380 protein-coding genes, 1 rRNA gene, 8 pseudogenes and 3 riboswitches are annotated in these 404422 nt (G+C 69.0%); of the genes and pseudogenes, 205 read left to right on the top strand and 184 right to left on the bottom strand.

Translation table 11 applies throughout. The features are described 5' to 3' along the window. Positions 1 to 229: 229 nt before the first annotated feature. Complete coding sequence (locus tag ACLJQ7_RS29095) at positions 230 to 1126, bottom strand: LysR substrate-binding domain-containing protein (protein ID WP_410651340.1); 897 nt, start codon at positions 1124 to 1126, stop codon at positions 230 to 232. Between the two features lie 107 nt (positions 1127 to 1233). On the opposite strand from ACLJQ7_RS29095, the gene ACLJQ7_RS29090 reads away from it, so the two are divergent. From ACLJQ7_RS29090 to ACLJQ7_RS29060, 7 genes are all read left to right on the top strand, one after another. After that, on the top strand, positions 1234 to 2739 hold the full coding sequence (locus tag ACLJQ7_RS29090) for an aldehyde dehydrogenase family protein (RefSeq protein WP_410651339.1): 1506 nt from the start codon (positions 1234 to 1236) through the stop codon (positions 2737 to 2739). Beyond that, the gene (locus ACLJQ7_RS29085; RefSeq protein ID WP_410651338.1) at positions 2736 to 4421 is read left to right on the top strand and encodes a hypothetical protein; all 1686 of its coding nucleotides are present in this window, start codon (positions 2736 to 2738) and stop codon (positions 4419 to 4421) included. The genes ACLJQ7_RS29090 and ACLJQ7_RS29085 overlap by 4 nt, the downstream gene beginning before the upstream one ends. Before the next feature lie 2 nt (positions 4422 to 4423). Continuing rightward, on the top strand, positions 4424 to 5413 hold the full coding sequence (locus tag ACLJQ7_RS29080) for a membrane dipeptidase (RefSeq protein WP_410651337.1): 990 nt from the start codon (positions 4424 to 4426) through the stop codon (positions 5411 to 5413). Beyond that, positions 5410 to 6075, top strand: coding sequence for a hypothetical protein (locus tag ACLJQ7_RS29075; RefSeq protein ID WP_410651336.1), 666 nt, complete (start codon positions 5410 to 5412; stop codon positions 6073 to 6075). Before ACLJQ7_RS29080 ends, ACLJQ7_RS29075 begins: the two co-directional genes overlap by 4 nt. Positions 6076 to 6084: 9 nt before the next feature. Next, positions 6085 to 6486, top strand: coding sequence for a RidA family protein (locus ACLJQ7_RS29070; RefSeq protein ID WP_410651335.1), 402 nt, complete (start codon positions 6085 to 6087; stop codon positions 6484 to 6486). Positions 6487 to 6611: 125 nt separating this feature from the next. Further along, positions 6612 to 7955, top strand: coding sequence for an MFS transporter (locus ACLJQ7_RS29065; RefSeq protein WP_410651334.1), 1344 nt, complete (start codon positions 6612 to 6614; stop codon positions 7953 to 7955). Between the two features lie 246 nt (positions 7956 to 8201). Further along, entirely contained in the window at positions 8202 to 12854 is a 4653-nt protein-coding gene (locus tag ACLJQ7_RS29060; protein WP_410651333.1) for an internalin, read from the top strand. A gap of 26 nt (positions 12855 to 12880) precedes the next feature. Here ACLJQ7_RS29060 and ACLJQ7_RS29055 read toward each other — a convergent pair whose 3' ends face one another. The 14 genes from ACLJQ7_RS29055 to ACLJQ7_RS28990 form a co-directional block, all read right to left on the bottom strand. Continuing rightward, complete coding sequence (locus tag ACLJQ7_RS29055; RefSeq protein ID WP_410651332.1) at positions 12881 to 13027, bottom strand: hypothetical protein; 147 nt, start codon at positions 13025 to 13027, stop codon at positions 12881 to 12883. 62 nt (positions 13028 to 13089) lie between these two features. Continuing rightward, the gene (locus tag ACLJQ7_RS29050; RefSeq protein ID WP_410651357.1) at positions 13090 to 14436 is read right to left on the bottom strand and encodes an MFS transporter; all 1347 of its coding nucleotides are present in this window, start codon (positions 14434 to 14436) and stop codon (positions 13090 to 13092) included. A 391-nt stretch (positions 14437 to 14827) separates the two neighbouring features. Next, positions 14828 to 15466: a LysE family translocator gene (locus tag ACLJQ7_RS29045; RefSeq protein WP_410651331.1), complete on the bottom strand. Its 639-nt coding sequence runs from the start codon at positions 15464 to 15466 to the stop codon at positions 14828 to 14830. 57 nt (positions 15467 to 15523) lie between these two features. Next, the gene (locus tag ACLJQ7_RS29040) at positions 15524 to 16939 is read right to left on the bottom strand and encodes a glycoside hydrolase family 3 protein (protein ID WP_410651330.1); all 1416 of its coding nucleotides are present in this window, start codon (positions 16937 to 16939) and stop codon (positions 15524 to 15526) included. Continuing rightward, a complete protein-coding gene (locus ACLJQ7_RS29035) occupies positions 16932 to 17747 on the bottom strand; it encodes an HAD family hydrolase (RefSeq protein WP_410651329.1) in 816 nt (271 codons plus the stop codon). Before ACLJQ7_RS29035 ends, ACLJQ7_RS29040 begins: the two co-directional genes overlap by 8 nt. Continuing rightward, positions 17744 to 19525: a glycosyltransferase gene (locus ACLJQ7_RS29030; RefSeq protein WP_410651328.1), complete on the bottom strand. Its 1782-nt coding sequence runs from the start codon at positions 19523 to 19525 to the stop codon at positions 17744 to 17746. Before ACLJQ7_RS29030 ends, ACLJQ7_RS29035 begins: the two co-directional genes overlap by 4 nt. Next, entirely contained in the window at positions 19522 to 20574 is a 1053-nt protein-coding gene (locus ACLJQ7_RS29025; protein ID WP_410651327.1) for a glycosyltransferase family 4 protein, read from the bottom strand. Before ACLJQ7_RS29025 ends, ACLJQ7_RS29030 begins: the two co-directional genes overlap by 4 nt. Beyond that, a complete protein-coding gene (locus ACLJQ7_RS29020; RefSeq protein ID WP_410651326.1) occupies positions 20571 to 21095 on the bottom strand; it encodes a dCTP deaminase domain-containing protein in 525 nt (174 codons plus the stop codon). The genes ACLJQ7_RS29025 and ACLJQ7_RS29020 overlap by 4 nt, the downstream gene beginning before the upstream one ends. Next, entirely contained in the window at positions 21092 to 21622 is a 531-nt protein-coding gene (dcd, locus tag ACLJQ7_RS29015; RefSeq protein WP_034311385.1) for a dCTP deaminase, read from the bottom strand. Before dcd ends, ACLJQ7_RS29020 begins: the two co-directional genes overlap by 4 nt. Further along, on the bottom strand, positions 21619 to 22581 hold the full coding sequence (locus ACLJQ7_RS29010; protein ID WP_410651325.1) for a diiron oxygenase: 963 nt from the start codon (positions 22579 to 22581) through the stop codon (positions 21619 to 21621). Before ACLJQ7_RS29010 ends, dcd begins: the two co-directional genes overlap by 4 nt. Before the next feature lie 2 nt (positions 22582 to 22583). Continuing rightward, entirely contained in the window at positions 22584 to 23624 is a 1041-nt protein-coding gene (locus tag ACLJQ7_RS29005) for a polysaccharide deacetylase family protein (protein ID WP_410651324.1), read from the bottom strand. Positions 23625 to 23649: 25 nt separating this feature from the next. Further along, the gene (locus tag ACLJQ7_RS29000) at positions 23650 to 24855 is read right to left on the bottom strand and encodes an MFS transporter (protein WP_410651323.1); all 1206 of its coding nucleotides are present in this window, start codon (positions 24853 to 24855) and stop codon (positions 23650 to 23652) included. A gap of 169 nt (positions 24856 to 25024) precedes the next feature. Further along, positions 25025 to 25468 (bottom strand): HIT family protein, encoded by a 444-nt coding sequence (locus ACLJQ7_RS28995; protein ID WP_410651322.1) that lies wholly within the window; start codon positions 25466 to 25468, stop codon positions 25025 to 25027. Between the two features lie 474 nt (positions 25469 to 25942). Further along, positions 25943 to 26599 (bottom strand): response regulator transcription factor, encoded by a 657-nt coding sequence (locus tag ACLJQ7_RS28990; protein WP_410651321.1) that lies wholly within the window; start codon positions 26597 to 26599, stop codon positions 25943 to 25945. Positions 26600 to 26691: 92 nt separating this feature from the next. Between ACLJQ7_RS28990 and ACLJQ7_RS28985 the strand changes: the two genes are divergently transcribed. Genes ACLJQ7_RS28985 through ACLJQ7_RS28960 form a run of 6 tightly spaced genes read left to right on the top strand, consistent with a single transcriptional unit; the run spans position 26692 to position 35076 of the window. Further along, complete coding sequence (locus ACLJQ7_RS28985) at positions 26692 to 27363, top strand: response regulator transcription factor (protein WP_410651320.1); 672 nt, start codon at positions 26692 to 26694, stop codon at positions 27361 to 27363. After that, entirely contained in the window at positions 27360 to 28652 is a 1293-nt protein-coding gene (locus ACLJQ7_RS28980) for a sensor histidine kinase (protein ID WP_410651319.1), read from the top strand. Before ACLJQ7_RS28985 ends, ACLJQ7_RS28980 begins: the two co-directional genes overlap by 4 nt. Before the next feature lie 29 nt (positions 28653 to 28681). After that, a complete protein-coding gene (locus tag ACLJQ7_RS28975; RefSeq protein ID WP_410651318.1) occupies positions 28682 to 30784 on the top strand; it encodes a fibronectin type III domain-containing protein in 2103 nt (700 codons plus the stop codon). A 22-nt stretch (positions 30785 to 30806) separates the two neighbouring features. Continuing rightward, complete coding sequence (locus ACLJQ7_RS28970; protein ID WP_410651317.1) at positions 30807 to 31760, top strand: AAA family ATPase; 954 nt, start codon at positions 30807 to 30809, stop codon at positions 31758 to 31760. A 20-nt stretch (positions 31761 to 31780) separates the two neighbouring features. After that, entirely contained in the window at positions 31781 to 32953 is a 1173-nt protein-coding gene (locus ACLJQ7_RS28965; RefSeq protein WP_410651316.1) for a DUF58 domain-containing protein, read from the top strand. Then, positions 32932 to 35076 (top strand): transglutaminaseTgpA domain-containing protein, encoded by a 2145-nt coding sequence (locus ACLJQ7_RS28960; RefSeq protein WP_410651315.1) that lies wholly within the window; start codon positions 32932 to 32934, stop codon positions 35074 to 35076. The genes ACLJQ7_RS28965 and ACLJQ7_RS28960 overlap by 22 nt, the downstream gene beginning before the upstream one ends. 389 nt (positions 35077 to 35465) lie before the next feature. Here ACLJQ7_RS28960 and ACLJQ7_RS28955 read toward each other — a convergent pair whose 3' ends face one another. Both ACLJQ7_RS28955 and ACLJQ7_RS28950 read right to left on the bottom strand, forming a co-directional pair. Further along, a complete protein-coding gene (locus ACLJQ7_RS28955) occupies positions 35466 to 36665 on the bottom strand; it encodes a serine/threonine protein kinase (protein WP_410651314.1) in 1200 nt (399 codons plus the stop codon). A 58-nt stretch (positions 36666 to 36723) separates the two neighbouring features. Next, positions 36724 to 37944, bottom strand: coding sequence for a protein kinase domain-containing protein (locus tag ACLJQ7_RS28950; RefSeq protein ID WP_410651313.1), 1221 nt, complete (start codon positions 37942 to 37944; stop codon positions 36724 to 36726). A 126-nt stretch (positions 37945 to 38070) separates the two neighbouring features. On the opposite strand from ACLJQ7_RS28950, the gene ACLJQ7_RS28945 reads away from it, so the two are divergent. Genes ACLJQ7_RS28945 through ACLJQ7_RS28935 form a run of 3 tightly spaced genes read left to right on the top strand, consistent with a single transcriptional unit; the run spans position 38071 to position 39988 of the window. Then, positions 38071 to 38784: a hypothetical protein gene (locus tag ACLJQ7_RS28945; protein ID WP_410651312.1), complete on the top strand. Its 714-nt coding sequence runs from the start codon at positions 38071 to 38073 to the stop codon at positions 38782 to 38784. Between the two features lie 5 nt (positions 38785 to 38789). Next, on the top strand, positions 38790 to 39182 hold the full coding sequence (locus ACLJQ7_RS28940; protein ID WP_410651311.1) for a hypothetical protein: 393 nt from the start codon (positions 38790 to 38792) through the stop codon (positions 39180 to 39182). A 35-nt stretch (positions 39183 to 39217) separates the two neighbouring features. After that, a complete protein-coding gene (locus ACLJQ7_RS28935) occupies positions 39218 to 39988 on the top strand; it encodes a hypothetical protein (protein ID WP_410651310.1) in 771 nt (256 codons plus the stop codon). A gap of 62 nt (positions 39989 to 40050) precedes the next feature. On the opposite strand, the gene ACLJQ7_RS28930 is transcribed toward ACLJQ7_RS28935, so the two are convergent. Continuing rightward, positions 40051 to 40818 carry an AfsR/SARP family transcriptional regulator gene (locus ACLJQ7_RS28930; RefSeq protein WP_410651309.1) on the bottom strand — a complete coding sequence of 256 codons (768 nt, stop codon included), beginning with the start codon at positions 40816 to 40818 and terminating at the stop codon, positions 40051 to 40053. Positions 40819 to 41135: 317 nt separating this feature from the next. On the opposite strand from ACLJQ7_RS28930, the gene ACLJQ7_RS28925 reads away from it, so the two are divergent. From ACLJQ7_RS28925 to ACLJQ7_RS28910, 4 genes are all read left to right on the top strand, one after another. After that, positions 41136 to 41720, top strand: a complete 585-nt coding sequence (locus tag ACLJQ7_RS28925) for a helix-turn-helix domain-containing protein (RefSeq protein WP_410651308.1) — start codon at positions 41136 to 41138, stop codon at positions 41718 to 41720. Positions 41721 to 41815: 95 nt separating this feature from the next. Then, positions 41816 to 42661, top strand: a complete 846-nt coding sequence (locus ACLJQ7_RS28920) for a class I SAM-dependent methyltransferase (protein WP_410651307.1) — start codon at positions 41816 to 41818, stop codon at positions 42659 to 42661. A gap of 94 nt (positions 42662 to 42755) precedes the next feature. Then, complete coding sequence (locus ACLJQ7_RS28915; protein ID WP_410651306.1) at positions 42756 to 43400, top strand: class I SAM-dependent methyltransferase; 645 nt, start codon at positions 42756 to 42758, stop codon at positions 43398 to 43400. A gap of 324 nt (positions 43401 to 43724) precedes the next feature. Then, a complete protein-coding gene (locus ACLJQ7_RS28910) occupies positions 43725 to 44762 on the top strand; it encodes an ion channel (protein WP_410651305.1) in 1038 nt (345 codons plus the stop codon). Between the two features lie 21 nt (positions 44763 to 44783). Here ACLJQ7_RS28910 and ACLJQ7_RS28905 read toward each other — a convergent pair whose 3' ends face one another. From ACLJQ7_RS28905 to ACLJQ7_RS28895, 3 genes are all read right to left on the bottom strand, one after another. Continuing rightward, complete coding sequence (locus ACLJQ7_RS28905) at positions 44784 to 44987, bottom strand: hypothetical protein (RefSeq protein ID WP_410651304.1); 204 nt, start codon at positions 44985 to 44987, stop codon at positions 44784 to 44786. Between the two features lie 97 nt (positions 44988 to 45084). Beyond that, positions 45085 to 46473, bottom strand: a complete 1389-nt coding sequence (locus tag ACLJQ7_RS28900) for a sensor histidine kinase (RefSeq protein ID WP_410651303.1) — start codon at positions 46471 to 46473, stop codon at positions 45085 to 45087. After that, positions 46470 to 47150 carry a response regulator gene (locus ACLJQ7_RS28895; protein WP_410651302.1) on the bottom strand — a complete coding sequence of 227 codons (681 nt, stop codon included), beginning with the start codon at positions 47148 to 47150 and terminating at the stop codon, positions 46470 to 46472. The genes ACLJQ7_RS28900 and ACLJQ7_RS28895 overlap by 4 nt, the downstream gene beginning before the upstream one ends. 228 nt (positions 47151 to 47378) lie before the next feature. Here ACLJQ7_RS28895 and ACLJQ7_RS28890 point away from each other — a divergent pair, with 228 nt between their 5' ends. Then, positions 47379 to 47636, top strand: coding sequence for a hypothetical protein (locus tag ACLJQ7_RS28890; protein WP_410651301.1), 258 nt, complete (start codon positions 47379 to 47381; stop codon positions 47634 to 47636). Positions 47637 to 47711: 75 nt separating this feature from the next. On the opposite strand, the gene ACLJQ7_RS28885 is transcribed toward ACLJQ7_RS28890, so the two are convergent. Together ACLJQ7_RS28885 and ACLJQ7_RS28880 are read right to left on the bottom strand one after the other, a co-directional pair. Then, on the bottom strand, positions 47712 to 48296 hold the full coding sequence (locus ACLJQ7_RS28885; RefSeq protein ID WP_410651300.1) for a winged helix-turn-helix transcriptional regulator: 585 nt from the start codon (positions 48294 to 48296) through the stop codon (positions 47712 to 47714). 231 nt (positions 48297 to 48527) lie between these two features. Beyond that, on the bottom strand, positions 48528 to 49499 hold the full coding sequence (locus ACLJQ7_RS28880; RefSeq protein WP_410651299.1) for an anti-sigma factor RsbA family regulatory protein: 972 nt from the start codon (positions 49497 to 49499) through the stop codon (positions 48528 to 48530). 180 nt (positions 49500 to 49679) lie between these two features. Between ACLJQ7_RS28880 and ACLJQ7_RS28875 the strand changes: the two genes are divergently transcribed. From ACLJQ7_RS28875 to ACLJQ7_RS28860, 4 genes are all read left to right on the top strand, one after another. Then, complete coding sequence (locus ACLJQ7_RS28875) at positions 49680 to 50069, top strand: VOC family protein (RefSeq protein WP_410651298.1); 390 nt, start codon at positions 49680 to 49682, stop codon at positions 50067 to 50069. 5 nt (positions 50070 to 50074) lie between these two features. Beyond that, a complete protein-coding gene (locus ACLJQ7_RS28870) occupies positions 50075 to 50638 on the top strand; it encodes a PadR family transcriptional regulator (RefSeq protein ID WP_410651297.1) in 564 nt (187 codons plus the stop codon). Positions 50639 to 50782: 144 nt separating this feature from the next. Next, on the top strand, positions 50783 to 52762 hold the full coding sequence (locus ACLJQ7_RS28865; protein WP_410651296.1) for an amino acid transporter: 1980 nt from the start codon (positions 50783 to 50785) through the stop codon (positions 52760 to 52762). 12 nt (positions 52763 to 52774) lie between these two features. Next, the gene (locus tag ACLJQ7_RS28860; RefSeq protein ID WP_410651295.1) at positions 52775 to 53197 is read left to right on the top strand and encodes a hypothetical protein; all 423 of its coding nucleotides are present in this window, start codon (positions 52775 to 52777) and stop codon (positions 53195 to 53197) included. Positions 53198 to 53332: 135 nt separating this feature from the next. Here ACLJQ7_RS28860 and ACLJQ7_RS28855 read toward each other — a convergent pair whose 3' ends face one another. From ACLJQ7_RS28855 to ACLJQ7_RS28840, 4 genes are read right to left on the bottom strand one after another with little or no spacing between them, the layout of a single operon-like run. Continuing rightward, positions 53333 to 54721, bottom strand: coding sequence for an ABC transporter ATP-binding protein (locus ACLJQ7_RS28855; RefSeq protein ID WP_410651294.1), 1389 nt, complete (start codon positions 54719 to 54721; stop codon positions 53333 to 53335). Then, complete coding sequence (locus ACLJQ7_RS28850) at positions 54718 to 55503, bottom strand: ABC transporter permease (protein WP_410651293.1); 786 nt, start codon at positions 55501 to 55503, stop codon at positions 54718 to 54720. Before ACLJQ7_RS28850 ends, ACLJQ7_RS28855 begins: the two co-directional genes overlap by 4 nt. Beyond that, positions 55497 to 56438: an ABC transporter permease gene (locus ACLJQ7_RS28845; RefSeq protein WP_410651292.1), complete on the bottom strand. Its 942-nt coding sequence runs from the start codon at positions 56436 to 56438 to the stop codon at positions 55497 to 55499. The genes ACLJQ7_RS28850 and ACLJQ7_RS28845 overlap by 7 nt, the downstream gene beginning before the upstream one ends. A 1-nt stretch (position 56439) precedes the next feature. Beyond that, complete coding sequence (locus ACLJQ7_RS28840) at positions 56440 to 57948, bottom strand: ABC transporter substrate-binding protein (RefSeq protein WP_410651291.1); 1509 nt, start codon at positions 57946 to 57948, stop codon at positions 56440 to 56442. Positions 57949 to 58031: 83 nt separating this feature from the next. Beyond that, positions 58032 to 58147: riboswitch (cobalamin riboswitch) on the bottom strand. Positions 58148 to 58204: 57 nt separating this feature from the next. Between ACLJQ7_RS28840 and ACLJQ7_RS28835 the strand changes: the two genes are divergently transcribed. Further along, positions 58205 to 58948 (top strand): class I SAM-dependent methyltransferase, encoded by a 744-nt coding sequence (locus ACLJQ7_RS28835; RefSeq protein WP_410651290.1) that lies wholly within the window; start codon positions 58205 to 58207, stop codon positions 58946 to 58948. Between the two features lie 19 nt (positions 58949 to 58967). On the opposite strand, the gene ACLJQ7_RS28830 is transcribed toward ACLJQ7_RS28835, so the two are convergent. Next, positions 58968 to 59603: a TMEM175 family protein gene (locus ACLJQ7_RS28830; protein ID WP_410651289.1), complete on the bottom strand. Its 636-nt coding sequence runs from the start codon at positions 59601 to 59603 to the stop codon at positions 58968 to 58970. A gap of 22 nt (positions 59604 to 59625) precedes the next feature. Next, a complete protein-coding gene (locus ACLJQ7_RS28825; protein ID WP_410651288.1) occupies positions 59626 to 60150 on the bottom strand; it encodes a DUF6790 family protein in 525 nt (174 codons plus the stop codon). A gap of 57 nt (positions 60151 to 60207) precedes the next feature. Between ACLJQ7_RS28825 and ACLJQ7_RS28820 the strand changes: the two genes are divergently transcribed. The 7 genes from ACLJQ7_RS28820 (at position 60208) to ACLJQ7_RS28790 (ending at position 65090) form a co-directional block, all read left to right on the top strand. Continuing rightward, on the top strand, positions 60208 to 60627 hold the full coding sequence (locus ACLJQ7_RS28820) for a MarR family winged helix-turn-helix transcriptional regulator (RefSeq protein ID WP_410651287.1): 420 nt from the start codon (positions 60208 to 60210) through the stop codon (positions 60625 to 60627). 415 nt (positions 60628 to 61042) lie between these two features. Next, positions 61043 to 62023 carry a GlxA family transcriptional regulator gene (locus ACLJQ7_RS28815; RefSeq protein ID WP_410651356.1) on the top strand — a complete coding sequence of 327 codons (981 nt, stop codon included), beginning with the start codon at positions 61043 to 61045 and terminating at the stop codon, positions 62021 to 62023. A 19-nt stretch (positions 62024 to 62042) separates the two neighbouring features. After that, positions 62043 to 62786 (top strand): DJ-1/PfpI family protein, encoded by a 744-nt coding sequence (locus ACLJQ7_RS28810; RefSeq protein ID WP_410651286.1) that lies wholly within the window; start codon positions 62043 to 62045, stop codon positions 62784 to 62786. Positions 62787 to 62941: 155 nt separating this feature from the next. Continuing rightward, positions 62942 to 63274, top strand: a complete 333-nt coding sequence (locus tag ACLJQ7_RS28805) for a PadR family transcriptional regulator (protein WP_410651285.1) — start codon at positions 62942 to 62944, stop codon at positions 63272 to 63274. After that, on the top strand, positions 63271 to 64083 hold the full coding sequence (locus tag ACLJQ7_RS28800; protein ID WP_410651284.1) for an ATP-binding cassette domain-containing protein: 813 nt from the start codon (positions 63271 to 63273) through the stop codon (positions 64081 to 64083). The genes ACLJQ7_RS28805 and ACLJQ7_RS28800 overlap by 4 nt, the downstream gene beginning before the upstream one ends. Continuing rightward, a complete protein-coding gene (locus ACLJQ7_RS28795; protein ID WP_410651283.1) occupies positions 64080 to 64763 on the top strand; it encodes a hypothetical protein in 684 nt (227 codons plus the stop codon). The genes ACLJQ7_RS28800 and ACLJQ7_RS28795 overlap by 4 nt, the downstream gene beginning before the upstream one ends. Positions 64764 to 64784: 21 nt before the next feature. Then, positions 64785 to 65090 (top strand): hypothetical protein, encoded by a 306-nt coding sequence (locus tag ACLJQ7_RS28790; protein ID WP_410651282.1) that lies wholly within the window; start codon positions 64785 to 64787, stop codon positions 65088 to 65090. A 95-nt stretch (positions 65091 to 65185) separates the two neighbouring features. On the opposite strand, the gene ACLJQ7_RS28785 is transcribed toward ACLJQ7_RS28790, so the two are convergent. Further along, the gene (locus ACLJQ7_RS28785; protein ID WP_410651281.1) at positions 65186 to 66079 is read right to left on the bottom strand and encodes a LysR substrate-binding domain-containing protein; all 894 of its coding nucleotides are present in this window, start codon (positions 66077 to 66079) and stop codon (positions 65186 to 65188) included. 454 nt (positions 66080 to 66533) lie between these two features. On the opposite strand from ACLJQ7_RS28785, the gene ACLJQ7_RS28780 reads away from it, so the two are divergent. The 8 genes and pseudogenes from ACLJQ7_RS28780 to ACLJQ7_RS28745 all read left to right on the top strand — a co-directional run. Continuing rightward, on the top strand, positions 66534 to 67925 hold the full coding sequence (locus tag ACLJQ7_RS28780) for a serine hydrolase domain-containing protein (RefSeq protein ID WP_410651280.1): 1392 nt from the start codon (positions 66534 to 66536) through the stop codon (positions 67923 to 67925). Further along, positions 67922 to 68824: a serine hydrolase gene (locus ACLJQ7_RS28775; protein ID WP_410651279.1), complete on the top strand. Its 903-nt coding sequence runs from the start codon at positions 67922 to 67924 to the stop codon at positions 68822 to 68824. Before ACLJQ7_RS28780 ends, ACLJQ7_RS28775 begins: the two co-directional genes overlap by 4 nt. 9 nt (positions 68825 to 68833) lie before the next feature. Next, complete coding sequence (locus ACLJQ7_RS28770) at positions 68834 to 70432, top strand: ABC transporter substrate-binding protein (RefSeq protein WP_410651278.1); 1599 nt, start codon at positions 68834 to 68836, stop codon at positions 70430 to 70432. Further along, the gene (locus ACLJQ7_RS28765; protein ID WP_410651276.1) at positions 70432 to 71412 is read left to right on the top strand and encodes an ABC transporter permease; all 981 of its coding nucleotides are present in this window, start codon (positions 70432 to 70434) and stop codon (positions 71410 to 71412) included. The genes ACLJQ7_RS28770 and ACLJQ7_RS28765 overlap by 1 nt, the downstream gene beginning before the upstream one ends. Position 71413: 1 nt before the next feature. Next, a complete protein-coding gene (locus tag ACLJQ7_RS28760; protein ID WP_410651275.1) occupies positions 71414 to 73315 on the top strand; it encodes a dipeptide/oligopeptide/nickel ABC transporter permease/ATP-binding protein in 1902 nt (633 codons plus the stop codon). After that, positions 73312 to 74295: an ABC transporter ATP-binding protein gene (locus ACLJQ7_RS28755; RefSeq protein WP_410651274.1), complete on the top strand. Its 984-nt coding sequence runs from the start codon at positions 73312 to 73314 to the stop codon at positions 74293 to 74295. Before ACLJQ7_RS28760 ends, ACLJQ7_RS28755 begins: the two co-directional genes overlap by 4 nt. Then, positions 74292 to 77618, top strand: a complete 3327-nt coding sequence (locus ACLJQ7_RS28750) for a serine hydrolase (RefSeq protein WP_410651273.1) — start codon at positions 74292 to 74294, stop codon at positions 77616 to 77618. The genes ACLJQ7_RS28755 and ACLJQ7_RS28750 overlap by 4 nt, the downstream gene beginning before the upstream one ends. A 121-nt stretch (positions 77619 to 77739) precedes the next feature. Next, positions 77740 to 77943, top strand: a pseudogene (locus tag ACLJQ7_RS28745) (DUF6223 family protein); the annotation flags it as partial. Positions 77944 to 78160: 217 nt separating this feature from the next. On the opposite strand, the gene ACLJQ7_RS28740 reads toward ACLJQ7_RS28745, so the two are convergent. Beyond that, a complete protein-coding gene (locus tag ACLJQ7_RS28740) occupies positions 78161 to 78385 on the bottom strand; it encodes a three-helix bundle dimerization domain-containing protein (protein WP_410651272.1) in 225 nt (74 codons plus the stop codon). Between the two features lie 84 nt (positions 78386 to 78469). On the opposite strand from ACLJQ7_RS28740, the gene ACLJQ7_RS28735 reads away from it, so the two are divergent. From ACLJQ7_RS28735 to chrA, 3 genes are read left to right on the top strand one after another with little or no spacing between them, the layout of a single operon-like run. Next, entirely contained in the window at positions 78470 to 79258 is a 789-nt protein-coding gene (locus ACLJQ7_RS28735; protein ID WP_410651271.1) for an ArsR family transcriptional regulator, read from the top strand. Then, the gene (locus ACLJQ7_RS28730) at positions 79255 to 79413 is read left to right on the top strand and encodes a hypothetical protein (protein WP_410651270.1); all 159 of its coding nucleotides are present in this window, start codon (positions 79255 to 79257) and stop codon (positions 79411 to 79413) included. The genes ACLJQ7_RS28735 and ACLJQ7_RS28730 overlap by 4 nt, the downstream gene beginning before the upstream one ends. After that, entirely contained in the window at positions 79392 to 80612 is a 1221-nt protein-coding gene (chrA, locus tag ACLJQ7_RS28725; RefSeq protein ID WP_410651269.1) for a chromate efflux transporter, read from the top strand. The genes ACLJQ7_RS28730 and chrA overlap by 22 nt, the downstream gene beginning before the upstream one ends. Here chrA and ACLJQ7_RS28720 read toward each other — a convergent pair. Both ACLJQ7_RS28720 and ACLJQ7_RS28715 read right to left on the bottom strand, forming a co-directional pair. Then, positions 80609 to 81226: a carbonic anhydrase gene (locus tag ACLJQ7_RS28720; protein WP_410651268.1), complete on the bottom strand. Its 618-nt coding sequence runs from the start codon at positions 81224 to 81226 to the stop codon at positions 80609 to 80611. The two genes, chrA and ACLJQ7_RS28720, sit on opposite strands and share 4 nt — an antisense overlap. 35 nt (positions 81227 to 81261) lie before the next feature. Further along, positions 81262 to 82377 carry an FAD-dependent monooxygenase gene (locus ACLJQ7_RS28715; RefSeq protein WP_410651267.1) on the bottom strand — a complete coding sequence of 372 codons (1116 nt, stop codon included), beginning with the start codon at positions 82375 to 82377 and terminating at the stop codon, positions 81262 to 81264. Positions 82378 to 82511: 134 nt separating this feature from the next. Between ACLJQ7_RS28715 and ACLJQ7_RS28710 the strand changes: the two genes are divergently transcribed. Then, positions 82512 to 83477 carry an AraC family transcriptional regulator gene (locus ACLJQ7_RS28710; RefSeq protein WP_410651266.1) on the top strand — a complete coding sequence of 322 codons (966 nt, stop codon included), beginning with the start codon at positions 82512 to 82514 and terminating at the stop codon, positions 83475 to 83477. Here the strand turns inward: ACLJQ7_RS28710 and ACLJQ7_RS28705 are convergent. Continuing rightward, the gene (locus tag ACLJQ7_RS28705; protein WP_410651265.1) at positions 83471 to 83920 is read right to left on the bottom strand and encodes a MarR family winged helix-turn-helix transcriptional regulator; all 450 of its coding nucleotides are present in this window, start codon (positions 83918 to 83920) and stop codon (positions 83471 to 83473) included. The genes ACLJQ7_RS28710 and ACLJQ7_RS28705 overlap by 7 nt on opposite strands. A gap of 78 nt (positions 83921 to 83998) precedes the next feature. On the opposite strand from ACLJQ7_RS28705, the gene ACLJQ7_RS28700 reads away from it, so the two are divergent. Further along, positions 83999 to 84469, top strand: a complete 471-nt coding sequence (locus ACLJQ7_RS28700) for a cupin domain-containing protein (protein ID WP_410651264.1) — start codon at positions 83999 to 84001, stop codon at positions 84467 to 84469. A 52-nt stretch (positions 84470 to 84521) separates the two neighbouring features. After that, positions 84522 to 86792 carry an ATP-binding protein gene (locus ACLJQ7_RS28695; protein WP_410651263.1) on the top strand — a complete coding sequence of 757 codons (2271 nt, stop codon included), beginning with the start codon at positions 84522 to 84524 and terminating at the stop codon, positions 86790 to 86792. Positions 86793 to 86828: 36 nt separating this feature from the next. Here the strand turns inward: ACLJQ7_RS28695 and ACLJQ7_RS28690 are convergent, their stop codons facing one another. Then, positions 86829 to 87689, bottom strand: coding sequence for a dienelactone hydrolase family protein (locus ACLJQ7_RS28690; protein WP_410651262.1), 861 nt, complete (start codon positions 87687 to 87689; stop codon positions 86829 to 86831). A gap of 679 nt (positions 87690 to 88368) precedes the next feature. Beyond that, the gene (locus tag ACLJQ7_RS28685; RefSeq protein WP_410651261.1) at positions 88369 to 89559 is read right to left on the bottom strand and encodes an oxygenase MpaB family protein; all 1191 of its coding nucleotides are present in this window, start codon (positions 89557 to 89559) and stop codon (positions 88369 to 88371) included. 330 nt (positions 89560 to 89889) lie between these two features. On the opposite strand from ACLJQ7_RS28685, the gene ACLJQ7_RS28680 reads away from it, so the two are divergent. After that, positions 89890 to 91053, top strand: coding sequence for a TetR/AcrR family transcriptional regulator (locus ACLJQ7_RS28680; RefSeq protein WP_410651260.1), 1164 nt, complete (start codon positions 89890 to 89892; stop codon positions 91051 to 91053). 11 nt (positions 91054 to 91064) lie between these two features. Here ACLJQ7_RS28680 and ACLJQ7_RS28675 read toward each other — a convergent pair whose 3' ends face one another. Continuing rightward, positions 91065 to 91223 (bottom strand): hypothetical protein, encoded by a 159-nt coding sequence (locus ACLJQ7_RS28675; protein WP_410651355.1) that lies wholly within the window; start codon positions 91221 to 91223, stop codon positions 91065 to 91067. Positions 91224 to 91695: 472 nt separating this feature from the next. Between ACLJQ7_RS28675 and ACLJQ7_RS28670 the strand changes: the two genes are divergently transcribed. The 3 genes from ACLJQ7_RS28670 (at position 91696) to ACLJQ7_RS28660 (ending at position 94168) form a co-directional block, all read left to right on the top strand. After that, a complete protein-coding gene (locus ACLJQ7_RS28670; protein WP_410651259.1) occupies positions 91696 to 93132 on the top strand; it encodes an MFS transporter in 1437 nt (478 codons plus the stop codon). A 134-nt stretch (positions 93133 to 93266) separates the two neighbouring features. After that, on the top strand, positions 93267 to 93737 hold the full coding sequence (locus tag ACLJQ7_RS28665) for a carboxymuconolactone decarboxylase family protein (protein WP_410651258.1): 471 nt from the start codon (positions 93267 to 93269) through the stop codon (positions 93735 to 93737). Further along, positions 93734 to 94168, top strand: a complete 435-nt coding sequence (locus tag ACLJQ7_RS28660) for an ester cyclase (protein ID WP_410651257.1) — start codon at positions 93734 to 93736, stop codon at positions 94166 to 94168. Before ACLJQ7_RS28665 ends, ACLJQ7_RS28660 begins: the two co-directional genes overlap by 4 nt. A gap of 3 nt (positions 94169 to 94171) precedes the next feature. On the opposite strand, the gene sigJ is transcribed toward ACLJQ7_RS28660, so the two are convergent. Both sigJ and ACLJQ7_RS28650 read right to left on the bottom strand, forming a co-directional pair. Continuing rightward, the gene (sigJ, locus tag ACLJQ7_RS28655; RefSeq protein ID WP_410651256.1) at positions 94172 to 95092 is read right to left on the bottom strand and encodes an RNA polymerase sigma factor SigJ; all 921 of its coding nucleotides are present in this window, start codon (positions 95090 to 95092) and stop codon (positions 94172 to 94174) included. 84 nt (positions 95093 to 95176) lie between these two features. Next, positions 95177 to 95995, bottom strand: coding sequence for a hypothetical protein (locus ACLJQ7_RS28650; RefSeq protein WP_410651255.1), 819 nt, complete (start codon positions 95993 to 95995; stop codon positions 95177 to 95179). A 132-nt stretch (positions 95996 to 96127) separates the two neighbouring features. Between ACLJQ7_RS28650 and ACLJQ7_RS28645 the strand changes: the two genes are divergently transcribed. Continuing rightward, a complete protein-coding gene (locus tag ACLJQ7_RS28645; protein ID WP_410651254.1) occupies positions 96128 to 96274 on the top strand; it encodes a LuxR C-terminal-related transcriptional regulator in 147 nt (48 codons plus the stop codon). Positions 96275 to 96440: 166 nt separating this feature from the next. On the opposite strand, the gene ACLJQ7_RS28640 is transcribed toward ACLJQ7_RS28645, so the two are convergent. Beyond that, positions 96441 to 97493: an aldo/keto reductase gene (locus tag ACLJQ7_RS28640; RefSeq protein WP_410651253.1), complete on the bottom strand. Its 1053-nt coding sequence runs from the start codon at positions 97491 to 97493 to the stop codon at positions 96441 to 96443. A 117-nt stretch (positions 97494 to 97610) separates the two neighbouring features. On the opposite strand from ACLJQ7_RS28640, the gene ACLJQ7_RS28635 reads away from it, so the two are divergent. Next, positions 97611 to 98441 carry a helix-turn-helix transcriptional regulator gene (locus ACLJQ7_RS28635; RefSeq protein ID WP_410651252.1) on the top strand — a complete coding sequence of 277 codons (831 nt, stop codon included), beginning with the start codon at positions 97611 to 97613 and terminating at the stop codon, positions 98439 to 98441. Here the strand turns inward: ACLJQ7_RS28635 and ACLJQ7_RS28630 are convergent. Further along, positions 98431 to 99768 (bottom strand): FAD-dependent oxidoreductase, encoded by a 1338-nt coding sequence (locus ACLJQ7_RS28630; protein WP_410651251.1) that lies wholly within the window; start codon positions 99766 to 99768, stop codon positions 98431 to 98433. The two genes, ACLJQ7_RS28635 and ACLJQ7_RS28630, sit on opposite strands and share 11 nt — an antisense overlap. 100 nt (positions 99769 to 99868) lie before the next feature. On the opposite strand from ACLJQ7_RS28630, the gene ACLJQ7_RS28625 reads away from it, so the two are divergent. Then, entirely contained in the window at positions 99869 to 100612 is a 744-nt protein-coding gene (locus ACLJQ7_RS28625) for a helix-turn-helix domain-containing GNAT family N-acetyltransferase (protein ID WP_410651250.1), read from the top strand. A gap of 58 nt (positions 100613 to 100670) precedes the next feature. Here ACLJQ7_RS28625 and ACLJQ7_RS28620 read toward each other — a convergent pair whose 3' ends face one another. Next, on the bottom strand, positions 100671 to 101795 hold the full coding sequence (locus ACLJQ7_RS28620; protein WP_410651249.1) for a S1 family peptidase: 1125 nt from the start codon (positions 101793 to 101795) through the stop codon (positions 100671 to 100673). A gap of 194 nt (positions 101796 to 101989) precedes the next feature. Between ACLJQ7_RS28620 and ACLJQ7_RS28615 the strand changes: the two genes are divergently transcribed. From ACLJQ7_RS28615 to ACLJQ7_RS28595, 5 genes are read left to right on the top strand one after another with little or no spacing between them, the layout of a single operon-like run. Continuing rightward, positions 101990 to 103639, top strand: a complete 1650-nt coding sequence (locus ACLJQ7_RS28615) for a fatty acyl-AMP ligase (protein ID WP_410651248.1) — start codon at positions 101990 to 101992, stop codon at positions 103637 to 103639. Then, the gene (locus tag ACLJQ7_RS28610; RefSeq protein WP_410651247.1) at positions 103632 to 103895 is read left to right on the top strand and encodes an acyl carrier protein; all 264 of its coding nucleotides are present in this window, start codon (positions 103632 to 103634) and stop codon (positions 103893 to 103895) included. The genes ACLJQ7_RS28615 and ACLJQ7_RS28610 overlap by 8 nt, the downstream gene beginning before the upstream one ends. A 5-nt stretch (positions 103896 to 103900) precedes the next feature. Beyond that, positions 103901 to 104212: a hypothetical protein gene (locus ACLJQ7_RS28605; protein WP_034311561.1), complete on the top strand. Its 312-nt coding sequence runs from the start codon at positions 103901 to 103903 to the stop codon at positions 104210 to 104212. Further along, positions 104212 to 107280 carry a WXG100 family type VII secretion target gene (locus ACLJQ7_RS28600; RefSeq protein WP_410651246.1) on the top strand — a complete coding sequence of 1023 codons (3069 nt, stop codon included), beginning with the start codon at positions 104212 to 104214 and terminating at the stop codon, positions 107278 to 107280. The genes ACLJQ7_RS28605 and ACLJQ7_RS28600 overlap by 1 nt, the downstream gene beginning before the upstream one ends. Before the next feature lie 20 nt (positions 107281 to 107300). After that, positions 107301 to 107699, top strand: coding sequence for a hypothetical protein (locus tag ACLJQ7_RS28595; protein WP_410651245.1), 399 nt, complete (start codon positions 107301 to 107303; stop codon positions 107697 to 107699). An 8-nt stretch (positions 107700 to 107707) separates the two neighbouring features. Here the strand turns inward: ACLJQ7_RS28595 and ACLJQ7_RS28590 are convergent, their stop codons facing one another. Next, positions 107708 to 109039, bottom strand: coding sequence for a GntP family permease (locus ACLJQ7_RS28590; protein ID WP_410651244.1), 1332 nt, complete (start codon positions 109037 to 109039; stop codon positions 107708 to 107710). Between the two features lie 143 nt (positions 109040 to 109182). On the opposite strand from ACLJQ7_RS28590, the gene ACLJQ7_RS28585 reads away from it, so the two are divergent. Beyond that, positions 109183 to 110061 (top strand): LysR family transcriptional regulator, encoded by an 879-nt coding sequence (locus ACLJQ7_RS28585; RefSeq protein WP_410651243.1) that lies wholly within the window; start codon positions 109183 to 109185, stop codon positions 110059 to 110061. 1 nt (position 110062) lies between these two features. Here the strand turns inward: ACLJQ7_RS28585 and ACLJQ7_RS28580 are convergent, their stop codons facing one another. Then, positions 110063 to 110821: an ABC transporter permease gene (locus tag ACLJQ7_RS28580; protein ID WP_410651242.1), complete on the bottom strand. Its 759-nt coding sequence runs from the start codon at positions 110819 to 110821 to the stop codon at positions 110063 to 110065. Beyond that, positions 110818 to 111729, bottom strand: a complete 912-nt coding sequence (locus ACLJQ7_RS28575) for an ABC transporter ATP-binding protein (protein ID WP_410651241.1) — start codon at positions 111727 to 111729, stop codon at positions 110818 to 110820. The genes ACLJQ7_RS28580 and ACLJQ7_RS28575 overlap by 4 nt, the downstream gene beginning before the upstream one ends. A gap of 178 nt (positions 111730 to 111907) precedes the next feature. On the opposite strand from ACLJQ7_RS28575, the gene ACLJQ7_RS28570 reads away from it, so the two are divergent. Together ACLJQ7_RS28570 and ACLJQ7_RS28565 are read left to right on the top strand one after the other, a co-directional pair. Continuing rightward, positions 111908 to 112963: a tartrate dehydrogenase gene (locus tag ACLJQ7_RS28570; protein WP_410651240.1), complete on the top strand. Its 1056-nt coding sequence runs from the start codon at positions 111908 to 111910 to the stop codon at positions 112961 to 112963. A 66-nt stretch (positions 112964 to 113029) separates the two neighbouring features. After that, positions 113030 to 113476 (top strand): SRPBCC family protein, encoded by a 447-nt coding sequence (locus tag ACLJQ7_RS28565; RefSeq protein WP_410651239.1) that lies wholly within the window; start codon positions 113030 to 113032, stop codon positions 113474 to 113476. Positions 113477 to 113573: 97 nt separating this feature from the next. On the opposite strand, the gene ACLJQ7_RS28560 is transcribed toward ACLJQ7_RS28565, so the two are convergent. Genes ACLJQ7_RS28560 through ACLJQ7_RS28550 form a run of 3 tightly spaced genes read right to left on the bottom strand, consistent with a single transcriptional unit; the run spans position 113574 to position 117068 of the window. Further along, entirely contained in the window at positions 113574 to 114632 is a 1059-nt protein-coding gene (locus ACLJQ7_RS28560; protein WP_410651238.1) for an NAD-dependent epimerase/dehydratase family protein, read from the bottom strand. Beyond that, the gene (locus ACLJQ7_RS28555) at positions 114629 to 116212 is read right to left on the bottom strand and encodes a phytoene desaturase family protein (protein ID WP_410651237.1); all 1584 of its coding nucleotides are present in this window, start codon (positions 116210 to 116212) and stop codon (positions 114629 to 114631) included. Before ACLJQ7_RS28555 ends, ACLJQ7_RS28560 begins: the two co-directional genes overlap by 4 nt. 28 nt (positions 116213 to 116240) lie before the next feature. Next, positions 116241 to 117068 carry an arylamine N-acetyltransferase family protein gene (locus ACLJQ7_RS28550; protein WP_410651236.1) on the bottom strand — a complete coding sequence of 276 codons (828 nt, stop codon included), beginning with the start codon at positions 117066 to 117068 and terminating at the stop codon, positions 116241 to 116243. 75 nt (positions 117069 to 117143) lie between these two features. Here ACLJQ7_RS28550 and ACLJQ7_RS28545 point away from each other — a divergent pair, with 75 nt between their 5' ends. After that, positions 117144 to 117731 (top strand): TetR/AcrR family transcriptional regulator, encoded by a 588-nt coding sequence (locus ACLJQ7_RS28545; protein ID WP_410651235.1) that lies wholly within the window; start codon positions 117144 to 117146, stop codon positions 117729 to 117731. Positions 117732 to 117741: 10 nt separating this feature from the next. On the opposite strand, the gene ACLJQ7_RS28540 is transcribed toward ACLJQ7_RS28545, so the two are convergent. Together ACLJQ7_RS28540 and ACLJQ7_RS28535 are read right to left on the bottom strand one after the other, a co-directional pair. Further along, positions 117742 to 118803 carry a hypothetical protein gene (locus ACLJQ7_RS28540; protein WP_410651234.1) on the bottom strand — a complete coding sequence of 354 codons (1062 nt, stop codon included), beginning with the start codon at positions 118801 to 118803 and terminating at the stop codon, positions 117742 to 117744. Positions 118804 to 118888: 85 nt separating this feature from the next. Then, positions 118889 to 119845 carry a zinc-binding dehydrogenase gene (locus ACLJQ7_RS28535; protein WP_410651233.1) on the bottom strand — a complete coding sequence of 319 codons (957 nt, stop codon included), beginning with the start codon at positions 119843 to 119845 and terminating at the stop codon, positions 118889 to 118891. A gap of 77 nt (positions 119846 to 119922) precedes the next feature. Here ACLJQ7_RS28535 and ACLJQ7_RS28530 point away from each other — a divergent pair, with 77 nt between their 5' ends. Further along, positions 119923 to 120558: a TetR/AcrR family transcriptional regulator gene (locus tag ACLJQ7_RS28530; RefSeq protein WP_410651232.1), complete on the top strand. Its 636-nt coding sequence runs from the start codon at positions 119923 to 119925 to the stop codon at positions 120556 to 120558. Between the two features lies 1 nt (position 120559). Here ACLJQ7_RS28530 and ACLJQ7_RS28525 read toward each other — a convergent pair whose 3' ends face one another. Continuing rightward, positions 120560 to 121201, bottom strand: coding sequence for a TetR/AcrR family transcriptional regulator (locus ACLJQ7_RS28525; RefSeq protein WP_410651231.1), 642 nt, complete (start codon positions 121199 to 121201; stop codon positions 120560 to 120562). Positions 121202 to 121263: 62 nt separating this feature from the next. On the opposite strand from ACLJQ7_RS28525, the gene ACLJQ7_RS28520 reads away from it, so the two are divergent. Then, positions 121264 to 121623, top strand: a complete 360-nt coding sequence (locus tag ACLJQ7_RS28520; protein ID WP_410651230.1) for a nitroreductase/quinone reductase family protein — start codon at positions 121264 to 121266, stop codon at positions 121621 to 121623. A 590-nt stretch (positions 121624 to 122213) separates the two neighbouring features. On the opposite strand, the gene ACLJQ7_RS28515 is transcribed toward ACLJQ7_RS28520, so the two are convergent. After that, on the bottom strand, positions 122214 to 123128 hold the full coding sequence (locus tag ACLJQ7_RS28515; RefSeq protein WP_410651229.1) for a LysR family transcriptional regulator: 915 nt from the start codon (positions 123126 to 123128) through the stop codon (positions 122214 to 122216). A 72-nt stretch (positions 123129 to 123200) separates the two neighbouring features. Here ACLJQ7_RS28515 and ACLJQ7_RS28510 point away from each other — a divergent pair, with 72 nt between their 5' ends. Next, entirely contained in the window at positions 123201 to 124169 is a 969-nt protein-coding gene (locus ACLJQ7_RS28510) for a DMT family transporter (protein ID WP_410651228.1), read from the top strand. Here the strand turns inward: ACLJQ7_RS28510 and ACLJQ7_RS28505 are convergent. Further along, complete coding sequence (locus tag ACLJQ7_RS28505; protein WP_410651227.1) at positions 124083 to 124556, bottom strand: universal stress protein; 474 nt, start codon at positions 124554 to 124556, stop codon at positions 124083 to 124085. The genes ACLJQ7_RS28510 and ACLJQ7_RS28505 overlap by 87 nt on opposite strands. Further along, entirely contained in the window at positions 124553 to 126118 is a 1566-nt protein-coding gene (locus ACLJQ7_RS28500) for an MDR family MFS transporter (protein ID WP_410651226.1), read from the bottom strand. Before ACLJQ7_RS28500 ends, ACLJQ7_RS28505 begins: the two co-directional genes overlap by 4 nt. Positions 126119 to 126199: 81 nt before the next feature. Here ACLJQ7_RS28500 and ACLJQ7_RS28495 point away from each other — a divergent pair, with 81 nt between their 5' ends. Then, positions 126200 to 126781 (top strand): TetR/AcrR family transcriptional regulator, encoded by a 582-nt coding sequence (locus tag ACLJQ7_RS28495; protein ID WP_410651225.1) that lies wholly within the window; start codon positions 126200 to 126202, stop codon positions 126779 to 126781. 120 nt (positions 126782 to 126901) lie between these two features. Here ACLJQ7_RS28495 and ACLJQ7_RS28490 read toward each other — a convergent pair whose 3' ends face one another. From ACLJQ7_RS28490 to ACLJQ7_RS28480, 3 genes are all read right to left on the bottom strand, one after another. Next, positions 126902 to 127567, bottom strand: a complete 666-nt coding sequence (locus tag ACLJQ7_RS28490; protein ID WP_410651224.1) for a helix-turn-helix transcriptional regulator — start codon at positions 127565 to 127567, stop codon at positions 126902 to 126904. A 151-nt stretch (positions 127568 to 127718) separates the two neighbouring features. Next, on the bottom strand, positions 127719 to 128366 hold the full coding sequence (locus ACLJQ7_RS28485) for a TetR/AcrR family transcriptional regulator (protein ID WP_410651223.1): 648 nt from the start codon (positions 128364 to 128366) through the stop codon (positions 127719 to 127721). Beyond that, positions 128363 to 130636 (bottom strand): ATP-binding protein, encoded by a 2274-nt coding sequence (locus tag ACLJQ7_RS28480; RefSeq protein ID WP_410651222.1) that lies wholly within the window; start codon positions 130634 to 130636, stop codon positions 128363 to 128365. Before ACLJQ7_RS28480 ends, ACLJQ7_RS28485 begins: the two co-directional genes overlap by 4 nt. A 93-nt stretch (positions 130637 to 130729) precedes the next feature. Between ACLJQ7_RS28480 and ACLJQ7_RS28475 the strand changes: the two genes are divergently transcribed. Beyond that, positions 130730 to 131365, top strand: a complete 636-nt coding sequence (locus ACLJQ7_RS28475; RefSeq protein WP_410651221.1) for a response regulator transcription factor — start codon at positions 130730 to 130732, stop codon at positions 131363 to 131365. Positions 131366 to 131371: 6 nt separating this feature from the next. Here ACLJQ7_RS28475 and ACLJQ7_RS28470 read toward each other — a convergent pair whose 3' ends face one another. After that, the gene (locus tag ACLJQ7_RS28470; RefSeq protein WP_410651354.1) at positions 131372 to 131941 is read right to left on the bottom strand and encodes a response regulator transcription factor; all 570 of its coding nucleotides are present in this window, start codon (positions 131939 to 131941) and stop codon (positions 131372 to 131374) included. 402 nt (positions 131942 to 132343) lie between these two features. On the opposite strand from ACLJQ7_RS28470, the gene ACLJQ7_RS28465 reads away from it, so the two are divergent. Genes ACLJQ7_RS28465 through ACLJQ7_RS28450 form a run of 4 tightly spaced genes read left to right on the top strand, consistent with a single transcriptional unit; the run spans position 132344 to position 135506 of the window. Beyond that, entirely contained in the window at positions 132344 to 132862 is a 519-nt protein-coding gene (locus ACLJQ7_RS28465) for an Arc family DNA-binding protein (RefSeq protein WP_410651220.1), read from the top strand. A gap of 51 nt (positions 132863 to 132913) precedes the next feature. Next, a complete protein-coding gene (locus ACLJQ7_RS28460) occupies positions 132914 to 133759 on the top strand; it encodes a DUF4097 family beta strand repeat-containing protein (RefSeq protein WP_410651219.1) in 846 nt (281 codons plus the stop codon). Positions 133760 to 133770: 11 nt separating this feature from the next. Further along, positions 133771 to 134721: an ATP-binding cassette domain-containing protein gene (locus ACLJQ7_RS28455; RefSeq protein WP_410651218.1), complete on the top strand. Its 951-nt coding sequence runs from the start codon at positions 133771 to 133773 to the stop codon at positions 134719 to 134721. Next, a complete protein-coding gene (locus tag ACLJQ7_RS28450) occupies positions 134718 to 135506 on the top strand; it encodes an ABC transporter permease (protein ID WP_410651217.1) in 789 nt (262 codons plus the stop codon). The genes ACLJQ7_RS28455 and ACLJQ7_RS28450 overlap by 4 nt, the downstream gene beginning before the upstream one ends. Positions 135507 to 135729: 223 nt before the next feature. Here the strand turns inward: ACLJQ7_RS28450 and ACLJQ7_RS28445 are convergent, their stop codons facing one another. From ACLJQ7_RS28445 to ACLJQ7_RS28435, 3 genes are read right to left on the bottom strand one after another with little or no spacing between them, the layout of a single operon-like run. Then, positions 135730 to 137169 carry an alpha/beta hydrolase gene (locus ACLJQ7_RS28445; RefSeq protein ID WP_410651216.1) on the bottom strand — a complete coding sequence of 480 codons (1440 nt, stop codon included), beginning with the start codon at positions 137167 to 137169 and terminating at the stop codon, positions 135730 to 135732. Positions 137170 to 137192: 23 nt separating this feature from the next. Then, positions 137193 to 137912, bottom strand: coding sequence for an ABC transporter permease (locus ACLJQ7_RS28440; protein ID WP_410651215.1), 720 nt, complete (start codon positions 137910 to 137912; stop codon positions 137193 to 137195). A 15-nt stretch (positions 137913 to 137927) separates the two neighbouring features. Continuing rightward, positions 137928 to 138809, bottom strand: a complete 882-nt coding sequence (locus ACLJQ7_RS28435; RefSeq protein ID WP_410651214.1) for an ABC transporter ATP-binding protein — start codon at positions 138807 to 138809, stop codon at positions 137928 to 137930. A 118-nt stretch (positions 138810 to 138927) separates the two neighbouring features. Here ACLJQ7_RS28435 and ACLJQ7_RS28430 point away from each other — a divergent pair, with 118 nt between their 5' ends. After that, a complete protein-coding gene (locus ACLJQ7_RS28430) occupies positions 138928 to 140031 on the top strand; it encodes a sensor histidine kinase (RefSeq protein WP_410651353.1) in 1104 nt (367 codons plus the stop codon). Then, positions 140028 to 140630: a response regulator gene (locus tag ACLJQ7_RS28425; RefSeq protein ID WP_410651213.1), complete on the top strand. Its 603-nt coding sequence runs from the start codon at positions 140028 to 140030 to the stop codon at positions 140628 to 140630. The genes ACLJQ7_RS28430 and ACLJQ7_RS28425 overlap by 4 nt, the downstream gene beginning before the upstream one ends. Here the strand turns inward: ACLJQ7_RS28425 and ACLJQ7_RS28420 are convergent. Further along, a complete protein-coding gene (locus ACLJQ7_RS28420; RefSeq protein ID WP_410651212.1) occupies positions 140627 to 141196 on the bottom strand; it encodes a helix-turn-helix domain-containing protein in 570 nt (189 codons plus the stop codon). The genes ACLJQ7_RS28425 and ACLJQ7_RS28420 overlap by 4 nt on opposite strands. A gap of 68 nt (positions 141197 to 141264) precedes the next feature. Between ACLJQ7_RS28420 and ACLJQ7_RS28415 the strand changes: the two genes are divergently transcribed. Genes ACLJQ7_RS28415 through ACLJQ7_RS28400 form a run of 4 tightly spaced genes read left to right on the top strand, consistent with a single transcriptional unit; the run spans position 141265 to position 143842 of the window. Continuing rightward, positions 141265 to 141858 carry a class I SAM-dependent methyltransferase gene (locus ACLJQ7_RS28415; protein ID WP_410651211.1) on the top strand — a complete coding sequence of 198 codons (594 nt, stop codon included), beginning with the start codon at positions 141265 to 141267 and terminating at the stop codon, positions 141856 to 141858. Continuing rightward, on the top strand, positions 141855 to 142319 hold the full coding sequence (locus ACLJQ7_RS28410; RefSeq protein ID WP_410651210.1) for a DinB family protein: 465 nt from the start codon (positions 141855 to 141857) through the stop codon (positions 142317 to 142319). Before ACLJQ7_RS28415 ends, ACLJQ7_RS28410 begins: the two co-directional genes overlap by 4 nt. Positions 142320 to 142332: 13 nt before the next feature. Further along, a complete protein-coding gene (locus ACLJQ7_RS28405; protein ID WP_410651209.1) occupies positions 142333 to 143304 on the top strand; it encodes an alpha/beta fold hydrolase in 972 nt (323 codons plus the stop codon). Between the two features lie 46 nt (positions 143305 to 143350). Beyond that, positions 143351 to 143842 (top strand): DinB family protein, encoded by a 492-nt coding sequence (locus ACLJQ7_RS28400; protein WP_410651208.1) that lies wholly within the window; start codon positions 143351 to 143353, stop codon positions 143840 to 143842. A gap of 48 nt (positions 143843 to 143890) precedes the next feature. Here the strand turns inward: ACLJQ7_RS28400 and ACLJQ7_RS28395 are convergent, their stop codons facing one another. The 3 genes and pseudogenes from ACLJQ7_RS28395 to ACLJQ7_RS28385 form a co-directional block, all read right to left on the bottom strand. Then, a complete protein-coding gene (locus ACLJQ7_RS28395) occupies positions 143891 to 145048 on the bottom strand; it encodes a S1 family peptidase (RefSeq protein WP_410651207.1) in 1158 nt (385 codons plus the stop codon). 186 nt (positions 145049 to 145234) lie between these two features. Further along, a pseudogene (locus ACLJQ7_RS28390) lies at positions 145235 to 145985 on the bottom strand (TioE family transcriptional regulator). A 184-nt stretch (positions 145986 to 146169) separates the two neighbouring features. Further along, positions 146170 to 146616 (bottom strand): DUF6194 family protein, encoded by a 447-nt coding sequence (locus ACLJQ7_RS28385; protein ID WP_410651206.1) that lies wholly within the window; start codon positions 146614 to 146616, stop codon positions 146170 to 146172. Between the two features lie 62 nt (positions 146617 to 146678). On the opposite strand from ACLJQ7_RS28385, the gene ACLJQ7_RS28380 reads away from it, so the two are divergent. Beyond that, complete coding sequence (locus ACLJQ7_RS28380) at positions 146679 to 147389, top strand: MerR family transcriptional regulator (RefSeq protein WP_410651205.1); 711 nt, start codon at positions 146679 to 146681, stop codon at positions 147387 to 147389. Between the two features lie 15 nt (positions 147390 to 147404). Here ACLJQ7_RS28380 and ACLJQ7_RS28375 read toward each other — a convergent pair whose 3' ends face one another. Then, a complete protein-coding gene (locus ACLJQ7_RS28375) occupies positions 147405 to 147866 on the bottom strand; it encodes a peroxiredoxin (RefSeq protein ID WP_410651204.1) in 462 nt (153 codons plus the stop codon). A 69-nt stretch (positions 147867 to 147935) separates the two neighbouring features. Between ACLJQ7_RS28375 and ACLJQ7_RS28370 the strand changes: the two genes are divergently transcribed. The 4 genes from ACLJQ7_RS28370 to ACLJQ7_RS28355 all read left to right on the top strand — a co-directional run bounded on the left by ACLJQ7_RS28370 (position 147936) and on the right by ACLJQ7_RS28355 (position 152025). After that, positions 147936 to 148739, top strand: coding sequence for a class I SAM-dependent methyltransferase (locus ACLJQ7_RS28370; RefSeq protein WP_410651203.1), 804 nt, complete (start codon positions 147936 to 147938; stop codon positions 148737 to 148739). Positions 148740 to 148800: 61 nt separating this feature from the next. Then, a complete protein-coding gene (locus tag ACLJQ7_RS28365) occupies positions 148801 to 150363 on the top strand; it encodes an adenylate/guanylate cyclase domain-containing protein (RefSeq protein WP_410651202.1) in 1563 nt (520 codons plus the stop codon). A gap of 213 nt (positions 150364 to 150576) precedes the next feature. Further along, positions 150577 to 151248, top strand: a complete 672-nt coding sequence (locus ACLJQ7_RS28360) for a papain-like cysteine protease family protein (RefSeq protein WP_410651201.1) — start codon at positions 150577 to 150579, stop codon at positions 151246 to 151248. Between the two features lie 9 nt (positions 151249 to 151257). Next, on the top strand, positions 151258 to 152025 hold the full coding sequence (locus ACLJQ7_RS28355; protein WP_410651200.1) for a hypothetical protein: 768 nt from the start codon (positions 151258 to 151260) through the stop codon (positions 152023 to 152025). Here ACLJQ7_RS28355 and ACLJQ7_RS28350 read toward each other — a convergent pair. Together ACLJQ7_RS28350 and ACLJQ7_RS28345 are read right to left on the bottom strand one after the other, a co-directional pair. Further along, on the bottom strand, positions 152012 to 152926 hold the full coding sequence (locus ACLJQ7_RS28350) for an XRE family transcriptional regulator (RefSeq protein ID WP_410651199.1): 915 nt from the start codon (positions 152924 to 152926) through the stop codon (positions 152012 to 152014). The genes ACLJQ7_RS28355 and ACLJQ7_RS28350 overlap by 14 nt on opposite strands. Positions 152927 to 153012: 86 nt before the next feature. Continuing rightward, positions 153013 to 154200 carry a cytochrome P450 gene (locus ACLJQ7_RS28345; protein ID WP_410651198.1) on the bottom strand — a complete coding sequence of 396 codons (1188 nt, stop codon included), beginning with the start codon at positions 154198 to 154200 and terminating at the stop codon, positions 153013 to 153015. Positions 154201 to 154230: 30 nt separating this feature from the next. Between ACLJQ7_RS28345 and ACLJQ7_RS28340 the strand changes: the two genes are divergently transcribed. From ACLJQ7_RS28340 to ACLJQ7_RS28305, 8 genes are all read left to right on the top strand, one after another. Continuing rightward, complete coding sequence (locus ACLJQ7_RS28340; protein ID WP_410651197.1) at positions 154231 to 155307, top strand: M20 family metallopeptidase; 1077 nt, start codon at positions 154231 to 154233, stop codon at positions 155305 to 155307. Positions 155308 to 155401: 94 nt separating this feature from the next. After that, positions 155402 to 155674 (top strand): hypothetical protein, encoded by a 273-nt coding sequence (locus tag ACLJQ7_RS28335; protein ID WP_034324749.1) that lies wholly within the window; start codon positions 155402 to 155404, stop codon positions 155672 to 155674. A 41-nt stretch (positions 155675 to 155715) separates the two neighbouring features. Next, on the top strand, positions 155716 to 157536 hold the full coding sequence (gene glmS / locus ACLJQ7_RS28330; protein WP_410651196.1) for a glutamine--fructose-6-phosphate transaminase (isomerizing): 1821 nt from the start codon (positions 155716 to 155718) through the stop codon (positions 157534 to 157536). A gap of 27 nt (positions 157537 to 157563) precedes the next feature. Next, complete coding sequence (locus tag ACLJQ7_RS28325) at positions 157564 to 157917, top strand: YciI family protein (RefSeq protein WP_410651195.1); 354 nt, start codon at positions 157564 to 157566, stop codon at positions 157915 to 157917. A 5-nt stretch (positions 157918 to 157922) separates the two neighbouring features. After that, positions 157923 to 159104 (top strand): RNA polymerase sigma factor, encoded by a 1182-nt coding sequence (locus tag ACLJQ7_RS28320; RefSeq protein WP_410651194.1) that lies wholly within the window; start codon positions 157923 to 157925, stop codon positions 159102 to 159104. 148 nt (positions 159105 to 159252) lie between these two features. Then, positions 159253 to 160014: a DeoR/GlpR family DNA-binding transcription regulator gene (locus ACLJQ7_RS28315; RefSeq protein WP_410651193.1), complete on the top strand. Its 762-nt coding sequence runs from the start codon at positions 159253 to 159255 to the stop codon at positions 160012 to 160014. Continuing rightward, a complete protein-coding gene (locus ACLJQ7_RS28310; protein ID WP_410651192.1) occupies positions 160011 to 160904 on the top strand; it encodes a carbohydrate ABC transporter permease in 894 nt (297 codons plus the stop codon). Before ACLJQ7_RS28315 ends, ACLJQ7_RS28310 begins: the two co-directional genes overlap by 4 nt. Before the next feature lie 2 nt (positions 160905 to 160906). Beyond that, positions 160907 to 161734: a carbohydrate ABC transporter permease gene (locus ACLJQ7_RS28305; protein WP_410651191.1), complete on the top strand. Its 828-nt coding sequence runs from the start codon at positions 160907 to 160909 to the stop codon at positions 161732 to 161734. Positions 161735 to 161978: 244 nt separating this feature from the next. On the opposite strand, the gene ACLJQ7_RS28300 is transcribed toward ACLJQ7_RS28305, so the two are convergent. From ACLJQ7_RS28300 to ACLJQ7_RS28280, 5 genes are all read right to left on the bottom strand, one after another. Beyond that, positions 161979 to 163232, bottom strand: a complete 1254-nt coding sequence (locus ACLJQ7_RS28300) for a DUF222 domain-containing protein (RefSeq protein WP_410651352.1) — start codon at positions 163230 to 163232, stop codon at positions 161979 to 161981. Positions 163233 to 164654: 1422 nt separating this feature from the next. Next, positions 164655 to 166004 carry a GH1 family beta-glucosidase gene (locus ACLJQ7_RS28295; protein ID WP_410651190.1) on the bottom strand — a complete coding sequence of 450 codons (1350 nt, stop codon included), beginning with the start codon at positions 166002 to 166004 and terminating at the stop codon, positions 164655 to 164657. Positions 166005 to 166015: 11 nt separating this feature from the next. Next, complete coding sequence (locus tag ACLJQ7_RS28290) at positions 166016 to 167275, bottom strand: ABC transporter substrate-binding protein (protein ID WP_410651189.1); 1260 nt, start codon at positions 167273 to 167275, stop codon at positions 166016 to 166018. Positions 167276 to 167295: 20 nt separating this feature from the next. After that, positions 167296 to 170940 carry a BTAD domain-containing putative transcriptional regulator gene (locus tag ACLJQ7_RS28285; protein ID WP_410651351.1) on the bottom strand — a complete coding sequence of 1215 codons (3645 nt, stop codon included), beginning with the start codon at positions 170938 to 170940 and terminating at the stop codon, positions 167296 to 167298. 60 nt (positions 170941 to 171000) lie between these two features. After that, positions 171001 to 173064 (bottom strand): BTAD domain-containing putative transcriptional regulator, encoded by a 2064-nt coding sequence (locus ACLJQ7_RS28280; protein ID WP_410651188.1) that lies wholly within the window; start codon positions 173062 to 173064, stop codon positions 171001 to 171003. Between the two features lie 277 nt (positions 173065 to 173341). On the opposite strand from ACLJQ7_RS28280, the gene ACLJQ7_RS28275 reads away from it, so the two are divergent. Both ACLJQ7_RS28275 and ACLJQ7_RS28270 read left to right on the top strand, forming a co-directional pair. Beyond that, positions 173342 to 173593 carry a hypothetical protein gene (locus ACLJQ7_RS28275; protein WP_219150793.1) on the top strand — a complete coding sequence of 84 codons (252 nt, stop codon included), beginning with the start codon at positions 173342 to 173344 and terminating at the stop codon, positions 173591 to 173593. A gap of 83 nt (positions 173594 to 173676) precedes the next feature. After that, positions 173677 to 174312 carry a response regulator transcription factor gene (locus ACLJQ7_RS28270; protein ID WP_410651187.1) on the top strand — a complete coding sequence of 212 codons (636 nt, stop codon included), beginning with the start codon at positions 173677 to 173679 and terminating at the stop codon, positions 174310 to 174312. A 248-nt stretch (positions 174313 to 174560) separates the two neighbouring features. Here the strand turns inward: ACLJQ7_RS28270 and ACLJQ7_RS28265 are convergent, their stop codons facing one another. The 7 genes from ACLJQ7_RS28265 to ACLJQ7_RS28235 form a co-directional block, all read right to left on the bottom strand. Further along, positions 174561 to 175508 carry a hypothetical protein gene (locus tag ACLJQ7_RS28265; protein WP_410651186.1) on the bottom strand — a complete coding sequence of 316 codons (948 nt, stop codon included), beginning with the start codon at positions 175506 to 175508 and terminating at the stop codon, positions 174561 to 174563. Between the two features lie 87 nt (positions 175509 to 175595). Then, complete coding sequence (locus ACLJQ7_RS28260) at positions 175596 to 176123, bottom strand: EF-hand domain-containing protein (protein ID WP_410651185.1); 528 nt, start codon at positions 176121 to 176123, stop codon at positions 175596 to 175598. Positions 176124 to 176167: 44 nt separating this feature from the next. Continuing rightward, positions 176168 to 176713, bottom strand: a complete 546-nt coding sequence (locus tag ACLJQ7_RS28255; protein ID WP_410651184.1) for an HPP family protein — start codon at positions 176711 to 176713, stop codon at positions 176168 to 176170. Next, on the bottom strand, positions 176710 to 177435 hold the full coding sequence (gene narI, locus ACLJQ7_RS28250; protein WP_410651183.1) for a respiratory nitrate reductase subunit gamma: 726 nt from the start codon (positions 177433 to 177435) through the stop codon (positions 176710 to 176712). Before narI ends, ACLJQ7_RS28255 begins: the two co-directional genes overlap by 4 nt. After that, on the bottom strand, positions 177432 to 178043 hold the full coding sequence (narJ, locus tag ACLJQ7_RS28245) for a nitrate reductase molybdenum cofactor assembly chaperone (protein ID WP_410651182.1): 612 nt from the start codon (positions 178041 to 178043) through the stop codon (positions 177432 to 177434). Before narJ ends, narI begins: the two co-directional genes overlap by 4 nt. Next, positions 178040 to 179605, bottom strand: a complete 1566-nt coding sequence (narH, locus tag ACLJQ7_RS28240) for a nitrate reductase subunit beta (protein ID WP_410651181.1) — start codon at positions 179603 to 179605, stop codon at positions 178040 to 178042. The genes narJ and narH overlap by 4 nt, the downstream gene beginning before the upstream one ends. Continuing rightward, positions 179605 to 183294, bottom strand: a complete 3690-nt coding sequence (locus tag ACLJQ7_RS28235; RefSeq protein ID WP_410651180.1) for a nitrate reductase subunit alpha — start codon at positions 183292 to 183294, stop codon at positions 179605 to 179607. Before ACLJQ7_RS28235 ends, narH begins: the two co-directional genes overlap by 1 nt. Before the next feature lie 327 nt (positions 183295 to 183621). Here ACLJQ7_RS28235 and ACLJQ7_RS28230 point away from each other — a divergent pair, with 327 nt between their 5' ends. From ACLJQ7_RS28230 to ACLJQ7_RS28215, 4 genes are all read left to right on the top strand, one after another. Continuing rightward, positions 183622 to 183828 (top strand): hypothetical protein, encoded by a 207-nt coding sequence (locus ACLJQ7_RS28230; RefSeq protein ID WP_410651179.1) that lies wholly within the window; start codon positions 183622 to 183624, stop codon positions 183826 to 183828. Positions 183829 to 183903: 75 nt separating this feature from the next. Next, positions 183904 to 184080 (top strand): CsbD family protein, encoded by a 177-nt coding sequence (locus tag ACLJQ7_RS28225; protein ID WP_034316186.1) that lies wholly within the window; start codon positions 183904 to 183906, stop codon positions 184078 to 184080. Positions 184081 to 184144: 64 nt separating this feature from the next. After that, positions 184145 to 184804 (top strand): pentapeptide repeat-containing protein, encoded by a 660-nt coding sequence (locus ACLJQ7_RS28220; RefSeq protein ID WP_410651178.1) that lies wholly within the window; start codon positions 184145 to 184147, stop codon positions 184802 to 184804. Continuing rightward, positions 184801 to 185376 (top strand): dienelactone hydrolase family protein, encoded by a 576-nt coding sequence (locus ACLJQ7_RS28215; protein WP_410651177.1) that lies wholly within the window; start codon positions 184801 to 184803, stop codon positions 185374 to 185376. Before ACLJQ7_RS28220 ends, ACLJQ7_RS28215 begins: the two co-directional genes overlap by 4 nt. Here ACLJQ7_RS28215 and ACLJQ7_RS28210 read toward each other — a convergent pair. Then, complete coding sequence (locus tag ACLJQ7_RS28210; RefSeq protein ID WP_410651176.1) at positions 185361 to 185696, bottom strand: cupin domain-containing protein; 336 nt, start codon at positions 185694 to 185696, stop codon at positions 185361 to 185363. The genes ACLJQ7_RS28215 and ACLJQ7_RS28210 overlap by 16 nt on opposite strands. 71 nt (positions 185697 to 185767) lie before the next feature. On the opposite strand from ACLJQ7_RS28210, the gene ACLJQ7_RS28205 reads away from it, so the two are divergent. Together ACLJQ7_RS28205 and ACLJQ7_RS28200 are read left to right on the top strand one after the other, a co-directional pair. After that, the gene (locus ACLJQ7_RS28205; protein WP_410651175.1) at positions 185768 to 186712 is read left to right on the top strand and encodes a GlxA family transcriptional regulator; all 945 of its coding nucleotides are present in this window, start codon (positions 185768 to 185770) and stop codon (positions 186710 to 186712) included. A gap of 45 nt (positions 186713 to 186757) precedes the next feature. Next, positions 186758 to 187090 carry a helix-turn-helix domain-containing protein gene (locus tag ACLJQ7_RS28200; protein WP_034316176.1) on the top strand — a complete coding sequence of 111 codons (333 nt, stop codon included), beginning with the start codon at positions 186758 to 186760 and terminating at the stop codon, positions 187088 to 187090. A gap of 132 nt (positions 187091 to 187222) precedes the next feature. Here the strand turns inward: ACLJQ7_RS28200 and ACLJQ7_RS28195 are convergent, their stop codons facing one another. The 3 genes from ACLJQ7_RS28195 to ACLJQ7_RS28185 are packed head-to-tail and all read right to left on the bottom strand — an operon-like array spanning position 187223 to position 189710. Continuing rightward, positions 187223 to 187813 (bottom strand): ClpP family protease, encoded by a 591-nt coding sequence (locus ACLJQ7_RS28195; protein ID WP_125795249.1) that lies wholly within the window; start codon positions 187811 to 187813, stop codon positions 187223 to 187225. After that, entirely contained in the window at positions 187810 to 188436 is a 627-nt protein-coding gene (locus tag ACLJQ7_RS28190) for a ClpP family protease (RefSeq protein WP_410651174.1), read from the bottom strand. The genes ACLJQ7_RS28195 and ACLJQ7_RS28190 overlap by 4 nt, the downstream gene beginning before the upstream one ends. A gap of 56 nt (positions 188437 to 188492) precedes the next feature. Next, complete coding sequence (locus ACLJQ7_RS28185) at positions 188493 to 189710, bottom strand: serine/threonine-protein kinase (RefSeq protein WP_410651173.1); 1218 nt, start codon at positions 189708 to 189710, stop codon at positions 188493 to 188495. Positions 189711 to 189827: 117 nt separating this feature from the next. Between ACLJQ7_RS28185 and ACLJQ7_RS28180 the strand changes: the two genes are divergently transcribed. Continuing rightward, on the top strand, positions 189828 to 191387 hold the full coding sequence (locus ACLJQ7_RS28180; protein ID WP_410651172.1) for a helix-turn-helix domain-containing protein: 1560 nt from the start codon (positions 189828 to 189830) through the stop codon (positions 191385 to 191387). Here the strand turns inward: ACLJQ7_RS28180 and ACLJQ7_RS28175 are convergent. The 3 genes from ACLJQ7_RS28175 to ACLJQ7_RS28165 are packed head-to-tail and all read right to left on the bottom strand — an operon-like array spanning position 191375 to position 193979. Next, positions 191375 to 192244 (bottom strand): polysaccharide deacetylase family protein, encoded by an 870-nt coding sequence (locus ACLJQ7_RS28175; protein ID WP_410651171.1) that lies wholly within the window; start codon positions 192242 to 192244, stop codon positions 191375 to 191377. The two genes, ACLJQ7_RS28180 and ACLJQ7_RS28175, sit on opposite strands and share 13 nt — an antisense overlap. Beyond that, positions 192241 to 193365 (bottom strand): tRNA-dihydrouridine synthase, encoded by a 1125-nt coding sequence (locus ACLJQ7_RS28170; protein ID WP_410651170.1) that lies wholly within the window; start codon positions 193363 to 193365, stop codon positions 192241 to 192243. The genes ACLJQ7_RS28175 and ACLJQ7_RS28170 overlap by 4 nt, the downstream gene beginning before the upstream one ends. Further along, the gene (locus tag ACLJQ7_RS28165; protein WP_410651169.1) at positions 193362 to 193979 is read right to left on the bottom strand and encodes a DUF1989 domain-containing protein; all 618 of its coding nucleotides are present in this window, start codon (positions 193977 to 193979) and stop codon (positions 193362 to 193364) included. The genes ACLJQ7_RS28170 and ACLJQ7_RS28165 overlap by 4 nt, the downstream gene beginning before the upstream one ends. Positions 193980 to 194623: 644 nt before the next feature. Between ACLJQ7_RS28165 and ACLJQ7_RS28160 the strand changes: the two genes are divergently transcribed. The 3 genes from ACLJQ7_RS28160 (at position 194624) to fahA (ending at position 197252) form a co-directional block, all read left to right on the top strand. Then, positions 194624 to 195157, top strand: coding sequence for a MarR family winged helix-turn-helix transcriptional regulator (locus tag ACLJQ7_RS28160; RefSeq protein WP_410651168.1), 534 nt, complete (start codon positions 194624 to 194626; stop codon positions 195155 to 195157). 80 nt (positions 195158 to 195237) lie between these two features. Then, positions 195238 to 196080 carry a hypothetical protein gene (locus tag ACLJQ7_RS28155; protein ID WP_410651167.1) on the top strand — a complete coding sequence of 281 codons (843 nt, stop codon included), beginning with the start codon at positions 195238 to 195240 and terminating at the stop codon, positions 196078 to 196080. Next, positions 196077 to 197252, top strand: a complete 1176-nt coding sequence (gene fahA / locus ACLJQ7_RS28150) for a fumarylacetoacetase (protein WP_410651166.1) — start codon at positions 196077 to 196079, stop codon at positions 197250 to 197252. Before ACLJQ7_RS28155 ends, fahA begins: the two co-directional genes overlap by 4 nt. A gap of 1 nt (position 197253) precedes the next feature. On the opposite strand, the gene ACLJQ7_RS28145 is transcribed toward fahA, so the two are convergent. The 6 genes from ACLJQ7_RS28145 to ACLJQ7_RS28120 all read right to left on the bottom strand — a co-directional run bounded on the left by ACLJQ7_RS28145 (position 197254) and on the right by ACLJQ7_RS28120 (position 202937). Beyond that, positions 197254 to 198561, bottom strand: coding sequence for an ABC transporter substrate-binding protein (locus ACLJQ7_RS28145; protein ID WP_410651165.1), 1308 nt, complete (start codon positions 198559 to 198561; stop codon positions 197254 to 197256). Then, complete coding sequence (locus tag ACLJQ7_RS28140) at positions 198558 to 199559, bottom strand: branched-chain amino acid ABC transporter permease (RefSeq protein ID WP_410651164.1); 1002 nt, start codon at positions 199557 to 199559, stop codon at positions 198558 to 198560. Before ACLJQ7_RS28140 ends, ACLJQ7_RS28145 begins: the two co-directional genes overlap by 4 nt. A 1-nt stretch (position 199560) precedes the next feature. Next, positions 199561 to 200439: a branched-chain amino acid ABC transporter permease gene (locus ACLJQ7_RS28135; RefSeq protein ID WP_410651163.1), complete on the bottom strand. Its 879-nt coding sequence runs from the start codon at positions 200437 to 200439 to the stop codon at positions 199561 to 199563. A gap of 119 nt (positions 200440 to 200558) precedes the next feature. Next, positions 200559 to 201263 (bottom strand): ABC transporter ATP-binding protein, encoded by a 705-nt coding sequence (locus ACLJQ7_RS28130; protein ID WP_410651162.1) that lies wholly within the window; start codon positions 201261 to 201263, stop codon positions 200559 to 200561. After that, positions 201250 to 202020, bottom strand: a complete 771-nt coding sequence (locus ACLJQ7_RS28125) for an ABC transporter ATP-binding protein (RefSeq protein WP_410651161.1) — start codon at positions 202018 to 202020, stop codon at positions 201250 to 201252. The genes ACLJQ7_RS28130 and ACLJQ7_RS28125 overlap by 14 nt, the downstream gene beginning before the upstream one ends. A gap of 59 nt (positions 202021 to 202079) precedes the next feature. After that, the gene (locus ACLJQ7_RS28120) at positions 202080 to 202937 is read right to left on the bottom strand and encodes an alpha/beta hydrolase family protein (RefSeq protein WP_410651160.1); all 858 of its coding nucleotides are present in this window, start codon (positions 202935 to 202937) and stop codon (positions 202080 to 202082) included. 140 nt (positions 202938 to 203077) lie between these two features. Between ACLJQ7_RS28120 and ACLJQ7_RS28115 the strand changes: the two genes are divergently transcribed. Both ACLJQ7_RS28115 and ACLJQ7_RS28110 read left to right on the top strand, forming a co-directional pair. Next, positions 203078 to 203674: a QsdR family transcriptional regulator gene (locus tag ACLJQ7_RS28115; RefSeq protein WP_410651159.1), complete on the top strand. Its 597-nt coding sequence runs from the start codon at positions 203078 to 203080 to the stop codon at positions 203672 to 203674. Between the two features lie 48 nt (positions 203675 to 203722). Next, entirely contained in the window at positions 203723 to 206089 is a 2367-nt protein-coding gene (locus tag ACLJQ7_RS28110; protein ID WP_410651158.1) for a helix-turn-helix transcriptional regulator, read from the top strand. Positions 206090 to 206143: 54 nt separating this feature from the next. Here ACLJQ7_RS28110 and ACLJQ7_RS28105 read toward each other — a convergent pair whose 3' ends face one another. Beyond that, positions 206144 to 207148, bottom strand: a complete 1005-nt coding sequence (locus tag ACLJQ7_RS28105) for a prenyltransferase/squalene oxidase repeat-containing protein (protein WP_410651157.1) — start codon at positions 207146 to 207148, stop codon at positions 206144 to 206146. A gap of 30 nt (positions 207149 to 207178) precedes the next feature. Continuing rightward, positions 207179 to 207306: riboswitch (cobalamin riboswitch) on the bottom strand. A 136-nt stretch (positions 207307 to 207442) separates the two neighbouring features. Further along, positions 207443 to 207511: riboswitch (cobalamin riboswitch) on the top strand. Between the two features lie 89 nt (positions 207512 to 207600). Here ACLJQ7_RS28105 and ACLJQ7_RS28100 point away from each other — a divergent pair. Genes ACLJQ7_RS28100 through ACLJQ7_RS28075 form a run of 6 tightly spaced genes read left to right on the top strand, consistent with a single transcriptional unit; the run spans position 207601 to position 215077 of the window. After that, the gene (locus ACLJQ7_RS28100; protein ID WP_410651156.1) at positions 207601 to 210045 is read left to right on the top strand and encodes a hypothetical protein; all 2445 of its coding nucleotides are present in this window, start codon (positions 207601 to 207603) and stop codon (positions 210043 to 210045) included. A gap of 5 nt (positions 210046 to 210050) precedes the next feature. After that, a complete protein-coding gene (locus tag ACLJQ7_RS28095) occupies positions 210051 to 210620 on the top strand; it encodes a flagellar hook-length control protein FliK (protein ID WP_410651350.1) in 570 nt (189 codons plus the stop codon). Positions 210621 to 210637: 17 nt separating this feature from the next. Continuing rightward, entirely contained in the window at positions 210638 to 211546 is a 909-nt protein-coding gene (locus ACLJQ7_RS28090; RefSeq protein ID WP_410651155.1) for an ABC transporter substrate-binding protein, read from the top strand. Further along, complete coding sequence (locus tag ACLJQ7_RS28085) at positions 211546 to 212658, top strand: energy-coupling factor transporter transmembrane component T (protein ID WP_410651154.1); 1113 nt, start codon at positions 211546 to 211548, stop codon at positions 212656 to 212658. Before ACLJQ7_RS28090 ends, ACLJQ7_RS28085 begins: the two co-directional genes overlap by 1 nt. Continuing rightward, positions 212655 to 214250: an ABC transporter ATP-binding protein gene (locus ACLJQ7_RS28080; protein WP_410651153.1), complete on the top strand. Its 1596-nt coding sequence runs from the start codon at positions 212655 to 212657 to the stop codon at positions 214248 to 214250. The genes ACLJQ7_RS28085 and ACLJQ7_RS28080 overlap by 4 nt, the downstream gene beginning before the upstream one ends. Further along, positions 214247 to 215077 carry an ECF transporter S component gene (locus tag ACLJQ7_RS28075; RefSeq protein WP_410651152.1) on the top strand — a complete coding sequence of 277 codons (831 nt, stop codon included), beginning with the start codon at positions 214247 to 214249 and terminating at the stop codon, positions 215075 to 215077. The genes ACLJQ7_RS28080 and ACLJQ7_RS28075 overlap by 4 nt, the downstream gene beginning before the upstream one ends. 4 nt (positions 215078 to 215081) lie before the next feature. Here the strand turns inward: ACLJQ7_RS28075 and ACLJQ7_RS28070 are convergent, their stop codons facing one another. Continuing rightward, complete coding sequence (locus ACLJQ7_RS28070; protein ID WP_410651151.1) at positions 215082 to 215438, bottom strand: hypothetical protein; 357 nt, start codon at positions 215436 to 215438, stop codon at positions 215082 to 215084. Between the two features lie 26 nt (positions 215439 to 215464). After that, a complete protein-coding gene (locus ACLJQ7_RS28065; RefSeq protein ID WP_410651150.1) occupies positions 215465 to 216070 on the bottom strand; it encodes an SRPBCC family protein in 606 nt (201 codons plus the stop codon). 113 nt (positions 216071 to 216183) lie between these two features. On the opposite strand from ACLJQ7_RS28065, the gene ACLJQ7_RS28060 reads away from it, so the two are divergent. The 6 genes from ACLJQ7_RS28060 to ACLJQ7_RS28035 all read left to right on the top strand — a co-directional run bounded on the left by ACLJQ7_RS28060 (position 216184) and on the right by ACLJQ7_RS28035 (position 218803). After that, on the top strand, positions 216184 to 216831 hold the full coding sequence (locus ACLJQ7_RS28060; RefSeq protein WP_410651149.1) for a TetR/AcrR family transcriptional regulator: 648 nt from the start codon (positions 216184 to 216186) through the stop codon (positions 216829 to 216831). Positions 216832 to 216909: 78 nt separating this feature from the next. After that, positions 216910 to 217488, top strand: a complete 579-nt coding sequence (locus tag ACLJQ7_RS28055; protein ID WP_410651349.1) for a hypothetical protein — start codon at positions 216910 to 216912, stop codon at positions 217486 to 217488. A 115-nt stretch (positions 217489 to 217603) separates the two neighbouring features. Then, positions 217604 to 217900 carry a hypothetical protein gene (locus ACLJQ7_RS28050; RefSeq protein ID WP_410651148.1) on the top strand — a complete coding sequence of 99 codons (297 nt, stop codon included), beginning with the start codon at positions 217604 to 217606 and terminating at the stop codon, positions 217898 to 217900. A 206-nt stretch (positions 217901 to 218106) separates the two neighbouring features. Continuing rightward, positions 218107 to 218235: a hypothetical protein gene (locus tag ACLJQ7_RS28045; protein WP_410651147.1), complete on the top strand. Its 129-nt coding sequence runs from the start codon at positions 218107 to 218109 to the stop codon at positions 218233 to 218235. Further along, on the top strand, positions 218199 to 218411 hold the full coding sequence (locus ACLJQ7_RS28040) for a hypothetical protein (protein ID WP_410651146.1): 213 nt from the start codon (positions 218199 to 218201) through the stop codon (positions 218409 to 218411). Before ACLJQ7_RS28045 ends, ACLJQ7_RS28040 begins: the two co-directional genes overlap by 37 nt. A 158-nt stretch (positions 218412 to 218569) precedes the next feature. After that, a complete protein-coding gene (locus ACLJQ7_RS28035; protein WP_410651145.1) occupies positions 218570 to 218803 on the top strand; it encodes a hypothetical protein in 234 nt (77 codons plus the stop codon). 5 nt (positions 218804 to 218808) lie between these two features. Here ACLJQ7_RS28035 and ACLJQ7_RS28030 read toward each other — a convergent pair whose 3' ends face one another. Beyond that, positions 218809 to 219033 (bottom strand): hypothetical protein, encoded by a 225-nt coding sequence (locus tag ACLJQ7_RS28030; RefSeq protein WP_410651144.1) that lies wholly within the window; start codon positions 219031 to 219033, stop codon positions 218809 to 218811. Positions 219034 to 219266: 233 nt separating this feature from the next. Between ACLJQ7_RS28030 and ACLJQ7_RS28025 the strand changes: the two genes are divergently transcribed. Then, complete coding sequence (locus ACLJQ7_RS28025) at positions 219267 to 220100, top strand: hypothetical protein (RefSeq protein ID WP_410651143.1); 834 nt, start codon at positions 219267 to 219269, stop codon at positions 220098 to 220100. Positions 220101 to 220115: 15 nt separating this feature from the next. Further along, positions 220116 to 220829: a hypothetical protein gene (locus ACLJQ7_RS28020; RefSeq protein ID WP_410651142.1), complete on the top strand. Its 714-nt coding sequence runs from the start codon at positions 220116 to 220118 to the stop codon at positions 220827 to 220829. Between the two features lie 108 nt (positions 220830 to 220937). Here ACLJQ7_RS28020 and ACLJQ7_RS28015 read toward each other — a convergent pair whose 3' ends face one another. After that, positions 220938 to 222593, bottom strand: coding sequence for a glutamate--tRNA ligase (locus tag ACLJQ7_RS28015; protein ID WP_410651141.1), 1656 nt, complete (start codon positions 222591 to 222593; stop codon positions 220938 to 220940). Positions 222594 to 222765: 172 nt separating this feature from the next. Here ACLJQ7_RS28015 and ACLJQ7_RS28010 point away from each other — a divergent pair, with 172 nt between their 5' ends. The 3 genes from ACLJQ7_RS28010 to ACLJQ7_RS28000 are packed head-to-tail and all read left to right on the top strand — an operon-like array spanning position 222766 to position 226278. Continuing rightward, positions 222766 to 223986, top strand: coding sequence for a hypothetical protein (locus tag ACLJQ7_RS28010; protein WP_410651140.1), 1221 nt, complete (start codon positions 222766 to 222768; stop codon positions 223984 to 223986). Then, the gene (locus ACLJQ7_RS28005) at positions 223983 to 225518 is read left to right on the top strand and encodes a substrate-binding domain-containing protein (protein WP_410651139.1); all 1536 of its coding nucleotides are present in this window, start codon (positions 223983 to 223985) and stop codon (positions 225516 to 225518) included. The genes ACLJQ7_RS28010 and ACLJQ7_RS28005 overlap by 4 nt, the downstream gene beginning before the upstream one ends. Next, positions 225505 to 226278, top strand: a complete 774-nt coding sequence (locus tag ACLJQ7_RS28000) for a hypothetical protein (protein ID WP_410651138.1) — start codon at positions 225505 to 225507, stop codon at positions 226276 to 226278. The genes ACLJQ7_RS28005 and ACLJQ7_RS28000 overlap by 14 nt, the downstream gene beginning before the upstream one ends. On the opposite strand, the gene ACLJQ7_RS27995 is transcribed toward ACLJQ7_RS28000, so the two are convergent. Further along, complete coding sequence (locus ACLJQ7_RS27995) at positions 226254 to 227174, bottom strand: MBL fold metallo-hydrolase (RefSeq protein WP_410651137.1); 921 nt, start codon at positions 227172 to 227174, stop codon at positions 226254 to 226256. The genes ACLJQ7_RS28000 and ACLJQ7_RS27995 overlap by 25 nt on opposite strands. 81 nt (positions 227175 to 227255) lie before the next feature. Here ACLJQ7_RS27995 and ACLJQ7_RS27990 point away from each other — a divergent pair, with 81 nt between their 5' ends. The 4 genes from ACLJQ7_RS27990 to ACLJQ7_RS27975 all read left to right on the top strand — a co-directional run bounded on the left by ACLJQ7_RS27990 (position 227256) and on the right by ACLJQ7_RS27975 (position 230148). Further along, positions 227256 to 228116, top strand: coding sequence for a LysR substrate-binding domain-containing protein (locus ACLJQ7_RS27990; protein WP_410651136.1), 861 nt, complete (start codon positions 227256 to 227258; stop codon positions 228114 to 228116). A gap of 254 nt (positions 228117 to 228370) precedes the next feature. Further along, entirely contained in the window at positions 228371 to 229264 is an 894-nt protein-coding gene (locus ACLJQ7_RS27985; protein ID WP_410651135.1) for an MBL fold metallo-hydrolase, read from the top strand. A 9-nt stretch (positions 229265 to 229273) separates the two neighbouring features. Beyond that, the gene (locus tag ACLJQ7_RS27980) at positions 229274 to 229702 is read left to right on the top strand and encodes a winged helix-turn-helix transcriptional regulator (protein WP_410651134.1); all 429 of its coding nucleotides are present in this window, start codon (positions 229274 to 229276) and stop codon (positions 229700 to 229702) included. Positions 229703 to 229731: 29 nt separating this feature from the next. Then, entirely contained in the window at positions 229732 to 230148 is a 417-nt protein-coding gene (locus tag ACLJQ7_RS27975; RefSeq protein WP_410651133.1) for a hypothetical protein, read from the top strand. A 174-nt stretch (positions 230149 to 230322) separates the two neighbouring features. On the opposite strand, the gene ACLJQ7_RS27970 is transcribed toward ACLJQ7_RS27975, so the two are convergent. Next, entirely contained in the window at positions 230323 to 230805 is a 483-nt protein-coding gene (locus tag ACLJQ7_RS27970) for an MSMEG_6728 family protein (RefSeq protein ID WP_410651132.1), read from the bottom strand. Positions 230806 to 230841: 36 nt separating this feature from the next. Continuing rightward, positions 230842 to 231747, bottom strand: a complete 906-nt coding sequence (locus tag ACLJQ7_RS27965) for a glutaminase (RefSeq protein ID WP_410651131.1) — start codon at positions 231745 to 231747, stop codon at positions 230842 to 230844. Positions 231748 to 231917: 170 nt separating this feature from the next. Here ACLJQ7_RS27965 and ACLJQ7_RS27960 point away from each other — a divergent pair, with 170 nt between their 5' ends. Beyond that, positions 231918 to 233306: an amino acid permease gene (locus tag ACLJQ7_RS27960; RefSeq protein WP_410651130.1), complete on the top strand. Its 1389-nt coding sequence runs from the start codon at positions 231918 to 231920 to the stop codon at positions 233304 to 233306. A gap of 348 nt (positions 233307 to 233654) precedes the next feature. Here ACLJQ7_RS27960 and ACLJQ7_RS27955 read toward each other — a convergent pair whose 3' ends face one another. Then, complete coding sequence (locus tag ACLJQ7_RS27955; protein ID WP_410651129.1) at positions 233655 to 235139, bottom strand: CoA-acylating methylmalonate-semialdehyde dehydrogenase; 1485 nt, start codon at positions 235137 to 235139, stop codon at positions 233655 to 233657. A 20-nt stretch (positions 235140 to 235159) separates the two neighbouring features. Further along, on the bottom strand, positions 235160 to 236029 hold the full coding sequence (locus ACLJQ7_RS27950) for an aldolase (RefSeq protein ID WP_410651128.1): 870 nt from the start codon (positions 236027 to 236029) through the stop codon (positions 235160 to 235162). Between the two features lie 109 nt (positions 236030 to 236138). On the opposite strand from ACLJQ7_RS27950, the gene ACLJQ7_RS27945 reads away from it, so the two are divergent. Next, a complete protein-coding gene (locus ACLJQ7_RS27945; protein ID WP_410651127.1) occupies positions 236139 to 236888 on the top strand; it encodes a GntR family transcriptional regulator in 750 nt (249 codons plus the stop codon). Here the strand turns inward: ACLJQ7_RS27945 and ACLJQ7_RS27940 are convergent. The 4 genes from ACLJQ7_RS27940 to ACLJQ7_RS27925 all read right to left on the bottom strand — a co-directional run bounded on the left by ACLJQ7_RS27940 (position 236868) and on the right by ACLJQ7_RS27925 (position 241042). Then, positions 236868 to 238313: an APC family permease gene (locus ACLJQ7_RS27940; protein WP_410651126.1), complete on the bottom strand. Its 1446-nt coding sequence runs from the start codon at positions 238311 to 238313 to the stop codon at positions 236868 to 236870. The two genes, ACLJQ7_RS27945 and ACLJQ7_RS27940, sit on opposite strands and share 21 nt — an antisense overlap. A 779-nt stretch (positions 238314 to 239092) precedes the next feature. After that, positions 239093 to 239542 (bottom strand): MoaF C-terminal domain-containing protein, encoded by a 450-nt coding sequence (locus ACLJQ7_RS27935; RefSeq protein WP_410651125.1) that lies wholly within the window; start codon positions 239540 to 239542, stop codon positions 239093 to 239095. Between the two features lie 100 nt (positions 239543 to 239642). Then, the gene (locus ACLJQ7_RS27930) at positions 239643 to 240116 is read right to left on the bottom strand and encodes a carboxymuconolactone decarboxylase family protein (protein WP_410651124.1); all 474 of its coding nucleotides are present in this window, start codon (positions 240114 to 240116) and stop codon (positions 239643 to 239645) included. A 77-nt stretch (positions 240117 to 240193) separates the two neighbouring features. Further along, complete coding sequence (locus ACLJQ7_RS27925; RefSeq protein ID WP_410651123.1) at positions 240194 to 241042, bottom strand: cobalamin-binding protein; 849 nt, start codon at positions 241040 to 241042, stop codon at positions 240194 to 240196. A gap of 141 nt (positions 241043 to 241183) precedes the next feature. On the opposite strand from ACLJQ7_RS27925, the gene ACLJQ7_RS27920 reads away from it, so the two are divergent. The 10 genes from ACLJQ7_RS27920 to ACLJQ7_RS27875 all read left to right on the top strand — a co-directional run bounded on the left by ACLJQ7_RS27920 (position 241184) and on the right by ACLJQ7_RS27875 (position 254884). After that, entirely contained in the window at positions 241184 to 242065 is an 882-nt protein-coding gene (locus tag ACLJQ7_RS27920) for an SIS domain-containing protein (RefSeq protein WP_410651122.1), read from the top strand. Between the two features lie 182 nt (positions 242066 to 242247). Continuing rightward, complete coding sequence (locus ACLJQ7_RS27915) at positions 242248 to 243150, top strand: 1-phosphofructokinase family hexose kinase (RefSeq protein ID WP_410651121.1); 903 nt, start codon at positions 242248 to 242250, stop codon at positions 243148 to 243150. Positions 243151 to 243160: 10 nt separating this feature from the next. After that, positions 243161 to 244042, top strand: coding sequence for a class II fructose-bisphosphate aldolase (locus ACLJQ7_RS27910; RefSeq protein ID WP_410651120.1), 882 nt, complete (start codon positions 243161 to 243163; stop codon positions 244040 to 244042). Between the two features lie 81 nt (positions 244043 to 244123). After that, entirely contained in the window at positions 244124 to 245524 is a 1401-nt protein-coding gene (locus tag ACLJQ7_RS27905) for an ABC transporter substrate-binding protein (protein WP_410651119.1), read from the top strand. Further along, complete coding sequence (locus ACLJQ7_RS27900; RefSeq protein ID WP_410651118.1) at positions 245524 to 246483, top strand: carbohydrate ABC transporter permease; 960 nt, start codon at positions 245524 to 245526, stop codon at positions 246481 to 246483. Before ACLJQ7_RS27905 ends, ACLJQ7_RS27900 begins: the two co-directional genes overlap by 1 nt. A 19-nt stretch (positions 246484 to 246502) precedes the next feature. Next, positions 246503 to 247432, top strand: coding sequence for a carbohydrate ABC transporter permease (locus ACLJQ7_RS27895; RefSeq protein ID WP_410651117.1), 930 nt, complete (start codon positions 246503 to 246505; stop codon positions 247430 to 247432). A gap of 6 nt (positions 247433 to 247438) precedes the next feature. After that, a complete protein-coding gene (locus ACLJQ7_RS27890) occupies positions 247439 to 248506 on the top strand; it encodes an ABC transporter ATP-binding protein (RefSeq protein ID WP_410651116.1) in 1068 nt (355 codons plus the stop codon). Further along, on the top strand, positions 248503 to 250359 hold the full coding sequence (locus tag ACLJQ7_RS27885; protein WP_410651115.1) for a DUF5107 domain-containing protein: 1857 nt from the start codon (positions 248503 to 248505) through the stop codon (positions 250357 to 250359). The genes ACLJQ7_RS27890 and ACLJQ7_RS27885 overlap by 4 nt, the downstream gene beginning before the upstream one ends. A gap of 126 nt (positions 250360 to 250485) precedes the next feature. After that, entirely contained in the window at positions 250486 to 251271 is a 786-nt protein-coding gene (locus ACLJQ7_RS27880) for a DeoR/GlpR family DNA-binding transcription regulator (protein ID WP_410651114.1), read from the top strand. A 478-nt stretch (positions 251272 to 251749) separates the two neighbouring features. Next, complete coding sequence (locus tag ACLJQ7_RS27875) at positions 251750 to 254884, top strand: TIM-barrel domain-containing protein (protein WP_410651113.1); 3135 nt, start codon at positions 251750 to 251752, stop codon at positions 254882 to 254884. 67 nt (positions 254885 to 254951) lie between these two features. Here ACLJQ7_RS27875 and ACLJQ7_RS27870 read toward each other — a convergent pair. Further along, positions 254952 to 255593 (bottom strand): annotated as a pseudogene (locus ACLJQ7_RS27870) (FMN-dependent NADH-azoreductase). Positions 255594 to 255677: 84 nt separating this feature from the next. On the opposite strand from ACLJQ7_RS27870, the gene ACLJQ7_RS27865 reads away from it, so the two are divergent. Beyond that, entirely contained in the window at positions 255678 to 256154 is a 477-nt protein-coding gene (locus ACLJQ7_RS27865; protein WP_410651112.1) for a MarR family winged helix-turn-helix transcriptional regulator, read from the top strand. 160 nt (positions 256155 to 256314) lie between these two features. Here the strand turns inward: ACLJQ7_RS27865 and ACLJQ7_RS27860 are convergent, their stop codons facing one another. Together ACLJQ7_RS27860 and ACLJQ7_RS27855 are read right to left on the bottom strand one after the other, a co-directional pair. Then, positions 256315 to 256617 carry a DUF6506 family protein gene (locus ACLJQ7_RS27860; protein WP_410651111.1) on the bottom strand — a complete coding sequence of 101 codons (303 nt, stop codon included), beginning with the start codon at positions 256615 to 256617 and terminating at the stop codon, positions 256315 to 256317. Positions 256618 to 256759: 142 nt separating this feature from the next. Then, on the bottom strand, positions 256760 to 257578 hold the full coding sequence (locus tag ACLJQ7_RS27855) for a LysR family transcriptional regulator (protein ID WP_410651110.1): 819 nt from the start codon (positions 257576 to 257578) through the stop codon (positions 256760 to 256762). Between the two features lie 38 nt (positions 257579 to 257616). Here ACLJQ7_RS27855 and ACLJQ7_RS27850 point away from each other — a divergent pair, with 38 nt between their 5' ends. Together ACLJQ7_RS27850 and ACLJQ7_RS27845 are read left to right on the top strand one after the other, a co-directional pair. Then, on the top strand, positions 257617 to 258198 hold the full coding sequence (locus tag ACLJQ7_RS27850) for an ATP-binding protein (protein WP_410651109.1): 582 nt from the start codon (positions 257617 to 257619) through the stop codon (positions 258196 to 258198). Further along, positions 258195 to 258728 carry a hypothetical protein gene (locus ACLJQ7_RS27845; protein ID WP_410651108.1) on the top strand — a complete coding sequence of 178 codons (534 nt, stop codon included), beginning with the start codon at positions 258195 to 258197 and terminating at the stop codon, positions 258726 to 258728. Before ACLJQ7_RS27850 ends, ACLJQ7_RS27845 begins: the two co-directional genes overlap by 4 nt. A 140-nt stretch (positions 258729 to 258868) precedes the next feature. On the opposite strand, the gene ACLJQ7_RS27840 is transcribed toward ACLJQ7_RS27845, so the two are convergent. From ACLJQ7_RS27840 to ACLJQ7_RS27820, 5 genes are all read right to left on the bottom strand, one after another. Beyond that, positions 258869 to 259582, bottom strand: a complete 714-nt coding sequence (locus ACLJQ7_RS27840; protein WP_410651107.1) for an ABC transporter ATP-binding protein — start codon at positions 259580 to 259582, stop codon at positions 258869 to 258871. Next, complete coding sequence (locus tag ACLJQ7_RS27835) at positions 259572 to 260345, bottom strand: ABC transporter ATP-binding protein (RefSeq protein WP_410651106.1); 774 nt, start codon at positions 260343 to 260345, stop codon at positions 259572 to 259574. The genes ACLJQ7_RS27840 and ACLJQ7_RS27835 overlap by 11 nt, the downstream gene beginning before the upstream one ends. Continuing rightward, positions 260342 to 261481: a branched-chain amino acid ABC transporter permease gene (locus ACLJQ7_RS27830; protein WP_410651105.1), complete on the bottom strand. Its 1140-nt coding sequence runs from the start codon at positions 261479 to 261481 to the stop codon at positions 260342 to 260344. Before ACLJQ7_RS27830 ends, ACLJQ7_RS27835 begins: the two co-directional genes overlap by 4 nt. Next, positions 261478 to 262449 (bottom strand): branched-chain amino acid ABC transporter permease, encoded by a 972-nt coding sequence (locus ACLJQ7_RS27825; protein ID WP_410651104.1) that lies wholly within the window; start codon positions 262447 to 262449, stop codon positions 261478 to 261480. Before ACLJQ7_RS27825 ends, ACLJQ7_RS27830 begins: the two co-directional genes overlap by 4 nt. A 114-nt stretch (positions 262450 to 262563) precedes the next feature. Beyond that, the gene (locus ACLJQ7_RS27820) at positions 262564 to 263718 is read right to left on the bottom strand and encodes a branched-chain amino acid ABC transporter substrate-binding protein (RefSeq protein ID WP_410651103.1); all 1155 of its coding nucleotides are present in this window, start codon (positions 263716 to 263718) and stop codon (positions 262564 to 262566) included. 437 nt (positions 263719 to 264155) lie between these two features. Between ACLJQ7_RS27820 and ACLJQ7_RS27815 the strand changes: the two genes are divergently transcribed. Next, positions 264156 to 264977, top strand: coding sequence for an alpha/beta hydrolase family protein (locus ACLJQ7_RS27815; protein WP_410651102.1), 822 nt, complete (start codon positions 264156 to 264158; stop codon positions 264975 to 264977). A 129-nt stretch (positions 264978 to 265106) separates the two neighbouring features. Here the strand turns inward: ACLJQ7_RS27815 and ACLJQ7_RS27810 are convergent, their stop codons facing one another. Further along, positions 265107 to 266066 (bottom strand): LysR family transcriptional regulator, encoded by a 960-nt coding sequence (locus ACLJQ7_RS27810; protein ID WP_410651101.1) that lies wholly within the window; start codon positions 266064 to 266066, stop codon positions 265107 to 265109. A gap of 129 nt (positions 266067 to 266195) precedes the next feature. Then, positions 266196 to 266624, bottom strand: a complete 429-nt coding sequence (locus tag ACLJQ7_RS27805) for a PaaI family thioesterase (RefSeq protein WP_125682237.1) — start codon at positions 266622 to 266624, stop codon at positions 266196 to 266198. A 184-nt stretch (positions 266625 to 266808) separates the two neighbouring features. Between ACLJQ7_RS27805 and polA the strand changes: the two genes are divergently transcribed. The 7 genes from polA (at position 266809) to ACLJQ7_RS27770 (ending at position 277679) form a co-directional block, all read left to right on the top strand. After that, positions 266809 to 269550 carry a DNA polymerase I gene (polA, locus tag ACLJQ7_RS27800; protein ID WP_410651100.1) on the top strand — a complete coding sequence of 914 codons (2742 nt, stop codon included), beginning with the start codon at positions 266809 to 266811 and terminating at the stop codon, positions 269548 to 269550. 141 nt (positions 269551 to 269691) lie between these two features. Beyond that, complete coding sequence (locus ACLJQ7_RS27795; protein WP_410651099.1) at positions 269692 to 271296, top strand: serine protease; 1605 nt, start codon at positions 269692 to 269694, stop codon at positions 271294 to 271296. Then, positions 271293 to 273536 carry a tetratricopeptide repeat protein gene (locus ACLJQ7_RS27790; RefSeq protein ID WP_410651098.1) on the top strand — a complete coding sequence of 748 codons (2244 nt, stop codon included), beginning with the start codon at positions 271293 to 271295 and terminating at the stop codon, positions 273534 to 273536. The genes ACLJQ7_RS27795 and ACLJQ7_RS27790 overlap by 4 nt, the downstream gene beginning before the upstream one ends. Positions 273537 to 273556: 20 nt before the next feature. Continuing rightward, on the top strand, positions 273557 to 274972 hold the full coding sequence (locus ACLJQ7_RS27785; protein WP_410651097.1) for a VWA domain-containing protein: 1416 nt from the start codon (positions 273557 to 273559) through the stop codon (positions 274970 to 274972). Then, the gene (locus ACLJQ7_RS27780; RefSeq protein ID WP_410651096.1) at positions 274969 to 276057 is read left to right on the top strand and encodes a hypothetical protein; all 1089 of its coding nucleotides are present in this window, start codon (positions 274969 to 274971) and stop codon (positions 276055 to 276057) included. Before ACLJQ7_RS27785 ends, ACLJQ7_RS27780 begins: the two co-directional genes overlap by 4 nt. Beyond that, a complete protein-coding gene (locus tag ACLJQ7_RS27775; protein ID WP_410651095.1) occupies positions 276054 to 277343 on the top strand; it encodes an ABC transporter substrate-binding protein in 1290 nt (429 codons plus the stop codon). The genes ACLJQ7_RS27780 and ACLJQ7_RS27775 overlap by 4 nt, the downstream gene beginning before the upstream one ends. 9 nt (positions 277344 to 277352) lie before the next feature. Beyond that, on the top strand, positions 277353 to 277679 hold the full coding sequence (locus ACLJQ7_RS27770; protein ID WP_410651094.1) for a CU044_2847 family protein: 327 nt from the start codon (positions 277353 to 277355) through the stop codon (positions 277677 to 277679). 70 nt (positions 277680 to 277749) lie between these two features. On the opposite strand, the gene ACLJQ7_RS27765 is transcribed toward ACLJQ7_RS27770, so the two are convergent. The 6 genes from ACLJQ7_RS27765 to ACLJQ7_RS27740 form a co-directional block, all read right to left on the bottom strand. Further along, complete coding sequence (locus ACLJQ7_RS27765) at positions 277750 to 278346, bottom strand: TetR/AcrR family transcriptional regulator (RefSeq protein ID WP_410651093.1); 597 nt, start codon at positions 278344 to 278346, stop codon at positions 277750 to 277752. Then, positions 278343 to 280238 (bottom strand): YhgE/Pip family protein, encoded by a 1896-nt coding sequence (locus ACLJQ7_RS27760; protein WP_410651092.1) that lies wholly within the window; start codon positions 280236 to 280238, stop codon positions 278343 to 278345. The genes ACLJQ7_RS27765 and ACLJQ7_RS27760 overlap by 4 nt, the downstream gene beginning before the upstream one ends. Beyond that, positions 280235 to 280924: an ABC transporter ATP-binding protein gene (locus ACLJQ7_RS27755; protein WP_410651091.1), complete on the bottom strand. Its 690-nt coding sequence runs from the start codon at positions 280922 to 280924 to the stop codon at positions 280235 to 280237. Before ACLJQ7_RS27755 ends, ACLJQ7_RS27760 begins: the two co-directional genes overlap by 4 nt. A 137-nt stretch (positions 280925 to 281061) precedes the next feature. Further along, the gene (locus ACLJQ7_RS27750; RefSeq protein WP_410651348.1) at positions 281062 to 281991 is read right to left on the bottom strand and encodes a GNAT family N-acetyltransferase; all 930 of its coding nucleotides are present in this window, start codon (positions 281989 to 281991) and stop codon (positions 281062 to 281064) included. Between the two features lie 20 nt (positions 281992 to 282011). Continuing rightward, positions 282012 to 282914 carry a GNAT family N-acetyltransferase gene (locus ACLJQ7_RS27745; protein WP_410651090.1) on the bottom strand — a complete coding sequence of 301 codons (903 nt, stop codon included), beginning with the start codon at positions 282912 to 282914 and terminating at the stop codon, positions 282012 to 282014. Beyond that, entirely contained in the window at positions 282911 to 283762 is an 852-nt protein-coding gene (locus ACLJQ7_RS27740) for a class I SAM-dependent methyltransferase (protein ID WP_410651089.1), read from the bottom strand. Before ACLJQ7_RS27740 ends, ACLJQ7_RS27745 begins: the two co-directional genes overlap by 4 nt. A 304-nt stretch (positions 283763 to 284066) precedes the next feature. Here ACLJQ7_RS27740 and rpsA point away from each other — a divergent pair, with 304 nt between their 5' ends. Further along, positions 284067 to 285566: a 30S ribosomal protein S1 gene (rpsA, locus tag ACLJQ7_RS27735; protein WP_410651088.1), complete on the top strand. Its 1500-nt coding sequence runs from the start codon at positions 284067 to 284069 to the stop codon at positions 285564 to 285566. A gap of 154 nt (positions 285567 to 285720) precedes the next feature. Here rpsA and ACLJQ7_RS27730 read toward each other — a convergent pair whose 3' ends face one another. Further along, positions 285721 to 285954 (bottom strand): hypothetical protein, encoded by a 234-nt coding sequence (locus ACLJQ7_RS27730; protein ID WP_410651087.1) that lies wholly within the window; start codon positions 285952 to 285954, stop codon positions 285721 to 285723. 197 nt (positions 285955 to 286151) lie between these two features. Here ACLJQ7_RS27730 and coaE point away from each other — a divergent pair, with 197 nt between their 5' ends. Beyond that, a complete protein-coding gene (gene coaE, locus ACLJQ7_RS27725) occupies positions 286152 to 287336 on the top strand; it encodes a dephospho-CoA kinase (protein ID WP_410651086.1) in 1185 nt (394 codons plus the stop codon). A 160-nt stretch (positions 287337 to 287496) separates the two neighbouring features. Here the strand turns inward: coaE and ACLJQ7_RS27720 are convergent, their stop codons facing one another. The 5 genes from ACLJQ7_RS27720 to ACLJQ7_RS27700 all read right to left on the bottom strand — a co-directional run bounded on the left by ACLJQ7_RS27720 (position 287497) and on the right by ACLJQ7_RS27700 (position 293172). Next, positions 287497 to 288123 (bottom strand): response regulator, encoded by a 627-nt coding sequence (locus ACLJQ7_RS27720; RefSeq protein ID WP_410651085.1) that lies wholly within the window; start codon positions 288121 to 288123, stop codon positions 287497 to 287499. After that, complete coding sequence (locus tag ACLJQ7_RS27715; protein ID WP_410651084.1) at positions 288120 to 289379, bottom strand: sensor histidine kinase; 1260 nt, start codon at positions 289377 to 289379, stop codon at positions 288120 to 288122. Before ACLJQ7_RS27715 ends, ACLJQ7_RS27720 begins: the two co-directional genes overlap by 4 nt. Next, entirely contained in the window at positions 289376 to 290896 is a 1521-nt protein-coding gene (locus ACLJQ7_RS27710) for an ArnT family glycosyltransferase (protein ID WP_410651083.1), read from the bottom strand. Before ACLJQ7_RS27710 ends, ACLJQ7_RS27715 begins: the two co-directional genes overlap by 4 nt. A gap of 89 nt (positions 290897 to 290985) precedes the next feature. Then, complete coding sequence (locus tag ACLJQ7_RS27705; protein ID WP_410651082.1) at positions 290986 to 292512, bottom strand: ArnT family glycosyltransferase; 1527 nt, start codon at positions 292510 to 292512, stop codon at positions 290986 to 290988. 144 nt (positions 292513 to 292656) lie between these two features. Then, complete coding sequence (locus ACLJQ7_RS27700) at positions 292657 to 293172, bottom strand: DUF402 domain-containing protein (RefSeq protein ID WP_410651081.1); 516 nt, start codon at positions 293170 to 293172, stop codon at positions 292657 to 292659. Between the two features lie 142 nt (positions 293173 to 293314). Between ACLJQ7_RS27700 and ACLJQ7_RS27695 the strand changes: the two genes are divergently transcribed. Both ACLJQ7_RS27695 and uvrB read left to right on the top strand, forming a co-directional pair. Then, positions 293315 to 294604: a DUF5685 family protein gene (locus tag ACLJQ7_RS27695; RefSeq protein ID WP_410651080.1), complete on the top strand. Its 1290-nt coding sequence runs from the start codon at positions 293315 to 293317 to the stop codon at positions 294602 to 294604. Between the two features lie 51 nt (positions 294605 to 294655). Continuing rightward, the gene (gene uvrB / locus ACLJQ7_RS27690; protein WP_410651079.1) at positions 294656 to 296812 is read left to right on the top strand and encodes an excinuclease ABC subunit UvrB; all 2157 of its coding nucleotides are present in this window, start codon (positions 294656 to 294658) and stop codon (positions 296810 to 296812) included. A 72-nt stretch (positions 296813 to 296884) separates the two neighbouring features. Here the strand turns inward: uvrB and ACLJQ7_RS27685 are convergent, their stop codons facing one another. The 5 genes and pseudogenes from ACLJQ7_RS27685 to ACLJQ7_RS27665 all read right to left on the bottom strand — a co-directional run bounded on the left by ACLJQ7_RS27685 (position 296885) and on the right by ACLJQ7_RS27665 (position 303767). Further along, complete coding sequence (locus ACLJQ7_RS27685; protein WP_410651078.1) at positions 296885 to 298294, bottom strand: S28 family serine protease; 1410 nt, start codon at positions 298292 to 298294, stop codon at positions 296885 to 296887. Between the two features lie 69 nt (positions 298295 to 298363). Continuing rightward, positions 298364 to 299136: pseudogene (locus ACLJQ7_RS27680) on the bottom strand (enoyl-CoA hydratase/isomerase family protein). A gap of 89 nt (positions 299137 to 299225) precedes the next feature. Next, positions 299226 to 299648: a hypothetical protein gene (locus ACLJQ7_RS27675; RefSeq protein WP_410651077.1), complete on the bottom strand. Its 423-nt coding sequence runs from the start codon at positions 299646 to 299648 to the stop codon at positions 299226 to 299228. A 257-nt stretch (positions 299649 to 299905) separates the two neighbouring features. Continuing rightward, positions 299906 to 300865: an ABC transporter permease gene (locus ACLJQ7_RS27670; protein ID WP_052121043.1), complete on the bottom strand. Its 960-nt coding sequence runs from the start codon at positions 300863 to 300865 to the stop codon at positions 299906 to 299908. Continuing rightward, positions 300858 to 303767, bottom strand: coding sequence for an alpha/beta fold hydrolase (locus tag ACLJQ7_RS27665; RefSeq protein ID WP_410651076.1), 2910 nt, complete (start codon positions 303765 to 303767; stop codon positions 300858 to 300860). Before ACLJQ7_RS27665 ends, ACLJQ7_RS27670 begins: the two co-directional genes overlap by 8 nt. Before the next feature lie 320 nt (positions 303768 to 304087). On the opposite strand from ACLJQ7_RS27665, the gene ACLJQ7_RS27660 reads away from it, so the two are divergent. Next, positions 304088 to 305062 (top strand): TerC family protein, encoded by a 975-nt coding sequence (locus tag ACLJQ7_RS27660; RefSeq protein WP_410651075.1) that lies wholly within the window; start codon positions 304088 to 304090, stop codon positions 305060 to 305062. Between the two features lie 30 nt (positions 305063 to 305092). Then, entirely contained in the window at positions 305093 to 307054 is a 1962-nt protein-coding gene (locus tag ACLJQ7_RS27655) for a S9 family peptidase (RefSeq protein WP_410651074.1), read from the top strand. 335 nt (positions 307055 to 307389) lie between these two features. Here the strand turns inward: ACLJQ7_RS27655 and ACLJQ7_RS27650 are convergent, their stop codons facing one another. The 3 genes from ACLJQ7_RS27650 to ACLJQ7_RS27640 form a co-directional block, all read right to left on the bottom strand. Further along, positions 307390 to 308046: an RES family NAD+ phosphorylase gene (locus ACLJQ7_RS27650; RefSeq protein WP_007028108.1), complete on the bottom strand. Its 657-nt coding sequence runs from the start codon at positions 308044 to 308046 to the stop codon at positions 307390 to 307392. 96 nt (positions 308047 to 308142) lie between these two features. Continuing rightward, entirely contained in the window at positions 308143 to 308724 is a 582-nt protein-coding gene (locus ACLJQ7_RS27645) for a DNA-binding protein (protein ID WP_410651073.1), read from the bottom strand. A 334-nt stretch (positions 308725 to 309058) separates the two neighbouring features. Then, on the bottom strand, positions 309059 to 310039 hold the full coding sequence (locus ACLJQ7_RS27640; protein ID WP_410651072.1) for a LacI family DNA-binding transcriptional regulator: 981 nt from the start codon (positions 310037 to 310039) through the stop codon (positions 309059 to 309061). 114 nt (positions 310040 to 310153) lie between these two features. Here ACLJQ7_RS27640 and ACLJQ7_RS27635 point away from each other — a divergent pair, with 114 nt between their 5' ends. Further along, on the top strand, positions 310154 to 311677 hold the full coding sequence (locus ACLJQ7_RS27635; RefSeq protein ID WP_410651071.1) for an FGGY-family carbohydrate kinase: 1524 nt from the start codon (positions 310154 to 310156) through the stop codon (positions 311675 to 311677). On the opposite strand, the gene ACLJQ7_RS27630 is transcribed toward ACLJQ7_RS27635, so the two are convergent. Then, positions 311608 to 312294 (bottom strand): helix-turn-helix domain-containing protein, encoded by a 687-nt coding sequence (locus tag ACLJQ7_RS27630; RefSeq protein WP_410651070.1) that lies wholly within the window; start codon positions 312292 to 312294, stop codon positions 311608 to 311610. The two genes, ACLJQ7_RS27635 and ACLJQ7_RS27630, sit on opposite strands and share 70 nt — an antisense overlap. Before the next feature lie 348 nt (positions 312295 to 312642). On the opposite strand from ACLJQ7_RS27630, the gene ACLJQ7_RS27625 reads away from it, so the two are divergent. Both ACLJQ7_RS27625 and ACLJQ7_RS27620 read left to right on the top strand, forming a co-directional pair. Next, positions 312643 to 313137: an MmpS family transport accessory protein gene (locus ACLJQ7_RS27625; protein ID WP_410651069.1), complete on the top strand. Its 495-nt coding sequence runs from the start codon at positions 312643 to 312645 to the stop codon at positions 313135 to 313137. 22 nt (positions 313138 to 313159) lie between these two features. Next, positions 313160 to 313927: an ABC transporter permease gene (locus ACLJQ7_RS27620; RefSeq protein ID WP_410651068.1), complete on the top strand. Its 768-nt coding sequence runs from the start codon at positions 313160 to 313162 to the stop codon at positions 313925 to 313927. Here the strand turns inward: ACLJQ7_RS27620 and ACLJQ7_RS27615 are convergent. The 10 genes and pseudogenes from ACLJQ7_RS27615 to ACLJQ7_RS27570 form a co-directional block, all read right to left on the bottom strand. After that, positions 313890 to 314576 (bottom strand): histidine phosphatase family protein, encoded by a 687-nt coding sequence (locus tag ACLJQ7_RS27615; protein WP_410651067.1) that lies wholly within the window; start codon positions 314574 to 314576, stop codon positions 313890 to 313892. The two genes, ACLJQ7_RS27620 and ACLJQ7_RS27615, sit on opposite strands and share 38 nt — an antisense overlap. Positions 314577 to 314594: 18 nt before the next feature. Beyond that, positions 314595 to 316463 (bottom strand): Na+/H+ antiporter, encoded by a 1869-nt coding sequence (locus ACLJQ7_RS27610; protein WP_410651347.1) that lies wholly within the window; start codon positions 316461 to 316463, stop codon positions 314595 to 314597. A gap of 40 nt (positions 316464 to 316503) precedes the next feature. Further along, positions 316504 to 316899 (bottom strand): VOC family protein, encoded by a 396-nt coding sequence (locus ACLJQ7_RS27605; protein WP_410651066.1) that lies wholly within the window; start codon positions 316897 to 316899, stop codon positions 316504 to 316506. Between the two features lie 5 nt (positions 316900 to 316904). After that, a complete protein-coding gene (locus ACLJQ7_RS27600; RefSeq protein WP_410651346.1) occupies positions 316905 to 317309 on the bottom strand; it encodes a helix-turn-helix transcriptional regulator in 405 nt (134 codons plus the stop codon). Between the two features lie 117 nt (positions 317310 to 317426). Further along, positions 317427 to 320519 (bottom strand): glycosyl hydrolase 2 galactose-binding domain-containing protein, encoded by a 3093-nt coding sequence (locus tag ACLJQ7_RS27595; protein WP_410651065.1) that lies wholly within the window; start codon positions 320517 to 320519, stop codon positions 317427 to 317429. Positions 320520 to 320643: 124 nt separating this feature from the next. Further along, positions 320644 to 321030 carry a YchJ family protein gene (locus ACLJQ7_RS27590; RefSeq protein WP_410651064.1) on the bottom strand — a complete coding sequence of 129 codons (387 nt, stop codon included), beginning with the start codon at positions 321028 to 321030 and terminating at the stop codon, positions 320644 to 320646. Positions 321031 to 321043: 13 nt separating this feature from the next. Further along, on the bottom strand, positions 321044 to 321421 hold the full coding sequence (locus ACLJQ7_RS27585) for a DUF1801 domain-containing protein (protein ID WP_410651063.1): 378 nt from the start codon (positions 321419 to 321421) through the stop codon (positions 321044 to 321046). Between the two features lie 334 nt (positions 321422 to 321755). Next, entirely contained in the window at positions 321756 to 322385 is a 630-nt protein-coding gene (locus ACLJQ7_RS27580; protein WP_410651062.1) for a hypothetical protein, read from the bottom strand. Positions 322386 to 322713: 328 nt separating this feature from the next. Beyond that, a pseudogene (locus ACLJQ7_RS27575) lies at positions 322714 to 322900 on the bottom strand (HNH endonuclease); the annotation flags it as partial. 162 nt (positions 322901 to 323062) lie between these two features. Further along, positions 323063 to 324313 (bottom strand): DUF222 domain-containing protein, encoded by a 1251-nt coding sequence (locus tag ACLJQ7_RS27570; RefSeq protein WP_410651061.1) that lies wholly within the window; start codon positions 324311 to 324313, stop codon positions 323063 to 323065. Between the two features lie 263 nt (positions 324314 to 324576). Here ACLJQ7_RS27570 and ACLJQ7_RS27565 point away from each other — a divergent pair, with 263 nt between their 5' ends. Together ACLJQ7_RS27565 and ACLJQ7_RS27560 are read left to right on the top strand one after the other, a co-directional pair. After that, entirely contained in the window at positions 324577 to 324873 is a 297-nt protein-coding gene (locus tag ACLJQ7_RS27565) for an antibiotic biosynthesis monooxygenase family protein (protein ID WP_410651060.1), read from the top strand. A gap of 82 nt (positions 324874 to 324955) precedes the next feature. Further along, entirely contained in the window at positions 324956 to 325753 is a 798-nt protein-coding gene (locus ACLJQ7_RS27560; RefSeq protein ID WP_410651059.1) for a DUF1684 domain-containing protein, read from the top strand. Here ACLJQ7_RS27560 and ACLJQ7_RS27555 read toward each other — a convergent pair. The 7 genes and pseudogenes from ACLJQ7_RS27555 to ACLJQ7_RS27525 all read right to left on the bottom strand — a co-directional run bounded on the left by ACLJQ7_RS27555 (position 325735) and on the right by ACLJQ7_RS27525 (position 333684). Then, positions 325735 to 326730, bottom strand: a complete 996-nt coding sequence (locus tag ACLJQ7_RS27555) for a BtrH N-terminal domain-containing protein (RefSeq protein ID WP_410651058.1) — start codon at positions 326728 to 326730, stop codon at positions 325735 to 325737. The two genes, ACLJQ7_RS27560 and ACLJQ7_RS27555, sit on opposite strands and share 19 nt — an antisense overlap. Further along, positions 326727 to 327530, bottom strand: coding sequence for a MerR family transcriptional regulator (locus tag ACLJQ7_RS27550; RefSeq protein WP_410651057.1), 804 nt, complete (start codon positions 327528 to 327530; stop codon positions 326727 to 326729). The genes ACLJQ7_RS27555 and ACLJQ7_RS27550 overlap by 4 nt, the downstream gene beginning before the upstream one ends. A gap of 46 nt (positions 327531 to 327576) precedes the next feature. Further along, positions 327577 to 330483, bottom strand: coding sequence for an alpha-L-fucosidase (locus ACLJQ7_RS27545; protein ID WP_410651056.1), 2907 nt, complete (start codon positions 330481 to 330483; stop codon positions 327577 to 327579). 157 nt (positions 330484 to 330640) lie between these two features. Then, complete coding sequence (locus ACLJQ7_RS27540) at positions 330641 to 331327, bottom strand: hypothetical protein (protein ID WP_378442225.1); 687 nt, start codon at positions 331325 to 331327, stop codon at positions 330641 to 330643. A 36-nt stretch (positions 331328 to 331363) separates the two neighbouring features. Further along, positions 331364 to 332083: a hypothetical protein gene (locus ACLJQ7_RS27535; protein WP_410651055.1), complete on the bottom strand. Its 720-nt coding sequence runs from the start codon at positions 332081 to 332083 to the stop codon at positions 331364 to 331366. Positions 332084 to 332273: 190 nt separating this feature from the next. Continuing rightward, positions 332274 to 332722, bottom strand: a pseudogene (locus ACLJQ7_RS27530) (hypothetical protein). 187 nt (positions 332723 to 332909) lie between these two features. Continuing rightward, a pseudogene (locus ACLJQ7_RS27525) lies at positions 332910 to 333684 on the bottom strand (DUF6734 family protein). 397 nt (positions 333685 to 334081) lie between these two features. Here ACLJQ7_RS27525 and ACLJQ7_RS27520 point away from each other — a divergent pair. The 5 genes from ACLJQ7_RS27520 to ACLJQ7_RS27500 all read left to right on the top strand — a co-directional run bounded on the left by ACLJQ7_RS27520 (position 334082) and on the right by ACLJQ7_RS27500 (position 338651). After that, positions 334082 to 335254, top strand: coding sequence for a hypothetical protein (locus ACLJQ7_RS27520; RefSeq protein WP_410651054.1), 1173 nt, complete (start codon positions 334082 to 334084; stop codon positions 335252 to 335254). 302 nt (positions 335255 to 335556) lie between these two features. After that, positions 335557 to 336162 carry a GNAT family N-acetyltransferase gene (locus ACLJQ7_RS27515; protein ID WP_410651053.1) on the top strand — a complete coding sequence of 202 codons (606 nt, stop codon included), beginning with the start codon at positions 335557 to 335559 and terminating at the stop codon, positions 336160 to 336162. 167 nt (positions 336163 to 336329) lie between these two features. Further along, a complete protein-coding gene (locus ACLJQ7_RS27510) occupies positions 336330 to 336899 on the top strand; it encodes a hypothetical protein (RefSeq protein WP_410651052.1) in 570 nt (189 codons plus the stop codon). A 35-nt stretch (positions 336900 to 336934) separates the two neighbouring features. Continuing rightward, positions 336935 to 337324, top strand: coding sequence for a hypothetical protein (locus ACLJQ7_RS27505; protein WP_410651051.1), 390 nt, complete (start codon positions 336935 to 336937; stop codon positions 337322 to 337324). 166 nt (positions 337325 to 337490) lie between these two features. Next, positions 337491 to 338651, top strand: coding sequence for a TnsA endonuclease N-terminal domain-containing protein (locus ACLJQ7_RS27500; protein ID WP_410651050.1), 1161 nt, complete (start codon positions 337491 to 337493; stop codon positions 338649 to 338651). 341 nt (positions 338652 to 338992) lie between these two features. On the opposite strand, the gene ACLJQ7_RS27495 is transcribed toward ACLJQ7_RS27500, so the two are convergent. Beyond that, on the bottom strand, positions 338993 to 339316 hold the full coding sequence (locus ACLJQ7_RS27495; RefSeq protein ID WP_410651049.1) for a beta family protein: 324 nt from the start codon (positions 339314 to 339316) through the stop codon (positions 338993 to 338995). Between the two features lie 45 nt (positions 339317 to 339361). Next, positions 339362 to 339553: pseudogene (locus ACLJQ7_RS27490) on the bottom strand (MBL fold metallo-hydrolase); the annotation flags it as partial. Positions 339554 to 339617: 64 nt separating this feature from the next. Here ACLJQ7_RS27490 and ACLJQ7_RS27485 point away from each other — a divergent pair. Together ACLJQ7_RS27485 and ACLJQ7_RS27480 are read left to right on the top strand one after the other, a co-directional pair. Then, on the top strand, positions 339618 to 339896 hold the full coding sequence (locus ACLJQ7_RS27485) for a type II toxin-antitoxin system Phd/YefM family antitoxin (protein ID WP_410651048.1): 279 nt from the start codon (positions 339618 to 339620) through the stop codon (positions 339894 to 339896). Between the two features lie 16 nt (positions 339897 to 339912). Further along, positions 339913 to 340293, top strand: coding sequence for a type II toxin-antitoxin system VapC family toxin (locus tag ACLJQ7_RS27480; RefSeq protein WP_410651345.1), 381 nt, complete (start codon positions 339913 to 339915; stop codon positions 340291 to 340293). Positions 340294 to 340513: 220 nt separating this feature from the next. Here ACLJQ7_RS27480 and ACLJQ7_RS27475 read toward each other — a convergent pair whose 3' ends face one another. Continuing rightward, a complete protein-coding gene (locus ACLJQ7_RS27475) occupies positions 340514 to 340939 on the bottom strand; it encodes a nitroreductase/quinone reductase family protein (protein ID WP_410651047.1) in 426 nt (141 codons plus the stop codon). Between the two features lie 47 nt (positions 340940 to 340986). Further along, positions 340987 to 341766, bottom strand: coding sequence for a glucose 1-dehydrogenase (locus ACLJQ7_RS27470; RefSeq protein ID WP_410651046.1), 780 nt, complete (start codon positions 341764 to 341766; stop codon positions 340987 to 340989). Between the two features lie 145 nt (positions 341767 to 341911). Here ACLJQ7_RS27470 and ACLJQ7_RS27465 point away from each other — a divergent pair, with 145 nt between their 5' ends. From ACLJQ7_RS27465 to ACLJQ7_RS27455, 3 genes are read left to right on the top strand one after another with little or no spacing between them, the layout of a single operon-like run. Continuing rightward, positions 341912 to 342556 (top strand): TetR/AcrR family transcriptional regulator, encoded by a 645-nt coding sequence (locus ACLJQ7_RS27465; RefSeq protein ID WP_410651045.1) that lies wholly within the window; start codon positions 341912 to 341914, stop codon positions 342554 to 342556. Positions 342557 to 342609: 53 nt separating this feature from the next. Further along, positions 342610 to 342759 (top strand): hypothetical protein, encoded by a 150-nt coding sequence (locus tag ACLJQ7_RS27460; protein ID WP_410651044.1) that lies wholly within the window; start codon positions 342610 to 342612, stop codon positions 342757 to 342759. 28 nt (positions 342760 to 342787) lie between these two features. Next, a complete protein-coding gene (locus tag ACLJQ7_RS27455) occupies positions 342788 to 342940 on the top strand; it encodes a hypothetical protein (RefSeq protein ID WP_410651043.1) in 153 nt (50 codons plus the stop codon). Between the two features lie 44 nt (positions 342941 to 342984). Here the strand turns inward: ACLJQ7_RS27455 and ACLJQ7_RS27450 are convergent, their stop codons facing one another. Then, positions 342985 to 343971, bottom strand: a complete 987-nt coding sequence (locus tag ACLJQ7_RS27450; RefSeq protein WP_410651042.1) for a hypothetical protein — start codon at positions 343969 to 343971, stop codon at positions 342985 to 342987. Between the two features lie 56 nt (positions 343972 to 344027). Then, positions 344028 to 344705, bottom strand: a complete 678-nt coding sequence (locus ACLJQ7_RS27445) for an MBL fold metallo-hydrolase (RefSeq protein WP_410651041.1) — start codon at positions 344703 to 344705, stop codon at positions 344028 to 344030. Positions 344706 to 344812: 107 nt separating this feature from the next. Here ACLJQ7_RS27445 and ACLJQ7_RS27440 point away from each other — a divergent pair, with 107 nt between their 5' ends. Next, positions 344813 to 346024 carry an acyltransferase family protein gene (locus ACLJQ7_RS27440; RefSeq protein WP_410651040.1) on the top strand — a complete coding sequence of 404 codons (1212 nt, stop codon included), beginning with the start codon at positions 344813 to 344815 and terminating at the stop codon, positions 346022 to 346024. A 77-nt stretch (positions 346025 to 346101) separates the two neighbouring features. Continuing rightward, a complete protein-coding gene (gene uvrA, locus ACLJQ7_RS27435; protein WP_410651039.1) occupies positions 346102 to 348957 on the top strand; it encodes an excinuclease ABC subunit UvrA in 2856 nt (951 codons plus the stop codon). Positions 348958 to 349029: 72 nt separating this feature from the next. Here the strand turns inward: uvrA and ACLJQ7_RS27430 are convergent, their stop codons facing one another. Next, positions 349030 to 349659, bottom strand: a complete 630-nt coding sequence (locus ACLJQ7_RS27430) for a fibronectin type III domain-containing protein (RefSeq protein ID WP_410651038.1) — start codon at positions 349657 to 349659, stop codon at positions 349030 to 349032. A 275-nt stretch (positions 349660 to 349934) separates the two neighbouring features. Here ACLJQ7_RS27430 and ACLJQ7_RS27425 point away from each other — a divergent pair, with 275 nt between their 5' ends. The 4 genes from ACLJQ7_RS27425 to ACLJQ7_RS27410 are packed head-to-tail and all read left to right on the top strand — an operon-like array spanning position 349935 to position 352377. Next, positions 349935 to 350486 carry a sigma-70 family RNA polymerase sigma factor gene (locus ACLJQ7_RS27425; RefSeq protein ID WP_410651344.1) on the top strand — a complete coding sequence of 184 codons (552 nt, stop codon included), beginning with the start codon at positions 349935 to 349937 and terminating at the stop codon, positions 350484 to 350486. Continuing rightward, positions 350483 to 351193, top strand: a complete 711-nt coding sequence (locus ACLJQ7_RS27420) for an anti-sigma factor family protein (protein ID WP_410651037.1) — start codon at positions 350483 to 350485, stop codon at positions 351191 to 351193. The genes ACLJQ7_RS27425 and ACLJQ7_RS27420 overlap by 4 nt, the downstream gene beginning before the upstream one ends. Further along, positions 351190 to 351663 (top strand): SRPBCC family protein, encoded by a 474-nt coding sequence (locus ACLJQ7_RS27415; RefSeq protein WP_410651036.1) that lies wholly within the window; start codon positions 351190 to 351192, stop codon positions 351661 to 351663. The genes ACLJQ7_RS27420 and ACLJQ7_RS27415 overlap by 4 nt, the downstream gene beginning before the upstream one ends. Positions 351664 to 351672: 9 nt before the next feature. Beyond that, complete coding sequence (locus ACLJQ7_RS27410; protein ID WP_410651035.1) at positions 351673 to 352377, top strand: carbon-nitrogen hydrolase family protein; 705 nt, start codon at positions 351673 to 351675, stop codon at positions 352375 to 352377. On the opposite strand, the gene ACLJQ7_RS27405 is transcribed toward ACLJQ7_RS27410, so the two are convergent. Then, the gene (locus ACLJQ7_RS27405) at positions 352356 to 353759 is read right to left on the bottom strand and encodes an MFS transporter (RefSeq protein ID WP_410651034.1); all 1404 of its coding nucleotides are present in this window, start codon (positions 353757 to 353759) and stop codon (positions 352356 to 352358) included. The two genes, ACLJQ7_RS27410 and ACLJQ7_RS27405, sit on opposite strands and share 22 nt — an antisense overlap. Positions 353760 to 353857: 98 nt before the next feature. Here ACLJQ7_RS27405 and ACLJQ7_RS27400 point away from each other — a divergent pair, with 98 nt between their 5' ends. Continuing rightward, positions 353858 to 354259, top strand: coding sequence for a winged helix-turn-helix transcriptional regulator (locus tag ACLJQ7_RS27400; RefSeq protein ID WP_240593172.1), 402 nt, complete (start codon positions 353858 to 353860; stop codon positions 354257 to 354259). On the opposite strand, the gene ACLJQ7_RS27395 is transcribed toward ACLJQ7_RS27400, so the two are convergent. Then, the gene (locus ACLJQ7_RS27395; RefSeq protein ID WP_410651033.1) at positions 354249 to 354830 is read right to left on the bottom strand and encodes a DUF6000 family protein; all 582 of its coding nucleotides are present in this window, start codon (positions 354828 to 354830) and stop codon (positions 354249 to 354251) included. The two genes, ACLJQ7_RS27400 and ACLJQ7_RS27395, sit on opposite strands and share 11 nt — an antisense overlap. Before the next feature lie 83 nt (positions 354831 to 354913). After that, positions 354914 to 356233 (bottom strand): cation:dicarboxylate symporter family transporter, encoded by a 1320-nt coding sequence (locus ACLJQ7_RS27390; RefSeq protein ID WP_410651343.1) that lies wholly within the window; start codon positions 356231 to 356233, stop codon positions 354914 to 354916. Between the two features lie 207 nt (positions 356234 to 356440). On the opposite strand from ACLJQ7_RS27390, the gene ACLJQ7_RS27385 reads away from it, so the two are divergent. The 3 genes from ACLJQ7_RS27385 to ACLJQ7_RS27375 all read left to right on the top strand — a co-directional run bounded on the left by ACLJQ7_RS27385 (position 356441) and on the right by ACLJQ7_RS27375 (position 359433). Continuing rightward, the gene (locus ACLJQ7_RS27385; RefSeq protein WP_410651032.1) at positions 356441 to 358045 is read left to right on the top strand and encodes an ATP-binding protein; all 1605 of its coding nucleotides are present in this window, start codon (positions 356441 to 356443) and stop codon (positions 358043 to 358045) included. Then, positions 358042 to 358710, top strand: a complete 669-nt coding sequence (locus tag ACLJQ7_RS27380) for a response regulator (RefSeq protein WP_410651031.1) — start codon at positions 358042 to 358044, stop codon at positions 358708 to 358710. The genes ACLJQ7_RS27385 and ACLJQ7_RS27380 overlap by 4 nt, the downstream gene beginning before the upstream one ends. A gap of 174 nt (positions 358711 to 358884) precedes the next feature. After that, complete coding sequence (locus ACLJQ7_RS27375) at positions 358885 to 359433, top strand: snapalysin family zinc-dependent metalloprotease (RefSeq protein WP_410651030.1); 549 nt, start codon at positions 358885 to 358887, stop codon at positions 359431 to 359433. A gap of 69 nt (positions 359434 to 359502) precedes the next feature. On the opposite strand, the gene ACLJQ7_RS27370 is transcribed toward ACLJQ7_RS27375, so the two are convergent. Next, on the bottom strand, positions 359503 to 360756 hold the full coding sequence (locus tag ACLJQ7_RS27370) for a choice-of-anchor Q domain-containing protein (RefSeq protein WP_410651029.1): 1254 nt from the start codon (positions 360754 to 360756) through the stop codon (positions 359503 to 359505). Positions 360757 to 360823: 67 nt separating this feature from the next. Here ACLJQ7_RS27370 and ACLJQ7_RS27365 point away from each other — a divergent pair, with 67 nt between their 5' ends. Then, complete coding sequence (locus ACLJQ7_RS27365; protein WP_410651028.1) at positions 360824 to 361900, top strand: DUF5005 domain-containing protein; 1077 nt, start codon at positions 360824 to 360826, stop codon at positions 361898 to 361900. Further along, complete coding sequence (locus tag ACLJQ7_RS27360; protein WP_410651027.1) at positions 361897 to 362439, top strand: hypothetical protein; 543 nt, start codon at positions 361897 to 361899, stop codon at positions 362437 to 362439. Before ACLJQ7_RS27365 ends, ACLJQ7_RS27360 begins: the two co-directional genes overlap by 4 nt. Here ACLJQ7_RS27360 and ACLJQ7_RS27355 read toward each other — a convergent pair whose 3' ends face one another. The 9 genes from ACLJQ7_RS27355 to ACLJQ7_RS27315 all read right to left on the bottom strand — a co-directional run bounded on the left by ACLJQ7_RS27355 (position 362440) and on the right by ACLJQ7_RS27315 (position 373185). Next, positions 362440 to 363024, bottom strand: coding sequence for a hypothetical protein (locus ACLJQ7_RS27355; protein WP_410651026.1), 585 nt, complete (start codon positions 363022 to 363024; stop codon positions 362440 to 362442). Between the two features lie 157 nt (positions 363025 to 363181). Beyond that, complete coding sequence (locus ACLJQ7_RS27350; RefSeq protein ID WP_410651025.1) at positions 363182 to 364594, bottom strand: beta-N-acetylhexosaminidase; 1413 nt, start codon at positions 364592 to 364594, stop codon at positions 363182 to 363184. Between the two features lies 1 nt (position 364595). Continuing rightward, positions 364596 to 365462, bottom strand: coding sequence for a carbohydrate ABC transporter permease (locus ACLJQ7_RS27345; protein ID WP_410651024.1), 867 nt, complete (start codon positions 365460 to 365462; stop codon positions 364596 to 364598). Further along, positions 365453 to 366412 (bottom strand): carbohydrate ABC transporter permease, encoded by a 960-nt coding sequence (locus ACLJQ7_RS27340; RefSeq protein ID WP_016335409.1) that lies wholly within the window; start codon positions 366410 to 366412, stop codon positions 365453 to 365455. The genes ACLJQ7_RS27345 and ACLJQ7_RS27340 overlap by 10 nt, the downstream gene beginning before the upstream one ends. Then, entirely contained in the window at positions 366413 to 367696 is a 1284-nt protein-coding gene (locus ACLJQ7_RS27335) for an extracellular solute-binding protein (RefSeq protein WP_410651023.1), read from the bottom strand. A 12-nt stretch (positions 367697 to 367708) separates the two neighbouring features. Beyond that, positions 367709 to 368839: a lactonase family protein gene (locus tag ACLJQ7_RS27330; protein ID WP_410651022.1), complete on the bottom strand. Its 1131-nt coding sequence runs from the start codon at positions 368837 to 368839 to the stop codon at positions 367709 to 367711. Between the two features lie 27 nt (positions 368840 to 368866). Beyond that, positions 368867 to 370255, bottom strand: coding sequence for a GntP family permease (locus ACLJQ7_RS27325; protein WP_410651021.1), 1389 nt, complete (start codon positions 370253 to 370255; stop codon positions 368867 to 368869). Beyond that, entirely contained in the window at positions 370252 to 371847 is a 1596-nt protein-coding gene (locus ACLJQ7_RS27320) for an N-acyl-D-amino-acid deacylase family protein (RefSeq protein WP_410651020.1), read from the bottom strand. Before ACLJQ7_RS27320 ends, ACLJQ7_RS27325 begins: the two co-directional genes overlap by 4 nt. A gap of 33 nt (positions 371848 to 371880) precedes the next feature. Then, the gene (locus tag ACLJQ7_RS27315; RefSeq protein WP_410651019.1) at positions 371881 to 373185 is read right to left on the bottom strand and encodes an amino acid deaminase; all 1305 of its coding nucleotides are present in this window, start codon (positions 373183 to 373185) and stop codon (positions 371881 to 371883) included. A gap of 150 nt (positions 373186 to 373335) precedes the next feature. On the opposite strand from ACLJQ7_RS27315, the gene ACLJQ7_RS27310 reads away from it, so the two are divergent. Genes ACLJQ7_RS27310 through ACLJQ7_RS27300 form a run of 3 tightly spaced genes read left to right on the top strand, consistent with a single transcriptional unit; the run spans position 373336 to position 375418 of the window. Next, positions 373336 to 374277, top strand: a complete 942-nt coding sequence (locus ACLJQ7_RS27310) for a sugar kinase (RefSeq protein WP_410651018.1) — start codon at positions 373336 to 373338, stop codon at positions 374275 to 374277. Continuing rightward, positions 374274 to 375038, top strand: coding sequence for an IclR family transcriptional regulator (locus ACLJQ7_RS27305; protein WP_410651017.1), 765 nt, complete (start codon positions 374274 to 374276; stop codon positions 375036 to 375038). Before ACLJQ7_RS27310 ends, ACLJQ7_RS27305 begins: the two co-directional genes overlap by 4 nt. Further along, positions 375035 to 375418, top strand: a complete 384-nt coding sequence (locus tag ACLJQ7_RS27300) for a RidA family protein (RefSeq protein WP_034321592.1) — start codon at positions 375035 to 375037, stop codon at positions 375416 to 375418. Before ACLJQ7_RS27305 ends, ACLJQ7_RS27300 begins: the two co-directional genes overlap by 4 nt. Before the next feature lie 251 nt (positions 375419 to 375669). On the opposite strand, the gene ACLJQ7_RS27295 is transcribed toward ACLJQ7_RS27300, so the two are convergent. The 3 genes from ACLJQ7_RS27295 to ACLJQ7_RS27285 form a co-directional block, all read right to left on the bottom strand. After that, positions 375670 to 376665 carry a 1-aminocyclopropane-1-carboxylate deaminase gene (locus ACLJQ7_RS27295; RefSeq protein ID WP_410651016.1) on the bottom strand — a complete coding sequence of 332 codons (996 nt, stop codon included), beginning with the start codon at positions 376663 to 376665 and terminating at the stop codon, positions 375670 to 375672. Further along, positions 376662 to 377309 (bottom strand): GntR family transcriptional regulator, encoded by a 648-nt coding sequence (locus tag ACLJQ7_RS27290; RefSeq protein WP_410651015.1) that lies wholly within the window; start codon positions 377307 to 377309, stop codon positions 376662 to 376664. Before ACLJQ7_RS27290 ends, ACLJQ7_RS27295 begins: the two co-directional genes overlap by 4 nt. A 122-nt stretch (positions 377310 to 377431) precedes the next feature. After that, positions 377432 to 377791, bottom strand: a complete 360-nt coding sequence (locus ACLJQ7_RS27285) for a DUF1844 domain-containing protein (protein ID WP_005163289.1) — start codon at positions 377789 to 377791, stop codon at positions 377432 to 377434. Between the two features lie 268 nt (positions 377792 to 378059). Between ACLJQ7_RS27285 and infC the strand changes: the two genes are divergently transcribed. The 7 genes from infC to ACLJQ7_RS27250 all read left to right on the top strand — a co-directional run bounded on the left by infC (position 378060) and on the right by ACLJQ7_RS27250 (position 387504). After that, positions 378060 to 378635 carry a translation initiation factor IF-3 gene (gene infC, locus ACLJQ7_RS27280; RefSeq protein WP_063273553.1) on the top strand — a complete coding sequence of 192 codons (576 nt, stop codon included), beginning with the start codon at positions 378060 to 378062 and terminating at the stop codon, positions 378633 to 378635. Positions 378636 to 378705: 70 nt separating this feature from the next. After that, complete coding sequence (rpmI, locus tag ACLJQ7_RS27275) at positions 378706 to 378900, top strand: 50S ribosomal protein L35 (RefSeq protein ID WP_007028043.1); 195 nt, start codon at positions 378706 to 378708, stop codon at positions 378898 to 378900. Between the two features lie 62 nt (positions 378901 to 378962). Beyond that, positions 378963 to 379340, top strand: coding sequence for a 50S ribosomal protein L20 (rplT, locus tag ACLJQ7_RS27270; protein ID WP_005163284.1), 378 nt, complete (start codon positions 378963 to 378965; stop codon positions 379338 to 379340). Beyond that, positions 379337 to 380170 carry a TrmH family RNA methyltransferase gene (locus ACLJQ7_RS27265; RefSeq protein WP_410651342.1) on the top strand — a complete coding sequence of 278 codons (834 nt, stop codon included), beginning with the start codon at positions 379337 to 379339 and terminating at the stop codon, positions 380168 to 380170. Before rplT ends, ACLJQ7_RS27265 begins: the two co-directional genes overlap by 4 nt. Positions 380171 to 380406: 236 nt before the next feature. Beyond that, the gene (pheS, locus tag ACLJQ7_RS27260) at positions 380407 to 381471 is read left to right on the top strand and encodes a phenylalanine--tRNA ligase subunit alpha (protein ID WP_410651014.1); all 1065 of its coding nucleotides are present in this window, start codon (positions 380407 to 380409) and stop codon (positions 381469 to 381471) included. Then, complete coding sequence (pheT, locus tag ACLJQ7_RS27255; protein WP_410651013.1) at positions 381472 to 384045, top strand: phenylalanine--tRNA ligase subunit beta; 2574 nt, start codon at positions 381472 to 381474, stop codon at positions 384043 to 384045. 87 nt (positions 384046 to 384132) lie between these two features. Beyond that, positions 384133 to 387504 carry a tetratricopeptide repeat protein gene (locus ACLJQ7_RS27250; RefSeq protein WP_410651012.1) on the top strand — a complete coding sequence of 1124 codons (3372 nt, stop codon included), beginning with the start codon at positions 384133 to 384135 and terminating at the stop codon, positions 387502 to 387504. Here the strand turns inward: ACLJQ7_RS27250 and ACLJQ7_RS27245 are convergent. Further along, on the bottom strand, positions 387485 to 388177 hold the full coding sequence (locus ACLJQ7_RS27245) for a DNA alkylation repair protein (protein WP_410651011.1): 693 nt from the start codon (positions 388175 to 388177) through the stop codon (positions 387485 to 387487). The genes ACLJQ7_RS27250 and ACLJQ7_RS27245 overlap by 20 nt on opposite strands. Positions 388178 to 388373: 196 nt before the next feature. Between ACLJQ7_RS27245 and ACLJQ7_RS27240 the strand changes: the two genes are divergently transcribed. After that, entirely contained in the window at positions 388374 to 389960 is a 1587-nt protein-coding gene (locus ACLJQ7_RS27240; RefSeq protein WP_410651010.1) for an alpha/beta hydrolase, read from the top strand. A 142-nt stretch (positions 389961 to 390102) separates the two neighbouring features. Here the strand turns inward: ACLJQ7_RS27240 and ACLJQ7_RS27235 are convergent, their stop codons facing one another. Next, complete coding sequence (locus tag ACLJQ7_RS27235) at positions 390103 to 390552, bottom strand: DUF6294 family protein (protein WP_410651009.1); 450 nt, start codon at positions 390550 to 390552, stop codon at positions 390103 to 390105. A 214-nt stretch (positions 390553 to 390766) separates the two neighbouring features. On the opposite strand from ACLJQ7_RS27235, the gene ACLJQ7_RS27230 reads away from it, so the two are divergent. Further along, a complete protein-coding gene (locus ACLJQ7_RS27230) occupies positions 390767 to 391261 on the top strand; it encodes a helix-turn-helix domain containing protein (protein WP_410651008.1) in 495 nt (164 codons plus the stop codon). 42 nt (positions 391262 to 391303) lie between these two features. Here the strand turns inward: ACLJQ7_RS27230 and ACLJQ7_RS27225 are convergent, their stop codons facing one another. Further along, positions 391304 to 392269, bottom strand: a complete 966-nt coding sequence (locus ACLJQ7_RS27225) for a helix-turn-helix transcriptional regulator (protein ID WP_410651007.1) — start codon at positions 392267 to 392269, stop codon at positions 391304 to 391306. Positions 392270 to 392460: 191 nt separating this feature from the next. Here ACLJQ7_RS27225 and argC point away from each other — a divergent pair, with 191 nt between their 5' ends. Genes argC through argH form a run of 8 tightly spaced genes read left to right on the top strand, consistent with a single transcriptional unit; the run spans position 392461 to position 400004 of the window. After that, positions 392461 to 393489: an N-acetyl-gamma-glutamyl-phosphate reductase gene (gene argC, locus ACLJQ7_RS27220; RefSeq protein WP_410651006.1), complete on the top strand. Its 1029-nt coding sequence runs from the start codon at positions 392461 to 392463 to the stop codon at positions 393487 to 393489. Continuing rightward, positions 393486 to 394646: a bifunctional glutamate N-acetyltransferase/amino-acid acetyltransferase ArgJ gene (gene argJ, locus ACLJQ7_RS27215; protein ID WP_410651005.1), complete on the top strand. Its 1161-nt coding sequence runs from the start codon at positions 393486 to 393488 to the stop codon at positions 394644 to 394646. The genes argC and argJ overlap by 4 nt, the downstream gene beginning before the upstream one ends. Beyond that, positions 394643 to 395563, top strand: a complete 921-nt coding sequence (argB, locus tag ACLJQ7_RS27210) for an acetylglutamate kinase (protein WP_410651004.1) — start codon at positions 394643 to 394645, stop codon at positions 395561 to 395563. Before argJ ends, argB begins: the two co-directional genes overlap by 4 nt. Then, the gene (locus ACLJQ7_RS27205) at positions 395560 to 396753 is read left to right on the top strand and encodes an acetylornithine transaminase (protein WP_410651003.1); all 1194 of its coding nucleotides are present in this window, start codon (positions 395560 to 395562) and stop codon (positions 396751 to 396753) included. Before argB ends, ACLJQ7_RS27205 begins: the two co-directional genes overlap by 4 nt. Positions 396754 to 396769: 16 nt before the next feature. Continuing rightward, positions 396770 to 397699, top strand: coding sequence for an ornithine carbamoyltransferase (gene argF, locus ACLJQ7_RS27200; protein WP_410651002.1), 930 nt, complete (start codon positions 396770 to 396772; stop codon positions 397697 to 397699). Beyond that, positions 397696 to 398217, top strand: coding sequence for an arginine repressor (locus ACLJQ7_RS27195; RefSeq protein WP_034321647.1), 522 nt, complete (start codon positions 397696 to 397698; stop codon positions 398215 to 398217). Before argF ends, ACLJQ7_RS27195 begins: the two co-directional genes overlap by 4 nt. After that, a complete protein-coding gene (locus ACLJQ7_RS27190) occupies positions 398207 to 398560 on the top strand; it encodes an argininosuccinate synthase (RefSeq protein WP_410651001.1) in 354 nt (117 codons plus the stop codon). The genes ACLJQ7_RS27195 and ACLJQ7_RS27190 overlap by 11 nt, the downstream gene beginning before the upstream one ends. 28 nt (positions 398561 to 398588) lie before the next feature. Next, a complete protein-coding gene (argH, locus tag ACLJQ7_RS27185; RefSeq protein ID WP_410651000.1) occupies positions 398589 to 400004 on the top strand; it encodes an argininosuccinate lyase in 1416 nt (471 codons plus the stop codon). 60 nt (positions 400005 to 400064) lie between these two features. On the opposite strand, the gene ACLJQ7_RS27180 is transcribed toward argH, so the two are convergent. The 3 genes from ACLJQ7_RS27180 to ACLJQ7_RS27170 are packed head-to-tail and all read right to left on the bottom strand — an operon-like array spanning position 400065 to position 401946. Then, positions 400065 to 400703, bottom strand: a complete 639-nt coding sequence (locus ACLJQ7_RS27180) for a TetR/AcrR family transcriptional regulator (protein ID WP_410650999.1) — start codon at positions 400701 to 400703, stop codon at positions 400065 to 400067. Further along, the gene (locus ACLJQ7_RS27175; protein WP_410650998.1) at positions 400703 to 401374 is read right to left on the bottom strand and encodes a DUF4166 domain-containing protein; all 672 of its coding nucleotides are present in this window, start codon (positions 401372 to 401374) and stop codon (positions 400703 to 400705) included. Before ACLJQ7_RS27175 ends, ACLJQ7_RS27180 begins: the two co-directional genes overlap by 1 nt. Further along, positions 401371 to 401946, bottom strand: coding sequence for an SRPBCC family protein (locus tag ACLJQ7_RS27170; protein ID WP_410650997.1), 576 nt, complete (start codon positions 401944 to 401946; stop codon positions 401371 to 401373). The genes ACLJQ7_RS27175 and ACLJQ7_RS27170 overlap by 4 nt, the downstream gene beginning before the upstream one ends. 119 nt (positions 401947 to 402065) lie before the next feature. Here ACLJQ7_RS27170 and ACLJQ7_RS27165 point away from each other — a divergent pair, with 119 nt between their 5' ends. The 3 genes from ACLJQ7_RS27165 to ACLJQ7_RS27155 all read left to right on the top strand — a co-directional run. Further along, entirely contained in the window at positions 402066 to 402701 is a 636-nt protein-coding gene (locus tag ACLJQ7_RS27165; protein WP_410651341.1) for a DNA-3-methyladenine glycosylase, read from the top strand. A gap of 32 nt (positions 402702 to 402733) precedes the next feature. Further along, complete coding sequence (gene tyrS / locus ACLJQ7_RS27160; protein WP_410650996.1) at positions 402734 to 404008, top strand: tyrosine--tRNA ligase; 1275 nt, start codon at positions 402734 to 402736, stop codon at positions 404006 to 404008. Positions 404009 to 404354: 346 nt separating this feature from the next. Further along, positions 404355 to 404422, top strand: a 16S ribosomal RNA gene (locus ACLJQ7_RS27155); the annotation flags it as partial.

The following is a 404422-nucleotide window of genomic DNA, read 5'->3' as shown; positions in this document are numbered from 1 at the left end:
TGATCGGCGACACGGTCACCCACCAGCTCACACTCGACCGCTCAGTACGCTACCAACGTCTCACCAACCAGAAACCGTTCACGAAGTCCTGAAACACATCTGTTCACGAAGTCCTGAAACAGGACAGGTCGTTCTAACCGTCATTACCACTCACGACCCCCGCGGAAACCGCATGTTCAGTCATCAATCGGACATCTCCTGCTCAAGTGTCCTCTGTGGATACTGAAGCTCAGCTCGCCACATTCACCGGCGCGGTGGCGGCGATCTCGAGAAATTTGGCGACCTGAGGGGCGGTTTCGCGGTCGGCGCGGCAGACGACCGAAACGACGGAGAGCGCCTCCGCGTCGCTGATCGGCACGTACCGCAAACCGGGAAGCTGAAGCGCGCTGAGCGATTCGGGCACGATGGTGATCCCGGTGTTCGCGGCGGCGAGGCCGAGCAGGGTGGGGAATTGTACGGCTTCTTGGGTCGCTTCCAGGCGAAAACCCGCTCGATGACACAGATAGGCGATGTGGTCGTAGAGCCGGGAAACCCGGCTGCGAGGGAATACCAGGAACCGCTCCCCGGCTAGTTCGGCCAGTCCGATCGAGCCGCGGTCCGCGAGCGGATGTGCTTCGTGTACCGCCACGATCAGGCGCTCGCGGAGCAGCGGGCGGACGGTCAGTCCGGGAGCCGGCTCGACCTCGCGGACGATCGCGACGTCGAGCCGTCCTTCGCCGACGCTCTCGAGCTGGTCGTCGGTCGTGGCTTCCCTGAGGTCGAGATGCAGGCCCGGCAAGGATTCGCGCAGCGCCAGCGCGATCGCGGGAACGATGCTCAGCGCCGCCGAACTGACGAAACCCACGCGCAGCGTCCCGGTCTCGCCGTGCGCGGCATGGGTGACGGCGGCGAGTGCGTGGTCGGCCTCGGCGAGGACTCGACGGCCCTCGACGAGCAGCACACGACCCGAATCGGTCAGTTCGACCCGCCGTGTGGTGCGCCGGAACAGTTCGGTGCGCAACTCGTGTTCGAACTTGCTGATCTGCTGGCTCAACGCGGGCTGGGCGATGTGGAGCCGTTCCGCCGCCCGGCGGAAGTTCATCTCCTCGGCCACGGCGACGAAATAACGCAGCTGGCGTAACTCCATCCGATTAATATCCCATGCCTATCAGTCAGGTGCCAATATGTATTTCTGTTCCTCCTCAGGTGTGCTTACCGTGACTGCACCGGCAAGCCGCGTGAGGAGCGACACCCGTGCCACAAACCCTGTCTGAACAGGTCGAATTCAGTAACGACCAGCCCATCGCCTTGCGGCACCTGATCGATGGCGAATGGTGCGCCGGTGACGGTGCGCAAGCAGCGAGCGACGATCCGGCACGTCCAGGCCGAACGGTCGCCTCCTATCGCGTCGCGACCGAAGAGCAGCTCGCTCGCGCGGTCCGTGCCGCCGTCACCGCGGCACCGGGATGGGATCGGACGGGACCGATCGGCCGCGGCCGGATCCTGCGCCGGGCCGCCGAGCTGCTGTCGCACCGGGTCGACGACCTGGCGGCGCTGATCACCAGGGAGCAGGGCAAGACCCTCCCGGAGGCACGCGCCGAGGCCGAGCTCAGCGTCGAAACGCTGCACTACCACGCCGCGCAGGCCAGGGCGGCCGACGGCGTGACCTACCCGTCCAGTCACCCGGACGAGCTGATCCGCACCGTGCGGCGGCCGCTCGGCGTGGTCGCGGCGATCACGCCGTGGAACTTCCCGGTCCAGATCCCGGCGTGGAAGCTGGCTCCCGCCCTGGTGCACGGGAACACGGTGGTGTGGAAGCCCGCCAGTGACACGCCGGCGGTGGCGGTCGCCTTCGCGGAGATCCTCGCGGAGGCCGGGCTTCCCGACGGGGTGCTGAACCTGGTGCTGGGGCCGGGAAGCCTGGGCGCGGCGCTCGTGGCGAAGCCGGAGGTCTCCGGGATCACCTTCACCGGGTCGGTCCCGGTCGGCCGGTCGATCCAGGCGGCCGCGGTTCCCCGTGGCGCCAAGGTGCAGCTCGAACTCGGCGGGCACAATGCCGCGATCGTGCTGCCCGACGCCGATCCCGTGGAAACCGCGGTGGCGCTCACCGCGGGCGCCATGTCCAGTGCGGGGCAGAAATGCACGGCGACCCGGCGGATCATCGCGGTCGGCGACGCGTACGAGCCGCTCGTGGCCGCGCTGACCGCCCGTGTCGAGGCTCTGGTCCTCGGCGACGGCGCGGCCGAGGGCGTGGACATCGGTCCGCTGGTGTCCGCGCGGGCCCGCGCGGAGGTCGAGTCGGCATTGGCCGAGGCGAAGCGCGAGGGGGCGGTGGTGCTGGCCCAGCCGTCGAGCGCGCCACCCGAGGAGGGGCATTTCGTGCCGCCGACCCTGCTGGCCGGGACGCCGGACCTGACCATCTGCCGCGAAGAGGTGTTCGGCCCGCTCACCGTGGTGCTTCGCGCCGCCGATCTGGACGCCGCGATCATGTTGGCCAACGGCACCACGTTCGGGCTGACGGCCTCGGTGTTCACTTGTGACGAACGGGCCGCGCGACGCTGTGTCACCGAGCTGGACGCGGGGCTGGTCAAGGTCAACGCGCCGACCACCGGCTCCGAACTGCACGCTCCGTTCGGCGGGCTGAAGGACTCTTCGTTCCCGGCGCCGCGGGAGCAGAACGGCGACACCAGCGCCGAGTTCTTCACCTGGTCCAAGACCGCTTACCTGCGGACGGGCACTCCTGCCCGGAGCGGGCGATGACCCGGCAGGACACACGACCCGCCGACGAGGTGCTGGCCCCCGCGGAGATGGGCGCGTGCCGGTACACCCGGCACAGCTTCGCGCGGTCCTTCCTCCGTGCCGCGGCGGCGCGGCGCTGGCAGGTGACCCGTGAGCGCTGGGAGATGGATTCCGCCGGGAGAGGCGAAGCCGTCTACCGGATTCGCGCCGAGGGCCGGGTATGGCATTTTGTCGCGTTCAGCACCACCATCCGGGAGGACCAGCGCACCGACCGGGTCGTCGCCGAGGCGTGGGACGTCACGGCCGCGCTCGTGGACGGTCCCGTCGACACGGAACGGCTGGCGGACCTTCGCGTTCAGGTGCCGCGCCAGGAACAAGGCAGGGCGGACGCCGGAACCCTGGTGTGGACGCGGGCGAATCGCAGTCAGCGGTTCTTCGATTACGTCGTCGGCAGGCTCGCGGCCGGGTCGCAGCCCGACCCTTCCGAGCTCGGCGACGCCGCCTACCTGTTGCGCAGCACCGCCTTCTACAGCAACGGGAAATTCGGACTCGCCGAATTCGAGCGGATCGACGCCGGCCACCCGCTCCGGATCTCGTATCGCTCGCAGATGCTCGCCGCTTGGTTGTTGAGAGAACTGAGTTACGATCTCGTCGAACATTGTGCGCGAGTGCGCAATCCCGCCGCCGCGGCACTTTCCGGTGACTGGCGCCGCTATTTCGGGCTGGGCAACGCCACTGGGCTCGGCATGGTGCCCTACGTGATCAACCACCCGCACGTCCTCGACGCCTGGTGTACCGCGCGCGAACTCCCGCTCGCCTACGCCTTGGCGCAGCCGACCTCACCGGAGAGCCCCCGGACGGACCGGGTCCTGGAGCTCTTGGCACGGGCGCGTGACTACTTCGCGGAGCGCGACACCTTGCCCACCGAGCCCTACCTGTCCGGAGCGGCGATGGCCGGGGGCCTGGCCGGAGTCATCGAGCCGGCGACCGAATACGCCCGCACCGGGACGGTCGCGGGGAAGGCGACCGGACACGCGTGGCGCGCGTTGTACCGAGCCGCCGGGGGACCGGAGATCCGCGGTGTGGTCGGCTCCGTGCTCGTCGAGACGTACGACGAACTCGACGACGAGGTGGAGGAATTGCTTCGGTGCGAGGAAGTTCTGGCGGTGCGCCCCGCGCAGAGCTGTGGCGCGCTCCGGGAACTCGTCGACCGGGCGTACGGCTGGGTCGGCCGGTTCGACTTCGCCGACCGGAAAGCGCAGGCGTACTTCTGGTTCTCCTCCGAGAACAACGAAGAACCACGCCGCGGCCGCCGGGGCATCGATCCGGGAGCCGAGGTCGAGCACCCGATAGACGTCGCTCGTGCCGTCGCCGCCCTGCGGGAGGATCTGGTCACCGCCGCTCCGGACCGGCTCGTCGCGGAATTCCTTCTCGCGCACCCGTGGCATCGGGGGGCGATCGCCCGGGTGCAGTCCCTCGCCTCCCTGCCCTACGCGGAGGTGCGGGCCAACCTGCTGGGCGAGGATTTCGTGCCCCTGCACGTACAGCGGTTCCAACTCGCCATGTACGGCATGGAGAACTACAGCCCCCAATCCACCGACTGGCTCCGGGTGACGCTGTTCTCCGGCGCACCGAGGGCCACCGACGTCGCGACCGGGATCGACGACGACTGGATCTTCAGCCGCAAGCCGGGAAAGGACTGAACGTGGGCACATCCACAACCGAGCCGCCCTTGGTGGTCGACGGCCTCCAGATCAACAACTGGGACCGCGGGGTCCTGGAGCGACTGCGTACCGGTGGCGTGCACGGCGTCAACGCCACCTGCGCCGTCTGGGAGGGAACGGCGGAGACCGTCCGCGCGATCGGTGATTGGTACTCGCTGGCGGCGGAGAATCCCGACCTGGTCGTACTCGCCGGCACCGTCGAGGAGGTCAGGCAGGCCAGGGCCGACGGCCGCGTCGCCGTACTGCTCGGCTTCCAGAACACGTCACCGTTCGAGGACGACTACCGGATGGTCGAGGTGTTCCACCGCCTCGGGGTGCGGGTCGCGCAACTGACCTACAACATCCAGAACCTGGTCGGTGGCGCCTGTTACGACCCGCGGGATTCCGGACTGACCCGGTTCGGCGGCTTCGTCGTCGAGGAAATGAACCGGGTCGGCATGCTCGTCGACCTGTCTCACGTCGGCAACCGCACCTCGCGGGACGCGATCGAGGCGTCGGCGGCGCCGGTGGCCATCACCCATGCCAACCCGACGTGGTTCTTCGACCACCCCCGCAACAAGCCCGCCGACGTGATCAAGGCACTGGCCGCACGCGGTGGCGTGATCGGCTGCTGCCTCTATCCGAACGTCCTCGGTGGCGAGCGGACGACACGGACGGAGTTCTGCCGGATGGTCGCCGCCCTCGTCGAGGAGATCGGCCCGGAGCACGTCGCCATCGGCAGCGACTGCACCTGCAACTGGTCGCCGGATTTCGTCGGCTGGCTGCGGAACGGACGCTGGCGCCCACCCGCGGCGAACGAGGTCCGTCCCGAGTGGCCGAAGTGGCCGTCGTGGTTTTCCGGCCCTGAGGACTTCCCGGCGGTCGTCGACGGCCTGATGGCGGCCGGGCTCGACGAAGCCACCATGACACTCGTGCTCGGCGAGAACTGGCTGCGTCTGTTCGGCGAGGTCTTCGCGGGCGTGAAGGCATGACGGCGGGCATCGTGCCCAGCGAGTTGCGCACCACGGTCCGGCTCGCGGCGCGAGAAGTACGCGAAGCCGCGTTCCGGGCGCTGCTGGCCGCCGGAGCCTCGGGCGGCGAAGGCGCGGCCGCCGCCGAGGCGGTGCTGTGGGCCGAAGCGGCCGACGGTTCAGGGGTCGCCTCGCTGCTGGAAGAACTCGCGCGCGTCCGGGTGAAGAACAGTCCGGTGCACCTCGAGCGGACGAGCGCGCTGGCGGTGCTTTCCGATGGCGGCGGCCGTGGGCCGATGTTGCTCGGACCGCTCGCGGCGGACCTCGCCGTAGCCATCGGACAGCCGGTGTTCTCGCCGGGCACCACCTCGATCGCGGTCATGGAGGCGGTCGCGCGCACCGCGGCGATGGTGTCCGGCTCCGCGCTGGCGGTGCTCGCCGACGGAAGCCGCTCGCTCGCGGTGCCCGACGGCCGTGTGTTCCGGGCGGCAGACCCCACACCGTTCCCGGCCCCGGACGGAATGCCCGGGGTGATCCTTTTCAAGTCCCCAGGGACTCCCGAGGACGGTGTCGAACTCGGCGGCCTCGCCGAGGCTGCGATGGCGAACGGCCTGCGGGTGGCCGCCGAGCCGTGGGCCGTCGTGTATGCCGCGTCCAGACGATTCCTGGTTCCCGAAAGCTGAAGGTCTTCGATGCCCGCTCTGTTCCCCCATCCCGACAAACCCGACGCTCCCTATGCCGGTGCCGCCGTCCACAATGGAACGGTCTGGGCCTGCGGTCAGGTACCGGTCCGGCCCGACGGAACCATTCCCGGCGGCATCGGCGACCAGGTGCACGTCGCGCTCGACAACCTCGAACGGACGCTGGCCGTCGCCGGTGCCGATCTCACGACGCTCCTCAAGCTGACGGTGTACCTGGCCGACCTCGACGAGTTCGACGCCTACAACAGTGCTTACCTGGAAAGGCTTTCCGGTCTTCCCCTGCCGCCGAGGACCACCGTCGAAGTGGCGCGGTTCCGTGGTGACAAACGGATCGAGATCGACGCGGTGGCGGCGATCCGATCCGATGTGGACACCGGGTCGCGATCGCATTGATACGCGGTCCATATCAACGAGTGTGAAAACGGTATTTCCGATCATTTCGGGTGCTGTTTAACGTGGCTGAGACCACCGTACGGGCGAATGGTCCGCACACTCCCACTCCGGAGGATGTACCCGAAATGAATGTCGATACCGGCCATGGCGCGACAACCGGCTCCTCGCTGGAAAACGCGCGCTTGAACTCCTTTCATGTGAAGCTCGCGGCCTTTTCCTCGGGCGGGCCTTTCCTTGACGGGTACATCCTCAGCATCATCGGCATCGCACTCGTGCAGATCGAGCCGAAATTCGGCATGAGTACACTGTGGACCGGTCTCATCGGGGCGTCGGCCCTGGTCGGTGTGTTCATCGGCGGCGCCGTCTTCGGCGCCGTGACCGACCGGATCGGCCGCAAACTGATGTACACGATCGACCTGATCGCGATCATCGTCTGCTCCGTACTGCAGTTCTTCGTCACCAACGAAGTCGAACTGTTCGTGCTGCGTCTGCTCATCGGCATCGCCGTGGGAGCCGATTACCCCATCGCCACCTCGCTGGTCGCCGAATTCGCCCCGAAGGCGTGGCGGGCACGGCTGGTCGGCGGGCTGAACGCGATGTGGTTCGTCGGCGCGACGGTCGCGGCGTTCGTCGGCTACGCCCTGTTGCAGCTGGACGACGGCTGGAAGTGGATGCTGTTGTCCTCGGCCGTGCCCGCCGTGCTGATCGTGATCGCCCGGACCAGTATCCCCGAGTCGCCGCGCTGGCTGATGAGCAAGGGACGCGGGGACGAAGCGCTCGCCATCCTGCGCTCGACCGTGGACGAGAACGCCACGCTGGACGACCTGCCGGACGAGGAGCGGCCCAGCACGCTGTCGGCGGTGATCCGGACCGGCTATCTCCGCCGGGTCGTGTTCATTTCGGTGTTCTGGACCGCCACCGTGGTCACCCTGTTCGCCATCTACTCCTTCGGCCCGCAGATACTCGCCCTCTTCTCCTTGGACAGTGGCGATCAGGCCAATCTCGGCTACGGCCTGATCAACGTGTTCTTTCTCGTCGGCAACATCGTCGCCTTGCTCCTCGTCGACAGGATGGGCAGGCGGCCCATTCTGATCGGCGGGTTCGTTCTCTCCGCAGCCGGTTTGCTCTACCTCGCGATCAAGCCGGACTCCGCGTTGTGGATGATCGCGCTCGCGTTCGCCTTTTACGCGATCTTCAACGGCGGCCCGTCCATCCTGGAATGGATTTACCCCAACGAGCTCTTCCCAACGGAGATCCGGGCGACCGCGGTGGGACTGTGCACCGGGATCAGCCGGATCGGCGCGGCGATCGGGACCTTCGCGACCCCGTGGTCACTGGCCGAACTCGGTCTTTCCACCACCATGTACATCGCCACGGCCATCGCCTTGGCCGGTGCCCTGGTCAGCTGGTTCATGGCCCCGGAGACCAAGAACCAATCCCTGCACGAGGCGTCGTCGTTGCCCGCATGACGGGCCCAGGGACCATGCGGGGGTACCCTCCGGCGGACCGGAGGGTATCCCCGGTGAGGGCGCGCCAAGGCCGTCGCATACGCCGCTTCGGCACCGCGCATGCTCAGCCAGGAGGTGCCCTTGATGGGTGATCTTTGCTGGTAGTCACCCCGCGGCCGGGCGTTTCGTGGTGCGCGTTTTTCGACGTCGTGTGAATGTGATCTTGTGATTCTCCGATCGCTCGCGTGGCGTTGGCCGGTTCACGGCGTGACCGTGGCGCTGGTCGCCGCGTTGGCCTTGGTTTCCGGCGTCCCGACGGCGTCCGCGGCGGATTGGGTGGTCCAGGGGGAGAAGGATCCGTCCGTTTTCGACTGCGATCACCTGTATCACAGCAATTACCGCAATGGTTTCGAGCAGGCGAACGGCGCGGGTGGGGACGCGACGATCGAGAACTCGCTGATCACCAAACGCACCGGTGGCGGTCCGCCGGATTACTGGTCCAGCAACATGGCGATGGGCAGGGATCCGGATACCGGCAAGGTGGCGGCGTTCTATTCGAACTACACCTCCGGTGCGCGCAAGCTCTACAAGCACGTCTCGGGCACGAACACGGTGACCGATCAGATCGCCGGTGGTGCGACGCGGGACCTGCCGCCGGGTACCAACTGGGGCGGGCTGACCGCGGACGCGAGCACCGGCATGATGTACGGGGCGCAGAACGGCGGCAGGCCGAAGCTCTTCCAGCTGAACCTGGCGACCGGGGCGAGCCAGGTGTGGGAGCGGGGCCGCAATCTGACCTCGGTGCCATTGGACGATCCGGTCTTCGCGGGCGGTTCGCTGGTGCCGGACCTGTTCGTGGACCGGGAGGGCGGCGCCTACTACGGCATCATCTATCGCGGTTCGACGTACATCTACCGGCTCGATCCGGCCACCGGCACGACGACGCAGGCGGTCAAAGTCGTCGGCCCTGGGTCGAGCAATGGTTTCGACAACTACGGCATGGCCTACCACAACGGCTCCATCTACCTCGGGCACTACAGCGGCGCGCTTTACCGGGTCGACCCGCGCACCGGGGTCTCAGCCCAGGTCGCCGGTGGGGTCGTGCAGAACAACCGGACCGGAACGGTGCAGCCAGAGGCGCCGGGAAGCTGGTTCATCACCGACCTCGCCAGTTGCGGGGTTTCGCCGAACCTGACCAGCGAACTGGTGGTCGAGAAGACCGCCGACAAGCGGATCGCCAAGCCGGGTGAGACGGTCACGTACACGATCACCGCGGAGAACAGGGGCATCGCGCCGCACACCGGAGCCAAGGTGACGGACGATCTCACCGGCGTCGTCGACGACGCGGAGTACAACAACGACGCCACCGCCAAGGACGGCGCGGCCGACACCCCGACCCAGCCCGCTTACGACAGCGCCACGAAAAAACTCGAATGGACCGGAGACATCGCACCCGGCCGGACGGTGACCATCGAGTACACGGTCACGGTGAACAAGCCGCCGGGCGGGGACAAGGAGCTGAAGAACACCATCACCGCACCGGACAGCAACTGCGCCGACCCCGCCACCGACACGTCCTGCGGAACCGCGACGCCGATCGCCCTGCTGACGATGAAGAAGACCAGCACCCCGGCCGATCCGGGACCGGGGGACACCGTGACCTACACGGTCCTGCTGCGCAACGACGGCACCGCGGACTGGGACGCTGCCACTCTGGTGGACGATCTGTCCGAAGTGGTCGATGACGCTCGCTACAACGACGACGGCGCGGCGAAGAAGGCGGACGGCAGCCCGGCCGGGAGCGCGGTCACCTACACCGAGGCGGACAGGAAACTCCGCTGGACCGGTGATGTCGCGAAACGGTCGACGGTCACCATCACCTACACGGTCACGGTCGGGGAACCGCCGTCCGGTGACAGGAAGCTGACCAACGTGGTGGTCGGCCCGGACGGAAGCAACTGCCCGCCGGACTCCGCCGACCCGGACTGTGGCACCGACGAGCCGATCAGTGGCCTCGTGATCCGCAAGACGGTGTCTCCGCGGGAGGTCGAGCCGGGAGGCACGATCACGTACACCGTCACCGCCGAGAATGTCGGCAGGGCGCCGTACCCTGGCGTGACGCTGACCGACGACCTGAGCGGTGTCGTCGACGACGCGCGCTACAACAACGACGCCGTCGCCAAGACGGATGGCGCGAACACCCCGACCCAGCCGTCCTACGCCGCACCGACGTTGCGCTGGACCGGCGACATCGCGGCCGGGAAGACGGTGACCGTCACCTACACCGTCACCGTCGGCACCCCGCCGGCCGGGGACAGGAAACTGAAGAACTCGGTGACCGGGCCGGACGGCTCGACCTGCGTGACCGGAACCGAACCGGAGTGCACGACGGAAACCCTGGTCGGTGCCTTGGACATCGAGAAGACCGTGGACAAACAGGACGCCAAACCGGGAGATCAGGTCACTTACACGGTGACCGTCGAGAACACCGGTGAAGCGAACTATCCGGGGGCGTCGTTCACCGACGACCTGACCGGCGTCCTCGATGACGCGACTTGGGACGATGTGGTCACGAAGACGGCCGGGACAACGGCTTTCGACGCCGGGACCAAGAAGTTCCGGTGGAACGGTGACGTGGCCAAGGGCGCCACGATCACCGTCACCTACCGGGTGACGGTGGGGAAACCCCCCGCCGGGGACAAGAAACTGAAGAACTCGGTCATCGGCCCGGACGGGTCGACATGTCCGCCGGGCAACACCGATCCGCGGTGTGGCGAGGAAACCGCCATCGGCCTGCTGGAATTGAAGAAGACCGTGAGTCCTGCGACGGCGAAGCCGGGCGAGAAGATCACGTACACGATCACCGCGACCAACCCCGGCACCGGTGTGTACCAGGGCGCCCGGTTCACCGATGACCTGACCGGTGTGCTCGACGACGCCACCTACAACAACGATCATCTCGCGCGAGGCGGCGGCACGGTCGGCTACACCGAGCCGACGCTGACCTGGTCACACGATCTGCCCGCGGGCGACACCGTGATCATCACCTACTCGGTGACCGTCAAGGCCGACGGGACGGGCGACGACGAACTGCGCAACGCGGTCACCGGGCCGGAAGGTTCGACCTGCCCGCCGGGCACTTCCCGGCCGGAGTGCAACCAGGTCACGCCCGTCGCGGTGCTGAACATCAGCAAGATCGCGTACCCGGAGAACCCCAAACCCGGCGAGACGATCACTTACACCATTCAACTGACCAATGTCGGCAAGGCGAAATACGTCGGCGCTTCGTTCACCGACAATCTGTCCGGTGTGCTCGACGACGCCGTCTACAACAACGACGCCCGGGCGACCGAGGGCACCATCTCCTACAGCGCGCCGGTGCTGAGCTGGAGTGGCGACGTCACGGTCGACACCGCGGTCGGAATCTCCTACACCGTCACGATCGGGAGCCCGCCGACGGGCGACAAGAAGCTGAAGAACACGGTCACCGGCACACCGGACACCAACTGCGAAACCGGATCGGCCGACCCGGACTGCGGGACCGAAACCGCGGTGCCCGCGCTGAAGATCGTCAAGACCGGTGGCCCGAACGACGTGGTGACCGGTGACGTGGCGAGGTACACGGTGACCGTGGAGAACATCGGAGAGGCGGCCTATGCCGGTGCTTCCTTCACCGACGACCTCACCGATGTGCTCGACGACGCGACCTGGAACGGCGATCAGAAAGCCGACGCGGGCACCCTCGCATTCACCAGCCCGAGGCTGCTCTGGACCGGTGACCTCGCCAGGGGCGCCAAGGTGACGATCACCTACTCGGTCACCGTCACCAACAAGGGAAACCAGCGGCTGCGCAACGTCGTCACCGGCGAAGGCTCCAACTGCGAGACGGATTCGAACGATCCTGACTGCCGTTCGGAACTCCCCACTCCCAAACTGGACATCACGAAGAAGGCGGCGCCCGCCGAAACCGGACCAGGTGGCAAGGTGACCTACACGATCACCTTGCGCAACACCGGAAACGCGGATCAGCGCGGTGCCTCGTTCACCGACGATCTGTTCGGTGTGCTCGACGACGCGGTCTACAACAACGACGCGTCGGCCACCAGCGGCGCGGTTTCCTATGGGGCGCCAAGGCTTACCTGGCGAGGCGACGTGGCCAAGGGGGCGGCCGTGACCCTCACCTATTCGGTGACCGTCGGTTCGCCGCCAGGCGGTGACAAGGTGCTCCGCAACACGGTCACCAGCCCGGACGACACCAACTGTCCACCGTCGACGCACGCCATGCGGCAGCTATTCCGGATCGAGACGGCGAAAGCCGACCCGGGCTGTGGGACCGAGACCCCGGTCAAGTCGATGAAGATCCGCAAAGAAGCCACTCCCGGGATGGTCGAGCCCGGGAAGACGGTGAACTACGCGGTCACCGTCACCAATACCGGTGGTGCGGATTACGACAAGGCGAACTTCACCGACGAACTGCGCGACGTGCTGAGCTCCGCCACCTACAACGGCGACCTGAAGGCGACCGCCGGAACGGCGAGTCTCACCGGGACCGTGCTCACCTGGAGCGGCAAGCTCGCGGTCGGCGCGAAGGTCACCGTCACCTACAGCGTCACGGTGAACCGCGACGTCAAGGACGAGCGGAAGCTGCGCAACGTGGTCACCACGACGACGACCGGCGGAAGCTGCGCCACGGGTGCCGAACCGGACTGCTCGACGACCACCACCGTCACCGTCACCACGCCGCCAGGGACGCCTCCGCCCGGCGAACCCGATGGCACGGAGCCGGGACCGAAACCGCCGAAGCCCGGGCCTCTGGCCGAGACCGGAAGTCCGCTGACCGACATGCTGCTCGGCGCGTTGTTCCTCCTGCTGGCCGGAACAGCGGTCCGCCTCGCGGGCAGACGACGTTCCGTTCGATGACGCTTCTGCCTCGGTCCATGATCGCGTCACTGCGGTGGCCGATACTTCCGGGTGAACCGGACGCCGGTGACAGGTGATTTCAGGTCGTCTGCGCCCAGTTCGGGGTTGACGGCCTGCCACCGGTTGCCGTCGTCCCAGTCCGCGCCGGTTTTGCCGAGCAGGAATCGGAACAACGGCGTGTAGTCCAGGCCACGGCGTTCCCGCCGTCCCGTGGATCCGCGCGTCAGGTCAGGATTCAGGTGGTCGTGGCGCCGGGGTCGGAATTCAGGTCGGTGCCCCGGGTTTCCGCGCTGAAGAGCAGGGCGACGAGGGTGACGGCGATCGTGCCCACGAGGTACAGGACGACCGCCGTGGGCCCCTGTTTTTCGGCCAGCCACACGGCGATGAGGGGCGCGGGCGCGCCGGCGATGATCGAGGAGCCTTGGAACACCAGGGAAGCACCGGCGAAACGGCGGCGGGTCGGGAAGAGTTCGGCGATCCACGCGGCTTCCGGTCCGGCAAGAAGCCCGTGCAATGCCGCGCCGACGCCGACGCCGAGATAGAGCAAAGGCAGATTGTCGGCTTGGACGACGGCGAAGAAGACCGGTGCCCACACCGCGAGGCCCGCCGCCGGGACCAGCATGGCGATACGCCGCCCGACGAGGTCCGACCAGTAGCCGCCGGCCAGCATCCCCGTGAACTGCAGCAGTGACCCGACGGCCACGGCGAGGAGGACGTCGGACTTGTCGTAGCCGAAGGTCTTCGTGGCGTAGGCGACGACGAAGACGGTGTAGACGTAGAAGGCCACGTTCTCGCCCAGCCGCACGCCGAGACCGCGGAGAAGGGGGCCGGGGTGGGCGAGTGTCTCGAGGATGCTCGACCGCTCCCGGACGGCGTCCGCGGAGACCGTGGCCCGCGCCTGCGCTTCCTGGAACACCGGCGATTCGTCGATGCGCCGCCGGATCCAGAAGCCGATGACCAGAAGCGGGATCGCGAACAGGAAACCGACGCGCCAACCCCACTGATCGAAGGCGTTTTCGGGGAGTACCAAGGCAACGCCGCCGACCACGGCCGTGGCCAGCACCGTGCCCAGCGGCGCCCCCGCCTGCGGCCACGCCGACCAGAAGCCTCGCCGCTTCGGGCTTCCGTACTCGCTGACCATCAGGACCGCCGCGCCGAACTCGCCGCCGAGGGCGAACCCCTGGATCAGCCGCAGCACGACCAGCGAGATCGTCGCCCCGATGCCGACCTGAGAGTAGGTGGGGAGCAGCCCGATCGCGGAGGTCGACAGCCCCAGTAGCAGGAAAGTGGTCACCAGCATGGGTTTGCGCCCGAGGCGATCGCCGAGATGCCCGAAGACGATGCCGCCGATCGGGCGCGCGACGAAGCCAAGTCCCTGTGTCGCCAGCGCGAGCAGCAACTGGGCGAACCCGTCGCCGCCGGGGAAGAACAACGGCCCGAGCACGGTGGCCGCCAGGATTCCGTAGAGCGCGAAGTCGTACCACTCCAGCACCGCGCCGGCGGTACTGCCCGCCAGGACCCGCCTGAACGCCGACCGGCTGACGCCTGATCGCGGATCGGCCGTTTCGTGCGAGGCGGGCATGTTCGTCACTTTCGCTCCTCGTCGACTCGGCCGGACGTGACGTCCGATATCCGGACACCTCGGGACGCTAATCGGACAGGTGGAAGATAGACCGCGGTGGCGGGATCGCGCAAACAAGACTCTTGTGGACGTCGGGGCGGGATCGCCGAGGACCCGGCGTGCGCGATCGGCCAGTGGACCTTTTGAGGTAGGGCGGGCGTGCCAGGCCCCGAGGGTCTCGCCGGCGACTGTCCATAAGGGACTGGAGTGCGGTCTGCGGCGCCCGGTTTGAGCACTTTGCGCATTCTGGGGTCGTGAGAGGTAAAGAGCGTTAGAACGACCAATACCACTCACGACCCCCACGTGAGGCGCCCAAATAGGCCACGTGGAAGGGGCTCGGACCGGCGTCGGGCTACTCCTTGCGGCCGCTGACGGCCAAGCCGACGCCGAGTCCGACCATGGTGAGACCGGCCGCTCCGCCGACCAGATCCATCCGCCGGGCCGAGCGGGCGAACCAGGATCGGACCGCTCCCGCCGCCACGCCCCAGACAGAGTCCATCGCCAGGGCGATCGCGGCGAACACCGCACCCAGGACCACCATTTGAAGGCCGGCGTGCCCGGCGGAAGGGTCGACGAACTGGGGCAGGATCGCCGCGAAGAAGACCACCGACTTGGGGTTGGTGACGCCGACGATGAACCCCTGCACCAGGGTGCGTCCGCCGCTGATCGGGACCGCTTGCGCCTCGAAGGCCTCCCGTAGTGCCCGGCGGTGCCGGATCGCCTGGACACCGAGGTAGATGAGGTAGGCGGCGCCGGCGAACTTGATCACGGTGTAGATCACGGCGGAGGTCTGGATGATGGCGCCGACTCCGATGGCGACGGCCGTGGCGGCGGTGAAACTGCCGGCCGCACCACCGAGCACGGTCATCAGCGCGGTCCGTCGGCCGTACGCCAAGGCGCGGCTGACCGCGAACAGCACGGCGGGGCCCGGGATGAGGATCAGGACGAACGACGCGAGCGCGAACGCGGTCAGACGATCAGGCGATGGCATGCGACCAGGCTAAACCGATCGCCGCCGGTGAAGACAGTGCCGACGCGATCGGCCGCCTCACGGCCATCGGGCGGTGAGCTTTTCCACCGCCGCCTCGATGTTGACCGCACCGGCTCCGTAAGTCCGGATACTGGCTTTGACCTGCGGAGTCACGTCGTCCGGCAGGCCGACGGCCACCACGATCGCGTCGGGCCGGGCGGCCAGGGCCTCGGCCAGCCGGGTCGCTTGCCAAGGGGTCCGGTACGCGTCCCTGACCACCAGCACCACCGGGCCGGTCGACGGCAAGACCACCGGGACGTCTTCGTCGGCGAGCAGCGTCGAGCGGGCCGCGCCGAGTTCGGTCAGCCGGTCGGCGAGGCTCCAGTGGGTTTCACCCATCGCGTTGCCGCCGGCGCGCAGTTCGACCACGAAGGCGGGAGCGGTCAACGCGACCGGTCCGTCGACGCGCAGAGCACGCCGCGCGGCTTCGAGCCCGAGATCACGGGGAGCGGCCAGAGCGCGCAAAGTGGCCACTCGCGCGGCCGCGGTCTCCAGTGTCTCCAACGAAAGTGTGCCGGCTCGGACGGCTTCGGAGACCGACGCACGGATGACCGCGGAGAGCTCCGCACCCTCGGTCGGGCCGAGCAGCAGCAGATCCGATCCCGCCCGAAGCGCGCGTACGGCCACCGCGCCGATGTCCTGGTTGCCTTGGCCTGCCTCGATGGCGATCGCGCTGGACAGCAGCACACCTTCGTAGCCCAGCTCTTCGCGGACGAGGTCGTGGAGCAGACGGCGGCTCAGCGTCGCCGGGTTGTCCGGATCCAGTGCGGGGTAGAGCACGTGGGCCGTCATCATCGCGTGGACGCCCGCCTTGATCGCCGACACGAAGGGCGCCAGCTCACGTTCGCGGAACGTCGCGGCCGGACAGTCCACAATGGGCAGTGCGTGGTGCGGGTCGGTCACCGTCGCGCCGTGGCCGGGAAAGTGCTTGGCGCAGACGGACACGCCACCGTCCTGCATGGACCCGATGAAAGCCGCTCCGTGCGCGGCGACCAGCTCCGGCCGGGCCCCGAAAGACCGGACGCCGATGATCGGGTTGTCGGGATCGCTGTTGACGTCGATCGACGGGGCCAGGTTCAGGTTGATCCCGCAGGCCTTCAGATCCGCCGCGATGGCCGCGGCGACCTCGGCGGTCAACGCCAGGTCGTCGATCTCGCCGAGCGCCAGGTTGCCCGGATACGCGCTGCCGGTTTCGTAGTCGAGGCGGGTGACGTCACCGCCCTCCTCGTCCAGCGCGATCAGTGCGTCGGGCGCCGTCCACCGCACCGCGCGGGTGTGCCGGACGATCGCTTGCCTGCCACCGTCGAGATTGGCCGGGAACAGGGTGACCCCGGCGAGCCCGTCGGCCAGCGCCGAGTGCACCCACGCCGGCGGTTCCGCCCCGGTGTACCCGGCCAGCAGGCAGGCGTTGACGAGGCGGTCCAACTCATTCACCGACAACGGAGTTCTCCTTCGCGTAGAGCTGTTCGAGTACGACGGCGACGCCGTCTTCGCTGTTGCTGCCGATCACGTGGTCCACCAGTGCGAGCACGTCGGGGTGCGCGTTGGCCACGCCATACGCCGTACCCGCCCAGGACAGCATCGGCAGGTCGTTGGGCATGTCACCGAACGCGATCACGTCCGAGGCCGCCACCCCGGCCCGCGCGGCCAGCCGGGCGAGCGCGGCCGCCTTGTTCACGCCGATCGCGATCGCTTCGACCAGGCGTGAGCCGTTGGAGTGGTACGCGGCGACGAGCCCGTCCAGAGCCGGCTTGGCCATTGCGAGAAGTTCGTCCGCGGAAAGCGAAGGGTGCCTGCCGAGCAGCTTCGGCGCGGGCAGGCTCAGCAGTGTCGCGTCGTCGGCGCGCTCGATCGTGGCGCCGCGATCCCATTCCCACGGCTCGTAGACCGGATCCGCGACCAGCCGGTCGGCGTGCTCCACGGCGATGCCGATGCCGGGGATCGCCGCACGCAGCTTGGCGACCGCTTCGGCCAGATCCGGTGTCGTGATGGCGTATTCCTCGACGACCGTCCTGGTGTGCATGTCGTACAGGTAGGCGCCGTTGGAGCAGATCGCGAGGCCACGGTCGCCGAATCTCCCGGCGATCTCGGCCACCAGCCGCGGCGGACGGCCGGTGGCGACCACGAATTCGGCGCCCGATTCTTCGACGAGGGCGAACGCCGACACCGTGCGGTCGGAGATCGTGCCGTCGGGGCGCACCACCGTGCCGTCGAGATCCGTCGCCACCAACAAGGGCGTCATGACATCGATCCTTCGTCCGAGAACAATCCGGTCCATGCGTCCCGGCCGGTCAGCCGCGGCAGCGCCGCGCGGTACTGCTCGCGGACGGCGGCCCCGTCGCGGATGAACCGGGTGAGCACCCGCGCGCCCTGGTACGCCAGGCGGACCAGGTGCGCCCGGTCGTACGTGCGGACGCGGACTCCTCGTTGCGACGCGTCGGTCACCACCGCCGTGCGCAGCGCGCCGACACGCCACCAGTCGGCCTCCGAAACCGGCACCGAGCCCAGCGCGAGCCGGTGCACGCCGAGCAACGGCCCGAGTGCCAGCCGGTCGAAGAAACTCGGTTCGCTGATCACGATGTCGTTCGAGGCGAGTCCCGGCACGGCCGTCGGTGGATGCGCGACGGTCTCCGGATGGCGGGCCCGGAGCTCGCGGATCCGGGCGAGCGCCGAAACGCCGCCGTCACGTAGAATGTCCGGCCCGTCGAGGAAGTCCGAAACCGCTTGGATCAAGGTCGCCGCGGCGCCGTACCGCATGCCCAGCAGCGAGGGGATCAGCTCGGCGAGCAGGGTTCCGGCGATCTTCAGCACCGGGAAATCGCCGTGCAGCGCCGAGATGATCGTGTAGTTGCGCAGAATGAAGTACCGGTTGAGCTCGTCGGCGTCCTTCCACGGGAAGTCGGTGTGCCACAGGCCCGCGCCCGGCAGCGTCACCGTCGGGAACCCGCGCTCCCGTGCCCGGTAGGAGTACTCGGCGTCGTCACCCTGGAAGAACAGGGGGAGCGGATAGCCGACCTCCTTGACCACTTCGCCCGGGATCAGGCACGCCCACCAGCCGTTGTAGCCCGCGTCGACGCGGAACTCCTGCCGGTACGGCCTGCCGGTGGCCGGATCCGTGGCCAGCAGATCGACCGCGTGCAGGCTGTGCCGGATCGGCCTGCCCGGCCGGATGCCGTCCAGGTCGGTGTACTCGGCCGCCGCGTGCAACCGCGTGGGGTGCAACAGGTTCAGCATCTGGCCGCCGAGGATCAGCGGTTCCGCCGTGGAGGCCGAAAACGCCGTCATCCGGACGAGCAGGTCGGGTTCCAGGACGATGTCGTCGTCCATGAACAGCACGTTCATGTTCTCGCCGTCGACCTCGTACAGGCCGCGCGTGAAGCCGCCCGCGCCACCCAGGTTCGGCTGCCGCAGGTACCGCAGCTTGCCCGGTGGCAGCACGTCCTCGGCCCGCACCGGGTCGGTGCCCTGGTCGACGACGTACACGGCGTGCACCGCGGCCTGCGCCAAGTCATCATCGGCGATCGCGGTCAGTGTGGCGAGGCAGTCGGCCGGGCGGTTCATCGTGCAGATGGTCACCGCCGTCGGCCGTGACCGCTCCGCCGCCGGAACGGTCCAGCACACGTCGCGGACGACGAGGCGTTGGCCCGGTTCGGTTTCCCAGTCCAGCCACAACGCGCCCCCGTCGACGAACCGGTCGAGCGGAGCGACCAGCGAGATCGGCTCGCCGTCCACCACCCGCGCCGCCACCACGCGTGACTCGCCTTCGAAGTCCGACGCCAGCAGGGAAACCGTGCCGGAACCGTCGGCCTCCAGTTCTACCTCGACAGCGCCGGCCGTCGTCCAGCGCTGCCAGTAGCTCGCCGGGAACCGCCCGAAGTACGTGTTGCCGGAGACCTTCGACGCCGGTTCCACCGTGAGTACGGTCCGCTCGCGTCGGGCGCTGCCCGAGACGACCTGAACGTAGAGATCCTTGCTGATCACCGGATCGGGCCCGGCGAACAGCCCGCGTTGCGCGATCACCGGCGCACCTCCGCGGTCAGCGCTGCCAGTCCGGCCGCGGTCCTGGACAGCGGGAACCGGGCCGCGTTGCGCAGTCCGGCCGCGCGGAGGTCCGTCAACGCGCTGTCGTCCTTGGCCAGCAGCCGGATGGTGTCCGCGAGCGTGGGCCGGGCGAACCGGATCGCCGAGTCACCCAGGACCTCGGTCAACCCCGGCACCGGCTGATACGCCACCGGCAACCCGCAGGCCTGCGCCTCGACCGCGACGAGCCCGAACGCCTCCAACGTCGTCGACGGCACCACGAGCAGGTCGTGCCGCGCGAAGGCCTGCCACAACGCGGGCCGGTCGAACCACCCGAGGTAGTCGACTTGAGCCGTGTCCACCGGCAGCGCGGCGAACTCGTGCTCGGGCGCCGCGACGCACAATGTCACGCCGGGCAGCCCCGTCAGGTCCGCGATCAGTTCGGCCGCCCCCTTCTCCGCGGTCAGCCGCCCGGCGTACAGCACCCGGAAACCGTCCCGCGGCCCGGGCCGCGGCGGCGGTGCGTGCAGCAGCCGATCGGGGATTCCCCATGGCACGTGGACGATCCGCTTCGGTTCGACCGGGGCGACCTCACACAGGAGGTCGGCCATCGCCGAGGTCGGCACGACGACCGCGCCGGCCGCCGCCGCGGCTTCGCACAGCACCTCACGCTGGGTGGGATGCTCCGCCGCGAAGAGCAGATCGGTACCGTGCACCAGCGCGATCCGCGGATGGTCGGGAAACGCGCGCAGCAACGCGGGTGTGGCGCCGAAGCTCAGATGCTGCCAGTGCACCGCGTCGAAGTCGGCCGGATCGAAACGGCGCCGGATCGCCGTCGCCAGATCGTCCACATAGGACCAGAACCCTGGCCCGTCGAGCTGCTTCCCCGGCACGTCGAGCAGTTCCGGCCCGCCGGGACCCGTACCGGAACCGAGCATGAAGACGTCGGCCTCGATCGGTGCTTCCGGCGCGAGGTAGAGGTCCTTGAGGAGCTCGACGCTCCCGCCGGGGCTGCCCGGCGGGAGGTCGATCCCGGTGAGCGTCTTCACGACAATTCCTCGTAAAGCCGGGAAATGTCGATACCGGCCGTACTCGTGTACTTCACGCCCACGTGCTGATAGCTCGCCAGCGCACCGTGCGCGACCAGAAAGATGATCTTGCCGAAGGTCATCAGCGGATAGACCCGGACCGGCCTGGCGACCCTGATCTCCAGGGTCCAGTTGATCGCGTGGCCGACGTGGCCGAGCGGCGCCGAGACATGGACCCAGATGCCGAGCCCGCCGATCGTGTGGTCACCGTTGATCATCTGCGCGTAGCGCTCGGAACGGGTCCGCTCGTGGGTGACACCGAGGTACAGCCGACCCGGTTCGAGCACCAGACCCTCGGGCGGGATGACGAGCTCGGTGAACGGCGTCGACCTCGCCGCGTCCAGTTCCGTGTCGAAGACGCGCATCTTCTCGCCGAGGCGCCAGTCGTACGCGTTGGGCGACAACCGGTCCGGCTCGAACGGGTCGATCACGATGTCCCCGCTCTCCAGCGCCTTCTCGATCGCCTTGCGGGTGAGGATCACGACGTGACCGCCACCCGGTCGCGCCAATAGCGGGATTCCTGTGGGCCGACCGCCGACTGGTACTTCCCCGCGTAGAGATCGATCTCGCCGGACGACACGAAGAACATGATCTGGCCGATCTTCATGCCGTGGTAGACGCGCAGCGGCTGCACGGGGGAGAGCATGAGCGTCCACTGGCCGTGGAAGCCGATGTCCCCGATCGGGGCGGTGATCTCGACGAACAGCCCGAGCCTGCCGACCGAGGACCGGCCGAACAGCAGCGGCACGTAGATGTCCGAGCCGATGCGTTCCTCGGTGTGCCCGAGGTAGAGCTGGTCGGGCTGGAGAACGTACCCGTCCTCGGGCAGCTGGATCGTCTCGGTCGGATTCGGATGGTAGGCGTCGACGACCTTGTCCCGATAGGACATCAGCGTGCCGCCGAGCTTGACGTTGTAGCTGTTCGGGTTGACCTGGTCCGGGCTGAACGGGGAGATCGCGATCCGGCCGTCGGTCACCGACTCGGTGATCTCGGGCCCGGTCAGGATCATTTGACGCCGCCCTTGGCCGTCACGAAGTGGTACTTCACCTTGTCTTCGATCCCGAGTTCCCGCAACAGCCGTCGCACGGTGGCGAAGTCGTTCATCATGACCTCGCCGTCCTCCTTGGCCCGGCAGTCGGCGATGATCTCGTCGACGTGCTCGATCCCGGCGAACCGGAGCACCTGCGGCCACAGCTCGTAGTCCTCGGCGCCGAACGCGGTGATCGCCTCGGGGAGGTACCGGACGAAGAACTCCTGCCGTTCCGGCTCCAGCTTCGGATAAATCTCCTTCATCAGCTCGGCCAGCACGGGACCGTGCGCCGCCTCGTCGCGGGCGTGCAGCCGGGCGATGAGCGCGTGCATCGGCTGGATGGACTTGTCGCCGGCCAGCAGGTCGAGGAAGGCGTTGATGCTGACCTCGCCGACGACCGTCCACATGAGATAGAGCAGATCGCGCTGCCACTGCTCGTCCATGCTCTCGGCGAGCGTGTAGAGCCTGCGGTTCGTCACCGGCTCCACAAAGGATTCTTCGAGGCTGATCTCGCGGGCCTCACGGGTGCGCTGCATCGCCATCATGTGCATGTAGGTGTGCCATACCTCGTCGATATGGGACTGCTGGACGACTTCCTTGACCTCGTAACGGTCGACGCCGGGGAAGACACCGTGCGCGAGCTTCTCGAAGGTCGGGTTCGCCACGTGTTCCTCGGCGGCGATGACGCGCTCGTTGTAGGCGATCCACGCCAGCGTGTTGACCAGCAGCCGCTGCTCGTCCGACGCTTCGAGGAACCGTGGGTGATCCGAGAACGGCATGAGGTGCAGCGGGTAGTCCAGCAGGCTGGGGTCGTATTCGCCGGGGTTGACCACTCCGGCCATGTCGGTGCGGATGGTCGCGCGCTTGGGCCAGGCCGCCGCCAGCCTGCGCAGCATGCTCGGTCCGACGTGGGTCTCCGCAAGCTCGATGGGATGCATGATCAGCTCTCTCCTGTCGCGAAGTTCGGGGTCACCAGGTCTTCGACGCGGACGAACTCGAGTCCGCGGGCCAGCAGTCCTTCGATCACCGACGGCAAGGCGGTGACGGTCTGGGAACGGTCGCCGCCACCGTCGTGCATCAGCACGATCGAGCCGGGAATCGTTTGCCGCAGCACGGTTCGCGTGATCACCTCCGGGCCGGGCATCGCCCAGTCCTCGGTGTCGACGTCCCACAGCGCGAGCCGCGCGCCGAGATCCGTCAGCGAGCGGAGCACCGCGGGGGTCCGTGATCCGTAGGGCGGGCGGAAGTACCCGGGCACGGTGCCGAAGGCCTCGGCGATCACGTCGCCGGTGCGGCTGAGCTGGTCGGCCAGCTCGGCCGCCGAGAGATCCGGAAGATAGGGATGGGACCACGTGTGGTTGCCGACACCGTGGCCCTGTTCCGCCATCCGTCGCAGATCTTCGCCGCGCGCGCCCGCGTTCAGCCCGACACAGAAGAAGGTGGCGCAGACCCCGTAAGACTCGAGGATATCGAGAATCCGCCCGGTGTAAGGAGGATGCGGGCCGTCGTCGAACGTGAGCGCGATCTGCCCGCGCGTCCGGTCGCCGTGCTCCAGTGAGCGCCCGGCCGCGGTCATCGCGGCCAGCGCTTCGTCACTGGAAGTCATCGCCGCATGGTGTTCGTCGAGACGCCCGGTGAGCGAACCCGACTCGATCTCCAAACGCACCAGGGAATCGGGATCTCGCCAAGCCGCACGCGCCAGCTCGGCGGCGGGCACCGAGCCGAAGCCCGGCCTCGGTGGCAGGACGGCCGGGTCGGCGCGGTACATGTCCAGGCCGGCGGCCATGAAACCGCCGTCGAGCATGCCGTTGGTACTGTCGACGACCGTGGTCACGGGGCCGCCGAGGCCCCTCAGATAGGACGCGATCTCCTTGCTCCGGTCCGCGGGGAACCGCACGGCGGGCCGGTCACCGTGCCCGTTCCCGTCGAGGACCGCGATCTCGAAACCCGAGGCGGTCCAGCCGATTCCGGCGTACAGCATCGATATACCCCCATGGTGCGTTCACTCATTCCAGTCCGGCTGTGGTGAGGTGCCTGGCGGTCGCCCGCCGGACGACGATCGGTCCGGCGACGGCGATCACCGCCGCGAGCAGGCCGGGCACCACCATGGCGGTACCCAGCGAGGTGGCGTCGGCGAGCGGGCCGATGACCGCGGGCCCGCCGAGCTGCCCGGCGTAGGCCATGGTGGTCACCCAGGAAAGGGCGCGTCCGACGTTCGCGCCACCCGCGCCGACGGCACTGAAGATCGCCGGTACGACGGTCGCCAGACCGGCCGCGACGACCACCCAGCCGACCAGGCCGAAAGCCAGCCGTCCCGCGGGAAGCAGTGGTGCGACGAGAACCAGCGCGTACCCCAGCACGGCGACCGATCCCGCGTACCGCATCCAGCTCGCCGGGTTCACTTTCGACCGGATCCGGTCGGCGGTGAGCCGGGAGACGGTCAGCGCGGCGGCGAACGCCGTGTACGCGAACGACGCCGTCGCCGGGTCCGCGCCGAGCATTCCTTGTGCGTGCAGGGAAGCCCAGCTGTAACCGGCGCCTTCGCTGACGAAACCGGCCAGCGCGACCAGGCCGAGCAGCAGAATGGTGCTCGTCGGCAACCCGCCGGCGGAGACGACCGGGTCACCGGCCACCTCCTGCCGTGCCTCGCCGGTCAGCAAATGCCTGCCGGGCAAGAGGAACAACACGGCCGCGACCAGGCCGGCGCCGACCATCAGCGCCGCGCCGCCCGTGTCGAGATGCAAGCCGACGGTGATCGTGAGGCCGCCCGCCACTCCGCCGAGGCTCCACACACCGTGGAACGCCGACATGATCGAGCGTCCGTAGCGGGTTTCCACTTCGACGGCGTGGCCGTTCATCGCGACGTCCAAAGAGCCGAGCGCGCCGCCGAGCACGAACGCGGCGGCCAGCAGTACCGGAAAGCTCGGGGCCAGCGCGGGACCCAGCAGCGCGAGCGCCGCCACAGGCGCGATCACCCGCAGTACGGCACGGCTCGACCAGGTGTCGGCCAGCCGCCCGGCCACCGGCATGCAGGCCATCGAGCCGAGCGCGGTGATCAGCAGCACCAGCCCGATCCGGCCCTCACCGAGATGGAGCCGGGCGTTGATCGACGGCAGGGACGCGCTCCAGACGGCGCAAATCAGCCCGCACAGCCCGAAAACGCCCAGCACGGCCATTCTGGCGCGGCGAACGGCGGTTTCGGGACGCGTCACAGCGGCTGACTTCCTTCTCTGCTGGCGGGCATGGCAAAGGAGGAGTCCTTCTTTGTCCACATAGGACAAAGCCGCGAACTGTCCCCCAGTTCGACCGGATCGCGACGGTGCGGCCGGTTATAGTAAAGAAACTTTCCTAATTAAGAATGCAGGTCCGATGGTCTCGCTGTCAAGGGAAAACTCGACGTTCGGGCGATATCGCGAGCAGGGTGCGCATGGCCGCCAGCTCGTCGTCACCTTTCACCGTCGCGACCCAGGGTCTGGTCAAATGATCACCCGTCGCTCTGGGCACCAGGTGGACGTGAAGGTGGAAGACGTCCTGCCAGCCGGCGGATCGGTTGGCCTGGAACAAGGTCAGCCCGTCCGGCCGCAGCACGTCGTGGATCCTGGCGGCCATCGAGTGGACGGTCCGCATGACGGCGGCCGCGTCCTCGGCGGAGATCCCCCAGATGTCCGCGGCGTGGGCGCGGGGCACCACCAGGGTGTGCCCCGGCAGTACGGCGGTGTGGTCGAGGAACGCGATCGTCTGCTCGTCCTCGAACAACACACGCCCGGCGCCTTCGCGGCCGGCCGCGATCTCGCAGAACACGCAAGGGGTGTCGGTTTCATTCATGTCGCCGACTGTAGAGTGAGCCCTCGGACGGGGTCAGTGTCCACAATGGATTGTCGGGGGATCGCCGGTCGGGTCAGGGGGTAATGCCCTGGTCACCGGGTGTGCCGTTCTTTTCGGTAACTTGTCACGCGGTGGCTTCATAGTGGGCTGTCCGATTCGCTCCAGGGAAGGACTCCGGGCGAGTTGCCCCAGGTCGACGGGATGGTCGTCGATCCCGCGAACGGCACCTCTGCGCGGTCCGCGAGGACGAGGCGACTGAAGAATGCGTACCAGGCGCCGACCCGGGCTACGGTGGCACGCGCCTCTCGGCCGACGTCGACCTCAAGCGCGTACTCGACGACCGACCGTGAATGAACCGGCGATGAACCGGCGTCCGTCATCATCGAGCCGGTTCGCCGCCGGTGACGGCGGTATCGGTCCCAGGTACAGGAGACGGGTGGCGGGTTGCTCAGCGATGACGTCCGGACGGCGAGGTCAGCCGATGCGGTAGCCGGCTCTGGGCACCGTGGTGATCAGCGGTGGTTTCAGCAGCTTCCGCCGGAGATTCGTCAGCAGGACGTCGAGCACGTTGGTCGTCGGATCGGCCACTTCGTCCCAGCCCGCCCTGATGAGCTCGTCACGGGAAACCGGACGGCCCGCGTTCTCCAGCAGGCAGCGCAGCACGGCGAATTCCGTGCGGGTCAGGCCCAGCAGGACCCCGCCGCGCCGGACCTCGTGCCGTCCGGTGTCCAGTTCGAGGTCCGCGGCCCGCAGGACCGATGGCTGCGGGACCCGGCCGCGGCGGCAGAGGCTGCGCACTCGCGCCACCATTTCCGCGATGGCGAAGGGCTTTTCGAGGTAGTCGTCGCCGCCGCGCCGCAAACCGGCGACGCGCTGGTCGGGGTCGCCCAGCGCGGTCAGGAACAGCACCGGGGTCGTCCAGCCGGTGCCGCGTTTCCGCTCGACGTAGTCCAGCGCGTCCCCGCTCGGGAGCATCCGGTCGAACACCACACAGTCGTAGGCGTTGACGAACAGCGCCTCGTCCGCGGGACGGAGATCGCCGACGGCGTCGACGGCGAACCCGGCGGAACGCAGGGACGAGTGCACGGACGATCGGAGTGCTTCGTCGTCTTCGATGACCAGGATCCGCATCCGGCCAAGGTAGCCGAGTCGCCGGACGGCCGTATTCGGGCGCTAATCTGCCACGATGACCCCATGACCTCCCTCTTTGGTGCGAGGATCTGATGCCGATGAACGCGCGGGTGCTGGTCGTCGAGGACGACGAGGACATCCGGATGGCCGTGTCCGCCGAGTTGCGCGCCGCCTCGTTCGCCGTGGACGCCGCCGGTTCGCTGGCGGCCGCGGCCGCGGCACTCGACGCGACCGGGGGAGCGCACGACTGCGCGGTCTTCGACCGGATGCTGCCCGACGGTGACGCCATCGGCTTCGTCGACGAGCGCAGGCGGCTGGGCTGGGCGGTGCCGGTGCTGTTCCTGACCGCGCTGGATTCGAGCAGCGCCCGGATCGAAGGATTCGAACACGGCGGGGACGATTACCTGGTCAAACCCTTCGTGATGGCGGAACTGCTGGCTCGCGTGATGAACCTGTGCCGCCGCCGGGACAGCAGGCCGCCGGTGCTGCGCCACGCCGACCTCGAAGTCGATTTCGCGCGCTGCGAGGTCCGCCGGGGCGGCGTGCTGCTCTCCCTGAGCAACCGCGAATTCGCGATCCTCGAGTACCTCGCGACCCGCCCCGGGATGGCGGTGTCCCGAGCGGATCTCGTCGAGCACTGCTGGGATCTCGAGAACGAACCCACGGCCAACGTCGTCGACGCCGTCGTCAAACGGCTGCGCCGCAAACTGGGCGAGCCCGATCCGGTGGAGACGGTGCGCGGAGTCGGGTTCCGGCTCTCGTGACCGACACCGAGACCTCGTCAGGGCGGCTGCGACGGCTCCGCGGTCTGCTGACGCTGCTGTTCACCGCGATGAACGCGCTCGGCCTGGTGGTGCTGGCGTGGTTGCTGATCGAGGCGGACGCCGATCAGGGCAGGCAGCGGCTCGACAGCGACGTCCGCCAGGTCTCCGCGACACTGGCCAGGCTGATCGCCGCGGACGGCGGCGCGATCGTCACCGCCTACATCGGCACGGACACGGTGAACGGGCAGTGCCCGCAGTTCGCCGTCCTGTCCGGCACCGCCCCGCGCTTCGAGCCTCATCGCAGCAAGCGCGAGTGCGTCCCCGTCGACGACGAGCTGCTGAACCGGCTCGCGACCGAGGCTACCGGCACGACCCTCTCGAAGACCGGCTACGAGCGGACGGCCGCCGGCCGGTCCGTCTACGTCGCCGCCGATCCGATCAAGGACACCGCGGAGCAGATCGTCGGCGCCGTCGTCGTGGTGGCCGACGCCGAAGTCGTCGGCGAGCAGCACGACGAGTGGACGTTGCTGGTGATCGGCGGCTGCGTGCTCCTGGTGCTCGGGCTCGGCGGCGCCGGGTACTTCATCGCGGGCCGCGCCATGCGCCCGGCGACCGCGGCGCTGGAACAGCAGAAGTCGTTGCTGGACGGCGTTTCCCAGCTCCTCGACGGCGTCGTGCACGACCTCAAGACGCCCGTGGCCGGCTTGAGGGCGCTGGCCGAGACGGCGTCGCGGAACCCGGCCGCGCAGGCCGAGATGTTGCCGCGGACCATCCGGCTCGCCTCGATGATGGGAGACATCATCGATCTCTGGCCGAGCCGTGCCCGGGTCACCGCCGGGGTCGAGAAACCGGCCATGGGGCCGTTGATGCTCGATCAACTGGTCGAGATGGTCGTCGAGGACATGCCCGCCGACGGGGCCCGGATCTCGGTCACCTCCGTGCCGACCCGCGTCGAGGGCGACGCGACGTTGCTGCGGCGCGCGGTCGCGAACCTGATCGGGAACGCGGTGAACCACGGCCGCGCGCCCGGCGAGGAGGCCGACATCCAGGTCACCGTGCTCGACGGCAGGGTGATCATCGCCGACCGAGGTCCCGGCGTCGATCCGGACGGGGCGGCGGAACTGTTCGAACGGTTCGTCAGCGGCGGCGGATCGACCGGGATCGGTCTCGCCGTCGTCAAATGGGTCGCCGACATCCACGGCGGCACGCTGCGCATCTACAACCGTGACGAGGGCGGGGCGATCTTCGAGCTCGCCCTGCCCATGGGGGGACCGGTGAGCACGCCATGACGCCGGACGAACGCGTTACGCTACCGGATGTGATCCGTGCAGGTAAGGGGACCGCCGGGGCGCGCTGGCGGGCAAGGGCTCCGATCGCGTTGATCGTCGCGGGCTGTGTCGCGGTGGTCGGCATCGCCGTGGGCGGTGCCGCGAAGCCGCTGCCCGGGCTGGACGTGGTGCCGACCGGACACTGGATCTACAACTCCCTGCTCGGCAAGGCTTTCCACATCGACGGGGCGGGCAAGCGGGCGGACGCCGAAGTGAGCGTCCCCGGCGCGGGCGCGGACAGCCAGGTCGTGCAGGGACCGACGCAGGGGTACGTCGTCAGCCCGGGGAAGAAGACCGTCGAATTCGGCAAATCGACGTTGTCGGTCGAAGGCAGCCATCCCGCGGCCGCTCCCGAACGTCCGGTGACCCTCGAAGTGCGAGGCGGGCCGTACGCCGTCTACCGCGAAGCCGGAACGGTGAGCCGCTTCGGCGACCATGCCGTCACCGTCAAGGCCGGGGGACCGCTGGGGACTCCGGTCGCGACCCCGGACGGGCGGCTGTGGCTCCACCGGCTCGACACCGGGCTGTTGTGCGAGCTGGCTCCCGGCTCGGAGCGGCTGTCCTGTCCTTTCGTGATTCCCCAGGGGCACAAGGGTTCTCTCACCGTCGTCGGCGACACCGCGATGTTCGTGGACACCACCGACGACACCGCGCGGACGGTCGCTGTCACCGGCCTCGGCGATCCGGTGAAGCTCGGCGTCGAGGTCCCGGAGACCGCGGTCGCGGCGTCGAACGACGTCGAGGGCCGGGTGGCGATCCTCGACCCGCAAGGCGCGCGACTGCATCTGGTGGACGCCGCGCCGCAAGCCAAGACCGCACCGGTGACCGTCGGCCTTCCCCCGGGTGATTACGCGGGCGTCGCCGCCTCGCGGACAGCCGTCGCGGTGGTCGACCGCACCAGCAAGACGGTGCGGACCTTCGACCGTGACGGCCGGGAGCGGGACAAGAAACCGATCCCCGGCGAGGGCGGCAAGCCCCCGGTGCGCGGCCAGGACTCCAAGGTCTACGTCGACGGGGTGGACGGTTCCCACGTGCTGGTGGTGGAGCACGACGGCGCGGTGAACGAGGTCCCGGTGACCGGCGCTCCCGATCCCGCTCAGGACCCGAAACCGGTGGCTCCGCCGCCGCCCCGGAACCCTCCGGACGCGCGGGGACCCGTCACTCAGCCCCAGCCACCGCCCGTGCCGGCCGGGAAGCCGGACCGGCCCGTCGCGCCGCAGACGACGAAGAAGCCACCCCCCGTCGCGGCGAGCCCGCCGGGTGCGCCGCGGTCGGTGACGGCCACGCCGGGCAACGCCTCCGCGACCGTGCGGTGGAACGCCGCGGCCGCGAACGGCGCCGCCGTGACCGGCTACCGGGTGACCTGGTCCGGCGGCGAGACCACGGTCGGCGGCGGCGCGCGGACGGCGTCGATCACCGGGCTGGCGAACGGTGCCTCGTACGTCTTCACGGTGGCCGCGATCAACCGCGCGGGAACGGGGCCCGGTGCCAGTTCCGCTCCGGTGACACCCGTGGTCCCGAAGCCGCCGAGTGCCCCCGGCAACGTCGCCGCGCAACCGGAGGGCAACGGCGGCGCGCTCATCACCTGGACGCCCGCGACGGCGAACGGCTCGCCGATCACCGGCTACCGGATCTACTGGTGCCCGGACAGCGAGGGCATCGACCAGCCGCATGACCCGCCGGACTGCGGCGAGGCGACCGTCCCGGCGTCGGCGCGGCAGCACGTGGCCGATTTCCTGTTGGTGGGCACCGAACTCCGGTTCTACGTCGAGGCGATGAGCGCCGCGGGCAACGGCCCGGCTGGGGACGATCCGACGATTCCCGAGGGACGGCCGGACATCGAGGTGACGCAGCGAAACGGGATGGTGCGGCTGGTCGCCAGGACGATCACCGAGAGCGCGAACTGGAATGCCACGCTCCCCGTCGTCGTCACCGGCCCCGGCTGGGAAAAGGAGTTCACGATCAAGCTCACCGGCCAGCACAACACCGGGACGGATCTAGTCCGCTATCCCGGCGCCAAGGGGGATCGGGTCACCGTGACGCTGTATACCAAGGTCTACGGCGAGATAGTGAAGACGATCACTTGGAAATGACGGGCACGAAACAGGGGGCACGATGAACCAGCCGGCCGCGACCGGGGTCTATAAGGCGGTCGCCGAGAACGTGCAGCGCGTGCTGCGCGGCAAACCGGACGTCGTCCGGCTCGCGATCGCGGCTTTGCTGTCCGAAGGCCACCTGCTGATCGAAGACGTTCCTGGCCTGGGGAAGACGACGCTGGCCCGCTGCCTGGCGCGCAGTATCGGCGGGAGCTGGAACCGGATCCAGTTCACGCCGGACCTGCTGCCCGGTGACGTGACCGGAGTGATGGTCTACCACCAGAACAACGAGAAATTCGAGTTCCATCCAGGCGGGATCTTCGCCAATATCGTCCTCGCGGACGAGATCAACCGCGGTACGCCCAAGACCCAGTCCGCGTTGCTCGAGGTGATGTCGGAGCGGCGGGCGACGGTCGATTCGGTGCCGCACGAGGTACCGCATCCGTTCCTGGTGGTGGCCACGCAGAACCCGATCGAGATGGAGGGCACCTATCGCCTGCCCGAAGCGCAGCTCGACCGGTTCATGATGCGGATCTCCGTCGGCTACCCCGATCACGACTCCGAGGTCCGGGTGCTCATGAGCGACTGCGCGCGGGTCAGCCCGGACGAACTTTCGCCGGTGGTGGACCTGGAGACCCTGCGCCGTGCCATCGACCAGGTGCGGGACGCCTACCTGGATCCCGCGATCTGTTCGTACGCGGTACGGCTGGCTGCGGCGACCCGGGACCACGCGGCGGTCCGCTACGGTGCGAGCCCGCGCGGCAGCATCGCCCTGGTCCGTGCGGCGCAAGGGATCGCGGCGACCGATGGCCGCAACTACGTGACCCCGGACGACATCAAGTCCATCGCGAAACCGGTGCTGGCCCATCGTCTGGTGCTCACCGCCGACGCCGAGCTCAACCAGCGGTCCGCGGCCGACGTCGTCGACGAGGCGCTGGCGGCGACGCCCGCGCCCGCCATCAACGCGGTCTGAGCCGAAGACGGCGGATGAGGATGCGACTCACAGGACGCGGCACCGGATTGCTGGTCGCCGCCGTGTTGCTGTACGGCGCGGGCGAACTGGCCGGATACCCCTTGCTGCGCGTGCTCGCGGGAGCCGCGGTCGGCGCGCTGCTCGCCGGGGTGGCGCTGGCGATCCGGCGCCCGCGGGTCGCGGTGCGGCGCGACGTTTTCCCGGACCGCGTCGAACGCGGACGTCCGGCGATGGCGCGGCTGCTGGTCGGGAACCCCGGAACGCGGCGGCAGGCCGGGTTCACGGCGCGGGAGCACGGGGAACACGGCGCCGAACTGGCCGTCACGGTCCGCCCGCTGCCACCTGGTGGTGAGGCGACGTATCACTACGAACTGCCGACGCGGCGGCGCGGACGGTTCACGGTCGGGCCGCTGATCCTGGAGCGTGCCGATCCGCTCGGCCTGGTCCGCCGCCCTCTGCCCGCCGGTGACACCGCGACGCTGTGGGTCTACCCGAAACTGCATCCCGTGCGCGCGCTCGCGACCGGTCATCCCCGCCACCACCATGACGGACCGACGACCGACGATTCGCTGCACGGTTCGGCGGACCTGCGGGACGTGCGCGAATACGTCGTCGGAGACGAGGTCCGTCACCTGCACTGGAAGGCCACGGCCAGGACCGGGCAGCTGATGGTCAGGGACTACGTCGATCCCGATCACCCGCGATTCACGCTGCTGCTCGACACGCGGGCGAAGGTGTTGTCGGAGAACGAATTCGAGGAGGCCGCCGAGCTGGCGGCGTCACTGGTGAACGCGGCGGCGACGGCCGGGCACCGCTGCCGCCTGCTCACCTCGACCGGCGAGGATCTGACGACCTTCGGCGGCGCGCAGGCGGCGAGGCGACTGCTGGACGTGCTGTGCGAGGTCGGCCAGGACCCCGCCGCTGACCGGCCGATGATCCCGGTTTCGTTGTCGCGCAAGGGAGTCCGGGGTGGCTGCCTGGTCGTCGTGACCGGCAGGGCCGGGCCGGATCTGCGCGGACTCGCGGTCGTCCGGCCGCATTTCTCGTCGGTGTACGTGCTCGGGGTGGGCACGCACGGCCTCGGGATGGACGGGCTCGGCGTGCACGGTGTCGAGGGCGTCCCCCGTGCCAGGCGGGTCAGTGCGGCGGACGCGGCCGAGGCGGTGAACCGATGGAACGAGCTGGTGTCGTGACCCCGCGGATCGCGGACGTCGCCGTGCTCGCCGCGGCGGCGATCGGAGGGCTGCTCTTCGCGCCGGTCTTCGGCCTGACCGCGTTGCTCCTGCCGATCGGCGCGGTGGTGCTGGTGATCTACGGCGTCACCGAACTCGGCAGGCGGTTCCCGAAAACCGTGCCGTGGCGGCCGGTGATCGCCGTCCTGGCGGGCCTGCTCGCGGTGATCGAGACGGCGCTGCCGGGAACGACGGCGGCGGGGATCCCGACGGGGGAGACGCTCGCGGTGCTCGCCGCCGGAGCCGTCGACGGCTGGCAGCTGACCCTGCGGACGACCTGGCCAGCCCGGCCGGAACCGGAACTGATCTCGTTCGTGCCGCTGGCCGTCCTGGTCGCCGCCGTACTGGGGATCGAACTGCTGCACCGGCTGCGGCGACCACTGATCGCCCTCGTGCCGGGGTTGCTCGTCCTGGCGCTGAGCCAGGCCTACGTCGCGGTGACCGGTGCCGCCGCGGTGGCCACGGGCGTCGGCTACGCGGTCATCGCCGGCCTGTTGCTCGTCAGCGGTGGTGGGACCGCGGTGCCCCGGTTGCTGAAGCTGGTCGCGCCTGCCGTGGTGCTCGGCGTCGTCGGCGCGCTCGCGCTGGCCGTGGCCGATCCGCTCGCGCGACCCGCGTACTCCTTGAAGGACGACGAATCCGTCCCGCTCGCCGAGGAGTCGGTCGCGAGCCCGCTGTCGGAGATCGCGTACCGGACCAAGAATCCGTCGCCACAGGTGTTCCGCTACACCGGAGACACCCCGGCGTCCCGGCGTTGGCCGTTGGCCGTCCTGGACGAGTTCGACGGCTCGAACTGGTTGCCCGGTGGGGGTTTCCGTCGCCTGGGCGCGGAAATCCCGCCAAGGACGGGAGAGGAAGTCCCGGCCGCCAGGCGTCAGGCCACGATCGAGATGACGGCTCCGTCCGGACCGTGGCTCCCCGGCCAGACGTCGCCCGCGTCGGTCACCGGGGTCGACGCGCTCGTCGACGAGACACGCGGAACCCTGGTCGCCGCACAGCTGTCGCCGAGCTTCCGCTACACCCTCGGCTGGTGGGAACCCCAGGTCGGTCCGGAAGACCTGATCGGCGCGGGAACGGATCCCGCGCTCCCGGGTGGTCTCGGCGGTCTCGGCACGGTTCCCCCGGAGATCGGCGAACTCGCCGACCGGGCGCTGCCGCCCGATCTGCGGCCGTCGTTCCAGACCGCTGTCGCGCTGGAGCGGTACCTCGCCGGAAACTACCGGCTCGCCACGGGCGACGACCTGCCGACCGGGCACGGCTGGCCGCAGCTGCGGCGGTTCCTGATCGACGGTGACAAACGGGGCACGAGCGAGCAGTTCGCCGCCGCGTACGTGGTGCTGGCCCGGCTGAAGGGAATCCCGGCGCGGCTCGTCGTCGGCTACCGCGCGCCGGAACGGGCCGAAGCCGACGGCTCGCACGTGGTCCGCAACGCCGACGTCATCGCGTGGCCGGAGGTCGCCGTGGCCAAGGTGGGCTGGGTTCCGCTCGACCCGTCCGGCACCGCCGCGCAAAGCGGATCCTCGGCCGCGACCGGGATCGCCGCCGCCGTCGCGGAGGTGCGGACTCAGCTCCCGCCGGTGCAGAAGATGGAGAACCCGCCGCTGCCGCCCGGGGAGTCCGAAGAGGACACCGCGTCGGGCACGGGGAACTGGCGGACACCGGCGATCATCGCCGGCGTCGGGCTCGTGGTCCTGCTGGTGCTTTGGGGCGCGGGCGTTCCCGGGGTGACCGCGTTCCGCGCCTGGCGGCGACGTCGCAAGGAAGGCCGGGCGGCGGTGATCGGTGCCTGGGCCGAGGCCAGGGACCGGCTGCGGGCACACGGTCTCCGGGTGACCGCCGGGATGACCGTGCGGGATCTGGCCGCCACCGCGGGAGTCTTCGGCGATCAGTCCACAGTGGAGGGTCTGCACTCGCTGGCGAGATCCGTCGACGCCGCGCTGTGGTCCGGAATGGCACCGGACGTCACCCACGAGGCGTGGGCCGCGGTGAAGACCGTCCGAAAAGGACTCAGGCGGCGGTCTTGGGCGGCGAGGTTGCGCGCGGCGATCAACGTCCGCGTCCTGTTCCCGCCGCGCGCCGCTTGAGGTGAGGCCCCTGCCCCGAACGTCCCGCGTGACTGGATGGACGTCACGCGTGACCAGATGGACGACACGCGTGATTGAACGGACGACACGCGTGATCAGACGGACGACACGCGTGACCAGACGGACGACGCGTGTGATCAGATGGACGACACGCGCGTGGCCGGGCTCCGCCGCGAGTTGTCCGCTCAATCACGCGTGTCGTCCGTCCAATCACGTGTGTCGTCCATTCGATCACGCGAAACCGCCGGCGGGAGAGACCACGTTGCGAAAGCCACTTTCGCAACGTTGAAGGTTGCGAAAGTGGCTTTCGCAACCTCCTGCGGACCTTCGCGCGGCGGAAGCCGGAGAACCTCAGGACCGAAAGCGACACGGCACTTCGTCTACCCGGCTCAGGGCTTGCAGACGGCGCCGCGAAGCGGCTGGAATTCGCTCTCGTAGGTGCCCTGCGGGCTGCTGCCCTGGATCTGGAAGCAGTACCGCAGGCCCGGCCGGACCTCGATCCGCCGCTGCTTGGTCCGCTGCGTCAGGATCACCTGAGGCTCCGCCCTGCCTTCCTCGGCGAGGATGATCGCGAAATCCAGTTCGGCGTTCGACGTCCACGACAGGTCGACGGAGGTTTCGTGGTCGACGGGCGGGGCCAGGTGGATCTCGACCCCGCTCGACGGGGGAGCGGTCGTGGCAGGCGGCACCGAGGGCGCCTCCCCGCCGCCGGACAGGAGCCACGGTACGGCGACGGCACCACAGATCACGGCCAGAATCGCGGCCGCGATGCCGTATTTGCGCTTCGATGCCGCGGTTTCCGGCGGCGGTCGCTCCGGGCGGGTCGGCTCAAGCACGAGGATCGGTTCCGCGGGCAGGTCGAGCGGGATGCCGGCTTGCGCCGCCGCGAGTTTCCGGTGCAGGTGCTTCAGCCGGGCTTCAGGGTCTTCCGGTCGGCTCTCCGGGTCCTTGGCGAGCAGGTCGCCGACGAGCGTCACGAGCTCGTCCGGGACCTCCGGCCGGGTGATGGGTGCGACGGGCTCGGTCAGCACGCGGTGGATCCGGGTGCCGGGTTGCTCGCCGACGACCGTCCTGTGTGGAGGGTAGCCGGTCAGCGCGAGGTACAGGACCGCGCCCAGGCCGTACCGGTCGGTTCGTTCGTCCATGGTCTGGTCGCGCACGGTCTCCGGGGCGGCGAACTCGAGGCCGTGCAGCGGGTCACGGGGGAACCGTCGCCTGAGCGCCAGTCCGAAGTCGGCGACGACGGGCTCGCCGGTGCGCCGGATCAGGACGTTCCCGGGCGACACCGAACCGTGCACCACGCCCGCCCGGTGCGCGGCGGACAGTGCCCGCGCGACCGTTTCGCCGATGATCAGCGCGTCCTGGATCGGCAGGGGTTCGGCCAAGGTGGCGAGGGACCGGTCGCAGCGCGGCATGCGCAGCGCTGTCCGGCCGTCGGCGAGCTTGCCGATCTCCTCCACCGGGAGAATCGACGCGATACCCGAGAGCGCGGCCCGTTCCCGGTCCAGTGCCGCCCGGGTCTCCCGGTCCAGCGAACCCGGGTACACCTTGAGCACCGTATCGCCGGGGCCGGGCACGATGGTGCTCATATGACGGCCGGATCCCCTCTCCACCGCGGACCCGTCCACGGTACAACAGAGCCCCGGCTCAGTTCCGGCAGATCGCGCCCCGGATGGGCCGCGGCGCGCTTTCCTGCACCCCGCCGCCGTCGGTGATCTGGATCAGGAAGCAGTACTTCCGGCCGGGATCGACGGGGACCTTCATCGTCCGCTGCTGCCGGACGATCATGGTCTTGGCCTCACCGGTGCCGTCCGCGACGACGACGGCCGAGTCGAATCCGTGCGGTGCCCGCCAGGTCAGCTCGACCATCGAGCCGTGGTCGATCGGTGCGTCCAGTTCCACCCGTGGTGCCGGTTTCGGGCTGGTGCTCGTCTTCGGCGGACTCGGTTGTGCCTGGGCCCGCGGCGGTGGTTCCGTCGAACCGGAGTAGAGGAACCAGGCAGCGGCCGCGAGCACGGTGGCCGCGCCGATGGTGAGCACCGGCCAGGCGGACTTCTTGCGGGGCACGGGTGCCGATACCGGTTCCGGTCCGATGGTCACGAGCGGGAACCCCTGGATCCCGCCCGACACCACGACGGGTGGTTCTTCGTCCATAATGGACTGTTCAGGCCCCAGCGCGGCGAGGATCTCCTCGACCACCGCCGCATCGGCCGGACGGGAACCGGGGTCTTCGGCGAGGAGGTTCTCGGTCAGCGCGAGAAGATCGATCGGCGCGTCCACCCGGTGCAGTTCCGGCCGGTCGGGCCCGGGCGGAAGGCCGGTCAGCGCGAAGTGAAGCACAGCACCGAGCCCGTAGAGGTCCGCACCTTTTCCCTGAGGCCCTTCCGGGGCGAGGAAGTCGCTCCCGTGGTCCGGATCGCGGACGAACACCGGACGCAGGGTGCGTTCGAAGTCGTTGATCACGGGTTCACCCGACGCGCGGAACAGGACGTTGGCGGGGGTGAGCCTGCCGTGGACGATCCCGGCTTCGTGCGCCGTCGCGAGCGTCGACGCGATCGCGGAACCGAGGACGAGCGTGTCCGCGACCGGCAGCGGGCCGGTGTTCTCGACCAGATCGAGCAGTGATCCGGTGCAGAGTTCGCTACGGAGCGCGCACCGGCCGTCGGGCAGGTCTTCGATGGCTTCGGGAACCAGAACCTGACCGTCCAGCGCGGAAAGCCGCTCCAGTTCCTGCTCCAGCCTGAGGCGGGTGCGCTCGTACAGCCTGCCTGGGAACACCTTGACCGCGACGTCGCCTTCGTCCGTCGGCACGGCGAAGACGGCGCCGGCCGATCCGCTTCCGAGCGCTTCCCCGTCCTCCGGTCGCATTACCGCAGAGTAGTCCCGAGAGGGCGATCACGGGAGTGCGGATGAACCGCCGATGTACCGGCACTGAACCCTCGCGCGCCACGCTGCTTCTCAGCAGCGACGCCACGGATCAGCGAGGTGGGACGGATGAAGCAGAAGAACAATCTCCGGCGGGCGGCCGTCTACGGCGTCGCCGGTCTCGCCACGGCGGCCATCGGCGCCACCACCGCGAACGCGATGGTGGACGACCGGCCCGACGAAAAACCGGTACAGGACACCGCGCAGGCGGCCAAACCGCAGCAGGTCCACGTCCAGGTCCCGGAGCCTGCCCCGGCCTCGACGAAGCAGGCGGTGCCCCAACCCAAGCCTGAGCCGCGAGCCGAGCCGGACGCGCCGCGGAAGGTGACTCCGCCGCCGGTGGTGGCCCCGGTCGTGCCGGCGCAGGCGCCCGTGGCCCCGGTCGTCAAGCAGGCCGCTCCGGTGCAGCGGGCGGTGAAGACCGCGCAGACGGTCAAGAAGGTGGCCCACCCGGTACCGGTCGTGAAGAGGGCGGTGGCCGTCAAACCGCGCGTGGTGAAGACGGTCGCGCCGAAACTGTCGAGTGTTCTCCCGGAGAAGAAGTTCGTCGTTCGCGCCGCGGTGGCCGAGACGGCTCCGCGCACGATCCGCGAGCAGCTGCAGGTCAAAGCCAAGGCCGTCGACACGGCGAACGAAGCGGTGGAGCGCGCGAGCAAGGTGCTGGACAAGGCCAAGGACGACCTGAAAAAGGCCAAAAACGACCTGAAGAAGCTCCGGGAGAGCGCCAAGAAACTGAAGGATCACGACAAGCCGGTCAAGATCATGACCGGCGACCGGGACTGAGCGCCATGACCACGACCCGCGCCGAACGACCGGCGCTGTCGCTGTGGGCGGCGTTCCGGAAGTTCTCCGTCCCGCGCACCCCGCAGCCCCGGTATCTGGTGATCCCGGAAGAGGCCTGGCTGGACCAGCGACCGTCCATTCCGGACACCGAAGAGGACGGGCAAGCCGAGTACGACTACTACCTGGAGCACGAAGACAAGCCGCTCAGCAAGAGCGCGGTCACCGGCTTCGGCGGTGGGACCGCGTCGCTGGTCTTCGGGGTGACCACCGGACTGGTCATCGCCACCCCTGTCGGCATCGCCGTCGGTGTGGCCGCCGGGATCTTCGGCGGCTTGATGGGCCGTTCGCTGGCCGAAGAGTTCTACGAACGCCGTCACGAAGACGAACCCCGGCTGTGAACGTCACAGCAGGCAACAGGAAATCGAGGTATCCCATGAACATCAAGCGTGTAGGCGTGCTCGGCGTCGCAGGCCTGACGACCGCCGCCGTCGGCGCGTGGACATTCGGCGCCTTCGACGGCACGGACGAAGCGACCGCGTCCGCCGCCCCCGCCGCCGCCCCCGCCCCCGCCGCGGCCACCGCACCGAAACCGGTCGCCGCCCCGCAGCAGCAGGCCGCCCCGGTCAACCCGCTCGTCCAGCAGGTCGCGCCGCCCGCCGCGGTCCCCGCGGCTCCGGCCGCGAAACCGGTTCCGGTCAAGAAGGTGGCCAAGATCAAGCCGGCCGCGGTGACGGTGAAGAAGGTGGAACGCCAGAAGACGCGGCACCCGGTGGTCAAGGCGGCCGTCACCAAGGACGGCCGCGTCCAGCTCCCGCCCCGGGTGATCGTGGTCGAGAAGCCCGCTCCCGTCGTGCCGGAGAGCTCGAAGAAGATCATCGAGTCCGTCGCCAAGGCCAACGGCTCGCTGGACACGGCCAAGAAGCTCATCGACAAGGCGGGGGACGAGGTCAAGAAGGCCAAGGGCGAGCTGGACAAGGCGAAGAGCGAGCTGAAGAAACTCAAGGCCGACAAGCACAAGCACAGCAAGGACAAGGGTAAGAACACCGAGAACCGGAAGCAGGCCAAGCCCGCGCCAGTGAAGGGGACGGGTACCGGGCACGTGTCGGTGGACAGCAAGGGCCTGAAGCCCGGCCAGACCCGGACGGCCACCACGTCCAGCCCGGACGGCTCTTCCTGGTCGAGCGCCACGGTCACGGTGAAGTAGCGCCGAACGCGAGAGCGGCGATTCGGGATCGGACCCGAATCGCCGCTCACGAGCAGATTGTGTCAAGCGGCCTGACGGCAGCCGGTGGCGTGGCCCAGCAACGCGGTCCGGTGCGCGTCGGTGAGGGCGGCTCCCGGTTCGACCCCGAGCTCCCGCACGATGATCGCGCGGGCGCGGCGGAAGGCGGCGAGCGCTTCGCTGCGCTGACCGGTTTCGTTCAGCACCATCACCAGTCTCGCCCAGGCGTGCTCGCGCAGTGGGTCTTCGTCGATCAGGCCGTGCAGGAGCGAGACCGCGTCGAGATGCCTGCCGAGCGCGTGGGCGGCCTCGGCCAGGTCTTCGCGGATCTGCGTGTGAAGACGTTCCAGCCGGGCGACTTCGGCGAGGGCGTCCGGGGTCCGCAGGCCCTCGAACGGCGTACCGCGCCACACGTCCAGCGCGGCGGTGAGCAGTTTGGCCGCCCGCTCGTGGTCGCCTTCGCGGAGAGCGTCACGGCCCTCGGCGAAGTCGCGGCCGACGTGGTCGATGTCGGTGTCCTCGCGGTCGACGACGATCCGATACGCGCCGGGCCTGCTCTCGATGCGTGCCCTGTCCGCCGCCGGTGCCAAAGCGCGGCGCAGCCCGCAGATGTAGGACTTCAGGTTGCCCGCGGCCGACGCCGGTGCGGCCTGGCCGGGCCAGGCCGCGTCGATCAGCCGGTCCACGCCGACCCACTTGCCGCGGTCGAGCAGCAGCGCGGTCAGCACGGTGGTCGGCTTGCCCGGCTTGATCGCGAGCGGCGAGTGCCCGGGTACGGTGACCTCGATCGGTCCGAGGAGCTGGAAGAGCATCGGATGTCCCCCCGTGGCGTGCTTGTGCTGTCTGCGGACAGCGTGCCCGACACGGTATTAGGATTTCATGACAGTCTCCGGGGACCACGGACGGCGACGTAGGCGAACAGGCCGCCCATCACGACGGCGCCCGCCCAGATGACCTGCTGCCATCCGTCCACAAAGGACTGTTGGGCGGCGTGGATCAGATCCTGCGCGCGCGAATTGGCGTTCTCCGCCGCCGCGACGGCGTTGGCGGCACCCTCGCAGGCGTTGTCCGCGGCTTCGTGGGGCGCGAAGCTAACCGACCCTTGCCTTCAGGGCATACACTCTTGCGCATGACGCAAGAAGATGGGGATCTGGACAGCCTCGTGCGCAGACGCATCCGGGCTCTGCGGGTGGCGCAGGGCTGGTCCTTGGAGGAACTGGCCGCCCGCGCCCACCTCAGTCAGTCGTCCCTGAGCCGCATCGAGAACGGGCAGCGCCGGCTCGCGCTGGACCAGCTGGTGACACTCGCCCGCGCTCTGGACACCACGCTGGACCAGCTCGTGGAGACCGCGACCGACGACGTGGTCACCAGCCCGTCGATCGACGGACCCCACGGCCGGATGCGCTGGAGCATCAAGGCCGACCCCGGCATGAGCGTGGTGCGGCACCGCATGACCGAGCCGCCGCCCGAGAACCCGGCTCGCATGCGTGCGCATCCGGGACGCGAATGGCTCGTCGTCCTGTCCGGTACCGCGGTTCTCATGCTCGGCCACCGCCGCATCCGCGTCGAGACCAACCAGGCCGCCGAGTTCCCCACGATGATGCCGCACGCGATCGGCGCCGAGGGCGGTCCGTGCGACGTCTTGGGCATCTACGACCGCGACGCGCGCCGCGGTCATCAGCGGGAGAACGACTCCGACGGTGACCCTGAATGACGATGTCTTGCGCCTCGGGCAGCGTTAGAGGCCTTCGCCTTGCGTAAACTGGGATAAGTCGTGCCGCAGGCGCATAGTCGCATTACCGTGAAGTCATGAACCGAGCCCAGCACGCAGGCCAGCACCCGAACGACGCCGATGGACTGGCGGAGAGCCTCGACCTGGATGCCGAGGTGCTCGCCGAGCACACGGCCGCCATCACCGCATGGCTGCCGCTGAAGACGACTCCGCGGGAGATCGTGGATCTGGGCTGCGGCACGGGCGCGGGCACCTTCGCCCTCATCGACCGCTTTCCCGACGCGCACGTCACTGCCGTCGACGCCTCCGTCGAATACCTGCAGCGTGTCCTCGCGAAGGCGTGCGCACGGGGCATCGAAGAGCGCGTGCGCACCGTGCAAGCGGACCTCGACGAAACCGTGTGGCCCGACCTCGGCTCACCGGATCTGGTGTGGGCTTCAGCTTCCCTGCACCACATGGCCCAGCCCGACCGCGCGCTGCGTGCCGTCCACGACGTGCTCGCCCCCGACGGCCTGTTCGCCGTCGTCGAACTCGCCGGTCAGCCGCGGTTCCTGCCCGAGACCGCTCCTGAAGGCGCGCCAGGGCTGGAGGAGCGCGTCCACGCCGCGGTCGACCGCCTCCACTTCGGGCACCTGCCCCACCGCGGCGCCGACTGGGGCCCGATGCTGACCGCCGCCGGATTCACGGTCGAGGGCGAACGCACCGTCACGGTGAACGTCGAAGGTTCCCGCAACGCCGCGATCGGCCGCTACGCGCACGGAATCCTGCAGCGCGTCCGCGGCGTCGTCGCCGAAACGCTCACCCCCGAGGACCTCGTGGCACTCGACCGGCTACTCGACTCCAGCCGGCCGGAGGGCATCCTGCACCGCCACGACCTGACCGTGCGCACCGAACGCACCGTCTGGGCCGCACGCCGAACCTGACGAGCGGCGGGACGCCTGATCGAACCAACGGCCGCCCGGCGGTTGCGCCGACGGAAGACCGGAAATCCCGGTGCTCGACCGTAGTGTTCGTGCGGTGACGGAGCTACCGCACGAGATCGTCGAGCACTATCGGTCGACCGACGAGGGCCAAGAGATCGTTCGCCGGCATCTGCCGGACGGCCCCCAGCGCGTGCTTGACATCGGCAAAGCCACCGGTGTGCTCGCCGCGGACGGCCACCAGGTGACGCTGTTCGACATCGTCCCGGAACATGTCGCCGCTGCCCGGCGACTGGCCGGCCGGACGCCGGGAATGACCGCTTCCCTGGCGGACGCCCGCAGCTTGCCGGTGCCGGACCGAAGCTTTGACGCCGCGCTCCGGCTGGGCCCGCTTTATCACCTCACCGATCGAGCCGACCGGCTTACGGCTTTGCGCGAAGCCCGCCGTGCGGTTCGGGACGGCGGCTGGATATTCGTCGCGGCGATCTCCCGCTTCGCCTCGTTGTTCGATGGCCTCGCCCGCGGTTTCCTTTTCGATCCGGAATTCCGGCGGATCGTGCGCACCGATCTGGCCTCCGGTCGGCATCGCAATGAAGGCGACCATTCCCAGTGGTTCACCACGAGCTACTTCCACCATCCCGACGAGCTGCGTCAGGAATGCCTCGACGCGGGACTGAGCGTGCTCGACGTGGTGGGTGTCGAGGGGCTCGCGGGCTGGCTGCCGCAGCTCGCCGGCCGATAGGATCGAGGCGGCCAGAGCCGTCGAAAGCGAACCCGCACCGCTCGGGCTGAGCAGCCATTTGCCGGCGATCAACCAGGCGCCGTCCTGATCTCCCGTAGCGGATCGCCCGGTGATCAGTCGTGTGCACGGCATGGACGGCGAGGTTGGTCACCACACAGCCCGCCGCCTGGCACAAGGCGATGCCGCTGGTGAAAGGCACACAAATGGACAGTCCTTTTCAGACACGCCCGTTGCGCCGGGGAGAACGGTGTGGTCTGGTAACCGAATCTGTGGTCAGGAGCGGGTTCGAGTGAGCGCGCGGTCGCGGCCGGTGAGGAGGCGGGGGTGTCGTTCGTTTTGGCGCGGCTGCTGACCCGCTGGGTGTTGCAGCAAGGCTGGATGCTTCCTGTCGTCGTGGTCGTCTTCGTCTTCGCGACCAGCTGGCCGCTGATGGTGCTGGCCGAACCCGCGGGAAGCGAGCTCGTCCAGGCGGGGAATTACTGGTGGTACTTCGTGGTCACGGCCGCGACGGTCGGATACGGCGACTTCTCGCCGGAGACCACCGCGGGGCATTTCGTCGGGGCCTATGTCATCATCGGCGGGATCGCGACGCTCACCACGGTGTTCACCAAGCTCGCTTCCAGGCTCGAACAGGCGAAGGGACGGCGGATGCAGGGGATGGAAGCCGTACGGGCGAGCGGGCACACGCTCCTGATCGGCTACACGCCGGGCCGCACCGAGCGCATCGTCGCACAACTTCTCGCCGACGGCGTGACGGGACTCGTCCTGTGCGCGAGCGACGAAGTGCAGGTTCACCCCATGCCGTCGCAGCCGGTGGACTTCGTCCGTGGTGAGCCGACCGCGGCCGACGTGCTCGCGCGGGCCGCGGTCGGGGCGGCGGGCACCGTCCTGGTCGACATGGGGGACGACAACGAGGCCTTGGCCGTCGCGGTGACCGTGGACCACGCGAACCGGTCGGCGCATGTCGTGGTGACGTTGCGGGACATGGAAAAGTCCGAGCTGGTCCGTTACGTGGACCCGCGGATCAAGTGCGTGCAGTGGCACACGCCGCGGATGGTCACGGAAGAACTGACCTCCCCGGGAATCGCCGAGGTCTACTCCGAGCTGATGACGGCGGGCGGGGCCGGGACGTACTCGGTCAGCCTGCCGAAGTCGCTGGGGCGGCTGAGCACCGAGAAATGCCGGCTGGCACTGGGCCGCGCCTTCGGTGCCACGGTGCTGGCCGCACGGACCGACGACGACCTGGTGGTCAATCCTTCGTGGGACGGCGATCTCCCGGCCGGATCAGTGCTCTACTACGTCGGCCCCCGGCGTCTCACCGACGCGGAGATCGAAACGGCTCTGCGCGGCCTCGGCGGCTGATGCAGCGGGCTGTGCCGCCGCTCATCGGTCGCCCAGCACCCGGAGCACGCGGAATCGCGCCAGGCGGTGCAGCATTTCGCCCATCGCGTCGGGCCGGATCTGACCGTCGAGGTCCGCGCGGGCCGACCGCACGATGTCGTCGACGGCCGATTCCGGCAGGGAGGCCGCGAATTCGCGGGAGAGCCACTCGCGAACCTCTTCGGTGATGTCGTCCGTTCGGGTCATGTCCGTCTCCCCTACGACGATTCCCTTCATTGTGTCGGTGATGCCGGGGGGTGAACCTGACGACTGCCTGACATTTGCGGCGGAGGAGTGCGGGCGGTCACGCTGTGGCCTCCGGGAGTTCGACGACGAAGCGGGCACCGCCGCCGGGCCGGTCCTCGACCCACACTGTGCCACCGTGGCGGTGGACGTGGTCGGCGACGATGGCCAGCCCGAGGCCGCTTCCGGTTTCGCGGTCGCGGCGTCCGGCGTGCAGACCGCGCGCGAAGCGTTCGAAGATGCGTTCGCGCAGCGCGGGCGGGACACCGCTGCCGGCGTCATCCACTTCGATCCTCGCCCGATGGCCGTTCCTGCGGACGGTCACGGCGACGGCGCCTTCGCCGTACCGGTCGGCGTTGTCGAGCAGGTTGGTGACGACCCGGTCGATACGACGGCGGTCGGCGGAGACGAGTGGGGTTTCGGGATCGGTTTCGACGTGCACTCCGGCGGCGTTCCTGCTGCCGATGACGTTGCGCACGAGGGCGTCGAGATCCACCAGTTCGACCGAGTCTCCGGTGTCGTCCTGATCGGCCCGGGATATCTCCAGCAGATCGACCACCATCCGCTGGAAGCGGTGCAGTTCCGAGCTGAGCAGCCCCAAGGCCTTGCGGGCCGTTTCGGGCATGGCGTCCTGCCTGCGGACCATCACCTCGGTGACGTTGATCATCGTGGTGAGCGGTGAGCGGAGCTCGTGACTGACGTCGGCGGCGAAGCGTTTGTCGCGGCGGACCCGTTGTTCCAGTTGCTCGGTCGTGGTGTTGAAGCTGGTGGCCAGCGGGGCGAGGTCGGGGTCGTTCTGGTGGGGGAGCCGTGTGGTCAGATCTCCTCGTGCGACGCGGGAAGCGGCTCCTCGGAGCGCGGCGAGCGGGCGAAGGGCTCGTTTGGTGGCCCAGGCGCCGAGAGCGACTCCGAACAGCGCGGCGACGACGGTGCCGGTGATCAGCAGGAAGCTGAGGTACCGGAAGGTGCGATCGAGTTCCAGCAAGGGATACAGCTCGACGTAGATGCGGCGGTCGCTGCCCACCGGGGTCGCGATCGCGAGCACGGGGATGCCGTCGGCGGTGAAACGTTGCCGTGCCGTGACGCCGTTACGCGCGCTCTCCAGGAGATTCGCGGGCAGTGCCGCCGGCTGGATCTGTCGTCCGCTGGTGAACCAGCCGTCCGGTCGTGACAGCAGGATCGACGAGTCGGGGCTGCTGGCGAGCCCGGTCAGCAGTTCGTCGAGATTGTCCGAGTGTTCCGCCAATGCCTTGTCGACCAGGCCGACGTTGACTTCGGATTGCCGGGCGGTGCTCTGCTCGCGCTGGTCGAGCATGTAGCCGGTGGTCAGGTTCCAGGTCGCGACACCGAGCACCGTCATCACCAGCGCGAGACCGAGGCCGAACGCGGCCGCGACCCGCCAGCGCAGGGAAAGCCGGCGCGACGCGGAGCGGGCCGCCGCGCGGGTCATGAGCCGGAGGCGATTCGGTAACCGCGTCCGCGCACGGTCAGCACCAGCGTCGGATTGTCGGGGTCCGGTTCGATCTTGCGGCGCAACCGTCTGATGTGGACATCGAGGAGTCTCGTGTCGCCGAAGTAGTCGTGGCCCCATACGCGTTGCAGCAATTGCTCACGGGTGACGACCTTTCCCTCGCCCGACGTGAGTTCGGTCAGCAGACGGAATTCGGTGCGGGTCAGGTGAACCGGTGCCCCGTCGCGAAGAACACTCTCCTCATCGGGCCGGATCTCGAGCCCGCCCACGGTGAACCGGAACGGGGGAGGCGGCGCGGCGCGGCGGAGCAGTGCCCGGATCCGTGCCGCGAGTTCCCCGGCGACCAGGGGTTTGGTGACGTAGTCGTCCGCGCCTGCTTCGAGGCCCGCGATGACGTCCTGGGTGTCGGTGCGGGCGGTGATCACGATGATCGGCAGCGCGCCTCGATCGCGCACGGACCGGCAGACCGTCAGGCCGTCGATGCCCGGCAGCATGAGGTCGAGCAGGACGACGTCGAACTGGACGCGTTCGAGGAGTTCGAGACCGTCCTCGCCGGTCTCCGCGCACTCGATTTCGAAACCTTCATCGGCGAGCGCCAGGCTCAGGGCTTCGCTGATCATCGCGTCGTCTTCGACGAGAAGTACACGAGTGGACACCGGCGGTACCTCCCTTCCGTGTTCGAACCGTCGCTCTCGATCGTAAGGCAGTCGTCAGTTGCACCGGGCCGTAGTCGTGTCAGGGTGAATCGAAGTCGCGGACCCCGAGGGCCCATCCCCGGGACTCTCCACAGTGGACGATCCTGCCGGACTGGCCGTTCTCCGCGATCCGGCGTGCCGAAGCGGCGGGACCGCGGGTAAGTGGTCCGGGAGGAGAGGAGAAGTGTCATGAGTCCGAGTGATGGCCGACGTCCCTTCTTCGGCAGGCTGGATCCCTTCTGCCTGCTCGCCGTCGTTCCCGCTGTGCTGGTCGGCCTGCTGATGGCGACTCAGGGATTGTGGCCGCTCGCGCTCGCGTGCGTGGTCTTCTCCGGGCTGGTCCTGCTGTTCGATTCCTGGGCGAACCGACCGGAACCTTCGACGCCCCAAGCGGTTCCAGCGCGCCCACGGCCTATGAGGACGGCATCGGTGCACCGACTTCGGTAGGTCTTCCGTTGCCGGAGAAGCGGCTCGTGCCGAGCCAGGCGATGGCCTCGCGCACCGATCCACGAGGCCCGGTGATCACGATGGCCTTCTCCCGCAGCGCTTCCAGCCAGTCCGTGTGACCGAGCCAGACCGCGCCAGCGCGCCCAGGGTGCAGTCGATCCGCATCGCCTGCGGCAGCCGCGGATCGTGGACGGTCGGTGCCGCGACGGTTCGGGAGAGCACGAGCCACCACCAGCGCGGCCCTGGTGACTCGGCGAACCGGAAATGGACCGCCACGGCGTTCGCGGGCAAGGCGGAGCGATCGATTCCGCGGGCGATGTCACGCAGGAGAAGGGCGGGATCGAGGTCACCGTGCCGGGGCGGCGGCAACCAGCGCGCGCCCCAGGCGCCGAGTGTTTCGACGACGGCCGACAGTTCGCGGCCCGCCTCGGTCAACTCCGCGCTCCGTGGCCGCTCCGGTGGCTGGAGGGTGACCAGACCGGCGGTCTCCAGCTTCCGGAGCCGTTTGGTCAGCAGCCCGCCGGACATGCTCGGCACTCCCCTCGCGACGTCCGTGAGCGTGGTGCTGCCGTGCAGCAGTTCGCGGATGATCAGCAGGGTCCACGGTTCGCCGACCACCTCGGCCGCCAGTGCGATCGGGCAGTGCTGTTCGTAGCGCATCAGAACACCTGGACGAGGCGCGCGATCCGGTGCGGCACGCTCGGGGGCACTACGCTCATCACTCTCCTCGCGTGCGGTCGTCTTCCGGTCATTCTTCCGGTTCCGCACGGGAGTGAACCTGACGACTGCCTGACGATTTCCCTGGTGCGCGCGGGCCGCGAAGTGATCCCGATCGACCCTCACCGACGCGCACATCTGGGACACCGGCTTCGTGCCGCCCGGCCTGGCCGGTCAGCGCTGCGCGGTGCTGAAGCAGGCGCGGACGGTGGTGCCCTGTGGCCCGGTGTGGAGGCGTACGAGGTCGGCCAGGTGGTTGATCAGCAGGAGCCCGCGGCCGCGTAGCTGTCCCGCGGAGGCGGGCCGCCGCCCGGCCAGCGGATCGGTCAGGTGGCCGGTGTCGCGGACTTCGCAGACCAGCAGGCCGGGCTCCGGCCAGACGCTGAGCCGTCCTTGCCCGCCGCCGTGGTCCACGCTGTTGGCGAGAAGTTCGGCGACCACGAGTTGGACGTCTCCCACTCGATCGTCGGAGAGGCCGGCCCGCTGTGCCTGACCGCGGGCCATCGCACGGGCTCCGGCCAGGGAGACGGCGTCTCCGGTGACGGCGTCGAGAGTGAGGTACGCGGCGGGTTCGGTCGGGGCCGGCTCCGGCAGTGAGGTGTTGTAGCCGGTGATGATGCGGTCGGGGTCGTAGCCGGCGCTGTCGCGCTCACCGGTCGAGTCGATCAGGAGTGGGTGGGTGGCTTCGGCGTCGGTCAGCGCGCGGACGTCGAGGCGGGTGACGTCGTAGGGGCAGAGGATGGTGACTTCCCGGCCGGTGAACGCCAGATTGATCAAGGCCTCGTGCTGGGCGCACGCCGGATATTCGAGCTCCGATCGCTCGGCCCAGATGGGTTCGCCGATGATGCGGACGCGTCGAGCGGGATGTGCGTCGGCGAACGCCCGGAGGACGCCGGGGATGATCCGGCCGGGATTGCGGCCTTCCTCGGTCATGTCCAGCAGCCGTACCCGCTCGGCGTCCTGGCCCAGCGCGGTCCGCAGCAGTTCCAGGTTGGGGCCCGGCACCGAGACCGCGACCGGTTCGCCGCCGTCCAGGCCCTGCCGGATGAAGGGAAGCGTGCCCGCCAGGTAGCCGTCCTGCCCGCGGTAGAACAGCGCGGGGTGGACGAAAGGGTCGGTGCCCGCGGCCGCGGCGGTCGGATTCACCGTGACCGGATGCCCTCGTTCGGCGGAATTATGTACTCCTCGGCTCTTGTTTCTCGTCGACAGTCTAATCGACCCGCGAGTCCGGGCGTTGGCCTCCAGGACAGGTAGCCAAATTTGGCTACCTGAGCTAACCTGCTTTCGTAGCTAAATTTGGCTAGTGGGGAGACGGTGATGTCGGCGATGTCGGTTACGCCCTATGTGATGGTGGACAGCGCCAGGGCCTACAGGCGGTTCCTGGAAGGCGCGTTCAAGGCCGAGGTGTCGAACGTGATTCCGCTGCCGGAGGATCCGGAACGGATGGTGCACGCCGAGGCACGGATCGGGACCGGGGTGGTGTTCTTCGCCGACTCCGGGGCCGGAGGGATGCGCTGCCTGGAGTCTCCGCAGGGTCCGGTGCACGTCCAGCTGTGGGCCACCGTGCCGGATCCCGAAGACGTCTTCGCGCGGGCGGTCGAGGCGGGCGCGAGGCCGGCCATGCCGATCACGGCACAGGACGACGGCAGCCGGATGGGCGGCTTCGTCGACCCGTTCGGGACGTTGTGGTGGCTCAGCACGAACAAACCCGGCTGATCCCCGTGTCCACGGTTCGCATGCTGGTCTTGGGCGCGGTCCGGCGGCGTGGCCGCGCCCATGGCTACCAGGTTCGTTCCGACCTGGAGTCGTGGGGCGCGCACGAGTGGGCGACGGCGACCTCGGGTTCGGTGTATCACGCGCTCAAGGCCATGACCGGACAGGATTTGCTCGTTCTCCACGAGACCGTCCCCAGTGAGGCCGGCGGGCCGCCGCGCATGGAATACGAGATCACCTCGAAGGGCGAGCAGAGCTACTTCACGTTGCTCCGCAAGGCACTCGCCAGTCGAGATCCGCGGCTGGACATGCTCGCCGCCGCGGTGGGCCTCATCGAGGACCTGTCCCGCGTCGAGGCGATCGGGCTGCTCAGGCAACGCGCCGAGGCGATGCGGCAGTGGCAGGCGGGCATCACCGCGCACCTGCCGCCGGACGCCGACCTCGACGGCTGGGGACCGGTAGGCGAGGTCGTGGGGCTGTGGCTGCACACCGCCGGGCATCGCGTCGAATGGACGGACCGGCTGATCGAGCGCCTGGAGGAAGGCGCCTTCCGGATGGCGGGTGAGGACTAGGACACGGCCTGGAGCCTTTCCGACACTTACGTTTTCTTTACGGCCGGGGCGGTGATTCCTGGCGCCGGATCGTTAGTGTCCGCGTCGGTGTGCGGCCAGGTTCGCCTCGCGGGAGGCGTACGTGCGATTCGGGGAGGACACGGGATGACCGAGGTGCCGGAACATGCTGTCCCGGAGCGGGTGGAGAGCCCGGTCCGGCAGGCGGCGCCGTCGGGCAGGGTCGGCCGGTGGCTGATGGAGCACCGGGTCCAGCCGGTGGGACCGGAGAGTCACGAAGAGCACACCACTCCGCAGTCGTGGTGGAAGGTCATGTGCCTCACCGGCGTGGACTACTTCTCCACGTTGTCGTATCTGCCCGGGATCGCCGCGCTGGCGGCGGGTGCGCTGTCGCCGCTGGCGACGTTGCTGATCGTCGCGCTGACGTTGCTGGGCATGCTGCCGATGTACCGGCGGGTGGCGACGGAGAGCCCGCACGGTCAGGGTTCGGTCGCGATGCTGGAGAACCTGTTGCCGTTCTGGCGCGGCAAGATCTTCGTTCTGGTGCTACTGGGTTTCGTCGCGACGTCGTGGATCATCACGATCACGCTGTCGTCGGCGGACGCCACGGTGCACGCGCTGGAGAATCCGATCGCCCCGTCGTTCCTGCACGGGCATGAGGTACTGATCACGGTCGTCCTGTTGCTGATCCTCGGCGGGGTGTTCCTGCTCGGGTTCAGCGAGGCGGTCGGTGTCGCGATCCCGCTGGTCGCGATCTTCCTGCTGCTCAACGCGGTGGTCGTGGTCGCCGGGATCGGCGAGGTGATCGCCGAACCTGTCGCGTTCGATCGCTGGCTGGACGCGCTCACCTCCGGAGGAGGCGGATTCGGCGGCGTCATCGGCCCGGCGATCCTGGCGTTTCCCTTGCTGGTTCTCGGTTTGTCGGGTTTCGAGACCGGTGTGAGCATGATGCCGCTGGTGGCGGCCAAGGGCGAGAACGCCGAGCAGCGGCTGGCGAACCGGATCCGCAACACGCGCAAACTGCTCACCGCCGCCGCGCTGATCATGTCGGTGTACCTGATCGCGACCAGTTTCGTCACCACGGTCCTGATCCCGGCCGAGAAGTTCAAGCCGGGCGGAGAGGCGAACGGCCGCGCGCTGGCGTATCTCGCGCACGAGTTGCTGGGCGATTGGGTCGGCACGGCGTATGACATCAGCAGCATCCTGATCCTGTGGTTCGCCGGGGCGTCGGCGATGGCCGGGTTGATCAACATCGTGCCGCGCTACCTGCCCGCGTACGGGATGGCGCCGGACTGGGCGCGGGCGGTCCGGCCGGTGGTGCTGGTCTACACCGCGATCTGCGTCCTGGTCACCGTCATCTTCAACGCCGACGTCAACGCCCAGGCCGGGGCGTACGCCACCGGGATCCTCGCGATGATGGTGTCGGCTTCGGTCGCGGTGGCCATCTCCGCGGCGAAGAAGCGGCAGCGGAAGGCGGCGATCGCGTTCGCCGTGCTGACCCTGATCCTGATCTACGCCTTGGTGGAGAACGTCATCGAGAAGCCCGACGGGCTCACCATTTCCGCGTTCTTCATCCTCGGGATCATCGTGGTGTCGCTGATCTCGCGGGTCACCCGCACCACGGAACTGCGGGTGGACCACATCGAATTCGACGAGCCCGCCCGCCGGTTCGTCACCGATTCGATCGCGCACGACGGCGAGCTCACCATCATCGCGAACCGGCGTCAGGCCGGCGACGCCGACGAATACCGGGCGAAGGAAGCCGAACAGCGCGGCCTGAACCCGGTACCGGGCGCCGCCGACGTCCTGTTCCTCGAAATCGACGTCATCGACCCCTCCGGCTTCAGCGACGTGCTGAAGGTCCGCGGGGTCGAGATCGAGGGATTCCGGGTGCTGCGCGCGGAAAGCCCCGCCGCCCCGAACGCGATCGCGGCCATCCTGCTCGCCCTGCGCGACACCACCGGTGTGCGGCCCCAATGCCATTTCGAGTGGAGCGAGGGCAATCCGCTCGGGCATCTGTTCCGCTACCTGATCCTCGGCCGCGGCGACACCGCCCCGGTCGTCCGCGAGATCATCCGAACCAGTGAACGCGATCCGGCACTCCGGCCGGGGATCCACGTCGGCTGACGAAGGACGACGATGAGCCTGCCCGCAGCCGACCGATTAGTGGACTCACTGCGCACCGCGTACCGGCGGCTGATGGAGAGCGGGGCGGTCTCGGTCAGCGTCGACCAAGGCGACGCCGAGACGGTCGTCCGGGTCGAATCCGCCGTTCCGGGCGCGCCGTGCCTGCTGCTGCGCATGGCGGGGAGCGTCGGGGAACTGTTCCTCGACGACCTGGACGCGTTCGAAGTGGATTCGTCGGAAGACGTCGAGGAGTTCGCGGCGTTGATGCGAGCACTGGTCGAGGGGGAGGTCGAGCTGGTCTTCAGGAAGACCTTGCTCGGCTGGCGCCCGGCGGCCGTCGAATGGCCTGGCGGTGAGTGGTCGCTCCCGGGGAATCCCGGCCTCGTGGGCTGGGCTTTCCGGTCACGCCGGGAGAAAGTGCCGGGATATCGCTGAGCAGGAGAACGCCTTTGTGTCCATATAGGACGCTTGGCGCGGCTTGAGGCGGACGTGACGTGTTGCGAAAGCCACTTTCGCAACGTTCAGTGTTGGGAAAGTGGCTTTCGCAACGTCGGTGGCGCGGTGGGTGAGTCACTTCGGTGACCGCTGCGTCGCTCTCATCGTGATCGTCAGCGGAGCCGATGCGTCGTCGTGGCTGATCATGAGCAGCGCGGTGCCATGCCGTTCCACCGCCGTGGCGAGGACATCCAGCAGCCGCGTGCGGTTGGCCGCGTCGAGCGCGGAGGTCACTTCGTCGCAGATCAGCACTTTGGGTTGGGCGAGGAGCGCGCGGGCCACGGCGCAGCGCTGGAGCTGGCCGCCGGAGAGCAGGCCGGGACGGCGGTCGGCCGCTTCGATACCGAGGGAGCGCAGGGTTTCCGTCGCTTCGAACAGGGCGTCCGCGCGGCTGAGGCCGCGAAGGAGACGGGCGGTGTCGGCCACCTGGTCGAGCACGTCACGGAACTCGTCGAAGGACGCGCGGCTGTCCTGGTGGACGTACTGGACCGCTCGCAGTTGCGCGCGAGTGCGACGACGGGCGAGGCGCGGAAGCCGGACGCCGTCGATTTCGATCGTGCCCGCGCTCGGCGGCGTCAAACCGGCGAGGGCGCGGGCGACCGTCGTCTTGCCCGCGCCCGAGGCACCGGCGAGTGTGGTCCGGCTGCCCGCCGCCAGCTCCAGGTCGAAGTCCTCGACGAGCGTCGTCCGTCCGGCGCGCACGGCGAGCCCGCGAACGACGAGCACCGGCGAGGACGGCGACGGGGGCGGCGGGCCATCGATGCGCACGGGTTCGGGGACCGCCGGGGACGGAACCAAGCGGTGATCGCGGAGTTCGGCGACGTCGCCGTCCACGGCACGGGCCAGCATGAGGTCGTGGGTCAGGATCAGCAACGCCGTCCCGGCCTGGGAAAGCTCCGTGAGCCGGGCGGCGAGCACGGCCCTGTTCGCCGCGTCGAGACCACTGGTCGGTTCGTCGAGGACCAGCACCCGCGGCCGGTTCACGAGTGTGGTGGCGAGGGCCATGCGCTGCTGCTGCCCGCCGGACAACTGGTGCGGGAACCGGCGCCACAAAGCCTGGTCGAGTCCCGATTCCGCCAGCGCGGTGCGGGCCGCCGCCAACCGTGCGGCACGGCCGCGGTGGCGGAGGGCGGCGAGTTCGGCCAGCACCGGCCCGCAGCGGCGGACCGGATCCAGTACCGCGGACGGTTGCTGCGGCAGGTGGCCGACGACGCCGGCCCGGGCCGGTCGCAGTTCGGAAGCGGTCCGGCCCAGCAGCGGAGACCCCGCCAGCTCCACCGAGCCGGACAGCGTGATCCCCGGCCGGGCCTGTCCGGTCGCGGCGAGCCCCAAGGTGGTCTTTCCCGTGCCGGAAGCGCCGAGCACGACGAGGACCCGGCCCGGTTCGAGGGACAGTGAGACGTCGTCGAGCAGAACGGTTTCCCCGGCGCGGGCGGACAGGCCGTTGATCTCCAGGACGGTCACGAGATCACCCGCCGGGCGGCGAGGAGACGGTCGGTGACGAGGTTCGTGCCGACGCACAACGCCATCAGCAGTGCGGCGGGAACGAGGACCACCGTGGGCGAGGTGTAGAGGGCTTCGCTGTTGCGTTCGATGACCACGGCCCAGTCCGGGGAGTCGGCGGGCAGGCCGAGGCCGAGGAAGTTCGCCGACGCCAGCAGGTAGATCACCACGCCGAGCCGGGTGCCGGCGTCGGTCGCGACGGGGCCGGCGAGGTGCCGGGCGACGTACCCGAGCTGGACGCGCCACCACGGTTGCCCTTGCAGGGTAAGGGCTTCCACCGCGGTGCGGCAGCCAGGCGCCAAAGCGGCGGCCCGCACCACGCGGGTGATCGCGGGCAGCTGGAGGACAGCGACGACGGGGATGAGCACGCCAGGCCCGCGATGTCCGGTCGCGGCGAGCACCATGAGCACCAGCAGCGACGGGAAGGCCAGTACCAGATCGAGGGACCGCATCACGGTTTCGTCGGCCAGCCGTCCGCGCCCGGCCGCGACGAGACCGAGCGGCACCCCGATCAGATAGGCGAGCCCGAGCGCGGCGGCCGTCATGCCGATCACGGGGAACCCGCCCGCGAGGATCACCGTGAGCGCGTCGCGGCCGAGGACGTCGGTGCCGAGTGGATGAGCGGCGTCCGGCGCCTGCCACGGCGCCCCGACGGATTCCACGGGGCCCGCGATCATCGGCCCGGCCATCGCGAGCACCAGCGGCACCGCGAGCAGGGACCACCCGAACGTCCGCTTCACCACGTGACCGGCTCCCGCTGTGGCGTGAGCCGATGCGCGACGAGATCCGCGACGAGGTTGCCGAGCACCACCACGCCGGCGAACATCAGCACGTATCCCTGCACCTGTGGGATGTCCCGGTTCTGCACGGCCTCGACGAAACCCGTGCCGAGTCCGGTGATCGCGAACAGGGATTCGACGATCACCGTGCCGGTCAGCAGCCCTTCGACGGCGCGGGCGAGTTGCTGCACGGCGGGTGCCGCGGCGGCGGGCAGGAGATGCCGCAGCACCACGGTGCGTTCGGGCAGGCCGAGCAGGCGCAGATGGCCGGCCACCTGGCCCCGGGTCTGCTCGGCGATCCCGATCCGGAGCTGCCGGGCGACGTCGGACAGCTGGCGGGCGACCAGCACGATCACCGGCAGCACGAGCACTTCGGGGTGCGTGGCCGGCTCGGTCCCGGCCGCGGTCGCCGGGAGCAATCCGGTGTAGACGGCGAATCCGGCGACCAGCAGCAGACCGAGGACGAATTCGGGGATCGCGTGCAGGAACAGCGTGACCGCGGTGAGCACCCGGTCGATCCGTGACCCTTCGCGCAGCCCGCAGGTCACCCCGATGCCCAGCGCGAGCGGTACGAGAACGAGCAGGGTCACCCCGGCGAGCACGGCGGTGGCGGCGAAGCGGCGGGTGATCTCCTCGGTCACCGGGGCGCCGGTCACGAGCGACCGGCCGAGATCCCCGGTGACCAGCCCGGAAAGCCAGTGCCCGAACCGGTCGAGGATCGGCTGGTCGAGGCCGAGCCGGTGGCGCACGGTCGCCACCTGCTCGTCGGTGGCCTGCTCACCGAGCACGACCGACGCCGCGTCGCCGGGGAGCAACGCGGTCACGGCGAACGTCGCGACCAGCACGAACATCGCCTGGAGAACGGCGAAACCCAGCCGCCGGGCGGCGTAACCCGGCACGTCAGGAGAGCCGGGCGCGGTCGAACCTCGCCCAGTCGAAGGTGTTCGGCGGCGCGGTCACCAAGCCGGACACCCGTTTCGACACGCCGATCGTCCAGGTGCTGAACCCCCAGGCGAGCAGACCCCCGGATTCGTGCACGATCCGCTGGGCATCACCGAACAGCGTCAGCCGGGCACCCTCGTCCGCGGTGGCCGCGGCCCGGTCCATGAGGGCGTCGAACTCCGGCGACGTGAAACCGTTGACGTTGTTGGAACCGCCGGTCCGGAAGCGCTGGTTGAGGAACGTCGGCACCGGCAGGGTCGCCGTGCGGGTCAGCGCGGCGACCCCCTTGGTCTTGATCTCGCTGAAATAGGTGCTCGACGCGCGCGTGTTCGGGGTGACCTTCAGCCCGATTTCCCCGAGCTGCCGGGAAATCAGGGTGGCCGCGGTGGCGAAACCCGGATCGACGTCGCTGGTTTCGACGGCGAAGGCCAGCCCCTCCGCACCCGCCTCCCGGACGAGCGAGCGGGCCGCCTCCACATCGCGGCCGCGCTGGGGGATGCCGGTGGCGTACCCGCGGAGTCCCTTGCCGAACAGGTCGTTGCCGATCTCGCCGCGTCCGGCCAGCGCGACGCGGTTCAGCGCCTCTCTGTCCACTCCGGACAGTACGGCGCGCACCAGTCTCGGATCGGCGAACGGCGGCCGCGTCACGCGCAGGATCATGCCCTGCATCGTCGTTCCCCTGGCTTCGAGCAGCGAGACGCGTCCGTCACCGGCCAAGCGAGCGGCGGTACCGGCCGCGAGGTCGTGGGCGTAGTCGACCTGCCCGGACAGCAAGGCGTTGACGCGGGTGGCTTCCTCGTTGACCGGGACGAATTCCAGCTCGTCGATGCCCGGCGCGCCGTCCCAATGGGACTCGTTCCCGCGGAAAACCGCCGGGCCGCCGGGGGTGAACGAGACGAAACGGAACGGGCCGGAGCCGATCGGTGCCGTGAAGTCAGTCGTGCCGGCCGGCACGATCTCCGCGCCGGGAGCGCCCCAGCCCGACGGGAACTCGAAGTCGGGAGCGGTCAGCGTCAGCTCGACCTCGGTGGGGGACACCGCTTTGCTGCGGCCGAAGTCCACCTTCGCGAAGTACTGCCGTGACGAGGACGCCAGTGCGGGATCGGCGATCCGTCGGAAGGTGTAGAGCACGTCGTCCGCCGTGACCGGACGGCCGTCGTGGAAGGCCGCCCGCCGCAGCCGTATCCGCCAGCGTGTGCCGGAACCGTCGCTCTCCCAGGATTCGGCCAGCCGCGGCCGCAACGAGGTGTCGGCGTTGTAGGCGACCAACGTGTCGAAGAGCGCCTTGGCCCGCGCCTGGTCGACGAAAAGGGAGACCTGGGCCGGGTCGAGGGTCTCCTTCGAACCGCCCGCGGCGAACGCGACCCTCAACCGGCCCGTGTCCGAAGACGCGGTCCCGCACGCGGCCAACGGCGTGAGAGCGGCCAGGGCGAGGAGCCGCCGACGGGTGAGCGGATGACGCGTCATAGGAACCTCCGGGACATCGAGCACTGTCCCGGGCGCGCGGCCGCACGTGAACGGGACCCCGCTCCGTACTCCACGACAGTTGGGGCTGGCGGTACCCGGCGGGCAGTCCGGCTCTCGGCGTGCGGCCGATCACGGTTGCGGGTCAGCGCCGGATTTTCACCGGCTTCCCCCGACGGGCACCTTCTTGCGTTGTGGCGCACACGGTAACCCATGACGGGGGTGTGCTACACAGGATCAAGATCACGAAGGAGAGCCGGTGGACGAAAAGCTCGCGGCGGACTGGGTGCGCCGGTGGGACATCCAGCAGGAACGCTACGTCGCCGACCGCGAAGAACGCTTCGCCGTCCTGATCGACGTCGTCGAGCACGTATGCCGTGACGTCGCCCAGCCGCTGGTGCTGGACCTCGGCTGCGGCCCGGGTTCGCTGGCCACGAGGCTCGCCGGCCGGCTGCCGCACGCGCGGGTCGTCGGCGTCGACAACGACCCGTTCCTGCTCGCCCTCGCCAAGGCCACCCGGCCGCGGGAGGCGGACATCGACTACCTCCAGGCCGACCTCGCCGAGAGCGGCTGGCTGAAGTGGGGGCCGGTCGACGCCGCCGTCTCGACGACCGCGTTGCACTGGCTGCGTCCCGAGCGGCTCGCCGAGGTCTACCGTGACCTCGCCGGAGCGCTGAGGGCGGGCGGAGCGCTCGTCAACGGCGACCACCTCTACGACGAGCAACCGGCCATCCGAGACCTCGCCGAGGTGGTCAAGAACCGGCGGGCGGCTCGTGCCGGGGTCGGCGCCAACGAGGAATGGAAGGCCTGGTGGGCCGCGGTCGCCGCCGATCCCGCACTGCGGGAGCGGTTCACGGCCGACGAGTTGCGCGGCATCTCCACCGGCTACGGCAACCGGCTGAGCCCGCAGGAACACACCAGGCTGCTCCGGAAGGCCGGTTTCACGGAGGTGGCCCCGGTGTGGCAGTCCGGCGACGACTACGTCCTGACGGCGCTGCGCTGAGCCGCCCCGGCCGGGCTGCTCAGGTGCCGGACGGCCCGCGGTCCTGGACGCGGCGGGCGACGGCGAGCGCGACAGGCGCCGCGAGCCAGCACAGGTAGGCGACGGCGCCGTTCGTCAGGAACGAGACGGGAACGGAGATCCCGAACACCGCGGCCAGGCAGACGCTGCGCGTCAGGCTTTGGGCGAACACCCGGGGCGGCCCGTCGGTCCCGTACAGGTGTTCGCGCCGGATCTCCCTGATGATCAGCGCGAACGACGCGGAGGCCAGCACCTGCACCACCGCGTACAGGCTGAACCGGAGCGGGAAGGCGCCCTCGGCGGTGATGACCCGCGTCGCGAACGGCATCAGGACCTGCATGAACAGCCAGACCAGGGTGAGGCTGATCAAGCGGCCGCTCAGCGAGCGGACGTAGGGGAAGATCTCGTGGTGCGCGCGCCAGTGGGCGGCGATCACCACGAAGCCGAGCGCGAAGGCGAAGTATTCCTTGCCGTGGTCCGAGATCGAGCTCAGCATGGCGCCGGTGGTGTCGCCGTGGGGGATCGGGAGATCCAGCGCCAGCAAGGTGAGCGCGATCGCGATCACCGCGTCGACGAAGATGCTGAGCCGCTCGGCGGCGGCCTTTCCGGCCGTGTGGTCGGTCTGTGTCGTAGTCATGATGAGGACAGCTCCCGCGGGCTCAGGCGGCGAGTTCCGCGGCGGGCCGAGGCGCGGGCGCGAGCCGCCGGGATCGCACGGCGAGGATGATCATGACCGCCGGGATCAGGATGTCGGTGATGAGGACTCCGCCGGTGTTGCCGGGGGAGTGGTCACCGCCCGCGAACCACTGGTAGACGTGGCCGATCGCGGCTCCCCAGAGGAACATCCCGCCGCCGATGCCGATGGTGATGCGTTCGCGTGCGGACGCCGAGGCTGCCCGGAAGCCCATCACGGCCAGCGCGAGGTTCGCGAAGGCGATCTCGAACATGAACGGCGTCCGGTCGAAGCCGATCGCCGTGGCCATGACGTCCGGGAAGGCGAGAAAGGCGATCGTCATCCACAAGCTGCCGCAGCCGAAGGCGCCGATGGCCCACCAGCGCTGCCAGATTTCGAGTCGCTCCTGGGGTGAGGTCACCTGGCGAGTGCGGAGGAAGGCTCCGACGGCGGGCACGACGATCCAGACCAGCGGGAAGGCGGATTGGGCGAGATAGGAGTAAGTGTTCATGGCTTCAGTCTTACCTTGTTAATATTAACTCGTCAACACTCTGGTATGGTGAGTTTCGTGGACGACGGACTAGCGGACTTGCTGCACCGGGTGGTCGGGTTGTTGGGCGAAGCGGCCCGGCGGCGCGCTGACGACTCCGATGGTTTGACCTACAGCCAGATACGGCTTCTTGGCACGCTCGAGGAGATCGAGCCGACGACGCAGCACCGGCTCGCTCAGGCGATGTCGGTCTCCGATCCGGCGATCAGCCGGGCATTGCGGCCGCTCGAAGCGGACGGGCTGGTGCGGATCACCGTCGACCCCGAACACGCGCGGCGCCGGCTGGTCCGGCTCACCGATCCCGGCCGGAAAGCCTTCCATGGCGCGGGAAAGCCGCTTTACGACGAGTTGCGCGAGGGGCTCGTCGCGGCAGGCTTTCCTTACGAGCGTTATCTCCAGGACACTCTTCGGCTGGCCGAAATCCTCGCGGCGGACTGAGCCCTACCGCGTTTTTCAGCGCCATCAGGGTCTCTCCGGTGGGCCGGACCCGAGCTCGCAGATGTTGTGAAAGCCACTTTCGCAACGTCGAAGGTTGTGAAAGTGGCTTTCGCAACGTCGGTGGTCTGGCTCGCTCCTCGTTGGAACGGGGTCTTCCTCGGTGACCGGGTCTTGTGTTCACTATGCGCTGGGCCGGACCCGGAGCTCGCAGACGTTGCGAAAGCCACTTTCGTAACGTCGAAGGTTGTGAAAGTGGCTTTCGCAACGTCGGTGGTCCGGCTCGCTCCTCGCTGGAACCGGCTTTCCCCTCGGCGACCGGGTCTAGTGTCCACTGTGGCCACTGCGCGGTGTCCGGCATGGGGAAAGCCCGCCCGGGACCGGAGAACCCGGGTAGATTCTCCGTGTGGGGACTGGAATGGACTCGGTACGCCGAGTGGTGATCGTCGCGTTCGACGACGCACAGATACTCGATGTCGCCTGTCCCAGCGGGGCGCTGGAGATCGCGAACTCGCACGGCGCAGCGCCGCCCTACGTCGTCGAACTGGCCACGGTGCACGGGCGGACGACGCGGAGTTCGTCGGGGATCCTGCTCGCCGGTGTCCGGCGGCTGGCCGAAGTGTCCGGGCGGATGGACACGATGCTCGTGGTCGGCGGCGCGGGAACGGAGGCGGCCGCCAAGGACGACCGGCTGCTGACCCAGGTGCGGCGGCTGGCCGAACGAAGCCGCCGGGTCGCCTCGGTGTGCACGGGCACCTTCGTGCTGGCTGCCGCCGGATTGCTCGACGACCGGCGGGTCACCACGCACTGGGGATACAGCGAGCTGCTCGCCGCGAGCTTTCCCGCCGTCACGGTGGATCCCGCCCCGCTCTACATTCGTGACGGGAACGTCTTCACCTCGGCCGGGGTGATCAGCGCGCTGGATCTCACCCTCGCGCTGATCGAGGACGACCACGGTCCGACGCTGGCCCGCGAGGTCGCCCGTGAACTGGTGACCTATCTGCACCGCCCGGCCGACCAGGCGCAGATCAGCACATTCCTGGCCGCCCCGCCGCCGAGCAACCGGGTCGTGCTGGATCTGCTGGGCTACATCGCCGCGCATCTCAGCGAAGACCTCAGCCCACCGGCGCTGGCGGCGCGTGCCGGGGTCACCACCAGGCACCTCACCCGCTTGTTCACCGCCCAGCTGGGCAGCACCCCGGCCAGGACCGTGCGGACGGTGCGGACCGAAGCGGCGGCCCACCTGGTGCGGTCCACCGCGTTACCGCTCTCCGCGGTCGCCCGGCAATGCGGGTTCGCCTCGGCGGAAACCCTGCGCACGGCGTTCCGCCGGCACTACGGGCTGTCCGGGGACAAGGTTCGCAGGATGCCGGACATGCCACGCCCGATCGTCCGCTGACCGCCCCAGAATCCGGGGCATGAACAGTGCGAAGACCACGCGCAGGACAGTACTGGCCGGTGCCGCGGCGGCCGCGGCGTTCGGCCTCGGCACCGGAACGGCCCAGGCGGAGACACAAGGCTTGAAGATCGGCATCCTGCTCTACGACGGCTTCAGCCTGCTGGATCCGACCGGTCCGGCCGAGGTGTTGTCCCGCCTTCCCGGCGCGACGGTGACGATGATCGCCGAGCACCGCGGCCCGGTGCGCACGGACACGCGGGATGTCGCCGTGGTGGCGGAACGTTCGGTGGCCGAGGTGAACCGCCTGGACGTGCTCCTGGTCCCGGGCGCGGGCAACCGCGGCACGGTCGCCGCCATGGAGAACCCGGTCCTGCTCGACTGGATCCGGCGTGTTCACCGGCACACGACCTGGACCACGTCGGTGTGCACGGGAAGCCTGATCCTCGGCGCGGCAGGGCTGCTCCGCGAACGGGCCACCACGTACTGGGCCTCGGCGGACTACCTGGAGAAGACCTTCGGCGTGCGCTACGTGGCCGACCGGTACGTCCAGGTCGGCAAGGTCGTCACCGCGGCGGGGGTGTCCGCCGGTATCGACCTCGCGCTTCACCTCGCGTCCTTACTAGCCGGTGAGCGGATCGCCCGCGGTATCCAGCTCGCCGTCGAATACGACCCGCGGCCGCCGTTCGATTCGGGCGACGCCGCGAAGGCGAGCCCGGAACTCAAGGCGCTCGCCCTGAAACTGCTCGCCGAGTCCCAGGAGTAATCCGCCACCTCCACCGGACCGCGTAACTCACGTGATCGTAGGCGTAACTCGGCCCGGCGCGTGAGTTACGGCTTCAATCACGCGAGATACGCCTGTGATCACAGTGTCGGGCTAGGTCTTAGCGCTATCTAGGTAGGACTGCTACATTGCTCCGCGTGGACCAGGACCGGCGAGGCCAGTGGCTGAAGGGCGTGCTGGCGCCGTGCGTGCTGGCGCTGGTCGCCGAGCGCGAGTCCTACGGCTACGAGCTGGCCCAGTCACTCGACGCCGCCGGCCTTGGCCCCATCCAGGGCGGCACGCTGTATCCGGTGCTGCTGCGGTTGCAGCGGTTCGGCCTGGTCACCGCGAGCTGGCGGGAAGGGACGGCCGGGCCCGCGCGCAAGTACTACCGGATCACCGCGGAAGGCCGGGAAACACTGCGGCACGCCACCTCCGACTGGCAGGAGTTCGCCGCCGGGGTGGCCTCGATCTTGCGGGAGGGAAGATGAGCCACGACGGTTGGCTTTCCGCGCTGACGCACGAACTGCGGCGCCGGGGCGTCGGCGGGGACGCGGCGCGGCAGGTGGTCGCGGAGGCGGCCGTGCATCTGCGGGAAAGCGGCGGAGACCCGGTGCGGGTGTTCGGGCCGCCCGCCGCGTACGCCTCGGCCGTGGCCGACAGCGTGGGACGTCCCCGGCGTCGTCCGGGCAAGGTGCTGCTGGAAGCCAGGGGGATCACTAAGAAATACGGTCGGCGGACGGTGCTTGACGGCGTCGACCTCTCGGTGCGTTCGGGTGAGATCGCCGCGGTGATCGGGGCGAACGGCTGTGGCAAGAGCACGTTCCTGAGCATCTGCGCCGGGATCACCGGCGCGGACAAGGGCGAGGTCCGCGTGCGCGGTGCGCTCGGCTACTGCCCGCAGGACGGTGGCACGGCGGATTTCCTCGACGCGGGTGAGCATTTCGTGCTGATCGGCGCCGGGCGCGGGATGGCTCGCGACGAGTCGGCACGGATCGGCGCGGCCCGTGCCGCGGCACTGGACTGGACGCCCGGCCGTGGCACGCAGGCCCGGCACCTTTCCGGTGGGACAAGGCAGAAGCTGAACCTCGTGCTCGCCGGGCTCGGTGATCCGGACGTGCTCCTGCTCGACGAGCCCTACCAGGGTTTCGACAGGGGCACCTACCTCGACTTCTGGCACCAGGTCTGGCAATGGCGCGAGGCGGGCAAGGCGATTGTGGTGGTGACCCACCTGCTGAACCAGCTGGACCGCGTCGACACCGTGCTCGAACTTTCCCCGGCCAGGAAGGCTGTCGCGTGAAGAAGATTTTGACGGTCGCCGAGATGGCGCTGCGCGAACTGCTGCGGCGTCGGTCGGTCCTGCTGATCCTCCTACTGCTGCCGCTGGTGTTCTACCTGAGCAGGCGCGGTGACCACCTCGGCCAGTCGATCCGGTTCGTCTGCCTCGGCCTCGGCTGGGCGCTGAGCACCGCGGCCCTGTTCGCGGGCAGCGCGAGCCGGGCCATGGAGCCCCGGCTGCGGCTTTCGGGCTACCGCTCCCGCGACCTGTACCTCGGTCGCTTGAGTGCACTGTGGACGGTCGGATTCCTTTTGTCCGCGCCGTACTTCGCGCTGATCCTCGTCGACCAGCACGACGTCCGGTACGGCTCGGTCGCCGTGGTCATGGTGCTGACGGTCGCCGTTTCGGCGCCGTTCGGGCTCTTGCTCAGTGCCGTGCTGCCCAGGGAACTCGAAGGCACGCTCGTGCTGCTGGCGGTCGTCGGTCTCCAGATGATGGCCGATCCGTCGAGCCTGATCGCGCGCTTGCTGCCGTTCTGGTCGAGCCGTGAGATCGGCACCTATGCCATCGACCACACGGACATCGGTTACCTGACCCGGGGTGTCGCGCACGGCGTGGCGGCGTTCGTGCTCCTGCTCGGCGCGGTCGCCCTCGCGTCGGGGTTCCGCCTGCGTCGCCGTTCTCACCTCACCTTCGTCTAGACGGCTGATAGGTTGCGGCCCATGTCAGAGTCCAACTCCACTGAGGACACTCCGGGCGCCGCTCCACCGCGCCGGACCGGCAAGCGCATCGCCGGCGGCATTTTCCTGATCCTCGCTTCGATCGCCTTGTTCTGCACAGGGGTCGACGCGATCGCCGATCCGGACACCGTGGTCGCCCGTTCCTCGAACTCGGCGCGCAGCCCGGACACCGACACGGAGGCGAAGATCGGCGGCTTTCTGCTTTGTTCCTTCGGGCTCACGGTGCTGGGCTTCGGTATCGGGACGATCGTTTCGAAGGGACCTCTCTTCGCGAAGAGAAAGGCCTGATCCTCAGCCGCCGGCCCCGACCTTGGACGGGTGCGTCGCCAGTGGTTTCCGGTACGGGATGGCGAACGGGATCGCCTCGACTCGCGTGATCTTCATCAGGTGCTTTCGGTGGTAGGGAAGACGTCCTCGAGCGCGTCGAGGACGGTCGTGACGAGCGGGGACCGGGTCTCGCGGTGCCACGCCAGTGCCAGCTCCACGGCCGCCGCTCCGGCGAGGTCGCGGAACACGACACCGGCCAGCGGCAGCGCCCTGGCCGAGGCGGGCACCACGCCGACCCCCAGTCCGCCGGCGACCAGCGCCAGCAGGACCGCGGTCCCGGAGGCCTCGTGCAGCTGATGGGGCGTCAGCCCGGCCTCCCGGAAACTGCGGGCGACGGCGTCGTACACGACGGAGTTGCGCCGGTCGTAGGTCACGAGCGGTTCGGACCGCAGATCCGCCATCGCGACGACAGGTTCGGCGGCCAGCCGGTGGTCGGCGGGGACGGCGAGGACCAGCGGTTCGCACTCGATCACCCGGAAGCCGATGTCGTCCCCGGTGACCGGCGGGCGGAGCACCCCGATTCCCAGCCTTCCCGTGCGCAGGCGCTCGCACTGCTCGGCGGTGAGGAGATCGGCGCGGATCTCCAGCTCCACGTCCGGCACCCGCTGGGCGAGCGCCCTGGCCAGCCGCGGCAGATGGGAGAACGCGGCGGTGCCGGTGAACCCGACCCGGAGCAGGCCCCGCTTGCCCTCGCCGATCCGGCGGACCCCGCGGACTCCCACGTCCAGCCCCGCCAGGACGCGCCGGGCTTCGGCCAGGAAGAACTCACCCGCCGGTGTCACGCGGACCTGCCGGGTCGTCCGGGCCAGCAGGACGACGCCGAGCTCCTCCTCCAGCTGCCGGATGGTGTGCGAGAGCGCGGGCTGGGCGACGTGCAGCCGCTCGGCCGCGCGGCCGAAGTGACAGGTCTCGGCGACGGTGACGAAGTAGCGCAGGTGACGAAGTTCCATGAGACGCCTCCCTCCGTTGCCTCTGCCGCCGATCCGTCCACGGTACGAAGCGGAATCATCGATGACAAAGACTTAGTTGCGGTCTATTGATAAACAGTATTTATCAATTTCGGCAACCCTGTCCGTGAAGGCCTCCTTGAGGGACCCAGGGTCCCTCAAGGAGGCCTTCACGGACTCCGATGATCGCCACAGGCGCCCCACCTGCTTCGGAGCCCCAGCGGCTGCGCGTGAAGGCCCCCTTCCCTCGGCTCAGCCGAGGAAACTCGACCTTCACCCCTTGCCGAGTACAGGAAGGGGGCCTTCAGGTACTTCAGCGAGGAGTGGGAAGCGATCGATTCGTAGGCCCGGATGAACTTTTCCGTCGCTCTCGTCGTTCCGCACGAATCGGTGACGCCGGTCACCGGCATAGCATCCGGAAACCGCGGCCGACGCTTTCCCTGACACGAGGTGGAACATGGCGAAACTTTCCGAGATCGACGCCTGGTTGGAAGAGAACCTTTCCGCTCTGCTGGCCGAACACGGGGTTCCCGGCGCGGCCGTCGCGGTCTTGGCCGGCGGCGAGGTGATCGATCACGCGGCGGGCGTGCTGAACAGGGACACCGGTGTCGAGTCCACAGTGGATTCGGTGTTCCAGATCGGCTCGATCACGAAGGTGTGGACGACGACGCTGGCGATGCAGCTCGTCGAGGAAGGCCTCCTCGACCTCGACAAGCCGGTCCGGAGCTACCTGCCGGAGTTCGTCCTCGCCGACGACGACGCGGCGTCGCGGATCACCGTCCGGCAGCTGACCTGCCACACGTCCGGTTTCGAAGGCGACATCTTCACCGACACCGGCGTCGGCGACGACTGCGTGGAGAAGCTGGTCGCGACGCTGTCGGACGTGCCCCAGTTGTTCCCGCCGGGGGAGATGTTCTCCTACAACAACGCCGCCTACTGCGTGCTCGGCCGCGTCATCGAGGTGCTGCGGGGCAAGTCCTACGACGACTGCCTGCGTGACCATCTCTTCGCCCCGCTGGGGCTGACGCACGCGGCCGCCGGGCCGTACGACGCGATCCGGTACCGCGCCGCGATCGGCCACCTCGCGCCGGCGCCGGACGACGAGCCGCGGCCCGCCGGGGTGTGGGCGCTGGCGCGGTCGAACGCCCCGGCCGGATCGACGCTCTCGATGCGTCCGCGCGATCTGCTGACCTTCGCGAGGATGCACCTGTCCGAGGGGCGCGCGGACGACGGCACCCAGGTGCTCCGGCCGGAGACGGTGCGATCGATGTGGGAGCGCCAGGTCGAGCTGCCCGACCTCGGCCTGATGGGCGGGGCGTGGGGCTTGGGCTGGATGCTCTTCGACTGGCCCGGCGGCCCGGTGATGGGCCACGACGGCGGCACCATCGGCCAATCGGCCTTCCTGCGGGTGGTCCCGGGCCGCAACGTCGCGGTCGCGCTGCTGACCAACGGAGGCCAGCCGCTCCACCTGTACGCGGACATCTTCCGGAAGGTGCTCGGCGACCTCGCCGGCGTCGAGGTCCCCGCCCTGCCGGAGCCGAACGCGGCGGCGGCCCCGGCCGACCCGTCCCGGTACGTCGGCGAGTACTCGTCGCGGGTGGCCGACACCGTGGTCAGCCAGGACGACGACGGCAAGCTGTGGATCGAGCGTGTGCCCAAGGGGGTGATGGCCGACACGGGCGGAGGAGCCGAGAAGACGGAGTTGCTGGCCTACAAGGACGACACCCTCGTCGCGAACTACAAGACGCACCCGGGCCTGCACTTGCCGCACGCGTTCGTCGGCGACGACGGCAACGGCCGGGCGCTGTACCTCCACACCGGGCGCGCCGACCGGCGGGTGAGCCGGTGAGCCGGATCGCCGGCGAGATCGAGGCGGTCTTCGCGGCCGCCGGGGCACGCGGATTCGTGCACGCGCGGGAGGTCGGCGTCTCCGACGGTCGCGAGGTCGCCGTGGGCGCGGACGATCCGGTCGTGCTCGCGTCGGTGTTCAAGATCCCGGTCGCCCTCGCCTACGCCAGGGAAGTGGTGGCCGGGCGGCTGGACGAGACCGAGCGGACCCTGGTCACCGCCCGGTACCGGATCGGGGGGATCGGCACCGCGGGCTGTGCGGACGACGTCGAGATGAGCTGGCGTGACCTGGCCCATTTCATGCTGACGATGAGCGACAACGCCGCGACCGACCTGGTCTACCACCGCGTCGGGCAGGAGGCCGTCGACCGCGTGCTCGCCGACCTCGGGCTCGCCAGGACGCGCTTGGTCGGCTGCTGCGAGGACCTCTTCGCCTCGGTGATCGCCGATCTCGGCGCGAAACCGGACGACGATCTGGAAGCCGTCTTCGCCGCCGCCACGCCCGAACAGCTGTGGAAGCTCTCGGTGCTCGATCCCGAACGCACGACGTCGTCGACGCCCCGGGAGATCACCGCGCTGCTGGACGCGATCTGGACCGACCGCGCGGGCGACCCGGCCGCCTGCGAACGCGTGCGGAAGATCATGGCGCGGCAGATCTGGCCGCACCGGATGTCGTCCGGATTTCCCGCCGGGGTCGCGATCGCCGCCAAGACGGGGACGCTGCCCGCCGTCCGCAACGAAGCGGGTGTCGTGTCCGATGTGGACGGTCGCCGGTACGCCGTCGCGGTGTTCACCCGCGCCGAATCCCTCGCCGACCGCCTGCCCGCGGTCGACGCCTCGATCGGCACGGCGGCGCGCCTCGCCGTGGATCACCTTCGCGCACTTTCCGTCGAATCGTAGGAGAACCGCATGAAGACAGCTCGGCTCACCGCCGCCATGGCGGGCGTGGTGGCCTTGACCGTGAGTGCGTGCGGGGGGACGTCGCAATCCGGGGAGGACCGGACCGCGAACCAGAAACCGGCCGACGGCAAGAACTTCACGTTGGGCCTGTCGACCGATCCGGGGACGCTCGACCCCGCCGTCACCGTGCTGTCGATCGCCAGGCAGATCGGGCGGTTCCTTTACGACGGCCTGATCAACCTCGACTCGGCGGGCAAACCGGTCGCGGGGCTGGCGGAGAAGTGGGAGGCCACGACGACCACGGCGAACTTCACCCTGCGCGACGGGGTGAAGTGTGCGGACGGTTCACCCCTGACCGCGCGGGACGTGGCCGCGAACATCAACCACGTCGGCGATCCGGCGACCAAGTCCCCGCTGACCGGTGTCAGTGTCAAGGCGGGCACGAAAGCGGTCGCCGACGACGCTGCCAGGACCGTCACGGTCACCAGCGGGGCGCCGGATTCGTTCCTGCTGCGCAACGTGGCGGGGGTGCCGATCGTCTGCGCCAAGGGACTGGCGGACCGGGCGTCCGTCGCGAAGGGACAGCACGGCACCGGCATGTTCACCATGACCGAGCTCGTGCCGAACGACCACTACACCCTCACCCGGCGCAAGGACTACACCTGGGGCCCCGGTGACTGGAAGAGCGAACAGCCGGGACTGCCCGAAAAAGTGGTCTTCCGCGTCGTGCCGAACATGACGACGACGGCGAATCTGCTGCTGTCCGGGGAACTCAGCGCGGCGCAGGTGACCGGACAGGACCAGCAGCGGCTGCGGTCGCAGAAGTTGTTCCACGCCGACATCGTCGTGCCGATGGGTGAGATCTTCTTCAACCAGGCGCCCGGCAGGCCCGGTCAGGACCAGGCGGTGCGCCGGGCGCTGACCCAGGCGCTCGATTTCGGCCAGATCGGCAAGGTGCTCACCACCGGCACCGGTCAGCCCGCCAAGGGACTCGTCACCGGAGAACCCTTGGCGTGCCCGGGCGATTCGGTCAACGGCAAGCTGCCCGCCTTCGACGTCGCCGCCGCGAAGGCCGGGCTCGACGCCGCGGGGTGGACGCCCGGCGCGGACGGAGTGCGGGCCAAGAACGGCAAACGGCTCGCGCTCACCGTCGTCTACGGCACCCAGGTCGGGCCGACGATGGTCTCGGCCGCGGAGCTGATCCTGCAGTCGTGGAAGAACATCGGGGTGGACGCCGTGATCAAGGCCGTCGACGGTCCCGGTACCAGCCAGGTGTTGTTCGGCACCGGTGAGTGGGAGGTGTCGCTGGCGCCGCTGGGCTTCGTCCTGCCCAGCCAGGCCGTCCCGTTCGTCTCCGGCGCGAAACCGCCGGAGGGCACGAATTTCGGGCATATCGAGAACCTCCGGTACACCGAGCTCACCGGCAAGGCGTCGGCGCAGGCGGGCGAATCCGGCTGCGGTGACTGGCTGGCCGCCGAATCCGCGCTGTTCGAACGGCTCGACGTGGTGCCGTTCGTGAACTCGACCATCCCGACCTTCGCGAACGGTGCGCGGTTCGAGATGAATCAGGGCCAGATCCTGCCGTCGTCGATCCGGATGTACTCCTGATGACGAGCGCCGTCGCGACGGCGGGCCGGGGAACCAGTCCTTGGCTGTCGTTCGGGATCCGCCGCCTCGGCCGGTTCGCGGTCTCGCTGTGGGTGCTGGTCACCACGGCGTTCCTGATGATCCAGCTGATCCCCGGCGACCCGGTCCGCGCGGCGCTCGGGCTGACCGCGCCCGCCGAGCTCGTGAACGCCCGGCGGGCCGCGCTCGGCCTCGACGACCCGCTCTGGAAGCAGTACGCCGACTACCTCGCCGGTCTCTTCTCTGGCGACTGGGGAACGTCGATGACCACCGGGGTGCCGGTCGCGGACGTCATCGGCGACCGGCTCCCCGCGACCCTGCAGCTGGCGTTGCCCGCCTTCGTGGCGGTCATCGCGGTCGCGATCCCGCTGGGCCTGCTGTTCGCCGTGCTGACCAGGGGCGGCCGTCGTCGTGGCGGGGAACTGGCGTTCACCTCGACGACGGTCCTGCTGGCCGCGATCCCGGAGTTCCTGGTCGCGGTGGCGCTGGTGGCGTTCTTCGCGGTCCGCCTCGGCTGGTTCCCGGTGGCGGGCAGCGAAGGACCGGGCGCGCTCGTGCTCCCGGTGATCGCGCTGGCGCTCGGTCCGGCGTCGGTCCTCTCCCGCATCGTCCGGGTGGAGACGCTTTCCGTGCTGGGCAACGACTTCATCCGCACCGCGCGGGCGAAACGCCTGCCCGCGCGGCTGGTCTACCTGCGGCACGCGCTGCCGAACGCGCTGACCGCGACCCTGACCATGGGCGGGCTGATGCTGACCGGGATGGTCGCCGGGACGGTGCTGGTGGAGAACGTGTTCGCCTGGCCGGGTCTCGGTTCCACCATCACGCAGTCGATCCTGCAGAAGGACTATCCGCAGGTCCAGGGAATCGTGCTCGTCTACGGCATCGGTGTCCTGCTGGTGAACCTGACGGTGGACGTGCTGCTGGCCGTCCTCGATCCGCGTTCGACGATCCGGGAGAACTGAGATGGCGAATCCGCGCGGGGCGAAATGGCTCGGGGCGCTGCGCACCCCGCTGGGCGCGTGTTCGGCCGCCCTGCTGGCACTGGTGATCGTGCTCGCGGTGCTGGCGCCGATCCTGTGGCAGGACCAGGCTTTCGAGATCGACACCAACGCGATCGCCCAAGGACCGTCGGCCGCGCACTGGCTGGGCACCGACGACCTCGGCCGCGACATCCTGTACCGCGTGCTGGTGGCGACCAGGTTGTCGATCGTGCTGGCGCTGCTCGCCACCGCGCTCGGGGTGGTGACCGGGCTCGTGCTCGGCACGCTGCCTTCGGTGCTGCCGCGTCCCCTCGCCAGGTTGGTGATCGCGGCGGTCAACATCGCGGTCGCCTTCCCCGGGCTGCTGCTGGTGTTGTTCTTCTCGGTCATCTTCGGCGTCGGAACGCGGGGCGCGGTGCTGGCGGTCGGTTTCGCGCTGGCGCCGGCGTTCGCGCGGCTGGCGCAGACGATGGCCGCTTCGGTGGCCGGACGGGATTTCGTCGCGGCGGCCAGGATCTCCGGCGTCGGCCGGATCCGGTTGCTGTTCCGGCACATCCTGCCCAATATCGGCGAACCGCTGGTGGTCAACGCGACCATCGGCGCCGGCGGGGCACTGCTCGCCTTCGCCGGTTTGTCCTTCCTTGGCATCGGCGTGCAGGCCCCGGAATACGACTGGGGGCGGATCCTCGGCGAAGGACTCAACGGCATCTACGTCAACCCGGCGGCGGCGCTGGCGCCCGGTGTCGCGGTCGTCCTCGCGGGGCTCGCCTTCAACCTGGTGGGGGAGACCGTCGCCGGGGTGATCGGTGTGCGCACCGGGTTGCGGAAACTCCAACCGCGGCCGGTCACTCCGGCCAGGGACGACGCCGGGGAGACCCCCGACGACGCCGTGCTGGTCGTGGAGAACCTTCAGGTCGCGTTCCCGAATCCGGCGGGCTGGACCGTTTTGGTGCGCGGGGTGGGTTTCACCGTCCGGGCCGGCGAGGCGATCGGTGTCGTCGGCGAGTCGGGCTCGGGCAAGAGCTTGACCGGGCTGGCGGTGTCGCGGCTGGTCGAAGCGCCGGCCGTGGTCACCGCGGACAAGCTCGAATTCGCCGGGAAACCGGTGCTGACGACCCCGGAACGGGAGTTGCGAGGCCTGCTCGGCACCTCGCTGGCGATGGTCTTCCAGGACCCGATGACCTCGTTCAACCCGACCAGGCGGATCGGCCGCCAACTGGCCGAAGTCGCCGAACAACATCAGGGACTCCCGCGTGCCAAGGCCTTCGAGCGCGCGGTGGACCGGTTGCGCGCGGTGCGGATCCCCGCCGCCGAACGGCGTGCGCGGCAGTATCCGCACGAGTTCTCCGGCGGGATGCGGCAGCGCGCGATGATCGGCATGGGCCTGATGGGCGACCCGAAGCTCATCATCGCCGACGAGCCGACCACGGCGCTGGACGTCACCGTGCAGCGGCAGCTGCTGCGCCTGCTGGCGCGGACCAGGGCCGAACGGGATACCGCCATCATCCTGATCAGCCACGACATCGCGGTCGTTTCGCAGACGTGCGAACGCATGCTGGTCATGTACGCGGGCCGGGTGGTGGAGGACCTGCCGACCGCCGGGACACCGCGGCATCCGTACACGCGGGCCTTGCTGGCCGCGACACTCGACCTCGAGACCGATCGCGACGCGCCGCTCGCGGTGATCCCCGGCCGCCCGCCGGAACCCGATCGGGTGCCCACCGGCTGTGCTTTCGCGGACCGGTGCCCGGCGGTGACCGATCGGTGCCGTCTCGAAGATCCGGCGCTGAAGCGTGTGGAGCCCGGGCATCGCGTCGCTTGCTGGTATCCGGCGCCGCTTTCCGCACCCGTCAAGGAAACCGTGACCGCAGGAGGTGCGGAGTGAGCGATCTCGTCTTCGACGCGGTGAGCGTGCGCTACGGCGGCAGGCGCGGGCTCACCGCCGTCGACGGAGTAGCGCTGACCGTCCCATCCGGACAGGTCGTGGGGCTGGTCGGCGAATCGGGATCGGGGAAGTCGACGCTGGCCCGCGCGGCTGTCGGGCTCTCGCCGATCAGCGCCGGGCGGGTCCTGCTGGGTGGCGTGGACGTCCGCGAGCTGCCCCGCCGCCCGCCGTTGCAGATGGTGTTCCAGGATCCGTATTCCTCTTTGGACCCTCGGATGAGCATCGGGGAATCGATCACCGAAGCGATCCCGCGTGGCGTCCTCCCCGGACGCGCGGCACGTCGCGACGAGGTCGCCCGGCTGCTGGAGCTGGTCAACCTCGACCCCGAACGCGCCGGACATCTGCCGGGGCGGCTTTCCGGCGGCCAGCGGCAACGGGTGGCGCTCGCCCGCGCGCTGGCCGGGCGGCCCGAGGTGCTGATCGCGGACGAGATCACCTCCGCGCTCGACGTCTCGGTGCAGGGCGCGGTGCTCAACCTCGTCCGGTCCGTGCAACGGCGGCTCGGCCTGTCGATGCTGTTCATCTCGCACAACCTCGCGGTGATCCGCTACCTCAGCGACATCGTCGCCGTGATGTACCTCGGCCGGATCGTCGAGGTCGGCCCGGCCGAGCAGGTGCTGACCGATCCGCGGCATCCGTACACGCGTGACCTGCTCGCCGCGGCGCCGTCGGCGACCACCTCGCTGCTCGGCACGGGCTCGGACGAGGCGACCGCCGATGCTGAACCCGCCGACCCGCACCATCCGCCCGGCGGATGCCGTTACCACCCGCGCTGCCCGGTCGGCCCGCTCGTGCGCGCCGACCGCGACCGCTGCCTCCACGTGGATCCCGCCGACGGCGCGGCACACCGGCGTCACTCGGCGGCCTGCCACTTCAGCGAAAACGAGCTCACGATCCCCAGAGGAGCAAACGCATCATGACCCGACGTCTCGGTCTCGACGACCTGTACGACATCGCCGTCCCCAGCCAGCCTTCGCTGTCCCCGGACGGTGACCGGATCGTCTATGTCCTGCGCACCGCCGACCGTGACGAGGACCGGACCGTGCACGCGCTCTGGGAGGTCGGCGCGACCACCGGCGAAGCCCGGCCACTCACCCGCGGAACCGCCGACCTGGCCCCGAAATGGGCGCCGGACGGCACGCGCGTCGCGTTTCTCCGTGCCCAGGACGGACCGCCGCAGGTGTGGTTCCTGCCGTCGTCGGGCGGGGAGGCCGAGCAGATCACCGAACTCCCGCTCGGGGCGGGTGCGCCGGTCTGGAGCCCGGACGGCGGCAAGATCGCCTTCTCGGCCGCGGTCGACCTGGCCGGCGGGGAAGCCGCGCCGAACGCGCCGGTGGTGGCCGACCGGCTGGACTTCAAGGCCGACGGCGCCGGGCTGATCAAGACCATCCGCAAGCATCTGCATGTCCTCGACGTCGCCACGCGCGAAGTCCGGCAGGTCACCTTCGGCGACTGGCACGCCAGTGATCCGGCCTGGTCGCCCGACGGTACGCACCTCGCCTTCTCGTCCGGTCAGGACGGCGACGCCGATCTGACCTTCCGCTCCGGTGCGTACGTGCTCGACGTGACCGCCAGAACCGCCGAGCCGCAACTGATCGGTTCCGGTGAGGGCATGGCGGGCACGGTCGGCTGGACCGCCGACGGAGGCGCGCTGCTGGTGGTCGGCCGGGCCGACACCGAGGTCGGTCATCTCGGGTTGTGGCGTGTTCCGCTCGACGGCGGGGATCCGGTCGAGCTGACCACGTCCCTGGACCGCAACGTGATGCCCGGCGGCCCCGGCTACCCGGGAGCCCTGCCCCAGGTGACGGAGGACGGAGCCGTGCTCTTCGGTGTCCGGGACCGCGGCTGCACCCATCTGTACGAAGTGGACGGTGAGGGCGCGCGTGCGGTACTGGCGGGCGCGGATCGCGTGGTGTCCGGAATGGACATCGCGGCCGGGCGGGTCGTGGTCGTCCTGGCGACGGGCGATTCGTACGGCGAGATCGCCGTCGTCGACCGGGTCACCGGCGCCGTCGACATGCGCACCGAGCACGGCGCCTCCGTGGCCGAGGTCGAGCTTTTCCGCCACGAGGAACGGGAATTCACCATCGGCGACGGCACCGTCGTCCACGGCTGGCTGCTGCGGGACCCGGCGCGGTCCGGCGCCGCGCCGCTGCTGCTCGACATCCACGGCGGCCCGCACAACGCCTGGAACGGCGCGGCCGACTCGATCCATCTCTATCACCAGGCACTCGTCGCGCGAGGCTGGGCGGTGCTGCTGATCAACCCGCGGGGCAGCGACGGTTACGGCGAGGACTTCTACACTGCCGCCGTCGGCGGCTGGGGCGTCGCCGACGCGGCCGACTTCCTGGAGCCCTTGGATCACCTTGTCGCCGAAGGGATCGCCGACGCGGATCGGCTGGCGGTGGCGGGTTACAGCTACGGCGGTTTCATGACCTGCTACCTGACCAGCCGCGACAACCGGTTCGCGGCCGCCGTCGCCGGTGGCGTGGTCAGCGACCTGACCAGTATGGGTGGCACGTCCGACGCCGGGCACTACCTGGCCGTCGGTGAACTCGGCGGTCCGGCGTGGGACAAAGCCATCGAGCGGTTCTCGCCGTTCGCGCAGGTCGAGCGGGTACGAACACCCACGCTCGTCATCCAGGGCGCGAACGACGACCGGTGCCCGGTCGGCCAGGCCGAGCAGTGGTTCGGCGCCCTGCGCGCGCGGGGCGTCCCGTCCCGGCTGGTGCTGTACCCGGACGCTTCGCACCTGTTCATCCTCGACGGGCCGCCGTCGCACCGGCTCGACTTCACCCGGCGTGTCCTCGGCTGGGTCGAGCAGTACACGGCGCCCGCCGACGGACCTTCACGGGTGCCGATCGAGGCCGCGCACTGGCGGCGACGGCTGGCCGAGCTGGCCCGCAAGCACCGCGTTCCCGGGGCGGCGCTCGGCATCACGCGGATCGGTGATGGCGTGGAAGACGCTGAGGTGCTCGCGTCCTACGGCGTGCTGAACACGAAGACCGGCGTCGAGGTCACCGACGACTCGGTGTTCCAGATCGGCTCGATCTCCAAGGTGTGGACCGCGACCGTGGTGATGCGGCTGGTCGACGAGGGCCTCCTCGAACTGGACGCGCCGATCGCGGACGTTCTGCCGGAATTGCGGCTGGCCGATCCCGGTGTGGCCGGGAAGGTCACCATGCGTCATCTGCTGACGCACACCAGCGGTATCGACGGCGACGTCTTCACCGATACCGGCCGCGGCGACGACTGTCTCGAACGCTACGTCGAAGTCCTCGACCAGGCCGCGCAGAACCATCCGCTCGGCGAGACTTTCTCCTACTGCAACTCGGGTTTCGTGGTCATGGGCCGGGTGATCGAGAAGCTCACCGGGCTGACCTGGGACGCGGCGATGCGGGAGAAACTGTTCGCCCCGCTCGGTCTCACCCACACCGTGACCCTGCCCGAGGAGGCATTGCTCTTCCGGGCGGCCGTCGGTCACGTGGCCAACGGAGACGAGGATCCGGCGCCCGCACCGATCTGGGGACTGCCTCGGAGCATGGGGCCCGCCGGCCTGATCACCGCCACCGCGAAGGACGTGCTCGGCTTCGCGCGGCTGCACCTCACCGGCGGGCTGACCCCGGCGGGGGAACGGATCCTGACGACGGACTCGGCCACCGCGATGGCCGAGAAACAGACCGATATCCCCGACAAGCACTCGCTCGGCGACTCCTGGGGGCTCGGCTGGATCCGCGACACCTGGGGCGGGCAGCGCGTGCTCGGCCACGACGGCAACACGATCGGCCAGTCGGCGTTCCTCCGGCTCCTGCCCGGTCAGGGGCTCGCCATCACCCTGCTCACCAACGGGGGCAACACCCGGGACCTCTACGTGGAGCTGTACCGGGAGATCGTCGCCGAACTCGCCGACGTCGCGATGCCCCGGCCGCTCGAACCGCCCGCGACTCCCGTCACCGTCGACGGATCGAGGCATGTGGGCGGCTACGAACGGGCGGGTGCGCGGATGGACGTGCTGGCGGCGGGGGAGGGGGCGGGACTACGGCTGCGGCAGACCGCCACCGGACCGCTCGCCGAACTCCTGGCGGAGAAGACGCAGGAGTTCGACCTGGTCCCGGTGACCGATTCGCTGTTCGTCTGCCGCGAGCCAGGGACGCGGACTTGGATGCCGGTCACCTTCTACACGCTGCCGACCGGGGAGCAGTACATGCACTACGGCGTACGCGCGACGCCGAAGACTTCCTAGCCGGCCGCGCCGGGAAGCGCGTGAAGGCCTCCTTCCCTCGGCTCAGCCGGGGGAAGGAGGCCTTCACGCGCTCGGACGGCCGCGTACATGAATCGAGGCGAAAGAGGGTAATCCCCAGAAGGCCGGCAACACCCGGCGCGGGGCCTTCGTGGCGCTCGCGGTGGGGCTCCTCGGCATGGCGGGCGGCGGTTACGTCGTTGCCGCCGCCGCGGGTGGCCCCGGCACCGGCTACGGAATCGTCGGCGGGTACATCGCCCTGGTGATCGGGTTGCTCGCCGCGATCCTCGGATGGCTGGCCCTGTCGCGCGCCCGCCGCGTGGCCTGACCGTCCACAAGGGACAGTTAGTCCGTGAAGGCCTCCTTGAGGGACTCTGGGTCCCTCAAGGAGGCCTTCACGGACTACGCGATCGCCACCGCGACCCCAGCAGTTTCAGCAGGTGCGCGTGAAGGCCCCCTTCCCTCGGCTCAGCCGAGGAAACTCGACCTTCACCCCTCGCCCAGTAGGTGAAGGGGTCCTTCAGGTACTCAGGTGAACGAAAGCGTCAGTGATGCGCCGGGTAGCGGGCGCGAAGTTCGTCCGCGGCCTTGCCTTCGGTCAGCTGGAGGAGATAGGCGTCCACCGGGGCGTGGGAACTGAGTTCGGTGAAATGCCGGTGGACGATCGCTTCGACCTCCTCGCGGCGGGCGGGGAAGCGCTCGGTCAGCGCGTCGACCAGTTTCTCGAGGTTTTCGTCGCTGGGTGGCAGGTGTGGCGGGTCTGCGGTCATGACTACTCCACGATCTCGGGAGACGGCACCGAACGACGATAACGGTCGCAGTGCGCCGAGGTCTAGATCCATCAACCTGTATTGATGTATCTTCGGCGCGTGGCGACCGTCGAGATGTCCGAGCCGCCGCCGTTCGTACGGCTGGCGAGTGATCCGCTGCGCTGGCGGCTGCTGCGCGAGCTGTCCCACGGCGACCGCCGGGTGCGCGAGCTGGTGGAACTGGTCGGGCAGCCGCAGAACCTGGTGTCCTACCACCTGCGCAAGCTGCGGGCCGCGGAGCTGGTCACGGCACGGAGAAGCAGTTTCGACGGGCGTGACACCTACTATCACCTGGACCTGGGGCAGTGCGCGGACGCGCTCGCCGAGGCGGGGAGTTCGCTGCATCCCGCGCTCGTGCCGAACCCGGCGGACGGGAGGAGCACCGGTTCCCGGCTCAAGGTGCTGTTCGTGTGCACCGGCAACAGTGGACGGTCGCCGATGGCCGAGGCGCTGCTGCGGCACCGGGCCGGTTCGATGGTCGAGGTGGCCAGCGCGGGCAGCCGTCCGAAACCGCTGCATCCGGACGCCGTGCGCGCCATGGCCGAACGCGGTATCGTCCTGACCCACGAACCGTCCCATGTGGACGGTCTCCGGCACCGGCGATTCCATTGGGTGATCAGCCTTTGCGACCGGGTCCGCGAGGTCTGCCCGGAATTCCCCGGCCATCCGCGCGTCGTCCATTGGAGTCTGCCGGACCCGGCGCGGGAGATCGACGACGCGGGCGAGACCTATCCGGCGTTCCGCCGCCTCGCCGCCGAACTGGACCGCCGGATCGGGTTCCTGACCGCCCGGCTCGGGGTGAAGAACCCGAACGATGAGGTGAAGAGGACATGACTTCGGACCTGGTGAGTGTGCGGTACCTGGGTTTCACCGTCCGCTCCGGTGCGGTGCCCGCGTCCGGGAATCTCCGGCTGCCGCTCAGTGGCCCGGCGAGTTCGGCGAGCGCCCGGTTCCGCGGTGTCGAGCTGTGCCAGCCCGCCGCCCGGTGACGCGGCACGACGAGCAGGAGCCCGTGATGCCGCTCAGCTCCACTCAGGACGCCGGCCTGGGAACCGTCCTGCGCGAATGGGGCCGGATCGGCTGCGTCGGTTTCGGTGGCCCGCCCACCCATATCGCCCTGCTCCGCAAGTTGTGCGTGCAGCGCCGGGGCTGGCTGTCGGATCAGGAGTTCGAGGACGCGATCGCCGCCTGCAACCTGCTGCCCGGCCCGGCGTCGACCCAGCTGGCGATCTTCACCGCGTGGCGGGTGCGCGGCCGCGTGGGGGCACTGGTCGGCGGCGCGGCGTTCATCGTCCCCGGCCTCATCGTGATCTTGGCGCTGGCCGCGCTGTTCCTCACCGGATCGCCGCCCGCGTGGGTCCGTGGCGCCGGTGCGGGAGCGGGTGCGGCGGTCGCCGCCGTCGCGGTGCACGCGGGCGTCGGCCTGATCCCGGCGGGATGGCGGCGCGCGGCCGCCACGGGGCGCGTGCGCTGGGCGCTGTATGTCGTCGCGGGTGTCGCGTCGGCCGCCTTGGTCGGTCCGTGGCTGGTGCTCGTCCTGCTGGGCTGCGGCCTGATCGAGCTGAGCGTGAACCGCGCACGCCGCGGCGAGTCCACCGCCGCCCTGTTCGCCGTCCCCGTCCAATCCTGGGCCGCCGCGGCCGCGGGCGCCGGTGTGTTCGCGTCGGTGGCGTGGGTGTCGCTCAAGGTGGGGATGCTGTCCTACGGCGGCGGTTTCGTGATCATCCCGCTCATGCAGGACGACGCGGTGAACACCTACGGCTGGATGACCGCGGGGGAGTTCCTCAACGCGGTCGCGCTCGGCCAGGTCACCCCGGGGCCGGTCGTGCAGACCGTCGCCGTCGTCGGCTACGCGGCGGCAGGGCTCGCCGGCGGCATCCTTGCCTCGCTGGTCGCCTTCACCCCGTCGTTCCTCTTCATTCTCTTCGGTGCCAAGCACTTCGACCGGCTACGCGGCAACCCGAACGTGCGGGCGTTCCTCGACGGCGCCGGCCCGGCCGCCGTCGGCGCCATCCTCGGCTCGGCGATCCCGCTCGCGCTCAGCCTGACCCAGGCATGGCAGTACGCCGTACTCGCCGGTGCCGGGGTCCTGCTGTTCGTGTTCAGGCGTGGAGTGGTGACCACGATCCTGGTCGCGGCCGGTGCCGGAACCGTTCTCGCACTCGCCGGAGCGCTCCTGCCGAGCTAGCTCAACCCGCGGGTGGTGACGACGCGCGCGTTGCCGTCGGCCAGGTGATACGACAGCCCGGCGACGGCGGTCTCGCCGGCCTCGATCTTGTCGGCGAGCAGCCGGGAGCGGTCGACGAGGAGGTCGACGGTGTGGCGGATGTGCTCGTCGATGATGTCGTCGTTGTCGGTGAGCCCGGCGGCCTGGGCGGCGAGGACACTCGGGGTGACCCGCTCGATGACGTCGCGGACGAAGCTGTTGGTGCCGAGTCCGTCGGTCAGCGCCGCGCGGGTCGCGGCGACGGCGCCACAGGAGTCGTGGCCGAGGACGACGACCAGGGGAGCCTTGAGGATGCTGACGGCGTACTCGATGCTGCCCAGCACCTCGGAACCGGCGACATGGCCCGCGGTGCGGACGACGAACAGGTCACCCAGCCCGCGGTCGAAGATGATCTCGGCGGCCAGTCGCGAGTCGGAACAGCCGAAGAGGACGGCGAACGGGCTCTGCTGGGGAGCCGTTTCGGTGCGGCGTACCGCGTCCTGGTTCGGGTGTTCCGGGGTTCCGGCGACGAAGCGCCGGTTACCGGAGAGCAGAAGGTCGAAGGCCTCGGAAGGGGTCGGCGGCGCGTCGCTCATGATCGGGACATTACCTGGTGCCACCACGACGGGCATCACGCCGGTCGCGCCATCCGCCGGTGACATGCCTCGATGAGCGGATACGCGTCCCGATGCCGCTGCGCCTGCTCGAGGGCGGCGATCGTGACCGAGGTCTCGACCAGGAGCTCGCAGCGTTCCCGGCGCCGATCCACAAAGGCCTCCAGCGCCTTCCGGATGTCCTGACGGCGATCCAGTTCTTCGGCCAGGATCACGCCGTCCTCGATGGCGAGCGCGGCCCCACTGGCCAGCTGCGGTGAGGGAGCGTGCGCGGCGTCGCCGATGAGGACGCTTGGCCCGTCGGACCACGGCGCGTCGACGAAGGCGGTCTGCACGGGACGGCGAACGATCGAACCGGACCGTGCCACGTGAGGCCGGATCTCGGCGACGCGGCCGGTGAACGGTGCCAGCAGTTCCGCCATCCGCGGGGCGAGGACGGCGTCCGGGAGCACGTCCGGTCGCACCCCGTTCTCGGTGAGGAAGACGTAGGCGCGGCTCGCCGAGATCGGCACGACGCCGGTCTGATGGCGGCTACCGGCGAAGGTGTGGATGCCGGTGGCCCAGCCCGGGCGGGGCACGAGCGCCCGCCACACCATCTGGCCGTGGTACCGGATCGGGGCGGAGCGGCCGAGGAGGTCGCGGACGGTGGACCGGATGCCGTCGGCGCCGACGAGCAGGTCGGCGGTTCGCGTCGTCGAGTCGGTCAGTTCGGCTTGTGCCCCTCCGTTTCCCGGGAGCAGGCGGGAAACACTGAGTCCATAGTGGATTCGGACGCCGAGCCGCAGAGCCTCCGCGCGCAGGATCCGATGCAGTTCCGGGCGCGCGATCCCCGCCATGGCCGGACGATCGCGGCCGATCAGGCGCGGGAGACCGATCGTGGTCTCCGCTCCCTCCAGGTCCACGTTGGTGATCACGCTCATGCCGTACCCGCGGGCGAGGCACCGGTCGGCCAGCCCCAGCGCGTCGAGTGCCCGAAGCGACGGGCCGGTCAGGCTGAGCCCCCAGCCGGTGGTGGCGGCCTCGCCGCCCGCCTCGATGACCTCGACCCGCCAGCCTCGCCGCGCCAGCGCGCTCGCCGCCGTCAAACCCGCGATCCCCGCGCCGGTGATCAATGCCGAACAGGTGCCGTCCATGACCCTCCAAGCCGTTGTATGCGCCCAAGTTAGGCCGGTCGCCCGGGCCGTCCTGTCCGGTTCCGGCGGCCGTTGTCCGGATCCGGCGAGCGATCGGTGACATGATCGACTCGTCGACAAGGAGGTGATCGGCGTTGTCGAGCCCGCTCCGCGACTTCGTCCTCACGAAGTCCGGAAATCCGGTGAACCTGCTCCACTCCGCGGCCCGGCTCTTCGGCGGGGCGGTCGCCACCAGCCCTCTCGGCCCCTTCGACGGCGGCGAGCACGAGGTACGCGGCGTCGTCGCGGAGGATTTCGCGGTCGGTTACTTCGCCTCCTCGCTCGCGGTGCGGGTCGGCCCGGTGCCCGGCGGGGACTCGTACTTCGTCAATCTGGGGCTGGCCGGGGAGATCTCCGCGAGCCGTGACGGCCGTCAAGCCGTCCTCTGCCGGACGAAGGCCGGGGTGGTCAACCCGGGCGACGTCCAGGAGCTACGCCCGAACGGGCCGGGGACGAAATTCCTGGCCCTGCGCATCGACGCCGGACTGGTCCAGCGTGAACTCGCGGCGCTCGCCGGGCGCCCGACCGGTTCCGCCGTGCGGTTCGACCTTCCCCTGGACCTGTCCGGGCCGCGGGGGAGGACGGTGAGACTGCTGATCGGCTCCTTGATCGCACAACTCGACTCGGCTGATCCGCTTTTCCAGCGGGAGGAACTGCGGCGGAATCAGGTGCGATGCGTCGTGACCGCGCTTCTGCTGGCCCAGCCGCATACCCACACCGCCGTGCTGCGAGGCGCTTCCCGGCCGCCGCAGCCCAGGGCGCTGCGCGCCGCCGTGGCGTACATCGAAGCGAATCTGCCGGAGCCGATGTCCCTCGGCCGGATCGCGCAGGCGGCCGGGTGCGGGGCGCGGACGATCGGCGACGCGTTCCGGGAGAAACTCGGGACGACACCGATGGGGTACGTCCGCGACCTCCGGCTGGATCGGATCCGCCACGACATCCTGACGACCGGCGACCTGATCGGCGACATAGCCCACCGCTGGGGCATGACCCATCTCGGCCGGTTCGCGGGCGAGTACCGCGCGCGGTTCGGTGAGCTACCTTCGGCGACGCGTCACTGATCGAGTCGCGCGGCGACGGCGCGCATGGCGCGGCCGACGGCCTGGAGGTCTTCCGGCGCGATCACGTCGACGAAGTGTTCGCGGACGGTGCGGAGGTTGTCCGGCGCCGCGCGGACCAGGGTCTCGTGTCCCTTGTCGGTGAGCCGGGCCCGCACGCCACGGCCGTCATCGGCGGTCGACTCCCGCCGGACCAGCCCGCGGGTCTCCAGCCCGCCGACGCGGTGCGACAGCCGGCTGCGCGAGTAGTACGCCGATTTCGCCAGGTCCGCCATGCGCATCGACCGGCCGGTGGCTTCGGACAGCCGCACCAGGAGTTCGTATTCGGCCAGGGAAAGGCCGTGCTCTTCGCGCAGCCGCCGGTCGAGCAGGTCGATGAAGCGCACGGAGCCTTCGATGAACGCCCGCCAGTCGCGCTGCTGTTCCGTGTCGAGCCAGTTGGTCACAGCACACACCGTAACAGTTGACGACTTCAACCACTTCGGCCTAGATTTGGTTGAATACTTCAACTAGATGGGAACGCGATGACGCACGAAGCCTGGGTGATGCAGGAGAAGGACGCGGAGGTCGTCGAGAAGCCCGCGTTGTGGTTGCTGGCCGACGGCGAGCACACGGACGGGTTTCTCGGCGCGAACCGGTTGTCGCTCCGAGCCGGGGAACCCGGCACGAAACCGCACTACCACAAGAAATCCGCGGAAGCCTTCTACGTGCTGGAAGGAGCGCTACGCATGCTGGTGGGCGCGGAAACGGTCACGGTCGAGCGCGGAGGATACGTGGTGATCCCGCCGGGCGTGCGGCACGCGTTCGCCGCGCCGCCGGAGCAGGGCGCGGACGTCCTCATCACGCTGGCGCCGGGCGTCGACCGGTTCGGCTATTTCCGCGTCCTGCCCGAGATCCTGCGCGGGAACGTCGCGCCGGAGGAGGTCGAGCGCCTGCACGAGCGGTACGACGTCCACTTCGTCGACGCGCCGGAGTGGGCCGAGCACAGCGCCTAGCGCCCGGCAGGCATGATTCGATGGAGCCCGACGGTTCGGCGGGTGATGAGACATGACGAGCGACAGCGAGGTCCGGAGGCGGTCCCTGACGAGTTACGTCGGCCGTGCGGAAGACGAGAACGAGGTCCGGCGGCTGCTCGGCATGGGGCGCCTGGTGACCTTGACCGGCGCCGGCGGGGTGGGCAAGACCCGGTTGGCCGCCCAGGTGGCCAGTTCGCTCACCCGGGACTTCCCCGGCGGCGTCGCGGTCGCCGGGCTGGGGGAGCTGCGGGACGAACGCCTCGTCCCACGTGCGGTCGCCGACAGCCTCGGCCTGCACGACACGGCGGGGCGTACCGACCTGGACGCCGTCGTCGGATATCTGCGCCCCCGGCGGTCGTTGCTGCTGCTCGACAACTGCGAGCATCTCCGCGACGGCAGCGTGGAACTGGTGACGGCGTTGCTGCGCGAATGCCGGGATCTCGTGGTCCTGGCCACCAGCCGCTGCTCCCTGGGGCTCGCCGGCGAGCAGGTCCTGACGATCCCGCCCTTGGCCGTGCCCGATGGCGAGATCGGGACGGCCGAAGTGGCGCTCACGTTCGGCGCGGTACGGCTGTTCGCGGAGCGTGCCGCCAACGTCCTGCCCGCGTTCGAGGTCACCGAAGGCAACGTCGCGGATGTCGTCCGCCTCTGCCGTGGCCTCGACGGACTGCCGCTGGCGATCGAACTGGCGGCGGCCCGGATCCGCGCCTTGTCACCCTCGCAGATCGCCGAGCGGGTCGAGAAGAATTCGGGGATGCTGGCCAGCGGTCTCCGGATGCCCGTCGAGCGGCATCGGACGTTGCGCGCCACCATCGAGTGGAGTCATTCCCTCTGCACCGAGGACGAGCGGATCGTCTGGGCACGCTGTTCGGTGTTCGCCGGGCAGTTCGACCTGTCCGGCGTCGAGGACGTCTGTATTGAGGACGGCGGGCTGGACTCCTTGGCCGTACTGGACGCGGTGGACGGTCTGGTCGACAAATCGGTGCTGGCCCGGATCGACGGCACGGACAAGGTCCACTACCGGATGCTCCGGCTCCTCCGCGAATACGGCGGACGACAGCTCGCCGGTTCCGGCGACGAGCTCGCCGTGGCGAGGAAGCACCGTGACCACTATGCCCGGCTCATCGCACAGGCCGCCGCCACCTGGTTCGGACCGGAGCAGGACGAGGCCTACGAGCGCCTGACGGCGGCCCACGCCGACATTCGCGAAGCGTTGTCGTGGTCGCTTCGCACCCCCGGTGAAAGCCCGGTGGCGCTGGAGATGGCCACCGGCACGATCGAATACTGGGTGGCCCGCGGCGCGGCCTGGGAACTGCGGGACTGGATCGATCGCGCGCTCGACGCGGCGCCGCCGGAGACCCGAGGACGGGCCAGGGGGCTGGCGATCGCGGCCTTGTGCGCCGCGCTGCACGCGGATTTGCCCCTTGCTCGGCGACGGCTGGCCGACGCCGAGGCGATCGAGGACGAAGACGCGGCTCCCTACGTCGCGCACGCGAGTGCCTTCGTGAGGATGTTGTCGATCGAGCCGAACACCATGGTCCGTGCCGCGGAGGCCGTGCGGATCTTCGGTGAGCGAGGCGACGTCCGGCGTCAGATGCACCCGATGTTCATCCAGGGGGTCGCGCTGGCCTACCGAGGTGATCTCCCGGGAGCACGGGCGCTGCTGGGCTCGATGCGGCGGCTGTGCGAGGACGCGGGGGAGTACCGGTATCGCTCCATGGCCCTGTTCGGGCTGGGGGTCGCCGAAGTCTGTTACGGCGGCGATCTCGATGACGGGGAACGGTGCATCCGTGCCGCGCTGGAGATCGACCTTCGCGCCTCGGACGTCCTGTCCGCGGCCTACCGGGTGGACGGCCTCGCGTGGGTGGCCGCGCGCCGCGAGGACTGGGTCCGTGCGGCGGAACTGTTCGGGACCGCCGCCACGCTTTGGGAGCGCTGCAGTGCCGAGCCCGACGTGGCCGTCACCCTGACCCATCGGACGTTCCACGCGGCCACGCGGGACGCCTTGGGGGAGGGACGGTTCGACGCCGCGTTCGCCGAGGGTCGGCGGCGGAACCCGCACGACGCCCTGAGCGGTCCGCCGTCGGAACCCGTCGGCGAACCGGCCGTGCTCGCGCCGCTGACGCCTCGTGAATCGGAGATCGCGCGGCTGGTCGCGGCCGGGCTGAGCAACCGGGAGATCGCGGCGAGACTGGTCATCGCCCGGCGCACGGTGGAGACGCATCTGCAGCACATCTCGCACAAGCTCGACTTCGTCAACCGGACCCAGCTGGCCGTCTGGGTCGAGCAGCGGCCGCTGTGACCTCCGGGGCACACAGCGGCCGCGAGACGCCCGGCGTCAGTCGATCGGGCAGGTTCCTTGGTACACGGCGATCTTCGGGTCGTTCGCCGGAAGCGGGCACAGGAACTGGTTGTACCTGGTGTCCTCGTCCACGAAGCGTTTCAGCCACGAAAGGCTGTACTTCGCGATGGTCACGTTCGGATTCGTGGGCGCCATGTGGCCGGCACCGGCCAGCAGCATGTACGCCTTGTCGAGCGAGGCGGGAAGGCTTTGGTAGAACGGCCGGGAATGGGAGCCGTCCGGGGCGATGAAGTCGTTCTGGGCACTGACGACGAAGGTGGGGACCTTCAGGTCGGAGAACGTCGTGTTCGGATTCCAGCCCGTCAGCGGGATGGCCGCCTTCAACGTGGGTGCCTTCTGCGACGCGATCAACGCTCCGCCGCCGCCCATCGAATGCCCCATGACGGCCAGCCTGCCCGGGTCGACGCGGCTCTTGGCCTGACTCGAATCGGTGACGTAACGCAGCGCCGCGAGCAGCTGGTCGGAGCGCCTGTCCGGGGTGTCCCAGGCGCTGTTGGTCGAGAACGTGATGACGACGAAACCCTGGGACGCCAGCCGCGGGCCGTACCAGGAGATCGCCGCCTCCGACTCCAGGAAGCCGGGCGCGATCGCGATCGCGCCGAACGTGCCCTGGCCGGTGGCGGTCGGGTAATGGATCGTCCCGCCTCCGAAACCTTGTCCGGCGGGGACTTTCTCGGTGGCGGTCTGGAACGTGCCACGGTCCGCTTCGATACTGGCCTTCGTCGGTGCCGGGCCGCGGGCATGAGGACTCTCCTCGGCGGCGGCCGGAACCGCCGCCACGAGAAGTGCGGTCACCGCACTGAGAACCGCGGCGCCCCACTGTGATCCACGCTTCATTGCGCATTTCCTCTCGGAAGAACCGCTCCGAGGCCGGAACGGATTCCCAGGTATAGCGGGACTCCGGGGAGATGCGCGTCGTGGAAACTACTGAGGGCCGGAAAATTGTCACGTCGAGGTGGATTCGGTGGTTGTGACCAGTGAGATCTGTCCTGGTCGTGGGGGTGTGGTGGTTCGTCCCGGGGGTGTTGCGAAAGCCACTTTCGCAACCCGCTCGTGGGGCTGTGCGCCTCAGGCTGTGGTCGTTCGTCCCGGGGGTGTTGTGAAAGCCACTTTCGCAACCTTCAACGTTGCGAGAGTGGCTTTCGCAACCCGGGTTCGTGGGGCTGTGGGTCTCGGGCTGTGGTGGTTCGGCCGGGGGGCAAAAGCCACTTTCGCAACCTGCTCGTGGGGCTGTGCGCCTCAGGCTGTGGTCGTTCGTCCCGGGGGGTGTTGTGAAAGCCACTTTCGCAACCTTCAACGTTGCGAGAGTGGCTTTCGCAACCTGGGTTCGTGGGGCTGTGGGTCTCGGGCTGTGGTGGTTCGGCCGGGGGGGGCAAAAGCCACTTTCGCAACCTGCTCGTGGGGCTGTGCGCCTCAGGCTGTGGTGGTTCGTCCCGGGGGGTGTTGTGAAAGCCACTTTCGCAACCTTCAACGTTGCGAAAGTGGCTTTCGCAACACGCCCCCACCGACACCGCGGTCAGGCCCCAGGCCGGTTCCCGCTCGGGATCGTGATGGGGGTGGTCGTCGGCGAGGTGCCCTTGTTGAGGAACAACATCGCCAGCGCGCGCACCAGTTGGTCGAACAGGTAGAAGCCGGCGGGCATGATGGGGATCAGTCCCTCGCGGAAGGCGATGTAGGCGGGCCACGCCGTGCGGATGAGGGCGGCGGACGCGTAGTCGCGGCGCAGTCCGAGCCAGTCGCCGATCGCGTCGCTCAGCACGTAACGCACGAATTCGTTGAGGAATCCGCGAGTGACGCCCAGATCGATCTGCGCGGTCAACCCGAGCAGGTCTTCGGCGAGCTCTTTCCCTTCGTGCGACGGGGAAAGGATCGGGGTGAGCACCTGCGCCGATTGCGCGTGCGCGGCAGTCCACGTCTTCGGGATGAACTCCTCCCGTACGCCGAGCAGGTGGATGGCGACCTGCCACATGTGGAGGAAGGCCTCTTCGTCGGCGGCCGACATCGGGACCTTCCACTCGCGCAGTTTCCGGTGCACGTAGGTGCCGAGGCTGTGGAAGGTGACCAGGATGTCGCCGTTGCTGATCGGGATCCGCTCGTCCGCGACGGCCTTCCAGTGCGCCGACTGCGGCAGCAGATGCCGCACCGCGGCGTGCACGAGCCGGGTCTTGTTGGCGGTGACCACGAACTGGCCGTCGGGCTCGAAAGCGTTCAGGTCGCTCAGGTCGTAGCCGAAGGTGAACGTCTTGGCCGCGCGGTCCTGCATGTCGGCCCCGCCCGCGGACCAGTAGACCGATTTGGCCTCACGCGGGATGACGGTGCTCATGATGCCGCTGCCGAGCCCGTACAGCATGAACAGGAAGGTGTCCTTGCGCCGGTTGAAATCGGCCGCGCGGCGCAACTTCGCGGGGTCGGCCCACGACGGCAGCTTGTGGACGCGCCGGAGGTAGCCCGCCAGATCGGCGGGGAGGCCGCCGGGCAGCGGATCGTTGTTGTCCACCCAGGATTTCATCGCCGTGTTGACCGCCGGAACCTGGCCCGCTTCGAGGATCCTCGCCATGATGCGGTCGATCTCGTCGTCCCAGACCCACCACGGGTCGGCCGCCGAACCGGTCTGTGTCGCACCCCAAGCCGGCGTCACGCTCGCCGCGCCGACCAGCCCCAAGGCGACACCGAGGGACAGAACGTTCCTCCTGCTGAGATCGCTCATTTACTTACCTGACTTCCTTGGTAGGTGTCCGATGAGTGATGTGCGCGTTTTCCGTCCAGGTCGCGGAGCGAACCCGCAGCGTGCGCCATCCAGAGGTGACGGAAGGACGAGGCGGGAGCCGAAGCGGTCGACATGGCCATCCTCAGATGTCGGAACGGGACTGGTCGCGAGGCCAGTATGCATGCCAAACCGCCGGTTGAGAAGTCATAAGTTAATCGGAAATCACATCGGGGAGCGGTCTCCGCCGGTCAGTTCCCGTGCCGGTGATCCGGTTCGTGGTTGACTTCCCCGCATGGCCTCGTTCCCGTCCGCAGCCGCTCGGAACCCGCGATGAGCGCCGACTCGACCGCCGCCGTCCGGCCCCGAAACCGCAAGCAGACGATCGTCGACGCGGCCGGGCGGATCTTCAGCGAGCACGGCTACCACGCGGCGTCGATGGAGGAGATCGCCGCCGACGTGGGCATCACCGCGGCGGCCCTGTACCGGCACTTCCCGAACAAGTACGCGTTGTTCGCCGCGTGCGCGAACGTCATGGCCGACCGCCTCGTCGCCACCCTCGACGAGGTCGCGCCCGGCGCGCCGCTGGTGGACGTGCTCGCCGCCGTCACGCGGGGCACGGTCACCCATCGCGCGTCGAGCGGTCTGTACCGGTGGGAATCCCGGTATCTCGACCGCGATGACCGGCACTCGCTCGCGCTGAAGTTCGGGCAGGTCGTGGACCGGATGACCGAAGCGGTGCGGCGGGAGTATCCGCTCCCCGGCGCGGGCCTGCGGGCCGTGGCCGCACTCGGCGTGATCGGGTCCATCACGATGCACCGCACGTCGATCGCCCAGCGCCGGGTCGAAGAGGTGCTGGTGGAGTCGGCGCTGCGGGTGGCCGCGACCGACCCGGCGACGGGTGGCGGGGGCGCGCACGCCGTCGAGCTGCCGTCCGGTCCGGTGTCGGGCACCAGGCGTTCGGAGATCATCGCGGCCGCCATCCCGTTGTTCGAACAGGACGGGTTCGCCAACGTCACGAACGGCCGGATCGCCGAAGCCGTGGGGCTGGTGCCGTCCGCGCTCTACCGGTATTTCCCCGGTAAGGCCGACATTCTCGCCGCCGCCTGTCTGCAGGCAGCGGGGATTCTGGCCCAGGCGGTGGAACAGAACCTTCACGGTGCCGACGACCCGGGCCGGGCGCTGCTCGCACTGGCGCGGACGTATGTGGCGTACAGCTTCGAGCACACCGCGCTGACGAGCGTCGCCAACGCCGAACTGGCGGGCCTTCCCACTGCTCTGCGGCGGCCTTTGGTCAGCGCGCAACGCGAGCACATCGCCGTCTGGGAACGGGAATTGCGGGCGGCGCGGCCGGAACTCGGCCAGCGTCAGGCGAGGGTGCTCGTGCACGCGGGTTTCGGGGTGGTGGTCGAAGCGGGCCGGAAGTTGCGGTGGGAGGACGTCCCCGCCAACCGTGACGCGGTGAGCGCGTTGCTGGTGGGCGCCTTGGGCGGTTGACGGACCGTTCCTCAGGGTTCGCGGTGGCCGAGACCGGCGGAGACCTGTCGCGCCGCGCGGCCGACGATGTGGTTCAGCCCGCGCATCCGGGCGGCGGGCATGTACGGCCGGGTCGCCGAAACGCTGATGGCGCCGGTGGCGTCCCGGATCGGCGCCGCGACACAACGGATCCCCGGTTCGTTGTCCCTCCAGGTCCGTCGCCACCCCGGACTCCGCGTACTCGCGCGTCCGCGCGAGGAACGCGTCGACGTCTTCCGGGCGCAACCGGCCGGGTTCCGCCGGTGTCTCGGCCAGGTACAGCTTTCGCCACTCCGGTGCGGAGTTCAGCAGCAGGGCCATGACGACACCGGTACGGGTCAACGGCATCCGGTGTCTACTTCGGACAGTTCTGCCTGACCTCGACGCTCTGGTTCTTCCTCACCTGGTTACTGACGTAGCTTCGCGCCCGGTTTCGCTTACATGATCGCGGGGATTCAGTCCTACGTCTTCCTGGTCGGCAAGGTGGCGCGTGTCGCGAAACGGCTGTGACCAGTACGACATAGATACCCCCTAGGGGTACTTGCGCCGAGTGTGGCCGCAGGCATAACTTCGTCTCCGTCAGGTACCCCCTAGGGGTATCAAGTTTTCGAAAGGACGGTAGTCATGGCGGAGACAACCCCGGACCCACGACGGTGGTGGGCGCTGGGACTCATCGCGCTGGCCCAGTTCATGGTCATCATGGACACCTCGATCATCGGCGTCGCACTACCCGCTATGCAGCAGGACCTCGGGTTCTCCCCGGGTGACCTGTCGTGGGTGTTCAACGCCTACGTCATCGCGCTGGCCGGGCTCCTGCTGCTCGGCGGACGCCTCTCGGACCTGTTCGGCGCGCGAAAGATGTTCACCGCCGGCTGGGTCGTCACGCTCGGCGGTTCCGTGGTCGCCGCGGTCGCGGGCACCGCGTGGGTCGAACTGCTCGGCCGGGTGCTGCAAGGCGCGGGAGCGGCGCTGATCGCGCCGTCCGCGCTGACCCTGCTGATGATGCTGTTCGGCGCGCGTCCCCGTGAGCTGACGAAGGCGCTCGCGCTCTACGGCGCGGCCGCACCCGCCGGTGGTACCGCCGGGGTGTTCCTCGGTGGCGTGATCACCGAATGGCTGTCGTGGCCGTGGATCTTCTGGCTCTACGTCCCGATTTCGCTCATCGCGGTGCTGGCGACCGGCAAGCTGATGCCGTCCGCGCCCGCACGGCGTGGCTCGGTCGACATCGCCGGTGCCATCGCGGCGACCGCGGGTCTCGGGCTGACCGTGTTCGGTGTCGTCCGGGCACCGGAAGCGGGCTGGGACTCGGCGGGCACCTGGGGCGCGCTGGTGGGTGGCGTCGCTCTGCTCGCGGTGTTCGTGCTGATCCAGCGCAGGCGTGAGGTTCCGTTGGTGCGCCTGGGGATCTTCCGGACGCCGAACCTCGGCGGTGCCAACCTGGCGCAGTTCCTGCTCGGTGCGGCGTGGATCCCGATGTGGTACTTCCTCAACCTGTACCTGCAGCAGGTCCTGGGATACGGGGCCTTCGCCAGCGGTGCCGCGCTGCTGCCGATGACGGTGCTGATCGTGGTGCTGATGGTCGCGGTCGCGCCCCGGCTGATCGGCCGGTTCGGGCCGAAGAAGATGATCATCGGCGGGCTGTGGGCGCTCGCCGCGGGACTGGTGTGGCTGTCGTTCGTCAGCCCGACGGGCAACTTCGTCGTCGACGTCCTGCCCGCTTCGCTGGTCGCGGCTCTCGGGCAGGCGCTCGCGTTCATCCCGTCGCTCGGCACCGCCATCTCCAGCGCGAAACCGGAGGAAGGCGGACTGGCGTCGGGGATCGTGAACACCTCGTACCAGATCGGCTCGGCGCTCGGTCTCGCCGCGATGACCGCGGTCGGCGTGTCGTTCGGCGCGGGGCGGATCGGAGACCCGGTCGCGCTGACCGGCGGGTACTCGGCCGCGTTCCTCGGTGCCGCGGGAATCGCGGTCGCCGGTGGCTTCCTGGCCATGGCCGCCCTGCGCGCCCCGAAGCCCGAGCCGAGTGAGATCGGCGGAGGTGAACCGGCGGTGCTGAAATGACCGGCTGTATTCCCGTGTGGAGGGCGAGACCGTTCCAGGTCCGCCCTCCACACGGCGTTTTCGGGCCGGGGCTCACATTTCGCGCGGCCGTGTCGTCGGTTGGGCAGAACACCCACCAAGGCAAGGAGATCGCGATGAACGCCAGGCTCGACTACTTCGGCAACCCGGTCGGCGGAAAGTTCCTGAAGGCCCTCGTCTCGGCGAACAGGACGCTGGCAAGCTCGTCTCTGTCGCTCACGATTCAAGAGCTGGTACGGATGCGTGCGAGCCAGATCAACGGATGCGCGGTGTGCCTGGACATCCACACCAAGGAGGCCGCCGCCGCGGGCGAAACGGACGTGCGGATCAACCTGGTCGCCGTTTGGCGGGAGGCGAACGTCTTCACCGAGGCCGAGCGTGCCGCGCTGGAGGTGACCGAGCAGGCCTGCCGGATGGCCGACGGCGGCGTCGTCACCGATGAGGCGTGGGCGAACGTCGCCAAGCATTTCGACGAGGACCAGCTCGCCGCCCTGGTCAGTGTGATCTCGCTGATCAACGCCTTCAACCGGATGAACGCCATCGTCCAGAACCCCGGCGGCGACTACCGGGTCGGGCAGTTCGCGTGACCGCCACCGAGACCGCGCGCAATCGGGCGGCGTTCGGCCGCTTTCACGAAGCGACCAACAGCGGCAGCTACGACGTCATCGAGAAGATGATCGACGAGGTCGTCGCGCCGGACGTCGTGTTCCACGCGCCGGTTCCGATGGAGACGACCGGGGCGCAGGCACTGAAACAGGTGTGGACGGTGCTGCTGCGCGCGTTCCCGGATCTGCGGGTCACGGCCGAGGACGTGCTCGCCGACGGCGACAAGATCGTCTGCCGGAACACCGTCACCGGCACCCACCAGGGCGAGTTCAGGGGGATGCCCGCCACCGGGAAGCGGGTTTCCTACGGCGAGATCTTCATCCTCCGCTTCGCCGGAGGGCGGGTCGCCGAGATCTGGGGTGTCGTCGACGTCCTCACCCAGCTGCGGCAACTCGGCGCCCTCGCGGCTTAGCGGTCAGGCGTCGGACCACGGCCGGAGTTTCTCCGGGTTCCGCATCCCCCAGATGCGCTGGATCCGGTCTTCGGCGACGTGGAACGCGAAGACGGCGACGGTCCGCCCGGCCTGCTGGAGCACGAGGCCGGGCCGGCCGTTGACCTCCCGCTCCACCAGGTCGAGTCCGGACGTCAGGTGCGCCACCGTAAGGAGATAGGACGCGACCTGCTCGCGCCCTTCGAACGGGTGCAGCGCGGCCCTGACGACTCCGCCGCCGTCGCCGGCCGCCTTGACGTCCGGATCGAGGAGACCGATGAGGGCTTCGATGTCCTTGGCTTCCCACGCCTTCTTGAACTCCTTGACGAGCTCCGCCTGCCGGGCGATCGGGGCGGGCACGAGCCGCGTCGCGCGGATGCGGCGGCGGGCGGAGGTGGCCAGCTGACGGCAGGCGGCCGGGGTGCGGCCGACGATCTCCGCGACCTCGGCGAAGGGGAAGCGGAAGACGTCGTGCAGGACGAAAGCGACCCGCTCGGCCGGTGTCAGCGACTCGAGCACGACCAGAAAGGCCATGTTGATCGACTCGTCGAGGGTGATCCGGTCGGCCGGATCGCCGGTGGGCGGACGCAGGGTCGTCCACTCGACGTGTCCCGGCAAAGGTTCGGGGAGCCACTCGCCGACGTAGCGTTCCCGGCGTGCGCGGGCCGAGCCGAGGAGGTCCAAGCAGATGCGGCCGGCGACGGTGGTCAGCCACGCGCCGGGGGAGTCGATCGCTTCCCGCTGTGCCGGGGACAAGGCGTACCAGCGGGTGTAGGTCTCCTGCACCACGTCCTCGGCCTCGGAGAGCGAGCCGACCAGGCGATACGCGAGCCCGATCAGCTGACGCCGCTCACTCACGATCGCCTTCAACGCCGGGTCGAGCGGGCCGTGCGTGCGTTCGTTCATGGGAATTCGCCCCCTGGTCTCGTGCGCTGTCCCGGGTACGACGAGACACCGCCGCCGAATGTGAGGTCACCCGGCGGCGGTGGGCTATGCCGTCGCCGAGCGGGGGAAATCCTTCCGCTTGATCTTGGCCCGGCGGCCGTCCGGATGATGGAAGACGATGCCCTCGGCCACGTGCCCGGGAGAGAACCGGCTGTCCAGCGTGGCGAGGAAATCCCGGAGTTCGTGGTAGCCGCGCGGTACTTCCGGGACGGCCGGTGCCTGGAAGTCGAACGGGACGCACCGGTGGTCTTCCAGTCCCAGAGGGTTGCCCTGGATACGAGGGCCGAGCGCCTCGCTCGGGTGCTCCCCGTCCGGCCACCCGGACACGTCGGTGTTGCCGGCCGCCGCGAGGATCCACTTGTCCTCGGCGGAGCCGCCGTCGGTGTCCACGTACCAGCCGTCCACGATGCCCTGCTGCTTCTGCGTCTTGCTGGGGTTGCGGCGCTTCTCGACTCGGACCAGCTGTCCCGCTCGCACGGTCAGCCGGACGTTGGTGCCGTCGAGTTTCTCGGTTCCCACGCCGGCACCGTCGAACACCCACGCGCACTCGGCGCGAGGCCTGTCGACGACGTGGAAGCGCTCATCGCGCTCGAAAAGCGTGGGGATCTTTTCCATTACGGTCTTCCCTTTCACGACGTGCCCGATGAGCTCCTCGGCGGTGATGGCGCCGACGGACAGACCGCCGGCGAGCGCCCGTATCAGCTCTGCCACGGAAACGTCGGCTTCGACGGCCACGTGCTTCAGCGCTTTCTTCTCCTCGGGGGAGATCCAGGCGACCAGCCGTGACCAACCCTCGGGAGGTGACCACCGGGCCGGCGCCGCAGGGTCCTTCCGCGGCCTGCCCCGTCCACGTGCCTGCTCCACGGGAGGGACCCTAGCCATCGTGGGGATCTTGTGTCAATTGGCATAATAGAAAATATTCCGCAGGTCAGGCGGCATATGCATCGGTTTCGACCCGCGCGACGCCTTGGCATGCGGTAACCGAGCGTGGTGGGTGTGGAATCAGGTCAGATCAGTTTGCGCCGCTTCGGGCCCCGTGAAACCGAGATCGTGCAGTTGGTGGCGGAAGGGTTGATCAACCGGCAGATCGCCGCGCGGTTGTTCATCTCCCAAGCCGCGGAACGGAGGATCGTCCGCAACTGAAGGCATCGCTCGGGGCGCCGCGTCCCGCTCGACTCCACCCGGTGGCCGTCCGCCCCGCCCCGCCGACGTTGCGAAAGCCACTTTCCCAACCTTCAACGTTGGGAAAGTGGCTTTCGCAACGACACCCGTCGGCGCAGAATGACACTCGTCGGCGCGGAACGACGAGTCAGCGGCGCGGTTCGATCGTCATGTCGCCGCGGGTCATGGCGAGGGTCGTGTCGCGGGCGAGCACCTCGTGCGGGAAACCGAGATCGATCGCGCTGGCCTCGTCGAGGCGGGCCAGTTGCGAGCCGGTGAACTCGACCTCCAGCGCGCCGAGATTGTCCTCCAGCTGGGCGGGCGTGCGGGCGCCGATGATCGGTGCCGTCACGCCTGGGTTCCGCAGGGTCCAGGCCAAGCCGATCTGGGCGGGGCTGCGGCCGAGTTCGGCGGCAACCTCCTTCACGACGTCCACGATGGCCAAATTGCGTTCGGTGAGCGTGCCCAGGGCGAGATTGAAGTTCTTGCGGGTGCCGTCTTCGGACGGGGTCAGGTCGTCGCGGTCGTACTTCCCGGTGAGCACGCCGCCCGCCAGCGGTGACCAGGGGACCACACCCAGCCCCATCTCGCGGGCCATGGGGATCAGGTCGCGTTCCCCGGTGCGCTCGATCAGGTTGTACTCGATCTGCAGCGCGACCAGCGGCGTCCAGCCGCGCAGATCGGCGATCGCCTGCATCCGCGAAACCTCCCAGGCCGGGGCGTTGGAGATCGCCACGTACAGGATCTTGCCCTGCCGGACCAGATCGTCCATCCCGCGCAGGATCTCCTCGACCGGCGTCGTGAAATCCCACAGGTGCAGGTAAAGCAGATCGAGGTAGTCCGTGTTGAGCTGCCGCAGGCTGGCTTCCACCGACGCGAACAGGCTCTTGCGGTGCCCGCCCCCGGAATTCGGGTCTCCCTGCCTGCGCAGGGTCGTGTACTTCGTCGCCAGCACAAGGCTTTCGCGGTTGTCGCGGGCGAATTCGCCCAGCAGCCGTTCGGAGCTGCCGTTCGTGTAGGTGCTGGCGGTGTCGATGAAGTTGCCGCCGCGTTCGACGTAGGCGTCGAACAGTCGACGGGCCTCGTCCGGCTCCGCGCCCCAGCCCCATTCGGTGCCGAAGGTCGCCGCGCCCAGTGCCAGCGGGGACACCCGCAGCCCGGACCGGCCCAGCAGCCGATAGGTGTCGAGGGTGAGCGACATCGTGTCCTCCTGTGTTCGTGCTCCGTTGTCGAAGTCGAGTCTGCGACCGCCGCGAGCAGGGGATAAGGGAGAGGACATCCTGGGAACACCGGTCCCACCCTCGCTGTTGGACCGGGCATGACGACCCGCACCGTTGACACGACGCAGGAGCTGGCCGCGTTCCTGCGGACCCGGCGTGAACGCCTGGACCCGGGCGAATTCAGCCTGCCGTCACGCCGTCGGTACCGGCGGACGCCGGGGCTGCGCCGCGAAGAGGTCGCCGAACTGGCCGGGGTCAGCATCGACTACATCGTGCGGCTGGAGCAGGCACGCGGGCTGCGCCCTTCGGCGGATGTGATCGAAGCGCTGGCGCGCGCGTTGCGCCTGGCCCCCGACGAACGTGCCTATCTCTTCGATCTGGCCCGGCAGCGGCCCCGCACCGCCGACAAGCTCGCCACCACGGCGGCGCCGCCGCTGGCCCGGCTGGTCGCCGATCTGTCGCCGCTGCCTGCCATGCTGATGAACCACCGCTACGACATCCTGGCCTGGAACGGCGAAATGGCGAGGCTGCTGGTGGATTTCGCCACGTTGCCACCGGCGCAGCGCAACGCGATGTGGCTGTGCCTCAAACATCCCGAGGTACGCGAGTTCTACGCGGACCGTGAACGTGTCATCCGTGAGGGGATCGCCCATCTGCGCGCCGCCTGGGCCGCGCATCCGGACGACGAGGCCTTGACCGAGCTCATCGCCGAATTCACCGCCGACCGGGAATTCGCGCGGCTGTGGGCCGAACGTGACGTCAAGGTCAACGGCCGCGGGCGCAAGGTGATGCGGCATCCCGAAGCCGGTGTGCTCGACCTCCATTACGAAGTGCTCACCCCGCTTCAGGATCAGGACCAGCGGCTGGTGATCTATCGCGCCATGGCCGAAGACAGCCGTTCGGCCATGGACCGGCTGTTCACCGCGTAGGGCCGACCGCGGAAACGCTGGACAGCTGGGCGGGTGGGGTCGCGCAGCAGCCATCCGATGCCGTGTCCCCGGGCTCGTCGAACAGGCCCGCGCCACCGCATACGCCGGTCTCGGCCATCCTGAGTTCGACGCGAGCGGCCGCGTCGTGGTCTCCGGCGAGCTCCGCGGCGATGCTGCGCACCTGTTCGTAACCGGTCATGGCCAGGAACGTCGGCGCCCGGCCGTAGCTCTTCATGCCCGCGAGGAAGAAGTTCTTCTCCGGGTGAGCGAGTTCCTTCGCGCCATGCGGGTACACGGTGCCGCAGGAATGCACGTTCGGATCGATCAGCGGCGCGAGCGCCACCGGCGCCTGCAGCGTCGGGTCCAGTTCGAGGCGGATTTCCGAGAGCAGGCCTAGATCGGGGCGGAATCCCGACAGTGTCACCACTTCGTCGACCCGGTCGACGCGCTGTCCGGCGGAGGAGATCAAGCTCAGCCGCCCGTCTTCGTCGCGTTCGACCGTCTCGGTGCGGAAGCCGGTCAGGACGGTGATCAGCCCGGACTCCACCGCCGCCCTGGCACGCAGACCGAGAGCGCCTCGTGCGGGGAGCTGGTCCGCGTCGCCGCCGCCGAAGGTGTTGCCGACCGAGCCGCGGCGCAGCACCCAGCTGATCCGTGTGTCCGCGGAATCCTCCGCCAGGCCGGCCAACGCGACCAGCGCGGTCAGCGCGGAGTGTCCGCTTCCCGCGACCACCACGTGCTTGCCCGCGTACCGTCCCCGCTCCACCGGATCTCCCAGATCGGGGACGCGGTAGCCGATCCGGTCTTCCGCCGCTCGTTCGCCGATGGCGGGAAGTCCTTCCCCGCCAAGAGGATTCGGTGTCGGCCAGGTTCCGGAGGCGTCGATCACCGCCCGCGCCGCGATCCGCTCCTCCGTGCCGCCGGCGGTACGGACGTGCACGGTGAAAGGCTCGTCGCCGCGGCCGCTGTCCACGATCCGGTCCCGGCCGCGGCGCGCCACGCCGACCACCTCGGCGCCGAACCGGACCCGGTCCCCGAGCGCGGAAGCCAGCGGGCGCAGGTAGGCCTCTGCCCAGTCCGAACCCGTCGGGTAGCTCCCGGCGGCGGGGCCGGACCAGCCGGTCGTCGCCAGTAGCCGTCCGGCCGCCGGAGCGACGAGCTCGGACCACGGTGAGAAAAGGCGGACGTGATTCCACTCCGCCACCGCCGCACCCGCGTGCGCGCCGCGTTCCAGCACCAACGGCTCGAGACCCCGTTCGGCGAGTTCGGCGGCCGCCGCCAAGCCGACCGGCCCCGCTCCGACGACCACCACAGGCAACTCGTTCATCCCCGCACCTTTCATCGATCTGGCTCGATTGAACCGACGTCCGGACTGTATCGACGGGTGTCGATTGACGCAACCATCGATTTTGGTCGATACTGGACGCATGACCACTGGCGTCCTGCCCGAAAGCGAAGCCGCGACCTACGCCGGTTGGTTCGCCTGCCTCGCCGAGCCGATGCGGGTGAAACTGCTGCACGCGGTCGCGACGTCCTCCGGCGGCCTGACCGTCGGCGCCTTGACCGAAATCCTCGGAACGAGTCAGTCCACGTGCTCGCACCATGTCCGGAAACTCGCCGAGGTCGGCTTCCTGCATCTGCGGAAAGAAGGCACCGCCACCGTCGTCACCATCAACCAGGCCTGCTGCAGCGGGCTCCCGCACGCGGCCGACGCCGTCATGGGCCTGCTCGCCCCGCGGCCCTGCTGCCCGGACAACGTGCCCGACGACGTCGTCGTCCGCCCCGCGGCCGGCGGCGAAAGGCTCGACGCGGACTGGCTGCCGGGGCACAGCTGGGTCGCCGAGGTCGACGGCGAAGTCGTCGGCTGGATCGCGGCGACTCCGGTCCCGGCCCGCGGTGGTCATCGCGGTGTCGCCGAGACCGCCGTCCACGTCGTCGAAAGTCACCGCGGTCGCGGAGTGGGCAAAGCGCTGATCCGCAAACAGGTCACGGAGGCCGATGCCGCCGGGATCCGGACCCTGCAGACCTCGGTCCTCACCGACGACCGTGCCGCGATCGCCTTGCACCGCAGTGCCGGTTATCGCACGGTCGGCATCCGTGAACGCATCGTCGAGCGTGACGGCGTCTGGTGCGACACCGTCTTCCTCGAACGCCGCAGCTCCGTCGACTAAAGCGCGTGAAGGCCCCCTTCCCTCGGCTCAGCCGAGGGAAGGGGGCCTTCACGCGCGATCAGGCGGTGACGAGGGACAAGCCGTAGTTCTGCAGGATCTCGTTCACCGGCTGGAACCAGGTTTCACCGCCGGAACCGCAGTTGCCCCAGCCGCCGGAGGTGACTCCCTGCGCCTGGTCGCCGGTGATGAAGGAACCGCCGGAGTCGCCGGGTTCCGCGCAGACGTTGGTGCGGGTCATCTGGTGCACCGCGCCCTGCGAGTAGTTGACCGTCTCGTTGTGTCCCAGCACGGTGCCGCAGTGCCAGTGCGTCGTCGAACCGGACCGGCACACCGAGGTGCCGACCGGCGCGACCCACGAGCCGCGGACGAGCGCGTCGCTGACGGTGCCCCAGCCGAGGACGACCGGCGCGGTCCACCAGCCGTTGCCGATCCGGATGAACGCGTAGTCGTTGCCGGGGAAGGAAGAACCGGCGAAATTGCCCATCGCCGAGCCGTCCCAGCCGACTACGGAGCTACCCGTGCCGCCGCAGTGGCCGGCGCTGACGAATCCGCCGTGGACGGAGAAACCGATGGAGCAGCGGGTGTTCCCGTTGATGTAGTACGGATCGCCGCCGACGGTGCCCGCCGCGAACGGTTCGGCCTTGGGCGCGGTCACCACCGTGACCGGACCGGTTTTCCTTGCCCTGGCCAGGAATTCGTCGACGTCGGAATCGTGCTCGCCCGGCCGGACCGCGACCACGACGCTGCCGCTGCGCGGGTCGGCGCGCCAGCCGCTGACGGCGGCGGGAGCGGGCCGGGTCTTGGCCGACAGGTCGATTTCGGTCTTGGCCGCGTCGAGCCGGGCGGCGCTGACCGCGGCCGCGGCGGGTTCGGCGCCTGCCTGCCGGACGGCCGCCGCGGCCGCGGGGTCGGTCACCCCGACGACGAGTTTGCCGCGAGCCGGGTCGAACCAGGCTCCGCCGAACGCCGCACCGGCGGCCTGCCGGGCGGCGGGCAGCACCCGCGACGCGGTCATCTCCTGGGTGAGCCGGGTCGAGGCCTGCGCGGCGGTGAGCCCCAGGTCCCGCTGCATCGCGGCGATCAAACCGGGCGAAGCCTGCGCGACGGGGGCGAGGGCGGCGGATGTGAGACTCGCGGTCAGGACGGCGGCGCCACCGACTGCCAGGGCGATTCTTCGACGCATGGTCTAGTCCTCCAAGGCCGGGGGAAAGAAACACACTGCCCGCCGAGTGTGCGGCCGTGGTCCGGGAAAGAGCGAGGAATGTCCGGTCTTCTGTCCGGAATTCACAAGAGCGAATGCCGGTGATCGTCTACTTAGGACGAACAGCGGGTGAACCCTCCGCGCGCTGGTGCGGTGGTTCCAGTACGTTGCCGGGTATGACCGCGTCGCCGGAGGATGTGCCGGAGCATGTGCTGCGCACCTCGATCGTGGAGCGGTTGTTCGCTCGTGAAGCCGACCCGCGCCCATTGTTCACGCACCAGGACCACAGTGCCGGAGTGGACAGCACCGTCACCTGGACGGAGTTCGTTTCGCGCGTGCGAACGGTCGCCGGCGCACTGCGCCTGGTCGCACACCCGGGTGATCGGGTCGCCGTGCTCACCGGCCAGGACCTGAACTACCCCTTGGCGTTCTTCGGGGCGCTCGCGGCCGGCCTGATCGCCGTGCCGTTGATGGCACCGGGCAGTCCTTCCCAGCGAGCCAGGCTCGCCGGTGTACTGGAGGACAGCGGCGCACGGGTGTGGCTGACTTCGTCGGCCTCCGCCGCGAAGGTACGCGACGCGGGCACACCGGACCACCTGATCGTGGTCGACGAACTCACCGGGCCGGGCGTGGATCCGCTGCCTGTCGCACCGGAAAGCCCCGCGTACCTGCAGTACACGTCCGGGTCGACCCGGGAGCCCGCCGGTGCCGTGATCCCGCACCGGGCGGTCGCCGCCGCCTGCTGGCAGGCGAGCCGGGCCTACGCCGTCGACGAGGACACGACGTGCGTCGGCTGGATCCCGTTCTTCCACGACATGGGCCTGATCCAGCTGCTGTGCCTGCCGGTCCACGCGGGGGCGCGTTCGGTGTTCATGTCGCCCGCCGAATTCGTGCACCGTCCGGTGAGATGGCTGCGTCAGCTCGCCGATCACCCGGCCGTGTTCACCGCCGCGCCGAACTTCGCCTTCGACCTGGCCGTCGAAGCAGCCGAAGAAGCGGGGGACGACCTGGACCTCTCCGACGTCCGGGTCGCGTTGAACGGCGCCGAGCCGGTGCGGCCCGGCACGGTCGCGCGCTTCCTGGAGACTTTCGGCCCGCGTGGATTCCGCGCGGAAGCCCACCGTCCGTCCTATGGGCTGGCCGAGGCCACCGTGTACGTCGCGAGCGCGGGACCGGAGGGACCGCGGGGCGCGGTGTTCGACCGTGAAGCCCTCGCTCAGGGCCGGGCGATCGAAGTACCGGAAGGTCAGGAACTCGTTTCGGTCGGCCGCTCACTCGGCCAGCGAGTCCGGATCGTCCGGGACGGGGTGGCACTCCCCGACGGTCTGACCGGGGAGATCTGGATCCACGGGCCGAACGTCGCGGCGGGGTACTGGGGCCGGGGCGACGCCGCCGCGTTCGGCGGCGAACTCGACGGCACCGTCGGCTGGCTGCGCACCGGTGACCTCGGCGTGGTCCACCGCGGAGACCTCTACATCACCGGCAGGCTCAAGGATCTCATCGTCATCGACGGCCGCAACTTCCATCCGCAGGACATCGAAGCCGTGGCGGGCGAGGCGCATCCGGCGATCCGTCGCGACCGCGTCGCCGCGTTCGGTGTCACGGACGAAAGGGGAGAAGGGGCGATGTTGGTAGCCGAATGGGCAAAGAACGCCGAAGCGGATGTCAAAGAAGTGACGAGAGTGGTATTGCGCGCGGTTTCACGCGAACATGATCTGACGTTGCGATCGGTACGTCTGGTTCCCTCCGGTGACCTTCCGCGCACTTCCAGTGGCAAGGTGGCGCGGACCGCGGCGAGGGCGCGTTATAGTCGGCCCCGTGGGTGATCACCGCGCGGAGGTCGTGAAGGTAGTCAGTGAGACTTTTCGGCTTGATCCCGCCGAAATCGAGTCCGACGCGCCGCTCGAAGAGCTGGGTATCGACTCCAAGGGACGGATAAAACTCCTGTCGGCGCTGGAGATCCACCACGACGTGAGGATTGATCTGGACGAGCTGGACCGGTTCACCGACATCGGGTCGGTGGCCGAAGTGCTCGCAGAGGCACTCAACGGTAAGGCCGACGGATCCGACGAAAGGCGCTGAAAAGAATGAGCGGGGGCTTCACCGCGGCGACCGATGCGCTTTCATCGGCATCGAAGAACATCGGAAAGCTGACGGAACAGTTGCTCGAAGACAACCCGGATCTGTCGAGCACACCGGTGAACGCGGCGGGCTTCGGCCAGGCGCACGGCGACCACGCGAAGAAGTACACCGACGGCGTGGCGGCGTTGTGGGCGTCGGTCCAGGGGTACAGCACCACGCTCGGCTCGTTCGGCACGAACCTCGGTACCGCCGGCACCGCCTACGGCACCAACGAGGACGAGCAGAAGAACAAGATCACCGAGACGGGGATGCGCTAGTGGCCACCGAAACCACCTGGACCGACGTCAAGGCCGTCCTCGACGACCCGGCCGTTCCCGCCGAGCAGAAGACCAAGCTCATCGGCTCGTGGATCCGGACGCATCCGGCGCCTCCGCCGTGGTCGGGGGACCAGGAGCCGGAAGAGATCAAGGAGAAGCGCAAGGAAGCCGAGAAGTACGCGGCTTCCTACAACGCCATGCCGTTCTTCGCCTCGGACGACGTCGGCAAGGTCTACGACGAGGCGAAGAAGGCCGGAGATCAGGCCAGCTTCACCCAGAACGAAGAGACGAAGGCCGTCGACGAAGGCGGCAAGAAGGTGGACGAAGCGAAGGAACCCACCGCGGACGGCGCCGGGACCAAGACGTCGGACGAGATCTTCGACGCCGCCGCGCCCGCGCTCAAGGTGTTCCAGACGTTCGGCTCGCTGTTGGCGAAGGTGCCGGAAGACTGCCGTGGAACCTCCCGCGCGCTCGATTTCGACAAGGACATCCAGAAGCCGTTCGACGAGCAGCGCGGGATCAGTTTCAAGAACTTCGTCGACGACGCCGCGCATTTCAAGACCGGTTCGAAGACCGTCCAGAAGGCCATCGACGACACCGGTTCCCAGCTGAACACCCTTTACGGGACCTGGACCGGGAAGGCCGCGGACGCCTCGTCGGAGAACTACAACGAGAAGATCCTCCCGAAGGCCAAAAAACTCTCCCAGACACTGAACGACGCGAGCGAAGCGACGCTGCACACCACCGCCACGGTGTTCAAGCTGTGCAAGGGCAAGGCCGACACCGTCGTCGACCTCTACAAGGAGATCGTCGGCAAAGCGGACTTCTCGATGGCGCAGAAGGTCATCGCCATCGCCGCCGGCGAGAAGACCGGCAAGGAGGACCTCGGCGCGATCGCGGGCTGGATGGACGTCAACTTCGGCTCCAACCTGGTCCAGCAGCTGAACAACGACGGTTGTTGCGACGACGACGAGTTCAAGAAGGCGGGCCAGGACCTCGCCAAGCAGTGGATCCAGAACCAGTTCATCCCCGAGATGTGGACCATCATCTACGAGGGATTCGCCAAGTCCTGCAAGGAAACCAAGGATTTCGTCAACCAGGCCTACGACGAGCTCGACAAGGTCATGGGCAAGGTCAAGAACGAGTTCGAGGGCGCCGGTGACAAGGGCGGCGCGGGTGGCGCCGGCGGCACGGGCGGTGGACCCGGTGGCCCTGGTGGCACGGGTGGCGGACCCGGCGGCGGTCAGGGCCCGGACTTCACCGGCGGTCAGGGTGGTCCGGGAGGCGGCCCCGGTGGCTCGGGAACCGGTGGTCCGGAAGGTGGCCCCGGCGGCTCGGGAACCGGTGGGCCCGGTAGCGGCCCCGGCGGTGGACCGGGTGGTTCGGGCAAGGGCCCCGACTTCACCGGCGGCACCGGCGGTGGGCCGGGCGGCGGCGGTCCCGAGGGTGGCACCGGCGGCGGTCCCGGCGCGGGTGGTTCCGGTCCGGGCGGAAGCGGTACCGGCCCGACGGGCGACGTCAAGCCCCCGCCGGTCCCGGACGTGAAGATCCCCGAAAGCGGCTCCGGATCGCCGGGTGGTTCCAGCGGTGGGCCCGGTGGCGGTCTCGGCGGTGGCCCGGAGGCGAACAAGGATCAGACGTCGCCTTCGAGTTCGTCGCCGCCGCCGTCGAACGGCGACGAGCAGAAGGCCGCGGCCGAAGAGGCGAAGAAGCAGGCCGCCGCGGCGGCGGAGAACGCGAAGAAGCAGGCGTCCGAGGCGCTGGGCAAGCTGGGCGACGGTCCGGCCGGGGCCGACCTCGGCGGCTCCGGCGGCTCCGGGCCGGGCGGTTCGGGCCCGGGTGGTTCGGGGCCGGGCGGCGGTCCCGGTGGCGGCGGCAACACCGACGCCGCGGCCGAAGCCAAGGCAGCGGCCGAGAAGGCCAGTGAAGAGGCGAAAAAGCAGGCTTCCGACGCGCTGAGCAAGCTGGGCGACGCCCCCGGTGGCATGGGCGACACCGATGCCAAGGACGGAGACTCGAAGGACGGCGAGAAGGCCGCCGACGAGGAGAAGAAGAAGGCGTCGGACGCTCTGGACAAGCTCGACGACGAGCTTTCCGGCGAAGACAAGCTGACCGGTGACAAACCCGGCGAGGACGGCGACAAGGCCGAGGACGGCGAACGCGAGACCCTCAAGGTCAAGCAGGGTGATACGACCTTCGAGATGACCGAGCCGGACAAAGACGGCGAGATGGAGATCAAGGTCGGGGACGGTTCCGGTCCCGCCAAGGACTTCAAGCTCGACTGGACCGCTGACGGTGACGAGTCCAAGCTGGGCTCCACGCCGGATTCGGACGGCGGCAAGGACGACGGCAAGGCGGACAAGGACGGCGTCCATCGGCCAGGGCCGGACGGCAAGATCCACATCCAGGACGGCGATCTGAAGATCACCGCCGAACGTCCCGACGGCCCGTCCGGGCCGACGGTCGTCACCGTCGACGACGGAACCGGCAAGCCGACCACGTACACCCTCGGCGAGGACAAGCCCTCCGCTGACAAGCCGGCACATCCGGCGACTCCCCTCACGGGGACGGCGCAGCCCGACTCCAAGCCGGCGTTCATCGGGCACCACGGTGGCGGCGGAACCGTCCCCGACGGGATCGGCGTCCCCGCCGGTGACACCAGCAGCAGTGGCAGTGGCAGTGGCGGTGGCAGTGGCGGTGGTGGTTTCGGAGGCGGTGGTGGTGCCTCGGCGCCGTCGGTGCCCTTCGAAACCGCGAGCCCCGTGACAGGCCAGTCGCTCAGCGAAGGCGTGCACACCGGTGGTGGTACACATCAGCCGCAGCCCGTGGCTTCGGGCGCCCCGTCCGCTCCGATGGGCGGCCCGTCGGGGCAGTCGTTCGGCGGCGGCGCGATGCCGCCGATGGGCATGGGTGCCGGTGGAGGTGGCGGCCAGGGCGGAGACCAGGAACGGACCAACCGCGCGTACCGGATCGAGGGCGAGGTGTTCGACCAGATCAATGAACCCACCGGCCGGATCACCGGATCGCTGCTGGACGATGAGGATCAGTCGGTCACCCGTAGGCGGTGAGCCGGGGCAGGGGAGAACAGATGAGTGCCGATGACACCGCCACCATGAAGGCGACCCTGGACGGCCTGGTCCGCGAGCAGTCGGAGCGCCGGGCGCTGCGGGACAAGCGCGCCGACGAGATCAAGGCGAGCTCGCAGGAGTTCATGACCAAGCAGGTCCAGACCGCCCAGCGGTATGTCGAGCACCGGCGGGAGCTGGGGCAGCGCAAGACGAAGTCCGGGTGGAGCACCGACCGGTCGCACGCGCAGCCGGGTGCGGCGTCGGCGTTCGGAGACGACCCCGTGGACATGGCGGCTCCGTTCGCTTCGGAGCCGCCCGCCCGCCCGGGACGGGACACGCCCCGGCGTGCTCCCCGCGCACGGCAGGCACCGGCGGACGACGAGGACGACGCCTTCCTCAACAACCGTTGGCGCGACTGAACTCGCCGTCAGACGACCAGGCCGAGTGCCAGCACGATCGGAAGTGAGATCACCGACGCCAAGGACATGGCGACGGTGTGGGTCTTGAACGTGCCGCGGGTGCTCAGCCCGAGCAAGGACTGGAACATCCAGAAGAAATTGCTGCTCACGTGAGGGAGGAACAGCGCGCCGGAGCAGGCGGCGAGGGCGACCAGTACGACCGGGACCCCGAGTGAGCCCGCGATCGGCGCGAGGATGCCCGCCGCGGTGATCGCGGAGATCGAGATGGACCCCATCGCGATGTGCAGGACGGCGGCGATCAGCCACACGAGCACCAAGGGCGGCAGGAAGCCGGTGCCGAACGAACTCGCCAGCACGTCGCGCAACCCCGACTTGCCGATGACCTCCGCGACCGAGCCGGAGAGGCCGGACAGTACGAGGATGGGTCCGGCCATCGCCAGCGCCTTGGCGACGGCCGCGTTCACCTCTTGTGCGGACAGGACGCGCCGGGCGAGCAGATGCGCGAGACCGGCGCCGATCGCCATCGCGATCACCGGCTCGCTCACCAGCGACACGGGGCCCAGCGGGAAGTGGAAGGCGTCGGCGAGCGCGCCGAGGGCGATCAGCGACAGTGTCACCAGCACCGGGGAGACGGACAGCGGCAGCCGCCGGACGGCCGCGGTGGTCGTCGCGGTCTCACCGACGGTTTCGGTCTCGAGCTCGTCGGTGGCGGGATTCCACCGGAGCGCCCGGCGCAGCAGCACGGTGAAGACCAGTGTCGTGAGCACGGCGGTCGGGAGGCCGACGGCCAGCCCGAACAGGAACATCTCGCCGAGAGGCACGCGGAGGAGTCCCGCGACGGCGAGAGCCGCCACGCCGGGGACGACGAACACCAGCCCCACCTCGATCCCCGCGGTCAGCGCGCCGCCCATGAGCGCGACACCCCGTGGCCCCAGCCTGCCGCCGAGCCGCCGGGCCAGTGGCGCGGTGAGCACCAGGACCACATCGGAATAGATCGACGTGAACACGGTCGACAGGGAGACCGCGAACACCATCGGCACCCGTTTCCGCCCGAAGACATCCAAGAGTCGTTCCAGGACGCGATGCACGGTGTTCGTGGCGGTGAGCAGTGAACCGATGACGACGCCGAAGGTGATGAGCAGGCCGATCTCGGCCATTACGTCACCGAACCCGGTCGCGAGCGCTTCGGTCGTGCCGCCCACACCGGGTCCCGTGGCCAGCCCCAGATAGGTCGCGCCGATCAGCAGGCCGAAGACCGGTGGCGTCTTGAGCCAGGTGATCATCACGACGATGCCCGCAATGGCGATGCCGGTGTGGGCAAGGAGCCAGGCATCGGACACGGTGCCCTCCTCTGGACTCGCGGAGGACGGCGCCGGTGCCGTCTCCTCATAGCGACCCAGTAAGCCTCTTGGGCGGGTGCGAGTCCAAGACCGGGTTGCTGGCAAACTGATAGGCCTCGGCTATCGACCACGAGGAGGCCGGAATGGACGCCCGCCAGTTGAGGTACTTCCTGGCCGTCGTCGACACCGGCAGCGTCCACCGGGCCGCTGAGCTGCTCTTCGTCGCCCAACCCTCGGTTTCCCAGGCCTTGCGCACGCTCGAGCGGGACCTCGGGAGCCTTCTGTTCCACCGGACCGGCCGTCGCCTGGTGCTGACCGCGGCGGGGCACGCGCTCGTGGCGCCGGCGCGGGATGTCCTGCGGGGGCTGGACCTCGCCAGAGCGACGGTGGAGGCCGTCGACGGTCTCCTCGGCGGCGAACTGGTCATCGCCTCGATGCCTTCGCAGTCCGTCAGCCCGCTCACGGAGCTGATCGCCGCCTTCTCCGCCGCCAATCCGCTGGTCCGGATCTCCGTCCGCGCGGCGAGCACCCCGGCCGACGTCGGGAAGATGCTCACTACCGGCGACGCCGAACTCGGCGTGGTGGCGGCGTCACCGGCGGCCGCGGCACTGCCCGGCCTGGAGGCACTGCACCTGGAGACCCAGCGTTTCGCCGTGCTGGCCCGCGACGAGGCGGCGCTTCCCGCCGCGGACCCGGTCCGCCCCGCCGATCTCGCCGGGGCCGCGCTGATCGTCGGCCAGCGGGGCACGGGGATGCGCCGCGTGGCCGACGCGGTGCTCCGTGAGGCCCCGGGCAGCCGGTTCGCGGTCGAGGTGGAACATCGGGAGGTCGTCCTGCCTCTCGTCCTCGCCGGAGTGGGTGTCGCGGTGGTCAGCGACTCCTGGCGCGCGCTGGCGAACGCGGCGGGTGCCGTCGCCCGGGAGCTGGACTGCCCCGAACCACTGGCGGTGTCGTTGGTGTCCAGGCCGGGTCGGCAGAGCCCCGCCGCGGCCGCCTTCCATCGCCTGGCGGAGGCCGACTGATTCAGGCGTCTCGCCTGCCGATGGCGGCCAGCCCGGCGCCGATCGACGCCGTCACCCACACGGCCATCGCGAACAGCGCGCCCACGGCGGACAACGTGGATTCCGTGCCGGCGAGCTGACTCGCGAGTTCCGAGGGCATGACCGCGGCGATCCTCTCGCTCCAGGGCGCGGGTATCAGCATCCGCGGTGCCATCGGCAGAGCGAAGAGCAGGACGGCCATGGTGACCAGCGTTCCGGCGGTGGACCTGATCATCGTGGCCAGGCCGAGAGCGATCAGCGCGATCACCATCATGAGCAGGCCCTCGGCCAGTACCACCGGGAGCCCGGTGTCCACAGTGGTCAGTGACCCGATCGGCCGGTCGCCGATCACCAGCCTGCTCACGAAGAACGTCGCCACGGCGACCGCTTCGCCCGCGAGCAGGCTGGTCGCGGCGACGACCGCGGCCTTGCCCAGCAGGAGTTGCCGCCGCACGGGCACCGCGACCAGGCTGGTACGGATCATCCCGGTGGAGTACTCGGACGTCGCGGTGAGGATGCCGAACGTCATCAGGCAGAGTTGCACGACGGTGAGGATGGACGTCCCGTCACCGAGGCCGCCGAAATGCGAGCGTTCGTCCGGGGTGGCCGAATCCCAGGCGCCCGCGGAGATCAAGGCCATCAGGCTGCCGACGAGGACGGCGGCACCCGAACAGGCGAGCAGGGTGCGAGTCGAGCGGATCGATCTCGCTTTGAGGGTCTCCGAGGCGATGACGTCGATCACGAGGTCGTCCTTCCGGCGCGGTATTCGGTGCTGTCGTCGGTGAGCTTGAGGTAGGCGTCTTCGAGGGAGTCGCTGCGCGGCGTGAGCTCGTGCACGGCGATGCGGTGCCGGACGGCGACATCGCCGATGGTCACGGCATCGATGCCTTGTGCGGTAAGGCTTCCGTCCGGTCGGCGAGTGACGGTCGCGCCCGCGGCCCGCAGCAGGCCCGCCAGTTCGGTGCCGTCCGGCGTGCGCACCAGCACGTCACGCTGGAACCGTTCGGCGAGTTCGGCGATCGAGGCCTCCGCGATCAGCCTGCCCCGCCCGATGAGCACGATGTGGTCCGCGGTGAGTTCCATTTCGCTCATGAGGTGGCTGGAAACGAGAACGGTCCTGCCTTCGGCCGCCAGCGAGCGCATGAGATCGCGGATCCACCGGATGCCTTCCGGGTCGAGGCCGTTGCCCGGTTCGTCGAACAGGAGGATGCCGGGATCACCGAGCAGGGCCGCGGCGATCCCGAGCCGCTGCTTCATGCCGAGCGAAAATCCGCCGATCCGTTTACGCGCCACGGCGGTGAGCCCGACCCGGTCCAGCACCGCGTGCACTCGTGCCCGGTGGATGCCGTTGCTGCGGGCCAGACAGTGCAGGTGGTCGAAGGCGCCGCGCCCGCCGTGGACGGCGCCCGTGTCGAGCAGTGCGCCGACGTGATGCAGAGGGCGATCGATGGTGGCGTATCGCCTGCCGTTGATCAACGCCTCGCCGGAGGTGGGAGTGTCCAGGCCGAGAAGGGCCCGCATGGTGGTGGACTTGCCCGCCCCGTTGGGGCCGAGGAAACCGGTGACGTACCCGGGTTCGACCCGGAAGGACAGGTCGTCCACGGCGATCGTCGGGCCATAGCGCTTGGTCAGTTCCTTGAGCTCGATCATGACGCCAATGCTGTCCCGCCACCGCGATCGGCGAATCGGACCGAGGGACCACCCGGTGGCTCGTCCCACAGTCGGAGCGGGCAGCGGAGTCCCACCGTGGGCTGATAGGCGCACCCTTTCAGCACGGCAAGAACTGGGTCTTGGACGTACCGGCCCGGTCCGAAGTCCACTGGATCCCATGACCGGTTACCGCATCGCGCTCATTCCCGGCGACGGCATCGGCGCCGAGGTGCTGCCGCCCGCGCAGGCCGTGCTCGCCGCCGTCGGCAGGCGGCACGGGATCGAATTCACCTACGACTCCTTCGACTGGTCGTGCGAGCGCTACCTCGCCGAGGGCGCGATGATGCCGTCCGACGGTCTCGACCGGATCCGGCATCACGACGCTGTGCTGCTGGGGGCGGTCGGCTGGCCCGGAGTGCCGGATCACGTGTCGCTGTGGGGGTTGCTGATCCCCATCCGGCGCGGCTTCCGGCAGTACGTCAACCTGCGGCCGGTCAAGGTGCTCGACGGGGTGCCCAGCCCGCTGCGGGGCGCTGGAGCCGGAGCTGTCGACCTCGTCGTGGTCCGGGAGAACGTGGAGGGTGAGTACTCCGAGATCGGCGGGCGACTCGGCCGAGGCACCGAAGACGAACTGGCCGTCCAGGAGGCGGTGTTCACCCGCAAGGGGGTCACCCGCGTCGTCGAATACGCCTATTCGCTGGCCGAGACCCGCCGGAACCACGTGACGTCGGCGACGAAGAGCAACGGGATCGTCCACACGATGCCGTTCTGGGACGAACTGGTGGAAGAGGTCGCGGGGCGGCACCCGGAGGTGCGCACCGGCAAGGAGCACATCGACGCGCTGGCCGCCAAGCTCGTCCTCACGCCGGAGCGGTTCGACGTGATCGTCGGCTCCAATCTCTTCGGCGACATCCTGAGCGACCTGGCGGCCGCGGTGGCCGGGAGCATCGGCGTCGCTCCGTCGGCGAATCTCAACCCGGAGCGGGAATTCCCATCGATGTTCGAACCTGTGCACGGCTCGGCTCCCGACATTGCCGGGCAGGGCAAGGCCAATCCGCTGGGCGCCTTGTGGTCCGCGGCCATGATGCTCGACCACCTGGGGCATCCCGAAGCGAGCGGGGAACTCCTGGCCGCCGCCTTCGGCGCGCTGGACGACGGCGTCAGCACCGTCGACCTCGGTGGAACGGCGGACACCGCCGGGTACACACGCGCGGTGCTGGACCGGATGAACTGATCGGTTTGCTCTTGCCGCCGCAGGGTACCCGGCACGAGTGAGGCGAGCCGGAGGGCGGATGGGTTCATGGTCGACGTGAAGATGACGGTAGAGGCTTCTCCGGAGCGCGTGTTCGAGGTGCTCGCCGACGGCTGGACCTACGCGGCCTGGGTCGTGGGGGCCTCCCACATCCGTGACGTCGACCAAGGCTGGCCCGCGCGGGGAACGCGGATCCACCACCGCGTCGGGTCCTGGCCGCTCCTGCTCGACGACATCACCAAGGTGCACGTCGCCGACCCGCCGAGGCTGCTCGAACTCGAGGCGCGGGCCTGGCCGTTCGGCACCGCGCGGATCCGGTTGGAACTGCGGGAAACCGCGGCGGCGACCACGGAGATCCTGATGTCCGAGCAGGCGACCCGCGGGCCCGGCCGTCTGCTGCCGGAGGCCGCGCAGGCGCTCTTCCTGGTGCCGCGGAACCGGGAATCCCTGCGGCGTCTCGCGGATCTCGCCAAGGGCCGGGAGACCGCCGCTTGAGGAATGGCTTCACCCTCGCACACCGTCCTGTGTCCGTGAAGGCCTCCTTGAGGGACCCAGAGTCCCTCAAGGAGGCCTTCACGGACTTGGAAGCGGGTCAACCGGCGGACTGATCCTGGTGGCTCGGCCGTCCGAGCCGGATCCGGTCGCGAGGCGGATCGAGGGGACGGCTGTCGCCCCGTCGCCCGGCGCGGATGGCGGCGAGGAGTTCCCTGATCGTGGCCACCGCGTCGTGCCGAGGTCGCCAGCCGAGCTCCTCCCGCGCGCGCCGGGTGTCCACGAGGGACGCCTGGTCGGCGAGCCGCAGCCAGGACGGATGCAGTGGTTGCAGGCCGAGCCGCCAGCTCGGCCAGGCCAGCCCGGTCAGCAACCTCAGCGGCACGGGAATCCGGAACCCGCCCGCCAGCCCGGCGAGTTCGCGACTGCCGAGGACGGGCTCACCCGCCAGGTTGAACGCGCCGGTCGCACGGCGGTCGAGGATCGCGCGGATCGCCTCTGCCACATCATCGGAGTGCACCACCTGCATCCGTAGTCCCGGCCACAACGGCACCGGCAGCCATTTGCCGCCGAGCGGTAACGGTGGCGCCAGCGGGCTGAGCAGCCAGCCGGAGAACTCGGCCGCGGCGTCCGGTTGCACGACCCCGCACGGACGGATCCGCGCCACCCCGATCCCGGGGTGATCACGGCAGAACTCGTCCAATCGGGACTCGAAGGCCGCTTTCCCCGCGCTGTAGGCGCTTTCGGCGAGCCCACCGCAGGGCCACTCCTCGTCCACCTCGTCCCAGCGGTCGGCCGGGGTGTAAGCGGCGACCGATGACGCGCACACGACATGTCCCACGCCGGCGTCGGCGGCCGCGCGAAGGACGTTCGCGCTGCCGGCCAGGTTGGTCCGGCGCATCGCCGGATCGTCCGCGCGCGGGTGGATCGCCCAGGCGAGATGCACCACGGCGTCGGCGCCGTCGAAGATCTCGGTCAGCCGCGGCCAGGCGTCGTTCGCGCCGATGTCCTGCTGGACCCAGCGAGCCGACGAATAGGGCGCGGCGGTCGTGTCGGGGCGGTGGCGTGCCACTCCGATCAGGTCGTGCTCTTCCCCGGCCAGTGCCCGGAGCAGGGCGGTCCCGATGTTCCCGCTCGCGCCGGTGACGACGATCCTCATCGGTACACGGCCCGGTGCGCGGCATGTATCGTCGCGCGGTAGACGGAACCGGCCAAGCCGTCCCGGGCGAGGGCAGCCCTGGCGGCGTTCGATCCGGGCGCGCCGTGCACCGCGCCGCCGGGATGCGCCGACGCGGACGCCAGGAAGAGCCGGTCGATCGGGGTGTCCGCCCGGCCGAGACCGGGGACGGGCCGGAAGAAGAGTTGTTGCTGGATGGCCGCGGTCCCGGCGTTGATCGAACCTTCCACCAGACTGTGGTTCCCTTCCTCCAGTTCGGCGGGCCCGGCGATCGCCCGGCCCGCGATCAGGCCGCGGAAACCGGGCGCGTGCTTCTCGATGACCTCTTCCATCCGGTCCGCGTGGCGGCGTAACCGGGAGGCGCTCCACGGCTCGCCTCTCGGCACATGCGTGTAGGCCCAGGCCGATTCGGTACCGGCGGGGGAGCGAGTCGGGTCGGCGGTGGTCATCTGCCCGAGCAGCAGGAACGGGTCGCCGGGCACTCGCCCGCAGGCGAGATCGTTGGCGATCCCGGCGAGGCCGTCGAGGTCCGCTCCGATGTGGACGGTCCCCGCCTCGCCGACTTCGGTGGCGGTCCACGGGATGGGCGAGGACAGCGCCCAGTCCACCTTGATCGTGGCGTCATCCCAGACGAACCGGTCCAGATCGGACACCAGCCGCGCGGGAAGGTGCGCGGCGCCGACCAGATCCCGGTAGAGCACCGGCGCCGGAACGTCGGCGAGCACCGCCCGGCGGGCACGCACCGTTCGTCCGTCCGCGTCCCGGACACCCACCGCCCGGCCGCCCGAGAGCGTCACTTCGGTGACCGGCGTGCCGCAGACGATCTCGCCGCCCTTGGCGGAGAGCCGGTTGACCAGCGCGTCGGTCAGGCAGCCCGCCCCGCCTTCCGGGACCGGGAATCCGACGTCCTGACCGAGCATGGTCAGGAGCCAGCCGAAGACGCCGCTCCCGGCCTGGTCCGGGCCGAGGTCGGTGTGCATGGCGTTACCCGCGAGCAGCAGCCGGGCGCCCGCGCCGTCGAACTTCTCCTTGCCGAGGCCGCGGGCGGTCAAGGTCAGCATCCGCGCCAGGCGGAGCGACTCCGCCGTGCCGAGTGTCTTGACCAGCCGCGCCCCCGACCGCACCGGCGGAAAGGGGCGCACGATCGCGTCGAGCAGCGGTTCGCGCAGACGCTGCCAGTTCGCGTATTCCTCCCGCAGCTTGTCCGCGTCCCGTTCGTCGAACTCCGCCACGGAACGGGCCGTGCGGTCGAGGTCGCGGGACTGCAGGACGTACCGGTCGTCGGGCAGCACATGCGCCAGCACCGCCGGGGCGTGCCGCCACCGCAGGCCGTGGTCCTCGAGACCCAGCCCGGCCAGCACCGGCGACGCCGCACCGAGCGGGTAGAAAGCGCTGTAGACGTCGTTGCGGAAACCCGGAGCGGTGAGCTCCTCGGTCTGAACCGCGCCACCGGGTTTGGCAGTGGCCTCGATGACCAGTGTCTCCCAGCCGGCGTCGGCCAGGAGATTGGCCGCGACCAGGCCGTTCGGCCCCGATCCGATCACCACGGCGTCGACTTCCATGGTCAGGACATACCCCGGACGGGCGGGTTCAACCCCTGTCGATCGACTTCGTCTGGATGGCCAGCCAGGCTTCGTGCTGCTCTTCGGTCTTGGCCCAGAGGGCCGCCAGTTCGCCGGCGCCGATGTCCTCCACCGGGATACGGAACTCGCGCAGCGTCTCGGCGAACTCGTCGAGAGAGGACAGGGTGTGGCGCTCGCCGTCTCCGCGTTTGAGCGTGCGCGCGCGAAGAGCCAGCTCGCGGCCGTCACGATGATGTTGCGCCACGAGCACCCTGGCGAACGGGGACTCCGGCGACCTGATCTCGTCCCGTTCGGCGAATTCGGTGACCTCGCGGGGCACGGTGCGGAAGTCGCAGGAGTCGACCGTGCCACCGGGGTGGTGATGCATCCGCCAGGTCTCGCCGTCGAGGCGCTCGATCCGGAACAGCAGTTCTCCTTGCCGATACGTGCCTTCCCGCACCGGAAGGGGCTCGAGGAACGCGTCACCGATCCCGGTGTCGGCGAGCCAGGTCGCTCCGCCGACGTCGACCAGCAGGGCGATGTGGTTGCCCCATTGGCCCTCGCCGCGGGTCGAGCGCAGGACGGCGGCTTCCACGACGGTCACTTCGAATCCGGCCGCCCTCAGCAAAAGGGCGAGCGCGCCGTTCATCTCGTAGCAGAGCCCGCCACGGCCACGGCGCGTGAACTTTTCAGCCAAGGCCTCCTGGTCGAGCAGGATCTTCCTGCCGAGCTGGAGGTCGAGGTTCTCGTAGGGGACTCGTAGCCGCCACGCCCGGTGCAGGCTCCGGAGCGTGGCCGGATCCGGCCGGACGGGCTCGCGGTACTCCAGCCGGTCGAGGAACGCGTCGAGGGTCATGCGGCTCTCCTTGGATAGATTGACTCTAAAAATAGAGTAACTCTAAGTTTGGTGTCGATCCAGTATGATGGCGCCATGATCGAGCCGGTGGGTTTGCGGGAACGGAAGAAATGGCGCACCCGGAAGGTGTTGATCGAGACGGCGTACCGGCTTTTCGAAGGGCAGGGCTACGACCGGACGACCACCGCCGAGATCGCCGCGGCCGCCGAGGTGTCCACCGCGACGTTCTTCAACCACTTCGCGACGAAGGAAGACCTGCTCCTCACCGGCGACGGTGAGCAGATCCTGCGCGTGGGGCTGGATGTACTCGCGGCGCGCGAGCCGGGCGAGACACCGGCCGGGCTCCTTCGCCGCGCGATGCTCGGGATGCTCGCCGAGGCCGGAGCAGGGCTCCGAGATCCGGCTGCCGAGCCCGAACGGATCCGGCTGGACCTGATCACGTCGGTCCCGGCGGTGCGCGCGACGATGCTGCAGCGTGCCTTCGACGCTCAGGAGCGGCTTTCGGCCGCGCTGTGCCAAGCGTGCGAGATCGACGAGGTAGACGCCGCGGCGCTGGTCGGAGCCGCCACCGGGGCCGTCTTCGCCGCGGCGCGAGCGGCCCTCCGCCTCGGAGCGCCGCTCGACGAGGCGATGCGGCGAGCGATCGACCTCGCGACGGCCTGATCGGGCGGCTTCACGAACGGCGCCAGGCGATCCCGCGGTAAGCGGAGCCGTCGGCGGCGAAGCCGTAGCCGATGATGACGGTGCCGCTCGCGTTGATGTGCTGGGCCACGGTCGCCGTGATACCGCGAGGCGACGGGAGCGGGACGGGGGTCGCGTCCGCGTCCCAGCGCACGGGCCGCACCGTTCCCTGGCTCACGGACTCGCCGACGACCGTCCCGGCTTCGTCGATGTCGAAACACGTACTGGCGGCGTCCGAAGGCAGGGGCCGGAGCACGGTGGGCCGTCCGTCGCCATCCCAGCGCGCGCCGACGCCGTGCCGGCCCGGGGTCAGGCCCCAGCCGATCGCGACCCCCCGTCCGGTGATCCGGACGACCTGCCCCGCGGCGAACTCCGGTCCACCGGTCAGCAGGACGGTGCCTCCATCAGCGTTCCACACGACCCCGTCGCCGAGGATGGCGCCGGAATCGGTGATCCCGCACGCCGTCGCACGGCGGGGCGGGGGCAGTGTGCTGATCTTTCCCGAGGACGTCCAGCGAACCGCGGTGCGGACGCCAGAGCCGTTCCTGGCCGACCCGACGACCTCGTCCAGCGCGTTCAGGTCCTGGCCCTGTGTCTCGCCGTCCCCGGGCAGGGCGGCGAGTTCGACGGTCTCGCCGCCCGGTTCCCACCGCAGCGTCCGCCAGCGGTAGTCCGGCCACATCGCGTTCCCCAGTATCGACCCGCGGGCGTTCACCCGGCACGCCGTGCCGGAGACCGCCCCGCCGGGGAGTTCGAGCGCGCGCACCCGGCCATCGGGCAGCCAGCACACGGGCCGGAGGTGGTCTCCGGCGTGGAGCGAACCCGTGATGACACCCGCGGCGTTGACACTGACCGCGCGACCACCGGAACAGCCGTCGAGGATCGGCAACGGCGTGGGACTCCCGTCGCGGTCCCAGGTCACCGGCCGCGACCCCGACTCGCCCACGATCACCCCGGCGTCGTTCACGCAGTAGGCGCCGGTGCCCTCGCCGCCGGAAAGCGGCCGCAGGCCGACCGCCGTGAAGCCGGGTCCCTCGGACATCGGATCGGGCACGAGTGGGCAGCCTAGTGCGACGGCGCACGCGATGGGGAAACTTACGCTGACCGGGTGACGCGGCGCTATTCCACAAAGGACCGTTTCACGGCGTCAGCACGATCCTGCCGAACACTTCGCCGTCGTCCATTTTCCGGTGCGCCAGAACGGCTTTCTCCAGCGGTAGCACCTCGTGCACCACCGGACGCAGTTCGCCGCGCGCCGTCGCGCCGAAGTGCTCCGCGCTCACCGCCCGCCGATCCGGCTCGGGGATCGAGTCCGCGCTGAAGGTCGCGAACGACAGGGACTTCCGGAAGGTCGCCATCAGCTTCGCGCCGAAGTCCGCCGGGGGCATGCCCGCGACCACGCCGACGACGACCATGCGGCCGTTCGGGTTCATCCGGTCGAAGAAGGACGGCAGGTCCACACCGGACACGATGTCGACGACGACGTCGTAACCCGCGGGTCCGTCGCCTTCACCGGACCGATCGAGGACGTGGGTCGCCCCCAGTTCGCGCAGGCGGTCGCCGCGTTCGGCCGAGGACGTCGTAACCGCTACGGCACTCGCGCCACCGCTCGCCGCGAGCTGCACCGCCATGATCCCGATGCTGCCCGCGGCGCCGCGCACCAGCACGGATTCGCCCGCCGTGAAGTGGGCGTGCGCGAGCGCGAAATGCGCCACCATGCCGGAGGTCCCGACGGCTACGGCGTCGGTGGCGGGCAGGTTCGCGGGAAGGGGAACGATCTTCTCCGCCGGGAGGGCCACTTGTTCGACGTAGCCGCCGCCCTCGCCGGTGAACGCCCAGACGCGCCGCCCGGCCCAGGCCGGATCGACGCCGCCGCCGACCGCGGTGACGGTTCCGGCCACCTCGTTGCCGGGGACGAATCCTTCCTGGAAGCCGAAACCGGCGAGGGCGCCTCTGCGGATCACGGTGTCGACGCCGCCGACACCGATCGCTTCCACGGTGATCAGCACTTCGCCGTCGGCGGGAACGGGGGCGGGGACGTCGATCACGGCGAGGCCCTCGGGGGCGCCGAACGTCCGGATCTCGACTGCGCGCATTTCGTCTCCTGGTCGTCGATCACTGGTCTGGCGGACGTTAACGGACGCCCCCGTCCGTTTTGGCTAAAGTGAGAGCGGTGACCGACCATTTGTCTCGGATCCCGCGCGCCGACGCCGTGGACAACCGCGAACGCATCCTCGAAGCGGCTCGCGTGCTGTTCGCCACCGAGGGCCTGAACGTGCCGTTGCGGGAAGTCGCGCGCCGCGCCGAGGTCGGCCCCGCCACGCTGTACCGCCACTTCCCGACCAAGGAGATCCTGGCGACGGAGGCGTTCGCCGAGCAGATGCGCACCTGTCACGCCGTCGTCGACGAGGGGCTCGCCGACCCCGATCCCTGGCGCGGCTTCTGTTCCGTGATCGAGAAGATCTGCGAACTGCATTCGCGTGACCGGGGCTTCACGGCGGCTTTCGTCTCGGCCTTTCCCAAGGCGGTGGACTTCACCGCGGATCGTGACTACGCGCTCAAGGCGATCGCCGAGCTGTCCGTCCGGGCCAAGGACACCGGGAAACTGCGGCCCGACTTCGTCCTCGACGACCTGATCCTCATGCTCATGGCCAACAACGGGATCCAGGCCGCTTCGGCGGCCGCGCAGGTGGCGGCGTCCCGCCGGTTCGCCGCGCTCGTGATCCAGGCCTTCCGGGCCGTGCCGGACCATTCGCCGCTGCCACCGGTGGCGCGGTTGGCGCTCGTGCTGCCGGGAGTGGGCCGCTGAGTCATTTCCTGCGGGCTTCGAGGCCCTCCAGGATGACGTCGAGGCCGTAGTCGAATTCCTTCGTGTGGTCGTAGCCCGGCCGCTGGGCGTGCTCGGTGATCACCTCGGCCAGATAAGGGAACTCGTCCCGCGGCAGGGTGTCGAGGATGACGTCCGCGACCCCCGGGACGTCTTCGCTCAGCGGGAGGTTCGACTCCTGCAGCACGAATCCGCCGATGTAGCTGTCGATGAGCGAGACGGCGTGCACCGCCATAGGGAGCGTGAATCCCGCCCGCCGAAGGACGCCGAGGACGGCGTCGTGGTGGCGTAGCGTCGCCGGCCCTGGATTCCGGCGGGAGTCCATGAGGCCCAGCGCCCAGCTGTGCCGCGACAGGACCTCGCGTGCGGACGAAGCACGCGCGCGGATCGCGTCACGCCAATCGGCGATTTCGGTACCGGGCAGCTCGATCGCCGCGAACACCGCGTCGACGACGCCGTCGAGGATCGCGTCCTTGTTGGGCACGTGGTGGTACAGCGACATGGCCTCCACACCCAGATGGTGCGCGACCCGGCGCATCGTCATCGCCTCGACGCCACCGCGATCGGCGACTTCGATCGCGGCTTGCAACACGCGGTCCCTGGTGAGCGATCGGCGAAGCGGCACATTGACAACCTTACAGGTGTAAGCCAACCTTACGCGTGTAAGGCCATCGAGAGGAGAGTCCGATGCCGATGCCGAGATGGCTGGGCCACGTCAACAAGCGGGTGTTCAACCCCCGTGCGATCGCCGGAGGGAAGTATCCGGTGCTGATCCATGTCGGCCGCAGCTCGGGAAAGACCCGCCACACGCCGCTCGACGCTCATCCCGTCGACGGCGGCTACCTGTTCATCCCGGTGTACGGCACGGAGGCGGACTGGGTGCGCAACATCATGACCGCCGGGGAAGCACGGCTCAGGATCGACGGGCTGGAAGTGGACCTGACTCGTCCGCGGCTCGTCGGCGCGGACGAGTTCCCCGACGGCGTGACCCGTCCGCCGAAACTGCTCCGGGTCACCGAATTCCTCCGGATGGACCTGAAACTCTGAGGAGACGCCGTGCTCCGTTCCGTTCGACCCCGGTGCCGAACTGCCGGAGGTGCGTCCGCTGGCATCGGTGATCGACCACGCCGCCGCTGTGACTGCTGGTGTTCTGGGGTTGAGAGTGGCGATCGGGTAGTCCGTGAAGGCCTCCTTCCCTACCTTCAGGGTCAGGGTCCCGGCAAAGTCGCATAACCGCTGGTCGGTTCGGGGTCGTGAGCTACTCGAGGCACCCGTCAAGCCTCTGAGTGTCCACAAGGGACCCTGTCGAGCGGTGAAATGTCTGATTGATGGCTTGATGTTCGGTTCTCGGTGGGGGTCGTGAGTGGTAATGGTCGTTCTAACGATCATTGCCACTCACGACCCCTTCACAAAGCGCCCGAATCAAGCACTGTTACCTGAAAAGAGTCCCCTGTGGACAGTCGAGAAGGCGTCAGGCCACTGTGGCGAGCCCCGGGACCAGAACCCGAATCGTCCCTCGCCGCCCACTTCACCAGCGGTTATGCGACCTGTCCGTGAAGGCGTCTTTCCCTACCTTCAGGGTAGGCAAGGAGGCCTTCACGGACCTGCGACCAAGGCCGCCACGATCACTGAGCACCTCACGAGCCCCAAGTTCTCGCGGCCTCCACCAGGGCCTTGACGCACTCCGCGACAGCGGGCCGCGTTTCCCCGTGCGGCTGCACCGCGTAGAGCTGCCGATGCAGGACCGGTTCGAGCGGGGCGCACACCACGGACGCCGGCGCGATCGTGGTGGCCATGCCCGGCACCAGCGTGACGGCGCCGAGCCCGGCGACGACGGCGAACTGCGTGCCGAATCCGCTGACCGTATGCCGCACGATCGGTTCGATCCCGCGTTCGCGCAAAGTCTGACGGATCCACGCGTTCGCCAGCGTCGGCCGGGCCCAGGCGACCCAGATCTCGTCCGCGAGGTCTTCGGCGCGCACCGAATCCGCGGCGGCCAGCGGGTGCCCGGCCGGGAGCACGATCATCGCCGAGTCGTCGCGCAGTTCGGTCCAGCGGGTCGCGGGGGGCCGGGTGAGCGGCAGGTTCTCCCAGCTCTCGACGACCACGACGTCGAAGACCCCGTCGGCCAGCGCGGGAAGGGCGACTTCGGGTTCGACCTCGTGCAGCCGCGCCTCGATACCGGGGTGGCGGACGGCGAGGCCGGTCAGCGCCGGCGCGATGAACGTGTGCACCCCGGAGGGGATGGCGCCGATCTCGACCACCCCGGTCGTCTCCCCGGTGAGGGAGTCCAGATCCGCGCGGGCGGCGCGGAGTTCGGCGAGGACCCGGTCCGAACGCTGCGCCAGCAGCAGTCCCGCCGGGGTGAGCCGGACGCCTCGCCCGTGCCGGACCAGGAGCCCGGTGCCCGCCTCCCGCTCCAGTTTGGTCAGCTGCTGGGAGATCGCTGACGGCGTCACGTGCAGCAGTTCGGCCGCCGCGGCGAGCGATCCCCGCCGCCACACCGCGTGCAGCATCCGCAGCCGTTCCACATTGGACAGATCGCCACTCATTAGCCGAGCTTAACCCTCGGGGTAAGAGGATCTCGCTGGTCCTGCCCGCCGCCGTGCGATCGAATCGAAGGCATGCGGCACACCAGGTTCTTCCTCGATCCGAGGGCGCAAGGAGTCCTCGGCGCCCTCGCGATCGCCCTGTCCGCCCCGCTCGTCGCGCTGTCCGGGGTCAGCTCGACGACGGCGACGTTCTTCCGTTGCCTGTTCGCGTTACCGATCCTGGTGATCTTGGCGTGGTGCAGGGAGCGGGGGCACCGCCCAACCCCGGCCGCGCGGCGACGCCACGTACTGGCGGGCGTCCTGCTCGGGGTCGACATGGTGCTGTGGAGCGAGGCGATCCTCGCCGTCGGCGCGGGCGTCGCCACGGCGCTGGTCAACGTCCAGGTCGTCCTCGTCCCGCTGGCCGGTCTGCTGTGGTTCGGCGAGCGGCCGTCGCGGTCCTTCTGGCTGTCCATCCCGGTGATGCTGGCGGGGACCGCGCTGGCCGGTGGGCTGGCGGACGGCGGTGCCGCGGGCAGCGACCCCTGGTACGGCACCGTCATGGCGGTGCTGGCGGGAGTCGCCTACGCCGGTTACCTGATTCTGTTGCGTCGCGCCGGAACCGACGGCGGCGGACGGACGACGATGCTCGCCACCGCGACCGCGGCGTCGGCGAGTGTGGGTGGCCTTTCGGGCTTGTTGGCCGGCAACCTCGACGTCACGCCACCGGCTTCGGCGTTGCTGTGGCTGCTCGTGCTGGCCGTGACCGGGCAGGTGCTCGGCTGGCTCCTGATCGGCAAGGCCCTGTCCGCCCTGTCCGCGAGCGGCGGGTCCGCCGTGCTGATGCTGCAACCCGCCGCCGCGATCCTGTTCGGTGCCGCCCTGCTCGGCCAGTGGCCGACCCCGCTGCAACTGGCGGGGTGTGCGCTCGTCGTCGCCGCGGTGGGTGCCGTCTCGTTCCTCGGCGGCCGGTCGTCAGGGAACCACCAGCACCGGCCAGTGCCCGGTCCTGATGAGCTTGGTCGCGACCGACCCCGCGAACCGGTGACCGGCCTGCTGTGAGGCGCCGACCACGACGGTGTCGACCTTGCCGCGGTCGGCGGTGTCACGGAGCACGGTGTACGGATCGCCGTAAGTCTTCAGAAAGTTGACCGGCACTTCCAGTTCTTCGGCTGCCTCGCGGATCTGCTCGCGGATCTCCGCGTGGAGCTGCACCGCGGTGTCGTGTTCCATCGTCGCCGCGACGGCGGGACCGAGCGCCGGACGGCAGACGAAGGCGACGATCAGCCTGCCGCCCTCGCGTCGTGCCATGCCGAAGGCGAAAGCGGCAGCCCGCATCGCCGTGTCGGAGCCGTCGACCCCGGCCAGGATGGCCCGCCCCGTGTGGTGCCGGGGCGGGCCGAAAAGCTCCACAGTGGACTCGAAGGCGCCGGCGGCGTTCTCGTTCATCGCGCGACCGGTGCTTCCGACGGCGTCTCCACGTCGAGCGTGGTGCGCAGGGTGAGCGGCTTGAGCAGCAGCGCCGCGATCACGCCAACGACACCCACCGCCGCGGAGATCAGGAAGATGTGCGCGGTCGCGTCGCCGTACACGGTGTGCACGATCGTCTGGACCTCCGGCGGCAGCGCCTTGAGGTTCAGCGCGCTGACGCTGCCCGTCGACGCCTGGCCCGCGGGCACGTGCAGCGCGGTGGATAGGTCGGCGGTGACCCGGTTCGCGAGCACCGCGCCCAGCACCGAGACCCCGATGGTGCCGCCGAGTGACCGGAAGAACGTGACCGAGGCGCTGGCCGCGCCGAGATCCCGCAACGGCACGGTGTTCTGCACGGCGAGCACGAGGTTCTGCATCGTCATACCGACACCGATGCCGACGATCGCCATCGCGGCACCGACCAGCCACAGCGGCGAGGCGTGGTCGACGGTGCCCAGCCCGAGGAAGCCGATCACCAGGGTGATCGTGCCCGCCACGATGTACGGCTTCATCCGTCCGGTGCGGCTGATCAGGCGTCCGGACACGGTCGAGGAGACGAGCACGCCGCCCATCAGCGGAATGGTCAGCAGACCGGCTTCGGTGGGGGAGTAGCCGCGGCCGACCTGGAAGTACTGGCCCAGGAACACCGCACCGCCGAACATCGCCATCCCGACCGCGAGGCTCGCGATGATCGCCAGCGCCGGGGTGCGCCGGGTGATGATGTGCAACGGGACGACCGGTTCACGGACCTTCCGTTCCACCAGCACGGCGAAGGCGAGGAGCACGACGCCGCCCGCCACCATCACGGCCGTCTGCCAGGACAGCCAGTCGAAGGTGTTGCCGACGAACGAGACCCAGATCAGCAGGACACTCACGCCCGCCGCGATCAGGCCCGCGCCGAGGTAGTCCACCTGGACGCCTTCCCGGCGCACGGTCTCCAGCTTCAGGGTCCGTTGCAGCACGATGAACGCCGCCACCGCGATCGGCACGCCGACGAAGAAGCACCAGCGCCAGCCCAGCCACGGCACGTCCACGATCAGCCCGCCGAGCAACGGCCCGCCGACGGTGGCGACCGCCATGACCGCGCCGAGGTAACCGTTGTAGCGGCCGCGTTCCCGCGGCGGGATGATCGCCGCGATCACGACCTGGACCAGCGCCTGCAGACCGCCGACGCCGATGCCCTGGAACGCGCGGGCGGCGATCAGCTGCCCGGTGTTCTGGCTGAACCCGCTGATCATCGACCCGATCACGAAGATCACGATCGCGATCTGCACCAGCGTCTTCTTGTTGAACAGGTCGGCGAGTTTGCCCCAGATCGGGGTGGTGGCCGTCGCCGCCAGCAGGGTGGCCGTGACCACCCAGGTGTACTGCGTCTGCGTGCCGTTCAGCGAGCCGATGATCAACGGCAGGGCGGTCGACACGACCGTCGAGCTGACCATCGCCACGAGCAGCGCGAGCAGCAGTCCGGACAGCGACTCCAGCACCTGGCGGTGTCCCATCGCCCCCGGTGGTGCCTCCGCCGTCGTTCCCTCGGTCTTCATGGCGTCCTTTCGAGCGGCAATTGTTGCTCACTGTGCAAACTTGCCCAGTGGGAACTTTATTCCCCTCGCTACGCTGTCCTGGTGGACACCCTCGACACGCTGCGCACCCGCAAGAAGGCGGCGACGCGGCACTCGCTGCACGAGGCCGCGCTCCGGCTGGCGATGGAGCACGGGCTGGACGGCGTGACCGTCGAGGACATCGCCGACGCGGTGGGCGTGTCCCGGCGGACGTTCTCGAACTACTTCGCGAACAAAGAGGACGCGATCCTGCACGCCGACCGCGAGCGCACCGGGCTGCTGGTGTCGCTGGTCGAGGGCAGGCCGCCGGGCGAGAAGCCCTGGCAGGCACTGCGGGCGGCGAGCCGGGAGCTGTACCGGGCGCACCCCGTCCCCGACCGCGAGTGGGTGGCGCAGTTACGGCTGCTGCGGCGGCATCCGTCGCTGCTCGCGCGGCAGGCGGGCGATCAGTTCGCCCTCGAACGCGACTTGATCGCGGTGCTGCTCGCCAGGGGGCACGGCCTCGATCAGGAGCTGGCCAGGCTCACCGCGGCGACCTTTCTGGCCACGTTGCGGACGGGAAACGTGCTGTGGCTGGAAGGTCCGGAAGAGCAGCCGCTTCCCGAATTGGTCGACCGGTTGCTCGGCCGCGTCCAGCTCCGGTGACCGAGGGCAGGCTCCGGTCCGTGAAGGCCTCCTTGAGGGACCCAGAGTCCCTCAAGGAGGCCTTCACGGACTTGGGTGATCGCAGGCGCCAGCCGCCTTGCCGCTCACGCTGGGCGGCGATCAGATCGAGCCGGTGCGCAACGCGAAGGCGACGGCGTGGGTGCGGTTGTGCAGCCCGTACCGGGACATCACCCGGTGGAGGACGTTCTTCACCGTGCTCTCCGAATAGGCGAGTTTGGCCGCGATCTCCTCCGTGCCATGGCCGTCGGCCAGCAGGCGGAGGACTTCCCGTTCCCGGTCGGACAGGCCGGACAGCGCGAGACCGTTGGGCACCAGCAGGTCTTCCTGGATCCGTTCGAGCTGCGAGAGCAGGCTGCCCTGCAGACGCGGTGGCAGCGCGCCCGCGCCCTGGCTGACCGCGAGGATCGTCCGCACCAGATGCTCGCCGTCGAGATCGCGCCGCGGCAGCAGCGCGGCCATCCCGCATTCGATCGCCGTCATCAGCACCTGGACCGGGAAATGGTCGGTGACGATCACGCATCTCGGTGGCGTCGCGAGTGACGACGCCGCGCGAACCTGGCGCAGGAAGGCGAAAACGCCGTCGCCGATCGAATCGCCGACCGTCACGATGACTTCGGCGGGCCCGAGGTCGGTGTCGGGTAGCACGTCCAGCCGGTCGTCGGCGCCGAGGATGCTCGTCGTGCCGAGTCCGGCCAGCAGATCCGGGGCGTGCACGGCGACTCTGACGCGATCGGTCCTCCTGCTGATCTTCTCCCCGTGAATCATGGCGAAGTCCCATCCGAAGCGCCAGCGTTAATAGCTATTGCGTTACTTAGAAGCTATAACCTTACAGCGTTGTATGTCAACCGCGGTCGGCCACGACGTCACAGGCAAGACGCCCGACAGGCGGGAAAGGTTCATCGCGAAGGTGATCGGGTCACCGGGTCGTGAGGTCGTCCAGTTCGTCCGCGATCAACAGGTCGGGGTCGAACTTCATGCCGGTGAAGTGGCCGGCGAGTTCGAGCGAAAGCACGCCGTGCAGCCGGGTCCAGAAGGCGAGCGCGCGGTGCAGCGTCGAGGACGGGGCCGGATCGTCGCCCGCCCAGTCACGGTGGCCGTCCAGATGCTTGTCGAACGGGGTTTCCGGTTTGTCCACGGCGATCGCGCGGCACGCTTCGAGCAGCACGGCCATGACCTCGCTCGTGATGGCGGTGGTGTCCTCCGGCGCGTGGTAGCCGGGGACCGGCGTGCCGTAGATGAGGAAGTAGCGCTGCGGGTCGCTCCGGGCCCAGTCCCGGATGGTGACGGCGAGCCCGGCCAGATCGGCGCCGCCGTCGAACGCCGCGCGGACGGTGTCGGCGAGACTCCGGTACGCGTCGCGGATGAGCGCGGTGATGAGATCGTCGCGGCTGGCGAAGTACCGGTACAGCGCGGGACCGCTCATCCCCACCTGTTTGGCGATCGCGTTGAGCGACAGCGCGGGCACCCCGGCGGCGGCGATCTGCTCCCATGCGTGCTGCTTGATCTCCGCGCGCACCTGGTCGCGATAGCGCTCCCGCGGGCTCTGCCCGTCCGCGTCCGTCATCGGCCCTCCCGCTCCGTCGCCCCGAAGCCTAGTCGGCGCTCCGCGGGCAGGAGCGCCAGTTCGGCCGAAGCCTGCTCACGCAACGCGCCGAACGACGGCCCGGCGGAGAGGTCCACGGCGAGGGTGAGGCACTCCCTGGCTTCCTCGAAGGCGCCGGCCTCTCGCCAGGCCCGCCCTTCGCGGAAGGCGCAGGCCGCCTCCAAGGCGTCGAAACCGCCTTCCCACGCGAGCCACCGGCTGGTGCGGTAGTGGCCCGCCGCCTTCCGCCATTCGGCGAGATCACCGAGCACGTCGCCGATGGCGCGCAGGGTCAGGGCCTTCAGCAGCCGATGGAAACCGGGGTACGTGTCGTCCGCCAGCCGCTCGGCGTCGGAGAGCACGGCCCGGTGCACGGCGAGCGCTTCGGAATGCCGTCCGGCGTTGAGCAGCGCGCGCCCGTAGACGTTCCGCGCCGTCGTTTGCCCGTCCCAGAACGGGAGTTCGCCCGCCAGCTCGTACCCGCGCTTCGCGAACTCGAACGCTTCGGCGTCCTTTCCGGTCAGCCGCAGCACCTGGCCGAGGTAGATGGACGCCCAGGTCTGCTCGACGCGGTCGCCGATCCCGACGGCGATGTCCAGTGCGCGGCGGTGCGCCGCCACAGCGCCCTCGTCGTCACCCAGGCAGACACTTGCCGCCCAGCCGACGAAGTTGAGCAGCTTCGCCTCGGCACCGGCGTCGCCGAGCGCGTTCGCCGCGGCCGCGCCGAGCGAGAAGATCTCCCACCACGGCCGCTGGGCGCTCCTCCCGTCGGAGTACCAGTGCAGCGCGACGGCGAGGTCCCGGACCTCTCGGTGCATGCCCTTTCGCGCCGCCACCCGGTGTGCGGCGACCCAGTTCCCGCCTTCGACGTCCAGCCAGCGGGCGCTCTCCTCCCGAGAGCCGAACCGGCCGGTCTCCGTGGCCTTGGGGTAGAACAGCCTGGCCGCCTCCGCCGCCTTGCCGAGCAGATGGGTGAGCACGGTGTCCCGCGCGGCCGGGTCCTCCTCCGCCTCGAACCGTTCCTCGGCGAACAGGCGGATCAGGTCGTGGAACTGGTGCCGTTCCGGTTCCGCCGTGGTCTGCAGGAGGCTGGCGTCGACGAGTTCGTCGAGCTGGTCGCGGACGTCGGCGGGCGACGCGCCGGAGACGACGACCGCGAGTTCGAGACCGAAGTCGGCGCCGGGCACGGTCGCCAGCAGCCGGAACAGATGCCGGGCCTCGGGCGAAATCGCGCGGTAGGACAGGTCGAAAGCCGAGCGCAGCCGCAGATCGCCCGCCGCGAGCGCGCGCAGCCGGGTGCTTTCGTCGCGCAGCCGATCGGCGAGCTGGGCCAGCGACCACTGTGGCCGGGTGGCGAGCCGGTTGCCCGCGATCCGGAGCGCGAGCGGCAGATACCCGCACAGCTCGGCGAGTTCGCGTGCCGCGCCGGGCTCCGCCCGCACGCGGTCGGCGCCGATGATCTTGGCGAGCAGGCCGGTCGCGCCGTCGTCCGAAAGCGCTTCGAGTGCGAGCCAGCGGGCGCCTTCGAGCCCGGCGAGCGTCCGGCGGCAGGTGATCAGGGTGAGCGAACCGGGCGCGGTGACCAGCAGCGGCCGGAGCTGCGCCTCATCGGCCGCGTTGTCCAGCAGCAGCAGGACCTTCCGGCCTTCGAGCAGCATCCGCAGCAATGACGACCGTTCGGCTTCGGAGGCGGGGACCTGCCCCGGCGCGACGTCCAGCGCGCGCAGCAGCCGGTCGAGCGCGGTCCCGGCGCTCAGCGGTCGTTCGTCCATCCCGCGCAGGTCCACCGCGTAGCCCCCGCCCGGGAACTCCGCGCGCCACAGATCCGCGGCCGTCACCGCGAGCGCGGTCTTCCCGACCCCGGCCTGCCCGACGATCGCGACCACGCCACCACCTTCGGCGACCTTCGCGGACAGCTGTTCCAGCTCGCTTTCGCGGCCGGACAGATCCGCGGTGGGCGCGGGCAGCGCGCAGGTCGCCGCGACCTGGGCGGCCAGCGCCGGATTCCGGCGACGTCCCTGTTTGGCGACGGTCAGGAAGAACTCCCGGTCACCGCCGGTCAGGCCGAGCGCGTCGGCCAGCACCTCCGCGGAGCGTCGCTGAGCGGCTCGCGCGCGACCGTGTTCCAGCTCGCGCAGGGCACGGACACTGATACCGGAGGCCTCGGCCAGCCGCCCCTGTGTCCACCCCGCGGCCCGCCGGTGTTCGAGCAGGAGCTCGCCGAACACCGACCGCTTCTCGTTCGCCTCCACCGCGGCCCATTCAACCGGCAGGCTTCCGATGGCGAAAAGCTGCCCCCTGCTTCCGCTTGTCCGGCGTTCTCGGGGGCCGGTTACCTGGAAGGCATGTCGACGATCATGACGACGCCCGTCCGTCCGGTCGTCCGGGCCGAGGAGATCCGGGTCGCCGTGCACGCCACCGATCCGCTCGTGCGGGCCGGGCTGCACAGCGCGCTCGGCGACGGGCCCGGCATCAGCCTGCGCGACGACCCGGCGCAGGCCGACGTCCTCGTCGCCGTCGCGGGGAACGACCCGCGGCGCATCCCGGCCGGGTCGGCCCGGCTGGTCCTGGTGGCCGATGAGCCCAACCAGGCCGAGTTGTGGGCCGCGGTGGAACGCGGGCTCGCCGTCGTCGTCGCGCGCTCCGAGGCGACGCCGGGGCGGCTGCTGCGCGCGGTCGCCGACGCCCATGCCGGCCGGGGCGATCTTCCCGCCGAGCAGCTCGGCAACCTGCTCCGCGGGATTTCGCGGCTGCACAAGGACGTCCTCGAGCCCCGAGAGCTCACGCTCAGCGGTCTGTCGCCCCGCGAAACCGAAGTGCTCCGGCTGCTCGCGGAAGGATTCGACACCGGCGAGATCGCCCGGCGGGTGGCCTACTCCGACCGGACCGTGAAGAACATCCTGCACGGCCTGCTCAGCCGGTTCAATCTGCGCAACCGCACCCATGTCGTGGCGTACGCGCTCCGTGAGGGGCTCATCTGAGCGGTTTCAGATGACCCCTTCCCGGATCGCGTAGGCCACCGCGTGCGACCGGTTCCGCAGCCGGAGCCGGTCGGTGACGGCGTAGATGACGTTCTTCACCGTTCGCTCCGAATAGGCGAGTTCGGTGGCGATCTCCTGCGTGTCGAATCCGTCGGCCATCAGGCGGAGGACATCGATTTCTCGCGAAGAGAGCGCCGCCCCGGCGGGCCCGTTCGGCGGGAGCATCTCCCGGTGCAGCCGCTCGGCGTGTTCGGTCAGCCTGCCGAGCAGATCCGGCGGCGGACCCATGGCACCCGACGCGGCGACCCGGACGCTGTCGGTGACGCGGGAGTCGGTCATCGCCGATCTCGGCAGGATGGCGACCACCCGGCACTCGACCGCCACCACGAGGCCACCCTCTTCGACCCGGTCGGTCACCAGCACGATCGGCCTGCCGAGTTCGGTGGTGACCTTGCGCAGCGCGGTGACCGCGTCGGGGGAAAGCCGGTCGAACGCGGCGACGACGACATCGGTTTCGTCCCGTGCCCGGCCCTCGACCACCCGCACGGACGGGCGTGCTTCGAGGAGGTCGACCATTCCGGCCTTCGTGATGGGGTCCAATGCGCAGACGCTCACCCGAACTGGTCGCATGTGCCCTCTTCTGTCCACTGTGGATCCTCGATTTGTCAAGAGCCGCAGGGACAAAAAGCGTTGCCCGCATGAGCGAGTGGTGCTCTTGTACGGTGGGAACCGGGTAGCGGCCCGCCTCGGGTGACCCCCACACTCTGATGGCGGGTCGCTTCCTTTCCGCGCGGCTCGTGGCGATTCTGGCCCGCCGTGGACGATCCCGGCAACGCGTTCGCCCGCGTCCTGCTTCTCCCGCCAGCCGAGACTGGCCGAAGGGGCAAAAGCGGCCCTGACCTGCGATGACGCCACTTCGGCACATTTTGGCGCCAACTTGGCCTTGCCATGGCGCCACAGTGGTGCCATGATGGCATCATGGATCTGACGCCCTTTGTGGACAACGTTCGCCGGGAACTCGCCGTCGCCGCCGAGGCGGGGGGAGCCGAGGCGAGCGCGCTCGCCGAACGCCTGACCGCGCCGCTCGCGTCGGCCATTCGTCTCGCGCTGCTGGACGCGCTGTCCGCGGCCTCGGACGAGATCACCCGTGACCTCGCACCGGGTTCGGTCGAGGTCCGGTTGCGTGCCGGGGAAGCCAGCTTCGCCGTCACGCTGCCCGCCGTCGACCAGGCCGAGCCGGTCGCGGCCGCCGCGCCGGAGCCTCCGGCGGCACCGCTGCCGGAGGACGAAGGAGCCACGGCCCGGATCAACTTCCGGCTTCCGGAACACCTCAAGACTCGCGTCGAGGAGGCGGCGGCCGCGCAAGGCCGTTCGGTCAACGCGTGGCTCGTGCGCGCCGCGTCCGCGGCGTTGAACCCGTCGGAGCTCACCGCGCCGCCCGCCCCGGTGAGCGGCGGTCGTCGCGGCGCGCAGCGCTACACCGGTTGGGTCAGCTAGACCCCGTTTACCAGCACAAACACCGATCACACCACCTTCGAGGGGACAACCATGCCTACTTTCGCCACCCCGGAACCCATTCTCGCCGACCTCGAGCCGGTCGTCGGCAACGTCCGCATCGTCGCCGGCGACCGCACCGACACGGTCGTCGAAGTGGGCCCGCTCGACGAGAACAACGACTCCGACGTCGACGCGGCGAAGCGGACCGTCGTCGAATTCTCCGGCGGCACCTTGACCGTCCGCGCACCGAAGATGCGCCTGCTCGACTTCTCCAACCGCACGAGGGCGATCGACGTGACCATCGAACTGCCCGCCGGGTCCCGGGTGCAGGGGAGCACCGGGCTCGGCGACCTGACCGTGACCGGGCGGATCGGCGGCTGCCGCTACCGGTCCGGGACCGGGCATATCCACCTCGATCGCACCGGCGAGCTGAAACTGCACTCCGCGTCCGGGAACATCGTCGTCGAACACGCCGACGGGAACGCCGACATCAGCACGAGCTCCGGCCGCGTGCACGTCGGCCGGATCGAGGGCACCGCGGTGGTCAAGAACTCCAACGGGACCACCACGATCGGCGATGCCGCCGATGCGATCCGCATCCGTTCCGCCAACGGCGACATCACCGTCGACAAGGCCGAAAGCGGTGTCGAAGCCAAGACCGCCAACGGTTCCGTCCGTGTCCTCGACTCCGCCAGGGGCACGCTCACCCTCGAAACGTCCTTGGGGGACATCGAGGTCGGCCTCCGCGAGGGCAGTGCGGCCTGGCTCGACGTGAACACCCGCTTCGGCCGCGTCATCAACGACATGACCGCCGCCACCGCGCCCGGTGCCGCTGCCGACAAGGTCGAAGTCCACGCCGCCACCTCCGTCGGCGACATCGTCGTCCACCGTTCCTGAAGGGGAATCCCATGAGCCACCCGGCCATTTCCGCGACCGGACTGCGCAAGTCCTACGGCGACAAGGTCGTCCTGGACGATATCGACCTGCACGTCCCGGCGGGTACCGTCTTCTCGCTGCTCGGCCCCAACGGCGCGGGCAAGACCACCACGGTCAACATCCTGTCCACTTTGGTCACTCCGGACGCCGGTACGGCGACCATCGCCGGAGCCGATCTGGGCACCGACCCGGACGGCGTCCGCGCGGCCATCGGCCTCACCGGCCAGTTCTCCGCCGTCGACAAACTCCTCACCGGTGAGGAGAACCTGTTCCTCATGGCGGATCTGCACCATTTGCCGCGTCGTACGGGGCGCAAGCGCGCCGCCGAACTCCTGGAACGGTTCGAACTGTCCGACGCGGCGAAGAAGACGCCGTCCACCTTTTCCGGTGGCATGCGCCGCAAACTCGACCTGGCGATGACGTTGATCGGTGACCCGAAGGTCATCTTCCTCGACGAACCGACCACCGGCCTCGACCCCCGCAGCCGCCGCACGATGTGGGAGATCATCCGTGACCTCGTCGACGGTGGCGTGACGATCTTCCTCACCACGCAGTATCTGGAGGAGGCCGATCAGCTCGCCGACCGCGTCGCCGTCCTCGACGGTGGCAGGATCGTCGCGCTGGGCACGCCCGACGAGCTGAAGCGACGCGTCCCCGGCGGGCATATGCAGCTGAAGTTCCCCGACGCGGTTTCCCTGCGTGACGCCACCCGCGTGCTTCGAGTGTCCACTTCGGACCAAGAAGCGCTGGCGCTCCGCGTGCGGACCGACGGCACCGTCACCGCCCTTCGCGCCGTGCTGGACCGCCTCGACGCCGAAGCCGTCGCCGTCGACAGCCTCACCGTGCACACGCCGGACCTCGACGACGTGTTCCTCAGCCTCACCGGTCACCGGACCGACGCCACCAAGGAGATGGCCCGATGAGCACCCTGTCCCTTTCGATGCGCGACTCGGCGACCATGCTGCGCCGCAACATCCGGCATATGCAACGGTATCCGTCGCTCACCATCATGCTGATCGGCCAGCCGATCGTGTTCCTGCTGCTGTTCGTCTACGTTTTCGGCGGCACGCTCGGGAACGGGCTCGGCGGCGGAGGCGGCAGAGCCGAATACGTCGGCTATGTCACGCCCGCCATCCTGCTCGTGACCGTGTGCAGCGCCGCGCTCGGCACCGCGATCTCCGTGGCGACGGACATGACCGAAGGCATCATCGCGCGGTTCCGCACGATGGCGATCAGCAAGGCGTCGGTGCTGACCGGGCACGTCGTCGGCGCGCTCATCCAGACGACGATCGCCCTCGCCGTGGTCTTCGGGGTCACGCTGCTCGTCGGCTTCTCGCCGACGGCGGGAGTCGGCGAATGGTTCGCGGTCGCCGGCCTGTTGCTGCTCCTGACCATCGCGCTCACCTGGCTTTCCGTGGCGCTGGGCCTGGCGGCCAAGAGCGTGGAGACGGCCAGCAACACGCCGATGATCTTCATGCTGCTGCCGTTCCTCGGCAGCGGGTTCGTGCCCACCGATTCGATGCCCGCGTGGCTGCGCTGGTTCGCCGACTACCAGCCGTTCACGCCGGTCATCGAAACCCTTCGAGGACTGCTGCTCGGCACCGAGATCGGCAGCAGCGGCTGGCTCGCGATCGGCTGGTGCGTCCTGCTCTCGGTCGTCGGGTATGTGTGGTCGAAGTCCTTGTTCGCCAAGGAACGTGACCGCTGAACTGGGGGTCGCCCCGGCCCGGGGCGCTTGGTCTTTCTCGCGTTTAGTCGACTGATTGCGAGGCTCAAGCCCGCGTGACTGGACCGATCACGCATGACTGTGTGGATTTCGGGTCGTCTAACGTCCCGAAATCCACACGGTCCCGCATGGCAGGCCCGGTCACGACCGAGGCGCGCCCACGACCGGACCTGCCGCAGACAGACGCGATCAGCGGATCAGCGGATCAGCAGGCGAAATCGTGCCGTGGCCGCGTCCCGCCGACCAGGAACTCCGTCGCGAGGTCGTTCGCGCACTTGTTGTCCTTGAACAGGTACGCCAGATGCCCGCCTTGGTCGACGGTCACCATCCTGGCGCGATCGCCGAAGGCTTCACGGAGCTTCCGTGCCCCTGCCAGCGGGGTGGCCGGGTCGCGGAGGTTCTGAACGATCAGGACGTTCGACGGGCCGCGGTCGGTGATCTTCACGGGCGGTTCGATCGGTTCGGACGGCCAGAACGCGCACGGAGTGATGTCCGCGGCGGCCGCGCCGAACAGCGGATGGCGGAACCGGTCGACGGCGACATTGCGCCGGTATGTGCCGACGTCCTCCGGCCAGTCGGAGTCGTTGCAGATCACGTGCAGCTGACTCGCGATGTAGTTGTCCGCCGGATAGCCCGCACCGGAAGACGTCGACGCGGACGAAGGGACCGGCTTGCCGGTGTCGAGCGCGCGCCAGGTCTCGGCGAGATGCGGCAGCTTCTTGTCGTAGTAGAGATCGGCGAACGTGACGTGGCGGAACACCTGTCCGTTGTAACCCTCCGGGCTGGGTGTCCGGTCCAGCCGCGCGGCGAGTTCGAAGTACTTCGCCGTCACCTGTGCCGGCGTCCGGCCCAGGCCGTATTCGGGCTTCGAAGCGGCGAATTTCGCGAAGTCCGGGAAGCGGTCTTCGACGCCTCGGCCGAACAGGCGCGAGAAGGCGGCGTCCCAGCCGCCCGGGCCGGTGGCGCTGTCGATCAGGAACCGGTCGCTGCGCTCAGGGAACAACGACGTGTACACCGAGCCGAGGTAGGTGCCGTACGAGATGCCGAAGTAGTTCACCTTCCGCTCGCCGAGCGCCTCGCGCACCCGGTCCATGTCGCGGGCGGTGTTGGCGGTGGTCATGTACGGCAGGAGCGGTGCGGTGGCCGAGGAACCGCATTTCGCGGCGACGGCGGCGACCCGCTGTGCCTCGCTCGTGACGTCGGCCGAGTTCCTGGCGTACCTCGGGATGTTGGTCGGATGCTCCGCGAGGGACAGCCCGCACGTCACCGGCGTGCTGTTGTGGACGCCGCGCGGGTCCATCCCGATGACGTCGTAGGCGTCCAGCACCTCCTGCGGGATGTTCAGCTTCTTGAGGGTGGCCGGATAGGCCAGCCCTTCGCCGCCGGGGCCGCCTGTATTCGTCAGCAGTACGCCGCGGCGCTTCTCCGGTTTGGTGCTCGCCAGGCGTGAGATCGCGATCTCGATCGTCCTGCCGCCGGGGTCGCGGTAGTCCAGCGGGACCTGGATCGTGCCGCACTCCAGTCCGAGGCCGGCCGCCTCTTCCGGACATGGTCCCCATTTCGGTGGCGGCGCCGCCGACGCGAGTGCCGGGGTCGCCGCCGTCACCAGGGTGATGGCGAGAACGGGAAGCAGTGCTTTGCGCATGAGTGTTCCTCCACTTCGGACGGTCATCGGCGCGGCTCCCAGCGGAAGAGCCGCGTGGCGAGGACGACGGCGACGACGACCCACGCCAGGGTCGGGGCGAGCAGGAGCAGTGAGTCGGTGACGGCCACGCCGCCGTTCCAGGCGTTGACGGCGAGTTCGGTGGCCGAGCCCCCGGGCAACAGCCGCTTGAGCAAGGTCAGCTCTTCGGTACCGGAGATGCCGACCCAGCTGGCGACGGCGATCACGCCGAGACTGACCGGCAAGGTGGTGACCTGGGCGTGCTCGGGGGAGTTGGTCAGGCCCGCGGTGGCCAGGCCGAGGCCGATCATCATGGCGACGCTGGCGAGCACCGCCACCACCAGCAGGGCGAGGTTGGCTGGCGTTCCGGTGATCGAGCCCAGCACGATCATGATCACCGCCACCTGGACGAGCGAGATGACGGTGACCGGCAGCACCAGCCCGGCCAGGATGGACGCGTCACCCGCCGCGGTGGAGCGCAAGCGCTTGAGGAAGAGGTTCTGCCGCCGTGAGGCCAGCGTGGTCACCGCGCTGGTGTAGAGACCGAACGCGCATACGGTGAACATCACGATCGCCGCGACGTAGCCGAGGCTGCCGATCTTCGCGAAGAGTTCGTGCTGGTAGACGAAGAACGCGGAGATCGCCAGCGGCATCACGAAGCTGGTGATCAGGACCGAGCGGTTCCGGAAGATCTGGATCAGTTCGCTGCGGGCTATCGAAAGCATGGGAGTCCTTTGTGGCTAGTCGTTGTCGATGGCGCGGAACACGTCGTCGAGCCGGGTCGGGCCCGCTTCGAGATCCCGCAGTTCGATGGCGTTGTCCCGCGCCCACCGCAGCAGGACGTGCAGGTCCTTCTGCAGGCGATGAGTCTCGATGACGAACTTCCCGTCGTGTTCGCTCCTGCCCTGCAGTGGCAGCGCCGGAGCCGACGGCGGCAGGGAGAACCGGATCACGGCCGGCAGCGTCCGCGTGAGTTCGGAGACCGTGCCCTCCTGGTGGAAGGTGCCCCGGTGCATCAGGCCGATACGGTCGGCGCGCTGCTGGGCCTCTTCCAGGTAATGCGTGGTGAGCACGATGGTCGAACCGTCTTCACGAAGCTTGTCGACCGCGTCCCACAGCGCGTCCCGGGACTGGATGTCCAGGCCGGTCGTCGGCTCGTCCAGGAACACCAGCCGCGGCGAGCCGTACACCGCGGTCGCGAAGTCGAGCCGCCGCTTCTCGCCACCGGAAAGCTGGGACACCTTCGTGCCGGCCTTGCGGGTCAGGTCCACGATGCCGAGGACCCGTTCGAGCCGGTCCGTGCGCCGGGTCAGGCTCCCGATCAGGCGGATCGACTCCTTCACCGTCAGATCCGGCGAGAAACCGCTCTCCTGCAACATGATCCCCATCTCGGGGCGGACGGTGGCGCGGTCCCGCGGGCTCTTCCCCAGCACCCGCACCGTGCCCGACGTCGGGTTCCGGTGCCCTTCCAGGGTTTCCAGGGTCGAGGTCTTCCCGGCGCCGTTCGTGCCGAGCAGGGCGTAGAACTCGCCCTGCCGGACCTGGAAGGACAGGTCCTTCACGGCGTGGAAGTCGCCGTACTTCAGGTTCAGCCGGTCAACGTCGATTGCTGTCGAAGTCATGGCACGATTCCAGCCGCTCGGCCGCGGGCCGACCAGTGCGCTCACGTCATGATCGGATATGACGTGGTGTCACTGTCGCCAGCGGCGGCGGAGGGCCGATACTGGACCCATGTCTGCTGTGGACACCGAGCCGGCGAAGGGCAAGCTGCGCCGGCTCAACCTCACCATGTTCTTCCCGCTGCTGGTGGTCGGCGGGATCATCGTGGTCGCCTCCGACGCGCGGACCTGGTGGCACGCCGTCGTCCTGAGCACGGGCGTGGTGGCGGCCATGGTCGCCTTCGTGCGGTGGGCGGCGGGCGAGGTCCTGCGGGTGGCGGTCCCGTGCCTGGTCGTCACGGCGGCCGTGTGGCCGTTCTCGGTGCTGGTGGTCGGCGGGAGTTCGGCGTTCTTCGGTGTCTTCCTCGTGGGTTCCCTGGTCGTCCCTCAATTGCCCCGGCACCGGATCGCGGCGGCCGTCGCGCTCGTCGCGTACATCGCGGCGGTGGGAGCGCTGAGGCCGCTGGTCTCCTCCGAGGACGTCTCCGGTGAGCTGGTCAGCTTCGTCTTCGTCCCGGCGGCGATCACGGCCGTCGTGCTCGGCCTGATGTTCCCCAACAAGCGGTTCTACGACGTCGTCAAGGAACTCGAGGAGTCGCGCGAGCGGGAGGCGGAATTGGCCGTGATCCGGGAACGCGTCCGGTTCGCGAGCGATCTGCACGACATCCAGGGCCATACGCTGCACGTGGTGAAGCTCAAGACCGCGCTCGCCAGGAAGCTGGTGGACATCGACGCCGAGCGGGCGAAACAGGAACTGGGGGAGATCCACGCGCTGGTGGCCGACACGATCACCCAGACGAAGGAACTCGCCTACGCCCAGCGCCGGCTCAACCTCTCCGCCGAACTGGAGAACGCGAGGAACCTTTTCGAAGCCGCGGGGATCCGCGTGCGGATCAACCGGGAGGCGGACGTCGATCCGGCGGCGGGCAGGCTGCTCGGCCAGGTCCTGCGCGAGACCACGACCAACATCCTGCGCCACGCGCAGGCGACCCGCGTGCGGATCACGCTGTCGGAATGGAGCATCAGTATCGTCAACGACGGTGCCCAGCGAGCGCCGCTGCCCGAACTGCGTGGGCTGGCCGCGCTCGGACAACGTGTCGTCGCGGACGGCGGTGAACTGACGGTGGAGCAGGAAGACGGGCAGTTCGTGACGGCCGCGTCGTTTCCCGCCCGGGAGGAACGATGACCACGGTCGTGCTGGCCGACGACGAAGCCCTGCTGCGCAAGGCGATGGCCGCGTTGCTCCCGCTCGAAGGCGAGATCACCGTCCTGGCCGAGGCGGAGAACGGCGAGGAAGCCGTCGAGGCCACCTTGCGGCACGCGCCCGACGTTCTCGTCATCGACCTCGAAATGCCCGGGGTGGACGGGCTGGGCGCGGTCGCGGAGATCCGCCGCACCCGGCCGAACCAGGTCATCCTTATGCTGACCCGGCACGCGAAACCCGGTGTGCTCCGCAAGGCTCTCAAACTCGGTGTCCAGGGCTTCGTGAGCAAGGCCGCCGAGCCGTCGCACATCACCTTCGTCATCGGCGCCCTGCACCAGGGCAAACGCTGGATCGACCCGGACGTCTCCGCGCTGGCCGTCGTCGACGACTGTCCCCTCACCGAGCGGGAGCTGGAGGTGCTGCGGGTGACCGGGGAGGGCTATTCCGTCGCCGAGATCGCCGCCCAGCTCCACCTCGCGCAAGGCACGGTGCGGAACTACCTTTCGAACGCGATGCAGAAGACCCAGACACAGACCCGGCACGAAGCCGCCAGGTACGCCCGCGAACACGATTGGCTCTAGCGCGCCCGGACGTGCGCGCGTTCGCCCTGCGGTCCGAAAAGGACGAGGGTTTCGACGGCCTGACCGTCGGCCGAGCCGAGCCAATGCGGTAACGCGGTGTCGAACTCGGCGGCCTCGCCGGGCGGCAGGACCATGTCACGGTCGCCGACCACCAGCCGCAACCGTCCATTGAGGACATACACCCATTCGTAGCCACCGTGGGTCTGCGGCGTGGGTTCCGCCGGTTCGGCCCGGCTGAGGATGAGCATCTTGAACGCCTGCACCCCGCCTGCCCGCCGGGTGAGCGGCAGGAACGTCATGCCGTGGCGGTGGATCGGCCGGAGGTGGATACGCGGATCGCCGGTCCGGGGAGCGCCGACGAGATCGTCGAGCGGCACGCCGTGCACGCGGGCCAGCGGCAGCAGCAACTCCAGCGTGGGCCGCCGTCCGCCGCTTTCCAGCCGCGACAAGGTGCTTTCCGAGATCCCGGTCGTCGTCGACAGCTCGGCCAGGGTCAGGCCCCGGTGTTTGCGCAGCGCCCGCAACCGGGGGCCGACCGCGTCGAGTACCTCGTCCGTCTCGTCCATGTCGCCGATCTTGCCAGGTCGGCAAGTTTTCGTGCCAATTCGGATACTCCGGGGCGAAGGTGGCGGTCATGAACGCGACGGAATTCTGGGACGGACTCTACGAACGACGCGTCACCGAAACGCCGAAGGTGAACGCGAGACTGGCCGAGATCGCCGGCCCGCTGGCGCCGGGCACCGCGCTCGACCTCGGCTGCGGTGGCGGGGGAGACGCGTTGTGGCTGGCCGCCCGAGGGTGGCGGGTGACCGCGGTCGACATCTCGGGAGCGGCCGTGCGCGCGCTCCGAGGACGCGGCGAACCGATCACGGCGCTCCGCGTCGATCTCGCCGAGGATTTCCCCGGCGGCACCTTCGATCTGGTGTCGGCGCAGTACTTCCACACCCCGTTCGACCTGGACAGGGCCCGGGTGCTGCGAACCGCCGCGGGCTCGGTGAATCCCGGCGGGCGGCTGGTCGTCGTCGACCACGGCTCCGCCGCGCCCTGGTCGTGGAGCCAGGACGCCGACCACCCCACTCCCGGCGAGGTGGCGGCCGGACTGGAGCTCGACCCGGCGGTCTGGTCGGTCGACCGCGCGGAGGCGGCCGAACGCCTGGCCACCGGTCCGGCCGGCCGGACCGCGACGGTGATCGACCACGTCCTGGTCCTCCGGCGGGCCGGGCGATGAGCCGCAAACGCGACGCCGGGCCACCTTCGACGGGCGCGGGGGAGAAGGACGTCCTCGCCGGGTTCCTCGACTATCTGCGCGCCGCCGTCATGGCCAAGGCCGAGGGAGTGCCGGATGACCGGGCCCGCGCTCCCGGGGTGCCGTCCGGCACGAATCTGCTGGGCCTGGTCAAACACCTGACCCACGTCGAACGCCACTGGCTGCTCGGCCACCGCGTCGCCGACTGGAAGGCGACCTTCCACCCGGGTCCGGACGACACGACGGCGTCGATTCTCGCCGCCTACCGGGAAACCGTCGCCGAGGCGAACGCCGAGATCGCTTCCTGGGACGACCTCGCCGCGACCGGCCCCCGCCGGGGATCACGGCGCTGGACGCTGACCCACCTGATCGAAGAAGCCGCACGGCACGCCGGGCACGCCGACATCCTGCGCGAACTGATCGATGGCGCCACCGGGCGCTGAAACGGAGATTCCCATGTTCCATCGAGCCGCCGCGTTCGTCGCGGCCCTCGTCCTGCTGACGGCCTGCGGTTCGCCCCCGCCCGCCGCCCCGCCCTACGAGAACGTCACCCGCGGCGACACGGCTTTCGCGAGTCAGTTCCGGCACGAGTTCGCCGACGTCGACGGCGTGAAGATGCACTACGTCACCGGCGGCAAGGGGGCACCGCTCGTTCTGCTGCACGGCTGGCCGCAAACCTGGTACGGCTGGCACCGGGTCATGCCCGCGCTGGCCGAGCATTTCACGGTGTACGCCCTCGACCTGCCGGGTCTCGGCGACAGCGCGGGCTCGCCGCCCAGCTACGACAAGGCGACCCTCGCCCGTTACGTGCACGGCCTCGTCGCCGGACGGCTCGGCCTGCGCGACGTCCGGATCGCCGGGCACGATCTCGGCGCCGCGGTCGCCTTCCAGTACGCGGCGCAATTCCCCGGCGACCTCACCAAACTCGCGTACCTCGATCTGCCGCTGCCGGGCCCGGCGCTCGACGCGACGGCGTACCGGAATCTGAGCTGGCACATAGCCTTCCACTCGCAGAAGACGGTTCCCGAAGCCGTCGTGGGTGACGACGTCCGCGAATACCTGTCCCTGTTCTACCCACAGGTCGCCTACTCAGGGACGGCTTTCGGCGGACCGGGGGCGGCGTCGCCGTTCGACGACGCCGAGATCGACGAGTACGCCCGCACCTACACGAGGCCGGAGGTCCTGCACGGCGGTTTCGAGCTCTACCGCACGCTCGGGCAGGACGCGACCGCGAACGCCGGCGCGATGCCCATCACGACTCCCACCCTCCTGATGACCGCCGAAGGACTGCTCGAACCACAGAAGGCCACGCTCGCACCCCGCGTCGCCGACCTGGCTCGCGCCGTCGAGGTGCCGAGGGCGGGACATTGGCTCGCCGAGGAGAACCCGGAGTTCGTGAGCGCCGAACTGGTCGGCTTCCTGAAGTAGGACAACATGGTTGCCGGGGATCGGCGGTCTTTGCGATGCTTCCCGCATGTCCACGCTGGAAGTCCTCAACCACCCGTTCCGCGAACAGTTCGAGGTCTTCCTCGACGAGCACCGTCGTGTTCTCGACGAGTCACTGGAAGGCCTGACCGAGGAACAGGCCCGCCGGTCGCTCGTCCCGTCCCGGACGACCCTGCTCGGGCTGGTGAAGCACGCGACCTTCGCGGAAAAGGTGTGGTTCGTCGAAGCCGTCACCTGCCGCCCGCGGACCGAGATCGGCCTCCCGGAGACGCCTGACGAATCGTTCATCCTCGCCGAGGAGGACACGATCGACTCCGTGCGGCAGGCGTACCGCGAAGCCTGCGAGGCGTCGCGCGAGGCGGCGGCCGCCCTCGATCTGGACGACCTGCTGCACGGGAACCGGCGCGGCCCGCTCCCGCTGCGCTGGGTGTACCTGCACATGCTGCGTGAACTCGCCCAGCACGGCGGCCACGCGGACATCCTGCGCGAGCAGATCCTCAGTTCCGAGAAACCACGCTGAAAAGACGATGACGGGGAGCACCCGCTCCCCGTCATCGCCGGTCTTCGGTCAGGAACGGGTCAGCGTGACCCCGTACTTGTTCGCCGCGTCCACGACGGGCTGGTAGTAGGAGTACGAACCGGTGGCGTTGGAGCCCTGGTTGTACCCGCAGTCGTGTCCGTCGGCGGGGCCGCCGGAGGTCATGCCCTGCGCGGTGTTGCCCGCGATGTAGGCGCCGCCGCTGTCACCGCCTTCGGTGCAGACGGTCGACTTGGCCAGCCCGGTGGTGGCGACGCTTTCGCCGCTGTAGCGGACGGTCTGGTTGTACGCGGTGATCTTGCCGCAGGTCCAGCCGGTGGTGTTGCCCGCCTTGCACAGCGTGGTCCCGACCGGCGCCTTCGAGCTGCTGGTGATCCGCACCGTGGTGCCCATACGGGTGTCCACGTAGCCGCGGCCGGTGTCCTCGGCGTCGATGTCCATCAGGCCCATGTCGGCCGACGGGAACTGGGTGGCCACGCCGCGGCCGATGTGGACGCCGCTGCGGTTCAGGATGTCCGGGTTGCCCTCGACGCAGTGCCCGGCGGTGAGCATCACGTTGTTGCCGTTGCCGGTGGTGCCGGGGAAGCCGAGCGAGCAGTTGGTGCCGGGGACGAGGTCCATGATCTGGCCGGGGATGACGTCGGCCTGCGTGGTGTTCCCGTTGGCGACACCGGTCTGGACCGACACGCCCGGCAGCGCCGTGAGACGGCGGACGAGGGCGCTGTCGGCGCCCGGCTGCACGGTGACGACGACCTGGTCGGCCGCGAGTTCCGGGCCCCAGGACTGCACCTGGCCGACGTCCTTGCCGATCACCGTGCCGACCTTGGCGGACAGGGCGTTCAGCGCGTTCTCGCCGCGGGTGCCGGTGCGCGGGGTCAGCCCGGCCGAGCGGAGCTCCTTGGCGGAGCCGGCGTCGGCGTTCACCACGAGAGCGCCGGCGTCGTCGAAGTACGCGCCGTCCGTGTGGAGGCCGCGGGTTCTGATGCTGTCCAGCGACGCGATCAGGTTCTTCTCGTGGTCCAGCTTCTGGGCGGCCTGAAGCGGGCTGACCTTGAGCTGGGCGGCGAGGGTCTCGAGCATCGTCTGGTCGTAAGCGGTGACCGGCGCGGCGGTCGCCGGGACGGCGAGCGCGCCGATTCCGGCGCAGACACTCAGCAGGGTGAGCATGACGGGTCCGCGAATTCGCATGCGAATTTCCTTCGATAAGGAGGGAACGACGAACCGCCGGAATATGTTCGGAAAGCGCAGGGGGACCGGGCGGTTCATCTCGACGTCACGCACAGTACGAGCGCCCGTACGGCAGGCCGTAGCGCCGAAAGTAGGATCCGTGATCGCGGACCTACTTTCGTATGCGGAAAACGTGAATGGCCGTATTCAATTGCGCGGAAGTGTCATTGGCGCAAAAGTGTCAGTGCGCGCCGCCATGGTCGAGATAGCTCTCCAGCGCGGCGGCACCTGAGAGCAGGGCGCGGCCCCTTGCCGAGAGACGCGAGTGCCAGTCGCTCAGCGTCGACTCCAGCGGGACGACCCCGCCCGCCGAACGGACCTGGTCGAGCACCGGCGCGATCCGCTCCAGGAGGTAGCCGCCGCGCCTGAGCTGATGCGTCAACTTCGCGTCGCGCACGTCGGCCTCGCTGTAGACGCGATAGCCGGTCTTCGGGTCGCGTTCGGGCCGCAGAAGTCCCGCTCGTTCCCATTCGCGCAGGGTGGCGGGCCGGACGCCGAGCTTCCGGGCCAGCGGGCCGACGAACATCTCGCCCCGCTCGTGGGCCACGGGTTCGAGCTCGCGGAGCGCGGCCGCGACGGCCTGCAGGGTGCGGCGGTCGTCGAGCAGCTGCGCGTGGCTTTCGTCGATGAGCCGGAGAGCCTCCTCGACCGCGTCCTGGTTGACCGCCCGCATGATCGACGCCGCCGTCGCGTGGCCGTGCCCTGGCACGAGGGCGAGGAACGCGCGCAGGGCCCGCGCGTGCCGCGGGGTGTAGGTGCGGTAGCCCTGCGGACCGCGTCCGGCGGCGGGGAGGATGCCGTCCGCCTCGTAATTGCGGACGGCTTGCGTGGACAGGCCGTGTTCGCGCGCCAGGTCGACCGGCCTGAGCCGCTCACGGGATTGAAGGTTTCGGCCCACCGTCCCACGATATTCGCCGCGCTAGGCCGTGTCCTGTAAGTCTGTTCGATGGGCTTCGTGATCCAGGTGGTTCCTGGCGGTGCGGGCGGGCCGGCCTCGTACCGGGTCGTACTCGGCCGCGTCCGCCCGTGCCGCCAGGGACCACTTGGGCGCGGAGACCGCGAACAGACTTGCAGGACACGGCCTAGCCGCGAGAGGAATCCGCCCGTCGTTCATAGCGGGCCCGGGCCAGCCGATGCGCCGTTTCCAGCAGTTCGCGGACGGCCGGTTCGGTCTTCGACGCCGGGTTGACCACCGCCAGCCAGCCCGCGGTGCCGTAGACGGGATGGGCGATCAGGGTGTCTGTGGCAGCGGGGTCCTGGCCGAGCCGCCGGGTGAACTCCTTCTTGCCGGCGTGGACGTTCACGCGGAACGTGTCCGGGCGATCCAGCCGCGAGCTCTCGTCGCCGGGGTAGTTCTTGGTCACGATCGTCGCGAAGGGCTGGACGTTCGCCGGGACCACGCCGTCGGGGGAGTAGTAGAAGAACGCGTCGCCCCAGCTGAGTTCCGGCCATTCGTCGCCAGGGCCGGGGGTGAGGGTCAGGACGCCGTCGAGGCCCGAGACGAGGCCGATGATCTCTTCGATGGTCATGTGCTCAAGCGTGGCATTAAAGTGCTTATGGAGGGTTCGAGCGGGTTTTCGACGGAGCGAAGGTGGCAAGTCTCAAATCGATGCGCACGGCGGAGGTCGCGCGCCGGGCGGGGTACTCCGTCCAGCAGGTGCGCAACCTCGAACGCGACGGCGTGCTCCCGGCGGCGTCGCGGACGGCCTCGGGCTACCGGACCTACGACGAGATCCACCTCCGGTCCGCACTGGCCTACCGCGCGCTCGCCGCCGGGGTCGGGCCGGTCGAGGCCAAGAAGATCGTCCGCGCCGTGCACCGGGATCCGCTCCCCGACGTGCTCGCGCTCCTCGACGCCGCCCACGCCGGCCTCGACGCCGAACGCGCGGATCTCCGAGAAGCCAGGGAAGCGGTCCGGGTGATCTCCCGCGAACCGATCGAAGACGTGCGCGGGTCGGACTCCATGAGTGTCTCCGAACTCGCGTCGGCGCTCGGCGTGCGCCCTTCGACACTGCGGCACTGGGATACGGAACGGCTCGTCGTCCCCGGCCGCGACCAGCGAGGGACGCGGCGGTACACGCCTTCCCAGGTGAGGGACGCGCGGATCGTGCAGCAGCTGCGGCTGGCCGGTTACCGCGTCGCGCCGCTTCGGGCCTTGATGCCGGAGCTGCGGCGATCCCGGCGGTTGGAGGACATCGCGTCCGCGCTCGCCGTCCGGGACGCCGGGATCATCGCCCGCTCACGAGCGCTTTTCGACGGCACCGCCGAGCTTTCCCGCGTGGTCGCCGAGGCCGGTCATTGACGCTTTCGGCCCAAGTCAGGCCGTGGACGTCCGTTCCCGCAGGGCCGCGAGCGCCTTGTCCGCGTGGACGTCGAACTTCAGCTCGCTCTTGATCACCGCGAGGATCCGGCGGTCGGTGTCGATCACGAAGGTGCGGCGTTTGGCATGCAGCGGACTGAACCGGCGCCACACGCCGAACTGCTTGGCGACACTTCCGTCCGTATCGGACAGCAGCGGGTAGTCGAAGCCGTGCAGCGCGGAGAACTGCCGCTGTTTGGTGATCCCGTCCGGGCTGATGCCGACGCGATGGGCACCGACGTCGCCGAATTCCGCGGCCAGGTCGCGGAAATGGCAGCTCTCGGCGGTGCAGCCACCGGTCATCGCGGCGGGATAGAAGAACAGCACGACCGGGCCGCTGGACAGGAAGTCCGACAGCGTGCGGTCCTGGCCGGTGTCGTCGGGCAGGGTGAAGTCCGGGGCGAGGTCTGCTTGGTCCATGTCCGGTGTTCGGAGCCGAGGGCGCGCCGGATCGGTCTCGGTGTGACGCGAAACGGATATCGTCGCGGCATGTCCTCTCGCAAAGTGGGAACCCGGCGGGCCTTCGACGCGGCCGCCGTCGATTTCGCCGCGCTCGGCCGGTATCTCTGGGGGCCGATCGGCGCCGCCACGGTGGCGGCCGCCGGAATCGGTGAAGGGGACCGCGTCCTCGACGCCTGCTGCGGCACCGGGGCATCGGCGATTCCCGCGGCGCGCGCTGTCGGTGCCGGCGGGGTGGTCGACGCGCTCGATCTCTCGGGGCCGATGATCGGCGAACTGCGCCGTCTTTCGGCCGATCTGCCGCAGTTGCGCGCGCACGAGGCCGACGCGACGGCATGGGAGACGGGCGGCTACGACGTCGTGCAGTCCGCGCTCGGCATCTTCTTCTTTCCCGACATGACGGACGGCACCGAGCGGCTGATCGGCCGGGCCCGCTCCGGCGGCCGGGCCGTGTTCACGATCTGGCGCCGCGGATCCATGGTGACGGCCGGTCGTCACCTCGGCCGGGCGGTGGCGGCGGTGACCGATTCCGCGCCGCCGCCGGCCCGTGAGCCGAGTTTGATCGACCGCGTCGACCAAGCCGATTCTTACGCCGGATGGCTTTCCGGGCGGCGTCTGTCCGATGTGGACGTCGTGGTGAACGAGCTCCGGCTGGCCATGACACCGGAGATCGCGTGGCTGGTCGTCATCGGCTCCGGATTCCGGGGACTGCTCGACGGCCTCGAACCCGGTGTCGTCGAGCAGGTGCGTGAGCGCTACCTCGATTCCTTGCGGGAGGACGGCGTGACCGAACTCGACGCCACCACGCTGATCGGCTCCGGCACCGCCCGCTGACGACCGGATCCACTTCGGTGTACAGTCGTTCACTCAAACCGGGGTGAACGGCGGGACACGGGTGCGACCAGACAACGACTCCTCTGTTCGGGGCCGCGGGCAGGGGCCGTTCGGCTCCTGGCTGCTCGGCCCGCTCGACCAGGATTCGGCCGTGTTGCGCCGCCGCGTCCAGGGGCTCCTCACCGGGACACTGATCGCGACCAACGTCATCGGCGCGCTGGTCGTGGTCGGGCTGGCGGCGCTGCTCATGCCCGCTCCGGGCATGTCCGGCGAACTCGTCCGCGTGACCGCGATCGCGGTCCCCGTCTACGTGGTCTCCGCCGTCGTCGTGGGCGCGCTGTGGGGCACCCGCGGCGCGCTGCGGACACTGCGCTGGGCCGCCGACGGCCGGGCGCCGAGCGACGAGGAGCGCGCGGCCAGCCTCCGCGTCCCCTTGCGGCTGACGCTGGTCCAGGCGGTGCTGTGGGGTATCGCGACCGTGGTGTTCGGCGTGCTGGCCGCCTTGGTGCAGCCGCGGGTCGTGCTCACCGAGCTGCTCGTGGTCGCGTTCGCGGGGGTGGTCGTCTGCGCGATCGCCTACCTCGCCGGGGAGTTCATCCTGCGCCCGTACGTGGCCCTCGCCCTCGCGGGCACCTCACCGGACCGGCCGCTCAGCGGCGGGGTCAACCTGCGGATGCTGCTGTTCTGGTGCCTCGGCACCGGGGTGCCGGTGGCCGGGCTGGTGGTCACGGCGGTGCTGGCGTGGGCACGCGGCGACGTGTCGACCACGAAGCTCGCCGCCTCGGTCATCGCGCTCGGTCTCGTCGTACTGGTCTTCGGCCTGCTGGTGACCGTGTTCACCGCCCGTGCCGTGGTGAACCCGATCCGGTCGGTGCAGCACGCGCTGGGCCGGGTCCGGGCCGGTGACTTCGCCGTGGAGATCCCGGTCTACGACGGCACCGAACTCGGTCTGCTGCAGGCGGGCTTCAACGGGATGGCCGCCGGTCTCGCCGAACGCGAACGTTTGCGCGACCTGTTCGGCAGGCACGTCGGCGAGGACGTCGCGAGCGAGGCGATGCGCACGTCGGCCGAACTCGGCGGCACGGTGCGGACGGTGTCGGTGTTGTTCGTTGATCTGATCGGGTCGACCGCGCTGGCCGCGAGCCGTCCGCCAGAGGAGGTCGTCGGCCTGCTCAACCGGTTCTTCGCGGTGGTGGTCGACGAGGTCGACCGCAATCACGGGCTGGTCAACAAGTTCGTCGGGGACGCCGCGCTGGCGATCTTCGGGGCACCGGTCCGGCTGGACGACCACGCGACCCTCGCGCTGTCCGCGGGCCGGGCGATCTCGCGCAGGCTGGCGGCGGAGGTACCCGAATGCCCGGCCGGGATCGGGGTGGCGACGGGTGAGGTCGTCGCCGGCAACGTCGGCGACCCGCGCCGGTTCGAGTACACGGTGATCGGCGACCCGGTCAACGAAGCCGCCCGGCTGACCGAACTGGCGAAGAACGTCGAAGCCCGGTTGCTCGCTTCGTGGACGGCGATCGAGTCGGCGGCCGAGGACGAGGCCGCGCAGTGGAAGGCGACCGAGGACGTCGTCTTGCGGGGCCGCGCCCGGCCCACCACACTCGCGACACCCAAGGCCTGACCCCGTGGCGGATTCACAGCCTTTGTGAAGGGGCCGTGAATCTTGCGCGGCGACCGTCGCTCCGCCGCCCGTGAATCCCCGCCTCCTGGCACGCGAGCGCGTCCTGGTCCTGTGAACGATCACAGCGGCTCCTTCGCCCCTGGTGAGGGCGTTGTTCCCGAAGCCGGGGCGGCGCACGGTGATCTCCCCATCCCCGTGTCAAAGGAGACATCTGTGAAGAGCCTTTCGAGGGCCACGCTGGCCACCGGAGCCGCCGTCTTCGCGCTGAGCATGCTGCCCGCCACCGCCCTCGCACAGCCCGGCGATGCCGGGGACCGGTCCAACGGCCTCGTCCAGACCCGGATCCACACCCAGGTGCGCGAGGTCGCGCCGGTGGCCGGGACCGCGATGACGGTCGCCGCGACGTCGGCGTCCAAGCAGCTCAACTACACCCAGCAGGTGCAGCAGTACAACCAATGGTGCTGGGCGGCGGACGGTTCGAGCATCGAGCGTTCACAGGGCGGCACCGCCACCCAGGCCCAGTTCTGCGCCGCGGGCAAGGGCACGTCGGCCGGGTACTGCCCGAACCAGCCCGCTCAGATCCCCGAAATCATCCGCGGGTTCCGCGGGACCGGCTTCGCCGCGCAGGACGCGGGCGGGCCGATCGGTTTCACGTCGGTCGTCAGCCAGGTCGACTCCGGGATCCTGAACCTGACGGGGATCTACTGGACGTCGGGCGGCGGTCACGCCCAGGTGATCTACGGCTACGACTCGACCAGCCAGTCGATCATGGTCGGTGACCCGTGGCCGTCTTCTCCGCGGTACAAGACCTGGAACTACAACCAGTACCGGAGCAACGCCCAGTTCCGCTGGAACGACACCATCGTCAACATCCGGAAGGGCTGAACCGCGGTCATGAACACGATCTGCCGGAAGTTCTCCGGTTGTCTCGCGGTGGCCGTCGCGACGTTGCTGCCCGCCATTTCGCCTGCCACGGCGAGCGAGGGAGTCGCCCCGCCCTCGGCCGACGATCTCGCGGCCGCCGTGCGCGTCGCCGGGCAGCCCGACGCGATCGGTCTCGCGAGATCGAACTTCCGGCAGGTCGACCAGCTCGAACCGCGACGGATCACCATGGGAGACAAGGGAATCCCGGTCTACACCCTCAATCCGGACTTTGTCAGGGGCATCGCCGGAGCACCGGCCGGCGCGTTGAGTTCCATCGCCGTGACGGCCACCGCCGACACCGGCCAGAAAGCCACGCTGCAGGCGATGCCCGACGGCCCGGGAAAGTGGGTCGCGGCGAGTGTGTTCTCCGGCAACGACGAAGAGACCCTGAGCGCGGGACTGAAGCCCGGTTCGGTCCTGCTCAACGAGCCCCAGATCAACGGCTGGTACGAACTGGAGTCCGGCGGTGTGGTGCTCCTGCGGGCGAGCCTGCCGCAGTCGCCGGTGGGGGAGTTCATCCCGCTTTCCGAGTACCAGCGGCAAGTGCAGGGCCGCTACGCCGACAAACTACCGGGATCGGACTACCAGCGCGACCGCGGGATCGGCTTCACCCAGCAGGCGGTGCCACCGCCCGGCGACTCCGGGTTTCCCGTCGCGATCGTGGCGGGCCTGGTCGCCGCCGGGGTCGGTGTCGTGCTCGTCGCGGTGTGGCGGAAGCGCCGCCTCACTCCCAGATGAGGTCGATCCCCGCGATCCCGACGCCGAGATCCTCGAAGTAGGCGCTGACCGTCGCGCCCGGCCCGGGATGCAGTGGCTCGCTGACCACGGGGGCGAGTTCTTCGCGCTCTCGCACGGTTTTCACGCAGCGCGCGGGTATCGCGCCGTCGTCGAAACGGATGCGGAGCAGATAAGCCGACATACGCGACCGCACCGTCCGGTGGAAGCAGGTCGAACGGACCGACGCGGCCAACCGCAATGTGAACGCGAAGGTGTGCGTTTCCCCTTCGGCCAGGCCGCGGTCGAAGAGGAGCTCGAAGACCATCCCCGGCGACGAGGCGCTTCGGCGTACTCGTCCTCTTCGGCAGCCATCGGTGGCGGACACCGTCGTGGCCGCCATGTCGGTGCCGGGCTCGTCCTGATGGGTCACCACGAAACCGTCCGCGCCCACCTCACGCGCCCGCACCACCATGGTCGAGGTGATCTCCGAGATCCGGCCCTCCTCGGTCATGGTCAGCACGTCGACGACCGTCACGACGTCGAGCTTCGCGTTTCCCACCGCGCCGGGGGTTTCGCTCAATTCGTCCAGCAGCGAGCAGGTCTCGGCCCAGCTCTGCCGCAACTCCGGCAACGAGGGCCTGCGGTCGTCGCCGGGAGATCGCCGCTGCGGGCCGATCAGGACGACGAGGCTGTCCGCGGGCAGGCCCAGCACCGCTTCGAGCGCGCGGACGACGTCGAGCGAGCGCGGTGTCGACGGATGCCGGAGCCCGCGCTGCCAGTAGCTCAAGGTCGATTCGGCCACGGATACGCCGCGCGAGGCCAGATGCGCGCGGATCCGGGACAGGGAAAGGCCGCGGTGCCCCACCGCCTCGGAAAGCGCGCGGGGGAACGAACCGGATCTGACCTCGCGTTCCTGGTACATGGGCAACCCCCACCGACGCCGGATTGGCGCAAAGCATGCGCAGTCCGGCGCCGGTCGGCAACCGCCTAAGGTCGAAAATCGGACTTTCAGGCGAATTCGAGCCGCAGGCTTTCGAGGCCGCGCAGGGTCACCTGCTTCACCCAGACCGAATCCGCCGTCCGATGGAAGGCGCGGCCGGCGCCGAGCAGCGCCTCGAACAGGGTGCGGCCCTCCAGGCGCGCCAGCGGGGCGCCGAGGCAGAAGTGGATGCCTTGCCCCAGCGCGAGATGCCTAGGGGAGGGACGGTCGACATCGAAGCGGTCCGGGTCCTCGTACGCGCGCGGATCGCGGTTGGCCGCTCCCAGCAGCACGACCGTCTGGGCGCCTTCGCCGACGGACCGGCCGCCGACGGTCGCGTCCCGCAGCGCGAGCCGCGTGGTCAGCTGGACGGGTGAGTCGTACCGGAGCATCTCCTCGACCGCGTTCGGGATCTTCGAGCGGTCTTCGGCCAGTTTCCGGTGCTGGTCCGGATGGTTCAGCAACGCGAGGACCCCGTTGCCGATCAGGTTGGTCGTCGTCTCATGGCCCGCGACCAGCAGGAGCATCGCGGTGATCACCAGCTCGCCTTCGCTGAGCCGGTCACCCTCGTCGGACACCGACACCAGATCGGAGAACAGGTCGCCGGTCGGGCGTTTCCGCCGTTCCCTCGCCAGCTCGCGGAAGTAGGCGACGAATTCACGCCGGGCGGCGACGGCCGCGGCGACGGTCTCCTTCGCGATCAGGAAGGACGGGTCGAGCGCGCGCCCCATGGCGTGCGACCAGCCTTCGAAGCGGTCCCGGTCGGCAAGCGGTACCCCGAGCAGCTCGCTGATGATCACGACGGGCAGCGGTCGCGCGATCTCGGTCATCAGGTCGAATTCGCCCATTTCGAGCGCTTTCGACACCAGTTCCTTCGCCAGTTCCTCGATCCTCGGGGCGAGTTGCTCGACCATCCGCGGCGTGAACGCCTTGGAGACCAGCCGCCGCAACCGGGTGTGATCGGGCGGATCGAGGGCGAGGAACGACCGGATCACCCGGCCCTGCTCGTCGACCGGCTCGTTCTCGTGCGGATCCGGCAGCACCTCCGGCTCAGCGTGGCCGAACGCGGGATTCTTCAGGAGCGCCGAGGCCTCTTCGAACCCGCTGACCACGAAGAACCCGTCGGCCGCCGCGAACACCGGGCCGCGGTCGATGACCTGGCGGTAGAACGGGTACGGATCGGTCCTGGTCTCCGGTGCGAGCAGGTTTTCGAGCATGATCCCGATCCTATGCGCGAAAGTAGGCGCATGACTGTCGATGCGATGATCGAAGACCTCCGGACCCTCGTCGAGATCGAGTCGCCTTCGGGGGACATCGAGGCTCTGACGGCGTCGGCCGAGGCGGTCGCCGCCCTCGTCGAGGCTCGGCTCGGTGGAACGGCGAACCTGGTGGAGAGCGCGGCGGGACCGCATGTCCGGTGGTCCGGTGGCGGTGAACCGCGCGTGCTGATTCTCGGGCACCACGACACCGTGTTCCCGGTCGGCACGCTGGCGCGCCGGCCGTTCGCGGTGACCGACGGGCGGGTGACCGGGCCCGGGGTGTTCGACATGCTCGGCGGGCTGGTTCAGGCGATCCACGGCCTGGCGGCGCTCGGTGACCCGACCGGGGTCGAGATCCTGGTGACGGCCGACGAGGAGACGGGCTCGCACGAATCCCGCGCGCTCATCGAGGAGCGCGCCCGCGCGTGCGGTGCGGTGCTCGTGTTCGAAGGGGCGGCCGACGGCGGCGGTCTCAAGATCGGCCGCAAGGGGTGCGGCACGTTCGAGGTCGTCGTCACCGGCCGGGCGTCGCATGCCGGCCTCGAACCCGCGGCCGGGGTCAACGCGCTGACCGAAGCCGCGCATCAGGTGCTGGCGATCGCCGCGCTCGACCGGCCCGAAGCCGGAACGAGTGTCACCCCGACGGTCGCCTCGGCGGGAACGGCGAGCAACGTCGTGCCCGCGTCCGCGTCCGTCATGGTCGACGTGCGGGTCGAGTCCACCGAGGAAAAGGAGCGCGTCGAAGCCGGGTTCGCCGCCCTCACCCCGCGCCTGAACGGGGCGGAACTCGTGGTGCGGGGCGGGATCCACCGGCCGCCGATGCCCGAGTCGGCCGCCGCGGACCTGTTCGCCGTCGCGCGACGGCTGCTGCCCGGAGTTGCCGGGGTGGCCGTCGGCGGCGGGAGCGACGGCAACCTCACGGCCGCGATCGGCGTCCCGACCCTCGACGGGCTCGGTGCCGTCGGCGGTGGCGCGCACGCCGATCACGAGTACCTGCTGGTCGACTCGATGGCGGAACGGGCGGAGCTGGCCGCCGGGCTTGTCAGGGCGATCCGAGGCCGCTGACCACCCGCAGTTAGTCGACTCAGTGCGAGAGGTTCGACTGGTCAGTTCTTGCCCGATTTCGGGCAAGAACTGGCGTTTCGATAGCCTGATGTGCATGATGGGCTCCGTGGAGGACGCGGACATCGTCGAGCAGGTGGCCTTGTCGACGGGTCTGTCGACGGCCATCGCCGCCCGTGTCGTCGAGGACGTCCTGGCGTTCTACCGGCAGCCGGTCGAGCAGTACGTCCGGGAGCGGCATGCCCGGTTGCAGGCCGAGGGCAGGAAGAACCCCGAGATCTTCCCCCGGATCGCCGGCGAGCTGAGCCGTCGTCTCGTCGCGCCTCCCGACCTGTCCGAGCGGCAACTGCGCCGCATCGTCTACGGCTGACGGACCACACCCGTCCGTTTTCTTTGTGAGGTTGATTCGTCATGTGCGGAATCGTCGGCTACATCGGCGGCCAGAACGCCGCCCCGATCCTGATCGAGGGACTGACGCGGCTGGAATACCGCGGCTACGACTCGGCCGGGATCTCCGTCCTCGGCGGTAAAGGCGCCCAGGTGCACCGGATCGTGGGGCGGGTGCGGAATCTGACGGCCGCGCTGCCCAAGCGGCTCGCGGGCAAGGTCGGCATCGGGCACACGAGGTGGGCGACGCACGGTCCGGCGACCGAGGCGAACGCCCATCCGCACGTCTCCGAAGACGGCCGGATCTCCGTGGTGCACAACGGGATCATCGACAACGCCGACGCGCTGCGCGAGCAGCTCACCCAGGCCGGGGTCACGCTGTCCTCCGAGACCGACACCGAGGTGCTCGCCCACCTGATCGCGCGGTCGGGCGCGAAGGCACTGGAAGACGCGGTCGTCGAGGCCGTTTCCCGCGTCACCGGTACCTATGCCATCGCCGTGACCGACACCGAGCACCCCGACCGGGTCGTGGTCGCGCGGAACGGTTCGCCGCTGATCATCGGCGTCGGCGACCGGGAGATGTTCGTGGCCAGCGACCTGTCGGCGCTGGTCCGGCACACCTCGCAGGTGGTGCACCTCGACGACGGCGAGTTCGCCAGCGTCTCGGCCACCGGCTACCGCACCTTCACCGTCGACGAGAGCGACACCGGCAAGGCCGCGACGGCGATCGACATCCAGGCCGACGACCTCGACCTCGGTGGCCACCGGCACTACATGTACAAGGAGATCCAGGAGCAGCCGGAATGCCTGGAGCGGATGATCCGGGGACGGCTGGACGACCGGTTCGGAGTGTCCCGTTTGGACGGTCTGAACCTGACGCCCCGTGATCTGCGCGGTTTCGCGAGGGTGAAGATCCTCGGCTGCGGTTCGGCGTATTACGCGGGCCAGATCGGCGCCACCATGATCGAGGATCTGGCGCGGGTCCCGGCCGACGCGGAGGCCGCGTCCGAGTTCCGCTACCGCAACCCCATCATCGAGGCGGACACCCTCTACATCGCGGTCAGCCAGTCCGGCGAGACGGCGGACACCGCGTTCGCCGTGGAAGAGGTCAAACGCAAGGGCGGCCGGGTGATCGGTCTCGTGAACGTCGTCGGTTCGACGATCGCGCGGGCCTGCGACGGTGGCCTGTACCTGCACGCCGGCCCGGAGATCGCCGTCGCCTCGACCAAGGCGCTCACCAACATGGCGGTCGGGTTCGCGATGATCGCGCTGGCACTGGGCCGCGTCCGCGATCTGTCCAATGCGGACGGACAGCGGATCGTCGCGGCGCTGCGCGCGTTGCCGAAGCAGGTCGCGGCCGTCGTCGAGGCTGAGTCCCAGATCGCCGAGCACGCCAAGATCTGCGCGGACGCGCGGAGCCTGTTCTTCATCGGCCGGGTCCGTGGTTTCCCGGTGGCGCGGGAGGGCGCGCAGAAGTTCAAGGAGATCTCGTACCGGCACGCGGAGGCCTACCAGACCTCGGAGCTCAAGCACGGCCCGCTCGCGCTGATCGACGAGGAGCTGCCGACGGTCGCGATCGTGCCGTCCGACGACCTCGCCGATCGCAACCTGGCCGCGATGCAGCAGATCAAGGCGCGCAAGGGGCAGGTGCTGGCGATCACCCACGACGACGTGGACTTCGGCGATCTCGACGTGCCGCGGTTCGTGGTCCCGCGGTCGGAGCCGGAACTCGATCCGATCCTGCTCACCATTCCGCTGCAACTGCTGGCCTACCACGCGGCGCTGATCCTCGGCCACGACATCGACAAACCGCGTAACCTCGCGAAGTCCGTCACCGTGGAATGATCTCCTGAGCCGTCGAAGGGGTCCGTCATGAGGCAGTACCTGCTCGCCGTCCAGCTCGACGAGAGCGAACGGGACGCGCCCGAGGAAGAGGTCCAGGCGATGCTGGCCAGGACGGGCAAGGTCACCGACGAGATGAAGGCCGCCGGGTCCTGGGTCTTCGTGGGCGGACTGGAGCACTCGGACGTCTCCACGGTCGTCCGTCCCGAAGGCGGCACGACCACGATCACCGACGGGCCGTTCGCCGAGACGAAGGAACAGCTCGGCGGGTTCTGGGTGATCCAGGTCGACGACCTCGACCAGGCGCTGGCCTGGGCCGAGAAATGCGCGCTCGCCTGCGGGCAGCCGATCGAAGTGCGGCCGTTCGGCGACCCGTCGCGGTGACGCCGATGGATCTCGACGGGATCTACCGGGCGGAGTACGGCCGGTGTGTGGCCACCCTGACCCGCCTCCTCGGCGACATCACGCTCGCCGAGGAGGCGGTTCAGGACGCGTTCGCGACGGCGGTGGAGAAGTGGACGGAAACGCCGCCCAATCCGGGCGCGTGGATCGTGACCACCGCCCGGAACCGCGCGATCGACCGCCTTCGCCGGGAATTTACCCGCGAAGCCCGGCACGCCCAGGCGCTGCTCCTGCATTCCCAGGACGAGCCGCGGGAGGTGGGGCCGGTGCGCGACGACCAGCTCCGGATGATCTTCACCTGCTGCCATCCGGCGCTTTCGCCGCTCGCGCGGACCGCGCTCACCCTGCGCCTGATCGGCGGGCTGGAGGTGGGGGAGATCGCGCGGGCCTACCTCGTCCCGGAACCGACCGTGGCCCAGCGGATCGTCCGCGCGAAGAAGAAGATCCGCGACGCGGGGATTCCGTACCGGGTGCCGGGGAGCGGTGAACTGCCGGAACGGCTGGATTCCGTGCTCACCGTGCTCTACCTCGTCTTCAACGAGGGGTACACGTCCACGTCGGGTGACCTGCTGCGGACGGACCTCTGCGTCGAGGCGGTGCGCTTGGCGAGGGCGCTCGCCGATCTGATGCCCGACGAGCCGGAAGTGATCGGGCTGCTGGCACTGCTCCTGCTCACCGAAGCCCGGCGCCCCGCGCGGGTGGGGCCTTCCGGTGAGCTGGTGGTGCTCGCGGAGCAGGACCGGTCGTCGTGGAACCGGGAACTGATCGCCGAGGGCCACGAACTGGTGCGGCGGTGCCTGCGCCTCGGCCGTCCGGGCCAGTACCAGGTGCAGGCCGCGATCAACGCCGTGCACACGGACGGCGAGTCGACCGACTGGACCCAGGTGCTGGCGCTCTACGACCAGCTGTGGCGGCTCACCCCGACGCCGGTCGTCGCGCTCAACCGCGCGGTCGCCATCGCCGAGGTGCACGGCCCGGCGGCGGCGCTGGCCGGGGTCGAGGGGCTCGACCTGCCGGGCTATCACCATCTGCCCGCCACGCGGGCGAACCTGCTGTCCCGCCTCGGCCGGACCTCGGAGGCCGTCACCGCCTACGACGAGGCGATCGCCTTGGCCACCAACGACACGGAACGGGCTTTCCTACGGGCCAAACGGGCAGTCCTGTCGTAGTTTCGGGCAGCTGTCGACGAAACCGCCGCGTGCAGTGTGTCCTCAATGGACAAAGCGTCGTGCTCCGGGTGAGGGTTCCGTTGTCGGACCGGTGAGAAACCAACTATTGTCGCCATGACCGCTCGACCGCCAGCGCAGGAGGTGACCGTTGTACGCCGAAGAGCGGCAGCGCGCCATCCTCAAGCAGGCCAGGCAGAACGGCCGGGTCGACGTGGCGACGCTCGCGGCGGCTTTCGAGATCACCAGCGAGACCGTCCGCCGCGACCTGACGGCGCTGGAACGCAGCGGAGCGGTGCGACGGGTGCACGGCGGCGCGATCCCCGTCGAACGGCTGGGCATCGAGCCGGGGCTCGACGCCCGCGACGCGGTGATGAGCGCGGAAAAGGACCGCATCGCCGCCGCGGCGCTGGACCAGGTCCCCGACGGGGGCGCGATCCTGCTGGACGCGGGCACCACGGTGGCCAGGCTGGCGAACCTCGTCCCCGCCGGCCGCGGACTGACCGTGGTCACCCCTTCGCTGCCGAACGCGTTCACCCTCGCCGACCGGCCCGGCGTCACGCTGATGCTGGTCGGGGGACGGCTGCGCGGCCACACCATGGCGTCGGTCGACGGCTGGGCGCTCGACGCCCTCAAGGACACCTATGTCGACGTCGCTTTCCTCGGTACCAATGGTCTTTCCGTCGAGCGGGGGCTCACCACCCCGGACACCGCCGAGGCGATGGTGAAGCGCGCGGCCATCGCGTCCGCCCGGCGGACGGTGCTGCTGGCCGATCACACGAAGATCGGCGACGACCATTTCGCCCGGTTCGGGGACCTTTGCGACGTCGACACCCTGATCACCGACAGCGGGGCCGAACCCGCGGAGATCGACGACATCGGCCGGGCGGGCGTCAAGGTGATCATCGTTTGAAGCGTACGGGCGAGCGGCTCGCCGGATACCTGATGACAGCGCCGTTCTACGTCCTCTTCGGCGTGTTCGGTCTTTTCCCGTTGCTCTACACCGCCTGGGTGGCGCTGCACCATTGGCATCTGGTCAACGGTGACACCGGGTTCGCCGGGCTCGGCAATTTCGCCGTCCTGCTCCAGGATCCGTACTTCTACAACGCGCTCTTCAACACGGTCAGCATCTTCGTCCTTTCGACCGTCCCGCAACTGCTGGCCGCGCTCGGTCTCGCCGCGCTGCTCGACCGTCCCTTGCGGGCGCGGACCCTGTGGCGGGCCAGCGTGCTGTTGCCCAACGTCGTCTCGGTGGTCGCGGTGGCGCTCGTGTTCAGCCAGCTGTTCGCCGAGGACTACGGCGTCGTCAACTGGGCGCTGGGCCTGGCAGGGCTCGATCCGGTGGACTGGCGGTCGGACCGGTTCGCCTCGCACGTCGCGGTCAGCGCGATGGTGATGTGGCGCTGGACCGGCTACAACGCTTTGCTCTACCTCGCGGCGATGCAATCCGTGCCGCAGGAACGCTACGACGCCGCGATGCTCGACGGCGCCTCGCGCTGGCGGACCTTCTGGTCCATCACCGTGCCCGCGATCCGGCCGACCATCGCCTTCACCGTCGTCATCTCGACCATCGGCGGGTTGCAGCTGTTCGCCGAGCCGCAACTGTTCGACGACACCGGGGTCAACGGGACGGGCGGCGCGGACCGGCAGTTCCAGACCCTCGCCATGTACCTGTACGAAAAGGGGTTCGGCGAGTTCGACGCCGGATACGCGGCGGCCATCGCGTGGTTGCTGTTCCTGTTCTCGGCCGTGTTCGCGCTGGTCAACTTCTCGCTCGTGCGCCGGATGCGGGGCGGTGAGTGACCGTGGCGGCCAGGGAACGGACCGGTTTCGTCGTCTACGGGTTGTTGCTCGCCGTCGCCGTCGCGTCGATCTTCCCGTTGTACTGGTCGTTCGTGGTGTCCTCCAAGGACAATTCCGCCCTCGGCGAGACCACTCCGCCACTGCTGCCCGGCGGCAACCTGATCGAGAACGTGGGCAGGGTCTTCGGGACCGTCGACTTCTGGCTGGCGATGCAGAACTCGCTGATCGTCGCCGGCACCATGACCGTGTCGAACGTGCTGCTTTCGAGCATGGCCGGATTCGCCTTCGCGCGGCTGCGTTTCCCGGGCCGCGACTCGCTCTTCCTGGTGGTCATCGGCACCGCCATGGTGCCTGCCCAGCTCGGCGTCATCCCGCTCTATCTCGTGGTCGGCGAACTCGGCTGGTACGGACGGCTGGAGGCGGTGATCGTGCCGGGACTGGTCGGCGCGTTCAGTGTGTTCTGGATGCGGCAGGCGTGCGAGGAGGCGATCCCCGGCGAGCTACTCGACGCCGGACGCGTCGACGGCTGTTCGACGGCGCGGCTGTTCTGGCACGTCGCCATGCCCGCCATCCGCCCCCAAGCCGCCGTGCTCGCGATGCTGACGTTCATGACCGCGTGGAACGACTTCTTCTGGCCGCTGATCGTGCTCGATCCCAACGCGCATCCGACCGTCCAGGTGGCGTTGTCGCGGCTGGCGAGTGGCTACTTCACCGATTACTCGCTGATGCTCACCGCGGCCACGATCGGTGTGCTGCCCGTGATCGTGCTGTTCATCCTGCTGGCCAGGAAGGTGGTCGACGGCGTGATGCGGGGCGCGCCTCGGGCCTGACGATCTTGGTCGTGGTGGGTTCTGGTTTGCGGCCGGGTCCTTTCAGTGGGTGGATACGCGGTCGCAGCCGGGTTGGCCCGTGGTGGGTGGATTTCAGCCCGGTCGTTGCCGTTTTTCGGCGAGGGCCGGTTGGTGACGCTGCTTCCGCGGACGGCGTGAGGTTTGTGGCCGTGTTTCGGCGATGTCGGTGGGTGGTAAGCGGTTCTGCCGCTGGTGTTCGGCGCGATCGCGAGTGAACTTCGGTTCAGCCGGGCCATAGCCGTATTTCGGCGACCATGTCGGGCGCGGTTATGCGCCCGTTGCCGCTTTTCGGCGATCGTTCAGAACGGTGGTTTCTCGGTGCGGGTTCGTGCAGCGGCGGTGGTGTGCTGTCGTAACTCTGCCCCGTGGGTGTGGTGATGGTGAGGGTGCCGTCGGAGGCGAGCCGGTAGATCCAGCCGGGTTCGTCTTTCAAGCGGTGGTCGCGGCGGCAGAGGTCGACCAGTTCGGTGTCGGCGGTGTGGCCGCCGTGCTGCCAGGGCACGGAGTGGTCGAGGTCGCAGGCTTGGGCGGGGCGGTGGCAGCCGGGTCTTCGGCATTCCCGGTCCCGTACCCGCACGAACTCACCCAACCCCGCCGTGGGTCGGTACCGGTCGCGGCCCAGATCGAGGACTTGCCCGGAGAGCGGGTCGGTGATGATTCGCCGCAGCACCGTGTCGGGGCCGGATGCGATGTGCCGGGCCAGCGACGCTGGAATGTGCCCGTGTCCGGCCAGTTCGGCCGGGTCCTCGTTCACCCCCAGATAGGTGTTGAGGTCCATGTAGAGGAACACTTCGGACCGTTCACTCTTCCCGCCGTGGCCGCCCAGCAGGAGGTCGAGGGCAATGTCGGCGCGGAGCTGATCCAGGGTGCGGGTCTCCCCGCCGGTCTTGAGGGCGCGTGCTTCGCGATCGATTCGGGTGTAGGCGGCGGCGACTTTCTCGACGGGTCCGTCTTCGACCTCGATCGAGGCGACCCCGGTCTCGCCCTGCCGGATCGTCAACCGGCGCCCGGCGCGGTGCCGCTCCATGCGTTTCCGAGCGCCGTCGCGGTCGGCCATCATCGCCGCGTGATTGGCCGCCTTCCGGATCTGGTCGGAGTTCTTGTCTGGCAGACGGTCCTCCAGGACGGCGTCTACGGCACGGGCGTCGTCGTCGGACAGCCACGCGGTGGCTGTGGCGACTTTCATCGCTCCGTAGCCGCCCACCTGGCCGCGGTCGAGCAGCCTTAGGGTGCGGGGCAGGCGGGTGGTCAGCGCCGCGGCTGTGGACACGAGACCCGCCGCGTAACTGTCCACAACAGACAGTGCGAACGCCACCTCCTGCACCACATTCGACGCACCCTCGCGGTGACGGTTCAGCTGCGCCAGCGCGCGGAACCGGACCGCTTCCAGTCGTGCGATGCCCTCCGAGGCCGCGACGGCGGCGTCGATAGCATCCTTGTCCTCCAACGAATCCAGTGCGGCATTGACCTCCTTCAACACATCGGACGAAGTGATTTCCTTGAGTAGCGCCACAGTGGCGTTGTGTGTGTCCACATACAGAAGCTACAACTGACCACCGACAGTTTCCGGTACCTGTGCGTCGTCGATTTTCGGCAACATCAAAGTCGAGCTGACAGTTCGCGGCGCCGGTGTCGTCGTTTTTCGGCAACGTCGCGGTCAAGCTGAAGCCCGTTGTACGCCGCCATATTTGCGTAGGGGGCCTTGATTGCCCGTTGCTGCACGGGAGCGTCGTGTCCGCGTGCGCAGCATGCGACCGGCTGTAGATAGTTCCTGGGGCGGGTGTCGTCGTTTTGCGGCGAAGTCCGATGGTGTGTCACCGTTCGTTGCTGCGCGCGAGGTCGTATCGGCACGCGCATATGTCACCGGTCGCGGACAAAGCCCGCCGTACGTCACCGCCCGTTGCTACGCGCGAGGTCGTGTCCGCGCGCGTAATATGCGACCGGCTCCGATCCTTCCTCACGCCAGCGTGTCGTCGTTTTTCGGCAACATCAAGCCAAAGCCCGCCGCCACCCGTTGCTGCGCGCGAGGTCCTATTGGCACGCGCATATGTGACTGGCGGCTGGCAGTTTCCGGTGCGGGTGGTCGTCGTTTTGCGGTAATGCCAACCTAAAGCCCGCCGCCACCCGTTGCTACGCGCGAGGTCGTGTCCGCGCGCGTAATATGCGACCGGCTCCGATCCTTCCTCACGTCAGCGCGTCGTCGTTTTCCGGCAACATCAAGTCGAAGCCGCCCGTCACCCGTTGCTGCGCGCGAGGTCCTATCGGCACGCGCATATGCGACTGGCGGCTGGCAGTTTCCGGTGCGGGTGTGTCGTCGTTTTCGGTAATGCCATCCCAAAGCCAGCCGCCACCCGTTGCTGCGCGCGAGGTCGTGTCCGCACGCGCAATATGCGACCGGCCCCGATCCTTCCTCACGTCAGCGTGTCGTCGTTTTTCGGCAACATCAAGTCGAAGCCCGCCGTGTCACCGCTCGTTGCTGCGCGTGAGGTCCTTTTGGTGCGCGCATATGTGACTGGCCGCTGGCAGTTTCCGGTGCGGGTGTGTCGTCGTTTTGTGGCAACATCAAGGCAAAGCCCGCCGTACGTCACCACCGTTGCTGCGCGCGAGGTCCTATCGGCACGCGCATATGCGACTGGCGGCTGGCAGTTTCCGGTGCGGGTGTGTCGTCGTTTTCCGGTAACGCCATCCCAAAGCCCGCCGCCACCCGTCGCTACGCGCGAAGTCCTATCGGCGCGCGCAACATACGACCGGCCGCCGACAGTTCCCGGTGCGGGTGCGTCGTCGTTTCCCGACAACACCATCCCAAGCCCGCCGCCACCCGCGAGGTCCTATCCGCACGCACAACATGCAACCAGCCCAACCCCACGCCGGCGCGTCGTCGTTTACCGGCAAAGCCAACCTAAAGCCCGTTGCGCGCCACCACATCAGCGTAGAACAGGGCGCTGTCCTTGAGTACTCGTTCCTGCGTTTCGAAGTCGACGTGCACGAGGCCGAACCGTTGTGTGTACCCCATCGCCCACTCGAAGTTGTCCAGCAGCGACCAGGCCATGTAGCCGCGGACGTCGGCACCGCGTTCGATCGCGTCGTGCACGGCGGCGAGGTGTTCGGCGAAGTACCGCACGCGCTTCTCGTCGTGGACCCGCCCGTCGACGACCTTGTCCTCGAACGCGGCACCGTTCTCGGCGACCACGAGCGGCAAGCCGGGACAGTGTTCGTGCAGCCACAGCAACAGATCGGTGAACGACGAGGGGCGCTGTTCCCAGCCGAGCGAGGTCAGGTCGCCGCGGGGCGGCTGGACGTCCATGCCGCGCAGGCCGGGCAATGGGCAGTTGCTGTCGGCCTCGGGATCTTCGAGCGGAACGGCGCGGGCGGGGGCGTAGTAGTTGACGCCGAGCACGTCCAGCGGCTGCGCGATGGTCTCCAGGTCACCGTCGGCGATCGCCGGTTCCAGGGTGCCGAGATGTGCCAGATCCGCCAGCAGTTCGGGCGGATAGCCGCGGCCCAGCAGTGGATCGAGGAAGAACCTGTTGTGCAGGAAGTCGAACTTGCGCGCGGCCTCGCGGTGTGCGGAGTCGTCCACATCGGTCAGCACCGGGGCGAAGTTGAGCACGATGGACACTTCCTGCTCGCCGCCGTTCGCCCGCAACGCCTGGGCGGCCTTGCCGTGCGCGAGCAGGAGGTGGTGCCCGGCGACCAAAGCCGCGCCTTCGTCCTTGATGCCCGGCGCGTGATCGCCGTTGCCGTAACCGATGAAGGCGGCGCAGAACGGTTCGTTGATCGTGGTCCACTGCCGCACCCGGTCACCGAGTGCCTGGTGGACGGTCAGTGCGTAGTCGGCAAAACGGCTCGCGACGTCACGGTTCGGCCAGCCGCCTTCCGCCTGCAGCGCTTCCGGAAGGTCCCAGTGGTAGAGCGTCACCATCGGGGTGATCCCGTGTTCCAGCACCGTGTCGACAAGGCGATCGTAGAAGGCGAGGCCGCGGGGTTCGACCGTGCGGCCGTCCGGCATGACCCGCGACCACGCGACGGAGAACCGGTAGTAGGGCACGCCGAGCCCGCTCAGCAGTCCGATGTCCTCGCGATAGCGCCGGTAGTGGTCGCAAGCCGGGTCACCGGCGGCCAGACCCTGCCGTGCGGTGAAAGTGTCCCAAATGGACGGTCCGCGGCCGTCCGCCGTCGTCGACCCTTCGATCTGGTACGCCGCCGTGGCCGTGCCCCAGCGGAACCCGGCCGGAAACCCGCGTGTCACGCCGTCCCCGCTCAGTTGGCGGCCGCGGCGCGGCCTTCGGTCGCGGCCTGGCTCCACGCCTGGTCGAGCGATTGCTTCCCCTCTTCGACGCGGCCGAGCGCGTGCCCGTACACCGGCCGCACCTCGCCGTCGCGCAGCCCGCGGTAGTTCGGCCGCAGGGCTTCGGCGGAGGCCGCGAAGATCTTGCCGATCGGCGCGCCGCTGAAGTACTGGCTGGTGTGGGAGAGCACGGCGGTGTCCTGGTACGCGCCCAGCACGCTCGGCAGCAGCCCGCTTTCGAGGAAGATGCGCTTCTGCTGTTCCGGCGCGGTCAGCCAGACGGCGAGGTCGTAGGCTTCCTTGCGGTGCGCGCCCTGCTTCGGGACGGTCAGGAACGAGCCGCCCCAGTTGCCCGCCTTGCCGGGAACCGAGGTGACGTCCCATTTCCCCGCGAGCTCCGGCCCGCCCGCCTCTTCGATCTGGGTGAGCATCCACGCGGGACAGGTGATGGCGGCGAACCGGCTCTGCTTGATCGCCACCGTCCACGGCTGGGTGAACGTGGTGACCGCGGCCGTCTCCTTCTTCAACGCCATCCCGCCCGCCAGTTCGAAGGCCTTGCGCACGTTGGGGTTCGTGTCGGCGATGAACCGCTCGTCCTTGGAGAAGTAGTTCTCCTGTGCCTGGTTGAGCATCGCCGTGTAGACGGTGCCCGCCGAGTCGGCGAATTTGACGTCGTCCGGTGCCTTGGCGCTGAACCGTTCGCCGGTCTCGGCGAACTTCTCCCAGGTCGGCCACAGCGCGGCCACCTGGTCGCGGTCGGACGGCAGGCCCGCGTTCGCGAACAGGTCGCGCCGGTAGCAGAGCGCGAGGCTGCCCATGTCGGTGCCGAGGCCCATCACGAACTTCCCGTTTTCGGCGGTGCCCTGGTCCCATTTCCAGGCGGGCCACTGCTCGCGGAGCCCCTGCGCGCCGAACTCGGAGAGGTCGGCGAACTTGTCCGTGGACTGGCGGAACTTGGGCAGATACTGCTCCTCGATCGCCACCACGTCCGCGCTGCCGCGTCCGGCGCCGAGCCCGGTGGCGAGCTGGCGGTGATGCGTCTCGAAGTCGGCGACCCGGCCCTCGACGGTGATCCCCGGATGGGACTTCTCGTAGTCGTCGAAGAGTTTTTCGTACCCGAACTCGCCGAAGGTGGCGACGGTGAGCTTGATCGGACCGCCGGCTTCCGGCGTGCCGGAGCAGCCGGTGAGCAGCAGCACGAGGGCCGTCAGTCCGGCCAGTACGCGGGTCATGGTTCTCCTCGGTCGTGTGGTCACGCGAGTCGTCTCGGCAACTGGTCACCGACGGTGAGCCGGGAATCGGCGTGCAGTTTGGTCAGGACCCTGGACACCAGAGACTGCACCGTCCGTCGCGGCAGGCTCAGCTCGGCGGCGATCTCCGGGTTCGACAGCTTCGCCGCCACCAGCCGCGCCACCCGCAGTTCCAGCGGCGACAGCGCCCCGCTGTGCCGGGGGCTTCGCTCGACGCGGCTCAGCACGCCGTAGCGGCGCAGCCTGCTTTCCGCCCGCCGGATGCTCCAGGTGGCTCCGACCTCACCGAGCACCTCGCACGCTTCGGTGAGCGAGCGGGTCGCCGCTTCGAGGTAGCCGGCGCGGCCGAGCAGTTCGGCGGCGTCCTCCAGCGCGGCCGCGAGCTCGATCGGGCGGTGGACCTCGCGATAGTGATCCGCCGCGGCCAGCATGCCTTCGGGGTCGCCGTCGAGCAGCGACCGGCATCGGAGGGCGGCCGCGGTCGCCCTGGCGGGGACGGTCTCCTGGCTCGCCTCTTCGGCGCAGACGGCGAGTGCTTCCTGTGCGACGGCGTCGTTCCCGGCGGAGAGCGCGATTCGGACGACGTCGGGAAGCCATTGGTGGCGCAGCATCATCCGGGCGTAGTCGGGGCGCAGCACCGGCGCGAACAGCCGCAGCGCGTCGTCGAGTTCACCACGGTGCTCGGCGGCCATCGCCTGTGCCGCCAGGTAGAAGTCGCAGCTCTCGCGCTCGGACGAGTTCGACGGCGAGTGCGCCTCGGCCGCTTCCAGATGGGCGCGGACGGCGACGCGTTCGTCCCGATGGCCCGCGATGAGGGCGGCGACCCCGTGCAACAGCAGGGCGGCGGCACCCGGTTCGCGGACACCGTAGAAGGTGATCGCCGGGCCGTCCTCGGTGACCGAGTCCAGTTCGGCCAGCGCCTCGTCCCACCGGCCGGTCCAGTAGTAGTGCACGGCCGCCGAAACCTGCGGGCCGGTCGGCAGGCCGTGCCGCGCGGCCGTCTCGTACCCGGCGTGCAGCGTGGCATCGGCTTCGGCGAGCCGGTCGAGGTTCTGCAGGGTGAACAGGCGATTGTCGAGCAGGTCGAACCGCAGGGTCGCCAGGTCGGCCTCATCGCCGGTGGTCTCGAGCGCCGCGTCGATCGCGGTCAGCGCCCGGTCGTGCTCGCGGCGGATCGAATGCACGAGCCATAACGTCTGCTGCGCGTGCGCGGCGGGGTAGCGCTCACTCGCTTCGGCGTGCAGGGCCCGCGCGATCCGTTCGGTCTCGTCGAGATCGGCGAGCGTGCCGCGCCGGAAGTTGGCGAGCAGCGTCCGGGTGCTGGTGCGCCACAGCTCCGGGATCGCCGGGTCGTCCGCGGTGTCGGCGAGCGCGTCGATGGCGCCCGGTGTGTCGCCCCGGCGGTACCGCAGCGCGGCGAGGAAATGCCGCATCTGCGCCAGATCCGCCTTGTCGGTGACGGTCTTCACCGCCAGTTCGGCTTCCGTCTCGGGAGACAGCTCGAGCCGGAACAGCACGCGCACCAGCGCCGCGATCAGCGTCTCCCGCTGCTCGCGGGTGGGCACCGTGCTGTCGAGCGCGCCGCGGAGCAGGTCGGCCGCGATATGCGGGGCGCGGTTGGACACCGCGACGTGGTTGGCGGTGAGCCAGCCTGCCAGCCAGGGATCGAACGGCACCGGCCCGGCCGCCAGCTGCTCGGCGACCCGTTTGATCGGCGCGCCCGCCCGCGCGAGCGATTCGGCGGCGCGCCGGTGCAACGCGGCACGGACCGGTTCGGCGATGGCGCCGTAGAGCGCCTGCCGCTGGAACGGGTGGTGGAAGGCGAGTTTGTCGCCGGCGTACTCGATGACGCCCGCGGTGGTGGCGGGCTCCAGCTCCCGCAGGACCTCCAGCGGACCCTTGTCCGCCAGCGCGGCGAGGTCCTCGACGGCGAACTCCGCGCCCAGCAGCGAGGCGGTCCGGAGGATCTCGGTCGTGGCGGGGTCGAGGCATTCCAGCGTCCTGGCCACCGCCGCCAGCAGCGACCGCGGCGCGTTCTCGGTGCCGTCCAGCGTCACCTCGGCCACGCCGTCCTTGGTCCGCAACGAGCCGGTGCGGACCAGGTCGTGCGCGATTTCCCTGGCGTAGAGCGGATTTCCGGCCGCGCGCCGGACCAGCGGACGCAGGCTCGCGCCGAGTTTCGCTTCGAGGACCACCTCGAACACGGCGGCGACGTCGTCGTCGGTCAGCACTTCGACCGGCATGATCTCGCCGTCTCTCGCCTCGACCCCGCGACGGAGCTGGGCGAGGTCGCGGCGGCCGTGCCCGGTGCGCGTGGCGGCGACCAGCAGGAGCGGCAGCTGCCGGGTGGCGGCGGCCAGCCGCTGCCACAGCAGCACACTCGCCTCGTCCGCCCAGTGGAGGTCGTCGATCACCAGCACCAGCGGGCCCGCCGCGCAGGTCTCGTCGACCAGTGCGAGTAATTTGTCCACAGTGGACAGGATCGGGTCGGCGGGACCCCAGTTCCCGTGCGCGGGTTCGGCGTGCAGCTCGCCCGCCAGTGCCGCCTTGGCCGGATCGGCCGCGCCGTGGTGCACCCCGAGGCATTCCATGATCACCTGCAGCGGGAACCGTTGCCGCAGCTCGTCGGCCGCGGTCCAGGCCAGCTGACAGCCACGCGCCGCGGCGCCCGCCAGCCCGGCGATCAGCAGTTCCGATTTGCCGATCCCCGGTTCGCCTTCGAGCCAGACCGGGCGGCCGCGGCCGGCGAGCACGTCGGTGACGAAGCCGTCCAGCCGCTCGACCTGCCGGGTACGTCCGGGCAGCGGGCACTGGACGCCGCGTTCGATCGCCTTGGCGACCGGTGGCGGCACGACGCGGACCGGAGCCGGTTTCGGTCGGGTGACAGGTTTTTCGCTGCCGTCCAGGATGCGCTGGTGCAGCTCACGCAGCGGGGCACCGGGTTCGACGCCGAGTTCGTCCCGCAGTACTCGCCTGGCTTCGCGGTACGCGCTGAGTGCTTCGATCGGCCGCCCGCTGGCGTGCAGGGCGCGCATCAGCGTCTCGTGCAACGACTCGCGTAACGGGTGCCGCTGCACCAGCGCGGTCAGTTCGGCCACCACTTCGCGGTGGTCACCGATGCCGAGCAGGGTCGTGGCGCGCAGTTCGGTGGCGGTGAGCTGGAGTTCGGTGAGGCGGACGCGTTCCGCTTCGGCGAACGGGCCCGGCACGCTGGAGTAGGCCTCGCCGCGCCAGAGACCGAGCGCGGTGGTGAGCCGCGCGGCCGCGCTTCGCTGATCGGCGCGGGCGAGCAGTCGCCGGGCGGCCGCCGCGTCCTGTTCGAACCGGCTGACGTCGAGCGCGTCCCGGTCCAGCCGCAGTACGTAACTCGACCCGGACGAACTCAGGATCTCGTGCGCGTCACCGCCCGCCTTGCGGATCGCGCCGCGCAGGCCGGAGACGTAGGTGTGGACGCTGCCGGTGGCGCTGGCGGGCGCCGACTCGCCCCAGACGTCGGAGATCAGTTCGCCGAGGGACATCGCCTGCCCGCGGCGCGCCGCCAGGGTGGCGAAGACCGCGCGCTGCCGGGCGGGCCCGAGCTTCAGCTCGACGTCGCCGAGCCAGGCACGAGGCGGCCCGAGCAGCTCGACGCGCAGCCCGTTCGTCACGCCGGCTCCATTTCTCGTCATGCACCGAAAGTGGCCGGATCACTACTGTGTCCCCGCAGTTTAGGACGTCCTCGGCGCGGTCCGGTTGCGCACCCGGGCGAGGGTGTGCAACGGCGCGCACCAGGGCTGCGCGGACCAGGAAGGCGTGGCGCCCGTTTCGGGCAAAAGGAGCGCGGCGAGCTCGCCCGCCAGGCTCCGGTGCTGCTCCTCGGTCAGATTCGGTTGGTGGGAAAGCGAATGGAGCAGCTCGACGGCCGGCCCGGTGGACAGCGCGCGGACGTTGTCGAGCAGCCACTGCGGGATCCAGCGGGCCGTCAGCTCGTCGCCGACCTGGAGCAGCTGCTCGGCGACGCGGTCCGCGGGCGCGCCGGAGCCCGCCATGGTCGCGGCGATCTCCTGGTGCAGCACGGCCCGGATGGCGGGCGGGGTGTTCGCGGCGAACACCTCTCGCACCAGCGGGACCCGGAACCGCAGCCGTTCTCCCTCCGTTTCCAGCACCTGCGCGGCGAGCGCCTCTTCGACCGCTCCGATGAGCGCCCGCAGTTCGCGGCCGGTGACATCGGTCAGATCGGCGACCGTGAACGACGAGCCGAGCAGAGCCGCCGAGTTCAACGTTCGCTTGCACGGCACGGAAAGCGCGGCGAGATGATCTTCGACCACGGCGGCCGTCCGGCTGTGCGGAGTGATGGCGGGCTCGCGCCCGTCGGCGAACTCGGCGAACAGCTCGCGCAGGTAGCCGACGTTTCCGGCGGTGTACCCGGCGGCGAACCCGAGGAAGTCCTCGCCCGGGTCCCTGGCCAAGGTCTCCTCGGCGAGCGCGGCGACGGCAGGGCCGTCTAACGGCGGCAGCGAGACGACGTCACCGTCGAGCCGCGAGCGGAGGACTTCGAGGGTGCGGCGCCGGGGGAGGGGCCGCGCCGAACCGATCAGCAGCAGCGGCAGGTGCGCGGTGAGCCCGTGCAGCCGCTGCCAGGCGAGCAGGCTTTCCTCGTCGGCCCAGTGCAGGTCTTCGAAGACGAGCACCCACGGCCCGTCTTCGCACAGTTCGGTGACCGTTTTGCCGAGATCCGCGAGTGCTTCGCCGCCGAGACAGTCGGCGATGAGGCTCAGCGGGACCGCGCTGGTCAGCTCGTCGGCTTCGACCCAGCGCGTGCGGCTGCTCGCCGCGGCGAGGGCTTCCGCCAGGAACGCGCTCTTGCCGCTGCCCGCCTCGCCGTCCAGCCAGATCGTCCCGCCGCGGCCTTCGTCCAGCAGTGCCGCCAGGTGGCGGCGCACCCGGCGGAGTTCGAACTCCCGGCCGACGAAAGTGGACGGTCGTCCGGGCACGGCATGGGTCCGCCGATGCCGGTCCGGCCGGTCCTGGTGGTGCAGTGCCGGATCGTCGTCCAGGACCCGCTGCCGCAAGGCGAGCAGCTCCGGCCCCGGTTCGAGGCCGGATCGCTCGATGATCGTCTCGCGGGCGCGGTCGAACGCGGCCAGCGCCTCCGCCTGTCTGCCGGACCGGAACAACGCGGTGATCAGCATCCGGTGCAGGCCCTCGCGCAACGGATGGCGCTCGACCAGCACGGCGAGCTCGCCCACGAGTTCGCGGTAGCCGCCGAGGTGCAGCGCGACCTCGGCCTGGCGTTCGAGCGCGCTCATCCGCAGCTCGTTCAGCCGGACGCGCTGGGTCTCGGCGAACGGCCCGGGGATTCCGTCGAGCGCGGATCCGTGCCATTGCCCGAGCGCGGAGCGAAGCGACTCCAGCTCCCGTTCGTGCGAGCCGGCGATCCGATGCGTGCGGGCCCGCTCCAGCTCGGCTTCGAAGACGTGCACGTCGACCTGCTGCTTCGGCAGGTCGAGGCGGTAGCCGGCGCGGCTGGCGACGAGCGGCCCGCCCGCCGGCTCCAGCGCGCGGCGCAGCGCGGAGACGTAGGTGTACACGATGCCGGTGGCGCTGTCCGGGGGCCGCTCGCCCCAGACGGCGTCGATGATCTCCCGGCGGGAGACGAACTGGCCGGCGCGCAGGGCGAGCGTGGCGAACACCGCCTGACGCTGGGCGGGGCCCAGCGCGATCTCACCTTCGCCGTGGCGGGCGGGGGAACCGCCCAGCAGCCGCACCGTCAGCGAGGAAACCTCGTCCATGACCTGCCGCCTGTGCGTCCGACTGCCGAAAAAGAGTGTCCTGCTCAGCGGAAAGCCTAGTGGCGGCGATGTGGGTTTCGCAATCAATCGGGCACTCACCGTGTGGGTTTCGGCCGTTGTTCCCGGATCGTGCCGGTTCGTGGACTGCCGGATGTCCGTTCATGTGGGTTTCAGGCCGCGTTCAGGCGTGGGGCGACCGGGCAAAGCCGGACGTTCCCAGGGGCAGAATGTCGTCCGGCGCTGGTCGAAGGCATGCGCGGCTGTGCATGCTGTGACAGTGAGCCAGGATCAGGAACACTTCGCCGGTGACGTCCTGCTCAGCCTCGCCCGGAACGGCAGGCTGGTACTCGACGCCGATGAGGCCGAAGCCCGCATCACCGAGCTTCGGCGGACGCTGGCCTTCGGCTACGCCCTCCTCGCCGACCCGGACTACGCCGGACCCGAGGGCAGGCTCCGCGAGATCCTGGACGAGCTGCCCAAGTACGTCGAGGCGTTTCAGCAGGCCACGAAGTCCTTCACGCCTCGTTGAGAACTCGTGGAGACTTCGTGAAGAGCTCCTTCGCAGACTGTGTCCCATCCGACTGGGGCCGCGGACAAGCGGAGGGGATGGAAGTGGACACGGAAACCCGACAGATCACCGTGGCGGTGCACGCGCCCGACCCGATCACCACTGCGGGCCTGGCCAGCCAGCTGGGCACGCAGCAGGGGATCGACATCCGGGACTGGGAGCAGCGCGCGGAGACCGACGTACTGGTGTTCGCCGCCGAATGCCTGACACCGGAGATCGTGCTCTGGCTGCGGCGGCTCGCCGCCGAGGACGGCAAGCCGGTGGTGCTCGTGGTGAGCCAGATCAGCGAGGCGGAACTCGTACCCGCCATCGAATGCCGGGTGGTGGCGGTCCTGCCGCGCCCGGCCACGACCGGCGAGCGGCTGGCGCACGCCGTCCGCGCGGCGGCCACCGGCGGCGGAGTGCTCCCGCCGAGCCTCCTCGGTGAGCTGCTCAAGCACGTCGAGCGGCTGCAACGCGAGGTGCTCGACCCGATGGGCGTCAACACCGCCGGGCTCACCACCCGGGAGATCGACGTGCTGCGGCTGATGGCCGAGGGCAAGGACACCGTCGAGATCGCCGGTGAGCTCAGCTACTCGGAACGCAGCGTGAAGCACATCATCCAGGGCATCACCGGGCGGCTGAAGCTGAAGAACCGGCCGCACGCCGTCGCGTATGCGGTGCGGGCCGGGGTGATCTGACCAGGGGTAAGGCGAATATGGCTTCGTGACGGGAGTACTTGGCCGGAGTGTTGCGAAAGCCACTTTCGCAACGTTGAAGGTTGCGAAAGTGGCTTTCGCAATGTCGGCGGCGGCCACTCACGACGCCTGCCCTTGGGGAGGTGTCCGGTCTCTTTAGGGAGTCCGTTCGCCCGTCGACCCCACCCCGCCACGCGAACTCGCGTGATCAGAGACGTAACTCGCGGGTGTTTCGGCTGGAAACACGCGTGTTACGGCTTCAAGCACGCGTGTTTCGGGATGTGCCGGGCCAGGCGTTCGGTGACCATGGCCAGTTCGAGCGGCTGGCCGCGTTCACGGGCCAGCCAGAGGCATTCACCGGCGGATTCCTTGCCTAGACAGGCCCGGACCAGATGGCGATGCAGCAGCACCCGGCCCGTCGGCATCGCGGTGGCGAGGTCCTCCAGCGCGTCGAGTGCCCGCTTCGCCGAAGCGCGGTCGTTCTTCCGCAACGCGAGTTCGGCGAGATCGGCCCAGGCGATGTCAGTGCCGACGACGAGTCCGCGGGTGGCCGCGCGCAGGCGTTCGGCGGCACGGTCGGTCTCGCCGAGGGCCAGGTCGACCCGGGCCTCCGCGATGTCGAGCAGATGGACCAGCGTCGGCGCCGTGGCGCGGGCGGCGGTCAGCAGTTCCCTTGCCTCGGTGGACCGACCCTGTGACAGCAGGACCGACACGATCGACAGGTGCATCGCGGCCGAGCCGATGTCGTAGCCGCGCGGTGAACGATCGGTGACGGCGCGGCGGGCGAAGTCCAGCGCGCGGGCGGACTGGCCCCGCATGGCCGCGAGCATCGAACGCTCACCGTCTCGCAGGCCGGTTTCGGGAAAGCCTTCGTCGGCGAGCAGTCTTTCCGCGCGTGCTCGTTCGCCCAGCACCAGCAACGCGGAGACGTACAGGGTGATCTGGTCGCTCCTGTACCGCGGCACCGTCCGCAACGGCCACCGCTCGCGCTCGGTCAGGTTCGCGCCGAACCGCGCGCAACGGCCGTCCCAGAGCTCGGCCAGACTGCCGAAGAGTTCTCCCAGCATGGCGGAAATCGCCGATTCCGTGCGCCAGGAATCGTTTTCCGCCAACAGTTCGGCCGCTTCCGTCCACCGATCCCGCAGACACAGCGCGATGGCGCTCGAGACCATCGAGCCGATTTCCTGCACGGCGTCCACGCCTGTCATCCTGAGCGGCGAGGAGGGCCGTGACGGGCCGGCCGGCCGGGTCTGGCCCGTATGGCCGCCGGTTCCGCCCGAAAGCCGTCAGGCGGCGAGCGGACCGAAGACCAGGGTGCCCGGGGCCTTCGCGTCGTCACCCGCCCAGAACTCCAGCCACAGCGCGGCGAACTCGTCCCGGGACAGCATTCCGTCGCCGTCGGAGTCCAGCAGCGGGAAGGTGGCGTCGGTGTCGGTGGGGCGGCCGTTCCAGACCTCGATCAACTGGCGGTACTCCGCGGCGGAGATCAGGCCGTCCTCGTTCTCGTCGATCGCTTCGAACATCGCGTCGGCCGTCGCGGTCACGGCCTCGGGCGTGTCCGGGAGCTTGTCGACCACCAGCAGGACCTCGTCGAGGGTGACCTTGTCGTCCCGGTCGAGGTCCGACGCCGCCAGCAACGTCGTCCACCAGCTCAGCATGATGCCGGTCAGGCGCCGCTCGTCTCCCGGGCCGCGCCGCCGCGCCCAGCGGTCGGCCAGCGCCTGGAAGTCCCGCTCCTGGAGGAATCCGTCGCCGTCGACGTCCATCGCGGCGAAGACGCCCGAGATCTTGCGTCGCTGCAAGTCACTAGCCATGCGTCCGAACGATAGAACCGGTGGCGTAAGGGCACATCGGCCATTCAGGGCCACGGCGATCCACGATCAGGGGACGGCCGCTCACGCACGGCTGGCGAGTGCCACCAGGGATAGGGCACGCCGAACAGTTTGTTGATCGCCACGGCGAGCAGCGCGATGAGGGCGACCCCCGCCAGCACCGCGACCACCTGCGAAACGGTGTGCAGGAGGCCGAGCGCGATGATCAAGGTGGTCGCCCCGGCGGGCGGATGGGGGATCTGCATCGCGGCCATCGCGGCACAGGTGAGTCCCAGCGCGATCGCGGCCGCGCCGACCCTGGCCCAGGTGGGATGCGTCAGATCCGGTGCCGACGAGAGCAGGCCGGTGCAGGCGAGGCCGGTGAGTCCCGCCAGGACACCGGCCAGATGCCCGAGCACCGTGTTGCGCGGGCTCGCCGCGGGCGCCTGCGGGCCGGCGAACACCAAGAACGCGGTGGGCCCGAGTGAAGGGAACAGCAAAGGCGCGCCGGACAGCATCGCGCAGACGCCGATGAACACGATGCAGCCGAACGAGCTCAGCGCGACGTAACCGGTGCGGCGGAGCCCGGTCATTCCCACCCGCGGCGCGGTTCGCGGGTGCCGACGCCGCCGGGGGCACGGCGCCGGTAGACGACGTACGGACGGAGCAGGTACCGCACCGGTGCGCTGAAAGCGTGCACCAGCCGGGAAAACGGCCACAGTGCGAACAACAGCATGCCCAGTGCGACGTGCAGCCGGTAGTCCAGCGGCGCCGACGCCATCAGCTCCGGCTGGGGATCGAGGAGCAGGATGCCGCGGAACCAGGGCGCGACCGTCTCGCGGTAGTCGTAGCCGCCCCGCACCCCGTTGTCGACCACCGTGGTCGCCAGCCCGGCGAACATCACCAGCACGAGCACCACGTACATGTACCGGTCACTGACGGAGGTGGCACGGCGCACCGCCGGCACCCTGATCCGCCGCCACAGCAGGAGACCGAGCCCGCCGAGCGCGACCACTCCGGCGATGGTGCCCATCCCGAGCGAGACCAGGTGATAGCCGTGTTCGTCGAGCCCGGCGAACTCGGTCACTCCCTTCGGCACGAGCAGACCGAGCACGTGACCACCGATGACCATCAGCAGTCCGATGTGGAACACCGGGCTCGCCACCCGCAGGAGCTTGGACTCGTGAAGCTGGCTGGACCGGCTCGTCCAGCCGAACTTGTCGTGGCGATAGCGCCAAATCGTACCGAAGACCAGCAGCGCGATCGACGCGTAGGGCGCGGCACCCCACAGCAGCAGGTCCAGTCCGGAACTCATCGGCCACCTCCGGCGCCGGTGGGGAAGGGGTCGAGGCCGACCAGTTCGGCCGGGGGGTCAGCGGGTATCGGGGCGGGGACGGCGGGCAGGGTGGCCAGCACCGCCGTGACGGCGTCACGATATGGCGTGTCCACAGTGGACAGGTTGCGGTGGAGGAGTTCCAGCGCCGGATGGAAGCGGGAAAGGACTTGCCCGGCCGCGCCGGGATCGGCCGCGGCGGCGAACTCCAGGATGACGGGCAGGAAGTCCGGCAGCTCGTTCTCGGCGGGCGAGAAACCGTGAGTGCGGTAGAACCGGCGCAGGGCGGCCAGTGTCTCACCGCGTCGGCGGGTGTCGCCGTCGAGGAACCAGCTCAGGTGCAGCGTCCGCCGGGGCTTCCGGTCGAAGACCTCGATGTAGTGCGACGCCAGCTCGCGCGGATCACCCTGTTCGAGATAGGCCACGGTGCGGCGGAGTTCGTCGCGGCCGGGACCGGCGATCTCGTCGAGGCAGGCGCGCAGCAGGCCGAGTTTGCCGAGCACGGCTTCGTCCGGATACTGCAGGCACCAGCCGGCGATCTGGCGCACGGCCGCGTGATCCCGCGTGGCACGGGGACGGAGACGTTTCACCGGCCCTGCCCTCGCAGCGTCGGGAACAGCGCGTCCGGCCGCGCGCCGTCGTCCCAGCTGACCAGGTCCACAGTGGACTCACCGCTGCCCATGCCCGGACCGCCGTCGACGTCGAGACTGCACCGGGTGGCGATCCCCTCCAGGTCGTGGGCCTGCCCGACGCCCGCCGTGGGGATGACATAGCGTTCGTCGTACTTGGCCAGCGCGAGCAGCCGGTGCATGGCGAAGATCTGCTCGCCGGTGAGGCCGACGGAGGCGGGGATGTCCTCGTCGGTCTCCTTGCCGAGGTTCACCGCCCGCATGTAGGACCGCATCGCGGCCAGCCGCCGCAGGGAGCGTTTGACCGGGGCGGTGTCGCCGGCGGTGAACAGCTCGGCCAGATACTCGACGGGGATGCGCAAGGCGTCGATGGCGCCGAACAGGTTGTCACGGTGCTCACCGTCGTGTCCGCTGCCGCTGACCGCGTCGACCACCGGTGACAGCGGCGGGATGTACCAGACCATCGGCATCGTGCGATATTCCGGATGCAGCGGCAACGCCAGCCGGTAGTCGTGGATCAGCTGGTACACCGGCGAACGCCGGGCCGCGGTGAGCCAGTCGTGCGGGACGCCCGCCGCCTCGGCGGCCCGGATCACCGCGGGATCGTGCGGATCGAGCAGCAGATCGAGTTGCGCCGGGTAGAGGTCGCGCTCGTCGGCGACGGACGCGGCCGAAGTGACCTTGTCGGCGTCGTAGAGCAGCACGCCGATGTAGCGTAGCCGCCCGACGCAGGTTTCCGCGCACACCGTCGGCTGCCCCGCTTCCACCCGGGGATAGCAGAAGGTGCACTTCTCCGCCTTGCCGGTCTTGTGGTTGAAGTACACCTTCTTGTACGGGCAGCCCGTGACGCACATCCGCCAGCCACGGCACTGGTCCTGGTCGACCAGGACGATTCCGTCCTCCTCGCGTTTGTACATCGCGCCGGACGGGCAACTGGCCACACAGGACGGATTGAGACAGTGCTCGCAGATCCGCGGCAGATAGAACATGAAGCTCTGCTCGAACTCGAATTTGATCTTGATGCCGAGTTCTTCACGCAGTTTCTCGGCGATCGGGTCCTTGACGCCGTGTTCGGTGGACCCGCCGAGGTCGTCGTCCCAGTTCGGCCCCCAGGAAGGCTGGGCGGGCTCGCCGGTGATGGCCGACCGGGGCGCGGCGGTGGGCACGTCGTCGCCGAGCGGAGCCTCGATCAGGGTGGCGTAGTCGTAGGTCCACGGTTCGTAGTAGTCGGAGATCTCCGGCAGTTCCGGGTTGGCGAACAACTTCGCGAGCTTGGTCAGCCGTCCGCCCGCGCGCAGCCGCAGCCTGCCTTTGGCCGTCCGCTCCCACCCGCCCTTCCAACGTTCCTGGTCTTCATAGCGGCGTGGATATCCTTGCCCGGGCCGGGTCTCCACGTTGTTGAACCAGGCGTACTCGGTGCCCGACCGGTTGGTCCATGCCTGTTTGCAGGTCACCGAACAGGTGTGGCAGCCGATGCATTTGTCGAGGTTCATCACCATGGCCAGCTGTGCCATGACCCGCATCAGTAACGCACCTCCTGGGAACGGCGGCGGATCACGGTGACCTCGTCGCGCTGGTTGCCGGTGGGGCCCAGGTAGTTGAAACCGAAGGAGAGCTGGGCGTACCCGCCGATGAGATGGGTGGGTTTGAGCAGCAGCCGGGTCAGCGAGTTGTGCGTGCCGCCGCGTTTCCCCGTCGCCTCGCTGAGCGGCACGTTCACCGCCCGGTCCTGAGCGTGGTAGAGGAAAACGGTGCCCGCGGGCATGCGGTGGGAGACGATCGCGCGGGCGACCACGACACCGTTGCGGTTGACCGCCTCGATCCAGTCGTTGTCGTGCGCGCCGATGGCCTCCGCGTCGGACGGGCTCATCCAGATGCCCTGCCCGCCGCGCGACAGCGTGAGCATGTGCAGGTTGTCCTGGTACGTCGAGTGGATCGACCATTTGCTGTGCGGGGTCAGGTAACGCACGGTGACCTCCGCGGCATCACCCCGCCCGTCCGAGAGGTGCTGTGCGCCCAGCGGCGGCCGGTAGACCGGCAGCGCCTCGCCGAGTTCGTGCATCCAATCGTGGTCGAGGAAGAAATGCTGACGGCCGGTGAGGGTGTGCCACGGTTTGCCGTGTTCGACGTTGATCACGAACGCCGAATACCGGCGCCCGCCGCTCTCACTGCCGGACCACTCCGGGCTGGTGATCACCGGCGCCGGGCGCGACCGGGTGTCGGCGAAGGAGATCCGTTTGCCTTCGTGCTCGGCGGAAAGATGTGCCAGCTCGGTGCCCACCCGCTTCTCGAGCTCGCGGAAGCCTTGGGTGGCCAGCCGCCCGTTGGTGGTGCCCGAAAGCGCGAGCACGGCGTCCGCCGCCTTGATGTCGGTGTCGATCAGCGCGTGGCCTTGCGCGGCCCCTGTCGTCGCGACGCCGTTCTTCGCGCGCAGCCAGTTCAGCTCCTCGCCGACGTCGTAGGTGATCCCCTTGCTGGTCGCGCCCAGCTTCTCCAGCAGCGGGCCGAGCGTGGCCAGTTTCGCCGCCACCGCGGGGTAATCCCGTTCGACGACGGTCAGTTTCGGCATGGTGACGCCCGGGATCGGTTCGCCGTCGCCGTCGCGCCAGTCGCGGACGACTCCGCCCGGCTGCGCCGTCTCCCCGGGGGTGTCGTGTGTCATCGGGGTGGCGACGAGATCCTTGCGCACGCCGAGATGGCGCTCGGCGAGCCGGCTGAACCGTTTCGCGATGGTGTGGAAGGCCTCGAAATCGGTGCGGGTCTGCCACGGCGGATCGACGGCGGCGTTGAAGGAATGCACGAAGGGATGCATGTCCGTCGACGAGAGGTCGTGCTTTTCGTACCAGGTCGCGGCGGGGAGCACGAGATCGGCGAACAGGGTGGTGCTGGTCATCCGGTAGTCGATCGCCAGCATGAGATCCAACTTGCCGACGGGGGCCGACTCGTGCCATTTCACGGACTTCGGCCGCTTGTCCGGCGGCGCCTGGGCACCGCGCAGGTTCGCGTCCGTGCCGAGCAGGTGCCGCAGGAAGTACTCGTGTCCCTTGGCCGACGAACCGAGCAGGTTGGACCGCCACACCGTGAGCACCCGGGGCCAGTTCTCCGGCGCGTCCGGATCCTCGGCGGCGAACCCCAGCTTGCCCTCGCGAATCTGGTCGGTGGCATGGCGGACGGGATCGAGACCGGCCTCCTCGGCTTCGTCCACGAGGTCGAGCGGGTTGCGGTCGAAAGTGGGGAACGAGGGCATCCAGCCCAGCCGTGCCGACTGCGCGAGCGTGTCCGCGGCGCTCGTCCCGGCGAGTTTCCCGGGCGCCAGCGGCGAGGTCAGTTCGTCGTTGCGCAGCGCGTCGTAGCGCCATTGGCCGGTGTGCAGGTACCAGTAGGCCGTTCCGATCATCTGCCGGGCGGGCCGCACCCAGTCCATCGCGCCGGCCAGGGTCTGGTGCCCGGTCAGCGGCCGCACCTTCTCCTGGCCGACGTAATGCGCCCAGCCACCGCCGTTGCGGCCCTGGCAGCCGGTCATCGTGAGCAGCGCCAGGAACGAGCGGTAGATGGTGTCCGAGTGGAACCAGTGGTTGGTGCCCGCGCCCATCAGGATCATGCACCGGCCACGGGACGCCTCCGCCGTCTCGGCGAACTCCCTGGCGATCCTGGTGACCCGGTCGGCCGGGACCGAGGTGAGCTCCTGCTGCCAGGCCGGCGTGCAGGGTTCCGCCGGATCGTCGTAACCAGAGGGCCACCGGCCGGGAAGGCCGCCGCGTCGCACTCCGTACTGCGCCATCAGCAGGTCGAACACCGTGGTGACCCACTGGCCGCCCTGCCGCACGGCGGGTACACCGCGCCGCAGGACACCGTCGGTGTCGAACCGCGGAAGGAGGACCTCGACGCCCTCGTGGCCGGGGTCGGCGAGCAGGCTCAGTCGCGGCACGACGTCGCCGAGGTCGAGGTTCCACCGGCCCTGATCGTGCTCGTTCCAGCGGAATCCGACCGAGCCGTTGGGTACGACCGGTTCCCCCGTGCGGTCGTCGACCAGCACGGTCTTCCATCGCGGCTCCGCCGTGCCGTCCTCGCCGAGGTCCGCGGCGGTGAGGAACTTCGACGGGACGTACGCGCCGTCCCGTTCGGCCAGTGTGACCAGGAAGGGCAGGTCGGTGAAGCGGCGGACGTAGTCGGTGAAGTACGGGACCTGTCGTTCGGCGAAGAACTCTGTGAGGATGACGTGCCCCATGGCCATCGCCAGCGCGGCGTCGGTACCGGGATGCGGGGCCAGCCATTCGTCGGCGAACTTGGTGTTGTCGGCGTAGTCGGGGGAGACCACGACGACCTTCTGCCCGCGATAACGCGCCTCGGCCATCCAGTGCGCGTCCGGTGTCCTGGTCACGGGGACGTTCGAACCCCACATCATCAGGTACGCGGCATCCCACCAGTCGGCCGATTCCGGCACGTCGGTCTGATCGCCGAACACCTGCGGCGAGGCCACCGGCAGATCGGCGTACCAGTCGTAGAACGACAGCATCGGAGCGCCGATCAGCGCCATGAACCGGGACCCGATCGCGTGCGAGACCATCGACATCGCCGGGATCGGCGAAAAACCGGCGACCCGGTCCGGTCCGTAGCGGGAAATGGCGTGCACATGCGCGGCGGCTGCGATTTCCGCGGCTTCGTCCCACCCGATCCGGACCAGTCCGCCTTTTCCGCGTGCGCGTTGATAGGACAGCCTTTTCATCGGGTCGTCCATCACCGAGGCCCACGCGAGCACGGGATCGCCGTGGTGTTCCAGTGCGCTACGGTACATTTCCACCAGAACGCCTCGCGCATACGGAAAACGAACCCTGGTCGGCGAATAGGAATACCAGGAAAAGGAGGCGCCTCGTGGGCAGCCGCGCGGTTCGTACTCCGGTTTGTCGGGGCCGACCGAGGGATAATCCGGGTCCTGGCTCTCCCAGGTTATGATCCCGTCGGAGACGTAGACGTTCCAGCGGCAGGAACCCGTGCAGTTCACGCCGTGCGTCGACGGGACCACCTTGTCGTGGCTCCATCGATCGCGGTAGAAGGCGTCGCCTTCGCGGCCGCCGGTGAGATGCACCGAACGCAGGTCCGGCGAACTCTCCGCGCGGGTCAGATAACGACCGAGGCGCAGCAGGGCGGTGGTCGCCGCGCCTTCGTGACGATTACCGGAACTGTTTCCGTTGGCTTTTCGTGGCGAGCGCACGCTCGCGACCTCCCGACTAAAGTCGTGAATGAGGCAGACAGTGCGAACAGGACGTGCCGAATCTGTCCGGGGAACGGTGCGATGCTAGCGGTATCCCGTGCGGTTGTCCTTGCCGGAAAGTGATCCCGGGAGTTGATCACTCGAAAAGACCAGTAAGTAAATGTGCCGGTAATGCCGAGGTAAGTGGCGAGAGAAATCCGATTATTCCTTCGATCGGCTGCTGGAAACCGGCGTGTTCGCGAATTGCCGAAACAACGGCCGGTGCACACCGCCGTACCCTGTACAGGACCGAAGGTAAGTACGACGACCTGTATCCGGAGGTGGCGGATGACGGCCGAAGTCGAACGGGCGGCCCACGCCTACTGTCCTGTGTGCAATCCGGGCCCCGGCCTCGGCGAGCCGGTCACGGCGCTCTGCGGGGCCACCCATCCGTATTGGGGCCGTCGCGAGCGGCCGGTGAACAACTGCCCGGCCTGCGAGGCCGCCGTCGCGAAGACGGTGTATCCGTGCGACCACACGGGTAGCGAGAGATGAACCACAGCGGATCCGCCGTTTCGTCTGCCCGCGGGCGGGTAACCCGGAGGCAGCGGACAACGAAGGGAGGCCATGATGAACGACAAGGCCGAGAACAAGATCGATGAACTCAAGGGCAAGGCGAAGGAAGCCGCCGGTAACGCCACGGACAACGAGCAGTGGCAGGCCGAAGGCAAGGCTGAGCAGGGCAAGGCCAACGTCAAGCAGGCCGGCGAGAAGATCAAGGACGCCGTGAAGGGCGTTCGGGACTGATTTGCGAGCGGCTCGCGCGTGAAGGACTCCTTCACGCGCGAGCCGCTGCGGTACCGTCCGGATCATGGACCTCCGGGATGTCGACGGCGTCAAGGTGCGGCGCCCGTCGGTCGAGCGCGACGACCTCGAAAGCGAGCCCGCCGTGTTCCGGGGCGATTTCGACTTCGACTCGGTCCACCTCGACGGTGGTGACCAGGACGGGGTCCGCGGCGGCGGCGAGATCGTGCGTTCCCTCGTCTCGGAGGTGAGCCTGGCGAACTCCCGGCTCGACAGGTTGACCCTCTCCGACGTGATCCTCGAAGGCGTCGACCTCTCCAACGCGGCGATCCGCGAACTGACGGCCCGCCGGGTCGAAATCCTTCGCTGCCGTGCGATCGGGCTGGGGGTGGCGATCACCTCCGCGACCGATCTGTACGTCGAGAACGCGCGGTTCGACTACGCGTCGGTGACGGTCGAACGGGTGAAGGGTTCGGCCGTGTTCTCCGGATGTTCGTTCCGGGAGACGGTCTTCTCCGGCGATCTGTCGCGACTGACCTTTGTGGACTGCGAGTTCACCGGAACGGAGTTCGCGGCGACCGCCGCCGTGGGATGCGATCTCCGCGGTTCGCGCCTGTCCGGCGTCCGCGGCCTGTTGACCCTGCGCGGCGCGAAGATCACCGGCGAACAGGCCGTCTCGGTCGCGGGAATCCTCGCGACCGAGAGCGGATTGTCGGTCGTCGGATGACCCACGTCGTGCTGTTCCACTCGGTGCTGGGGTTGCGGCGAGCCGAGCTGGCCGCCGCGGACCGGCTGCGCGCCGCCGGCTACGAGGTCACCACGCCCGATCTCTACGGTGGCGAGACCGCCGCCACGCTCGAAGACGGCTTCGCGCTGAAGGACCGGATCGGGTGGCCCACCATCGCGGACCGTGCGCTCGACGCCGCGACGCGGCTGCCCGACGACACCGTGCTGGCCGGGATGTCGATGGGCGCCGTCGTGGCCGCCGGCCTGCTCCCGCACCGGCCCGCCACCGCCGGCGTGCTCCTGCTCCACGCGCTCGCCGACCTGCCCGCGAAAGTCCGCGAGGGCTTGCCGATCCAGCTCCACGCGGCAGATCCGGACGACTTCGCCCCGCCTGCCGCGCTCCCCGGCTGGCTCGATGCGGCGACGCGATCCGGTGCCGACGCGCGGGTGTTTACTTACCCCGGCGCGGGTCACTTCTACACCGACAGCAGTCTGCCGGACCATCACGAAGAGGCGGCGACCCTGACCTGGCAACGGATTCTGGCGTTCCTGGCGGTTCAGCCCTCCGGATAGAAGAGGAAGAGCGTGCACCCGGCCGTCGACGCGGGCACGTGCCACGAACCGGCCGGAGCGTGCAGGAAGGTCCCTGCCGCATAGTCGCGCGCGCCGTCGTTGAAGGTGCCCGAGACGACGAACACCTCTTCAGGGCCAGGTTCGTGGACGTCGCGGTGCGGCCACGAGGCGCCGGGATCCATTTCCAGCACGTTGGCGTGCGCGCCGTCCCCTCCTGTCCACAGTGGACGCAGCCGGATGCCGGGGAACAGCTCGCGAACGGGGGATTCCTTGACAGAGACGGAAGTGTAGCCCTCTTGGGCGAGGATCTCTGGGTGCATGACCTCAGGGTGCCGCCACCGCCCCGCCGCCGGACAGTGTCCGGGAAGACATCATGGGGTACTTTCTTGCCATGCATCGCGTGATGGCACTGGTGCGACCGGTGCAGTCGACCTTCGAACTCGGGATGGCCGCCGAGGTCTTCGGCACGGAACGCGCCGGGGTGCCGCGGTACTACGAATTCGACGTCTGCACGGAGAACCCCGGTCCGGTGCCGACCACGGCCGGGTACGCCATGTCCGTGACCCGGGGCCTGTCCGCGCTGGCGGGCGCCGACACCGTGCTCATCCCCGGCTGGTCCCCGGTGGAGGCACCCCTGACAGCTCCTGTGCGCAAGGCGCTCCTGCGCGCGCACGCCAGGGGAGCGCGGCTCGTCACGATCTGTTCCGGCGTTTTCGCGCTGGCCCGCACCGGGCTGCTGGACGGCCGGGCGGCGACCACGCACTGGGCGCGTGCTTCCCAGCTGCAGGAAGAGTTCCCTCAGGTCCGGGTGGAACCGGACGTGCTCTACGTGGACCACGGCGACGTCGCCACGAGCGCCGGGGCCGGCGCGGGGATCGATCTCTGCCTGCACCTGGTCCGGCGCGATCACGGGGCCGCGCACGCCGCGCTGGTCGCCCGGCACATGGTGATGCCGCCGCACCGTGACGGCGGGCAGGCGCAGTTCGTGCCGGCCCCGCCGCCCGGCGACGAGCTGGACGGGCTCCTCGCGTGGGCGGGCGAACGCCTCGGGACGCCGTTGTCGGTGGGCGATCTTGCCGCTCACCTCAACGTTTCGCCTCGCACGCTCGCCCGGCGCTTCGCCGATCAGCTCGGCACCACGCCGGGCGTCTGGCTGCTGACGCGACGAGTGACCGAGGCACGCACCCTGCTGGAGGAGACCGGTCTGCCGGTGGAGGTGATCGCGGCCCGCGTCGGGCTGACGTCGGCGGTGAACCTCCGGCGGCGGTTCCGCGATCAGGTCGGCACGACGCCGGGCGCGTACCGGCGCGCTTTCCGCGGCTCGGTTTCGCCTTGAGCGGAACGGCGCACGCACGCCCCGGCGGAATGTCACGATGATCGTATGGCGGACATCCTCCCTTTCCACCAGAAGCGTCCCGAACCGGAGCCGCTGTGGCGTGACGTGCTGGGCAAGAGCCTGCGCGCCGCGAGGGAGGACCAGGGCGGCCGCCTCGTCGACGTCGCGGAACGCGCCGGGATCTCGCCGCAGTACCTCTCCGAGATCGAACGTGGCCGCAAGGAACCGTCCAGCGAAATGATCGCCGCGGTCACCGGCGCGCTCGGGCTCGACCTGGCGGACCTGCTCTTCGGTATCGCGGGCACGATCAGCCGGGGCGGCAGCACGGGTCTCGCGGTCGGCCGCCGCCCGCGAGGGCCCGTGCTCATGGCTGCCTAAGTGTCTGTTGGTGAACCCGCGACCGCGATCGACGTCGGCAGGGCGCTGCTGGTCATCCCCTCGCCGATGCGGACAGTGCGCCCTGCCATATGGTCCCCCCTTCCGGACACATCTCAGCTCCGCCAACAGGCACTAAGCACGCTCGTCGAGAACACGGTCCGCGAGCCCGTACGCGACCGCGCCCGCCGCGTCGAACACGCGGTCCCGGTCGGTGTCGTGCCGGAGATCGGAGACGGACCGGCCCGTGTGCGCGGAAAGGATCTCCTCCAGCTGCGTCCGCACCCGCACGACTTCGTCGGCCTGGAGGATGAGGTCCGGGATGGTGCCGCGGCCCTGCGCGGCGGGCTGGTGCAGCACCACCCGGGTGTGGGGCAGCACGAACCGGTGCCCGGCCTCGCCCGCGGCCAGCAGGATCGCGCCCGCCGCGACGGCCTGGCCGACACAGGTCGTCGCCACCGGCGCCTTGATGAAACGCATTGTGTCGTACAGCGCGAGCATCGCCGACGGGTCGCCGCCCTCGGTGTTGATGTAGAGGTTGATCTCCTGCTCGGGGTTGTCCGCCTCCAGGTACAGCAGCTGCGTGATCAGCGCGTTCGCCACGCCGGAGTCGATCGCGGTCCCGAGATAGATGATCCGTTCCGACAGCAGATGCGAGTAGACGTCCATGATCCGCTCGCCGGCGGGACTGCGGGAGATGACGTTGGGGATGGTGTAGGTGCTCATGCGCCCGCACCCCTTTCCGTGCCGAGGCCGAGTTTGTGCGTGCGGACGGGGACGACTTGGTCGAGGCGCTCGACGATGTGGTCGATGAAGCCGTATTCGCGCGCCTGCCCGGTGGTGAACCAGCGATCGTGGAGGGAGTCGGCGAAGATCCGGTCGATGGGCTGCCCGGTGTCGTCGGCGATGAGACCGAGCACCGTGTCCCGCGTGTAGCGCAGGTCGTCCGCTTGCACCTCCACCTCGACGGCCGAGCCGCCGATGCCCGACGAACCCTGGTGCATCAGGATCCGGGCGTGCGGCAGGGCGAACCGTTTGCCCGGGGTGCCCGCCGAAAGCAGGAACTGGCCGGCACTGCACGCCAGCCCCAGCGCGAGGGTGGCGACGTCGCACGGCACGAGCCGCATCACATCGCGGATGGCCAGCATCGAGGGGACCGAACCGCCCGGCGAGTGGATCCACAACGCGATGTCCTTGCGCGGATCCTCGCTCGCCAGTGACAGCAGCTGGGTGGTGAGGACCGTCCCGTTGTCGTCGTCGAGCGCGCCGTCGAGGACCAGGACGCGCTGGCTGAAGAACCGTTCCCGGAGCCGTTGGTCGAAGAGTGGCTGCTTCTCGTAGTCGGTCATGCCCCGACGATGCCGCCGGGGCCCGGCCGTCCGCCGGTTTCTCTGCTGTGAGCGGATCAGCCCACAGCAGGGCGCTTGACCGGGACCAGCCAGACCACTCCCGCCAGGACGACGGCGAAGACGAGGACGAGCAGGTCGATGGTGAGGCCCGGCTGGACCGGAAGGCCGAGGTGCATCCGTTCCTCGCCGATGAAGGTCAGCAGGCACAGCGAGAGCAGCGTCAGCAGCGCGGAGACGCTGAGCATGATCTGCCCCGCCCGGACCCTGGCGAGCAGGCTCGCGCCACCCGCGACCGCGGCCACTCCGGCGAAGATCAAGCTGAGGTCTCCCACCGTGATCGACAGATGCGCGAACTCGAAGAAGTAGTACGCCTGGTGCATCAGCATCGCGTTCGCGAGCAGGGCGAAGCCGAGCACCATGCCCGCCACCCCCGCCAGGACCGCGAAAACGGAGGGCGTGGTCAGTCCGGGGCGCGTCGGCGCGGGCAGGATCGGCACAGGGGTTTCGATCCCGCTCGCGGCCTGGGCCAGCAGCGGGAGCGCGTGATCCGGCAGCAGCCGCGCTTGGGGCGCTTTCGCCAGCAGCCCGCGGAGGACGTCCGCGAGCGGCCCGTTCGTCCGGTTGCAGGGCGGCTGCTCGTTGACGACGGCGTACAGCGTGGCCGCGACGTTCGCCCGCTGGAAGAAGTTCCCGCCCTCGCTCGCGCTGAGCAAGGTCACGCCGAGCGACCAGAGATCGGAGTGGGGAGTGCCTTCGTGTCCGGCGATCGTTTCGGGGGCGAGGAACGCGGGGGTGCCTGCCGGGTCGAGTGCCTTGGCGATACCGAAGCCGATCAGCTTCACCGCGCCGTCGGGACCCACCAGGATGTTCGCGGGCCGCACGTCCCCGTGCACGATCCCCGCCCTGTGCGCGGCGGCGAGCGCGCCGAGCACCTTCCCGCCGATTTCGGCCACGAACCGCGGCGGCAGCGGACCCGAGGACGCCAGCTCCTCCAGCGTCCGGGCCTCCACCGGATCCATCACGATGAACGCCGTCCCGTCCGCGACCACGACATCGTGGACGGGCACCACCGCCGGGTGATCCACGGAGACACGGGCTTCCCGCTGGAGCCGCTCCACGAGGGCGGGCTCGTGGGTGGGAAGCCGCAGTTCCTTGATCGCGACCTGGGCGCCGTCCGGCCCGTCCTCGGCACGCCACAGCACGGCCGTCCCGTCGCGACCCAGCTCCTCGAGCAGGGTGTAGCGCTCGGCGATCGTGCGGGAAACTGCCGTCACAGTGGTTCTCCTCGAATCCTGAAGGGTCTTCGAGGGACGCTAGCCAGTGCTCATGACAAAACGATGAAATGGCCGTTCATCCATAAAGGACGTACCTGGCTGGATATATTCACAGTCATGCTGACCTTGGCGGCCCTGGTCGACGATCCGGCTCTCGAACTCCGGGTGATCGTCCCCGGCCACGACGGGGCGCTGACCGAGCAGGTGCTGTGGGTGCACAACACCGAGCTCCCCGACCCCGGGCCGTACGTGCGCGAACACGAGGTCGTGCTGACCAACGGCCTGTGGCTGGACCGCGTCGCCCCGGCGGAGTTCGTCGCGCGGGTGGGCGGCGCCGGAGCGGCGGGGATCATCTTCGGCCTGCGCGTGGAGCAACGCGAAACTCCCCCGGAACTCGCCGGCGCCTGCCGGGAAGCCGGGCTGCCCTTGCTGGAGATCTCGGTGGCGGTGCCGTTCACGGCGGTCACCCGTGCCGCGGCGGCGATCCAGGCCACGGACCGGCAGAACGCGTTGATGTCGCTGGTACGCCGGGGGGACGAGCTGACCTCGGCGCTGTCGCGAGGTGCGGGCGCGTCCGGCGTGCTCGCGGTCCTCCGTCGTGAGCACGAGCTTCCGCTGGCGGTCGTGGACCGGATGGGCCGGGAACTCGCGTCCGCCGGTACCGGACTGGACGCCGGGCAGTCGCGTGCCGCCGCGGAGGCGCTGGCCGGGCATCCGCCGCCGCTGGAGGCGGATCTCGGCGCGGGGACGCGGGCGGCGTTGTTCCCGGTCGGCGCGATCGGCGACGCGGACGCCGCGCTGCTGTGCCTGCGGCCCGTGGCCGACCTGTCGCGCGAGGAGCGGGACGCGCTGGAGCAGACCGCCCGCTACCTCAGCCTGGAGGTGGCCCGGCACCAGGCGGTACAGGCGATCGAGATGCGGTTCGCCGTCGAACTGCTGGACATGGTGCTGTCCGGCGCGCAGCGCGCCGCCGAAGTGCCCGGCAGGTTGCGTGCCTTCGGCGTCGACCCGGACGGGCCGCTGGCGGTGATCGCGCTGGCGTTCGCGGGTGACGACGCCGCGACGCGGGCGGGGATGGCGGAGGCCGTGACGGATTTCCTGCTGACGGACGGGCTGCCCGCGGTCGTGGCGGCGGGCAGCCAGGACGTCGTCGCGGTGCTGCCGTTCCGTTCGGGACGGCAGTCGCCCGCCGCCTTCGCGCCGCGACTGGCGGCGGCGGTGTCGCACCGCCTCGCCGGAGGGCGAGTGGTCGTCGGCCTCGCCGATCCCGTTTCCGGCGCGGCCGAACTGCGCGTGCCGTTGTCGCGCAGCCGCGAAGCCTGCCGTGTGCTCCGGGGCAGGCGTAGCGGCCCGGTCGCGGCGAGTTTCGCCGAACTGGGCAGCTACCGGCTGCTGCTGGAGTCGCACGACGAGCAGTGGCGGCACACCTTCGCCGACGCCCTGCTCGGCCCGCTGCGCGAGCACGACCGCGTCCGCGACGGCGAGCTGGAGACGACCCTGCGGGCGTTCCTCGACCACGACGGTCAGTGGGCGGCCACCGCCGCGGCGCTGTACGTGCACGTCAACACCTTGCGCAACCGGCTCGCCAAGGTCACTGAGCTGACCGGCCGCGACGTCGGGCGGACCGCGGACCGGGTCGACCTGTTCCTGGCGCTGGAGGCTGCTCAGTCCGGATAGACCGCCGGATCGATTTCGAGGCGCCGCAGGGGTTCCACGGGTAAAGCAGGGTCGGCCAGCGCCGCGGCCGCCACGTCACGGCACCGGGCGAAGCGGACGTCGCCGAGCCCGAGCCCGAACTCGATGAGCGAGCGCACGGCGGCCAGTCGTCCCGGCCTGCCCGACAGGAACGGGTGCAGGCACAGGTTGAACAGGCATCGGTAGCGGCGCATCGCGTCCAGCTCCGCGCGCCACAGCTCCAGCACCCGCACCGGGGACGTGATCACCGAGCCGATCTGCGGCGCGGGAAGGAAGGCGTACTGCTCCCAGTCGTCGAGCGACCAGTGCACCGGCAGCTCCGCGATCCGGCCCGCCCCGGTTTCGAGCAGGTACGGCCGGTCGTCGGCCATCAGCGACGAGTCGTAGCTCAACCCGTGTTCGGCCACCAGCGCCGGAGTGTCCCAAGTGGACTCCCAGCCCGCCGCGCGATGCCCGCTGATCTCGATGCCCTGCGCGGCGAAGACCGCCATGCCCCGTTCGAAATCGGCACGCTGCTCGGCGGCGGTCATCGCGGTCGGCGGGCGATGACTGTAGGAGTGATGGGCCACTTCGTGCCCGCGCTCCACGATCGCGGCGGCGAGGCCGGGCCGCTGTTCGGCGACCCAGCCCGGCACGAAGAACGTCGCGGGCACGGCCACTTCGTCGAGCAGGTCGAGGATGCGCGGCACCCCGACCCGTGGCCCGTACGCCTGATGGGACATGGTCGAGAGGTGGTCGGCGTAACCCCGTCCTCGCGCGAGGATCGGGGACTCCGCGTCCACGTCGAAGGTCAGGGTCGCCACCGCGGCCGCGCCGCCGTGCCAGCTGGATTCCGTCACGCTTGCCGACTCTCCCGCCAGCGGCGCGCGTTCGCCACCGTGACCGTCGGGGAGACCATCGCCCGGTCGAATCCGGCCAGGGGTTCCGCCGCCGCGACGCGGGCGGGCAGATCGGGGTTGGCCAGCGCGCCGTGCCCGAGTGAGAGCAGGTCCGCGTGCCCGCCGGTGAGCACCTCGTGCGCCTGCGTGAGGTCGTGCATCCCGCCGTTGGCGATCACCGGCAACCCGGTGACCTGCCGGGCGAGAGCGGTGATGGTGCCGCCGTCGGCCAGCTTCGCCGTCTCGAGCCAGTTCCGGCCCTCGCTAGCGATGTGGAGGTACTGCGCGCCTGCCTCGGCGACCGCGGTGAAGATCACCTCGGCGTCGTCGCGGCCGCCGGGCCAGCGGTAGGTGAAGTCGTTGACCTTCGTCTGCGACAGCCGCACACCGGTCACCAGCTCCGGCACGGCCTCGGCGACGGCGGTCACGACACGGGCGGTCAGCCGGATCCGGTTCGCGACCGGTCCGCCGTAGGAGTCCGTGCGGTGGTTGGTGTAGTCGGTGAGGAACTGGTCGAGGAGGTACCCGTTGGCCGCGTGCACCTCGACGCCGTCGAACCCGGCCTGACGGGCACGCACGGCCGCGGCCGCGAATCCGTCGACGACGTCGTCGATCTCGGCGGTGGTCAGTTCGCGGGGAACCGGCCACGGCCCGGAGCCGCCGTACGCGCGCATCATCTCCCCGCGCGGCTGGACGGCCGACGGAGCGACGGTGTGCTCCAGATGCGGATTGCCCTGGGAGATCGCCCCGGCATGCATGAGCTGGGCGATCATCCGCCCGCCCGCCGCGCGAACTCCGGCGGTGACCAAACGCCAGCCCGCGACGTGCTCGTCTCGCGCGAGGCCCGGCTGGTTGAGATAACCCTGGCTGGCGGCGCTGTCGGGGTAGGTGCCCTCGCTGAACACCAGCCCGAAGCCGCCACGGGCGAATTCGGCGTAGTAGTCGGCCATCTCGCCGGTCGGGATGCCGTCGGGGCCTGCCGAGACGCGGGTCATGGGGGCGACGGCGTAGCGGTTGCGCAGCGCGAGGCCGCCGAGCGTGACCGGGGCCAGCGCGGGGTGTTCGACAGTGGTGGTGGTCATGAGCTGGTTCCTCCATTGTGGACGGTTTCGATGGCGAGCGGGGAGAGTCCGGCGTCGCTGATCCGGACGAGATCCTGGGGGCAGGCGGAGACCACGACGACGCAGTCCATCTCGGCGCGCAGGGTCACCGCGTCGCCGGGCCGCGAGTTCGCGGTCAGCCAGTGCAGGCGTCCGTCCTCGCCGACCAGGACGCGCATGAAGACGTTGATCGGCTGCGGCGTCGGGCCCGTGAAGCCCAGACCTTCGGCTGCCAGCGCCTCACGCAGGTTCGCGGCGCAGGACCGGTGGCCCGGAACCCCCAGCGCGGCGTACCGGGCCGGGTCGCACGCCGGGATGAGCATGTCGTGCTCGCCGGGCGAGGTGTCTTCGACCAGCGTCAGGATCGGGCGGCGCAGGTCGGTCAGGAAGGACTCGCCGACCGCGGGGAACAGCCGGTCGATTCCGGCGCGGGTGTGCGCCGCACTGTGGTGCTCGGTCAGTTCGGTCCCGCTGTCGTCCCGGAAGGCGAAGACGTCGCCGACCTGAGCGCCGTCGGCGTCGATCACCCGCACCAGATCCCCTGCGGCCACCCGGACGGCTTTGGCGGTCCCTGGTGGCACTTCCGTTCTGCTCATGCCTTCAGCAAACAGGTCGTCGTGGTCGGCTCGCTATGGAGAAACATCCATGATTGGCGGGCTTGGATGGAGGAATCTACAGGTGCGGTGTTCTGGTGGGCTCTGGTGCTGGATCCGGTGAAGGCCTCCTTCGCTACCTTCCGGGTTCGCGTGGGCGCTGATCGGGAGCCGCAGGCCGGTCGCGCGTGAAGGCTCCCTGCGCGCCCCTGGGGGAGGAGTCCAACGTTCGGTGCGATGGTCTCCCCGGGGTCGGGTTGCGAAAGCCACTTTCGCAACCTTCAACGTTGCGAAAGTGGCTTTCGCAACGTCGCGCGGTAGCTAGCACCCGGAAGGCATCCAAGGTCCTGCGGGAGAGAAGCCCAACGTCTGGCGGGACGGTCTCCCTGGGGGCGGGTTGCGAAAGCCACTTTCGCAACCTTCAGCGTTGTGAAAGTGGCTTTCGCAACGTCGCGCCGCAGCCAGAGCCCAGAAGGCACCCAAGGTCCCCGCGGGAGAGGAGCCCAACGTTCGGCACAATGGTCTCCCCGGGGCAGGTTGCGAAAGCCACTTTCGCAACGTCGCCCCGCAGCCAGAGCCTAGAAGACAACCCTCAAAAAGTAGTTTCGACTTTGACCACTTTCGCGGTGCGGGGTTAGTGTTCGGCGATGGAAGACGTGGACGCGGCCGGGCTCGACTTCTGGTCGTTCGTGGCGCTGGCCAACCGTCGGCTCGCGCACGAGTACGGCTTCCGTCACCAGCTGGCGACCGAGGTGCTGCTGACCCTCAATCGTGCCTCCGACCTGGTGACTTACGATCTCGAAGCCGCGGTGCACCGGCCACGCGGCCGGTCGTGGTCGGCGTTCCGGCTGCTGTTCGTGGTCTGGCTCGCCGGGCCGCTCGAACCGACCAGTGCCGCCCGGCTGACCGGGATGAGCCGGGCGGCGGTGTCGAATCTGGTCAAGACGCTGGTCGCGGAGGGGATGCTCCATCGGGTCCCGGACGAGCGCGACGGCCGTTCGGTGCGGTTGTCGCTGACCGAGGCCGGGCACGCCGAGATGGTCGCGGTCTTCCGTGAGCACAACGAACGCGAATTCGGCTGGACGAACGCGCTGACCGAGACCGAACAGCGCATCCTCGTCATGCTGCTGGGCAAGCTGATCACGAGCCGCGCCGAGTTCGGCACCCGCAGTCGTAAGTAGGCCTTCCCGCCGTGCGGAGGACCGGACTACGCTGCTCGATGGGTAGTAAAAGCGTGAACTAAATCGGCGAGGAGAAGACCATGGCGGACGGCGGACGGATTCCCGCGCTCTTCGCCGGGCTGTGCGACGACGCCGCGGTGTTCCCGCCTGGTCTGGCCCCGCTGCCGGACGCCGTCGCGGCACACGACGAACACCTCGATGCTTGGTATGCCCGCCTCGTCGGCCCGCTCGTCATCGCCGCCACCGCGCTCGGTGACCTCGCCGAAGTGCTGGGGGACCGGGCGACCCCGCTGCCGATCTCGGTGACCCTGCCTGGCGGCCCCGCGCAGCTCGATGGCGTGCTCGACGCCGTGAAGAAGCTCCCGGTGAAACTCGACGCGCTCGAGATCGCCGTCCCCGAGGGGATGGGCCCGGACGAGGTGCTCGCCGGAATTTCCCGCGCCACCGCACCGGTCTTCGTCGAGATCCCGCGCGACGAGCGACGTGTCCCGTTGCTGACCGCCCTTTCCGGAACCGGTCACCACGCGAAGTTCCGCACCGGTGGCGTCCGTGCCGATCTGTACCCCGGCGAAGCGGAACTCGCCGCCTCGGTGCGGGCGGCCATCGGGGCGGGTGTTCCGTTCAAGGCTACCGCCGGGCTGCACCACGCCCTCCGCAACACCGATCCGGAGACCGGTTTCGAACAGCACGGCTTCCTCAATCTGATGCTCGCCGTCGAAGCCGTCCTCACCGATGGCGACGCCGAAGCCGTTCTCGCCGAACGAGACGGCGCAGTCATCGCCGGACGACTTCGGGAGCTGGACGCGGATCGCGTCGCCGCCCTCCGCGCGGCCTTCACGTCGTTCGGCACCTGCAGCATCACCGACCCCCTGACCGAACTGGCCGGACTCGGCCTGCTCGAGGCGCCCCGAGGAGAGGCATGACCACGATCGACATCCCCGCAGGCTCGCTGTTCGGGATCGACAACCTGCCGTACGGCGTGTTCTCCGTCGACGGCGGCTCCCCGCGCGTCGGCGTGCGCGTCGGCGACTCCGTTCTCGACCTGGCCGCGGCGCTCGGCGACGACGTGTTCGCCGCGCCGACACTGAACCCGTTCATGGCGCAGGGATACGACCGCTGGGTGGCGGTCCGGGAGCGGATCCGCGAGCTGGTCGCCGGCGAGGTCCCCGACGGCGCGGTCCACGCGATCGAACGGGTGACCCTGCACCTGCCGATCGAGGTCGCGGACTACGTCGACTTCTACGCCTCCGAACACCACGCCTCGAACGTCGGCAGGCTCTTCCGCCCCGACGCGGAACCTTTGCTGCCCAACTGGAAGCATCTCCCCGTCGGCTACCACGGACGGTCCGGCACGGTCCTGGTCTCCGGCACGGACATCGTGCGCCCGAGCGGCCAGCGCAAGGCCCCGGCCGAAACGGCGCCGGTGTTCGGGCCGAGCACACGGCTCGACATCGAGGCCGAGATGGGATTCATCGTCGGCACCGGAACCCCGCTGAACACCCCGATCACCCCGGATTCCTTCCCCCGACACGTTTTCGGCGCGGTCCTGCTCAACGACTGGTCGGCCCGCGACATCCAGGCGTGGGAATACGTCCCGCTGGGCCCGCACCTCGGCAAGAGCTTCGCGACGTCGATCTCCCCCTGGGTGGTGCCGATCCTGGCGCTGGAAGCCGCGCGGATCCCGCTGCCCGGCCAGACGGATCCGGAACCGCTGCCGTACCTGCGGGAAAGCGACCCGTGGGGGCTCGACATCGATCTCGTCATCGCCTGGAACGGCGAGGAGGTCAGCCGCCCGCCGTTCCGCGAGATGTACTGGTCGCCCGCCCAGATGCTCGCGCACCTGACGGTCAACGGCGCCTCCTCGCGCACGGGCGACCTGTACGGTTCCGGCACGATCTCCGGGCCGGAGAAGCATCAGCGCGGCGCGTTCCTCGAACTGTCCTGGGGCGGCAAGGAACCTCTCACGGTCAAGGGGGAGGAGCGCACCTTCCTGCTGGACGGCGACGAGGTCGTGATCACCGGCACCGCGCCCGGCGCGAACGGCTCGCGGATCGGGTTCGGCGAGGTGCGGGGACGCGTGCTGCCCGCACTGTGAGTCAGCTACCCGGAATCCCGTTGGGCGGCGGCCCGTCGTTCGCGGCGGAGTCGTCCGCCTTGATGGGTGCGTCGCCGAGGTCGGTCACCAGGACCGGCGTCAGATCCTTGCCGACGCCTCCCTGGAGTTCCACCACCGACATTCCGGAGATGCCCAGGTGGCTGTCACCGGAGTAGCGGAACGGCGCCAGACCCGGTCCCTCGAACGTCTTCCCGGACTGCTGGATCACTTCGACGAGGCGCTCGCGCGTCAGGTCCTTGCCGGCCGCCCGCAACGCCTGGACGAACGTGTACGCCTGCGCCATCCCGTAGATGCGGTAGTTCGTCAGGTCGCCGCCCTTGCCGTGCGCCTTCCAGACGTTCTGCCACAGCTTCGTCCACGCGTTGTCCGGCGCGTCGACGCCGGGCAGGTACTCGGTGGTGACCACGCCGTCGATGAGTGACGCGCCGTTGGTGACCTTGCCTTCGGAGAACCGCGCGAGCAGGGAACCGACGAGCGCGGGATCGGAGCCGACGTTGCTGTAGAACCACTTCGGTTCGAAACCGATCTTCAGCGACGCCAGCTGGGAGAGCGCGGTGTACGACGGAACGGTGAAGCCCAGCACCAGATCCACGCCCGCGGCCTTGAGCTTCGCGATCTGCGGCGCGATGTCGGTGTTGCCCGGGGAGTACTTCGCGACCTCCACGATCTGCTGGCCGAGGTACCGCCGGGCCCCCTTCTCGCCGTCGCGGCCGAAGTCGTCGTCCTGGAGGAATAGGCCGACCTTGGCGTTCGGCAGGTTCTTCCGCACCCAGTCGCCGATGATCTTGCCTTCGATCTCGTAGTCCGGCTGCCAGCCGAAGGTGAACGGTACCTTCTGCGGATCGTCGCCCCAGCGCAGCGAACCCGACGACACGAACAGGTCCGGCACCTTGGAGTTGTTCAGGAAGTCGACGACGGCGCTGTGCGTCGGCGTGCCGAGGCCGCCGACCATCGCGAAGATCTCCTCCTTGAGCACCAGTTCGTCGGTGACCGCGCTCGTGGTGGTCGGGTTGTAGCCGTCGTCCTTCACCACGAACTCGATCTTGCGGCCGTCGACGCCGCCGTTCGCGTTCACGTAGTCGTAGTAGGCCTGATGACCGCTCGGGATCTCGCTGTAGCCCGGCGCGGCGACGCCGGTCAGCGGGAAATGCGCGCCGATCTTGATGGTCGTGTCGGTGACGCCGACCGTCGAGCCCTTCTGCTCGGTCTCGGGTCTGCCGCCCGCACCGCAGGCGGCGGTGACCGTGACGGCCAGGAAGACGGCCACGGCCTTGGTCCAGCGTTTCATGAGGTTCTCCTCCGGTGGATGAGTTTCCGCAGCCCGCCGGCGAGACCGGCCGGTGCGAGCAGCACGATCAGGACGGTGACCAGGCCGTAGATCAACGGCGCCAGATGCGCGGCCTGGACGTCGGAGAGGCCGAGATCCGTTCCCGCGCCGGTCACCAGCGGCGGCAGGAAGGTCAGCAGCGCGGCGCCGGCGAGCGCTCCGGTCAGGCTCCCGAGACCGCCGAGCACCACCGCGGACACCAGCAGCAGCGACAACGTCAGCGCGAACCCGCTCGGCGCCGCCAGCCGCGCCGACAACGCCATCAGCGCTCCGGCCAGCCCCGCGCATCCCGAGCTGACGACGAACGCCCGCACCCGTGTGCGGCCGAGGTCGATCCCGGCGAGTTCGGCGGCCACGTCCTCGTCGCGCACCGCCCGCCAATCGCGTCCGACTCGGCCGCGGGCCAGGTTCGCCAGCAGCACGAACACGATGATCACCGCGAGCCAGGAAAGGTAGGCGAGATAACGGATCGACGTGAGTTCCTGCCCGGTGACGAAGTACGCGGCGTCCGCCAGCCAGACGGGGATCTCCGGCATCCGCACGGGCAAGCCCTGCTCGCCGCCGAGCGCTTCGCCGAAGAACAACGGGATCCCGGGGACGGCGACGGCGAGCGCGAGCGTCGCCCCGGCGAGATACGGCCCGTGCAGCCTGGCGGCGGCGACGCCCACGAGGGCCCCGACGGCCAGCGTGATCACCATCGCCAGCACCAGGATCACCGGCAGCGGAAGGAATTCCGACTTCAGCAGGAGCGCCGTCGAGTACGCCCCGACGGCCATCAAGGCGCCGTGCCCGAGCGACAGCTGCCCGTTGAGTCCGGTCAGGACGGTCAGGCCGCCCGCCGCGATCGCGAAGTACGCCATCGTGGTGAGCTGCGAGGTGAGGAACGGCCCGGAGTTCTCCAGGACCAGCACGACGACGAGCAGCGCGGCGAGCGCGCTCAGCAGAGAACGGCGTGGCACGTCAGACCCTCCGTTCACGGACGTTCGCGAACAGGCCACCGGGCTTCAGGAGCAGCACCACCATGAGCAGCGCCAGCGCGGCGAGCGGGACGAGTTCCGAGCCGACGTAGCCGCTCACCAAACTCAGCGACAGGCCGAGGACGACGCCGCCGACGACCGCGCCGACCGGGCTGTCCAGCCCGCCGAGCACGGCGGCGACGAAACCGTACACCACCACACCGTCCATATAGGACGGATGGACGAGACCGCCGCCGGCGATCAGCAGACCGGACAGCGAACCGGCGAGCGCGGCCAGCGCCCAGCCGAGGGTGAGCATCCGCCCGACCCGCACGCCGAGCAGGCGGGCCACCTCCCGGTCGAAGGCCGCGGCCCGCATCCGCAGGCCCAGATCGGTACCACGGAACAACAGCACGAGCCCGATCAGCACGACGCCGACGGCCGCGATGGTGAACACGCCGAATCCGGTCAGCGCGATCGTCGTGTCACCGACCCGGAAACCGGTGAGCCCGAACGGCGCCGGGAACGACCGGTACCGCGAGCCGAACACCAGCGCCGCCAGCGCGTGCAACACGATGAACAGCCCGAGGGTGAGGATGACGGCGTTGATCTCGGCCTTGCCGTCGACGAACCGGACGACGAACCGTTCCACCAGCGCGCCGAGTACGAGTCCAGAGGCGAGGGCCACGGCGAAACCGGCCCAGTACGACCAGCCCGCGTCGATCAGGACCAGCGCCAGGTAGGTGGTGATCATCGCCATCGGCGCCTGCGCGAAGTTCACGATCCGCGTCGCCCGCCAGATGAGCACGAGCGCCAGCGCGAACGCGGCGTAGACCACGCCCAGCGTCAGGCCGGTGAGCGCGGTGGTCAGCAGTTGTTGCACAGGCTCCCTTTCAGAGCGGGGGTGAATTTACTGCGGTGTGCCCGGGGCGTTGCGAAAGTGGCTTTCGCAACCTCCGCGGGCGGGCCGTCGGCGACACCACGGATGCACGAAGCTCCCTTTCAGAATCCGAGGTAGGCGTGCCGGAGGTCGTCGTCCTCGACGAGCGCGGCCGCGTCCCGCCGGACGACGACCTGCCCGAGGTTGAGCACGACGCCGTGGTCGGCGATGGACAGCGCGCTGCGCGCGTTCTGCTCGACCAGCACGACGGCCAGCCCTTCGTCGTGCACGAGACCGCGCAGCAGGCCGAAGATCCGCGCCACGATCCGGGGCGCGAGACCCAAGGACGGTTCGTCCAGCAGCAGCACCTTCGGCCGGGAGAGCAGCGCGCGGCCGATGACCAGCATCTGCCGTTCCCCGCCGGAAAGGACGTGCGCGAGACCGTTCTTGCGGTCGGCCAGCGCCGGGAAGAGGTCGTAGATCCGGCGGAGATCGGCCGCCGTGGCCCGGCCGCGTGCCCCGAGCGCGCCGAGCCGCAGGTTCTCCTCGACGGTGAGTTCGGCCAGCACGCCGCGGTTTTCGGGGACGTGTGCCAGCCCCAGCGCTGGAAGGTCCTCTGTGGACACTCGGCTCAGGTCCCTGCCCTCGAGCGAGACGCTGCCGCCCGCCGTCGGCACCAGGCCGGAAATGGTGCGCAGCAAAGTGGTCTTGCCCGCGCCGTTCGCGCCGAGCACCGCGGTGATCTCGCCTTCCGCGGCCGAAAGGCTCACGGAGTCGAGCGCGCGCACCGGGCCGTAGCTCGCCGAAAGGTTCTCAACGGTCAGCACCGGCCACCTCCTCGCCGAGGTAGGCCGCCTGGACCGCCGGATCCGCGCGGATCTCGTCCGGGGTGCCGCGGGCGATGACCCTGCCGAAGTCCAGCACCACGATCTCGTCGCAGACGCCCATCACCAGATCCATATGGTGTTCCACCAGCATCACCGACATGCGTTCGGTCAGGCCGCGGACCAGCGCGCCGACCTCGTCGATCTCGGCCGACGACAGGCCGCCCGCCGGTTCGTCGAGGAGCAGCAGGTCGGGTTCGCTCACCAGCGCTCGCGCCAGCGCGACGCGTTTCCGCACCGGGTAAGGAAGGCTCGCGGGATAGCGATGGGCGACGTCGGCGATGTCGAAGGCCTCCAGTTGAGCCATCGCGCGCTCGGTCAACGCCTTCTCGTCCTTCGTCCACCCCAGCAACGAGGACCAGAAGCCGGATTTCGCGTGCCTTCCCGCTCCCGCGAGGACGTTGTCCAGCACGGTCATCCGGTCGAACAGACCGAGTTCCTGCAAGCTGCGGGCGATACCGAGGCCGGCGAGATGATGGGGGCGCAGCCGCCGCAGCTCCGCTCCGCGCCAGGTCAGGGTGCCGGCGTCCGGGCGGACGAAACCGCACGCGACGTTGAAGAGCGTGGTCTTGCCCGCCCCGTTCGGACCGATCACCCCGAGCACCCGGCCCGGCGCGACGGTCAGGGAGACGTCCGACAGGGCGACGAGACCACCGAAGGTCACCGACACGCCGGACATCTCGAAGGTCGACAGGGTCACGCAAGAACTCCCAACGGAGAGAGGAGGTCCCGGCGCGGGTGCGCCGGGACCGTTGACGCTCAGGCGTGCGGACACGTGTCCCGGTAGTCGCTGATCGTGCGGTCGTCCGGGGCGGGGCAGAGGAACTGCTCGTAGCGGGTGTCGTTGTCCACGAACCGCTTCAGCCACGAAAGCGTGTACTTGGCCATCGTGGTGTTTGCGGTGTTCGGGAAGAAGTGGCTCGCGTTGTCCAGCTCCATGTATGCCTTCTCCGCCGTAGCGGGAATGCTGGTGTAGAACGGGATCGAGTGCGACGACACCGGCGCGACCGTGTCGGATTCGCCGCCGATGACGAACGTCGGCACCCGCAGCGAGGACCACGACTTCCGCGTGTTCCACGGCGCGAGCGGCACCGCGGCCTGCAGCGACGGCCGGTCCTGCGCGGCTTCGAGCGAACCGCCGCCGCCCATCGAGTGGCCTGCCACCGCGAGCCGGGTGGTGTCGATGCGGGAGCGGACGGTGCTGCGCTGGGTCAGGTAGTCGAGTGCGGCCAGCAGCTGGTCACCGCGGCTGTCGGGCTGGTCGTAGATCGTGTTGGTGTCGATCGTGAACACCACGAAGCCCTGCGACGCCAGCCGTGGGCCCATCCACGCGATGCTCGACTGGGTCGCGGTGAACCCCGGCGAGATGGCGACCGCGCCGAACGTGCCCTGCGCGGTGCTGGTGGGGTAGTAGATCGTTCCGCCGCCGAAGCCGGTGACGGCCAGGCTCGACACGGAGGTCTGCGACACCGCGAACGAGCCGCGGGACGCTTCGATGCTGCTTTCCGTCGGGTCGGGTCCTCGTTCGTAGGGGTTCTCGGCGGCGTAGGCCGCGGGGGCGACAGTGAGTGCCGCGACGGTGGCCAGTCCACAAAGGATCCGGGTCGTACTACGCATGGTGCCGTCTCCGTTCGCCGTTGAACACGGTCCGTGGTGATGGACTGTGGCAAACGGCCGGAGTGCGCTGCATCGGTGAAATCGCCAGTCTTGATCCGCGGCCGTTCCCGCCGGGCCGGTCGCCCGTACGATCGGCGATCGTGAACCCCTCAGCCGAGGACATAGTCCGCACGGCGGCGCGGTGGATCGATCGCGGCGTCCGCGTCGACACCTCCGCCTTCGCCCAGGATCTGGGCATCTCGCGCAGCACCCTGTTCCGCCGCGTCGGAAACCGGGAAGACCTGCTCGGTGATGCCCTCTACTACCTGTCCGAGCGCACCCTGACGGCCGCCGCACGCACCTGGGAGCGCGAAGAGGGCGACGTGGTGCGCAACGCGGCCGGTGAACTGCGCTGTCTTTCGATCATGCGCGAGTACCGGTCCGTGCTGGCGGCGAGTGCCGGGTTCCGGCGCTTCCTCGACGACGAGCCGGTGCTGGCGATCCGGCTGCTGACCGACCCGGACGGACGCGTCCAGCCGAGGGTGATCGCGGCACACGTCGAGCTGCTCCGCCGCGACGTCGAGGACGGCGGTTTCGTGCCCGCGGTCGGCTTGGACAGCCTGTGTTACGCCATCGTGCGGCTGGGGGAGGCGTTCCTGTACTCGGACGTCCTCGCCGCCCGGACGCCCGATCTCGAAGCGGCGTCGACGCTGCTCGGAGCGCTCGTGGAAGGACGGGTGCCGGCGAGGACCTTGTGAAACACTTGCGCCTGGTGTTTCATCGAGAGGGATCTCGAGGAGGCGCCGATGCCTGTGTACCCGCTGCGGGGGAGGGACGACCTCTTCGGCGGGCTGCGGTCGGTCGCCGGGCGCGCCGTGCTGGTCCGCGGTGCGGAAGGCCTGGGTAAGTCGGCCCTGCTCACCGCGCTGCGCGCCACCCTCGGCGTCCGTCTCGTCGGCGTGCGGGGCCTGCGAGCGGAACGCGAGCTGCCCTACGGCGCCCTGCACCGGATGTTCGGCGTGCCGGTCTCCAGCGGTGCGGAGGCGCGAGACCGGCTCGGTGCCGTCTCGGCGCCGACGATCTGCTGGATCGACGACGCCCACTGGGTCGATCCGGAGTCCTTGGCGGCGCTGGGTTTCGCCGCCAGACGACTGGCGGGCGCGCCGGTCGGGATGGTGCTCGCCTCGCGGTCCGGATCCGACGAGTTCGAGTCCGTCGAGCTGCCGCCGTTGACCGATTCCGCCGCCGATCAGGTGCTGCGTGACCGCGGCGTGCCCGCCGGGGTGCGCCCGCAGCTGGTCGAACTCGGCGACGGGAACCCCGCCGACCTCGTCGCGCTGGCGGCTTCGCTGACGCCCGCGCAGGCGGCCGGGCGGGAGCCGGTTTCGCCGATCCTGCGCGAGCGCCTGCCTCGCTACACGGCCGAGCTCGACGCGATGCGGGTCGACGAACGTCTCCGGTTTCTCATGACCTGCATGGATGTTTCCGCGAGGAAGGCGACCTGGTATGCGGCGGCGTCCCCGGTCGACCGCAGGGCGGCGCACGCGCTGCTGGCCTCCGCCGAGGAGGGCCCCGACGCGCTCTGGCATCGCGCGATGGCGACGGCCACGCCGTCCGAGTCACTCGCGGACGCGCTCGCCGCGGCACCGGCGGTGGATCACGCCGCCGCGGCGCGGCAGCTCGAACGCTCAGCCGCCCTGACCGCCGATCCGGCCACACGGGCGACCCGGCTGCTGGCCGCGGCGGACGCGGCCTGGCAGGCGGGCAGACCGGGGTGGGCCCGGCTGCTGCTGTCCGAAGTGGACACCGAACCGGGCGCGGTGGCGTTGCTGCACGGGGAGATCGAGTTGCGCGACGGCGATCCCGCCGTCGCCACCCACGAACTGGGCGCGGCGGCGGAACTTCTGCCCGATCCGGCAGGCGCGCTCCTGCTGGCGGGCGAGGCCCGCAGGCTCGGCGGAGACCTGAGCGGCTACCGGGCCCTCGCCCGGACGGTCCCGGCGGACGACGGGCTGGTGTCCGCGCATTTCCACGGTCTGACCTCGGTTTACGCCGGACGTCACGAGGACGCCGTCACTCCGCTGAAGGACGCGGTCGCCAAAGGGATGGCCGGCTCGGACGTCGCCGGGGCCGTCTGGGCCGCCGAAGCGGCCTTCGCCCGCGGGCATGCCGAACGGGCGCACGAATACGCGGCCGCGGCCGTGAGCCGCGCGCGCCTGGGCAAACGGCACGCGGAACTGCCGTGGGCGCTGATCTCTCTGTCGCTCTCGGCCATCGCGCTCGACCGCATCCCCTGTGCGCGGGCGGCGTCCCGCGACGGGCTGCGCGCACCGCACAACCTGCGGATGGAGCATCTGACGTTGCTGGGGCTGGCCGCCGCACTGCTCGGCGACCGCGTACCGGAGCTGGACGAAGCGGCCGAAGGCATCGCCGAACGCGGTCTCGGCAGGCCCGCCGCGGTCGCCGCGTGGGCGAACGCCTGCCTGGACCTGGCCGAAGACCGGCCCGACGACGCGTTGAGCAGGCTCGAAGACCTCGCTTCGGGCGTCTCCGGCGACCAGCCGGTGATCCGGGTGCTGGCCACCCCGCAACTCGTCGAGGCGGCCGTCGGTTCCGGGCGGCCCGAACGCGCGCTGGCCGCGCTGGAGGTGTTCGACCGCTGGACCCTAGCGGGAGCGGAACCCTGCTGGCTCGCGCTGAGCCACCGCTGTCACGCGCTGACCGCGTCGGATCCCGGTGTGGCGGAGCGGCGTTTCGTCCTGGCCATCGAGGCGCACCGGCGGGCAGGCGGCGCGATGGAACTCGCCAGGACCCGGTTCGCCTACGCCACCCTGCTGCGACGGCATCGGCGGACCCGCGACGCCCGCGACCAGTTCCGCGATGCCTTGCGCGGCTTCGAAAACGTCGGAGCGAAGCGGTTCGCCGAACGGGCCCGCGCCGGCCTGCGCGCCACCGGCGAGACCGTCGACGTGCCGCACCGATCGCTCGCCGGGCTCACCCCACAGCAGGACGCCATCACCCGGCTGGTGGCGGCGGGGGAGACGAACAAGGAGATCGCGCGGCGGCTCGTGATCAGCCATCGCACGGTGGATCACCACCTGCGGAACATCTTCACGGCACTGGGGGTGCGGTCCCGCGTGGAACTCGCGCGCCGCGTCGCCGCCGGGGAATGACGAACTCGCGTGATCGAAGCCGTAACTCGTGTGTTACGCCTCTGATCACGCGAGTTACGGGCAGGCGAGGACCGGGGCCTGCGGACGCCCGCCGCCGTGCAGGTCGCTCAGCGGAACCCTGGCCAGGCCGAGGATCGCCTGCGCGGTCGCGCGCGGGGCGGTCGACGGGTTCAGGCCCGTGGCGTCGTAGGCGATCGCGCCGCGGTCCGCCTCGGCGCCGGCGCAGCCGGTCTGCAGCGACCGCAGGAATTCCCGCGCCTTGACGGCGGCGGCGGGACGATGCCCGGCCAGCGCCTGCGCGGCGAGTCCGGTGCTGTTGGCGTTCGGCGCGTTGGTGCCGAAACCGAAGCCGCCGTTCGCGTGCTGCTTGCCGACCAGCCAGGAGGTGCCCTCGCCGGCGTTCACCGGGTCACCGGTGGCGCGCAAGGCCTGCACGACCGTCGCGGTCGCGTCGACGTCGCTCGTGCACGTCGCCTCGCCGAAGTTCAGCGGGAAACCGCCGTCGGGGCACTGGGTGCCCGCGAGGAACGCCACGGCCGGAGCGGGGGCGCCGCCGGTGCGGTCCAGCGCCAGCAAGGCGAGTGACTGAGAGAGGGCGTTGGAGAAGTCGCCGTATTCGGAGCGGTCGGAGAACCGGCCGGACGGCGTCAGCAGCGAGAGCAGACCCGCCTTCACGTCGACGCCCCCGAACGACGCCGGGTTCTTGTCGCGAACCTGCGCGGCGAGCAGCAGTTTGGCGTGCGCGCCCGCGTACGCCTCGGTGCCGCTGCCGACGTAGCCGGTGGTGATCTCCGGCTTCGCCAGCCAGGCGATCGCCTTCCCCGCGTTCGTGTCCGACACCCCGGCCGCGGCGAACGCGAAGATCGCGTCGATCGTCAAACCCTGGTCGGGGAACTTCTGGCCGCCGAAGTCGGCCTCGAACCTTTCCCCGTCGGTCAGCTGCCTGGCGAGCCAGCCCGAGGCGGCGTCCGCCTTGTTGTGGGTGCCGGCGGCCGCCGCCGGAGCGGCGACCAGCCCGATGCCGCACAGCATGACGACAGCGAAAACCAAACGTCTCATGAGAACCCTTCCCGCATTTCCACGACAGGAGTCGGTGACACCGCGCGACGTGGGTGACCGGGCTCGCCTGGAGGGCACACCGTTGCGGGACAGCGCCGGACTCTCACCGGACTTCCCCCACGACCGCGCTGAATCGGACGAACCGAAGGGTCTCATCCCGGTCAAGCGCCGGGGTACCGCCGGGCGCGAGGCGGCGATGTGATCCTCGCAACCGACCTGGTCAGCGGTGCCTGCCCGAGGTGATCGAGTGTTAACCTCGCCTCGCTCGACAACTGAACACCGCCGCCCGTGACGGGGAAGCCGGTCGAAATCCGGCGCTGTCGCGCAACCGTGGGCCCTTCACCAGGGGCGAGCCGGGATACCGAACGGGCGGATGAACGAACCACTGTCGCGATAAGCAGGGGTGACCGCGGCGTCCGCGCCTGTCCTCCGTCATGCCGCTAGGAGGAGTCATGCGCCGCCGGTCCCTCGCCGCACTGGCGTTCGCCGTCAGCGTCGGCGTGGTCGCCGCACTGCTCACCGGAACGGCCACCGCCGCGAACGATCCCGGGGCCGCGAAGGCGAATTCCCGCTGGCTCGCGACGAAGCTGAAGCCGGACGGCACGCTCGAGAACCCCTTCGGCGGCGAACTGCCCGACCACGGCCTGATGCTCGACGTGCTTTTCGCGCTGTACGCGTCGGGCGACGGCGCCAAGGCCGAGCCGATCATGAAGTTCCTCGACGACGAAGGCCACGCGAGCGACTACTTCACCTGGGAAAAGCTCATTCCCGCGCCCGGATACGACAAGATCGTCGTCGGCGGCTCGCTGGCGAAGACGCTGGTCGCCGCCCAGGTTTCCGGCCGGGACCCGCGCGATGTCGACGGATACGACCTGGTCGCCGAAACCCACGCCGCGATCATGCGCAAGGGCCCCGACAAGGGCCGGATCAGCGACTACTCCAAAAATCCGGATCTCGCCGGCTCGGTGAGCAACGACGCGAACACGTTCGGCCAGGCGCTCGGCGTCATCGGGCTCGCCGCGGCGGGCGAGAACGACCGGATCGCCATCGACAGGTTGCTGGCCCAGCAGTGTTCCGAGGGCTACTTCCGCCTCTTGTTCAAAGACATCCCGACAAAGGAGACCGGCGACCACGTCACGCCGGACGGCCGCAAGATTTCGACCTGCGACGAGGGGAAGCCGCTCGACCTTTCCCCCACCGACGGTGACGCCACCGGTCTCGCGCTCTCGGCCCTGCTGGCCGCACGGAAGGCGGGCGCGACCGGCCTCGACGCCCCGATCGCCAAGACCGTCTCCTGGCTCAAGGCGAACCAGACCCCCGGTGGTGGCTGGGGCGGCGGCGTCGGCACCGAGGCACCGAACACCAACAGCACCGGCATGGTCGTCCAGGCGCTCGCCGACGCGGGCGGTGCGGACGCGGCGGTGGACAAGGGCGTGCGGTTCCTCAAATCCGCGCAGGCGAACGCCGCCGCCGACGCAGGCACCAAGCTCGCGGGCGATCTCGGTGCGATCGCCTACAACCCGGCTGCCTACGAGGACGCGCGCGCGTCCGGCATCAGCGGGCTCGACACCTGGATCCGTGCGGGTGCCCAGGCTTCGCTCGGGTTGGCGCAGGTCGGCTTCTACTCGCTCGCGAAGGGCGACACTCAGCCGCCGACCGGCGGCAACCCGGCTCCCACCACGACGACCACCGTCACGAAGTCGGTGACGCCACCGCCCAAGCCCAAAAAGGCAGGCACGTCCACCGGCGTCCGGGTGCGGACATCGACGGCGATCGCCACCCCGGACGCGGCGACACCGGCCGCCCGCCTCGGCGCCTACCTGGCGAACCGGCTCATCGACGGTGACCACGTCGAGGTGACCGAGGACGGCAAGACCTACGTCGACCACGACGCCACCGCCGACGTGGTGCTGGCCCTGCGAGCGTTGGACCAGCAACCGGACTCGGTCGCCCGCGCGTCACAGTTCCTGCTGAAGCCGGAAGCCGTACAGGCCTACGCCCACGGCGCGCCGTACGAGCAGGGCGAGGCGTCGTATGCCGAACCGCTCGCGAAACTCGTGCTCGTCGCCGAATTCGCCAAGGCGGATATCGCCGGGCAGGTGCGCGCCGATCTGGTGAAACTGCGCGGCGCCGACGGCGAGTTCACCGACACGGGATCGTTCGCCGACGCCGACGAGACCGTGGAGCGGCACGCTTGGGCGGTACTCGCCACCGCGGCCGATCCCGGTCCCGCGGTCGAACTGCTCCTTTCGCGCCAGTGCGCCGACGGAACCTTTCCGAAGCACCTCGACACCGTGGAATGCGGCTCCGGCGACCTCGCCGCGACCGCCGCCGCGGTCACCGCGCTGTCCGCCCGCCCGCACACCGACGACGCGCCCCCGTCCAGGCGTCCGGACGGCTGGAGTGAGCGGCGCGTGTCTGCGTTCGTCTCCGCGGTGGGCGCGCTCGGCGTCCGGCCGACCGGCGAGGGCATGGTCACCGGAGAGGGCGGGGAGCCGGACGTCGCGCTCAGCGCCGCCGTCGCCGCCGCGCGGCAGACCGCCGGCCTCGACGCGAGCGGAACCGCGCGGTCACTGGGCAAGCTGATCAAGCCCGACGGCGGTATGGCCAAGGGATCCGCCGGGGAGACTGATTTCCCCACCAGTGTGGCCGCCGCGCAAGGGGTCGCTGGCCGACCGTGGCTCACCGCGGCGGATTCGCCGCTCTCGCCCGCGGTCCGGCTGCCGCTGACCGAGGCGAATCCGTCCACGCCGGTACTGGCCGCGGAGCAGTCCGGCTCCCCGCCGTCATGGCTGCTCTGGGGGCTCGCCGGGCTGGCCGTCCTGCTGCTGCTCACCGTGATCGCACTGGTTTTCGTCCTTCGTCGTTTCACCAAGAAAAAGGGGGCAACACCGTGAAGAGAATGCTGGCCGTGACGTCCGTCCTCATCGGACTGATCGGGCTTTCCGCCGCGCCCGCGAACGCGGTCGACACCACCAAGGGCTACGCCGGGATCTGCACCGGCGCCGACGCGCTCACCGGGGTCACCGTCGTCGTCGACTTCCAGGAACTGGACGGCAACGGCGGGACCGCCGCGCCGACGATCACCCGCTGCTCGCCCAACGCCGCGCCGGGCACCGCCCGCACGGGTATCAAGGCCTTGCAGGACGCCGGGATCGCGGTCACCGGCACCGCACGCTGGGGCCTCGCTTTCGTCTGCCGCGTGGAAGGCCGCCCGTCCGCGACGGAGACCCTTCCGCTGTCGGCCAACCCGAACTACAAGGAGGCGTGCGTCACCACCCCGCCCGCCGGCGCGTACTGGGGTTACTGGCACGCGAACGGTTCCGGCTCGACCTGGACCTACAGCACCTCCGGCGCCGTCAACCGGAACGTGACCTCCGGCGGATTCGAGGGCTGGTCGTTCTCCCTGAACAAGTCGGCGACGACCAACCCGCCGCCCGGTGTCACGCCGAGGAACCCGGCCATCCCGTGAGGAGGGTTCTTCCCGCGGTGGCGGCGGTCGTCCTGATCGCCGCCACGGCACCGTCCGCGCACGCCGTCGACCAGAGCAAGGGATATCCCGGGTTCTGCAAGGACGCCACCGGGGTCACCGTGGTGGTGGACTTCCGGCAACTCGGCGGCACGGCCATCGTCCGCTGCAATCCCCAGACCACGCGCGGCACCGGGCTGGACGCGCTCAAGGGCGCCGGTTTCCAGCTCGCCGGGGTGCAGCGCTGGGGCGAGTCGTTCGTGTGCCGGATCGAGAATCGTCCTTCCGCGGCCGAGGACATCCCGGTCAGCGGCCGCGAGAAGTACCGCGAGCAGTGTGTCGACACGCCTCCCTCGCAGGCCTACTGGTCCTACTGGCACGCCTCGAACAACTGCGCGTGGGACTACAGCCAGTGGGGGCTCAAGAACCGGGACTTCACCCCTGGCGGATTCGAGGGCTGGTCGTTCTCCTTGAACGCCACCGCTCAGAGCAACCCGGCCCCGCGGGTTTCCGCCGTGCGGCCGGGTACCGAGGGCCAGCCGTGCGTGTCGCGCGAAGAGGCCAAGCCTGCCACCGGCGATCCCGGCGAGCAACAGCGGCCGCAGCCGGGGAGCGGTCAGGCCGGCGGTCCGCGGCCGACGGCCGGTGCGGAACCGGGCGCGGGCGAAGCCCCTGCCGCGGGTCCGGGTTCCGGTGCGCTACCGCCGCCCAAACGGCGTCCGAGTGCCTCGGCACGGCCGAAGGCGCAGGACCCGTCGTCGAACATCGCGTTCACCGGCGGCGAGAACGCCGAAGACGTCAACGCGGTGATCGAACGCGAATCCGGAGCCGTCGGCTGGGCGCCCTGGGCGGCGGGCGCCGCGATACTGGCGCTGTGCGTGGCAGGATTCCTGGCGGCACACAGACGCAAACGCGCGCAAGGAGTCTGATGACGTCCTACTTCCTGCCGCGCGACCTGCATCCGGCCGCGTGGTGGGTGTGGGCGCTGGGCCTCGCCGTCGCGGCGACCCGCACGACGAACCCGTGGCTGCTGCTGACCATCGTGGCGGTCGCGGGGTACGTCGTCGTGGCCCGGCGCGGTGAGGCGCCGTGGGCGCTGGCGTTCCGGCTCTACCTGTACCTCGGTGCGTTCATCGTCGCGATCCGCGTGTTCTTCCGCGTCGTGTTCGGCGGCGCCGAGGGATCCACGATCATCCTGCGGCTGCCCGAGATCCCGCTGCCGGAATGGGCGGCGGGCATCCGCCTCTTCGGTGACGTGTCCGCGGAATCGTTGCTGGGCGGGCTCTACGACGGGATGCGGCTGGCGGCGATGGTGATCTGCCTCGGCGCGGCCAACGCGCTCGCGAACCCGAAACGGCTGCTCAAGGCGATGCCGCCGGCGTTGTACGAAGTGGGCACAGCGGTGATCGTCGCGCTTTCGGTGTTCCCGCAGCTGGCCGAAAGCGTGCTGCGGGTCCGGCGGGCCCGCAAACTGCGCGGCGGTTCGGGCAAGAAGAAGATGAAGGCCCTGCACACCATCCTCATCCCTGTGCTGGAGGACGCGCTTTCGCGCTCACTGCAGCTGGCCGCGTCGATGGACTCGCGCGGTTACGGCCGCGCGGGGCTGGTCGAGGCGCGGACCAGGCTGATCACGGGAACGCTGATGATCGTCGGCCTGCTCGGTGTCTGCGTCGGCGTTTACGCCACTTTGGACGGTTCCACGCCCCGCTACCTCGCCGCGCCGGTGCTTTCCGTGGGCGTCGTGATCGGGCTGATCGGCTTCTGGTCGGCGGGCAAACGGGTCCGGCGCACGCGGTACCGGCCCGATCGCTGGCACCCGCCGGAAATCGTCGTCGCCGTCAGCGGGATCGGGGTCGCGGCGACGTTGTTCGTGACCTCCAGCGTGAACCCGATGAACATGAACCCGTCCCTGATCGGCCTGTCCTGGCCGGCGCTGTCCTGGGGGCCGTTGCTCGGCGTGCTGCTCGGCGTGGTGCCCGCGTTCCTGACCCCGGCCCCCGAACCGCCTTTCGCCGCACTAGAAGAAGAAGCCCGCTCATGATCGAACTCGACCACGTTTCCTTCACCTATCACGGCCGCGCCGAACCGGTGCTGTCCGACGTGACGCTGTCCATCGGTGAAGGCGAACTCGTGCTGTTCGCGGGCCGGACGGGGGCGGGCAAGTCGACGCTGCTCGGCACGATCAACGGTCTCGTCCCGCATTTCACCGGCGGCCATCTCGAGGGCACGGTGTCCGTCGACGGCGTGACGACGCGGTCCCGGCCGCCGCGCGAGTTCGCGCATCTGGTCGGCGTCGTCGGGCAGGACCCGCTCGCGGGCTTCGTCACCGACACGGTCGAGGACGAGCTCGCGTACGGCATGGAACAGCTGGGCCTGACCCCGCAGGTGATGCGACGCCGGGTGGAGGAGACGCTCGACCTCCTCGGCATCGCGGAACTGCGCAGGCGCGCGCTGCGGACGCTGTCCGGCGGGCAGCAGCAGCGGGTGGCCATCGGCTCGGTGCTGACCACGCACCCCAAGGTGCTGGTGCTGGACGAACCGACGTCGGCGCTGGACCCGACCGCGGCCGAGGAGGTGCTCGCGACGCTGGCCAGGCTGGTGGAGGACCTCGGTACGACGGTGCTGATGGCCGAGCACCGGATGGAACGCGTGATCCCGTTCGCGGACCGGATGATCCATGTCCCCGGCAGCGGGGGAGTGGTCGACGGGACACCGCCGGAAGTGCTGAAGGACATGCCGATCGCGCCGCCGATCGTCCACTTGGGACGGTTGGCGGGCTGGGACCCGCTGCCGATGTCGGTACGTGACGCCCGGCGGCGCGCTTCGTCGCTGACGCTCGGTGCTCCCTCCGCGCGAAGCACCACCGTCGGCGAGGAGCTGCTGACCGCGTCCGGCGTGGTCGTGCGGTACGGGCCAAAGGTCGCGGTGCGGGAGGTCGATCTGTCCCTGCGTGCCGGCGAGGTGCTGGCGATGATGGGGCGCAACGGCTCCGGCAAGTCGTCGCTGCTGTGGGCGGTGCAGGGCTCCGGGCCCCGGCAGGGCGGCAAGGTCACCGTCGAAGGCAAGGACCCGAAGACGCTCAGCAGTGCCGCGGCCAGGGAGCTCGTCGGCATGGTGCCGCAGACCGCGAGCGACCTGCTGTACCTCCAGACGGTCGCCGCCGAATGCGAAGCCGCCGACGCGGAATCCGGTGCGGAGCCGGGGCATTGCCGGGGCCTGCTCGACAGGCTCGCTCCGGGCATCGATCCCGCGTCGCATCCGCGTGACCTCTCGGAGGGCCAGCGTCTCGCGCTCGTGCTCGCCGTGCAGCTTTCGGCCGCCCCGCGGATCATGCTGCTGGACGAACCGACCCGCGGCCTCGACTACACCGCGAAGGCGGCGCTGGCGCAGATGATCGCTTCGCTGACGGCCGAGGGCAAGGCGATCGTCGTGGCCACCCACGACGTCGAGTTCGTCGCGACGATCGCGCACCGGGTGATCGTGATGGCGGAGGGAGAGGTCGTCTCCGACGGTCCGACCGGTGAGGTGCTCGGCGGTTCCCCGGCGTTCGCCACGCAGATCGCGAAGATCCTCGGCGAGCCTTGGCTCACCGTGGACCAGGTCCGGTCGGCGCTTCCGCAGGAGGTCCCGTGACCACGACGGCACCGGCGGTCCGGCTCGGCCCGCGCTCGGCGACGGTGCTCGGCCTCGCGTCGCTCGCGGGGCTGATGATGTTCGTCTGGCCGCTGCTGGTCCGCGTCGAGCCGCAGTCGATGCAGCACGGCCAGGACGCGCCGTTCGTGTTCATCGGGATCCTGCCGATCCTGATCGTCATCGTGCTGGCCGAAATGTCCGAAGGGGGCATGGACTCCAAGGCCCTCGCGATGCTCGGCGTGCTTTCCGCGGTGAACGCCGCCCTGCGGCCACTCGGCGCGGGGACCGCGGGGATCGAGACCGTGTTCTTCCTGCTGGTGCTGGCCGGGCGGGTGTTCGGCCCGGGCTTCGGTTTCGTGCTGGGCTGCACGTCGATGTTCGCCTCGGCGCTGCTGACCGCCGGGGTGGGACCGTGGCTGCCGTTCCAGATGATGTGCTCGGCGTGGATCGGGATGGCCGCGGGACTCCTGCCGCGCCGCGTCACCGGCAAGGCCGAGATCGCGATGCTGGTGGGGTACGGGATCCTCGTCGCGTACGTCTTCGGGCTCCTGATGAACCTGTGGTTCTGGCCGTTCATCACCGACGCCGAAGTGCCGTACCACGCCGGGCACATCTCCTACGTGCCCGGCGCCCCGCTGCTGGAGAACCTGCACCGGTTCACCGTGTTCACCCTGCTGACCTCGACGGCGGGCTGGGACACGGGCCGCGCGATCACGAACGCGGCGGCGATCCTGGTGCTGGGCCCCGCCGTGCTCGCGACGTTGCGCCGGGCTTCGCGGAAGGCTTCCTTCGGGGTGCTTCCTTCGTTCACCCCACCCCGCGATTAGTCGGCTACTTGCGGGATTTCCGGGGCAGGACGTGGCAGGCCACGGCGAACGCCACCCCTACGGCCACGATGATCGCGGCGAAGACGGGATGCATGTCCTTGGACAGGCTCTGTGCGCGTTCGGGGCCGATGGCCCAGAGTGCCAGGGGCGTGGCGTAGGCCGCCGTGAGCGCGATCGCGCCCCAGCGGAGCGCCTTGAATCGGGCGTCGCGCAGGGTGCCGATCAGGACGAGGGCGACCGGGACGACGGCGAGCATCGCGAACTGGCCGATGATCATGACCGGCACGGCCCAGGCCGAGACGAGGACGGAACGCGGGAAGCGGCGGACGGTGGTTTCGCGGTCGAGCGTCTGGGTGGACATCGGTTCCTCCGGGGTTCGGAATACGGTCAGCAGTGGGATTCGGCGGTGGTCTTGAGGTCCTTCAGCCAGGCTTCGAGACCCCAGCCGAGGAATTTGGTCGCGGTGGGCACGTCGGCCTCCACCTGAGCGCCCGCCCAGTTCTCCTCGGTACGGACGAGCACGCCGCCCTTGACCTCGGTGAAGGTCCAGACGTGGATCCCGTTGTCGATGCCGAGGCCCTCGCCGACCGCGGGCCCGCTCCAGCGGAGGCATTTTCCGCGCTGGATCTGGTGGACGGTCGAGGTGATCGACAGTGTGGTGGCGGGAGTCGTGGCCGTCGGCGGCGCCGGCGTGGTCCAGCGGAACCGGGAGTTCTTGCGGAGCGGGCCCCAGTCGAGGCGTTCGTTGCTCAGCACCGGCTCCTGCCAGGACGGCCAGCGTTCGACGTCGGTCTGAAGCCGCCAGATCTTGCTCAGCGGCGCCTTGATCAGGGCCTCGGTCCGGTAGTGGATCGGCGCCTTCGTGTCGATGGTCTTGCCCTGACACGAAAGCGGGGCGGGGGAGGTGGTGGCGGCCTGTGCGGGCGTCACGGCGCCACCCAGCAGGCCGAGGGCCAGGGGAAGCGCGAGGGCGGCGGTGCGGCGGAGGGTCATGCGAACTCCTTGTTAGCGGCGATTGCGATAGTTAGAAGCTATAACCACAGCGATGTGAGTGTCAATAGGGAAAGTGATAGCCTCTAACTGAACGAGCCCGGAAGGAGCGGTCGATGGACGTCAAGACCTCGCGTGAGCGTTACCGGGCCCAGGTGCGCGCCGAGATCAAGCGGTACGCGTGGGAGCAACTGGGCACGACGGGTGTCTCCGCGCTGTCCCTCAACGCGATCGCCAAACACGTGGGCATGAGCGGGCCCGCGCTGTACCGGTACTTCCCCAGCCGCGACGACCTGATCACGGACCTCGTCCGCGACGCCTACCGAAGCCTCGCCGACGTCGTCCGGGCGGCGGCCGGGTCCGGCGGCGTGGCCGAAGTCGCCTACGCGATCAGGGAATGGGCGCTGGCGGATCCGCAGCGATATCTGTTCGTCTACGGAACGCCGATCCCCGGCTATCGCGCGCCCGGCGACACCACGGAGATCTCGAACGAGTTCATGGCCGTACTGCTCAGGGTGCACGCGGACGCTCCGGACGACGGGCGGGTGACGGCGTTCGACAGCCATGTCGAGGAGCATCGTGAATGGGCGGGCGGACTGCCGGTGTCCTCCGCGGTCCTCCGTCGTGCCGTGACGTTCTGGACCCGGATCCACGGCGTCCTGTCCCTGGAGCTGGCCGGGCATTTCGCCGGCATGGGGTTCGATCCCGGTGTGTTGTTCGCCGCCGAACTCGCGGGTCTGTCCATAGAGGACGGTCCCCGCTGAGCGGGGCACCGGCGCCCGTTGTGCTAACTTCCGGGGATGCGTAAAGGATCCAGGGTTCCTTTCGGTCGTACGCTCGCGGTGATCGCGTCGATGTTCCTGGCCTCGCTGATCGGCCCCGGTGCCGTCGCGAACGCGTCCGGCGGGCACGGCTGTGAATGCGCGACCCCGTCGATCGACCGGTTGCAGCAATGGCTCGCCTCCGGTGAGGGCACCACGGTGCCGCCGACCGGCAGCCTGCTCGTCCGCGAACGCGGCGGCTACGCGGCCAAGGTGGCGTTTCTCAACGCCGAATGGCATGTGGTCGTCGTCTGGCTGGGGAATCGGTTCGAAGCGCAGGCCGATCTCTCGAAATCCGCCGGTTTTTGGATGACCTACAGCGCGACCGACGATCTCTACGTCCAGCTGCGTCCCGCCTCGAAGTGGAGCGGTGGCGACAAGTGGCTCACGAAGGTTCCGTCGACCGGCGGAAAGACCGTCAAGAAGTTCTTCAGTTTCAAGCCCGAAGCCTGGACGACGCTCCCCGAACTGGGAACGCCCGGTTACTCCTTCGCCTCGGCGCTGACCGAGGCGCGAGGACTGGTCTTCGTCGGCAAAACCCCGAACGAGCTCGCTTTCCGCGGCCTCTCGATCGATCGCTACCGGCCGCCCTGTCTCTGAACACTTTCTCGGTTTTCACCTGTCCGGAGCGGCGCTTGTCGCGCACCGTGCCCGTTTTGTCCTGTACGGTGAACCTTCAGCCGCCTGCGCACGACCGATCCGAGGAGTACCCCAGATGAGCCTGTTCGACTCGCTGAAGGAAAAGGCCGCCGAGCTGCTGGGTGGCGCGGGCGACAAGGTCAGCGAACTGACCGGCGTCGACCTTTCCGGCGCCGCCGACCAGGCCACCCAGTCCGCCGGCGGACTGGCCGAGACCGGCCAGGGTCTCGCCGAGAACGCCACCGCCGCGGGCCAGGACGCCGTCGACTCGGCCACCGCGGCCGGTCAGGGCGTCGTCGACTCCACCGGTGCCCTCGGTGACACCGCCACCGGGCTGGCAGGCGGCGTGATCGACCCGAACGCCCGGGGCTGAACCGCCCCCGGCCTCCCCGGTATCCGCGGATACCGGGGAGGCCGTCATGCCCGCGTGCTGTGATCGGACGCGAGCGACGTCGGAGCAGGCCGGGCCGTAGCCCGGTGGGGCGACGACCGGTCTTCGACATGACGATCTTTGTTTTTCTTTAGTCGGCGAAGAGGGAAACGGTTGTGGTAACCGTCCGCGGGCGGGAATCTCCGTCCGTGATCGTCAACCGACTGAAGCCCGTCGGCCTGCGCGCCGGGCTCACCCTGCCCGCGCTCGTCCTGCGGTTCTCCGCGCCGAACCAGGTGCGGTGGCCGGGTTGCTGGTGTTCGGCCTGGCCGTCGTAACGGCTTCGTTCCTTCTCGCCTGGGCCGCGGAAGCCGCGCAGGTGGACATCTCCGGCGGGCTCGCCATCGCGGTACTCCCCGAGTACGCGGTGGACCTGTACTTCGCCTACGCCGCAGGCTCGAATCCCGAGTACGTCGCCTACGCAGCGGCCAATATGACCGGTTCCAACCGGTAGCTGGTCGGCCTTCGTGCTGATCGGGCTCGCCGTCGCCGTCATGTCCCGCCGACCTCGCCGCACCGTTCCGGCGATCGGCTGCCGGTAAAAATGAGACCCGCCCGAGCGTCGTCCGGCGGTAGTCTTGGCGAAACTGACTGATCTGCGGGGGAGCGGACATGGTCGGAATCTGGATAACCCTCGGAATACTGCTGCTGGTGGTCGGCATCGCCGTCGTCGCCGACCTGCGCGATCGAGGGCGGGGCGGGACACGCAAGATCATGTTGCCGGGCTGGGCCTCGCGGCGGGCCGACTACACGGAGAACGACCTCGTCCACGGGCGCTGGACGGAAAAGCCGCCGCGCGAGCAGGATGACGAGCACCAGCGCGAATACCGGGCCGGCGACGAATAGGGGAGTTACGCGGCAGGCCTGGTCCAGCGCCAGGCATCGCGCAGGGCGGTGATCAACGCCTCGTCGTCGGCGAAGGTGGGTTCTTCCCCGACCGGTATCCAAGCGCGGTCGACGATTTCGCCGTGGTCGCTCCGGACGACGGAGATTCCGGGGTAGGACAACGCCGCGCCCCCGTCGCCGGCCACGTGGCGGGACTCCCAGCGCAGCTGGACAACGCGATCAGCGCTCATCGACCACAACTTTCCGTACTTGCGTACCGGGTAAGTCGTCTCTCGGCGGCCGCGCGTTTCACGCCCGCCTTGTGATGTGCGCCCTTCGTACCGCGGATTTCCGTGCTGGATACGATTCTTTGGGTGAATTCCGCGGAAGACATGGTGTCACACCAAAGGCGGTGACCCCGATCACAGAACCCTCTTCCACCGTGGGAACATGGGAGCCAAGGTCGCCGGCTCCCGGAGGGTGAATGCTGCGCAAAATGCGTCGCTGGCTCGAATTGCTCAGTCTCGGCGGGTTGGCGGTGGTCGGCTTCGCGGTCGGGATCACGGAACAGCTCGGCCTGCTGGACAATGTGGCGCCGAAAGGCGTCTCCACGCTGACGCTGATCATGGTCAGCGGCGTGGTCGTGGTGCTGCTCATCGAGCTGACCCCGTTGCGCGCGCTGGAAGACATCCGCGATCGCCTCGCCGGCCTCGACATCGACACCATCGCCGCGAGCCGGCGCCGGTCGCACTACGGCGGCGTGGTCGAAGTGCACAAACGCTTTCCGGACGACGAGTTCGCGGCGCAGATCGCGAAGGCCAAGCAGGTGACGATCCTGAACACCTGGATCCCCAACCTGCAACGCCTGGAAAAGGAACTGGAAGCCGCGATCGTCGACCGGCGCGCCCAGGTGCGCATCATGCTGCTGCACCCGAACTCGATGCTCGTGGGGCTGCGCGAAGCGGCACTGGACCGGAGCGACGGCGCGGGCAAGACCTTCGTGAGCACGGGGATCGTGGAGTGCCTGGAGACCCTCGCCCGCCTGCACCGGCGGCTGGCGAAGCGTCAGGCCAACCTGAAGGTGCGAGTGTTCAACTCGCAGGCCTCGGTTTCGGTGTACCGGGCCGACGGGCGCTACCTGGTCAGCATGTTCCTGCACGGCCAGCTGGCGATCGATTCACCGCAGTTCGAGATCGAGGGCACGCACGACACCGTGCTCGGCGAACAGATCCAGCGCGAGCTCGACACGTTGTGGGACATCGGCCGCGACGTGGACCTCGGCGACTGGAACCGAAGCATCGACATGATCCGTTTCTGAGCAAGAGGGGTAGTGATGCGCGAACTCGACGAGTTCGAAGACGGTTTGATCGAGCGGTTCCGGAATCACCCGGCACTGCGTGGCGTCACCGAGCTCTCGCCGGAGGACCTGCGGGCCGTCCTGCTGCAGCGGCGTTTCCTGTCGCTGGCCTTCACCATGGCCTACGACCTGGCGATCGACCTGCTCACCGACGAGCAGTCCCAGCGGATCGCCCGCGTCATCATCCGTGAGGAGTACCCGGACAACGCTTCGCCCGGCAGCACGCCTTCACACCGCGAGGACCTGATGGCGGACATCCTCGCGCTGGGCGTCCCCCGGGAAGCGCTGGTGCGGTCGCGGAGGTCACTGGCCACGACGGCGTGCGTCGACACCACGATGGAGCTGATCGCCTCGGCGGGCGACTCGAAGCACGCCGACGTCGAACTGCTGACCATCCTGCGCTTCTGGGGCGAGGTGCTGGTCTCCGTCGAGTACGGCGAACTGTGGCGCCGGATCGGCCCGGTGCTCGGCGACAAGTCCGTCTTCTACTACCCGCACCACGTGCACGACGCGAAGTCCCGCCCGCTCGCCGCCGCGTCCCCGCTTTCGCTCACCCATTCCGATCAGCTCGGGCTGCGGCTCGTGCAGCTGATCGACTCGAGCGAGGCACGGGAGCGGTTCCGGGAGACGGAGGAGGCGGTCGTCGCGGTCAAGACGGCGTTCTACGACCAGTTCCTGCCCGCTTCTTGAGTGTTGTGGTCCCCTGGCCCGGTCCGTGAAGGCCTCCTTGAGGGACCCAGAGTCCCTCAAGGAGGCCTTCACGGACTTGATAACCCACGGAGCGACCCGCGGCCGATCTCACTCGGCGACGAGGCCGGAGAACCGGCCCAGCGTCTCCTCGCGCCCCAGCGCCTGGGTGATCGCGTGGAGATCGGGGCTCCGGGTCGAGCCCGTGATCGCGATCCGGATGATCTGCGAAGCCTCGCGAATGGAGCCCGGGAAGCCTTCGGGATTCTTCTTGAACTCCTTGGCGTTCTTCGCGAAGCCGTGCTTCGCCGCGACCTCGCGGATCTGCTGGAACCATTCCTGGCCGTCGTCGAGCTGCTGGTAGTTCTCGACGAAGTCCCGCGCCACGGCCCGGACGACCTCGGGGTCGACGCCGAGGGCGGCGATCCGCTCGTCGTCGGCGCTCGCGACGGCGGCGTGCAGCTGCGGGAAGAAGAAGCCGTAGACGGCGCGGAACTCGCTCCACTTCTTGAGGTCCTTGCGCGGGTTCTCGGCGCCGTCACGCTCGACGGCGAGCGCGCGGAGCGCGAGGTCCGGCTCGGCGTCGAGGACGGTCCGCAGCTCGGGGTCGAACCGCTCCGCCCAGCCGCGGACCTCTTCGAGGATCTCGGCGCCGGTCAGCGTGGCGATGTGGTCGGCCGAGATGTCGTCGAGTTTGACCAGGTCGACGAGCGGGCCGGCGACGCCGCATTCTTCGAGCTTGATCGGCTCGGCCAGCGCCTGGTCGAGCGGCATCTCGGCGAGACGGCCGTTGGCGAGGCCGCGCAGGTAGTAGAGGACCGCCTTGGTGGGATAGCCGGACTCGATGTAGAAGTCGACGCTCGCTTCCGGGTCCTTGCGCTTCGACAGCTTGCGCTTGCTGCCGCCCTCCTGCTTCATCAGCGGAGCGATGTGCGCGTACGTGAGCGGCTCGAAGCCGAGCGCGTCGAACAGCTGCTGGTGCACCGGCACCGACGAGATCCACTCGTCGCCGCGGATGACCAGGTTGACGCGCATGAGGTGGTCGTCGACGGCGTGCGCGAAGTGGTAGGTCGGCAGCCGGGGGCTCTGGTCGGAGCTCTTGAGGATGACGACGTCGTTGCGGTTGGCCTCGGCCTCCAGCGGGCCGCGGATGGCGTCGGTGAACCGGGCGCGGGCGCCGGTGTCGTCGGGCGCGCGGAAGCGCACGACGTACGGGTCTCCGGCGTCGAGTTTGGCCTGGACGTCGGCGGGGTCGGCGTCGCGCCAGATGGCCCACGAGCCGTAGTAACCGGTCGGCAGCTTCGTCGCCTGCTGCCGGGCGGTGATCGCCGCCAGCTCGTCCTTGGTGGCGAAGTCGAGGTACGCGCGGCCGGTGCGGAGCAGCTGACGGACGTAGGTCAGGTAGATCCGCTCGCGCTCGGACTGCTGGTACGGGCCGTAGTCGCCGCCGCGGTGGATGTCCTCGTCGGCGGCGAGATCGAAGTAGGCGAAGCCGCGCTCGAACTGGTCGATGGCGCCTTCGACCTCGCGGGAGCGGTCGGTGTCCTCGACCCGGACGAGGTAGCGGCCGCCGCTGCGGCGGGCGACGTCCTGGTCGATGGTGGCGACGTAGACACCGCCGATGTGGACGAAACCGGTCGGCGAGGGACCGAACCGGGTGACCAGGGCCCCCTCGGGGAGCTCGCGGGCGGGGTAACGCTGTTCCCAGTGCTCGGGCTCGGGCAGGTCGGCGGGGAAGAGGGCGTCGATGACTGCTCGGTCCAGCATGGCGGTTCAGATCTCCCGGCGTCGTGGTGCATGGCGGTTTTCGCCACCGAAGAGCCTAACCGTCCGGCCTCCCGGCCTGGTGAGGGTGGGTCCCGAAGCCGGATCGAGACGTGCTTTTTCGTCGGTGCGCCCCGGTAAAATAGGCCTTGCCGGACATTCGGGGAGGAAATCGGTGACCACCGATAGCTCGCTTCGTGAAGAACCCCAGCTCACCATCCGACCAAAGCCCTCGGCGTTCTTTCTGCGCCGTCGTTTTCTCCGCACTTTCGGGCCCGCGCTCGCGCTGGCCGTGAGCGGCCTGATCGCCTTGCTCGTCAGCGGCACCGTCGTGGTGCCGTTCCAGCAGACACTGGTCCTGCGCGGCAAGATGGGCTCCAAATCGGATCTCTTCGAGGACGCCAAGGTCCAGGAAATCCTGATGCGTCACCACATCCGGGTCCACGTGACCAGGACGGGATCACGGGACATCGCCACCCACGACCTCAGCCAGTACGACTTCGTGTTCCTCTCGGGCGAGCCCGCCGCGGGTCTCGTCCGGCGCTCGAGGGCGAACGAGTGGACGGGCACCGCACGGCAGCCGTTCACCAGCCCGATCGTCCTCGCCACGTACCGCCGTTACGCGGAAACGCTGGCGGGCAGGAAGATCGCGGAGAAACCGCCGGGGCAGGACCTCTACTACACGCTGGACACCGACAAGTTCATGCAGGTGATGAAACGAGGGGAGACCTGGGATTCGCTGGGCGTCCGCGACCACGGCGCCGCGAACGGCAACCGGGTGCTGGCGCAGACCTCGAACATCTGCGATTCCAATTCGGGCGCGACGTACCTGATCCTGCTGGCGTTCCTGGAGAACGGCCGTCAGGTCCCGGTCGTCGACCCGCGTCCGGCCGGGCCGCCGAACCTATCGAACGCGAAGGAGCTGGCCAACCGGGTCAAACCGCTGGTGGCGGCCCAAGGCTTCCCGTCGGCCGACCTGTCGGAGTCCTACGCGAACGTCGCCGAGGGCGACAAGCCGATCGTCGTCATCTACGAGCACCAGTACCTCGCCATGCAGTTGCGGGCCAAGGCGCAGAGCGGACAGCCCGACCACGACCGGGTCCTGCTGTACCCCAAGGACAACATCCTGACGAAACCGCAGTTCCTCGCCCTGAAGCCGGAAGCGGAGCGGCTGGGCGAACTGATCACCTTCGATCCCGATCTGCAACGCCGCGCGATGGAGCTCGGGTTCGGCGTCGCGACCCCCGCGGGCAGCACGAAGAGCGCGCGGCTGTACGACTTCCTCCGCGGGCAGGGGGTGCCGACCCCGGAGACGGCGGACAACGACAGCACCACACCGCTGCCGGACAACCTGGTGCTGGAAGAGATGATCAAGACGGTCGGGGACTGCCAGTGAAGCGGCTGCTCGCGGTCCTGTGCTGCCTGCTCCTGATGGTCACCGCCTGTACGAGCGGCGGCGAGAAGGTGAAACTGCGCGTGCTCGCCAGTTCCGAACTGGCCGACCTCGGCCCCATTCTCGACGACCTTCGCGGGGAAACGGGAATCGAACTGGAAATGGATTTCCGGGGAACGGTCGACGCGAGCACGTCCCTCACGCCGGGGAAAGCGACGCACGATCTCGCCTGGCTTTCCACCGACCGGTATTTCCAGCTCAAGTTCCGGCAATCCGGCGACAAGGGGGAACGGCCGCTCGCGACCAAGACCATGGTGTCGCCGGTGATCGTCGGGATCACCCCGGTGAAGGCGGCGGAGCTGCGCCGCGGCAAACCGGACGGGAAGCTCTCGTGGGCGGATCTGGCGGACGCGGCGGCGGGCGGCGGTTTCCGGTTCGCGATGGCGGATCCGGCCAAGTCGACCAGCGGGCTCACATCGCTCGTCGGGGTGGCGACGGCCGCCGCGGGCACCGGTGCCGCGTTGCGTCTCCAGGACGTCGAATGCGACAAGCTCCAGGGCTTCCGCACCGGGCACACGCTCACGGCGGACACGTCGGCCGCGGTGGCCGAGCGGTTCGCCGAGCGCCAAGACGTCGACGCGATCATCGGGTACGAGTCCACGCTGCTCTCGCTCAACGCGAGCGGCAGGCTCAAGACGCCGCTGGAACTGGTGTACCCGCGCGACGGCATCGTCCAGTCCGACTACCCGGTCCTGCTGCTCGACCCGGCCAAGCGGGAGGTGTACGACAAGCTCGTGTCCTGGCTCAGGAGCCCGGCGACGCAGAAGAAACTGATGGAAAGGACCCTCCGGCGGCCGATCACCGGCGAGGTGGGGCTGGATCCGAGGCTGCCCGCCGCCATCGGGAACTCGCTGTACTTCCCCGACGAACAGGCCGTCGTGGACAAACTCCTCGACGATTACGCGGCCGCCGACGGCCGCACTCCCGGACGCGTGATCTTCGTGCTGGACTTCTCCGGTTCGATGAAGGGGCAGAGGATCGCCGCGCTCCGGGCGACCTTCGCCGGGCTGAGCGGCGGGCCGGACGGCGGGTTCGACCGCTTCTACCGCGGCGAGCGGCTCACGGTCCTCCGTTTCGGCGGGAAGATACTGGGGGACAGGGAGTTCACCGTCGAAGGGCCCCAGGATCTCGACGCGCTGCGCGCCTTCATCGCCGCCGATGAATTCGACGGCAACACGGCGGTCTGGTCGGCACTCGGCGAGGCCTACGCGAAGGCCGGCGCCCATCGCCGTGCCGAACCGGACCGGAGCGTCTCGATCGTGCTGATGACCGACGGCGAGAGCAACACCGGGCCGGGCATCGAAGAATTCCTGCGCGCGCCGAGGGATCCCGGCGTGCACACGTACACCATCCGGTACGGCGAGGCCGATCCCGCCGAACTGGCTCGCGCGGCGGCGGCCACCGGTGGCCGGATGGTCGACGCGAACACGACATCCCTGCTCAAGGCCTTCAAGGAGATCCGTGGCTGCCGATAATCTGTGGTGGGACGTCTGGGGACTGTGGCTCGCGGTCTGGGTGCTGACCGTGGCCGCCCTCCTCGTCGCGGTCGTCGTTTTCGTGCGGCACTGGCGCCGCGCGCGGTCCGACGGCGATCAGGGCATGATCCGGGGCATCGGTTTCTATCTGCACACGAAATCCGTGATGGGCCTGTATCAGTTGCATCGCTACAACGAGGCGCTGGAACAGGAGGTGGAGAAGCGGAAGAGCCGCGGCTGGCGGTTCTGGGGCTCGGCGGGATTCGGTCCGCTGAAAGGGGAATCGGAGCGCACCGACACCGACGAGGAGTTCCGGCGGTACATCCGCAAGGCCGAGCCGATCACGGTGATCGGCATCGTGATGAAGGTGCTGGAGAAGCACCACGACATCATCTACGTGGATCTGGCGAAGCAGGAGCTGGTCCACAACCGGGCGCTGGTGAAGGAACTCGGCTGGGCCGACGGTCCCGAGAGCACCCGGCAGCTCAAGACCCGGTTGCGGGGTGTCGAGGCTTTCGTCTCCGTGAAGGGCCTGTTCCGTAAACGTTCCCAGACCGACACCGAGACGGTTTTCGTGGCCCCGTACGGGAATCCGGACGATCCGGCGCGAAGCAGGCGGATCCGCTTCACCTGCGTCACCAGCGATCTGCGGGACACCGCGCCCGCCGGTGCGTTCCGGGCGCGGTGTCTCGGCAAGGTCGAGGACTGGGATCCCGAAACCGGTGAACTCGTCGTTCACCCCATCGCGATCTTCAAATGATCCGCCCCGGTCTCGGCACAGAAGCACCCGACGCCTTTCGCGATCCAGTCCCGGCCTTCCCACTCGGGGTGGCGTTCGATCATCAGCGCTTCGACCTCCGCGGCGATGGTGTCTTCGGGAAGAGACGAGTCGCGCCGCGTCCAGGTCTCGTCGCGCAGGAGTTCGAGGTACTCGCGGACCTCGGTCAGGATCCCGCGTCCGGAGACTTCGCCGTGGCCGGGGACGACGAGCTCCGGTCCGGTGGCGGTCAGCCGTCGCAGCACTTCGATCCAGCGCCCGCCCGAGACGTCGGTGTCGTGCGGCGGGAACCACGGGAAGATCGAGAACTGGCCTGCCTCGACCAGATCTCCGGTGAACAGCACACTCGCGTCGGGCACGGTCACCACCTGGTCGCCCTTGCTGTGGGCGCGTCCGGTGGCCTCCATCCGCACCACCCGTCCGCCGAGGTCGAGTTCGTACGCGTCGTCGTAGACCACGTCGGGGGTGGCCAGGGTGACGCCGTCCAGCGCCCGTGCGACCGGGGCGCCGAGACCGCGGAACATCTGGAGATAGCCCGGTCCTTTGTGGACCAGATCCGCCGCCTGCGCGCTGTTGACGAGGTAGGTCGCCTCGTCCACGAAGACCTGCGCGCCGAATGCGTGCTCGGGGTGGAAATGCGTGGTGGTCAGGTACAGCCTGCGGCCGGGGGCGTGCTCGGCGGCGAAGGCGAGCACCTTCTCGGCGTTGCGGGGGCCGAGGCCGGTGTCGACGACGAGCACCGAGTGGGAGCCGCCGATGACCCCGATGTTGGGGACGAGGTCGACGCCGAGATTCGGGATCACCACGAGGTCGCGAGCGATCTCCCTGGCCTGGCCGGGTTCGACGGCGGGTTCGTGGACGAGGGGTTCGAAGGGCATGCCCCACCTTCGCGCCGGTCTCGGCGCGCCGTCCAAGACCGATCTCCATCACCCGATACCTGCTGGGTATCATCGCTGGTGATGGAGCTTCGTCTGCTGCGCTACTTCGTGGCCGTCGCCGAGGAACGGCACTTCGGCCGGGCGGCCGCGCGGCTGCACATGACCCAGCCGCCACTCAGCCGGGCCATCCGGCAGCTGGAGAACGACCTGGGCGTCGTCCTGCTGCTCCGCTCGGCCGCCGGCGTCGAGCCCACCGCCGCCGGAACCACCTTGTACGCCGAGGCCCGCACCCTGTTGGACCAGGCCGACCGTGCCCGCGCTCGGGTGACGGCGGCGGCGGGGCCCGCGACGCTCACCGTCGGCACCCTGACCGACGGAGCGGGGGAGGCGGGCACCCGGCTGGCCGCGGCCTTCCGGCGACGGCATCCCGAGATCTCGATCCGCTTCCGCGAGGCGGATTTCACCGATCCCACCACCGGGCTGCGCGCCGGGCTGGCCGACGTCGCGCTGACCCGGTCGCCGTTCGACGAAACCGGTCTCAGTGTCCGCGTCCTGCGTTCAGACCCGGTTGGGCTGGTGCTGCGCACCGGTGACCCGCTCGCCGATCGTGCGTCGTTGCGGCTCGCCGACGTCGCCGATCGGCCCTGGTTCCAGCTGCCGGACGGCACGGATCCGCTGTGGCGCGAGTACTGGAACGGGGCCGCGCCCGTCGGGGAACGCCCTGCCGGGCCGGTGGTGCGCACGGTCGGCGAATGCCTTCAGGCCGTGCTCTGGAACGGTTCGGCCGGGATCGCGCCGCTCGGGCACACCTTGCCCGACGGGCTCATCTGGGTACCGCTGGCCGACATGCCACCGAGCCCGCTGGTCGTCGCCTGGGTGACGACGCGGGAGAGCCCGCTGATCCGCTCGTTCGCGCGGATCGCCATCGAAAGCCATCGCTAGCGCGTGTTTCACAAGTCTTGTTCGCGGTCTTCGCGCCCAGGCGGTCCCTGACGGCACGGGCGGATGCGGCCGAGTACGACCCGGTACGAGGCCGATCCGCTCGCACGGTCAGGAACCACCTGGATCACGAAGCCCATCGAACAGACTTGTGAAACACGCGCTAGCGCGCACTTGCAAGTGCGTACTTCCCTCCGGAGAGCGGCTCCCCGAAAGTGAGTACAGGTTCGCTCACCATCCACAAGGGAGTCCGCTTCATGTCGAGACCCGCTGCCAGGTCCCGGATCCAGGTCGGCCGGACCACGGTCACCTACCTGCCGGACGGTCACGCCTGGCTCAACCCCGCCGTTTTCCTGCCGTCGAGTGTCCCGTCCGGCTGGGCCGCCCACGACGCGTTCCTCGACGAACGCGGCTGGTTCCCGGTCAGCATCGGCTCGTTCCTGATCCGCACCGGAGACCGGGCCATCCTGGTGGACCTGGGGCTCGGCGCGGCCGACTTCACCCTGCCCGGTGCCGCCGAGTTCCACGGCGGCGGCCTGCTCGGCGCACTGGCCGCGGAGGGCCTGGCCCCCGAAGACGTCGACACCGTGATCTACACACATCTCCACCACGACCACGTCGGCTGGACGACGAACGTCCCGCCCACGCCGGACGGCCCGGGCGGGCCGGTGACCGGCCTGACCTTCCCGGCGGCACGGCATCTCGTCAGCGAGGCCGAATGGGCGCACTGGTCCGGCACGAACGAGCCGGTCGGTCCGGATCCGCTCGCCGTGCAGCGGCCGCTGGCCGAGGTGATCGGCTTCTTCGGCGACGGCGACATCATCGCGCCAGGCGTGCGGATACTCGCCACGCCGGGGCACACGCCCGGGCACAGCAGCCTCGTGATCACCGATCCGGCCGGGGACGATCCCCGCCGCGTCGTCGTGCTCGGCGACGTCATGCACTGCCAGGTGCAGATCACCGAAAGCCACTGGACGTTCGCGTTCGACGTCGATCCGGTGGAGGGCGTCGCCACCCGCGAGCACCTGCTGAAGGAGATCGAGGACGACCGGACGATCCTCGCCGGCGGGCATTTCGCCGGACAGGTGTTCGGCCGGGTCCTGCCGCCCGCGCTGCGCCGGATCTGGGCCGCCGGCCCGGCCACCGGATAACGTCGCGGCATGCCGGAACCACACCGCCGCCGTCCCCGTCCAGGCACTCCCGGCCAGGTACTGGCCTGGTTGCCGGACGGGCGGCCCGCCGACGTGTACAGCGCGCCGTGCCCCTCACGTCAGGTGCTGGATCGCATCGCGGACAAATGGACCGCGCTCATCGTCGGATGCCTCTCCACGGGGACCAAGCGCTACAGCGAACTGCGCGCCGCGATCGACGGGGTCAGCGAGAAGATGCTCACCCAGACCCTGCGCGGCCTCGAACGCGACGGGCTGGTCACGCGCACCGTGCATCCGACGGTGCCGCCGAAGGTCGAGTACACGCTGACCGAGCTCGGCCACACCCTCACCGCGCCGTTGGCGGTGCTCCGGGATTGGGCCGAATCCCATATCAACGCGATCAACGACGCCAGGACGCGGTACGACGCCGGGGTGTAGAAACCCCGGCGCCGGGGCAATCCCCGGACATGCCGGACTCATCTTCGGAACCCGACGAGACGACCGTCGACGCCGTCGGAAAGCTGATCTTCGCCCTCGAAACGGTCGAGCAGGCGCGAGGTCACCTGTACGCCTTCCATCACCTCACGGGGACAGCCGACTTCGCGCTCGGGGAGGCCGTCGAAGGCCTTCGCAAGGCCGGGCACGCGGACTGGGCCGAGCGGATCGAGACCGAGCTGATCGGGCTCAACGTGCTGCCGGACAGGTGGACCTTCCAGGTGATCGAAGAGTACGACGACGGCTACTACCGGGCCTACCGCGACCTGACGCGGGACGTCGCCGAAGACCTGACCGGAGGGCGCCGTCACCTGCACGAAGAGCGGATCAAGCGCAGCAGGCGTACCGAGGGGCGGCCCGGACACGAGATGGGGCGGCCGTCGGGTTGAGCTACGCGCAGGGATCGTGGCCCCAGGTCATGACCACAGTGCCTCGGGCGTGTGCGCGTCAAGGAAGTGCCGCAATACCTGGTGCGCAGCGACAAGAGCGGCAGCGAAGCGGTACACAAGCCCGCCCGCCTCGGTGTCGAAGGTGATCTCCTCCGCCTTGGTGGAATCGCTTGGTCATCGCGTTCCTTCTCGTCGCGGACGGTCCGACGCCGGCCAGACGTACGGCAGGTCGTCGGGGACGTCCGGGAAACTCGCGCGGTAGTGCGCGGGGTCCTTGCGGACGAGCGCGGACTGGTGGCTGCGATGGAAGTCCGTGTCGCCGAGCCAGGGTGGAAGCTCTTTCGCGTCCGCGAGCCTGGCTTGGGTGCGGATCTCGTCGAGCCCGGTGGTGCGGAGCAGATCCACCCGCAGTGTTTCGCGGCAGGTGTCCTGCCGTCCGGTCTCGCACCAGACCTCGCAGATGTCGAAGCCGTACCGGACGAGCGCTTCCTCGTAACCCGCCCACATCGCCGCGGCCGGATGGTGCCGCCAGCCGTATCCCGGCACCGTCAGCGCGCGCAGCACCTGGATCGTCTCGACCCGCTGCTTGCCGAGCCTCCGCTGGTCGAGGACGGAAGCGGAGGCCCGGAACCCGGCGAACGGGAGAAACGTCTGCACACCGGCGGCTTCCCCGTCGTCGCGGGTTCAAACGGATCAGAAGATCGACCAGCCGGTCAGGGTGGTGAACCGGTCCAGCGCCGCGACGCCCGCGACGGAGTTGCCGCGCGGGTCCAGCCCCGGGCTCCACACGCAGATCGCGCACCGGCCGGGGACGATCGCGACGATACCGCCGCCGACCCCGCTTTTACCCGGAAGCCCGACGCGATAGGCGAATTCACCCGCGGCGTCGTAGGTGCCGCAGGTCAGCATCACCGCGTTGACCCGCTTGGCCGCGCTTCGCTCGAGCAGGCGGGTGCCGTCGTTGCGCACGCCGTGGCGGGCGAGGAACACCGCCGCGCGCGCGACGTCGCCGCAGTTCATCGCGATCGAGCATTGGCGCACGTACTGGTCGAGGACGGCGGGCACCGGATGACGCATGTTCCGGTATGACGCCATGAAATACGCGAGCGCGCGGTTGCGGTCGGCGTGGTCGGCCTCGGACGCGGCGACGTCGGCGTCGATCCCGATGTCCGCGCGGCCGCTTTCCTCGCGGAGGAACCGAAGCAGCGTCTCCGCCGCGTCGCCGTGGTGCGCCAACTCGTCGGTCACCACGAGCGCGCCGGCGTTGATGAAGGGATTGCGGGGGATCCCGTCCTCGTTCTCCAGCTGGACCAGCGAGTTGAACGGGTTGCCGGACGGCTCGCGGCCCACTCGTGCCCACACGCCGTCGCCGTGGGAGAGCGCGAGAGCCAGGGTGAAGACCTTCGACATGCTCTGGATGGAGAACGGCGTCTCCCAGTCGCCGACGCCATGCACCCCACCGTCCACATCGGCCACCGCCATGCCGAACCGCCCGGGTTCGACCCTGGCCAGGGCGGGGATGTAGTCCGCGACGAAGCCGCGGCCGATCTCCGGCGCGACGTCGTCGGCGATCCGGTCCAGCAGCGCTGCGAGGTCCACGGCCGTAGCGTAGAAGCGCTCGTTCGCGCGCGAAGATCGGGGTTCACCGGTGAGCTTGTCAAATTGAAACGGGAAATTCCGGTCAAACCATCGCAGTGACGTGCCGCACACCTTAAGTCTTCCTTAGCATTGTTGGTGACCTGCCGCACACGCTCTAGCGTCTGGCAACCATGGATTCCTCGCTGCTCACCGAAAAAGGTGAAAGCTACTCAAAAGCATTGGGCAACCGCCAAGTGCAGATGATCGCCATCGGCGGCGCGATCGGCGTCGGGCTGTTCCTCGGTGCCGGTGGAAAGCTCCAGCAGGTCGGGCCGTCGCTGGTCCTGTCGTACGCGCTTTGCGGTATCGCCGCGTACTTCGTGATGCGCGCTCTCGGTGAGCTCGTGCTGCACGAGCCGACTTCCGGCAGTTTCGTCACCTACGCCCGCAAGTTCATCGGGCCGTGGGCTGGTTTCGTCTCCGGCTGGATGTACTGGGTGAACTGGGCGATGACCGGGATCGCGGAGATCACCGCGGTCGCCATCTACGTGCACAAGTGGCTGCCCGACGTGCCGCAGTGGATCACCGCGCTGGTCGCGCTCGGGGTGCTGATCGTGGTGAACCTGCTGTCGGTGAAACTGTTCGGCGAGCTGGAATTCTGGTTCTCGGTGGTCAAGGTGCTGGCCATCGTGGTCTTCCTGGTCACCGCGGCGGGGCTGGTGTTCACCAGCGCCGACATCGGCGGCACCACGGCGGGCGTGCACAACCTGACCGCCCACAATGGATTCTTCCCGGCCGGCGTCGGCATCGCGCTGATGACGCTGCAGGCGGTCATCTTCGCGTACTCGGCCATCGAGGTCGTCGGTATCGCCGCCGGCGAGACGAAGGACGCCCGTAAGGTGCTGCCGAAGGCCATCAACGGGGTCGTCTGGCGGATCGGCGTGTTCTACGTGGGATCCGTGCTGATGCTGGCGATGCTGCTGCCGTGGCCGTTCTACAACGGCGGCGAGAGCCCGTTCGTCACCGTGTTCAGCCGGCTCGGGATCCCGGGCATCGGCGACGTGATGAACGCGGTCGTGCTCACCGCCGCGCTGTCGAGCTGTAACTCCGGCCTCTACTCGACCGGCCGCATCCTTCGGGCGCTCGCGGACAAGGGTGAGGCGCCGAAGTTCGTCGGCCGGATGAGCGGCCGTCATGTGCCCTACGGCGGCATCCTGTTCACTTCCGGCGCGTACGTGCTGGGCGTCGTGCTCAACTACCTGGTGCCGAAGGACGCCTTCGACATCGCGATCGCGATCGCCTCGCTCGGCGTGATCACCACCTGGGCGACGCTGATCTTCTGCCAGCTGCGGCTGCGTCAGGCGGCGCTGCGCGGCGAGCTGGAACGGCCGTCCTACCGGATGCCTTGGGCGCCCTACAGCGGCTGGGCGACGCTCGGCTTCCTCGCGCTGGTCGTCGTCCTGATGGGCTTCTCCGACGGTGCCGAGAAGATCGCGTTCTATTCGATCCCGGTGCTGGTCGTGGTCCTGGCGGTCGGCTGGCGGATCGTCGGGAAACGGCAGGCCCGCGGCGGGTCGTGAGTGGTGAGGACGGTTCCTCTTGAGGGAGCTTTGCGCATTCTTGTGGCGGGGTCGTGAGTGGTAAAGAGGGTTAGAACGACCAATACCACTCACGACCCCCGCGCAAAGTGCCCAAATCGGGCACGCAGAGCGGGCTTAGCGTCCTTTATGGACAATTGACGTCGTGATCGGCTTGCGCAACCAAGCCCCTGCGTTGGCAGTCGAGGCCAAGGCCGGAAGGCTCCTGTCGTCGCATCGGGGCTCGGCGAAAGGAGCCTTCAGCCCACCGCGACCCCGACCTCCGGCTGACGGGCCCGCATTTCGACCTCTGAATGCGTGTTGCCGCACTCAGAGGACGAAACGCGGTCGTCAGCTGGAGGTCGGGAAGTTGAAGCCGGCGGCGGAGTGCGGCCAGCGTGTCGTGACGACCTTCGCCCGCGTGTAAAACCGGACGCCCGCGGGGCCGTGGATCGGGCTGTCCCCGATGAGGGAGTCCTTCCAGCCGCCGAAGGAGTAGTACGACATCGGCACCGGGATGGGCACGTTAACCCCGATCATTCCCACCTTCACCTCCCGCTGGAACCGCCGCGCGGCCTCTCCGCTACCGGTGAAGACCGCGGTCCCGTTGCCGTACGGGTTCGCGTTGATCAGTGCGATCGCTTCGTCCAGAGTGGACACCCGCACGATCCCGAGCACGGGCCCGAAGATCTCGTCGCGGTAGGCGGCCATCTCGGTGGTCACGTGGTCCAAAAGGGACGGTCCGACGAAGAAACCCTCTTCGTGCCCGGCGACCAGCAGGTCCCGGCCGTCGACCACCACGGTCGCGCCCTGCTCCGCGCCGAGGGCGACGGAGTCGATCACCCGCTGCCGCGCGGCCTCCGTGACCACCGGCCCCATGTCGTTGCCCGCCTCGTGTCCGGGGCCGACCTTGATCTCGGCGGTCTTGCGCTCGAGGATCTCGATCAGCCCGTCGCCCGCCGAACCCACGGCGACGCCGATGGAGATCGCCATGCAGCGTTGCCCGGCGGAACCGAACGCGGCGGCCGTGAGGTGGTTCGCGGCGTACTCCAGATCGGCGTCGGGCAGGACGACGGCGTGGTTCTTGGCCCCGCCCAGCGCCTGCACGCGTTTGCCGGTCGCCGTCGCGCGTTCGTGGACGTACTTGGCGATCGGGGTCGAGCCGACGAACGAAACGGCCGCGATATCGGGATGCTCCAGGATCGCGTCGACCGCCACCTTGTCCCCGTTTACCACGTTGAACACGCCGTCGGGAAGCCCTGCCTCGGCGTACAGTTCGGCGACCAGTCGGGACGCGGACGGGACCCGCTCGCTGGGTTTGAGCACGAACGTGTTGCCCGCCGCGATGGCGATCGGGTGCATCCACAGCGGCACCATGATCGGGAAGTTGAACGGCGTGATCCCGGCGACGACCCCGAGCGGCTGCCGGAAGTCGTGCACGTCCACGTCCCGCGAGACCTGGTCGGAGAAGCCGCCCTTGAGCGCGTCGGCGATCCCGCAGGCGTACTCGACGATCTCGCGGCCGCGGACGATCTCGCCGCGCGCGTCGTCGATCACCTTGCCGTGCTCGGCGGAGATGATCCGGGCGAGTTCGTCCTCGTGCTTCACCAGCAGCTCGCGAAAGGCGAACATCACCTTCGTCCGCTGGGACAACGACGAATCGCCCCACGTCTCGAACGCCTTGCCCGCCGCGGCGACCGCGGTGTCCACATCGGACGCTTCCGCGAGAAGCACTTCCGCCCGCGCGCGTCCCGCGGCCGGGTCGTACACCGGGGCGGTGCGGGTGGAGCCCGCCGTGGTCGCGGTGCCGTTGATCCAGTGGTCGATGGTCTTCACGCGTTGTCCTCCACAGGTGTTCACAGCAGTCCGACGGCGGTGTCGACGGCCTTGGCGACATCGCCGTCGTGCGGGTAGAGCAGGGACCGGCCGACCACGAGGCCTTGCACGGTCGGCAGCGCGAGCGCGCGCTGCCAGGCGGCGAACGCGGCGTCGGGGTCCTTGACCTCGCCGCCCAGCAGGACGGCGGGCAGGGTCGAGGCGGCCAGCACACGCTCCATGTCCTTCACCACCGGAAGTTTCAGCCAGGTGTAGGCCGACGAGCGGCCGAGCGCGGAGGCGATGGTGATCGAGCGGATCACGGCGTCGGGGGAGAGGTCGGTGCGGAGGCGTCCGTCGACCCAGTCCGCGAGGAACGGCTCGACCATCGCGATCAGTTTCCGGTCGGCGAGGTCGTCGACCGCCTTCGCGGTGTTCTCGAGGACGCTGGGCGTCGCCGGGTCGGTCAGGCAGATCCTGGTGAGCGTCTTGCCGCCGTCGAACCGCATCCGCTCGATGGTTTCGGCGTCGTAGCAGGCGAACCGGTCGTCGATCTCGAAACTCGATCCCGCGAGTCCGGTACGGTTCATCGAGCCGATGACGGTCTTGCCGTCGAGGGCGCCGAGGAGCAGCAGATCGTCGATGATGTCCGGCGTGGCCAGCACGCCGGTGACCCCGGGGCGGTCCAGCGCCAGGCCGAGGCGGTCGAGCAGTTCGCCGCGGTCGGCCATCGCGAGCGGGTCGGCGCCGACGCCGTTCGCGCCGCGAGCCGGATGATCCGCGGCGATGATCATCGTGCGGCCCCTGTCGTTGAACGGCGACTTCGCCCGGACGCGGGTGGCGGCGGCCACCGCGACGGCTCCGGGATCGCGCACCCGCGTGGTGACTATCCGGCGCACTGTGTCCGACAACTCCGTACCTCCCGGCTCACGTGGTCTTGCGACCATCGCAAGCGGTGCGTGACTTTGTCAAGACATATGGACATAAGGTCATAGTGACCGATCGCGGTAGGCTCCGCGCATGAGACCCTGGGCGCCCGGCGAGATCGTGGTGGATCCGAACGGCCCGGAGCCGCTGTATTCCCAGGTCGCCCGGCAGATCGGCGCCGCCATCGAAGACGGCAGGCTGCCGAACGGCGCCCGGCTGGACAACGAGCTCGATCTGGCCGCGCGGCTGCACCTGTCGCGGCCGACCATCCGCCAGGCGATCCAGTCGCTGGTCAACCAGGGGTTGCTCGTCCGCAAGCGCGGTGTCGGCACGCAGGTCGTGCGCACCAAGGTCGCGCGGCCACTGCGGTTGAGCAGCCTCTTCGACGACCTCAGCGAACTCGGCGACAAACCGGAGTCCGTCGTCCTCGTCAACCGGGTCGAGCCCGCGGGCGAAGACGCGATCGAGCAGCTCGAGACGCCGGGCCTGACCCACGTCCGGCGGCTGAAGCGGGTGCGCTCGACCGGCGGCGAGCCGCTGGCGATCATGAACAACTACCTGCCCGACGGCCTCATCGCCCCGGCCGACGACGAACTGCGGGACAAGGGCCTCTACCAGCTACTGCGCTCCGCCGGTGTCCGTCTGCACGCCGCCCAGCAGAACGTAGGCGCCCGGCAGGCGACCGAGGAGGACGCCGAACTGCTCGACGAGGAGCCGGGCGCGGCGCTGCTCACCATGCACCGCACCACCTACGACGACTCCGGCAAGGTCGTGGAGTACGGGTGGCACGTCTACCGGGCGTCGCGCTACTCGTTCAACCTCTCACTGACCAACAACGTCTGACGGTTCCCGTTCCAGGTCGGTCTCCAGCGCGTCGTACACCGAAGGGCGGAACCGCCGCAGCCAGGCGGCGAGCGCGAGCCCGGCCAGCGCGACCACCAGGAGCAGCCACGGCAGGTGCGGGACGACGCCGTTGCTCGACCCGGCGAGCGTCGGGAAGTTGAGGATCGCCAGCGTCACGATCAGCCCGAGCCCCACCGCGCCCAGCCCGGGGGCGATCAGCGTCTTCACGACCCGGCGATCCCGCGTCCGGCGGAAGTGGACCAGGATCGCCACCGCCGCGAACAACTGCAGGGTGAGGATCCCGAGCGTCCCGAAACCGGTCATGCTCGCGGTGAGGTCGGCGACGGGGTCGAGGCCCGCGAGGCGGAACGCCAACGCCACCAGCGAACCGAAGGCCAGCTGGACGATCGAGGCGTAGCGCGGCGCGCCGTTGCGCGGGCTGGTCTTGCCCAGCAGACGCGGCAGCACGCCGACCCGGCCCAGCGCGTACAGATAGCGGGTGGCCGAGTTGTGCAGCGCCAGCAGTGCCGCGAACAGGCTGACCACCAGGAGCAGCAACATCACCTTCGTCAACGGGCCGCCGAGGTACTCCTGCGCGACCGACAGCACGAGATCCCCGCTCGACAGATGCGCGGCGGCCACGTCCTGTGCCTGCTCGGCGCCGATCGCGCTGACCACGGCCCAGGTCGTGAACGCGGCGAACACGCCGATGAACCCGATCGCGATGTAGGTCGCCCGCGGGATCGTCCGCCGGGGATCCTTGGCCTCCTCGCCGAACAGTGCCGTCGCCTCGAACCCGATGAAAGCGTTGGCGGCGAACAACAACGCCAGACCGCCCGCGCCTTGGAACATGACGGACGGGCTGAACGCGGCGAAGGAGAAGCCGTGCCGGAACAGCACACTGAAGTCCATGATCAGCAGAATCGACACTTCGAGGACCAGCGAGACACCCAGTACCTTCGCGCTGACCGCGATTCCCCGGCGGCTGAGCAGGAGGACCAACACGACCGAAAGCGCGCTCCAGAACAGCCAATCGAGTTTCAGGCCGAAGACGTCGTCGATCGCCGTGGAGGTGAAGAACCCGCTCGTGCCGATCGCGCCCGCGACGAAACAGTTGTACCCGAGCATCGCGACGAATCCGGCGACGAGACCCGGCGTCCTGCCCAAACCCTTGACCACGAAGGCGTAGAAGCCGCCCGCGCTGGTGAGCACCCGCGACATCTGCGCGTAGCCGACGGCGAACAGCAGCAGGACGACCGTCGCCAGCAGGAACGCCGCGACCATGCCGCCGCCGTTCCCGACCGCGATACCGATGGCCGCGATCACGATCATCCCGGTCAGTGGCGCGACCGCCGCGAGCACGAGGAAGACGATGCCCGGCACGCCAAGGACGTTCTTGGCGAGCGACGTGTCGTCTCGGCTCATTCGGTGCTCCTCGTCTCGGCTTGACGGCCAGTATGGGAGCGGACGCTCTCGGTCCTTTGTCTCTGCGTGCTCGGGGCTTGTTCGTCAGCGCCTGGTCCTCCGCTGTCGGTCGTGCGGGTCGTGAGCGGCGATTCGGGGCAGGTCCAACCGGTGTCGTGGGTACCTGCCGCGGGCGCGCGGGTGGCGTTTTCGTGAGTCGGGAAGGACGGCACGCGTGATGGTGCGGAGGACTCGTGGTGGTGCCCCGGCCGTGGTCGTGTCGTCCGTCCAGTGACGCGTGTCGTCCGTCGGAGCACGCGTGTCGTCCGTCCAGTCACGAGACCTGACTCGTTCGGTGCCGGTGTCTCTCCCTGTCCTGCCGGGATCGCAGGCCTGGCGCTGTACTCGCGCCCCGGGATCGACAGCGGCCTGAAGCCAGTGTCGGCTAGAACCCGAATCGCACTCACGACGTGACACTTTGCCTTAGGTGAGCGACGAAGCGCCTATGTTGCTTCGCGCCTTAAAGCGCTTCGCAGCTTTAAGGCTCTCTTCGCTGTTGCCATTTTTCGGCAATTCTCCGAGTTGAGCTGTTCGGCCTAGTGCAGGTGTTCGAGGCGGAGTAGCTTTGGGGTTGTGGCCAGCGACGATGCACCTCAGGGGCGCACACCGAGTGGTGGGGCGTCGACCGACCAAGTGAGCCGTTTCATGAGGTGGTGGAGGGAAGGCCCGGACCGAGTGGCCGATGATCGTCAATCGGCCGCGCCCCGTGCCCCCGGCTTGCTTCCGGGCCGAATCTCCACTCACGACCGCGGTTCGGGAAAGGAGGGCCACCCGTGCGGCTTCTCCAGAATCTCGATGGTCGCCTGGTCGACCAGGAAATACTGGCCGCCGTCCTCGCGAGGATTCGTATAGGCCGCCGTCGCGACCAAGCGGTCGAAATCGGCCATCACCGCGATGGGGTAACCGCCGTCGAAGATTTCGCCGTGCGCGGCCGTCGCCACGGTCCCGGTTTCGTACCAGGTGACGAAATACCGCGCCGGGCCGGTTTCGAAGACGCGCAGTGTCGCCTCCTTCTGCCGGACACCGGCGAAATCACCGGACACACCGGTCCAGATCATCGTCGTCCGGTCCGCGTAGTGCTGCTCCAGCACGTTCCCGGAGCCGTAATGGAAGTTCGCTCGGAGCCCGACGAGGTCGGTGCTGAGCGGATGGGTCCCGGTCACTGGGAAGAAGCGGACGTCGAGTCGCACGGGCTGAAACCTCCGGATCGCTGGTATCCGCAGGTTTAGCAGCCCGTCGCACCTCGATCGTTGTCCGGCGAAGCGATCCTGTTGTCGGTGAACGCGAAGATCAGTCGAACATGCCGGGCTGGTAATCGCCCGCCGGGGTCCCGGCGATGACGTTGAGCCGGTTGTAGGCGTTGATCGCCGCGATCAGCGCGATCAACGCGCCGATCTGCTCGTCGTCGTAGTGCTTGCGCACCTGCGCCCAGGTGTCGTCGTTGACGCCGTGGTGCGCGTCGGCGATCCGGGTGCCCTCCTCGGTGAGCGCGAGAGCCGCGCGCTCGGGCTCGGTGAACACCTTCGCCTCCCGCCAGGCGGCGACCAGGTTGAGCCGCACCGAAGTCTCGCCGGCGTGCGCGGCGTCCTTGCTGTGCATGTCGGTGCAGAAGCCACAGCCGTTGATCTGGCTGGCGCGCAGCTTCACCAGCTCCTGGGTCGCGTGCGGCAGCGAGGACTCTTCGATCGGCCGGTTCGCGGCTCCGAGACGCTTGACGTACTTGAGGATGACGTCGTTCTCGAACAGGTTGACTCGCGGTTCCATGATCTTTCCTCTCCGTCGGTTCCGCACACATGACGAGCGGGGACGGGAGGTTGTGACAGTGTCGCATGTGACACCGGTCACGCGTGGAAGAGGTCGGCGAGGATTTCGGCGCCGTCGACGACGCGGGGCCCGGGCCGGTTGAAGTAGGCGGGCCCGTCCAGGATGTGCACGGCCGGGATGTCGTCCCAGCCCGGCGAACCGGTCAGCAGCGGTAGTTCCGCCTCGGTCCGCTCCGGCGGGAAGCCGCAGGGCATGAGCAGCAGCACGTCGGGCCGCGCCCCGGCGACAGCGTCCCAGGCGATGGGGCGAGTGTGTTCGCCCGCGGCGGCGAGCAGTGGGACGCCACCGGCCGCTTCGATCTGCTCCGGGACCCAGTGCCCGGCGGGCCAGAGCGGGTCGAGCCATTCGATGGCCGCCACCCTCGGCCGCGCTCGTCCCGCGACGCGGCCCCGGACCGCCTCCATGCGTTCCCGGAGAAGACGCGCCTCCGAAGCCGCACGTTCGGGGACACCCAGCACCTCGCCGAGCGTGGTCAAGCAGCTGAAGACGCCGTCGAGCGTTCGTGGTTCGAGGCTGACCACCCGCGTGTCGCCGTCCATCGCGCGCACGGTCTCCGAGACCTGCCGGTAGGAGACCGCGCAGACGTCGCAGAGATCCTGCGTGAGCACGACGTCGGGTTCGGCCGCCGCGAGTAGCTCGGCGTCCAGGGAGTACAGGGCCGAACCGCGATGCTCGCCGCCGACGGCCGCCGATATCTCCCGGCTCGACAGCGCGTCGTGGTCGATCGCGCTGCTCGTGACCACCGGGACGTCGTCGAGCGCGCCGGGTGGCCAGTCGCATTCGTGGGTCCGGCCCACCAAGGACGGCAGGAGCCCGAGTGTCGCGACGAAGTCGGTCGTGGCGGGGAGCAGCGAGACGATCCGCATCCGTCCACGGTAGGCGCCCGGTCCATCCTGCACATCTGCGCGGATCAAATGCGTGAAAGTGCACTGACAGAGCATTGACGTTGCACAAAACTGCACCTAACGTGACAGCTATTGCGCACAACTGGCACGGATGGGGAGTTCATGAGCGGGACCTTCATGGCGGCGGAGATCGCGAGCCAGCCCGGCTGCTGGCGGGAAGCGGCGGCGCTGGCCTCGGCGAACAGTGACCTGTTGCCGCCGCCGGGCGCGCGGGTCGCGATCGTCGGCTGCGGCACGTCGTGGTTCATCGGCCAGGCGTACGCCGTCCTTCGCGAGTCCGCCGGGCTGGGCGAGACCGACGCCTTCGCCGCGTCCGAGTTCCCGTCTGCCCGGGGTTACGACCACGTCGTGGCGCTGACCAGGTCGGGTACGACGACCGAGGTCCACGCCCTGCTGGCGAAGCTGCGGGGCAAGACGCCGACCATCGCGATCACCGGCGTGCCGCGCGAGATCGAGGCCGCGGCGGACACGATCGTCGATCTCTCCGTGGTGGACGAACGTTCGGTCGTGCAGACCCGGTTCGCCACGACGGCGCTGGCGATGCTGCGCGCCCATCTCGGCGAGGACCTGACTGCGGTCGCCGACCAGGCCGAACGCGTGCTCGCCGAACCGTTGCCCGACGAACTGGTCACCGCGGAGCAGTTCAGCTTCCTCGGCACCGGCTGGTCCGTGGGCATCGCGAACGAAGCCGCGCTCAAGTTCCGCGAGGCCTGCCTGCTGTGGACCGAGTCCTACCCGGCGTGGGACTACCGGCACGGGCCGATCAGCATCAGCGAACCCGGCCGGGTGACGTGGATGTTCGGACAGGCGCCGGAAGGGCTGGCCGACGACGTCGCCCGCGCGGGCGGCCTGTTCGTCGAAAGCGGCCTGGACCCGCTGGCGGACCTGGTCCGCGCACAGCGTGTCGCCGGGGCCATCGCCGCCCGTAAGGGCCTCGACCCGGACAACCCTCGCAGCCTCACCCGTTCCGTCGTCCTGACCTGAGAGCCCGTTGGCGGAGCTGTGAGGTATTCGGAAAGTGACCGGACGCGTGAACCCGCCCCGGCCGAAGGCCCCGCTGTCGCGGTGGCAGGGCGCCCTGTCCGCATCGGTGACAGCGAAGACCGGGTAGCGCCCTGCCGACGTCGATCGCGTTCGCGGGTTCACCAACAGACAATGGGGCCGCCGTGATCGTCACCGTCACGCCGAACACCGCGCTGGACGTCACGTACACAGTGGACGGTCTGCGGCCCGGTGACGTGCACCGGGTGCGGGACGTGCGGCAGCGGGCAGGCGGCAAGGGCGTCAACGTCGCCCGCGTGCTGCACGCCCTCGGCGCCGACGTCCGCGCGGTCTTCACGGCGGGTGGTTCGACGGGGGCCGCCGTCGTGGGTGATCTCGCGGCGGCGGGCATCCCGGCGGGCGTCGTTCCGATCGGCGGCGAAACCCGGCGTACCACCACGGTTCTCGCGGGCGACGGCTCGGTCACGCTGCTCAACGAGCCAGGGCCACGGCTCACCGGGGACGAATGGCAAGCGCTTGCGGCGGCCGTCCGAGCCCGGAAGCCGGACGTGCTCGTCTGCTCGGGCAGCCTGCCGCCGGGAGCCGGGGGATACGCCGGGCTCTTCGGCGACGCACCGTCCATCTTGGACACTTCCGGCGAAGCGCTGCTCGCCGGGCTGGCCGGGAAGCCGTCCGTGGTCAAACCGAACGCGGACGAGCTGCGCGAGGTCACCGGCCTGCGGGATCCGGTGGCCGCCGCGGCCGAACTCCGCAAGGCCGGGGCCGGCGCCGTCGTCGTCTCGCTGGGCCCGGAAGGGCTGCTGGCGGTGACCGGATCCGGCACCTGGCACGCGGCACCGTCCACCGTGCTCCGCGGCAACACCACCGGCGCGGGTGACGCCGTCGTCGCGGCGCTGGCGCTGGGGCTCAGCCGCGTCGAAGCGTGGCCGGACATCCTGCGCCGGGCCGTCGCGTTGTCCGGGGCGGCCGTGCTCGGCCCGCTCGCCGGCGACGTCGACCTCGCGCACTACCAAGCCGAACAGGGACTGGTCGCCGTGCGCGCCCGCCCAGACCAGGACACGACCTAGGAGAATCACCATGCCTCTGGTGGGAACCGGGGAGATCGTCGGAGCCGCCGCGGCGGCAAGGCGCGGCTGCGGCGCGTTCAACGCGATCCAGCTCGAACACCTCACCGCGATCGTCGACGGCGCGGCCGCGGCGGAAGCGCCGGTGATCGTGCAGCTGAGCCAGAACGCGGTGAAGTACCACGGCTCGCTGGCACCGATCGGAACGGCGGCGCTCGCCGCGGCGAGAGAGGCCGCCACGCCGGTCGCGGTGCATCTCGACCACGCCGAATCGGCCGTCCTCGTCCGCGAGGCGGTCGCGCTCGGCTTCGGCTCGGTCATGTTCGACGCGTCCAAACTGGACTACACCGACAACGTGCGCGCGACCCGTGAGGTCGCCGCGTACTGCCACGACCACGGGGTCTGGGTCGAGGCCGAACTCGGCGAGGTCGGGGGCAAGGACGGCGTCCACGCGCCCGGCGCGCGCACCGATCCGGACGAGGCGGCGGAGTTCGTCGCGTCCACCGGCGTCGACGCGCTCGCGGTGGCGGTGGGCAGTTCGCACGCCATGCTCACCCGTGACGCCGCACTGGACTTCGAGCTGATCGCAAGGCTGCGGGAGCGGGTGCCGGTGCCGCTGGTGCTGCACGGTTCGTCCGGCGTACCGGACGACGGGCTGGCCGAGGCGGTGCGAGCCGGGATGACGAAGATCAACATCGCCACCCAGCTCAACAAGGTGTTCACCGCGGCCGCCACGGCGGACTGGCGCGCGCATCCGGACCGCGTCGACCCGCGAAAATATCTCGGCGCCGGACGGGCGGCGGTCGCTGTCGAGGTGCGGCGTTTGCTGGGAGTGCTCAAGCTTGATCAGATTGAACCGGTCAAGGTGACGATTGAGCAGACTTTGCGCGATTGACTGTTGACATGTGCGCGAAACCTCACAAAACTGCGCAATAACAAGCAGAACTTGTGTGATCTTCGATCCAGGTGGTGGCGGATGCGGGTAGGCAGGCTCACGGCAGTGACATCGGCGACGGCAGGGGTGGCGCTCCTGCTCGCGGGATGCGGCGGCGGGGACGTGGCCGGTGGCACCGGCGAGAACGCGCTCCCGGGCGTCGACCAGTTCCTCAACGCGCCTTGTCCGGAGGCGGCGGTGAAACCCGCCACGGACAAGGAATTCACGTACTGGTCCATGTGGACGGCCGACGAGCCGCAGGGCAAGGTCCTCCAGAAGGCCTTCAAATGCTTCCAGGAGAAGACCGGTGTCAAGGTCGACGTGCAGTGGCTGGGCCGCAAGGCCTACACGCAGAACCTGGTGCCCGCGCTGAACACCGACGCGGTACCGGACCTGTTCGACCAGGACGTCAGCAAGGTCGGCGCGGCGGTCATGACGCCGGGCGGCACGCAGAGCGTCGACGACGTGTTCGCGATGAAGGTCGGCGAGGGCGACAAGACCGTCAAGGACGTGCTTTCGCCGAGCTCGTACGACTTCCCGCAGAACAAGGACCGCGAGGGCCACAACTTCATGGTCCCGTACACGATCCAGTCGAGCGCCTGGTGGTTCAACAAGGACACCGCCGGTGACATCCAGCAGCCGAAGACGATGGACGAGCTGATCGGCCTGTTCGACAAGGCGAAGGCCGACGGCAAGGCCGCCATCAGCCTCGACGGCGACATCCCGTTCTACAACATGTACTTCTACACCCAGCTCGCCGAGCGGTACGTCGGCGCGGGCGGGCTCTACAAGGCGGCGACGGACAAGACCGGCCAGGTGTGGAAGACCGATCCCGGTTTCCTCAAGGCCGCCACCGAAACCGCGAAGCTGCCCAAGTACCTCATCGACGGCTGGGACGCGGCGAAGTTCCCGCAGGTGCAGCAGCGCTGGGCGGACGGCGACTCCCGGTTCCTCTACGTCGGCAGCTGGGCGCCGAGCGAGACCCGTGAGTACCTGGACAAGCAGGGCGCCGGAACGAAGATCAACTACGGCTCCTTCCAGTTCCCGATGCCCGAAGGCGCCACGCACGACACCGTCGAGCAGATGTCGATCGGGTTCTCCGTGACCAAGAAGGCCAAGCACCCCGAGGCGGCCAAGGCGTTCATCGCCTACTTCCTCAACAAGGACCTGCTCGCCGGGATCCCGATCGTGGCCGACAACCTCGTGCCGCGCGCCGACCTCGCCGTGCCGGACGACCTCAAGCAGGTCAAGGCCGCGCTGGACGACCCGAAGAAGGAGCACGTCCTGCAGTACGACGGGATCGACGGCATCGCCGGCGGCAAATGGCAGACCGACGTCTTCGACCCCGCCGACATCGCGCTGCTGAAGGGCCAGCTCACTCCGCAGCAGTTCGTGGACCAGCTCGCCACCAAGGGCGCCGAGTTTTGGAAGAACCAGGGCTGATGGCGACGGTCACGACACCGGCGACACCAGCGACACCACCGTCGCGGGCGGTGAAGGCGGGAGCGCACCTGCGCCGCAAGAAACGGCTGTTCTGGCCGTTCGCCGCGCCGGCGCTGGTGCTGTACCTGGCCTTCCTGGTACTGCCGACGATCGCGACCGTGGTGCTGAGCTTCACCAGCTGGGCCGGGGCGGGGGACACGCCGGAACCCAACGGCGTCACCAACTACACGCAGATGTGGGCGAGCGACTCGTTCCAGTACGCCTTCCGCAACACGCTGATCTACGTGTTCCTCGGCGGCATCGGCACGTTCGCGCTGGCGTTCCTGTTCACCATGGTGCTGCGGGACATGAAGGGCGGCAAGATCGTCCGCGCCATCCTGTTCTTCCCGAACATCGTGGCGCCGGTCGCGCTCGGCATGTTCCTCGGCTTCGTCTTCAAGTACCAGCCGGGGAAGCAGGGGCTGGCGAACTATGTGCTGGAGAGTCTCGGCGCGGACGCGGCGAAGTTCCTCGCACCGTCCAATGTGACCGGTGTGGTGACGGCTTCGCTGATCTGGGCGAGCTCGGGTTTCTACATCACCATCCTGATGGCCGCGGTCGACCGAATCCCGCCGTACCTGTACGAGGACGCGGAACTGGGCGGCGCGTCGCCGTGGCAGAAGTTCAAGAACATCACGCTGCCGATGACCTGGGACGTCGTCGGGGTCGCCGGGGTGCTGTGGACGATCAACGCGCTCAAGATCTTCGAGCTGGTGTTCGTGCTGGCCGGTCCGGGCACCTACGCCCCGCCCAACGAGGCGTGGACGCTGGGGATCTACGTGTTCGACCGGACCTTCGGCTCGAACGGCACCCCGGACTTCGGCGCCGCGTGTGCCTGCGCGGTCGCGATGATCGCGCTGGTGTCCGTGCTCGTCGTCCTGCTCCGCCGGTTGATGCGCCGTGACGCGATCCAGTTCTGAGTTGTCCATGGGAGATCACATGTCCGTCACCGACGTCGAGGCGCCTGCGCGCCCGTCGCCGAAACCGGTGCGCAAGCCGCCACGCAAACCGCGTCCGGCGCCCGGTTCCCAACGGTTCAGCCCGTTACGGGTACTGGGTTCCACGATCGTGTGGTTGTTCACCGCGGGCAACATCCTGGTGCTGTACTGGCTGCTCACGGCGTCGTTCAAGACACCGGTGGAGATCTTCACCAAGCCGTTCGCCCTGCCGTACCAGTGGTTTCACGTCGGCAAGCCGTTCCGGAACTTCATCTACGCCTGGAACAACGCCGGTTTCGGGCAGGCCGTGCTGACCACCGTGGTCCTGGTCGGGCTGGCGACGGTCGTGACCGTCGCCGTCTCGGCGCCCTGCGCGTACGCCCTGACCAGGCTCGGTGTCCGCGGTGCCGGACCGATGACGAACGTCGTCGCGATCGGCATGGGCGTGCCGTTCCAGACCGTGATCATCCCGCTGTTCGTGGTGCTCAGCAAGGTGCACCTGGACAACGAGTACGGCCTGTTCGTGCTGTACGTGGCGCTGTCGATCCCGTTCACGGTGTTCCTCATGACAGGGTTCTTCCGGTCGCTGCCGGACGAGCTGGAGGAGGCGGCCGCGCTCGACGGCGCGTCACCGACGCGCACGTTCTTCTCGGTCATGCTGCCGCTGACCCGTGGCGGCATGATCACCGCGCTGACGCTGAACGCCATCGGCCTGTGGAACGAGACGCTGCTGGCGATCGTGTTCCTCAAGGACCAGGCGCATTTCACGCTGTCGCGCGCGCTCTTCACCTTCTACGGGGCCGCGAGCTACCAATCGGAGTACGGCGGCCTGATCGCCGGGGTGGCGATCGTCGTGCTCCCGATGCTCGTGCTCTACCTCGTGCTCGCCCGCCGGATCATCACCGGCCTGACCCTCGGCGCCGGAAAGTAGGACCTGATGGCCACCGTGACCTTCTCCGACACCACCCGGTTCTACGCCGGAGTGGAACGTCCCGCGGTCGACGGCCTCGACCTCGAGGTCGCCGACGGCGAGTTCCTGGTGCTGGTCGGCCCGTCCGGCTGCGGGAAGTCGACCACGCTGCGGATGCTCGCCGGGCTGGAAGGCGTCGACGACGGCTCGATCCACATCGGCGACCGCGACGTCACCGAACTCCCGCCGAAGGACCGGGACATCGCGATGGTGTTCCAGAACTACGCGCTCTACCCGCATATGACGGTGGGGGAGAACATCGGCTTCCACCTGAAGCTGGCGAAGATGGCCAAGGCCGAACGCGAACGCAAGGTACGCGAGGCCGCGGCCGTGCTCGACCTGACCGAGTACCTCGACCGCAAACCCGCGAACCTGTCCGGGGGGCAGCGGCAGCGCGTCGCGATGGGCCGGGCGATCGTGCGCGAGCCCAGCGTGTTCCTGATGGACGAGCCACTGTCCAATCTGGACGCCAAGCTCCGGGTACAGACGCGGACGCAGATCGCGTCCCTGCAACGGCGGCTGGGCATCACGACGCTCTACGTCACGCACGACCAGGTCGAGGCGATGACCATGGGGGACCGGGTCGCCGTGCTGAAGGACGGGATCCTGCAGCAGTGCGACACTCCCGTCGGGCTGTTCGCCAAGCCGGTCAACGTGTTCGTCGCCGGATTCATCGGCTCGCCCGCGATGAACCTCCTGGAGACCACTGTGGACAGCGACGGCGCCGTCGCCGGTGGAACGCGGTTGCCGCTGACCCCGGCACAGCGTTCGGCGCTGACCGGTCCCGGCATCGTCGTCGGTGTCCGTCCCGAGGGCTGGGCGATCGGGGACGGCGGTTTCGAGGCCGTCGTCGAGGTCGTCGAGGAACTGGGCAGTGACCAGTACCTGTACTGCCGGGACGGCGACCGCGTGCTGACGGTCCGCACCCCGGGCATGGCCCCGTGGCAGCGCGGCGAGCCGATCACCCTGACGCCGCAACCGGGCGCGGTGCACCTGTTCGACGCCGCCACCGGCGATCGGCTCCCGGACGCATGACCCGCCTGTTCCGCACCGGGTTGCTGCTGCCGGCCGCCGAACTGGGGCCGGAGAACCCGTTGCCACCGCTCCGGAAACCCGAAGCGGTGGCAAAGGTGTCCAATGTGGATGAACTGCCGCCGGATCTGGCGGAGAACATCGGCTACGGCCGTCTGGACACGCCGTTGCCGTGCCTGCTTCAGGACGGCTATACCCGGGAGCGCACGGAACGCGAGCTCCCGGCGCTGGTGCTGGAGAACGACAAGCTCCGCGCCACCGTGCTGCCCTCACTGGGCGGACGGCTGTACTCGCTGGTCCACAAGCCGTCCGGCCGCGAGCTGCTCTACCGCAATCCGGTGTTCCAGCCCGCGAACCTCGCCCTGCGGGACGCGTGGTTCGCCGGCGGCGTCGAATGGAACCTCGGGAGCACGGGGCATACGACGCTGACCTGCGAACCGATGTTCGCCGCGGAGATCGAGGGCCCGGACGGAACGCCGGTGCTGCGGCTGTGGGAGTGGGAACGCACTCGCGACCTGCCGTACCAGATCGACTTCTGGCTGCCCGACGACTCGGATCAGCTGCTCGTGGCCGTACGGGTGCGGAACCCGCATCCCTACGACGTCCCGGTGTACTGGTGGTCGAACATCGCGGTGCCGCAGAACGAAGGCACCCGTGTGCTGGCGCCCGCGACCCAGGCGTGGCACTACGGCTATTCGGGACGGCTCGACCTGGTCGGTGTGCCCGGCGAGCTGACCTACCCGTCCCGTGCGGAAGCAGCGGCGGACTACTTCTTCGAGGTGACCGGAAGGCCGTGGGTCGCGGCCGTGGAGGCCGACGGGACGGGGCTGGCGCAGTCGTCGACCGGCCGCTTGCGGGGGCGCAAGCTGTTCCTGTGGGGCGAATCCACCGGCGGGCGGCGCTGGCAGGAGTGGCTGGCTCCCGGCGCGGGCGGCTATCTGGAGATCCAGGCCGGGCTGGCCCGCACCCAGCTGGAGCACCTGCGCTTGCCGCCGGGGGAGGGTTGGGACTGGCTGGAGGCCTACGGTCCGGTCGCCACGGATCCGGCCGCGGCGCACGGCGAAGACTGGACGGCGGCGCGAGAAGCCGTCGCCTCTGGTCTGCCGTCCGCGGAAGCACTGGACGAATACCTCGACGACTGGCGCAAGATCGCCGACGTCACCCCGGAATCCTTCCTGTCCACCGGCTCCGGCTGGGGCGCGCTGGAGAACCGGCGTGCGCCGATGTGCCTGCCCGGCACGCCGTTCCCGGACGAGTCGCTCGGACCGGACCAGGAGCCGTGGCTCGCGTTGCTCGACGGGACGCCGCCGGACGGTGATCCGCTCGCGGTGCCGCCGCCGACGCTGGTGAACCGGTACTGGGCGGATATCCTGGAGTACGCGCCGAAGAACTGGCTGACCTGGTACCACCGCGGCGTCGCGCACTGGGCGGCCGGGCGGCATTCGGACGCGGTCGGCGCCTGGCGCGAGTCCGTCTCGGTGGCCGAAAATCCTTGGGCACTACGGAATCTCGCGGTCGTCACGGCCGGGCACGAGGCCGCCTGGCTGTACCGGCGGGCGGTCGCCCTCGCGCCGTCACTGCGTCCTCTGGTCGTGGAGGCGATCGCGGCGCAACTCGCCGCGGGGCTCCCGGACGAAGCGAGCGAGCTGCTGGACGGGCTGCCCGTGGAGGGGCGGGTCGCCCTGCTGACCGCCCGCACCCGGCTCGCCCTCGGCGACGTCGCCGGGGCCAAGGCCGTGTACGACACCGGTTTCGAGGTCGCGAACATCAGGGAAGGGGAAACGTCCTTGTCGGACACCTGGGCGGCGGTTTCCGGGGAACCGCTGCCGGAACAGCACGACTTCCGGATGAAGTGACCGGCCGGGCCACTCGACCGGCGTGCCGCTCGCGGCGGACAACCGCGATGCAGCATACTGCTCGAAACAGTGGCCAACAGCGCACCGGTATGCGCGATAGGCCGCAGCGAGCTAGGAGTGGCGCCGATGGCCCGGCACGAACGGCTGAGCACCCTGCTGGACCTGCTGGGGCAGCGGGAAAAGATCGACGTCGAGGACGTGGCCGAGGAGCTGAACGTCTCCGCCGCCACGATCCGGCGCGACCTCGATCACCTGGCGGAGCAGCAGTTGCTCACCCGCACCCGCGGTGGGGCGGTGGCCAACGATCTCGCCTACGACCTGCCGTTGCGGTACAAGACCGCGCGGCACGTGCCCGAGAAACAGCGGATCAGCGTCGCGGCGGCGGCGCTCGTCGCGCAGGGCATGGTTGTCGGCCTCAACGGCGGGACGACGACGGCCGGCGTCGCACGGTCGCTGGCGACGCGGTCCGATCTGGCCGGTCTCCGTGATTCGCCGGGGCTGACCGTGGTCACCAACGCGCTGAACATCGCGCACGAACTCGCGGTGCGGCCGCATGTGAAGATCGTGGTCACCGGCGGGGTCGCGCGTCCGCAATCGTTCGAGCTCAGCGGTCCGCTGGCCACTCGTGTGCTCAGTGAACTGACGATCGATCTGCTGTTCCTCGGCGTCGACGCGTTCGACGCCGACGCAGGCGCCTTCGCGCATCACGAGGGCGAGGCGAGTATCAACCGGCTGATGGTTGAGCGGGCGGAACGCGTCGTCGCGGTCGCCGACGGCTCGAAGCTGGGCCGCCGCGCGTTCGCGCGCATCTGCGCGACTCCGCAGGTGCACGCCCTGGTCACCGACTCCAACGCCGATCCGAAGGTGGTGCGGGCCTTCGAGGCCGCCGGCGTCGAGGTCCAGGCCGTCTGACCAAGTCCGTGAAGGCCCCCTTCCCTACCTTGGGGTCCCGGCAACGTCGAGATAGCGCAGACTGCCGCGAGTGTCCACAAGGGACACTTCTCGGTGGCCGAATGTCTGATTGATGCACGTATGTCCGATTCTGCGCGCGGTCGTGAGTGGCAGAGAGGGTTAGAACGACCCCAAACACTCACGACCCCCTCGCGAAGAGGTGCAAATCGCCTGAATCGGGCACTGCGAGTCCCTTATGGACAGTCAGGGTCCGGGCCTCTCGACTGAGTCCGCTCCTGTGAGTCCCGCCGGCAGGGGTGTAGGCCGGCAGCGCTGCGACTTTGCCGGGGTCCTGACCCGGCTTTGCGCACTCCTTGTGACATAAGGATCTTCGGGCGACCCGACGAAAGTCGGCAGCACCGCTTCGGCGGATGACTTTGCGCGAACCGTGCGCTATACAGAGACCATCTTGCGTATTCATGCGCGAAAGGTGTCTCGAATGAGCAGAGTTGCGCAATCCCTGAGTTGTTTGGCCGCGGTGGCCTTGCTCGGGCTTTCCCCGGTCGCCGCGCATGCCGATCCGGCCGCGGCGGCGTCCGGCAAACTGGGCGATCTGACCGGTGTTTCCGGCGACGGCGCCACGGTCACCCTGAGTTCGGGAAGCGCCGCGGTGCGCGTCAGCTTCCCGGCCGAAGGCGCCGTCCGGGTCTGGCTGGCGCCGGACGGCACGTTCACCGATCCGGCCGGGAGCAAGATCGTGCTGCCGCGTACCGGCGACCCGGTGACGCCGAAGAGGACGGACAAGGGGGACTACTGGGCGGTTTCCACGGCCAAGGCGACACTGCGGGCATACAAGCACCCCCTGCGGCTCGCGTTGTACGACGGCGCGGACCGCAAGCGGCTCTGGGAGGAGTCGGCGCCGCTGTCCTGGACCGACAAGCAGACCACGCAGACCCTGGCGCGGACGGCGGCCGAGCAGTTCGTCGGCGGCGGTGAGCAGAACGGCCGCTTCAGTCACCGTGACCAGACGATCCGGATCTTCGCCGACTACAACTGGAACGACGGCGGGGCGCCGAATTCACAGCCGTTCTACGCCTCCACGGCGGGGTACGGCGTGCTGCGCAACACCTTCGCGCAAGGCACCTACGCCTTCACCGAGCCGGTGCGCACGACCCACGACGAGCGCCGCTTCGACGCGACCTACGTCGTCGGCGACGGGCTCAAGGACGTCATCACCGGCTACACCGATCTCGTCGGGAAGCCTTTCCTGCCACCGCTCTACGGTCTCGAACACGGTGACGCCGACTGCTACCTGCACAACGCCAACCGCGGTGAGCGGCACACGCTGGACGCGGTGAAGGTCGCCGAGGGCTACACCGAACACGGGATGCCCAACGGCTGGATGCTGGTCAACGACGGCTACGGCTGCGGATACGAAAACCTCCAGCAGACGGGCGAAGGCCTCCGCAAGAACAACATGCAACTCGGGCTGTGGACCGAGAACGGCGTACCGAACCAGGTCGAGGAGGTCAAGGCCGGGGTCCGGGTCCGCAAACTCGACGTCGCGTGGGTCGGTCCGGGGTACGAGTTCGCGCTGGACGCCTGCGACACCGCGTACAAGGGCATCGAGGACAACAGCGACGCGCGCGGTTTCGTCTGGACACCGGTCAGCTGGGCGGGCGCTCAGCGCTGCGGCGTGCTGTGGAGTGGCGACCAGGCCGGTTCCTACGACTACATCAAATGGCAGATCCCGACCTACGCCGGCGCCACGACGTCCGGCATGGCGTACAACACCGGCGACATCGACGGCATCTTCGGCGGCAGCCCGCAGACCTACGTCCGAGACCTGCAGTGGAAGGCGTTCCTGCCGGTCTCGATGACGATGGACGGCTGGGCCGCGTCGGACAAGCAGCCGTGGCGGTACGGCGAGCCGTACACCTCGATCAACCGCAAGTACCTGCTGCTCAAGGAGCGGCTGCTGCCCTACACCTACAGCCATTCGGTGGAGGCGCACAAGACCGGCGTCGGCCAGGTCCGCCCGCTGGCGCTCGAATACCCGGACGACCCGAACGTCTGGGGCGACAAGGCGAAGTACGAGTTCCTGTCCGGCAAGGACTTCCTGGTCGCGCCGGTGTACGAGAACTCGACCGTGCGCAACGGCATCTACCTGCCGAAGGGCACCTGGGTCGACTACTGGAGCGGCAAGACCTACACCGGACCGACCACTGTGGACGGTTACGACACGCCGCTCGACACACTGCCGCTGTTCGTCCGCGCCGGGGCCGTGGTGCCGATGTGGGCCGAGGGCACGAAGTCGTGGCAGACCAGGGACAAGGGCGTGCTCGACCTCGACGTCTACCCGCAGGGCAAGGGTTCGTTCACGCTCACCGAGGACGACGGCGTCACCCGCGCCTACAAGAACGGCGACCAGGCGAAGCAGACGTTCACCGTCGACGCGCCGACGTCCGGCCTGGGCACGGTGACGGTCGGGATCGGCGCCAGTTCCGGTTCCTACGCCGGGAAGCCCGCGTCGCGGAACTACCAGCTGACCGTCCACACGGGAAGCAAGCCCGCGGTGGTACTGGCCGGGACTTCGATCCTGCGGCAGTACGGCAGCAGGGCCGAACTGGACGCGGCGGCGTCGGGCTGGTGGTTCGACCCGGCCGCCGGTGGGGTCGCGCGGGTCAAGACCGGCAAGATCGGCGCCGGTGACCGTCAAGACGTGCGGCTGTTCGGCACCAGCGCGGTCGGCGGGATCTTCCCCGAAGACCGCAACGGCTCGGTCGCCCTCTCCGTGCCCGCGGTCGCCGGCCCCGGGCAGACCGCGACGGGCACGCTGAGCTTCACCAACGGCACGCCGCTGCCGGTCCGGAACGTCAAGTTCTCCTTGCCCGCCAACGGCTTCCGCACCGAGGTGCCTGCCGGGCCGCGTTTGGTGATGCCCGGCGAGACCGTGCGCGTGCCGGTGAAGGTGACGCCGGACGCGGGGATCAAACCGGACGACTACCAGCTCACCGCGTCCGCGTCGTATCAAGCGCGGCTCGGGGAGAACAGGGTCACCGACTCGGTGACCGTCACCGTGCCGCACGCCTCGCTGGCCGCGGCGTACGGCAACGTCGGCGTCACCGACGCGGCTCACGTCGCGGTCGGCGATCTTGACGGCGGCGGCAGCAGTTTCCGTGCGGAAAGCCTAGCCGAAGCCGGTCTCAAGCCGGGTGCGGGCTTCTCCGCGCTCGGTGCTCAGCTGACCTGGCCTGCGACGGGAGCCGGGCAGAAGGACAACGTCCTCGCGTCCGGTCAGACCATCGCGGTGCGCGGTACGGGTGCCAAGCTGGTGCTGGCCGGAACCGGGACGGGCACGGCGAAGGGCACCGTCGTCGTCCGGTACGCCGACGGCAGCACGAGTCAAGCCGAACTCGGCTTCCCGAACTGGTGCTGCGCCGACCCCGCCCAGTACGGCGCCACGACGGTGGCGACCGTGATGGGCAAGAACACCCGCACGGGGGCGGCGTATCCGACCACGCCTTACCGGGTTTTCGCGAACTCCGTCCCGCTGACCGCGGGGAAGGAGGTCGTCGCGGTGACGCTGCCGTCGAACACCGCGATGCACGTGTTCGCGGCGGGCATCGGCTGATCTAGTCCGTGAAGGCCTCCTTGAGGGACCCAGAGTCCCTCAAGGAGGCCTTCACGGACTTTCGAACTCAGGCCGCGACGGGCGTCCACAAAGCGTCGATGGCGCGTTCGGCCTCGGCCTGGCTGGCTTCGGCCAGCGGGATGAGCTCCGCCATCGCCGGGTTGGTCTTCGCCATGGTCAGCTCGGCGGTCACGAACCGCGGTTCGAGGCCGGTCAGCGAGACACCGTGCGGGATCCACGACTGGGCGTGGTCCCAGCCTTCGCGCGGGGTGCCTTCGCCGTAACCGCCGCCGCGTGAGGTCACGACGATGAAGTGGCGGTCGCCGAGCAGGCCTTCCCTGGTCTCGGCGTCGAGCGTCAGCCCGGGCACGATCAGGTGGTCGACTCAGGCTTTGACCGTGCTCGGCGGGCCGAAGTTGTACAGCGGCAGGCCCAGCAGGATCGTGTCGGCCGCCCGGACCTCGTCGACCAGTTCCGTGATGAGCCGCCATGCCTCGGCCTGTTCCGGGGTGTGCTGCTCCGGCGGCACGGCCTTGGCGACGTTGGCCGCCGCGCCCAGATGTGGCAGCGGGTCGGCGCCCAGGTCGCGATAGGTGACGGTGCCCTCCGGATGCGCCGCGCGCCAAGCCGCGGCGGCCCGCGCGGTGAGGCGGCGGCTGGTCGAGTGCTCGCCCGTGATGCTCGAGTCGATGTGCAGCAGGTTCGTCATACCCACTATCTTGCATAGGTAGTTTGTGTAACGCAAACCATTGATGTTGTGGCGGTCATCATGAGGGGAACGTAGACTTGACGAGTGCCTGAACTCCCGGTCGTGAACCAGCCCCCGCACCGCTGCGGCGCGCTGCTCGACCACGTCACCCGCCGGATCCGGCTGCGCAGCGAGTCCGTCCTGACCCCGCTCGGCCTGCGGCCCCGGCATCTCGTCGCGCTGACCGTGCTGCGTGACCTCAACGGCTGCTCGCAGCAGGCCCTCGCGAAGACGCTGGAGATGGACGGCACGAACGTCGTCGGGCTGTTGAACGACCTCGAGTCCGCGAATCTGATCGAACGCCGGCGGTCACCGGCGGACCGGCGCCGTCATATCGTCGAACTCACCGACGTCGGCGTGAAGCAACTCGTCAAGGCCGAGTTCGCGCTCGCCGCGGTCGAAGACGAGGTGCTCGGCGCGCTCGACAAGGATCAGCGCGAGACGCTGTACACCCTGCTTTATCAGGCGGCGGGGCACGCCGAGCCCGCCGCCTGCGTCGAGGCCGCCCACGACGACTGCTAGCGCGTGTTTCACAAGTCTTGTTCGCGGTCTTCGCGCCCAGGCGGCCCCTGACGGCACGGGCGGATGCGGCCGAGTACGACCCGGTACGAGGCCGATCCGCCCGCACCAGCAGGAACCACCTGGATCACGAAGCCCATCGAACAGACTTGTGAAACACGCGCTAGGCCCCGAGATCGAACAGGTCGTGAAGCTGTTTCGTGGCCTCGGCGCCGTACATGACGCTTCCGACCGGAACCTCGCTTCCCACCGCGTCGATCACGCGAGCCGTCCACAGCGGTCCGAACGCGCCGCACAGTTCGATCAGTTGCGCGCCCTCGTCGACCAGCCGCCGGGCCGCGGCGACGACCTGATCCACGCGGCCGACACCGAGCAGCACCGTCAGGCATTCGCCGGTGTCCACACGGGACACGTCCCGCGCCGGTTCGCAGCCATCGGCCAAGTAGACGAAACCCCACCGACGCATGACACTTCTCCTTCGTTCTCGGTCACCGTGAGGTAAGCGCAGAACGAAGGACGGTGTCCACGAGGCGGATCCGAACGGCCGTTCGGAAGCACCGAAGAGGCGAGGTCGGCCGGTCAGGGGCGAGGAACCGTTGTGGGCGCTGTCATACCAGCGACGCGATCCGATCCGAGGATTCGTGCGCCGGATCCCATACCAGCGCGTGCCGGACGACGGGCGCCTCCCGGAGCGGCAGCCACCGCAGACCGTCCGCGGCTTCTTCCCTCGGGCGCAAGGCGGCGACGTCGCCTTGCCGCAGTTCGGCGACGAACAATGACCGCCGGGGCGGACCGGTCCGTACGCGGACGGGCCGCCAGCCCGCGGCGGCACAGTCCGCGAGCAGTGCGTCGTGGTAGCCAGGGGCCAGTTTTCGTTCGTACAAAAGGAGGTCCATTCCGGTGAGGTCGTCCCAGCCCACTTCGCCGAGCCGAGCGAGGGAATGGACGTCGGACACGAGCACCCCCAGCGCCCGCTCGCTCACGACGACCACCCGCAGGCCGTCCACGTCCTCCGGCAGGGCGAGCAGACCGGCGTCGAGCGCGCCGCGGCGCAGCAGTTCGAGTTGCCGCGCGGCGGAGAGGTCGTCGACCTCCACCGCTTTCGCGTAGAGGACGGGGAGCATGGCCGGCGGCGCGCCCGGCGTCACGCCGACGCGGAGCGGCCGACCCACGGTGTCGCGGACGGCCCGCGCGCCGAGTTCGGCCTCCTCCAGTATCCGGCGGGCGTGGGGGAGCAGCGCCAGCGCGGCGGCGGTGGGCGTCATTCCCGACTGGGTCCGGACGAACAGGGTCGCGTCCAGTTCCCGTTCCAGTGCGATGATCTGCTGGCTGAGCGACGACGCCCGGATACCGAGGCGCTCCGCCGCACGGGTGAGATGCCCCTCGTCGGCCACGGCGCACAGATATCGAAGACGTCGTAACTCCACAGCCGCACAGTAGCCCCGGACCGGGCAGAATCGACGGGGTGAGTGAATGGCGCAACACCACGCACGACTGGGCCGGTTCCGTGGACCTCGACCATCTGGCGCGCATCCGCCGGAGCCCCGGGGAGTTCGCCCCTGGCGGGGTCGCGCACCTTGTCCTCGAAGTGCTCGCCTATGCGGCGGAGGAAGCCGAGGGCACCGGCGGCGGGCATGCCGTCGTCACGGTCCATCCCGACGGTTCGATTTCCGTGGTGGACGACGGGCGGGGCACCGACACACGCGCCGACGGTCACGGCGGCTTCGTGAAGAAGCCGGTCATGTCGACCAAAGATCTGCGTTTCTTCGATTTCCCCCAGGCGCAATGGCTTCCGGACGGTCATCCGCGCCGCGGTGTGTCGGTCGTGGCCGCCTTGAGCGACTGGCTCGTGCACACCAACCGGCGTCGCAACGGCTCTTGGACTCAGCGTTACGAACGGGGTGTCCCGGTCACCGATCTGACGCCGATCGCGGGCGACGGCACGACAGGAACGACGGTGCACTTCTCGCCGGGCACGGAAGTCGGCCCTGTGCGGTTGCCGGATGTCGACGGGTGGCCGTACTTGAGCGTGGAGGTCGCTCGATGAGAAAGTTCCTGACAGCGGCGGCTTCGGCACTGGCCCTGCTCACGGGGTGCTCGGCCGGGCAAGAACAGCCGCCCGCCAAACCGGTCTACGACCTGCCCGCGCGCGAGGTCCGGCCGGACGAGACCGCCCTGCACCTGCCACCGGCGCTCAACGGGGAGACCGAGTTCTCTCTCATCGGCCTGGCCACCGGGCTCCCCAGCCTCACCGGCAGCCACACCGAATTCGAGGCGAAGGGGCAGTTCGTCCGGCTTCGGCTGGTGGTGACGGGAAAGGGGCTCTCCGGGATCCTCTTCGACACGCGGCGCCAGCAACTCGTCACCGATTCCGGTGCGGTGATCGCGGTCGACAACCAGGCCATGACGATCAAACGGCAGCCGGACAAGTTCGAGCTGGGGCGCGGCGTGCGGGTCGAGTTCGACCTTTACTTCGACCTTCCCGCAGAGGCCAAACCCGTGGTGCTGCGGGCTTTCGGCGGTCCGACGCTGACCGACATGAAGAACCTCACCGGAACCGACATCAAGCTGGCATGAGGGGTACGTCAAACGCGATGCGAGCTTCGCGACATGGCCGATCGAGCCGAGGGTAGACGTCCCAAAACCCACACAGTCACCGCCCTCTCGACGAGAAAGGCCCCGCCGCGAAAGCGACGGGGCCCTTTCTCGAAATGGCGTCAGACGCCCAGGTCACCACCGAGGTAGGCGGCCCGCACCTGCGGGTCGTCCAGCAGCTCGGCACCGCGGGCGCTCTTGACCACTTGACCGGTCTCCAGCACATACGCGCGGTCGGAGAGCTTCAGCGCCTGCTGCGCGTTCTGCTCCACCAGCAGGACCGTGGTCCCGCGCTTGTTGATCTCGCGGATGATGTCGAAGATCTGCGCGATCAGCATCGGTGCCAGGCCCATGGACGGCTCGTCGAGCAACAGCACCTTGGGCTTGGTCATCAGCGCGCGGCCGATGGCGATCATCTGCTGTTCGCCACCGGACATCGTGCCGCCGAACTGGGTCTTGCGTTCGTTCAGCCGCGGGAACAGCTCGTAGACCTCGTCGAGGTCGGCCTTCAGGTCGTCCTTGCGGGTGTAGGCACCCATCAGGAGGTTCTCCTGCACCGTCATACCGGGGAACACGCCCCGGCCTTCCGGTGACTGGCCGATCCCGAGCTCGACCCGTTTGTGGCCGGGCGTCTTCGAGATGTCCTTGCCATTGAAGAGGATCCGGCCGCTGGTCAGCGGACGCAGGCCCGAGATCGTCTTCAGCGTCGTGGTCTTGCCCGCACCGTTGGCCCCGATGAGCGAAACGATCTCGCCCTCGTCGACGTCGATGCTCATTCCCTTGAGCGCGGCGATCTTCCCGTAGTGGACGTTGATGTCCTGAACCTCAAGAAGCATCTTCCGCCACCCCCAGGTAAGCCTCGATCACCTTTTGGTTGTTCTGCACCTCGTGGGGGAGCCCTTCTGCGATCTTCTGGCCGAAGTCGAGCACGGCCAGCCGGTCGGCGATCTGCATGACCAAGCCCATGTCGTGCTCGATGAGCAGCACGGTGCGGCCGTCATCACGGATCTTGCGGATCAGCTGCTGCAGCGAGTTCTTCTCCGCCGGGTTCATGCCGGCGGCGGGCTCGTCGAGCAGCAGCAGCTTCGGGTCGGTCGCGAGCGCACGCGCGATCTCCAGACGGCGCTGGTCGCCGTAGGAGAGGTTCTTCGCGGTGTTGTGCTCGACCCGGCCGATGCCGACGAAGTCCAGCAGGTCCCTCGCCAGCTCGCGGCCCCGCTTCTCTTCCTTGCGGTGCACGGGCAGGCCCAGCGTCGCCGAAAGCGCGCCGGTCTTGTGGTGCGAGTCCGCGCCGACCATCACGTTCTCGAGCGCCGACATGTTGTGGAACAGCCGGATGTTCTGGAACGTACGGGCGATACCGGCCTGGTTGATCTTGAACCGCTTCATCCCGTCGACCCGGGTGTCGCCGAAGCGCACCTGGCCTTCGGTCGGCCGGTAGACGCCGGTGATCACGTTGAAGACCGTGGTCTTCCCCGCGCCGTTCGGGCCGATCAGGGCGAAGATCTCACCCTGGTTGATGGTGAGGTCGACTTCCTTCAAGGCCGTGACACCACCGAAGCGCATCGTCACGTTGTCGAATTCGAGCAGTGCGCTCACTTCGTCACCTCCGCCGAAGCCTCGGAATCCGGACCCGCGACTTCGGCGCCCATGGCACCCATCCCGCCCGTTCCCTCATGTAGTTCCGCCTTGCGCTGCCGCGACGGCAGCAGACCCTCCGGCCGCAGCGCCATCATCAGCACCAGCACACCACCGAAGATCAGGATGCGGTACTCGGAGAGGAACCGGAACCGCTCCGGAAGCCAGGCGACCAGGAAGGCACCGAGCATGACACCGGGCAGGTTGCCCGCACCACCGAGCACCACGGCCGCGAGGATGGTCGCGGACAGGATGAACGGGAAGTTGTTCGGCTCGATGAAGACGGCCTTGCTGGCGTAGACCACACCGGCCATACCGCCGAGCATGGCGCCGATGGCGAACGCCAGCAGCTTGAACTTGAACGTCGGGACGCCCATCAGTTCGGCGGCGTCCTCGTCCTCACGGATGGCCGCCCACGCCCGGCCGACGCGGCTCTTGTGCAGCCGCACCGAGAAGATGATCGCGATCACGATCGCCGCGAGGATCAGGTAGTAGTACGGCGCCGGGTCGAGCAGGAACTCGGTCCCGAACATGGGTTCCGGGTGCGGGATGTTGGTGATACCGCGGGCACCGCCGATGGCGTCGGTGTTCGTCGCGGTGATCCGGACGATCTCACCGAAGCCGAGGGTCACGATGGCCAGGTAGTCACCGCGCAACCGGAGCGTCGGAGCGCCGAGGATCACCCCCGACATCGCCGCCAGGAAGATGCCGAGCACGAGCGTGCCCCAGAACCCCCAGCCGTGCAGGGTTCCCATCACGGCGAGCGTGTAGGCGCCGATCGCGAAGAACGCGACGAACCCGAGGTCGAGCATGCCCGCGTGACCGACGACGATGTTCAGGCCGATCGCCAGCAGGATGTACACCCCGACCGGGAAGATCAGGACCGTGGTCCAGTCCGATTCCGGGGACATGATCGAACCGATCGCGGGCGCGGGAAGGATCAGCGCGCCGATGATCAGGGCGAGGTACACGCCATAACGCTGCCAATGCGGGGCGCGTGCCCACCAATCCCGCATGCCGTCCACGGGGTGGAAGCCGGCGCGCGTCGGCTTTCCGTTCTCTGGGGACTTTTCAGCCACTTCTTCGTTGCCCTTCATGCGCGTGCCCGCTGCAGCGATTCACCGAGGATGCCGGTGGGACGGAACATCAGGACCAGCACCAGTACCACGAAGGCGGTGACGTCCTTCCAAGCCGAACCGAAGAAGATGGAACTCCAGTTCTCCACCAAACCGAGCACGATGCCACCTAGCAGAGCGCCGCGCAGATTGCCGATACCTCCCAGCACGGCCGCGGTGAACGCCTTGATACCGAGGAGGAAGCCGATGCGGTACTCGGTGTTCTCGTACTCCATGACGTACAGCGCGGCGGCGACACCGGCCATCGCGCCACCGAGCAGGAACGTGAGGCGCACGATCTTGTCGATGCTGACGCCCATCAGCACGGCGGCTTCGGGATCCTGTGCGGTGGCACGGATACCGCGGCCGATGCGGGTACGGCTGACCAGCTGGTCGAGGACGACCATCATGATCACGGCACCGACGACGACGAACACGTGGTCCGTGCGCACGACACCGTTGCCGATGTGGAACAGCGGGTCGTGCGGGATGAACCGCGGCGCGTTCTGTTGCACACGGCCGGATTTGTCCGTGATCCATTCGATGATCTCGAGGCCGAACAGCTCCTGGAGGAACAGCGAGGCGCCGATGGCGGAGATCAGGGCGGCGAGCCGGGTCGCGCCCTTCTTGCGGAGTGGCCGGTACGCCACTTGCTCCAGCAATACCGCCGCGCCGCCGGACACGGCGGCCGAGGCGATGATGATCAGCAGCAGTACGGCGATCATCCCGAACACGCCGAGCGTGATCGGGGCGGTGCCGCCCGCGATGCTGATCAGGACGAACAGGGACGTGATCGTCCCGATCATGAAGATCTCGGAATGTGCGAAGTTGATGAGCCGGAGCACGCCGTAGACCATTGTGTAGCCGAGGGCGATGAGGGCGTAGATGCTTCCGGCGACCAGTCCGCCGATGGTGCTACCGAGGAACTGGGCTTGCAGATCTTGAAGCATGACGTGGATGCCTTACGGGACGGGGCGAGAACTTCTTTCGCCACATTTGCGGGAAGCGGGGGTGCTGTGATCGCACAGCGCCCCCGCTTCCGTTAGGTGTTCCTATCTGCTCCGTCAGCCGTTGAGCTTGGCTTCGGTCGAGACGCCGAGGTTCTTCAGGACACCACCGGTGACCTGGTAGACGTTGATCGCGTCCGTCGACGGTTCGCCGTTCTCCTTGAACTTGATCTGCTTCGAGGCACCCTTGAAGTCGATCGTCTTGAGGGCCTCGTTGATCTTCTCCGAGGTGTTGGCACCCGCCTTGACCGCGTTGATGATGGCGGTCGCGGCGTCGTAGCCCTCACTCGAGTAGATCGCCGGGTCGACGTTGAACGCGGCCTTGTACTTGGTGCTGAACTCGTCGGTGGAGCCGGCGTCCGGGATGTTGCAAGGGCAGCCGACGACGGCCTTCTCGGCGGCCGCGGCACCCGCACCGCTGATCAGCTGGGCGTCGAGCGAACCGTCACCGGTGGCGAAGGTGGCGGTCACGCCGCCGTCACGCAGCTGCTTGAGCAGACGACCACCCTGGGCGTAGTAGCCACCGAAGAGGATGATGTCCGGGTTCGCGGCCTTGACCTTCTGCACGGTCGAGGAGTAGTCCGACGCGTCCTTGGCGAACTTGTCGCGCTCGGACGGGACGTTCTTCTCCTTCAAGGTCTTCTCGAAGTTGTCCGCCAGGCCGACACTGTATTCCTGGTCGTCCGAGATGATGTAGGCCTTCTTGGGCGACTTCGCCGTGATGAGGAAGTTGGCGATGGCCGGGCCCTGGCTGGCGTCACTCGCGACGACACGGTGCCAGTACTTCCACCCGTTCGAGGACAGGCCCGCGTTGGTGGCCGAGGGCGAGACGCTCGGGATCTTGTTCTGCTCCAGCTGCCCGCCGATGGCCTTCGACTCACCGGAGAAGGCCGGTCCGATCAGGGCGGTGATCTTGTCCTGGCCGACGGCGGTCGCGATCAGCGACGTCGCCTGCTCGGGCTTGCCCTGGCTGTCGTATTCCTTGAGTTCCAGCTTCGTCGCCGGGTTCGTCTTGTTGTACTCGTCGATAGCGAGCTTGGCGCCGTTGCGGGGCGGGATCACGATCCCGGAGTTCTCACCGGTGAGGTCACCCATGAACCCGATCTTCAGCGTGCTGCTGTCACCGCTGCCGGACGAGCTGCTGCCGCCTGCACAGCCCGCCAGCGCCAGCGACGCAGCCGCCGCGACGGCGAAAACCCGTCCAAAACGCACTCCTGACACCGACTACCTCCCATGACCAACCAGCCGCCGGTAGGCGTTGCCCCCGACACAGGGGCTAGGTTAGGGCAGGAAGATATCCCCCTACGCCATGATCTGCCCAGACGCCCATCACTCTGTGTCCACATCGTGACGGTCGAAACCAGAACGAATTGCACGAAAAGGCGAATGTTGCCGGTTGGCGGGTCTTCGCTGGTCACGCTGGGGATTCACCGTTACCACGTCGATCATGCTCGTGGGTGATGACCATGTTTCGGCCGCGTATCTTGCGCTTTTTCGGCTCCTTCGTGGGCGGCCGTTCGTCGTAGCAATGCTGCCCCAAAGGGCGTCAACGGTGCCCCCTCTTCTCTTGTGCGATGACAACCGATGGTTGTCATGGCGGTCCGGACGGCTGTTGGATTCCGGCCCTGACCTCGCGATTGACTGTCCTTATGACGACGATGAGTGCCGAAGTGATCGAAGGTGTGGCCGCGGGAGTTCCGTTCGTGGCGGTGCCGCCGTCGGACGGGAAACGTCCGGCGCCGCTGGTGCTGACCTGGCATCTGCTGGGCGCGCCGTTCAGCGAGGCGGCCATGGCGGCGGCGCTGCCGATGCGGGAGCTGCCCGCGTGGCGGGTGCACCTCGGGTTGCCGCTGACCGGTAAACGGTTTCCCGCGGGTGGTTTCGAGGGCTTCTTCCGGCTCGCGAGCGAGGACAACGTGCTCAACGTCGTCGAACCGCTCACCAAGCAGGTCGAGGCGGAGTTCCCGGCCGCGGTGGCGGAACTGCGCTCCCGCCTGTCCATTGAGGACGGACCGGTCGGGCTGGTGGGCGGTTCGCAGGGCGGCGCGGTCGCGTTGCAGATGCTGACCCACCCGGAGATCCCGGTGGCGGCGGCCGCGCTGGTGAACCCCGTGACCCAGCTGGCGCCGGTGATCGCGGCGAACGAGCGGGTCTACGACGTCACCTATCACTGGTCGGACCGGTCTCGCGCGGTCGCGAACGAGTACGACTACGTGCGGCGGGCGGACGAACTGACCGCGCCGGTCCTGCTCGTCATCGGCGAGGAGGACGACGTTTCGATCACGGAACCGGCCGAGGCGTTGCACAAGGCGTTGGGGGAACGGCGATCCGAGCTCGTCACGATCCCGGGGATGGCGCACGGATTCGCCGAGGCTCCCGGCCTCGAACCCGCACCGCAGACGGCGCACGCGAAGCTGGTCGACGCCGAGCTCACGCGCTGGTTCGCCCGGCACCTAGGCAGTGTCCGGTAAGTCTGTTCGCGGTCTCCGCGCCCAGTCGGCCCCTGACGGCACGGGCGGTCCAGCCGAGTACAACCCGGTACGAGGCCGAACCGCCCGCACCGTCAGGAACACCTGGATCACGAAGCCCATCGAACAGACTTACCGGACACCGCCTAGCTGTTTGAGATCGTCGTCCGGCAGCCAGGATCGCGCGGGATCGTAGGTGCACCAACCTTCTTCGTGGCTGGTCCGGCCGGCGAGCGCCAGCAGGCGCCGCACGGCCGGGCCTTCGCCGCGCCGCCACACCACCGACCACGGGAAAAGCGGCGACGGCTCGAACGGCAGGACCCGCAGATTGAGGTCGGAGGCGAGATCCATGTCGGCGCCGGCGAGCGTGACCCGCTGCTTCCCGTAACGAGTCTGTTCCAGTGTGTGTCTGAGGTCGTAACTGACGCCGGAGTCGTCGATCGGGACGGCGAATTCTTTGCATAGGCGTTGCAAATAGGAAAGCCATTCGACCGGGCCGCCCAATTGCGGAATCCAGATGCCGTCATCCCGGAGATCGGACAATTTCAGGACATCGTTGCCCGCGAGCGGGTGTTCCGGCGCGAGAAGGGCGAACAGCGGTTCCAGCCGGACAAGCCGGTGTTCGAGTTCCGCGGGCACTTCGCGGCCGAGGTCCGCGACGCGGCCGAACGCGAGATCGATCTCGCCGCGGACCAAGGGGTCGAGGGCGTTGGCCAGTCCGCGTCCGGCGACGCGCTCGACCGCCAGCGCCGGGTCCCGCTGGGCGATGCGCCGCAGCATGTACATGGGGGAGAGGCGCGGATCGATGACATCGAGGCGGGGCGGGCGGTCCCGCAACCCCATCGCGGCGACCGCGGCGTCGGCCACGCGGATCAGTTCGCGCGCGTGGGGGAGGAACCGTTCGCCGTCACCGGTCAGCTCGACGGACCGGTTGGTGCGCCGGAAGAGCTGGACCGACAGGGTGTCCTCGAGCTTCCGGACGCGCTTCGACAGCGCCTGCTGGGTGAGGAACAGGGATTCCGCCGCGCGACCGAAATGGCCGTGGTCGGCGGTGGCGACGAACGCGCGCACCTGGGCCGTGTCGAGATCCACGCCCTGAAGTTACGTGAAGGCCCCCATCATGTACTCCTGGCGGCGCGGGAGGAGATGTCCGTGAAGGCCTCCTTGAGGGACTCTGGGTCCCTCAAGGAGGCCTTCACGGACATCCAGTGGGGCGAGAGCTCACATTCCCGGCGGCCGCTCCCGCACCACGCAGGTCAGCCGCGCCGTGCACGACCGGCGCCCCTGGTCGTCGGTCAGCACGATCTCGGCGGTCACGGTCCCGCGTCCGACGTGCACCGGGGTCGCGACACCGGTCACCCGCCCGGACCGGACCGCCCGGTGGTGCGTGCACGAGAGTTCGAGCCCCATCGTCGCCTTGTCGGTACCGGCGTTGAGCGCGCAGACCATCGAACCGAGCGCCTCGGCGACGACGGCGTTCGCGCCGCCGTGGAGGAGGCCGTAGGGCTGGAGGTTGCCCTCCACCGGGATGCTGCCCACGACACGTTCGGGACCGAATTCGCTGATCTCGAGCCCGAGCTTGTCGTTGAGCTGCTGTCCGGCGAAGGCCGGGTCGATCCCGGCGAAGGATTCGAGGGCTTGTTCGGTCACGCAACGCTCCTTAACATTCGTGCACCCGCGACCGCGTCGACTGGGCACACGTCATCGAGTTCTTCTCACGCCCTGCCTCCGGCCTGGCGAGTTTCCTGCGCCAAGGGGGCTGAGCGGCTCCGCCGACAGGCCGCAACAGACACGACAGGCAGGACTGTCGGACCCTCACCCTAGACTCGCTCCCGTGAGCCCGAGTGAGAACACGACCGTTGCCAACGCCACACCTGCCACCGCACAGGCCGAGCGGCCCAAACTGCTGCTGATCGACGGCCATTCGATGGCGTATCGCGCGTTCTTCGCGCTGCCCGCGGAGAACTTCAAGACGAAGACCGGGCAGACGACGAACGCGGTGTTCGGGTTCACCTCGATGCTCATCAACCTGCTGCGCGACGAGGCGCCGACCCACCTCGCGGTGGCGTTCGACCTCTCCCGCAAGACGTTCCGGTCGGAGACGTACGCGGACTACAAGGCCAACCGCAGCACCACCCCGGACGAGTTCAAGGGCCAGGTCGGGCTGGTCGAGGACGTGCTGAAGGTCCTCGGCATCCCGGCGCTGACCAAGGAGAACTACGAAGCCGACGACATCATCGCCACGCTCACGACACAGGCGACCGCCGAAGGTTTCGACGTCCTCATCTGTACGGGTGACCGTGACGCGCTCCAGCTGGTGACCGACCAGGTCACCGTGCTGTACCCGAAGCGCGGCGTCTCGGAGATGACCCGGTTCACCCCGGAGGCGGTCGAGGAGAAGTACGGCCTCACCCCGGCGCAGTACCCGGACTTCGCCGCGCTGCGTGGCGACCCCTCGGACAACCTGCCCAGCATCCCGGGCGTCGGTGAGAAGACGGCCGCGAAGTGGATCAGGCAGTTCGGGTCCTTCAACGAGCTGATCGACCGCGTCGACGAGGTCAAGGGCAAGGTCGGCGACGCGCTGCGCGAGCACCTCGGCGCGGTCATGCTGAACCGCCAGCTCACCGAGCTGATCCGCGACGTCGAGCTGGAGCTCGGCCCGACCATGCTCGAACTGCGCCCGTGGGACCGCGAGGCCGTCCACGCGCTGTTCGACGAGCTCGAGTTCCGCGTCCTGCGGGACCGGCTCTTCGCCACCCTGCAGAGTGCCGAGCCCGAGGCCGAGGAAGGTTTCGAGGTCAGCGGTTCGAAGCTCGCGCCGGGCGCGCTGACGGGCTGGCTGTCCGCGCACACTGGCCGGGACAAGCCCGTCGGCCTGGCGTTCCGCACCACCGGGGCGTCGGTCCGCTCCGACCTGAAGGCCATCACGTTCGCGGCCGCGGACGGCGAGGGCGCGTATGTCGACGTCACCGCGATGGACGCCGAGGACGACAAGGCGCTCACGGCCTGGCTCGCCGACGCCGAGATCCAGAAGATCGGCCACGAGCTCAAGGTCCCGCTGCACGCCGTCCGGGCCCGCGGCTGGGCGTTCGCCGGGCTCGTCATGGACACCGCGCTCGCGGCGTACCTGGTCCGCCCGGGGCAGCGCACCTTCGAGCTCGACGACCTGGCCTTGCGGTACCTGCACCGTGAGCTGCGGTCCGAGGCCGACACCGGGGACGGGCAGCTTTCGCTGCTCGACGGTGGCGCCGAGGACATGGAGCAGAAGGAGATCCAGGCCGAACTGGTCAAGGCCCGCGCGGTCGCCGAGCTCGCGGGAGCGCTGACCAAGGAGCTCGAAGAACTGGGCGGCGCGCAGCTGCTCGCCGAGCTCGAACTGCCGTTGCTTCAGGTGATCACCGGCCTCGAAGCGGCGGGTATCGCGGTCGACATCGAGCATCTGACGAACCTGGAAGCGCATTACCTCGGCCGGGTGACGCAGGCCGCGGAGGAGGCGTACGCGGTCATCGGCAAGCAGGTCAACCTCGGTTCGCCGAAGCAGCTGCAGGTCATCCTGTTCGACGAGCTCGGCATGCCGAAGACCAAACGCACGAAGACCGGTTACACCACCGACGCCGAGGCGCTGCAGAGCCTGTTCGAGAAGACCGAGCACCCCTTCCTGCAGCATCTGCTGGAGCACCGGGACGCGACCAGGCTGCGCACCACGGTCGAGGGCCTGATCAAGTCGGTCGCCGACGACGGCCGCATCCACACCACGCTGCTGCAGACGATCGCCGCCACCGGACGGCTCTCCTCGGTCGACCCGAACCTGCAGAACATCCCGATCCGCACCGAAGAAGGCCGCCGCATCCGTGACGCCTTCGTCGTCGGCGACGGATACGCCGAGCTGATGACGGCGGACTACAGCCAGATCGAGATGCGGATCATGGCGCATCTCTCGCAGGACGAGGGGCTGATCCAGGCCTTCAACAGCGGCGAGGATCTGCACACTTTCGTGGCGTCGCGCGCGTTCTCGCTGCCGCCGGAGGAGATCACGCCGGAACTGCGCTTCCGGGTGAAGGCGATGTCGTACGGCCTGGCGTACGGGCTTTCGGCGTACGGGCTTTCACAGCAGCTGCGGATCTCGACCGAAGAGGCCAAGGAGCAGATGGAGGCGTACTTCTCCCGTTTCGGCGGCGTGCGCGATTATCTCCATTCGGTCGTGGGCGACGCGGCGAAGGTCGGGTACACCGAGACGATCTTCGGCCGCCGCCGGTATCTGCCGGACCTCAACAGCGACAACCGGCAGCGCCGCGAAATGGCCGAGCGGATGGCGCTCAACGCCCCCATCCAGGGCAGCGCGGCGGACATCATCAAGGTCGCCATGCTCAACGTGCACAAGGCGCTGACCGAGGCGAAGCTGAAGAGCCGTGTGCTGCTGCAGGTTCACGACGAGCTCGTCCTCGAGGTCGCCGATGGCGAGCGCGAGCAGCTGGAAACGTTGGTGCGCCAGGGAATGGGCTCGGCCTACGAGCTGGCGGTCCCGCTGGAGGTCTCGGTCGGCTACGGCCGGTCCTGGAACGACGCCGCGCACTAGGCAAACGGGACCGAATGAGTGAACCCCCTGCCTCGAAGGCCGCTACCGCGGACGCGGGTTCACCGCCGGGCAATTAGGCCTCGTGAGTGGTAATGACGGTTCTGACCGTCATCACCACTCACGATCGGTAGGGTCGTTCGGGTGACTTCCGAGCGCAGACGCTGGCGGGTGCGGCTGCGCGATCACCGTGGGCGGATCCTGGGCGCCGGGACCATGCTCGACGGCGAACACCTCCTCACCTGCGCTCACGTCATCGAAGGCCACCACGACGTCGCCGTGGATTTCGTGGCGCTTCCCGGTGTGGAGTCAGGAATCGCCACGATCCTCGCGCAGGCGGCGCCCATCGGCGACGACGGCGGGGACATCGCGTTACTCCGGTTGCGGGGCCCCGAGGAACAGATCTCCGGCGCCCCGCTCCACCGGACGGCCCTCGAAGACGGGCAGCGGGTCCGCGCGTACGGCTTCCCGGCCGGTTCGGACGGCATGTGGTCGTTGGCGACCGTCGTCGGCGACGGCGGCCACGGGCTCGAGCGCGTCCAGCTGCACCGCACTCCGGACGCCGAGCCGATCACCCACGGCTTCAGCGGTTCCGCGGTGATCGCCGAGAAGACCGGGCACGTCGTCGGCATGGTCGCGACCCGGTACGCCACCGAGGCCGCCCGCGTCTCGTGGATGATCCCGGTCGAGACCATGCTCGGGTACCTGCCGGCCCTGCGCCGCTGGGCCGAAGGCAGCCCCGCGATCGACCCCGGTTTCGTGCGGTATCCGGAACCACCCGCGATCGATCCGCTGTTCGCCCGCGAATTCGCCCGCTGGCTCGGCGGGCACGGCCGGGCGGACGTCCGGGTGATCATCATGGGCGAGGACGATTCCGCCGTCGCCGCCTCGCTGCGGCGCGCCGTCGTGCTCGCCGACCGCGAACGTGGCGCCGGCCGGAGCGTGACCGGGCCGACGGTGCCGCCGCTGGGCAGTGTCGTGCTCGCCGTCGACGCGGTCGGCAAGACCGCCGACGAGGTCCGCCGCCGGATCTTCGATCGGCTCGACGTCGCCGCGGATTCGCCCGCCGGCCGTCACGGGTCCGCCCGCACCGTCGTCGTCTCCGGGATCGACGAAGCGGCCGAGCCCGACGCGCTCGTCGGTGAGGTACTCGTGCCGCTGGCCCAGCGCGCGCACGAACTCGGGCTGCGGCTCGCGCTGGCCTTCCGCGAGGAGACCTCGCCGGGGGTGAGCGTGGTCCGGTCGAGCACGGACGTCCTGCCGGCCGAGGAGGAGGACACCGAGGGCCGCCTCGCCCTGCTGGAAACCCGGTTGGGTGAACTCGACAGCCTGGAGAAGGAGAATCTGAGCGACGCGCCCCGCTTCTCCGACGCCCCGCACGTCCATCCCAAGGCACGACGGCTGAGAGGCGCGTTGACCCAACTGCGTTCGGCGGAGAAGGACGGCGACACCGAGTGGGTGAAACGGCAGCTTCCGGTCTGCGAGCGAGCCGTGGCCAAAACCGTCGAGCGTGCCCGCGACCTCCGTCGCCTCCTTGACGAGAACCTCGCGCGGCGCGCGGAATTGCGCGCCCGGCTCGACGCGTACGGGGAGATGGCCCGTAACAGCGGCCTTGTCGAAGACGTCGAACTGGATGCCGCCTACGCACCCGCCTGGCGGATGCTCTTCGAAGGACCATGTGACCTCGTGGCCTCGGCGGCGGCCGTCGAGCGGTACGCGGACACCGTCCGGAAACGGATCGACGGATGACGGCCTGCGGACACGACGGCTGCCCGGGTGTGCTCGGCAAGACCGGGTTCTGCAAGCTCTGCGGATTGCCGCCGGGGAAACCGGAAGAGTCCGCGCCGCGGGAGAAACCGACCCTGGTGATCCCCGGCCCCGGCGAGGCGCCGACCAGGATCACCGGCACGGTGGTCACCCGTTCCCAGCAGATCGCGGGCCACGCGAGCGCGGACGACCGGGTCCCGCTGCCGGCCGTCGAACTCCCGGACGTCGCGGGCCGCCTGCTCACCGAACCGCGTGTCCCGGAGGACGAACGGTTCTGCGGCAAGCACGGGTGCACCGCCACCCCGGTCGGCCGCTCGATCGGCGGCGGGCCCGCGCCCACCGAGGGGTTCTGCCCGGTCTGCCGGACGCCGTTCTCCTTCGCGCCCAAGCTCGCGGCCGGCGACGTGGTCGACGGCCGGTACCACGTGCTCGGCTGTGTCGCGCGCGGCGGACTCGGGTTCGTCTACCTGGCGACGGATTCCGGGCTCGGCGACCGGTACGTCGCGCTCAAGGGCCTGATCAACACGAACAACACCGCCGCCGTCCGGATCGCGGAGACCGAAAGCCAGGTGCTCACCGCGCTGGACCACCCGAACGTCGTCCGGATCCTCGACGTGGTCGAACACGAGGAACTCCGCTACATCGTCATGGAGTTCGTCGACGGGCTTTCCCTGCGGGAGGTCAAGAACCGCGGCCGGGCGGCGCTGGACTCCAGCGAAGGACGGCTGCTCGTCGAGCATGTCGTGGCGTACGGGCGCGAAATCCTGACCGCGCTGGACTACCTGCACGGCGAGGGCCTGCTGTACTGCGACATGAAGCCGGACAACGTGATCCACGGCGAGAAGCGGATCAAGCTCATCGACTTCGGCGCCATCCGCAAGATCACCGACGACGAAAGCCCGACCGTCGGCACCGAGCACTATCAGGTGTCCCCACGGGAACGGGCGAAACACGGGCTCACCGTCCGGTCCGACATCCACACCGTCGGCGTGACGTTGCGCGAGCTCTTCCAGGCCAGCGACGGCTGGTCGGTCACCACCGACGCGCGTGGCGTCCGGTTCGGCATCGAATCCTTCCTCCGTGTCCTCGACCGGGCGACCGCCCCGTTCGAGCAGCGGTTCGCGACCGCGCGCGAGATGCTGGTCCAGCTCGACGGCGTGCTCGGCGAGATCCTTTCCTTGCGGGACAAGCAATCCAGGCCCGCCGGTTCGACGCTGTTCGCCGAAGGGGCGGTCCTGCTCGACGCGGGTCTCGGCCAGGCGCCGCCGCTGGAGCACTGGACGCGGAGGACACCCGTCTCGCTCGGCGCGCGCCCGTCCGCCGCGGAGATCGCCGTCGGTCTCCCGGTGCCGCGCGAGGATCCGGACGACCCGCGGACGAACTTCCTGCGCGCCGTCCGGGCTCCCGACGCCGCGCGGCTGCTGAAGAAACTCGACAAGGTGCCGGGTTCGGTCGAGTTCGAGTTCCGCCGGTGCCGGGCGCACCTGGAACTCGGGGCGACCGTCGAAGGCGCGCTGGCGGTGGCGGAGGCCGAACGGCTGCTCGGCGAGCGCGCCGTCCACGACTGGCGAGTGGCGTGGCATCGGGGCCTGCTCGCGCTCGGCGCGGGCGATTTCGCCGCGGCCAAGGAGAAGTTCACCGCCGTGTACCGCGACATCCCCGGCGAGGAGCCGCCGAAACTCGCGCTGGGGCTCTGCGAGGAGCACCTCAACGGCGCGGCCGCCGCCGAACGGTACTACGACGCGTTGTGGGTGCGGGACCGGTCGCAGGTCAGTGCGGCGTTCGGGCTCGCGCGGGTCCGGCTGCTGCGCGGTAACCGCGCCGCCGCCGTCGAAATCCTCGACCAGGTCCCGGAGTTCTCGCGCTACGACGAGGCAGCGCGGATCGCCGGGGTGCGGGTGCTGTCCGCGCGGATGCCGGGGACGGGTGACCTCCCGGTGCCGGCCGAACTCGACGACGCCGTGGTCCGGCTGACCGCCTTGGACCTCGACGGCGACTCCCTCGACAGGCTGGTGACGGCCGTGCGCGAGACGGGGCTGGCCGCCGTGCTCCTCGGGCAGGACGGGATCACCGACGGCGAGCTCCTGCGAGCAGGCGAAACGGGCGCACGCACGGTGCTGGACAAGTCGTACCGGCGGCTCGCCCACCACACGCCGACGCCGGAAGCGCATGACGTGCTGATCGATCTAGCCAATTCCGTGAGACCGGTGACCTTGGTGTGACTTGGGGTGAAAGGGGACCGATGAGCGGGGAGCCGAGCCTGGGCCTCGAAGTGCACCAGAACAAGTTCCTGGCCGAGGGGGACCGGGCGATGACCGCGATCGTCCGGGTCGTCTCCCGCGGCGGTGCGGCGGCCGCGGCCACGACGGCCGCCGAAGTCCTGATGATCGACTGCTCCAGTTCGATGCGCTTCCCCAGCACCAAGATCGGCGAGGCCCGGCGGGCGGCGGCCGCGGCCATCGACGTCCTGCCGGACGGCGTGCGATTCGCCGTCATCCAGGGCACCGACCGCGCGAAGATGATCTACCCGGCCGAGGACGGCCTGGTGACCGCCTCCGCGACGACCCGGGCGGAGGCACGCGCCGCCGTCGAACACCTCGCGGCCGTCGGCGGCACCGCGATGGGCGCGTGGCTCGCCAAGGCACGCGACCTCTTCGATCTCGTGCCCGACGCCGTCCGCCACGCGATCCTGCTCACCGATGGCCGCAACGATTCGCAGACCAGGGCCGACCTGATGAGGGTGCTGAACACCTGCGAAGGCCGGTTCGTCTGCGACGCCAGGGGAATCGGCGACGGCTGGGAGCCGGCCGAACTCACCCAGATCGGCAGGGTGCTGCGCGGGAACGTCGACTCGGTCGTCGAGGACGACAAACTCGCCGAGGATTTCCGGCAGCTGGTGGAGAGCGCGCTGACGAAGGTGCTGCCCGAGGTCCGCCTGCGCGTCGGCACCATGCCGTTCAGCAGGCTGCGGTCGATCAAGCAGGTGTTCCCGGACGAATACGACCTCACCGATCGGTGCCAGGAGGTCGCCGTCCGCGAGCACGAGCTGTCGCTCGGTTCGTTCGCGAACGACGAGACGCGGGATTACCAGCTGATCCTGGATCTCGATCCGGACCTCGAACCCAGCCATGGACAGGATCGTCAGCTGGCGTGGACGGAACTCGTTCCCGTGCCGGGAGCCGCGGTGGAGGAGGACGCGCTGGCCATCGCGGGGAGGTGGACCCGCGACCCGATCCCGCCGACGCTGATTCACCCGATGGTTTCGAAATACGCCGCCCAGGCCGATCTCGGCGAGACGCTGACCTCGGGCGGTGACGCCTACGCTGCCGGAGACCGGGCCGGGGCCGAACGGGACTGGGGCCGGGCGGTCGCCTTGGCCACGGCCGCGGGCGACGAAGAGACGCTCAGCCGTCTCTCGGGGGTCGTGGAGATCGTCGACGCGGAGAAAGGGGTCGTGCGGCTGCGGCCGGACGCGACGCGCAGTCACGCGTTGCACGTCGTCATCCCGTCGAGGGTTTCGGAAATCGCTCTTCCGCAGGAGGATCGGCCGATGCCCGAAGGAGCACCGCTCACCTGTGCCGCCTGTCCCGCGCTTTCGCCCGCCGGGGCGAACTTCTGCGTCGGCTGCGGAAGACCGTTCGGAGAGGCGGTTTCGTGACGGCCACCCGGGTACGGCTGGTCCGGCTCCGCACCGCCCTGCTGGTGCTCACCCTCGCGGTACTGGTGGTGTCGCTGTGGGCGTTCCAGAACGTCCAGAACACGGCGGAGACCGTCCGCGACCGCACCGCGCACGCGGTACTCGAAGTGACCGCCGCGCGGGCCGCGCTGGTGGCCGCCGACGCCGCGGCGATCGCGAGCTTCGCCTCCGGCGAGGCGAGACTCGCCGGACCGGGGCAGGAGTACTCGAACCAGCTGGCGCTGGCGAGCCAAAGTCTCGCGAGGGTCGCGGAGTTCAACCAGGCGGGGGAGGAAGGCGGCAACGCGCTTCAGGTGATCGAAAGCCAGGTCGCGGCCTATTCGGGCTCCATCGGACAGGCCGACGTGCACTTCCGTCAGCCGGACGCCGCCGTACTGGGCGCCGTCGACCTCTGGCACGCGTCACGGTTGCTGCACGCTCCGGGCGGTGTCCTGGAGGAGCTGGAAGCGTTGCAGGGCAGGCAACGCGACGCGCTGAACCGGCAGCTGGCGTCCACCGGGATGAGCCTCGCGATGCTCCCGCTGTGGCTTCTGCCGGTACTCGCGCTCCTGGTGCTGCTGGTCCTCACTCAGCTGTATCTGAGGAAACGGTTCCGCCGCGTGGCGAACGTCCCGCTGCTCGCGGCGACCGTGCTGATCGCCGCCATCGGGATCGCCCTGGTGTTCACCCTGATCAGCCGTGACCGGCTGGACTCGGTGGGGGAGCGGCTCGACGGCGTCGCCGCCGCGCGGGCCACGCAGATCCAGGCGGCCGACGACGACGGCCAGCGGCGGCTCGCCGATCTGCTGGCCGGATACTGCGACGAGGAGCAGGGATGCGGGGTGACCGTCGACGGATTCCGGGAGCGGGCGCGGCAGGCCGCCACCCCGGTGACCGACAACACGCGGGTGGCCACGGCGGGTGCGAGGGCGGTGGCGGCCGACGCCTCCGCGGCGGCCGAATCCGGCGGGCGGGAGTTCCTGATCCCGGCGGGCACCCTGCTCGCGGGCGGACTCGTCCTGCTCGGCCTGCACGCCAGGATCGACGAATACCGGTACCGCCCGTGAAACGCCTGCTGGCCGTGGTGATGGCGCTGTCGCTGGTCGCGGGCGGCTGTTCGGCGTCGGCGGAGGACGGGCCGGTCGTCGTCCTCGCGTCCTGGACCGGTGAAGAGGAGAAGGCGTTCCGTCAGGTGCTGGACGCCTTCAAGGCCGACACCGGGATCGGCTACCTCTACGAGGGCACCCGGGCCGTCGACCAGGTGCTCGCTTCGGACGTCCAGCGCGGCACGCCGCCGGACGTGGCCGTGCTGCCCAACGCCGGGGTGCTGGCGAAGTACCAGAAGTCGGGTGATCTGCTGCCGCTCGACGACGCCCTCTCCGCCGCGGTGACCCGATCCTTCAGCCCCCAATGGGTCACCCTGCAGCAGATCGGCACCGAAAAGCTGTACGCGGTCGCCGTGAAGGCCGACCTCAAGAGCCTGATCTGGTACAACCCGGCGCGGCTGACCGGGATCCGCCCGACGACGTTCGCCGGGCTCCGGGACTACTCGGCCGGGCTGGCGGCCGCCGGCGGCACGCCCTGGTGCGTCGGGATGGGCGCCCCGCCTGCCTCGGGCTGGCCGGGAACCGACTGGATCGAGGACATCCTGCTGCACTCGGCGGGCCCCGACAAGTACCGGCAGTGGGCGTCCGGTGGCCTCGAATGGACGTCGCCGGAGGTCAGGCAGGCCTGGCTGGACTGGGGTTCCGTGTTCGAACCCACCGCGATCCGCGGCGGCACCGCGGCCGCGCTGCTGACCGATTTCGGCGACGCGGGCAAGCCGATGTTCGCCGACCCGCCCGGCTGCGCGCTCGAACACCAGGCGTCGTTCATCATGAGCCGCTACCAGAACTTCAAGCGACCGGATGGGACGTTCCCCAAGCCCGGCACCGATTTCGACTTCCTGACCTTCCCGGGACGCGACGTCTCCGAGGTCGCCGCCGACCTCGCCGGGATGTTCCAGGACACGCCCGGTGCGCGGAAGCTGATGGAATTCCTGGCCTCGGAGAAGGCACAGCGGATCTGGCCGTCGATCCCCCGCGCGAACGCCTTCTCCGCCAACCGGCAAGTCGGCCTCGACGTCTATCCGGATCAGGTGAGCAGGCGGGTCGCGGACACGATCACCTCGGCGTCCGCCCTGTGCTTCGACGCGTCGGACCTGATGCCCGCGACGATGACCGGCGCCTTCCACCGTGCCGTCCTGGAGTACCTGAGCAACCGGGACCGCCTGGACATCCTGCTGAGACAACTCGACGACGTCCGGGAGAGCATCCAGCCCGGCGAATGGTTGAAGATCCATTGTGGACAGTGAGGAGCATCGGTGAACGACCTGGCGCGGTTCCCCCTCGAAGGCGGCGGTTCGGTGGTCGTCGAGATCGACCCGGTCCCCGGTACCTCCCGGGTCTCCCGGCGTGACGACCTGGTCGAGGACGCCAAGGGCTCCTTCGAAGCGGCGCTCGCGAACGTCAAGGACGCGGCGGTGGCGGCACTGGACACCTTCCGGTCGATGACCAGGGGACCGGACGAGGTCGAGCTCAAGTTCGGCGTCAAGCTGACCGCGCAGGCAGGCGCCGTCATCGCGAAAACGGGCCTGGAGGGGAACTTCGAGGTCAAGCTGAAATGGACCCGAAACACCGAAGACGCGTGATTGAAGCCGTAACTCACGTGATTGAAGCCGTAACACGTGAGTTACGAGTCCGAGCACGCGAGTTACGGCTTCAATCACGCGAGTTACGGCTAGCGCCGAGGCCCCGGACCAGCACCATCACCGAGTCCCGCACGTCGGCCCGGGTCCGCTTCGGCTGGAACACCTGCCAGTCGAGGGCGACCACCAGCATCGTGCCGAACAACCCGGCCGCCGCCGTCGGGATCTGGACGCCGTCGGGCAACCGCCCGGCGGCGTCCAGCCGGTGGAGCTGCTCGCGCACGATCGAGATGATCTCCTCGCGCAGCAACGTCAGCGTCTCGTGCCAAGTGCCGGGCGTACGCCACATCTCGCTCACCAGGATCTGCGAGAAACCGGGGTATTCGGCGATGAACTCCAGCGCACCGTCCACTTGCGACTCGATGACGTCCATCGGGTCGCCGTCGCCGGTGGCCGCGCGCAGCCGGTCCGCGAGCACGCCGACGCCGTAGCGCAACAGCGCGTCGACAAGACCGTCCTTGCTGCCGAAGTTGTAGTAGACGGTGCCCTTCGCGACCTTCGCCTCGGCCGCGATGTCGTCCACCGTCAGGCCGACGAGGCCGCGGCTGGCGGACAGCCGCAGCGTCGCCTCGAACAGCTTCTGCTTCGTCGCCTCACCCCGGGGACTCACAACGCCAGCTCGGGTTTCAGCGCCGAAACCGTCCAGGTGCGCCGTTTCCGCGCCGCCAGCGTCGAGACCAGGATCCCGCCGACGAGATACGCGACCAGGACGCCGATGTCACCGAGGATCTCCATCGAGGCGCCACTGTAGAGCAGGTGCCGGAACCCGTCGATCGCGTAGCCCATCGGCAGCACGATGTGCAACGGGTACAACGCGTCCGGGATGGTCTGCCACGGGAACGTGCCGCCCGCGCTCACCAGCTGGAGCACCAGCAGCACCAGGCCGAGGAACTTCCCGACGGCACCGAAGAACGCGTTGAGCGCGTGCACCACGGACGTGAAGGTCAGCGACACCAGCACGGCGAACCCGATCGCGCCGAGCGGATGCGCGACGTCGATGCCGACCAGCCAGGTCACCGCGCCGAACAGCACGATCACCTGCGCGATCCCGAGCAGCGCCGAGGACAGCCAGCCGCCGAGCGCGACCTTGAACGGCGACGCGCCGGCGGTCAGCGCGCGGGTCGAGAGCGGGCGCAGCAACAGGAACAGCACGAACGCGCCGATCCAGGTCGCGAGCGAGATGAAGAACGGGGCGAGACCGGCGCCATATGTCCCCGCCGAGGCGACGCCGGAGGAGTTGACCGCCACCGGGTCGGCGATGGTGTTGGCGGTCGCCGCGCGGGTCGGGTCGTCCGGGTTCGGGATCTCCTTGAGCCCGGCGGCGAGCCCGTCGCGCAGCTGCACGGAACCGTCGGCGAGCTGGTTCGTGCCGGTGACCGCGGACTTCTCGCCGTCGTTCAGCTTCGCGGCTCCGTCACGGATCTGGTTCGACGCGTCGGCGGCCTGCGCGATGCCGCTGGTGAGCTGCGGCGTGGCCGAGGCCAGCTGGTGCGCGCCGTCGGACACCTGCCGGGCACCGGACGCGAGCTGGGCGAGCTGGCTGTTCGCGCCCTGGATCTTCGTGTTCGCCTGGTCGACCGGCGACCGGAGGGTGTCGAGGCGGCTCAGGATCTCCTGGACCTTCGTCTCGGGGACGCCGGCGTCGCGCAGGTCCTGCGCGAGCTGGGTGCGGTAACCGTCGAGTTTGGCCTGGATGTCCCCGGAGGCCGTCGCCGCGAGCGAGGCGGCGTCGGCGACCTTCTGGTTCCCGTCGGCGACCTGACCGGCGCCGTCGGCGAGCTTCTGCGTCTGCGCGGGGAGCTGGGCGGTGCTGGATTTCAGGGTGCCGAGCCCGGTCGCCAGCTGGGAGCTGCCGGAGGCGAGCTGGGAGGCGCCGTCCGCGAGTTGCTGCTGTCCCGACTTGAGCTTGCCCGCGCCGTCGGCGAGCTGCGAAGCGCCGGTCGAGGCTTCCTGGATCTTGCCGTAGATCGTGGAGAAACCGACCAGGAACTTGTCCGCGGCCTCGCTGCCGACCTTCTCCGCGATCGTCTTGCGGACCTGTTCGGCCACCTGTTTCGCGATGGTCCCGGACAGATAGTTGTTCGCGTCGTTGGTGGTCAGCGTGATCGTCGCCTGCTGGGGCTGGAAGTTGCCCGAGGACAGCAGCGCGGTGGAGAAGTCGCGCGGGATGCCGATCGCGAACGAGTACTTGTCGTCGCGGACGCCCTTCGCCGCCTCCTCCGGCGACACCTCGTGCCACTGGAAGGTGCCGGACTTGACCAGTTCGTCGGTGACCTCGCGGCCGACGTTGCGTTCCGCGCCTGCCGAGTCCTTCGCGCCGGTGTCCGAGGTGAAGACGGCGGCGGGCAGCTTGTCCAGCCGCGAGTACGGGTCGTAGTTCGCGTAGAGGTAGAAGGACGCGTAGAGCAGCGGCACCAGGACGAGCGCGGCCATGGCGAGCTTCGGCAGGGTGCCGCTGCTCAGCCGGCGCAGCTCGTTGGCGGCGATCCGGACGGGGTTCATTCCTGGTCTCCTGAAGTCTTTTCGATCTCCGCGGTGGCGTCCGGCTCGGGCTCGACGGGCGCGCAGCGCACGGGGTCGGGCTGGTCGAGGGCGCCGCAGAGGGCAGGTTTCTCCGGCAGGGCCGAAACCGGGGTGGTGGCGGTCAGCACGATGACGGCGAGACCGCGCTCGGCGTGCTCGCGGGCGAGCTTCGCCCAGCTGCCGACGTCGCTGGTGTGCCGGTCCGGGGTGTCGAGCACGAGGACACCGACCCCCTTGCGGTCGGCGGCCAGCGCGGTGAGCAGCCGCGTGCGCGTCACCGGTTCGAGGTTCTCGAAGCGGGTGGTGGCGTAAGCGGCGGCGTCGTGTTCGGCCAGCCAGCTCGCGACGGCAGCCTTGTTCGCCGGGCGCTTCGCCAGTTCGAGTTCCTCACCGACGACGACCTGCAGCGACAACGCGCCGTCCGGCTCGCTCACGCCGGGGGAGTCGACGATCGCCACGACCTTCCGCGGGTCGCCGCCCTCGACGGTCACCGTCCCGGTGGCGGGCTTCAGCCTGCCCGCCAGCGCCAGCCCGAAGGCGGTGACGCCGACCCCGGGCTCGCCGTGCACGATCGCCAGCTCACCACCCGAAACGGTGAGCGAAGTAGGCGACAGCAACGTGCCGTGGGGTCCGGTCACGGACACCCTGTCGGCTTGAACCCGCACGAAGAACTCCCAGGTCGGTGACTCGCGGAACTTGAACTGACTGGTCAGTTCAAAAGTTAGCCCTGACCTGGGAGGGATACAACCGTGGGGGGCTCATGTCACACGCAAGAGTGACGAAACCCCCGCAAACCGGACGGCTAGCGCAGGGCCGAAGCCGGATGGACCTCCCAGGACGTCCACAGTGGACGATAACCCTGGCGGTGCCAGAACACCGAGGAAAGCGGGTTGGTCGGGTTGTAGTAGAGGTACGTGCCGTCCGCGCCGCCGGCGGCGAACTCCTCGTGCACCGCCGCCATCAGTGTGCGGCCGAGGCCGCTCCCGCGCAGGGCGGGCACGGTGACGACGTTGTTGACGTATCCCCAGTGGCCGTGGGGGAGGAGTTCGGCCTCGGCCGACCCCGGTGACGACGTGATCCAGGCGCCGTGCGCGAACGCGGCGATACGGGCGTCCCGTTCGGCCAGCCACAGCAGCGGGCGATCCTTGTCCAGGGCGAGTTCCAGTGCCGGGGCGAGTAGTTCGGCGGCGTTCGGGCGGTGCCGGGTGGCGACCTGGCCGATGTAGTCGTGCGTCGACACGGCAAGCTCGAGCAGGGTGTCGAAGTCGTCGTGCCGGGCGCGGCGGACGGTCACCCCGTCGGCGCCCGGATCGCCGCGACGGCGCCCGGTGCGCACGGCGAGCGCGGACATCGGCACCAGCCCGTGGTCGAGGAAGGCGCGGATCGCCTCGGCGTCCCGGCTCGGCCAGTTGATCACGCAGGACGAGTCCTCGCCGGATGTCTCGGCGTCCATCCGTGTCCGCCACGCGCGCAGCAGCACGTCCATGCCCTCGGTGCCGGTGTTCCCGACGAACGGGAACAGGTGCCGCGCGTCGGCGGCGGACCAGAGCAGGGTGACGTCGTCCGGACCGTGCAGCTGACGTTGCACCACGCCGGTGACCTGGACGCCCGCCGCCGTGGCGGCGTCCACCCGCTCGCCGCCGGCCGGGGGCGGCGCGGCTTCGGGCAGGAGCCGGTCGATCGCGGCGAACCGGGCGCGGTGCGCGTCGAGCAACGCCTTCTCGATTTCCATCCCGTCCCCAGGGTCGACCGCTACCGCAGGGCCGAGGCGGGGCAGACGGCCCACGTCGTCCACAGTGGACGATAACCCTGCCGGTGCCAGAACACCGGGGAGAGCGGATTGGCCGGATTGTACGAGACGAAGGTGCCGCGCAGTGACGGCGAGAACAGCTCGTCGTGCGCGACGGCGGTCAGCGCGCGTCCGATCCCTCGCCCCCGCGCGGCCGCGGTCACCGCGAGCGTGCCGACGTAGCCCCACTCGCCCGGCGGCAGCCGACCGGCGAGCGCGTCACCGGGGATCGGGGAGCGCTTTCCGGTGGTCACCATTCCCACCGTGACGCCCCCCTCTTCGGCGATCCAGACCCGGCCGCCGAACTGCAGGCCGCGCCGGACCTCCTCGGCGAGCAGCGCCTTGGCCCCCGGCCGGACGACACCGTGGCCGACCAGCGAGGTGTAGCGAAGTTCTTCGAAGCGCAGGCCGACGATCTCTTCCAGGTCGCCGTGGGTCGACGCGCGGATGCTCACGCCGGGGACGGAACAGGTCTCACCCGCGGCGGGCGCGCGGACGGCCAGCGCCAGTTGCGGCGCGAGCCCGTGGTCGAGCAGGGTCCGCGACACCGCGACGTCACGGCTGGGCCAGGTGACCGTGCACGAGGAATCGGGTTCGGCGTCGTCGAGCGCGATCCGTTCGCGCCAGGCGGAGAGCAGCGCGCTCATCCCCGCCCCGGCGTCGGGCGGGAGGATCGCGGAGAGGATCCGCAGCTGAGCCGGGCTCCAGAGCCGTTGCCAGGAACCCGCCGCGAACCGCACGTGCGCGATCGTCCCGAAGGCGCCACCGGCCTCGACGGGGTCTCCGGCCGGGAGCGGGGGCGGCGGCGGGATCATCGGGTCGAGTGCGGCGAACCGCGCCCGCTGCCGCTCCGCCGCCGGGGTCATCCCCGCTGGGTGCAGAAGATCGCCGTGCCGGGGAACAGCTTGCCGCGCAACGGGCTCCACTGCCCCCACGTGCGGGAGTGGCCCTCCGGCCAGGCGGGCTCGATGAGGTCGGTCAGCGCGAACCCGGCGTCGGCGAGCGCGCGGACGTAGTCGCCGAGGGTGCGGTGGTATTCGACGTAGGTCGCGATGCCCTCTTCGTCGACCTCGACGTAGGGCGTGCGGTCGAAATACGGCTGGGTGACGGTGAGGCCCTGCGGACCGGGGTCGTCGGGGAAGATCCAGCGCATCGGATGGGTCACCGAGAACACCCAGCGGGCCCCCGGCCGGAGCACCCGGCGCACTTCGGCGAACACGACGTCCACCGAGGCCACGAACGGGACCGCGCCGAAGGCCGAACAGGCCGCGTCGAAGCTCGCGTCGGCGAACGGGAGCGACTCCGCCGTCGCCTGCACGAGCGGGACGGGGGTGCCGGTCCGTTCGTTGCCCTCCCTCGCGTGCCGGAGCATGCCGCCCGACAGATCGGTCGCCACCGCGTCGGCGCCCTGCGCGGCGAGCCAGCGCGAGCACGCCGCCTGTCCGCAGCCGACCTCGAGGATCCGCTTGCCGCCGACTTCACCCAGAAGTGCGACGTCGGCCTCGCGGACACCTTCGGGGCACCAGACGAAGTCCGCGTCGCCGAGGAAGCCGCCGTGGGTGGCTTGGTAGTCGTCGGCGTCGGCGTCCCACCACGCCAGGTTCGCGGCGGTGGCCTCCGGCGCCGAGACCGCCCGATAGGCGACCCCCGCGGTGCCGAGCCGCTCCACGGCCTCTGCGTGCCGTTCGGGCTCGGTGACGGACTGCTGGCTCAAACCGATATCCTTTCCCCAGGTCAGGGCTTCGCGGGACAGTTTATCCGCCCGCCGTGATCGTGGGGGCGACCCTGATTGTGCCGTGTACAGGGGGCCGCGTAGGATATCTGTTAGCGCAGTGGGTTCGCGCTACTCTTTCCCCCGGTTCGCTCAGCGTCCGGGTCAGGGGGTCGCGTACCGGATGCGGTGATGCTCGCGGTCGTTCCCTGTGGACGTTTGCTTATGTGGTCGCCTCATGCCGGAAGAGCCCATGGTGCCCTAACCGCAAACCCACTACTTCCCATCCACCGGAGCAACCCGCCTAATGACGACCGACACCGCCACCGCCCCGACCGCCCCCGTTGGGGCCCCGCAAGTCGCTATCAACGACATCGGGTCGGAGGAAGACTTCCTCGCTGCGATCGACAAGACGATCAAGTACTTCAACGATGGCGACATCGTCGAAGGAACCATCGTCAAGGTCGACCGTGACGAGGTCCTGCTCGACATCGGCTACAAGACCGAGGGTGTCATCCCCTCGCGCGAGCTCTCCATCAAGCACGATGTCGACCCGGCTGAGGTTGTCACCGTCGGCGATGAGGTCGAAGCCCTGGTCCTCCAGAAGGAGGACAAGGAAGGCCGTCTGATCCTGTCCAAGAAGCGTGCGCAGTACGAGCGCGCCTGGGGCACGATCGAGGAGCTCAAGGAGAAGGACGAGCCCGTCAAGGGCACCGTCATCGAGGTCGTCAAGGGCGGCCTCATCCTGGACATCGGCCTGCGCGGCTTCCTGCCGGCGTCGCTGGTCGAGATGCGCCGCGTGCGCGACCTGCAGCCGTACGTCGGCCGCGAGCTCGAGGCGAAGATCATCGAGCTGGACAAGAACCGCAACAACGTGGTCCTGTCCCGCCGCGCCTACCTGGAGCAGACCCAGTCCGAGGTGCGCAGCGAGTTCCTCAACGCGCTCGCCAAGGGCCAGGTCCGCAAGGGCGTCGTGTCGTCCATCGTCAACTTCGGTGCCTTCGTGGACCTGGGTGGCGTCGACGGCCTGGTGCACGTCTCCGAGCTGTCCTGGAAGCACATCGACCACCCGTCCGAGGTCGTCGAGGTCGGCCAGGAGGTCACGGTCGAGGTTCTGGACGTCGACATGGACCGCGAGCGCGTCTCGCTGTCGCTGAAGGCGACCCAGGAAGACCCGTGGCGTCAGTTCGCCCGCACCCACGCGATCGGCCAGATCGTGCCGGGCAAGGTCACCAAGCTCGTCCCGTTCGGTGCGTTCGTGCGCGTCGAGGAGGGCATCGAGGGCCTGGTGCACATCTCCGAGCTGGCCGAGCGCCACGTGGAGATCCCGGAGCAGGTCGTCCAGGTCAACGGCGACGTGATGGTCAAGGTCATCGACATCGACCTCGAGCGTCGTCGCATCTCGCTGTCGCTGAAGCAGGCGAACGAGGGCGTCACGCCGGAGACCGAGTTCGACCCCACTCAGTACGGCATGGCCGCCGAGTACGACGCCGAGGGCAACTACATCTACCCCGAAGGCTTCGACCCGGACACCCAGGAGTGGCAGGAAGGCTTCGACAAGCAGCGTGAGGAGTGGGAGCGTCAGTACGCCGAGGCTCACACCCGCTACGAGGCTCACATGAAGCAGGTCCAGAAGGCCGCCGAGGCAGACGCCGAGGCCGCCGCGGACGCCGCGACCGGTGTCACCTCCAGCGACTCGGGCGAGCAGAGCTACACCTCCGCTCCGGCCGAGGCCAAGAGCGGTGGCACGCTCGCCAGCGACGAGCAGCTCGCGGCTCTCCGCGAGAAGCTGTCGGGCGGCGCGTGATCCAGGCGCTCAGCCATTAGCTGACAGACAGCGGCCCCGGTCCACTTTTCGGACCGGGGCCGTTTTCTTGCCCGCATTTCGTCCTCTGGATGCGTTCCTTGCACGCGCGACTACCGCATTCAGAGGACTGAATGCGGTAGAGGGGAAGCGGGGGTCAGGAGGTGGCGGTCCGGACGGACGGGACCGACGGCACCCAGATGCGTTCGAGCGCCGCGGCGCGGGCCTTGCGGCGGAGTCCGGCGAAGCTGTGCTGGGCGGGAACGAGGAGCGCGCTCAGCCATGTGCGCCGGTATTCGGCGAGGGCGTCGGCCACGGGACGATGAAGGACACAGTGCACCAGGCCCGGCGTTCCGAGCCGGTGCCTTCCGGCGGGCTTACCGTCTGCCATCGTTCCTCCGTGTGGGCTACCTTCGCCGCGCACGGTACGCAATCAAGCCCCCGAAGCCCGGTAACCGACCGGCGTGTCACTCGGAAAGGTTGAGTCTCGCGTCACTATGAACTTGCCTTTTGGATCGGTCTGTGCCGGATGTGCGCATCCCGTGACCCTGCGCGGTCGGCCCTGATCGCGCCACTAGGCTGCTCGACATGCTGCGTGTGGGCCTGACCGGCGGGATCGGCGCCGGAAAATCGACGGTGGCGAACCGGCTTTCCGAGCACGGCGCCGTCCTCATCGACTCCGACAAGATCGCCAGGGAGGTCGTCGAGCCGGGGACACCGGGGCTCGCCGAACTCGTCGAGGCGTTCGGGGAAGACATCCTCGCCGCCGACGGCGCGCTGGACCGGGCCGCGCTCGCCGCCAAGGCGTTCGCCGGCGAAGAATTCCGCAAGCGGCTGAACTCGATCGTCCATCCGAGGGTCGGTGCCAGGACGGCCGAGCTGATGGCGGCCGCCGCGCCGGACGCGATCATCGTCCACGACATCCCGCTGCTGGTTGAAGGCGGGCTCGCGCCGATGTACCACCTCGTCGTCATGGTCGACGCGCCGGAGGAGGTCCGGGTCCGCCGTCTGGTCGAGGCGCGCGGGATGGCCGAGAACGACGCGCGCGCCAGGATCAAGGCGCAGGCCACGACCGACCAGCGCCGGGCGGTGGCCGACGTCTGGTTCGATAACAGTGGTGCGCCCGACATCGTGCTCGCCGAGGTCGACGCGCTGTGGGCGGACAGGCTGACGCCGTTCGAGGCGAACGTCCGGCTCCGCAAGCCGCGTGCGCCGATGTCGCCGAAGATCGCGCCGTACGACGAGACCTGGCCCGTGCAGGCCGAACGTGCCCTCGCACGGGTCCGCGTGGTGGTGGGTGACGACGCCGTGCGGGTCGATCACATCGGTTCGACCTCCGTGCCGGGTCTGCCCGCCAAGGACATCCTCGACCTCCAGCTGACGGTGTCCACTTTGGACAAGGCCGACGAACTGGCCGGCGCGCTCTCCGACGCGGGGTTCCCGCGGGCGGAGGGGGAGTGGTTCGACGACGCGCACGGTGAAGAGGGCACCTGGCCCAAGCGGTTCCACTTCGGTGGCGACCCCCGCCGCCCGGTCAACCTGCACGTCCGCTCCCAGGAGACGCCGGCCTGGCGGCTCGCGCTGCTGTTCCCGGAATGGCTGCGGCAGAACCCGGACGAGCGTGACGCCTACGCGGCGGTCAAGAACGCCATGGCCGCGAAGCACGCCGGCGACGGAACAGTCGAGCTGTACACCGACGAGAAGCAGGTCTGGGTAGACGCGGCTTTCACCCGTGCCGACGTGTGGGCGGACTCGACCGGCTGGAGCCCCTAGCGCGTGTTTCACAAGTCTTGTTCGCGGTCTTCGCGCCCAGGCGGTCCCTGACGGCACGGGCGGATGCGGCCGAGTACGACCCGGTACGAGGCCGATCCGCCCGCACCGTCAGGAACCACCTGCATCACGAAGCCCATCGAACAGACTTGTGAAACACGCACTAGCCGCCGAGCAGGCCCCGCGCGAAAGCGGTCGCGACGGCGGCCGCGCGATCCTTCACCCCGAGCTTGGCGTACGCGTGCACAAGGTGCGTCTTGACCGTGGCCTCGCTGATGAACAGCAGTTTCGCGGCCTCCTTGTTGGTCGACCCACGCGAGATCAGGGTGAGGACTTCGAGTTCCCGCTTGCTCAGCGGCTCCGGCGTGGGGGCGCGCATCCTGCCGAGGATCAGGTCGGCGACGGCGGGGGAGAGCACCGCCTCGCCTCGCGCCGTCGCCCGGACCGCGCGGAAGAGTTCCTCGCGAGGAGCGTCCTTGAGCAGGTAGCCGGTCGCGCCCGCTTCGATCGCCGGGATGACGTCGGTGTCGGTGTCGTAGGTCGTCAGCACGAGGATCCGCGCGGGATTGCCGAGCTTGGCGAGCTTCGCGATCGCGGCCACCCCACCGGAACCCGGCATCCGCAGATCCATCAGCACGACGTCGGGACGGAGTTTCTCCGTCAGCGCGACGGCCTGGTCACCGGAGGACGCCTCTCCGAGCACCTCGAACCCTTGATCCGCGGTGAAGATGCCGCGCAGCCCGTCGCGGACGATGGGGTGGTCGTCGGTGATCAGCAGCGTGATCGTCATACCCGGGCCTCCAGCGCGATCGCGGGCAGGTCGGCCGACACGGCCGTCCCGCCGCCCGGCTCGGATTCGACGTGCAGTGTTCCCGCCAGCCTGGCGACGCGGGCCCGCATCCCGGGAATGCCGAAACCTCCATCGCCCGCCATTTCCGGTTCGAAGCCCTTCCCGTCGTCCCGGACGTCGACGGTCACCTGATCGCCCATGTAGGACAACGTGAGCCCCACGATCGTCGCGGCGGCGTGCTTCTCTACGTTGGCCAGCGCTTCCTGCGTGATCCGCAGCAATGTCGCCTCGATCTCGGGATGCAGCGCCCGCGTGGTCCCGGTGGTGGTGAACCGGACTTCGACACCGGTCCGGACGCTCCATCGCCGGGAGACCTCGCCGAGCGCGTCCGGCAGGGTTGCGGCGGCCAGCGGCTGCGGGCCGAGCGCCCGCACCGAACGCCGGGCGGCGGTCAGGTTCTCCCGCGCCAAGGCCATCGCGGAGCCGACGTGCCGCTGCCATTCCACGGGATCGGCCTTCGCCTCGGCGGCCGCCTCCAGCTGGGTGATGATCCCGGTGAAGCCCTGGGCGAGCGTGTCGTGGATTTCCTGGCTCAGCCGCTGACGCTCGTCGAGGACGCCGGTTTCGTGCGCCTGGCTCAGCAACTGCCGTTGCAGCACCGCGTTCTCCTCCTGGGCGGCGGCCAGCTCGTCGAGCACACGTTTGCGCTCCGCGTGCTGTCGCGCCATCGCCGCCGAGACGAGCCCGCCCCCGCCGACCGCGGCCGTCTGCACCAGCGTGACCACGGTCCACAACGCGGGCTGATCGGCGAACGCCCGCAGCGGGCCGCCGTTGGGGATCGTGTTGATCAGCGCGGAGACGGCGAAGATCCCGGCCAGTGCCAGCGGGGCGGGCCGCAGGCGCATCGCTTCGAAGAACCCGGCGATCATGAAGACGAGGAAGATCGTGTCGTGTGCTTCGAGCACCGCCGCGATCGCGACCAGCCCGGCGAAGGACACGGCGACCACGACCGGATGCCCGTCCCAGCGCGTCGGCATCAGCGTCACGGTGAGCAGGAGCCAGCCGGCCGCGATCCCGACCGGCTTCAGGGTCTGCAGCGGGTCGTGCCCGGAGAGCACGAGACTGAGCACCGTGCCGAGCGCCAGCAGCGCGTACGGCAGACACCTTTCGACCCGGCCGCCCCACGGGCGCCACAGTGACCCGCCGTCTTCGGGAGACGGCCACAGCGACTCCTGCCACCGGATCCAGCTGGTCATACCCGGAATTCTCGCAGGCCCGGCCACGCCGTGGCCCAGGTTTCGGTGTGGCCGGTGATCAGCCAGATCGGCATCCCCCGGCTCACGTTGCGGACGCCGGCCGCGTTGTCCACGCGGGAGACGATCCGGGCGTCGGTGAACGATCGCAGCAGCCGCGCCGGATCCGGCCCGACGAACAGGACGCTGTCCGCGGTCTCGGGCGGATGCCCGAAGTACCAGAAGCCCCGGCTGGGGCTGTATACGGCGGGAAGCCCGTAGTCGGCGCCGTACCGGTCCAGCGCTCCGGCCTGCCAGTACCCGGCCGCGACGAGCGTGGTGCGTGCCCGCTGCTCCGGCGGGAGCCGGTGATAGGCCTCCGCTACCGAACGGGCGAGGTCCGGCCAGCCGATCTCCTCCAGCGCGTACGCCGGACGCGGGACGTCCCGGCCTTCCGCGAGCCAGGCGGACGGCCACACCGGCAGCGCGTACGGAAGCGTGTACAGCGCGGAAAGCAGGAACACCGGCCAGGTCGGGATCCAGCGGAACCACCGGGACGGCCGCGACTGTCCGAAGTGGACGGCGGCACCCGCCCATAGGACGCCGAACATGCCCGCCGCGTAGTAGTACCGGCCGTTCGACAGGATGAACAGCGCGATCACGCCGACCGCGGCCCAGCCCAGGAACCGGTATTCGCGCAGCCTTGCCGAGAACAGCAGGACCCAGAGTCCGTAAAGGACACCGACGACGCCGATGCCGAGCCCGGCGCCGGTCAGCAGCGCGGGCAGGAATCCGGCGCGGCCACTCCAGCCGCCGGTGGTCTCGTGCGCGATGACGTCGCCCATCTCCAATTGCGGCCAGCCGTTCGCGGCCTGCCACCAGAGTGTCGGCACCATCGAGAGGGCGGCGATCCCCGCGCCGAGCCAGAGTTTGGGCCTGCGCAAGAGATCCCGGGGCCCGAAGACCAGGATCGCGACCCCGGCGGCGATCCAGAACGTCGCGATCAGGAGCTTGACGTTCAGCGCGACGGCGGTCGCCACGCCCAGCCACGGCAGCAGGTTGTCGTCGCGGGTCCGCATCCACCGCACGAGCAGCCACGCGATGAGCGTCCACAGCGCCGGATCGATCGTCGAGGTGGCCAGGTAGTGCCCGCTGCCGAGGAACTGCCCGCAGATCGCGTACGCGGCGGCGGCGCGGGTCTGCGCCCGGCGGTCCCCGCCCATCTCGTAGGCGATGAGCCCGGTGAACACGACACCGGCGGCCGTCGCGAGGACGGCGGGCAGGCGGAAGACGAAGACGTCTCCCGGCGCGAGCGTGTCCATCGCCAGGGCCAGGAACGGGAGCACCGGCGGCTGGTCCGCGTAACCCCAGGCCAGCCGCTTACCGGCGGAGAGGAAGTACAGTTCGTCGCCGAAGTAGCCGTACCGCCACGCCGTCGCCATCAGGACCGCCGCGGCCGCGGCGGCGAGGAGCCCCACCGGGAGCCGGGCGAACGCCGCACCGGACACGGTCGGTGTTTCGGCCGCGCGGGCGGCTTCCATCCATTCCTCGCAGATCCCTCGGGTGCCGGTCCTCTCGCACCTTACGTGCCACCGGCGTGGCGCGTCGGTCGTGAGAGGACCGGTCAGGCTCAGAAGCCCCAGTCCGTGAGTTTCGGCCACACCGTGTCCCAAGTCCCGTTCCGGCCGGCGGCCAGCCAGATCTTCATGCCCTGGCTCACGTTCTGGATCCCGGCCCCGTTGTCGAGGGCGCCGACCTCACGCACCTGCGTGAAGTACGGCACAAGCATCGAAGGGTCGTTCCCGACGAACAGGATGTCCCGCGCCGATTCCGGCGGCCTCGGCAGCGTCACGTAGCCGCGGTTGGGGCTCGACGGTGACGGCAGCCCGAGTTCCGGTCCATAGTGGTCGATGGCACTGGCTTGCCAGTACTTCGCCGCGACGACACCGGTCCGGGACGGATCGGGAACGGTCCGGTACACCCGCGCCACCGACTCCGTGATCTCCCGCCAGCCGACCTCTTCGGTGGCGAAGATCGGCCGCGCCCACATCGGAGCGCTCGCCAGCTGCGCCCGCGGCAGGACCGGAAGTGCCTGCGGGATCGCGATCACCGCGGCGAGGAGGTACACCGGCCAGGTGGCGAGCCAGCGCCAGTACTTCGACGCCTGACCCGCCTCGATCTCCACCGCCGCGGCGGCGAACAGCGGGGCGAACATCCCCGCCGCGTAGTAGTAGCGCCCGTTCGCCAGCACGAACAGGGCGAGGACGCCGAGCGCGGTCCAGCCGAGGAACCGGTACGGCCGCAGGCGTTCGGACCGCAGCAGGCGCCACAGTCCGTAGCAGACCAGGATCGCCCCCACCGGTACTCCGGCGCTCAGCACCAGCGTCGGGACGAAGGTGGCCCGGCCGCCCCAGCCGGCCGAGACCTCCTGGGAGATCGCCGCGCCCATGGTCAGCTGCGGCCATCCGTTCGCCGCCTGCCAGACGAGGGTGGGCGCGATCATCGCGGCGGCGATCAGCGCGCCGAGCCACAGCGCCGGACGGCGGACGAGGTCACGGGGCCCGAACGCCACCGCGGCGACCAGTACGACGACCCAGAAGCCGCCGACGAGGAACTTCGTGTTCAGGGCGAGCCCGGTCACCACACCGGCCCAGACCAGGAGCCTGTCCGTCCGGGTCCGCACCCAGCGGGCGAGCAGCCAGATCAGCAGCGTCCACAGGAACGGGTCGATCGTGCTGGTCGCCAGGTAGTGCCCGCTGCCGAGCATCTGGATGGACACCGCGATCGTCGCCGCCGCGATCGTCTGCGCTTTGCGGCCGCCGCCCAGTTCCCTGGCGATGAGCGCCGTCAGCGCGACGCCTGCCACCATCGCCAGCATCGCCGGGATCCGCAGGACGAACGGTGAATCGGCGCCGAACGCGTCCATCAGCCGGGCCAGCAGCGGCAACAGGGGCGGCTGGTCGGCATACCCCCAGTCCAGATGCCGACCGGCCGCCAGGAAGTACAACTCGTCGCCGAAATAGCCGTAACGATCGGCCGTCGCCGCGAGGACCGCCCCCATCGCCCCGGCGATCACCAGCACCGGTGTCCTGGCGAACGACGCGACCTCCGCGCGTTCTCGTCCACCGGACCGTTCCCGGAGTCCCTCGGCCTCCATGACCACGGGTATCCGCCCCCTCTCGATCGGTTACGCCCTTGATCGAGAGTCCCGCGCCGCCGCCTTTCCGGGGATCCATCGGCCGGTCAGGATCGGCTCATCGAAGGGATGAGCCAGGATCAACCGATCGATGGATGCGGAGGATCAGTGCCGTCGCCAGCCGAGTGTGATGTCCTTTGTGGACAGCCAGCCGCGCAGGTCGTGGCCGTGCGTGGCCAGTCCGTCGACGGTCGCGTGGCTGACGCCGAGCGCGCGTTCGCCGTCGGCGGGGGAGAGCAGCCCGGCGGTGACCGCGGCGAGGAGTTCGTCGGCGTCGATCACCTGGACGGATTTCTTGTCCCGGAGGACGAGGTCGAGATAGAGGTCGGTGGCGACCCAGACGCCGCCCTCGCGGCGGACGTCGACGACGTCGAGGTAGAAGTCCTGATCGCGGTCGTGGCCGGGGGTGAACCAGAAGTCGGTGATCCGCAGGCCGAGCTCCGGCAGCAGCCACGACTCGATGTAGTGGAACTGCGCCCGTCCCGGAGTCGGCCGCGCCATGTAGAGGCCGAAGGGTTCTTCGCGGTATTCCTCGACGTCCCTCACGATGCCCTTGGGATCCGTGTTGGTCTTCGCGGCCGGGTCGAAGTACTCGACCTTGGGCGGATGCAGCGCGGTCATCCGCCCATCTTGGAAGGCGGCGTCGCTCGCGAACACCGCCCAACCGGGTGGACGATCACGGTTCGCGGGTTCCGGGGGAGTAGCGCCCCTCGGCCGGATAAGGTGCGCAGGTTCCGCCATAGGGGTGAGTGGGAGTCGACGCATGTTCGGGATCATCAGGCCGTGCCGCCATCGGCTTTCCGCGGGGTTGCACGCGGACTGGCTCGCCCATCTCTGCGGTCTTTGCCTGGCGTTGCGGGACGAACACGGACATCTGGCCCGAATGGTGACGAACTATGACGGGCTGATCATCTCGGCGCTCGTCGAAGCCCAGTCGCCGCGTGCGGAAGGACGCCGCGACGCCGGCCCTTGCCCGCTTCGGGCGATGAAGGGAACGTCGGTGGCGAAGGGCGGCGGCGCCCAGCTCGCGGCGGCGGTCTCCCTCGTGCTGGCGTCGGCCAAGATCAGTGACCACGTCGAAGACCGCGACGGTGCCTTCGCGCGGCGTTCCGTCGCGCTCGCCGCGAGGCGGGTCGCGACGCGCTGGGCCGATCAGGGAAGCCGGACGGGGATCCGGGTCGGTTTCGACACGGCGGTCCTGACCGAGGCCGTCGACCGGCAGGCCGAGCTCGAAAACGCCGTCCGAATCGGCGATTCGGCCGTCCTCGCCACCGAACCCGCCGAACTGGCGACGGCGGCCGCCTTCGCGCACACCGCGGTCCTGGCGGGCCGCCCGGAGAACGCGGCGCCGCTGGCGGAGGCCGGACGCCTGTTCGGCAGGGCCGCCCATCTGCTCGACGCCGTCGAGGATCTCGCGGAGGACGAAGCCGCCGGAGCGTGGAACCCGCTGGCGGCCACCGGAACCGGGCTCGCCGAGGCTCGGCGGTTGTGCGACGACGCGGTGCTCGGCGTCGAACTCGCCCTTCGCGAGGTGAGGTTCGATCAGCCCAAGCTGGTCCACGCCCTCCTGGTTCACGAACTGCGGCAGGCGGTGCGGCGCGCTTTCGGGCACAACCTCACCGGGCACGGACACGGCCCACAGCAGCCGCCGCCGGGCTGGATCGGCCCCGGACCTCGACCGCAGCAGCATCCGCACCAGCCTTACCCGCCCCAGCGGTATCCGCAGGGCGGTCATCAGCCGCCGCCCCCGCCGGCGGGCGCCCCCGGCGGCGGAGGCCCGCCGCAGGAGCCGCCGAAGAAGAAGGGCAAGCACCGCGGCGAGGGCGGACCGGTCGATGGTCAGGGCGGTTGCTGCTGGACGCCGAAGTTCCGGGTGCCCGCGCAGCCGAGGGGGTTCTTCTTCGGTTGCGCGGTGGCGACCTACATGTGCTGTTCGTGCCAGTTCTGCTGCCGCGACCCGTTCCCCGGGGCGTGGAGCGGGAAGCCGCACGAGGCCTGGTGCAACAACTGTGACGGTTGTGACTGCTGCAACTGCTGTGACTGTTCCTGCTGATCCGACCAGGCGAAACGGAAATTGTCGGACCCAGCCCTTACTCTGGAGGACGTGGCTTTCGCAACCGAACACCCCGTGCTCGCCCAGTCGGACTTCCGCCCCGTCACGGACATCCCCCGGACCGGCGGCCGGTTCGAGGTGGTCAGCGAGTACAAACCCGCCGGTGACCAGCCGGCGGCCATCGACGAGCTCGAACGCCGGATCAACGCGGGCGAGAAGGACGTCGTGCTGCTCGGCGCGACGGGTACCGGTAAGTCGGCGACGACGGCCTGGCTGATCGAGCGCGTCCAGCGTCCGACGCTGGTGATGGCGCCGAACAAGACGCTCGCCGCGCAGCTGGCGAACGAGCTGAGGGAGCTGTTCCCGCACAACGCGGTCGAATACTTCGTCAGTTACTACGACTACTACCAGCCCGAGGCGTACATCGCGCAGACGGACACCTACATCGAGAAGGACTCGTCGATCAATGACGACGTCGAGCGGCTGCGGCACTCGGCGACGATGAACCTGCTGTCCCGGCGCGACGTCATCGTGGTCGCGAGTGTCTCGTGCATTTACGGTCTTGGCACGCCGCAGTCGTACCTCGACCGGTCGAGCAAGCTGAAGGTCGGCGAGCAGCTAGACCGGGACGTCTTCCTCCGCGCGCTGGTGGACGTGCAGTACACCCGCAACGACATCGCCTTCGCACGCGGCACCTTCCGCGCCCGCGGGGACACGGTCGAGATCATCCCGGCGTACGAGGAGCTGGCGATCCGCGTCGAGTTCTTCGGCGACGAGATCGAGAAGCTGTACTACCTGCACCCGCTCACCGGGGACATCGTCAAAGAGGTCGACGAGGTCCGCATCTTCCCGGCCACCCACTACGTGGCGGGCCCGGAGCGGATGGAGAAGGCCATCGGCGGCATCGAGGCCGAGCTCGAGGAGCGGCTGGCCGAGCTGGAGAAGCAGGGCAAGCTGCTCGAGGCCCAGCGGCTGCGGATGCGCACCGCCTACGACATCGAGATGATGCGCCAGGTCGGGTTCTGTTCCGGCATCGAGAACTACTCGCGGCATATCGACGGCCGCGGCGCCGGCACCGCGCCCGCGACCCTCATCGACTACTTCCCGGAAGACTTCCTGCTGGTCATCGACGAGTCGCACCAGACGGTCCCGCAGATCGGCGGCATGTTCGAGGGCGACATGTCGCGGAAGCGGAACCTGGTCGACTTCGGGTTCCGGCTGCCCAGCGCCGTCGACAACCGGCCGCTGACCTGGGAGGAGTTCACCGACCGGATCGGGCAGACGGTGTACCTGTCGGCGACGCCGGGGCCGTACGAGATGGGGCAGGCGGGCGGCGAGTTCGTCGAGCAGGTCATCCGCCCGACCGGTCTGGTCGACCCGAAGGTGGTTGTGAAGCCCACCGAGGGCCAGATCGACGACCTGGTGCACGAGATCCGCGAGCGGGCCGAGAAGGACGAGCGCGTCCTGGTCACCACGCTCACCAAGAAGATGTCCGAGGATCTCACCGACTACCTGCTGGAGCTGGGCATCCGGGTGCGGTACCTGCACTCCGAGGTGGACACGCTGCGCCGGGTCGAGCTGCTGCGGCAGCTGCGCGCGGGCGATTACGACGTGCTGGTCGGCATCAACCTGCTCCGTGAGGGGCTCGACCTGCCCGAGGTCTCGCTGGTCGCGATCCTCGACGCGGACAAGGAAGGCTTCCTCCGCAGCGGCACGTCGCTGATCCAGACGATCGGCCGCGCGGCCCGGAACGTGTCGGGCGAAGTGCACATGTACGCGGACAAGATCACCGACTCGATGCAGCACGCCATCGACGAGACCGATCGCCGCCGCGCCAAGCAGGTCGCCTACAACAAGGAGCGCGGTGTCGACCCGCAGCCCCTGCGGAAGAAGATCGCCGACATCCTGGACCGTGTCTACAGCGAGGCCGAGGACACGGAGTCCGTCGCCGTCGGTGGCTCGGGCCGGAACTCCTCGCGCGGCAAGAAGCCCGAGCAGGGCGATCGCGTGCGCAGCTCCGGGATGCTCGCGGACAAGGACGTCGCCGGGATGCCGCGCGCCGAACTGGCGGATCTCATCCAGCAGATGACCGACCAGATGATGCAGGCCGCCCGCGACCTGCAGTTCGAGCTGGCCGCCCGGCTGCGGGACGAGGTCGCGGACCTCAAGAAGGAGCTCCGGGGCATGGACGCGGCCGGTATCAAGTAAGCCGCGTTTCGTCCTCTGGTTGCGATCCTTGCGTGTGCAAGGACCGCAACCAGAGGACGAAACGCGTGAGGGTCAGAGCCGACGGCGCTCCAGCATAGTCAGGTCGGCGTCGAAGTCCGGGAACCCGGCGGGTGCCGAACGCGTGCTGACGCCGGGCGAGATCGGAGGCAGGCCGGCCCATCGCCGTACGGTGTTCGTCGCTTCGGCGGCCTGGGCCGCGGGAAGCTGCGCGATCCGGGCGCCGTGGTTGCCGCCCGGAACCGTGTAGCTGTAGGAATCCTTCGTGCCGAAGCCGAGTTTGAACGGCTCGGCACTCCACGGGTCGTTCGCGCCGTAGACGAACATCAGCCGCTTCCCCTGGGACTTCACCCAGAAGTCGATGTCCGGCATCGCCAGGTGGTCGAACCGCGGGATGTCGACCGACTTCGGCACGAACGTCCGCGACACGTTCGATCCCGGATAGCGCAGCAGATCCCGCAGATAGCCTTCGTAGGACTCGGGGGCGCCGAGCTGGTAGGCCGCCTGGAAGTAGTACGGGACGTAGACCTCGAGGTTCTGGTCGGAGTAGGTGTTCAGGCTTTCGACGCGTTCGAACCAAGCGTAGATCTCCGCCGCCGGAGCACCCGCCTTCGGGATCGTCGCGCAGTCCGACTGCCTCTGGTACTGCCAGAAGGCGAAGTACGAGTCGATCACGGAGATCTCCAGCGACACGTCCGCCGAGCCGACGGTCTTGAACGTGTAGCCGTTCTTGGCCGCGTCGGCGGCGGCGAGCGCCGCGAACTCCGGACGCCGGGCCAGCACGTCACGCTGGATCGCCTTCAACGCCGAACGGCAGGCCGGATCGTCGCCGACGTTCGCCAGGAACCGGTTGTAGCGGTCGTGCGCGTTGATGACGTCGTTGGGCGCGACGTACGGGATCGTCGCGTCGACGTCGTCCGGGAAAAACCTACGGAAGTAGGTCGCCGTCATGCCGCCCTTGCTGCCGCCGGTCGCGAGCCACTTGCCCGGGTAGATCCGCTTGAACGCCTCGACGGCGCGGTGCTGATCGGCGGCGGCCTGCCAGATCGTCAGCTGCCTGCCCCAGTCCGGATGGTCCGGCCGGGACGGGGTGAAGAACCGGTACTCCATGGACAGCTGGTTGCCGTCGACGAGCTGTGTCGGCTCCGAGCGGTTGGGCGATTGCGAGACGTTGTACCCACTCGTGAACACCACGGTCGGTGACCGGAATTCCTTGTGCAGCAACGTGAACCGCTGCTGGAAGGTGCCGCGGTCCGGCCTGCGGTGGTCGACCGGCTGGGTGTAGGTGAGCTTGAAGAACCGGTACCCGGTCGGCGCTGGATTCTCCGAGACGACGGTCAGCCCGGGTATCCGTCCGAGCGCTTCCTTGATGTCGCCGGGTGCCGCCTGCACGGCCGGGGTCAGCCCGGCCAGCGCGAGAACGGTGATCGCCAGAACCGACCACGCGGCCGTGAGCTTCCGCATCCATGCCCTCCCCATCGGGACCTGTTGAGCGGTCGGATACTCACAGAGTCACCGCCGGTGGGCAATCGCCTATCCGGTCGAGCCGCGCAGCACCCTCTCGACGTAGGCCTTGATGGCCGCGAGCGCCTCGGGAGAGCTCCACAGTTCGAGGACGTGGGCGTCGTCGCCGGTGCGGTGTTCGGCGATGCGCTCGTGGAACGGCCGGTGCAGCTGCGCCTTCGTGTGCGCGTACGCGGCCGCCGGGATCTCGGCGAGCTTCCGCGCCACCTCCACCGCCCGCCCCAAGACGTTCTCGGGCGCGGTCACCTCGTTCACCAGGCCGAGCCGGAGCGCGTCCGCGGGTAGGTGGGTCTCGCCGAGGAAGGCGAGTTCGGCGAGGACGTCGGCACCGAACCCGGACCGCAGGATCTCCAGTGCCGCCAACGGGAACGGCACGCCGACGAGCAGCTCGGTGATCCCGATCCGGCTGGGGCCGTCGGCGAGGACGCGGCGGTCGCAGGCGGCGGCGAGCACCGCCCCGCCGGCGATCGCGTGCCCGTTGACGGCCGCGACCACCGGGCCGGGGAAGCCGAAGACCGAGAGGAACGCGTCCGACAGCGCGGGCAGGAAGTCCTCGATGTAATCCGCGCCGCCGTCGTGTACTCGCCGCAGGTCGACGCCCGCCGAGAAGATGCCGCCGGTGCCGGTCAGCACGACCCCGCGACAACCGCCCAGCTGCACGTCTTCGAGCCGGAGGGCCAGTTCCTGGCAGAACTCGGTGTCGAGGTGTTCGCTTTGCCGTGCTGGAGGGTGACGACGGCGATCCCGCCATCGTCGTCCACGCGGATCGAGGAGGTGGCCATGGCCCGACCGTACCCGAGCCCGCGAGGATCTACAGTGGACCACGCTGGCTTCCCCGAACGCGGGCGTTACTCAGCCGGAGAACCCACCGCTAGTCCCTCAGCCGCACGGTGACCGTCGGGCTGAAGGAACGTTTGCGGTTCCAGCCGGTCTCGGCGCCGATGCTGAGCTGGATGGCGCGGTCGGCGGGCGCCCAGTAGCCGGTGCGCACGAAGTAGGCGTCCATCGAACACAGCCTGGCGCAGGACTTGCGGTTGCAGATCGTCTCCCAGCCCCACTGCCTGCCGCTCTCCTCGACGCCGTTGCGCCGGACGAAAAGATGCGGGTTGCCGATTTCGCGGCAATAGGTGCTGCCCTCCGAGATGTAGAGGACCCCGTCGATCTTGTAGAACCGGTTGTTGTCGAGAAGCGTCACCTGGCCCGAGACGGCGAATCCGACCCGGCCGCCCTTGCCAGCGCTCATGGTCCAATCAAGAGAGAATTCTTGGACCGGGGTCTCGACTGACTGGGTCATGGTGACATCCCCGCTTTCCGCTCGCGTCGGCACCTTTCCACTGAAGATAAGGATTTCCCGGAGGTCCCCGAAGATGAATGCGAACTTTTCACCCAATGAGTCGATGATCGGAAAATCAATTTTCTCATGCGCATGAAACACCGGTTACCGGCGCTAATGGGTGAAGGTCGCCACGGCCAGTGAAAACCGGGGCCCACCAGGGAAGAGGATTTCGTCTTCCCGGTGGACCCCGGTGATTTTCCGGTACGAAAACGCTCTCAGCTGGTGATGTCCTTCGTCGCGAACCGGCGGCCCGCCAGAAGGAAGAACACGGTGCCGTACAACGCCGCGGAGAGCATGCCGTTGGCCATGTTCGTCCAGTCGATGTCGGTCGAGATCAGATCCATCCACGAGAACGCGAAATGCGTCGGCAGGTAGTCGCGCAACCCCTCCAGCGCGGTGATCTGGTCGAGGATCTGCGACACGATCGCGACGATCACCGCGCCGCCGACGGCGCCCAGCGGGGCGTCGGTGGCGACCGAGAGCAGCATCGCCAGCCCGGCCACCCACGCCAGCTGCAGGATGATGTAGATCGTCGCGAGCCCCATGGCGACGAGGCTGTCGCCGAACGACACCGCGTCCCCGGTCGGGCTGATCGCGTCGCCCGCGCCGTACCAGATGACGCCGACCACCAGCGAAACCAGTGGCAACAGGATCAGCGCGACCGCGGAGAGGATGCCGGAGACGATCGCCTTCTGCCGCAGCACCCGATGCCGGGGGACCGGCATCGCGAGCAGGTACTTCAGGCTCGACCACGACGCCTCGCTCGCGATCGTGTCGCCGTAGAACAACGCCACGATCATCGGGAGCAGGAACGTCCCGGAGACGAACAGCGCGAGCACCACGAAGTTCGGCGCGCTCGCGGTGGCGAGGTCGACGAAGCCGCCGCTGCGGCGGTTCGGGTTGGCCTGCCCGATCTCGAACGCGATCACCAGGATGAACGGCAGCAGCGCGACGAACCCCAGCATCAGCTGGGTCCGCCGCCGTTTGAGCTGCCGTTTCAGTTCGACGCCGAGCCGCAGCGTCCGGTCGGCGCGGTACCCCGCCACCGCCCCGTCGGGGCCGACCTCGGTCGGTTCGTGCGACGCGACCTCGGTCAGCTCCAGCAGGGCCGCCGGATCGGTGTGCACGCCGTGATCCGCCCGGGTCGCCGGGCCGGAACCATTGGTCTTACTCACCCTTCGAGTCCTCTCCGACCAGCTGCAGGAACGCGTCTTCCAGACGGCGCCGCGGCCCGGCCTGCTCGACCGCGACCCCGGCCCGCACCAGGACGGCGACCGCCTCGGCGCGGGCGAGACCGTCGAGATCCGCGTGGACCAGTTCGCCGTCGACGTCGACGCCGGAAACGCCGCCGACCTTTCGCAGCGCTTCGGCCGCTTCGGCGGGCTTGTCGACGCGGAACGTCGCCTCGCCGCTGGACGCGGCCAGCTCGCCGACCTCACCCGAGGCGACCAGCATGCCGCGGTGCATCACGACCACGTGCGTACAGGTCTGCTCGACCTCGGCCAGCAGGTGGCTCGAGACCACCACGGTGCGCCCGGTCGCCGCGTAGCGCTGGAGCACCTCGCGCATCTGGTGGATCTGTGGCGGGTCGAGCCCGTTGGTCGGTTCGTCGAGCACCATGAGCTCCGGCAGGCCGAGCATCGCCTGCGCGATCGCGAGCCGTTGCCGCATGCCCTGGCTGTAGGTGCGGACCCGCCGGTTCACCGCGTCACCGAGTCCGGCGATCTCCAGTGCCTCGGCGAAATGCGCCTTCTCCTTCGGCCTGCCCGTACTCGCCCAGTACAGCTCCAGGTTCTCCTTGCCGGACAGATGCGGCAGGAAGCCCGAACCCTCCACGAAGGACCCGATCCGGGACAGCACCGGCGCGCCGGGCGCGATCAGGTGGCCGAACACGCGGATGGTGCCCGCGGTCGGCGTGATGAGCCCCATCAGCATGCGCAGGGTCGTCGTCTTGCCCGCGCCGTTCGGCCCGAGCAGGCCGAGTACCTGACCGGGTTCGACGCGGAACGACAGATCCTTCACCGCGACGAACCCGCCCGCGTAGGCCTTGTGCAGGCCTTCGATCACGAGCGGCGTCTTCGCCAGGCTCTCGTCGACGTCGTGGGCACGGCGGCGACGGAACGCGGCGATCACCGTGATCGCGATCCCCGCGAGCAGCGTTCCGCCGATCCCGAGCAACTGCGCGGTGGGCGCGCCCGCGCCGACCGAGTTGCCGGGGACGACCGGCACCCCGAGCCGTCCGCCGTCCGCGAGCCCGATGCGGAAGACGGCGGGCTCGACCGGCGTCGCGAACGCCTGGTCCGTCGTACTGACGACCAACCGCAGCGTGTGCCCGGCTTCCAAGGGCCGCACGATGCCCGGTAGGGTCACCGTCACCTCGACCGGACTGCCGTCGGCAGGCAGGCCCGAGACGCGGAAGGGCGCGACGGCGTTGGCCGGAAGTGTTCGGACGCCTTCCGAGTTGACGTCGTAGAGCTTCGCGAACAGGACGGCTTCTTGTCGCGGAGCCGTGGTGGACGGGTCGGCCGAGACCTGCAGCCGGACCGTCGACGAACCGGCCGCGATCGTCTGCGCGTCGAGCGGCGGGGTCGCGAACTGCGCGGCCTGCCCCGGCGGATCCAGGCTGAACAGTCCGGAAAGCCGGGACGAACCAGCCACCGCCCCGTTCAAGCCGGGGATCCCGCTCACCGCGGCGGGATTGCCGCCGGCGGGCCGCACGACCGGCTGGGCCGGGCCCGCCAGGGTGAACTGCCGTCGCTCCGTGGCGTCCCCGGTCGCTCCCGGGTACGCCGGTGCGGTGACCGTGCGGACCGAGGGGGCGCCGTTGGCCCGGAGCGTGCCCTGGATGTCGTAGCTGAACCCGGTGCCGGGGTCGGTGCCCTGCCCGGTGAGGGAGAACTTGAGGAAATCGGCGATCTGCGCGCGCAGTTTCTGCCCTGGCTTCCCGCCGTCGTGGCCGCCGGTGTACCAGATCGTGCGGACCTTGCCGCCCGCCGCGGTGATCTGCCGGGCGGTCGCGTCGGACTGGTCCAGCCCGAACAGCGTGTCACTTTCGCCCTGCACCAGCAGGGTCGGCACGGTGATCTTGTCCGTCACGGACGCGGGGGAGACCCGCCGGAGCAGGTCGACCGTCTTCTGGCTCGCCTTCCCCGTGGTGGCGAGCTCGGTGTAGGCCTGACAGACGTCGGCGGTGAACCGTCCACAAGGGTCGGGCGGGCCGGACGGTGGCCGCTGCCCGTTCTGCCCGCCGAGCGGCAGCGACTGCGCCGCGGCACCGGCCGCGCCGACGCCCTGTGCCGCACCGGATTCGCTCGTCTCGTCGCCGGCTTCGGGCGCGTCGTTGGCGGGGGAGCCGCTCTGCGCCGCGCCGGAACCGGCGGAGAAGAAGATGCCCGCCCACGACTTCTTGAAGACGCCGTCCGCGGTGAACGCGCCGGCGGCCGGGGTGGTGGCGTTCGGCGCGGCCGGAGCGGCCGCGTTCGGGAAGAGGCCCTGCGCGAGATCGTTGTAGGTGATCACCGGCGCGATCGCGTCGACCCGCTTGTCGGTCCCGGCGAGCAGCAGGGAAAGCGCGCCACCGTAGGAAGCTCCGGATACGGCCACCTTCGGGTCGCCGTTCTCGCTGAGGACCTCGGGGCGCTCGGCAAGGCCGTCGATCAGCTTCCTGGCGTCGGCGACCTCGCGGTCGGGGTCGTTCAGCGCGATCTTCCCGGTGCTGCGGCCGAAACCGCGCGCGGACCAGGTCAGCACCACGAAGCCCTTTTCGGCGAGCTCGCGGGCCTCGGTGGCGACACTGTTCTTGTCACCGCCGAAACCGTGGGCGAGCAGGACCGCCGGAGCCGGGGTCTGTTCGGGCAGGTACGTGGTCGAGTCGATCTTCACGACCTCGGACGAGCCCGGGGTTTCGGGCAGGTCGAGGGTCGCGTCCTGGGTTCTGACCGCGGACGGGGCGGGTTCGCTGTTCGTCCACACGACGGCCGCGGCGGCCAGGACCACCACGACCGCGGCGAGCGCGATGAGCTTCGCGCCTCGCGTGCGAGGGAGCGGGATTCGGGGCACGGAACGACCGTATTTCACCGAACCTGAGAACCGCTTCCCCGGCACACACGGACCACACAAGAGTGACGTTAGGGCCGCCACCGGAACGGGTACTCAAAGGAGCGAGAAGTGGTGGGTGTGACGGGAGTTACGCCATCATCTTGGTGACAAGGGCAACCTTAACTGGCGTCCCGCGTACAGACAGGTCAAACTGGACCAGCTGTGAGGGGAGTATTCCTTCGCGGCGGTGTCGTCAGCACGGTGGTCTTCGCAGGCCCCCGGCACCGTCGGCCGGTTTCGCACCGGCGGAAGAGACCTCCGGTTAGTTGCTGCTGTGCACTATCCGGAGGGTTGGTTACATGTCTGTTCCCCTGTGGCTATGGATCGCCACGGTCGGCGGTCTGCTCGCGCTGATCGCACTCGACCTGGTCATCGTCGATCGCAAGCCGCATGAGGTCACCACCGGCGAAGCCGCCAGGTGGGTCATCTTCTACATCGCCGTGGCCGTCGCGTTCGGTATCGGCGTCTGGGTCTTCGGGGGACACGACCCGGGAGTCGAGTTCTTCACCGGGTACATCACCGAGTACTCACTGAGCGTCGACAACCTGTTCATCTTCATGATCATCATGACGTCGTTCAAGGTGCCCGCGATCCACCAGCACCGGGTGCTGCTGATCGGCATCCTGCTCGCGCTCGCCATGCGCAGCGTGTTCATCGCCGTGGGCGCCGCGCTGATCGCGCAGTTCGTCTGGGTCTTCTTCCTCTTCGGCGCCGTCCTCATCTGGACCGCGGTCAGCATGGTCCGCAACAAGGACGAAGAAGAGGAATACGAGGAGAACGCGCTCACCCGCTGGGTGCGCAAGCTCTTCCCGGTCACCAACGAGTGGCACGGCCACAAGTCCTTCGTGAAGAAGGACGGCAAGCGCTGGATCACCCCGATGTTCCTGGTGATCGTCGCGATCGGCAGCGCGGACCTGCTGTTCGCGGTCGACTCGATCCCCGCGATCTTCGGTATCACGCAGGAGGCCTTCCTGGTCTTCGCCGCCAACGCGTTCGCGCTGATGGGCCTGCGCCAGCTGTACTTCCTGCTCGGTGGCCTGGTCACCAAGCTGGTGTACCTGTCCTACGGTCTCGCGGTGATCCTCGCCTTCATCGGCGCCAAGCTGTTCCTGCACGCGCTGCACGAGTACCACGTCGTCCCGGACTGGCTGGACATCAACAACTGGGTCTCCCTCGGCGTCATCGTCGTGGTCCTGACCGTGACGACGGTGGCCAGCCTCGCGAAGGCGAAGAAGCTGGAAGCCGCTGAGCAGGAGTCTTCAATCAGTAGTTAGAGCTGCTAAGGATCGGGTACCGTCGGGGCCGTGCGTCCCGTTGACATCGAAGCCCTGACGGTCCCCGGCATCCTCACGCTGCGCGGCGACCTGCTGCTCACCGCGGTGAGCAGGCCTGATCTGAAGACGAACAGCTACCGCGGAACCCTGCGCCGGGTCGATCCGGGGGGCGGTGGAGAAGGGGCCTGGACCCACGGGACCAAGGACTCCGCCCCCGCCATCTCGCCGGACGGCCGGTGGGTCGCGTTCCTCCGGGCGGGAGAGGGTTCCGGGCGCGCCGCCAAGCCGCAGGTGCACGTGATGTCCGCGGACGGCGGCGACGCGAAGCGGATCACCGACCTGCCCCTCGGCGCGGGCGCCCCGGTCTGGGCACCGGATTCCCGTCGGATCGCCTTCGTCGTCCGCGTGCCCGAGCCGGGCCGCTACGGCACCGAGGACGAGGACGGCGAAACGCCGGAGCCGGGCGAAGAAGCGCCGCGGCACATCACGAATCTCTTCTACCGCGTCGACGACGTGGGTTTCCTCAACGACCGTCCACAGCGTCTGTTCGTCGTGGACGCCGTCGCCGCGCTGGACGATGAGCCGCCGGCCGAGCTCACGCCGCTGACCGACGACCGGGCCGACGTCGACCATCCCTCGTGGACGGCCGACGGCGAGCAGGTCCTGTTCACCGGCCCGCGTGACTGGGCCGCCGAGGACACCGTCCGCACGGATGTCTACGCCGTGCCCGCGGGCGGTGGCGAGCCCCGGCTCCTGGTCCGGACCCTGGGCACCGCGGACCGGCCGGTCGTCGCACCGGACGGTTCGATCCTGTTCTACGGCAACGAATTCCCCGGTCTGGAGGACGTCGGCCGCAACACCGGCCTCTGGCAGGCGCCGTGGCCCTCCGGTGACGAGCCCTCGTCCCCGCGCCGGCTGACCGACGTCGAAACGGTGGACTGCGACAACGCGGCCGGCGCTCCGGTCGTCCTCGGAGACGAGGTTCTCGTCGTGGTCACCGCCCGCGGTGCCGCCGAACTGCGCGCCGTTCCCCTCGACGCCGAACTGGCCGAGCTGAAGTCGCTGCGCCACCTGGCGGGTGAGCGCACCGCGGTGAAGTCGTTCGCCGTCGACGGCGAACGGATCGTCGCGGTGATCGGGACGCCCGAGAGTTCCGGTGACGTCGTGCTGCTCTCGGACGGGGAGCCGCGCGTGCTCACCGATTACTCGAAGACGTTGCGGGACACCGGGATCCTGCCGCTGGAGGAACTGAACGCGACCGCTCCGGACGGCTACCCGGTCCACGGCTGGGTCGTCCGGCCCGCGGGGGACGGGCCGCATCCCGTGGTCCTGATGGTCCACGGTGGACCGTTCGCGGCGTACGAATGGAAGGTCTTCGACGAGGCGCAGGTGCTCGCCGCCGCGGGCTACGCCGTCGTTCTCGGCAACCCGCGCGGTTCCGCGGGCTACGGCGAAAACCACGGCCGGAGCATCGTCCACGGCCTCGGCACCGTGGACGCGGACGATCTGCTGGCACTGCTGGACGAAGCGCTCAAATTGTCCAATTTGGACAGTGATCGCGTCGGGGTGATGGGCGGCTCGTACGGCGGTTTCATCACCAGCTGGCTCGCCGCCCATCACGGCGGCCGGTTCCGCGCCGCGTGGAGCGAGCGCGCCGTCAACGCCTGGGACTCGTTCGTCGGCAGTTCCGACATCGGCTGGTTCTTCGCCGGGGGCTATGTCGGCGACGATGTCGACGAGCAGCGCAAGCGCAGCCCGCTGACGTACGCGGGGAAGATCGACATCCCGTTCATGGTCGTGCACTCCGAGCAGGACTGGCGATGCCCGCTGGAGCAGGCGCAGCGGATGTACGTGGCGCTGCGGCAGAACGGCGTCGCGGCCGAATTCCTGCTGTTCCCCGGGGAAGGGCACGAACTCACGCGTTCCGGGCTGCCGCGGCACCGGGTGCAGCGGTTCGACGCCGTACTGGAGTGGTGGGGCCGCCACCTCTGATCTTCGTGAGTGGTGAGGACGGGTCGGCTCCCCACGCGCCCCTTCGCCGGCCGACGTTGTGAAAGCCACTTTCGCAACGTTGAGGGTTGCGAAAGTGGCTTTCGCAACCTCCGGCCAAGCCCAGCAGGACCGGTGAGCAAGAAACCTCGGTACCGAGTGGTCGGGTCTCGTGATCAGGCGGACGACACGCGTGATCAGGCGGACGACACGCGTGACTGGACGGACGACACGACCACGGCCGGGGCTCCGCCACGAGTCGTCCACCCGATCACGCGTGTCGTCCGTCCCATCACACGAAAACGCGGCCCGTGCACCTGCGGTAGGTACTCAAGACGTCAGCTGAGAAGCGTGTAGTTCAGCTCTTCGCACACCCGGCCCAGTGGGACGTCGAGCCCCGGATGGTCCAGCGGGAGCAGCACGTCCGGCGCGACCGGCAGCGAATTCCCGGCGGGCGGGTCCCACAGCGCGAGCGCGGGGCCGCCGGAGTCCATGGACGACCGGTACCAGACGCCGTCGAGGTCGCCGAAGGCGGCGCGGATGGCGCGGGCCCAAGCCTGGGTGATCTTCTTCGGGCCGCTGGAGATCTCCTGCGAGGCGCCGACCCTGGTCGGCCAGAGACCGGCGAGGTCGAGCAGCCGCAGGGTGCGGGTCGGCCGGACGACGACCAGGCGCGGGCCGCGGGATTTGCGGTCGACCGTCGACGTGGTCTGGAAGACCTCCGCGATGCTGGTGCGCACGGTGAGACCGAAGTACAGAACGCCGTTCCCGGGGTCGGTGACGGGGCGACCGCCGCGACCGGGGGTCTGCGGGTCGAACCGGCCGTGCGGGAGCGGGCCGCTGTAGCGGAACGAATTCCACTGCTGGGGGTGGTTGCCGTGCGCGGTGAAGATCCTGACCAGCCTGGTGCCGGGGTGCACCGTCACCACGTCGTTGGTGCGGTGCAGCTCCTTGACCAGGACAGAGCGTGCGGGCGGCAGGGGAAGCCGGGCCATACCTCGGGAGTCGTCCGTCCTTGTCGGGTGATCTTGCTCGGTGGGGTCAGCCTACGGCCTACCCCCGACTGAAATTTCCGTCGTCGGGCAAGGATCTCAGAACGGCGAGCCCAGGGTGGCCACCAGTCGCGCGACGTGCTCGGGATCTCCGCCGGAGAGGAGCCATTGCCGCGGGGTGGCGGGGTGCTCGTTGATCACCAGATCGGTCTGCGGGGTGCTCATGAACGCGGCGACGACGAGCGCGGGCTGGTCCTCGGGGACGGCACGCAGCACGACCTCCAGGCCGGGCAATACCCCGGAACCGGCGAACTGCCAGGCGGGCAGCCGCCAGCCCTGGTCTTTCCAGCCGGTGAGCCTGCCCTCCTTGAGGCGGTGCCGGATCCGGCTGTCGTCCACGCCCAGTGCCTTCGCCGCTTCCAGCACGCTCAGCGCGGAATCGGCGAGTACGGCGTGCGCGGCGACCGTGCGGGCACGGAAGTCCGGCTCGTCCTCGCTTCGGGGGGAGAGGTCCAGGCCGACTTCGGTGAGCGCGGCCCGCTGGTCCGCCGAGAAGTAATGCGACGGATCGGGGTTCGGTGGGGTCAGTCTCCGCGCCGCGTCCTCGACGAGGTTCAGGAACTCGTTGGCGTCGACCTTCAGGCCCGCCTTGGCGAGAACGTTCTCGAGCGCTATCGACATGCGCCTAGGGTAACGCGTCTGTGCGGGTTCGTGCGGTCTCATCTCGATTTCGTGGGGGAATTCACCAGAGATGAACACAGAGTGCACGGAATCAAACACGCGCAGTAGGCAATTTCGCCATAGTCTGCCCGGATCGGGCGAGGTTGTCCAGGACTTCGGCTTGACAGGTGGTAAACGGGAACTTACCGTCCGAACGGTAAACGATTTCTTCCCACCGCTTCGGAGAACCCGGCTGGTGTGGGGCCGGCTTGGGGGAACAAGGGGGTGGGGCGTTCCTGGGCGGCCGGTGCGAACCGGTCGCCCAGGCACGTCGTGCACCTGGGATCTCCGGGTGTCAGTCGCGCCGCGAACTCCGGCGCACGATCAGCTTCGCCTGCAGCGTGGTCGTCGTGGCCTTGCGCGTGCTGTCGCCGATCCGGGCGAGCAGCAGCTCGGCGGCGACCCGGCCCACCTCGTTCGCGGGCTGGGCGACCACCGTGAGCGGCGGGTCGATCAGCGTCGTCCACGGCGCGTCGTCGAACGACACGATCCCGACGTCCCGTCCCGAGCGCAGACCGCGTGCGGCCAGCGCCTCCAGGACGCCGATCGTCATCGTGCTGTTGCCGACCAGCAGCGCGTCCGGCGGCTCGGCCTCGTCGAGCAGGCTGAGCGCGGCGAGCCTGCCGCCCTCGGCGCGGAATTCGGCCCGCCGGGTCAGCGCGTGCTCCTCGCCGACGGCATCGGTGTAACCGGCCAGCCGGTCTTCGGCCGTGCGCACCCCGGGCGGCCCGCTGACGCAGGCGACCCGCCGGTATCCGCCGTCGAGCAGGTGCCGGGTGGCGTCGCGGGCGGCGAGCCGGGTGTCGACCAGCACCTGGTCGCCGATGTTCTTCAGCAACGGCCGGTCGACGGCGACCACGGGGGTGCCGCGTTCGGTCAGCCGGTCGACGTTCGTGGCCCGGCCGGTGGGGGAGAGCACCACGCCGGCGACCCGTTCCTGGAGCGCGACGTCGATATAGCGCCGCTCCTTCTCCTCGTTGTCGTCGGCGTTGCACAGCACCACCGAATAGCCCGCCGTCTGCGCGATGTCCTCCACGCCGCGGGCGATCGCGGTGAAGAACGGGTTCTCCACGTCGGAGATGATGAGCGCGAGTACCGCGGTCTCCTGACGACGCAGATTTCTCGCGAGCCCGTTCGGGTGATATCCCAATTCGGCCGCGGCCGCCTGCACCCGGGCCGCGAGCACCGGGTCCACTGTGGACTTCCCGTTGAGCGTTCTCGACACGGTCGCCGTCGAAACCCCGGCCTTCGCCGCCACGTCGTTGATGGTGGCCACCGTGACCTCCCCTTCCGCAGGTGTGTTGACACCCTCGCACGGGAAGAATAGCTTGACCGACAATCGTTACCATCCGCTGATCGCGCTACTCGCGCGGAGGAGTTCGGAGGCGTCGTGTGGGAACCGGGCCTGGTGCTCGGCATCGACATCGGCACCTCGAGTTCCAAAGGTGTCCTCGTCGATTCCCGGGGCACCGTGGTGGCACGGGCATCCCGGCCGCACGAAACCTCCCGCCCGCGTCCCGGCTGGTTCGAGCACGACGCGGAAACCGTGTGGTGGCAGGACTTCGTGGCGCTGGCAAGGAAACTTTCGGCGGGAGCCGGGGATCATCCCATCATCGGAGTGTCGGTCAGCGGGATCGGGCCGGTGCTCTTACCCGCGGACGCTTCCGGAAGACCCTTGCGGCCGGCGATCCTTTACGGCGTCGACACCCGTGCCTACGACGAAATCCGGGAATTGAATCGGGAATTCGGTGAAGAATCCATTGTGGAACGAGGCGGGAGCGCACTCGGCTCACAGGCCGTCGGACCGAAATGGCGCTGGCTGGCCAAGAACGAGCCGGACGTGTTCGAGCGGGCGAAGCTCTTCCTGATGGCGAGTTCGTTCCTCGTGCTGCGACTGACCGGTGAATACGTCCTCGACCATCATTCGGCGAGCCAATGCGATCCGATGTACGACCTGCGCGAGGCCCGCTGGGCGCCGGACCGGGCCGCCGCGATCGCCCCCGGCGTCGAATTGCCGAGGCTCGCGTGGCCGACCGAGGTCGCCGGTTCGGTCACCACCGAAGCGGCCGCGGAAACCGGCTTGCCGCAAGGGATTCCTGTCACGGCGGGGACGGTGGACGCCTGGGCGGAGGCGACCAGCGTCGGGGTCACCGCGCCCGGGGACACCATGCTCATGTACGGCACCACGATGTTCCTGATCCAGATGCTCGCCGATCCCCGCCCCGGGCAGGGGCTGTGGACGACCCGCGGTGCCTTCCCCGGCAGCTATTCGCTGGCCGCGGGGATGGCCACCTCCGGCGCGATCACCGATTGGCTGCGGGATCTCGTCGGCGGTGAATTCGGGGAACTGGCCGCGGCGGCGGCCGAGGTCCCGGCGGGCAGCCGCGGTCTGCTGATGCTGCCGTACTTCGCGGGAGAACGGACCCCCGTGCCGGACCCGGACGCGAGGGGTGTCATCGCCGGGCTCACCACCTCCCATGATCGCGCCGATCTCTACCGCGCGGCACTGGAAGGCACCGCGTACGGCGTGCGGCACAACCTCGAAGCCATGCGGGAGGCCGGTGGCGGCACCGGCCGGATCGTCGCCGTCGGTGGCGGGACACAGGGCGGGGTGTGGACGCGGATCGTCAGCGACGTGGCGCGGATCGACCAGGAGATCCCCGCGGAGACCATCGGCGCCGCGTTCGGAGGCGCCGTTCTCGCCTCGGTCGCCCTGGGGAGGGAACCGGATATCGAAGCCTGGAACCCGGTCGCCGAGATCGTCCGCCCCGGGGCGGACGCCGATGTCTACGACGAGTTCTATCCGCATTACCGTGACCTGTACCGGTCCACTGTGGACATCGCTCACTTCCTGGCGCGGAAGAACTCACTCGCTTTCAGCCCGGAGAGTTCACGGCAATCCCGGCTCAGATGAGCTTGATCGGCGTAACCCGCCGAAAACGCCAGCGAGGCGAGATCCGGTGCCGTACGCGCGAGGCCGACGGCGCGCTGGAACCGGGTGACCCGCAGGTACGTGGCCGGGCCGTAGCCCACCGCGAGGGTGAACCGCCTCCGCAACTGCCGCTCGCCGGTGGTGAACCGCTTCAGCGCGGCGGAAACCCGGGGCACGCCGCCGTCCAGCCTGGCGATGAGCTCCGAAACCTCCCGGTCGGCTCGCCTGGCTCCGCGCCGCTCGACGACGTCGGCCAGCGAAGCGGCGCCTGAGAGCACGCGTTCGGCCAGCAGTTCGCCCTCCCTGCCCCACAGGTCGCCGAGGGAGACACGCTGATCGCGTAGCTCGTCGGCCCCCAGACCCAAGACGGCACCCGCTCTGCCGGGGGCGAAGCGCACGCCCCTTGCCCGTTCGCCGGCCTCCCAGGTCCAGGGCGCCGTATCCGGCCCGGCGACGAAGACCTCCCCGCCGCTCTCCACCAGGTCCACGCAGCCGTCGGGCACGATCCGCTTCGGCGCCGTGCCCGTGTCCTCCCACAGGCAGCGCACCACACCGGCCGGCCCGCCGGATGCCGTCGTCTCCCGATACACGCCTGCCATGATGCCCTGGGCCTACGACAGAATCGGGCCGTGGCCGAGCAGAGATCGATTCACCAGGACTGAAGGGCGTCCGGTGATGGCTTGTTCGGTCCGATCGCGACATGTTGTTCGTCGGACGCGCACCTCTGCCTGCCGTCTCGTCGACCAGGCCGGGTCACTCAAAGTGAGCTGTTCAGCGCACTGTGGTTACGCCGATCGCCCCATGACCAGGCACTCCCCACTCACTGGGACACCCAAAAGGGTGAATATCGGGTTTCTTCCCGATAACGGCTAACGCGGAGTCACCTTTGAACGAGAAGTAGTCGACGCACTCGACGGAAGTGCGCTCGGACGAGAGAAGACCTCTCCATGGGTGTTCCCACCGCGACCCCTCCGGCATCGGCGCCGGGGCAGGGTGCCCCCGGCAGGCTGAAGCCGCTGGGGACGGTCGTGGTCGTGCTGGGGGTGATGGCCGTCGCCGTCACGCTGACCAGTTATGTGTTGCCGAAGGCCGCCAAGCCGGCGCAGAGCCCGCCCGCGCCGCGGATCGAACAGGTCGAACAAGCTGCGGCCGCCGTACGCACCGTGCTCCACTCCGTCGTCTACGAGCTTTCCGGCGCGGAGGGCGCCCAGAACGTCACTTACGTCGCGCAGGGTTCCGAACTCATGCAGAAGACCGAAGTGACGGTGCCGTGGAGCGCCGCTTTCGAGCGCACGAGCCAGGAAGGCCGCGACGAGTTCTACAGCCTTTCCGCGCAGGGTTCGGGCAGCGGTGCGTTGCGGTGCCGGATCCTCGTCGACGGCGAGGTCGTCAGCGATCGCACCGCCCCCGCCGCGGGCGCGCCGGTGAGCTGCACCGCGTAGGCGCTACGGCAGGATCATCCGGGTGACGGATGGTGCGATCGAGTTCGGCCCGGTGCTCGCCGTGGTCTTGGCCGTGCTGGCGATCTTCGGCGCGGCGGTGGTGCAGTTCGGGCGGCTGGGGCAAGGCAAGGCGGTGCTGTTCGCGGCCGGGCGCGCCGTCGTGCAACTCGCCGCCGTGTCGCTGGTCATCGTCGGGATCCTGGAATCCGGCTGGCTGACCGGCGGTTTCGTGCTGCTGATGTTCGCGATCGCGGCGGTCACCTCCGCCCGCCGGATCGGCGTGGCGAAGGATCTGGCGTGGGTCGCGCTCGCCATCGCGTCCGGTGTGGTGCCGGTGCTGACGCTCGTACTCGCGACCGGGGTGGTCCCGTGGCGGCCGATCGCGATCGTGCCGATCGCCGGGATCGTCATCGGCGGCGCGATGTCCGCGACTTCCCAGGCCGCGAGGCGAGCCCTCGATGAACTCGTGTCGCGGCACGGCGAATACGAAGCCGCGCTGGCGCTGGGCTTCCTGCGCCGCCCGGCCGCGCTGGAGATCTGCCGCCCCTCGGCGGGGCACGCGCTGATCCCCGCCCTCGACCAGACCCGGACGGTCGGCCTGGTGACCTTGCCCGGCGCCTACGTCGGTGTCCTCCTCGGTGGCGCCGGGCCGGTGCAGGCCGGGGTGACCCAGGTGCTCGTGCTCATCGGGCTGCTGGCCGCCGAGGCGGTCGCGGTCCTGGTCGTCGTGCACCTGGTCGCGGCGGGCCGGATCAGCCGAAAGGCGACTGAAGATGCGACGTGTCGTTGAACCGCCGCACCATCCAGTTGTCGCCCGACACCACCAGATGTGAGATCGAGCCGTTGTCCGCGCCCAGGAACGCGAACCGGTTCTTCGCGGCGCTGGCCTGCGCGAAGACCTCGCCGATGACACCGCCGTGGGTGAACACGGCGATCCTCCGGTCCGGGTTGGCCGCCGCGAGCCTGCCGATGGCCGCCCTGATCCGGCCGCCGAACGACTCCATCGTCTCCGCGCCCGGGATGACGTCCCAGCGCTGCTCGCTCCAGAGTTGCTCGATGATCGGGTGGCCTTCGTAGGTGTAGCGCCGGAAAAGCCCGTTCTCCCAGTCGCCGAGGTGGATCTCCCGCAGGTCCGGCTCGACCTCCGGGGTGAGCCCGAGTTTCGCCGCCAGCGGGGCGGCGGTCTGCGGCGTCCGGCGCAGCGTCGTCACGTACAGCGCGGAGATCCGCTCGTCAGCCAGACGGCGTCCGACCCGCTCGGCGTGGTCTCTGCCCTCCGGCGCGAGGTCCGGATCGGCCTGCCCGTCGACGAGGTCGAACGGCGCGTCGCCCTTCGCCGGGGCCGATTCACCGTGGCGGACAAGGAAGATCTCGGTCGCGCCTGGTGGGGGAGCGAACCGGTGCTGACGGTATTCGACTTCCTGCTCAGGGGTGCTCATACCCCGGACGATACCGAGCTAGCCCAGCTGTTTGTCCACGAAACACCACCGCCAGGTCTCGCCGGGTTCGTGGCTGCGCATCACCGGGTGCAGGGTGTCGTGGAAGTGCGCTGTCGCGTGCTTGCCCGGGGAGGAGTCGCAGCAAGCGACGTTCCCGCATTTGACGCATTCGCGCAGATGCACCCAGGTCATCCCGTTCTCGACGCAGACCGCGCATTCGTCAGGCGCATCAGGCTGGACTTCTGGCCAACTCTTGGTCAGATGTTTGCAGGATCCCGCCGTCGCGGCGGGGGTGCGCAGTTCCCGATCGGAGTCCGGCACGGTCTCCTCCTCCCTGTCCAGCATGGATTCCTCGATGTCGAGACGTTCGAGGATCCGGCGCAGGACATCATCATCGGCCATTCCGGAGTCACGCGCCTCCAGGAACTTCTCCCGTTCGACTTCGAGCAGCCGCAGTCGCAGCCGCCGATACGCGTCGCTCGGGGTTTCGGACAGCGCGCTCTGCCTGCCGAGTTCCTCCCAGGCCGAGTCCGAGCGGTGCTGGAGCCGGCTGCGCAGGCGTTCGACGATGTCGTCCGGATCCTCCGGGGTCCGGATCTTCTCCAATTCTTCGAGCGCGGCCCTGGTCATGTCATGGAGCACGGCCGCTTCCTGCAGCGCGTCCTCGGCCGGGTCGGGAGGCGGCAGTTTCAGGCGCCGGACCAGCACGGGCAGCGTCGTCCCGTGCAGCAGCAGCGTTCCCGCCACCACGACGAACGCGACCAGCACCAGCACGGCCCGCTGCGGGGTGTCCGCGGGCAGCACGAACGCCGCCGCGAGCGTGACGACCCCGCGCATCCCCGCCCACGCGATCACGGCCGAGTACCGCCACGGCCACGCGTGACGGCGGAACACCCGTCGCGCCAGGCCGATGCCCACCATCCAGACGATCCGGGTGAGGATGGTCGCGGCCAGAGTGGCGGCGCAGATCAGGACCAGTTCCAGCGCGGTCAGCCCGCTGTCGCCGACCTCGGTCATGATCCGGCGGACCTGCAGGCCGATCAGCAAAAAGACGATGTTCTCCAGCAGGAACTGGATGGTCTGCCAGTTCAGCCTGCTGGCCAGCCGGGAACGGCCCGAAAGCATGCTCGGCGCCTTGTGCCCGAGGATCAGCCCCGCGACGACCACGGCGATCACGCCGGAACCGTGGATCGCCTCGGCGGCGAGATAGGCGACGAACGGGACCGCCAGCGAAAGCGCGGTGTCGGTGACCGGGTCTTCGAGGCGGGTGCGGATCAGCGCGGCGAGCGCGCCGACGGCGAACCCGATCACCAGCCCGCCGCCCGCGGCCAGCAGGAAATCCCCGCCGACCTGCAGCAGGCTCACCGAACCCGCGATGGCCGCGATGGCGGTCCGCAACGCGACCAGCGCGGCCGCGTCGTTGAACAGGCTTTCGCCCTCCAACAGCCTGGTCAGCTTGCGCGGCATGCCCACCTTGCGGGCGACGGCGGTGGCCGCGACCGCGTCCGGCGGCGCGACCACCGCGCCGATCGCGAGCCCGGCGGCCAGCGGTAGACCGGGAATCACCAGCCACGCCACGATCCCGACCGCGGCCGTGGTGAAGATGACGAGCCCCACCGACAGCAACAGGATCGGCCCGCGGTTGCGGCGGAAGTCGATGAGCGACGTGCGGATCGCGGTGGCGTACAGCAGCGGGGGCAGCAGCCCCAGCAGCACGACCTCCGGGTCCAGTTCGTACTCCGGGACGCCCGGCACGTACGAGGCGACGACGCCGACCGCGATCAGGCACAGCGGTGCCGACCAGTCGAGTTTCCGCGCCGCGGCGGTGACCAGGAGGACGGCCACCACCAGTGCCACTAGTTCTACCGCGATCTCCACGCCGCTCATCATCACCCGGGAACCTCGGTGCGCGCGCACCGAGGCAGGGCTACCGCTCCTCGAACCGCACCAGGTTGCCCGCCGGGTCGCGGAAAGAGCAGTCGAAGGCGCCGTAGGACTGCTTCATCGGTTCTTGGACCACGTCCGCCCCCGCGGCCTGGATCCGGTCGAAGGTGCCGATCAGATCCGGGGTGGAGAGCACGATGATCCCGTGGACGCCCTTGGCCATCAGTTCGGCGATCGTGGCGCGTTCCTCGTCGGTGAGCTCCGGATCGGCGGCGGGCGGGTGGAGCACGAGCGACGTCTCCGGCTGCCCCGGTGGGCCGACCGTGGCCTGGAGCGGGCCTTGGGCACGTACCTCGAAGCCCAGGATGTCGCGATAGAAGGAAAGTGAAGCCTCGAGATCGTCCGCCGGGAGATAGGACGCCTGAATCGAGAGGGTCATACGACTCAAGGTAGGTCGGCGCGCGGCGGTGTCGCTTCTCGATTCCTGATCGGTCGCATGACCTGTTTGACGACGCAGCCGGGCATGCCCCGGCCGTCGTCCGCCGCCTGTTTGCGGTACGCGCTCGGCGAGACGCCGACCAGTTCGGAGAACCGCGTGCTGAACGTGCCCAGCGACGAGAAACCGACGTCGAAGCACACTTCGGTGACCGACATGTCCCCGCGCCGCAGCAGCATCATGGCCCGCTCGATGCGGCGGGTCATCAGGTAGCTGTACGGCGATTCGCCGTACGCGGCGCGGAACTCGCGGCTGAGGTGCCCGGCGGAGACGTGCACGCCGCGGGCCAGCGCCTCGACGTCCAAGGGCTGCGCGTAGTCGCGATCGATCCGGTCCCGGACACGGCGCAGCATCGCCAGGTCCCGCAGACGCGGGTCGGGTTTGCCGGTCACCCGGAAAGCGTAACCCACGCGCGGACGAGAGAGGCCCCCTTCGCCGGGTGGCGAAGGGGGCCTCGGGCGACTCCCGGTCTAGAGGGTGATCTTGTCGATGTTGGGGCCACCGTTCGCCGTGGTGGCGACCGCCTTGATCTTGTTCACTCCCGCCGCCAGTGTCACCTTGACGGTTCTGGTCGTCCAGTTCGGCCAGGCTCCGGTGCCGCCGAAGCCGACACCGGACGCGCTGATCGAGCCGTTGACCGAGAAGTCCAGCGGCCGGTTCGCCGTGGTGCCGTTGGCGTACCGGACGACGACGTCGTAGGTGCCCGCGGCGGGCGCGTTGACCGTCCACTCGACCGAACTGCCCGCGACGTTGTCGTAGTTGACGAACCCGGTGCCGGTGAACCCGGCGTGGTTCGACTCCACCGCGCCCTGGACGATCGTGGCGTCCTCGGCCTGGTAATCGACCGGGTTGCCCGGCCCGGAGCCGTCGGCCGGAACGGTCTGCGTGCCGGTGTTCCAGCCCGAGACGCGGACCGAAGGCTTGGAGCCCTTGAGATCGGCGGTGCGGTACTTCGCGGTCAGCGTGGTCGTTTCACCCGGCCACAGGCTCACCGCGTTGTCGTTCCACTCCACCGGGAGCACCGGCTTGCCCGCGGCGTCCACGACCTTCGAGTCCACGTAGAACGCCGGGAGCTTGCCGCCCGAGGTGTTCTTCAGCGTCACGGTGGTCGTGGTGGTGCCGTCGCCGCCGGCGACCGACTTCGCCGTCGCGCTCACCGCGGACTGCCCGAGGCTCTTCAGGCCGGACAGGTCGGCGTAACCCGACTGAGGCGTGTAGTACCAGTCGCTGCCGCCCCAGTTCAGCGTGTCGGCCTTGGTGGAGAGCCAGTACACGTTCCGGCTGACCTCTTTGCCGGACGAGTCGGTGAGCACCAGCTTCGCCAGATAGGTCGTCGACAGTCCGCTCACCGCCGGGACGGTGACCGCGGTTGCCTTGGCACCCAGCGCGCCGACCGACAGCCCGGTCTTGGTGTTGCTGTACTTCTCGGTGCCGTCGAGGTTGTACAGCTTCGTGGTCGCCGTCAGCCCGCTCACCGCGTTCGACGTCTGGTTGATCACCACGACCGAGCGATTGTCGTGCGAATACTGGATGTGCAGCGGCTCGTTGGCCTTCTTCGCCCCGTAGTAGGCGCCGTTCTGGTCCATGTAGGCGTCGAACAGTTGCCAGTGCAGCGAGGTCCACGGGCTGTTGAGCATCCAGTAGATCAACCCGGTCGACGGGTTGGTCGAATCGGTGTAGTTGCGCGAGTGCGACTCGAACTCCGCGCGGACGTTCTCGTACTGCGCGAGCTGCGCCTTCCGGACGAAGTCGTTCAGGTCGGCGGGCGCGCCGTAGCGCTTGGTGAGCGCGTTGGCGAACAGCTTCAGGTTCGCGAACGTCGTCGACGAAGAACGGTGGTACTGGGGTGCCGACGGGTCCTTCCACATCGTTTCCAGCTCACTGTCCGACATCATCCGCTTCAGGGTGTCCATCGTCGGGATGTCGACGCCCGCGCTGGTCTCGGAGTTGAAGCTCCACGCGCCGCCACGGTCCTTCTGCGACTTGTCGTACCAGTAGACGGGCGGGACGTAGTCGTACGGGCCGTTCATCTTCATCCCGGAGGCGCCCGTGATCGGGGACGGCCGCTTCGACGCCGACGGGATCACCGGGAGGGTGAAGTCGGCGGCCTTCATCGCGTCGAGGTAACCCTGCTCGATCCGCCTGTCGGGAGCGAAGTCGCTGCCGATGTGGAACGAGATGACACTCGGGTGGTCACGCAGGCGCTCGGCTTCGGAGAACATCGACGCTTTGGCGATCGGGTAGTCCGACTCGACCCACGGCTCGCCCTTCTCCTCGCCGTTGACGTGCCCTTCCCATTTGTCGCAGCATTCCCAGCCGGGCATGGTGAGCACGCCGAGGTCGTCGGCGAGGTCGAAGAACTCGTCCGGCTCGATGTGGCCTTCCAGCCGGACCGTGTTGAGCCCGAGGTTCAGCACGTACTTGAGCTTGTCGGCCGCCGCGGTCTCGTTCCAGCGCAGGAACAGGTCCGGCGTGTAGCCGCCGCCGCGGATCAGCAGCGGTTTGCCGTTGACGCTGTACTGCCGCCCGCCGCTGGAGTTCAGCGGCGCCTTGACGTCGCGGACACCGAACTTCGACTTCGAGGTGTCCGACGGCGTGTCTCCGACACTCGCGGTCAGGTCGAGTTCGTACCGGTGCTGGCCGCCCATCCCGGCGGGCCACCACAGGTTGGGCTTGTCGAGGCCGACCACGCCGAAGGTGACCGTCTTGCGTTCCTTGGCGGCCAGCGAGACCGTCTGGGTGATCGGCTTGCCCGCGACCGTGCCGGCGACGGTGGCCTGCACCGCGTTCGCCGAGTCGTTGCGGACGTCGGCCTTCACGGTGAGGTCGGCGCGGTTTAGCGAGGAGTTCAGCTTCTGGACGACGTGGGCGCTGCGCAGCGCGACCGGACCGCCGCGGCGGACGAGGACGTCGCGCACGATGCCCATGTTCTGGTCCGGCGGGGTCTGCGCCCAGTCGATCCAGCCCATCGAGAGGTCGTTGTCGGGGTCGTTGGGGTAGACCTTGAACGCGACGCTGTTGACGCCCTGGCGCACGTGCGCGGTGATGTCCAGGTCGTGGCGGGTGTACGCGCCGTTGACCTGGTCCTTCGTCGCGATCCGGACGCCGTTGACCCAGACGTCGGCCTTGGAGAGCACGCCGCTGAAGTCGAGGTACGTGCGCTTCGAGGTGTCCTCGACATTCAGGTCCGTGCGGTACCACCACGGCACCGAGAACTGCGCCGTCGGGACGTTCTTCATGTTCGTCGAGTAGAACGGGTCGGCGTACTTGCCGTTCTGCAGCAACCCGGCGTAGACCGTCGAGCGCGACGACACCGGGTACCAGCCGGCGGTGGGGAAGCCCGGCTTCGATACCGCTGAATCGTCGCTGACCTGTGCCGAGGACTGGATCGCGTAGCCGGGGATCGGGGTGGCGTTGCCCGCGGCGGCGCCGACGGACAGGGGGACGGCCACTTCCGCGCCGGTGGCGGCGGGAGCGGCGGTCACTCCGCAGACCGCGGCGGCCAGCGCGGTGACGGTCATGGCCAGTAAGGGGATCCGGGTTCTCTTCTGCCGAAAACTCACGAGCGCGCCTCCTTGGGCACACGGCGGCGGACCTTGGCGAAATCGTTAAGAAAGTTCCCTAACAATGTTGGGGGGAATAGTAGCCGCCACGTCACGCGGAGAACAGACCCTTGCACCGGGTTCGTCAGCGGACGGGCGCCACGTAGCTCCACTGCCCGTCGACGCGGACGAAGCGGCTGTTCTCGTGCATGCTGCTGGGTTGACGGTCCTGCCGGTAGTGGGCCCGGAACTCCACGGTGCCCTCGTTCTCCAGCAGTCCGCCGCCGGTCTTGCCGAGGATCTCCAGGAACGTCCAGCGTTGCCCGGGATCGAGCTCGAGCTGGGCGGGCCTGGCCTTCGGATGCCAGGTCTTCGTGAGGTACTCGGTGTCGCCGACGGCGAACGCGCTGAATCGCGACCGCATCAGGAGTTCGGCGGTCGGCGCCGTCGCGGCTCCCCGATGGAAGCGGCCGCAGCACGCGCCGTAAGGCTCGCCAAGGCCGCAGGGACAACGGGACTCGTCGGTGATCACGCCGCCGATTGTGTCATCGCGCCGCCGCGGCGGTTTCGAGGTCTCGCGCCTGCTTGAGCCAACCGGTGAACAGGTCGGCGTCGAGGTCCTCGACCGAACGCAGCTTGACGTGCGCCATCTCCCGCGCGCTTGCCTCAAGCCTGCCGGACTCGTCGTCGACGAGCTGCCCCTTCCATAGGGCGAAGGTGACGTACGACGAGTAGGCCTTCATCAGGCAGACGAGGTTCTTTCCAGCGGCTTCACCGGCGCTCCAAGTCGGGGAGGCGTGGTACATCGCCTCGATGGAGCCCGGCAGGGCGGCGTTGACGATCGGGCGCAACGCGGCGGTGACTTCGCGCAGGTTCTCGGGCAGGGCGGCGATGTAGTCGTCGACGTTCGCGAACTTGGCCATGACTCGTACTCCTTCGGTCGGTGTGAGTACAGCCAACCGCCCGAAGTATGAAGTTGTCAAGACAAAAATAATAGTCGGTGCGTTTGAATGTCTGACCTCGTGCTTTCAGTGCTTCGCGGATGATGCGGAGCGCTTTGGGGCCGACGCCGTGCAGGCTCGCGAGCTCGGCTTCGGTGGCGCGGGTGAACTGCTCCAGTCGCGTGTAACCCGCGGCGGTGAAAGCCCGCGTCGCCGGGTTGCCGATGCCGGGCGGCAGGTCGGTCTGATCGTTCATGGTGTCCTCTTCGGTCAGTGGCCGGCCTGGGCGCCTCCATTGTGGACCGCTGGTGCGGGTTCAAGGTGCGGGGAACTCGACGGCGACGTCGACGGCGGTCTCCAACGTCGCTTCGCTCGGCCGTCCGGAAGCGGGCGCGGATTCGGCGATCACGACCAGCTTCTTGGCCAGGCGGGAGTCGTAGTTCTTGCCGGTGAAGCGGCTTCCCGGCGGTGCCTCGCCGAAGAGCAAGACGTTGCCGGTGCCGTCCTTGTCGACGAGCCGTTTCAAGTCGCCTGCCTGGCCCGTCCTCGGCATCTTCACCCACGCGACGGACACGGCGATGGTGTTCCCGGCGCCGTCGTCGACGGTGACCATCATGCGATCGAGATCCACGCAAGGATGACGCAGGAAGAAGCGCTGGACTTCGCCGAAGGAATGCGGTCCGCAGTTGAGTTCCCGCTTGGTGGTCTTCTTCAGCCGGCGCCAGCCCAGGCGTTGCCATGCTTCGGAATGGCGGCCCTTCTGTGCGGATTTCTTGCTGGAGCTTTTCCCTTTGAGGGCTTGGCTCGCGGCGGAATCCAGCGAGACCGCAGTGCCTCCGCCGATACCGTTGGTGGCGGCGACGACCACTCCTGCCGTGACCATCGCGCCCGCGCCGTACTTGTATTTGATCCAACGGCCGTCCGGGCCACGTGGTTGATTCACCATGATGCTCCGTCCCCTCCCAAGTCCGGAACGGCCGATCTTGCTCCGGGTTTTGCGGAGGAATCGAGAACTCTTGCGCTAATACGCCCGAACGGCGCAGCCGAACTTCGGGTTTCCGCCGGTGCTGAACAGTTTCCGCGGCGATAAAGGGTTCGTCGACAGCGGGCGCTCTGATGGGGAACACCTGCCGAAGCGTGGCTTGCTCGAGCGCTGGTGGGACGCCGTGAGGTGTTGGCCACTGGGCATGACCTCGTCCATCGCGTGGAGGGTAGTGAAGGGCCGCAGGCATGCCGGGGGCCCGTCGCCGGTGTGGCTGGCGGCTCTTCGGTGGTCAGTGGTGCCGGGTGTCGCGCCGGGGTTGGCGGAGCGGATCTCGGTACTGGGGCGGGATGAATTCCCGTAGTCCGTCGGCGGCTATGTGGACTTCCCGGTCGCTGTCGTGGATTAGCCGGTGGTGGAATCCAGATTCCGGAGATCCGTCGGGCCACCGTCTGCCAGTGGTGAATGCCCTCTTCATGTACGTAGGTGCAACAAAGGGCCTTCAAGTCCTTCAGATCTCGGTGTTGTCCGCTGGGCATGACCTCGTCCATCGCGTCGAGGTCATCGTGCTGAAGGAAGAATTCACGGAGCGGGCATGGCGAGGGGCCCGTCGCCGGTGTGGCTGGCGGGCTCCTCGGTGGTCAGCGGTGGAGGGTGTTACGGCGGGGTTGTCGGAGCGGATCTCGGTATTGGGGTGGGATGAATTCCGGTAGCCCGTCGGCGGCCATGCGGACTTCCCAGTCGCCGTGGTGAATCAGCCGGTGGTGGAAGCCGCACAGCAGCACCAGATTCCGGAGATCGGTGGGGCCGCCGTCTGCCCAGTGGTGAATGTGGTGGGCGTGGCAGTTCTTCGGCTTCCGATGGCACCCGGGGAAGGCGCAGCCACCGTCGCGGATGTTGAGTGCACGGCGTTGGCCGGGGGTGACGAAGCGTCTGAGCCGTCCCACATCGAGGGGCTCCCCGGCGGCGCTCATCACCACGGGCAGCATCAGGCAGTCGCAGGCAGCGAGGCGGGCTTCCCGGGCGGTCATCGTCCCGACGAAATCCAGGCACGCGGTCCCGAGGCCGGACTTGAGTTCGTCGAGCCCGATCGTGACATGCACCAAGGTCCGGTAGCCGTTGGTGCCGGGTTGGTCGGGGCAGGCGATGGCGAGGTCGAGGATGTCGACCCAGGCGTCTCCCATGCGCTCGCACTTCATCCGCAGATCCGCTTGGCCGAACTCGTCCACTGGGCGTGGCTGGGCGTAGGCCTCGAGTGCGGCGGCGGTGCGGGCACCGGTCTCGTTATCGAGGAGACCGGTCAGCTTCCAGAAACCGTCCTTACGCCGCTCCAGCGTGATCTCCCGGCGCGGCTCCTTCGGCTCCGGCTCCTTCGGCTCGTTCCCGTCCGGGTCCAGCAACCCGAGCAGATTCGTTTCAGCCTTCGCCAGTTGCCGAGGACCAACCTCGCGGGCGAGGGTGGCGAGGATCTTCTCGGCATTGACGCGGTCCTCAGTTGAGGTGTCGGCCGGAAGTCTCTTCAAGAACTCCAGGATCTGATCGATCTGCTCGTCCCCGACCAAACCTTCAGCGGCGACAGCCGCGGTCGCGGGCGCGACAGCAGGAACTTCGGCGCCATCCAACGCGCGGGTCGGATTCAACGCCAGCGCACGATTGACCACGGGCTGAGCCTCGCCACGCGACAGTCCCGCCACATCCGCGAACCAAGCAGCCGTCGACCCATACCCATACAAGTCTTTGACGCCCCGGGACTCGATCTCCGCCAAATACTGCCCCAACCCGGCGGTAGCCATCCTGATCACCCGCAAAGACTGCTGCACGCCATGGGCAAGCTCCAGCTTGCCAGCACGCCACAGCTCCTGCGGCAACTCGGGAAGGAAGGTCTCGGACACTCCTCCATAATACCGCAAACCAATCGAACACGTGTTCGTAATTTTAAGCAACAAGCGAAACGCGTGAACAATACTGAAAGGTGAATCGGCCACCGAGCTGAATCACCTTGAGCAAGGCGCCCCGAAACCATCGCAATTAGTCGACTAATTGCGATGACAACAGGGTGCTCGACGACCTATGCCTGCCAGCTGCGGCACTGCCTGTACTCCTTGAGATCGGCGACCGCCGTCCCCGCGAAAGGTCGTCGCCTAATATCGGCACCATGACGACAGTGGAACTGACCCGCTTCAAGGTCCCGGCCGACCGCGCGGACGAACTGCTCCAGGCCCGGCCCGCGATGCTCGCCGAGTTCCGCGCCGACCGGGAAGGGTTCCTCGACGCCCAGCTGATCCGGGTCGACGACGAGACCTGGCTCGACGTCGTGTGGTGGCGCTCCTCGGAGGACTTCGCCGCGTCGCGGGAGAAGGGGGCCAACCTGCCGGGGATCAAGGCGTTCTTCGCGCCCATCGCCGAATTGATCTCCGCCGAAGAGGGCACCACCGAGGACTACCGGGCATAGCCCACATGCCGGGACAGGAAATATCCTCGCCGTCGTCCCGTTGACCTGGGGGAACGAGCAAAGGTCACGGAAGGGATCGGCGATGAGCACAAGCCTGGACACGTTCACGCGGGACTGGCAGGGCTGGAAGACCCATCGCGAGCGCGATCTCGCCGATCCGCTCGGCTGGCTCGCGCTGGTCTCGCTCGAGTGGCTCGAAGACAAGCCGCGCGCGTACGAGGGGCTTCCCGGCCTGTGGTGGCAGGACGCCGACGCGGCGTACCTCGACCCTCAGGGCGCCGATCTCTCGCACGACGGCGAGCGGGTCACCGAAGTCCGCCGCTTCGAGCTGATCAACAGCGGTGCGACCACGAGGGTCGTCGCCGGCGACATCGAAATCGAGGTGGCGCGCCGCGGCGGGTACCTGATCCGGACGCACGACCCGAAGGCGCCGGTGCTGAACGCTTTCCGCGGGGTCCCGGCATACGAGCCCGACGTGGCCTGGGTGCTGTCCGGGACTTTCGAGCCCTTCGACGAGCCGCGGCCGACCACGGTCGGAGCGGTCGTCGAAGGACTCAGTCACGTCTACGTCTCGCCGGGTATCGTGCGGTTCGAGTACGACGGCGTGGAGCACACGCTCACCGCCTTCAACGGCAAAAAGGACGGCCTGCTCATCCTCTTCACCGATGCCACGAGCGGCGTCACCACCTACGCGGCGAACCGGTCGCTCGCGGTCCCGCCTCCCGCTGAGGACGGAGCGGTCGTCCTCGATTTCACCCGCGCGACGAATCTGCCGTGCGCGTTCACCGATTTCGCCACGTGTCCGTTGCCGCCGGCCGGCAACGACCTGCCGTTCGCGGTGGAAGCGGGGGAGAAGTTGCCCTACGAGCGCCCACGCTGAACGGTCGCGAGCGCCGTCATCGCCTCCTGTTCGCGCTGGGCCAGTTCGAACAGGATGGCGGACGCGTCGTTCAGGTCCTCGGCGTCGCCGGTTTCCCCCGCCCGGGTGAGCAATCCCGCGACCTCTGTCCACAGTGGAGTAATTCCGCGGTATTTCTCATATGCGGTGCGAAGACCGGCGTCGTCGACGAGGGCCGTGCTTTCTTCGAGGAAGTCGCGGTAGAGCCGGCGGAAGAGCGCGCCGCCGGTGCCTGCCCGTTCCATCAGGACGGCGGCCTGCGGAAGGTCGCGCGCCGGATCACTGCTGCGTTCCAGCCATTTCCGCACCTGCACGGCGGCTTTGCCGATCCCGCGATAGCCGAGATTCGCGATGGGCGGGTTCAGGAACTCCGCCGCGTTGGCCCGGACGGCCGTGCGGATGGCGTCGGCGAGCGGAACGAGAGGTGTGTCCACACCGATGGTGAACGAGCGGTTCTTCGCGGTCATTGGGCCCTTCTCGCCGCGGGCGCGTTCCAGGCTCTCCAGTGAGGTCGATACGGCCCCGCCCTGCTGTGCCGTATCGACGAGGAACGCGGTCTTGGCGTCGTAGCCGTACAAGGCGGCGAAGTGCCCTCCGAAGTGGACTTTCGAGGTGAAGTACTCCAGATGGTACGAGTCGAGTTGCAGGCCGACCGGCACACCGGCGTCGATCTCCCCGGCCACGTTCCGCCATGCCGTGCGCGCCGACGTCGTTTCCTTGACCCGCAAGGTCAATCCGAGCCGGTCGGTCAGCTTCCGCGTGATCTCGACGGGCTTGCTGCGGCCTCCGAGGAACGGGAACGGCAGGTTCTTCCCGTCCCAGTAGATGAAGCCCAGACCTTCGCCGAGCCCGAACAGCATCGGCTCGGACAGCTCGATTCCGGCGTGCCGCAGGAGGACGTCGAGGGTGCTGGTCTCGCAGTGCTCGCCGCCCGCGGTCGCGATTCCGTCGACGATCACGAGGGCACCGGCCAGGCGATTTCGGTGCGGTAGGCCTCGGGTGCGACCCCCGGCCCGGGCGCCACCAGGTACAACTCTTCGGCGGGTCCCGCCGGGAGGCGGTCGCGTTCGGCGATCCAGCGGCCGAGTGATCGGTACGCGGTCTCGACGTCTTCGTAGCCACCCTCGTGGATCGTCGCCACGAGCAGCCCGCCGGGAAGCTCGGCGGAGGCGATCTTCCCGTCTTCCCGCACCGGCCCGTCGACCGGGACGAACAGTTCGACGGTCAGCTCGTCGGGATCGTCGGTGAGATAACGGGTCCCGGGCGGTCCGGACGGCGTGACCCCTTGCGCGCCGAGCGCCGCGAACAGCCGGGCGTACGCCGGGCCGATCAGCTCGGCCAGCCCGCTCAGCGGCGTCCGGAGCGACAGGCGGGCGATCGGCCGCGGTGCGCGCACGCGTTCGTAGACGTGCAGCCACCGCGTCGGTTCGGCGAGCACGGAGTCGAGTCCGTCCGTGATCGCCGCGAGTTCCGCGGCCCGTGTCGCCACGCGGTCGTGATGCCGTTTGATCGCGGCCCTCACCTCGTCCGGGTCGCCCGCGTCCAGGATCCCGGCGATCTCCGCCAGCGGCACCTCCAGCTCCCGCAGCCGCCGGATCAGGCCCGCGCGGGCGAACTGTTCGAGCGAATACCGGCGGTACCCGGTGCCGGAGTCGACGCCGGCGGGGACCAGCAGCCCGATCCGGTCGTAGTTCCGCAGCGCGCGGACCGACAGCCTCGTGGCGTGCGCGAACACGCCGATCGGCATCAAGGTCGTCATGGGACCAGCCTGAACCCTCTCCCGGGGAGAGGGTCAAGCCGGTACCTCACCCCAGTGACAGCCGATCGAGATCCGGGGCGGACGCGTGGTCGTTGTGCAGTTTGATCGTGTTCGCCCCCGCCTTCAGCTCGACCGGCAACGACGTCGTGAGCTGGGTGTTGTTGCCGGAGCCGTCGACCTTCACCTCGATCGGCGTGCCACCGTTGACCGTGACGAAGTACGAGCGCGGCCCGTTGACGGTGAAGTCGATGTGGAGGGTGTAACGCCTGGTCTCGGGCACGGTGACGGCGTCGAACCGCACGAACGAGGCCGGGTCGCCGCCGATGTTGCGGACCTTCTGCCCGCCCGAGCACACCCCGCAGTTCGTGACGCCCGCTTCGCCGACGTCGTTCGCCGAGTCTTCGGCCTCCCGCATGAAGACGCGGTCCGCCGGTCGCGGGCTCACCCGGACCGGTTTGCTCACCGTTTTCGCCCGGCCGAGCAGGTCGAACGACCCGGTGACCGGGATGTCGGCCGCGGTGACACCTTCGGGGGAGACCAGGGTCCAGGAGGCTTCGAGCTCGTTCCCGACCCGCATCGACGTCGCCGTGGCCGGAGCACCCTGCAAGGTCCAGCCCGCCGGGACGACGGGTGCGAGGCTGACCTGCTTGATCGTGTCGTCGGCGTCGAGCCGCAGCTTCGCGGTCACTTGAAGGGACTGCCGTCCCGGCGCGAGCCATTGGACGCCGCCCGGCTCGACGGTCAGTGTCGTTTTCGGCGTGTAGGACGATGGTGGCAGGGGAGCGATCGCGATCCGGTCGAGGCCCGGCCCCGTGGACGCGTTGCTGAACACCTTGACGGTGTTGGCGCCGGCGTTCAGCTCGACGGGGATCGCCGTCGAAGTCACGACTCCGGGCGTTCCGGCATCGATAGTGGTCTCGATGGGGGTACCGCCGTTGACGCTCACCGTCACCGACGTCGCGGGACCGCCCATCGTGTCGAGCTGAAGCCGGTGGCTTCCGGCTTCAGCGGCCGTCACGTCCGGATAGGTGACCGAGTTGCGCGGGCCGCCACCGAGCCCGGTGACCTGGAACGACCCGGAGCAGGACGAGCAATGGCCGAGCCGGGCACGGCCGTCGTGGTCGTTGCGAAAGGACTCCGCCTCCAGCGGAACCCGCGCGCCCAGCGCTGAATTCGGGTAGCCGTACGCCACCTTGATCTCGTCGATCGCCAACTGCTTGTGGAAGGGCTTCGCCTGCGGTCCGGACCAGGTATTCATCACCTCGAGTTTCACGAACCTGGTCTGCCGCTCGCCGAAGTCGATGAACTGCACACCGCGGGCGCTCGGCATCGCGCCGGTGCGGACCGGTTCGCCCCAGTTCCGCCCGTCGTCGCTGACGTAGACGCGATAGTCCTTGATCCGCGACGAGTCCTCCGGCCTGCCGAACGACTCGCGCGCGTGCGTCGGCGACATCTCGCGCTGATTCACCGCGAGGTAGGTGGCCGGCCGCCGCCTGCCGAGGTCCAAGGTCAGCGAGACCGGTTGCCGGCCATCGGCGTCCCAGTAGTTCTCGAAGTTCCCGTCGACCAGGTTCGACGCCGGACGCCCGGCGCGTGAGGACGAAGCGGTCGCCTTGATCGTGCGGGAGTCGTGGAAGTACCGTTGCCCGGCCGTTTCCACCTTGAACACCGTGTCGTAGGTGTCCCAGTCCTTGATGTCCACAATGGTCAGATAGCCGCCGGATTGGCTGAAGCGCAGCGGCTTCCCCGTCCGCAGGTCGGACACTCTGGTCACCTTGTATCCGTTGTCGCGCAACCGCAGCAGGTCGGTGCGTGGCCGCGTGACCACGTGGAGATACTGTGTTCCGGCACCGGGCTCGACGGTGATGACGCCGTGCGCGCCGTCGTTCCAGAACCCCGGCTGCATGCCGCCGTACATGTACCCGCCGCCCTCTTTGCCCTGCAGGGAGGACTTGATCGGCGGCACCCAGCTCGCCATGAAGTTGTTGTACGCCTCCTGTTGTGGCGGGAACTTCCCGTTCACCATCGGGGTCTCGGCCATCAGTGACTTCATCGACGAACCCGCGTTGGCGATGTAGCGCCCGGTGGACAGCCGGAAGTCGACGGCCTGATCGGTGCCGTCGTACCACCAGGCGCCGTTGGTCGGCAGTTTGTAGTCGGCCTCGGTGAGCCTGGGCATCGGGGTGAAAGCGGCCTGCGGATAGTCGTACGGCGGGGTGATGCCGGTCTTCTGTTCGTTGCTGACGGTGTCCATGATCGGGGTGTCCTCGTTGTTGTTGCTCAGCAACCAGGACGGCCGTTTCTCGCGGATCTGTTCGTAGAGCCGGTTCTTCTCCCAGTAGTCGTTGTCGTTGTCGATCCAGAACCCGGCGAGGTCCGCGTAGCGATCCATGACCTCGTGGAAGAGGTCGTAGCTGTACTCGCCGAAGCCCGGGCGGGTGGTCAGGTCGACCTGTTTGCCCTTGTAGGCGGAGTACGCGGCGGAATCCAGCGATTCGACACCGGTTTCCTTGTGCCACTGGGGATCGTCGGTCATGTAGAGGATCGTCCGGACCCCCTTCGCGTTGCCCGCCTTGACGAGCTCGCCGAGGAGGTCGCGGCGCGTGGAGCAACTGCCCGGGATCGCCGACGGCCACGGACGCGCGTAGCCCAGCCTGCTGTGGAAGGTGGCGAGCACGATGTAGGAGGCGCCCAGCTTGCGGGCCTCGTCCACCCAGTAGTCCGCGCTCCAGCCGCCGTCGGTGACGGCGCGTTCCCAAGCGGCGCAATCGGTGTGGCGTGGTGCGGTGAACATGCCCCAATGGAGGAAGAGGCCGGCGGTGGCTTCGCGCAGCCATTTCTGCCGGGGATGGTGTACCTCCGCGCTGGCGGCCGTCGTGGTGAGCAGGCTCGCCAGCAGGGCGAGAACTACGGCGAGCCAGGCGGTGCGATGCGCTCGAACTCTCATGACCATCCGCTCTCATCCCAGGCGTGATTACCGAGAGGTCCGATGATTGCGGCAGAAATGTTCGTGGTCAAGCCCCGATGAGCGGGACACGCGCTTAGTCATCAGAGGTATCTCGCGACTAAGCCCTCTCGTCTGCAGTACGAGAGGGCTTGTCGGTCGCGATTCAGATGTTGAAGCCCGGATGGGTCGCGAAGGCGTTGTCGATCACGAGGTTCCCGCGCTGGCGCGCTCGTTCACGCAGCGCCGACGTCGTGCGGGCGCCCTGGGCGTAGAACCACCACAGGTAGAGCGCGCCGTACATCCAGGCGCCCTCGTATCCCCAGGTGGAGTCGGCGCCGCTCTTGCCTGCCCCGAACACCGAACCCGCCGGGAAGTTCGCGTTGTGCGGCTTCCCACCCTGGTGGCGCGATTCGTGAATCAGCGTCTCGGCGCGGCCGGGAACGTCCTTGGAGTACCAGAAACCGAGGTACACCTCGATCCGGTCGTCGACGAACGCCCCGCTGAACGAGCGCGCGATGGCGCTGCCGTCGCCGCACAGCGAGCGGAGATCGTCGCAGTTGTCGCGAACGTACCGGCGCGCCCAGTTCAGCATCGCCCCGGAATAGGCGTCGTTCTGGTAGTCCTGCGCCGAATAGGTCAGCAGGTAGCACGCGTTGAACGTCCGGGCCAGCGGCTTGTCGGTGTTGCACGCGTCTTCCCAGCCGAAGCCGTCGTCCCAGTAGTCCTTGTTGCCCGCGAAACCGTAGGTGTTCCAGAAATAGTCGATGTAGGTCTGATTGCAGATCGAGGCGCCGTAGAAATTGTCCCCGGTCACGTTCTTGTCGGGCACGGTGTAGCTGCAAGTGGCCATCGGAGATCACCTGTCTGTAGAAGGAATGGGTTCGATTCAGGAGCGCGGGGGCTCGGGCGGCGGTACGTCGTCGGCCCGTGAGTCCTTCACGTGCCGGCCGCCGACGGCCTGAGGAACGCCGCGGACGTCGACCCGCCGGATGTTCAGCAGACGCTCGTCCTCGGTGCCGCTCAGCTCCTCGCGCACCCGCGCGGTGAGGTCGGTGTCGCCGGTCTCGGCGATGGCCTGGACCGCCGCTCGCCGTACCGTGAACACTTCGTGCCGGACCTGCCGCAGCAGCAGCTCCTTGGCCGCACTGTCCCCGGCGGAGGCCAAGCGCGCCAACGCTTCCACGGCGGTGGTGCGGATGATCACCTCTTCGCCGACGGTGCTGATCCCGTGCGCGGGGTCGTCGGAACGTTCCGGCGGGATCGGCTGGCGTAGCACGTTTTCCAGCACCGAGACGGTGGCGGCGTGCCTCAGATCGGTGAGGAGCTGGACCAGGCCCCAGCGCTCCAGGTACTGCTCCTCGGACAAGGCGTCGTACTGTGCTCCGAGCGCGGGGACCACGTCGTCCGCGCGTTCGCGAAGCCGGTCGAGGCTCCGCTGGTAGTTCCGCTCGGCGTCTTCGCCGGACGCGGCCATGGTTTCGGCGGCCTGGGTGACCAGTTCGCCGATTTCGCTGTTCGAGAAGCTTCCGAGGCCCGAACTGCCCGGGCCCGCTTCGAGATTGTCGCCACCCGGGCCCAAGGACGGGGTGTCGGGATTGCGTGGCATGAGGTTCTCCTTCGCAGCGGCGGTGATGCTGACGGAAGGAAGGAACGCGAACCCGGGCGGCAGATACCTGATTTTCCGAAAATTCACCCCTTGGGGCAGAACGTGATTTTCACCGCGGGAATCCGAAAAGGCTTTTGCTCACCGAAAGCCCGGTGGCCGTCGAAAAGCCTTCACGGATTCCCGCTCGTGATCAATGGCGGACGTCGATGACGACGCGGTTCGGCGAAGTCAGGGTGAACACGGTGACCGGTGTCCTCGAACGGACGCCGAGACCGATGGACAAGGTGCCTTCGTAGTCACCGGAGACCGCGACCGCCATGACGTTGCGCAGATTCCGGGTCCGGAACTTCTGTGGGCCGGGATAGGTCGGATTCCCGGCGTCGTCGTGCGCGGAGGCCAGCCAGATGATTTCGCCCGAGCCATCGGCGATCAACTCGTCGACGAGGTCGTACCGGACGGCGGGAGCCGGGCCTGCGGTCAGGTCGAGCACGACCCGGTCGAAGCCAGGGCTCTGGCCGGTACGGATTCCGGTCATGGTGGGGATCTGTTGTGCCGCGGCGGAAACCGGGGTGACCGCGGCGATCGTCCCGGTCAGCATCAGGCGGTGGCGGCGAATGCGCGTCGTAGGGTGATGGTCATGGCGTGACCTCCTGCCGGAGAGTTGGTTCTCCGAAAGACGCCCCAGATTCCGAATTCTCGTAGAACGATCTCGAAGTCGGCGGGAGAACGGTTTTTGACCCGCTCCGCGAGCCAGTCCATATATCGGAGATCACTTTTCGCGGAAGCGATGAGATGGGTGAATCTCCGGTCGTCGTCCCGGTAGCAGTCATGCTGCGAGCCGAAGACGCATTGCGTCCGTGGCGCTGCCGCCCCAGCACAGTGCGCCGAGAAGGTACTGCTCGACAACGAGGTTGTAGTCCTCGAGCGGTTGCCAGGCAGTCCGATTCTCCGTCGACTCCACCATGCGGATCGCGAGATCGGCGTAGCGGCGCAGGAAGGAAATCGCGGTGCCGCCGACGACCCCGGTGCACAGCGCGGCTTCCCCGGTGTAGTCGCCGAATTCCCTCGGCAGAAAACCGCCGATGCCCCGGATCGTCGCGGCGACGGCCGACGGCCGGTAGGAGCCGGCATCAGAACCCGGTGCGTGCTCGGGATTCTGCGCGACGACCTGCATGCAACTTCCCGAGCGCCCACCACGACGGATCCCGCCCGGTTAGTGCGTTCAACGTCAGGGAGATGTTGCCGAAGGGCAGCCGCAATCGGTCCACGAGCAGTTCGTGTCCCCAATCGTCGGTCACCAAGGCGGTCGTGGGGAAGAGGCGGGACGCGAGCCGGAACGACAGGACCCAGGACAACGCGTGGAAGAAGTCGCTGGGCCAGTGTCTTCCGTGCCGACGCCGGTACGGGACGCTCCAGAACGACCAGACCACCCGGCGGATCGGTCGCTCGGCCCTGTCACCTGGATGGACCACGCGGACCGGCGGAGGGCACCAACCGGGCTCGCCGATCTCGCCGTCTCCGCTGTGGCGGGGGATTCCGGGCGCGAGCAGCCGGCCGCCGATGGCGACCGCGGTGCCGGGGTCGTATCCGTAGTACGGCATCGCGCTGTGGTTCGGCTCTGGGTGATCGAACGTTACGACGGCCATCGACGGATTCCGCTCAAATAGAGCACGCTGAGCGCGGTTGCCGTGCCGAGAGTCGTCACCAAGAAGGAACCGGTGAGTAAATAGAGGCATCCCACGCCTGCCAAGGAGGTCTTGATCAGTTTCACGATTCCCGCATGATCTCCGCCGGAGGGGCCTTTGCTCATTGTCGAACCCTTCGTTCGTGGTGTACTAGTACACCGTAGGGCGCGACGACCGGCGATGACCGTCGCCGGTTCTGTTCTTTGACGGTCAGGAGGAGTTTGTTGTCGTCGAGGGTGGGCTCTCCGGGCATCGACCGTCGTCCCGCCATGCCGCGAATTGTCGATCATCGCCGCGAATCGTGGAGGCTGTCGTGACGATCCAGATGGAGAGGAAGCGTGTCTCCTGTTCCGTGGCCGCCGTCGAAGCAGCTCTACGCTGGCTCGCGGTTCGCAAGGACGGGCGGCCGCTCAGGTATCTGCGTTACGCGATGGAAGACCCTGCGAGCGAATCGGCCGCCGCGCTCGGCTGCCTGGTCCGGCCGACGGAATCGATGGTCACGGCGCCTCCGGAGATGCGGGCGCTCGCGGTATGGGGCCTGATCCTCGACGAGATCGACAAGATCGGCTCGACGAATGAATCCCGCCGCCGCAACACCTTGACCGCTGCCTTTCGGCTGGGGGACATGGAGTGGAAGTCGACTCTCGACGACCGTTTCCGTCAGCTGAGGAATCTGCCCGGAGTATTCGGAGAGCCGTCGCCGAGCACGACGACTCCGATGCACAAGGCTTGGCGACGGGCGGTGAAGGACAAGCTCGCCCCTTGCCTGGCAAGGAATCTGGAAACCATCGAAGGAGAAGCCTGGCGGCCTTACGTGGAGATCGCCCGTGCGTCGTTCTCGGAGCCCCGGACGTCGGTTCGCCGGGCCCCTTCGGACGGGGCTCAGCCCGTGTTCCTGGAGCGTCTCTTGGTAGCGGTGGAGATGCGGCACAGAACGGCGTACCGCCGGTTGACGGTACGAAACGTCGTCGCCCGTGGGAGTGGCGTCAACGGCTATCGGGCACAAGCTCTCACCGGGTGGACCGGCGAGCTGGCGGCGATCCCTGTCAAGGCGATCTTCGGTTGCCATGTCGAGACTTCGCCAGGGGCACAACCGGGGGATCCGATTGCGGTGGATCTGCGCTTCCCGAAACCACTGCGCGAAGGCGAGCGTCACGAGTTCATTTCGCTCGCGTGCGACGACGACCTCGACGAGGAGCGGCTTTGGATCAACGTCGACATCGACCATCACGGAATCGCGCCGGGTGTGGTCGACGGTGACGGCAGGGTGACCGGAGGGTTGAGCATCAGCATCACGTTCGACGACTGCGTCCCGGAAGCCTGCTGGTGGTATGCGGAACAGACCGACTACGAGCGCCTTGTCCGCCCGCCCGCCGGTGATCGACGACTGCTCGAGATCCAGCGGGGCGTCGTCGAACACACCTTTCTGGAGCCTTGTCACCCACGAGAGGAGTACGGCATCGCCTTTCGCTGGCCACAACGGTGATCAAAGCGGAGCCACATCCGAGCTCGATGTGGCCCGCCTCGGTCTCCGGCGTCTAATTGCCGGTGTTACCGCCGCCGCTGCCCTTGCCGTCGTCGCCGTGAATCGTCATCGAACCCTCCGCGGGGTGTGTGGGTGTGGTGTGGACGCGACGAAACCTATAAGTACTGAGGGTGACCGATGATCACGGGCCGTGTCTGAGGTGAAGAGTCGTTCGCGGTAGGGTCACGGGTGACTTTCCCTGATGGGCCTCTGTGTCGGGAAGTAGGTTGCGATGGCCGGACCCGTCGGTAGCATCGGTTCGGATGATCGACAATCGGATCCGGCCGGGGGAGCCCGGCGACATCGACAGTGCCGCGGATGTGCTGGCCGCGGCATTCGCGGATTACGCGTGGACCAGGCACACCGTCGCGGCTGACGACCACGTCCGCCGGGTGCGGGATCTCCAGCGGCTTTTCGTCGACCGTATCGGTCTCCCATGCGGCCGAGTGTGGGTGGCGGATGGTCCGGAGGGTGTTGTCGCGGCCGCTGTCTGGACAACCCCGGAGTCGAGCGGCGTCGAGGCGGCCTTCGCCGAACTGGCTCGGATGATGCCCGCGCTTGCGGGGGATCGGGCCTCCGCTGCGGCATCCGCGGAGGAGGCATTGGCCCCGCACCGTCCCGCCGAGCCGGTGTGGTTTCTCGCCACGGTCGGAGTTCATCCTGCGCACCAGGGCAAGGGGCTTGGCCGCGCGATTGTCGAGCCCGGACTCGTGGCCGCAGATGCCGCCGGTGTGCCGGCGTTCCTGGAGACCTCCGAGCCCGCGAATGTCCCGTTCTACCGCAAGCTCGGGTTCGAGGTGACCGCCGAGGTCGAGTTGCCGGACGGCGGTCCGAGGACATGGGCCTTCCGGCGCGAACCGCGCCGCTGACAAACCCGCGGTCGACCGGCGAGGACAGCCGCATTTCCCGAACAGCGTCGCAACTGATTCGTTCCGTTTCCGACCTTGTCCATCTTGTTGCAGTCGATGACGTAACAAGTCGGGTGCACCCCTCGACCAGCTAGTAGACGAAAGGCCGTGGAGAGAACGGGGGAAATATGCGTGCCGAGATTCGAGTGAGCCACAAGATGACTGACGATGATCACGTTCACCGCGCCCTCGTCGGAAAGTTCGGACATGATGATCGTGAAGCGCTGAAGCGCAGCCCCATCTTCAAATCTCGAAAATGGGAGAGCGTCGTATCGTTCGCTCATGAGCATCCCGATTATCGGATTATCTGTTATAACAGCAGCAATGATGAGCTTCAGATCAATGTCGAGGCGATCAACGGCAACATTTTCTCGGCGGCCGAGTCGGTTTGGCGAGCTGTGAAACGTGCGTTCGAGGGCTCTTCTCCGGTGTTGTCCGATGCCCGCCTGCTCGACGGCGATTCAAATCCTGAACTCCTGCACGGCAGAACGGGGCTGATCAGTGAGTTCAAACGCCGGGACACCCTGCTTTCGGTATCGGGCGCGTTCTTCGCGTTGGTGTACTTCATGGTCAGCCTAGTGGTGTTCAGTCAGCCGATCGGTGCGGTCGGAGGTGCGTTGGTCGGCGCCGCTGTAGGGCTCGTCGCGATGCTCTTGGCCGTGGCCGACGCCCTCCGGGGGGCGATCCGATGGAACTAGCCATACATGCGGGGTATCGATCGGGAGAGGGAACCATGTCAGAAGACGCCATCGCACATGAGATCGCGGTATCCCTCGGGGAGAAGAACTGGGTGGTCGCGGAAGAGCGAGGTGAGCAAGGTGTCGCCGGTCCTGATCTGGTGGTCGAAGATCCGGCCGGACGTGCGTATCTCATAGAGGTCAAATCGGGACAGGGTGCTACTCATTTCAGTCAGATCGCCCAGGTCGAGAGCATGGCGGCCAGCCGGCTTCAGCACGGCGGTGACGCTCAGCAGGTGCAACCTGTCCTCGTGACCAACATGGCCGTGTCCGAGCGGATCGGGGCCATGGCCGAAACCGTCGGCGTGGAGATCGTCAAGGCGCACGGCTCTCCCGAGGAGATCGGCGTAGCCGTCGCTCGGCAGCTGAGCCAATCCGCTGAGTAGGACTCTCACGGCAGAATGCTCGACTTCGAATCGAGCTGAGGAGGTTACCCGCTGGCAAGGTCTCGATCGAGCCACCGTGGCACGTGGCAAAACCTGGATATTGTGTGAATCAGAGAACGACGGTTCGGTTTGACTTGGGGGATTGGCTTTGTCGAGTGTCAGCTGGGTGGGTGTCGAGGCGCGAGACCAGGATTGTGTCCTCGGTATCCGGGAACTCGTCGCGACCGCGGTCGGGGAGATCGCGTCTGTGAGCCACTCCGACGTCGTCGCCCGCAGGCTGGGCTTGTACGGAGAAGAACCTCAGGCACAGCAGACCATCGGCGACCAGCGCGGAGTGACCTCGTCGACGATATCGCAGCTCCAGCGTAAGGCTTTGCAGCGCTTGCGGGGGCGGGCTCGACGAAAAAGCGATCACGTCCACGACGCCTTCGCACGTCTGGTCGCCGAGGCCGCAGCGGCCGGTAAAGGGCATGCGGAATGTCTGTTCACGATCTCCACAGTGGTGTTTCCCGGAGCCGAACTTCGCATGGTCGGCGAACTGATCGCCGTACTTGCAGGTCTTCATCTCCAGCGGGATCTGGGTGGTTTGCCGTCCGAGGTGGGTGGTGCGCTCGCCTCGGTGCGAGAGAAGCTCGCCGTGCAGGCCAAGGAGGCCGGTTTCGTCGGGCGAGCCACCGAACGCTGGGCGGCTGTACTCGCTGATGTCGAGTGGCCGGATGTGCCGGTGAGCCCCGCGCCGGACCGGTCGGCCTTCGCACCACGTCGAGAGGTGAATCCGAAACGAGCTATCGCGTGGAAATCAGCCAAGCTTGGCCGCGAGGTCGCGTGCGAGTCGGCCACTGAAATGCATGTGGTCCGCACGCTGAGCTACGCCACACAGGTCGAGTGGTTCTGTGAGCAGCCGCTGACCATCGACTACGAGCTCGACGGCGTGGCACGCACGTACTATCCGGACCTGCTGGTGTGGCTCGGTGACGGGCGATGTGTCCTGGTGGAGGTCAAAGGTTTGCCTGACATGGCCAGCTGGATCAACCAGGCGAAGGCCGAAGCCGCCCGTGAATACTGTGCCCGACGCGGGTGGGGATTCGTGGGTACGGACGGGACGCGGACGTTGCGGCAGTTCATGCAGCGTGACGTGCCCGCAGATGTCTCCGCTCTGATGAAGAGTGCGTTGTCAGAAGGAGCCTTGAACTGGCGACAGCTTAACGCGCTGCGGGCGAGTGCAGACTTCGACAGCATCGACGTCGCTGTTCTTGCGCTCCGTGAGAAATGGCGGCTGACCACGGACCCCGCGTATCGCTTGGAGTTGTGCGTCGATTCGAGTTGAGCGACACAATGGCCCATGCTCGGTGATCCGGTACATCGGCTGCACGAGCGGCACTCAAGGCCGCCCGAAGTGATCGAGCTGCTCAACCAAAGGTGGTGAAGGCCTAGCCCCTCACTTGCGCAACTCAGCACGCTTTGGCGGAATTGGTAGGACCAAACCTTGTCCAGTGGCTGCTCGGAGAGCGGCGTCTCGATATGACTCAGTTCTCGGGCGATTTCGTTTTCCGCGCCGGAGGGGTACAGCGGCGCCTAGGTGGTCAATTTCTATCGCGTGCGACGTACGGCCTGGTGGACGAGGGTACTGCCCGCTGCTGTGGGCGTCACGACTAGTGGTACACCAAGTCAGAGATCGGTTGCGGTTCTGCGTGACACGTGTTCGAGGTGATGCGATGTGGCCATGGCAACCCATCGAGGCACCGACCCAGCGGTTTGCCCGCCAGTACGCCGGCACCGCGTCAACTCGCGGTCGCCCCACGAGTAGTCGGGTCCGGCGAAGTCGTCTCTCTCTATCAGCTCCTCGGCTAGATCGGCGAACAACTCGGCAACCACGTCTTCTTTTTCCTTCTTGCGGCGCAAGATCACTGTTTTTTGCGGCACCGTATAGCAGAGGTACGGGGAAGGGGTCCGCGCGTTTCCGTTGGACTGTGGCGGCTTTGGATGTGTCACGCCGTAATCACCGAGTCGCTTCAGGCTGCATGCAACACGTTCGGCTCACCAGCCGCGTTCGCGCCACTCGGCCACGTGCGCCCGCTGCTCACCAAGAGTCGAGTCTTCCCCGTGTCCCGGGTAGAACCACGTCTCGTCCGGCAGTTCCCCGAAGATCCGCGTCTCGACATCGTCCAGCAGCGACTTGAAGTCCTCCGGCGAACCGGTCTTGCCGACGCCGCCCGGGAACAGCGTATCGCGTCAGCGGTCAACAATGTAGCCAGGTGTAGCTCTAGGAGCTACACCTGGCTACACTCGTCTCATGAAGGTGATCACCCAGCGCGAGTTTCGCAACAACTCCGCTGCCGTTATGGACGCCGTCGAGGCCGGCGAGATCTACCATGTCACTCGCAACGGTGTCGAAGTCGCCGAGTTGCGGCCGCTACCTCGCAGGCGCCGCCTGACCGCCGAGGAGCTGGTCCAGCGTCATCGAGGATTGCCCAGGGTCGAGGCAGGCCAGATGCGGCAAGAAGCTGACGAGTTCTTCGGTACCGAGGATCGTATCGATTCTGGTGACGTGTGGGAGCACGGTCGTGGCTGAGCATCACGAGACGGGTGTGCTCGACACCTGCACTTACATCGATCTCGGCCTACTCGACCCTGCCGCCCTGCCGAAGATTCCGGAGCTCACCGCTGTCACCATGGCTGAGCTCCATCAAGGGGTGGCGATGGCGAAGGATGTCGCGGTCCGCGCGGCGCGCACCGAGAAACTCGGTGCTGCGATCGTCGATTTCGCCCCGCTTCCGTTCGACGGTGATGCCGCTGCCCGTTATGGAACGTTGGTCGCGCTGGTTCTCGCGGCGAACCGGGATCCGAGACCTCGGCGAATGGATCTGATGATCGCCGCCATCGCGTCTTCGCGAGAGCTGCCGCTGTATACCCGGAATGAAGACGACTTTAAATGCCTGGGCAGCATGGTCGACGTCATCGGTATCTGAGCAAGGTGCGTTCCTGCTTGCTGATCTGATTGTTTGGCCAACGGTCGGGCCCGATCGCGTCGAGGTGGCAGAAGGTTGTCAGATCGGGTGGACGAACACCTCTGAGCGGTCGCCGACGGTGGCATCGGGCACGTGGAGGTCTTTCAAGATGAACGTGCAGGAGGCTTTCCCTTGGGAGCCCTCGACATCTCTGCCGGGTCATCTGTCGAGGGCTCCGCGATCACGGCCGTTGGCGGAAGCTGATGCGCATCAGCCGGCTGTCAGCCCAGTCTTCGAGCCGAGTCGGCCGGATGGTGCCGGGGTCGTGGGGCTGATTGAGATCAGCCACGATCTCCGCCAGCACGGTCTGACGTTCAGCTGGGTCGGTGACCGGCGTGGCCCGTGCGGGCAGATCCGCACGGATCCCGTTCTTGAGGTGGAAGGTGAAGGTGGGATCGGCGAGAAGGTTCGCATGCCAGTCGGTCGCGGCACCGCCGGCGCCGCTGCACAGGTAGGTGGTGCCCGAGGCTCGGTAGAAGAAGATCTCGATGCGACGTGGCCGGCCGGTGCGACGCCCCAGTGTCGTGATGTCGATGATCCGTTCTCTGGTGCCCGCGGCGGGGGTGATCTCGATGGCTCGCCGGAAGTGATCGGGCAGGTGCGACAAAGACACGTCCTGTGCGGAGTCGTTCCATCCGGTCGTGTCTGGAGTGCTCATGCGGCCTCGGTCTGAAGGGCGGGGCCGAGGAGGAGTCCACCGTCGATGACGTACTCCGACCCCGTGATGAACGACGCGTCCGATGACGTGAGGAACAGGAGAAGCCGGGTGACGTCGGCCGGCTCCCCGAGCCGGGGGATGGCGAACGGCTCGGGTGAGTAGAAGTCGGCGATTGCCGCGGTGGCACCGGCCGCTGGTTCTTGGATGAAGGGGGTCGCGATCACGCCGGGGTGGATGGTGTTCACCCGGATGTGGTCACGGCCGAGTTCGAGTGCAGCCGTTTGGGTGAGACCTCGCACGGCCCACTTGCTGGCGACGTACGGCGCGTAGTTCCCCGTGCCGCCCAGGCCCATTGTCGAGGCGATGTTGACGATGGCTCCCCCTGTCGCGCGGCGAAGAGCGGGGGCGGCGACCTTGATGCCGAGGAAGGTCCCGGTGAGGTTGATGTCGAGGATGCGCGACCACATGGCCTGCTCCGTGTTTTCGATTGTTGCAGGCGGGTTCTGCACGCCCGCGTTGTTGACGAGCACGTTCAGGGCGCCGAAGGCGCTCTCGGCGGTCAGCACAGCGGCGGACCACGAGCTCTCGTCGGTGACGTCGAGGCGGGCGAAGCGAGCGCGGGTCCCGAGCTCGGCGGCGAGAGCGGCGCCGCGTTCCGCGTCGATGTCGCCGATCACCACGTTCGCTCCCTCCGCGTGAAAGGCGCGCACGTGGCTCGAGCCCTGGCCGCCGGTCCCACCGGTCACGAGGACGGTCTGGTTGTCGAAGCGGGGCATCAGATGTTCCTTCGGTACGTGAGTGACCGACCGGGATCATCGGCGATGAATGGTCGGCCGGTGGTGAGCCGATTGACTCACCACTGCTTCGACACTAGGTCGGCGGCAGTGGCGAGTCAAGCCACTCACCTCGTATTCTCGGCCCATGAGCAGAGTCGTACCGACGTATCACCAGCGCGTCGCCCAGGAGAAGCGCGCGTTGATCGTGACGGCCGCGACCGCACTGTTCCTCGAGTTGGGCTACGACCGGACGTCGCTGGCGCGGATCGCAGAGCGCTCGGGCGTTTCGCGGGCCACCTTGTTCAAGCAGTTTCCGAGCAAGGCTGTCCTGTTCGACGCCATCGTGACCGAGTCCTGGTCGACCGCTGACGAGGAGAATCCTCCGCCGGCAGGCAACGTCGTCGACGGGCTCAGCATCATCGGTCGCCGTTACGCCGAGCTGCTGGGCCGTGCCCAGATGACCGACCTGTTCAGGATCGTCATCGCCGAGCTGCCGCGGTTCCCCGAGCTGGCCCACGCGCAGTTCTCGCACGGGAAGATGCCCTACTTCGAGTCCGTACGCGGCTACCTCCTGGCCGAGCACGAGGCGGGAACGGTGCGGATCGAGGACGTGGACCTCGCAGCCACCCAGTTCCTGGGCATGATCTCCAACTACGTCTTCTGGCCGACACTCCTTGTGCCGGACTGGGAGGTGAGTGCCGAACGCGTCGCTCAGGTAGTCGACGAGGCCGTTCGCACCATCGCCGCCCGGTACGCCGCGACTGGACCAGGGGCGTCCCCCAACGACTGAGTCCCGCCGCCGCGACCAAGTCTCACCGCCACCAAAGGAGGAGTGTCCATCTGTTGACCCGCCTCGACGAGCCTGGCAGCAGCACGGCCGACCGGAGTCTCGGCGGCGGGGTAGCGATGGCGAAGGATGCCGCGGTCCGCGCGGCGCGCACCGAGAACTCGGTGCTGCGATCGTCGACTTCGCCCGCTTCCGTTCGACGGTGATGCCGCTGCCCGGTGTGGAACGCTGGTCGTGCTGGTTCTCGCGGCGAACCGGGATCCGAAGCCCCGGCGAATGGATCTGATGATCGCCGCCATCGCGTCGTCGCGAGCTCTGCCGCTCTATACCCGCAACGCCGATGACTGCAAAGGGTTGGGCAACATGGTCGAGGTCGTCGCTGTCTGAACTCGTGCGTATCTGATTGTTTGGTCGTGCCGCTTCGCCGAACGTCAGGTGGTGGCGGCGTTCTTCTCCTCACGGAACTGCTGAATGTCACTCAGTAGTTCCAGTGCATGGGTCGTCAGAGCAAGCGCGTTGGAAGATGCGAGAGTGATTTTGCGATGAGCGTGCAGGTTCCGGGTAAACTTGAAAAAAGTGCGGAGCCGTAGTCGATAGATCCGGAGGATGGTGTTGTAGGCGAACAGCTCTGAATCCAGGTGCTTGATGAACTTGTCAACAAGCCGCTGTCCGAAGTCGTCGTCATTGCCGACGGCAAGCCTCAGTTCCTCTTCGATGGCAATGCTGACTTCCCGGACAGCGTGGTCGTACAACTCGTTGTCCAGGAGTTTCTTCAGATCGGGCAAGCTGTCAGGGAGCTCCAGCTGCTCGGCGAGTTGCTGGGTGACTACCTTCCAGCCGACTGGCGTGATCGTGATGGCACCCTCAGTGCCATCCTGGTCATCGTCGAAGGCGGGATAACTGTAAGCTCCGGCCCAGAATTCGTCTTCATCTGGTGCAGGCGGCAGCGGCGGAAGAATCACTCTTGTCCTGGTGCCGTCCTTCTGTTCCATAAAGAGCTGCCTCTTGGGCCATCCCCATTCGGCTCGTCGGCGAATCTCGAACTCTCGACTGCTGATCGGCGTAATCCCGCTGATCAGACCTTGCTCCTGGAGAGGCATCAAGTCTTCATGCCAGATCGCTACCTGGAACGCGTCAGGTGACATTGGCTCCTTAGCGCGCTCAGGCTTCTTTGGGTCGTAGTTGTAAGCGCTGAAGAGCACGCAGCGGTCGATGTCGTCGATCGGAAAGAAGCGGGTGCCTGCAGGAAACTGCGCCAGGTCGAATAACCCATGATTTCCACCTGGTGCGCAGGGATAGGCCGGCCAGTCTGCATGGATGCCCAGGATCATGGAGCCGGTACCGCTGCTGCCGTAACCCGACCCGAACCACCCCGGGTGCTCCGTGATGTCGCCAGACTCCTGCTTCTCCTCGCTCATCTACTCAGCCCTTGGTCAGCCAGAAACTGTTGCGCTCGTGCGGGAACGGCACGGGGTCACCAGCCGCGTTCGCGCCACTCGGCGACGTGCGGACGCTGTTCGCCTAACGTGGAGTCGTCCCCGTGGCCGGGGTAGAACCACGTCTCATCCGGCAGTTCGCCGAAGATCCGCGTCTCGACATCGTCGATCAGCGACTCGAAATCCGAGGGCGACCCAGTCTTTCCTACCCCACCCGGGAACAGCGAGTCGCCGGTGAACAGGTGCGGGTGTCCTTTCGGGTCGCGGTACAGCAGCGCGATGGAGCCGGGGGTGTGGCCGCGCAGGTGGATCACCTCGAGGGTGACCTGCCCGACCTTCACCGTGTCGCCGTGTTCGACGAGGAAGTCCGGCGGGATCGGCAGCGGCTCGGCGTCCAGCGGGTGGGCGGCGGTGTTCGCGCCGTTCGCGCCGGCGACGGCGCCGAGGGCCTGCCAGTGGTCCTGGTGCTGGTGGGTGGTCACGACGGTCTTCAGCGCGGGCCGGTCGGGGCCGTGGCCGATGAGGTCGGAGATCCGCTCGGGGTCGTTCGCGGCGTCGATCAGCAGCGCTTCGTTCTCGGCGCGGCAGACGAGGAGATACGCGTTGTTGTCCATCGGGCCGACCGAAAGCTTCGTGATGGTGAGCGCGTCCAGGGTGCGACGGGCGGCGTCGCCGCCGGGGTCGACGTGCCCGGTGTAGGTCTCGACGATGTTCACACCGCACACGGTAGTCGTTCGCCTGCAGTCGGTTCTACCCGCACAGGCGACGCACAGGTGCGCGACGTAGGCTCGCGTCGCCCCGCCAGCCGAACCACAGGACGCTCGTGCCCGACGCCTCGCGCAAGATCAGCTGGGACGTCCTTCGCGTGGTCGCCGTCTTCGCGGTCATGCTCGGGCATGTCACCCATCAGGGGGCGCTTCTGCATCCCGAACTGGTGGGGTACCCCTTCCGGGTGACCGCTCAGTTCGGCGCAGCCATCCTTCTGGTGATTTCCGCCTTCTTCGTGTGCGCGAGCCTGCGCAAGGGGCGGCCCGGGCGGTGGCTGTGGAACCGGGTCGCGCGACTGGTGCCCGCGTACCTGGTGGCGGTGGCCGTCACCTATGTCGTCGCCCGGTACGCGACGATCCGGTTCAGCGGCTTGCCGTTCCCGCCCGGTCTGTCCGGATTCCTGTTCGGCGTTCCGCAGGGCCCGCCGTCCGATCCGTCGCCCTGGTACGTCCCCACCGGCGCCGATCTGCTCGCCAACCTGGGCATGGTCCAGGAATGGGGCTGGCGGTACGAGCTCTTCTACTACCTCGACGGCGCCTACTGGACGCTGCCGGTCCAGCTCGTCGCCTTCACCGCCGCCGCCCTGCTGTGGCCGCGCCGGTGGCGCACCCACCGGCTCACCGTCGGCCTGCTCTGGGCGCTGATCCTGGTTCCGCTGTTCCTCCGGTTCGTCGTGTTCGACCCGGTTTCCACGCCGAAGCTCGTGGAGACCTTCTACTACGGCCTCGGGCTGCATCGCGTGCACGTCTTCGCCATCGGGATCGCCATCTGGCTGTGGGCGAAACGACGTCTCGCGCACTGGCACCTCGCGTTGTTCCTGCTCGCCGCCTGCGCCGCGCAGGACCTGCAGGTCTTCCCGTTCCACCAGGCCCTGCCGAACGATCCCGAGCGCTGGCCGTCGGCCATCGGGTTCGCGATCATGCTGCTGCTGGTGTGCCTGGCCGCGCGCGGACCGGACTGGCGGTTCCCCTTGCTGTCCCGGATCGCCCCGGCTGTCACCTGGCTCGCGGGCATCTCGTATGGTCTTTATCTGGTGCACCAGGAACTCGGTTACATCCTGGCCCGTGCCCTGCTGAACGTCGGCGTCCCTGGCTGGCTGCGGCTCCCCATCGTGCTGGCCGCCGCCGTACTCGGGGGCTGGGCGATCACCGCTGGCGTGGAACGGCCGGTTCACCGGTGGCTCACCGCTCGCCGGGATCGACCCGAAAAGCCGGGAAAGCCGCAGGTCAGAGACTCGAAACCAGTTTCTGTCGGTGGTGCCTCGTAGCATGGAAGCGGCCGCCCGTGCAGCTATCGACCGGGACGGCGACCGCAGCTGAGAATGAAACCTGAAGGGACCCTGGCGTGGCTGATCGCCTCGTTGTTCGCGGCGCCCGCGAGCACAACCTCCGCGGTGTGGATCTCGACCTGCCCCGCGACAGCCTGATCGTGTTCACCGGTCTGTCCGGGTCCGGGAAGTCGAGTCTCGCCTTCGACACCATCTTCGCCGAAGGGCAGCGCCGCTACGTCGAGTCGCTGTCGGCGTACGCGCGCCAGTTCCTCGGCCAGATGGACAAGCCGGACGTCGACTTCATCGAGGGCCTTTCGCCCGCGGTGTCGATCGACCAGAAGTCCACCTCGCGCAACCCGCGTTCGACCGTCGGCACCATCACCGAGGTCTACGACTACCTGCGCCTGCTCTACGCCCGCGCCGGCAAGGCGCACTGCCCGCAGTGCGGCGAGGCGATCAGCAAGCAGACCCCGCAGCAGATCGTCGACCAGGTGCTCGCGATGGAGGAGGGCACCCGCTTCCAGGTGCTCGCGCCGGTCGTGCGCGGCCGCAAGGGTGAGTACCTCGACCTCTTCGAAAACCTGCAGCAGCAGGGCTACGCGCGAGTCGTGGTCGACGGGACGGTCCACCCGCTGACCGACCCGCCGAAGCTGAAGAAGCAGGAAAAGCACCAGATCGCCGTCATCATCGACAGGCTCTCGGTGAAGACCAGCTCACGGCAGCGGCTCACCGACTCCGTCGAGACGGCGCTCCGGCTGGCCGACGGCCTGATCGAGCTGGAGTTCGTCGACCTGCCGGAGAACGACCCGCATCGCGTGCGCGGTTTCTCCGAGAACCTGGCCTGCCCGAACGGCCACCCGCTCGCGATCGAGGACCTCGAGCCGCGGTCGTTCTCCTTCAACGCGCCCTACGGCGCCTGCCCGGACTGCACCGGTATCGGCGTCCGCAAGGAGGTCGACCCGGAGCTCGTGGTCCCGGACGACGAGATGTCCCTCGGCGAGGGGGCCATCGCGCCGTGGGCGGGCGGCCAGAGCGCGGACTACTTCATCCGCCTGCTCGAGTCGCTTTCGGAGACCATCGGCTTCCGGATGGACACGCCGTGGCGCAAGCTGCCGGCGAAGGTGCAGAAGGCCGTTCTGCACGGCGTCGACGAGCAGGTCCACGTCCGCTACAAAAACCGCTACGGCCGCCAGCGTTCGTACTACGCGAGCTTCGAGGGCGTCATCCCGTTCCTCGAGCGGCGCCAGGAACAGACCGAGTCCGAGTACATGCGTGAGCGGTACGAGGGCTACATGCGCGAGGTGCCGTGCCCGGCCTGCCAGGGCACGCGGCTCAAACCGGAGATCCTCGCCGTCACCCTGGAGCACAAGACGCAGGGCGACCGGTCGATCGCCGAGGTCTGCGCCCTGTCGATCGCGGAGGCGTCGCAGTTCCTCGACGAACTGGAGCTCGGCAAGCGCGAGCAGGTGATCGCCGGAGCGGTGCTCAAGGAGATCCAGGCGCGGCTGCGCTTCCTGCTCGACGTCGGCCTCAACTACCTCTCGCTCGACCGCGCTTCCGGGACGCTGTCCGGTGGCGAGGCGCAGCGCATCCGGCTCGCCACGCAGATCGGTTCCGGTCTGGTCGGCGTGCTGTACGTGCTGGACGAGCCGTCGATCGGGCTGCACCAGCGCGACAACCACCGCTTGATCGAGACACTGGTCCGCCTGCGGGATCTCGGCAACACGCTGATCGTCGTCGAGCACGACGAGGACACCATCCGCTCCAGCGACTGGGTGGTCGACATCGGCCCCGGCGCCGGCGAGCACGGTGGCCACATCGTCCACAGTGGACCGTACAAGAAGATCCTGCGGAACAAGGAATCGATCACCGGCGCGTACCTGTCGGGCCGCACCAAGATCGAGGTGCCGGCGATCCGGCGCCCGATCGACAAGAAGCGGCAGCTGACCGTCGTCGGCGCGCGCGAGCACAACCTGCGCGGTCTCGACGTGTCGTTCCCGCTCGGCTGCCTCGTGTCGGTCACCGGTGTCTCGGGTTCCGGGAAGTCCACGCTGGTCAACGACATCCTCGCGACCGTGCTGGCGAACAAGCTCAACGGTGCCCGCCAGGTCCCCGGCCGTCACACCCGCGTGAACGGGCTGGCCAACGTGGACAAACTGGTCCGCGTCGACCAGTCGCCGATCGGCCGCACCCCGCGGTCCAACCCGGCGACGTACACCGGCGTCTGGGACCACGTGCGCAAGCTGTTCGCCGCGACCACCGAGGCGAAGGTGCGGGGCTACCAGCAGGGCCGGTTCTCGTTCAACGTCAAGGGCGGCCGGTGCGAGGCCTGCGCCGGTGACGGCACGATCAAGATCGAGATGAACTTCCTGCCGGACGTCTACGTCCCGTGTGAGGTCTGCAAGGGCGACCGGTACAACCGCGAGACCCTCGAAGTGCACTACAAGGGCAAGACCGTCTCCGACGTGCTGAACATGCCGATCGAGGAGGCGGCCGAGTTCTTCGAGCCGATCAAGGCGATCCACCGGCATCTGGCGACCCTCGTCGACGTCGGTCTCGGCTACGTCCGGCTCGGGCAGCCCGCGCCGACGCTGTCGGGTGGCGAGGCGCAGCGCGTCAAGCTCGCCAGCGAACTGCAGAAGCGGTCCACCGGCAAGACGGTCTACATCCTCGACGAGCCGACCACCGGTCTGCACTTCGAGGACATCAGCAAGCTGATCGGCGTGATCAACGGGCTGGTGGACAAGGGCAACACGGTGATCGTCATCGAGCACAACCTCGACGTCATCAAGACCTCGGACTGGATCATCGACATGGGGCCCGAGGGTGGTTCCGGCGGTGGCACCGTGATCGCGGAGGGCACGCCGGAGTACGTCGCTTCGGTGGAGGAGAGCTACACCGGCGAGTTCTTGAAGACCGTTCTCGCCTGAGTCACCAAGTGCAATGAAGGGGCCTTTCATAGCAAAATTTGCTATGAAAGGCCCCTTCATTGCACGCGGGAACTAGGCAGGCGCCTTTCCCGTGGTCCGGTCCAGCACGGGCGAAGCGGGTCCGTAGTAGAACGCGCGCAGCCGGTACGAGGCGTCTTCTTCGCCCGGCATCGTGGCGAGCCCGGCCGACGTCGTCCCCGGATCCGAGACCTCGATCGGCACGAACCCGTCCGAGCCGGGTTTCTTGATCTCCACAAGGAAACCGTCTTCGTCGCTGGAGCGATCGGTCCAGCTGAACCGCACCATCTCCTCCGGCGCGGGCTCGGCCCGGAACGAGGCCGGAGCCGCCGAGCGGTCACCCGTTCGCAAGGACACGGCGGGGCCGCCCACGGCCGGAGTGGCAGGCCCGGAAACCGTGACGGCGTCCGAAACGGTGCCGTAGAACGGCCGGATCCGGTAGTAGAACCGGGTTTCGGGCATCAGGTCCGGATGCCGGTAGGACGTCTGCCGAGGCGGCACGAACTGCAGGATCGTGTATTCGCCGTGCGGATCGGTGGTGTACTCGACGATCCGCCCCGCGACGTCCGGATCGTCGTCGGGCCAGCTCAGGTCGACGTTCACCGGATCGGTCAGTGTCGCGGTGAAACAGGGCTCCTCGCCGCATCCCGACACGAAAGCGAACACCAGCAGCAGAACGGCCACGAGTTTCCTTGGCACGCCCAGGCCCTCCCGGGAATCAGGCGGCGGCGGAATCCGGAGGCGTCAGCATACGAGCGCGCCCGGTGATCGACAAGACCCCGGTTGAACCGCGTCCCCGTGCCGTCCGTGTGGGAGGCAAGAGGAGGCGGCCATGGAGAACCGAGGAGAGGCCGGTGCCGATGCACAGTTCGATCGCGGCGCGCGCCGAACGATCCACTCTGCCCCTGCGGGTTGCAGTACTGTCCTCGCCGACCCAGAAGACCGTCGGGAGGACACGAGTGGCGATCGGAGGCCGGCGGCCCAAAAAGGCCAAAGGCGAGGACTTGGTCCGGCACTTGTACGCCGAACACGGGCGAAGCCTGCTGGCGTACGCGACGAGGCTGACCGGAGACCGCGCGGCAGCAGAGGATGTCGTGCAGGAGACCCTGGTCCGGGCCTGGAAGCACGCCGAAGACCTGGAGAACGACGCGAAGGGATCGGTGCGGGGCTGGCTGCTCACCGTCGCCCGCAACATCATCACCGACCGCGCGCGGGCCAGGGCGGCGCGGCCACCGGAAGTGGCGGAGCCGGAGGAAGGCGCGCCCACCCCGGCGGTGGAGCGGGATCACGCGCAGAGCGTCGTGGACTCCATGGCCGTGCTCGGGGCGATGGACGGGCTTTCCACGGAACATCGTGAAGTACTGGTGGAGATCTACTACCGGGGCCGGACGGTGGCCGAAGCGGCGAGATCCCTGGGCGTGGCCCCGGGTACCGTTAAGTCGAGATCTTATTACGCGTTACGGGCGCTCAGAGCCGTGATGGCGGGACCAGGGAAGGAGGTGGCGCGATGAGTGCGGTCGGACATGACCAGGGCCAGCTCGCCGCTTACGTCCTCGGTGGGCTCACCCCGGCGGAAGCGGCCACGTTCGAGACGCATCTGGCGAACTGCCCCACGTGCCGTCGTGAGGTGCGCGAGCTGTCGGAGCTGCGGTATCACCTCGACGAGGTGCCGCCGGAGGCGTTCCTCGAAGGACCTCCCGACGGGGGAGATCTGCTGCTGCGGCGCACGCTCCGTCAGGTTCGCGAAGAAGAAAGCACTCTGGAGCGCAAGCCGCGGCGGCTCCTCGCCGTGGCCGGTGCGGCCGTACTGGTCGTCGTGGCGCTGGGCGCGGGCGTGCTGGTCGGACGGCAGACGTCGCCCGAACCGTCGACGGTGGCGCTGCCGGTGCCGGCGTCGGCCGCCCCGGTGCCCGGCACCCGCGACCTCGCGGCCACCGACCGGGAGACGGGCACCCAGCTGGCGGTCCGGGTGGTCCCGGCGGCGGGCTGGGTCCGGCTCCACGCCAAGGCGACCGGTGTCCGCGAAGGCGAGAAGTGCGCGCTCGTCGTGGTGACCAAGGGCGGAGAGCGGGTCAACGCGGGCAGTTGGCTCGTTTCGGAGAAGGGGCAGCGCGAGGGCACCGGTATCGACGGTTCGGCACTGGTCGCCCCGGACGACGTGGCTTCGGTCGACGTCGTGACCATGGACGGCCGGAACCTGGTGTCGGCGCGGGTATGACGGATTCGCTCGTGGGTCGCGGAGGTGGTTGGTACCGCTTCCGCGACACGTGGGTGCTCCCGGCCGCGCCCAAGGCGGTCTTCGACGCCGTCGTCGACCTGGCCGCGTATCCGCTGTGGTGGCGCGATGTCCGGTCGGTCAGCCAGGTCGACGAGGACACCGCCGAACTCGTCTGCCGGTCCAGGCTGCCGTACGCGCTGACCGTCCGGATGCACCGGGACCGGCAGGACGAGCGCGACGGCCGGGTGCGGGTCCTGCTCAGCGGCGATCTCGAAGGGACGCTGGCCGGCGCGCTGACGGCGGTGGGGAGTGGCACCAGACTGGAGATCACGCAGGAGGTCGAGGCGCGGAAACCGTTGCTGCGCAAGCTCGATCGGATCGCGCGGCCGGTGTTCCGGATCAACCACGCGCTCATGATGCGGCGGGGGCACAACGGCTTACGGGGGTATCTGCGGGCTTCGGCAGGCTAGAGTCGCGCCATGCGTGTCGCGACCGTGCAACCGTTCACCGTTCCCGCTGATCTTTCCGCGAACATCGCCGAACACGCGAGGCTCCTCCGGATCGCGGAAGCCGACCTCTGCGTCTTCCCCGAACTTTCCTTGACCGGCTTGGAGTTCGAGGCGCTCGCCGCCGATCCGGCACTCTGGCTGTCCGCGGACGATCCCCGCCTCGACCCGCTCCGCGAGGCGTGCCGAGCCAGTAACGTCCATGCCGTCATCGGCCTTCCGCTCATCGAGGACGGACGGCGGCTCATCGGGTCGCTCGTGCTCGGGCCGGCCGGGGAAACCGTTGCCACCTATGCGAAACGGAACCTGCACAACAGCGAGGAAGAGCTGTTCGCACCGGGCACGCGGCAGGTGATCGTCGACGTCGGTGGCAGGCGTCTCGGCCTCGCGATCTGTCTCGACGCGGCGAATCCGGACCATGCGCGGGAGCTTGCCGAGGCGGGCGCCGAGGTCTACGTGCTCAGCGCGCTCTTCAGCGAGGGCCAGGAACAGCGGCTGCTCGATCAGGTCGGCGTCGCGGCCGGATACGGGATGTGGGTGGTGCTTTCCCAGTATTCCGGCAAGACCGGTGGGATGGCCGCGTTCGGTGGCAGCGGGGTGTGGAAACCCGGAGGCGCCGCCGAGGTACGCCTCGGCGGCGAGGTCTCCGAATGGGCCTACGCGACGATCGCTTCCTGAACTTTCCGCGGGCGAAGGAACACCGTCGCGGAGAAAACGGCGAGAGCGAGCAGTCCGGCGCTCAACGCGTACGCCGTCCGGTAGCCGCCGGTGAGCGCCTCGGGAATCGCGGTGCCCTCGGCCAGGAGCGAGCCGGTGCGGGACGCGGCGGCGGTCGCGAGCACGGCGGTCCCGATGGCCGCGCCGATCTGCTGCGTGGTGTTGATCAGTCCCGAAGCGACCCCGATGTCGGCGGATGCGACGCCGGACATCGCCTGTCCCATCAGCGCCGGCATCGCCGCGCCGAACCCGATGCCCATCAGGACGAGCGCGGGCAGGACGTCCGTCGCGTAGTCGCCGTCCGCCTCGACGGTGGCGAGGAAGCCGAGCGCCAGCGCGACCAGGGAAAGCCCGGTGACGAGTACCGTCCGTGCCCCGAAGCGGTGGTTCAGCCGTTCGGCGAAGACCAGGGACATCACCGCGATCGACAGCGGTGCGGGCAGGAAGGCGAACCCGGTGCTCAACGCGTCGAGTTCGAGCACTCGCTGCAGGTAGAGCGCGGTGATGAACTGGAAACCGAACAGCCCGGCGACCATCAGGACCATCACGGTGTTCGCCCCGGACACCGCGCGGAGGCGGAAGATCCGAAGCGGCAGCAGCGGTTGACGGGCCTTCGCTTGCCGGAGCACGAATCCGGCGAGAAGAAGCAGCGACACCACGAGCAGCCCGAGCGTGCGGGCGTCGGCCCAGGTGTAGTCCTCTGCTTTGACGATCGTGTAGACCAGCAGCATCAGCCCACCGGTGACCAGTCCGGCGCCGGTGACGTCGGTGCCGCCGCGCAACCCAGGGCCCCGGTCGTCCACGAGCAGCCGGACGGCCAGCGCCAGCGCGATCGCGCCGATCGGCAGGTTGACGAAGAACGTCCAGTGCCAGTCGAGCAGCTGAGTGAGCGTGCCGCCCGCGATGAGCCCGATCGACGATCCGGCGGCCTGGGTGAAGCTGTAGACGCCGATGGCCTTCGCCCGTGCCCGCGGTTCCGGGTAGAGCGTGGTGATCATGCCGAGCACGACGGCCGACGCCAGCGCGCCGCCCGCGCCCTGAAGGAAACGGAACACGATGAGCTGCGCTCGGTCTTGGGCGATCCCGCAGAGCAGAGACGCGAGGGTGAACAGGCCGAGCCCGGCGAGGAAGACCCGTTTCCGGCCGATCAGATCGCCCAGTCTGCCGGACAAGAGGAGCAGCCCGGCGAACGCGATCAGATAGGCGTTGACCACCCAGGCCAGGGTGGACGGCGAGAAGCCGAGGTCGTTCTGGATCGCGGGCAGCGCGACGGCGACGATCGAGCCGTCGAGGACGACCATCAGCGAGACGGCGCAAAGAACGGCAAGGGTGAGAGCGCGCATGGTGATCCTTCGAGATTCCCCAGGTGACGCCTTGGTGCATCACTTGTAACAGCGCCCATCTTGTGTGACTCTGTTCCTCGCCGGAAGGAGGCACTTTCATGTCCCAGGGGAACACCGATGTGACCGCGCAGGCCAGGGTGGTCGATCCGGAAAAGCTCGAGGTGTGCACCGTGCTCGAGGTGATCAACCGGATCAGCGGCAAGTGGGCGATCGGCATCCTGCTGGAGGCCACGCGCGGTCCGGTGCGGTTCACCGAACTGGAACGGTCGGTGGAGGGGATCAGCAGGCGGATGCTCACGCTGACGTTGCGGAACCTCGAACGCGACGGCCTGCTCGTGCGCACCGTGTACCCGACGGTGCCGCCGAAGGTGGAATACGAGGCCACGCCGATGGCGAAGGAACTCTATGCGTCGCTGAGCGGCTTGCTGAGCTGGGCCGAGCGCCACCGCGACTCGATCGCCGCGTCCCGCGTCGTCTACGACGAGAAGGTCAGCGCCTGACGGCCGCCGCGTGCACGGCCCGCTGGACGTGCGAGCACAGCAGGTCGAAGTACATCTTGTGGAACGGCAGGTCCGTGCTGTTCTTCGCGGACCAGCTTTCCCAGAGGCCGCCCGGCCGCAGATAGCGTGACGTGTACGCGGTCGTGAGGTCGGCGTCGATGTGGTGCAGGGTCGCGAGCGCCCATTCCTGGTCGTAGCGCAGATCCGGCCGCGCGAGGTAATGGTCCAGATAGGACACGAGGATCTCGGCGTCGGCGATCGTGCCGAACCGGGCCAGCGCGAAGCAGTAGCCCTGCCCGGCGAAGACCAGGTCACTTTCCAGGAGCAGCTCCCGGAGGCGTCCGCGCCACACGGTGCGGCGGTCGACGCCGATGAGCCACGCCGCGGTGATCCGCGGCCGCCAGTCCGCCTCGAGCAGCTCTTCGAGTTCGTCGTCGGTGATCCGCGCGGCGTCCTCGACGAGGTCGCGCAGGAATGTCTCGCGTTCGGCGTCGCTCATCATCCCGGCGAAGTTGCCGTGCAGCAGCTTCGAGTATCGCGCGAGCACGTAGCGGTCGATAGCGTCCGGCATGCCGGTGAGTTTCCCAGAAAAGAAGGAACCGCGGTGCGAGGACGGGGGACCCTCGCACCGCGGTTCCGGTTCGCCGCCGGGCGCTACGCGTGCGCCACGGCCTTTTCCCTGTCGCCTTCAGGATCCTGCGATGTGTCGGGATGGTCGTCGATCAGGGCGGCTTCGTCGAACGGCGCCTGTCCGCTGAAGACCTGGTTGGCCCGTTCGCGGTCGAACTCCTTGGTCCATGTTCCGACCAGGACGGTGGCGACGGCGTTGCCCGCGAAGTTGGTCAGCGCGCGAGCTTCGGACATGAACCGGTCGATGCCGAGGATGAAGCCGACGCCGTCGACCAGTTCCGGCCGGTGCGACTGGAGACCGCCCGCGAGCGTCGCGATTCCGGCGCCGCTGACCCCCGCCGCGCCCTTCGACGCGATGATCATGAACAGCAGCAAGGAGATCTGCTCGCCGAGCGACAGCGGCTGGTCCTGCGCGGTCGCGATGAACAGCGTCGCCATGGTCAGGTAGATGGCCGTGCCGTCGAGGTTGAACGAGTACCCGGTGGGCACCGTGATGCCGACGACCGGCTTGCTGACCCCGAGGTGTTCCATCTTCGCGATCAGGCGCGGCAGGGCCGATTCCGACGACGAGGTCGACAGGATCAGGAGGAACTCGCGGCCGAGATAGCGCAGCAGCGTGAAGATGTTGATCCGCGCGCCGAGCCACAGCACCGAGCCGAGCACCCCGAACACGAAGACCAGGCAGGTCAGGTAGAAGCCGATCATGATGACGGCGAGGCTGCGCAGCGCGCCCCAGCCGGTTTCCCCGACCACCGCGGCGATCGCGCCGAACGCGCCGACCGGGGCCGCCCACATGATCATCGCGAGGATCCGGAACACCAGCCGCTGGATGTGCTCGATACCGCGGCGGATCGGTTCGCCCTTGGTGCCCAGCTTCTGGACGGCGAACCCGGCGAGCAGCGCGACCAGCAGCGTCTGCAGGACCTGGCCTTCGGTGAAGGCGGAACCGAAACTGGTCGGGATGATGCCGAGCAGGAAGTCGACGGAGCCTTCGCCGCCCTCGGCCTGCGTGTGCGCCTTCGCGGCGGCGGCCGGGTCGAGGTGCAGGCCCTCGCCCGGGTGCAGGAGGTTGCCGACGACGAGGCCGATCGCGAGCGCGAACGTCGACATCATCAGGAAGTAGCCGAGCGACAGCAGCCCGACCTTGCCGACCTTCGCGGCCTTCGCCACCGATCCGATACCGAGGACGATGGTGCAGAAGATGATGGGGGAGATCATCATCTTGATCAGGTTGACGAAACCCGTGCCGAGCGGCTTGAGCTCCTTGGCCAGACCCGGCGCGGCGAACCCGACGACGACGCCGAGGACCACCGCCGCGATCACGGCCAGGTACAGGTAGTGCATCTTGTCGCGACGTCGTGGCGCCGCTTCCGGCGTTGTAGGCACCTTTGCCTCCAGCTCAGGGGGGGTGTCCGTGGGATTGCCGGTCACTATCACCCGGCCAGGTGAGCTGGGTCACGGTTGTGTTCATTGAGTTCGCGCGAGCGGTTTCCGGGGAATTCCGGCCGGGCGCGCCGAGCGGCCCCGTGAGCGGTGTGCTGGTATGAGCGGGTGCCCTCGACGACGCGGATCCGGACCAGGCGCGGCAGTCTCGCCCGCCAGCTGCTGATTCTCCAGCTCGTGGTGCTTTTCGTGCTCGTCGCGGCGGGGGTCTCCTTCGCGTATCTCGATTCCGTCCGGGCCACCGAAGACCGGGCGGAGGACAAGGTGATCGCGGTCGCCGAAGCGGTGGCGGACGCGCCGGGGGTACTGGCCGCACTGTCCACATCGGAGCCCACCTCGACGTTGCAGCCGTTCGCGCAGAGTGTCCGCGCGGATACGGACGTGGACTTCGTGACCATCATGGACAAGAACGGGATCCGCTACACGCATCCGAATCCGGACCTGATCGGGCAGCCGTTCATCGGCAACATCGGCGAGGCGCAGCGCGGCGGCAGGGTGCTCGAGACCTACGCCGGCTCGCTCGGGCCGTCGGAACGCGTCGTGGTGCCGGTGCACGGTGCCGCCGGACAGGTCGTCGCGCTGGTGTCGGTCGGCATCACCGTCGAAGCGATCGACGCCGAGCTGCGGGAACGGTTGTGGCCGTTGATCGGGGTCGCGGTGGCGGTGCTGGTGGTCGGCGGGATCGGCAGCTATCTGGTCAGCGCCCGGCTCCGGCGGCAGACCAGGGGGATCGCGCCTGAGGAACTGAGCAACCTGTTCGAGTACCACGAGGCCGTCCTGCATTCCGTGCGCGAGGGGCTGCTGCTCGTCGGCGGCGACGGACGAGTGGTGCTGTGCAACGACGGGGCCCGCGCGCTGCTGGGTGTCACCGACGATCCGGTCGGGCGGGAACTGTCCTCATTGGACATTCCCGAAGACCTCGTCGAAGCGTTCACCTCGGGGGAGGAGCGCACCGACGAACTGCATCTGACCGAGGCCAGGGTGCTCGTCGTCAGCACGTCGCCGGTGCGCTCGCGCGGAAAGGCGATGGGCACCGTGGTGATCCTGCGCGACCACACGGAACTCCAGGCGCTGACCGGGGAACTGACCACCGTGCGAGGTCTGGCCGAAGCACTGCGGTCGCAGGCGCACGAGGCGGCGAACCGGCTCCACACCGTCGTTTCGCTGGTCGAGATCGGCCGCCCCGAACAGGCCGTCGAGTTCGCCACCGAAGAACTCGCGCTGGCGCAGGAACTCACCGACCGCGTGGTCGGCGCGGTCGCCGAACCGGTGCTCGCGGCGCTGCTGCTGGGCAAGGCGGCGGAGGCGAGCGAGCGCGGCGTCGAGTTCACGATCACGCCCGACACCGTCATGGAGGACGCGGCCACCGGCGTCCCGCCCCGCGATCTGGTGACCATCCTCGGCAACCTGATCGACAACGGCATCGACGCGGCGGCGGGGAACGCCGGCGACGGCGGACGGCCCGGAGTCGAGGTCACCGTGCGGTCCGACGCCGAGGGGCTACTGCTGCGGGTCGCCGACACCGGCCCCGGGGTGGACGACGTCGAGGACGTGTTCCGGCGCGGCTGGTCGACCAAACCGGAGGACGGACACGGGCTCGGCTTGGCGTTGGTGGGTCAGGCGGTGCGGCGGCACAGTGGGACGATCGACGTCGGCCGTGCGGAGGGCGCGGTGTTCACCGTGTGTCTGCCGCCGAAGGAGCCGACACGATGATCAAGGTGCTGGTCGTCGAGGACGAACCGGTGGCCGCCGCCGCGCACCGGGTGTACGTCGAGCGGATGCCCGGCTTCACCGTGTCCGGCGTCGTCCACTCCGGCGGCGACGCCCTGCGGTTCTGCGAACGCGAACCGGTCGACCTGGTGCTGCTGGACTTCTATCTCCCCGACACGCACGGTCTCGCCGTCTGCCGGTCGTTGCGCGCGGCCGGTCTCCCGATCGACGTCATCGCGGTGACCTCGGCGCGGGATCTGGCGCTGGTCAAGGCCGCCGTGTCGGTCGGCGTGGTGCAGTACCTGCTGAAACCGTTCACTTTCGCCTCCCTGCGGGAGAAACTCGAGCGCTACGCCGAGTTCCACGGCGCTTCGGGCGAGGTCACCGGCCAGGCCGAGATCGACCGCGCGCTCGGCACCCTGCGCACCACCGAGCGGCAGGCGCTGCCGAAGGGGATGAGCTCGCAGACCCTGGAGGCGATCACCGAAGTCCTCGCCTCGGCCGCGGACGGCCTCTCCGCCGGGGCGGCCGCGACCGCGATCGGCGCCTCCCGCGTCACCGCCCGCCGCTACCTCGAATACCTCGCCGACAACGGCCTCGCCCAGCGCGAGCCCCGCTACGGCCAGGTCGGCCGCCCCGAGGTCTGGTACAAACCGAAAACCGTATAACGGCCTATACGTCGGCGCGGGAGCGACCATCGTCGTATGCGAACACGTGCATGTCAATAGGACGAAAGTGTTGGTAAATCACCAGCTGGCAGAAGCGACGAAAGTTGGTGCCGAGCCTCGGCCGGGGCTCCTAAATTCACGAACCATTCCGTTGTCCTCACAAGGAGTGGGTCCATGGCAAGGAAGTTCTTCGTCTCCGCGTCCGTGAGCTTGGCGCTGCTGGCCGTCCCGGTCACCGCGGGCCAGGCCACGGCGGCGGTCCAGCCTGCTCAGCAGACCGTGGCGGCGACCACGGTCTACTACGACGCCTCGGGGGCTCCCAGCTTCCGCGCCGCCATCCAGGCGGGCGTGGCCAACTGGAACAACTCGGCGTCCAACGTGAAGCTGCGGGAAAGCTCGTCGGGCGCCACCTTGCGCTACACCGAAGGCAACGACCCCTCGGGTTCGTACGCCGAGACCGACGGCCACGGCCGCGGTACCATCTTCATCGACTACACGCAGGCGCGGCAGTACGACCAGACGCGGATCGCCGCGCACGAGACCGGTCACGCGCTCGGCCTGCCGGACAACTACCAGGGCCCGTGCTCCGAACTGATGTCCGGCGGCGGCCCCGGCCCGTCCTGCACCAACGCGAAGCCGAACGCCCAGGAGGTCTCGCGGGTGAACTCGCTGTGGGCCAACGGACTCGTCGCGGCCGGCGCCATGCAGCGCATCTACAACTGACGCCTCTCGCAAGTCCGTGAAGGCCTCCTTGAGGGACCCAGAGTCCCTCAAGGAGGCCTTCACGGCTGTCTAGCCCTGGAACTCGTAAGCGCCCGCATCGACCCGCGCGCCGGCGAAGACCGGGTTCCCGTCGACGTCGCGGTCGTCGTACTTCGTGGTGCCGAGGTCGATCGCCGGGCTTCCCGCCCGAAGGATCAGGTTCGTGGCCGAGGTGAACTTCGGATCCGCGACCTTGTCCGTCGCGCCGGGAGTGAACTGCCGGAGCCCGCCGAAGTACACGTTGTGATCGGTCGCGGTGAAGGTCGTGTCCGCGTAGCCGACCTTGTACGCCGCATGGACGACGTTCTGCGTCATCGTCAGCATCTGGTTGGTGCAGCCGCCGTAGCAGACGAAACCTTCCGCCTCGGCGTTCGGGAGCCGGAGCGAGTTGTTGCGGAACACCGTGCCGAGCACCGGCCCGTTGCCGTCCTCCGTGCCGCGCGTGATGATCCCGCCGCGCGTCTTGGCGCCGAAGACCGCGTTGTACTCGAAGACGTTGCCGGTGGAGACGCCGTCGGGGTCCTTCGCGTCGGTGCCGAGCTCGGTGAAGGTCTCGTTGTCCTCGGAGATGTTGTGGTGGATGACATTGCGGGAGCCGTAGAAGATCTCGACCGCGGCGCCGTCGAGGCCGCCGAAGTCGTCGGCTTTCGCGATCGAGCCGCTGATCCGGTTCCAGCCGATGTCGGAACCGTCGCCCTGGACCAGGATCGCGAACGCGCCGGAGTCGTCGTCGCCGCCCGGCGTCACGACGGTCATGTGGTTGTTGTCGACCAGGTCGTTCTGCGTGACCTCGGTGCCCTCGGCCGACGGCGCGATGTACACGCCCGCGCCGGCGCCGGTGACCAGGTTCGACAGCACCTTGTCACGGTCGCCGGACACTTTCACCCCGGCCCACGAACAGCGTCCCGCATCGGCCGCGACGCCGACTTGGAGGTCCTTCACCACGATGTCGTCGCCGGCGAGCTCGACACACGCTTCGGCGTTGCCCTTGACGATCGGCCGCGCGCCGGTGCCGTAGGCGCTGATCGTCACACCCGAACTCTTGACGGTGAGGCCACCGGACCAGGCACCGCCGCGACGCAGCAGGACGGTGTCGCCCGCGGCGAACGTGGTGGCGGAGACCTTCGCCAGGGATTTCCAGGGGGTCTGCTGTGAAGTGCCGCTCGCGGTGTCACTGCCGGAGACCTGGTCGACGTAGTAGGTCTTCGAGGCGGCTTCGGCCGTCGTGAATCCGGTGCACGCGAGAGCGGCGAGCACGGTCACGGAAAGCAGTTTCCAGGACATTCCGCGGACGGTAATCACCTGGCGCACAAGGGTCGTACAAAGACCTCGGTGGCTTTAGCATGATCCGATGCGCCGCGCGTCGAGGATTCTCGTAGCGGCCGCGTTGCTGTTCAGTGCCGTGGTGGCGAGCAGCGGGATCACGTCCGCGCCGCCACCGGTCGCTCCCGTCGCCGGGCTGAACGAGCTCTGGAACGGCTACGGCGATCAGGGCGGCCACTGGACCGGCGGGGATCGCACGGTGTCGGTGCCGCTGCCCGACGGTCGTACCGCGTGGCTGTTCTCGGACACCTTCCTCGGCGCGGTGAACCCGGATCACAGCCGCCCCTCGGACAGCCCCATCGCCCGCAACACCCTGGTCGTCCAGCGGCAGGACGGCACGCTGGGGGAGACGCTGCACGGCGGCACCGCCGACGAACCGGAGGCACTGATCGGGGTCGCGGGCTCGGACGAGCACTACTGGGTCGGTGACGGAGTCGTCCAAGGCGACGTCCTGCGGGTGCTCTACAACCGGTACCGGACGACGGGGTCCGGCGGCCTCGACTTCCGGGGCACCGGGACTTCGCTGGCCACCTTCCGCTTGCCCGAGCTGACGCCGTCCGAGCTGCTGGTGATCCCGGTGAGCGACCGGGTCGCGTGGGGATCGGAGCTGCTCGAAGACGGTGGCCACACCTACATCTTCGGTGCCGAACAAGGACACCTCCGGCTCGCCCGGGTGCCCGTCGGGGGCCTTCGCGGACCTTGGCAGTTCTGGACCGGCGCCGGTTGGTCGTCGCACGAAGAGGACTCCGCCCGGATGCTCGCGGGGGTCGGAACGGCGTTCTCCGTGACCCGCGTCGGCGGCGAATACGTGCTGGTCACCATGGACACGAGCGCCGGCTTCAGCCCGGTGATGCTGGCCTACACCGCTGCTTCCCCGACCGGACCGTTCGGCGATCCTGTCGTTCTCCACCGGGCACCCGAGGCCACTGACCGGCGCATCGTCTACGACGCGACTGCGCATCCTCAGCTGAGCCGTCCCGGGAAGCTCACGGTTTCGTACAACGTGAACAGCTTCGACCACGCCGACAACATCGCCGACGTGCGGATCTACCGGCCGCGGTTCGTCGAGGTCGCCTGGCCGCCTGCCCTACGCTTCGTCGAGTGATCGAGATACTCGACGACCTCGATGTCCTCACCCTGCCGGATGCCGATCCGCGCGGCCTGAGTCTCGCCGGTGCCGTCTTCGGGTCGAAAGCCGCCGACACCGTCGCCCGCGACAGCGTCATCGAGGTCACGCTCTCGTCGATCGTCCACCGCTCGATCGGCGGAAGCGGCCGGGCCACGGAGTACTACGGCGCGGACGGGGAGCCCCTCTCTCGTGAGGAGGTGGTCGAGAACGCCGTCGAAACCGAGGGAATCGTTCACTATCCCGGCAAGTTCAGCTACCGGATCGTCGGCGGGACTGTCTCCGGATTCGCCTTCTACGGCGCCGAGCGTAGTCTTCTCGCCCACTTCGGGTATCTGCGGTCTCGTGACGAGTTTCTCGGCGTGTTCGGAACGCCCGATCTCGTCGAGGAGAGCTTCGATTGCGGCGAGCTGATGGGCTACCGGCATCGTTACCGGGCTGCCGGGAAGCAGGTCTTCTGGGACAGCTGGGACGATCGCGTGAGCTGGTTGAACATCGGCGGCTTCGACTCTCGCTGATCACTCGAGAACGCGGTCGTCCCGGGGCGTTTCGATGGTCAGGGGAACCGGCGTGTCACCGGTGAGCTGGTTCAGCCGGGTCATGGTCCGGTCCAGCTGCTCCGCCAGCCGCGGGATCGTGCTCGACGGGAGATAGGCCTCCGCGCCGGCGTCGAGGAGACGGCGCACCGGGCCCTCGTAGCTGACTCCGAGTTCGGCGTCCTCGATCTCCGTGATCACGATCCGCGCCTTCGGGTACAGCGCGCGGAAGTTGCCGATCAACTGCGGACTGCCCGGCGGGACCAGCAGAACGTCGACGGTCGGGGGAGCCGAGCGCAGGTCCAGCACGAGATAACCGGGGCCGAGCCGCTCGGACAACGAGTCCCGCGCCGACGCCGACAGCTTCATGGCGGTGGCGACCACCGTGATGTCGTCCGAGTCCGTCGAACGCACCGGTTCTTCGCGGACAGCGCCCGAAATCGTCGCGATGGTCTCACCGTTCCGGGTGACGAGCACGTGCTCGCCGGGACGCAGGGAGTCGATGAGCGCTACGAGTTCTTCAGGGAGCTGGGAGGCGTCGACCCACCGTGCGGACTGATCACTCATCACCCCATGATGGCCTGCTTCCCCGCACCTGCCGCAAGGAAGGGGCCCCTTCACACACCCCGACCGCGGTCACCCTCAGGCCCGGGTCCGTGAAGGCCTCCTTGAGGGACCCAGAGTCCCTCAAGGAGGCCTTCACGGACTTCACAGTCGGAACCCGCTACCGCTGCCGTGGCCGTCCGGGCACGCCCGGCCGCGTCTGCCAGGGATGCGGCCCGTCGAGCGGCCGGTACTCGACGCCCATCGCGTCCAGCCGCGGCAGGTGGTGGTCCCGCAAACGCGGCAGGAACTCCGCGTAGTCCCGTCCGTCCGGATCGCTCCACGCCACCTCGGCGAAGGCGCACAGGCGCGGGAAAGCGACGTAGTCCACCCGGCGCACGGTGTCGAGATGCTCCGACCACACCTGCGCCTGCGCCCCGAGAATCGACTTCCCCTCGGGGAAATCGGCGGGCACCGGCTCGTAATCGTAGAAGCTCTCCAGCGTGCTCAGGTAACCGACCGGAATCGGTTCGTCGGGGTGATCGGACTGCCGGTGGTCCAGATACACGTGCTCCTCGGGGCACATGACGACGTCGTGCCCGGCGGCCGCCGCACGGGCGCCAGCGGCTTCGCTCTGCCACGAGCCGATGACCATCGGCGGCAGGTCGCCCGCTTCGAGCACTTCGTCCCAGCCGAGCGGACGGCGCCCCCGCTCGACCAGGTGCCGTGCGATCTCGCGGACGAACCGGCCGTGTTCTTCGGTCGCGCCGGGCACTTCGTCACCGCCGAGCGCGATGACCTCGGACGGGAAGATCTCCAGTACATGGTCGAAGACACGCTTGAAGAAGTCCACTGTGGACTTTTCGGTGTTCAGCAGTGACGTGCTGATGCCCCAGCTCGTCCACACTTCCCACGGTTCGGCGGTTTCCGGGCCGAGCTCGGGGTACGCGGCGATCGCGGCCCGCGCGTGGCCGGGGATGTCGACCTCCGGGACCACCGTCACCGAACGCGCGGCGGCGTACGCGACGATCTCGCGGAGATCGCCGGCCGTGTAGAACCCGCCGTGCGGCCGCCCGTCCCGTTCCGGGCCGTCGTGCCGCCCGACCATGGACGACTTCCGCCAGCCGCCCACCTCGGTCAGCCTGGCGAAATTGGGGATCTCGATCCGCCAGCCCTGGTCGTCGGTCAGGTGCAGGTTGAGCACGTTGAGCTTGTGCGCCGCGATCAGGTCGATGAACCGCAGCACCTCGGCCTTGGTCCGGAAGTTCCTTGCCACGTCCAGTAAACAGCCGCGCCAGCCGAACCGCGGATGGTCGGTGACCACGCCGCACGGGATCGTCTGCTGTCCACTGTGGATCGATGCGGCCCGGAACGCGTCCGGCCCGATCAGCTGGCGGAGCGTCTGGCGGCCGTAGAACTCGCCTGCCGCGTCGGCCGCGTGCAGGGTCACGCCGGACGGATCGATCTCCAGCCGGTAACCCTCGGCGGGCAACAGCTCGTCGCGGCGTACGTCCACTTCGGACGGTATCGGACATTGTCCCGGCAGGGGTTCCACCGAGACGGGACGGGGGAGCAGAGTTTCGAAGCCAGGCATGTCAGCCCTTCACCGCGCCGCCCATGACGGACACGAGTCGTCGTTGCACGAGAATGAAGAACACCAGCACCGGGATGGTCATCAACGTCGAACCCGCCATCACCGCGCCCCAGTCGGTGTCCTCCGGTTTGAAGAACACCAGGATCGCCAGCGGGAGCGTCTGGTTCTCGGTGTTGGAGATGATGAACGTCTTCGCGAACAGGAAGTCGTTCCAGGCGTGGATGAACGCCAGCACACTGATCGCCACCAGCCCGGGTGCCACCAGCGGGAAGAGGATCTGCCAGGTGAACCGCATCCGGCTCGCCCCGTCGATCTTCGAAGCCTCTTCCAGTTCCTGCGGCACCGCGGCGACGAAGCCGCGCAGCATCCAGATCGCGAACGGCAGGCTGAACGCCAGGTGCACCAGGATCAGCGAGCCGAGGTGGTTGGTGCCGAACGCCGGCGCGACGTCGCCGACCGACCGCATCAGGAAGAACAGCGGAATGGTCAACGCTTCGACCGGCACCATCTGCGCCACCAGCACCATCACCAGCAGCACGGTCCGGCCCTTGAAGTTGAACCGCGTCAGCGCGACCGCCGAAAGGAACGACAGCAGCAGTGACAACACCACCACCACGACGGCCACGATCACGCTGTTCAGGAAGAACATCGCGAAGCCTTCGCCGCTCAGCACCCGTTCGAAGTGTTCGAGCGTCGGCGTGAGCGTCCACGGCCGGGGGTTCTCCGCCTGGATCTGCCCGGTGGGCTTGAAGGCGGAGAGCACCATCCAATACACCGGGAACGCGACCATTCCCGCGATCACCACGCAGATGATCTCGGCGATCAGCCTGCCGGGCTTTTGAACTCGACGTCCCGCGGTCACACCCATCCCGCGCTCCGGCGTTGCGACCGGACGTACAGCCCGGTGATGGACAGCAGCAGCAAGGTCATCACGACTCCGAGCGCCGCGCCGAGACCGTATTCCTGTCCGGCGAAGGCCTGTTGATAGGCGAAGACGTTGAGCACGAGGTTGCGCCCGGCCACGCCGCCGCCGTTGGTCATCACGTAGATCTGCGTGAAGATCTTGAAGTCCCAGATGATCGACTGGATGGTGGCGATCGTCAGCAGCGGCCGCACCATCGGCAGCGTGATCGACCATGTGGTGCGCCAGGTCGACGCGCCGTCGAGGTACGCGGCCTCGATGACCTCTTCCGGTACTCCCTTGAGCCCCGCGTACATCGTCACCATGACGAACGGGAACGAACACCAGATGACCTCGGCCGCCACCAGCCCGAACGTGCTGTAGGTGTCGAACGTCCAGGAGTGGTTCGCCATCCCGGTGAATCCGATGCCCGAGAGCACCTCGTTCACCAGGCCGAAGTCCGCGTCGAACAGGAACAGCCAGACGTACGAGCCCGCCATCGCCGGCGTCGCCCACGCGGCGAGCGCCGCCAGGAACAGCGGGACGCGCGCCCACGCACGGACCCGGGTCGCCAGCACGGCGAGCCCCGTCCCGAGCGCGAGGCTGCCGACGACGCAGACCGCGGTGAAGCCGAGGGTCTTGGCCAGCACCTCCCAGAACTGGAGATTCTCCAGCAGTTCGACGTAGTTGCCGAAGCCGAGGAACACCAGCGGGGCGTTGCCGACCGCCTGTGGCTGGCCGTAGTCGTAGAACGAGATCAGGACGAGCTGGTAGATCGGGTACACCAGCATCGCCAGCAGCAGGATGCCACCGGGCGCCAGGTAGAGCAGGGCCGCCCGCCCGTCCCGGCGACGGCGGGGCGACCGCCGTGCCGGGACGGCCGGAGCCGTGGTGCGGGGGATTTCCTTCGTGACCACTTAGCCGAACGCCTTGTTCATCTCGGCGGCGGCGGCGGTCAGCGCGGCCGCGGGATCCTTGCCGCCGGTCGCGATCTGCTGGATCGCGGTGGGCAGGACGTTCTGCGCGTCGATCTTCGACCACGCCGCGGTGGCGGGGACGAACTTCGTGCCCGCGGTGAGCGTGTCGACGAACGGCTTGACCGACGGGTCGCTCGCGGCGAGCTTCTGCTGGACGCTGCCGAGAGTGGGCAGGTTGCCCATGGCGACGTACATCTTCTCCTGGTACTTGGCGCCACCCAGCAGCTGAGTGAACTCGACCGCGAGGCTCTTGCGCTTGGTCGCGTTGAACACGCCGAGCAGGTTGCCACCCGAGAACGCCGGGGCGATCTTGCCCGCCTCGGTGCCCGGGATCGGGATGATCGCGTACTTGCCCTTCACCTGACCGGCCTCGACGGCCTTGCGGTTGAAGTCACCGCCGATGGACATCCCGGCCTTGCCGCCGGCGAACGCGGTGATGCTCTGCGTCCCGGTGAGGTTGGCGCACTGCTCGGGCGGGCAGATGTCCGCCTTCAGCAGGTTCGCGTACGCCGCGACCCCGGCCTTGGCCTGCTCGGAGTCCACAGTGGACTTCCACTTGTCGCCGTCCTGCTTGGCGATCTCGCCGCCGTGTGCCCACAGGAACGGCAGCATCGCGTAGGTGTACTTGCCGCCGACGGAGATGCCGTACAGCTCGGGCTTCTTGGAGCGGATCGTCTTCGCGGTCTCGGTCAGTTCCGCCAGCGTCGTGGGTGGCTTCAGGCCGAGCTCGGCGAAGAGGTCCGTGCGGTAGTACAACGCGCGGATGCCGGTGAACCACGGAAGCCCGTAGGTCTTGCCGCCGGACTTCGCCGTCTCCAGTACCGCGGGCAGGATGTCGGCGCCTTCCTTCCACGACGAGAGGTCGCCGGTCAGGTCGGCCAGCGCGCCGGTGGCGGCGTAGCTGGAGACGTCGGTGTTGCCGAACTCGGCGACGTCCGGCGCGCTCGCCGGATCGTTGAAGGCGCCGGAGAACTTGTCCGCACGGCCCTCCACCGGAATCCACTGGACGTCGACCTCGACGCCCGAATGCGCCGCCTTGAACTCGGCGATCGCCTCCTTGACCGCCGCCTCCTTGGGCGCGCGGTTGGCCTCGTCGAACAGCCAGACCCGGACCGTGCCGGTCTTCTCGTCACCGCCGCTCGCGGCTGGGGTGTTCTGGGCCGGCGCGCAGCCGGCGACGAGGCCGACGGCCGCGAGGCCCGCGATGAGGACGCGAGTTCTCATGGGTTTTTCTCCTTAGGCGAAAAAGACGGAATTGACCTGGGGGAGCGCCAGTTTTCCGGCGACGGCCCCGGGAAGACCGGTACCGGGATCGCGCGGCAGCCAGCTGAGCGTGCCGGACTTGTCGCTCGAGACGTAGAACCAGCGTTCGGTCGGGTCGAGGGTGAAGTGACGCGGATACACGCCGCCAACGGGTGCGTTGTTCAGCAGCTTCAAGGACTTCCCGTCCTCGCTGACGCCGAACGACGCGATCGTGTCGGAGCCGCGCACGGAGGCGTAGACGAACCTCCCGTCCTTGGCCGTGGCGATCTCACCCGGGTACTGCTCGCCGGGGGTGCCCGCGGGAACGGCCGGGACGACCTGTCCGGCGGTGAGTTTCCCGGTGGCGGGGTTCCACGCCGCGACGGTGACCTCGGCACGCAGCTCGCCGAGGATGTACGCGTATCTGCCGTTCGGGTGGAACGCCAGATGCCGGGGGCCGGCGCCGGACGGGAGCTTCAGCTGCTGGTTGAGCTTCAGTTTCCCGGTGGCGACGTCGAGTTTGTAGACATAGACCGAATCCGCGCCGAGGTCGACCGCGAGCACCCATTTGCCGGTGGGGTCGTTGACGACCTGGTGCGCGTGTGCCTGGCGTTCGGCGCCCTTGTGCTGGGCCAGATCGACGACGTCGCCGAGTTTCCCGCCCGCGAGGATCGGGAGGACGACGACGCTGCCGCTGCTGTAGTTCGCGGCCAGCACGTACTTCTGGCTCGAGTGGACGCTCAGATGGGTCGGGTGCCGGCCCTTGGCCGACTTCTTGTTGAGCAGCTTGGGTTTCGTCGGATCGGCGAGGCTGAACGAGGAGATCTGACCGTTGTCGTCCTCATTGGTCACGTAGAGCGTCTTGCGGTCGGCGCTGATGTCGAACCAGGAAGCGTTGCTGACTCCCGGGATCGTCCGGTCGACGACGAGCGCGTTGGTCGCCGCGTCCCGGTGAGCGACATCGAGTCCGTGCCCGGAACTGGTGTAGCTGCTGAGGTAGATGGCCCCGGTTCCTTTCGGTCCGCAGGTCTGTTCGGAGGCGTTCGCGAGGTGGGAACCGAGAACGGTGGTGAGCCCAGCCGCTCCGACGGCGCCGAGGAAGGTGCGTCGATCCAGTCCGGTCATCGTGATCTCTCCCAGTCGTCAGGTGGTTTAAACCACTGCCATGAGCAATGCTGCCACGCCGAAACCGGAAACGGAAAGGACGGTTTCCAATACGGTCCAGGTTTTCAGGGTCTGCGGCACGGTCATGTTGAAGTACCGCGAGATGATCCAGAAGCCGCCGTCGTTCACATGCGAGGCGATGATCGAACCCGCCGAAATCGCGACGACCAGCAGCGCGAGCTGCATCTGCGAATAGCCCAGCGTCGCCACCGTCGGTGCGACGATGCCGCTCGTGGTCACGATCGCGACGGTCGCCGAGCCCTGCGCGATCCGCATCCCGCAACTGATCACGTACGCGGCGAGGATGACCGGGAGACCGGCGTTGTCCAGCGAGCCCGCGACGGCCTTGCCGATTCCCGTGGCGGACAGCACGGCGCCGAAGAACGCGCCGGCGCCGACCACCAGCAGGATCATCGCGACCGGGCGGAGCGATTTCGCCGAAAGCTCGCTCAGATCCTTGCCGGTCAAACCGCGGCGCAGGCCGAGTAGCCAGGACGCCAGCAGGACCGAGATCGTCAGCGCGACCGCCGGGGTGCCGATGAACGCGGCGACGCCGGCGGACGCAGAGTTCTTGGGAAGCCAGATGCTGCCGAAGGTTCCGGCGAGGATCAGCACCAGCGGGACCGCGATGATCCCCAGCACCAGCCCGAGCGACGGCGGGTTCTCCTCTTTGTCGCCGTCTTCTTCCGCGACCAGGAATTCCGCGGGAACCTGCACATCGACGCGCTTGCCGATCCAGGTCGAGTACGCGACGCCGCCGACGAGGAACGCCGGGATACCGCACACCAGACCCATCAGGATGATCCAGCCGAGTTCCACGTGCAGCAGACCGGCCGCGGCCACCGGGCCGGGGTGCGGCGGGAGGAACGCGTGGGTGATGGAAAGCCCGGCGAGCAGCGGCAACGCGTACAGCACCAGCGAGCGGCCGCCCTGTTTGGCGGCCACGTAGACCAGCGGCGCCAGCACGAAGATGCCGATGTCGAAGAAGACCGGGATACCGAACACGAAACCCGCGAGACCCATCGCCAACGGGGCCCGTTTCTCACCGATGGCCCGCAGCAGCGCGCCGGTGAGCACCCTCGCTCCGCCGGAACGCTCCAAAATGGACCCGAGGATGGTGCCCAGTCCGATGATCGCGGCGATATGGCCGAGGATCCCGCCGAAACCCTTCTCCAGCAGGGAATCCGACGCCTTCTGGGCGGAGCCGACGATCTGGCCGACCGGCAGGCCCGCGGCCAGCGCGGTCAGCAGGCCGACCACGATCAGCGCGATGAAGGGCTCGAGTTTGACTTTGATGATGAGGAACAGCAACACCGCGATCGAGACGGCGGCGAGGGTCAGGAGACCTCCCGTCGAATGTTGGAGCCAATCGATCATCGGGCACTCCCGGGGTTCCGCAGTGAATGACCGGCGAGGGCGCCGGTCGGTTGACCATCGTCGATGGCGGCGACACCGTTGACGAAGACATAGGGGATACCGGCGGCCCGCTGCCGCGGCTCGTCGAACGTGGCGGTGTCGGCGACGGTTTCCGGGTCGAACAGCACGAGGTCCGCCGCGTATCCGGCGCGGACGAGACCCCGGTCGGTCAGCCGCAGGCGGTCCGCCGCGCGGCCGGTGAGGTGGGCGACGCATTCGGCGAGGTCGAGGACGCCGAGCTCGCGGACGTAGCGCGCGAGGTATCGCGGGAACGTGCCCCAGGCGCGGGGATGCGGCCGCGCGCCGACGAGCAGCCCGTCGCTGCCGCCGGTGTGCGTGCGGTGGCGCATGATCGCCTGGACGTTCTCCTCGTGCCCGACGTGCATCAGGCACGACGTGCCGAGCTTCTCCGAAAGCAGGACGTCGAAGTACAGGTCCGCGGCCGGCTTCCCGGCACGCCCCGCCGACGCGGCGACGGAATACCCGACGAGGTGGGCGTTCTCGTCCCGGCGGACACCGTTGATCTCGATGGCCTCCCAGTCGATCGGCACCCCGTGGGCGCCGTCGGAGCCGGTCTCTTCGATCTCGGCGCGGATCCGCTCGCGGGTGTCCACATCGGACAAGCGGGCCAGGGTGGCGTCGAGCCCGCCTTCGGTGGCCCAGCTCGGCAACAGCGCGGAAAGGTACGTGGCACCCGGAAGGTAGGGATAGGTGTCGAGCGTGATGTCGCAGCCGTCGTCGAGCGCCCGGTCGAGCAGCTTCAGCAGATCCGGCGCCTTGCCCTTGTTCACCGAGAAGTTCATCGTGGCGTGCGCGAGGTGCAGCGGGCACCCCGAGCGGCGGGAGACGTCGACCATCTCGCCGAACGCCTCGAGCGCGCCCTTGCCGTAGCTGCGGTGATGCGGGCTGTAGAAACCACCGTTCTCCCCGACGACCCGGCACAGCTCGACGAGTTCTTCGGTGGTGGCGTACATGCCCGGCGTGTAGGTGAGCCCGGACGACATGCCCATCGCGCCCTCGGCCAGCCCGGTCGCGATGAGTTCCTTCATCGCGTTCATCTCGGCTTCGGTCGCGGGCCGGTCCTCCCACCCGACGGTGAGCATGCGGACGGTGCCCTGCGGCACCAGGTAGGCCGCGTTGACCGCGACCCCCGCGTCGAGGCGATCGAGGTATTCGCCGACGGAGCGCCAGTTCCAGTCGAAGCCCGCCGGATCGTCGTTCCACCCGGCGAGCTGCTGGCGCAGCGCCGCGAGGACGTCGTCGTTCACCGGCGCGTAGGAGAGCCCGTCCTGTCCGAGCACCTCGGTCGTGACGCCCTGGGAGAGCTTCGCGAGGTGATCCGGATTGGCGAGCAGCTGAAGGTCGGAATGCGAATGCATGTCGATGAACCCGGGCGCGAGCACGAGCCCTTCCGCGTCGATGGTGCGGCGGCCGGCGAGCGACCCGGGTTCGGCGACACTGGCGATCCGGCCGTCGGTGATGCCCACGTCGTGCCTGGTGAGCGGATCCCCGGTGCCGTCGGCGACCAGTGCGGAGCGGACAACGATGTCCATGGCGATTCTTCCTCTGCGGCGGTGGAGGACGGATCAGAAATGGGTGCGGACGAAATCGAGCACGGTCTCGCCGTCGGGGCCGACGACCGGGATCAGGGGCCATTTGTCGAAAACGGTGCACGGATGCGACAGGCCGAGGGCGATCCAGTCGCCGACCTCGACCGGCGACGACGCGGGCAGGGTGAGAAAGGCGTGCTGGTCGTTCATCTTCTGGATGGAATGACCTTCGAGCGCGGACGGCGGCCCGTCACCCTTGCGGATCAGGCGCGGCTCGGGCATGCCCTCGTCGAACGAGGCGTCCCGTTTGCCGATGGTGAGCAGCGCGAGTTCGTCCGTCGGTTTCGACGTCACCTGAGCCCAGGCGCGCAGCGCGGACCGGAACGGGGCGACGCCGTCGATGCGCGGCTGCTCGCCCAGCGGCGAGATCACCCGGTAGAAGCCGTCGTCGTGGGTCACGTAGGCACCGCTGCGCAGGATCGGCAGGACGTCCAGGCCGCCCCAGTCCTTGGTGAGCTCGTCGGCGACACGGTCGAAGTACGCGCTGCCACCACCGGTGACGATGATCTGGCCGGCGTCGTCGAGCAGGCCCTTGGCGTGGAAGGCGAAGACGAGTTCCCGCAGACCGTCCACATAGGAACTGATCAGCTGGAGCGACTTTTCGTCGGTGTGGTGGGAAAGCGCGCCTTCGTAACCGCCGGATCCGCGCAACCGCAGAGCCGGGCTCGCGTGCGCGGCTTCGGCGACGGCGAGCGCGGTCTCGGTGTCGCGGACCCCGGTGCGGCCGCCCTCGGCGCCGAGTTCGACCAGGACGTCCACCTTGCGACGGGCACCGCGCAGGGCTTCGGTCATCAGCTCGACACCGCGGACCGAGTCGACCCAGCAGACGAACTCGAAGTCTTCGTCGGCGTCCAGCTCGGCGGCGAGCCACTTCAGGCCCGAGGGGTCGAGCAGCTGGTTCGCCAGCAGGATCCGGGAAACGCCGAACGCGCGGTAGATCCGCAGATGGCCGGCGTTCGCGCAGGTGATACCCCACGAGCCGTGCTTCAGCTGCCGTTCGAACAGCTGCGGCGCCATCGTCGTCTTGCCGTGCGGGGCCAGCGCGACCCCGCGTTCGGCGCACCAGTCCGCCATCGTGCGGAGGTTGTGCTCGACGGCCTCTTCGTCGAGAACGACGAACGGGCCGAGGAAGCCGTCGTCGAACAGCTTGGCGCCGCGGGCGGCGGCCTCGCCGATCGTGAGACCGGACAGCGAGGGCGCGACCGAGCGGAAGCGCCAGTCGACGCGCTCCTCCCGGACGGCCGCGACCGCGGCGGAATCGATGGTGCCGGCTTCGAACATGAGGTTCACCTCGGTTGCGTATGTTGCAACGGACGTTGCGCATATTGCGTGGGATAGGTGTAGCATCCGGTCCGCTGGAGGTCAACGGCGTGACGACTAGGAGACGCGAAGGTGACAAGCGCGCCCCACGTTTTGTGCATCGGGGAGTCGATGGCCTTGTTCGTACCGGCCGAATCCGGGCCGCCCGACGAGGTACGGAAGTGGGTGCGAACCATCGGCGGAGCCGAATCGAACGTCGCCTGCCATCTCCCGGCGCTGGGTTTCACCAGTGCGTGGGTGAGTGCCGTCGGCGACGATCCGTTCGGCCGCGCGCTCGTGCGCGAGATCGGCGCGGCGGGGGTGGACGTCAGCGCGGTCTTGGTCGATCCGACGCGCCCGACCGGGCTCTACATCAAGGAGAGCGGAGCGGACGGCAGCCCCGTGCGCTACTACCGCAAGGGTTCGGCCGCGTCCGGAATGGACGCCGGGCTCCTGGGGAAACTCGAACTCGACGGGGTGCGTGTCATCCATCTGTCCGGGATCACGCCCGCCCTTTCGGACGGCTGCCTCGACCTCGTGCGGGCGCTGATGGAACGACCGCGTGGCGACACGCTGGTGTCGTTCGACGTGAACTTCCGGCCCGCGCTGTGGACCGGGCGCGACCCGTCGGTGCTGGCCGGGCTCGCCGCCCGCGCCGACATCGTGCTGGCAGGCGAGGACGAGGCCGAGCGAGTGTGGGGGACCGGCGACCCGGCACGGCTGCGCGCCGCCGTACCGGGACCGAAGACGCTGGTCGTCAAGCACGGGGCACGCGGAGTAACCCTCATCGACGGCGACGAAGCACCGCTGTTCTCGCCCGCGCTGCAGGTCGACGTCGTGGAGCCGGTGGGGGCCGGTGACGCGTTCGCCGCCGGTTTCCTCGCCGCGACCCTGCGCGGCGACGACCCCGCGACCCGGCTTCGGCGCGGTCATCTGCAGGCCGCGGCCACCCTGCTGACCCACGACGACGTGGGCAGGCCGCTGCCCGCGTCGGTCGTCGAAACGCTCCTCGGGGCGGATGAGGCAGCATGGGCGGCGGCCAAGCTGACGGACAAGGGAATGGTGGGCGGATGAGCCAGAGCCTGGACAGGGCGCTCACGCTGCTGAGCGGGCTCGCCCGCGAGCCGAAGACGCTGGACCAGCTCGCCGAGGAGATCGGCGTGCACAAGTCGACCGTGCTGCGCCTGCTGCGCACCCTGGAAACGCACCACTTCGTGCGCCGGGAAGGGCAGCGGTACTACCGGCTGGGCAGCGCGCTCTTCGACCTCGCACAACAGGCGCTGGAGGATCGCGACGTCCGCCGCACCGCGCAATCCGCGCTCGCCGGGCTCAACGCGCGCACCGGGCACACCGTGCACCTCGCGTCCTATGAGGACGGAGAGGTCGTCTACATCGACAAGTTCGAGGGCAGGCATTCGGTGCGGATGTACTCCCGTATCGGGAAACGCGCGCCATTGCACTGCACCGCCGTCGGCAAGGTGCTCGTCGCGGCGATGACACCGGAGAAGCAGGCGGACGTGGTGTCGAGGATCGACTTCTTCGTCCGGACGCCGAACACGATCACCACACCCGAGGCCTACGAGAAGGAGCTCGCGCTCGTCGCCGACCGCGGTTACGCGGTGGACGACGCCGAACACGAGGACTTCATCCACTGCGTCGCCGCGCCCGTCCGCGGCCCGGGCGGCGTGGTGCTCGCCGCCGCGTCCGTGTCGGTGCCGAAGGTACTGCTCGACTACGACGGCCTGATGGCGCTCGTGCCGGAGCTGATCGCCGCCGCCGAAGAAGCTTCCGTCCACAGTGGATGGACGGGGAACCGAAAGGGGAAGTTGGAATGAGCAAGACCGCGATCAGCACGGAGAACGCGCCGAAGCCGGTGGCCGCGTTCTCGCAGGCGGTCCGCAAGGGCAACATCCTGCAGGTGGCCGGCCAGGTCGCCTTCGACCCGGCCACCGGCGCCATCGTCGGCGAGACCGTCGGTGAGCAGACCGAGCAGACCTTCAAGAACATCGAGGCGGTGCTCGAGGCCGCCGGTTCGAGCCTGGCCGACGCGATGATGGTGCGCGTGTACCTGACCGACGTCGACCACTTCGGTGCGTTCAACGAGGTCTACAACAAGCTGATCGGCGAGGCGCCGCACCCGGCCCGCACCACCGTGTACGTCGGCCTGCCCGCCGGACTGCTGGTGGAGATCGACGTCCTGGCCGTCACGGACTGACCCGGCGCCTCGTGAGTGGTAAGGACGGTTCTAACCGTCCTTACCACTCACGAGACCAGACCCACTCGGTACCGGGGTGCTGCTGGGTGCTGGGCTTGGCCGGGGGTTGCGAAAGCCACTTTCGCAACCTTCAACGTTGGGAAAGTGGCTTTCGCAACGTCGGCCGTGGCCGGGCCCGGGATCACCAGCGACCGGAAGCCAGTAGGTACCTAAGACACCCTCGGCTGGAACCGTCCTTGCCACTCACGAGGTCACAGGACGCTCGTGTACCCGTTCAGCGCGGGCTGCCCGCCCAGATGCGCGAACAGCACGTTCGAATCCCGCGCGATCTCGCCGCGCGCCACGAGGTCGATCAGTCCCGCCGTGGACTTGCCTTCGTACACCGGATCGGTGAGCACTCCCTCCAGCCGGGCCAGCGTCCTGATAGCGTCCAAAGTGGACTCATCGGGAATACCGTAGATCCCGGCGTGGTAGCGCTCGTCCAGTTCCACCTCGCCGATCTCGCCGGCACCGATCAGTTCGGCGGTCGCGCGGGCGATACGGGTGATCTGATCGCGGGTCTCGGCCGGTTTCGCCGATCCGTCGATGCCGAGGATCCGGCGCGGCTTCCCGGAAAGCGCGGCCCCGGCGACCATTCCGGCCTGCGTGCTGCCGGTCACCGAACAGACGATCACCGTGTCGAAGAAGACGCCGAGCTCCGCCTCCTGCGCTTCGAGTTCGACCATCCAGTTCGCGAAACCGAGCCCGCCGAGACGGTGGTCCGAGCCGCCCGCCGGGATCGCGTACGGCTTCCCGCCGCCGGCTTCGATCTCCTTGACCGCGTTCTCCCAGCTCTCCTTGAAGCCGACGCCGAACCCGGCCTCAACCATCCGGATGTCCGCGCCGAGAACGCGGGAGAGCTGGATGTTGCCGACCTTGTCGTACATCGGGTCGTTCCAGTCGACCCAGCTCTCCTGCACCAGCACGGCCTTGAGCCCGGCCCGCGCGGCGGCCGCGGCGACCTGGCGGGTGTGGTTCGACTGCACGCCGCCGATCGAGATCAGCGTGTCCGCGCCCGAGGCCAGCGCGTCGGCGACCAGGTACTCGAGCTTCCGGGTCTTGTTGCCGCCGAACGCGATACCGGAGTTGGCGTCCTCGCGTTTCGCCCAGACCTTCGCGCCGCCGAGATGAGCGGTGAGCCGCTCCAGCGGATGGACGGGGGAGGGGCCGAACAGCAGCGGGTAGCGAGGGAAATCGGCGAGGGTCATGGCGTCTCCAGGAGGGCTTCGAGTTCGGTCCAGATGGTGGCGGTGATCGCGCAGGCCGCGTCGACGTCGCCCGCTTCGATGGCGTCGGCCAGCTCCGCGTGGCGCCGGACCGACCGGTGGGCGGGCAGGGAGCCGAAGCGGGCGTATTCGAGACGCCGCAGCAGGGGCGTGTAGCGGGCCAGCGTCGCGGCGATCGCCCGATTGCGTGCGGCGGCCACGGGGACGTCGTGGAGTTCATCGTCGGCGGCGATCGCGGCCGCGATGTCCCCGGCGGCGATCGCGTCGGCGAACCGGGTGTTGGCCGCGCGCATCGCCGCCACCTCCGCCGCCCCCATCCTGGGCGCGCCCGCCCGGACGGCGAACTCGTGCAGCGCGCGGACCAGCTGCAAGGCGTCGCGGACGTCGTCGGGAACGAAGCCCGCGACGCGCGTGTAGCTCTGCGGCTTCGACTCGACGAGACCGTCCTCGGCGAGCCTGAGCAGGGCTTGGCGCACCGGCGCCCGGGAAAGCCCCAGCTGTTCGGCGAGGTCGCCGTCGCGCAGGTTCGTCCCCGGCGGCAGCGTCCCGTCGATGATCGCCCGCCGGATGCTCTCGTAGGCCTCGTTCCGGAGGAGGGACCTCGGTACCTTCGCTAACCCACTCACATCTGAAATGTTAGCTGCCCAGATGTCGCGATGGCTAGGTGCGGCGTGCAATGAAGGGGCCTTTCATTGCAAAATTTGCAATGAAAGGCCCCTTCATTGCACTTGAAGGAAGCCGAAGCGGGCTAGTAGACCGGTCCCGTGTACTTCTCGCCCGGACCCTGTCCAGGCGCGTCGGGCACGGCCGAAGCCTCGCGGAACGCCTTCTGCAGCGACTGGAGGCCGTCGCGCAACGGGCCCGCGTGCAGGCCGAGGTACTCTGCGGAAGCGGTGACCAGCCCGGCGAGGGCGGTGATCAGGCGGCGGGCCTCGTCGAGGTCGCGGTGCGGTGAGCTGGCCGGGTCCTCGTCCGCGAGGCCGAGGCGTTCGGCGCCGGCGGAGAGCAGCATGACGGCCGCCCTGCTGATCACCTCGACGCTCGGGATGTCCTCCAGGTCGCGGACGTCCGGGGAATACGGGGGCTGCTGAACGGGTTCATCTGACACGTCTGGTACCCTTCCACGAGCGACCAGCCCCCGAGTGATCGGGGGCGGCAAGTGGAGCCCCGCTCCCACCCGTGTCACCGCCGCAACACCAGGTGTCCGGGTCCGGTCTCGCCAAGACGATTTCGGGCGTCGAGGCGGTGTGTTCGGTTCTGGAGATCGAACACGATCGGAAAGAGTGGGCCCCGCGTACCGCACGGTACCGGGGCCTTAGGTATGTGGGCACCAGGTCGAAACGGTAGAAGAATTTACCTCGAACCAGGGAGGCCCCATCAGCTCCGAGACACGCATCAACGACCGAATCCGGGTACCGGAGGTCCGCCTCGTCGGGCCGGCCGGTGAACAGGTCGGCATCGTCCGGATCGAAGATGCGCTGCGGCTGGCACAGGAGAACGATCTCGATCTCGTCGAGGTCGCCCCGCAGGCACGCCCGCCCGTATGCAAGCTCATGGACTTCGGCAAGTTCAAGTACGAGAGCGCGCAGAAGGCCCGCGAGTCCCGCCGCAACCAGCAGCTCACCGTCATCAAAGAGCAGAAGCTGCGGCCGAAGATCGACCAGCACGACTACGAGACCAAGAAGGGTCACGTGTCGCGCTTCCTTGCGGCAGGCAACAAGGTCAAGGTCACGATCATGTTCCGCGGTCGCGAGCAGTCCCGGCCGGAACTCGGGTTCCGGCTGCTGCAGAAGCTCGCCGACGAGGTGACCGAGCTCGGCTTCGTCGAGTCGTCGCCGAAGCAGGACGGTCGCAACATGATCATGGTGTTGGCCCCGCACAAGAACGTGAAGCCGCAGAAGGCCGCGAAGGCAGCCAAGGACGAAACGTCCGAGCCGCCCGCCGACGCGTAGCGCCGACCAGCACATGTCAGCGGCACACCGGGCAAAACCGGTGTGCCGCCGCACGGAAGAGGACAACGTAATGCCGAAGATGAAGACGCACAGCGGGACGTCCAAGCGTGTCCGCGTCACGGGTTCGGGCAAGCTGCGCCGCCAGAAGGCCGGCCGCCGCCACCTGATGGAGAAGAAGTCCAACAGGCTCACCCGTCGCCTCGAAGGCACGACCGAGATCGCCAAGAACGACGTCGGCCGCGTCAAGCGCCTTCTCGGCCGCTGACACCCCGCACTTTGTAAACGCCGGGCGCGCCAGCGCGCCCCCAGATCGACAGGATGGACCCAGTGGCACGCGTCAAGAGGGCTGTCAACGCCCAGAAGAAGCGTCGCGCGACTCTCGAGCTCGCCAGCGGCTACCGCGGCCAGCGTTCGCGGCTGTACCGCAAGGCGAAGGAGCAGACGCTTCACTCGCTGAACTACGCCTACCGGGACCGTCGTGCCCGCAAGGGTGACTTCCGCCAGCTGTGGATCACCCGCATCAACGCGGCGGCCCGCGCCAACGGCGTGACCTACAACCGGTTCATCCAGGGCCTCAAGGCCGCGGGTGTCGAGGTCGACCGCAAGATCCTCGCGGACCTCGCGGTCAACGACGCCGCCGCCTTCACCGCGCTGGCCGAGCTGGCCAAGGCGAACGTGAACACCGAAGAGAAGAAGTCGGCCTGACCGGCGACAGCGTTCTTCCGCGACCCGGGGCCGCTCCGTTCACCGAACGGACGCCCCGGGTCGTTGCTGCGCGCAAGCTCACCCGCCGGGCCGAGCGTGAGAAGACCGGCCGGTTCCTGGCCGAGGGCGCGAACGCGGTCGAAGCCGCGCTCGAACACGGCGGCACGGTGTACGAGCTGTTCGTGACCGAACGCGCCGCCGCGCAGCACGAGCGCCTGCTCGTCGCCGCGCGCGAGGCGGGCGTCCCCGTCTCGCCGATCACCGATCGCGCGGCCGGCGGATTGTCCGAGACCGTGACGCCGCAAGGCATTGTCGCGGTCTGCGCGCTCGTCGACCGTCCACAAGAGACCGTCCTGAAGCCGGGCGCGAAACTCGTCGTCGTCCTCGTCGACGTCGCGGATCCCGGTAACGCGGGCACCGTGATCCGGGTCGCGGACGCCGCCGGTGCCGACGCGGTCGTCCTCGCCGGGGACAGCGTCGACCCGCACAACGGCAAATGCGTCCGCGCGGCCGCCGGCAGCCTGTTCCACCCCGCCATCACCCGGATCCGGGACGTCGACGCGGCCTTGAAGGCCTGCTCCGCCGCCGGACTCCGCACCTTCGGCGCGCACGGCTACGCCGACACCGAGCTCGATCAGGTGACCTTCGACGAGCCCACCGCGTGGGTCTTCGGCAACGAGGCGCACGGACTGCCGCAGGCGGTCCTGGAGACGGTCGATCGCGCGGTCAAGATCCCGATGTACGGCCGGGCGGAGAGCCTGAACCTCGCGACGGCCGCCGCGATCTGCGTGTACACGAATGCGATGGCTTCGCGGGCCGCCACCACGTAGAGTCGCGGGCACCACGCCGTCGCAGCACGACACCAAGGGAGCTCTCATGGAACGCAGTGTTCGTTCCAGCACCTTGTTTACGGCGTAGAGCGCGGTTTTCGCACTTCCGAGTGACGGTGTGCCCAGCCCGAGGGTGATCGGGGGCCGCCGTTCGCTGTCCCATAGAATTCAGCAGCTGCTAAACCCATGTGTGCGCTCGCGTGCACCGGACCAGTCCCAGCGGACGCCGAGGAGTTATGTCCGAAGCCAACGACAAGCAGGACCCCCAGGCGGGAACGCTCGCGCCGGAAACGTTGACGGCCGCCGTCAAACAGGCCGAGACCGATTTCGCGGCCGCGGCGGATCTCGACGCGCTGGCCGCGGTCAAACCCGCCCACCTCGGGGACCAGTCTCCGCTGCTGCTCGCCCGCCGTGAGATCGGCGCCCTGCCCAAGCAGGAGAAGGCCGAAGCCGGCAAGCGGGTCAACGAAGCGCGCCAAGGCATTCAGGCCGCCTTCGACGCGCGCCGAGCCGTGCTCCAAGCCGAACGTGACGAAAAGGTACTCCGCGAGGAGGCCGTCGACGTCACGCTCCCGTGGGACCGTGTGCCCCGTGGCGCCCGGCACCCGATCGCGACCCTGTCCGATCGGATCGCCGACGCGTTCATCGCGATGGGCTACGAGGTCGCCGACGGGCCGGAACTCGAAGCCGAGTGGTTCAACTTCGACGCGCTGAACTTCGGCAAGGATCACCCCGCGCGCCAGCTGCAGGACACGTTCTACCTCGGCGCGGAGGACTCCGGCCTGGTGCTGCGGACGCACACCTCGCCGGTGCAGGCCCGCACGCTGCTGCACCGTGACCTGCCCGTGTACGTCGTCTGCCCCGGCCGCACCTACCGGACCGACGAACTCGACGCCACGCACACCCCGGTGTTCTCGCAGGTCGAAGGGCTCGCGGTGGACAAGGGCCTGACGATGGCGCACCTCAAGGGCACTCTCGACGCCTTCGCCCGCGCGATGTTCGGCGGTACCTCGAAGACCCGCCTGCGCCCGCACTTCTTCCCGTTCACCGAGCCGTCGGCCGAAGTCGACGTCTGGTTCGAGGAGAAGAAGGGCGGCGCCGGCTGGGTCGAGTGGGGCGGCTGCGGCATGGTCAACCCCAACGTCCTGCGTGCCTGCGGCGTCGATCCCGAGGTCTACTCGGGCTTCGCCTTCGGCATGGGTATCGAGCGCACCCTGCAGTTCCGCAACGGAATCCCGGACATGCGCGACATGGTGGAGGGCGACATCAGGTTCACCCTGCCCTTCGGAACGGAGGCCTGAGTGAAGGTCCCAGCCAGCTGGCTGACCGAACACCTCGACGTCGACGAGGAGGTCACGGCCCAGGATCTGGCCGACGCCTTCGTGCGTATCGGCATCGAGGTCGACGACGTCCGGAAACTCGAACCGGTCACCGGCCCGCTCGTGGTGGGCCGCGTCGCCGAGATCGAGGAGCTCACCGAGTTCAAGAAGCCGGTTCGCTTCTGCCGCGTCGACGTCGGCGAGCCCGAGAACGACGCCAAGCCTGACGAGAACGTCGACGACGGTGCCGACGATGAGGACGACGACGAAGGTCCCTTCGAGGACGAGGGCCCGACAGGGATCAGGACCCGCGGGATCATCTGCGGTGCCACGAACTTCGCCGAGGGCGACCTGGTCGTCGTCGCGCTGCCCGGCACGGTGCTGCCCGGTGGTTTCGAGATCGGTTCGCGCAAGACCTACGGCCGCCTCAGCGACGGCATGATCTGCTCCGCGAGCGAACTGGGCATCGGTGATGACCACTCCGGCATTCTGGTGCTGCCGCCGAGCACGGCCAGCCCGGGCGAGGACGCGAACAAACTGCTCGGCCTCGAAGACACCGTTCTCGAGGTCACGCCGACCCCGGACCGTGGCTACACCCTTTCGGTCCGAGGTCTCGCCCGCGAGCTGTCCAACGCGCTCGACGTCCCGTTCGGCGACCCGGCGTCCATCGAGGTCCCCGAGGCCGAGAGCGACGTCTGGCCGGTGCACCTCGAAGACACCGAGGGCTGCAAGCGGTTCGTGCTGCGCCGGGTCAAGAACCTCGACGCCACCGCGCCGACGCCGTGGTGGATGCGCCGCCGCCTGATGCTGGCGGGTATCCGCTCGATCTCGCTCGCGGTCGACGTGACCAACTACGTCATGCTCGAACTCGGGCACCCGTTGCACGCCTTCGCGACCGGTTCGGTCAAGGGCGATCTGGTGGTGCGCAAGGCGAAGCCGGGCGAGAAACTGACCACTTTGGACGATGTCGAGCGCACGCTCGACGCGGACGACGTGGTGATCGCCGACGACAGCGGGGTCATCTCGCTGGCGGGCACGATGGGTGGCGCGTCGACCGAGATCACGCCGGAGAGCACCGACGTGCTGCTCGAGGCGGCGCATTGGGATCCGTCGTCGATCAGCCGGACGGCCCGCCGTCACAAGCTGTTCTCCGAGGCGGCCAAACGGTTCGAGCGCTACACCGACCCGCAGCTGTGCGCGGTGGCCGTCGAGCTCGCCGCGCGCCTGCTGCGTCAGTACGGCGAGGGTTCGATCCTGCCCGGCCGCACCGACGAGGGCGGCGTCGAGCCGAACCCGCCGGTGACCATGCCGATCAGCCTGCCCGACCAGGTGGCCGGGGTGCGCTACGAGCGCGGCGTCACGGTCAAACGGCTCTCGCAGATCGGCTGCAAGGTCAACGTGGGCACGGCCGAGGACGGCACCGCGCTGGTGACCGCCGTGCCGCCGAGCTGGCGCGGTGACCTGGTGCAGCCCGCCGACCTGGTCGAGGAGGTGCTCCGGCTGGAGGGCTACGACAGCATCCCGTCGGTGCTGCCCGACGCCCCGGCCGGCCGTGGCCTCACCGACACGCAGCGCCGCCGTCGTTCGGTCGCGCGTGCGCTGGCGGAGAACGGCTACGTCGAGGTGCTGCCGTTCCCGTTCATCGCGGACTCGGTCTGGGACGCGTTCGGGCTGCCCGAGGACGACGTCCGCCGCAGCACCGTGAAGGTCCGCAATCCGCTGGAGGCGGACCGGGACCGGATGGCGAGCACCTTGCTGCCGGGGCTGCTGGATACCTTGCAGCGCAACATTTCCCGTGGTTTCAAGGATGTCTCGCTGTTCCACATCGGACAGGTCGTGCTGCCCGGGCCGAACCCGATCCCGATGCCTTCGCTCGGGGTGGCCCGGCGCCCGACCGACGAGGAGCTCGCGGTACTGGAGGCGGCGGTCCCGCCGCAGCCGCTGCACGTCGCCGTCGTGCTCGCGGGCCAGCGTGCCCGGGCCGGCTGGTGGGGTGCGGGCGAGCAGGCGAACTGGGCCGACGCGGTGCAGGCCGCCCGGCTGGTGGCGCAGGCCGCCGGTGTCGAGCTGACCACGGCCGCGGCGGACCAGCCGCCGTGGCATCCCGGCCGCTGCGCGCAGCTGCGGGTGGGGCAGTGGCCCATCGGTTACGCCGGTGAGCTGCACCCGAAGGTCGTCGAGGCGCTCGGGCTGCCGCCGCGCACCGTCGCGATGGAGCTCGACCTGGACGCGATCCCGATCCCGGACGGCCGTCCGGCACCGCGGATTTCGGCGTACCCGCCGGTGCTGCTCGACGTCGCCCTCGTCGCCGAGGAGAGCGTCCCGTCGGCCGATCTGGCCGAGGCGCTGCGCGAAGGCGCGGGCGAACTGCTCGAGGACATCACGCTGTTCGACTCGTACCAGGGTGAACAACTGGGCGAGGGCAAGCGTTCGGTGGCGTACAAGCTGCGGTTCCGCGCCGCGGACCGCACGCTGACCGTCGACGAGGCCACCAAGGCCCGCGACGCCGCCGTCGCGGTCGCCGGTGAACGCTTCGGCGCGAGCCTGCGGGCCTGACCCGAAAGTCACATGAAGGCCCCTTCCCTCGGCTCAGCCGAGGGAAGGGGGCCTTCATGCGCTTCAGGTGTGGCAAAGTGAGGACCTGTGTCACGTCCAGACGGTCGGTCCAGTATCCAAGACATCGCCCGCGCCCGGCTGAGCGACGGTTTCGTCGGCAGGGTCGGGGAACGCGAGGACTTCCGGGGCAATCTGGGGCTGCCCGGGAGCGACCGGCGCCGCCGGTATCTGTACTCGGTGCACGGTCTTGCCGGGGTCGGCAAGTCCTTCCTCCTCGACCAGCTCCGCGGGATCGCCGAGGAAACCCGCGCCGCCGTCGGATTCGCGGACGACCGGCAACAGGATCTGCCCACGACGTTGGTCAAACTGGCCAAGGACCTCGCTCGCGGCGGGCACGAGATGCGCCGGTTCGAGAAGCGCTACGAGTCCTACCTCAAGGCGAGGGAACGGCTGCACAACGATCCGCAGGCTCCGGCGGCGGGCCGGGCGCTCGTGACGAAGACCGTGGTCAAGGCCGGCCTTGGCGTGGCGAAGACCCTGCCCGGCGGAAGCATCGCCGCCGACGCGATCGACGCGGACGCGACGGCGAAACAGCTGGAGCAGTTGCAGGTCTACCTCGCGGCGAAGTTCAAGCGGAAGGCCGACGTCCAGCTGCTCCTGGAGCCCGCGGGAGAGTTGACCAAGCCGTTCGTCGAGGATCTCTGGCGTATTCCGGAGAGCCGGCAGATCGCGCTGTTCTTCGACACCTTCGAGCGGACTTCGCCGGTACTGGAGACCTGGCTGCTCGACCTGTTCGGCGGACTGTACGGCGATCTCCCGCAGAACCTGGTGCTCACCGTCGCGGGCCAGTTCCCGCTGGACGAGGCGAAATGGAACCGGCACGCGCCGCTGGTGCGCGAGATCGAACTCCGGCCGTTCACCGAGCCGGAGGCGCGCCGCCTGCTCGCCGAGCACGGCATCACCGACGAGAAGGTCGTCGAGATCGTGCTGCGGCTGACCGACGGCCTGCCCGTCCTGGTCGCCATGCTGGCCCGCGGAAACCCCACCGAAGCGGACGCCGTCGGCGATCCCAGCGACGACGCGGTCAAGCGGTTCCTGCACTGGGTTCCCGAAAAGGCGAGGAAGGACATCGCCGCCACGGCGTCGTTGCCCCGTTTCCTGGACGAGGACGTCATCGGCGTGCTGACCGGGAAGGAAAGCGCGGGGGAGATCTTCCGCTGGCTGCGGGAACTGCCGTTCGTCGGGCGCCGTGAGCTCCCGGTGCGCTATCACCCGGTGGTCCGCGGCCCGATGGTGCGTATGGAACGCGGCCGTTCGCCCGCCGAGTTCGCCGAACGTCACCTCAGGCTCAGCGAGTACTACGAAGGCCGGTGCGCCGAACTCGGCTTCGGCCGCCACCGCGATGCGTGGAACGACGAGCGCTGGCAGAAGCGGAAGCTCGAACAGACCTACCACCGGCTCTGCGGCGACCCGGCCGAAGCGCTGCCGGACGCGTTGCTCGGCGCCGCCGAGATGATCACCACCGGCACCGCTTCCGCTCGCGCTTGGGCGCGCATGATGGAACAGGCGGGTGCCGACGCGGACGCGCCCGCGGTCCTGGGCTGGGGACAGCGCCTGGCCGCCGCGGTCGGCGAAGGTGAGATCCCGGTGCTCGACCTGCTCGCCGGTGCGGGCGAACTCGACGCCGCCCGGCTTTCCACGGTGCTCCGGCGCCGCGCGTGGGCCTACGAGGGGCAAGACGACGTCGCCGCGGCGAAACGGGACTTCGATCGGGCTGTCGATCTGAACCCCGCCGATCCCTATGCGTGGAGCGATCGAGGAAACCTGTTCCGCAACGAAGGCGACTGGGAACGGGCGCTGTCGGATCTGGACCGGGCGATCGAGCTCGATCCCACCTACGCCTACTCGTGGCGTGGGCGCGGTTCGGCCAGGGCCGAACTCGGTGACCTCGAGAGCGCGATGGCCGACCTGGACGAGGCCGTTCGCCTCCAGCCCGATCACCGGTGGGCCTACACCATCCGCAGCGAGGTGTACTTCAAGCGCGGCGACGTCCGGAAGGCGATCGACGAGATCGACATCGCGATCAGGCTCGATCCCGACTACGCCTGGGCCGTCCACTACCGGGCCACGCTGTTCGCCGAACTGGGAGACAAGGAAGAGGCGCTCGCCGGCCACCGCGCGGCCGCCGATCTTCGCCCGAAGGACGTTTTCTACCTGACCGAGCTCGCCTCGTTCCTCGAGCAGACCGGAGATGGGGACGCCGCGTCGGCGACCTTCGACGCGATCGTCGCGGCGGACCCGGGCAGCGACAGTGCCCATGCGCTCCGGGCGGCGTTCCACCACCGGGGCAAGCGGCACCGGCTCGCCATCGACGGCTTCACCACGGCGCTCCGGCTGGACCCGGATTACGAGTGGGCGTACTACATGCGCGGGCGGGCATACGACGACCTGGAAGATCACCCGGCGGCGCTCGCCGACTACGACCGCGCGATCGAACTGGCCCCCGAAGACGCCGAAAACCACCTCCAGCGAGGGATAGTGCTCAGCCGACTGGGAAGGAATGGCGAAGCGCTGGAGTCGTTGAGCCGCGCGATCGAACTCGAGCCCGGCAACGTGCCGGCGTATGCGCGGCGCGCGATGACGCACCGGAGGTCCGGCGATCACCCGGCCGCCCTCGCCGACATCGACGTCGCGGTCGCGGCGAGCCCGGAGATCGCCTTCTTCCACACCACCCGGGGAGACATCCTCAGAGGTCTCGACCGCCACGAGGAAGCCCGCGCCGAGTTGGACGAAGGAGTCCGGCTGGGGCGGGACGAGGGATACAGTCTCTATCGGCGTGCTCACCACCGCCTCATCTTCGGCGAGTTCGAGGGCGCGTTGTCCGATGTGGACAGTGCGCAGGCCGCCGGCGACGACGAGACCGGCGCCCTGCGCGCCGACATCCACCGCCAGTCGGGCGAGTACGGCGAAGCCATCCGGGAGTTGCGAGCACTGGTCGCCTCCGATCCCGAGGACACCGACCACCGCGAGAACCTCGGGGAGGCTTTGCTGTTCGCCGGGGAGCTGGACGAGGCGATGGACATCCTGCGTCCGCTCGCACCGGAGTCCGTCTGGGCTCGAAATCTCCTCGCGATCGCCTGGCTGAAGACCGGAAGAACCGAGGAAGCCCACCGGTCCCTCGCCGCCAGCCTCGACGAAGCGGTCACTCGGAACGTGGCAGGAGACCTCAGCTGGGAGGACCGGGTGCAGCCGCTCTTCTACCTCCTCGCCCTCGGGCGTCACGCCGAAGCGACACTCGAACTCAGTGCCTTGCTGGAGAACGATCCGCCTCGCGAGACGCGACTCATCCTGCTTCGTGACCTGAAAGACCTTGGAGAGCTGATGCCCGAACTCGTCGGGGTGATCGAGGACCTCATCGCCCTCGTTCCCCGGCCGGTGCTCATTCACCCAGGTGCTTGAGCGCCTCCTTCCTGGACAGCGTGGACAGCGCCGGATGCGCGGTGACGAAGGCACGCACCCAGTCCGGTTCGGTCTTCGCGTACTCGCGCAGGGCCCAGCCGATCCCTTTGCGCAGGAAGAAGTCCTTGTCGTCGAGGTTGGCTTCGACCACGCGGGTGAGCAGGTCGGTGTCCGTTCCGCCCTTGGCGCCGATCTGGCAGATGACCGACGTGCGGCGACGCCACCTGTCCTCGTCGTAGGCCCAGGTCAGCATCAGCGTGGTCACCGTCTCCGGCTCCGCCCGCAGGATCGGCCCGACCCGGCGGATGGCGACTTCGTCCACATAGTCCCACCAGGCGCCCGTCACTATCATCTCCTCGTACAGGCCGAGCAGGTCGACGTCCTGCCAGCGCGCGTAGGCGCGGTGGCCGGACAGGGCGATCGCCGCATAGCGCTCTTCACGGAATTCCGCTTCACGCCACAAGGTGAGAACCGCCGTCGAGAAACTCACACGATCGGGTAGCGGATGCTCGGCGTAAACCTGCTTCAGCAAAGCCGTCCGAGGTGGGGACGCCACACCGAGAAACGGCATCTCCGACTTCATGTACGCCCGCATCGACGGAGCCTTGTCCGGCTCGGCCAGCCCGGCCAAACCGTTGCGAACCGCCGAAACCAGGCCTTTCACCTCGTCCACGCGTTCTCCTTTCCCCAGTGGGCGCCGCGAGCGTACGACAGGGGACCGACAAGATGGATATGCCCGGATCGAACCCGGTCCCCCGGCCGGATACCGACTAAAGAGGGATGGCGGTCAACGTGTCGGTCAGCGAGATTGAAGCCGGTTCTCGGTAGCTTCGGCCCGACCGGGTCGAACGCGGACGAAAAGGAACACAGTGAAGAAATTCGTTGCCGCCCTGGCGGTCGCGGGGATCGGTGTCAGCACGATGGCGCTCGCTCCCTCCGCCACGGCCGCCTCGGCGTCGGACTTCGATCCGAAGCCCATTTCCTGGGGAGCCTGTACTCGCCCGAGCCTGGTCAAGGCCGGCGCGGAATGCGGTTTCCTCGAGGTCCCGTTGGACTACGCGAAACCCGGCGGAGAGAAGATCTCGATCGCCGTCTCGCGGGTGAAGCACAAGGCCGCGAAGTCGCAGGGGGTCATGCTGGTCAACCCGGGCGGACCCGGTGGCTCCGGCCTCGGCCTCTCGACGCTCGGCAGGGCCGTGCCGAAGAAGGCCGGTGAGGAGTACGACTGGATCGGCTTCGACCCGCGCGGCGTGGGCGAGAGCAAGCCGTCCCTGACCTGCGACGGCAACTACGCCTCCTACAACCGCCCGCAGTACGTGCCGACCACGCGCGCCATCGAGACGGCGTGGCGTGAAAAGGCGAAGGGCTATGCGAAGGCGTGCGCCAAGAACGGCGCGATTCTCGACCACATCAAGACCGTCGATGTGGCGAAGGACGTCGACAGCCTGCGCAAGGCGCTGGGCGAGAAACAGATCAACTACTACGGCTTCTCCTACGGCACCTACCTCGGGCAGGTCTACAGCACGCTGTTCCCGCAGAACGTGCGGCGGATGGTGTTCGACGGCACCGTCGACCCCCGTGACGTCTGGTACAAGGCGAACCTGAACCAGGACATCGCCTTCGACAAGAACATCAAGACCTACTTCGGCTGGATCGCGAAGTACGACGACGCCTACCACCTCGGCAAGACCGCGGCCGCGGTCGAGAAGCTGTGGTACGCCGAGCAGAAGAAGCTGTACGACAAGCCCGCGGGCGGCGTCATCGGCGGGTCCGAGTGGACGGACATCTTCCTGCAGGCGGGTTACTACGTGTTCGGCTGGGAAGACATCGCGAACGCGTTCGCCGGCTGGGTCCACAAGGGTGACTGGCAGACTCTGAAGGGCCTGTACGACAACTCCAACCCGCCGGGCCAGGACAACGGCTACGCGGTGTACGCGGCCGTGCAGTGCACCGACGTGGCGTGGCCGCAGAGCTGGTCCCGCTGGAAGTTCGACAACTGGGTCACGCACTTCCGGGCGCCGTTCGAAACCTGGGGCAACGCCTGGTTCAACGCGCCGTGCCTCGACTGGCCCGCCAAACCGGGCAAGCCGGTGGAGATCGACGGGAGCAAGGTCCCCGGCATCCTGCTGGTCAACGAGGAGCACGACGCCGCGACGCCGTACCCCGGCAGCCTCGAGGTCCGCAAGCGCTACCCGAACTCCAGCCTGATCAGCGCTCCGGGTGGCACGACGCACTCGGGTTCACTGTCCGGTGTGTCCTGTGTGGACGACAAGATCGCGGACTACCTGCTGACCGGGAAGCTGCCGGTGCGCAAGCCGGGCAACGGTTCGGACGTGCAGTGCGCCGCGGTCCCGGCGCCGGTTCCCGCCGGTGCTTCCGCGACCGCCAAGTCCGACGTGCCGTCGTCGGTCACCGAAGTGAAGAAGGAGGCGCTGGCTCAGGCGCTGCCTTTCTGAGCCTTTTCGCTCGGGATGTTTCGATGCCCCGGTCCGGTTTTTCTCCGGACCGGGGCATTCCTTTGCTCTGATGCTCCTCGGCATGGTTGCGAAAGTGGCTTCCGCAGCCTGACCGGCGAGGTTTGGTCGCCTCACCCGACCCTTAGCAGTGGCTCGTCATCCGCATGCTGTGGATGCGGTCGAAGAACCCGGCGTCGAACGATCCCTCGGCGAACCACCAGTGCCACACGTTCTTGACGGTGCCCTTGACGAACTTGGTGTCACCGCCGTGATGGACGGGCCCGAGGACGATGCCGTTGCTGTCCAGGGTGTTCACCCACATCAGCCATGCGTCGTTGCTGTCGCTGCTGACGATCGTCGCTTCGAACGAAGCGCTGCCGTCGCGTCTGAGCGTCCATTTCGCGTTGTCCATCGTGCAGTCGCCCGCCTGGATTCGACCCCAGGTGAACCAGCAGTAATCCCATCCGGTGCAGGTGGCCTGCGCGGTGGTGGACGCCGTCGTCCCCGCCGAGGCGGGCGTGGCGAAGACAGTCCCGATTATGAGCACGAGCATGGCCAAGAAAAGCGACATCCGGCGTGCTGTGGTTTTCATGTTTCCTCCCCGAAAATCGTCGATCCGTACCGGTCTGTGCGCAAAGCTAACTCGCGGGTGACCCGGTCAGGATCACTTAGGTGCGGCGACAGGGGTGGCCGATAGTGCGTGACCGGCACCCTCTCGGCCCCGAATGCGATGAAAGTTCCGGTCACGCACGGAATTCGCCTCGCACCCCGGAAAACTGTCGGGGCCGCCCGTTAGCGTCCCCGGCATGACCATCGTCGAAGAGCACCGGACCGAGATCCGCGTGCAGGACACCGTTTATCGCATCGAGGTCGCCGCCCGTGAGGGTGGCGGCGCGGCCGGGGAAGACCGCTGGGTGACCGTCATGGTCGGCGGAGCCGGACCGCAGGAGGAGCCTGTCGCCGAAGGCAGGCTCGACATCGACGCCGAAGCCGTACCGGCGTTGGCGACCGTACTTTCCGACACCCTCCTGGCGTTCGCCGGGCGGGGTAACGGCAGGAACGGCCGCCGAAGATCGGCGGACCGCCCCGCGCATCAGGGATCGCCGTGGTCCGACGAGCTGGACGCGGAACTGGAAAGCCGTTGGCTGGCCGGGGAAAGCGTCGAGGAGATCGCGCGGAGCTTCGAGCGGACACCGGGCGGGATCCGTGCCCGGTTGCCCAGGGTCGGCTGCGACCCGGAGCGCCGGGGCGCGTATCTCCCGATCCCGCCCAGCAGACGAGAGGTAGGTGAACTCGGCTGAACCAGGGCGGTCGCGAGGACGGTCAAGTCCTCGCGACCGCCGTCAGTCCACCGTGGACTTCGTGCCGCGCCGGGCCCTGGCCGCCATCTCCCTGAGGTGACCGATCAGTTCCGGCGGTTCGTGCACGGTGAATTCGCAGCCGAGCCCGAGGATGCGGAACGCGAGCCAGTCCAGGGTGTCCGTGCCCGCGTGGAAAACGCAGCTCTCGTCGTCGATCGGTTCCAGCTCGCCGGATCCCTCGCCGATCGCGGGGGAGACCTGGCCGATCGGCGCGTGCAGGGTCACGCGTGCGCTGTAGGTGGGAAGGAGGCTGTACATCTTGTCGGTGACATAGGCCGCCACGTCCTTCGCGGGTGGTTGTCTCGGCGTCGCCCGGCCACCGGTCGCCCGCGGTTCCGAGATCCGGTCCGCGCGGAAGATCCGCCAGTCGTCCCGGTCGAGGTCGTAGCCGAGCAGGTACCACCGGCGTCCGGCGGAGACGAGCCGGTGCGGTTCCACGTGCCGCCGGGATTCGGTCCCGTCGCCGGCGCGATAGGTGAACCGGGTGCGTTCGGTGTTGGCGATCGCGCCGGCGAAGACCGTGAGGTGTTCCGGGTCCACCGCGGCTCCGGTGCCCGGGATCGGCACGGTCGCGGCGCCCAGCGTGCCGACGCGATACCGCAGCCTCGACGGCAGCACCTGCTCGAGTTTGGCCAGCGCCCGCACCGAAGACTCCTCGATTCCCGAGATCGCCTGCCCGGCGGCGCCGCGGAGACCGACCGCGATCGCGACGGCCTCGTCGTCGTCGAGCAGGAGCGGCGGCATCGCCGTGCCGGCGCCCAGCCGGTAGCCGCCTTCGGAACCTCGCGACGCTTCGACGGGGTAACCGAGCTCGCGCAAGCGGTCGATGTCGCGCCGGATGGTCCGCGGGCTGACCTCCAGCCGCTCGGCGAGCTCGCTGCCGGGCCACTCACGAGGCGTTTGCAGGAGTGAAAGCAGGCTCAGCAGCCGGGCGGGCGTGTCGGTCATGCGGTCAAGGATGCCCGTACTCAGTGGTCACCATCGGAAGTCCTCCGGGGACCTCGCGGCCGCACGCCCAGCGGAAACCTGGATCCGCCGAACACCCCCGAAGGGCTTCGATGGCAATCACTGAGTCCCGAATCGGGTGAGCCACACGACTTTGTTTGATTGAACTTGCATGGGAGTGCATAATCATGCGTATGACGGTGAAGATCGCGGTGGCCGGAGCCAGCGGGTACGCGGGCGGCGAACTCCTGCGCCTGCTGCTGACCCATCCCGAAGTCCAGATCGGCGCGCTCACCGCGGCCAGTTCCGCGGGGACGCCGCTCATCCGGCACCAGCCGCACCTCGCGCCCCTGGCGGACCGTGTCCTGCTGGAGACGACCCCGGAGACCCTGGCCGGGCACGACGTCGTCTTCCTCGCCCTGCCGCACGGCCACTCCGGCGCCATCGCCGCGCAGCTCGGCCCGGACGTCCTGGTGATCGATCTCGGCGCGGACCACCGCCTGTCGGACGCGGCGGACTGGCAGCGCTGGTACGGCGGCGACCACGCCGGGCAGTGGCCGTACGGGCTCCCCGAGCTCCCCGGCGCCCGCGAACGTCTCGCCGGGACCAAACGCGTCGCGGTCCCCGGCTGCTTCCCGACCGGCGGTTCGATCGCCCTCGCCCCGGCGCTCGCCGCGGGTTTGGTCGAGCCGGAGGTCAACGTCGTCGCCGTCACCGGGACCTCGGGCGCGGGCAAGAGCCTGAAGCCGAACCTGCTCGGTTCGGAGGTGATGGGTTCGGCCACCGCGTACGGCGTCGGCGGTGCCCACCGCCACACCCCCGAGTTCGCGCAGAACCTTTCCGCGGTCTCGGGTGAGCGGGTCAAGGTGTCGTTCACCCCCGTACTGGCCCCGATGCCGCGCGGGATCCTCACCACCGCGAGCGCTCCGCTGAAGACCGGCCTGGACGCCGATGGCGCCCGCGAGATCTACGAAAAGGCGTACGCCACCGAGCCGTTCGTCCAGCTGCTGCCCGCGGGCCAATGGCCGTCCTCGGCCTCGGTCGTCGGCTCGAACAACGTCCAGCTGCAGGTCACCGTCGACGCCGACACCCGGCGCCTGATCGTGGTCGCGGCCATCGACAACCTGACCAAGGGCACCGCGGGAGGCGCCGTCCAGTCGATGAACATCGCACTGGGCCTCCCGGAAACCACCGGACTACCGACCGTAGGAGTCGCTCCGTGACCGTCACGCAGCCGAAGGGATTCCGTGCCGCGGGCGTCGCCGCCGGGATCAAGGCCGAGGGCAAGCTCGACCTCGCGCTCGTCGTCAACGACGGGCCGCTGCAGGTCGCGGCCGGCGTGTTCACGCGCAACGTGATCAAGGCAGCGCCCGTCCTCTGGTCGCAGGAGGTGCTCAAGCAGCAGCGGCTCAAGGCCGTCGTCCTCAACTCCGGCGGCGCGAACGCCGCCACCGGCCCCGGCGGCTTCCAGGACACCCACAAGACCGCCGAGAAGGTCGCCGAGCTCCTCGATGCGGGCGCTGTCGAGGTCGCGGTCTGCTCGACCGGCCTGATCGGTGAGCGGCTGCCGATGGACGCGCTGCTCTCCGGTGTGGACACCGCCTTCGCCGGCCTCGGCACCGGTACCGAGGCCGATCTCGCCGCCGCCACCGCGATCATGACCACCGACACCAAGCCGAAGCAGGCGGTCGCGAAGCACGACAGCGGCTGGAGCGTCGGCGGGTTCGCCAAGGGCGCCGGCATGCTCGCCCCGAACCTCGCGACGATGCTGTCGGTCCTCACCACCGACGCGGTCGTGACACCGGAAGTCCTGGACAAGGCCCTGCGCGCCGCCACCGGCGTGACCTTCGACCGGCTCGACGTCGACGGCGGCACTTCCACGAACGACACGGTGCTCGTCCTCGCGTCCGGCGCCAGCGGTGTCGAGCCGACCGAGGCCGAACTGACCGAGCTCCTCACCGCCGTCAGTCTCGATCTCGTGCTGCAGCTGCGAGCGGACTCCGAAGGCGCGACCAAGTACGTCGACGTCACGGTCGCCGGCGCGGCGAGCGAGCCGGACGCCATCGCCGTCGGGCGGACGATCGCCGAGGACAACCTGGTCAAGACCGCGCTGTTCGGTTCGGACCCGAACTGGGGCCGCATCGCCATGGCACTGGGCCGGGTGCCCGCGAAGATCGACCCGGACAAGGTCGCCATCGCGATCAACGGCGTCACCCTGTTCGCGAACGGCACACCCGCGGCGGACCGTTCCGAGGCCGATCTCTCCGGCCGGGACATCCGGATCGTCGTCGACCTCGGTCTCGGCGAAGGCGGGGCGACGATCTACACGACCGACCTCTCGCACGCGTACGTCGAAGAGAACAGCGCGTACTCGTCATGAGCCCTTCCGAATCCACCGTCCCCGCGGACGAGCGGCTCGCGACGGCCGCCGAGAAGGCCTCGATCCTCATCGAAGCCCTGCCCTGGCTGCAGCGTTTCCACGGCGCCACCGTCGTGGTCAAGTACGGCGGCAACGCCATGATCGACGAGAGCCTCAAGCAGGCGTTCGCCGAGGACATGGTCTTCCTGCGCATGGCGGGCCTGCGGCCGGTGGTGGTGCACGGCGGTGGCCCGCAGATCACCGCGATGCTCAACCGGCTCGGCGTCGAAGGTGAGTTCAAGGGCGGCCTGCGCGTCACCACGCCCGAGACCATGGACATCGTCCGCATGGTGCTGACCGGCCAGGTCAGCCGCGAACTGGTCGGCCTGATCAACGCGCACGGCCCGTACGCGGTCGGCATCTCCGGCGAGGACGCGCGGTTGTTCACCGCCGAGCGCAAACAGGCCACTGTGGACGGTGTGGCGGTGGACATCGGGCTCGTCGGCGAGGTCTCCGAGGTGAACCCGGACGCGGTGCTCGACATCGTCAACGCGGGCCGGATCCCGGTCGTGTCCACCGTGGCCCCGGACGTCGACGGCGTCGTGCACAACATCAACGCCGACACCGCCGCCGGTGCGCTGGCCGCCGCTCTCGGCGCGGAGAAACTCGTCGTGCTCACCGACGTCGAGGGCCTGTACGCCAACTGGCCGGACCGCGGTTCGCTGGTCGACCGGATCCGCGTGGACCGCCTCGAATCCCTGCTGCCCGGCCTCGCCAGCGGCATGATTCCGAAGATGGAAGCCTGTGTGCGCGCCATCCGCGGCGGCGTCCGCCGGGCGCACGTGATCGACGGCCGCATCGCCCATTCGGTATTGCTGGAGGTCTTCACCTCTCGCGGCATCGGTACCATGGTCTTCCCCGAAACGGAGCTCCCGTGACCACGTACAAGTCCAATGTAGACGGCCAGGAGCACTGGAAGTCGTCCCTCATGGACAACTACGGCACCCCGGCGCTGACCCTGGTCCGCGGTGAGGGGGCGACGGTCTGGGACGCCGACGGCAAACCGTACGTCGACCTGCTGGGTGGCATCGCGGTCAACGCGCTCGGCCACGCGCATCCCGCCGTGGTCGCCGCGGTCACCGAACAGGTCGCGAAACTCGGGCACACCTCGAACCTCTACGTGAACCCGGTCGCCGTCGAGCTGGCCGAAACCCTCCTGGACGTCGCAGGCCTGTCCGGCAACGCGAAGGTGCTGTTCGTCAACTCCGGCGCGGAAGCCAACGAAGCCGCGCTGAAGATCAGCAGGCTCACCGGGCGAAGCAAGATCGTCGCGTGCGAGGGTGCCTTCCACGGCCGTACCATGGGCGCGCTCTCGCTGACCGGTCAGCCGTCCAAGCGGGACGCGTTCGCACCGCTGGTCCCGGGCGTCACTCACGTTCCCTACGGTGACGTCGACGCGCTTCGCGCCGCGGTGGACACCGAGACCGCGGCGGTGTTCCTGGAGCCGATCCTCGGGGAGGCAGGCGTCGTCCCGGCGCCGGACGGCTACCTCCAGGCCGCGCGGGAGATCACCAAGGCGACCGGGACCCTGCTGGTCCTCGACGAGGTACAGACCGGCATCGGCCGCACCGGAGCGTGGTTCGCCTTCCAGCACACCGGCATCGTCCCGGACGTCATCACACTGGCGAAGGGGCTCGGCGGCGGCCTGCCGATCGGCGCGGTCATCGGCGTCGGCGCGGCGGGGGAGCTGATGAAGCCGGGCCAGCACGGCACCACCTTCGGCGGTAACCCGGTCTGCTGCGCCGCCGGGCTCGCCGTGCTCAAGACCATTGCCACGGAAAACCTGAACGACCACGTTTCCGCGCTGGGCAAGGACATCGCTTCCCGTGTCGAGGAGCTCGGCCACCCGCTGGTGGCCGGGGTCCGCGGGGCCGGGCTGCTGCTCGGCATCGCGTTGCGCGAACCGGTCTCGGCGACGGTCGCCAAGGCCGCGCAGGACGCGGGATATCTGGTCAACCCGATCGCCCCGGACACCATCCGGCTGGCACCGCCGCTGATCCTGAGCGCCGAAGAGGCCACGGGATTCCTCGAAGCCCTTCCCGGGGCGCTCGATTCCACCACCACCTAGGACAGAGACCAAACGCATGCTCCGCAACTTTCTCCGTGACGACGATCTGAGCCCGGCCGAACAGGCCGAGATCCTGGACCTCGCCGACCAGCTGAAGGCCGAGCCGCTCAGCTCCCGCGCGCTGGAGGGCAAATCCGTCGCGGCGATCTTCGAGAAGAACTCCACCCGGACCCGGTTCTCCTTCGAGGTGGGCATCGCCCAGCTCGGCGGGAACCCGGTCATCGTCGACGGCCGCTCCATGCAGCTCGGCCGCGAAGAGACCATCGAGGACACCTCACGGGTGCTTTCGCGGTATCTCGACGCGATCGTCTGGCGCACCTTCGCCCAGAAGCGCATCGACGCGATGGCGTCGGCGGCGAGCATCCCGGTGATCAACGCGCTCACCGACGAGTTCCACCCGTGCCAGGTGCTCACCGACCTGATGACCATCCGCGAGCGCAAGGGCAAGCTCGCCGGGCTCACCCTGGTCTACCTCGGCGACGGCGCCAACAACATGGCGCATTCGCTGCTGCTGGGCGGGACCACGGCCGGGATGCACGTCCGCGTCGTCTCGCCGGAAGGCTTCCAGCCGGACCAGCAGGTCATGCTCGACGCGAAGCACCGGTCGACGGAGACCGGCGGCAGCACCACGGTGTTCACCGATCCGTACGCGGCCGTCGAAGGCGCGGACGTCGTCGTCACCGACACCTGGACTTCGATGGGCCAGGAGAACGACGGTCTCGACCGCGTCGGCCCGTTCCGTGAGCTGCAGGTCAACGCCGCGCTGATGCGCCGCGCCGCGGACGAGGCGATCGTGCTGCACTGCCTGCCCGCGCACCGCGGCTGGGAGATCACCGACGAGGTCATCGACGGACCGGCCAGCGCGGTCTGGGACGAGGCCGAGAACCGGCTCCACGCGCAGAAGGCCTTGCTGGTGTGGCTCATGGACGAGAAGCGGCGACGATGACCGGCAGCCGAGTCACCCGGCAGGCACGGATCACCGAACTCGTGTCCACGATGGCGATCCGCAGCCAGACCGAGCTCGCGAAGCTCCTGGCGGCCGAAGGGATCGACGTCACGCAGGCGACGCTTTCGCGGGACCTCGACGAACTGGGCGCGGTGAAGCTCCGAGGTGCCGATTCCGGCGCGCCGGTGTATGTCATTCCCGAGGACGGCAGCCCGGTACGCGGTGTGCAGGGTGGCACGTCCCGGCTTTCGCGGTTGCTCGCCGAACTGCTCGTTTCGGCGGACTCGTCGGGCAACCTGACGGTGCTGCGCACCCCGCCGGGCGCGGCGCAGTTCCTGGCCAGCGCCATCGACAGGGCGGCGCTGGAAGAGGTCGTCGGCTCCATCGCCGGCGACGACACGGTCGCGGTGATCGCGAGGGAACCGCTGTCCGGCAAAGACCTGGCCGAGCGTTTCATGGCGCTGGCCCGACGGTCGTCCACAGTGGACGGCGGTGAGGAGACCGAAGGTGACGCCTGACGGGTTCGCCTTCCCGGATGACCCGGAGAAGCTGGTCATCACCTTCGACGAAGGTGTGCCGGTGGCCATCGACGGGGAGACCGTGACGCTGCTGGAAGCGTTCCAGCAGCTGAACCGCCGTGTCGGCGCCTTCGGGCTCAGAGGACGCGAGATCTACGAGGGGCCGGCCGCGGTCGCGCTGGTCAGCGCGCACGAAGAACTGCAAAAGGTCAGTACCGGGCGGGTGTCCGGCGAGGTCCGGCTGGTCCTGCACCGCGGGAACGCGGTCGTGAACTCCGCGCGCGACGAGCGCGCGCTGTACGACTTCACCACAGGCGCTACCTTCGACCGGTCAGTCGCCTGAAGAGAACCAGAAGAATTCGAGGAGTGTCGTGAGCGGGAATGAGCAGCCGGTGCAGCTGTGGGGTGGCCGGTTCGCCAGCGGGCCGGCGGAGGCGATGGCGGCGCTGAGCGCGTCGACCCATTTCGACTGGCGGCTGGCGCCGTACGACATCGCCGGTTCGCGGGCCCACGCGCGAGTGCTGCGGAAGGCGGGGCTGCTCACCGATGACGAGCTGACCGGCATGCTCGCCGCGCTGGACACGCTCGCGCGGGACGTCGAGTCGGGCGCGTTCACCCCGACCGTCGCCGACGAGGACGTCCACACCGCGCTCGAACGCGGTCTGCTGGAGCGGGCGGGCACCGAACTCGGCGGCAAGCTGCGGGCGGGCCGTTCGCGCAACGACCAGGTCGCGACGCTGTTCCGGATGTGGCTGCGCGACGCCGCCCGTCGCGTGGTCGCGGGCACCCTCGGCGTCGTCGACGCGCTGGTTTCGCAGGCGAAGCGGCATCCGGACGCGATCCTCCCCGGCCGCACCCACCTGCAGCACGCCCAGCCCGTCCTGCTGGCGCACCACCTGCTCGCGCACGGCCAGTCGCTGCTGCGCGACGTCACCCGGCTGCGTGACTGGGACGCTCGCACCGCCGAGTCGCCCTATGGCTCCGGCGCGCTCGCGGGTTCCTCCCTCGGCCTCGACCCCGAGGCCGTCGCCGTGGAACTGGGTTTCGACACCAGCGTCGAGAACTCCATCGACGGCACGGCCTCGCGGGACTTCGTCGCCGAGTTCGCCTTCGACGTCGCGATGCTCGCGGTCAACCTGTCCAGGATCGCCGAAGAGGTGATCATCTGGAACACCGCCGAATTCGGCTACGTCACCCTCGACGACGCCTGGGCGACCGGCAGCTCGATCATGCCGCAGAAGAAGAACCCGGACGTCGCCGAGCTGACCCGCGGCAAGGCCGGGCGGCTCATCGGCAACCTGACCGGTCTGCTCGCGACGCTCAAGGCGCAGCCGCTGGCCTACAACCGTGACCTTCAGGAAGACAAGGAGCCGGTCTTCGACTCCGTCGAACAGCTGGAACTGCTGTTCCCGGCGATCGCGGGCATGCTCGAGACGCTGACCTTCCACACCGACCGGCTCGCCGAACTGGCGCCCGCCGGGTTCACCCTCGCCACGGACATCGCCGAATGGCTGGTGCGCCAGGGCGTTCCGTTCCGTGTCGCGCACGAAGCGGCGGGGGAGAGCGTCCGCGTCGCGGAAGCCCGCGGTGTCGGCCTGGACGAACTGACCGACGAAGAATTCGAGAAGATCAACCCCGCTCTGACGCCCGCCGTGCGCGAGGTGCTGACCGTCGAGGGCTCGGTGAGTTCGCGCGACGCCCGCGGCGGTACCGCTCCGGAGCGGGTCGCCGAGCAGCGGGACCGGCTGGTCGCGCGGGTCGCCGAACACCGCGCCTGGCTGAGCTGACCTCTCGCGTGAAGGCCTCCTTCCCTCGGCTCAGCCGAGGGAAGGAGGCCTTCACGCGCTTCAAGGCCGCTTCGCGGTTTTCCGGAGCTTCGCTCGCACCGCCCGGGTGGCGACCGGTCCGAGCCCTTCGAGGACGTCGACCAGGACAGCCAGCTGTCCCAACGCGTTCAACGCCTGCTCGGCGCCGTCCGGATCAACCGACTCGAACAGCGTGAGTCCGAGGAAACCGGCGGAGACGGCGTGAGCGAGTCCTTCGGTCTCGGCCAGTTCGAGCACCGGTGAACCGGCCAGCACGCGGTCGAGGGTCCCTTGGACTTCGCGGACCCATTTGTCCAGCGCCTGCCGCGTCGCCTCGGCCAGCCGTCCGCCGCCCTGCGCGCCGGCGAGCGCTTGGGCGAGGACCGTCATGTTCCCCTCGGCGCGTTCCTCCGCGTGAATGATCCGGCCCAGATCCAGCAGCTCCCCGAGCGTGGTCACCTCGGCGAACCGGTCCCGGAAGTGGGCGACGCGGCCTTCGGTCGCCATCACGCAGGCCTGCGCGATCAGCTCCTCGACACTGCCGAAGTGATAGAAGATCAGCGCCTGATTGGTGCCCGCCGCGGTGGCGACCGTCCTGGCCGAAACGGCGGTGATCCCGCTGGTGCGGATGGTCTCCAGCGCTCCGTCGATCAACCGCTGTTTCGTGCTGGGCCCGTTCATCAGTCCAGGACCTTCTCACGCAGGGGCTTCACCGCGCCGCTCACCCCCGGCCGCAGATCGACGAACCGTGCCTCGAACGCGCCCCGGTAGCCGAACAGCGGCCCGAACCGCCGGTTCGTCACCCGGATCTCGATGCGGAAGAGCCCGCTCTCCTCGTCGAACCACTCGTCGACCTCGGCCACACCGACGACGGATCGTGGCACCACACAGCGAAGCGGGCCTTCGCGGATACGGAACTCCTCCGACCGGATGTGGAAGCCGCCGTCCGGTCGCACCGTCAGGTCGAGATCGACGGCGAGGTGCTGATGTGTCCCCAGGTAGTCGACGATCTTCCGGCGCTCGGTGCTGTAGATCATCTGCGCGTCGAACCGGCGACGCCGTTCCGGCAGTTCGAAGGTGCGGACGAACGACACCGTCTCCCGGCCGAGCGAGTCGACGTACGGATAGTTCTCGATGGTGAAAGGGACATTGCGACCACGTTCCGGGAACAGGATGTGCCTCGACGCGCCGAGTCGCAGGAACGGTGTGGCGAACGCGGTGCCGCGCCAGATCTCGTCCATCACGCCGACGCCGATCATCCCGACACCGTTCTCCGTGCTCAGCGACAGCCGTTCCCGCATCCGCGGGTGTAAGGACGCGAAGCCGGCGCCCAGCGCTTCTCGGAAGATCATGCCTGCTCCAGGGTGTCGAGGATGCGGGGCGCGACGCCGTCCTTGCCCGGTCTCGGACTCCGGCGGCAGCGCCTCGCCGAGGGTGAGAGCAGGGGGCGTTCTTCCGGCGGCCCGCCGGTCTCGAGCCACAGGCGGAGCCTGTCGAACGACCAGGCCGTTATCCAGCCGAAGAGCGGCCGGAACAGCAGGTCGGCGAATTTGCCGAAGACACCCCATCGAGTGATGTAGTCGAAGCCGGTGACGAACCGGACACCGCCGTCGATCGGGGTGTAGCGCCAGTACCCCGAACCGGACTTGATGAGCGACAGCGGATCCGCGGAGGCGAACCGCAACGCGGAGGTCCGGCCGCCGTCCGGCCGCGTGCTCTCGCCGGCGTGTGTTCCGGTCCCGCTGACGACGAGCCCCAGGAACTCGGTCGTGTACCGGAACCGTCCCGGCGAACCCGTGACCGGCTCGATCTGTGAGAAGCGGAGATCCCACCGTGCGTGCAGACGCGGGTCCTGCGTGTACCGCCACAGCGTGTCGAGGTCGGTGCGGATCACCGTTTCGACGTAAAGCGCTCTTCGCCTCATAGCCCCTCCAGTTTTGAGCGTCCGCTCAAAAGCACTGTAGAGCATGTTTGAGCGATCGCTCAATACCTGGACCGTTAAGGTCGTCTTGGGAGAACGCGAGGAAAAGGGGAGTGCGGAAAGTGAAGACCGGCAGGCAGTTCACCCGGCGCGAGCTGGCGCTGGATCCGGTGGAGCTGTCCAAACTCCTGCTCGGCGCGGTGATCGAAGCGACCGGTCCCGACGGCACGGTCGCCGTCCGCCTGGTGGAGGTCGAGGCCTATCGAGGACTCGACGACCCCGCGTCGCACTGCTATCGCGGCAAGACGCCGCGCAACGCGGTCATGTGGGGTCCCGCAGGGCATCTGTACGTGTACTTCGTCTATGGCATGCACTTCTGCGCGAACGTCGTCGGCACCGAAGACGGGCAGCCGGGCGCCGTGCTGCTGCGGGCCGGGGAGGTGGTGTCCGGTGCGGACATCGCGAAGGCGCGCAGGCCGTCGGCACGTGGCAACGGCGAACTCGCCAAAGGCCCGGCCATCCTCACGTCGGTGCTCGGCATCGACCGGGCCGAGAACGGCGTCGACCTGACCGACCCCGCGTCACCCGTCCGGTTGTTCACCGGCGAACGCGTTCCCGAAACGGACATCCGCACCGGGCCGCGCGTCGGCGTCGCGATGGCCATGGACACGCCATGGCGGTTCTGGATCGACGGATCGCCCGCGGTCTCCACCTACCGCCGGGGCGGCAAGCGACGGGCGGCCGCCCCCGGCCGATAGTCGGTTGACCTGGTGCGGGAGGATCTACAGGCGTGAGCGAGCACATCCTTGACGAGCTGACCTGGCGCGGCCTGATCGCGCAATCCACCGACCTCGAAGCACTGCGGCGAGACCTCGACCAAGGACCTCTCACGCTCTATTGCGGATTCGACCCGACGGCGCCCAGCCTGCACGCCGGCAACCTGGTGCCGCTGCTGATGCTCTCCCGCTTCCAGCGCGCCGGTCACCGGCCGATCGTGCTGGCGGGTGTCGCCACCGGGATGATCGGCGACCCGCGCGACACCGGTGAGCGCACCCTCAACACGCTGGACACCGTCGCCGAATGGGCCGACCGGATCCGCGGGCAGCTGGAGCGTTTCGTCGACTTCGACGACTCGCCGACCGGCGCGGTCATCGAGAACAACCTGAACTGGACCGGCAAGCAGACCGTCGTCGAGTTCCTGCGCGACGTCGGCAAGCACTTCCCGGTCAACATGATGCTGAACCGGGAGACGGTGAAGCGCCGCCTCGAAGCCGACGGCATGTCGTACACCGAGTTCAGCTACCTGCTGCTGCAGTCGCAGGACTACCTGCACCTGTACCGCGAGTACGGCTGCAAACTGCAGATCGGCGGCTCCGACCAGTGGGGCAACCTCGTCGGCGGGGTCGACCTGATCCGCCGGACCGACGGCGGGCACACGCACGCGCTGACCGCGCCGCTGGTCACCGACACCGAGGGACGCAAGTTCGGGAAGTCCACCGGCGGCGGCAGCGTCTGGCTCGACCCGGAGATGACCTCTCCGTACGCGTGGTTCCAGTACTTCCTGAACGTCGCCGACTCCGACGTCATCCGCTACCTGCGGATGTTCTCCTTCCTCGGGCAGGAGGAGATCGCGACGCTGGCCGAGGACACCGAACAGCGCCCCCACCTGCGGTCCGCGCAGCGGAAGCTGGCGGAGGACTTCACGACCCTGGTGCACGGCGAGGCGGCGACCCGGCAGGTCCTCGCCGCGAGCCAGGCGCTGTTCGGCAGGGGAGAGCTGCGTGAGCTGGACTCGCCGACCCTCGACGCCGCCATGGCCGAGGTGCCCAACGGCAAGGTCGACCCGAACGGCGAGTCGACGATCGTCGACCTGCTGATCGCCGCCGGGCTCGTCGACAGCAAGGGCGCCGCGCGCCGCACCGTCAAGGAAGGCGGCGCGTACGTCAACAACACGAAGATCGCCGACGAGGAGTGGAAGCCGTCCGCGGACGACGCCCTGCACGGCCGCTGGCTCGTGGTCCGCAAGGGCAAGCGCAACGTCGCCGGCGTGCGCGTCGGGGGCTGATCGCGGGCAAGCGCCCGAAACAGGGCTCCTGACCTGCGGGAACGCAGTTAAGGTACCCCCCTGTTTCGGGCCCTTCCGGGGCGTGTAAAGTTCTCCAAGTCGCCAGGGAAACCGGGTGGCCGACCGGGACACGAACCAAGCTCTCGCCTCAGGGCGATTGAGTGGGTGTCTCACCAAAAACTGCTAGGAATGACTGCTTCGGATAAGGCCGCGTGCGGTGCGATCTGGGGTGTGTTGCTTGAGAACTCAACAGTGTGCTAGTGAACTAAGCCAGTAGAGCTTATGTATTTGAACCTCGTTTTGGGGTTCCTTTGAGAGCAAGTATTTGCCTCGATCAAATTTGACATTGTTGGAGAGTTTGATCCTGGCTCAGGACGAACGCTGGCGGCGTGCTTAACACATGCAAGTCGAACG

This window comes from Amycolatopsis sp. cmx-4-54, assembly GCF_046548895.1.
Lineage (GTDB): Bacteria > Actinomycetota > Actinomycetes > Mycobacteriales > Pseudonocardiaceae > Amycolatopsis.
This window is presented reverse-complemented; position numbering and strand designations above follow the sequence as displayed.

What these genes read in the sequence shown, in the direction of transcription:
- ACLJQ7_RS28635 (WP_410651252.1), top strand. Translation starts at nt 97,611, where the DNA reads ATGACGACCCGCACCGTTGACACGACGCAGGAGCTGGCCGCGTTCCTG.
- ACLJQ7_RS27390 (WP_410651343.1), bottom strand. Translation starts at nt 356,233, where the DNA reads ATGCACTACCTGTACCTGGCCGTGATCGCGGCGGTGGTCCTCGGCGTC.
- ACLJQ7_RS27355 (WP_410651026.1), bottom strand. Translation starts at nt 363,024, where the DNA reads ATGAGTGATCAGTCCGCACGGTGGGTCGACGCCTCCCAGCTCCCTGAA.
- ACLJQ7_RS28085 (WP_410651154.1), top strand. Translation starts at nt 211,546, where the DNA reads ATGACGTCCTACTTCCTGCCGCGCGACCTGCATCCGGCCGCGTGGTGG.
- ACLJQ7_RS27515 (WP_410651053.1), top strand. Translation starts at nt 335,557, where the DNA reads ATGATCGACAATCGGATCCGGCCGGGGGAGCCCGGCGACATCGACAGT.
- ACLJQ7_RS27905 (WP_410651119.1), top strand. Translation starts at nt 244,124, where the DNA reads ATGCGGGTAGGCAGGCTCACGGCAGTGACATCGGCGACGGCAGGGGTG.
- ACLJQ7_RS28640 (WP_410651253.1), bottom strand. Translation starts at nt 97,493, where the DNA reads ATGTCGCTCACCCTCGACACCTATCGGCTGCTGGGCCGGTCCGGGCTG.
- ACLJQ7_RS28690 (WP_410651262.1), bottom strand. Translation starts at nt 87,689, where the DNA reads ATGAAGCGTGGATCACAGTGGGGCGCCGCGGTTCTCAGTGCGGTGACC.
- ACLJQ7_RS28385 (WP_410651206.1), bottom strand. Translation starts at nt 146,616, where the DNA reads ATGACCATCGAAGAGATCATCGGCCTCGTCTCGGGCCTCGACGGCGTC.
- sigJ (WP_410651256.1), bottom strand. Translation starts at nt 95,092, where the DNA reads ATGAACGAACGCACGCACGGCCCGCTCGACCCGGCGTTGAAGGCGATC.
- ACLJQ7_RS28370 (WP_410651203.1), top strand. Translation starts at nt 147,936, where the DNA reads ATGTCCTCTCGCAAAGTGGGAACCCGGCGGGCCTTCGACGCGGCCGCC.
- ACLJQ7_RS28620 (WP_410651249.1), bottom strand. Translation starts at nt 101,795, where the DNA reads ATGCGTCGAAGAATCGCCCTGGCAGTCGGTGGCGCCGCCGTCCTGACC.
- ACLJQ7_RS27395 (WP_410651033.1), bottom strand. Translation starts at nt 354,830, where the DNA reads ATGCCGGACGCTATCGACCGCTACGTGCTCGCGCGATACTCGAAGCTG.
- ACLJQ7_RS28395 (WP_410651207.1), bottom strand. Translation starts at nt 145,048, where the DNA reads ATGCGAATTCGCGGACCCGTCATGCTCACCCTGCTGAGTGTCTGCGCC.
- ACLJQ7_RS28420 (WP_410651212.1), bottom strand. Translation starts at nt 141,196, where the DNA reads ATGGACGAGACGGACGAGGTACTCGACGCGGTCGGCCCCCGGTTGCGG.
- ACLJQ7_RS28025 (WP_410651143.1), top strand. Translation starts at nt 219,267, where the DNA reads ATGCTGCGCAAAATGCGTCGCTGGCTCGAATTGCTCAGTCTCGGCGGG.
- ACLJQ7_RS28335 (WP_034324749.1), top strand. Translation starts at nt 155,402, where the DNA reads ATGATGGGCTCCGTGGAGGACGCGGACATCGTCGAGCAGGTGGCCTTG.
- ACLJQ7_RS28595 (WP_410651245.1), top strand. Translation starts at nt 107,301, where the DNA reads ATGAGTGCCGATGACACCGCCACCATGAAGGCGACCCTGGACGGCCTG.
- ACLJQ7_RS28080 (WP_410651153.1), top strand. Translation starts at nt 212,655, where the DNA reads ATGATCGAACTCGACCACGTTTCCTTCACCTATCACGGCCGCGCCGAA.
- ACLJQ7_RS28930 (WP_410651309.1), bottom strand. Translation starts at nt 40,818, where the DNA reads ATGCTCTTCCAGCTCCTCGGACCGATCGAGGTCACCGTACCCGGGCAC.
- ACLJQ7_RS28425 (WP_410651213.1), top strand. Translation starts at nt 140,028, where the DNA reads ATGACCACGGTCGTGCTGGCCGACGACGAAGCCCTGCTGCGCAAGGCG.
- ACLJQ7_RS27310 (WP_410651018.1), top strand. Translation starts at nt 373,336, where the DNA reads ATGGCCTTGTTCGTACCGGCCGAATCCGGGCCGCCCGACGAGGTACGG.
- ACLJQ7_RS28720 (WP_410651268.1), bottom strand. Translation starts at nt 81,226, where the DNA reads ATGAGCGACGCGCCGCCGACCCCTTCCGAGGCCTTCGACCTTCTGCTC.
- ACLJQ7_RS28060 (WP_410651149.1), top strand. Translation starts at nt 216,184, where the DNA reads ATGGACGTCAAGACCTCGCGTGAGCGTTACCGGGCCCAGGTGCGCGCC.
- ACLJQ7_RS27320 (WP_410651020.1), bottom strand. Translation starts at nt 371,847, where the DNA reads ATGGACATCGTTGTCCGCTCCGCACTGGTCGCCGACGGCACCGGGGAT.
- ACLJQ7_RS28210 (WP_410651176.1), bottom strand. Translation starts at nt 185,696, where the DNA reads ATGCACCCAGAGATCCTCGCCCAAGAGGGCTACACTTCCGTCTCTGTC.
- ACLJQ7_RS27685 (WP_410651078.1), bottom strand. Translation starts at nt 298,294, where the DNA reads ATGCGGAAGCTCACGGCCGCGTGGTCGGTTCTGGCGATCACCGTTCTC.
- ACLJQ7_RS27760 (WP_410651092.1), bottom strand. Translation starts at nt 280,238, where the DNA reads ATGAACCCCGTCCGGATCGCCGCCAACGAGCTGCGCCGGCTGAGCAGC.
- ACLJQ7_RS28280 (WP_410651188.1), bottom strand. Translation starts at nt 173,064, where the DNA reads ATGGACGAGGTTTCCTCGCTGACGGTGCGGCTGCTGGGCGGTTCCCCC.
- ACLJQ7_RS28155 (WP_410651167.1), top strand. Translation starts at nt 195,238, where the DNA reads ATGGCGGACGGCGGACGGATTCCCGCGCTCTTCGCCGGGCTGTGCGAC.
- ACLJQ7_RS28730 (WP_410651270.1), top strand. Translation starts at nt 79,255, where the DNA reads ATGACTTCGGACCTGGTGAGTGTGCGGTACCTGGGTTTCACCGTCCGC.
- ACLJQ7_RS27545 (WP_410651056.1), bottom strand. Translation starts at nt 330,483, where the DNA reads ATGGTCATGAGAGTTCGAGCGCATCGCACCGCCTGGCTCGCCGTAGTT.
- ACLJQ7_RS27505 (WP_410651051.1), top strand. Translation starts at nt 336,935, where the DNA reads ATGTCAGAAGACGCCATCGCACATGAGATCGCGGTATCCCTCGGGGAG.
- ACLJQ7_RS27930 (WP_410651124.1), bottom strand. Translation starts at nt 240,116, where the DNA reads ATGGAACCGCGAGTCAACCTGTTCGAGAACGACGTCATCCTCAAGTAC.
- ACLJQ7_RS27400 (WP_240593172.1), top strand. Translation starts at nt 353,858, where the DNA reads ATGTCCCAGGGGAACACCGATGTGACCGCGCAGGCCAGGGTGGTCGAT.
- ACLJQ7_RS27860 (WP_410651111.1), bottom strand. Translation starts at nt 256,617, where the DNA reads ATGCGTCGGTGGGGTTTCGTCTACTTGGCCGATGGCTGCGAACCGGCG.
- ACLJQ7_RS28935 (WP_410651310.1), top strand. Translation starts at nt 39,218, where the DNA reads ATGAACATCAAGCGTGTAGGCGTGCTCGGCGTCGCAGGCCTGACGACC.
- ACLJQ7_RS27960 (WP_410651130.1), top strand. Translation starts at nt 231,918, where the DNA reads ATGGATTCCTCGCTGCTCACCGAAAAAGGTGAAAGCTACTCAAAAGCA.
- ACLJQ7_RS28225 (WP_034316186.1), top strand. Translation starts at nt 183,904, where the DNA reads ATGAACGACAAGGCCGAGAACAAGATCGATGAACTCAAGGGCAAGGCG.
- ACLJQ7_RS27980 (WP_410651134.1), top strand. Translation starts at nt 229,274, where the DNA reads ATGCCGGAACCACACCGCCGCCGTCCCCGTCCAGGCACTCCCGGCCAG.
- ACLJQ7_RS28105 (WP_410651157.1), bottom strand. Translation starts at nt 207,148, where the DNA reads ATGAGACGTTTGGTTTTCGCTGTCGTCATGCTGTGCGGCATCGGGCTG.
- ACLJQ7_RS28985 (WP_410651320.1), top strand. Translation starts at nt 26,692, where the DNA reads ATGCCGATGAACGCGCGGGTGCTGGTCGTCGAGGACGACGAGGACATC.
- ACLJQ7_RS28455 (WP_410651218.1), top strand. Translation starts at nt 133,771, where the DNA reads ATGAGCCACCCGGCCATTTCCGCGACCGGACTGCGCAAGTCCTACGGC.
- ACLJQ7_RS28410 (WP_410651210.1), top strand. Translation starts at nt 141,855, where the DNA reads ATGAGCCGCAAACGCGACGCCGGGCCACCTTCGACGGGCGCGGGGGAG.
- ACLJQ7_RS29010 (WP_410651325.1), bottom strand. Translation starts at nt 22,581, where the DNA reads ATGCATCCCATCGAGCTTGCGGAGACCCACGTCGGACCGAGCATGCTG.
- ACLJQ7_RS27175 (WP_410650998.1), bottom strand. Translation starts at nt 401,374, where the DNA reads ATGATCTTCCGAGAAGCGCTGGGCGCCGGCTTCGCGTCCTTACACCCG.
- ACLJQ7_RS28740 (WP_410651272.1), bottom strand. Translation starts at nt 78,385, where the DNA reads ATGACCGCAGACCCGCCACACCTGCCACCCAGCGACGAAAACCTCGAG.
- ACLJQ7_RS28255 (WP_410651184.1), bottom strand. Translation starts at nt 176,713, where the DNA reads ATGACCGGGCTCCGCCGCACCGGTTACGTCGCGCTGAGCTCGTTCGGC.
- ACLJQ7_RS28435 (WP_410651214.1), bottom strand. Translation starts at nt 138,809, where the DNA reads ATGACTTCGACAGCAATCGACGTTGACCGGCTGAACCTGAAGTACGGC.
- ACLJQ7_RS27650 (WP_007028108.1), bottom strand. Translation starts at nt 308,046, where the DNA reads ATGGCCCGGCTTCCCCTGCCGCCCGCACGCTCTGTCCTGGTCAAGGAG.
- ACLJQ7_RS28825 (WP_410651288.1), bottom strand. Translation starts at nt 60,150, where the DNA reads ATGAACACTTACTCCTATCTCGCCCAATCCGCCTTCCCGCTGGTCTGG.
- ACLJQ7_RS28350 (WP_410651199.1), bottom strand. Translation starts at nt 152,926, where the DNA reads ATGTACCAGGAACGCGAGGTCAGATCCGGTTCGTTCCCCCGCGCGCTT.
- ACLJQ7_RS27845 (WP_410651108.1), top strand. Translation starts at nt 258,195, where the DNA reads ATGAGAAAGTTCCTGACAGCGGCGGCTTCGGCACTGGCCCTGCTCACG.
- ACLJQ7_RS29065 (WP_410651334.1), top strand. Translation starts at nt 6,612, where the DNA reads ATGAATGTCGATACCGGCCATGGCGCGACAACCGGCTCCTCGCTGGAA.
- ACLJQ7_RS28670 (WP_410651259.1), top strand. Translation starts at nt 91,696, where the DNA reads ATGGCGGAGACAACCCCGGACCCACGACGGTGGTGGGCGCTGGGACTC.
- ACLJQ7_RS27890 (WP_410651116.1), top strand. Translation starts at nt 247,439, where the DNA reads ATGGCCACCGTGACCTTCTCCGACACCACCCGGTTCTACGCCGGAGTG.
- argC (WP_410651006.1), top strand. Translation starts at nt 392,461, where the DNA reads ATGACGGTGAAGATCGCGGTGGCCGGAGCCAGCGGGTACGCGGGCGGC.
- ACLJQ7_RS27370 (WP_410651029.1), bottom strand. Translation starts at nt 360,756, where the DNA reads ATGTCCTGGAAACTGCTTTCCGTGACCGTGCTCGCCGCTCTCGCGTGC.
- ACLJQ7_RS28120 (WP_410651160.1), bottom strand. Translation starts at nt 202,937, where the DNA reads ATGCGTAGTACGACCCGGATCCTTTGTGGACTGGCCACCGTCGCGGCA.
- ACLJQ7_RS28680 (WP_410651260.1), top strand. Translation starts at nt 89,890, where the DNA reads ATGAGCGCCGACTCGACCGCCGCCGTCCGGCCCCGAAACCGCAAGCAG.
- ACLJQ7_RS27315 (WP_410651019.1), bottom strand. Translation starts at nt 373,185, where the DNA reads ATGTTCGAAGCCGGCACCATCGATTCCGCCGCGGTCGCGGCCGTCCGG.
- ACLJQ7_RS28340 (WP_410651197.1), top strand. Translation starts at nt 154,231, where the DNA reads ATGACTGTCGATGCGATGATCGAAGACCTCCGGACCCTCGTCGAGATC.
- ACLJQ7_RS27825 (WP_410651104.1), bottom strand. Translation starts at nt 262,449, where the DNA reads ATGCTTCAAGATCTGCAAGCCCAGTTCCTCGGTAGCACCATCGGCGGA.
- ACLJQ7_RS27470 (WP_410651046.1), bottom strand. Translation starts at nt 341,766, where the DNA reads ATGCCCCGCTTCGACAACCAGACCGTCCTCGTGACCGGTGGGACCGGC.
- ACLJQ7_RS28485 (WP_410651223.1), bottom strand. Translation starts at nt 128,366, where the DNA reads ATGACGGACGCGGACGGGCAGAGCCCGCGGGAGCGCTATCGCGACCAG.
- ACLJQ7_RS27610 (WP_410651347.1), bottom strand. Translation starts at nt 316,463, where the DNA reads ATGAGCGGCGTGGAGATCGCGGTAGAACTAGTGGCACTGGTGGTGGCC.
- ACLJQ7_RS28205 (WP_410651175.1), top strand. Translation starts at nt 185,768, where the DNA reads ATGCATCGCGTGATGGCACTGGTGCGACCGGTGCAGTCGACCTTCGAA.
- ACLJQ7_RS28035 (WP_410651145.1), top strand. Translation starts at nt 218,570, where the DNA reads ATGGTCGGAATCTGGATAACCCTCGGAATACTGCTGCTGGTGGTCGGC.
- ACLJQ7_RS29050 (WP_410651357.1), bottom strand. Translation starts at nt 14,436, where the DNA reads ATGCCCGCCTCGCACGAAACGGCCGATCCGCGATCAGGCGTCAGCCGG.
- ACLJQ7_RS28815 (WP_410651356.1), top strand. Translation starts at nt 61,043, where the DNA reads ATGGACTCGGTACGCCGAGTGGTGATCGTCGCGTTCGACGACGCACAG.
- ACLJQ7_RS27605 (WP_410651066.1), bottom strand. Translation starts at nt 316,899, where the DNA reads ATGACCCTCTCGATTCAGGCGTCCTATCTCCCGGCGGACGATCTCGAG.
- ACLJQ7_RS27560 (WP_410651059.1), top strand. Translation starts at nt 324,956, where the DNA reads ATGAGCACAAGCCTGGACACGTTCACGCGGGACTGGCAGGGCTGGAAG.
- glmS (WP_410651196.1), top strand. Translation starts at nt 155,716, where the DNA reads ATGTGCGGAATCGTCGGCTACATCGGCGGCCAGAACGCCGCCCCGATC.
- ACLJQ7_RS28215 (WP_410651177.1), top strand. Translation starts at nt 184,801, where the DNA reads ATGACCCACGTCGTGCTGTTCCACTCGGTGCTGGGGTTGCGGCGAGCC.
- ACLJQ7_RS27180 (WP_410650999.1), bottom strand. Translation starts at nt 400,703, where the DNA reads ATGAACGGGCCCAGCACGAAACAGCGGTTGATCGACGGAGCGCTGGAG.
- ACLJQ7_RS28905 (WP_410651304.1), bottom strand. Translation starts at nt 44,987, where the DNA reads ATGACCCGAACGGACGACATCACCGAAGAGGTTCGCGAGTGGCTCTCC.
- ACLJQ7_RS27710 (WP_410651083.1), bottom strand. Translation starts at nt 290,896, where the DNA reads ATGGAAGCCGCCCGCGCGGCCGAAACACCGACCGTGTCCGGTGCGGCG.
- ACLJQ7_RS27830 (WP_410651105.1), bottom strand. Translation starts at nt 261,481, where the DNA reads ATGAAGGGCAACGAAGAAGTGGCTGAAAAGTCCCCAGAGAACGGAAAG.
- ACLJQ7_RS28415 (WP_410651211.1), top strand. Translation starts at nt 141,265, where the DNA reads ATGAACGCGACGGAATTCTGGGACGGACTCTACGAACGACGCGTCACC.
- ACLJQ7_RS27415 (WP_410651036.1), top strand. Translation starts at nt 351,190, where the DNA reads ATGACGGATTCGCTCGTGGGTCGCGGAGGTGGTTGGTACCGCTTCCGC.
- ACLJQ7_RS27875 (WP_410651113.1), top strand. Translation starts at nt 251,750, where the DNA reads ATGAGCAGAGTTGCGCAATCCCTGAGTTGTTTGGCCGCGGTGGCCTTG.
- ACLJQ7_RS28890 (WP_410651301.1), top strand. Translation starts at nt 47,379, where the DNA reads ATGAGTCCGAGTGATGGCCGACGTCCCTTCTTCGGCAGGCTGGATCCC.
- ACLJQ7_RS27295 (WP_410651016.1), bottom strand. Translation starts at nt 376,665, where the DNA reads ATGACCCTCGCCGATTTCCCTCGCTACCCGCTGCTGTTCGGCCCCTCC.
- ACLJQ7_RS27940 (WP_410651126.1), bottom strand. Translation starts at nt 238,313, where the DNA reads ATGAGCCGAGACGACACGTCGCTCGCCAAGAACGTCCTTGGCGTGCCG.
- ACLJQ7_RS27230 (WP_410651008.1), top strand. Translation starts at nt 390,767, where the DNA reads ATGACCATCGTCGAAGAGCACCGGACCGAGATCCGCGTGCAGGACACC.
- ACLJQ7_RS29035 (WP_410651329.1), bottom strand. Translation starts at nt 17,747, where the DNA reads ATGACGCCCTTGTTGGTGGCGACGGATCTCGACGGCACGGTGGTGCGC.
- ACLJQ7_RS28800 (WP_410651284.1), top strand. Translation starts at nt 63,271, where the DNA reads ATGAGCCACGACGGTTGGCTTTCCGCGCTGACGCACGAACTGCGGCGC.
- ACLJQ7_RS28685 (WP_410651261.1), bottom strand. Translation starts at nt 89,559, where the DNA reads ATGAGCGATCTCAGCAGGAGGAACGTTCTGTCCCTCGGTGTCGCCTTG.
- ACLJQ7_RS28945 (WP_410651312.1), top strand. Translation starts at nt 38,071, where the DNA reads ATGAAGCAGAAGAACAATCTCCGGCGGGCGGCCGTCTACGGCGTCGCC.
- ACLJQ7_RS28505 (WP_410651227.1), bottom strand. Translation starts at nt 124,556, where the DNA reads ATGAACGAGAACGCCGCCGGCGCCTTCGAGTCCACTGTGGAGCTTTTC.
- ACLJQ7_RS27535 (WP_410651055.1), bottom strand. Translation starts at nt 332,083, where the DNA reads ATGCCACGCAATCCCGACACCCCGTCCTTGGGCCCGGGTGGCGACAAT.
- ACLJQ7_RS28585 (WP_410651243.1), top strand. Translation starts at nt 109,183, where the DNA reads ATGGACGCCCGCCAGTTGAGGTACTTCCTGGCCGTCGTCGACACCGGC.
- ACLJQ7_RS28830 (WP_410651289.1), bottom strand. Translation starts at nt 59,603, where the DNA reads ATGACTACGACACAGACCGACCACACGGCCGGAAAGGCCGCCGCCGAG.
- ACLJQ7_RS29075 (WP_410651336.1), top strand. Translation starts at nt 5,410, where the DNA reads ATGACGGCGGGCATCGTGCCCAGCGAGTTGCGCACCACGGTCCGGCTC.
- ACLJQ7_RS27630 (WP_410651070.1), bottom strand. Translation starts at nt 312,294, where the DNA reads ATGGCAGGCGTGTATCGGGAGACGACGGCATCCGGCGGGCCGGCCGGT.
- ACLJQ7_RS28050 (WP_410651148.1), top strand. Translation starts at nt 217,604, where the DNA reads ATGAGCCTGTTCGACTCGCTGAAGGAAAAGGCCGCCGAGCTGCTGGGT.
- ACLJQ7_RS28405 (WP_410651209.1), top strand. Translation starts at nt 142,333, where the DNA reads ATGTTCCATCGAGCCGCCGCGTTCGTCGCGGCCCTCGTCCTGCTGACG.
- ACLJQ7_RS28875 (WP_410651298.1), top strand. Translation starts at nt 49,680, where the DNA reads ATGTCGGTTACGCCCTATGTGATGGTGGACAGCGCCAGGGCCTACAGG.
- rpsA (WP_410651088.1), top strand. Translation starts at nt 284,067, where the DNA reads ATGACGACCGACACCGCCACCGCCCCGACCGCCCCCGTTGGGGCCCCG.
- ACLJQ7_RS28510 (WP_410651228.1), top strand. Translation starts at nt 123,201, where the DNA reads ATGCGGCACACCAGGTTCTTCCTCGATCCGAGGGCGCAAGGAGTCCTC.
- ACLJQ7_RS28555 (WP_410651237.1), bottom strand. Translation starts at nt 116,212, where the DNA reads ATGGAAGTCGACGCCGTGGTGATCGGATCGGGGCCGAACGGCCTGGTC.
- ACLJQ7_RS28535 (WP_410651233.1), bottom strand. Translation starts at nt 119,845, where the DNA reads ATGCGCGCAGTCGAGATCCGGACGTTCGGCGCCCCCGAGGGCCTCGCC.
- ACLJQ7_RS28170 (WP_410651170.1), bottom strand. Translation starts at nt 193,365, where the DNA reads ATGACCACCACCACTGTCGAACACCCCGCGCTGGCCCCGGTCACGCTC.
- ACLJQ7_RS27675 (WP_410651077.1), bottom strand. Translation starts at nt 299,648, where the DNA reads ATGACCCAGTCAGTCGAGACCCCGGTCCAAGAATTCTCTCTTGATTGG.
- ACLJQ7_RS27715 (WP_410651084.1), bottom strand. Translation starts at nt 289,379, where the DNA reads ATGACCAGCTGGATCCGGTGGCAGGAGTCGCTGTGGCCGTCTCCCGAA.
- narI (WP_410651183.1), bottom strand. Translation starts at nt 177,435, where the DNA reads ATGAGTTCCGGACTGGACCTGCTGCTGTGGGGTGCCGCGCCCTACGCG.
- coaE (WP_410651086.1), top strand. Translation starts at nt 286,152, where the DNA reads ATGCTGCGTGTGGGCCTGACCGGCGGGATCGGCGCCGGAAAATCGACG.
- ACLJQ7_RS28065 (WP_410651150.1), bottom strand. Translation starts at nt 216,070, where the DNA reads ATGACCCTCCGCCGCACCGCCGCCCTCGCGCTTCCCCTGGCCCTCGGC.
- ACLJQ7_RS27615 (WP_410651067.1), bottom strand. Translation starts at nt 314,576, where the DNA reads ATGAGCACCCCTGAGCAGGAAGTCGAATACCGTCAGCACCGGTTCGCT.
- ACLJQ7_RS27305 (WP_410651017.1), top strand. Translation starts at nt 374,274, where the DNA reads ATGAGCCAGAGCCTGGACAGGGCGCTCACGCTGCTGAGCGGGCTCGCC.
- ACLJQ7_RS28990 (WP_410651321.1), bottom strand. Translation starts at nt 26,599, where the DNA reads ATGCGGATCCTGGTCATCGAAGACGACGAAGCACTCCGATCGTCCGTG.
- ACLJQ7_RS28260 (WP_410651185.1), bottom strand. Translation starts at nt 176,123, where the DNA reads ATGGCTAGTGACTTGCAGCGACGCAAGATCTCGGGCGTCTTCGCCGCG.
- ACLJQ7_RS27880 (WP_410651114.1), top strand. Translation starts at nt 250,486, where the DNA reads ATGGCCCGGCACGAACGGCTGAGCACCCTGCTGGACCTGCTGGGGCAG.
- ACLJQ7_RS27580 (WP_410651062.1), bottom strand. Translation starts at nt 322,385, where the DNA reads ATGGTGAATCAACCACGTGGCCCGGACGGCCGTTGGATCAAATACAAG.
- ACLJQ7_RS28290 (WP_410651189.1), bottom strand. Translation starts at nt 167,275, where the DNA reads ATGACCCGCGTACTGGCCGGACTGACGGCCCTCGTGCTGCTGCTCACC.
- ACLJQ7_RS28320 (WP_410651194.1), top strand. Translation starts at nt 157,923, where the DNA reads ATGGATCTCGACGGGATCTACCGGGCGGAGTACGGCCGGTGTGTGGCC.
- ACLJQ7_RS27700 (WP_410651081.1), bottom strand. Translation starts at nt 293,172, where the DNA reads ATGACCGCGCTGCATCCGCCCAAGGTCGAGTACTTCGACCCGGCCGCG.
- ACLJQ7_RS28030 (WP_410651144.1), bottom strand. Translation starts at nt 219,033, where the DNA reads ATGAGCGCTGATCGCGTTGTCCAGCTGCGCTGGGAGTCCCGCCACGTG.
- ACLJQ7_RS28955 (WP_410651314.1), bottom strand. Translation starts at nt 36,665, where the DNA reads ATGAGCACCATCGTGCCCGGCCCCGGCGATACGGTGCTCAAGGTGTAC.
- ACLJQ7_RS27645 (WP_410651073.1), bottom strand. Translation starts at nt 308,724, where the DNA reads ATGTCGATAGCGCTCGAGAACGTTCTCGCCAAGGCGGGCCTGAAGGTC.
- ACLJQ7_RS28100 (WP_410651156.1), top strand. Translation starts at nt 207,601, where the DNA reads ATGCGCCGCCGGTCCCTCGCCGCACTGGCGTTCGCCGTCAGCGTCGGC.
- ACLJQ7_RS28760 (WP_410651275.1), top strand. Translation starts at nt 71,414, where the DNA reads ATGGCGAATCCGCGCGGGGCGAAATGGCTCGGGGCGCTGCGCACCCCG.
- ACLJQ7_RS27510 (WP_410651052.1), top strand. Translation starts at nt 336,330, where the DNA reads ATGCGTGCCGAGATTCGAGTGAGCCACAAGATGACTGACGATGATCAC.
- ACLJQ7_RS28445 (WP_410651216.1), bottom strand. Translation starts at nt 137,169, where the DNA reads ATGCGCAAAGCACTGCTTCCCGTTCTCGCCATCACCCTGGTGACGGCG.
- ACLJQ7_RS28715 (WP_410651267.1), bottom strand. Translation starts at nt 82,377, where the DNA reads ATGGACGGCACCTGTTCGGCATTGATCACCGGCGCGGGGATCGCGGGT.
- ACLJQ7_RS27790 (WP_410651098.1), top strand. Translation starts at nt 271,293, where the DNA reads ATGACGGCCTGCGGACACGACGGCTGCCCGGGTGTGCTCGGCAAGACC.
- ACLJQ7_RS28160 (WP_410651168.1), top strand. Translation starts at nt 194,624, where the DNA reads ATGGAAGACGTGGACGCGGCCGGGCTCGACTTCTGGTCGTTCGTGGCG.
- ACLJQ7_RS28475 (WP_410651221.1), top strand. Translation starts at nt 130,730, where the DNA reads ATGTCGACGATCATGACGACGCCCGTCCGTCCGGTCGTCCGGGCCGAG.
- argB (WP_410651004.1), top strand. Translation starts at nt 394,643, where the DNA reads ATGAGCCCTTCCGAATCCACCGTCCCCGCGGACGAGCGGCTCGCGACG.
- ACLJQ7_RS28900 (WP_410651303.1), bottom strand. Translation starts at nt 46,473, where the DNA reads ATGACCCGCGCGGCGGCCCGCTCCGCGTCGCGCCGGCTTTCCCTGCGC.
- ACLJQ7_RS28970 (WP_410651317.1), top strand. Translation starts at nt 30,807, where the DNA reads ATGAACCAGCCGGCCGCGACCGGGGTCTATAAGGCGGTCGCCGAGAAC.
- ACLJQ7_RS27365 (WP_410651028.1), top strand. Translation starts at nt 360,824, where the DNA reads ATGCGCCGCGCGTCGAGGATTCTCGTAGCGGCCGCGTTGCTGTTCAGT.
- ACLJQ7_RS28095 (WP_410651350.1), top strand. Translation starts at nt 210,051, where the DNA reads ATGCTGGCCGTGACGTCCGTCCTCATCGGACTGATCGGGCTTTCCGCC.
- ACLJQ7_RS28570 (WP_410651240.1), top strand. Translation starts at nt 111,908, where the DNA reads ATGACCGGTTACCGCATCGCGCTCATTCCCGGCGACGGCATCGGCGCC.
- ACLJQ7_RS28460 (WP_410651219.1), top strand. Translation starts at nt 132,914, where the DNA reads ATGCCTACTTTCGCCACCCCGGAACCCATTCTCGCCGACCTCGAGCCG.
- ACLJQ7_RS28615 (WP_410651248.1), top strand. Translation starts at nt 101,990, where the DNA reads ATGACCGCGTCGCCGGAGGATGTGCCGGAGCATGTGCTGCGCACCTCG.
- rpmI (WP_007028043.1), top strand. Translation starts at nt 378,706, where the DNA reads ATGCCGAAGATGAAGACGCACAGCGGGACGTCCAAGCGTGTCCGCGTC.
- ACLJQ7_RS28790 (WP_410651282.1), top strand. Translation starts at nt 64,785, where the DNA reads ATGTCAGAGTCCAACTCCACTGAGGACACTCCGGGCGCCGCTCCACCG.
- ACLJQ7_RS28110 (WP_410651158.1), top strand. Translation starts at nt 203,723, where the DNA reads ATGCCTGTGTACCCGCTGCGGGGGAGGGACGACCTCTTCGGCGGGCTG.
- ACLJQ7_RS28220 (WP_410651178.1), top strand. Translation starts at nt 184,145, where the DNA reads ATGGACCTCCGGGATGTCGACGGCGTCAAGGTGCGGCGCCCGTCGGTC.
- ACLJQ7_RS29070 (WP_410651335.1), top strand. Translation starts at nt 6,085, where the DNA reads ATGCCCGCTCTGTTCCCCCATCCCGACAAACCCGACGCTCCCTATGCC.
- ACLJQ7_RS28325 (WP_410651195.1), top strand. Translation starts at nt 157,564, where the DNA reads ATGAGGCAGTACCTGCTCGCCGTCCAGCTCGACGAGAGCGAACGGGAC.
- ACLJQ7_RS28565 (WP_410651239.1), top strand. Translation starts at nt 113,030, where the DNA reads ATGGTCGACGTGAAGATGACGGTAGAGGCTTCTCCGGAGCGCGTGTTC.
- ACLJQ7_RS28605 (WP_034311561.1), top strand. Translation starts at nt 103,901, where the DNA reads ATGAGCGGGGGCTTCACCGCGGCGACCGATGCGCTTTCATCGGCATCG.
- ACLJQ7_RS28950 (WP_410651313.1), bottom strand. Translation starts at nt 37,944, where the DNA reads ATGCGACCGGAGGACGGGGAAGCGCTCGGAAGCGGATCGGCCGGCGCC.
- ACLJQ7_RS28020 (WP_410651142.1), top strand. Translation starts at nt 220,116, where the DNA reads ATGCGCGAACTCGACGAGTTCGAAGACGGTTTGATCGAGCGGTTCCGG.
- ACLJQ7_RS27985 (WP_410651135.1), top strand. Translation starts at nt 228,371, where the DNA reads ATGTCGAGACCCGCTGCCAGGTCCCGGATCCAGGTCGGCCGGACCACG.
- ACLJQ7_RS28070 (WP_410651151.1), bottom strand. Translation starts at nt 215,438, where the DNA reads ATGTCCACCCAGACGCTCGACCGCGAAACCACCGTCCGCCGCTTCCCG.
- ACLJQ7_RS27925 (WP_410651123.1), bottom strand. Translation starts at nt 241,042, where the DNA reads ATGCGGATCGTCTCGCTGCTCCCCGCCACGACCGACTTCGTCGCGACA.
- ACLJQ7_RS27300 (WP_034321592.1), top strand. Translation starts at nt 375,035, where the DNA reads ATGAGCAAGACCGCGATCAGCACGGAGAACGCGCCGAAGCCGGTGGCC.
- ACLJQ7_RS27995 (WP_410651137.1), bottom strand. Translation starts at nt 227,174, where the DNA reads ATGCCCTTCGAACCCCTCGTCCACGAACCCGCCGTCGAACCCGGCCAG.
- ACLJQ7_RS27900 (WP_410651118.1), top strand. Translation starts at nt 245,524, where the DNA reads ATGGCGACGGTCACGACACCGGCGACACCAGCGACACCACCGTCGCGG.
- ACLJQ7_RS27785 (WP_410651097.1), top strand. Translation starts at nt 273,557, where the DNA reads ATGAGCGGGGAGCCGAGCCTGGGCCTCGAAGTGCACCAGAACAAGTTC.
- ACLJQ7_RS27565 (WP_410651060.1), top strand. Translation starts at nt 324,577, where the DNA reads ATGACGACAGTGGAACTGACCCGCTTCAAGGTCCCGGCCGACCGCGCG.
- ACLJQ7_RS28575 (WP_410651241.1), bottom strand. Translation starts at nt 111,729, where the DNA reads ATGATCGAGCTCAAGGAACTGACCAAGCGCTATGGCCCGACGATCGCC.
- ACLJQ7_RS27730 (WP_410651087.1), bottom strand. Translation starts at nt 285,954, where the DNA reads ATGGCAGACGGTAAGCCCGCCGGAAGGCACCGGCTCGGAACGCCGGGC.
- ACLJQ7_RS28230 (WP_410651179.1), top strand. Translation starts at nt 183,622, where the DNA reads ATGACGGCCGAAGTCGAACGGGCGGCCCACGCCTACTGTCCTGTGTGC.
- ACLJQ7_RS27945 (WP_410651127.1), top strand. Translation starts at nt 236,139, where the DNA reads ATGAGACCCTGGGCGCCCGGCGAGATCGTGGTGGATCCGAACGGCCCG.
- ACLJQ7_RS28375 (WP_410651204.1), bottom strand. Translation starts at nt 147,866, where the DNA reads ATGGACCAAGCAGACCTCGCCCCGGACTTCACCCTGCCCGACGACACC.
- ACLJQ7_RS28785 (WP_410651281.1), bottom strand. Translation starts at nt 66,079, where the DNA reads ATGGAACTTCGTCACCTGCGCTACTTCGTCACCGTCGCCGAGACCTGT.
- ACLJQ7_RS28625 (WP_410651250.1), top strand. Translation starts at nt 99,869, where the DNA reads ATGACCACTGGCGTCCTGCCCGAAAGCGAAGCCGCGACCTACGCCGGT.
- ACLJQ7_RS28750 (WP_410651273.1), top strand. Translation starts at nt 74,292, where the DNA reads ATGACCCGACGTCTCGGTCTCGACGACCTGTACGACATCGCCGTCCCC.
- ACLJQ7_RS27625 (WP_410651069.1), top strand. Translation starts at nt 312,643, where the DNA reads ATGGGTGTTCCCACCGCGACCCCTCCGGCATCGGCGCCGGGGCAGGGT.
- ACLJQ7_RS27920 (WP_410651122.1), top strand. Translation starts at nt 241,184, where the DNA reads ATGAGCGGGACCTTCATGGCGGCGGAGATCGCGAGCCAGCCCGGCTGC.
- ACLJQ7_RS27380 (WP_410651031.1), top strand. Translation starts at nt 358,042, where the DNA reads ATGATCAAGGTGCTGGTCGTCGAGGACGAACCGGTGGCCGCCGCCGCG.
- ACLJQ7_RS27660 (WP_410651075.1), top strand. Translation starts at nt 304,088, where the DNA reads ATGTCTGTTCCCCTGTGGCTATGGATCGCCACGGTCGGCGGTCTGCTC.
- ACLJQ7_RS27990 (WP_410651136.1), top strand. Translation starts at nt 227,256, where the DNA reads ATGGAGCTTCGTCTGCTGCGCTACTTCGTGGCCGTCGCCGAGGAACGG.
- ACLJQ7_RS28345 (WP_410651198.1), bottom strand. Translation starts at nt 154,200, where the DNA reads ATGCTCGAAAACCTGCTCGCACCGGAGACCAGGACCGATCCGTACCCG.
- ACLJQ7_RS27235 (WP_410651009.1), bottom strand. Translation starts at nt 390,552, where the DNA reads ATGAAAACCACAGCACGCCGGATGTCGCTTTTCTTGGCCATGCTCGTG.
- ACLJQ7_RS27745 (WP_410651090.1), bottom strand. Translation starts at nt 282,914, where the DNA reads ATGACCCCGGCGGCGGAGCGGCAGCGGGCGCGGTTCGCCGCACTCGAC.
- ACLJQ7_RS27705 (WP_410651082.1), bottom strand. Translation starts at nt 292,512, where the DNA reads ATGGAGGCCGAGGGACTCCGGGAACGGTCCGGTGGACGAGAACGCGCG.
- ACLJQ7_RS28925 (WP_410651308.1), top strand. Translation starts at nt 41,136, where the DNA reads ATGACGCAAGAAGATGGGGATCTGGACAGCCTCGTGCGCAGACGCATC.
- ACLJQ7_RS27720 (WP_410651085.1), bottom strand. Translation starts at nt 288,123, where the DNA reads ATGACGATCACGCTGCTGATCACCGACGACCACCCCATCGTCCGCGAC.
- ACLJQ7_RS27485 (WP_410651048.1), top strand. Translation starts at nt 339,618, where the DNA reads ATGAAGGTGATCACCCAGCGCGAGTTTCGCAACAACTCCGCTGCCGTT.
- ACLJQ7_RS28440 (WP_410651215.1), bottom strand. Translation starts at nt 137,912, where the DNA reads ATGCTTTCGATAGCCCGCAGCGAACTGATCCAGATCTTCCGGAACCGC.
- ACLJQ7_RS27410 (WP_410651035.1), top strand. Translation starts at nt 351,673, where the DNA reads ATGCGTGTCGCGACCGTGCAACCGTTCACCGTTCCCGCTGATCTTTCC.
- ACLJQ7_RS27465 (WP_410651045.1), top strand. Translation starts at nt 341,912, where the DNA reads ATGAGCAGAGTCGTACCGACGTATCACCAGCGCGTCGCCCAGGAGAAG.
- ACLJQ7_RS27195 (WP_034321647.1), top strand. Translation starts at nt 397,696, where the DNA reads ATGACCGGCAGCCGAGTCACCCGGCAGGCACGGATCACCGAACTCGTG.
- pheS (WP_410651014.1), top strand. Translation starts at nt 380,407, where the DNA reads ATGTCCGAAGCCAACGACAAGCAGGACCCCCAGGCGGGAACGCTCGCG.
- dcd (WP_034311385.1), bottom strand. Translation starts at nt 21,622, where the DNA reads ATGATCCTGACCGGGCCCGAGATCACCGAGTCGGTGACCGACGGCCGG.
- ACLJQ7_RS27325 (WP_410651021.1), bottom strand. Translation starts at nt 370,255, where the DNA reads ATGATCGATTGGCTCCAACATTCGACGGGAGGTCTCCTGACCCTCGCC.
- ACLJQ7_RS28520 (WP_410651230.1), top strand. Translation starts at nt 121,264, where the DNA reads ATGCCGATGCCGAGATGGCTGGGCCACGTCAACAAGCGGGTGTTCAAC.
- ACLJQ7_RS29005 (WP_410651324.1), bottom strand. Translation starts at nt 23,624, where the DNA reads ATGCTGTACGCCGGAATCGGCTGGACCGCCTCGGGTTTCGAGATCGCG.
- argF (WP_410651002.1), top strand. Translation starts at nt 396,770, where the DNA reads ATGCTCCGCAACTTTCTCCGTGACGACGATCTGAGCCCGGCCGAACAG.
- ACLJQ7_RS28180 (WP_410651172.1), top strand. Translation starts at nt 189,828, where the DNA reads ATGCTGACCTTGGCGGCCCTGGTCGACGATCCGGCTCTCGAACTCCGG.
- ACLJQ7_RS28700 (WP_410651264.1), top strand. Translation starts at nt 83,999, where the DNA reads ATGACGCACGAAGCCTGGGTGATGCAGGAGAAGGACGCGGAGGTCGTC.
- ACLJQ7_RS28780 (WP_410651280.1), top strand. Translation starts at nt 66,534, where the DNA reads ATGGCGAAACTTTCCGAGATCGACGCCTGGTTGGAAGAGAACCTTTCC.
- ACLJQ7_RS27170 (WP_410650997.1), bottom strand. Translation starts at nt 401,946, where the DNA reads ATGAGGCGAAGAGCGCTTTACGTCGAAACGGTGATCCGCACCGACCTC.
- ACLJQ7_RS28465 (WP_410651220.1), top strand. Translation starts at nt 132,344, where the DNA reads ATGGATCTGACGCCCTTTGTGGACAACGTTCGCCGGGAACTCGCCGTC.
- ACLJQ7_RS27450 (WP_410651042.1), bottom strand. Translation starts at nt 343,971, where the DNA reads ATGAGCGAGGAGAAGCAGGAGTCTGGCGACATCACGGAGCACCCGGGG.
- ACLJQ7_RS27375 (WP_410651030.1), top strand. Translation starts at nt 358,885, where the DNA reads ATGGCAAGGAAGTTCTTCGTCTCCGCGTCCGTGAGCTTGGCGCTGCTG.
- ACLJQ7_RS27350 (WP_410651025.1), bottom strand. Translation starts at nt 364,594, where the DNA reads ATGCCTGGCTTCGAAACTCTGCTCCCCCGTCCCGTCTCGGTGGAACCC.
- ACLJQ7_RS28695 (WP_410651263.1), top strand. Translation starts at nt 84,522, where the DNA reads ATGACGAGCGACAGCGAGGTCCGGAGGCGGTCCCTGACGAGTTACGTC.
- ACLJQ7_RS27975 (WP_410651133.1), top strand. Translation starts at nt 229,732, where the DNA reads ATGCCGGACTCATCTTCGGAACCCGACGAGACGACCGTCGACGCCGTC.
- ACLJQ7_RS27335 (WP_410651023.1), bottom strand. Translation starts at nt 367,696, where the DNA reads ATGAGAACTCGCGTCCTCATCGCGGGCCTCGCGGCCGTCGGCCTCGTC.
- ACLJQ7_RS28960 (WP_410651315.1), top strand. Translation starts at nt 32,932, where the DNA reads ATGGAACGAGCTGGTGTCGTGACCCCGCGGATCGCGGACGTCGCCGTG.
- ACLJQ7_RS28490 (WP_410651224.1), bottom strand. Translation starts at nt 127,567, where the DNA reads ATGATTCACGGGGAGAAGATCAGCAGGAGGACCGATCGCGTCAGAGTC.
- ACLJQ7_RS28735 (WP_410651271.1), top strand. Translation starts at nt 78,470, where the DNA reads ATGTATCTTCGGCGCGTGGCGACCGTCGAGATGTCCGAGCCGCCGCCG.
- ACLJQ7_RS28545 (WP_410651235.1), top strand. Translation starts at nt 117,144, where the DNA reads ATGATCGAGCCGGTGGGTTTGCGGGAACGGAAGAAATGGCGCACCCGG.
- ACLJQ7_RS27815 (WP_410651102.1), top strand. Translation starts at nt 264,156, where the DNA reads ATGACGACGATGAGTGCCGAAGTGATCGAAGGTGTGGCCGCGGGAGTT.
- ACLJQ7_RS27885 (WP_410651115.1), top strand. Translation starts at nt 248,503, where the DNA reads ATGACCCGCCTGTTCCGCACCGGGTTGCTGCTGCCGGCCGCCGAACTG.
- ACLJQ7_RS27585 (WP_410651063.1), bottom strand. Translation starts at nt 321,421, where the DNA reads ATGGCCAAGTTCGCGAACGTCGACGACTACATCGCCGCCCTGCCCGAG.
- ACLJQ7_RS27750 (WP_410651348.1), bottom strand. Translation starts at nt 281,991, where the DNA reads ATGGAAATCGAGAAGGCGTTGCTCGACGCGCACCGCGCCCGGTTCGCC.
- ACLJQ7_RS28885 (WP_410651300.1), bottom strand. Translation starts at nt 48,296, where the DNA reads ATGCGCTACGAACAGCACTGCCCGATCGCACTGGCGGCCGAGGTGGTC.
- ACLJQ7_RS28940 (WP_410651311.1), top strand. Translation starts at nt 38,790, where the DNA reads ATGACCACGACCCGCGCCGAACGACCGGCGCTGTCGCTGTGGGCGGCG.
- ACLJQ7_RS27330 (WP_410651022.1), bottom strand. Translation starts at nt 368,839, where the DNA reads ATGACCGGACTGGATCGACGCACCTTCCTCGGCGCCGTCGGAGCGGCT.
- ACLJQ7_RS28550 (WP_410651236.1), bottom strand. Translation starts at nt 117,068, where the DNA reads ATGACCCTCGACGCGTTCCTCGACCGGCTGGAGTACCGCGAGCCCGTC.
- ACLJQ7_RS27540 (WP_378442225.1), bottom strand. Translation starts at nt 331,327, where the DNA reads ATGGCCACTTGCAGCTACACCGTGCCCGACAAGAACGTGACCGGGGAC.
- ACLJQ7_RS28840 (WP_410651291.1), bottom strand. Translation starts at nt 57,948, where the DNA reads ATGACGCGTCATCCGCTCACCCGTCGGCGGCTCCTCGCCCTGGCCGCT.
- ACLJQ7_RS27600 (WP_410651346.1), bottom strand. Translation starts at nt 317,309, where the DNA reads ATGCTGCGCCGTGTCCGGGACCGGATCGATCGCGACTACGCGCAGCCC.
- ACLJQ7_RS29095 (WP_410651340.1), bottom strand. Translation starts at nt 1,126, where the DNA reads ATGGAGTTACGCCAGCTGCGTTATTTCGTCGCCGTGGCCGAGGAGATG.
- ACLJQ7_RS28500 (WP_410651226.1), bottom strand. Translation starts at nt 126,118, where the DNA reads ATGAAGACCGAGGGAACGACGGCGGAGGCACCACCGGGGGCGATGGGA.
- ACLJQ7_RS28200 (WP_034316176.1), top strand. Translation starts at nt 186,758, where the DNA reads ATGGCGGACATCCTCCCTTTCCACCAGAAGCGTCCCGAACCGGAGCCG.
- ACLJQ7_RS28965 (WP_410651316.1), top strand. Translation starts at nt 31,781, where the DNA reads ATGCGACTCACAGGACGCGGCACCGGATTGCTGGTCGCCGCCGTGTTG.
- ACLJQ7_RS28920 (WP_410651307.1), top strand. Translation starts at nt 41,816, where the DNA reads ATGAACCGAGCCCAGCACGCAGGCCAGCACCCGAACGACGCCGATGGA.
- ACLJQ7_RS28770 (WP_410651278.1), top strand. Translation starts at nt 68,834, where the DNA reads ATGAAGACAGCTCGGCTCACCGCCGCCATGGCGGGCGTGGTGGCCTTG.
- ACLJQ7_RS27225 (WP_410651007.1), bottom strand. Translation starts at nt 392,269, where the DNA reads ATGACCGACACGCCCGCCCGGCTGCTGAGCCTGCTTTCACTCCTGCAA.
- ACLJQ7_RS28810 (WP_410651286.1), top strand. Translation starts at nt 62,043, where the DNA reads ATGAACAGTGCGAAGACCACGCGCAGGACAGTACTGGCCGGTGCCGCG.
- ACLJQ7_RS27910 (WP_410651120.1), top strand. Translation starts at nt 243,161, where the DNA reads ATGCCTCTGGTGGGAACCGGGGAGATCGTCGGAGCCGCCGCGGCGGCA.
- ACLJQ7_RS28560 (WP_410651238.1), bottom strand. Translation starts at nt 114,632, where the DNA reads ATGAGGATCGTCGTCACCGGCGCGAGCGGGAACATCGGGACCGCCCTG.
- ACLJQ7_RS28165 (WP_410651169.1), bottom strand. Translation starts at nt 193,979, where the DNA reads ATGAGCAGAACGGAAGTGCCACCAGGGACCGCCAAAGCCGTCCGGGTG.
- ACLJQ7_RS27895 (WP_410651117.1), top strand. Translation starts at nt 246,503, where the DNA reads ATGTCCGTCACCGACGTCGAGGCGCCTGCGCGCCCGTCGCCGAAACCG.
- ACLJQ7_RS28195 (WP_125795249.1), bottom strand. Translation starts at nt 187,813, where the DNA reads ATGAGCACCTACACCATCCCCAACGTCATCTCCCGCAGTCCCGCCGGC.
- ACLJQ7_RS29085 (WP_410651338.1), top strand. Translation starts at nt 2,736, where the DNA reads ATGACCCGGCAGGACACACGACCCGCCGACGAGGTGCTGGCCCCCGCG.
- ACLJQ7_RS27420 (WP_410651037.1), top strand. Translation starts at nt 350,483, where the DNA reads ATGAGTGCGGTCGGACATGACCAGGGCCAGCTCGCCGCTTACGTCCTC.
- ACLJQ7_RS28515 (WP_410651229.1), bottom strand. Translation starts at nt 123,128, where the DNA reads ATGAGTGGCGATCTGTCCAATGTGGAACGGCTGCGGATGCTGCACGCG.
- fahA (WP_410651166.1), top strand. Translation starts at nt 196,077, where the DNA reads ATGACCACGATCGACATCCCCGCAGGCTCGCTGTTCGGGATCGACAAC.
- ACLJQ7_RS28865 (WP_410651296.1), top strand. Translation starts at nt 50,783, where the DNA reads ATGACCGAGGTGCCGGAACATGCTGTCCCGGAGCGGGTGGAGAGCCCG.
- ACLJQ7_RS28765 (WP_410651276.1), top strand. Translation starts at nt 70,432, where the DNA reads ATGACGAGCGCCGTCGCGACGGCGGGCCGGGGAACCAGTCCTTGGCTG.
- ACLJQ7_RS29045 (WP_410651331.1), bottom strand. Translation starts at nt 15,466, where the DNA reads ATGCCATCGCCTGATCGTCTGACCGCGTTCGCGCTCGCGTCGTTCGTC.
- ACLJQ7_RS28145 (WP_410651165.1), bottom strand. Translation starts at nt 198,561, where the DNA reads ATGAAACGCTGGACCAAGGCCGTGGCCGTCTTCCTGGCCGTCACGGTC.
- ACLJQ7_RS28355 (WP_410651200.1), top strand. Translation starts at nt 151,258, where the DNA reads ATGAACACGATCTGCCGGAAGTTCTCCGGTTGTCTCGCGGTGGCCGTC.
- ACLJQ7_RS28995 (WP_410651322.1), bottom strand. Translation starts at nt 25,468, where the DNA reads ATGAATGAAACCGACACCCCTTGCGTGTTCTGCGAGATCGCGGCCGGC.
- ACLJQ7_RS27840 (WP_410651107.1), bottom strand. Translation starts at nt 259,582, where the DNA reads ATGCTTCTTGAGGTTCAGGACATCAACGTCCACTACGGGAAGATCGCC.
- ACLJQ7_RS28450 (WP_410651217.1), top strand. Translation starts at nt 134,718, where the DNA reads ATGAGCACCCTGTCCCTTTCGATGCGCGACTCGGCGACCATGCTGCGC.
- narH (WP_410651181.1), bottom strand. Translation starts at nt 179,605, where the DNA reads ATGCGGGTCATGGCACAGCTGGCCATGGTGATGAACCTCGACAAATGC.
- ACLJQ7_RS27695 (WP_410651080.1), top strand. Translation starts at nt 293,315, where the DNA reads ATGTTCGGGATCATCAGGCCGTGCCGCCATCGGCTTTCCGCGGGGTTG.
- ACLJQ7_RS28190 (WP_410651174.1), bottom strand. Translation starts at nt 188,436, where the DNA reads ATGACCGACTACGAGAAGCAGCCACTCTTCGACCAACGGCTCCGGGAA.
- ACLJQ7_RS27550 (WP_410651057.1), bottom strand. Translation starts at nt 327,530, where the DNA reads ATGACGACCTTGATGCCGATCGGCGTGTTCGCGCACGCCACGAGGCTG.
- ACLJQ7_RS28630 (WP_410651251.1), bottom strand. Translation starts at nt 99,768, where the DNA reads ATGAACGAGTTGCCTGTGGTGGTCGTCGGAGCGGGGCCGGTCGGCTTG.
- ACLJQ7_RS27405 (WP_410651034.1), bottom strand. Translation starts at nt 353,759, where the DNA reads ATGCGCGCTCTCACCCTTGCCGTTCTTTGCGCCGTCTCGCTGATGGTC.
- ACLJQ7_RS28470 (WP_410651354.1), bottom strand. Translation starts at nt 131,941, where the DNA reads ATGGTCGACCTCCTCGAAGCACGCCCGTCCGTGCGGGTGGTCGAGGGC.
- ACLJQ7_RS28015 (WP_410651141.1), bottom strand. Translation starts at nt 222,593, where the DNA reads ATGCTGGACCGAGCAGTCATCGACGCCCTCTTCCCCGCCGACCTGCCC.
- ACLJQ7_RS28400 (WP_410651208.1), top strand. Translation starts at nt 143,351, where the DNA reads ATGTCCACGCTGGAAGTCCTCAACCACCCGTTCCGCGAACAGTTCGAG.
- ACLJQ7_RS28860 (WP_410651295.1), top strand. Translation starts at nt 52,775, where the DNA reads ATGAGCCTGCCCGCAGCCGACCGATTAGTGGACTCACTGCGCACCGCG.
- ACLJQ7_RS28665 (WP_410651258.1), top strand. Translation starts at nt 93,267, where the DNA reads ATGAACGCCAGGCTCGACTACTTCGGCAACCCGGTCGGCGGAAAGTTC.
- ACLJQ7_RS27345 (WP_410651024.1), bottom strand. Translation starts at nt 365,462, where the DNA reads ATGGGTGTGACCGCGGGACGTCGAGTTCAAAAGCCCGGCAGGCTGATC.